The sequence below is a fragment of the Erwinia sp. STN24 genome, assembly GCF_041320675.1.
Taxonomy (GTDB): domain Bacteria; phylum Pseudomonadota; class Gammaproteobacteria; order Enterobacterales; family Enterobacteriaceae; genus Erwinia; species Erwinia aeris.
Window position 1 is genome coordinate 230687 of the sequence record NZ_JBGGPM010000001.1, and the last position, 457984, is coordinate 688670.

General features: G+C 55.8%; 435 protein-coding genes, 8 tRNA genes, 2 pseudogenes and 1 other annotated feature (2 of these 446 cut by a window edge). Of the genes and pseudogenes, 234 read left to right on the forward strand and 211 right to left on the reverse strand.

The features are described 5' to 3' along the window. The 3 genes in view from ssuD to ssuE are tightly spaced (at most 10 nt apart) and all read right to left on the reverse strand, a layout consistent with a single transcriptional unit that may run on beyond the window. Positions 1-947, reverse strand: partial view of an FMNH2-dependent alkanesulfonate monooxygenase gene (ssuD, locus tag ACA373_RS01065; protein ID WP_253454686.1) — the 5' portion only. It extends 199 nt beyond the left edge of the window; only the first 947 of its 1146 coding nucleotides appear in the window; its start codon is at positions 945-947; the stop codon falls past the left edge of the window. Continuing rightward, on the reverse strand, positions 944-1912 hold the full coding sequence (locus ACA373_RS01070) for a sulfonate ABC transporter substrate-binding protein (protein ID WP_369894888.1): 969 nt from the start codon (positions 1910-1912) through the stop codon (positions 944-946). The genes ssuD and ACA373_RS01070 overlap by 4 nt, the downstream gene beginning before the upstream one ends. A gap of 10 nt (positions 1913-1922) precedes the next feature. Further along, entirely contained in the window at positions 1923-2474 is a 552-nt protein-coding gene (gene ssuE / locus ACA373_RS01075; RefSeq protein ID WP_253454684.1) for an NADPH-dependent FMN reductase, read from the reverse strand. Between the two features lie 374 nt (positions 2475-2848). Here ssuE and pyrD point away from each other — a divergent pair, with 374 nt between their 5' ends. Both pyrD and ACA373_RS01085 read left to right on the forward strand, forming a co-directional pair. After that, positions 2849-3859 carry a quinone-dependent dihydroorotate dehydrogenase gene (gene pyrD, locus ACA373_RS01080; RefSeq protein ID WP_253461041.1) on the forward strand — a complete coding sequence of 337 codons (1011 nt, stop codon included), beginning with the start codon at positions 2849-2851 and terminating at the stop codon, positions 3857-3859. A 162-nt stretch (positions 3860-4021) separates the two neighbouring features. After that, positions 4022-4564: a cell division protein ZapC gene (locus ACA373_RS01085; RefSeq protein ID WP_253454683.1), complete on the forward strand. Its 543-nt coding sequence runs from the start codon at positions 4022-4024 to the stop codon at positions 4562-4564. On the opposite strand, the gene ACA373_RS01090 is transcribed toward ACA373_RS01085, so the two are convergent. Next, positions 4561-5676 carry a YcbX family protein gene (locus ACA373_RS01090; protein WP_370733881.1) on the reverse strand — a complete coding sequence of 372 codons (1116 nt, stop codon included), beginning with the start codon at positions 5674-5676 and terminating at the stop codon, positions 4561-4563. The genes ACA373_RS01085 and ACA373_RS01090 overlap by 4 nt on opposite strands. Positions 5677-5811: 135 nt before the next feature. Here ACA373_RS01090 and rlmKL point away from each other — a divergent pair, with 135 nt between their 5' ends. From rlmKL to rmf, 6 genes are all read left to right on the forward strand, one after another. Beyond that, a complete protein-coding gene (gene rlmKL, locus ACA373_RS01095) occupies positions 5812-7923 on the forward strand; it encodes a bifunctional 23S rRNA (guanine(2069)-N(7))-methyltransferase RlmK/23S rRNA (guanine(2445)-N(2))-methyltransferase RlmL (protein ID WP_370733882.1) in 2112 nt (703 codons plus the stop codon). Positions 7924-7928: 5 nt separating this feature from the next. Then, entirely contained in the window at positions 7929-9836 is a 1908-nt protein-coding gene (locus tag ACA373_RS01100) for an ABC transporter ATP-binding protein (RefSeq protein ID WP_253454680.1), read from the forward strand. A gap of 14 nt (positions 9837-9850) precedes the next feature. After that, on the forward strand, positions 9851-11125 hold the full coding sequence (pqiA, locus tag ACA373_RS01105; protein WP_253454679.1) for a membrane integrity-associated transporter subunit PqiA: 1275 nt from the start codon (positions 9851-9853) through the stop codon (positions 11123-11125). After that, positions 11112-12752, forward strand: coding sequence for an intermembrane transport protein PqiB (gene pqiB, locus ACA373_RS01110; RefSeq protein WP_253454678.1), 1641 nt, complete (start codon positions 11112-11114; stop codon positions 12750-12752). The genes pqiA and pqiB overlap by 14 nt, the downstream gene beginning before the upstream one ends. Next, entirely contained in the window at positions 12752-13315 is a 564-nt protein-coding gene (gene pqiC / locus ACA373_RS01115) for a membrane integrity-associated transporter subunit PqiC (protein ID WP_370733883.1), read from the forward strand. The genes pqiB and pqiC overlap by 1 nt, the downstream gene beginning before the upstream one ends. Positions 13316-13592: 277 nt before the next feature. Next, the gene (rmf, locus tag ACA373_RS01120) at positions 13593-13760 is read left to right on the forward strand and encodes a ribosome modulation factor (RefSeq protein WP_125288886.1); all 168 of its coding nucleotides are present in this window, start codon (positions 13593-13595) and stop codon (positions 13758-13760) included. 62 nt (positions 13761-13822) lie between these two features. On the opposite strand, the gene fabA is transcribed toward rmf, so the two are convergent. Further along, the gene (gene fabA / locus ACA373_RS01125) at positions 13823-14341 is read right to left on the reverse strand and encodes a bifunctional 3-hydroxydecanoyl-ACP dehydratase/trans-2-decenoyl-ACP isomerase (protein WP_125288691.1); all 519 of its coding nucleotides are present in this window, start codon (positions 14339-14341) and stop codon (positions 13823-13825) included. 68 nt (positions 14342-14409) lie between these two features. Further along, positions 14410-16155 (reverse strand): AAA family ATPase, encoded by a 1746-nt coding sequence (locus ACA373_RS01130; RefSeq protein ID WP_370733884.1) that lies wholly within the window; start codon positions 16153-16155, stop codon positions 14410-14412. A 183-nt stretch (positions 16156-16338) separates the two neighbouring features. Here ACA373_RS01130 and matP point away from each other — a divergent pair, with 183 nt between their 5' ends. Next, positions 16339-16794, forward strand: a complete 456-nt coding sequence (matP, locus tag ACA373_RS01135) for a macrodomain Ter protein MatP (RefSeq protein WP_370733885.1) — start codon at positions 16339-16341, stop codon at positions 16792-16794. Positions 16795-16899: 105 nt separating this feature from the next. Here matP and ompA read toward each other — a convergent pair whose 3' ends face one another. Then, a complete protein-coding gene (gene ompA, locus ACA373_RS01140) occupies positions 16900-17964 on the reverse strand; it encodes a porin OmpA (RefSeq protein ID WP_301251195.1) in 1065 nt (354 codons plus the stop codon). Between the two features lie 348 nt (positions 17965-18312). Beyond that, positions 18313-18810 carry an SOS-induced cell division inhibitor SulA gene (sulA, locus tag ACA373_RS01145; RefSeq protein WP_253454674.1) on the reverse strand — a complete coding sequence of 166 codons (498 nt, stop codon included), beginning with the start codon at positions 18808-18810 and terminating at the stop codon, positions 18313-18315. 199 nt (positions 18811-19009) lie between these two features. Between sulA and ACA373_RS01150 the strand changes: the two genes are divergently transcribed. Next, a complete protein-coding gene (locus ACA373_RS01150; RefSeq protein ID WP_301729757.1) occupies positions 19010-19633 on the forward strand; it encodes a TfoX/Sxy family DNA transformation protein in 624 nt (207 codons plus the stop codon). Here ACA373_RS01150 and yccS read toward each other — a convergent pair. Together yccS and ACA373_RS01160 are read right to left on the reverse strand one after the other, a co-directional pair. Then, entirely contained in the window at positions 19630-21756 is a 2127-nt protein-coding gene (gene yccS, locus ACA373_RS01155; protein ID WP_369894882.1) for a YccS family putative transporter, read from the reverse strand. The two genes, ACA373_RS01150 and yccS, sit on opposite strands and share 4 nt — an antisense overlap. Positions 21757-21758: 2 nt before the next feature. Beyond that, complete coding sequence (locus ACA373_RS01160; RefSeq protein ID WP_253454671.1) at positions 21759-22205, reverse strand: YccF domain-containing protein; 447 nt, start codon at positions 22203-22205, stop codon at positions 21759-21761. 129 nt (positions 22206-22334) lie between these two features. Between ACA373_RS01160 and helD the strand changes: the two genes are divergently transcribed. Beyond that, positions 22335-24389: a DNA helicase IV gene (gene helD / locus ACA373_RS01165; protein WP_253454670.1), complete on the forward strand. Its 2055-nt coding sequence runs from the start codon at positions 22335-22337 to the stop codon at positions 24387-24389. 19 nt (positions 24390-24408) lie between these two features. On the opposite strand, the gene ACA373_RS01170 is transcribed toward helD, so the two are convergent. Together ACA373_RS01170 and ACA373_RS01175 are read right to left on the reverse strand one after the other, a co-directional pair. After that, complete coding sequence (locus tag ACA373_RS01170) at positions 24409-24867, reverse strand: methylglyoxal synthase (protein WP_253454669.1); 459 nt, start codon at positions 24865-24867, stop codon at positions 24409-24411. Between the two features lie 68 nt (positions 24868-24935). Next, complete coding sequence (locus tag ACA373_RS01175) at positions 24936-25568, reverse strand: DUF2057 family protein (protein WP_253454668.1); 633 nt, start codon at positions 25566-25568, stop codon at positions 24936-24938. A gap of 169 nt (positions 25569-25737) precedes the next feature. Here ACA373_RS01175 and ACA373_RS01180 point away from each other — a divergent pair, with 169 nt between their 5' ends. Beyond that, a complete protein-coding gene (locus ACA373_RS01180; RefSeq protein ID WP_253454667.1) occupies positions 25738-26151 on the forward strand; it encodes a CoA-binding protein in 414 nt (137 codons plus the stop codon). A 27-nt stretch (positions 26152-26178) separates the two neighbouring features. Here the strand turns inward: ACA373_RS01180 and hspQ are convergent, their stop codons facing one another. Continuing rightward, on the reverse strand, positions 26179-26493 hold the full coding sequence (gene hspQ, locus ACA373_RS01185) for a heat shock protein HspQ (protein ID WP_253454666.1): 315 nt from the start codon (positions 26491-26493) through the stop codon (positions 26179-26181). 62 nt (positions 26494-26555) lie between these two features. Continuing rightward, positions 26556-27746, reverse strand: a complete 1191-nt coding sequence (gene rlmI / locus ACA373_RS01190) for a 23S rRNA (cytosine(1962)-C(5))-methyltransferase RlmI (protein WP_253454665.1) — start codon at positions 27744-27746, stop codon at positions 26556-26558. A gap of 84 nt (positions 27747-27830) precedes the next feature. Between rlmI and yccX the strand changes: the two genes are divergently transcribed. Then, positions 27831-28109 (forward strand): acylphosphatase, encoded by a 279-nt coding sequence (gene yccX, locus ACA373_RS01195; protein WP_125288677.1) that lies wholly within the window; start codon positions 27831-27833, stop codon positions 28107-28109. Between the two features lie 9 nt (positions 28110-28118). Here the strand turns inward: yccX and tusE are convergent, their stop codons facing one another. Together tusE and yccA are read right to left on the reverse strand one after the other, a co-directional pair. After that, positions 28119-28445 carry a sulfurtransferase TusE gene (tusE, locus tag ACA373_RS01200; RefSeq protein WP_369894881.1) on the reverse strand — a complete coding sequence of 109 codons (327 nt, stop codon included), beginning with the start codon at positions 28443-28445 and terminating at the stop codon, positions 28119-28121. Positions 28446-28554: 109 nt separating this feature from the next. Beyond that, positions 28555-29211 (reverse strand): FtsH protease modulator YccA, encoded by a 657-nt coding sequence (gene yccA / locus ACA373_RS01205; RefSeq protein WP_253454663.1) that lies wholly within the window; start codon positions 29209-29211, stop codon positions 28555-28557. A gap of 216 nt (positions 29212-29427) precedes the next feature. Between yccA and ACA373_RS01210 the strand changes: the two genes are divergently transcribed. The 3 genes from ACA373_RS01210 to agp all read left to right on the forward strand — a co-directional run bounded on the left by ACA373_RS01210 (position 29428) and on the right by agp (position 32177). Then, positions 29428-29515: transfer RNA gene (locus tag ACA373_RS01210), tRNA-Ser, on the forward strand. Positions 29516-29964: 449 nt separating this feature from the next. Beyond that, positions 29965-30052 (forward strand) — tRNA-Ser (locus ACA373_RS01215). Positions 30053-30380: 328 nt separating this feature from the next. Next, positions 30381-32177, forward strand: coding sequence for a bifunctional glucose-1-phosphatase/inositol phosphatase (gene agp, locus ACA373_RS01220; RefSeq protein WP_370733886.1), 1797 nt, complete (start codon positions 30381-30383; stop codon positions 32175-32177). 98 nt (positions 32178-32275) lie between these two features. Here the strand turns inward: agp and ACA373_RS01225 are convergent, their stop codons facing one another. The 3 genes from ACA373_RS01225 to wrbA form a co-directional block, all read right to left on the reverse strand. Then, positions 32276-33649 carry an NAD-dependent succinate-semialdehyde dehydrogenase gene (locus tag ACA373_RS01225; protein ID WP_125288673.1) on the reverse strand — a complete coding sequence of 458 codons (1374 nt, stop codon included), beginning with the start codon at positions 33647-33649 and terminating at the stop codon, positions 32276-32278. 147 nt (positions 33650-33796) lie between these two features. Then, positions 33797-34027 (reverse strand): YccJ family protein, encoded by a 231-nt coding sequence (locus ACA373_RS01230; protein WP_253454661.1) that lies wholly within the window; start codon positions 34025-34027, stop codon positions 33797-33799. A gap of 22 nt (positions 34028-34049) precedes the next feature. Next, positions 34050-34649, reverse strand: coding sequence for an NAD(P)H:quinone oxidoreductase (wrbA, locus tag ACA373_RS01235; RefSeq protein ID WP_253454660.1), 600 nt, complete (start codon positions 34647-34649; stop codon positions 34050-34052). 340 nt (positions 34650-34989) lie between these two features. On the opposite strand from wrbA, the gene ACA373_RS01240 reads away from it, so the two are divergent. Then, entirely contained in the window at positions 34990-35172 is a 183-nt protein-coding gene (locus tag ACA373_RS01240; protein ID WP_125288670.1) for a general stress protein, read from the forward strand. Between the two features lie 113 nt (positions 35173-35285). Continuing rightward, positions 35286-36197 carry a DMT family transporter gene (locus tag ACA373_RS01245; RefSeq protein ID WP_370733887.1) on the forward strand — a complete coding sequence of 304 codons (912 nt, stop codon included), beginning with the start codon at positions 35286-35288 and terminating at the stop codon, positions 36195-36197. On the opposite strand, the gene rutG is transcribed toward ACA373_RS01245, so the two are convergent. The 7 genes from rutG to rutA are packed head-to-tail and all read right to left on the reverse strand — an operon-like array spanning position 36194 to position 41734. Further along, positions 36194-37513, reverse strand: coding sequence for a pyrimidine utilization transport protein G (gene rutG, locus ACA373_RS01250; protein ID WP_369894877.1), 1320 nt, complete (start codon positions 37511-37513; stop codon positions 36194-36196). The genes ACA373_RS01245 and rutG overlap by 4 nt on opposite strands. A gap of 43 nt (positions 37514-37556) precedes the next feature. Further along, positions 37557-38081 (reverse strand): NADH-dependent FMN reductase RutF, encoded by a 525-nt coding sequence (gene rutF / locus ACA373_RS01255; protein WP_369894875.1) that lies wholly within the window; start codon positions 38079-38081, stop codon positions 37557-37559. Between the two features lie 10 nt (positions 38082-38091). Continuing rightward, positions 38092-38682 carry a malonic semialdehyde reductase gene (locus ACA373_RS01260; protein WP_369894874.1) on the reverse strand — a complete coding sequence of 197 codons (591 nt, stop codon included), beginning with the start codon at positions 38680-38682 and terminating at the stop codon, positions 38092-38094. After that, positions 38667-39485: a pyrimidine utilization protein D gene (gene rutD / locus ACA373_RS01265; RefSeq protein ID WP_370733888.1), complete on the reverse strand. Its 819-nt coding sequence runs from the start codon at positions 39483-39485 to the stop codon at positions 38667-38669. Before rutD ends, ACA373_RS01260 begins: the two co-directional genes overlap by 16 nt. A gap of 10 nt (positions 39486-39495) precedes the next feature. Further along, positions 39496-39882 (reverse strand): pyrimidine utilization protein C, encoded by a 387-nt coding sequence (gene rutC / locus ACA373_RS01270; RefSeq protein WP_253454654.1) that lies wholly within the window; start codon positions 39880-39882, stop codon positions 39496-39498. A 14-nt stretch (positions 39883-39896) separates the two neighbouring features. Beyond that, positions 39897-40643, reverse strand: coding sequence for a pyrimidine utilization protein B (gene rutB, locus ACA373_RS01275; RefSeq protein ID WP_301251183.1), 747 nt, complete (start codon positions 40641-40643; stop codon positions 39897-39899). Then, a complete protein-coding gene (gene rutA, locus ACA373_RS01280; RefSeq protein ID WP_253454652.1) occupies positions 40643-41734 on the reverse strand; it encodes a pyrimidine utilization protein A in 1092 nt (363 codons plus the stop codon). Before rutA ends, rutB begins: the two co-directional genes overlap by 1 nt. Before the next feature lie 267 nt (positions 41735-42001). Here rutA and rutR point away from each other — a divergent pair, with 267 nt between their 5' ends. Beyond that, entirely contained in the window at positions 42002-42640 is a 639-nt protein-coding gene (gene rutR / locus ACA373_RS01285; protein ID WP_301251182.1) for an HTH-type transcriptional regulator RutR, read from the forward strand. Between the two features lie 285 nt (positions 42641-42925). Here rutR and cycA read toward each other — a convergent pair whose 3' ends face one another. Further along, positions 42926-44317 carry a D-serine/D-alanine/glycine transporter gene (cycA, locus tag ACA373_RS01290; protein WP_253454650.1) on the reverse strand — a complete coding sequence of 464 codons (1392 nt, stop codon included), beginning with the start codon at positions 44315-44317 and terminating at the stop codon, positions 42926-42928. Between the two features lie 267 nt (positions 44318-44584). On the opposite strand from cycA, the gene ACA373_RS01295 reads away from it, so the two are divergent. From ACA373_RS01295 to ACA373_RS01305, 3 genes are all read left to right on the forward strand, one after another. Further along, on the forward strand, positions 44585-45280 hold the full coding sequence (locus ACA373_RS01295) for an extensin family protein (protein WP_253454649.1): 696 nt from the start codon (positions 44585-44587) through the stop codon (positions 45278-45280). Between the two features lie 601 nt (positions 45281-45881). Next, entirely contained in the window at positions 45882-46628 is a 747-nt protein-coding gene (sdiA, locus tag ACA373_RS01300; RefSeq protein ID WP_253454648.1) for a transcriptional regulator SdiA, read from the forward strand. A 125-nt stretch (positions 46629-46753) separates the two neighbouring features. Then, positions 46754-47359 (forward strand): autoinducer synthase, encoded by a 606-nt coding sequence (locus ACA373_RS01305; protein ID WP_253461038.1) that lies wholly within the window; start codon positions 46754-46756, stop codon positions 47357-47359. On the opposite strand, the gene ACA373_RS01310 is transcribed toward ACA373_RS01305, so the two are convergent. Both ACA373_RS01310 and ACA373_RS01315 read right to left on the reverse strand, forming a co-directional pair. After that, the gene (locus ACA373_RS01310; protein WP_253454647.1) at positions 47356-47694 is read right to left on the reverse strand and encodes a GlpM family protein; all 339 of its coding nucleotides are present in this window, start codon (positions 47692-47694) and stop codon (positions 47356-47358) included. The genes ACA373_RS01305 and ACA373_RS01310 overlap by 4 nt on opposite strands. A 76-nt stretch (positions 47695-47770) precedes the next feature. Further along, positions 47771-47995, reverse strand: coding sequence for a DUF2594 family protein (locus ACA373_RS01315; protein WP_125288658.1), 225 nt, complete (start codon positions 47993-47995; stop codon positions 47771-47773). 237 nt (positions 47996-48232) lie between these two features. On the opposite strand from ACA373_RS01315, the gene uvrY reads away from it, so the two are divergent. The 15 genes from uvrY to ACA373_RS01390 all read left to right on the forward strand — a co-directional run bounded on the left by uvrY (position 48233) and on the right by ACA373_RS01390 (position 62141). Continuing rightward, on the forward strand, positions 48233-48892 hold the full coding sequence (uvrY, locus tag ACA373_RS01320) for a UvrY/SirA/GacA family response regulator transcription factor (protein WP_253454646.1): 660 nt from the start codon (positions 48233-48235) through the stop codon (positions 48890-48892). After that, a complete protein-coding gene (uvrC, locus tag ACA373_RS01325; protein WP_370733889.1) occupies positions 48885-50717 on the forward strand; it encodes an excinuclease ABC subunit UvrC in 1833 nt (610 codons plus the stop codon). The genes uvrY and uvrC overlap by 8 nt, the downstream gene beginning before the upstream one ends. Before the next feature lie 71 nt (positions 50718-50788). Continuing rightward, entirely contained in the window at positions 50789-51337 is a 549-nt protein-coding gene (gene pgsA / locus ACA373_RS01330; RefSeq protein WP_253454644.1) for a CDP-diacylglycerol--glycerol-3-phosphate 3-phosphatidyltransferase, read from the forward strand. Between the two features lie 153 nt (positions 51338-51490). Next, positions 51491-51566, forward strand: a tRNA-Gly gene (locus tag ACA373_RS01335). A gap of 42 nt (positions 51567-51608) precedes the next feature. After that, a tRNA-Cys gene (locus ACA373_RS01340) sits at positions 51609-51682 on the forward strand. A 12-nt stretch (positions 51683-51694) separates the two neighbouring features. After that, positions 51695-51780 (forward strand) — tRNA-Leu (locus tag ACA373_RS01345). A 521-nt stretch (positions 51781-52301) separates the two neighbouring features. After that, a complete protein-coding gene (locus ACA373_RS01350) occupies positions 52302-52733 on the forward strand; it encodes a MarR family winged helix-turn-helix transcriptional regulator (protein ID WP_253454643.1) in 432 nt (143 codons plus the stop codon). A 61-nt stretch (positions 52734-52794) separates the two neighbouring features. Further along, positions 52795-54426, forward strand: coding sequence for an MFS transporter (locus tag ACA373_RS01355; RefSeq protein WP_301251306.1), 1632 nt, complete (start codon positions 52795-52797; stop codon positions 54424-54426). Further along, positions 54423-55505 (forward strand): HlyD family secretion protein, encoded by a 1083-nt coding sequence (locus ACA373_RS01360; protein ID WP_253454642.1) that lies wholly within the window; start codon positions 54423-54425, stop codon positions 55503-55505. The genes ACA373_RS01355 and ACA373_RS01360 overlap by 4 nt, the downstream gene beginning before the upstream one ends. After that, complete coding sequence (locus ACA373_RS01365) at positions 55502-56893, forward strand: efflux transporter outer membrane subunit (RefSeq protein WP_253454641.1); 1392 nt, start codon at positions 55502-55504, stop codon at positions 56891-56893. Before ACA373_RS01360 ends, ACA373_RS01365 begins: the two co-directional genes overlap by 4 nt. A 139-nt stretch (positions 56894-57032) precedes the next feature. After that, entirely contained in the window at positions 57033-59246 is a 2214-nt protein-coding gene (locus tag ACA373_RS01370) for a TonB-dependent receptor (protein WP_370733890.1), read from the forward strand. A 318-nt stretch (positions 59247-59564) separates the two neighbouring features. After that, positions 59565-60320 carry a YoaK family protein gene (locus ACA373_RS01375; protein ID WP_370733891.1) on the forward strand — a complete coding sequence of 252 codons (756 nt, stop codon included), beginning with the start codon at positions 59565-59567 and terminating at the stop codon, positions 60318-60320. Positions 60321-60477: 157 nt separating this feature from the next. Continuing rightward, positions 60478-61281, forward strand: coding sequence for a hypothetical protein (locus ACA373_RS01380; protein ID WP_301251174.1), 804 nt, complete (start codon positions 60478-60480; stop codon positions 61279-61281). Positions 61282-61793: 512 nt separating this feature from the next. Next, the gene (locus ACA373_RS01385; protein ID WP_199746402.1) at positions 61794-61934 is read left to right on the forward strand and encodes a hypothetical protein; all 141 of its coding nucleotides are present in this window, start codon (positions 61794-61796) and stop codon (positions 61932-61934) included. A 27-nt stretch (positions 61935-61961) separates the two neighbouring features. Next, the gene (locus tag ACA373_RS01390; protein WP_125288648.1) at positions 61962-62141 is read left to right on the forward strand and encodes a hypothetical protein; all 180 of its coding nucleotides are present in this window, start codon (positions 61962-61964) and stop codon (positions 62139-62141) included. Here ACA373_RS01390 and ACA373_RS01395 read toward each other — a convergent pair. Next, positions 62116-63270 (reverse strand): beta-glucosidase, encoded by a 1155-nt coding sequence (locus ACA373_RS01395; protein WP_301251172.1) that lies wholly within the window; start codon positions 63268-63270, stop codon positions 62116-62118. The genes ACA373_RS01390 and ACA373_RS01395 overlap by 26 nt on opposite strands. 197 nt (positions 63271-63467) lie before the next feature. On the opposite strand from ACA373_RS01395, the gene ACA373_RS01400 reads away from it, so the two are divergent. Next, complete coding sequence (locus ACA373_RS01400; protein ID WP_369894866.1) at positions 63468-64934, forward strand: phospholipase D family protein; 1467 nt, start codon at positions 63468-63470, stop codon at positions 64932-64934. Between the two features lie 33 nt (positions 64935-64967). Here the strand turns inward: ACA373_RS01400 and mdoC are convergent, their stop codons facing one another. Continuing rightward, complete coding sequence (gene mdoC, locus ACA373_RS01405; RefSeq protein ID WP_370733892.1) at positions 64968-66092, reverse strand: glucans biosynthesis protein MdoC; 1125 nt, start codon at positions 66090-66092, stop codon at positions 64968-64970. Positions 66093-66362: 270 nt separating this feature from the next. Here mdoC and ACA373_RS01410 point away from each other — a divergent pair, with 270 nt between their 5' ends. After that, positions 66363-67901, forward strand: a complete 1539-nt coding sequence (locus ACA373_RS01410; protein WP_253461026.1) for a glucan biosynthesis protein G — start codon at positions 66363-66365, stop codon at positions 67899-67901. Next, entirely contained in the window at positions 67894-70443 is a 2550-nt protein-coding gene (gene mdoH / locus ACA373_RS01415) for a glucans biosynthesis glucosyltransferase MdoH (protein ID WP_253454635.1), read from the forward strand. Before ACA373_RS01410 ends, mdoH begins: the two co-directional genes overlap by 8 nt. A gap of 66 nt (positions 70444-70509) precedes the next feature. Here mdoH and ACA373_RS01420 read toward each other — a convergent pair whose 3' ends face one another. The 3 genes from ACA373_RS01420 to ACA373_RS01430 form a co-directional block, all read right to left on the reverse strand. After that, positions 70510-71019 carry a ferritin-like domain-containing protein gene (locus ACA373_RS01420; protein ID WP_125288643.1) on the reverse strand — a complete coding sequence of 170 codons (510 nt, stop codon included), beginning with the start codon at positions 71017-71019 and terminating at the stop codon, positions 70510-70512. Positions 71020-71065: 46 nt separating this feature from the next. Beyond that, complete coding sequence (locus ACA373_RS01425; RefSeq protein ID WP_125288642.1) at positions 71066-71539, reverse strand: ferritin-like domain-containing protein; 474 nt, start codon at positions 71537-71539, stop codon at positions 71066-71068. A 340-nt stretch (positions 71540-71879) separates the two neighbouring features. Next, entirely contained in the window at positions 71880-73073 is a 1194-nt protein-coding gene (locus ACA373_RS01430; protein ID WP_253454634.1) for a zinc-dependent alcohol dehydrogenase, read from the reverse strand. A 70-nt stretch (positions 73074-73143) separates the two neighbouring features. Between ACA373_RS01430 and ACA373_RS01435 the strand changes: the two genes are divergently transcribed. Together ACA373_RS01435 and ACA373_RS01440 are read left to right on the forward strand one after the other, a co-directional pair. Beyond that, positions 73144-73308 carry a hypothetical protein gene (locus ACA373_RS01435; protein ID WP_253454633.1) on the forward strand — a complete coding sequence of 55 codons (165 nt, stop codon included), beginning with the start codon at positions 73144-73146 and terminating at the stop codon, positions 73306-73308. Beyond that, positions 73308-73547 (forward strand): YceK/YidQ family lipoprotein, encoded by a 240-nt coding sequence (locus tag ACA373_RS01440; RefSeq protein ID WP_370733893.1) that lies wholly within the window; start codon positions 73308-73310, stop codon positions 73545-73547. Before ACA373_RS01435 ends, ACA373_RS01440 begins: the two co-directional genes overlap by 1 nt. A gap of 2 nt (positions 73548-73549) precedes the next feature. Here the strand turns inward: ACA373_RS01440 and ACA373_RS01445 are convergent, their stop codons facing one another. The 9 genes from ACA373_RS01445 to ACA373_RS01485 all read right to left on the reverse strand — a co-directional run bounded on the left by ACA373_RS01445 (position 73550) and on the right by ACA373_RS01485 (position 80320). Then, positions 73550-73957: a MysB family protein gene (locus ACA373_RS01445; protein ID WP_125288639.1), complete on the reverse strand. Its 408-nt coding sequence runs from the start codon at positions 73955-73957 to the stop codon at positions 73550-73552. A gap of 262 nt (positions 73958-74219) precedes the next feature. Beyond that, positions 74220-75131, reverse strand: a complete 912-nt coding sequence (locus ACA373_RS01450; RefSeq protein WP_253454631.1) for a tagatose-bisphosphate aldolase — start codon at positions 75129-75131, stop codon at positions 74220-74222. 37 nt (positions 75132-75168) lie between these two features. After that, complete coding sequence (locus tag ACA373_RS01455; protein WP_253454630.1) at positions 75169-75708, reverse strand: AAA family ATPase; 540 nt, start codon at positions 75706-75708, stop codon at positions 75169-75171. Next, positions 75705-76142, reverse strand: a complete 438-nt coding sequence (locus ACA373_RS01460) for a PTS sugar transporter subunit IIA (protein WP_370733895.1) — start codon at positions 76140-76142, stop codon at positions 75705-75707. The genes ACA373_RS01455 and ACA373_RS01460 overlap by 4 nt, the downstream gene beginning before the upstream one ends. A gap of 6 nt (positions 76143-76148) precedes the next feature. Next, on the reverse strand, positions 76149-76421 hold the full coding sequence (locus ACA373_RS01465) for a hypothetical protein (protein ID WP_370733896.1): 273 nt from the start codon (positions 76419-76421) through the stop codon (positions 76149-76151). Positions 76422-76441: 20 nt separating this feature from the next. Further along, a complete protein-coding gene (locus ACA373_RS01470; RefSeq protein WP_253454627.1) occupies positions 76442-77815 on the reverse strand; it encodes a PTS sugar transporter subunit IIC in 1374 nt (457 codons plus the stop codon). Between the two features lie 8 nt (positions 77816-77823). After that, entirely contained in the window at positions 77824-78120 is a 297-nt protein-coding gene (locus ACA373_RS01475) for a PTS sugar transporter subunit IIB (protein WP_253454626.1), read from the reverse strand. Positions 78121-78130: 10 nt separating this feature from the next. Further along, positions 78131-79111 carry a 6-phosphofructokinase gene (locus ACA373_RS01480; protein WP_370733897.1) on the reverse strand — a complete coding sequence of 327 codons (981 nt, stop codon included), beginning with the start codon at positions 79109-79111 and terminating at the stop codon, positions 78131-78133. Positions 79112-79510: 399 nt separating this feature from the next. Next, complete coding sequence (locus ACA373_RS01485; protein WP_301289521.1) at positions 79511-80320, reverse strand: flagellin; 810 nt, start codon at positions 80318-80320, stop codon at positions 79511-79513. Positions 80321-80595: 275 nt separating this feature from the next. On the opposite strand from ACA373_RS01485, the gene ACA373_RS01490 reads away from it, so the two are divergent. Next, positions 80596-81720: an alkene reductase gene (locus ACA373_RS01490; RefSeq protein ID WP_253454624.1), complete on the forward strand. Its 1125-nt coding sequence runs from the start codon at positions 80596-80598 to the stop codon at positions 81718-81720. Positions 81721-81734: 14 nt separating this feature from the next. Beyond that, positions 81735-82049, forward strand: a complete 315-nt coding sequence (locus ACA373_RS01495; RefSeq protein WP_253454623.1) for a helix-turn-helix transcriptional regulator — start codon at positions 81735-81737, stop codon at positions 82047-82049. A gap of 1 nt (position 82050) precedes the next feature. Here the strand turns inward: ACA373_RS01495 and mdtG are convergent, their stop codons facing one another. The 3 genes from mdtG to ACA373_RS01510 all read right to left on the reverse strand — a co-directional run bounded on the left by mdtG (position 82051) and on the right by ACA373_RS01510 (position 85581). Next, positions 82051-83277: a multidrug efflux MFS transporter MdtG gene (mdtG, locus tag ACA373_RS01500; protein WP_253454622.1), complete on the reverse strand. Its 1227-nt coding sequence runs from the start codon at positions 83275-83277 to the stop codon at positions 82051-82053. 134 nt (positions 83278-83411) lie between these two features. Then, positions 83412-84332, reverse strand: coding sequence for a Kdo(2)-lipid IV(A) acyltransferase (locus ACA373_RS01505; RefSeq protein WP_301252704.1), 921 nt, complete (start codon positions 84330-84332; stop codon positions 83412-83414). Between the two features lie 154 nt (positions 84333-84486). After that, a complete protein-coding gene (locus tag ACA373_RS01510; RefSeq protein WP_253454620.1) occupies positions 84487-85581 on the reverse strand; it encodes an NADH:flavin oxidoreductase/NADH oxidase in 1095 nt (364 codons plus the stop codon). A 212-nt stretch (positions 85582-85793) separates the two neighbouring features. Here ACA373_RS01510 and ACA373_RS01515 point away from each other — a divergent pair, with 212 nt between their 5' ends. Then, positions 85794-86846: a rhodanese-related sulfurtransferase gene (locus ACA373_RS01515; protein WP_253454619.1), complete on the forward strand. Its 1053-nt coding sequence runs from the start codon at positions 85794-85796 to the stop codon at positions 86844-86846. A gap of 458 nt (positions 86847-87304) precedes the next feature. Next, a complete protein-coding gene (gene proP / locus ACA373_RS01520) occupies positions 87305-88771 on the forward strand; it encodes a glycine betaine/L-proline transporter ProP (protein WP_301252705.1) in 1467 nt (488 codons plus the stop codon). A gap of 81 nt (positions 88772-88852) precedes the next feature. Here proP and solA read toward each other — a convergent pair whose 3' ends face one another. From solA to grxB, 9 genes are all read right to left on the reverse strand, one after another. Further along, on the reverse strand, positions 88853-89959 hold the full coding sequence (solA, locus tag ACA373_RS01525; RefSeq protein WP_301252706.1) for an N-methyl-L-tryptophan oxidase: 1107 nt from the start codon (positions 89957-89959) through the stop codon (positions 88853-88855). A 123-nt stretch (positions 89960-90082) separates the two neighbouring features. Beyond that, entirely contained in the window at positions 90083-90337 is a 255-nt protein-coding gene (bssS, locus tag ACA373_RS01530) for a biofilm formation regulator BssS (RefSeq protein ID WP_125290802.1), read from the reverse strand. A 239-nt stretch (positions 90338-90576) separates the two neighbouring features. Further along, the gene (locus ACA373_RS01535) at positions 90577-90822 is read right to left on the reverse strand and encodes a hypothetical protein (protein WP_253454615.1); all 246 of its coding nucleotides are present in this window, start codon (positions 90820-90822) and stop codon (positions 90577-90579) included. Positions 90823-90962: 140 nt separating this feature from the next. Continuing rightward, positions 90963-91208, reverse strand: coding sequence for a DNA damage-inducible protein I (dinI, locus tag ACA373_RS01540; RefSeq protein WP_125290800.1), 246 nt, complete (start codon positions 91206-91208; stop codon positions 90963-90965). A 68-nt stretch (positions 91209-91276) separates the two neighbouring features. Continuing rightward, on the reverse strand, positions 91277-92323 hold the full coding sequence (gene pyrC, locus ACA373_RS01545) for a dihydroorotase (protein ID WP_370733898.1): 1047 nt from the start codon (positions 92321-92323) through the stop codon (positions 91277-91279). 334 nt (positions 92324-92657) lie between these two features. Continuing rightward, the gene (locus ACA373_RS01550; RefSeq protein WP_370733899.1) at positions 92658-93434 is read right to left on the reverse strand and encodes a hypothetical protein; all 777 of its coding nucleotides are present in this window, start codon (positions 93432-93434) and stop codon (positions 92658-92660) included. A 14-nt stretch (positions 93435-93448) separates the two neighbouring features. Continuing rightward, the gene (locus tag ACA373_RS01555; protein WP_370733900.1) at positions 93449-93658 is read right to left on the reverse strand and encodes a hypothetical protein; all 210 of its coding nucleotides are present in this window, start codon (positions 93656-93658) and stop codon (positions 93449-93451) included. A gap of 307 nt (positions 93659-93965) precedes the next feature. Further along, positions 93966-94529, reverse strand: a complete 564-nt coding sequence (locus ACA373_RS01560) for a lipoprotein (protein ID WP_301252709.1) — start codon at positions 94527-94529, stop codon at positions 93966-93968. 141 nt (positions 94530-94670) lie between these two features. After that, positions 94671-95318, reverse strand: coding sequence for a glutaredoxin 2 (gene grxB, locus ACA373_RS01565; protein WP_253454612.1), 648 nt, complete (start codon positions 95316-95318; stop codon positions 94671-94673). Positions 95319-95576: 258 nt separating this feature from the next. Here grxB and rimJ point away from each other — a divergent pair, with 258 nt between their 5' ends. The 4 genes from rimJ (at position 95577) to murJ (ending at position 99394) form a co-directional block, all read left to right on the forward strand. Further along, the gene (rimJ, locus tag ACA373_RS01570) at positions 95577-96173 is read left to right on the forward strand and encodes a ribosomal protein S5-alanine N-acetyltransferase (protein WP_125290796.1); all 597 of its coding nucleotides are present in this window, start codon (positions 95577-95579) and stop codon (positions 96171-96173) included. Then, positions 96173-96814, forward strand: coding sequence for a DUF480 domain-containing protein (locus ACA373_RS01575; RefSeq protein WP_253454611.1), 642 nt, complete (start codon positions 96173-96175; stop codon positions 96812-96814). The genes rimJ and ACA373_RS01575 overlap by 1 nt, the downstream gene beginning before the upstream one ends. Before the next feature lies 1 nt (position 96815). After that, positions 96816-97733, forward strand: a complete 918-nt coding sequence (locus tag ACA373_RS01580; RefSeq protein ID WP_370733901.1) for a Gfo/Idh/MocA family protein — start codon at positions 96816-96818, stop codon at positions 97731-97733. 122 nt (positions 97734-97855) lie between these two features. Continuing rightward, a complete protein-coding gene (gene murJ, locus ACA373_RS01585) occupies positions 97856-99394 on the forward strand; it encodes a murein biosynthesis integral membrane protein MurJ (protein WP_370733902.1) in 1539 nt (512 codons plus the stop codon). Positions 99395-99481: 87 nt separating this feature from the next. Here the strand turns inward: murJ and flgN are convergent, their stop codons facing one another. The 3 genes from flgN to flgA form a co-directional block, all read right to left on the reverse strand. After that, positions 99482-99913 carry a flagellar export chaperone FlgN gene (flgN, locus tag ACA373_RS01590; RefSeq protein ID WP_125290792.1) on the reverse strand — a complete coding sequence of 144 codons (432 nt, stop codon included), beginning with the start codon at positions 99911-99913 and terminating at the stop codon, positions 99482-99484. Positions 99914-99921: 8 nt separating this feature from the next. After that, positions 99922-100215, reverse strand: coding sequence for a flagellar biosynthesis anti-sigma factor FlgM (flgM, locus tag ACA373_RS01595; RefSeq protein ID WP_125290791.1), 294 nt, complete (start codon positions 100213-100215; stop codon positions 99922-99924). A 102-nt stretch (positions 100216-100317) separates the two neighbouring features. Then, complete coding sequence (gene flgA, locus ACA373_RS01600) at positions 100318-100983, reverse strand: flagellar basal body P-ring formation chaperone FlgA (RefSeq protein ID WP_253454608.1); 666 nt, start codon at positions 100981-100983, stop codon at positions 100318-100320. A 155-nt stretch (positions 100984-101138) separates the two neighbouring features. On the opposite strand from flgA, the gene flgB reads away from it, so the two are divergent. The 11 genes from flgB (at position 101139) to flgL (ending at position 111028) form a co-directional block, all read left to right on the forward strand. Then, a complete protein-coding gene (gene flgB, locus ACA373_RS01605; protein ID WP_125290789.1) occupies positions 101139-101552 on the forward strand; it encodes a flagellar basal body rod protein FlgB in 414 nt (137 codons plus the stop codon). Positions 101553-101555: 3 nt separating this feature from the next. Beyond that, positions 101556-101960, forward strand: coding sequence for a flagellar basal body rod protein FlgC (gene flgC / locus ACA373_RS01610; protein ID WP_253454607.1), 405 nt, complete (start codon positions 101556-101558; stop codon positions 101958-101960). An 11-nt stretch (positions 101961-101971) separates the two neighbouring features. Continuing rightward, the gene (gene flgD, locus ACA373_RS01615) at positions 101972-102643 is read left to right on the forward strand and encodes a flagellar hook assembly protein FlgD (RefSeq protein ID WP_253454606.1); all 672 of its coding nucleotides are present in this window, start codon (positions 101972-101974) and stop codon (positions 102641-102643) included. Positions 102644-102669: 26 nt separating this feature from the next. Continuing rightward, positions 102670-103878: a flagellar hook protein FlgE gene (flgE, locus tag ACA373_RS01620; RefSeq protein WP_253454605.1), complete on the forward strand. Its 1209-nt coding sequence runs from the start codon at positions 102670-102672 to the stop codon at positions 103876-103878. A gap of 21 nt (positions 103879-103899) precedes the next feature. Then, positions 103900-104640, forward strand: coding sequence for a flagellar basal body rod protein FlgF (locus tag ACA373_RS01625; RefSeq protein WP_253454604.1), 741 nt, complete (start codon positions 103900-103902; stop codon positions 104638-104640). Positions 104641-104656: 16 nt separating this feature from the next. Continuing rightward, complete coding sequence (gene flgG, locus ACA373_RS01630) at positions 104657-105439, forward strand: flagellar basal-body rod protein FlgG (protein ID WP_125290784.1); 783 nt, start codon at positions 104657-104659, stop codon at positions 105437-105439. A 66-nt stretch (positions 105440-105505) separates the two neighbouring features. Further along, complete coding sequence (locus ACA373_RS01635) at positions 105506-106207, forward strand: flagellar basal body L-ring protein FlgH (RefSeq protein ID WP_253454603.1); 702 nt, start codon at positions 105506-105508, stop codon at positions 106205-106207. Positions 106208-106216: 9 nt separating this feature from the next. Beyond that, positions 106217-107314, forward strand: coding sequence for a flagellar basal body P-ring protein FlgI (locus ACA373_RS01640; protein WP_301252711.1), 1098 nt, complete (start codon positions 106217-106219; stop codon positions 107312-107314). After that, a complete protein-coding gene (flgJ, locus tag ACA373_RS01645) occupies positions 107314-108273 on the forward strand; it encodes a flagellar assembly peptidoglycan hydrolase FlgJ (RefSeq protein ID WP_253454602.1) in 960 nt (319 codons plus the stop codon). The genes ACA373_RS01640 and flgJ overlap by 1 nt, the downstream gene beginning before the upstream one ends. Before the next feature lie 116 nt (positions 108274-108389). After that, positions 108390-110042, forward strand: a complete 1653-nt coding sequence (gene flgK / locus ACA373_RS01650; protein ID WP_253454601.1) for a flagellar hook-associated protein FlgK — start codon at positions 108390-108392, stop codon at positions 110040-110042. 20 nt (positions 110043-110062) lie between these two features. Next, positions 110063-111028 carry a flagellar hook-associated protein FlgL gene (gene flgL / locus ACA373_RS01655; RefSeq protein ID WP_253454600.1) on the forward strand — a complete coding sequence of 322 codons (966 nt, stop codon included), beginning with the start codon at positions 110063-110065 and terminating at the stop codon, positions 111026-111028. Positions 111029-111126: 98 nt separating this feature from the next. Here the strand turns inward: flgL and ACA373_RS01660 are convergent, their stop codons facing one another. After that, on the reverse strand, positions 111127-111699 hold the full coding sequence (locus tag ACA373_RS01660; RefSeq protein ID WP_301252714.1) for a flavin reductase family protein: 573 nt from the start codon (positions 111697-111699) through the stop codon (positions 111127-111129). A 535-nt stretch (positions 111700-112234) separates the two neighbouring features. Next, positions 112235-115963 carry a ribonuclease E gene (gene rne, locus ACA373_RS01665; RefSeq protein ID WP_370733903.1) on the reverse strand — a complete coding sequence of 1243 codons (3729 nt, stop codon included), beginning with the start codon at positions 115961-115963 and terminating at the stop codon, positions 112235-112237. A 569-nt stretch (positions 115964-116532) separates the two neighbouring features. On the opposite strand from rne, the gene rluC reads away from it, so the two are divergent. Continuing rightward, on the forward strand, positions 116533-117495 hold the full coding sequence (rluC, locus tag ACA373_RS01670; RefSeq protein WP_253461018.1) for a 23S rRNA pseudouridine(955/2504/2580) synthase RluC: 963 nt from the start codon (positions 116533-116535) through the stop codon (positions 117493-117495). A 430-nt stretch (positions 117496-117925) separates the two neighbouring features. Here rluC and ACA373_RS01675 read toward each other — a convergent pair whose 3' ends face one another. Further along, positions 117926-118510, reverse strand: coding sequence for a nucleoside triphosphate pyrophosphatase (locus tag ACA373_RS01675; RefSeq protein WP_253454597.1), 585 nt, complete (start codon positions 118508-118510; stop codon positions 117926-117928). Between the two features lie 142 nt (positions 118511-118652). Here ACA373_RS01675 and yceD point away from each other — a divergent pair, with 142 nt between their 5' ends. From yceD to ptsG, 16 genes are all read left to right on the forward strand, one after another. Further along, a complete protein-coding gene (gene yceD / locus ACA373_RS01680; RefSeq protein WP_125290775.1) occupies positions 118653-119174 on the forward strand; it encodes a 23S rRNA accumulation protein YceD in 522 nt (173 codons plus the stop codon). 14 nt (positions 119175-119188) lie between these two features. After that, on the forward strand, positions 119189-119359 hold the full coding sequence (gene rpmF / locus ACA373_RS01685; RefSeq protein WP_013025362.1) for a 50S ribosomal protein L32: 171 nt from the start codon (positions 119189-119191) through the stop codon (positions 119357-119359). A 23-nt stretch (positions 119360-119382) separates the two neighbouring features. After that, complete coding sequence (gene plsX, locus ACA373_RS01690) at positions 119383-120414, forward strand: phosphate acyltransferase PlsX (protein WP_370733904.1); 1032 nt, start codon at positions 119383-119385, stop codon at positions 120412-120414. Positions 120415-120420: 6 nt separating this feature from the next. Continuing rightward, a complete protein-coding gene (locus ACA373_RS01695; protein ID WP_125290773.1) occupies positions 120421-121374 on the forward strand; it encodes a beta-ketoacyl-ACP synthase III in 954 nt (317 codons plus the stop codon). 16 nt (positions 121375-121390) lie between these two features. Continuing rightward, a complete protein-coding gene (fabD, locus tag ACA373_RS01700) occupies positions 121391-122320 on the forward strand; it encodes an ACP S-malonyltransferase (RefSeq protein ID WP_301252721.1) in 930 nt (309 codons plus the stop codon). 13 nt (positions 122321-122333) lie between these two features. Then, the gene (gene fabG / locus ACA373_RS01705; protein ID WP_125290771.1) at positions 122334-123068 is read left to right on the forward strand and encodes a 3-oxoacyl-ACP reductase FabG; all 735 of its coding nucleotides are present in this window, start codon (positions 122334-122336) and stop codon (positions 123066-123068) included. A gap of 154 nt (positions 123069-123222) precedes the next feature. After that, the gene (gene acpP / locus ACA373_RS01710) at positions 123223-123459 is read left to right on the forward strand and encodes an acyl carrier protein (RefSeq protein WP_004157115.1); all 237 of its coding nucleotides are present in this window, start codon (positions 123223-123225) and stop codon (positions 123457-123459) included. Between the two features lie 88 nt (positions 123460-123547). After that, entirely contained in the window at positions 123548-124789 is a 1242-nt protein-coding gene (fabF, locus tag ACA373_RS01715; protein ID WP_125290770.1) for a beta-ketoacyl-ACP synthase II, read from the forward strand. Positions 124790-125295: 506 nt separating this feature from the next. Then, entirely contained in the window at positions 125296-125997 is a 702-nt protein-coding gene (locus ACA373_RS01720) for a hypothetical protein (protein ID WP_370733905.1), read from the forward strand. Continuing rightward, the gene (locus tag ACA373_RS01725; protein ID WP_369894854.1) at positions 125990-126415 is read left to right on the forward strand and encodes a hypothetical protein; all 426 of its coding nucleotides are present in this window, start codon (positions 125990-125992) and stop codon (positions 126413-126415) included. Before ACA373_RS01720 ends, ACA373_RS01725 begins: the two co-directional genes overlap by 8 nt. 206 nt (positions 126416-126621) lie before the next feature. Then, positions 126622-127434, forward strand: a complete 813-nt coding sequence (gene pabC, locus ACA373_RS01730) for an aminodeoxychorismate lyase (protein WP_369894853.1) — start codon at positions 126622-126624, stop codon at positions 127432-127434. Beyond that, the gene (gene mltG / locus ACA373_RS01735; RefSeq protein ID WP_370733906.1) at positions 127431-128450 is read left to right on the forward strand and encodes an endolytic transglycosylase MltG; all 1020 of its coding nucleotides are present in this window, start codon (positions 127431-127433) and stop codon (positions 128448-128450) included. The genes pabC and mltG overlap by 4 nt, the downstream gene beginning before the upstream one ends. After that, positions 128440-129072 carry a dTMP kinase gene (gene tmk, locus ACA373_RS01740; RefSeq protein WP_253454591.1) on the forward strand — a complete coding sequence of 211 codons (633 nt, stop codon included), beginning with the start codon at positions 128440-128442 and terminating at the stop codon, positions 129070-129072. The genes mltG and tmk overlap by 11 nt, the downstream gene beginning before the upstream one ends. Then, positions 129069-130055 (forward strand): DNA polymerase III subunit delta', encoded by a 987-nt coding sequence (holB, locus tag ACA373_RS01745; RefSeq protein WP_301252730.1) that lies wholly within the window; start codon positions 129069-129071, stop codon positions 130053-130055. The genes tmk and holB overlap by 4 nt, the downstream gene beginning before the upstream one ends. A 17-nt stretch (positions 130056-130072) precedes the next feature. After that, complete coding sequence (locus ACA373_RS01750) at positions 130073-130864, forward strand: metal-dependent hydrolase (RefSeq protein ID WP_301729736.1); 792 nt, start codon at positions 130073-130075, stop codon at positions 130862-130864. A gap of 291 nt (positions 130865-131155) precedes the next feature. Continuing rightward, positions 131156-132589 carry a PTS glucose transporter subunit IIBC gene (gene ptsG / locus ACA373_RS01755; RefSeq protein ID WP_253454588.1) on the forward strand — a complete coding sequence of 478 codons (1434 nt, stop codon included), beginning with the start codon at positions 131156-131158 and terminating at the stop codon, positions 132587-132589. Between the two features lie 65 nt (positions 132590-132654). On the opposite strand, the gene ACA373_RS01760 is transcribed toward ptsG, so the two are convergent. Both ACA373_RS01760 and ACA373_RS01765 read right to left on the reverse strand, forming a co-directional pair. Beyond that, positions 132655-133320, reverse strand: coding sequence for a hypothetical protein (locus tag ACA373_RS01760; RefSeq protein WP_253454587.1), 666 nt, complete (start codon positions 133318-133320; stop codon positions 132655-132657). Between the two features lie 245 nt (positions 133321-133565). Further along, entirely contained in the window at positions 133566-135188 is a 1623-nt protein-coding gene (locus ACA373_RS01765; protein WP_301729735.1) for a hypothetical protein, read from the reverse strand. Between the two features lie 629 nt (positions 135189-135817). Between ACA373_RS01765 and hinT the strand changes: the two genes are divergently transcribed. Genes hinT through ycfP form a run of 6 tightly spaced genes read left to right on the forward strand, consistent with a single transcriptional unit; the run spans position 135818 to position 139583 of the window. Next, entirely contained in the window at positions 135818-136168 is a 351-nt protein-coding gene (hinT, locus tag ACA373_RS01770) for a purine nucleoside phosphoramidase (protein ID WP_253454585.1), read from the forward strand. Positions 136169-136186: 18 nt separating this feature from the next. After that, entirely contained in the window at positions 136187-136552 is a 366-nt protein-coding gene (locus ACA373_RS01775) for a YcfL family protein (RefSeq protein ID WP_253461015.1), read from the forward strand. Between the two features lie 44 nt (positions 136553-136596). Next, the gene (lpoB, locus tag ACA373_RS01780) at positions 136597-137160 is read left to right on the forward strand and encodes a penicillin-binding protein activator LpoB (protein WP_301289722.1); all 564 of its coding nucleotides are present in this window, start codon (positions 136597-136599) and stop codon (positions 137158-137160) included. Beyond that, positions 137144-137986 carry a thiamine kinase gene (thiK, locus tag ACA373_RS01785; protein ID WP_370733908.1) on the forward strand — a complete coding sequence of 281 codons (843 nt, stop codon included), beginning with the start codon at positions 137144-137146 and terminating at the stop codon, positions 137984-137986. The genes lpoB and thiK overlap by 17 nt, the downstream gene beginning before the upstream one ends. Positions 137987-137996: 10 nt before the next feature. Further along, positions 137997-139016 carry a beta-N-acetylhexosaminidase gene (nagZ, locus tag ACA373_RS01790; RefSeq protein WP_253454582.1) on the forward strand — a complete coding sequence of 340 codons (1020 nt, stop codon included), beginning with the start codon at positions 137997-137999 and terminating at the stop codon, positions 139014-139016. Positions 139017-139040: 24 nt separating this feature from the next. Further along, a complete protein-coding gene (gene ycfP, locus ACA373_RS01795) occupies positions 139041-139583 on the forward strand; it encodes an alpha/beta hydrolase YcfP (protein WP_253454581.1) in 543 nt (180 codons plus the stop codon). A 259-nt stretch (positions 139584-139842) separates the two neighbouring features. On the opposite strand, the gene ACA373_RS01800 is transcribed toward ycfP, so the two are convergent. Further along, positions 139843-140445: a carbonic anhydrase gene (locus ACA373_RS01800; RefSeq protein WP_370733909.1), complete on the reverse strand. Its 603-nt coding sequence runs from the start codon at positions 140443-140445 to the stop codon at positions 139843-139845. A 530-nt stretch (positions 140446-140975) separates the two neighbouring features. Between ACA373_RS01800 and ACA373_RS01805 the strand changes: the two genes are divergently transcribed. From ACA373_RS01805 to ACA373_RS01840, 8 genes and pseudogenes are all read left to right on the forward strand, one after another. Beyond that, on the forward strand, positions 140976-142280 hold the full coding sequence (locus ACA373_RS01805) for an NAD(P)/FAD-dependent oxidoreductase (RefSeq protein ID WP_253454579.1): 1305 nt from the start codon (positions 140976-140978) through the stop codon (positions 142278-142280). Positions 142281-142535: 255 nt separating this feature from the next. After that, positions 142536-143081, forward strand: coding sequence for a glycine zipper 2TM domain-containing protein (locus ACA373_RS01810; RefSeq protein WP_125290754.1), 546 nt, complete (start codon positions 142536-142538; stop codon positions 143079-143081). A gap of 860 nt (positions 143082-143941) precedes the next feature. After that, positions 143942-144076 (forward strand): annotated as a pseudogene (locus tag ACA373_RS01815) (VENN motif pre-toxin domain-containing protein); the annotation flags it as partial. A gap of 138 nt (positions 144077-144214) precedes the next feature. Then, positions 144215-144748 carry a hypothetical protein gene (locus tag ACA373_RS01820; RefSeq protein WP_370733910.1) on the forward strand — a complete coding sequence of 178 codons (534 nt, stop codon included), beginning with the start codon at positions 144215-144217 and terminating at the stop codon, positions 144746-144748. Then, positions 144738-144986: a hypothetical protein gene (locus ACA373_RS01825; protein WP_370733911.1), complete on the forward strand. Its 249-nt coding sequence runs from the start codon at positions 144738-144740 to the stop codon at positions 144984-144986. Before ACA373_RS01820 ends, ACA373_RS01825 begins: the two co-directional genes overlap by 11 nt. A gap of 198 nt (positions 144987-145184) precedes the next feature. Continuing rightward, positions 145185-145469 carry a VENN motif pre-toxin domain-containing protein gene (locus ACA373_RS01830; RefSeq protein ID WP_370733912.1) on the forward strand — a complete coding sequence of 95 codons (285 nt, stop codon included), beginning with the start codon at positions 145185-145187 and terminating at the stop codon, positions 145467-145469. A 544-nt stretch (positions 145470-146013) separates the two neighbouring features. Then, on the forward strand, positions 146014-146577 hold the full coding sequence (locus ACA373_RS01835) for an Ail/Lom family outer membrane beta-barrel protein (protein WP_369896096.1): 564 nt from the start codon (positions 146014-146016) through the stop codon (positions 146575-146577). Between the two features lie 94 nt (positions 146578-146671). Next, the gene (locus tag ACA373_RS01840) at positions 146672-147232 is read left to right on the forward strand and encodes an immunity 42 family protein (RefSeq protein ID WP_370733913.1); all 561 of its coding nucleotides are present in this window, start codon (positions 146672-146674) and stop codon (positions 147230-147232) included. A 145-nt stretch (positions 147233-147377) separates the two neighbouring features. On the opposite strand, the gene ACA373_RS01845 is transcribed toward ACA373_RS01840, so the two are convergent. Continuing rightward, on the reverse strand, positions 147378-147725 hold the full coding sequence (locus ACA373_RS01845; protein WP_301251724.1) for a SymE family type I addiction module toxin: 348 nt from the start codon (positions 147723-147725) through the stop codon (positions 147378-147380). Positions 147726-148156: 431 nt separating this feature from the next. Between ACA373_RS01845 and gvpU the strand changes: the two genes are divergently transcribed. Continuing rightward, on the forward strand, positions 148157-148585 hold the full coding sequence (gene gvpU / locus ACA373_RS01850; RefSeq protein WP_369896093.1) for a gas vesicle accessory protein GvpU: 429 nt from the start codon (positions 148157-148159) through the stop codon (positions 148583-148585). Positions 148586-148712: 127 nt separating this feature from the next. Here gvpU and mfd read toward each other — a convergent pair whose 3' ends face one another. Both mfd and ACA373_RS01860 read right to left on the reverse strand, forming a co-directional pair. Next, on the reverse strand, positions 148713-152156 hold the full coding sequence (gene mfd, locus ACA373_RS01855) for a transcription-repair coupling factor (protein WP_253454560.1): 3444 nt from the start codon (positions 152154-152156) through the stop codon (positions 148713-148715). Between the two features lie 77 nt (positions 152157-152233). Further along, positions 152234-152443, reverse strand: coding sequence for a hypothetical protein (locus tag ACA373_RS01860; protein WP_125289634.1), 210 nt, complete (start codon positions 152441-152443; stop codon positions 152234-152236). Positions 152444-152690: 247 nt separating this feature from the next. Here ACA373_RS01860 and lolC point away from each other — a divergent pair, with 247 nt between their 5' ends. Genes lolC through cobB form a run of 5 tightly spaced genes read left to right on the forward strand, consistent with a single transcriptional unit; the run spans position 152691 to position 157585 of the window. Next, positions 152691-153890 (forward strand): lipoprotein-releasing ABC transporter permease subunit LolC, encoded by a 1200-nt coding sequence (gene lolC / locus ACA373_RS01865; protein WP_370733914.1) that lies wholly within the window; start codon positions 152691-152693, stop codon positions 153888-153890. Then, positions 153883-154587, forward strand: a complete 705-nt coding sequence (gene lolD / locus ACA373_RS01870; protein ID WP_125289636.1) for a lipoprotein-releasing ABC transporter ATP-binding protein LolD — start codon at positions 153883-153885, stop codon at positions 154585-154587. The genes lolC and lolD overlap by 8 nt, the downstream gene beginning before the upstream one ends. Continuing rightward, positions 154587-155831 (forward strand): lipoprotein-releasing ABC transporter permease subunit LolE, encoded by a 1245-nt coding sequence (gene lolE, locus ACA373_RS01875; RefSeq protein ID WP_253454558.1) that lies wholly within the window; start codon positions 154587-154589, stop codon positions 155829-155831. The genes lolD and lolE overlap by 1 nt, the downstream gene beginning before the upstream one ends. Before the next feature lies 1 nt (position 155832). After that, a complete protein-coding gene (nagK, locus tag ACA373_RS01880) occupies positions 155833-156744 on the forward strand; it encodes an N-acetylglucosamine kinase (protein WP_370733915.1) in 912 nt (303 codons plus the stop codon). A gap of 10 nt (positions 156745-156754) precedes the next feature. Next, positions 156755-157585 carry a Sir2 family NAD+-dependent deacetylase gene (gene cobB / locus ACA373_RS01885; RefSeq protein ID WP_369896090.1) on the forward strand — a complete coding sequence of 277 codons (831 nt, stop codon included), beginning with the start codon at positions 156755-156757 and terminating at the stop codon, positions 157583-157585. Between the two features lie 134 nt (positions 157586-157719). Here cobB and ACA373_RS01890 read toward each other — a convergent pair whose 3' ends face one another. Together ACA373_RS01890 and ACA373_RS01895 are read right to left on the reverse strand one after the other, a co-directional pair. Further along, a complete protein-coding gene (locus ACA373_RS01890; RefSeq protein WP_253454555.1) occupies positions 157720-158028 on the reverse strand; it encodes an EthD family reductase in 309 nt (102 codons plus the stop codon). Between the two features lie 211 nt (positions 158029-158239). Continuing rightward, entirely contained in the window at positions 158240-159415 is a 1176-nt protein-coding gene (locus ACA373_RS01895) for a benzoate/H(+) symporter BenE family transporter (RefSeq protein ID WP_370733916.1), read from the reverse strand. A 94-nt stretch (positions 159416-159509) separates the two neighbouring features. Here ACA373_RS01895 and ACA373_RS01900 point away from each other — a divergent pair, with 94 nt between their 5' ends. Further along, complete coding sequence (locus ACA373_RS01900; RefSeq protein ID WP_301251731.1) at positions 159510-160115, forward strand: helix-turn-helix domain-containing protein; 606 nt, start codon at positions 159510-159512, stop codon at positions 160113-160115. Positions 160116-160183: 68 nt separating this feature from the next. Next, a complete protein-coding gene (pepT, locus tag ACA373_RS01905) occupies positions 160184-161419 on the forward strand; it encodes a peptidase T (RefSeq protein WP_370733917.1) in 1236 nt (411 codons plus the stop codon). 37 nt (positions 161420-161456) lie between these two features. Here pepT and ACA373_RS01910 read toward each other — a convergent pair whose 3' ends face one another. The 8 genes from ACA373_RS01910 to rluE form a co-directional block, all read right to left on the reverse strand. Next, positions 161457-162584 carry a cupin domain-containing protein gene (locus ACA373_RS01910; protein ID WP_253454551.1) on the reverse strand — a complete coding sequence of 376 codons (1128 nt, stop codon included), beginning with the start codon at positions 162582-162584 and terminating at the stop codon, positions 161457-161459. Between the two features lie 96 nt (positions 162585-162680). Continuing rightward, positions 162681-164141 carry a two-component system sensor histidine kinase PhoQ gene (gene phoQ, locus ACA373_RS01915; RefSeq protein ID WP_370733918.1) on the reverse strand — a complete coding sequence of 487 codons (1461 nt, stop codon included), beginning with the start codon at positions 164139-164141 and terminating at the stop codon, positions 162681-162683. Beyond that, positions 164141-164809, reverse strand: a complete 669-nt coding sequence (phoP, locus tag ACA373_RS01920) for a two-component system response regulator PhoP (protein ID WP_125289645.1) — start codon at positions 164807-164809, stop codon at positions 164141-164143. The genes phoQ and phoP overlap by 1 nt, the downstream gene beginning before the upstream one ends. Before the next feature lie 148 nt (positions 164810-164957). After that, entirely contained in the window at positions 164958-166328 is a 1371-nt protein-coding gene (gene purB, locus ACA373_RS01925; RefSeq protein WP_125289646.1) for an adenylosuccinate lyase, read from the reverse strand. 18 nt (positions 166329-166346) lie between these two features. After that, positions 166347-166988, reverse strand: coding sequence for a high frequency lysogenization protein HflD (gene hflD, locus ACA373_RS01930; RefSeq protein ID WP_125289647.1), 642 nt, complete (start codon positions 166986-166988; stop codon positions 166347-166349). Positions 166989-167038: 50 nt separating this feature from the next. Further along, positions 167039-168136 (reverse strand): tRNA 2-thiouridine(34) synthase MnmA, encoded by a 1098-nt coding sequence (gene mnmA, locus ACA373_RS01935; RefSeq protein WP_370733919.1) that lies wholly within the window; start codon positions 168134-168136, stop codon positions 167039-167041. A gap of 58 nt (positions 168137-168194) precedes the next feature. After that, positions 168195-168671, reverse strand: coding sequence for an NUDIX domain-containing protein (locus ACA373_RS01940; protein ID WP_125289649.1), 477 nt, complete (start codon positions 168669-168671; stop codon positions 168195-168197). Positions 168672-168688: 17 nt separating this feature from the next. Next, positions 168689-169321 (reverse strand): 23S rRNA pseudouridine(2457) synthase RluE, encoded by a 633-nt coding sequence (rluE, locus tag ACA373_RS01945; RefSeq protein WP_301251732.1) that lies wholly within the window; start codon positions 169319-169321, stop codon positions 168689-168691. Positions 169322-169452: 131 nt separating this feature from the next. Between rluE and icd the strand changes: the two genes are divergently transcribed. Next, positions 169453-170703, forward strand: coding sequence for an NADP-dependent isocitrate dehydrogenase (icd, locus tag ACA373_RS01950; RefSeq protein WP_301729699.1), 1251 nt, complete (start codon positions 169453-169455; stop codon positions 170701-170703). A gap of 472 nt (positions 170704-171175) precedes the next feature. On the opposite strand, the gene ACA373_RS01955 is transcribed toward icd, so the two are convergent. After that, positions 171176-172204: a LacI family DNA-binding transcriptional regulator gene (locus tag ACA373_RS01955; RefSeq protein ID WP_253454548.1), complete on the reverse strand. Its 1029-nt coding sequence runs from the start codon at positions 172202-172204 to the stop codon at positions 171176-171178. A 287-nt stretch (positions 172205-172491) separates the two neighbouring features. Between ACA373_RS01955 and ACA373_RS01960 the strand changes: the two genes are divergently transcribed. The 8 genes from ACA373_RS01960 to ACA373_RS01995 all read left to right on the forward strand — a co-directional run bounded on the left by ACA373_RS01960 (position 172492) and on the right by ACA373_RS01995 (position 180237). Further along, positions 172492-172812 carry a PTS sugar transporter subunit IIB gene (locus ACA373_RS01960; protein ID WP_370733920.1) on the forward strand — a complete coding sequence of 107 codons (321 nt, stop codon included), beginning with the start codon at positions 172492-172494 and terminating at the stop codon, positions 172810-172812. Beyond that, on the forward strand, positions 172812-174131 hold the full coding sequence (locus ACA373_RS01965) for a PTS sugar transporter subunit IIC (RefSeq protein WP_253454546.1): 1320 nt from the start codon (positions 172812-172814) through the stop codon (positions 174129-174131). Before ACA373_RS01960 ends, ACA373_RS01965 begins: the two co-directional genes overlap by 1 nt. Continuing rightward, positions 174131-174472 carry a PTS lactose/cellobiose transporter subunit IIA gene (locus ACA373_RS01970; RefSeq protein WP_253454545.1) on the forward strand — a complete coding sequence of 114 codons (342 nt, stop codon included), beginning with the start codon at positions 174131-174133 and terminating at the stop codon, positions 174470-174472. Before ACA373_RS01965 ends, ACA373_RS01970 begins: the two co-directional genes overlap by 1 nt. 20 nt (positions 174473-174492) lie before the next feature. Then, a complete protein-coding gene (locus tag ACA373_RS01975) occupies positions 174493-175932 on the forward strand; it encodes a 6-phospho-beta-glucosidase (protein WP_301251736.1) in 1440 nt (479 codons plus the stop codon). Positions 175933-175997: 65 nt separating this feature from the next. After that, positions 175998-176873 carry an ROK family protein gene (locus ACA373_RS01980; protein ID WP_301251808.1) on the forward strand — a complete coding sequence of 292 codons (876 nt, stop codon included), beginning with the start codon at positions 175998-176000 and terminating at the stop codon, positions 176871-176873. 106 nt (positions 176874-176979) lie between these two features. Next, a complete protein-coding gene (locus ACA373_RS01985; RefSeq protein WP_253454543.1) occupies positions 176980-178389 on the forward strand; it encodes a 6-phospho-beta-glucosidase in 1410 nt (469 codons plus the stop codon). An 823-nt stretch (positions 178390-179212) separates the two neighbouring features. Further along, positions 179213-179890, forward strand: coding sequence for an SOS response-associated peptidase family protein (locus ACA373_RS01990; RefSeq protein WP_370733921.1), 678 nt, complete (start codon positions 179213-179215; stop codon positions 179888-179890). A gap of 62 nt (positions 179891-179952) precedes the next feature. Next, the gene (locus ACA373_RS01995) at positions 179953-180237 is read left to right on the forward strand and encodes a hypothetical protein (RefSeq protein ID WP_370733922.1); all 285 of its coding nucleotides are present in this window, start codon (positions 179953-179955) and stop codon (positions 180235-180237) included. 25 nt (positions 180238-180262) lie between these two features. Here ACA373_RS01995 and ACA373_RS02000 read toward each other — a convergent pair whose 3' ends face one another. The 4 genes from ACA373_RS02000 to ACA373_RS02015 form a co-directional block, all read right to left on the reverse strand. Next, positions 180263-181027, reverse strand: a complete 765-nt coding sequence (locus ACA373_RS02000; protein WP_370733923.1) for an SDR family NAD(P)-dependent oxidoreductase — start codon at positions 181025-181027, stop codon at positions 180263-180265. Positions 181028-181158: 131 nt separating this feature from the next. Beyond that, positions 181159-181644 (reverse strand): GNAT family N-acetyltransferase, encoded by a 486-nt coding sequence (locus tag ACA373_RS02005; RefSeq protein WP_253454539.1) that lies wholly within the window; start codon positions 181642-181644, stop codon positions 181159-181161. Positions 181645-181654: 10 nt separating this feature from the next. Further along, positions 181655-182164 carry an AAA family ATPase gene (locus tag ACA373_RS02010; protein ID WP_370733924.1) on the reverse strand — a complete coding sequence of 170 codons (510 nt, stop codon included), beginning with the start codon at positions 182162-182164 and terminating at the stop codon, positions 181655-181657. Between the two features lie 186 nt (positions 182165-182350). Continuing rightward, a complete protein-coding gene (locus ACA373_RS02015; protein WP_253454537.1) occupies positions 182351-182797 on the reverse strand; it encodes a PACE efflux transporter in 447 nt (148 codons plus the stop codon). A 523-nt stretch (positions 182798-183320) separates the two neighbouring features. Between ACA373_RS02015 and ACA373_RS02020 the strand changes: the two genes are divergently transcribed. From ACA373_RS02020 to ACA373_RS02030, 3 genes are all read left to right on the forward strand, one after another. After that, positions 183321-183701: a putative holin gene (locus ACA373_RS02020; protein WP_125289672.1), complete on the forward strand. Its 381-nt coding sequence runs from the start codon at positions 183321-183323 to the stop codon at positions 183699-183701. Then, entirely contained in the window at positions 183688-183975 is a 288-nt protein-coding gene (locus tag ACA373_RS02025) for a phage holin family protein (protein WP_253454536.1), read from the forward strand. The genes ACA373_RS02020 and ACA373_RS02025 overlap by 14 nt, the downstream gene beginning before the upstream one ends. Before the next feature lie 544 nt (positions 183976-184519). Beyond that, positions 184520-184729: a hypothetical protein gene (locus tag ACA373_RS02030; protein WP_370733925.1), complete on the forward strand. Its 210-nt coding sequence runs from the start codon at positions 184520-184522 to the stop codon at positions 184727-184729. Here the strand turns inward: ACA373_RS02030 and ACA373_RS02035 are convergent, their stop codons facing one another. Beyond that, positions 184730-184966 carry a hypothetical protein gene (locus ACA373_RS02035; protein WP_253454535.1) on the reverse strand — a complete coding sequence of 79 codons (237 nt, stop codon included), beginning with the start codon at positions 184964-184966 and terminating at the stop codon, positions 184730-184732. 288 nt (positions 184967-185254) lie between these two features. Beyond that, complete coding sequence (locus ACA373_RS02040; protein ID WP_125289676.1) at positions 185255-185500, reverse strand: DinI-like family protein; 246 nt, start codon at positions 185498-185500, stop codon at positions 185255-185257. Between the two features lie 193 nt (positions 185501-185693). On the opposite strand from ACA373_RS02040, the gene ACA373_RS02045 reads away from it, so the two are divergent. The 3 genes from ACA373_RS02045 (at position 185694) to ACA373_RS02055 (ending at position 186888) form a co-directional block, all read left to right on the forward strand. Continuing rightward, entirely contained in the window at positions 185694-185909 is a 216-nt protein-coding gene (locus tag ACA373_RS02045) for a YgdI/YgdR family lipoprotein (protein WP_253454533.1), read from the forward strand. Between the two features lie 90 nt (positions 185910-185999). Next, positions 186000-186404: a hypothetical protein gene (locus ACA373_RS02050; protein WP_369896073.1), complete on the forward strand. Its 405-nt coding sequence runs from the start codon at positions 186000-186002 to the stop codon at positions 186402-186404. Positions 186405-186474: 70 nt separating this feature from the next. Continuing rightward, the gene (locus tag ACA373_RS02055; protein ID WP_370733926.1) at positions 186475-186888 is read left to right on the forward strand and encodes a GNAT family N-acetyltransferase; all 414 of its coding nucleotides are present in this window, start codon (positions 186475-186477) and stop codon (positions 186886-186888) included. Between the two features lie 14 nt (positions 186889-186902). Here the strand turns inward: ACA373_RS02055 and ACA373_RS02060 are convergent, their stop codons facing one another. Both ACA373_RS02060 and ldcA read right to left on the reverse strand, forming a co-directional pair. Next, entirely contained in the window at positions 186903-187565 is a 663-nt protein-coding gene (locus ACA373_RS02060) for an MBL fold metallo-hydrolase (RefSeq protein WP_253454530.1), read from the reverse strand. Further along, a complete protein-coding gene (gene ldcA, locus ACA373_RS02065) occupies positions 187562-188482 on the reverse strand; it encodes a muramoyltetrapeptide carboxypeptidase (RefSeq protein WP_369896071.1) in 921 nt (306 codons plus the stop codon). Before ldcA ends, ACA373_RS02060 begins: the two co-directional genes overlap by 4 nt. A gap of 314 nt (positions 188483-188796) precedes the next feature. On the opposite strand from ldcA, the gene emtA reads away from it, so the two are divergent. Continuing rightward, entirely contained in the window at positions 188797-189396 is a 600-nt protein-coding gene (gene emtA, locus ACA373_RS02070) for a membrane-bound lytic murein transglycosylase EmtA (RefSeq protein ID WP_125289821.1), read from the forward strand. 49 nt (positions 189397-189445) lie between these two features. On the opposite strand, the gene ACA373_RS02075 is transcribed toward emtA, so the two are convergent. Further along, positions 189446-190183: a flagellar brake protein gene (locus ACA373_RS02075; RefSeq protein WP_253454528.1), complete on the reverse strand. Its 738-nt coding sequence runs from the start codon at positions 190181-190183 to the stop codon at positions 189446-189448. 184 nt (positions 190184-190367) lie between these two features. Between ACA373_RS02075 and ACA373_RS02080 the strand changes: the two genes are divergently transcribed. Next, positions 190368-190616: a GlsB/YeaQ/YmgE family stress response membrane protein gene (locus tag ACA373_RS02080; RefSeq protein WP_253454527.1), complete on the forward strand. Its 249-nt coding sequence runs from the start codon at positions 190368-190370 to the stop codon at positions 190614-190616. A 63-nt stretch (positions 190617-190679) separates the two neighbouring features. Here the strand turns inward: ACA373_RS02080 and ACA373_RS02085 are convergent, their stop codons facing one another. Together ACA373_RS02085 and treA are read right to left on the reverse strand one after the other, a co-directional pair. Beyond that, a complete protein-coding gene (locus ACA373_RS02085; protein ID WP_253454526.1) occupies positions 190680-192788 on the reverse strand; it encodes a TonB-dependent siderophore receptor in 2109 nt (702 codons plus the stop codon). Between the two features lie 265 nt (positions 192789-193053). Continuing rightward, positions 193054-194700: an alpha,alpha-trehalase TreA gene (gene treA / locus ACA373_RS02090; RefSeq protein WP_301251747.1), complete on the reverse strand. Its 1647-nt coding sequence runs from the start codon at positions 194698-194700 to the stop codon at positions 193054-193056. Positions 194701-195330: 630 nt separating this feature from the next. On the opposite strand from treA, the gene ACA373_RS02095 reads away from it, so the two are divergent. Next, positions 195331-196497: a type VI secretion system ImpA family N-terminal domain-containing protein gene (locus ACA373_RS02095; protein WP_253454524.1), complete on the forward strand. Its 1167-nt coding sequence runs from the start codon at positions 195331-195333 to the stop codon at positions 196495-196497. Positions 196498-196886: 389 nt separating this feature from the next. Here the strand turns inward: ACA373_RS02095 and fumA are convergent, their stop codons facing one another. Continuing rightward, positions 196887-198533 carry a class I fumarate hydratase FumA gene (gene fumA / locus ACA373_RS02100; protein ID WP_301251750.1) on the reverse strand — a complete coding sequence of 549 codons (1647 nt, stop codon included), beginning with the start codon at positions 198531-198533 and terminating at the stop codon, positions 196887-196889. An 87-nt stretch (positions 198534-198620) separates the two neighbouring features. Continuing rightward, positions 198621-200120: a DASS family sodium-coupled anion symporter gene (locus tag ACA373_RS02105; protein ID WP_125289686.1), complete on the reverse strand. Its 1500-nt coding sequence runs from the start codon at positions 200118-200120 to the stop codon at positions 198621-198623. A 579-nt stretch (positions 200121-200699) separates the two neighbouring features. On the opposite strand from ACA373_RS02105, the gene ACA373_RS02110 reads away from it, so the two are divergent. Together ACA373_RS02110 and ACA373_RS02115 are read left to right on the forward strand one after the other, a co-directional pair. Continuing rightward, positions 200700-203480, forward strand: a complete 2781-nt coding sequence (locus tag ACA373_RS02110) for a flavocytochrome c (RefSeq protein ID WP_370733927.1) — start codon at positions 200700-200702, stop codon at positions 203478-203480. A gap of 17 nt (positions 203481-203497) precedes the next feature. Then, the gene (locus tag ACA373_RS02115) at positions 203498-204463 is read left to right on the forward strand and encodes an FAD:protein FMN transferase (protein ID WP_370733929.1); all 966 of its coding nucleotides are present in this window, start codon (positions 203498-203500) and stop codon (positions 204461-204463) included. On the opposite strand, the gene dcuR is transcribed toward ACA373_RS02115, so the two are convergent. The 3 genes from dcuR to ACA373_RS02130 form a co-directional block, all read right to left on the reverse strand. After that, on the reverse strand, positions 204444-205157 hold the full coding sequence (gene dcuR / locus ACA373_RS02120; protein WP_253454520.1) for a two-component system response regulator DcuR: 714 nt from the start codon (positions 205155-205157) through the stop codon (positions 204444-204446). The genes ACA373_RS02115 and dcuR overlap by 20 nt on opposite strands. Next, complete coding sequence (locus ACA373_RS02125; RefSeq protein WP_301251753.1) at positions 205154-206746, reverse strand: sensor histidine kinase; 1593 nt, start codon at positions 206744-206746, stop codon at positions 205154-205156. The genes dcuR and ACA373_RS02125 overlap by 4 nt, the downstream gene beginning before the upstream one ends. A 99-nt stretch (positions 206747-206845) precedes the next feature. Then, positions 206846-207811 carry a LysR family transcriptional regulator gene (locus ACA373_RS02130; RefSeq protein ID WP_253454518.1) on the reverse strand — a complete coding sequence of 322 codons (966 nt, stop codon included), beginning with the start codon at positions 207809-207811 and terminating at the stop codon, positions 206846-206848. A gap of 136 nt (positions 207812-207947) precedes the next feature. Between ACA373_RS02130 and ACA373_RS02135 the strand changes: the two genes are divergently transcribed. Further along, positions 207948-208814, forward strand: a complete 867-nt coding sequence (locus ACA373_RS02135) for an arginase family protein (RefSeq protein WP_253454517.1) — start codon at positions 207948-207950, stop codon at positions 208812-208814. 63 nt (positions 208815-208877) lie between these two features. Here ACA373_RS02135 and ACA373_RS02140 read toward each other — a convergent pair whose 3' ends face one another. Continuing rightward, positions 208878-209972, reverse strand: coding sequence for a mechanosensitive ion channel family protein (locus tag ACA373_RS02140; RefSeq protein WP_370733930.1), 1095 nt, complete (start codon positions 209970-209972; stop codon positions 208878-208880). A 488-nt stretch (positions 209973-210460) separates the two neighbouring features. On the opposite strand from ACA373_RS02140, the gene ACA373_RS02145 reads away from it, so the two are divergent. Further along, positions 210461-211483 (forward strand): isopenicillin N synthase family dioxygenase, encoded by a 1023-nt coding sequence (locus ACA373_RS02145; protein WP_370733931.1) that lies wholly within the window; start codon positions 210461-210463, stop codon positions 211481-211483. Between the two features lie 238 nt (positions 211484-211721). Here the strand turns inward: ACA373_RS02145 and ACA373_RS02150 are convergent, their stop codons facing one another. The 3 genes from ACA373_RS02150 to ACA373_RS02160 all read right to left on the reverse strand — a co-directional run bounded on the left by ACA373_RS02150 (position 211722) and on the right by ACA373_RS02160 (position 213183). Continuing rightward, positions 211722-212087, reverse strand: a complete 366-nt coding sequence (locus ACA373_RS02150; protein ID WP_253454514.1) for a DUF6404 family protein — start codon at positions 212085-212087, stop codon at positions 211722-211724. Positions 212088-212219: 132 nt separating this feature from the next. Then, the gene (locus tag ACA373_RS02155) at positions 212220-212804 is read right to left on the reverse strand and encodes a hypothetical protein (protein WP_370733932.1); all 585 of its coding nucleotides are present in this window, start codon (positions 212802-212804) and stop codon (positions 212220-212222) included. Between the two features lie 112 nt (positions 212805-212916). Beyond that, positions 212917-213183, reverse strand: a complete 267-nt coding sequence (locus ACA373_RS02160; RefSeq protein WP_370733933.1) for a hypothetical protein — start codon at positions 213181-213183, stop codon at positions 212917-212919. A 159-nt stretch (positions 213184-213342) separates the two neighbouring features. Between ACA373_RS02160 and ACA373_RS02165 the strand changes: the two genes are divergently transcribed. Beyond that, complete coding sequence (locus ACA373_RS02165) at positions 213343-213744, forward strand: H-NS family nucleoid-associated regulatory protein (protein WP_253454512.1); 402 nt, start codon at positions 213343-213345, stop codon at positions 213742-213744. A gap of 213 nt (positions 213745-213957) precedes the next feature. On the opposite strand, the gene ACA373_RS02170 is transcribed toward ACA373_RS02165, so the two are convergent. Further along, the gene (locus tag ACA373_RS02170) at positions 213958-214632 is read right to left on the reverse strand and encodes a GntR family transcriptional regulator (protein ID WP_253454511.1); all 675 of its coding nucleotides are present in this window, start codon (positions 214630-214632) and stop codon (positions 213958-213960) included. Positions 214633-214744: 112 nt separating this feature from the next. On the opposite strand from ACA373_RS02170, the gene ACA373_RS02175 reads away from it, so the two are divergent. From ACA373_RS02175 to ACA373_RS02190, 4 genes are read left to right on the forward strand one after another with little or no spacing between them, the layout of a single operon-like run. Further along, positions 214745-215425: a DUF2848 domain-containing protein gene (locus ACA373_RS02175; RefSeq protein WP_370733934.1), complete on the forward strand. Its 681-nt coding sequence runs from the start codon at positions 214745-214747 to the stop codon at positions 215423-215425. 11 nt (positions 215426-215436) lie between these two features. Further along, positions 215437-216780, forward strand: a complete 1344-nt coding sequence (locus ACA373_RS02180) for an amidase (RefSeq protein WP_370733935.1) — start codon at positions 215437-215439, stop codon at positions 216778-216780. A 2-nt stretch (positions 216781-216782) separates the two neighbouring features. Then, positions 216783-217418 (forward strand): hypothetical protein, encoded by a 636-nt coding sequence (locus ACA373_RS02185; protein ID WP_370733936.1) that lies wholly within the window; start codon positions 216783-216785, stop codon positions 217416-217418. Then, positions 217411-218721 carry an MFS transporter gene (locus ACA373_RS02190; RefSeq protein WP_370733937.1) on the forward strand — a complete coding sequence of 437 codons (1311 nt, stop codon included), beginning with the start codon at positions 217411-217413 and terminating at the stop codon, positions 218719-218721. Before ACA373_RS02185 ends, ACA373_RS02190 begins: the two co-directional genes overlap by 8 nt. Positions 218722-219142: 421 nt before the next feature. Here ACA373_RS02190 and ychF read toward each other — a convergent pair whose 3' ends face one another. Then, positions 219143-220234, reverse strand: coding sequence for a redox-regulated ATPase YchF (ychF, locus tag ACA373_RS02195; RefSeq protein WP_253454506.1), 1092 nt, complete (start codon positions 220232-220234; stop codon positions 219143-219145). A gap of 335 nt (positions 220235-220569) precedes the next feature. Between ychF and ACA373_RS02200 the strand changes: the two genes are divergently transcribed. Then, positions 220570-222051 (forward strand): SulP family inorganic anion transporter, encoded by a 1482-nt coding sequence (locus tag ACA373_RS02200; RefSeq protein WP_301729684.1) that lies wholly within the window; start codon positions 220570-220572, stop codon positions 222049-222051. A gap of 136 nt (positions 222052-222187) precedes the next feature. Next, on the forward strand, positions 222188-222829 hold the full coding sequence (locus ACA373_RS02205; protein ID WP_253454504.1) for an EAL domain-containing protein: 642 nt from the start codon (positions 222188-222190) through the stop codon (positions 222827-222829). Positions 222830-223120: 291 nt separating this feature from the next. Here the strand turns inward: ACA373_RS02205 and ACA373_RS02210 are convergent, their stop codons facing one another. The 5 genes from ACA373_RS02210 to pth form a co-directional block, all read right to left on the reverse strand. Further along, positions 223121-223378, reverse strand: coding sequence for a colicin E3-like toxin immunity protein (locus tag ACA373_RS02210; protein ID WP_370733938.1), 258 nt, complete (start codon positions 223376-223378; stop codon positions 223121-223123). 124 nt (positions 223379-223502) lie between these two features. Further along, the gene (locus ACA373_RS02215) at positions 223503-223766 is read right to left on the reverse strand and encodes an immunity protein (RefSeq protein ID WP_370733939.1); all 264 of its coding nucleotides are present in this window, start codon (positions 223764-223766) and stop codon (positions 223503-223505) included. Next, a complete protein-coding gene (locus ACA373_RS02220; RefSeq protein ID WP_370733940.1) occupies positions 223763-226237 on the reverse strand; it encodes a colicin-like bacteriocin tRNase domain-containing protein in 2475 nt (824 codons plus the stop codon). The genes ACA373_RS02215 and ACA373_RS02220 overlap by 4 nt, the downstream gene beginning before the upstream one ends. A gap of 188 nt (positions 226238-226425) precedes the next feature. After that, complete coding sequence (locus tag ACA373_RS02225) at positions 226426-226791, reverse strand: hypothetical protein (RefSeq protein ID WP_370733941.1); 366 nt, start codon at positions 226789-226791, stop codon at positions 226426-226428. Between the two features lie 368 nt (positions 226792-227159). Beyond that, complete coding sequence (gene pth / locus ACA373_RS02230; protein ID WP_125289707.1) at positions 227160-227744, reverse strand: aminoacyl-tRNA hydrolase; 585 nt, start codon at positions 227742-227744, stop codon at positions 227160-227162. 260 nt (positions 227745-228004) lie between these two features. Between pth and ychH the strand changes: the two genes are divergently transcribed. Further along, positions 228005-228286, forward strand: a complete 282-nt coding sequence (gene ychH, locus ACA373_RS02235) for a stress-induced protein YchH (protein ID WP_125289708.1) — start codon at positions 228005-228007, stop codon at positions 228284-228286. Between the two features lie 71 nt (positions 228287-228357). Here ychH and prs read toward each other — a convergent pair whose 3' ends face one another. From prs to lolB, 3 genes are all read right to left on the reverse strand, one after another. After that, positions 228358-229305 carry a ribose-phosphate diphosphokinase gene (prs, locus tag ACA373_RS02240; protein WP_124232585.1) on the reverse strand — a complete coding sequence of 316 codons (948 nt, stop codon included), beginning with the start codon at positions 229303-229305 and terminating at the stop codon, positions 228358-228360. 139 nt (positions 229306-229444) lie between these two features. Next, positions 229445-230302: a 4-(cytidine 5'-diphospho)-2-C-methyl-D-erythritol kinase gene (ispE, locus tag ACA373_RS02245; RefSeq protein WP_253461009.1), complete on the reverse strand. Its 858-nt coding sequence runs from the start codon at positions 230300-230302 to the stop codon at positions 229445-229447. Positions 230303-230319: 17 nt separating this feature from the next. Next, positions 230320-230943 (reverse strand): lipoprotein insertase outer membrane protein LolB, encoded by a 624-nt coding sequence (gene lolB, locus ACA373_RS02250; RefSeq protein WP_253454501.1) that lies wholly within the window; start codon positions 230941-230943, stop codon positions 230320-230322. A gap of 217 nt (positions 230944-231160) precedes the next feature. Between lolB and hemA the strand changes: the two genes are divergently transcribed. From hemA to kdsA, 6 genes are read left to right on the forward strand one after another with little or no spacing between them, the layout of a single operon-like run. Next, positions 231161-232414 carry a glutamyl-tRNA reductase gene (gene hemA / locus ACA373_RS02255; RefSeq protein ID WP_253454500.1) on the forward strand — a complete coding sequence of 418 codons (1254 nt, stop codon included), beginning with the start codon at positions 231161-231163 and terminating at the stop codon, positions 232412-232414. A 32-nt stretch (positions 232415-232446) separates the two neighbouring features. Further along, positions 232447-233529, forward strand: a complete 1083-nt coding sequence (gene prfA, locus ACA373_RS02260) for a peptide chain release factor 1 (RefSeq protein ID WP_253454499.1) — start codon at positions 232447-232449, stop codon at positions 233527-233529. Then, complete coding sequence (prmC, locus tag ACA373_RS02265; RefSeq protein WP_301251768.1) at positions 233529-234359, forward strand: peptide chain release factor N(5)-glutamine methyltransferase; 831 nt, start codon at positions 233529-233531, stop codon at positions 234357-234359. The genes prfA and prmC overlap by 1 nt, the downstream gene beginning before the upstream one ends. 14 nt (positions 234360-234373) lie before the next feature. Next, complete coding sequence (locus tag ACA373_RS02270; RefSeq protein WP_125289714.1) at positions 234374-234772, forward strand: SirB2 family protein; 399 nt, start codon at positions 234374-234376, stop codon at positions 234770-234772. After that, complete coding sequence (gene sirB1 / locus ACA373_RS02275; RefSeq protein ID WP_253454497.1) at positions 234769-235578, forward strand: invasion regulator SirB1; 810 nt, start codon at positions 234769-234771, stop codon at positions 235576-235578. Before ACA373_RS02270 ends, sirB1 begins: the two co-directional genes overlap by 4 nt. A 28-nt stretch (positions 235579-235606) precedes the next feature. Continuing rightward, complete coding sequence (gene kdsA, locus ACA373_RS02280) at positions 235607-236461, forward strand: 3-deoxy-8-phosphooctulonate synthase (RefSeq protein WP_125289716.1); 855 nt, start codon at positions 235607-235609, stop codon at positions 236459-236461. Between the two features lie 170 nt (positions 236462-236631). Here kdsA and chaA read toward each other — a convergent pair whose 3' ends face one another. Next, positions 236632-237723 (reverse strand): sodium-potassium/proton antiporter ChaA, encoded by a 1092-nt coding sequence (gene chaA, locus ACA373_RS02285; RefSeq protein WP_125289717.1) that lies wholly within the window; start codon positions 237721-237723, stop codon positions 236632-236634. 380 nt (positions 237724-238103) lie between these two features. Between chaA and chaB the strand changes: the two genes are divergently transcribed. Together chaB and ACA373_RS02295 are read left to right on the forward strand one after the other, a co-directional pair. Then, entirely contained in the window at positions 238104-238334 is a 231-nt protein-coding gene (gene chaB, locus ACA373_RS02290) for a putative cation transport regulator ChaB (protein ID WP_253454495.1), read from the forward strand. Between the two features lie 244 nt (positions 238335-238578). Then, the gene (locus tag ACA373_RS02295) at positions 238579-239256 is read left to right on the forward strand and encodes a gamma-glutamylcyclotransferase (RefSeq protein ID WP_125289719.1); all 678 of its coding nucleotides are present in this window, start codon (positions 238579-238581) and stop codon (positions 239254-239256) included. A 9-nt stretch (positions 239257-239265) separates the two neighbouring features. On the opposite strand, the gene ACA373_RS02300 is transcribed toward ACA373_RS02295, so the two are convergent. From ACA373_RS02300 to ACA373_RS02340, 9 genes are all read right to left on the reverse strand, one after another. After that, positions 239266-240696: a serine/threonine-protein kinase gene (locus tag ACA373_RS02300; RefSeq protein WP_253454493.1), complete on the reverse strand. Its 1431-nt coding sequence runs from the start codon at positions 240694-240696 to the stop codon at positions 239266-239268. A gap of 51 nt (positions 240697-240747) precedes the next feature. After that, positions 240748-241695, reverse strand: coding sequence for a hypothetical protein (locus ACA373_RS02305; RefSeq protein WP_370733942.1), 948 nt, complete (start codon positions 241693-241695; stop codon positions 240748-240750). Positions 241696-241707: 12 nt separating this feature from the next. Next, positions 241708-242481: a PP2C family serine/threonine-protein phosphatase gene (locus tag ACA373_RS02310; RefSeq protein WP_253454491.1), complete on the reverse strand. Its 774-nt coding sequence runs from the start codon at positions 242479-242481 to the stop codon at positions 241708-241710. Further along, on the reverse strand, positions 242478-243635 hold the full coding sequence (gene tagH, locus ACA373_RS02315) for a type VI secretion system-associated FHA domain protein TagH (protein ID WP_253454490.1): 1158 nt from the start codon (positions 243633-243635) through the stop codon (positions 242478-242480). Before tagH ends, ACA373_RS02310 begins: the two co-directional genes overlap by 4 nt. 34 nt (positions 243636-243669) lie before the next feature. Next, complete coding sequence (gene tagF / locus ACA373_RS02320; protein WP_253454489.1) at positions 243670-244368, reverse strand: type VI secretion system-associated protein TagF; 699 nt, start codon at positions 244366-244368, stop codon at positions 243670-243672. Positions 244369-244385: 17 nt separating this feature from the next. Further along, positions 244386-246491 (reverse strand): type VI secretion system membrane subunit TssM, encoded by a 2106-nt coding sequence (gene tssM / locus ACA373_RS02325; protein WP_253454488.1) that lies wholly within the window; start codon positions 246489-246491, stop codon positions 244386-244388. Further along, on the reverse strand, positions 246491-247708 hold the full coding sequence (gene icmH / locus ACA373_RS02330) for a type IVB secretion system protein IcmH/DotU (RefSeq protein WP_253454487.1): 1218 nt from the start codon (positions 247706-247708) through the stop codon (positions 246491-246493). The genes tssM and icmH overlap by 1 nt, the downstream gene beginning before the upstream one ends. 78 nt (positions 247709-247786) lie before the next feature. Continuing rightward, complete coding sequence (locus ACA373_RS02335; RefSeq protein WP_125289727.1) at positions 247787-248275, reverse strand: SH3 domain-containing protein; 489 nt, start codon at positions 248273-248275, stop codon at positions 247787-247789. Between the two features lie 499 nt (positions 248276-248774). Beyond that, the gene (locus ACA373_RS02340; protein WP_370733943.1) at positions 248775-249320 is read right to left on the reverse strand and encodes a YbhB/YbcL family Raf kinase inhibitor-like protein; all 546 of its coding nucleotides are present in this window, start codon (positions 249318-249320) and stop codon (positions 248775-248777) included. Positions 249321-249488: 168 nt separating this feature from the next. Between ACA373_RS02340 and ACA373_RS02345 the strand changes: the two genes are divergently transcribed. Together ACA373_RS02345 and ACA373_RS02350 are read left to right on the forward strand one after the other, a co-directional pair. Beyond that, complete coding sequence (locus ACA373_RS02345) at positions 249489-250922, forward strand: YchO/YchP family invasin (RefSeq protein ID WP_370733944.1); 1434 nt, start codon at positions 249489-249491, stop codon at positions 250920-250922. 90 nt (positions 250923-251012) lie between these two features. After that, a complete protein-coding gene (locus ACA373_RS02350; protein WP_253454484.1) occupies positions 251013-251918 on the forward strand; it encodes a bestrophin family protein in 906 nt (301 codons plus the stop codon). 108 nt (positions 251919-252026) lie between these two features. Here ACA373_RS02350 and ACA373_RS02355 read toward each other — a convergent pair whose 3' ends face one another. Then, complete coding sequence (locus ACA373_RS02355; RefSeq protein WP_301729679.1) at positions 252027-252239, reverse strand: hypothetical protein; 213 nt, start codon at positions 252237-252239, stop codon at positions 252027-252029. Positions 252240-252384: 145 nt separating this feature from the next. Here ACA373_RS02355 and astA point away from each other — a divergent pair, with 145 nt between their 5' ends. The 5 genes from astA (at position 252385) to spy (ending at position 258081) form a co-directional block, all read left to right on the forward strand. Beyond that, the gene (gene astA, locus ACA373_RS02360; protein ID WP_253454482.1) at positions 252385-253419 is read left to right on the forward strand and encodes an arginine N-succinyltransferase; all 1035 of its coding nucleotides are present in this window, start codon (positions 252385-252387) and stop codon (positions 253417-253419) included. Further along, positions 253416-254879, forward strand: a complete 1464-nt coding sequence (astD, locus tag ACA373_RS02365; protein ID WP_370733945.1) for a succinylglutamate-semialdehyde dehydrogenase — start codon at positions 253416-253418, stop codon at positions 254877-254879. The genes astA and astD overlap by 4 nt, the downstream gene beginning before the upstream one ends. Then, positions 254876-256201, forward strand: a complete 1326-nt coding sequence (gene astB, locus ACA373_RS02370) for an N-succinylarginine dihydrolase (protein ID WP_253454480.1) — start codon at positions 254876-254878, stop codon at positions 256199-256201. Before astD ends, astB begins: the two co-directional genes overlap by 4 nt. A gap of 79 nt (positions 256202-256280) precedes the next feature. Then, complete coding sequence (gene astE, locus ACA373_RS02375) at positions 256281-257279, forward strand: succinylglutamate desuccinylase (protein ID WP_301251779.1); 999 nt, start codon at positions 256281-256283, stop codon at positions 257277-257279. Positions 257280-257586: 307 nt separating this feature from the next. Continuing rightward, positions 257587-258081, forward strand: a complete 495-nt coding sequence (gene spy, locus ACA373_RS02380; protein WP_253454478.1) for an ATP-independent periplasmic protein-refolding chaperone Spy — start codon at positions 257587-257589, stop codon at positions 258079-258081. Between the two features lie 119 nt (positions 258082-258200). On the opposite strand, the gene cho is transcribed toward spy, so the two are convergent. The 4 genes from cho to ACA373_RS02400 form a co-directional block, all read right to left on the reverse strand. Continuing rightward, the gene (gene cho / locus ACA373_RS02385; RefSeq protein WP_370733946.1) at positions 258201-259064 is read right to left on the reverse strand and encodes an excinuclease Cho; all 864 of its coding nucleotides are present in this window, start codon (positions 259062-259064) and stop codon (positions 258201-258203) included. A 159-nt stretch (positions 259065-259223) separates the two neighbouring features. Further along, positions 259224-260051 carry an ammonia-dependent NAD(+) synthetase gene (gene nadE / locus ACA373_RS02390; protein WP_125289736.1) on the reverse strand — a complete coding sequence of 276 codons (828 nt, stop codon included), beginning with the start codon at positions 260049-260051 and terminating at the stop codon, positions 259224-259226. Positions 260052-260165: 114 nt separating this feature from the next. Then, positions 260166-261359, reverse strand: coding sequence for a multidrug effflux MFS transporter (locus ACA373_RS02395; RefSeq protein ID WP_301729677.1), 1194 nt, complete (start codon positions 261357-261359; stop codon positions 260166-260168). Further along, a complete protein-coding gene (locus ACA373_RS02400) occupies positions 261356-261937 on the reverse strand; it encodes a TetR/AcrR family transcriptional regulator (protein ID WP_253454474.1) in 582 nt (193 codons plus the stop codon). Before ACA373_RS02400 ends, ACA373_RS02395 begins: the two co-directional genes overlap by 4 nt. 188 nt (positions 261938-262125) lie before the next feature. On the opposite strand from ACA373_RS02400, the gene osmE reads away from it, so the two are divergent. Further along, positions 262126-262461, forward strand: coding sequence for an osmotically-inducible lipoprotein OsmE (osmE, locus tag ACA373_RS02405; RefSeq protein WP_125289739.1), 336 nt, complete (start codon positions 262126-262128; stop codon positions 262459-262461). A 56-nt stretch (positions 262462-262517) separates the two neighbouring features. Here the strand turns inward: osmE and ACA373_RS02410 are convergent, their stop codons facing one another. From ACA373_RS02410 to hxpB, 6 genes are all read right to left on the reverse strand, one after another. Beyond that, positions 262518-262943, reverse strand: a complete 426-nt coding sequence (locus ACA373_RS02410) for a DUF6515 family protein (RefSeq protein WP_253454473.1) — start codon at positions 262941-262943, stop codon at positions 262518-262520. Between the two features lie 93 nt (positions 262944-263036). Then, entirely contained in the window at positions 263037-264380 is a 1344-nt protein-coding gene (locus tag ACA373_RS02415) for an MFS transporter (protein WP_370733947.1), read from the reverse strand. A 175-nt stretch (positions 264381-264555) separates the two neighbouring features. Continuing rightward, positions 264556-266820 (reverse strand): catalase HPII, encoded by a 2265-nt coding sequence (katE, locus tag ACA373_RS02420; protein WP_253454471.1) that lies wholly within the window; start codon positions 266818-266820, stop codon positions 264556-264558. A 147-nt stretch (positions 266821-266967) separates the two neighbouring features. Then, a complete protein-coding gene (locus ACA373_RS02425; RefSeq protein WP_301251787.1) occupies positions 266968-268365 on the reverse strand; it encodes an L-cystine transporter in 1398 nt (465 codons plus the stop codon). A gap of 158 nt (positions 268366-268523) precedes the next feature. Then, positions 268524-269114, reverse strand: coding sequence for a metal-dependent hydrolase (locus tag ACA373_RS02430; protein WP_369896040.1), 591 nt, complete (start codon positions 269112-269114; stop codon positions 268524-268526). 370 nt (positions 269115-269484) lie between these two features. Beyond that, on the reverse strand, positions 269485-270156 hold the full coding sequence (gene hxpB / locus ACA373_RS02435; RefSeq protein WP_370733948.1) for a hexitol phosphatase HxpB: 672 nt from the start codon (positions 270154-270156) through the stop codon (positions 269485-269487). Between the two features lie 164 nt (positions 270157-270320). Here hxpB and ACA373_RS02440 point away from each other — a divergent pair, with 164 nt between their 5' ends. Further along, a complete protein-coding gene (locus ACA373_RS02440; RefSeq protein WP_253454467.1) occupies positions 270321-270860 on the forward strand; it encodes a YniB family protein in 540 nt (179 codons plus the stop codon). Positions 270861-270865: 5 nt separating this feature from the next. Here the strand turns inward: ACA373_RS02440 and ACA373_RS02445 are convergent, their stop codons facing one another. Both ACA373_RS02445 and ghoS read right to left on the reverse strand, forming a co-directional pair. Next, a complete protein-coding gene (locus ACA373_RS02445) occupies positions 270866-271759 on the reverse strand; it encodes a fructosamine kinase family protein (RefSeq protein ID WP_253454466.1) in 894 nt (297 codons plus the stop codon). 110 nt (positions 271760-271869) lie between these two features. Next, positions 271870-272163, reverse strand: coding sequence for a type V toxin-antitoxin system endoribonuclease antitoxin GhoS (gene ghoS / locus ACA373_RS02450; protein ID WP_253454465.1), 294 nt, complete (start codon positions 272161-272163; stop codon positions 271870-271872). Between the two features lie 431 nt (positions 272164-272594). Here ghoS and ACA373_RS02455 point away from each other — a divergent pair, with 431 nt between their 5' ends. The 14 genes from ACA373_RS02455 to ACA373_RS02520 all read left to right on the forward strand — a co-directional run bounded on the left by ACA373_RS02455 (position 272595) and on the right by ACA373_RS02520 (position 286467). Further along, entirely contained in the window at positions 272595-273350 is a 756-nt protein-coding gene (locus ACA373_RS02455) for a YdiY family protein (RefSeq protein WP_253454464.1), read from the forward strand. A gap of 445 nt (positions 273351-273795) precedes the next feature. Continuing rightward, positions 273796-275724, forward strand: coding sequence for a threonine--tRNA ligase (thrS, locus tag ACA373_RS02460; RefSeq protein ID WP_370733949.1), 1929 nt, complete (start codon positions 273796-273798; stop codon positions 275722-275724). 3 nt (positions 275725-275727) lie between these two features. Further along, complete coding sequence (gene infC, locus ACA373_RS02465) at positions 275728-276279, forward strand: translation initiation factor IF-3 (RefSeq protein ID WP_125289758.1); 552 nt, start codon at positions 275728-275730, stop codon at positions 276277-276279. Between the two features lie 92 nt (positions 276280-276371). Beyond that, positions 276372-276569, forward strand: coding sequence for a 50S ribosomal protein L35 (gene rpmI / locus ACA373_RS02470; protein ID WP_010275699.1), 198 nt, complete (start codon positions 276372-276374; stop codon positions 276567-276569). Positions 276570-276610: 41 nt separating this feature from the next. Next, positions 276611-276967 carry a 50S ribosomal protein L20 gene (gene rplT / locus ACA373_RS02475; protein ID WP_016169860.1) on the forward strand — a complete coding sequence of 119 codons (357 nt, stop codon included), beginning with the start codon at positions 276611-276613 and terminating at the stop codon, positions 276965-276967. A gap of 107 nt (positions 276968-277074) precedes the next feature. Further along, positions 277075-277199: a sequence feature (Phe leader region), on the forward strand. An 80-nt stretch (positions 277200-277279) separates the two neighbouring features. Beyond that, the gene (gene pheS, locus ACA373_RS02480; RefSeq protein ID WP_301729671.1) at positions 277280-278263 is read left to right on the forward strand and encodes a phenylalanine--tRNA ligase subunit alpha; all 984 of its coding nucleotides are present in this window, start codon (positions 277280-277282) and stop codon (positions 278261-278263) included. 15 nt (positions 278264-278278) lie between these two features. Continuing rightward, positions 278279-280666 (forward strand): phenylalanine--tRNA ligase subunit beta, encoded by a 2388-nt coding sequence (gene pheT, locus ACA373_RS02485; protein WP_253454461.1) that lies wholly within the window; start codon positions 278279-278281, stop codon positions 280664-280666. 4 nt (positions 280667-280670) lie between these two features. Next, positions 280671-280970, forward strand: a complete 300-nt coding sequence (ihfA, locus tag ACA373_RS02490; protein ID WP_004157378.1) for an integration host factor subunit alpha — start codon at positions 280671-280673, stop codon at positions 280968-280970. A 90-nt stretch (positions 280971-281060) separates the two neighbouring features. Continuing rightward, positions 281061-282044 (forward strand): vitamin B12 ABC transporter permease BtuC, encoded by a 984-nt coding sequence (btuC, locus tag ACA373_RS02495; protein ID WP_301251794.1) that lies wholly within the window; start codon positions 281061-281063, stop codon positions 282042-282044. Between the two features lie 41 nt (positions 282045-282085). Then, a complete protein-coding gene (locus tag ACA373_RS02500; RefSeq protein WP_253454459.1) occupies positions 282086-282631 on the forward strand; it encodes a glutathione peroxidase in 546 nt (181 codons plus the stop codon). Continuing rightward, entirely contained in the window at positions 282632-283366 is a 735-nt protein-coding gene (gene btuD / locus ACA373_RS02505; RefSeq protein WP_370733950.1) for a vitamin B12 ABC transporter ATP-binding protein BtuD, read from the forward strand. A 30-nt stretch (positions 283367-283396) separates the two neighbouring features. Beyond that, positions 283397-283855 (forward strand): NlpC/P60 family protein, encoded by a 459-nt coding sequence (locus tag ACA373_RS02510; protein WP_370733951.1) that lies wholly within the window; start codon positions 283397-283399, stop codon positions 283853-283855. 330 nt (positions 283856-284185) lie between these two features. After that, positions 284186-284926, forward strand: a complete 741-nt coding sequence (locus ACA373_RS02515) for an EAL domain-containing protein (protein ID WP_253454456.1) — start codon at positions 284186-284188, stop codon at positions 284924-284926. A 101-nt stretch (positions 284927-285027) separates the two neighbouring features. Next, positions 285028-286467 carry a protein adenylyltransferase SelO gene (locus ACA373_RS02520; protein WP_370733952.1) on the forward strand — a complete coding sequence of 480 codons (1440 nt, stop codon included), beginning with the start codon at positions 285028-285030 and terminating at the stop codon, positions 286465-286467. A 239-nt stretch (positions 286468-286706) separates the two neighbouring features. Here ACA373_RS02520 and ACA373_RS02525 read toward each other — a convergent pair whose 3' ends face one another. Further along, a complete protein-coding gene (locus ACA373_RS02525; protein WP_370733953.1) occupies positions 286707-287753 on the reverse strand; it encodes a 3-deoxy-7-phosphoheptulonate synthase in 1047 nt (348 codons plus the stop codon). Between the two features lie 164 nt (positions 287754-287917). Next, positions 287918-288748, reverse strand: a complete 831-nt coding sequence (locus tag ACA373_RS02530; protein WP_125289768.1) for a pyruvate, water dikinase regulatory protein — start codon at positions 288746-288748, stop codon at positions 287918-287920. 467 nt (positions 288749-289215) lie between these two features. Between ACA373_RS02530 and ppsA the strand changes: the two genes are divergently transcribed. Further along, entirely contained in the window at positions 289216-291597 is a 2382-nt protein-coding gene (gene ppsA, locus ACA373_RS02535) for a phosphoenolpyruvate synthase (protein WP_301251801.1), read from the forward strand. A 422-nt stretch (positions 291598-292019) separates the two neighbouring features. Here ppsA and ydiK read toward each other — a convergent pair whose 3' ends face one another. Beyond that, positions 292020-293141 (reverse strand): AI-2E family transporter YdiK, encoded by a 1122-nt coding sequence (ydiK, locus tag ACA373_RS02540; RefSeq protein ID WP_253454452.1) that lies wholly within the window; start codon positions 293139-293141, stop codon positions 292020-292022. A gap of 213 nt (positions 293142-293354) precedes the next feature. On the opposite strand from ydiK, the gene ACA373_RS02545 reads away from it, so the two are divergent. Then, positions 293355-296408, forward strand: coding sequence for an FAD-binding and (Fe-S)-binding domain-containing protein (locus tag ACA373_RS02545; RefSeq protein WP_301729665.1), 3054 nt, complete (start codon positions 293355-293357; stop codon positions 296406-296408). 70 nt (positions 296409-296478) lie between these two features. On the opposite strand, the gene ACA373_RS02550 is transcribed toward ACA373_RS02545, so the two are convergent. After that, the gene (locus tag ACA373_RS02550) at positions 296479-296883 is read right to left on the reverse strand and encodes a hypothetical protein (protein ID WP_253454450.1); all 405 of its coding nucleotides are present in this window, start codon (positions 296881-296883) and stop codon (positions 296479-296481) included. 392 nt (positions 296884-297275) lie between these two features. Between ACA373_RS02550 and sufA the strand changes: the two genes are divergently transcribed. The 7 genes from sufA to ACA373_RS02585 all read left to right on the forward strand — a co-directional run bounded on the left by sufA (position 297276) and on the right by ACA373_RS02585 (position 303882). After that, entirely contained in the window at positions 297276-297650 is a 375-nt protein-coding gene (gene sufA, locus ACA373_RS02555; protein ID WP_125289773.1) for a Fe-S cluster assembly scaffold SufA, read from the forward strand. 5 nt (positions 297651-297655) lie between these two features. Beyond that, the gene (sufB, locus tag ACA373_RS02560; protein WP_125289774.1) at positions 297656-299149 is read left to right on the forward strand and encodes a Fe-S cluster assembly protein SufB; all 1494 of its coding nucleotides are present in this window, start codon (positions 297656-297658) and stop codon (positions 299147-299149) included. Between the two features lie 55 nt (positions 299150-299204). Beyond that, positions 299205-299951: a Fe-S cluster assembly ATPase SufC gene (gene sufC, locus ACA373_RS02565; protein WP_370733954.1), complete on the forward strand. Its 747-nt coding sequence runs from the start codon at positions 299205-299207 to the stop codon at positions 299949-299951. Then, complete coding sequence (gene sufD, locus ACA373_RS02570) at positions 299926-301203, forward strand: Fe-S cluster assembly protein SufD (RefSeq protein WP_370733955.1); 1278 nt, start codon at positions 299926-299928, stop codon at positions 301201-301203. Before sufC ends, sufD begins: the two co-directional genes overlap by 26 nt. Further along, positions 301200-302423 carry a cysteine desulfurase SufS gene (gene sufS, locus ACA373_RS02575; protein ID WP_370733956.1) on the forward strand — a complete coding sequence of 408 codons (1224 nt, stop codon included), beginning with the start codon at positions 301200-301202 and terminating at the stop codon, positions 302421-302423. Before sufD ends, sufS begins: the two co-directional genes overlap by 4 nt. A 24-nt stretch (positions 302424-302447) precedes the next feature. Then, the gene (gene sufE, locus ACA373_RS02580; RefSeq protein ID WP_253454447.1) at positions 302448-302870 is read left to right on the forward strand and encodes a cysteine desulfuration protein SufE; all 423 of its coding nucleotides are present in this window, start codon (positions 302448-302450) and stop codon (positions 302868-302870) included. A 70-nt stretch (positions 302871-302940) separates the two neighbouring features. After that, positions 302941-303882 (forward strand): L,D-transpeptidase family protein, encoded by a 942-nt coding sequence (locus tag ACA373_RS02585; RefSeq protein ID WP_301251806.1) that lies wholly within the window; start codon positions 302941-302943, stop codon positions 303880-303882. Positions 303883-304199: 317 nt separating this feature from the next. Here ACA373_RS02585 and ACA373_RS02590 read toward each other — a convergent pair whose 3' ends face one another. The 6 genes from ACA373_RS02590 to ACA373_RS02615 form a co-directional block, all read right to left on the reverse strand. Then, on the reverse strand, positions 304200-304436 hold the full coding sequence (locus ACA373_RS02590) for a major outer membrane lipoprotein (RefSeq protein WP_016169824.1): 237 nt from the start codon (positions 304434-304436) through the stop codon (positions 304200-304202). Positions 304437-304741: 305 nt separating this feature from the next. Next, positions 304742-306154, reverse strand: coding sequence for a pyruvate kinase PykF (gene pykF / locus ACA373_RS02595; protein WP_125289780.1), 1413 nt, complete (start codon positions 306152-306154; stop codon positions 304742-304744). A gap of 509 nt (positions 306155-306663) precedes the next feature. Further along, positions 306664-306740: transfer RNA gene (locus tag ACA373_RS02600), tRNA-Val, on the reverse strand. A gap of 4 nt (positions 306741-306744) precedes the next feature. Next, positions 306745-306821, reverse strand: a tRNA-Val gene (locus tag ACA373_RS02605). Between the two features lie 4 nt (positions 306822-306825). Continuing rightward, positions 306826-306902 (reverse strand) — tRNA-Val (locus ACA373_RS02610). A gap of 141 nt (positions 306903-307043) precedes the next feature. Continuing rightward, on the reverse strand, positions 307044-308417 hold the full coding sequence (locus tag ACA373_RS02615) for an MATE family efflux transporter (RefSeq protein WP_253454445.1): 1374 nt from the start codon (positions 308415-308417) through the stop codon (positions 307044-307046). 94 nt (positions 308418-308511) lie between these two features. Between ACA373_RS02615 and ACA373_RS02620 the strand changes: the two genes are divergently transcribed. Continuing rightward, positions 308512-309168 carry a riboflavin synthase subunit alpha gene (locus ACA373_RS02620; RefSeq protein WP_301253218.1) on the forward strand — a complete coding sequence of 219 codons (657 nt, stop codon included), beginning with the start codon at positions 308512-308514 and terminating at the stop codon, positions 309166-309168. 34 nt (positions 309169-309202) lie between these two features. Here the strand turns inward: ACA373_RS02620 and cfa are convergent, their stop codons facing one another. After that, the gene (gene cfa / locus ACA373_RS02625) at positions 309203-310351 is read right to left on the reverse strand and encodes a cyclopropane fatty acyl phospholipid synthase (RefSeq protein ID WP_301253219.1); all 1149 of its coding nucleotides are present in this window, start codon (positions 310349-310351) and stop codon (positions 309203-309205) included. A gap of 298 nt (positions 310352-310649) precedes the next feature. Further along, complete coding sequence (punC, locus tag ACA373_RS02630) at positions 310650-311837, reverse strand: purine nucleoside transporter PunC (protein ID WP_370733957.1); 1188 nt, start codon at positions 311835-311837, stop codon at positions 310650-310652. Between the two features lie 114 nt (positions 311838-311951). Between punC and punR the strand changes: the two genes are divergently transcribed. Beyond that, positions 311952-312860, forward strand: a complete 909-nt coding sequence (gene punR, locus ACA373_RS02635) for a DNA-binding transcriptional activator PunR (protein WP_253454441.1) — start codon at positions 311952-311954, stop codon at positions 312858-312860. Positions 312861-312890: 30 nt separating this feature from the next. Here punR and purR read toward each other — a convergent pair whose 3' ends face one another. Next, the gene (gene purR / locus ACA373_RS02640; protein WP_253454440.1) at positions 312891-313916 is read right to left on the reverse strand and encodes an HTH-type transcriptional repressor PurR; all 1026 of its coding nucleotides are present in this window, start codon (positions 313914-313916) and stop codon (positions 312891-312893) included. A 319-nt stretch (positions 313917-314235) separates the two neighbouring features. After that, positions 314236-315018 (reverse strand): C40 family peptidase, encoded by a 783-nt coding sequence (locus tag ACA373_RS02645; RefSeq protein ID WP_301253223.1) that lies wholly within the window; start codon positions 315016-315018, stop codon positions 314236-314238. Positions 315019-315378: 360 nt separating this feature from the next. Between ACA373_RS02645 and ACA373_RS02650 the strand changes: the two genes are divergently transcribed. Beyond that, the gene (locus ACA373_RS02650; RefSeq protein ID WP_125289787.1) at positions 315379-315717 is read left to right on the forward strand and encodes a Grx4 family monothiol glutaredoxin; all 339 of its coding nucleotides are present in this window, start codon (positions 315379-315381) and stop codon (positions 315715-315717) included. A gap of 61 nt (positions 315718-315778) precedes the next feature. On the opposite strand, the gene rnt is transcribed toward ACA373_RS02650, so the two are convergent. The 4 genes from rnt to eptA all read right to left on the reverse strand — a co-directional run bounded on the left by rnt (position 315779) and on the right by eptA (position 319976). Further along, entirely contained in the window at positions 315779-316429 is a 651-nt protein-coding gene (gene rnt, locus ACA373_RS02655; RefSeq protein WP_253454437.1) for a ribonuclease T, read from the reverse strand. A gap of 103 nt (positions 316430-316532) precedes the next feature. Next, entirely contained in the window at positions 316533-316940 is a 408-nt protein-coding gene (gene gloA, locus ACA373_RS02660) for a lactoylglutathione lyase (RefSeq protein WP_253454436.1), read from the reverse strand. Positions 316941-317150: 210 nt separating this feature from the next. Further along, a complete protein-coding gene (locus ACA373_RS02665; protein ID WP_370733958.1) occupies positions 317151-318248 on the reverse strand; it encodes an alkene reductase in 1098 nt (365 codons plus the stop codon). A gap of 60 nt (positions 318249-318308) precedes the next feature. Continuing rightward, positions 318309-319976, reverse strand: coding sequence for a phosphoethanolamine transferase EptA (gene eptA / locus ACA373_RS02670; protein WP_253454434.1), 1668 nt, complete (start codon positions 319974-319976; stop codon positions 318309-318311). Positions 319977-320114: 138 nt separating this feature from the next. On the opposite strand from eptA, the gene ACA373_RS02675 reads away from it, so the two are divergent. Further along, on the forward strand, positions 320115-320354 hold the full coding sequence (locus tag ACA373_RS02675) for a DUF1289 domain-containing protein (RefSeq protein ID WP_253454433.1): 240 nt from the start codon (positions 320115-320117) through the stop codon (positions 320352-320354). Between the two features lie 74 nt (positions 320355-320428). Then, positions 320429-320947: a superoxide dismutase [Cu-Zn] SodC gene (gene sodC / locus ACA373_RS02680; protein WP_253454432.1), complete on the forward strand. Its 519-nt coding sequence runs from the start codon at positions 320429-320431 to the stop codon at positions 320945-320947. Between the two features lie 39 nt (positions 320948-320986). Here sodC and ACA373_RS02685 read toward each other — a convergent pair whose 3' ends face one another. Genes ACA373_RS02685 through ACA373_RS02700 form a run of 4 tightly spaced genes read right to left on the reverse strand, consistent with a single transcriptional unit; the run spans position 320987 to position 324469 of the window. Continuing rightward, the gene (locus tag ACA373_RS02685; protein ID WP_301729659.1) at positions 320987-321316 is read right to left on the reverse strand and encodes a NirD/YgiW/YdeI family stress tolerance protein; all 330 of its coding nucleotides are present in this window, start codon (positions 321314-321316) and stop codon (positions 320987-320989) included. Positions 321317-321375: 59 nt separating this feature from the next. Then, positions 321376-323379: an FUSC family protein gene (locus ACA373_RS02690; RefSeq protein WP_253454430.1), complete on the reverse strand. Its 2004-nt coding sequence runs from the start codon at positions 323377-323379 to the stop codon at positions 321376-321378. Then, on the reverse strand, positions 323376-324233 hold the full coding sequence (locus ACA373_RS02695) for an HlyD family secretion protein (RefSeq protein ID WP_253454429.1): 858 nt from the start codon (positions 324231-324233) through the stop codon (positions 323376-323378). The genes ACA373_RS02690 and ACA373_RS02695 overlap by 4 nt, the downstream gene beginning before the upstream one ends. Continuing rightward, positions 324230-324469: a DUF1656 domain-containing protein gene (locus ACA373_RS02700; protein ID WP_253454428.1), complete on the reverse strand. Its 240-nt coding sequence runs from the start codon at positions 324467-324469 to the stop codon at positions 324230-324232. The genes ACA373_RS02695 and ACA373_RS02700 overlap by 4 nt, the downstream gene beginning before the upstream one ends. Before the next feature lie 149 nt (positions 324470-324618). Between ACA373_RS02700 and slyA the strand changes: the two genes are divergently transcribed. Continuing rightward, positions 324619-325053: a transcriptional regulator SlyA gene (gene slyA, locus ACA373_RS02705; protein ID WP_253454427.1), complete on the forward strand. Its 435-nt coding sequence runs from the start codon at positions 324619-324621 to the stop codon at positions 325051-325053. A gap of 27 nt (positions 325054-325080) precedes the next feature. Here slyA and slyB read toward each other — a convergent pair whose 3' ends face one another. Then, positions 325081-325548, reverse strand: a complete 468-nt coding sequence (slyB, locus tag ACA373_RS02710) for an outer membrane lipoprotein SlyB (RefSeq protein ID WP_253461006.1) — start codon at positions 325546-325548, stop codon at positions 325081-325083. A 273-nt stretch (positions 325549-325821) separates the two neighbouring features. Here slyB and anmK point away from each other — a divergent pair, with 273 nt between their 5' ends. The 5 genes from anmK (at position 325822) to pdxY (ending at position 330347) form a co-directional block, all read left to right on the forward strand. After that, positions 325822-326943, forward strand: coding sequence for an anhydro-N-acetylmuramic acid kinase (gene anmK / locus ACA373_RS02715; protein WP_301253237.1), 1122 nt, complete (start codon positions 325822-325824; stop codon positions 326941-326943). A 20-nt stretch (positions 326944-326963) separates the two neighbouring features. Next, the gene (locus ACA373_RS02720; RefSeq protein ID WP_253454425.1) at positions 326964-327269 is read left to right on the forward strand and encodes an MliC family protein; all 306 of its coding nucleotides are present in this window, start codon (positions 326964-326966) and stop codon (positions 327267-327269) included. Between the two features lie 60 nt (positions 327270-327329). Then, complete coding sequence (gene pdxH, locus ACA373_RS02725; RefSeq protein WP_253454424.1) at positions 327330-327983, forward strand: pyridoxamine 5'-phosphate oxidase; 654 nt, start codon at positions 327330-327332, stop codon at positions 327981-327983. Between the two features lie 134 nt (positions 327984-328117). After that, complete coding sequence (gene tyrS / locus ACA373_RS02730; protein WP_253454423.1) at positions 328118-329392, forward strand: tyrosine--tRNA ligase; 1275 nt, start codon at positions 328118-328120, stop codon at positions 329390-329392. 94 nt (positions 329393-329486) lie between these two features. Beyond that, positions 329487-330347, forward strand: coding sequence for a pyridoxal kinase PdxY (gene pdxY / locus ACA373_RS02735; RefSeq protein WP_125289802.1), 861 nt, complete (start codon positions 329487-329489; stop codon positions 330345-330347). 33 nt (positions 330348-330380) lie between these two features. On the opposite strand, the gene ACA373_RS02740 is transcribed toward pdxY, so the two are convergent. The 3 genes from ACA373_RS02740 to ACA373_RS02750 all read right to left on the reverse strand — a co-directional run bounded on the left by ACA373_RS02740 (position 330381) and on the right by ACA373_RS02750 (position 332823). Continuing rightward, the gene (locus tag ACA373_RS02740; protein WP_253454422.1) at positions 330381-331121 is read right to left on the reverse strand and encodes an NADPH-dependent oxidoreductase; all 741 of its coding nucleotides are present in this window, start codon (positions 331119-331121) and stop codon (positions 330381-330383) included. A gap of 86 nt (positions 331122-331207) precedes the next feature. After that, positions 331208-331813 (reverse strand): glutathione transferase GstA, encoded by a 606-nt coding sequence (gene gstA / locus ACA373_RS02745; RefSeq protein ID WP_370733962.1) that lies wholly within the window; start codon positions 331811-331813, stop codon positions 331208-331210. 86 nt (positions 331814-331899) lie between these two features. Next, positions 331900-332823, reverse strand: a complete 924-nt coding sequence (locus tag ACA373_RS02750; protein WP_370733963.1) for a LysR family transcriptional regulator — start codon at positions 332821-332823, stop codon at positions 331900-331902. Between the two features lie 94 nt (positions 332824-332917). Here ACA373_RS02750 and ACA373_RS02755 point away from each other — a divergent pair, with 94 nt between their 5' ends. Continuing rightward, the gene (locus ACA373_RS02755) at positions 332918-333535 is read left to right on the forward strand and encodes a glutathione S-transferase family protein (RefSeq protein ID WP_370733964.1); all 618 of its coding nucleotides are present in this window, start codon (positions 332918-332920) and stop codon (positions 333533-333535) included. A gap of 2 nt (positions 333536-333537) precedes the next feature. Further along, positions 333538-334413 (forward strand): pyridoxamine 5'-phosphate oxidase family protein, encoded by an 876-nt coding sequence (locus ACA373_RS02760; protein WP_370733965.1) that lies wholly within the window; start codon positions 333538-333540, stop codon positions 334411-334413. 33 nt (positions 334414-334446) lie between these two features. Here the strand turns inward: ACA373_RS02760 and dtpA are convergent, their stop codons facing one another. After that, positions 334447-335910: a dipeptide/tripeptide permease DtpA gene (dtpA, locus tag ACA373_RS02765; protein WP_370733966.1), complete on the reverse strand. Its 1464-nt coding sequence runs from the start codon at positions 335908-335910 to the stop codon at positions 334447-334449. Positions 335911-336516: 606 nt separating this feature from the next. Between dtpA and ACA373_RS02770 the strand changes: the two genes are divergently transcribed. After that, positions 336517-337968, forward strand: a complete 1452-nt coding sequence (locus tag ACA373_RS02770; protein WP_301253243.1) for a flagellin — start codon at positions 336517-336519, stop codon at positions 337966-337968. A 102-nt stretch (positions 337969-338070) separates the two neighbouring features. Here the strand turns inward: ACA373_RS02770 and ACA373_RS02775 are convergent, their stop codons facing one another. Then, the gene (locus ACA373_RS02775) at positions 338071-338451 is read right to left on the reverse strand and encodes a winged helix-turn-helix transcriptional regulator (RefSeq protein ID WP_370733967.1); all 381 of its coding nucleotides are present in this window, start codon (positions 338449-338451) and stop codon (positions 338071-338073) included. Between the two features lie 99 nt (positions 338452-338550). Here ACA373_RS02775 and ACA373_RS02780 point away from each other — a divergent pair, with 99 nt between their 5' ends. After that, the gene (locus ACA373_RS02780; RefSeq protein WP_301253246.1) at positions 338551-339282 is read left to right on the forward strand and encodes an SDR family NAD(P)-dependent oxidoreductase; all 732 of its coding nucleotides are present in this window, start codon (positions 338551-338553) and stop codon (positions 339280-339282) included. Positions 339283-339461: 179 nt separating this feature from the next. On the opposite strand, the gene ACA373_RS02785 is transcribed toward ACA373_RS02780, so the two are convergent. Then, the gene (locus ACA373_RS02785) at positions 339462-340076 is read right to left on the reverse strand and encodes a TetR/AcrR family transcriptional regulator C-terminal ligand-binding domain-containing protein (protein WP_370733968.1); all 615 of its coding nucleotides are present in this window, start codon (positions 340074-340076) and stop codon (positions 339462-339464) included. 49 nt (positions 340077-340125) lie between these two features. Here ACA373_RS02785 and ACA373_RS02790 point away from each other — a divergent pair, with 49 nt between their 5' ends. Beyond that, positions 340126-340965 carry an N-acyl homoserine lactonase family protein gene (locus ACA373_RS02790; protein ID WP_370733969.1) on the forward strand — a complete coding sequence of 280 codons (840 nt, stop codon included), beginning with the start codon at positions 340126-340128 and terminating at the stop codon, positions 340963-340965. Positions 340966-341179: 214 nt separating this feature from the next. Here the strand turns inward: ACA373_RS02790 and ACA373_RS02795 are convergent, their stop codons facing one another. From ACA373_RS02795 to ACA373_RS02815, 5 genes are all read right to left on the reverse strand, one after another. Further along, positions 341180-349765: a GH36-type glycosyl hydrolase domain-containing protein gene (locus tag ACA373_RS02795; protein WP_370733970.1), complete on the reverse strand. Its 8586-nt coding sequence runs from the start codon at positions 349763-349765 to the stop codon at positions 341180-341182. An 83-nt stretch (positions 349766-349848) separates the two neighbouring features. Further along, positions 349849-350052 (reverse strand): YnfU family zinc-binding protein, encoded by a 204-nt coding sequence (locus tag ACA373_RS02800; protein WP_370733971.1) that lies wholly within the window; start codon positions 350050-350052, stop codon positions 349849-349851. A 422-nt stretch (positions 350053-350474) separates the two neighbouring features. Further along, positions 350475-350636 (reverse strand): YnfU family zinc-binding protein, encoded by a 162-nt coding sequence (locus tag ACA373_RS02805; protein WP_301289502.1) that lies wholly within the window; start codon positions 350634-350636, stop codon positions 350475-350477. Positions 350637-351168: 532 nt separating this feature from the next. Then, complete coding sequence (locus tag ACA373_RS02810) at positions 351169-351441, reverse strand: hypothetical protein (RefSeq protein WP_370733972.1); 273 nt, start codon at positions 351439-351441, stop codon at positions 351169-351171. Positions 351442-352164: 723 nt separating this feature from the next. Beyond that, positions 352165-352779, reverse strand: a complete 615-nt coding sequence (locus tag ACA373_RS02815; protein ID WP_369896008.1) for a TetR/AcrR family transcriptional regulator — start codon at positions 352777-352779, stop codon at positions 352165-352167. Positions 352780-352878: 99 nt separating this feature from the next. Between ACA373_RS02815 and ACA373_RS02820 the strand changes: the two genes are divergently transcribed. Further along, positions 352879-353886, forward strand: coding sequence for an NAD(P)-dependent oxidoreductase (locus ACA373_RS02820; protein ID WP_370733973.1), 1008 nt, complete (start codon positions 352879-352881; stop codon positions 353884-353886). Between the two features lie 362 nt (positions 353887-354248). Beyond that, entirely contained in the window at positions 354249-354947 is a 699-nt protein-coding gene (locus ACA373_RS02825; protein ID WP_370733974.1) for an aspartate/glutamate racemase family protein, read from the forward strand. Positions 354948-355052: 105 nt separating this feature from the next. Here ACA373_RS02825 and ACA373_RS02830 read toward each other — a convergent pair whose 3' ends face one another. After that, on the reverse strand, positions 355053-355664 hold the full coding sequence (locus tag ACA373_RS02830) for a TetR/AcrR family transcriptional regulator (RefSeq protein WP_301253253.1): 612 nt from the start codon (positions 355662-355664) through the stop codon (positions 355053-355055). A 150-nt stretch (positions 355665-355814) separates the two neighbouring features. On the opposite strand from ACA373_RS02830, the gene ACA373_RS02835 reads away from it, so the two are divergent. Then, complete coding sequence (locus ACA373_RS02835) at positions 355815-356216, forward strand: RidA family protein (RefSeq protein WP_301729726.1); 402 nt, start codon at positions 355815-355817, stop codon at positions 356214-356216. Between the two features lie 168 nt (positions 356217-356384). Here the strand turns inward: ACA373_RS02835 and ACA373_RS02840 are convergent, their stop codons facing one another. Next, on the reverse strand, positions 356385-357287 hold the full coding sequence (locus ACA373_RS02840; protein ID WP_253454384.1) for a LysR family transcriptional regulator: 903 nt from the start codon (positions 357285-357287) through the stop codon (positions 356385-356387). Positions 357288-357387: 100 nt separating this feature from the next. Between ACA373_RS02840 and ACA373_RS02845 the strand changes: the two genes are divergently transcribed. After that, entirely contained in the window at positions 357388-358218 is an 831-nt protein-coding gene (locus ACA373_RS02845; RefSeq protein ID WP_370733975.1) for an SDR family oxidoreductase, read from the forward strand. Positions 358219-358393: 175 nt separating this feature from the next. Here the strand turns inward: ACA373_RS02845 and ACA373_RS02850 are convergent, their stop codons facing one another. Further along, entirely contained in the window at positions 358394-358729 is a 336-nt protein-coding gene (locus tag ACA373_RS02850; RefSeq protein WP_370733976.1) for an EthD domain-containing protein, read from the reverse strand. On the opposite strand from ACA373_RS02850, the gene ACA373_RS02855 reads away from it, so the two are divergent. After that, complete coding sequence (locus ACA373_RS02855) at positions 358728-359777, forward strand: AraC family transcriptional regulator (protein ID WP_370733977.1); 1050 nt, start codon at positions 358728-358730, stop codon at positions 359775-359777. The genes ACA373_RS02850 and ACA373_RS02855 overlap by 2 nt on opposite strands. Positions 359778-359906: 129 nt before the next feature. On the opposite strand, the gene ACA373_RS02860 is transcribed toward ACA373_RS02855, so the two are convergent. Then, on the reverse strand, positions 359907-360287 hold the full coding sequence (locus ACA373_RS02860; protein WP_301253264.1) for a helix-turn-helix transcriptional regulator: 381 nt from the start codon (positions 360285-360287) through the stop codon (positions 359907-359909). Positions 360288-360417: 130 nt separating this feature from the next. On the opposite strand from ACA373_RS02860, the gene ACA373_RS02865 reads away from it, so the two are divergent. Continuing rightward, positions 360418-361851, forward strand: a complete 1434-nt coding sequence (locus ACA373_RS02865; protein ID WP_301253259.1) for an MFS transporter — start codon at positions 360418-360420, stop codon at positions 361849-361851. A 319-nt stretch (positions 361852-362170) separates the two neighbouring features. Here ACA373_RS02865 and ACA373_RS02870 read toward each other — a convergent pair. From ACA373_RS02870 to ACA373_RS02890, 5 genes are all read right to left on the reverse strand, one after another. Beyond that, positions 362171-363318, reverse strand: a protein-coding gene (locus tag ACA373_RS02870) for an IS3 family transposase (protein WP_370733978.1) whose coding sequence is annotated in 2 segments (ribosomal slippage) — positions 362171-363081 and positions 363081-363318 — 1149 coding nt in all. Because the reading frame shifts where the segments join, the coding sequence is not laid out codon by codon here. A gap of 210 nt (positions 363319-363528) precedes the next feature. Continuing rightward, positions 363529-365649: a peptidase domain-containing ABC transporter gene (locus ACA373_RS02875; protein WP_253454401.1), complete on the reverse strand. Its 2121-nt coding sequence runs from the start codon at positions 365647-365649 to the stop codon at positions 363529-363531. Continuing rightward, positions 365642-366928, reverse strand: coding sequence for an HlyD family secretion protein (locus tag ACA373_RS02880; RefSeq protein WP_253454400.1), 1287 nt, complete (start codon positions 366926-366928; stop codon positions 365642-365644). The genes ACA373_RS02875 and ACA373_RS02880 overlap by 8 nt, the downstream gene beginning before the upstream one ends. Positions 366929-367029: 101 nt before the next feature. Continuing rightward, positions 367030-367275 (reverse strand): hypothetical protein, encoded by a 246-nt coding sequence (locus ACA373_RS02885; RefSeq protein ID WP_253454399.1) that lies wholly within the window; start codon positions 367273-367275, stop codon positions 367030-367032. Between the two features lie 2 nt (positions 367276-367277). Beyond that, positions 367278-368036 carry a hypothetical protein gene (locus ACA373_RS02890; protein ID WP_370733979.1) on the reverse strand — a complete coding sequence of 253 codons (759 nt, stop codon included), beginning with the start codon at positions 368034-368036 and terminating at the stop codon, positions 367278-367280. A 367-nt stretch (positions 368037-368403) separates the two neighbouring features. Between ACA373_RS02890 and ACA373_RS02895 the strand changes: the two genes are divergently transcribed. Beyond that, a protein-coding gene (locus ACA373_RS02895) for an IS3 family transposase (protein WP_370733980.1) occupies positions 368404-369554 on the forward strand; the annotation gives its coding sequence in 2 pieces (ribosomal slippage) (positions 368404-368662 and positions 368662-369554; 1152 coding nt in all). Positions 369555-369784: 230 nt separating this feature from the next. Here the strand turns inward: ACA373_RS02895 and ACA373_RS02900 are convergent. Then, the gene (locus ACA373_RS02900) at positions 369785-370525 is read right to left on the reverse strand and encodes an SDR family oxidoreductase (RefSeq protein ID WP_301253446.1); all 741 of its coding nucleotides are present in this window, start codon (positions 370523-370525) and stop codon (positions 369785-369787) included. A 244-nt stretch (positions 370526-370769) separates the two neighbouring features. Next, entirely contained in the window at positions 370770-372224 is a 1455-nt protein-coding gene (locus ACA373_RS02905) for an MFS transporter (protein ID WP_370733981.1), read from the reverse strand. A 102-nt stretch (positions 372225-372326) separates the two neighbouring features. Here ACA373_RS02905 and ACA373_RS02910 point away from each other — a divergent pair, with 102 nt between their 5' ends. Then, positions 372327-373130, forward strand: coding sequence for a helix-turn-helix transcriptional regulator (locus tag ACA373_RS02910; protein WP_253454410.1), 804 nt, complete (start codon positions 372327-372329; stop codon positions 373128-373130). Positions 373131-373327: 197 nt separating this feature from the next. Here ACA373_RS02910 and ACA373_RS02915 read toward each other — a convergent pair whose 3' ends face one another. The 3 genes from ACA373_RS02915 to ACA373_RS02925 all read right to left on the reverse strand — a co-directional run bounded on the left by ACA373_RS02915 (position 373328) and on the right by ACA373_RS02925 (position 375062). Further along, positions 373328-373831 carry a GrpB family protein gene (locus ACA373_RS02915; RefSeq protein WP_370733982.1) on the reverse strand — a complete coding sequence of 168 codons (504 nt, stop codon included), beginning with the start codon at positions 373829-373831 and terminating at the stop codon, positions 373328-373330. Positions 373832-373862: 31 nt separating this feature from the next. Then, positions 373863-374231, reverse strand: a complete 369-nt coding sequence (locus ACA373_RS02920; RefSeq protein ID WP_370733983.1) for a DUF4440 domain-containing protein — start codon at positions 374229-374231, stop codon at positions 373863-373865. 237 nt (positions 374232-374468) lie between these two features. Further along, complete coding sequence (locus ACA373_RS02925; RefSeq protein WP_301729644.1) at positions 374469-375062, reverse strand: hypothetical protein; 594 nt, start codon at positions 375060-375062, stop codon at positions 374469-374471. 482 nt (positions 375063-375544) lie between these two features. Between ACA373_RS02925 and ACA373_RS02930 the strand changes: the two genes are divergently transcribed. The 4 genes from ACA373_RS02930 to ACA373_RS02945 all read left to right on the forward strand — a co-directional run bounded on the left by ACA373_RS02930 (position 375545) and on the right by ACA373_RS02945 (position 379762). Continuing rightward, positions 375545-376669: an MFS transporter gene (locus ACA373_RS02930; RefSeq protein WP_370734442.1), complete on the forward strand. Its 1125-nt coding sequence runs from the start codon at positions 375545-375547 to the stop codon at positions 376667-376669. Then, positions 376630-377856 carry an aminotransferase class I/II-fold pyridoxal phosphate-dependent enzyme gene (locus tag ACA373_RS02935; protein ID WP_301253447.1) on the forward strand — a complete coding sequence of 409 codons (1227 nt, stop codon included), beginning with the start codon at positions 376630-376632 and terminating at the stop codon, positions 377854-377856. The genes ACA373_RS02930 and ACA373_RS02935 overlap by 40 nt, the downstream gene beginning before the upstream one ends. A 45-nt stretch (positions 377857-377901) precedes the next feature. After that, positions 377902-379113, forward strand: a complete 1212-nt coding sequence (locus tag ACA373_RS02940) for an aromatic amino acid transport family protein (RefSeq protein ID WP_253454406.1) — start codon at positions 377902-377904, stop codon at positions 379111-379113. Positions 379114-379405: 292 nt separating this feature from the next. Continuing rightward, complete coding sequence (locus ACA373_RS02945) at positions 379406-379762, forward strand: ASCH domain-containing protein (RefSeq protein ID WP_301289494.1); 357 nt, start codon at positions 379406-379408, stop codon at positions 379760-379762. A gap of 117 nt (positions 379763-379879) precedes the next feature. Here ACA373_RS02945 and ACA373_RS02950 read toward each other — a convergent pair whose 3' ends face one another. Continuing rightward, a complete protein-coding gene (locus tag ACA373_RS02950) occupies positions 379880-381277 on the reverse strand; it encodes an amidase (RefSeq protein ID WP_253454378.1) in 1398 nt (465 codons plus the stop codon). 150 nt (positions 381278-381427) lie between these two features. Here ACA373_RS02950 and ACA373_RS02955 point away from each other — a divergent pair, with 150 nt between their 5' ends. From ACA373_RS02955 to ACA373_RS02975, 5 genes are all read left to right on the forward strand, one after another. Continuing rightward, positions 381428-382021, forward strand: coding sequence for a TetR/AcrR family transcriptional regulator (locus ACA373_RS02955; RefSeq protein WP_253454377.1), 594 nt, complete (start codon positions 381428-381430; stop codon positions 382019-382021). Between the two features lie 393 nt (positions 382022-382414). Beyond that, positions 382415-383011, forward strand: a complete 597-nt coding sequence (gene betI, locus ACA373_RS02960; protein ID WP_253454376.1) for a transcriptional regulator BetI — start codon at positions 382415-382417, stop codon at positions 383009-383011. A 26-nt stretch (positions 383012-383037) separates the two neighbouring features. Then, positions 383038-384495: a betaine-aldehyde dehydrogenase gene (betB, locus tag ACA373_RS02965; protein WP_253460990.1), complete on the forward strand. Its 1458-nt coding sequence runs from the start codon at positions 383038-383040 to the stop codon at positions 384493-384495. 63 nt (positions 384496-384558) lie between these two features. Further along, positions 384559-386247 carry a choline dehydrogenase gene (gene betA / locus ACA373_RS02970; protein WP_301253443.1) on the forward strand — a complete coding sequence of 563 codons (1689 nt, stop codon included), beginning with the start codon at positions 384559-384561 and terminating at the stop codon, positions 386245-386247. A gap of 522 nt (positions 386248-386769) precedes the next feature. Beyond that, complete coding sequence (locus ACA373_RS02975; RefSeq protein ID WP_370733984.1) at positions 386770-388149, forward strand: FAD/NAD(P)-binding protein; 1380 nt, start codon at positions 386770-386772, stop codon at positions 388147-388149. A gap of 112 nt (positions 388150-388261) precedes the next feature. Here ACA373_RS02975 and ACA373_RS02980 read toward each other — a convergent pair whose 3' ends face one another. Both ACA373_RS02980 and ACA373_RS02985 read right to left on the reverse strand, forming a co-directional pair. Beyond that, positions 388262-389425 carry an MFS transporter gene (locus tag ACA373_RS02980; RefSeq protein WP_370733985.1) on the reverse strand — a complete coding sequence of 388 codons (1164 nt, stop codon included), beginning with the start codon at positions 389423-389425 and terminating at the stop codon, positions 388262-388264. Between the two features lie 30 nt (positions 389426-389455). Further along, a complete protein-coding gene (locus ACA373_RS02985) occupies positions 389456-390241 on the reverse strand; it encodes an inositol monophosphatase family protein (RefSeq protein WP_370733986.1) in 786 nt (261 codons plus the stop codon). 98 nt (positions 390242-390339) lie between these two features. Between ACA373_RS02985 and ACA373_RS02990 the strand changes: the two genes are divergently transcribed. Next, positions 390340-391110 carry a DeoR/GlpR family DNA-binding transcription regulator gene (locus tag ACA373_RS02990; protein WP_253454371.1) on the forward strand — a complete coding sequence of 257 codons (771 nt, stop codon included), beginning with the start codon at positions 390340-390342 and terminating at the stop codon, positions 391108-391110. On the opposite strand, the pseudogene ACA373_RS02995 reads toward ACA373_RS02990, so the two are convergent. The 15 genes and pseudogenes from ACA373_RS02995 to ydgT form a co-directional block, all read right to left on the reverse strand. Then, positions 391092-391139: pseudogene (locus ACA373_RS02995) on the reverse strand (hypothetical protein); the annotation flags it as partial. The gene ACA373_RS02990 and the pseudogene ACA373_RS02995 sit on opposite strands and share 19 nt — an antisense overlap. After that, positions 391136-392140, reverse strand: coding sequence for a substrate-binding domain-containing protein (locus tag ACA373_RS03000; protein WP_301253439.1), 1005 nt, complete (start codon positions 392138-392140; stop codon positions 391136-391138). The gene ACA373_RS03000 and the pseudogene ACA373_RS02995, both read right to left, overlap by 4 nt. A gap of 28 nt (positions 392141-392168) precedes the next feature. Beyond that, positions 392169-393569, reverse strand: coding sequence for a sucrose-6-phosphate hydrolase (locus ACA373_RS03005; protein WP_370733987.1), 1401 nt, complete (start codon positions 393567-393569; stop codon positions 392169-392171). After that, the gene (locus tag ACA373_RS03010) at positions 393566-394939 is read right to left on the reverse strand and encodes a sucrose-specific PTS transporter subunit IIBC (protein ID WP_370733988.1); all 1374 of its coding nucleotides are present in this window, start codon (positions 394937-394939) and stop codon (positions 393566-393568) included. The genes ACA373_RS03005 and ACA373_RS03010 overlap by 4 nt, the downstream gene beginning before the upstream one ends. Before the next feature lie 23 nt (positions 394940-394962). Continuing rightward, positions 394963-396570, reverse strand: a complete 1608-nt coding sequence (locus ACA373_RS03015; protein ID WP_253454367.1) for a carbohydrate porin — start codon at positions 396568-396570, stop codon at positions 394963-394965. 90 nt (positions 396571-396660) lie between these two features. Further along, positions 396661-397602, reverse strand: coding sequence for an aminoimidazole riboside kinase (locus ACA373_RS03020; RefSeq protein WP_370733989.1), 942 nt, complete (start codon positions 397600-397602; stop codon positions 396661-396663). Between the two features lie 282 nt (positions 397603-397884). Then, complete coding sequence (gene catC, locus ACA373_RS03025) at positions 397885-398175, reverse strand: muconolactone Delta-isomerase (RefSeq protein WP_253454365.1); 291 nt, start codon at positions 398173-398175, stop codon at positions 397885-397887. A gap of 54 nt (positions 398176-398229) precedes the next feature. Then, positions 398230-398865: an endonuclease III gene (gene nth, locus ACA373_RS03030; RefSeq protein ID WP_253454364.1), complete on the reverse strand. Its 636-nt coding sequence runs from the start codon at positions 398863-398865 to the stop codon at positions 398230-398232. Continuing rightward, positions 398862-399557: an electron transport complex subunit E gene (locus tag ACA373_RS03035; protein WP_253454363.1), complete on the reverse strand. Its 696-nt coding sequence runs from the start codon at positions 399555-399557 to the stop codon at positions 398862-398864. Before ACA373_RS03035 ends, nth begins: the two co-directional genes overlap by 4 nt. Continuing rightward, entirely contained in the window at positions 399550-400179 is a 630-nt protein-coding gene (gene rsxG / locus ACA373_RS03040; protein ID WP_301253434.1) for an electron transport complex subunit RsxG, read from the reverse strand. Before rsxG ends, ACA373_RS03035 begins: the two co-directional genes overlap by 8 nt. After that, positions 400179-401240, reverse strand: coding sequence for an electron transport complex subunit RsxD (rsxD, locus tag ACA373_RS03045; protein WP_253454361.1), 1062 nt, complete (start codon positions 401238-401240; stop codon positions 400179-400181). The genes rsxG and rsxD overlap by 1 nt, the downstream gene beginning before the upstream one ends. Beyond that, positions 401241-403430 carry an electron transport complex subunit RsxC gene (gene rsxC / locus ACA373_RS03050; RefSeq protein WP_370733990.1) on the reverse strand — a complete coding sequence of 730 codons (2190 nt, stop codon included), beginning with the start codon at positions 403428-403430 and terminating at the stop codon, positions 401241-401243. Further along, positions 403423-403998 carry an electron transport complex subunit RsxB gene (gene rsxB / locus ACA373_RS03055; RefSeq protein WP_125290113.1) on the reverse strand — a complete coding sequence of 192 codons (576 nt, stop codon included), beginning with the start codon at positions 403996-403998 and terminating at the stop codon, positions 403423-403425. Before rsxB ends, rsxC begins: the two co-directional genes overlap by 8 nt. Then, a complete protein-coding gene (rsxA, locus tag ACA373_RS03060) occupies positions 403998-404579 on the reverse strand; it encodes an electron transport complex subunit RsxA (RefSeq protein ID WP_034914646.1) in 582 nt (193 codons plus the stop codon). Before rsxA ends, rsxB begins: the two co-directional genes overlap by 1 nt. A 354-nt stretch (positions 404580-404933) precedes the next feature. Then, positions 404934-405149 carry a transcription modulator YdgT gene (gene ydgT, locus ACA373_RS03065; RefSeq protein WP_125290112.1) on the reverse strand — a complete coding sequence of 72 codons (216 nt, stop codon included), beginning with the start codon at positions 405147-405149 and terminating at the stop codon, positions 404934-404936. A gap of 525 nt (positions 405150-405674) precedes the next feature. Between ydgT and ytfQ the strand changes: the two genes are divergently transcribed. The 6 genes from ytfQ to ACA373_RS03095 all read left to right on the forward strand — a co-directional run bounded on the left by ytfQ (position 405675) and on the right by ACA373_RS03095 (position 413386). Continuing rightward, positions 405675-406631 carry a galactofuranose ABC transporter, galactofuranose-binding protein YtfQ gene (gene ytfQ / locus ACA373_RS03070; protein ID WP_253454359.1) on the forward strand — a complete coding sequence of 319 codons (957 nt, stop codon included), beginning with the start codon at positions 405675-405677 and terminating at the stop codon, positions 406629-406631. Positions 406632-406678: 47 nt separating this feature from the next. Continuing rightward, on the forward strand, positions 406679-408199 hold the full coding sequence (ytfR, locus tag ACA373_RS03075) for a galactofuranose ABC transporter, ATP-binding protein YtfR (RefSeq protein WP_370733991.1): 1521 nt from the start codon (positions 406679-406681) through the stop codon (positions 408197-408199). Then, positions 408192-409202, forward strand: coding sequence for a galactofuranose ABC transporter, ATP-binding protein YtfT (ytfT, locus tag ACA373_RS03080; protein WP_253454357.1), 1011 nt, complete (start codon positions 408192-408194; stop codon positions 409200-409202). The genes ytfR and ytfT overlap by 8 nt, the downstream gene beginning before the upstream one ends. Then, positions 409195-410178, forward strand: coding sequence for a galactofuranose ABC transporter, permease protein YjfF (gene yjfF, locus ACA373_RS03085; protein WP_253454356.1), 984 nt, complete (start codon positions 409195-409197; stop codon positions 410176-410178). Before ytfT ends, yjfF begins: the two co-directional genes overlap by 8 nt. 248 nt (positions 410179-410426) lie before the next feature. Further along, entirely contained in the window at positions 410427-411656 is a 1230-nt protein-coding gene (locus ACA373_RS03090) for an anaerobic sulfatase maturase (RefSeq protein WP_370733992.1), read from the forward strand. A 59-nt stretch (positions 411657-411715) separates the two neighbouring features. Further along, entirely contained in the window at positions 411716-413386 is a 1671-nt protein-coding gene (locus ACA373_RS03095) for a sulfatase (protein ID WP_370733993.1), read from the forward strand. Between the two features lie 84 nt (positions 413387-413470). On the opposite strand, the gene araA is transcribed toward ACA373_RS03095, so the two are convergent. Together araA and ACA373_RS03105 are read right to left on the reverse strand one after the other, a co-directional pair. After that, entirely contained in the window at positions 413471-414976 is a 1506-nt protein-coding gene (araA, locus tag ACA373_RS03100) for an L-arabinose isomerase (RefSeq protein WP_370733994.1), read from the reverse strand. 9 nt (positions 414977-414985) lie between these two features. Then, positions 414986-416668 carry a ribulokinase gene (locus ACA373_RS03105; protein WP_301250962.1) on the reverse strand — a complete coding sequence of 561 codons (1683 nt, stop codon included), beginning with the start codon at positions 416666-416668 and terminating at the stop codon, positions 414986-414988. A 345-nt stretch (positions 416669-417013) separates the two neighbouring features. On the opposite strand from ACA373_RS03105, the gene ACA373_RS03110 reads away from it, so the two are divergent. The 5 genes from ACA373_RS03110 to ACA373_RS03130 all read left to right on the forward strand — a co-directional run bounded on the left by ACA373_RS03110 (position 417014) and on the right by ACA373_RS03130 (position 422604). Continuing rightward, positions 417014-417997, forward strand: a complete 984-nt coding sequence (locus tag ACA373_RS03110; protein ID WP_125290104.1) for an arabinose ABC transporter substrate-binding protein — start codon at positions 417014-417016, stop codon at positions 417995-417997. A 47-nt stretch (positions 417998-418044) separates the two neighbouring features. Further along, positions 418045-419559 (forward strand): L-arabinose ABC transporter ATP-binding protein AraG, encoded by a 1515-nt coding sequence (gene araG / locus ACA373_RS03115; protein WP_125290103.1) that lies wholly within the window; start codon positions 418045-418047, stop codon positions 419557-419559. A 15-nt stretch (positions 419560-419574) separates the two neighbouring features. Continuing rightward, positions 419575-420555, forward strand: coding sequence for an L-arabinose ABC transporter permease AraH (gene araH, locus ACA373_RS03120; RefSeq protein WP_253454351.1), 981 nt, complete (start codon positions 419575-419577; stop codon positions 420553-420555). 9 nt (positions 420556-420564) lie between these two features. Beyond that, positions 420565-421476: an arabinose operon transcriptional regulator AraC gene (gene araC, locus ACA373_RS03125; RefSeq protein ID WP_125290101.1), complete on the forward strand. Its 912-nt coding sequence runs from the start codon at positions 420565-420567 to the stop codon at positions 421474-421476. A gap of 87 nt (positions 421477-421563) precedes the next feature. Beyond that, the gene (locus ACA373_RS03130) at positions 421564-422604 is read left to right on the forward strand and encodes an oxidoreductase (RefSeq protein ID WP_370733995.1); all 1041 of its coding nucleotides are present in this window, start codon (positions 421564-421566) and stop codon (positions 422602-422604) included. 64 nt (positions 422605-422668) lie between these two features. Here the strand turns inward: ACA373_RS03130 and add are convergent, their stop codons facing one another. Next, a complete protein-coding gene (gene add / locus ACA373_RS03135) occupies positions 422669-423667 on the reverse strand; it encodes an adenosine deaminase (protein ID WP_253454349.1) in 999 nt (332 codons plus the stop codon). A gap of 169 nt (positions 423668-423836) precedes the next feature. Further along, positions 423837-425336: a YdgA family protein gene (locus tag ACA373_RS03140; RefSeq protein WP_370733996.1), complete on the reverse strand. Its 1500-nt coding sequence runs from the start codon at positions 425334-425336 to the stop codon at positions 423837-423839. Positions 425337-425701: 365 nt separating this feature from the next. Here ACA373_RS03140 and fumC point away from each other — a divergent pair, with 365 nt between their 5' ends. Further along, positions 425702-427099 carry a class II fumarate hydratase gene (gene fumC / locus ACA373_RS03145; protein WP_253454347.1) on the forward strand — a complete coding sequence of 466 codons (1398 nt, stop codon included), beginning with the start codon at positions 425702-425704 and terminating at the stop codon, positions 427097-427099. A 36-nt stretch (positions 427100-427135) separates the two neighbouring features. On the opposite strand, the gene tus is transcribed toward fumC, so the two are convergent. Further along, positions 427136-428065 (reverse strand): DNA replication terminus site-binding protein, encoded by a 930-nt coding sequence (gene tus, locus ACA373_RS03150; protein WP_253454346.1) that lies wholly within the window; start codon positions 428063-428065, stop codon positions 427136-427138. Positions 428066-428197: 132 nt separating this feature from the next. Beyond that, positions 428198-428599, reverse strand: coding sequence for an H-NS family nucleoid-associated regulatory protein (locus ACA373_RS03155; protein WP_125290095.1), 402 nt, complete (start codon positions 428597-428599; stop codon positions 428198-428200). A 702-nt stretch (positions 428600-429301) separates the two neighbouring features. Here ACA373_RS03155 and ACA373_RS03160 point away from each other — a divergent pair. Further along, positions 429302-430378: an AbrB family transcriptional regulator gene (locus ACA373_RS03160; RefSeq protein WP_253454345.1), complete on the forward strand. Its 1077-nt coding sequence runs from the start codon at positions 429302-429304 to the stop codon at positions 430376-430378. 22 nt (positions 430379-430400) lie between these two features. Here ACA373_RS03160 and ACA373_RS03165 read toward each other — a convergent pair whose 3' ends face one another. Further along, the gene (locus tag ACA373_RS03165) at positions 430401-432440 is read right to left on the reverse strand and encodes a choline transporter (protein WP_253454344.1); all 2040 of its coding nucleotides are present in this window, start codon (positions 432438-432440) and stop codon (positions 430401-430403) included. A 393-nt stretch (positions 432441-432833) separates the two neighbouring features. Between ACA373_RS03165 and msrA the strand changes: the two genes are divergently transcribed. Continuing rightward, entirely contained in the window at positions 432834-433364 is a 531-nt protein-coding gene (gene msrA, locus ACA373_RS03170) for a peptide-methionine (S)-S-oxide reductase MsrA (RefSeq protein ID WP_253454343.1), read from the forward strand. A 38-nt stretch (positions 433365-433402) separates the two neighbouring features. On the opposite strand, the gene ACA373_RS03175 is transcribed toward msrA, so the two are convergent. Beyond that, positions 433403-434638 carry an MFS transporter gene (locus ACA373_RS03175; protein ID WP_370733997.1) on the reverse strand — a complete coding sequence of 412 codons (1236 nt, stop codon included), beginning with the start codon at positions 434636-434638 and terminating at the stop codon, positions 433403-433405. 96 nt (positions 434639-434734) lie between these two features. Here ACA373_RS03175 and ACA373_RS03180 point away from each other — a divergent pair, with 96 nt between their 5' ends. The 4 genes from ACA373_RS03180 to ACA373_RS03195 all read left to right on the forward strand — a co-directional run bounded on the left by ACA373_RS03180 (position 434735) and on the right by ACA373_RS03195 (position 439371). Beyond that, positions 434735-435631, forward strand: a complete 897-nt coding sequence (locus ACA373_RS03180; protein WP_253454341.1) for a LysR family transcriptional regulator — start codon at positions 434735-434737, stop codon at positions 435629-435631. Positions 435632-435748: 117 nt separating this feature from the next. Next, complete coding sequence (locus ACA373_RS03185; RefSeq protein ID WP_125290144.1) at positions 435749-436966, forward strand: ROK family protein; 1218 nt, start codon at positions 435749-435751, stop codon at positions 436964-436966. 131 nt (positions 436967-437097) lie between these two features. After that, entirely contained in the window at positions 437098-437769 is a 672-nt protein-coding gene (bioD, locus tag ACA373_RS03190) for a dethiobiotin synthase (RefSeq protein WP_253454340.1), read from the forward strand. A gap of 147 nt (positions 437770-437916) precedes the next feature. Continuing rightward, positions 437917-439371: an MDR family MFS transporter gene (locus ACA373_RS03195; RefSeq protein WP_370733998.1), complete on the forward strand. Its 1455-nt coding sequence runs from the start codon at positions 437917-437919 to the stop codon at positions 439369-439371. Positions 439372-439401: 30 nt separating this feature from the next. On the opposite strand, the gene ACA373_RS03200 is transcribed toward ACA373_RS03195, so the two are convergent. Then, positions 439402-439701 carry a DUF1161 domain-containing protein gene (locus ACA373_RS03200; RefSeq protein WP_253454338.1) on the reverse strand — a complete coding sequence of 100 codons (300 nt, stop codon included), beginning with the start codon at positions 439699-439701 and terminating at the stop codon, positions 439402-439404. A 51-nt stretch (positions 439702-439752) separates the two neighbouring features. After that, a complete protein-coding gene (locus ACA373_RS03205) occupies positions 439753-440100 on the reverse strand; it encodes a DUF1283 family protein (protein WP_253460987.1) in 348 nt (115 codons plus the stop codon). Between the two features lie 135 nt (positions 440101-440235). Here ACA373_RS03205 and ACA373_RS03210 point away from each other — a divergent pair, with 135 nt between their 5' ends. Continuing rightward, positions 440236-440562 (forward strand): YnfA family protein, encoded by a 327-nt coding sequence (locus tag ACA373_RS03210; RefSeq protein WP_370734443.1) that lies wholly within the window; start codon positions 440236-440238, stop codon positions 440560-440562. A 49-nt stretch (positions 440563-440611) separates the two neighbouring features. On the opposite strand, the gene ydfG is transcribed toward ACA373_RS03210, so the two are convergent. Then, the gene (ydfG, locus tag ACA373_RS03215; RefSeq protein WP_369894793.1) at positions 440612-441358 is read right to left on the reverse strand and encodes a bifunctional NADP-dependent 3-hydroxy acid dehydrogenase/3-hydroxypropionate dehydrogenase YdfG; all 747 of its coding nucleotides are present in this window, start codon (positions 441356-441358) and stop codon (positions 440612-440614) included. Between the two features lie 375 nt (positions 441359-441733). Between ydfG and guaD the strand changes: the two genes are divergently transcribed. Genes guaD through xdhC form a run of 4 tightly spaced genes read left to right on the forward strand, consistent with a single transcriptional unit; the run spans position 441734 to position 447608 of the window. Then, positions 441734-443059, forward strand: a complete 1326-nt coding sequence (guaD, locus tag ACA373_RS03220) for a guanine deaminase (protein WP_370733999.1) — start codon at positions 441734-441736, stop codon at positions 443057-443059. Beyond that, the gene (xdhA, locus tag ACA373_RS03225; RefSeq protein WP_370734000.1) at positions 443056-444501 is read left to right on the forward strand and encodes a xanthine dehydrogenase small subunit; all 1446 of its coding nucleotides are present in this window, start codon (positions 443056-443058) and stop codon (positions 444499-444501) included. The genes guaD and xdhA overlap by 4 nt, the downstream gene beginning before the upstream one ends. Beyond that, positions 444491-446851: a xanthine dehydrogenase molybdopterin binding subunit gene (xdhB, locus tag ACA373_RS03230; RefSeq protein ID WP_253454333.1), complete on the forward strand. Its 2361-nt coding sequence runs from the start codon at positions 444491-444493 to the stop codon at positions 446849-446851. Before xdhA ends, xdhB begins: the two co-directional genes overlap by 11 nt. After that, positions 446841-447608, forward strand: a complete 768-nt coding sequence (gene xdhC, locus ACA373_RS03235) for a xanthine dehydrogenase accessory protein XdhC (protein WP_125290082.1) — start codon at positions 446841-446843, stop codon at positions 447606-447608. The genes xdhB and xdhC overlap by 11 nt, the downstream gene beginning before the upstream one ends. 69 nt (positions 447609-447677) lie before the next feature. On the opposite strand, the gene ACA373_RS03240 is transcribed toward xdhC, so the two are convergent. Then, entirely contained in the window at positions 447678-448181 is a 504-nt protein-coding gene (locus tag ACA373_RS03240; RefSeq protein ID WP_125290081.1) for a phenolic acid decarboxylase, read from the reverse strand. Positions 448182-448276: 95 nt separating this feature from the next. Here ACA373_RS03240 and ACA373_RS03245 point away from each other — a divergent pair, with 95 nt between their 5' ends. Together ACA373_RS03245 and dcp are read left to right on the forward strand one after the other, a co-directional pair. Next, a complete protein-coding gene (locus tag ACA373_RS03245) occupies positions 448277-449140 on the forward strand; it encodes a LysR family transcriptional regulator (RefSeq protein WP_370734001.1) in 864 nt (287 codons plus the stop codon). 45 nt (positions 449141-449185) lie between these two features. Continuing rightward, positions 449186-451234, forward strand: a complete 2049-nt coding sequence (dcp, locus tag ACA373_RS03250) for a peptidyl-dipeptidase Dcp (protein ID WP_253454332.1) — start codon at positions 449186-449188, stop codon at positions 451232-451234. 44 nt (positions 451235-451278) lie between these two features. On the opposite strand, the gene hpxO is transcribed toward dcp, so the two are convergent. After that, the gene (gene hpxO / locus ACA373_RS03255; protein ID WP_253454331.1) at positions 451279-452436 is read right to left on the reverse strand and encodes an FAD-dependent urate hydroxylase HpxO; all 1158 of its coding nucleotides are present in this window, start codon (positions 452434-452436) and stop codon (positions 451279-451281) included. Between the two features lie 291 nt (positions 452437-452727). Here hpxO and ACA373_RS03260 point away from each other — a divergent pair, with 291 nt between their 5' ends. The 4 genes from ACA373_RS03260 (at position 452728) to ACA373_RS03275 (ending at position 455818) form a co-directional block, all read left to right on the forward strand. Beyond that, positions 452728-453363: an aspartate/glutamate racemase family protein gene (locus ACA373_RS03260; protein WP_301250941.1), complete on the forward strand. Its 636-nt coding sequence runs from the start codon at positions 452728-452730 to the stop codon at positions 453361-453363. A gap of 80 nt (positions 453364-453443) precedes the next feature. Further along, positions 453444-453890, forward strand: a complete 447-nt coding sequence (locus ACA373_RS03265; RefSeq protein WP_125290076.1) for a DUF441 domain-containing protein — start codon at positions 453444-453446, stop codon at positions 453888-453890. 60 nt (positions 453891-453950) lie between these two features. After that, complete coding sequence (locus tag ACA373_RS03270; RefSeq protein ID WP_301729604.1) at positions 453951-454364, forward strand: hypothetical protein; 414 nt, start codon at positions 453951-453953, stop codon at positions 454362-454364. Between the two features lie 161 nt (positions 454365-454525). Continuing rightward, positions 454526-455818 (forward strand): glycoside hydrolase family 10 protein, encoded by a 1293-nt coding sequence (locus tag ACA373_RS03275; RefSeq protein WP_370734002.1) that lies wholly within the window; start codon positions 454526-454528, stop codon positions 455816-455818. Between the two features lie 47 nt (positions 455819-455865). On the opposite strand, the gene ACA373_RS03280 is transcribed toward ACA373_RS03275, so the two are convergent. After that, positions 455866-457140, reverse strand: coding sequence for a Glu/Leu/Phe/Val dehydrogenase (locus ACA373_RS03280; RefSeq protein WP_253454327.1), 1275 nt, complete (start codon positions 457138-457140; stop codon positions 455866-455868). Positions 457141-457629: 489 nt separating this feature from the next. Between ACA373_RS03280 and eptB the strand changes: the two genes are divergently transcribed. Beyond that, a protein-coding gene (eptB, locus tag ACA373_RS03285; protein WP_253454326.1) for a kdo(2)-lipid A phosphoethanolamine 7''-transferase crosses the window boundary here: on the forward strand, positions 457630-457984 show its start. 1301 nt of this gene lie beyond the right edge of the window; the window shows 355 of its 1656 coding nt (coding positions 1-355); the start codon lies at positions 457630-457632; its stop codon lies off the right edge, out of view.

Sequence of the window (457984 nt, forward strand, 5' to 3'; positions counted from 1 at the left end):
ATCCTGGCCGCTACGGTAGCGCCATCGCCGACCAGCGCGGTGCCCGCGCCGCCGCGTACCAGTCCGACGCCCGCCCACAGGTTGGGTGAAATCTCCAGCTTATCGCGACGTCCGCCGTGCAGGGCGGCCATGCGGTGCTGACCGACCGAATCGGTTTTTGCCAGCGCGGCCTGCGCCTTAGCAATAGTGGCGTCATCCAGATGCGAAATCAGACGATCTGCCGCTTTCCAGGCCTCTTCATTGGTCTCCCGCACGATAACGTGCAGGCGGATGCCGAACTTCACCGTTCTGCCCTGGGCCGCCGCTTTCGCCCGCACCTGCTCAATCTTCTCTTTGACCTGCGCTGGCGGTTCGCCCCATGTCAGGTAGACATCGACCTGTTCCGCTGCCAGATCCTGAGCAGGTTCGGAAGAGCCGCCAAACCATAACGGCGGACGCGGCTGCTGCACGGGCCGAAACATCAGCCGGGCGCCGCGAACGTGCACGTGCTTGCCTTCGTAATCCACCGTTTCGCCTTCCAGCACGCGACGCCAGACGCGGGTAAATTCCGCCGACTCAACATAGCGCTCACGGTGATCCAGAAAGACGCCGTCGCCCGCCAGCTCTTCCGCATCGCCGCCGGTCACCAGGTTAAACAGCGCACGGCCGTTTGACAGCCTATCCAGCGTGGCGGCCTGGCGCGCGGCCTGCGTAGGGGAGATTACGCCGGGACGCAGCGCAACCAGAAAACGCAGGCGCTGCGTCACGGGGATCAGCGACGCGGCCACCAGCCAGGCATCCTCACAGGAACGCCCTGTTGGGATCAGCACACCACCAAAACCCAGACGATCGGCAGCCTGAGCAATTTGCTGCAGATAAGCGTGGTCGACAGGACGCGCGCCCTCCGTCGTGCCTAAATAGTGACCATCGCCATGCGTGGGCAGAAACCAGAAAACGGAAAGGCTCATTGTGGGACTCCTTGCGTAGCGGCGGCGACATGCCAGACACGGCTGGCGATATCGACTTTCACCGGCATTAAATGGTTAGCGTAAAAGAGATCGGCGGTATGCTGCTGGGCCTGTACGGTTTTCTCGCTGACCGGGCCGATAACGGTCGGCGGACGGTGATCGAGATAGCTGGCGATAACCGGTTTCGGCAGGCCGATAGTTTGCGAAAGCAGGGCAATGCTCTGCTCGCGATCGCTGCGGGTCAGCTCGTCGGCCTTGCTGAACGTCTCCAGCACCTGCTGCACGAAAGCGCCGTTGGCTTCAGCAAAGGGGCGGGTCGCCAGATAAAACGAACCGGTCAGGTTCAGCCCGTCGCCATCGGCCAGCACCCGCACGCCGCCCTGCAACAGCGCGGCGGAATAGTAGGGATCCCAGATAGCCCAGGCATCGACATCGCCCTGCTGGAAAGCCGCGCGGGCATCGGCAGGCGTCAGATAGGCAGGCTGAATATCACTGAATTTCAGCCCGGCTTTGGTCAGCGCGCGCAGCAGTAAATTATGCGAGCTGGAGCCCTTCTGGAAAGCCACCTTATGGCCTTTCAGTTCGGCGACGCTTCTAATCGGGCTGTCTTTGGCTACCAGGATCACTTCAGATTGCGGCTTGGGCGGCTCTGAGCCGACATAAAGCAGATCGGCACCGGCCGCCTGGGCGAAGATTGGCGGAATGTCGCCCGTGCTGCCCAAATCGATGCTGTTAACATTCAGCGCTTCCAGCATTTGCGGGCCGGCCGGAAACTCAATCCATTTAATCTGCGTATGAGGGAAACGCTTTTCCAGCAGCTGATGCGAGCGGGCCAGCGCCATGCTCACCGACCCTTTTTGATAGCCAATACGGAAAGCGGCAGGCGCGGCCTCGTCCGCCAGCGCGCCGCCAGTGAACAGCGCGCTGAAGGCCAGCGCCGAGACAAAACGTGTAAACAGGCTCATGGGCGCTTCCTTATACCGCTGCGGCCAGCCGCTGATGACGACGCGACAGCGCATACCAGAAGGTGTCGAGTGATTCCGCAATGCGTTCGGCAAGCAGGGGAGAAAGTTCGGGCTGGCGATCGTAATGGCTAATCTGGCTGTCGTCGGCAAACACGCCGTGCAGCACCTCCTGCGCCTTCAGCGCGTTAAGCACCGGTTTTAGCGCATAGTCCACGGCCAGCATATGCGCGATGGTGCCGCCGGTCGCCAGCGGCAGCACCACTTTATGCTCCAGTGCGCGTTCCGGCAGTAAGTCGAGCAGGGTTTTTAACGCGCCGGAAAAAGAGGCTTTATAAACAGGCGTGGCGACGATCAGCCCATCGGCATTAGCCAGATCCTCTTTTAAAGCCAGCAGCGCAGGCGAGTCGAAGCGGGCGTAAAGCAAATCCTCTGGAGGAAAGTTATGCAGGTTCCAGGGGATCACCTCGGCGCCTCGTTGCTCCAGCGCGTGCTGGCACAGGGTCAGCAGCGCGGTTGACCGCGAAGGATAGCGAGGACTGCCTGCCAGAGTAATAACGCGCATCATCTCTCCTTATAACCAAAAGTTATTGATTAAAATAATTCCTGAACTTATGGAACTATCCTGGCAGAGTGTGACGGACGCCTTAAATGATTTATCCGGCATATTTAAGTTACTTTTTGACTAAGCGAAAAACAGATAACAGGAAAGCGCGGAAAAAGAGAGGGATGGGGGCACGCAAACGTTTTACTTTCCCGGCAAAGGACTTTACCATTTTCCCCCGCGCCTGCAGCGTTGCTGCGCATGTCGAAGGCCGCTGTTCTTTGTATCTGATAACGTATAAAAGCGAAGAAGGCGTGTCGACCGCACAGTTTTCAGGGTTGCTGAGGCAACCGTTAGTCCTTTTCCGGCCCGGCATTATGGGCTACTCAGGAGCGATCATGTATAACCTGGTTCGTAACGCGCTTTTTCAGCTCGACGCCGAGCGTGCGCACGAATTGACCCTTCAGCAGCTGCACCGGATAACCGGAACGCCGCTTATTCATCTGGTTCGACAAACTCTTCCTTTTAAGCCCGTTAACTGCATGGGGCTGACGTTCAAAAACCCGCTGGGCCTGGCGGCGGGGCTGGATAAGAACGGTGAATGTATTGACGCCTTCGGCGCAATGGGCTTTGGCTTTATTGAAGTCGGCACCGTGACGCCACGACCGCAGGCGGGGAACGATAAGCCGCGTATGTTCCGCATCAGAGAGGCGGAAGGCATTATTAATCGTATGGGATTCAATAATCTGGGCGTGGACCAGCTGGTCAATAATGTCAGGCAGGCTCGCTTCGACGGCATTCTGGGCATCAATATCGGCAAAAATAAAGATACGCCGGTCGAAATGGGTAAAGAAGATTATTTAATCTGTATGGAGAAAGTTTATCCTTATGCAGGTTATATTGCGATCAACATCTCATCGCCGAATACGCCAGGGTTACGCACGCTGCAATATGGTGAAGCGCTGGACGATCTTTTGCAGGCGATTAAGCACAAACAACAGGCGCTGGAAAATCAGCATCAAAAATATGTGCCGGTAGCGGTCAAAATTGCGCCGGATTTAGCTGAAGAAGAACTTATCCAAATTGCCGACAGCCTGGTGCGGCATAATATTGATGGCGTGATCGCTACCAATACCACGCTGGATCGTTCGCTGGTTAGCGGCCTGAAATACAGCGAAGAAACGGGCGGCCTGAGCGGGCGTCCGGTACAGCTGAAAAGTACGGAAATCATTCGCCGTCTCTCGCAGGAACTGCAGGGCCGGCTGCCGATTATCGGCGTAGGCGGCATAGATTCGCTGGTGGCAGCCAAAGAAAAAATGGCGGCGGGCGCCTCGCTGGTGCAGATATATTCCGGTTTTATTTACAAAGGGCCGCCGCTGATTAAAGAAATTGTCAGTCATATTTGATTAAATGCAGGCTTAACGGGGCCAGGGGGTTTATTTTCCCCTCTGGCTCGTTTATATTTTCTCCTGTTTATGCATTATTCAGACTATTTTGGCACGGGGCGGATCGCGTGTTCGCTGACCTCGCGATAAATAGCCGACCTGACGATCATTACGGGATACTTCATGAGGATTAAACCTGACGACAGCTGGCGCTGGTTCTTCGATGACGAACAGGAACGCATGATGTTGGCTATGGCGGAAGGCGCGCTGTTCCGCTCACGCTTCCCTCGTAAAATGCTGACGCCCGATGCCTTTAACGCCGCACAATTCTCCGTCGACGACGCCGCCCTGTTTTCCACCTTCGCAGAAAAATGCCTGACGTGCGACCTGACCGAATGGCAGCGTACCGAGCTGGTGCTGAACGCGCTGGTTGCCCTGCGTTTTCTGAAGCCGCAGATGCCAAAAAGCTGGCACTTTTCCGCGCATCCGCGTCACTGTACGCCGCAGGATGGCGAGCTGGTAGCGGTGCGCCTGTGCGAAACGGGCGAAGAAGCCACGCTGCTGGTGGTGGAAGCGGGCGAAAATGCCGCGCTGTGCCTGCTGGCGCAGCCGGAGCTGCAGCTGGGCGGCAAAACGATGGTGCTGGGCGATGCTATCAAGGTGATGCACGATCGCCTGCTGCCCGCCATCAGCCAGCATATTTTCACCTTCGCCCGCGCCGTTTAACGCGCCAACAGCACCAGGTCGCCGTCCGGGACGCAGCTACAGCTTAACAGCGTGCCGTCCTCGCGCAGCGCGCCTTTCTTCAGCGCGCGAACCTGGCCGGACGCCAGCCGGACGCGGCAGCTGCCGCAAACGCCCGCACGGCAGGAGTAGGGGATGCGATAACCCTGCATCTCCAGCTGCTCCAGTAAAACCTGCTGATTGTTGCCGCTGAAGCGCTCGCCTTCCCAGCTGAGGGTGACGCTTTCCTGCGCTGCGGCAACCGCTTCCAGCGATTCCGCCACTTCACCCGCGCCATACAGGCGTGCCGGTTTATCGGCAACCACCTCCAGCTCGTCACCCACCCGCACGATGCCGCTGGTGCGTGCCACCAGGTTGATACCAAAATCGACATCGCCGCTGCCATCCATCGCGGTACGGAATTTTTGCAGGGTAGTCAGCGGCTCGCCGGTGGGATGCCTGCGGCCGCGCTCCGTGCTGACAGTGGTAAAAATGCAGCGGCTGCAAGGTTTCGGTGCGTCAAAAAGGATGCCGCCGATGCGCACCGTTGCCCAGCGATCTTCCGCCCATGCCGTCGTGCCCGTTACCACCAGGTTTGGACGGAACTGCTCCAGCTTTACGCCGGCCGGGCAACGCTTACGTAAATCGTGCAGCGAGGCCTCATTAATCAGCAAATAAGGATAGCCGTCGGCAAAGCCCAGCGGCACCTCGCTAAATCGCTGCACGCGCCGGGTCATCTCCGGTCCTACCCAGCGAAGCTGTACGGGACGCGGAAAAAAGCCGCTCAGCCAGCTGTTGATTGGCGCAGGCGCAATCAGCGCGGTGAAATGGTTGCCCCAGACTTCCACCGGCGCAGGCTCGGCGGCGAAATCCGCAAAGCGCACGGTGGCGCTGCTGCCGTCCGGCGCCGCCAGCAGCAGACCGTCCGGCAGCAGTGCGGGCGTAAAAAGCACCATTTCAGGATACTGACGCGCTGTAATAAAGGTGCCGTCCGCCTCGGTAAGCATAAAAATACGATCGAAGGCCAGGCCGCTGGCAAGCGCCTGAGCATGAGAAACCTGCGTGCCACGCATGGATTTTACGGGATGAATAAACAGACGGGACAGGCTAATCATGGTGCTCTCCAGCAGGGAAGAAAACGCCAGCGCAAAAAAAGAGCCGGGAGCGGCTGACGAAAAGAAGCTAACTTTATGACATGCGCCCCGGATTAGCTATAATGCGCAGCAATTTTCCAGATGATAAGTGATGTTATGAATTCTCTGTTTGCCAGTACGGCGCGTGGGCTCGAAGAGCTGTTAAAAAGTGAACTGGAAGCGCTGGGGGCCGAGGCCTGCCAGATTGTCCAGGGCGGCGTACATTTTCAGGGCGACGATCGTCTGATGTATCAGAGCCTGATGTGGAGCCGCCTGGCTTCCCGCATCCTGCTGCCGCTGACCGAATGCGGCGTATACAGCGACCTGGATCTCTATCTGGGCGTACAGGCTATCGACTGGCCGGCGCTGTTCGGCAGCGATAAAACCTTTGCCGTGCATTTCAGCGGGCTGAATGAAGTGATCCGCAACAGCCAGTACGGCGCGCTTAAAGTCAAAGACGCCATCGTGGACAGCTTTACCCGCAAAAACCTGGCGCGACCGGATGTGGATCGCGAGCAGCCGGATATCCGCGTTAACGTCTGGCTGAACAAAGACAATGCCAGCATTGCGCTGGATCTGAGCGGCGAAGGCCTGCACCAGCGCGGCTATCGCCAGCAAACCGGCATGGCGCCGCTCAAGGAAAACCTGGCGGCGGCTATCGTGCAGCGCTCCGGCTGGCAGGCGGGCACGCCGATGGTCGATCCTATGTGCGGCTCGGGCACGCTGCTGATTGAAGCGGCGATGATCGCCAGCGATCGCGCGCCTGGCCTGCATCGCACCCACTGGGGCTTTACCGGCTGGAACAAATTCGACGAGGCGCTGTGGCGTGAAGTGACCAGCGAAGCGAAAGTGCGCGCTCGTCGCGGGCTTCAGGAAACGACGTCCCGTTTTTATGGTTACGATAACGACTCCCGCGTCATTGAACGCGCGCGCGTTAACGCCCGTCGTGCAGGCCTGGCGGAGCTTATCAGCTTTACCACCCAGGACGTGCTGAAGCTGACCAATCCGCTGGCGGAAGGGCCAACCGGCACCGTGCTGAGCAACCCGCCTTACGGCGAACGTCTGGAAAGCGAACCGGCCCTGATTGCGCTGCACAGCCAGCTGGGACGCCTGATGAAACAGCATTTCGGCGGCTGGAACCTGTCGCTGTTCAGCGCGTCGCCGGAGCTGCTGAGCTGCCTGCAGCTGCGTGCTGAACGCCAGTTCAAGGCGAAAAACGGCCCGCTGGACTGCGTACAGAAAAACTATCAGCTGGGAGTGAATACCTCCGGCGTGGCGCAGATTGCGGAAGACTACGCTAACCGCCTGCGTAAAAACCTGAAGAAGCTGGAAAAATGGGCGCGTCAGGAAGGCATTGAGTGCTACCGCATTTACGATGCCGATCTGCCGGACTACAACGTCGCTGTCGATCGCTATGGCGAGTGGGTGGTGGTGCAGGAGTATGCGCCGCCGAAGACCATCGAGCCGTCTAAAGCCCGTCAGCGCCTGTTTGACGTTATTGCCGCCACGCTCAGCGTGCTGGATCTGCCGGCAAACCGTCTGGTGCTGAAAACCCGCGAGCGGCAGAAAGGCAAAAGCCAGTATCAGAAGCTGGGCGAAAAGGGCGACTTCTTCGAGGTTTCCGAGTTTAACGCGAAGCTGTGGGTAAATCTCACCGACTATCTGGATACCGGCCTGTTCCTGGATCACCGCATCGCGCGTAAAATGCTTGGGCAGATGAGCAAGGGCAAAGACTTCCTGAACCTGTTTGCCTATACCGGCAGCGCCAGCGTGCATGCCGGACTGGGCGGCGCCAAAAGCACCACCACGGTGGATATGTCGCGCACCTATCTGGAATGGGCAGAACGCAACCTGCGTCTGAACGGCCTGACCGGCCGCCAGCACCGCCTGATGCAGGCAGATTGCCTGAGCTGGCTGCGCGAGTCCGACGAGCAGTTCGATCTGATCTTTATCGATCCGCCAACCTTCTCGAACTCGAAAAGAATGGAAGAGAGTTTTGACGTGCAGCGCGATCATCTGCTGTTGATGAAAGATCTGAAAAGGCTGCTGCGCAAAAACGGCACCGTCATGTTCTCCAACAACAAGCGCGGCTTCAAAATGGATCTGGAAGGCCTGGCCGATCTTCAGCTGCACGCTGAAGAAATTACCGCGAAAACGCAGTCGCAGGACTTCGCCCGCAACCGTCAAATTCATAACTGCTGGCTGATTACTCACGCCGGTAAGGAATAAGTTTTATGTCACTGATCAGTATTCATGGCGCTTACCTCTCATTCAGCGACGCGCCGCTGTTGGATAACACCGAGCTGCATATTGAAGAGAACGAGCGCGTCTGTCTGGTAGGGCGCAACGGCGCGGGCAAGTCAACGCTGATGAAAATCATCAACCGCGAGCAGCCGCTGGACGATGGGCGCATCATTTATGAGCAGGACCTGGTTATCGCGCGCCTGCAACAGGATCCGCCGCGTAACGTAAAAGGCTCGGTGTATGACTTCGTTGCCGAAGGCGTGAATGAACAGGCCGAGTACCTGAAGGCCTATCATGCGATTTCGCATCTGGTAATGAGCGATCCCAGCGAGAAAAACCTGAACGAAATGGGCAGGCTGCAAAGCATTCTCGATCACCAGAACCTGTGGCAGCTGGAAACGCGTATTCAGGACGTGCTGAAGCAGATCGGCCTGGACGGCGATGCGCCGCTCTCCTCGCTGTCCGGCGGCTGGCTGCGTAAAGCGGCGCTGGGCCGCGCGCTGGTCAGCAATCCGCGCGTGCTGATGCTGGACGAGCCGACCAACCACCTGGATATCGAAACCATCGACTGGCTGGAAACCTTCCTGAAAACTTTCCAGGGCAGCATTATCTTTATCTCGCACGACCGTTCGTTTATCCGCAATATGGCGACGCGTATCGTTGACCTCGATCGCGGCAAGCTGGTTTCCTGGCCGGGCGACTACGATCAGTTCCTGCTGGGCAAAGAAGAAGCGCTGCGCGTGGAAGAGATGCAGAACGCCGAATTCGACCGCAAGCTGGCGCAGGAAGAAGTCTGGATCCGTCAGGGCATCAAAGCCCGTCGTACCCGTAACGAAGGACGCGTCCGCGCGCTGAAAGCATTGCGCAACGAGCGCGCCGAACGCCGCGAAGTGATGGGCAAAGCCAATATGCAGGTGGAAGAGGCGAGCCGCTCCGGCAAAATCGTCTTTGAACTGGAAAACGTCAGCTACGGCGTGGCGGGCAAACAGCTGGTGAAGGATTTCTCCCGCCAGGTGCAGCGCGGCGACAAAATTGCGCTGATCGGCCCGAACGGCTGCGGCAAGTCTACGCTGCTGAAGCTGATGCTCGATCAGCTGAAACCGGACAGCGGTCGCGTGCATATCGGCACCAAGCTTGAAGTGGCCTATTTCGATCAGCACCGGACGGAACTCGACCCCGATCGCACGGTGATGGATAACCTGGCGGAAGGCAAGCAGGAAGTGATGGTGAACGGCAAGCCGCGCCACGTGCTGGGCTATCTGCAGGACTTCCTGTTCCACCCTAAGCGTGCCATGACGCCAGTACGTGCGCTGTCGGGCGGAGAGCGTAACCGCCTGCTGCTGGCGCGCCTGTTCCTGAAGCCCAGCAACCTGCTGATCCTCGATGAACCGACCAACGATCTGGACGTGGAAACGCTGGAACTGCTGGAAGAGCTGATCGACGGCTATCAGGGCACGGTGCTGCTGGTCAGCCACGATCGTCAGTTTGTCGATAATACTGTTACCGAGTGCTGGATTTTTGAAGGCCAGGGCGAGATCGGCGCCTTTGTCGGCGGCTATCATGATGCTCAGCTGCAGCGCACCGCCTACAAGCAAACCCGCAGCGCGGCGCAAAGCGCGCCGGCCACGCGTCAGGAAACCGTAAAAAGCGATCCGGCAAAGCGTCCGGCGGCTAAGATGAGTTATAACCTGCAGCGCGAGCTGGAGCAGATGCCGCAGAAGATGGAGCAGCTGGAGAACGAGCTGGCCTCGCTGCAGGCGAAGGTGGCCGACGCCAGCTTCTTTGGCCAGCCGCACGACGTGACCCAGCCGGTACTGGATGCGCTTGCCGAAGCCGAACAGGCGCTGGAAAAGGCTTTCGAGCGCTGGGAATACCTGGAATCGCTGAAAAACCAATAACCCCGAGGTAATCTATGTGTTCATCGCACCAGGCCGACCAGTGGATGCTTTGCCCGCAGTGCGACCTGATGACACAGTTGCCGCCTCTCACGCCGGGCAGCAAAGCCAGCTGCCCGCGCTGTGATACCACGCTGGTCATGAACTGGGATGAGCCGCGCAAGCGGCCAACCGGCTATGCGCTGGCGGCGCTGTTTATGCTGCTTCTGGCGAACCTGTTTCCGTTCGTCAATATGCACGTGGCGGGGATGAGCAGCGAAATTACGCTGATGCGTATCCCGCAGGTCATGGTTTCGGTGGATTACAGCAGCCTGGCGACGCTGTTTCTGCTGTTCGTGCAGGCCGTGCCCGCGCTCTGTATGCTTATTATCCTGCTGCTGGTGAACCCGGTTAATCTGCCCACGCCGTTAAAAAAAGCGATGGCGCGCGCGCTGTTTCAGATCAAAACCTGGGGCATGGCGGAAATTTTCCTGGCCGGCGTGCTGGTCAGCTTTGTCAAACTGATGGCCTACGGCGATATCGGCATCGGCACCAGTTTTATTCCCTGGTGTTTGTTCTGCGTGCTGCAGCTGCGCGCTTTTCAGTGCGTCGATCGCCGCTGGATGTGGCAGCGCATTGCGCCTCTGCCTGCGTTGCCGGCGAAACCGGTGCCTGCCATCAGCGGCCTGGCGCAGGATCTGCGTTCCTGTAGCTGCTGTACAGCGATACTGCCGGTCGGACAACTCTCCTGTTCACGCTGCGGCACGCGCGGTCACGCCCGGCGCAGGCACAGCCTGCAATGGACAATGGCGCTGCTGCTGACCTCACTGCTTTTATATATTCCCGCTAACCTGCTGCCAATTATGATCACGGAATCCCTTGGCAGCAAAACGACGTCTACCATTATGGCGGGCGTGGTATTGCTGTGGGGAGAAGGATCCTATCCGGTTGCGCTGGTGATTTTTATCGCCAGTATCATGGTGCCTTCGCTAAAAATGCTGGCTATCGGCTGGCTTTGCTGGGATGCCAACGGCAGAAGCAAGCCGCATCAGGACAGCGAAAGGATGCATAAAATCTACGAGGTGGTGGAGTTTGTCGGCCGCTGGTCAATGATTGATGTCTTTGTGATAGCTGTGCTCTCCGCGCTGGTGCGCATGGGCCAGCTAATGAATATTTATCCCGCGACGGGGGCGTTGCTGTTTGCGCTGGTGGTGATCCTGACGATGTTCGCCGCCATGACGTTTGACCCCCGTCTGACCTGGGATCGTGTCAGTACCCAAACTAAAGAGGAGCCAGGCATTGCAGGAAAATAATCATGGCGTGGCGACGGTTGATCGAATCAAACGTTGGTCACCAGTCTGGATCATCCCCATTGTCACCGTATTAATCGGTGCGTGGATCCTTGTTTATCATTTCACCCATCAGGGGCCGCTGGTCACGCTGATCACCACCAACGCGGAAGGCATCGAAGGCGGTAAAACGGCGATTAAAAGCCGCAGCGTTGATGTCGGCACGGTAGAAAGCGCCGTACTGACTGACGATCTGCTGCACGTGAAAATTACCGCGCGCCTTAACGCCGGCATGGAAAAACTGCTGAAAGGCGACAGCGCGTTCTGGGTGGTTAAACCGACCATCGGCCGCGAAGGCGTTACCGGTCTGGGGACGCTGCTTTCCGGCTCCTATATTGAGCTGCAGCCGGGCAGCAAAGGCGAACAGCCCGAACAGTATAAGCTGCTGGATGCGCCGCCGCTGGCGCCGCCGGATGCCAAAGGGGTACGCATTACGCTGGACAGCGCAAAAGCGGGCCAGCTGAACCCTGGCGATCCGGTGCTGTTCCGTGGCTATCGCGTAGGCTCGGTGGAAACCAGCCAGTTCGACGCCGACAAACGTATGATGACCTATCAGCTGTTTATCGCCGCCCCTTATGACCGGCTGGTCACGACAAACGTGCGCTTCTGGAAGGATAGCGGCATCGCGGTAGATATGTCCGCTTCAGGTATGCGGGTTGAAATGGGCTCGCTGACCACGCTGTTCAGCGGCGGCGTCAGCTTTGACGTGCCGGACGGCTGGGATCTGGGACAGGCGGCGGCGAATAAAGCGGAATATAAGCTGTTTGACGATCAGCGCAGCATTCAGGATTCGCTCTACACCGTGCATAAAGACTTCCTGATGTTCTTCAGCGATTCTATTCGCGGCCTGCAGCCGGGCGCGCCTGTAGAGTTCCGGGGCATAAGGCTGGGAACGGTCGCGGAAGTGCCGTTTAAATCCACTAAAGTCGCGCAGCAGCTGGGCAACGACTATCGCATTCCGGTACTGATCCGCATCGAGCCGGACCGCTTCCAGAGTATGCTGGGCAAGGACTTTGATATTGAGCAGCACCTGAAGGACGGTATAAAGGCGGGTCTTCGCGCCTCGCTGAAGTCGGCCAACCTGCTGACCGGCTCGCTCTATATCGATCTGGATTTTGACAGCAATGCCAAACCGTTCAAAGGACCGGCCTCTTTTGCGGGCTATGAGCTGATCCCAACGACCAGCGGCGGACTGGCGCAGATCCAACAGAAACTGATGGATACGCTGGATAAAATCAATTCGCTACCGCTGAACCCGATGATTAATCAGGCCACGGGCACGCTGAAAGAGAGCCAGCGCACTATTCGCGAGCTGCAAAAAACGCTGGATAACATCAACCAGATCACCGGCAGCCAGTCGATGAAAGAGCTACCGGCCGATATGCAGAAAACGCTGCGCGAGCTGAACGCCAGCATGAAAGGCTTCCAGCCTGGCGCGCCGGCCTACAGCAAACTGGTCGGCGATATGCAGCAGCTCAATCAGGTGCTGCGTGAACTGCAGCCGGTGCTGAAAACGTTGAACAGCAAGAGCAATGCGCTGGTGTTTGAAGCAAAACCCGGCCAGGATCCCCAGCCGAAGAGGGCGAAATAATGAAAAAATGGCTACCTGTGGCTTTGGCCCTGGCGCTGAGCGCCTGCAGCAGCACGTCCGATACCACCTATTACCAGCTGCCTGTGGCGGCGAAGGGCGCGGCCGTCAGCAGCATTGACGCCACGCGGCCAGCGGTTTTTGTCCAGCATGTTTCCGTTCCGGACTATTTGTCCGGTAACGGGCTGGTTTACCAAACCAGCGACGTGAAATATACGATTGCTGCCAATAACCTCTGGGCCAGCCCGCTCGACCAGCAGCTACAGCAAACGCTGGTGGCGAACCTGAGCCAGGCGCTGCCCGGCTCGCTGGTCTCGGCTTCACCGCTGGGCCAGCAGCAGGATACGCTCAACGTAACGGTGACCGGCTTCCACGGTCGTTACGACGGCCATGCGGTGATCAGCGGCGACTGGGTGCTGGAGCATCAGGGGCAAATCGTGAAGCGCTCGTTTACGCTGGCCCTGCCGCAGAAAGAGGATGGCTACGACGCGCTGGTCAGAACGCTGGCAGAAGGCTGGCAGCAGGAGGCGCAGGATATAGCTAACGGTATCCGCAGCCTTAATTAGAAAAATTAATCACTGGCGCTAAGCCCCGGTTTGTCGACAATCAGAAGATTGCACAATCGGGGCTTTTTTTATTGCCATACAGGAGGTTATCTGGTTTTCAGGAGAGTTTTCAGGCGATAAGTTTCCACTATCCTCGCACAGGTTTATGACATTGGCGTGAAATTTGCGCGTTGATCTTCAGCGAAAATGGCGTTAGAACTAAATTGTGACTGCGTATGCACTCACTGATTTCTTTCCACCAGATTCCACCTGACCTGAAGAGGGGATTACAGGCATGATGAAGAGACAGAAACGAGATCGGCTCGAACGGGCACATTCCAGAGGTTATCAGGCCGGTATTACCGGACGCCCTAAAGAGATGTGTCCCTATCAAATGATAGATGCAAGATCTCACTGGTTGGGAGGTTGGCGACAGGCCATGGAGGACAGGACGGTTACCGCGTAATCCGCTCTGTTATTGAAAAGGAAAACCTCCGCCCGGGCGGAGGTTTCGTCTTTTAAACGCGCTTAAAAAGCGGTGGTGTCCTTGAACAGACCCACTTTCAGATCGGTAGCGGTATAGATAACGTTGCCATCCACCAGCACTTCGCCATCGGCTACGCCCATCACCAGCTTGCGGTTAATAACACGCTTAAAGTGAATACGGTAAGAGACTTTTTTCGCCGTTGGCAGAACCTGGCCGGTAAATTTAACTTCGCCTACGCCCAGCGCACGGCCTTTACCTTCCGCGCCCAGCCAGCCCAGATAGAAGCCTACCAGCTGCCACATCGCATCAAGACCCAGACAGCCTGGCATCACCGGATCGCCGATAAAGTGGCAGCCGAAGAACCACAGATCGGGATTGATATCCAGCTCCGCTTCCACAAAGCCTTTACCGTAGTTGCCGCCATCTTCATTCATCTCGATGACGCGATCCATCATCAGCATGTTGCCAGACGGCAACGGCGGGCCTTCGGCACCGAAAAGTTCACCGCGACCAGAGGCAATCAGGTCTTCTTTTGAGTAGGATTTGCGTTTATCTACCATGTTCTTAATAAGCCTTATTTTATTGAAGCACGAAGGTTAGCTTACAGCTGTAAGCTGAGCAAGCCCGATTAGCTCTGGTTAAACCAGTTCAGCCAGCGCAGCGGCCACGGACGTTGCCGACCTTCCTGTTGGTTTATTTGCGCAATGCGCTCCTGAATCGATCTTAGCAGACAAGGCGCGTCTTCTTTGTCCCATTCGGTTTTGGTCAGGAGAGGAAGGGCTTCCTCCACGCTTTCCACCGCCCAGACGTGAAATTTTCCTTCCCGCACGGCATCCACCACTTCCTGCTGCAGGCAAAGGTGACGCACGTTCGCCGCAGGAATGATAACGCCCTGGCTGCCGTTCAGCGTGCGCTGCTGGCAGATATGGAAAAAGCCTTCGATCTTTTCGTTCAGGCCGCCGACTGGCTGCACGCGACCGAACTGATCGACCGAGCCGGTCACGGCAATCTGTTGCGTAATCGGCTGGCTGGACAGCGCGCTGATCAGGGCGCAGAGTTCGGCCAGCGATGCGCTGTCGCCATCGACTTCTGAATAGGATTGTTCAAACACGACCGAGGCGGAGAAAGGCAGCTGCTGATCAAGCTCCAGCTCCGCAATCAGCCATGCCTGCATAATCATCATGCCTTTGGCATGGATGTTGCCGCCCAGCTCCGCTTTACGCTCCACGTCATGGAACTCGCCGTCGCCCACGTGTACGACACAGCTGATGCGGGAAGGCTCGCCGAAGGCGCGGGGATGGCCGGGAAATTCGATAACGGAAAGGGCGTTGATTTGACCAATCGCCTCGCCTTCGGTTTCGATCAGGATCTGATCCAGCAGGATCTCGTCACGAATTCGCTCGGCAAGGAAGCCTTCGCGCCACTCGCGATTATCCAGCGCCGCCTGAAGGTGTTCGCCGTTGATCAGGTTTTCATCGCTGTTGGCCGCCGCCTCCTGGAACTGGCGAGCCAGCCAGACGGGACACAGCGGCAGCGTTTCCTGGTCGCCGGTATAGCGTACCGCTTCACGCATCAGCACCGGCCAAAGATCGTCTGCAATCAGCAGATCTTCATCAGCAGCGACCGAACGCGCCCACTTGATCCACAAAGCGAACGACTGCTCGTCGACGATCTGAATGTTATCCTCAAATTCAGAATAGAACGCCAGCGCCGCCAGCTCCGGCTCCATCTCCTGGAAATCAGCCAGCGCGTCGCGTTCACCGGTCAGGATAAGGCGAAAATGCAGCGGCATTGGCGGCACGGCAACCGGCAGCGGCCGGGACTCATCGGGCGAATGCCAGCTAAACTGGCGGGTGCTGAGGATTTGCTTCAGACGTAGCCAGAGCAGCGGCTGGGCCAGCAGGGCGCGTAAAGAAAGCAGCAGCGTCCCACCGTTAGCCTTGTGCACCAGTCCGGGTTCAAGCGTTAACGTATTATTGTACTGACGGAAACAGCCGAACAGCTGTTCCGCCTCAATCCAGTCTGCGCTGTGCACGCCGCCCGTCGAGGCAAAATTATCCTGCTCCGACTCGGCCGGACGCCAGCTGACCGCCGCGCCGTCAATATGATAATGACCGCCGTACAGCGTCACGCTTTCATCATCAAAACCTGAAATCACGGTCTGCAGCAGAGCCTGATACTCCGGGTGCTCCGGCGTTTTGATCAGCATCAGCGGCAGTTTTGCCTGGCTGTCCAGCAGCAGGCTCAGCGTATTGAACAGGCGTGACTGTACTTCGGAAAAGTAACAGGGATCATCAGGAAGCTCGGAGAAAAGCGACTGAACGCTGTCGGTATCGGGCTGCAGGGCGCGCCATTCAAGTTGGTTGTTGATCAAAGTTATCGTTTTTTTCTTAAAATGAGTAATACGCCATTATACAAGATTTCAGCCTGTTAAGCATCGCTGAGTTCTTCTTTGCACCCTTACGGGCCGCAATTGCGAGTTCGCTCTGGTTTTCCGTGCGGCTATGTTAAAAAAGCTGTTATTCTAAATAGGTTACAGGTTTAGCATGAGATCCCGATGAAATACCAGCAACTGGAAAACCTTGAAAGCGGATGGAAGTGGACATACCTGGTGAAAAAACACCGGGAAGGTGAAGCGATCACGCGTTATCTGGAGCGAAGCGCGGCCCAGGCTGCCGTCGGTGAGCTGCTGGAGATAGAACACAGCCCTGGCGAGGTAACGACATGGATTGCCCGTCATATCAATCCGGCGCTGGAAAACCGCATGAAGCAAAGTATACGCGCGCGCCGCAAGCGTCACTTTAATGCAGAACATCAGCATACGCGGAAGAAATCTATCGATCTGGAGTATCTGGTCTGGCAGCGGCTGGCCGCGCTGGCGCAGCGGCGAAACGTCACGCTTTCGGACACCATTGTGCAGCTGATAGAAGATGCAGAGCATAAAGAAAAATATGCCAGCCAGATGTCTTCACTCAGGCAGGATTTGCAGGCGATCCTGGGCAAGCCGGATTAGACCTGTCGACGGTCTGCAATTACGGCCGGCGGGACAATAAGCAGCAGCGCGAAATAGCGCCCACAAAAAACCCCGCCGAAGCGGGGTTTTTATCAAAGCGTAAACTTAGCCCTGAGGCTGAGTTACCACGTCTTTGATGCCTTTAACCTGGATTTCTACGCGACGGTCTGGACCCAGACATTCGATCAGGGCGTTACGGCCTTTCACGCTGTCACAGGTGTTGCCGGTAACTGGGTTAGTTTCACCCATGCCACGTGCAGAGATCTTGTTAGAAGGGATGCCTTTAGACACGAGGTAGTCAACAACGGACTGTGCACGTTTCTCAGACAGTTTCTGGTTGTACTGGTCAGAACCGATACGGTCGGTGAAGCCCAGAACCACGACGTTGCCGTCTTTAGGATCCAGAGAGCTCAGCTGGGTGTACAGCTGATCCAGAGCCTGCTGACCTTCTGGCTTCAGAGTCGCCTTGTTGAAGGTGAACAGCACGTCTGATTTCAGGGTGAAACGCTTGGTTTCAACAACTGGCGCTGGCGCTGGAGCCGGAGCCGGTGCTGGCGCTGCTTCATCCTGGCCGAAACGGTAGGAAACACCTACGCTCAGCATGGCGTTATCTGGACGGGTACCAACGGTGTTTGCATCACCGATGTTGTTAACCCACTGGTAGTCCAGACGGGTAGCCCAGTTTTTGGTTACAGCGTATTCAACACCTACAGCTGCCAGCGGAGAAACACCGGTGTCGTGATCGCTGATGCGAGTACCGTTGTTGTTCTGCGTGGAGTCAGCGCGCCATACCATGCCGCCCAGACGGGTGTACACGTCCAGATCGTCATAGATTGGGTAGCTCAGTTTCGCAGCCAGCTGAATGCCCTGTGCTTTGAATGCGCCGTTTACGACATTGCCTTTGTTAGGCATACGACCCAGCCAGTCATAACCCAGTTCGAAGCCCAGGTACTGATTAGCCTGGTAACCACCGAAGGCACCTGCGCCCAGCTGGCTTTCGTGAGTTGGGCCGTCGTTGTTCGCATAATCGTTACCGTAGTAACCAGTGTCGTGGTACTGAGACCAGCCCAGTTTCGCACCGGTATACCAGGTGTCATCTTTAGGAGCGGCCTGCGCTACGGTAGCGAAGCCAGCCAGTGCCACTGCAATTGCGATAGCTGTCTTTTTCATTTTTGCGCCTCGTTATCATCCAAATAGGCAATGAGCTTTCATTAGCTCTTTGATTTAATCCTTCGCCGGGTTATGACGCTCGATTATGACTCATCCAAAAAAGGGAGATTATTGAGCACCCTGGCGACGTAAAGTCTACAACGTACCAGCAAACTTACAAGTAAGATGTGAAGGCGGTCTGAAAAAAAACGGCGTTTTGTACACATTTTTACACATTTGCGTACAGGACGGCGGGAGATAACTTCCGGGAAAAACGCGGCTAAACCATTGTCACGCCGGGTCATAGCATAATCAGACGCTTATCATGCCCGGCGAAGAAGTTTATGATGAGAAAACTCTTATTTTTACTTAATGATACAAACTCGACTGAATTTTTAACCCATTAAAGGGTCTGCACGCGACAATTTCGACCGGATCCGGTCGCATAATCAGACCTAAAGCCTGGCCGCTTAACGCTGCGTCATGGAGCCGACGACGATCTTCCTCGGTCAGTTCCTCAGGCAGCCAACCCAGCACCACGCTGTAGTTCCCCGTTTGCAGCGCTTTAATCATGGCCTCCAGCGTATTAATGGCCTGCCCCTGGACCTGCATCACTTTATTAAGCGGCAGCCCGGAACGCGCAAGCCAGCTGCGGCTCAGCTTTTGCTGCGGCGTCAGCCATAGCTGCCAGCGGGACTGCGTGCCCAGCTGTTGCAGCAAAGGGAGCAGTAGCATTTGCGTCATGCCCGGCTGATTCTCGCTGTAGATCAGTTCGCTGATCAGGCCAGTCGCTTCGCTATGGGATGAAGAGCGGGGCTGAGGAAAACGGCTGTTAACAGAATGAGATTTCATGGAATGAGTACGCATATCGGCTTTGCTCGCAGGTCACTGTATGGATATACAGTATAAGGGCGGTGAACAAAGATCAACCCTAAATTTTGATAACGTCTCGCAAAATCACAATGAAACCGGCTGTAACGGCAATTAGTAATTGAACCTGTTACCACGATTGCATACTTTTCATTTCTCACAGGGACGAGGGTGTTCTGTATACAGGGAGAAAAGGATGAGCCAGTCAAAAAAACAGATTGAAAAAGCCAGACGCCAGCTTGCCGAACTGGGCGAAATCGAATGCCGCAGCCAGTTCGGCGGCTACAGCCTGTCGATAGAGAACGTGGTGTTCGCGCTGGTAGCGGAAGGGGAGCTTTATCTGCGGGCCTGCGAGCAGGTAAAGCCCTATATCGTGGAGCGGAAGATGCAGCCTCTGCATTTTACTAAAAGAGGGATGCCGGTCGCGCTGGATTATTATCGGGTGGACGACCCGCTGTGGAAAGAGCACGGGCAGCTGGTGGCGCTCTCCCGGCTTTGCCTGCAGGGCGCACGCCAGCAGCGAACGCAAAAGCAGCAAAATCAGCGCCTGAAAGATTTGCCCAATTTGACTATCCGCATCGAGACGCTGCTACGTCAGGTCGGCATCAGCACTATCGCCATGCTCAAAGAGCAGGGCGCCAGACGCTGTTGGCTCAAGCTGTACGCCAGCAACAATAATTTGGGCATCAACGTCCTTTTCGCGCTGGAAGGCGCGATCGCGGGCCGCCATTACGAAGCGCTGCCGGAAAGCGTCAAAACCGAGCTTCGGCAGTGGCATAAGGAAACGCTGCGGCGTCGGGCCAGGCAGCAAAAGTCTTAGGCCAGCCCCTTTTTTTTCAACCGAACAATTTCCGGCAGCAGCGCAACCAGCAGGCCAACCTGCTGTAAGACCAGCGGCTCCTTTGTGTCCGGCGCCGCTTCCGCCGCTGCCAGGCGGGCAGAAAGATTGCCCAGCAGCCTGGCCGCTTTGTCTTCATCAACAATATCAATATGCAGCACGTCGTCGACGTAGCAGACCGCATCATCCATCAATTGCAGCATGGCCGGGTTGGTGATTTTCTCGCGATGGGCGCCCAGCGCGGAAATATAGCTGAGAAAAGAGTGGTTCAGGCACAGTAGTCGGAAAGCGTCTTCACGCAGGCCCGCGCTGGCGTTTTTTTCGGCCGAAATATTAGACACTACTGAGGCCAGCTCGGCGTCGCAGTTGTGCGCATCGCGCCGGGCAATGCGGTAATCCAGGCGATTATCTTTGCCCTGGTGATACTGCACCAGAATGGCGTCCAGATAGCGGCAGTTGGCATTAAGCGTGCGATCCGCGACGGCGGAAAGCTGGCGGAAACGCCAGTCGGGCCAGATAAAGGCCACGGCGATCCAGGCTATGCCGCAGCCCAGCAGCGTATCGATAATACGCGGCAGCGCGATCTCGAACCCCTCACCAAGCAGGTTAAAGCAGCAAAGTACCAGCAGGGTGATAAAAAGCGTGGCGTAGGCATATTGCGACTGTCGGAAGGCGAAAAACAGCACGCCGGTGAGCACAATGAGTATCAGCTGTCCTTCAACAGAGGGGATCAGCCAGAGTAGCGGCAGACCAATCGCTATACCGGCCAGCGTGCCGACAATACGCAGCGCCAGGCGCCTTTTCGTCGCGTTATAGTTGGGCTGGCAGACAAACAGGCTGGTCAGCAGGATCCAGTAGCCGTGTTCCAGCCCGGTGATCTGGATAAAAGCGTAGCCGGTACAGAGCAGCAGCGACATGCGCACGGCGTGCCGGAAAAGCGGCGACTGCGGCGAAAGATGGCGACTCAGGCGCAGACGGATATCTGCCCAGCCGGTCAGGCCTTCACTGGAAAGACGTCCGTCGCTGTTGTCCTGCAAAACCTGCCCGGACTCGATGGTCGCCAGCTGGGCGTCGATAGCCTTAAGGTTATGCAGCAGGTAGTGCATAGCCTTAAGTTCGCTGCTGGCGGGTTGGTTTGCACTCAGGCGCTCCAGCGCGGCCTGAAGGTGCACAAAAGCGCGCTCAAAACGCGGATCGTGCTGCCAGGGTTCGCGCAGCAAGATAGCGTTGGAGAGCTGCTGGCAGGCGCGCGCCTGCATGGTTAACAGCCGCTGAAAGCGGAACAGAATATCGCTGTAGCGATACTCTTTGCGTAAGGCGTGATATTGCGCGTGGGAAGAGCTGGCGCGCTCGTGAATATCCTGCGCCACAAAATAATAGTGCAGTGTGCGGCGCGTGCTGCGCTGCCCGCGATCGCCACGCAGCCGGGACTGGATGGAAATCTTGGTTTGATTCAGCGTGGCGACCAGCTGGCTATTGGTCATTGCCGCTTCAATCAGCGAAGCGTCGTCATTCTCTTCGATGTCTGGATCGAAGAGACCTGCTTTCGCCTCCAGGTAGCGCGCCAGGCCTTCAAAGCAGCGCGCAATATTCTCCTGTAACGGACGTACGGGAAAAATCAGATGACCGATCAGCGTCAGCAGGTTGTACCAGATAGCTCCCGTCAACAGCAGCGAGGGCTGCAAATACCACTGGGGAAACAGACCAAGCCCCAGCAGCGTATAGACAGCGATCAGCAGCGCGCCGAAAGCAATCGTCGCGTAACGCTGACCCAGCGCGCCGAGCAGGATAAACCCCCAGGTAGACAGCGCCAGCCCAAGGGTAAACAGCCAGGGAAAAGGAGAAAGCAGCTCCACCGAGACGGAGGCCACGCAAAAGCAAACCAGGGTGATCAATAAATTGCGCAGCCTGCCGCTGAGGCGATCGTCAAGATCGGCCAGCGCTGCCGCCACAACGCCCAGCGTTAGCGGGATAGTCCAGGTTATCTGGCCCAGCCATAAAGGCACGCCCGCCGTGCCGGCCAGCGCAAAAAAGATGCGCAGGTTGTAGAGCAGGGCGCTGTTATAGGCATAGCGGCGCAGGCGTGGCGACAGCGACAGACGCATAGTTAGTTATACCGGCTGCGGGCGTTGGCTTCACGGGCGGCTTTGGCGACTTCAACGCTGACTACGCGGCGTCCGACCGGCCAGAGTGCGATAGCGGCGATCTTAAAGTGTGCGATGCCCGTAGGGATACCGATAAGCGTAATACACTGCGCGATGCCTACCAGGATATGGGTGACGCAAAGCCACCAGCCGCAGAAAATAAACCAGACGATATTTAATACGGTGCCGCCGGAGTTCAGCAAAACATTTTTTTTGCCGGGATTAAGCTCATCCACATGCACCGCTTCGTTGCCAAACGGCAGTAGCGAAAGCTTGGTGATTTCCCAGCAGGAACGGGTTAACGGTAGCGTAATAATGAAAACGATGCTGAGCAGCGTGGCAACAAGCCAGCCGAAAGTCGTGACAAAACCGCCCAGAAAGAAATTTAAAATATTTAAAACGGTACGCATCAGATAGGGTCCTCGCGCTGCGCGAAAAAAGAAAATTCAATACGTTGATTATACCGTGTTTTAACGCTGGAGCGGTACATCCTTGCCGGGTAAACTGTCCGGCAGATTAACCGCAGCCCGAGAGCCTCTATGGAACTGAAAGCAACCTCGCTGGGTAAGCATCTGGCGCAGCATCCCTATAATCGGGTGCGTCTGCTCGCAGCCGGCGTCGAAGTCAGTGGTCAGAAGCATGAATACCTGATCCCTTTTAACCAGCTGTTGGCGATCCGCTGCAAGCGCGGACTGGTCTGGGGAGAGCTGGAGTTTTCGCTGCCCGATAATAAAGTGGTGCGTTTGCACGGCACGGAGTGGCAGGAAACGCAGCGTTTTTATCACTACCTTAATCAGGCGTGGCAGGCGTGGAGCCAGCAGATGAGCCCGATCGCCGCCGAAGTTTTACAGCAGCAGGTTGCCAGCCTGAGCGAGTTTGAGCAGCAGGATCGCTGGCTGAAACGTCAGGAAGTGGCGAACTGGGGCGAAAAAATCCGGGATGCTTTCTCCTCTCAGCCTTTGCCCGTCAGCCGTCTTGAAGAGTTTGAATCCTGTCGCGAAGCATACCTTTTCTGTCAGCGCTGGCTGGAAAACAGCGAGGCGCAGCGTCAGCAGCGCAACAGGCGCTGGACGGAAAAAATGCTGGCGCAGTATGCCGATTTTTTTGCCGGCGTCGAAAGTTCACCGCTTAGCGCCTCCCAGGCCAGCGCAGTAGTCAACGGCGAGGAAGCGGTGCTGGTGCTGGCCGGGGCGGGCAGCGGGAAAACCTCGGTGCTGGTGGCGCGTGCAGGCTGGCTGCTGATGCGTAAAGCGGCTGCCGCAGAGCAAATTCTGCTGTTGTCATTTGGCCGTCGGGCCGCGGAAGAAATGAACCACCGGCTTAAAACGCGCCTCGGTAGTGATGACGTTGAAGCGCGCACTTTTCATTCCCTGGCGCTGCACATTATTCAGCAGGGCAGCAACAGGTCGCCAGTGATTAGCAAGCTGGAAACCGACGGCGCGCTTAGGCGCAGGCTGCTGACAGAAACCTGGCAGCAACAGTGCAGCGAGAAAAAAGCGCAGGCCAGCGGCTGGCGGCAGTGGCTTCATGAGGATTTGGGCTGGGAGCTGGACGAAGGCGCTTACTGGCAGGATGAGACGTTGGCCAACAGAGTCGGCGAGCGTCTGGAGCGCTGGCTGGAGCTCATGCGGATGCACGGCGGCGCGCAGGCCGCGATGATCGAATCCGCGCCGGAAGCGGTTCGCGAGCTGTTCAGCAAACGAGTTAAACTGATGGCGCCGCTGTTAAAAGCCTGGAAAAGCGCACTGAAAGAAGAAGGCGCGGTAGATTTCGCCGGGCTGATCCATCAGGCGATCGCCGTGTTGGAAAAAGGACGCTTTATCAGCCCGTGGAAGCACATTCTGGTCGATGAATTTCAGGATATGTCGCCGCAGCGAGCGGCTCTGCTGGCGGCGCTGCGCAGGCAAAACAGTCAGACTTCGCTGTTCGCCGTGGGCGATGACTGGCAGGCGATTTATCGCTTTAGCGGCGCGGAAATGGCGCTCACTACCGCCTTTCATCATTATTTTGGCGAAGGCGAACGCTGCGTGCTGGACACGACCTGGCGATTCAACGAGCGTATTGGCGAAATAGCCAATGACTTTATCCAGCGCAACCCGTCCCAGCTGAAAAAGCCGCTGAACAGCCTGAGCAAAGCCACTAAAAAAGCGCTCTCGTTGCTGCCTGAGTCACAGCTGGAAGCGCTGCTGAATAAGCTCAGCGGCTACGTCACGCAGGAAGAAGAAATCCTGATCCTCGCGCGCTACCACTACCAGCAACCGACGCTGCTGGCTAAAGCGAAGACGCGCTGGCCGGGCCTGAATATTTCTTTTGCAACGATACACGCCAGCAAGGGGCAGGAAGCAGATTACGTACTGGTGCTGGGATTAAAAAGCGGCGAGGATGGGTTTCCGGCCGCTGCCAGAGAGTCGGTTATCGAGCAGGCGCTGCTGCCGCAGCCGGAAGATTTTCCCGACGCCGAAGAGCGGCGTTTGGCCTATGTCGCCATTACGCGGGCGAAAAAACAGGTTTGGCTGCTGTTTGACAGCGATGCGCCGTCAGGCTTTGTAGCAGAATTTAAACGCATGGGCGTGCCGCTGTTACGCAAGCCGTAATCCGGCACGCCCGTGGCGTCTACTGCAGGCGCGCCTGCAAATAACGTTGATAGTCAGGAATAGAAATATCAAGCGGCTGTGCGAACAGCGGAGAATGAATAATAAAGTCGGCGGTGGTGCGATTGGTCGCAACAGGGATATTCCAGACCGTTGCCAGGCGCAGCAGCGCTTTGACGTCAGGATCGTGCGGTACCGCGTTCAGCGGATCCCAGAAGAAAATCAGCACGTCGATTTTGCCTTCCGAAATCAACGCGCCTACCTGCTGGTCGCCGCCCATTGGGCCGCTTAGCATAGCGGTAACCGGCAGGCCGGTGGCGCGCTGGATCAGATTGCCGGTGGTGCCGGTTGCGTACAGCGTATGGTGCTGCAACAGCGCTTTATGGCTGTCGACCCACGCCATCATTGAGGCTTTACAGTGATCGTGCGCGACCAGCGCAATATGTTTTTTTTCCCCGAGGGTGCGGGTAGTCTGCTCCATGGCGATATCCTGTTTCGTTGAAAAGCAAACTATACGGCTTCCGATCCCGGGATGCCAGCAGGGCAGGCTTAACCTGTGCGGAAGGCTTTCATCAGCAAAACAAAACGTTGGCGGGTAGCGGCGTCAACCTGTTGATACCATAACTGCAGTACCCGGCCAGCCGGATAATGGCTGCTGGCGAAAGTCAGCGTATCGTCGGTCGGGCTGCCGGTAGTATGCGGCTGCGCAAAGCGAGGCACCGAAGCCGAATGGCCCTGCATATTATAAGCCGCCATTTCCCGTTCATAATTTTCGCCAGCGGTGCCGGTCAGTGTGTCCTGCTCGCTCTGCACAACCTTGCCGTGCTCGTCATGCAGCTGAAAATCGGGGTGATGGGCAAACGCACGTGCCTGGGCAGACGTGCGGATAGCGGGCAACGCGATAGCAATTGATTTAACGTTGGTAGTAAAAGTCACGATCAGCGGCGGCGAACGCCAGGACGAGGTATGGCTGTTTTCCAGCCTTTTTTCTACGCGGAACAGCAGCTGGTGCTGTCCTTGCTCCAGTTCAAGCCCATCGGCGCCTTTCAGCAGTGAACCGGAAATTTTATGACCGTCGAGCACCAGCAGATCGATCTCAGGCGCGAGTTTTAAGGTGGTTGCATGGGCCGCAGCCGCAACCCACATTGCCATCAACCCTGTCAGGAGCAGACCCAGCTTCATTGTTTCTCCAGATGCCCGAAATATAAAAAAGAGCGAATGTATCAAAGTCTTTCAGTATGACAGCATATTAACATTTTTACATATTTATTCATGCTAAATCTTTTGCGGCTATGATTATAAGCGCAAAATACGATCGTCTTGCAAAACAGAAATAGTTAACGGAGCCGCTATGGACGACAACATTATTAATGAAGTTTTGACAACGACTCGCCATATCGCGCTGGTAGGCGCCAGCGAGAAACCCACCAGGGCCAGCCATTACGTGATGGCGTATCTGCTTGGGCAGGGTTACAAGGTGACGCCGGTCAGCCCTAAACTGGCCGGGCAAACGCTGCTGGGACAGCGGGTTTATGCAAAGCTGGAAGAGATCCCCGAGCCGGTGGATATGGTTGATGTGTTCCGTAATTCGGAAGCGGCCTGGGGCGTGGCGCAGGAGGCGATAGCGATAGGTGCCAAATCGCTGTGGCTGCAGCAGGGCGTCATCAATGAGCAGGCTGCGGTGCTGGCTGCCGATGCGGGTTTGAAAGTGGTGATGGATCGTTGCCCAATGATAGAAATTCCTCGTCTGGGATTGGGCAGATAATAAAAAACCCCGCAAGCGGGGTCTTTGTCAGTTTCTGAGGCGTGGCGCCTGCAGCTGTTTGCGAATGGAAGCGGCGAGTTCATCCATTGAAGGATGCTCGGGGTGCTCGCCCGGTATCTCCCAGCCCAGCTGCGCTTCCGCCAGATAGGTGTGCACCGTTTCGCCGTTATCGTCTTCCATCACAACGTGATACCACGGGGCATTACGCAGCGCGCCGTCGGCGATATCGTCAATTTTAGGATCCTCTAACGAGTATTCCGGATCCACATCAACCACCACCCCTAAAAAACCCAGCAGCTTGTGTCGTACCTGCTGGCCAAGTCCAAATTTGCTGGCAATCATCGTGACCTCCCGAGAAACATAACCCTGTCATCCTTTATGGGGGCAGCGTTAGCGTTTTCAAGTCACAGCACGCGGCAGGCAAATCCTTTCAGATAGAGACCTTCCGGATAGCTGGCGATCACCGGGTGATCGGCTGCCTGCCTGAACTGTTCTATAAATTGTACATCACGCTGTGCATCGAGCGCAGCATCAGCAATAATTTTCTGGAACAGCTCGGTAGGCATCAGGCCGGAGCAGGAGAACGTCATCAACATCCCGCCAGGATTTAGCAGCTGCATTGCCAGCATGTTGATATCTTTATAGCCACGGCAGGCGCCGGCCAGCTGGTTTTTATTCTCAACAAACTTTGGCGGATCCATCACGATCAGATCGAATTTTTCTCCGCTTTCGCGATAGCGACGCAGCAATTTAAATACGTCATCGCGCAGAAACTCCGCTTTGCTGAGATCCAGACCGTTCAGCTCTACGTTCTGGCGAGCCACATCCAGCGCCGCCTGTGAGGTATCCACGCTGATCACCTGCTGGCAGCCGCCCATCAGTGCCGAAACGGCAAAGCCGCCGGTATAGGAGAAGCAGTTCAGCACGCGGCGATCTTTTGCATAGCGGCGCGTAGCCAGCCGGCTGTCGCGCTGGTCGAGGTAGTAGCCGGTTTTATGGCCGGTCTGAATATCGACCAGCAGTTTCATACCGTGTTCGGTAATCGGCAGCAGTTCAGGCGGCGTTTCGCCCAGCACCACGCCCTGCGTCAGCTCAAGACCCTCTTTTTTACGTACCGATACGTCAGAGCGATCGTAGATGGCGCATTGCGGATAGCAGTGCTGTAGTGCGGTAATCAGGGCGGCGCGCTGGTATTCGGCACCGGCGGAAAGCAGCTGCAGCACCAGGAAATTGCCAAAGCGATCGATGGTGATGCCCGGCAGGCCGTCAGACTCGCCGGCTATCAGGCGATAGCTGTCGAGATCGTCGCGCTCCGCCAGCCAGTCGCGCAGCTGCTGAGCTGCCTGCAAACGGCGGGTAAAGAAAGCGATATCGATCGCTTCATCCTGTTCCCAGCTCCAGACGCGGGCGCGGATTTGCGAAGCGGGCGACCAGGCGGCGCGGGCCAGCCACTTACCCTGGCTGTCACAAACGTCAATGGTTTCGCCCGACTGGGCTTTGCCTTCCATACGGGCTACGGCACCGGAGAAAACCCAGGGATGGCGGCGGAGTAAGGACTTTTCACGTCCTTTAGCGAGAATCAAACGAACGGTCATATTTGCTATGCTTACAGTCAGAAAAACAGGCGTCATTGTCCGGTGCCTGGCCACAAAAAGCAAACTGTCTCTTCAGGGGGAAATATGACGGCAATCTGTAAACGAGCGTGGGTCCACGGCAGCGTACAGGGCGTGGGATTTCGCTATACAACCCAGCACGAAGCCCGCGCGCGCGGGCTGAATGGCTATGCCCGCAATCTTGACGATGGCAGCGTGGAGGTACTGGCCTGTGGGGAGGAAAAAGAGGTCGAGGCGCTGATTGCCTGGCTGAAGGCGGGCGGGCCGCGTTCGGCCAGGGTCGACAAAGTGCTGACGGAACCCTGTGCGCTTCAGGAGCAGCCTGCGGGTTTCACCACCGGATAAAGACCGCCGCTACAGGCATTTAGCCGGTTTAGGCAGGCCGGCAATTTTAGTTGCCTGTTTTGCCGGGCCCTTAGGGAAAAGACGGAACAGGTAGCGGCTGTTGCCTTTCTCTTCGCCATATTTTTTCGCCATGGCTTTAACAAGCATGCGCACGGCTGGAGAAGTATTAAATTCCAGATAGAACTCCCGTACAAAGCGCACGACTTCCCAGTGGGCTTCGCTCAGCTCGATGCCTTCTTCCTCTGCCAGCAACGGAGCCAGCGCCTCGCTCCAGTCCGAAATTTTAGTCAGATACCCCTGCGCGTCGCGCGAAATTTCTTTACCGTCAAAAAACACCGTTTTGCCTCTGTATTGATAACCGGGATGCAGTTTACCAAAAATTTTCCGGCGCGGATGAGCAAAAAAAAGCCCCGCGCTGCGGGGCTTGTTGTCTTTGTTCAGCGCATCAGTTGCTGCGGGACATACCAAGGATACTCAGCAGGCTGACAAAAATGTTGTAGATGGAAACATACAGGCTGACGGTGGCGCGAATATAGTTGGTTTCGCCGCCGTGGATAATATTGCTGGTTTCCCACAGGATAGCGCCTGAAGAAAACAGTACGAACATCACGCTAATCGCCAGATGCAGGGCAGGGATCTGCAAAAACAGATTAGCCAGAACGGCCACCAGCAGCACCACAAAACCGGCCATCATCATGCCGCCCAGGAACGACATATCTTTGCGTGTGGTCAGCACGTAGGCTGAACAGCAGAAGAACACCAGCGCGGTGCCGCCGAGCGCCAGGCCGATAACATCGCCCATGCCCGCCGACAGCAGGGTATTCAGCATCGGCCCCAGGCAGTAGCCGAGAAAGCCGGTAAAAGCGAAGGCAGCCAGAATGCCGGTTGGGCTGTCCGCCAGGCGGTAGGTCAGAAACATCAGGCCATAAAAGCCAGCCAGCATAATGATTAAGCCCGGCGCGGGCAGGGCGAAGACGGTGCTGAGCGTGGCGGTGACCGCTGAAAAAGCCAGCGTCAGCCCCAGCAGAAAATAGGTGTTACGCAAAACTTTATGCGTGGCAAGCAGCGAGCTTTGCCTGGTATGAGTAACGATGCGATCCATAGAAATGCCTCTTAAGGTCATTAGATTGCAGTGAGAATAAGGACCGCGCCTGAAGGGGGGAAGACGTTTTACCCTTCTTTACTCGTTAAGGCGGCGTTTCTGTGAGCAGGCTGGCGCTAATAACAACAAAAAAACCAAAACTGGCTGTTTTTGCGGCAGTTGAATCAGGCCCTGCTTTACATCGGCGCGGAGGATGTTTATAGTTCGGGTCATTGCGGAGGGGTGGCCGAGTGGCTGAAGGCACCGGTCTTGAAAACCGGCGACGGGAAACCGTTCGAGAGTTCGAATCTCTCCTCCTCCGCCATCAAATTCAACGGGTCAGCGAAAGCTGGCCCGTTTTGCTTTGCGCGTGATATGGCATAGCTGCCTGATTTAGGATCCCTGCTTCCCCAACAGCCCAACAGCCCAACAGCCCAACAGCCCAACAGCCCAACAGCCCAACAGCCCAACAGCCCAACAGCCCAACAGCCCAACAGCCCAACAGCCCAACTACTCAACCACTCAACTACTCAACCACTCAACTACTCAACCACTCTCAACTACCTTATCTTATTACGGCATCGCTGTTAGCTATTCCAGGCCCGTTGTTGGCGGCTTTTTGAACCACTGCGGCGCATTTCCTGAGCAACCAAAAAAAAGATGTATAAAAGCGCATAAATTCAACAAAATAGCTAAAAAATGCTTGGCAGCCTTTGGGCTTTCCCCTATACTGCGCGCCATCAGATGCACTTCAGGTGCAGATGGTAAAAGTGCGGAGGGGTGGCCGAGTGGCTGAAGGCACCGGTCTTGAAAACCGGCGACGGGAAACCGTTCGAGAGTTCGAATCTCTCCTCCTCCGCCATCAAATTTAACGGGTCGGCAATTGCCGGCCCGTTTTGCTTTCTGCTTTCTGCTTTCTGCTTTCTGCGTTCTGCTTTTTATTTTCTACCTGCTCACTGGCCCTGTTCTGCCGGACGATTATCCTGCTTACGAAAAACATCCCGTTTCTTTTCAATCTCCTGATGCGCCGTAACGGCAAAGGCGATAGTCTGCTATATTCTCAACACAAATAATGCCCGGTCCCGGCCCCATTTTGCCGTGCGGCGGCGAGCTTTTCCGACGCCCGCCTTTTGCCGGACGTATCGCTTTGCTGGCCGGGTGATTTACCCTTGGATCAATGGAAAAAACACATGATTAAAAAGTATAGTCTTTGCGCGCTGGCGGTCTGCTCGGCTCTGACCAGCCTCTCCGCTTTCGCCGCCGACGATAACTATCAGCTTGAACAGGTGTTAATGATGAGCCGCCATAATCTTCGGGCGCCGCTGGCCGACAACGGCAGCGTGCTGGCGCAGTCGACGAAGAAGAAGTGGCCGCAGTGGGACGTACCGGGCGGCCAGCTCACGACGAAAGGCGGCGTGCTGGAAGTTTATATGGGACGCTATACCCGCGAGTGGCTGGCGCAGCAAGGGTTGATCAAACAGGACCAGTGTCCGGGCAGCGATGAAATTTACGCTTATGCCAATAGCCTGCAGCGTACCGTTGCTACGGCACAGTACTTTATTACCGGCGCTTTCCCCGGCTGCGACGTCGCGGTTTCCCATCAGGATGAAATGGGAACCATGGATCCCGTCTTTAATCCGATTATTACCGACGGCAGTGAAGCCTTTAACCAGCAGGCGCTGACCGCGATGAACAGCACCGCCGAAAAGCTGACGCTGAAGCCAGCGTTCCAGCGGCTGGAAAAAATCATTGATTATAAAAACTCGCCGGCCTGCGATGGCAAAAAACAGTGCGACCTGAGCAGCACTAACCAGAACAAATTCTTTGCGGAAAACGGTAAAGAGCCAACGGTAAGCGGCCCGTTGAAGGTGGGCAACTCGCTGGTTGACGCCTTTACCCTGCAATATTATGAAGGTCTGCCGACCGACCAGGTCGCCTGGGGACAGATTAAAACCCCTGAGCAGTGGAAAGAGCTGTCGGCGATCAAAAATGGCTATCAGGATACGCTGTTTACCTCGCCGCAAGTGGCGCGCGACGTAGCGGCGCCGCTGGTCGACTATATCCGCAGCCTGTTGGTGGATGAAGATAAAGCCAGCGCGCCAAAGGTGACCCTAATGGTGGGGCACGATTCCAATATCGCCTCGCTGCTGAGCGCGCTGGATTTTAAAGCCTACACGCTGCCCGGCCAGTTTGAACGTACGCCAATCGGCGGTATGATCCAGTTCCAGCGCTGGCACGACAAGAAAAACAATCAGGAGCTGGTGAAGGTGGAATACGTTTACCAGAGCAGCGATCAGCTGCGCGACGCGACGCCGCTTTCTCTGGATACGCCGCCAAAACGCGTGACGCTTGAGATGAACGGCTGTAAGACCGATGCCAACGGCTTTTGCCCGTGGGATCAGTTTACTCAGGTATTGAATAAAGCCATTGCCGGTACGCCGATGGCGGCAGCCCAGGCAACCGCCGCCAGCGATAAGGCCGCAGCCGATAAAGCAGCAGCGGATAAAGCGGCGGCCGAAAAAGCGGCGCAGGCCAAAGTCTCTGCGGATAAAGCGGCAGCGGACAAAGCCGAGGCGGATAAAGCCGCGGCCGAAAAAGTAGCGAATGAAAAAGCCGCGCAGGAGAAAGCCGCCAGCGACAAAGCGGCCGCCGATAAGGCCGCTGCTGATAAAGCTGCAGCGGACAAAGCCGCGAAAGCGAAAGCCTCGGCGGAGAAAGCCGCAGCGGATAAGGCCGCCGCCGATAAAGCGGCTGCTGATAAAGCGGCAGCAAAGCAGGCGTCTGACAAAGCCGCAGCGGACAACGCCGCGGCAAAACAGGCCGCTGAGGAGAAAGCTGCGGCCAATAAAGCCGCTGCTGATAAAGCTGATGCCGAAAAGGCGTCAGCTAATGCCGCGCCGGTGGATAACAACGCGGCCGATACCGCCAGCAAGCCTGCGGACGACAAAGCGGCTCCGGCAGCGCAGACGGAAAACAAATCTTCCTGACGGCGGGCGAAAAAAAGACCGGCTGATTGCCGGTCTTATCATGCTCTGTCAGAACCTGATTTCAGGCCGACGCTGTCGGCCTTTTTTACGTCTGGCGATCAGCCTTTGCTGACCACAACCAGTTTCTGGTTTACAAACTCTTTGATCCCCAGATCGGAAAGCTCGCGGCCGTAGCCTGAGCGTTTCACGCCGCCAAACGGCAGTTCTGGTGCGGTATCGCTGGCGGAGTTGATATAAACCATACCGGTTTCAATGCGCGAGGCCAGGGTTTTGCCGCGCTCGATATTGCTGGTAAAGACCGAGCCGCCAAGGCCGTAATGCGAATCGTTGGCCAGTTTCACCACTTCCTCGTCATCTTTTACCACATAGATTTGCGCAACCGGGCCGAAAAACTCTTCAAAGTAAGCCGGGTTGTCGCGGGTAATGCCGGAAAGGATTGTCGGCTCATAGAAACAGCCTTCGCCTTCTACCGCCTTGCCGCCCAGATGCAGCTTCGCGCCTTTGGCTACCGCGTTCTCTACCTGCTTAACCAGCGTATCGCGCGCGCTGGCGGAAGAGAGTGGGCCAAGCGTGGTGCTTTTATCCAGCGGATCGCCGATCTTCACTTCGCGGAAGGCCTGAGTGAATTTTTCGATAAAGGCATCGGCCACTTTTTCCTGCACGATAAAGCGTTTAGCGGCGGTGCAAACCTGGCCGCAGTTGCTCAGACGCGCGCCAACGCCAGCCTTCACGGCTTTATCCAAATCGCAGTCGTCCAGCACTACGAAGACGTCGTTGCCGCCCAGCTCCAGGGTGGTTTTTTTCAGGTATTTACCGGCCTGCTGCGCTACGGCGCTGCCTGCGCGCTCGGAACCGGTCAGGGCCGCACCCTGAACGCGATCGTCAGCAATCAGCGAGGCGATCTGATCGTTGCTGACGAAAAGGTTAGTCCAGGCGCCTTTTGGCGCGCCGGCTTCCGTTACCAGCTCTTCAAACAGCGTGGCGCAATGCGGCACGTTGGCGGCATGTTTCGCCAGCACCGGGTTACCGGCAGCAAGATTCGGCGCCAGCACGCGCATCAGCTGATAGTAAGGGAAGTTCCACGGCTCTACGGCTACCAGCACGCCGATTGGGTGATTTTCCACCCAGGCTTCGCCCAGATCGGTGGGATAAGAGGTTGGGGCAAGGAAACGCTCAGCGTTTTCCGCATAGTAGCGAGCAATCTTCGCACAAAGCTGCACTTCGCCACGGCTCTGCTCAATCAGTTTACCCATTTCAATACTGGCGGTTTTTGCCAGTTCGTCCACGCGGCTGTCGATCAGATCGGCCAGCTTCGCCAGCACCTGAAGGCGCGGCTGGATTGGACCTTTGGACCAGGAAGAATGATAAAGGTCGTCGGCGGTTTTCAGCGCGGCTTCCACCTGCCGATCGTCATGCTCCGGCCAGGATTTAATCAGTTCGTTATTGGCAGGATTGATGGTTTTATAGGACATGGTGGCTCCTTCTCAAGGCCGTCAGGCTAAATGGTGAGAATAAGCGTAGTAGAGGATTTATTGATTTAACAAGGCGGAAGGGTGTCAGTTTGTGCTGTGCAACGCGACGAAACAGCAGAATGCACTGCTGTTTCGTCGCAGTGGAGGTTAGACGTTTTTACGCTCGACCGGGACGTTATCCCAGGTCAGCACGTCCTGATCGGTTTTTTCAAACGCGCGGATCAGAACTTCATCATTACCCTGTTGCTCCCAAATCCCCTCGGCGAGCTTCTCATCGTAGTTCGCCACTTCAAAAATGGCTTCGGCAATTTCAGGCGAGGTGGAACGAATACTTGCCCATTCTCCCACTCGATGTTCTTTAGATTGTTGCGTAGCCATACTGTTCTCCTGTGAGTTGAGGTTATCCGTTCAGTTTTACCGCCAGTCCGGCGACATATTCACCCTGATAGCGGGCAATATTCAGTTCATCTTCGCTGGGCTGACGCGAGCCGTCACCGCCAGCGAACGTCGTGGCGCCGTAGGGCGTGCCGCCACGAACCTGTGAAATATCAAACAGCTCTTTCGCACCGTACCCAATAGGTACGATAACCATGCCGTGATGAGCAAGTGTAGTCCAGGTTGAGGTAATCGTCTGTTCCTGGCCGCCGCCGGTGCCGGTAGAAGCGAAAACGCTGGCGATTTTGCCGAACAGGGCGCCGGATGCCCAGAGGCCGCCGGTGCGGTCAAGGAAGGTGCGCATTTGTCCGGACATATTGCCAAAGCGCGTCGGCGTGCCGAACAGAATAGCGTCGTACTGCGGCAGTTCATCCGGCGTGGCTTCGGCCGCATCCTGATCGGTTTTGCCGCCGACCTGAGCAAAACGCTCAGCGTTCATGGTTTCAGGCACGCGTTTCAGGGTCACTTCCGCGCCGCTGACGCGTCGTGCGCCTTCTGCTACCGCCTTCGCCATGGTTTCCACATGTCCGTACATCGAATAGTAAAGCACTAAAATTTTAGCCATCGTTCACTCCCTGAGTAGGTGGTTTTAAACAGCGTTCGATAGAAAAGTATAGATGAGGCTGCTCCAGCTTGCAGAAACGCAAAAAGCGAGGGATAAAAACGGATACATTCCAGAAAATGTTTAAAATAAATATTAGATTTAATAATATGATTTTCAGCAATTTTTAGCCGTAAAAGCGCCTGGCAAACCTGCTTTTTGATAAAATAATTCGCGCTTCGCGTCGATAATCTATGCTTAATAACGGGACGGTGCACAGAAAGAGCGGCCACCGTCGCCAGGGTGAAGCCACAGGCTCACCGTATGAATGCAGTATGATGGCTTAACTATTCGGAGGTAAGAAATGGCAGAACATCGTGGTGGATCTGGAAATTTCGCTGAAGACCGTAAAAGAGCATCAGAAGCAGGCCGTAAAGGCGGCAAGGCCAGCGGCGGTAATTTTAAAAATGACCCGCAGCGCGCTTCACAGGCCGGGGAAAAAGGAGGACGCAATAGCCGGGGCAGTCGTGACAAGACATCCGGTTAGTCCATCCTTACGCCGCCGGGGCCACCCGGCGGCGTGATCGTCGTTTAACTTTTTCTGATTGATTCCCACAACAACCCTTGCCACACTGCGCCAAAAATTTATACGAGCGCGCTATGTCTTTCCTTTCCCGCTACAAATTTTCCCTCAGCTCGCAGGAGCTGGTGCTGATGCTGATTACCATGGTCTGGGGCGGCACCTTTTTGGCCGTGCACCATGCCATGACCGTCAGCGGCCCTTTCTTTTTCGTTGGCCTGCGTTTTGCCACGGCGGCGCTGCTGTTGGCCCTGGTTGCGCGGAAGTCGCTGCGCGGCCTGACGCTGGCGGAATGCAGGGCCGGAGCGGCTATCGGCGTCGCTATCAGCGGCGGCTACGGCCTGCAAACCTGGGGAATGCAAACCATCGAGAGCAGCCAGTCAGCCTTTATCACCGCCCTGTATGTGCCGCTGGTGCCGCTGCTGCAGTGGCTTTTTCTGCGGCGCATGCCGGGCGTGATGGCCTGGGTCGGTATCGTGCTGGCGTTTAGCGGCCTGATGCTGCTTGCCGGGCCGAAAAGCGGCTCGCTTTCGTTCAGCGCCGGGGAAACGGCGACGCTGCTCAGCACGCTGGCTATCGCAGGCGAAATTATTTTAATCAGCGCCAGCGCGGGCAAAGTGGACGTCAAAAGAGTCACCGTTGTGCAGCTGGCAGCGGCCTCGCTTTGCTCGTTTATGCTGATGGTGCCCAACGGCGAAGCCGTACCGGCTTCTTCCCCTTATTTATGGTATAGCGCGCTGGGGCTGGGCGCGGCCAGCGCATTGATTCAGGTCACCATGAACTGGGCGCAGCGCAGCGTGTCGCCTACTCGCGCGACGGTTATCTACGCGGGTGAACCGGTTTGGGCGGGCATTGTTGGAAGGGTGGCGGGCGAGCGGTTGCCTGGCGTTGCGCTACTCGGCGGCGCGCTGATTGTCGCTGGCGTGCTGATTAGCGAGCTCAAGCTGAAAAAGCGGGCGAAGCGGCCTTCGCCCGCTGAGAGACAAAGCTAGCTTTGCTGCCTTGCCACATCGTTCAGCGCGGCGGCGCGGCGTCGGCTGAGAATAGCGTTAAGGATGATGGCGCCGAAGGTCGCCGTGCCGATCCCGCCCATGGTAAAGCTGCCAATTTTCAGCGCAAAATCGCCTGCGCCCAGCACCAGCGTAACGGCAACCATAATCAGATTGCCGTTCTGGCCCAAATCGACGTTATTCTGCACCCAGATACGCGCGCCGGCCACGGCAATCAGGCCGAATACTACGATAGACGCGCCGCCGATCACGGGTGCGGGAATGGTATGGATCAGCGCGCCGAACTTGGGCGAAAAGCCCAGCAGAATGGCGATAACCGCCGCCGCCACAAACACCAGCGTCGAATAGACTTTCGTCACCGCCATCACGCCGATATTTTCTGCATAGGTGGTCACGCCGCTGCCGCCCAGGCCGCCTGACAACATGGTCGCCAGCCCGTCGCCGACAAAGGCTCTGCCCATCCACGGATCGAGGTTTTTACCTGTCATGCCCGCAACCGCTTTAAGATGCCCCAGGTTTTCCGCTACCAGAATGATCGCCACCGGCGCGATGGTAAACATTGCCTGGCTGTTAAAAATCGGCGCGGTCGTGGTCGGCAGACCAAACCAGGGCGCGCTGGCGATAAGGCCGAAGTCCACCGGTTTACCCAGGCCGAAACCGTTGGTCAGCAGCGCATAAATCGCCCAGGCCGCTATCAGCCCAACCAGCAGCAGCAGCCGCTGCACCATGCCGCGCGTAAAGACGGCCGTCAGACCAATGCAGATCACGGTCATCACGGCTATCCAGCTGTCGAACATGGAAGAGGAGACGCTGCGAACCGCAATCGGCGCCAGGTTCAGGCCGATCGCCATCACCACAGCGCCCGTCACCACCGGCGGCATGAGTTTCTCAATCCAGCGCGTACCGACCTTCATCACTACCACACCGATAAGCGTATACAGCAGGCCACAAACGATAATGCCGCCCAGCGCGACGCCAAGATGCTGATTGACGCCCTGGCCGTTAAAGCCGGTGACCGCGATCACCACGCCGACAAAAGCGGCGCTGGAGCCAAGATAGCTGGGCACACGCCCGCCGGTAATCAGAAAGAACAGCAGGGTGCCGATGCCGGACATCATCACCGAAAGGTTGGGATCGAGCCCCATCAGCAGCGGCATCAGCACCGTGGCGCCAAACATCGCGACCGCGTGCTGTAGTCCCATAATAATTGTCTGGCCCGGCGGCAGCGTTTCATCAGGGGCCACAAGGCCCGTGGCGGACACCGACTGCCGCCATTGGGGGAACCAGGAATCAGCCATCGTCTTCTCCAGAGAAGTGAATCAGTAGCCGCCGGAGCGGGGATCAGGCATCCCGCCGCGCCAGGTGGTGGTAGCCGCGATCGAACCAGATCAGGCCGTGAGTCTGGTCGTTGCAGACCAGCGCGTGGATTTCACAGATCAACACGTCGTGCGTACCGACGCTGGCGATTTGCGTAACGTGACAGTCAAACGAGGCTACCGCGCCCGCAAGCACCGGCGAACCTGTGGTCAGGGTTGACCACTCTGCGGCCTGGAAGCGCGCCTCCATCGGCGTTTTGCCGCCAAACAGGCCGGAGAGTTCCTCATGTCCGGCGGCCAGCGTATTAACGCAAAGCTGGCGGTTAGCGTTGAAAACCTCATAAACGGAGGCGGAGCGATTCAGGCACACCAGCAGCGTTGGCGGCGAATCGGTCACGCTGCAAACGGCGGAAGCGGTAAAACCGGCGCGTCCCGCAGGGCCGTCGGTAGTAATGATGTTGACCGCCGCGCCCAGGCGCGCCATTGCGTTGCGAAACGACTGTTTTTCCACGCCCGACACGACTTCAGGCATTAACGTATCCACAGACATAATTTTCCCCTTATACAAGCGTGCAGGCATCGGCAAAAGCCAGTCTTGGCAGCCGCGCATAGACTTTGCTCGCGTCGCCATAGCCGATATTGACTAATAAATTACTTTTCCAGCCGCTGTCGGCGAAGAAGGTGGTATCGACCATCGCCCGGTCAAAGCCGGACATCGGGCCGGTATCCAGACCGAGCGCGCGGCAGGCGCTAATCAGATAAGCCGCCTGAAGCGAACTGTTGCGAAAGGCCGTCTCCTCCGCCAGCGCCGGGCTGCTGGTAAACCAGGCTTTGGCGTCGGCATGAGGAAATAGCGTGGGCAGCTGCTCGTAAAAAGCCGGATCCCAGGCGACGATAGCCGTCACCGGCGCGGTCAGGGTTTTTTCCAGATTGCCGCTGGAAAGGGCAGGCTTCAGCTTCGCTTTGCCTTCCGCACTACGCACAAAACAGAAGCGGGCCGGGCTACAGTTGGCCGAGGTCGGCCCCATCTTGATCAAATCATAAAGTTCAGCAAGCTGCTGGTCGCTGACGGGACGATCCTGCCAGCCATTGTAGGTGCGCGCGGCGGTGAACAGCGTCGCCAGCGCGGTGGAATTCAGGGCTTCTGCCATAGCGGCTCCGGGGAAAAGTGGGCGGGCGCGGTTTCGTCCAGCCAGGTCAGTAAAAGGGCGTTAAAGGCGGCGCTTTCCGTCACGCTCATGGCATGACCGCCGCGAGGCATCGCCTCCAGCGTGGCGTTTGGCAGCGCCTCGTACAGTTTTTGCGAGCAGATCGACGGCACCAGCAGATCGTCCTGCGAACAGATCAGCAGCGCTGGCTGGGTAATCTGCCCGGCCTGTTGCGTAAAGTCGCAGCTCATCAGCGCGTGCAGGCGGCGAAGCAAATTTTCAGTACCCTGAAAATGCGCGTTATGCAGCGCGTCTTCCGCTTCGATACGCGCTTCGTTTTCCGCCAGCCAGTCGGCAGGATAGAGAAACAGCGGCTGCGCGCGAACGTAAGCTTCCACGCCGACGTTCAGCAGCAGATCCTGACGAACCTGAAAGCAGCGGCGGGTATGGGCGTCAAGCCGCAGCCAGCCGTTAACGATCGCCAGCCGCGCCACGCGTTCGGGGTAGTCGAGCGCCAGCTGCATCGCCACCATGCCGCCCAGCGCGTGGCCTATAATGTCGAAGCGGACGATGTCGCGCGCCGCCAGCGCCGAGGTCAGCTCTTCGGCCATATCGCGCATGCTGTAGCCAGCGGGCAGCGTATCCGGGCTGCGTCCGGTGCCGCGCTGATCGTAAGTTACCACGCGGTACGCCTTGCGCAGTTCGGCGAGCTGCGGCTGCCAGAAGCTGCCCAGCCCGCCCAAACCGGCAGAGAGCACCAGCGTGGGCGCAGAAGGCTGCGCCAGGCCGGAAATGTCAAGATGCATGGCGCCTCCGTTAGCTGCCGATATGCGCGATTGACGCGATTTCCACCAGCGCGTCCGGCTTTACCAGCCCGCACTGAATACAGAAGCGTGCGGGTTTTTCGCCGGGGAAATAGTCGGCGTAAACCCGGTTGATCTCGCCATAGTTGCTCCAGTCGGTCAGGAAGATGGAGTTAAACGTGACGTCAGCCATGGTGCCGCCTGCGGTTTCGATAACGCTTTTGATCGTCTCCAGCACGTGCCGCGTTTGTGCCGCCGCATCGCCGACGTGCACCACGTTGTTGTCCCGATCGAAAGGCAAGGTGCCGGAGACATAGACCACGCCATCGGCCAGCGTGCCGGGCACAAAAGGCGCAATGGGCACGCCGGTGCCCGGCGGAGTAATAATCGTTTTTGGCATCGTTTTCTCCTGCCTCAGGCCGTTTGTGTTTGCGCAACGCTGGCGGTTTGCAGCGCGGTGCAGAAAGTTTCTACGTTGCTTACCCAGCCAAAAAAGGTTTCGATGTTAAAAATGGCGGCCTGCTGGGCGAAAAGCGGGCCGGCCTGATAGGTGGCGTCTTCCAGCACCACGCCGAAATATTCCAGGAAAAACCCGTCGCGCAGCGTCGATTCCACGCAGACGTTGGTGGCAATGCCGGTAAAGATCAGATGGCGAATGCCGCGGCTGCGCAACATGCTGTCCAGCGGCGTATTAAAGAAGCCGCTGTAGCGCGGTTTCGGCAGCACGATATCGCCGGGCTGCGGCTGAAGCTGGTCAACCAGCTCATAGTCCCAGCCGCCTTTCGCCAGCAGCGTGCCCGCCAGCTCGGGCCGGTTGCGCATCGTTTTCAGCGCGTTGGATTTATGCCAGTTTGGCGAGCCGGGGCCGCCCGCCTCGACGTACTGGTCGTCCCAGCCGTTCTGAAACCAGATAATCTGGATCCCGGCATCCCGCGCCGCCTTCACGGCGACGGCGATTTTTTCAATAACCGGCGCGGTGGCGGAAACGTCAAACCCGGCCAGATCCAGATAGCCGCCGGTGGTGGCATAGGCATTTTGCATATCCACCACGATCAGCGCGGTTTGCTCCGGCGGGAAAGCGATGGCTTCCGGGCGCGCGGGCAGGGTAACGCTGTTTTTAGTGGCGGCGGTGGTGCAGATCACGGTTTCTTGCAGGCTCATCAGGCTACCTCTTTAGCGGACAGGGCAATATGGCTGCGGCAGGACATCAGCGGCTGAATACGCTCGCCGAAATTCTCAATTCCCTGCAGGAAATCATCGAAGGTCAGCAGCACGCCCTGGGTGCCGGGTACGGTAGCCACTTCATCCAACATGCGGGCCACGTTGGCGTAAGAACCAACCAGCGTGCCCATATTGATATTGACCGCCGAGGTAGGATCGGCCATCTGCCGCACGTTGGTATCGCTGCCGGAGCGCTTGTCCTGCTGGCTTTGCGTGGTAAGCCAGGCCAGCGCCTCTTCATCTGCGCCGTCTTTGTAGCGCTCCCATTTCTCGCGGGCAGCCTCGTCGGTTTCATCGGCTATGACCATAAACAGCACGTAGGAGCCGACGTCGCGACCGGCAAGGTCCGCTGCGCTTTTCATACGGGCGGCGGTTGGGGCAAAGGCAGTCGGCGTGTTGACGCCTTTACCGAAGCAGAAGTTGTAATCGGCATGCTGCGCGGAGAAAGCCATGCCGGCGTCGCTCTGGCCTGCGCAAATCACCTTCATCGGGCTTTGCGGCTGCGGGCTGACACGGCAGTCGTTCATGGTAAAGAATTCGCCTTTCAGGTCGGATTTGCCGGTGCCCCATAAATCGCGCAGCACGGTGACGTATTCGGTCAGGTAGTCGTAGCGGCGCGCGAAGTAGTCGTCGCCAGGCCAGATGCCCATCTGCTCATATTCAGGCTTCTGCCAGCCGGTCACCAGGTTGACGCCGAAGCGGCCGCCGGAAATCGAATCCACGGTCGCAGCCATTCTTGCTACTATGGCGGGCGGCAGCGTCAGGGTGGCGGCCGTAGCATAAATTTCGATGCGGGAAGTCACGGCGGCCAGGCCGGCCATCAGGGTGAAGGACTCCATGTTATGGTCCCAGAACTCGGTTTTGCCGCCAAAGCCGCGCAGTTTGATCATCGACAGCGCGAAATCAAACTGATAATGCTCCGCCTTGAGAACGATAGCCTTGTTCAGTTCAAAAGTCGGCTTGTACTGCGGAGCCGTGGTAGAGATCAACCAGCCGTTGTTGCCGATAGGGATAAAAACACCAACTTTCATGGGAATACCTCATAGTTAACGGTGACGGTCCGCGCTGCGTTGCTTCCCTGCTCCCTGTTGAGCGGCGCAAAAGAAGGATTGCAAAGGCTGTGCCACTTTATAAAAAAGGCTATGATTCAATCAGTTGAGATATTTGTGTTAAAATGTTGTGGAGCATATGGTCCGAAACAGACCATTTGGTAAAAATTCATGCACAAAAAGCAGGCGGACGTGAGCGAAAAAAGTGCACGGTGGCAAGACGCCCGCCGGTTAAAGGATGGAGTTACGGTGAATTCTGCAAAATCCCCCGCGCCGACCCGGCGTTCTAAAGCCGTTGCCGCCAAGCGAACGGCTATCCTGGCGGCGGCGCTTGAGCTGTTTTCTCTTTATGGTCTGCACGGCACCAGTCTGGACAAGGTGGCGGAAGGGGCAGACGTTTCAAAAACCAATCTGCTTTACTACTTTCCTTCAAAAGAAGCGCTCTATATTGCCGTGCTTAAGGAGATCCTGGACGTCTGGCTGGCGCCGCTGCGCGCGCTGCGCAGCGATCAGGAGCCGCTGGTGGCTATACGTGACTATATCCGGCTGAAGCTGGAAGTCTCGCGGGACCATCCGCAGGCCTCGCGGCTGTTCTGTCTGGAGATGCTACAGGGCGCGCCGCTGCTGAAAGCGGAGCTGGAAGGCGATCTGAAAGCGCTGGTGGATGAGAAATCACAAATCGTGAAAGGCTGGATAGAAGCGGGCAGGCTGGCGGCGGTAGAGCCGCATCATCTGATTTTTATGCTGTGGGCAACCACGCAGCACTATGCGGATTTCGCCAGCCAGGTCGAGGCCGTCACGGGACGTACGCTCAACGACGAGGCTTTTTTCCTGGAAACGGTAGAAAACGTGCAGCGAATGGTGATTGAAGGTATCCGCGTCCGCTAAAAAAAACGGGCCGTAAAGGCCCGTTGAGATTGTTGACAAACTTATCCTTAACTAACAGGTCGCTTGCAGATTGGTGAAAAGCGGCAGAGGCAGATCGGAACACGGACACGCCGTAGATACGTCCCTGTAGGCTCGTTTGGCGCGTCCATGCGCCAAAACGGTCCGCTTATCCGCTCAGCCTCTGCCGCTGTGAAACAGCCAGATTGCTGTAAAAAAACACCAGGATGCATGCGCTATTTAGATTTGTCAGCAGTCAGAACGGGCCGTAAAGGCCCGTTCTTGGTATTAACGCTGTTTGCGCTGGCGTAGCCACCAGCCGATGCCGAGCATCACAAACCACAGCGGCGTCACCATCAGCGCCTGGCGGGTATCTTCCTGTAGCGAGAGCAGCACCAGCACAAAGGCGAAGAAGGCCAGACATATCCAGCACATCACCTTGCCCAGCGGCATCTTATAGACGGATTCGGCATGCAGCTGCGGGCGCTGCTTGCGGTAGGCCAGATAAGAGCAAAGGATAATTGACCAGACGAACATAAACAGGATCGCGGAGACGGTGGTCACCAGCGTAAAGACCTTCATCACGTTCGGGATCAGGTAAATCAGCGCTACGCCGCCCAGCAGGCAGAAGCAGGAGAAGAAAAGGCCGGTAGTCGGCACCGCGCGCCGCGACAGCTTGCCGAAGCGTGGATGGGCGACGCCCTGCTGCGCCAGGCCGTAGAGCATACGGCTGGTGGAGAAAATACCGCTGTTGGCCGAAGAGGCGGCGGAGGTCAGCACCACAAAGTTAACGATGCTGGCGGCCGCCGGCAGGCCAATCAGCATAAACATTTCCACAAAAGGACTGCGGTCGGCCACGACCTGCGTCCACGGCGTAACGGCCATGATCACCAGCAGCGCAAAAACATAAAACATAATGATGCGCAGCGGGATAGCGTTAATAGCGCGCGGCAGGACTTTCTTCGGATCGTGCGTTTCCGCAGCCGCCGTGCCTACCAGCTCAATACCGACAAAGGCGAACACCGCAATCTGGAAGCCGGCAAAAAAGCCGCTCATTCCTTTTGGAAACAGGCCGCCATGATCCCAGATATTGCTCAGCGCCGCCGTGCCGCCGCCCGGTGAAGGGTAGTGCATAGCGACCAGCACAATGCCGGTAACGATCAGCGCGACAATGGCCACTATCTTGATGATGGCGAACCAGAACTCCAGCTCGCCGAACAGTTTCACCGTGGCGATATTCAGCGTCAGGAAAACGGCGATGCAGAGCAGGGCGCTCATGCCGACCGAGAAGCTGGGGAACCATAACTGGAAATAAGAGCTGATGGCGACCACGTCCGCAATACCGGTGACCACCCAGCAGAACCAGTAGGTCCAGCCGGTAAAGTAACCCGCCCAGGGGCCCAGCAGATCGGCGGCAAAATCGCCGAAAGATTTATATTCAAGGTTGGAGAGCAGCAGTTCGCCCATCGCCCTCATCACGAAGAACAGCATAAAGCCGATGATCATATAGACGAAAACAATCGACGGGCCGGCAAGACTGATAGTTTTCCCGGACCCCATAAACAGGCCGGTGCCGATAGCGCCGCCGATTGCAATAAGCTGGATATGCCGGTTATGTAAGTTGCGCCGCAGCTCGCCGGGCGCCTCCTCCTGAAGAGGCTTTTTCAATTGGTCAACCATAACGAGAAGTTATCCTGTAGATGTTGTGTCAGCTCTGAGGGCTGTTATTTAGTTAATGCGCGTCGGCAACTCGTTGTATTACCGCGCTCTCCGGGAAAAAACGGCATAAGGCCGACATCGTTTTTCCGCTTAAGGGCGCAAATCTTAACGTAAAAGCGCGTGGCTGGCAGGTAAAGTTATTCACAGTTGGTTCGATCGCACAAAAACGCCGCTACACTCATTATTCGACAAAACGGGCCGGCGGAGCGGCATGAACGGGAGGAGATGATGAAAGCACTGATTGGCGCAGGCATCATTATTCTGCTGACGTTGCTGATAACGCCGTGGCTGCAAAAAAACCTGCCGTCGGCCTGGAACCCCTTTACGCCGCTGAACGTCACCGACGCGCCGGGCTGGATCACCCGCTATAAGCTAAAGCGGCTGCAAAACGATCCCGAAGCCTGTATGGCGGCACTACGGCGAGCGCAGGAAGGCGGCTATATCCGCTTCAGCCGCGTCCGGCCCGTTGGGGGAAATTGTCCGCTTGCCGATCCGGTGCGCGTACAGGGGTTCGGCGATGTGCGTCTCAGCGCCTCGTTTCTGGCCAGCTGCTCGCTGGCGCTCTCAACCACGATGTTTATCACGGCGGCAAAACCACTGGCGGCTGCGCAGCTCGGCTCACCGCTGGCACGTATCGATCATGTCGGCAGCTACGCCTGTAGAAATATTTATCACCGTGCCACAGGCAGGCTAAGCGAACATGCCACGGCGGAAGCGCTGGACGTGGCGGGTTTCCGCTTACAGGATGGCAGACAAATTACCGTGCAGAAGACGTGGGGACAGCAGCGCCCCGAGGCGCTCTGGCTACGGCAAGTTTTCCAGCAAAGCTGCGCCTGGTATGGTAATTCACTGGGCCCGGATTACAACCGCGCCCACGCCTCGCACTTTCATCTGGGCATGCGAGGATTTGGCGTCTGTCGGTAACCTGCCGGCGCCATATTTCCAGATCGGGTAAAAGCGCGTCGTCGCCAATTGAGGGCGGAGAAAAGGCGTACTACAGCCGTAATTAATAATTATCCTAAAGACAAATTTCTGTCTTTAATGCTTTAATTTGCTGTAAATCAGATGGTTATAATATTTGATACTGTCGTATCAAATTGATTTTCCGCAAGTGCCTCCTTTTAAGCAATAAATTTTTAGCAGGCTTTAAAATCGACCCTTAAAAGCGCATGATTGAATATTTCCAGGAAAAATCTTATTCTTGTTTCTTAAAAGAGGCATCGGGCGGGTACAAGGTAACCTTTTGGCTGATGGCTGATGGCTGATGGCTGATGGCTGATGGCTGATAGTGGATAGTGGATAGTGGATAGTGGATAGCTACGGCTACCGGCGTCACCAGGCGCAATCACGCAGCATTTTTCTGTTAATTTAAAAGGTTACTGCTATGCCTGCGATTTTCGGACAATCAGGAGCACCTTTTCTTGTTATTATCCCGCGACATAAGGATAAGTAGTGGGCGTTAATTCTCCCCCTATATTACCTGGTATTCAGAATTGACCCTAAATTTACAGCAGGATGCGGGCTGATGCCTCATCCATCCGAGGCGGCAATGGCTACTGGAAACTATTTCAGCTGGTGTAAGGAAACCGAGGCGGCTTTCCTTGAGGTCACAGATACGACTGAAATAATGCGATTGCTTGCCCAACACACGCTGGATCTGGGGCTAAATTTCTATGCGCTATATATACGCCATCCTGTTCCTTTTACTCGCCCTAAAATATTTGTTTTTTCCAACTATCCTGAAAGGTGGGTGCGAAAATGGCAGGAAGAAAATTTTTCGGAAGTTGATCCGATCATTCGCTATTGCCAGGTACCGGGCACTTTGCTGCTGTGGAACGATCCGGTGGTCAAGGAAGGACGAAAAGTGTTCGATGCCGCTAAAGAGTTTGGTATTCGTTCCGGGTTTTCCTGCTCCAGGATAGCCAGCAACCGCGTTGTGGGCATTTTGTCGATGGCCTCGGGTAAATCTTTTGAAAAGACAGCGTTATGCGCTGAAAAACAACTTAAACTCCAGTTTTTGTCGGACCGGATACTTGATGCTTTACAGCGCGTAAAGGATCGTTCGCTCAGCGTAATGACGATGCCTTTAAGCCAGCGGGAACGAGAAATACTCAAATGGACAGCAGAAGGCAAAACCGCAGCGGAAATCTCACTGATCCTGTCCATTTCAACACATACTGTGAATTTTCATCAGAAAAATATGCAAAGAAAGTTCAACGCGCCAAATAAAACGCAGGTGGCCTCTTATGCCGCTGCGATTGGGCTACTTTAAACGAATCATAGCTACCAATTTTAGTAGTTTCGTATTGCCGGTCGGTTGTCTACCCTGCGCCTGGGGTTGCCAGGCCTGAGCCACATGGAAAGGCATTCAGCGGTGAATGCAACAGAGGATTAATGATGAAGATTATCCAGACCAAGCTAAGGGACATGCCCTCGTCTTTGCTGGCAGAATTAGGAAGTTATCGCTACAGCGTTTTCGCGCGGGGCGAAGGATGGTCGATTCCATCGCGGTTAAGTACGCCTGGCCAGGAGTACGATCGCTTTGACCGCTCGGACGTGGTCTGGTTAATCGCCTGGACCGCACAGCAGGGCATTTGCGGCTGCGCTCGCCTGATGGAGTGGAACGACAGGGAAAGCGGAGAGAAGCGCCAGCAGGCTATCTGGGAAATGTCGCGTTTTTCTGCCCGTCTGGATGTTGACCCCGAGCTACCGCTTAGCATTCTCTGGCACAGCGTGCAGCTGGCCGAACAGTCGGGCGTGGAATACCTTTATAGCGCGGCTACGCCAATGCTGGAAAGAATGTTCGAACAGCATCTGGTGGTCTATGAACCGTTAACGGCAGGCGTCATTCAGTCTGAAGATAATCTTTTCGCCGTCAGGATCCCGGTTAACCAGCCTAATCTGGCGGAAAAATTCCGTGGCGCGCGCCGTTTCAGCCCTGAAGAGGTGCTGCCGACGCTGGGTGTTTCCGTCAGCTGGAGCGGCAGAGGACGTCAGGCTTAAGCCTGACTGCGCGCCCACAGCGTAATCAACAGCCATGCGGCCAGACACCAGCACCCCACGGCGCCACCAAGCGCCAGGGGGAGCCGCATCATGCCGACAAAATACCAGAGCGTCAGCAGATAGATAAAATAGGGGATGATGGCCCACATACCAAAGATGATGGTGGTGCGGAGGGCCTCAATGCCGCGTTCGCTGGCTACGATATAGTGGGCAATCAGCGCGAAGGTAGGGAAGAGCGGCAGCAGGCCAGCCAGATAATAGCTGCGCGTTTTAGATAAAATACCAATCAAAACGACAACCAGCGCACCCAAAACAGCTTTAAAAATTAAGCCCATTGTTCCCTTAAGTCATTGGTGAGTTAAGCGAGCCCCACGCTGACCGGCAGACAATGGGCTACTTTGCTGCGGGCAATTACTGGCGGTAAGCCTGCTTAATTTGACTAATCGTGCTACTGAACACGTCCGCCTGCTGGCGATCCGTCAGCTGAGCAATATATTTTTCCATGTTAATAATTACCTTACCGGCATCGGCCTGGCCCATACCTTTCAACATAAATGTAACCAGCGCTTTCATGCAGGCCATCTCTTCGGCCAAAGTTTGCGTATCTTTACTGGTTGAAAAATCAGTGTCGCTCATGTTTTCTCCTGGTTTTTTTATTAACGGATCGGCTGCGCGATTTTTGGTGCTGATAATACAATTAAGTAACGAGTATATCATATTTACCCCATCTATACAGGCACCTGGCGCGCACGGCGTGCAATAACACCCGGCGGAACAGGCGTTTATTTATGTTCTAACGGCAATCAAAAAGAGGTAAAATCGACGGTCTGTTAATGATCCTTCCCCCCGTTAATACCCATTTGGAGAGGCCTTTTGATACGCGTTCTTCTTGTTGACGACCATGAACTGGTGCGGGCCGGCATTCGACGCATTCTGGAAGACATCAAAGGCTTTCAGGTTGTCGGTGAAGCCTGCTGCGGCGAAGACGCAGTGAAGTGGTGCCGCAGCAATGATGTCGACGTCGTGCTGATGGATATGAACATGCCCGGCATCGGCGGGCTTGAGGCAACGCGGAAAATCGTGCGCTACAGCCCGGATGTGAAAATCATTATGCTGACCATCCACACTGAAAATCCGCTGCCCGCCAGGGTAATGCAGGCGGGGGCGGCCGGCTATCTCAGCAAGGGCGCCGCGCCGCAGGAAGTGGTCAGCGCGATTCGCCAGGTTAACGCCGGACAACGCTACATTGCCTCGGATATCGCCCAGCAGATGGCCCTCAGCCAGATCGAGCCGCAAAAAACGGAGTCGCCTTTTGATTGTTTGTCGGAACGCGAATTACAGATTATGCTGATGATCACCAGGGGCCAGAAAGTGGCAGATATTTCCGAACAGCTTAGCCTGAGTCCGAAGACCGTTAACAGCTATCGCTACCGTATGTTCAGCAAGCTGAACATTAGCGGCGACGTCGAGTTAACGCATCTGGCTATCCGGCACGGGCTGTTCAATGCGGAGTCGTTAACCAGTAGTGAATGATGTTTTTGATGCCAAATCTTTCCTGAAAACGGTCACCAGCCAGCCAGGCGTCTATCGCATGTATGATGCTGGCGGCACGGTTATCTACGTCGGTAAAGCCAAAGATTTAAAAAAACGCCTGTCCAGCTACTTTCGTGGCAATCTGGGCAGCCGAAAAACCGAAGCGCTGGTCGCCAGCATTCATCAGATAGACGTGACGGTCACCCATACCGAAACCGAAGCGCTGCTGCTTGAGCATAACTACATCAAGCTGTATCAGCCGCGCTATAACGTCCTGCTGCGCGACGACAAATCCTATCCCTATATATTCCTCAGCGCGGATGAGCATCCTCGTCTGGCCAGCCATCGCGGCTCCAAGCATGCCAAAGGCGAATATTTCGGGCCTTTCCCTAACGGCTATGCGGTGCGGGAAACGCTGTCGCTGTTGCAGAAAATATTCCCGATCCGCCAGTGCGAAAACAGCGTATACCGCAACCGCTCCCGCCCGTGCCTGCAATATCAGATCGGGCGCTGCCTTGGGCCGTGCGTGGCGGGGTTAGTCAGCGAAGAAGAGTATGCGCAACAGACGGACTATGTACGGCTGTTCCTGTCCGGCAAAGACGATCAGGTGCTGAAGCAGCTGATTAGCCGTATGGAGGAAGCCAGCCAGGCGCTGAAGTTTGAGGAAGCAGGGCGGCTGCGCGACCAGATCCAGGCGGTACGGCGCGTAACCGAACGGCAGTTCGTTTCCAATAATGGCGACGATCTGGATGTTATCGGCGTCGCTTTCGATGCCGGGATGGCCTGCCTGCACGTGCTGTTTATCCGTCAGGGCAAAGTGCTGGGCAGCCGCAGCTACTTCCCTAAAGTGCCGGGCGGCACCGATATCGCCGAAGTGGTGCAGACGTTTGTCGGGCAGTTCTACCTACAGGGCAGCCAGGCGCGCACGCTGCCTGCTGATATTCTGCTGGACTTCGCGCTGCCGGAAAAAGATCTGTTAGCCGCGTCGCTGAGCGAAATGGCCGGCAGAAAAGTTTCCATTCAGAGCAATCCGCGCGGCGATCGCGCTCGCTACCTGAAGCTGGCAAGAACGAATGCCAGCACCGCGCTGGTTAGCCGTCTTTCGCAGCAGTCCACTATTCACCAACGCTTACAGGCGTTAAGTGAAGTGCTGGATCTGCCGGAAATCAAACGGATGGAATGCTTTGATATCAGCCATACGATGGGCGAGCAGACGGTGGCTTCCTGTGTGGTTTTCGACAGCAATGGCCCACTGCGTTCTGAATATCGGCGCTATAACATTACCGGCATTACGCCGGGCGATGACTATGCGGCCATGAATCAGGTGCTGCGCCGTCGCTATGGCAAAGAGCTGGAAGAGAGTAAAATTCCAGACCTGATCCTGATCGACGGCGGCAAAGGCCAGCTGGCGCAGGCGAAAGCCGTGTTTGCGGAACTGGATGTCGGCTGGGATAAAGATCGGCCGATCCTGCTGGGCGTGGCCAAAGGCAGCGATCGCAAAGCCGGGCTGGAAACGCTGTTCTTCGAGCCGGAAGGGGAGGGATTCTCTCTGCCGTCCGACTCGCCAGCGCTGCATGTCATCCAGCATATTCGTGACGACTCTCACAATCATGCAATTACCGGCCATCGCAATAAACGGGCGAAAGTTAAAAATACCAGCGCGCTGGAAAGCATCGAAGGCATAGGGCCTAAACGTCGTCAAATGCTGCTTAAATATATGGGCGGCCTGCAGCCGCTGATGAACGCTTCGGTCGAGGAGATTGCTCGGGTGCCCGGCATTTCGCAGGCGCTGGCGGAGAAAATCTTTTATTCGCTGAAACACTAAGCATTGCGTTGGCTAAGGCATTGTAGGAACATAGGGACAAATTCTACTCTGCCCAGACAGTTAGCGTACCTATGCATTTTAATATTCCGACCTTACTTACTCTGCTTCGTGTCGTGTTGATCCCTTTCTTTGTATTGGCTTTTTATCTGCCGTTTGAATGGGCGCCGCTGGTTTGCGCACTGATCTTTATCGTGGCGGCGATCACCGACTGGTTCGACGGCTGGCTGGCGCGTCGCTGGAAACAAACTACGCGTTTTGGCGCGTTTCTCGATCCGGTTGCGGACAAAGTGATGGTGGCTATTGCGCTGGTTCTGGTGGCCGGGCATTACCACGAATGGTGGATTACGCTACCGGCGGCTACGATGATCGCGCGGGAAATTATTATCTCGGCGCTGCGTGAGTGGATGGCGGAAATCGGCAAGCGCAGCAGCGTGGCCGTCTCCTGGATCGGCAAAGTGAAAACCACGGCACAGATGCTGGCGCTGTTTGCGCTGCTGTGGCGTCCGGATCGCCTGGTAGAAGGCATCGGCGTGGCGGCGCTCTACGTGGCCGCCGTCCTCACTTTCTGGTCGATGTATCAGTATTTGAGCGCGGCACGCGGCGATCTGCTCGAACGATGATCAATGCGATTTAAAAAGCAGCAAACGAGAAAAAAGTGCGGATATTTGTGTTGACTCATTTCGTCCAGTCAGTAGAATGCAACGCATCGAAAGGCAGCTGAGTCGCCAGAAGATAAAGTAAATCAGCAAGTTCTGTTAAGAACGCTGAAAAATGCGGGAATAGCTCAGTTGGTAGAGCACGACCTTGCCAAGGTCGGGGTCGCGAGTTCGAGTCTCGTTTCCCGCTCCAGATTTAGCGGTCAGCGTAGCGCTGGCAGCAAAGCAGAATAAAGGCGCGTTGGCAGAGTGGCCATGCAGCGGATTGCAAATCCGCCTACCTCGGTTCGACTCCGGGACGCGCCTCCACTTTACACCCATGCCCGGGTGGTGAAATCGGTAGACACAAGGGATTTAAAATCCCTCGGCTTATGGCTGTGCGGGTTCAAGTCCCGCCCCGGGCACCACGCTTTGACTACCGATTAAAACAAATAAAAACAAGCACTTTGTGCAATGTCGTGAAGCCGCCGCAAGGCGGTTTTTTTGTGCCTGAAAATACCCGCCTGACATGCCGCCTGACATCATTTTTTTGTGTGTGCATGACTATTCATTTTTCCTGATTACCTGGCACTGGAACTATTTTAACCTTTCTGTCATAGCGCATAGTTTGTTCGATATTTTGTGCCTGAAATTCTCCGCCTGAAATCATGATGCGTACATGGTTACCCCTTTTTCCTGACTATCCGGCACCGCAACTATTCAAACCGCTCTGGTATGGTGGGGCGCTGCCGCCTCGCTTTATATTCTGTCAATGCTCTTCAGAAACAAAAAACCTTTATCGCGGGCTGCTGGCTTGCCGTGCAGGCGCAGAGCCTGTTTTGCGATAATTTTCCCAGGACCACGGCAAACCGCTTTCTGTCGACTATGATCCTTGATTATAATCATGCTCTGTTTTTTGTTAGCAACCTAATTATCAGGCTTCTATATATTGAATATTCAGGATCTCACCTTTTCCCGGCTGCTTCACCTGACTGCTCAGGCCTGGCGGCAGGCGATCGATCGTCGTGTGAAAGAAGATGGTTTAACCACCAGCAGCTGGATGGCGATAGCGACGCTGGCAACGCAAACCGCGCCCGTCAGCCAAAAAGAGCTGGCGCTGGCGCTGGGCCTGGAAGAGGCGACGATAGTGCCGCTGGTGGATCGGCTGGTTAAACAGCAGCTGGTGGTGCGAACGCAGCCGCCGGAAGATCGCCGCAAACGTCTGGTCGCCATTACGCCAGCGGGAACGGCCCTGCATCAGCAGCTGGCGGGCGAGATAGAAAAGCTGCGTAACGAGCTGCTGGCGACCATCAGCCGCGACGAATTAATCGTCGCACAGCGAGTGCTGCAAAAACTGTTGAAAGCGACCGAGGCGAAATAGCGTGCGCGCTAACCGTCCCGATCCTTTCGCGCCGCGCGAATGGGCGCCAGGCGAAAAGCCGATGCTGCCCGGATCGCCCTCAACACCTCTCCATCCCACGCCAAAACGCATCGCCTTTGGTCTGATCGGACTGCTGATTTCCGTTACCGGCGCGCTGAGTAATGCGCTGGTCACGGCGAACCTGAGCAATTTACAGGGCGTGTTTGGCGCCTACAGCAATGAAATAGCCTGGCTGCCTTCGGTTTACGTGATGGGCAACATTTCTATTAACCTGCTGCTGGTGAAATTCCGCCAGCAGTATGGTCTGCGCGCCTTTACCGAAGCCTTCCTGGTGCTTTACGCGCTGGTGTCTTTCTTTCATCTGCTGGTTAACGATCTTAGCTCGGCGATTATCGTGCGCGCCGCCCACGGCATGGTAGGCGCGGCCCTTAGCTCGCTGGGCATTTATTATCAGGTGCAGGCCTGGCCGGCAAAGCATCGCTTAAAAGCGATGGCTATCGGCCTGGGCGCTTCACAGCTGGCTATCCCGCTGGCGCGCCTCTTTTCCAGCGAGCTGTTGCAGCTGGAGCAGTGGCGTGGTCTTTACCTGTTTGAGCTGGGACTGGCGATGATCTGCCTGGGGGCAGTGCTGATCCTGAAGCTGCCGCCGGGCGATCGTATGAAGGTGTTTGAAAAGAAGGATTTTCTGACCTTTATGCTGATGGCGCCGGGTATGGCGCTGTTTTGCGCCGTGCTGTCGCTGGGCCGCATTGAGTGGTGGACCAGCACGCCGTGGCTGGGCGTATGTCTGGCGCTCGGGCTGGTGCTGGTGATTGCCGCCGTGGTGCTTGAACATAACCGCAGCAATCCCTTAATCAATACGCGCTGGCTGCGTACCGGTGCCATTTTCCGTCTTGGCATCGTGATGGTGATGCTGCGCGTCACGCTGGCCGAGCAGAATACCGGCGCTATTGGCTATTTACAGCAGGTCGGGCTGCTGAACGATCAGATGCAGGGCCTGGCGCTGGCTATCCTGCTGGGGGTGATTGCCGGCATCGCCACCAGCGCGCTGACCATCAATGTTAAACATCTTAGCTGGCCAATCGTGGTGTCGCTGCTGTTGATTATCGTAGCCTCGTTGATGGACGCACAGTCCAGCCCTTTGACCCGCGGCAACAATATGTATTTCAGCCAGTTCCTGCTGGGTTTCAGCAGCACCTTCTTTATTGCGCCCGCGCTGCTGCTGAATATCGGCAGCGTAGTGACCCAGCCGAAAAACCTGGTCAGCCTGGTGGTGCTGTTCGGCATGAGCCAGAATCTGGGCGGCCTGATCGGATCGGCGCTGCTGGGAACGTTTCAGGTGTGGCGGGAAAAATATCACTCCAGCCTGCTGGGCGACCAGCTCTCCCTGCTGGATCCCAACGTCACCGAGCGGCTGTCGCAATATTCAGGGCTGTTCAACAGCCTGATCGGCGATCCCGCTCAGCTCAGCGCGCAGAGTACGGCGCAGCTACAGACGGTAGCTACGCTGCAGGCAAACGTGCTGGCTTACAACGATACCTATCTTCTTACGGCCGGCATGGCCTTTGTCACATTAATCTGGGTACTGTGGCGTCTGTCGCGGCTGCGCTATCTCAACTGGCAGCAGGCCAAACGCGAAGCGGAAGCGGAAAGGCAGATGCTGCAGGCGAATAAAATAATGAGGAATGAATGAGTCAGCAGGAACAGAGCCAGCTCGCCGAGCGTGAACGCAATAACAGGCTACGGATCATCTCTATAGTGACGGGCGCAGGCATTGCCCTGGTCGGGGTGCTGGTGATCCTTTATGCCTGGCAGCTGCCGCCTTTCACCAGTTCAGTTCAGTCTACGGAAAACGCCTACGTGCGCGGCCAGGTCACGTTTATCAGTCCGCAGGTCAGCGGCTACGTCACCGCCGTCAACGTGCTGGATTACCAGCCGGTGCGTAAGGGCGAGGTGATGATGACCATTGACGATCGTATTTACCGGCAGCGGGTGCATCAGGCGCAGGCGCAGCTGGCGATCAAAAAGGCGGCGCTGGAGAACAACGTCCAGCAGCGGCGCAGCGCGCAGGCGGTGATCGCCCGCAACCAGGCCGTGCTGGAAAATGCCAAAGCTCAGGCGCTTAAAAGCGGGCTGGATTTAAAGCGCGTCGAGAATCTGGTGTCTGACGGCTCGCTGTCCGTGCGCGAGCGCGACGCCTCCCGCGCCAGCAATGCCCAGACGCTGGCCGAAGTGCAGCAGGCGAAAGCCACGCTGGAAGTTTCCCGTCAGGATCTGCAAACCGCGATTGTTAACCATGCCTCAATGGAGGCGGACGTGGCGAATGCGCAGGCCGCGCTGGAGCTGGCGCAAATCGATCTGGACAATACCCGCATTATCGCACCGCGCGACGGCCAGCTGGGGCAGATTGCCGTTCGCCTGGGCGCTTACGTGGCGGCAGGCACCCGGCTTACCTCGCTGGTGCCGCCGCAGAAGTGGGTCGTTGCCAATATGAAAGAGACGCAGATGGCGCATATCCGGCCTGGCCTGCCCGTGACCTTTACCGTCGACGCGCTGAACGGCGAAGCGTATCAGGGCAAAGTTGAATATATTTCGCCTGCGGCCGGTTCGGAGTTCAGCGCGATTTCGCCGGATAACGCCACCGGCAACTTTGTCAAAATCGCCCAGCGTATTCCGGTGCGGATAGCCATTACCAGCGAAAAAGTAGAGCGTCTGCGACCCGGCATGTCCGTTGAGGTGAATATCGATACCGCCGCCGGAGAGTCGAAATGAGGCCTCGGGCGCTGGCGCTGCTGATCGTTATCCTGCTGCCCGTCGGCTGCGCCACCAAAGTCGAAAAGGCGCCGGGATCGCTGCCCGTTCCGGCGCAGTGGCGCCATCAGGCCGGGCCTTCCTCGCCCGTAGAAGCCGGATGGTGGCGCGCCTTTGGCGATCGCGATCTGAACGTGCTGGTTGAGCAGGCGCTGAAGCATAATCTGGATATCCTTACCGCTCGCTCCCGCGTCGATCAGTACCGTGCTGAGCTGCGGGCGGCCGAGGGTGATAACTTTCCCACGCTGAGCGCAGGCGGCTCCGCCAGCCACGCCAGAGCGCTCTCGTCGGTCAGCGGCCAGCCCCATGAATCTGCCGTATTTCAAGGGTTGCTCCAGGCCAATTATGAGGTGGATTTATGGGGCGCACGCAGCAGCAACATTGCGGCCGCTGAGTCCTCGCTGGCGGCAATCCAGGCCGCGTCTTCCGCCGCAGAGTTGACCGTAGCCAGCTCGGTGGCCTCTGGCTATATGACGCTGCTGGCGCTGGACGAGCAGCTGCGCGTAACGGAGGCGACGCTCGCCACGCGTGAGAATTCGCTGCGGCTGGCGCAACGGCAGTTTGAAACCGGCTATACCTCCAGGCTGGAATGGGTGCAGTCGCAGTCGGAATACCAGACGGCAAAAGCGCAGATCCCGGTGCTGCGGCATCAGATTGCGCAGCAGGAAAATGCGCTCAGCATCCTGGTGGGGATGAATCCTCGCGAAATCGCCCGACAGGGCCGTTTTAAGCAGGTCGCTCCACAGCAGCTGCCTTCTCTGCTGCCTTCCGAACTTTTGCAGCGGCGTCCGGACATCGTTCAGGCCCAGCGCCTGCTGCTGGCGGCGGACGCCACGCTGGCCTCCTCGAAAGCGCGCCTGCTGCCTTCGCTGAATTTGACGGCCAGCGGCACGCTGCAAAGCGCCGCGCTGCATCAGCTGGCGGATAATCCGTTCCGGCTCTGGAGCATCGGCGGCAGCGTGCTGGCGCCCATCCTCAACCGCGAGGCGCTGACGGCGCAGGTCGATGTCTCTATGGCGGGCCGCAATCAGGCGCTGTTTAACTATGAGAAGGTGGTGCGCAACGCTTTCAGCGAGGTGAACAACGATCTGGATGCTATTGCTCGCTATAAAGAGCAGCTCGCGGAGCTGCAAACCCAGGAGCAGGTAGTGAGCGAAGCGCTGCATATTGCCAATAATCGTTATCAGAACGGTTACGCATCTTATCTTGAGGCGCTGGACGCGCAGCGAACGCTGTTCAGCACCCAGCTGAACCTGGTGCAGGTAAAAAATAATTTGCTGCAGGCGCAGATAGATCTGTATCGGGCGCTGGGCGGCGGCTGGCAGGCGGGAGACGCTGGCAGCGGATAAAACCCTGCGCTACTAATGGATTACTTCTCTTAAAGTGGCGGTAAAAGTGGGGTTTACCGCTTGCATTCCCGGCAGCTATAAAGATAATCGCAATCCGAATAATAATGATTATCACTCAGCTTGCTATCAGGGAACCGCCATGGCCCATACACGCCTGTTTCACCGCCGCTTCAATTTTACGCTGCTGGCGACGTTTATCGCGTCCGCCGGTACGCCAGCTCTGTCGGCAGAAACGCCTGCCGCCGCAAAAACGGCCGCCGCCAACGTCCCGGCCGACAAGACCATGACCGTTATTGCCACAGGCGCGGATAATTTCAAATCGGGCGGCGACCAGCTGGTGCCCGCGTATCTGGAAGGGCAGGTCGCCAACGGCGGCCGCCTGGGCATGCTTGGCGAGCAGAATGCGCATGATGTGCCTTTCAACGTTATCGGCTACACCAGCAAGATGATCCAGGATCGGCAGGCGCAAACGCTGAAGGATGTGGTTGCTAATGACGCCTCGGTACAGAACGTGCAGGGCTACGGCAACTTTGCGGAAACTTATCGCATTCGCGGTTTCGATCTGGACGGCGACGATATGACCTCCGGCGGGCTGCCTGGCGTGATGCCGCGTCAGGTCGTTTCTACCCAGATGGTGGATCGCGTGGAAATCTTTAAGGGATCTAACGCGCTGATTAATGGTGCCGCCACCAGCGGCGTCGGCGGCATGATTAACCTGGAGCCTAAACATGCCGAAGACGCGCCGTTGACTCAACTGGGCGTGGATTATACCTCTTCTTCCCAGGCAGGGACGTCGCTGGACGTAGGACGCCGCTTCGGTGACAGCAACCAGTGGGGCGTGCGCGCCAACGTGTTGCATCGTGAAGGTGAAACGGCGATTGATAACGAAAAGCGCCGCACCACATTAGCCTCGCTGGGACTGGACTATCGCGGCGACAGGCTGCGCACTTCGCTGGATCTTGGCTATCAGAAGCAGGCGTTCCACGGCGGGCGCATTGGCGTTAACGTCAGCGGCGTCGATTTTATTCCCGCCGTGCCGCGCGCAACCAGCAACTACAGCCAGAACTGGGTTTACAGCAACCTGGAAAGCGAATTTGGCATGGCGCGCGCGGAATACGATCTCACCGACAGCTGGACAGCTTACGGTGCCGTGGGCGGCCAGCACTCTCACGAAATGGGCGCTTACGGTACGCCGAAACTGCTTGATGAAGACGGATCGGCGACCATCAGCCGTATGGATACCAATAAATATGGCGACGCCTTCAGCGGCATGGGCGGCGTTCGCGGTAATTTCCACACCGGTTTCGTCAGCCACAGCGTCAACATCGGCTATTCGGCACAGACCAAACGTGAAAAAACCGCCTATGGCATGGCGCTGACGCCGCAGGCGACCAATATCTATCAGACCTCCGCCGTACCGGCGCCAGCCAACACCTATTTCGGCGGCGATCTTGACGATCCTCGCCCCACCAGTCGGATCCGTACGCAGGGCGTTCTGCTGGCCGATACGCTCGGCTTTCTGGATGATAAGATTTTGCTGACGGCAGGCGTACGGCATCAGAAGGTGGTGGTGCGTAACTATGCTTACGGCACGGCGATCGAAGATACCGACTCGCGCTTTACCCAATCGCGCTGGACGCCGGGCTACGGGCTGGTGGTGAAACCCTGGGAAACGGTTTCGCTTTACGCTAACCATATTGAAGCGCTGCAGCCGGGCGACACGGCCACCAGCGACGCAAAGAACGCGGGACAGGTCACCGGTATTTCACTTTCCAAACAGAATGAAGTGGGCGTGAAGCTTGATAGCGGTCGTCTCGGCGGGTCGCTGGCGCTGTTTGAAATCAAAAAACCAACCGGCATTATTAACCAGCAAACGCAGATGTTTGGGCTTTACGGCGAGCAGCGCAACCGTGGCGTGGAGCTGAATCTCTTCGGCGAACCGGTTTACGGCGTGCGGCTGAACGGTAGCGCCACCTGGCTGGATCCAAAAATGACCAAAACGGAAGATGGCCTCTACGAAGGGAAAAACGCTATCGGCGTGGCGAACTTCTATACGGTGCTGGGCGCGGAATATGATATCAAATTGGTTGAAGGGCTGACGGCGCTGGCGCGGGTGACGCATTCCGGTTCGCAGTACGCCAACGCCGCCAATAGCAAAAAGCTGAACAGCTACACCACGCTGGACTTAGGGCTGCGCTACCGCATAAGCGTGCAGCAAAACGAGATGACCTGGCGTCTGGGCGTGGAAAACGTCACCAACAGGAAGTACTGGTCGGGCGTGGAAAGCTATGGCTCTTATATCTATCAGGGAAACCCTCGCCAGCTTAAGCTTTCAATGGCCTACGATTTCTGATTATTTCCTGCTAAATCAGCGAGGCGTTCGTTGCAAAAAAGGGACGAGCGTCTCGCTTTAAACCGTCTCAATTTTCACCGGCAGCCCGGCTGAATTTTCCAGATTAATCTGTAATTTATTGTTCTTACTGGTAATATTAAGAAACATTACTCTACATTTACATTTGTCTAACAAAGGTACGTTAAGCTTTAGTGAGGCTGAACAATTATCAGGCTCCGTAATGACTTTTAGCGCCATATAAAGCTAAAGCTTGTTCTGTTTTACTGTCAGGACCCTACGTTATCTCTTTTCCTTCCACGCAACTCAATGGTGAACAATGTGCTGATTAAGAAAAAGAAGGTCAGGTCCCACACGGAAGATCGTTACCTGGCGTTAGTATTGGCCACCACGGCAGGGATTTTGAACGCTATGGCGCTGGGCGCGTTTGGCTTTTTCCCCTCGCATATGACAGGAAACACCTCGCAGATCTCCTCAGAAGTTTTCAGCGCCGATATGCAAGGCCTGGTTTTTCTGGCGGTGCTGATCGCGGCTTTTGTCATTGGCTCCGTCTGTGCAAGATTTATGGTGCTGGCGGGACTAAAAAAGAATTTCAGAACCATTTTCTGCCTGATTATCCTCGCAGAAAGCGTGGTACTCTCTCTGATCTCCGTTTTTGAGCTGGCTTTCTATTCGCCGGGCAATAACAAGGAAATATCGGTGCTGCTGGGTTTCCTGATGGGCATCCATAACTCGACGTCCACGCAGCTTTCCAACGGGCGGGTCAGGGCAACGCACATCACCGGCACGCTGACGGATGCGGGTATCGCCTTAGGCTCGTTCGTCTCTTCCTTTATCAGCCATGTTTCTTACAGCGAGCGCCGCTTTCAGCAGAAACAGCTTTATACCCATCTGACCACCGTCTTTTCCTTTTTGACCGGCTGTATCGTGGGCCTGCTGCTGTTCAGATTCGCCGGCTTTGTGGCGATGCTGGGGCTGGGCGTGTTCCTGGCGGTCGTGGCGCTTTGGGCAATCGCCGTCACGCTGCACAGAGCTAAAAAAAACGTTTACGGACTAAATAAGATACGTCTGTCTTAAAGCTTTATTATCTGGCCGGCAGGGAAGCCGACTCTCCACTTTTTTTAAACGCCCGTCTTATTTCCTTCCTGTTTTACTTCAGATTATTCTTAGCTTTTCATGCGCCAATACTTTATTATATTTTATGAGTACACGCTGCTGCTCTGAGAGGTAAGACATGACTTTAATAAGGGATTCCATCCTGAAAAAGGCCGTGCGCGATGGGGTGCTCCATCGCGGTACGCTAAGGATCTGTAACTTTAGTAAATCACTGGATAACGACATTGATGTCTCGCCTGCGGGCGGCTTTATTGATTTTCTTAAGGGTATGGATGTAATAAAAGAAGAGTATGCAAAGAAAGGATTCGTTAAAAAAAATCGCGCTCTGTTTCTTTATAATGAAGGACTGGTCGATAAAAACAGTACGCTGTTGCTGGCTCGTAAAGGCGATCGGGTGTTAGGCACGATAGGCGTTATCAGAGAGAAAAATAATAAACTGCCGTGCAGTAAGCTTTTTGCCGAAGAGCTGCAGACGCTTAATCTCCAGCATCGACAGGTGACGGAAATCGGCGCGCTCTCCATTAAGAGCGATGCGGGCACGGAAAACCTGGTGTTTATGCTTTATCTGAAGACGATGATGTACGCCATTTTTGTGGATAAAGTGGACGACATCGTGGTGCAGGTCAGAGAAAAAGTGGCTGCTTTTTATATCAGAAACTTGCTGTTTGAACAGATTGGCGCAACCAAAATCCATCCTGATTACGGCAATATACATACCTGTCTTCTACGGGTTGATGTTAAGGCCATCCGGGAAAAAATTTACGAAAAGCCGCAATACGGTACCCGAGGCTGGATAAGGATATTACACGAGCTGGGCCTGCTGGCCGAATACAAGAAAACCTGCCATCAGAGCTGGCTGTGTAACAAATTTACCCTGGATAAAAAGGACGCTGAGCTTTATCACTATCTTTGCCATCTATAAATTATTCCAGTAGTAATGAATTTGCAATAATAACTACGTATGCTTTATGCGTTTGCTTTTCTGGCGCTGTTGCCGCTCAGGGAAAATAAAGACTTTCTTTCTCTGTTGATATTTATTGTTGCTGCTATTAATTTTCATTGAAAATAAACTCAGGTCTCAATGCTGGTGAGGGGCGTATTGCGCATGTCTGTTATTATTAAACGAATATGAAACTATCGTGCGGATTGCATTATAAGTGAGCTTAATTATCGATAAATAAAAATCGGGGTTCAAAATTGAGACGATAGTAGCATTAAATAAGGCTATTTATCTTTGCGTCCCCAGGCAGGGATTATGATACACTCCCTTTTTTATGCGCGGCAGATGTACGACACCTGAAGGAATCAGCGACGCTAAAGCGTAAATTTTATTTATGCGCTGCCTTGTCAGAATGATAACGCTTTGCCCGGAGTGCCTTGCGTATTTAACAGAGCAGAGCTGGCAGCGTGTCAGGCCAGCCGACAGTGATTAACATGACAGAACCAACGCAAGAAAGCCTTTCCGGCGAGTCGCGTCACCAGCTTGACGATGCCCATTTTGCTATTGTGGTGCTTGCAGTCGCTTCCTTTACGCTGATAATCTTTGTGCTACTGGTTACGTTATTAATGACGTAATGGTTGTCAGGATGGAGGTAAAAGAGCATGGACACTCGCGAAGATCGCCTGCTGGCGCTCACAGGATTGCTGGCCGCCGGGCTGATTGCCGTGGCGGTTATCTTTGTGCTGACCTGGCTGTCAGACGTGCGGCGCACGCCGGTGCCTTACCCACTGCAGGAGTGCGCGCCGCCCTCGTCCGTTATCCCCCTAAAGACTTCATCCTGATATGCTGGCTGCGCAGCTCCAGCGCATAGGGCTCGCAAATCGTGCGGTTGCCGTTGGCATCAGGCAGGCCAAACAGCCCGCCCGGCGAGCGGCGATCGTCGGCCCATGAAGGGTAGTCCACCACCGGAAAAATCGAAACGCCTTCCACATCTGCACCCTGATCCCTGGCCTGCATGACCTGTGCTACGACGTTTCGCAGCCACGGCGCGCGCTTATCGCCTTCCGCGCCCGTTTCCGCTATCAGCAGCGGTCGTTGATAGCGCTGCCAGACCTCCAGCAGCAGGCTGGACAGCTCGCGATATTCAGCCTGTTCGGGCGTAAGCGGATCGCCGTTTAAATACCATTGGTTATCGGGATAGTAATTAAGGCCGATAATATCCAGCAGCGAAGGATCGCCGCCCAGCTCGGGCATCAGCCGCCCGCTTAGCATATCCCAGGCCTCAAACTGCGCGTCGTGCTGGCGCTGAGCCTCTTCGCGAGCGGCCGCTGACGCTTCGTGGGTGGCGATATGTACCAGCGGATCGGTCAGCACAAATCTTGCGCCCGGCAGCTCTTCGCGAATAGCGCGCATCGCGGCAAGCGAAGCCCTGACCAGCTGCTGCTTCAGCGCCTTGCCACGGCCCGTCACGCCGGGATTAAACAGCGCGGCTTCGGCGCCTGCCCATGCCCAGAACGAAATCTGATTAACCGGGGTGAAAAAAGGCGTCTCGTAGCCTTCGTCCCGCATCAGACAAGCCATAGCACGCGCAAAGGCGGCAAAGCGATCGACAAAGGCCGGCTGCCAGATATCCAGGCCGTCGGGCCAGCCAAAGTGCGCCAGCTCCCAGATAATTTCCAGCCCGTTGTTTTCCGCGGCGTGCAGCATAGGCAGAAAGGTCGACCAGTCGTAGTTGCCCGGCGTTTTTTCAATCAAATACCAGCGGGCGCTGTCGCGCGCGGTGAGCAGCTGGTTAGCCGCCAGCTGTGCATAATCCTTCTCCAGCAGCATATCGTGGCCGCTGTTGATCACCAGATCCACTCTTTTTCCCTCGCCCCGACAGGCGGTGGAGCAGGCGAAACTGCCCTGGAAAAAGCTTTTGAACAGCGGCTGGTCGCGCCTCTGAGACGGCAGCGGATGCGTTACTCTCATGACGTTTTCCTCATAGCAAAACCTGCGCGATATGCGCTAAGTCTAGACCAATTGGTATTAACGACTATGTTTATCACTGCTGCCGCACCGCTATCAGAACAGTCGCATGACAATCTGCCATAACTGGAACAATAATAGAGAGTGCCTGAATTGTTCCTCACCGCCTGTATATCGGGAAGTTAAAATAAGGAAGAACCGTGGTTGAAGCTTTTGCGCCAGAAGATGAGCCAGCCGCGCGCGCGTCGCTGACGAGCGCCGTTTCCTCTCTGGTAGAGAGTCACCCTGAACACAGCGGCATTTATCCGCTGGAAGAGGGCCTGGACGCCTTTGCCGCCCGCTATCAGCTGATGGCTAACGCCGAACGCACGCTGGATATTCAGTACTATATCTGGCAGGACGATATGTCCGGCCGTCTGCTGTTCAGCGCCGTGTTGGCGGCAGCAGATCGCGGCGTGCAGGTGCGGCTGCTGCTGGATGACAACAATACGATGGGGCTGGACCACACGCTAAGCGAGCTGAGCCGCCATAAAAATATTCAGGTTCGGCTGTTTAATGCCTTCTCGTTTCGTACGCTGCGCGCGCTGGGCTATCTCACCGATTTCGCCCGGCTTAACCGCCGTATGCACAACAAGAGTTTTACCGTCGATCGGGAAGTCACCATCGTGGGTGGCCGTAACGTAGGCGATGAATACTTTGGCGCCGGCGACGAACCGCTCTTTTCCGATCTGGATGTGATGGCTATCGGCCCGGTAGTGAACGAGGTGACGGATGACTTTGAACGTTACTGGGAAAGCCATGCCGTGCAGCCCTTCAGTAAAGTGGTGGATATTGAGCATGAAGCTGAACGCGCAGCGGCGTCGCTGCCCGCCGAGTGGCTGAATAACCCGCAGGTGAAACGCTATCTGCAACGTATTGAAGCCTCCTCCTTTACTACGCAGCTGGCCGCGGGCGATCTGCCGCTTACCTGGGCTAAAACGCGCCTGCTCAGCGACGATCCTCGTAAGGGATTGGGCCGTGCCAAAGCGTCGACGCTGCTGCCACAGCGTATGTTGGAAGTGATTGGCCAGCCCCAGCGGCAGTTCGATATTATCTCCGCTTACTTTGTACCTACTCGCGCGGGCGTGGCACAGCTGTTAGGGCTGGTCAGAAAAGGCGTAAAAATAGCGATTTTGACCAATTCGCTGGCGGCAAACGATGTGTCGGTGGTTCATGCAGGCTATGCCAAGTGGCGCAAAAAGCTGCTGCGGCACGGCATCACGCTTTACGAGCTGAAACCTAACACCGGGCTACGTGAAAAGCCGCACGATCGCGGCCTGACCGGGAACTCCGGTTCCAGTCTGCACGCCAAAACTTTTAGCGTCGACAGTGAAAAGGTGTTTATCGGCTCGTTTAATTTCGATCCCCGCTCGGCCATGCTCAATACCGAAATGGGTTTTGTGATTGAAAGCGAACCGTTAGCCACCAGCATCCATCAGCGTTTTATCAGCCGGATCCGCGACCGCGCCTGGACGCTGCGGCTGGATAAATGGGGCAGGGTAAACTGGGTGGAATATCCCGGAGAAGGCGATAAGGAGATCGTTCATCGTCACGAGCCGGGCACGCGTTTTATTCAGCGGCTGCTGGTGCGGCTGGTCTGGCGTTTGCCTATAGAGTGGCTGTTATAAAAGGCCCGGCGTCGCCGGGCCAGTTTTCAGGCACTATTTTTGCGGCAGCTTGCCCGAAAAGAGAAAGCGCAGCAGTGGGATCCGCAAATGGATCTCGTAAAGCATAAACGCGATACCGAAGACGAACACCAGACCGGCGAAAAAGCCCAGCGTATTGCTGCCGATATGCGGCACCAGGAAAATACCGTAAAGGATAGTCAGCGGGTGGTGCACCAGGTAGATAAACAGGGAGGCGTTGACCAGATAGGTCACGCGAGGCGAATGGCTGTTCAGCAGGCGATGTCCCAATGAAAACACCACGTTAACCATCCACAGCCCCATCATCATTGATACCACGGCGTCAATCTCATAGAGCCAGCCTTCGCCTTTACTCCATGTCTGATTAGCAATATAGGCGACAAACGCGAGCGCGGAACCGATAAACGTCCAGGGCACAGGTTTAATTAAAAGGGCCTTAATCGCCGGATATTTCCACGCCATCGCGCCCAGTATAAAGAAGGGCAGGAAGAACAAGGTTTGCATAACCACAAAATTAAACAGGGCATTGCTTAACAGCTGCGGCTCGAAAATAAACAGCAATCGCCGAATCGCTCCCCAAATCACGCTGCAAAGCAGGATAGCCAGGCTAAGACGTGTCCAGTTCAGCTCGGAATAGTCCGTTAATTGTCTGCCGTCACGCAGTTTTTTAAACAGCCATGCGCCGGTCAGGGTCAGCATAACCAACACCAGCAAAAACCACAGGTGCGAGATAAGATCCCAACTAAGCGCATTAAATTTCTGATAAAGCGTTAGCTGGCTCCAGTCGCCAATTCTCGCGGTCCAGGCCTTTAGCATAAAAAACTGCGGCAGCGTCAGCAGCGGCACGGCCGCCAGCATCGGAATGCCTACACGCTCCAGACGCACCTTCAGCCAGTACTGCGGGCTGTAGCGTAAAAAGAGCATATAAGAGAAATAACCTGAAATAACGAAGAATACCTGCATCCTGAATGCGTGAATAAAATCATTCAGCAGCGTAAGCCATTCGGAAGCGTGCGGACTATTTACTGACCAGCTTTGGCTGGAATAAATCAACGAGACGTGAAAAGGTACGCCTAAAAGCATCAGGTAGGCTCTGATCGAGTCAAAAAAATATTCTCGCTGCCCGGATTGTTTTGTCATATTCGTCCCATATTCAACACGTTACAGCGTTTGCTCACCCTGAGCCACGCTAAAGCTTACCGCTTACTCTAGTGGAGAAAACACAGGTATACTATCAGGGGAATCCGTATCCGCTAAGCAGTTGAGAACAGGGCGCTAAAAGCAACAAATGCGAGGAACAAAAATGTTGTTGAGCTGTCGGAATTGCGAATTATCCATTAAGATGGATGGGATTGATTTAAGCACACGAAAGGGGGGGATGTGCTGATTAAAATGAAAAATAAGCCAAAACTGATGAAATTGCGTCTGATTGGCGCAACGGTTTTGCTGTCAATGTATGCCAGCTCCGGCTGGGCTTTCAGCATTGATGATGTAGCAAAACAGGCGAAAGATTTGGCCGGGAAAGGGTATGAAGCGCCCAAAAGCAATTTACCTTCCCAACTGCGCGAGATGAAATATGCTGACTATCAGCAGATCCAGTTCAATCGCGATAAAGCCTGGTGGAGCAAGCTGAAAACCCCGTTCAAGCTGGAGTTCTATCACCAGGGCATGTACTTCGACACGCCGGTGCAAATTAATGAAGTGACGGCGTCTACCGTTCATGAGATTAAATATTCACCGGACTATTTTAATTTCGGCAATGTTAAGCACGATCCTGAGACCGTCAAAAACCTTGGGTTTGCCGGATTTAAAGTGCTTTATCCGCTTAACAGTAAAAATAAAAAAGACGATGAGATCACCAGTTTCCTGGGCGCCAGCTATTTCCGCGTTATCGGGGCTGGTCAGGTTTACGGTCTTTCGTCGCGCGGGCTGGCTATTGATACCGCGCTGCCTTCCGGCGAGGAATTCCCGCGTTTTAAAACGTTTTGGGTAGAACGACCAAAACCGGCCGACAAGCATCTGGTGATCTACGCGCTGCTTGATTCGCCACGCGCGACCGGCGCCTATCGCTTCCTTATCACGCCAGGTAAAGAGACCACTGTCGACGTACAGTCGAAAGTCTACCTGCGCGATAAAGTCGGCAAACTGGGCGTAGCGCCGCTGACCAGCATGTACCTGTTCGGCGCTAACCAGCCTTCCTCGCAGGTTAACTATCGTCCTGCTCTGCATGATTCCGACGGCCTGTCGATCCATGCCGGCAACGGCGAATGGATCTGGCGTCCGCTGAATAACCCTAAACACCTCGCGGTCAGCACCTTTACCGTAGAGAATCCAAAAGGCTTCGGCCTGCTGCAGCGCGGCCGCGATTTCTCTCAGTATCAGGATCTGGACGACCGTTACGATCTGCGCCCAAGCGGCTGGATTGAACCGCAGGGCGACTGGGGCAAAGGACGGGTGGAACTGGTAGAGATCCCGACGGCTGATGAAACCAACGACAACGTCGTGGCCTACTGGACGCCGGAAAGTCTGCCGGAGCCGGGCAAAGAGATGAACTTTAAGTATCGTCTGCACTTTACCCGCGACGAAAGCCAGCTGCACTCGCCGGATATGGCGTTTGTAAAAGATACGCTGCGCTCAACCGGCGATGTGAAACAGTCTAACCTTGTTCGTCAACCGGACGGCACGGTCGCCTTTATCGTCGACTTCGCCGGTCAGGATATGAGCAAGCTGCCGGCCGATACGCCGGTTGCGCCTCAGGTCAGCATCGGTAATAACGGCGAGCTGGTGGAAAACAGCGTTCGCTACAATCCGGTCACCAAAGGCTGGCGTCTGGTGATCCGTCTACGCGTTAAGGACAACAAACAGCCTACAGAGATGCGTGCTGCGCTGGTTAACGGCGACAAAACGCTGACCGAAACCTGGAGCTATCAGTTGCCTGCCAATGAATAAGACTAACGCTGATTATATTGATGCGCTGCCTCTGCCCGCGGAGCGGAAAGAGGCGCTGCTGAACGCGCTGCCTGACCAGTCTGAGGCGGCTTTTAGCCAGCTGCATCAGACGCTGGGCGAGCCGCCAATGCCGGAGCGCGCGGACGACGCGCCGCTGGCTTCGGTGAAATCGCGGATTGAGATGACGTGGCCGGATGCCGTGGGTAAAGGCGAACAGTTTGCCGAAGATGCGCTGCATCGCACCACGCTGAAGGCGATGCCGCCCCACACGCGTTCTTCTATGTACCCGGAAGCCTGGCGTACTAACCCGGTGTCACGCGCGTGGGATTCTCTGCGCGGGCATAAAACCAAACCGCGCTATGCCAATGCCGAAGAGCAGCGTGCAGAAGATAAATGGCGTCACGTCGGATCGATTCGCCGCTATATCCTGCTGCTGCTGACCATCGCGCAAACGGTGATCGCCACCTGGTACATGAAAACCATTCTGCCTTATCAGGGCTGGGCGCTGATCGATCCTATGGAGATGATCAACCAGAACTGGCAGCAGTCGGTGCTGCAAATTCTGCCGTACGTGCTGCAAACCGGGATCCTGTTCCTGTTTGCCGTGCTGTTCTGCTGGGTTTCCGCCGGCTTCTGGACGGCGCTGATGGGCTTTTTACAGCTGCTGATCGGCAAAGACAAATACAGTATCTCGTACAACAGTAACGATAACGATCCCATTAACCCGGAACATCGTACCGCGCTGATTATGCCGATCTGTAATGAGGATGTGGAACGCGTTTTCGCTGGCCTGCGGGCTACCTGGGAGTCCGTGGTCAGAACGGGCGAGCAGCAGCATTTCGATGTTTATATCCTCAGCGACAGCTACAACCCGGACATCGCGATGGCCGAGCAGAAAGCGTGGATGGAGCTGGTACGTGACGTGGGCGGGGAAGGGCGCATTTTCTATCGCCGCCGCCGCCGCCGCGTGAAGCGTAAAAGCGGCAACATCGATGACTTCTGCCGCCGCTGGGGCAGCCAGTACAGCTACATGGTGGTACTGGATGCGGACAGCGTCATGAGCGGCGAATGTCTGACCGGCCTGGTGCGTATGATGGAAGCTAACCCGAACGCGGGTATCATCCAGTCTTCGCCGAAAGCTTCCGGTATGGACACGCTCTATGCGCGCTGCCAGCAGTTCGCCACGCGCGTCTACGGGCCGCTGTTCACTGCCGGTCTGCACTTCTGGCAGCTGGGCGAGTCGCACTACTGGGGCCATAACGCCATTATCCGCGTGAAGCCGTTTATCGAGCATTGCGCGCTGGCACCGCTGCCGGGCGAAGGCTCATTCGCCGGTTCTATCCTGTCGCATGACTTTGTGGAAGCCGCGCTGATGCGCCGTGCGGGCTGGGGCGTGTGGATCGCTTACGATCTGCCCGGCTCCTATGAGGAGCTGCCGCCAAACCTGCTGGACGAGCTGAAACGCGACCGCCGCTGGTGTCACGGCAACCTGATGAACTTCCGCCTGTTCCTGGTTAAAGGGATGCATCCGGTACACCGTGCGGTGTTCCTGACCGGCGTGATGTCCTATCTGTCGGCGCCGCTGTGGTTCCTGTTCCTGGCGCTGTCAACGGCGCTTCAGGTAGTGCATACGCTGATGGAGCCGCAGTACTTCCTGCAGCCAAGACAGCTTTTCCCGGTCTGGCCGCAGTGGCGTCCCGAACTGGCGATAGCGCTCTTCTCCACCACTATGGTGCTCTTGTTCCTGCCTAAACTGCTCAGTATCATCCTGGTGTGGTTTAAGGGAGCGAAGCCTTATGGTGGCGTGGTGCGCGTAACCGTTTCGCTGTTCCTGGAAGTGCTGTTCTCCGTCCTGCTGGCGCCGGTGCGTATGCTGTTCCATACGGTGTTCGTGGTCAGCGCCTTCCTGGGCTGGGAAGTGGTCTGGAACTCGCCGCAGCGCGATGACGATGCGACCCCATGGAGCGAGGCGTTTAAACGTCACGGTTCCCAGATGGCGCTTGGCATCGTCTGGGCGGCAGGCATGGGCTGGCTGGATCTGAACTTCCTGTGGTGGCTGGCACCGATCGTCTTCTCGCTGATCCTCTCGCCTTTCGTGTCGGTGTATTCAAGCCGCTCCACGACCGGAATGGCGTCGAAACGCGCTAATCTGTTCCTGATCCCGGAAGAGTTTGAGCCGCCGAGAGAGCTGGTCGACACCGATCGCTACAACGCGCTGAACCGTGAACGTGCGCTGAAAGATGGCTTTATGCACGCGCTGTTCAATCCGTCGTTCAACGCACTGGCCAGCGCGATGGCCACTTCGCGCCACCTGAAAAGCGATATTCTGGAATTCGCCCGCGATCGCCGTGTCGAGCAGGCGCTGAGCGAGTCACCGGCGAAACTGGATCGCGATCGTCGTCTGGCGCTGATTAGCGACCCGGTGACGCTTTCCAGAATGCACTATCGTCTGTGGCAGAACGCCGATAAGTATCACGACTGGTTCGATTACTATCAGTCGCTGCGCATGAATCCGCTGGCTATTCAGCCGACGAAAATCTGATGCAGGCATAAATAAAAAATCCGGGAACGCAGGTTCCCGGATTTTTTTTGCCTTAAGGAAGAGGCGTTACTTTTTCGCTTCTACGCCCGGCGCGGCGTCGCGCGTCATAAACTGCTCGGTAACGTCCGGCAGATGATTCAGCGCCCAGTCGGCCATTGCCACTTCCTGCTCGCGGATCTGCGCGAAAATTCTTGCGCCTTCGGTATCGCCAACCAGTTCAGCCGCCGCAATCAGCGAGGTGTAGCTGGCAATTTCCAGGTTCTCAAACACATAGCTGCTGATAGCGCCTTTCACGACTTCATCATCCGCCATCATGCCGCCCATCGCCTGACCAAAAGCGGTCAGTTTACCCATGGTATCTTTAAAGACGGAATTTGAAGTATCGTAGCGGTCGATAACCGACTGTACCAGCGCCTGCTGCTGACGAGTTTCTTCAATATGCTGCACGATACGGGCTTTCAGATCGGGATAATGCTCAAGACGTTCTGCCTGTTTTTCCAGCATGCTTTCCGCCTGTTTTTCCATCGCGTGCGCATCTTTCACCCAGGCTAAATAGTTCTCTTCATGCGTTGTCATGGTGTACCTCTTGATTGAATTATTTTCCGGGGGCCAGCTTCTGGCGTTACTGCTGCTCAGCGATGACGGTAAGCTTCTCGTCAGTGGCCTTCTCTTCTTCCAGCGTTTCGCCCAGCAGGCGAGCAGCCTCTTTATAGCCCAGCTTTAAAGCCAGCGCGCGCAGCGTGCCGTAAGTGGCAATCTCATAGTGCTCGACTTTTTGCGCCGCGCCGATCAGGCCAGCGTCACGAACCGGGCCAGCCTCCACGGAATCAATAATTTCCTGGGCTTCTTCTACCAGGCCTTCAAGCGCGTGGCATTTCATTCGCTTAATGCGCACGCCGTCGGTGCTTTCCACCAGCTGGTCCAGACGCTCTATCTGGCCCTGAGTCTCTTCAAGATGCTGTTTGAAAGCGGCTACCAGTTTTTCATCGGTAGCGGCACGCGCCATTTTAGGCAGGGCGCGAGAGATTTGTTTTTCTGCGCTATACACATCCGACAGGTCATGAATAAATAAATCTTCCAGCGTCTTGATGGTCATATTTCACTCCATTTCAATAACAGGAAAGAAAGTGCAAATTCACACTCTGTAAAGCTACAGGAATAAGGTTAGCCTGGTCTGAGCATTTCGGAAGGCAAGAAGGGGAGAATATCCTTTTCAAGGAATATTCTGAGACAGCGGTCACAGACAGAGGGGAAAAAGTATAATTAACAAATAGTTAACTTATGAACGTTATCAACGACCCACGCTGGCGAGCTGTTAAAAAGTCGCCGGAGGTAAAGCATCTGGAAACGTCAGACTTCCAAAAATAGCGGCGGTACTTTACGGAAAAACAGTTCGTTTTGCCCGCCAACAGATACTGTGGCGGGCTTAAGATTAATTAAACCGTTGCCTGGGCGCTTGCCATTCCCGGCACCAGGATAATCTTGCGACAGTCTTCCTGACGCTTTTCAAAGATCTCATAGCCACGTGCCGCCTCTTCCAGCGGCATATGGTGGGTAACGATCTCTTCGGGTTTCAGGTGGCCCTGCTCGATCAGTTTCAGCAGATCGGGAAGGTAAGCGTGAACGTGAGTCTGACCCATTTTAAAGGTCAGCCCTTTATCAAAGGCATCGCCGAACAGGAAGCCATGAATAAAGCCCGCATAAACGCCCGGTACGCTGACAATGCCGCCACGGCGCACGGCCGCAATGCACTGGCGTAGCGCTTTGCCGCTGCTGCCTTCCAGCTTCAGGTTGCTGAGCACGGTTTCCGTCAGGCTGCCTTTGGCCTCAAACCCTACCGCATCGATCACCGCATCCACACCGCGATGGCCTTTGGTATTTTCAATAATCCAGGCGGCCGGATCGTCATTTTCATCAAAATTGATCGGGATAACGCCATAGCGCTCGCGCGCAAAGGCCAGTCGGTAGTTATGATGGTCAATCATAAAAATCTGCTCGGCGCCCGCCAGTCTGGCGCAGGCGGCGCTGAGTAAGCCAACCGGGCCGGCGCCAAAGATAGCCACGCTGGAACCCTGTTTGACTTCAGCGTTCTGTACCGCCTGCCAGGCCGTGGGCAGAATATCGGAAAGAAACAGTACTTTCTCATCCGACAGCGTGTCCGGCACTTTAAAAGGGCCGGCGTTGGCTTTCGGCACGCGCACGTATTCCGCCTGTCCGCCGGGAATACCGCCATAAAGGTGGCTGAAGCCGAACAGCGCGGCGGGCGGCGTGATTTTTTTCGGGTTCAGAATGGCACCGCGGCCGCTGTTAGTGGTTTCACAGGCGGCATACTGATGCAGATGACAGAAAAAACAATCGCCGCAGGCAATCACAAAGGGAATAACCACCCGATCGCCTTTTGCGACTTTGGTCACGCCACTGCCTGCTTCCACCACTTCGCCCATAAACTCGTGGCCAAAAATGTCGCCATGCTCCGTGCTGGGAATTTTTCCGCGGTAAAGATGCAGATCGGAACCACAGATAGCGGTGGCCGTTACGCGCAGAATAATATCGTCTGCGGCTTCAATCGTCGGGTCGGGCATGTTATCAACGCTGACCCGATGCGGGCCGTGGTAGGTAAGGGCTCTCATAGTCTCTGCTCCGGTATTTTTTTCAGTCTCACGTCAAGGCAAAAAAATTTGCGTTTACCAAGCATAGAACATGAAAAACGAACGCAGGGCGCGCGGCGAGCCGAAAGGTCAAACATCGGACAAAGAGAAGGCTAAAATTAAGGAAGATTTTACGGATATTTTGCGCTGCGCAGGCTTACTGCCCTTAGCCGTTGCTGTACAATGGCGCGTTTTTTATACGGATCGGGAAAGGTAATGACCACACTGTTACGTGCTTTATTGCTGGCATGCTGCCTGATGATGCTGACCGGCTGCGGCAGCATCATCAGTCGAACCCTGCCCGGACAGGGGCACGGCAATCAATACTATCCTGGCGTGCAGTGGGATGTCCGTGATACGCCCTGGCGCTTTCTGACGATTATCGATTTGCCGCTGTCGCTGGTTCTCGATACGTTGCTGCTGCCGGTGGATGCGCACCACGGACCCTACGAGTAAAATTACTCCCAGCGGTCTGCGCGGTCGGAATCGCTGTTATCGTCTTCCCACTCGTCCGCCGCTGCTTTGCCTTCTTCGGTATCGCCCGGCGGCTCCAGCTGAAATTCGCCTTCATCCCACTCATGCAGCGTATTTTCCGGCAGCCACTCCTGACGCAGTTCGATCTCGTCAAAATCACCGTCGAAAATGGCCTGTGCCGCTTCACCGCTGCGCAGCGCCAGCACCTCTCCCTCTTCGATATCATCCGCCAGGAACTCCGCCTGCCACATGATATCGCCATCCTGCATCACATATTTTTGCAGGTTGAACTGGCTGACCGCGGCATCGTCCTCTTCCATCTCCGGATTAGCGGCCAGAAACTCTTCACGCGCAGCGTCGATAGCCTCTTCCAGGGTTGCATACATGCTCATTGGGTATCTCCATAACGAAAAATGCAGGTTTTAAAGAAGGATAGTAGAAGATCGGCTGCGGTAAACCCGGCGAAGGAAAAAAAGATGAGATAATTTATCTATTAGTATTAGTTAGTTACATAAAAATCGGACAGGCGGCTGACGAAAAGTCTCAAGTCAGAGGGCAATCTGTCCCGAGGCGCCTGGCCACCGTTTATCGTATCCGGTGGCCAGGGGACATTTGGCTACCTTTTATCGCATCCGGCGGCCAGGGCACCTCCGGTCAGGCGTCAGCCATCGCCCTTTTATATTTACGCAGAAGCTGCTGGATATCGTGCAGTCGGCCTACCGCAACCGAAGTGAGTTTCTCTCTGGAAACGTTGCGGTCAAGGGAAATGCAGTCTTTCCAGAGTGAACGTCCGGCAATCACGCCAGAAGCGCCGTTGCGCAGGGAGATCTCCACCTGTTGCAGAAAGGTCTGGTGGTCGACGCCGGCAGACAGCACCGCCCAGGGAATGGAACCGCAAATTTCGGTGACGCTGGCGCAGGCGGCTTCTGTCCCCGGATAGGGTATTTTCAGCACCTTAGCGCCGCAGTCAATACAGGCACGGCAGCCATCCTGAATAAGCTGAGGAATTTTATTCTGATAAGTCTCCTTGTTCTCATTTTCCAGTTGATAAGTCAGGAACTCCACTACCAGAAGCAGATCTTCACGCGCGAAGTCGGCAATAACCTCACGCAGCGTGGCAAGGTTATCGGTATTAGCCTCAGGCGTATCCGTACGTAAATAAATCATAATTTTTCCACCCGTGGCGCCCAGCTCACGCACCTTACGCGCGTTAATGCCTTCAACCATTCTGGAAATACGGTAGCCCTGCGGGGAGAGATCCCAGCCGGAAGCATCCAGCCCAACCAGCAGCGCGGTATCACGCGGCACCACGTTTTCATCAACAATTCCCGGCACGGCACAAATGGGATCGACTAATACGCAGCCTGCCTCTGCCGCCAGATAGCGGGTAATGTCATATTTAGTTTTGCCTAAGGTTTCGTTGCTGATTTTTGCCTGCTCTTCGGGCGTGGCGGCTAACAGCGTTCTCATTCCTCCCCGCTGATCGCAGGCGATGACCATCATTGAACCGGTGGCATCACAAATCATTTGATAACCACGACGTTCTGCTGTTGTCATTTTATTCATAAGTCTGATCCTTATAGAGCTGATTATCGGAAATAAACTAAACGCGGCTGAGGAAACATTCGATCCAGGAAATAATTTCGCTATCGTTAATGCCTTTATCCTGATCGGCGATAAAGGTATGTCCCAATTGCATTGGCCGGGCTTTACCTGCAAGATCCATTAATTCAGGAATATAGTCTTCGCCCGGGTGGCCTTTAACCCGACAGGCGCAGCGCGATTTATAACGTTGAGCGACCAGTTGCGGCGATATCTGATTCCATATTTCAACAGTGTGCTGACAGCCGGAGACGGCCAGATAATGCTTTAAAATTTCTTTTTCACGAAAGCCAAACCAGGCGTCCATAATGAAAAGCGTTTTTTCCGGTGCCATCCGCACAATATTAAACATGGCCTCATAGGCGGCATAGCCCAGCTTGCGGTTTAATGGTCTGTCGATAATGTCCGCAAACTGAAGCATAAAGGGTTCTTTAATCCCATCTATACTTAATACCGGCGCATTAAGGCGTTCGGCAAGCATTTGCGCGATGCGGCTTTTCCCGGATGCCGGGATACCATTGACTAAAATTATTTTCTTCATAATAACCTGATAATTTCATCAACCGTGGTGGCTTGTCTTATTTGTGCCAGCGTCTCCGCTTTGTCCAGAAGTTCTACAATAGAGGCAATCCCTTGCGTAATATGCGTGTCGCTGTCCATACCGCTGAACATCACGATAATATCAACTGGCTCGCTGTCGCTGATTGAGACAGGGCGCGCCAGAGTGAGCAGACTAAAACCGTTTTTAATAACGCCACACTCCGGTCGCGCATGAGGAATGGCTATGCCTTCTTCAAACACATAATAGGCGCCGTATTTTCTGGTGTTATCGATAACGGCCTGGGGATATTCAGCAGTGACGAATCCTCCTTTAATTAATGGCGCGGCGGCGATTGCTATTAAATCTTCCCAGGCTTCGGCGTTTATGCCGATCTGAATATACTGGTTCTGTGCAAGAAACTGTCGGATGCTCATATCACCTCATATATTTCTGCGGATAGTATTTCTCAGTTCATCCATTCTTATAAACAGATCATCGACGCGGTGACGATAGTTTTTTCTGGAAGAGAAAATCTTAATGGCCTGATTATATTTAACCATTAGCTTTTTCTGCGTGTCGCTATCCGTCGGGTTTTTCGATAGCGTCGATTCCAGTAGAGATAATTCGTCTTCTGTTCTTAATGCCTCTTCGTCATCTTCACTATTTTGCTGCTGGTGCGATGATGTAAAAATATTCTTCAATTTTGCAAACATCAGCCTCTCCACATTTTTTATTAATCCGTTTCGGTTTTAACAACGTCAGGAAGGGAATGCCCGGTCAGTTTGCGATTAACGAACCAGGTAATGAAAATGGCAAAGGCGATAAAGCCAGCCACGAACAGCCAGTCATGTTGCAGAGCGTGCCCTAATACCAGACCTGCGCCGATAACATCTGAATCACTGAAGGTGACGCCTTGAAAACCAAAGTTTTCCAGCAGCGGCACCAGAATGGCGGGTAATAAAGTGATAAATAAACCATGCACCACGCCGCCAATAATGGCACCTTTTCTGCCGCCCAGCGCGTTGCCAAATACGCCGGCCGTTCCTCCGGCAAAGAAATTCGTCAATAGGCCGGGCAAAATCATCGCCAGACCAAACAGGGGAAAAACAATCATACCAATAAGGGAACCAACGGTAGTGGCAAGAAAGCCGACGATGACCGCGTTGGGCGCGTAGGGGAACAGCACCGGACAATCCAGCGCGGGTTTGGCATCGGGCACCAGGCGCATGGCAATACCTCTGAATGCCGGAACCAGCTCGTTCAGCAGCAGGCGTACGCCGCTATAAAGCACAAATACCCCGGCGACAAACTGCATCGATTGCATAAAGGCATACATAAGGTAGTTGGTGCCCCCGGCGAACCGGGCAATATACTCCGGCCCGGCGACAAACGCGGGGATGAGGTACATCGGCACCATCACCACGGCCATCGACAGGTAGGTGTCCTGTAAAAATTTGAAGTGATCGGGCAGCTCTAAATCTTCCGTGGAACGGGAGTTCTTACCGATAGCGCGCGCTACGGCGGCCTGAACCAGATAGCCAAGCGTACAAAAGTGGCCAAGGGCAATATCGTCCGAGTCGGTGATTTTCCGCACTACGGGCTGAGCGATAGCAGGCATCAGGACGGCCATCACGCCGCCAAATATGCCGCCGGTAAGGATAAGCGTGAGGCCGGTCAGCCCGGCTTTGTAGCCGATGACCGTGCCGATCGTGGCCATCCACAGCAGCGCCTGGCCGGTAAGGAAGATATATTTAAACGGCGTAAGGCGTGCAATCAGGATATTGACGGCAAAAATGACCAGCAGCGTCAGCGCCACTTCCGATCCCAATTCGCGGTTAGCCACGCCGGCGATGGCCGCCACGTCGGTAATGTAGCCTTTCATGCCAAAGCCGCTGGTAAAGATATCATTGAGAAAGGTCAGCGTTTCTACAATGATATTAATACCCGCCATCATAATCAGAAAACCGAGCAGGGTTTTAAATGTCCCCTCAAGCGTTTTCCCGAAGGATTTTTTTTGCAGGATAAGGCCAGTCATAGCAATTAAAGCGATTAAGATGGCAGCCTGGCCTAAAAAATCTTTAATAATAAAATGAATGATTGCGTCCATTTAACACCTCACTTTTTTTGGGTGCCTAACCAGGCCAGGATTTTCTCTTCCAGTTCTTTTTTATCGGTCAGCTTATTCAGGATGATGACCCGTTTTTTTTCTTCCTCACTGGCGTCGGAATTCAGAATGTCAGCAAATATTTTTTGTGTGAGGATAATGTCATACTTAAATGACGAAGCTTCCGATACCGTGGTGTGATCGATATCAGCATCAATAGATAATTTATGAAGAACAGACTTCGCGCTCATTTCAATAGCAAAGCTTGAGCCGAGGCCGCAGCCACATACGCAGAGTACTTTAAGCATGTTATTACCCTCAGATAAGATTATTTACTTTAGCCAGTTTGTAGAAGTTACTCTCTTTATCTAGCAAACGTTTGTCAGAGTCATTCAGATCAATAGGGATGGCTTTGTTATTGTTGTTGATGACGATAATTTTATTGGTCAGGCCGCTATTAATACATCTGACCACTTCTTCAGCCAGGATCGCGCCCTGGATAATTTCCTCCCCTGTTGGAAAACCGTTGCGTAAACCATAACCCATAATGGTTTTTCTGATCCTGATACCAACCTTGTGCTCAAGTTTGCCGATCATGGTATCAATCGCACCCTGGAAACCGGGCGTATACTCTTTAGTATAGCCTTCGGAGCAAAGGATAATAACGCTGTTCTGCTGCGCTGCTTTCTGCCTGATGGTTTCTGCCAGTAAATCGATATCCCAAACCGATTCAGGAATAAGCGCAATATCCGCATTGCTTTTCAGGGCAGCCTGTAGGGTTAATTCACCGCAGTAGCCGCCCAGTAATTCGATCATAAATATTCTGCCGGGAAGCCCGCGGCCGGTATTGCGCAGTTTGGCAACCTCACTGATAACCTGTTCGCAGGCGGTGGAAAAGCCGATAGTGTAGCTATTGCCGATAATATCATTATCGATCGTCATGCCTATGCCATAGCAGTTAATACCGTAGCCGCTAAGGGTTTTTAAAAACTGGAAAGAACCATCGCCGCCGCCCATAACCAGACAATCAATTTTCTTTTTACGGATGTTTTTTACAATTTTTTCATACTCAGCTTTTTTACATTTTTCTTCTCTTCGACCGGAGGCGATAAGCGGTACCGGCGACAGGGAAAAATCAACAAGATCGCGGCGTGCTATATCCTTCGCGCTGTTTTTAAGCAGGCCGTTAATTCCACCATCAAAAATAACGATTTCATAATCCGTCATTCTGTTTATCTGAAACAGGACGTTGTTTATACCGCTGACATCACCGCCGCTAATGACCAGCCCTATTTTCATCGCCGACCTCAAATTAAATTTTTATCGTTAATCTGAGAATCGATGTTAAAGATGCCTGAATTATATTTTTCGAAGCCGGTCACACTTTAAGGATGAAATAGCCCAGTGCCGGTCATTGACAGCAATAAAAATGACTTATTTTTGTGATGGACATCACCATGAAAAACAGCGTTAGTTCGGGATTTTTATATAACTATATGTTTATTAATGGATTAATTTTTGTGAGCTAAATCTCGCTCGCGCCGAATAGCGTCAGAAACAAGTTGTTGCGGGATTTGTGAGTGAATTCACATTAAAGCGGGTTTTGATTTGAAGCCGCCGCAGAAAATAAAGGCGGGGCAGGCGGAGAGGGCAAAAAAAAACTCCGCCGGGGCGGAGTTTTGCCGATAAAGCTGAGGCTTACTGCAGCAGAGACAGCACGCCCTGTGGAACCTGGTTGGCTTTTGACAGCACGGAGGTACCAGCCTGCTGAAGGATCTGCGCCTTCGACATGTTAGAAACTTCAGTTGCGTAGTCAGCATCCTGGATACGTGACTGTGACGCGGTCAGGTTGGTCACAGAGGTGTTCAGGTTGTTGATGGTGGATTCAAAACGGTTCTGAATCGCACCCAGGCCGCTACGTGCGGTATCAACGTCTTTGATACGCGCGTCGAGGTCTGACAGGTTACCGCCGGTCACGCTGAAGGTTGCGCCCAGGCCAGAAGACTGGAAGCCTGCGCCTGACAGGTCGATATTGATGACGTTAGCGTCGGTTGCGTCGTTGGCGCCAACCTGGATTTTTACGCTGCCGGTGCTGTTGAAGATCGCCGTGCCGTTGAAGGTGGTAGCCGTACCGATACGGTTGATTTCAGACAGACGCGCGTCAACTTCTTTCTGGATTGAGTCGATGTCGTCGGCGCTGTTGGTGCCGTTTTTCGCCTGCACAGTCAGTTCACGGATACGCTGTAAGTTGGTGTTCATCTCGTTCAGAGAGCCTTCAGCCGTCTGAGTCAGAGAGATACCGTCGTTGGCGTTACGTGAAGCCTGAGTCAGACCTTTGATCTGCGAGTTCATGCGGTTAGCAATCGCTTCGCCTGCTGCGTCGTCTTTTGCGCTGTTGATACGCAGACCGGAAGAAAGACGCTCGATAGCGGTGCTCAGAGAAGCCTGTGATTTGTTCAGGTTGTTCTGAGTGGTCAGGGACATGATGTTAGTATTGATAACGGACATAATCGTTTCCTTAAAGTTTAACCAGGGTTCGGATACGGCGCCAGGATGCCCGTCACCGTCTGTATTATTTATCGTCACACCCTGAAAAAACTTTAAACAGTTTTAGCATAAAACCTGCACAAAACGGCTTATTCCTCCACATACGAACGATATCAATGGGTTACCCGGATGATTGGCTGAAGCATCGCTAATATTTCATCAACAGCACAAAATGAATTTACACATTTAAATGTTTAAATATAATAGCGGCTCTTATTACCTGAGCGAGTGGAATTATGAGCAAGCAAACCCTGTTTACGCCTTTGCAAATTGGCGATCTGACCTTACGTAACCGTATCGTGCTGCCGCCGCTGACGCGTTGCCGCAGCGACCAGCCGGGCAACGTGCCGGGCGAGATGATGGTGGACTACTACCGCCAGCGCGCCAGCGCCGGTTTTATGATCACGGAAGGCACGCAGATTGAACCGCGCGGGCAGGGCTACGCCTGGACGCCAGGTATCCACAGCGCGGAGCAGATTGCGGGCTGGAAAAAGGTCACCGCAGCCGTCCATCAGGAAGGCGGAACAATTTTTTGCCAGCTGTGGCATGTGGGACGCGTTTCACATAGCGAACTGCAACCGGGCAAGCAGCCGCCGGTGGCGCCGTCTGCCGTGCCTGCAACGGGCGTACGCGTCTTTATCGAAACCGGACCGGGCGAAGGCATCCTGACCGCGCCGGATGCGCCGCGCGAACTGACCACCGCCGAAGTCAAAGAGATTGTCGAGCTGTACCGCACGGCGGCGCAAAACGCGAAGGAAGCCGGGTTTGACGGCGTTGAGCTGCATTCAGCCAACGGCTACCTGATCAATCAGTTTATTTCCGAACACAGCAATTTCCGCACCGATGAATATGGCGGCTCGCTGGAAAACAGGCTGCGCTTCCTGAAAGAAGTTACCGAAGCGGTCAGTTCCGTGTTTGGCAGCCATCGCGTCGGGGTACGCTTTGCACCGCTGTTTACCAGTACGGATGAAGAGCGGGTTTACCTGGGCCTGGTGGAAAGCGATCCGCAGACTACCTACACCGTAGCGGCAGAGATGCTGAATACGCTTGAGATCGGTTATCTGTCAATCGCAGAAGCCGACTGGGATAACAGCCCCGATCTGCCGGAAACCTTCCGCATTGCGCTGCGTAAAGCCTGGCGCGGGCCAATTATCTATTCCGGCCGCTACACCCAGGAAAAGGCAGAACACGTGCTGCAACAGGGCTGGGGCGATCTGTTTGGCTTTGGCAGAACCTTTATCGCCAACCCGGATCTGCCGGAACGCTTTCGCCACGGCTATCCGCTGAACGCCGTGGATGCCGCTTCGCTATATGGCGGCACGCGTAAAGGGTATACTGACTATCCTTTTTACGGTTCCTGATTTTGTGAGGCTGGATGACCCCTGAAAACGCGATGAAGCTGCTGGCCAATCCGACACGCATGGCCGTGCTGGCCTGGCTGAAAAACCCTGATGAAGCCTTTGCCGGCTATAGCCAGCTGTATGACTTCGACCGTTACGGGGTGTGCGCCAGCCTGATTCAGGACAAGGCGGGCTTATCGCAGCCCGCCACCTCGCTCTGCCTGAAGGTGCTTCAGGAAGCGGGCCTGCTGGAGGCGAGCAAAGTCGGCAAGTGGACCTACTATCGCCGCTGCGAGCCGCGTATCCGCGAGCTTGCCGACACGATAGGTAATTTCCTGGGCGCGTTATAGTTTACGCGTCCGGTCTCGTCACGCGGCGGCGCAGCGTCCGCCATGAGTAAACCGCATTGAAAAGCACGATGGCGGCCGTTACGATAAACACCGCACGAAACCCCCAGTGAGCCGAAACCACCGCGCCCATCAGCGGCCCGGTAACGTTGCCAATATCGCGAAATGACTGGTTATAGCTAAAGATACGTCCGGCGACGCTATTGCTGACGTTATAGATCAGCAGCGTCTGTACCGCGGGCAGCAGCGCGCCGTCGGCCGCGCCCAGCAGAAAACGCAGGATCCCCAGTTGCAAAGGGGTCTGCACCAGCGACATCGGGATCAGTAGCAGCACGGAAACCACCAGCATGGCGATAAGAATACGCTCAGGCCCGATACGGTCGCCCAGTTTACCCAGCCGGGGCGCGCTGAGCAGCGCAGCGACGCCGGGCACCGAGGCAATCATTCCGCTGACAAACGCCAGATTCTGGATATCGCCAGCCAGATCCCGCACGTAGAGCGTCAGAATAGGCGCGATAGATCCGGTAGCAACCTGAATAATCAGCGTGGTGACAAACAGCGCCAGCACCAGCTTCGGCCGTTTTAAAGAGCTAAAAACGTCACGGGCGTGCAGCATATCTTTCTTCTGTACCGGCACGAAGGTTTCGCGGATAGCAAACAGCGTCATCAGGAAACAGAGAAACAGCACGGCGGCGGTAATAAAGAACACCGGGCGCAGGCCAAAGCTGTCGGCCAGCAATCCGCCAATCAGTGGGCCGATCAATGCGCCGCTAACCGCGCCCGTCGACAGCCAGCCCAGCGCCCAGCCGCTTCGCTTCCGCGGCACCTGAGTCGCTATCAGCGCGTTGGCATTGGGCACAAAACCGCCCAGCAGACCTAACAACGCCCGCAGCGCCAGAAACTGCCAGATGGAGGTGGCCATCCCCATCAGCACCATCACTATCGCCATGCCAAGCGCCGACCGCAACAGCATGATTTTGCGGCCTTTACGATCGGCCAGCCCGCCCCAGAATGGCGACGCGACAGCGGAAAACAAAAAGGTAATGCTGAATACCACCCCCGACCAAAGATTCAGCGACTGCGGATCGGTTACGCCAAGCTGCTCGACGTAAAGCGGCAGAAAGGGCATCACGAGGCTGAAGGCGACGCCGGTCAGAAAACAGCCGCACCAGGCGACAAAGAGGTTTTTTTGCCAGTTAATCGGGGAAGGGGAAGCATCGGTCACAGCCATAAGCGCAGCCTGGTCAGTTTGTTAGCAGACTAAGTATGCGCCTAAAGCGCACGACTTAATAGCACCCGCCGGGGAAAACGCGGGAGGATTGAGCCGTGGTTGAGAAACGGGCGGGGTCGGTTCCGCCCGGAGCATCAGTACAGAGAGGGTTCGCCTGCGGGGCGCGTTTTAAAGCGGCGGTGCAGCCACATATACTGCTCCGGCGCCATCAGCACGCCGTGCTCGACGACTTTATTCATTCGCGCGGCGGTAGCAGCTTCATCATCCAGCGGCATATTCTCTTCCGCCGGCAGGATCACCATCTCATAGCCTCTGCCGTGCGGTAAGCGACGCGGCACAAAAGGGATCACGGCGGGCTGGCCGCTGCGGATCAGCAGATAGCTGCCTTTGGTGGAAGCCGCTTTTTCCACGCCGAAAAAGGGCACGAACACGCTGCTTTTTGGGCCGTAGTCATGATCGGGCGCGTACCAGATAATATCGCCGTTTTTCAGCGCGCGGATCATGCCTTTCAGATCCTTGCGATCCAACATGCTTTTATTGGATCGCATTCTGCCCCAGGTTTGCAGCCAGTCCAGCAGCGCGTTGTCGTTAGGACGATAAACGCCGATACCGGGATTATGGATGCCGAAGATGCGGGCGCCCAGTTCCAGGGTCAGAAAATGCATCCCGATCAGCAGCACGCCTTTGCCTTCCTGATGCGCTTTGTCGATATGCTCCAGACCGCTGACCTGAAACCATTTGCTGATGCGCCAGTCAGGCCAGAACCAGGCCATGCCGGTTTCGATTAAGCCCATGCCGACGGATTCGAAGTTGCGAACCACCATCGCCTCGCGCTCCGCTTCCGGCATTTCAGGGAAGCAAAGTTCCAGATTGCGTCGGGCTACCGCCACGCGGCGAGTGATAAAACGCATGGAAAGACGACCCAGGCCGCAACCGAGGCGATAGAGCACGGGATAGGGCAACAGCACCAGCACGTAGAGCAGACCAATACCCAACCAGGTAAACCAATAACGGGGATGCAACAAAGCGCGCGAAAACTGAGGCAGCTGAGTCATGAGTTTCCAGATCGTAAAAAAGGGGCACCATTATGCTGCCCGGGATTTATTATTTATGACCTATTGTGCCATTTTTTGACAGCGAACTGAAATAATGCGTTGAGATTCAGAAGGTTTAAACACCAGCGCGCGGGCGCGCGCTGGTTAACAGGGACTACGAATTAAACAGCCCTTTGACTTCATGGGGTTCGCAACGCCAGTATTGCTCTGGCGCGTCCACCTTCGCACCCAGCTCGGCGGCGGCATGCCACGGCCAGCGCGGGTTATAAAGCATACCGCGAGCCAGCGCGACCATATCCGCTTCGCCTTCCACCAGCACCGCTTCCGCCTGGCGCGGTTCGGTAATCAGCCCGACCGCAATCACCGGGATGGCGACTTCTTTTTTAATCGCCGCAGCGAAAGGCACCTGATAGTTCGGGCCGACGGTGATTTTCTGCTGCGGTGCCAGGCCGCCGCTGGACACGTGGATATAGGCACAGCCTTCCGCCTCCAGCGCTTTGCTCAGCGCGATGGACTGCGCCAGATCCCAGCCGCCGTCTACCCAGTCGGTAGCGGAAATACGCACGCCAACCGGCTTGTCTGCCGGGAATACGCGACGCACCTCGCGGAACACTTCCAGCGTCAGGCGCATACGATTTTCCAGCGAGCCGCCGTACTGGTCTTCGCGCTTGTTGGAAAGCGGAGACAGGAACTGATGCAGCAGATAGCCATGCGCGGCGTGAACTTCCACCAGATCCAGACCAAGGCGATCGGCACGAACAGCGCTGTCGACGAAGGCCTGTTTGATCTCTTCAATACGTTCGAGCGTGAGCGCAACCGGCGCGTTATCGTCATCGCTGAAAGGCACCGCAGAAGGCGCGGAGGTCTGCCAACCGCCCTGTTCCGGCTGCAGGAAACCGCCGCCGCGCCATGGCACATCGGTAGAGGCTTTGCGGCCGGCATGGGCCAGCTGGATACCAATCGGCATCGTGGAATAGCTGCGTACATCCTGCAGCACGCTGCCCAGCGCCTGTTCGGTTTCGTCATCCCACAGGCCTAAATCCTGCGGCGTAATGCGGCCGGCGGCTTCAATGGCCGCCGCTTCGACAATCAGCAGGCCGGCGCCGGAGAGCGCCAGATGACCCAGATGAATGCGGTGCCAGGCGGTGGCTTTGCCGTGCTCGGCGGAGTACTGGCACATCGGTGCGATGGCGATACGGTTCTTAAGCGTTAACTTGCCCAGCTCGATTGGGGTAAATAGCTGACTCATGCAATATCTCCGTAAAAAATTAAGTCGGAACAGGCTAACTATAGGCGGATTTTTTTGTGATGTTGGTCCGGATATGCTTTTCCACCTGTTGCAAGGCTCTAACTTTCCTGAGACGAATTTTTTACGCTGCGGCCCGATTTTGGTTTGCTTCTGGCGCTATTCAGGTATGATATCGCCCGCAAAATTTCTCAAAAGTCGCAGGAACGTACACCATGCCAGTGTTACATAACCTTGTTTCTAATGAAGAGCTGAAAGCGCGGATGCTGGCCGAGACCGAGCCGCGTACCACAGTCTCTTTTTACAAGTATTTCACCATTACCGATCCCAAAGCGTTTCGTGACGCGCTCTATATCGCCTTAACCAAACTGAAAGTGTTTGGTCGCGTTTACGTCGCCGCAGAAGGGATCAATGCGCAAATCAGCGTGCCGGCCAGCAATTATGAAGCGATGAAGACGATGCTTTACGCTTTCGACCCGGCGCTGGACAACCTGCGAATGAATATCGCGCTCGACGATGACGGAAAATCGTTCTGGGTGCTGCGTCTGAAAGTGCGCGAGCGCATCGTTGCTGACGGCATCGCAGACGAAACCTTCGACGCCAGCGACGTCGGCGGCTACCTGAAAGCGGGCGAGGTCAACGCCATGCTGGACGATCCGGATGCGGTCTTTGTCGATATGCGCAACCACTACGAGTATGAAGTCGGGCACTTTGACAACGCGCTGGAAATCCCGGCGGATACCTTCCGCGACCAGCTGCCGATGGCCGTGGATATGCTGCAGGACAGCAAAGATAAAAAAATCGTGATGTACTGCACCGGCGGGATCCGCTGTGAAAAGGCGAGCGCCTGGATGCGGCACAACGGTTTTGAGAACGTCTATCACATTGAAGGCGGCATTATCGAATACGCGCGTCGCGCACGCGAGCAGGGGCTGCCGGTACGCTTCAAGGGCAAAAACTTTGTTTTTGATGAGCGCATGGGCGAACGTATTTCCGATGATGTTATTGCGCATTGCCATCAGTGCGGCACGGCCTGCGATACGCACGTTAACTGCAAAAACGACGGCTGCCATCTGCTGTTTATTCAGTGCGCCAGCTGTGCGGAAAAGTATCACGACTGCTGTAGCCCAATCTGTATGGAAGAGCTGGCGCTGGCGCCGGAAGAACAGCGGGCGCGTCGCGCCGGTCGGGAAAACGGCAATAAAATTTTCAACAAGTCGCGCGGCTTGCTGAATATGACGCTAAAAATCCCAACGCCCGATAACTGAGTGACCGTCAGGCAGCATTCAGGGCCGGTTTTACCGGCCTTTTTTGCTCTTTCAGCCGGTAACGGCGGCAATTCCCCGTTTTCTCACTTTTTTGCCTCGCTAACATTGCGCTAACGTTTTGTCGTCTACATATAGTTACAACATACTGAAAGCCCGTAAAGAATGTCAATCTCAGCAGTCAGTAGCGCATCAGCACGGCTTTTTCAGGCAGGGCGTCCTGCTGCCTTCCGGCCCCACAACGCGATACGCACAGTATTAAAATGGCTATTACAGCGATTTCTGTCACAAACTTGATAAAAAGAAGACTGTCGTATAGAGTAAATTCCCGTAAAGAAACGTTTTTAAGCGCCGTACTTTTAATCTTCGCTGCTTTATAGCTTTCATTCCCTTCTTTCTCTACAGGCTCCACCGGCAACGAAAGCTATGATGCTGCCAGTCATTCTCATTAAGGGGACTGCATGAGCACGCACTCAGAAAACAGACATAAAAAGCACTTCTGGCAGAAAAAACAGAAAGAACTCACCGTAGACGATATCACCATCGTGGATAACGACATGCTGAAGCGTGCCGTCGGCGCAGCCGCGCTCGGTAACGCGATGGAATGGTTCGACTTCGGCGTCTACAGCTATCTGGCCGTGACTATTGGTAAGGTCTTCTTCCCCGGCGGCAGTTCGGCGGCCCAGCTGCTTGCCGCCTTTGGTGCCTTTGCGGCAGCCTTTGTGGTGCGTCCTATCGGCGGGCTGGTGTTCGGGCCGCTGGGCGATAAAGTTGGACGGCAGAAAGTGCTGGCCGTCACCATGATTATGATGGCTATCGGTACCTTCTGTATCGGCCTGATCCCCAGCTATGACAGCATCGGTATTCTTGCGCCAATTCTGCTGCTGGTCGCTCGCCTGGTGCAGGGCTTCTCCACCGGCGGTGAATATGGCGGCGCGGCGACTTTTATCGCCGAATACTCTACCGATAACCGTCGCGGCTTTATGGGTAGCTTCCTGGAGTTCGGCACGTTAGGCGGCTATCTGCTCGGCGCAGGGCTGGTCACCGGCCTGACGGCGGCGATGCCGGAGGCGACGCTACTGGACTGGGGCTGGCGTATTCCGTTCTTTATCGCCGCGCCGCTGGGGCTGTTTGGTCTTTATGTCCGTCTGAAGCTGGAAGAAACTCCGGCGTTCCAGAAGCATATGGAAAAGCAGGACGCGCTGGAACACAGCAAGCCACGTCTGACGCTGCTGCAAATGCTGAGCAAATATCGCGCCCAGATGCTGAAATGTATTGGCCTGGTGCTGCTGTTTAACGTCTCCAACTACATGCTGACCTCCTATATGCCAAGCTACCTGACCGGTATCCTCGGCCTGAGCGAGATGAGCAGCCTGCTGCTGATCCTGGTGGTGATGTTTGTGATGATGCCGCTGACGCTGTTTTCCGGGCACTGGAACGATCGCCTGGGCCGTCGTCCGGTTATTTTAAGCGGCGCTATCGGCCTGATTGTGCTGGCTATCCCAAGCATGATGCTGATTGGTTCCGGTAATATGTGGCTGGTGTTTGCCGGGCTGATCATCCTTGGCGTGCTGCACACCTGCTTTAGCGGCTCGATGCCGGCCACGCTGCCTGCGCTGTTTGCCACGGATATTCGCTATAGCGCGCTGGCGATCGGCTTTAACCTGTCCGTTTCGCTGTTTGGCGGCACCACGCCGCTGATTACTACCTGGCTGGTGGAAACGACGCATAACCTGATGATGCCGGCTTACTATCTGATGGGCGCTGGCGCAATCGGCGTGATCACCGTCTTTACCATGCGTGAAACGGCACGTAAGCCGCTGACCGGTTCAGCGCCTGCGGTTGGCAGCGAAGCGGAAGCGCACAAGCTGGTGAAAAAACTCCGTCTGCGTCAGCAAAAGAAAGATGCGGCGGCGTCGGTTAAATAATATTTCTCGCCGTTATCAGATGACGGCTGGAAATAATTAGCGTTATGGAAAGGCGGCATTTAACGATGCCGCCTTTTTTATTTATAAGCGGGAAAGTGAGAAGGGCGTTAAATCAAATTCTGCGGTTTTTCCCTGAGCAAATTGCGCGGCGATTTCACCCAATACCGTGGCGAATTTAAATCCGTGTCCGCTTAGCCCGCTAATAATCAACCTGTCTGCTCCCAGCGTATCGATAATAAAATCTTCGTCCGCCGTATTATCGTAGGTACAGGCTTCACCACGCAGGCAAACGCCTACACCAGGTAAAAACTGCCGTAAAAATCCGAAGAGTTCGCTGCCGTCTTCAGCAACGGCGCCAAAAGGCTTACGTTGTTCCGGCGCGCTAATCGGCTGACCGCCGTTGTGCTTGCCGATTTTGATCGCGTTGTTTTCAGCAGGAAATCCATAAAAATGGGTGCCGTCCGGCATTTCCACGGCAAACGCGGGAAACTTATTATTTTCACTGTAGCGGCCGTCCGCCTGATGCCAGGCAAAGACTTTTCTGACAGGGGTGACAGGCAGTTCCGGCAGCAGCGTTTTGATCCAGGTTCCGGCGCTCAGCAGCAGCTTTTTGCCCCGGAAGGCGCCTTCCGGGGTCTGGACGACTTGCAGGCCGTCACGCTCCTCCAGCCCGGTGACCGCGCAGTTAAACAGCTGCGCGCAGCCCGCTTCTTTGCACAGGCGGATCAGGTGACGAATAGCCAGTTCGGATTTCAGATAGCCGGACTGCGGCTCGTAAATCCCCGTATAGTTTTCAGGGACGGCCAGCTGCGGCCAGCGCCGCATGGCATCTTCACCGCTGAAGATCTCCACCGGCAGGCTATAGGTTTCGGCGCTCTGCCGCACGTTGCGGATAAATTCGGAACGATCAGGCGCAAGATTCAGCACGCCGCTGCGCTGCATAATTCGCTCGCCGCACTGCTGCTCCAGCTCGTCCCACAGCTGCTGAGCGCGCAATACCATCGGCACGTAGCGGGCGCCTTCGCCGTAAGCGTGGCGAATTAAACGCGTGTCTCCATGATGGCTGCCTTCGCGATGGGGCGGATGCGCCCGATCGATCATCAGGACATTCAGTCCCGCCTGGGTGGCGTACCAGCCGGCCGCTGCACCTACCGAGCCGCTGCCCACCACAATTAAGTCATAAACCATCAGTACCTGGCTCCATCGGTTATACAGGCAGGCAGAATAGCAAAATGCGGCTGGAATGAAAAAAAATGCGGCAGAAATGAAAAAGGCACCCATTTGGGTGCCTTCAGGCCAACGCGGACGAAATTAGTGCTTTTTGTAGTCGCGATCCTGATATTCAGTAGCTTCTATCTTCGCTATGCCAGCTTCGAGAATGGAGATAAATTGTCTGGCAACATCGGTGGTCAGCCAGTAGGTCTGGCCCACTTCAGCTTCATCGTCTGGCTGTTCATTTGATGAAAGTGAATGCAGACGGATCATCATAGCATCGTAGCTGTCTACGGTACTGATATCCCACCCAACGAGGGGATGTGTCTGGATAACCTCTTTGTTTCTGTCCATTATAACCCCCTTATTACTCGTGTTAACAATGACAACGAAGTGATTTATCGAGGTTCAATGCGGCTTTTTTTCATAGAACAGGAAAATTATAACAGAAATTCCAATGTTCGCAGAATGAAATGTCGATCTGAGCCGATTGCCTTTAATTGTTACGGGATTGCGTACGCAGAAACTAAGAGCGGGTGCTCCCGATATAATAAATATCGGCAGCGAAATAACAATACTTGAGTAAATATTATTCACCCGGCTCGTTTGGCTAACTCATCGGCCAGCGCGGCGAAGTGCTGCCGCTTATTTTCATCATAATCTGAACGGGTCGCTTCCAGACGAAGCTTGTCGACCAGCCGCAGCGCGGCCTGTTCATCCAGGCACAAAGAGAGAGAGGAGAAAGCAACTTCCAGCACGCTCAGGCGGCGCTGTTGATCGGCGATCAGCGCCAGCAGCTCGCCAAACGTCATCGCTTCTTCAGGATTTTCAACATTCATGGCAGACCTCTTAGCCAGCGGCAGCAACGCATATTTGGTCACTCTACTATAGCCAGATTCCGTCAGGAGCAAAGAGGGGAGAAAAGAAAAAAGCCGGACGGCGAAGCCCGGCAAAAAACGGAAAGACCACGGGACGTCGATCAGTCGGTGATAAACCAGTCGTCGGCGCTTTCCCAGGTTTCCTGCAGGATATCGGTAATCTGGTCTTTTGCCTCTTTACCGCCGCCCATCACCGTCAGATTATTGGCTGCGGCGTAGCGTACCGAAACGCTGTGGGCGGATTCAGGAAATTGTTTGTCGATTCGCTTGCTCAGCTCGGCGCTCAGCGCATCGATGGCGCCAGCGGGCAGCGAGGTGGTTCTTGCTACAGTGACTTCAATACGCATAAAAGCCTCCGATGAATTCACTGTGAATATATACAGTAAGATCGGCGGAAGCAATCATTTTGTCTGAATTACAGCTCGACGCGCCAGTTCAGCGTTTCGCCAGCCAGGAACGGCACCAGCGTGTCTTCGCCCAGCGTGACGCTCTCCGGCACCGTCCACGGCTGACGCACCAGCTTCAGCGTGCCTTCATTCAGCGGCAGGCCGTAGAAGCGCGGGCCGTTCTCGGAACAGAACGCGGCGAAATGCGCCAGCGCGCCCAGCTCTTCAAACACGGTGGCGTAGGCGGGCAGGGAAGAAGGGGCATTAAAGACGCCTGCACAGCCGCAGCTGGCCTCCTTACGATGACGCAGGTGCGGCGCGGTGTCCGTTCCCAAAAAGAAGCGTTCGTGGCCGCTGGCGACCACTTTGCGCAGTGCTTCCTGATGCACGTTGCGCTTCAGGATGGGCAGACAGTAAAGATGCGGACGCACGCCGCCCACCAGCATATGGTTACGGTTGAACATCAGGTGCTGCGGGGTGATGGTGGCGCCAAGCAGATGATTGCCTTCCTGCACGTACTCAGCGGCCTCTTTGGTGGTGATATGCTCAAAAACCACTTTCAGCGCCGGATAGCGGTTGCGCAACGGCTCCATCACGGTTTCGATAAAGCGTGCCTCGCGATCGAAAATATCGATGTGCGCATCGGTCACTTCGCCGTGGATCAACAGCGGCATGCCGATTTTCTGCATCCGCTCCAGCACGGTGGCGATGGCATCGATATTGGTCACGCCGTGACTGGAATTGGTGGTCGCATGGGCGGGATAAAGTTTGGCAGCGGTAAACACGCCTTCGCTAAAGCCTTTCTCGACCTCGTCCGCAGCCAGCGAATCGGTCAGATAACAGGTCATCAGCGGCGTAAAACGGTGGCCTTCCGGCACGGCAGCCAGGATGCGATCGCGATAGGCCACGGCGGCGGCTACGCTGACAATGGGCGGCACCAGATTAGGCATAACGATTGCCCGACCGTTGACCTCGCTGGTGAAGGGCAGCACGGTTTTCAGCATCTCATCGTCTCGCAGATGGATATGCCAGTCGTCAGGGCGGCGGATAATAAGTTGCTGAGGGTGTGCAGTCATGAACAGGCTCCGGCAGAAGTGAAATCGTATGGCGCGATTTGGCCGGGTATCAAGGATAAAGGGAAAGCCAAACGTTTGCACCTGCTTTGTGAGGGCGGCAGCGATAATGTTGATATCTGCTGAGCTTTTTTCCCCCTTGCCGGAAAAGGCCAGTATTGTAACAACTTAGTTAGCCGCATTAATGCGCCTACGTTGAGAAGTAACCATTGGCAAAGGGTCAACTGGATGTTCTCTATGTTTTGGCAAATTAAAGGGAAAGTGGGCATAAAAAGGCATGGTGAAGGCGGCTTTAAAACTGATATTAAAGCAAATTTACTTATAATCGGCTGGCTTTTCAGGATGGAGGCGCTCCGTCGTTCTCGGCAGATGCGAATTTTTGGAAAGTAGGCAAGTCAAAAAAAGAGATATTATCAATTTCGCGTTTAGGTAGAAGGGTTTGAAAATCATCCAGGCCTAACCCAGACAAATTAATACCGTTTACTATTCCTTGCTGGATATATAACGACTGGTAGTTGACACTAAAAACCACGTTCAGAAAATTTTTGTCTCTGTAACCACTTAGCAAGGGCAACAGGCTAAAAAATTCACAGTCGCCATGTTCAAGCTGGGGGCAATAAACAACACCGACATAAACTTTGCGGGATTTTAGCGTAACAATAACTGGAAATTGCCTAACAGAGGCGTCAATAAGAAGTGTTTCTAAAGCATTGTAGCTGGCTGTGCGGGCAAGAACATTAAGACGTCGAACCTCTTTTTTTAGATACATTTTTCGAATAAAAGCGGCTATAGCAGATATGAGGACCGAACAAGCAGACCAGATTAGCATTTTTATTTCTTTAAGCTGAATCACGTCCGAGCCTGAAACAACGGGGAATAAGCGCCGCAATGTGTCCACAGATACCAATTCGCGCTCTGCCCAGCGGAAGATACCGCCTATACTCAGAGTAGAGCAAAGCGCCCAGCCCATACTGGAAAAGAAGACGCCATACACAGCTATGTAAAAATAAGCGTCCCACCCGGTAGTTCGCTTAAAGCTATACCTATGATTGAGTGAATTATTAACAAAGATATAACCACAAAGCAAAATGACCGCTAGCTGTAATGTACCCACTACTTCTTCTCTCTTCAGTCCCTTGACGAGATTTTAAAATATTTAAGCTGTTCAATGTGTTTAAGTATATTCTTTTTGACTTCCGGGTGTTCAAAGTCAACGGTAATAACGCCATATTTATCAATATGATAACGTCCCCTGTTATCAATGAGTTTTTGAGCGAGGTGTTCTGCCGGGCTTTTCATCGTTGTGTTATGAAACGCCACTCTGATTCGGTTATCCATAATGCCTCCTGCCTTCCTGGCGAAAGTTGGTTTACACATCGGGATTTAGTATAGATCAAATGTGTATGATTAAAAGCAAATTCAGTATCTTTACATGAAAGTGGCTAATGTATTGATCTTGCTACGCTGTGAATTTTTTCGGTTATATTTTCTATACCGTAGCGAATGCCTTAGTGATGAAGAGCTATTGTCGCTCAGAGCATATACAATCCTGAAAATGAAACTCAAACGTTGCTTTGCCCCCAGGCCTCATATATTCAGGCTAGTGCGTCAGGGTTTCCCGCAGCAGTCGGGAAACCCTGAGGTGTTAATCAGTAAATGGGATCACCAGCTCGCCAGGCTTCACTACCAGACCTTTAGCGAAACGCTTCGCCATCGACTCCGCCTTGCTGCGATCGGTGCTGAGCAGGTAAGCCGGCTTCTGATTGAAATACTCTTTCAGCGACTGATTCAGGTAGGGCGTCAGCGTATTCAGCACGCCCTGCATTTTCGCGGGCTGCGCCTGGACGTCGGTCAGCTGCATATCTTTCAGGAAGATTGCCCCCTTTTCCTTATCGAAAACAGGCTGCGCCTTCATGGTCAGCAGCATTTCCGCGTGCTGTGGGCCGAACAGCGAGCTGATGTCCACGGTAGCTTTACCGGTCAGCGTGACTTTGTCCGCCTCTTCGCGCCCGATTTTGCTGTTGAGATCGGTCAGGACAATATGGGCATCGATCAGCCCGGCCACGCCAATCTGCTTTTCATAATTATTATGCTTTTGCAGCGCCTGGTTTACTTCCTGCTCGCTGACGGAATATTGAGTCAGCTTGTTGCAGCCCGCCAGGCTCAGCGCCAGCATCAGGGCCATCGCGCCCCGCATAAGATTGTTCATAGTGCTCCTCGTCACGTTATGACGTCAGTTACCCCTTCTGACGCGCAGCGATAGCTTGCCCGACAAATGACAAAGAGTCACCCGGCAGGTGGGAAAAGTTGTGACGAAATAAGGCGGGGCCGTGAAAACGGCCCCGGAAGATCAGGCAGCCACGGAAGAAAGCAGATTGATCTGCGTCTGTTTCGCCATATTGTCGCGATAGTCAGCCACGCGGCTGGGATAGTCAACGCCCGCGACCAGGGTCAGGGAACGCAGCACCGGGAAAAGGTGGATATCATCCAGCGACAGCTCGCCGTTCACCGCGTTGGGCTTCACAATCAGCTTGTCGAGCTTGCGCAGATCGTCATTGATATTTTTAATAAAGCCTGCGGAATGCTGCCTCAGCTCGTCAAAGCTGCCGACGCTGGCTTCTTTTTTCTCCGTGAAGTAGCGGCGCGCTTCGGGCGTGGCGAACTCGGCAAAGGATGCCGTGGCGATGCGAGGCAGCAGCAGCTTGTTCAGATAGCTGTTAACGTGACGCAGCCAGTCGCTGATCGCGGGATTAGGACGGCCCGTCAGCAGCGGCTCGCCGTCGCTTTTATCAACAAAGGCGACGATATCCAGGCTTTCCGGCATGCAGCTGCCGTCTTCTTTCATCAGGATCGGCGCCATTTTTTGTCCGATCAGCTTCTTCGGCGTTTCTTCATCGTCATTCAGCATCACCACCAGTTCGACCGGCAGGTTTTTCAGGCCAAAGATCATGCGTGCCTTTACGCAGAACGGACAGTGTTCGTAAATAAACAGTTTCAAAAGTGCCTCCTTACAGCGATAAAGGTAACGGCAAATACCATTAACCTTCTTAATGTATGCAGGGAGTATGGAAGAGAACGGCTGACAGGGCAAACCGGTGCGCCAGCTATCGTGCGTTTCAGCCGTTTCCGCCATTCACAACGGGAATATTTCCCGGCATTATTTTACCCGACTGCAATCAGGCGGTTATAGTAAAAAGACGTGCCGTCGACGCAACGCGGCGCTTTTATTTATGATCGGCTGAATTCAGGAGAGAAGATGTTTGGCTATCGTTCCGCAGCCCCTAAAGTGCGCCTGACTACCGACAGGCTGGTCGTGCGCCTGGTACACGAGAGAGACGCCTGGCGTCTGGCGGATTACTATGCGGAAAACCGGGCGTTTCTTAAGCCCTGGGAGCCGATTCGGGATGAAAGCCACTGCTATCCTTCCGGCTGGCAGGCGCGGCTGGGGCTGATCACCGATATGCATAAGCAGGGCAACGCCTACTATTTTGCGGTGATGGATCCGGACGAAAACGAAGTGCGCGGCGTGGCCAACTTCAGTAACGTGGTGCGCGGCTCGTTTCACGCCTGCTATCTGGGCTATTCGCTGGGGCAGAAATGGCAGGGACAGGGCATGATGTTCGAGGCGCTCCAGTCGGCTATTCGTTATATGCAGCGCCAGCAACATATGCACAGAATTATGGCGAACTACATGCCGCATAATCAGCGCAGCGGCAACTTACTGGCCCGGCTCGGCTTTGAAAAAGAGGGCTATGCCAAAGACTATCTGCTGATAGACGGACGCTGGCAGGATCACGTGCTGACCGCGCTGACCGCCAGAGAATGGACACCCGAACGACGTGGACCTCTTTGATGAAAATTCTTCTTTCGCCCGTTGAGGCGCGCATTATTGGCTGCCTGCTGGAAAAGCAGGTGACGACGCCCGATCAGTATCCCATGTCGTTGAACGGCGTGGTCACGGCCTGTAACCAGAAATCGAACCGCGAACCCGTGATGACGCTGGCTGAAACCGGCGTGCAGGATGCGCTGGACATGCTGGCGAAAAAGCATTTGGTTACCTCGTTTAGCGGATCCGGCCAGAGAGTGGTGAAATATGAGCACCGCTTCTGCAACAGCGAGTTCGGCCAGCTCAAATTTTCTGCCGCAGAGCTGGCGCTGGTGGCTACTTTGCTGCTGCGCGGCCCGCAAACGCCGGGCGAACTGCGCACGCGCAGCGCACGGCTGCATGAATTTGCCGATATGGCTGAGCTTGAGCGGACGCTGGAAAATCTTGCCGCGCGCGAGGACGGCCCCTTTGTCGTCCGGCTGGCGCGTGAGCCAGGCAAGCGGGAAAGCCGCTATATGCATCTGTTCAGCGGCGAGGTGGATGAGGCCGCGTTGCCCGCCTCTTCAGACGCACCAGAAAGCGGCGATTTGACAGAAAGAGTGGCGGAACTCGAGCGCCAGATGGCGGAAATGCAGCGGCAGCTGGCTCAATTGCTGAAAGGATCCTGATATGACGTTGCGTATAGGTATGGTGGGGCTGGGCAATATTGCGCAGAAAGCCTGGCTTCCGGTGTTGGCTGACGCGCAGGGCTGGCAGCTGGCGGGCGCGTTTTCCCCTAATCAGCAGAAGGCCCGCCCGATTTGCGACAGCTGGCGTATTCCTCTTTATGCCACGCTGGATGGATTGATTAACGACTGTGACGCGATCTTTGTGCATACCTCAACCGCCACGCACTTCAGCATCGTTAAACAGCTGCTGCTGGCGGGCAAGGATGTCTGCGTCGATAAACCGCTGGCGGCTACGCTTGCCGAAGCCGAACAGCTGGTGGCGCTGGCGCAGCAGCGTGGCCGCAAGCTGATGGTGGCGTTCAACCGCCGCTTTGCGCCTCGCTATCTGCAGCTAAAAGCGCTGGGCGGGCTGGCCTCGCTGCGCATGGACAAACACCGCAGCGACAGCGTCGGCCCGCGCGATCTCTTTTTTACGCTGCTGGACGATTATCTGCACGTCGTGGATACCGCGCTGTGGCTCGGTGGCGGCGGGGCGACACTGCAAAGCGGTACGCTGCTGACCAATGACGACGGCGAAATGCTCTATGCCGAGCACCATTTTCAGGTCGACAAGCTGCAAATCACCACCAGTATGCACCGTCGGGCGGGCACCCAGCGCGAATCGGTGATGGCGATAGCGGACGGCAGCGTCTGGCAGGTTGACGATATGCGGGAGCTACGGCAGGAAACGGCCGGTCGCCTCGTTATCGATCCCGTTCCCGGCTGGCAGAGCACGCTGGAACAGCGTGGTTTCGTCGGCGTGGCGCGCCATTTTATCGACTGCGCGCAAAATCAGACTATGCCGCAAACCTCCGGCGAGCAGGCGCTGGCGGCGCAGCGCGTCATTGAAAAGCTCTGGCGCGACAGCGACAGGGAATAATGCTGTAACAATAGGATGTGGTTATTTCACGGCATATCAGTAGACTATGCCAGCTTTCGCGCCGTCTGAAGCGGCCGGATGATAACCGTGGCGCGCCACCTCCTTTAAAAGAATCGAAGATCATGAACCTGTTGAAATCCCTGGCAGCGGTCAGCTCGATGACCCTGTTTTCTCGCGTGCTGGGCTTTGCGCGCGATGCCATCGTGGCAAGAGTGTTCGGCGCGGGAATGGCAACCGACGCCTTCTTTGTCGCCTTTAAACTGCCGAACCTGCTGCGCCGCATCTTTGCCGAAGGCGCCTTTTCTCAGGCCTTTGTGCCGATCCTCGCGGAGTACAAAAGCAAGCAGGGCGAGGAGGCGACGCGGGTGTTTATCGCCTACGTCTCGGGGCTGTTAACGCTGGCGCTGGCGATTATTACCGTGGCCGGGATGTTTGCCGCGCCCTGGGTGATTTTAGTGACCGCGCCCGGCTTTGCCGATACGGCCGACAAGTTTGCGCTGACTTCAGCGCTGCTGCGCGTCACCTTTCCCTATATCATGCTGATTTCGCTGGCCTCGCTGACGGGCGCGATCCTGAATACCTGGAACCGCTTTTCCGTGCCGGCCTTTGCGCCGACGCTGCTGAACATCAGCATGATCGGCTTTGCGCTGTTCGCGGCCCCGCATTTCCATCCGCCGGTGATGGCGCTGGCCTGGGCCGTGGTGGTCGGCGGCGTCTTACAGCTGGGCTATCAGCTGCCGCATTTAAAGAAAATTGGCATGCTGGTGCTGCCGCGCCTTAACCTGAAGGATGCGGGCGTCTGGCGGGTGATGCGCCAGATGGGACCAGCGATCCTGGGCGTGTCCGTCAGCCAGATTTCTTTGATTATCAACACTATTTTCGCTTCATTTCTGGTTTCCGGTTCCGTTTCCTGGATGTACTACGCCGACCGCCTGATGGAGTTTCCTTCCGGGGTGCTGGGCGTGGCGCTGGGCACCATTTTGCTGCCCTCGCTGGCCAAAAGCTTCGCCAGCAATAATCACGATGAATATAACCGTCTGATGGACTGGGGACTGCGCCTCTGCTTCGTGCTGGCGCTGCCAAGCGCGGTTGCACTGGGGATCCTCGCTAAGCCGCTGACCGTCGCGCTGTTTCAGTATGGGAAATTCTCCGCGTTTGACGCGGCCATGACCCAGCGCGCGCTGGTCGCCTATTCGGTCGGCCTGATGGGGCTGATCGTGGTGAAAATCCTGGCGCCGGGCTTTTATTCGCGGCAGGACATCAAAACGCCGGTCAAAATCGCCATCGTGACGCTGATTATGACGCAGGTAATGAACCTGGCCTTTATCGGCCCGCTGAAACATGCCGGTTTGTCGCTGTCGATTGGTCTGGCGGCCTGTCTGAACGCCGCGCTGCTTTACTGGCAGCTGCGCAAACAGAAAATATTTCTGCCACAGCCTGGCTGGTTCAGCTTTTTGCTGCGTTTGGTTATCGCGGTTATCGCTATGGCGGCCGCGCTGACAGGGATGATGTGGGTCATGCCGGAATGGGCGCAGGGCAATATGCTGATGCGTTTGCTGCGTCTGGCGGCGGTCTGCGCCGTTGGCGGCGGCGTCTACTTTGCGGTGCTGGCGCTGCTGGGATTCCGCGTTAAGGATTTCGCCCGCACTACGGCCATATAAAGCAAAACCCCGTTGCAAAACGGGGTTTTTAGCTTCTGCACTCACTAAAACGCAAACCCCGGCGCAGGCCGGGGTAGTGACGGCGCTTTATACCTTACGGCTGATAAAGCCGCTTGAAGTTGCCTGGCCGTTCGGGCCATAAAACTTCTGGGTCTGATAGGGCTTTAATACCTCAATCGCCTTTTCCGTAAAGGTGATTTGATGGTTAAGCAACATCCCGTTATGCAAATTAGTATCGCGCAGTTTTACCGTCTGCTCCTGTAGCGCAGCCCAGCGACGAGCCATTTCCGGCTGACCGCTGTAGGGCGCGTGGAAGCCCGCTTCTTTCTCCGCATCGCGGCGCAGCTGCTCAAGGAAATTGAGCGTGGCCAGCAGCGAACTTTTATCTTCCGTAATACGTTGCAGCAGGCTGCTGTTGATCTGACCGCTCGAGAGCTGTTGTTGCTCTGCCGCCATTACGTCAGACAGACTTTTCAGGACTTCCAGCATTTTATCGAGCGCGTTCAACAGTTTAGTCATTTACCTGATTAACCTTTTAAAGAGTCTTTGGCTTGCTGGATCAGGGCGTCGGCGATTTTGCCGGTGTCCATTTTCAGTTCGCCGTTACGGATGGCGGTCTTCAGCTGCTCAACGCGCGCGGTATTAATATCCTGCGAGCTGGATTTGGTCAGCTGTGACTGTGCGCCGCTCAGTACCACCTGGGTACCTGATTCGGTTGTTTTTGTCTCTACCTTCTGCGCCTTCGGCGTAGCCATTTCAGGAAGATCGCGAGGCTGCACGGTACTGGCCGGCTTCATAGGTTGAGTTCTGTCAATGCTCATAATCTGGCTCCAGTTTGCTCAGGCAAATAGCGGCCTGAATTGCTCAAGTGTATTACGTCTGTTATTTACACTATCGGCAGAGATGAAGCCATCTTTAACGCTTTACAACGATATAAGAATATTCCCATCGGAGCCGACTTTCCCGCTCACAATCTGCCCTGAATTCATGCGTACTCTGACCGGCTGCGCCGCCGTGGCGTTGTTCATGGCGCGGCCCTCGCTGGCGACGTTAAAACCGTCTCCGCTGGCGATAACATTGACGTTGTCGCCGGCCTTCACGCGCCACGGCTGGCGCACCATCATCATCGTCAGCGGCTGGCCGGGCACGATGTCCCGCAGCGCGACAGCGTCGGCCACGTCGGCCATATTGATTACCGCACGCGCCGGCAGCGTATCCAGACGGCCATGCACCACTTTTAAATCGTCCGCGGTCAGCGCGGTACCGCGCACGACCTGGCGAGCCGCCACCAGATAATCGCCTTCAACCTGCACCTGTACCTGTAGATAGCGCCGGTTCTGGCCACAGTTGGCGGCCACGCTCATGTTGCCCCACATCCGGCTATTGCCCGGTAAGGAAAATTGCGGTGCATCACAGGCGGGCCACTGCCCCTGCGGCGTTTTCACTACCACGCTCAGGGTATCGGCACCCTGGCCGGTTTCCCCATAGCGGGCTTTAAAAAATTGATTGAGCTGGGCCGTCAGGTCGGCGGCGCTGGCGCTAACCGTTGCCAGACTCAGACTCATCAGGAAGAGAGTCAACACACGCATATTTTTCATCCTCGCTGCAACATGGCGACGATTCTACGCACGGGGCCGCAAAGTCAAGGCGCAAATTAACGACGCTTTTTAGCGCTATTCTGCCGATCGGATTAATCCTAACCCGCTTATTCTCTCCCCACTGAATTTTCAATTGCGGAGGAAACATGCTCGACAAACTCGACGCAGCCCTACGGTTTAACACTGAAGCACTTAACCTGCGTGCACAGCGGCAGGAAATCCTGGCATCCAATATCGCTAACGCGGACACGCCAGGCTATCAGGCGCGCGATATCGATTTCGCCAGCCAGCTGAGCAAAGTGATGGAGCAGGGGCGAGCGCAGGGAACGGGCATGTCGCTGGCGGTCACCTCGTCACGCCATATTGCTGCGCAGTCTTCTGCACCGGCATCGATGGATCTGATGTACCGCGTGCCGTCCCAGCCCTCGCTGGATGGCAACACGGTGGATATGGACCGCGAACGTACCGAATTTGCGGATAACAGCCTGAAGTATCAAACGGATCTGACTCTTATCAGCGGCCAGATCAAAGGCATGATGTCCGTATTACAGGGGCAATAATAAATGGCTTTACTGAACATTTTTAATATCGCCGGATCGGCAATGGCTGCCCAGTCGCAGCGCCTGAACGTCAGCGCCAGTAACCTGGCCAACGCCGACAGCGTAACCGGGCCGGACGGTCAGCCTTACGTGGCGAAGCAGGTGGTTTTCCAGACCGATGCGGCGCCAGGCGCTGCGACCGGCGGCGTACGCGTCGCGCAGGTAGTGGACGATCCTACGCCAGCGAAGCTGGTTTACGAACCGGGCAACCCAATGGCCGACGCGAAAGGTTACGTCAAGATGCCAAACGTGGACGTGGTCGGGGAAACGGTTAACACCATGTCGGCGTCGCGCAGTTACCAGGCCAACGTTGAAGTGCTGAACACCGTTAAACAAATGATGATGAAAACCCTGACGATGGGTCAATAAGGAACAGACAGATGGGCATTACCGTTGGCGTTAATGAGTCACTTGACAACACAGCTATTACTTCTTCGTCGTCGACTACCGATAAAACGGCAGCCGACCTGCAAAGTAACTTCCTGACCCTGCTGGTCACGCAGTTAAAAAACCAGGATCCGACGAACCCAATGGATAACGGCCAGCTGACTACACAGCTGGCACAGATCAATACCCTGAGCGGCATTGAAAAACTGAACACCACGCTGGGATCGATTTCCGGCCAGATCAACAGCGGACAGTCTTTGCAGGCTTCCACCCTGATCGGCAAAGGCGTGATGGTTAACGGCTCGCAGGTGCTGGTCGGCAGCGGTCAGACCACGCCGTTTGGCGTTAGCCTGGAACAGGCTTCAACGGCGACCACCGCCACCATTACCGATCCTTCTGGCAAGGTAGTGCAAACCATTAACCTGGGTGCGCTCAGCGCCGGCGTCCACACCTTCTCCTGGGATGGTTCGTCAGCAGACGGCACCACCGCAGGCGACGGCAAATATAACGTGGCCATCAGCGCCAGCAACGCTACCGGACAGCTGGTCGCGCAGCCGCTGAATTATGCATTAGTCAATGGGGTTACTAACGACACCAGCGGTGCCGTTCTCGACCTCGGCACGATGGGTAAGACCACCATCGCGAATGTTCGTCAGATTATTTAACTTAACCCCGATTCAGGAATACACACATGGCATTTTCTCAGGCAGTCAGCGGTTTAAACGCAGCATCCAGCAACCTGGACGTTATCGGCAACAACATCGCCAACTCCGCAACGGTGGGTTTTAAATCCGCTACCGTTTCCTTCGCTGATATGTTCGCCGATTCTAAAGTCGGTCTGGGCGTAAAAGTAGCTGCGGTAACCCAGGACTTTAACGACGGTACGACCACTTCTACCAGCCGTGGCCTGGACGTGGCAATCAGCCAGGCCGGCTTCTTCCGTATGGCTGACGCCAGCGGCGCGGTTTACTACAGCCGTAACGGCCAGTTCACGCTGGACGCTAACCGTAACATCGTTAACGCCAACGGCCTGCAGCTGACCGGTTATCCGGCAACCGGCACGCCGCCAACCGTGCAGACCGGTGCTAACCCGGTTGCGCTGAGCGTACCAACCACGGCGATGGCGGCGAAATCCACCAGCGCAGCGGCACTGGTAGCTAACCTGAACTCAACCGACAGCGTGCCGACGACCACGCCGCTGGATATTAACAACACCAGCTCTTACAACAGCAAAGCGTCAATGACCACCTATGACTCGCTGGGTAACGAGCACAACCTGAACCTGTACTTCACCAAAACGGCTGACAACGCCTGGACGGTGAACGTGAAGGACGGCAGCTCGGCGAACCCAACCGCTGACGTGGGCACGTTCAACATGACTTTTGATACCAGCGGCCAGATGACATCCACCGCGACGCAGGCGATTACGCTGGCGGGCCTGAACGGTTCTGCTGCCACTAACTTCACGCTGAACATGGCGGGCAGCCAGCAGCAGAACACCGGCACCAGCACCTTCGGCAACCCAACGCAGGATGGTTACAAGCCGGGCGAACTGACCAGCTACCAGATCAACAACGACGGCACGGTAGTAGGTAACTACTCCAACGAGAAAACCCAGACCCTGGGTCAGATCGCCCTGGCTAACTTTGCTAACCCGGAAGGCCTGAAGTCTGAAGGCAACAACGTGTGGTCAGCAACGGCTTCTTCTGGTCAGGCGCTGGTTGGCCTGGCGGGCACCGGTAACCTGGGTACGCTGACCGCAGGCGCGCTGGAGTCTTCCAACGTCGACCTGAGTAAAGAACTGGTCAACATGATTGTGGCACAGCGTAACTATCAGTCTAACGCCCAGACCATTAAAACACAGGACCAGATCCTCAACACCCTGGTCAACCTGCGTTAATTCGGCTAACAGGGGAGTCAAATGGATCACGCGATATATACCGCAATGGGGGCTGCCAGTCAGACCCTCCAACAGCAGGCAGTCACGGCGAACAACCTGGCCAACGCCTCCACGCCTGGCTTCCGTGCGCAGCTGAACGCGCTGCGCGCCGTGCCGGTGCAGGGCGAGTCACTGCCGACCCGTACGCTGGTGACGGCTTCGACGCCGGGCTCAGATATGACCCCGGGCGCGATGGACTACACGGGACGTTCGCTGGACGTCGCCGTTCGTCAGGATGGCTGGCTGGCCGTGCAGGCTCAGGATGGCGCTGAGGCCTACACCCGCAACGGCAACATGGAGCTGAACCCGGCCGGACAGCTCACCATCCAGGGCAAACTGGTGATGGGCGACGGCGGACCGATTGCCGTACCGCAAGGCTCGGAAATCACCATTGCCGCTGACGGTACGATTACCGCGCTGAACCCTGGCGATCCGCCGAACGCCACTGTCCAGCTGGGACGTCTGAAGCTGGTAAAAGCCACCAGCTCGGAAGTCACTCGCGGCGACGACGGCCTGTTCCGTCCGACCGGCGCAGCGCAAACCCTGCAGGCCGATGCGACCATTCAGGTGATGCCTGGCGTACTGGAGGGCAGCAACGTCAGCTCCAGCCAGACCATGGTCGATATGATCGCCAACGCACGCCGCTTTGAGATGCAAATGAAAGTCATCTCCAGCGTCGATGAAAACGAACAACGCGCTAACCAGCTGCTGTCAATGAGCTAAGAGCAGAGGAACTAACATGATTAACTCTTTATGGATTGCCAAAACCGGTCTTGATGCTCAGCAGACCAATATGGACGTTATCTCGAACAACCTGGCGAACGTCAGCACCAACGGCTTTAAACGCCAGCGTGCCGTGTTTGAAGATCTGATGTATCAGACCATTCGTCAGCCTGGCGCGCAGTCTTCTGAACAGACTTCTCTGCCTTCCGGGATGCAGCTGGGTACCGGTACTCGTCCGGTAGCGACCGAGCGTCTGCACACTCAGGGCAACCTGAACAAAACCGACTCATCGAAAGATGTGGCGATCAGCGGGCAGGGTTATTTCCAGGTACAGATGCCGGACGGCACGCTGGCCTATACCCGTGACGGCTCTTTCCAGACTGACCAGAACGGCCAGCTGGTGACCAACGCCGGTTTCCCGGTGCAGCCGGCGATCACTATCCCGGCCAACGCCCTGAACATGACTATCGGCCGTGACGGCGTGGTCAGCGTGACGGTGCAGGGTCAGACCCAGCCTACGCAGGTCGGCCAGCTGACGCTGAGCACCTTTATTAACGATGCTGGCCTGGAAAGCAAAGGTGAAAACCTGTACCAGGAAACGCAGTCATCGGGCGCGCCGACCGACAGCACGCCGGGCAACAACGGTGCGGGCCTGCTCTATCAGGGCTACGTTGAAACCTCCAACGTAAACGTTGCCGAGGAGCTGGTCAGCATGATCCAGACTCAGCGCGCCTATGAGATCAACAGTAAGGCAATCAGCACGTCCGATCAGATGCTGGCCAAACTGACTCAGCTGTAAGTAAGACCGTGCCGGGTTCGCCCGGCGCTTAATAAAAGCTTTCTCTAATGATTAAAGGTTAATTCCATGGCGAAGCAAATTTCAGTGCCTGGACGCTTGTTAGTAGCCTTAGCGCTTCTGACGCTTAACGGTTGTGCTTTAGTTCCACGTCAGCCCCTGGTTGAAGGTTCGACAACGGCCCAGCCGCTGGCCGCTTCGCCGCCTGTGGTTAACGGCTCCATTTTTCAGGGCGTGATGCCGATGAACTACGGCTACCAGCCGCTGTTCGAGGATCGTCGTCCACGTAATATCGGCGATACGCTGACCATTACCCTGCAGGAAAACGTCAGTGCGAGCAAAAGCTCCACGGCCTCCGCAGGACGTGACGGTAGCGCATCCCTTGGTCTGACGGCGCTGCCTTCCGCGCTGACCGGCCTGCTGGGCGGCGAAAAAACCAATATCGACGCCAACGGCAAGAGCGACTTTGCAGGTAAAGGCGGCGCAACGGCGAACAACACCTTTATCGGCGTCATCACCGTGACCGTGAATCAGGTGCTGCCGAACGGCAACCTGAAAGTGGTTGGTGAGAAACAGATTGAGATTAACCAGGGTACGGAATTTATCCGCTTCTCGGGCGTGGTTAACCCACGCACCATCAGCGGCAGCAACAGCGTAGTTTCGACCCAGGTGGCGGATGCCCGCATTGAGTACGTCGGCAACGGCTATATCAATGAGGCACAGACGATGGGCTGGCTGCAACGGTTCTTCCTGAACCTGTCACCATTCTAAGAGGTTAAAATGCGTAAGATTATTCGATTCACCCTGCTGCTGCTGACTGCGGTCAGCGCTTTTGCCCACGCCGATCGCATTCGCGATTTGACCACGGTTGGCGGCGTGCGCGACAACTCCCTGATCGGTTACGGTCTGGTTGTCGGGCTGGATGGATCCGGTGACCAGACTACCCAGACGCCGTTTACCACGCAAAGTCTGAACAACATGCTGTCGCAGCTGGGCATTACCGTGCCCAGCGGCACCAACATGCAGCTGAAAAACGTCGCGGCGGTGATGGTCACCGGCAAGCTGCCTGCCTTTGGCCGTCAGGGCCAGGTGATTGACGTGGTGGTTTCTTCTATGGGTAACGCCAAAAGCCTGCGCGGCGGCACGCTGCTGATGACCCCGCTGAAAGGCGTGGATAACCAGGTTTATGCGCTGGCGCAGGGCAACATTCTGGTGGGCGGTGCGGGCGCTTCTGCCGGCGGCAGCAGCGTCACGGTTAACCAGGTAAACGGCGGCCGCATCACCGGCGGTGCGACTATCGAACGTGAACTGCCGAACAGCTTCGGCGCGTCTAACGTGATCAACCTGTTCCTGAACGAAGAAGACTTCAGCATGGCGCAGCGTATCGCTGACGCGATTAACGGTCGCTACGGCTCTGCTCAGGCGCTGGATGGCCGTACCGTGCAGGTACAGGTTTCCGCTAACGGCACCTCTCAGGTTCGCCTGCTGGCTGATATCCAGAACATCGATGTTTCCGTGCCGATTCAGGATGCAAAAGTGATTATCAACTCGCGCACCGGCTCGGTGGTAATGAATCGCGAAGTGATGCTCAGCTCCTGCGCTATCGCTCAGGGCAACCTGTCGGTCACGGTTAACCAGCAGCAGAACGTCAGCCAGCCGAACACGCCGTTCGCAGGCGGCCAGACCACGGTCACGCCACAAACGCAGATCGACCTGCGCCAGAGCGGTGGCGCGCTGCAAAGCGTAAACGCCAGTGCCAACCTGAACAGCGTTGTTCGTGCCCTGAACGCCTTAGGCGCCACGCCGATCGACCTGATGTCCATCCTGCAATCAATGCAGAGCGCGGGCTGTCTGCACGCCAAACTGGAAATTATCTGATGAGCAACGCCCAGTCTCTGATGGGAGCCGCCTACGACAGCGGCTCACTGAACAACCTGAAACGCCAGGCCAGCAACGACCCGAAAGCGCACGCACGGGAAGTCGCCAAACAGGTAGAAGGGATGTTCGTGCAAATGATGTTGAAAAGTATGCGCCAGGCGCTGCCGCAGGATGGTCTGCTGAGCACCGAACAGACGCGTCTTTATACCTCAATGTACGATCAGCAGATTGGGCAGGAAATCGCCTCGAAAGGGCTTGGCCTGGCCGACATGATGGTCAAGCAGATGGAGCAGGCGCAGGCGCCCGATGAGAAAGCGGGCACCGTGCCGATGAGGCTGGATAAAGACTTTATCAACACGCTGCCGCCGCTGGCGATGGCGATGGAAACAGAGCAGGAGCGGATCGTTCGTCAGGCCGTACCGCGCCTGCCTGCTTCGCCGGACAGACCGCTCAGCGGCGACAGCGCTGACTTTATTGCCAAACTGTCGCAGCCGGCGAAAGAAGTCAGCGCCGGTACCGGTATTCCTCATCACCTGATCCTGGCGCAGGCCGCGCTGGAGTCTGGCTGGGGCCAGCGGCAGATCATGACCGCAGAAGGCAAGCCAAGCTTTAACCTTTTCGGCATTAAGGCGACGGGCAGCTGGCAGGGCAAAACTACCGAAATCACCACCACCGAATATGAGCACGGCGAAGCGAAAAAGGTGAAAGCCAAATTCCGCGTTTATGACTCCTATTTCGATGCGCTGAGCGACTACGTGAAGCTGATTGCCAACAACCCGCGCTACCAGGCGGTGACCACGGCGGCAACGCCGGAGCAGGGCGCGCAGGCGCTTCAGGCGGCAGGCTACGCCACCGATCCGAAGTATGCGCAGAAGCTGGTGGGAATGATCCAACAATTCAAGAACATGGGCGAGAAAGTAGTGAAAGCCTATAGCCAGGATATCGGCGATTTGTTCTGATTTTCCGCTCAAGTTTGCCTTATTTTTGCCGATAACGTTTAAAAGCCGGTTCCGCATCAGCGCATGCCGGCAACCGATTGTAATGCCGGCCCGTGCTGGAGCAATAAGGAACCGACATGTCTAACTTAATTAACACCGCTATGACCGGTATCAACGCCGCTTCGGCCGCGCTGAGCACCACCAGTAACAACATCAGCAATTACAACGTTGCTGGCTATTCACGTCAGACTACGGTTCTTGCCCAGGCAAGCAGCACGCTGAACGGCACGCAGTATTATGGCAACGGCGTGGCGGTGGCCAGCGTCAACCGCGAATACGATGCCTTTATTACCAATCAGCTGCGCAGCGCCAGCACCCAGTCCAGCGCGCTGACCACGCAGTACAGCCAGCTGTCCAACATTGACGATATGTTTTCCAGCACCACCAATACGCTGTCGACCACCGTGCAGGATTTCTTCTCTTCGCTGCAAACGCTGGTCAGCAACGCCTCCGACTCGTCTTCGCGTCAGGCGGTATTGGGTAAGGCCGACGGTCTGGTTAACCAGTTCAGGGTTACGGATACTTATTTACGTAACGTAGACAGCAGCCTGAGCACCTCGATCACCTCCAGCGTCGATCAGATCAACGGCTACGCTAAGCAGATCGCCAATATCAACCAGCAGATCACCAAGCTGAAAGGCGCGGGCGCGGGCAACGAGCCTAACGATCTGATGGATCAGCGCGATCAGCTGGTCAGCGATCTGAACAAAATTGTCGGCGTAACCGTCAGCCAGCAGGACGGCGGCAGCTATAACATCAGCATCGGCAACGGTATTTCGCTGGTGCAGGGCGACAGCTACAGTAAGCTGGCCTCCGTTTCTGCCAGCAGCGATCCGAGCCGTAAAACTATCGCTATGGTGGATAATACCAGCGGTAAGGCGACGGAAATCCCGGAAAGCCTGGTGACCACCGGCTCGCTGGGCGGCCTGCTGGCTTTCCGCACCGATCTGGATAATACCCGTAACCAGCTTGGCCAGATGGCGATGGCGCTGGGCGACAGCTTCAATACCCAGCACAAAGCGGGCTATGACAGCAACGGCGACGCGGGCGAGGCCTTCTTTAACCTCGGCGGCCCGTCGGTGACGTCCAACACCAATAACAGCAAGACGGCTTCGCTTTCGGCAGCCTGGACCGATACCAGCGCGGTAAAAGCGTCTGATTATAAGGTGAGCTACGACACCAACGGCTGGAGCGTAAAGCGTCTTTCCGACAATGCCAGCGTGTCCGCGAACCCGTCTACGGACGCCAGCGGCAACACCACGCTGAACTTTGATGGCCTGCAGCTGACGGTGTCCGGTACGCCAACGGCGAAGGACAGCTTCCTGGTGAAGCCGGTTGCCAACGTTATCACCAATATGAGCGTCAATATCACCGACGAAGCTAAAGTCGCCGCTGGCGATGCCGATAATGGTGTGAGCAACAACAAAAATGCTCAGTCGCTGCTGGATTTGCAGACCAAAAAAGTGATCGGCGGCAGCAGCACGGTGACGCAGGGCTACGCCAGCATGGTTGCCTCTATCGGTAACAAAACCAGCAACCTGCAAACGACCAGCACCACGCAGGGCAACGTGGTGACGCAGCTGACCAATCAGCAGCAGTCCGTTTCCGGTGTGAACCTGGATGAAGAATACGGCAACCTGACGCGCTATCAGCAGTATTACACGGCCAATGCGCAGATTTTGCAGACCGCCACGACCATATTTAACGCGCTGATTGGCGCCGTAAGCTGATTCCTCAGAAGGATAAAATCATGCGTTTAAGCACCACAATGATTTATGACCAGCAAATGCGCGGCATTTCTGATTCGCAGGCCAGCTGGCTGAAGTCAGGCGAACAGTTATCGACCGGCAAACGCGTGGTCAGGCCCTCGGACGATCCGGTCGCGGCGGCCCAGGCCGTTGTGCTGTCTCAGGCTCAGGCCGAGACCAGCCAGTACAAAACGGCGCGTAACTTCGCCACCAGCAGCCTGTCGCAGGAAGCCACCAATCTGTCTCAGGTGACCAGCGTGATCACCCAAGCGCAAACGGCGGTAGTGGCGGCTTCAACCGGCACGCTGTCGGACGAAGACCGCTCGACTTATGCAACCACGCTCACCAGCCTGCGCGATCAGCTGATGAACCTGGCGAACTCTACGGACGGTAACGGCCGCTATATTTTCGCTGGTTACAAGTCCGATACGGCACCTTTCACTCAGGATGCCAGCGGCAACGTCGCCTACAGCGGCGGCGATACCGCCATCAGCCAGAAAGTGGATGCCAGCCGCACCATGACCACCAGCCATACCGGCAGCCAGGTCTTTACTTCGCTGACCAGCAATGCGGTGGCGGAGCCGGACGGCAGCGCCAGTGAAAGCAACATCTTCACCACGCTGAACACGGCGATTAACTCGCTGAAGCAGCCGCTGGCGAATGCGGACGGCGCGACCAAAGATGCGGCGGCAGCGGATATGGCTAAGGCCAACCGTGGCCTGCGTAACTCCATGAACAACGTGCTGAAAGTTCAGTCCGAAGTGGGTACGCAGCTGAGCGAGCTGGACAGCATTGAAGCGAAATCTGACGATACCGCGCTGAGCCAGGCGACCCAGATGAGTAATCTGGTAGATGCCGATTACACCAGCACGATTTCGTCTTACACCATGAAGCAGGCTGCGCTACAGGCGTCTTATAAAGTGTTCAGCTCCATGTCGCAGATGTCGCTGTTTAAAATGAATTCTTAGGTTTACCCATTTTGGACGCGCTTAAACCGGGTGCGTCCGTTTTTTCCCCGTCTTCAGATTAACCTCCTGACGACGGGTTTTTTTTGCCTGTTGTTTGCTTATTCCACCACCAGCGACGTGCCGGTAGTATAGAAATGTTTGCCGGCAATATAGTGCAGGCTGCGCCACTCATCGCCCGCTTCTTCAAAGTGCCAGTGACCTTCTCTGAACACCCGGCTGTCAGCCCACGCGCTTTTAATTTCCCCGATAAATAAATCATGATCCTGCTGATTTTGTTCAAGCGGGATAAGATGACAAAAAAGCCAGGCGGCACAGCCTGCCACCAGCGGCGGCGCAACTTCCGGCACGGAGAAAAGATCCACGCCCGATTTCAACAGTTTATCCTGCTCTTGATGGCGTGAATGGGTGCCCAGGTAATGCACAAGGTCGGCCTGCGCGGCGGTGGGAACCTGGATAACAAACTGACCGCTGGCTTCAATCAGGCGGCGGGTAAAGGCGCTTTTATCAAGCACCACCGTTAATTTTGCCGGTTTGAAATCCAGTCCGCACGCCCAGGCGGCGGACATCACGTTTTCGACGCCTTCATGTGTTGCCGACACCAGGATTGTTGGGCCGTGATTGATCAGCCGATAAGCTTTTTCGAGTTCAACAGGTTGAAAAAAAGCATCCATAAATAGCCTCCTTTGAAATGGATAAATAAAGCTAAGCGTGGCGGCGGGATATGACAATGCCGGATGGCATCCCTTCACCGGAGTAACCGCTTCCGGTAACGAAACCACGTGTAAAACAGTCGCTTCTGCATGTCATTTGCTGACAATCTGCACTGCCCGTACCAAAAGGAAGCGACACGCCGGGTAAACCGGTTATGTTAAGCGGCACCGTCGCCCCTTGCAGACAGGTTGCGTCAACGCTTTGCCCCGCAATAGTAAACTGTTCAACGCCATGTTTATGAGCAGGAACTGGCAGCACTTACGTAATCAGCACGTCATAGCGTGAAAAATAATCGGCAACGCCATCGCGTAGCCGCCTGGCTGGCCTGATCCCGACCAAGGCCGGAAATCGAGCGTTTGGCGCGGATAATTACTATCAAAAATAATGATTAATAGCGGAGAAGCGGCGCATATCGTGCAGCCAGCATAGTATTGCGCCAGCTCAGGCAAAAAAAAACCCCGGTCAGTGACCGGGGCTTTTTATCAGCCTTGCTGCTTACTCAGGGCGGGTAGCCGGAGCCGTCGCCTGATGAGTGGCGGCATGACCACCTGCGGAACCTTTGCCTTCAAAGTTGAAGGAAGGACGCACCCAGTCGCTGTTGCGAGCAGGTTCTGCCTGGTACTCAGGCGCTGGCGCTTTGGTCATCGGTGCCGTGGCATGATGTTTAAAGGCCGGCGCGGCAACTTCAGGCTGCGCTTTTTCAGCAACGGCTGTTGTTGACGCTGGTGCTGCCTGAGCCTGTGGAGCAGCTTCAGCAGGTGCCTGAGGACGCGCTGGCGCAGCGGAAGCAACACGCGGTGCTTCAGCCTGTGCTGCTGGCGCTGCTGCTTCAGCCTGAGCCGGAGCCTCGGCCTGCGCTGCTGGCGCTGCTGCTTCAGCCTGGGCCTCAGTCTGTGCTGCTGGCGCTGCGGCTTCAGCCTGGGCCGGAGCCTCAGTCTGCGCTGCTGGCGCTGCGGCTTCAGCCTGTGCGGACGCAGAAGCAGGCTCGTCGCGACCGGCAACCGGCGTGTGCGGCTCGGAAGCCACTACGGGTGCTTTGACTTCTGGCGCGTTAAGCACTTCGGCTACCTGCTGCTCTGTTTGCTCGCTGACGTCGGCGGCGAAAGCCCGATCGGCAGCTTCGCTTTCTGCGGGTTCCGCAGCCGGGAAGGCGGCCTGTGCAACCTCTTGCGCGACTTCTTCGTCAGCGGCGGAGATAACGGCAGGTTCTTCATTCACCGGCGCAGCAATCGCAGCGTTGTCGGTTACGGCTGTTGGCGCTACGGCAGCAGCGATTTCAGCCGATGTTGTTGGCTCGACAGAGTCTGGCTCAGCGATATGTACCGGCTGCACTTCGTCCTGTACATCCTGCGGCAGGCTTTCAGCGGCCGCCACGGCAACGGGTGCGGCCGTCTCTTCGTGACCGTAATCCGGCACTACCGACTGCTCAATCTCATGGTTATCAGAGATATGGGCTACCGGATAGGAGACCCACACTTTACCTGAAGCCATTTCCGGGGAAGCGGCGGCAAAGGTCAGCGGCATCGGCGACTGGTTCGGGTAACGCTCGTCACGATAGCGACGACGACGCTGGCCGCTAACGCGCAGATGACGTGGCGAACGACGTGAACGACGAGGCATGCTGTTGGTGTCGCGCTCTTCCTCATCAGCTTCCACGATATCCACCGCTTCGGTCAGGGCTGGCTGCTGTTCTTCAGCTGGCGCGGCTTCTTCCGGCGCGAAAGAGCGGGCTGCGGTTTGCTCAGCCGTCTCGATACGCACTTTCTGGCTCAGCTGGCGCGGCTTACGACGCGACATTACCTGAACCTGCTCTTCACCCTGTTCAACAGCGACAGCCGCTTCTTCTTCTGGCAGTGCGCTTTCAACTTTTTCTTCCTGAGCGGCCAGGCGTTTTTCTTCCTGACGACGTTTGCGCTCGGCGCGCTGTTCGCGGCGTTGCTGCTGCTGCTCTTCACGCTGCTGGTTGCGAACTTCTTCACTGACCGGCGCATCATCCTGCGGCGTGACGTTGCGTTTGTTGCGACGATTCTCTTCGCGTGCTTCCGCCTGCGGATCGCTGTCGCGCACCATGCGCTCGTTACGATTGCTGTTGCGATTGTTGTTACGCTCGCCGTTGCGGTCGTTACGTTCGCCATTGCGGTCATTACGCTCGCCGTTGCGGTCATTACGCTCGCCGTTGCGGTCGTTACGTTCGCCATTGCGGTCATTACGCTCGCCGTTGCGGTCGTTACGTTCACCGTTGCGGTCGTTACGTTCGCCGTTGCGATCGTTACGCTCGCCGTTACGGTCGTTGCGTTCACCGTTGCGGTCGTTACGCTCGCTACGGTCACCGTAACGATCGCCATTGTTGCGGTCGCGACGGTTATTCTGACGGCGGTTGTTACGACGCTCGCTGCGCGGCGGGGTAGCTTCCGGCGCTTTCTCTTCTTCTTCCACCACGGCGGCAGGCTGAGGCTGTTCGGCTGGCTTCTCTTCGGCAGCGAACATCTTCTTCAGGCCACGCAGGAAGCGGCCGACCAGGCCCGGCTCGTTAGCAGCAGGCGCGGCGGCAGGCTGAGCGACAGCAGCAGGCTCGACAGGCGCTTCTGGTTCCGGCTCGTGCGGCACAGGCGGCGCATCCGGCATTACAAACGCGGCCAGAGCTGGTTGCTCAGGACGTTTGCGCTCGGCGTGCTCTTCTTCCGAAGGCAGCGCCATTTCGGCTTCATGCAGCTTTGGCAGATGATAGCTGAGGGTCTGCGTTTCTTCGCCGCTGCGCACGCGCAGCACGGAGTAGTGCGGTGTCTCCATCTGATCGTTAGGCACGATAATCGCGCGCACGCCGCCCTGGCGTTTTTCAATGGCGCTTACCGCTTCACGTTTCTCATTCAGCAGATAGGATGCGATCTGTACCGGAACAATAGCGTGGACTTCTTTGGTGTTCTCTTTCAGCGCTTCTTCTTCAATCAGACGCAGAATAGAAAGCGACAGCGATTCGTTATCACGGATGGTGCCGGTGCCGCTACAGCGAGGGCAGACGTGATGACTGGATTCGCCCAGCGACGGGCTGAGGCGCTGACGCGACATCTCCAGCAGGCCGAAACGCGAGATATGGCTAATCTGGATACGGGCACGATCCTGGCGCACGGCTTCACGCAGGCGGTTTTCTACCGCGCGCTGGTGGCGAACCGGCGTCATATCGATAAAGTCGATAACAATCAGGCCGCCCAGGTCACGCAGGCGCAGCTGGCGGGCAATTTCATCCGCCGCTTCCAGATTGGTATTAAAGGCGGTTTCTTCGATATCGCCGCCGCGGGTAGCGCGCGCGGAGTTGATGTCGATAGCGGTCAGCGCTTCGGTGGAATCGATAACGATAGAGCCGCCGGAAGGCAGACGCACTTCACGCTGGAAGGCCGACTCGATTTGCGATTCGATTTGGTAATGGCTGAACAGCGGGATTTCGCCGGTGTACAGCTTGATTTTGCTGCTGAAATCGGGACGGCCCAGCGCGGCGATATGCTGGCGAGCCAGCTCCAGCACTTTCGGGTTATCAATAAGGATTTCGCCGATATCCTGACGCAGATAGTCGCGGAAGGCGCGAACGATAACGTTGCTTTCCTGATGGATCAGGAAGGGAGCAGGGCGGCTGTCGGCAGCCTTTTTAATCGCTTCCCAGTGCTTCATACGGAAGCTTAAATCCCACTGCAGCGCCTCGGCGGATTTGCCGACGCCTGCGGTACGCACGATCAGTCCCATGCCTTCCGGGAGATCCAGCGCGGAAAGCGCTTCTTTCAGCTCGGTGCGGTCATCGCCTTCGATACGGCGGGAAATGCCGCCCGCGCGCGGATTGTTCGGCATCAGCACCAGGTAGCTGCCGGCCAGACTAATAAAGGTAGTCAGCGCCGCGCCTTTATTGCCGCGCTCTTCTTTATCAATCTGAACAATAACTTCCTGACCTTCACGCAGCACGTCTTTGATATTAGGACGGCCATGAGAGGAATAGTTGGCAGGAAAGTTTTCGCGGGAGATTTCTTTCAGAGGGAGAAAACCGTGTCTCTCAGCGCCGTAGTCAACGAAGGCGGCTTCAAGGCTGGGTTCGATGCGGGTAATTTTACCTTTATAGATATTGGCTTTCTTCTGTTCGTGTCCTGGGCTTTCGATATCCAGATCGTACAGACGCTGTCCGTCTACAAGGGCGACACGCAACTCCTCCTGTTGAGTTGCGTTGATCAACATTCTTTTCATCGTAACTTACTCATTATTCTTACATTAGTGACAAAGCTACGGGCATAGTAACGCTGGACGCGTCTAAACCGATGGCCCCGTGTCTCATCGCAAAGCCGTCAACCTCCCGGTTGTCGCCAGCTCAAGGGGCGCAAATCTCGGTAGCCTGCTTTTCAACTGGAAAAACAGCGCGTTTATAAAGAGGGATAACCACCAGTGGTACCAGAGTGAACCTGTCCCGTCTTGTCGTCCAGGCTGCAACCCGCAGCCCGCTAAATGCCTGATTGCACAATACGTCTTACGCCATTGCTGCGTGTATGTACGATCCGGCAAAATTCTTATAACGCTATTCTCTTGTTTCACATGCGTTGAGCCAGTAAAACGGAATCATTATTCCACTGCTAAGCTTGTGATAGCAAGGTGACTTTTCCCGCTCTGCGAAGTTTATTCCAGCTTTTAAAACGATTTGCAGCGCTTTTCAGCAAATTGCCGAAAAAACAGGCATAAACCTTCTGCGGCAGAGGTCACTGTCAGTTAAGCACAGAAAAAGAAGTGGCGCTATGCTGACGCTCTATTTAGAATCGCCAACCATGAAAACCAATACTCCAGCAGTTCAAATTGTGACTATCGCCGCCGATGACGCGGGGCAGCGCATCGATAATTTTTTACGCACGCAGCTAAAAGGCGTGCCGAAAAGCATGATTTATCGCATTTTGCGCAAGGGCGAAGTGCGGGTAAATAAAGGACGCATTAAGCCGGAATACAAGCTGGAAGCCGGGGATGAAGTGCGTATTCCACCGGTTCGGGTCGCAGAACGCGAAGAAGCGGCCGTTTCGCCAAAGCTGGATAAGGTGGCCGCGCTGGCGAACGCTATCGTTTATGAAGACGATTATATCCTGGTGATGAATAAGCCCTCAGGCACCGCCGTTCACGGCGGCAGCGGGCTAAGCTTCGGCGTAATCGAGGGCCTGCGGGCGCTGCGTCCGGAGGCGCGTTTCCTGGAGCTGGTGCACCGTCTGGATCGCGATACCTCTGGCATCCTGCTGGTAGCAAAAAAACGCTCCGCGCTGCGTTCGCTGCATGAACAGCTGCGTGAAAAGGGGATGCAGAAAGACTACCTGGCGCTGGTGCGCGGCTCGTGGCCTTCCCATGTAAAAGCGGTGCAGGCGCCGCTGCTGAAAAACATTTTGCAAAGCGGCGAGCGCGTGGTGCGGGTAAGTAGCGAAGGCAAGCCTTCCGAAACGCGTTTCAAAGTTGAAGAGCGTTATGAAAAGGCGACGCTGGTCAAAGCCAGCCCCATTACCGGGCGGACGCACCAGATCCGCGTACACACGCTGCATGCGGGGCATCCGATTGCCTTTGACGATCGCTATGGCGAAAGAGATTTCGATGCTCAGCTGGCGGGAACGGGTCTGAAAAGGCTGTTTCTGCACGCCGCCGCGCTTAAGTTCACCCATCCGAACAGCGGAGAAGTGATGCGAGTGGAAGCGCCGCTGGATGATGAGCTGAAGCACTGCCTGGCCGTATTGCGAAAAACCTCTCCGGCGAAGTGATCTTTAGTGCAGCGTTATTCGACATTGGGCATGGATGCTCAGCGTCAGTAAAGGCAGGTCATAACCGGTTCTGGCAATCGTCAGCGGTAAAGACGGTTCGCCAGTGAGAGATAACGGACGATCGTATGTCTTAAATAATATGCCTTCAATAAATCAGTGATAAATTGCAGGCCCTGTTTTTAAGCGATTCCTCCCTGGCGCTACGCTAAGGCTAATGGCGGGAGGCGCTGTCCGGATAAGCGAACCGAGCGTGTCAGGGATGACGTTTTTTGCGTGTCCCGGTTCCGGATGGCCCCTCCCGCTTTCTTACAGGCTAAAGCGACTTAGCCCATGGGGACTTACGTATAGCCTTGAACCTCCTGACAAGCCAGAAACGACCTGCCAGCCTCAAAATTTCTGACCAGCCAGAAGCTGCCGAGCCGACAGGATCCTAACCTGCCAGCGGATCCATTCCCGCCTCGCGCAGCATTTCGCAAAGCGCGATTAGCGGCAGCCCGACCAGCGTATTAGGATCGCGGCCCGTTAATCTGTCGAACAGCGTAATACCTAATCCTTCGCTCTTAAAGCTGCCTGCACAGCCCAGAGGCTGCTCTTTGCGAACATAATTAATAATCTCCTGCTCCGTTAATAATCTGAAATCCACGCTGAAAGGTTCGCAGATCGCCTTTATGCTTTTCGTCCGGCTATTAAAAAGCGCAAGGCCGGTATAAAAAATCACGCTATGGCCGCTGGCCTGGCGTAACTGCTCGCAGGCTTTCTCTTCCGTATGCGGTTTTCCGGTTATTTTACCGTCTATTACGCAAACCTGGTCGGAGCCTATAATCAGATGGTCAGGATAGCTTGCCGCCAGCGCGCGGGCCTTCTGGCCGGCAAGGCGCTGCACCAGATCTATCGCAGATTCGCCGGTCTGCGGCGTTTCATCCACCTCCGGCGCTGCGGTAATAAAAGCGAGGCCCAGTTTCTCAAGCAAGGCTTTTCTGAAAGGGGAGGTTGAAGCCAGAACCAGCTGTGTCATAATTTTTTCCGGAATAGATAGCGCAGGAGTGCAGGACATTTTAAACTATGCGCCGCACTGGTTGCGAATAATGGGTGAAAGATGCTGTTAAACGGCCTTTTTCTTTGACTCTAACTCGTTACAAAGTTAATATGCGCGCCCTATGCAAAAGGTAAAATTACCCCTGACTCTCGATCCGGTTCGCACCGCTCAGAAACGCCTGGACTACCAGGGCGTTTACACCCCTGAACAGGTGGAGCGTCTTGCCGAATCGGTAGTGAGTGTGGATAGCGATGTAGAATGTTCGATGTCGTTCGCAATCGACAATCAGCGTTTAGCGGTGCTGAAAGGCACTGCGGCGGTCTCCGTTACGCTGTGTTGTCAACGCTGCGGCCAGAACTTTCCGCATTCTGTCCACGTAACGTATTGCTTCAGCCCGATCGTCAATGACGAGCAGGCGGAGGCACTGCCGGAAGCGTACGAGCCGGTCGAAGTCAACGAGTTTGGCGAAATCGACCTGCTGGCGGTGGTGGAAGATGAAGTTATCCTCGCCCTGCCGGTCGTTCCGGTGCATGATTCTGAACACTGTGAAGTGTCCGAGGCGGACATGGTCTTTGGCAAGTTGCCTGCAGAGGCGGAAAAACCAAACCCATTTGCCGTATTAGCCAGTTTAAAGCGTAAGTAATAGGAGTAAGGTCCATGGCCGTACAACAGAATAAACCAACCCGTTCCAAACGTGGCATGCGTCGTTCACACGATGCGCTGACCACTGCCACTCTTTCCGTAGATAAAGTTTCTGGCGAAACGCATCTGCGTCACCACATCACTGCGGATGGTTACTACCGCGGTCGCAAGGTCATCGTTAAGTAACTCACGGCCCAGCCGGCGATACTTTGACACGTTTGACCCTGGCGATTGATGCCATGGGCGGGGACTTCGGTCCCTGCGTGACAGTGCCTGCGGCAATGCAGGCACTGGCGTCCGATCCGCAGCTACATCTTCTTCTGGTCGGCGATCCCGACACACTCACGTCATTACTCGCAAAAGCTGATTCCGCGCTCCGGGAACGTCTACAGATTATTCCTGCCGAGTCGGTTATTGCCAGTGATGCCAGACCGGCACAGGCTATTCGTCATAGCCGGGGTTCCTCAATGCGCGTGGCGCTTGAGCTGGTAAAAGAAGGACAGGCCGACGCCTGCGTCAGCGCAGGCAATACCGGCGCGCTGATGGGGCTGGCCAAGCTCATGCTCGGATCGTTAAACGGTATCGAGCGTCCGGCGCTAATGACCGTGCTGCCCAACGTACGGGCTGGCAAAACGGTGCTGCTGGATTTAGGCGCTAACGTGAATTCCGATAGCGCTATGCTGGTGCAATTCGCGATAATGGGTGCGGTCATGGCGGAAGAAGTGCTGGCCATCAGCCGACCGCGCGTTGCGCTGCTGAATATTGGGCAGGAAGAAACCAAAGGTCTGGAAACGATTCGGGACGCCGCAGGTATTCTGCGTGACGCGCCGGAAATTAACTATATTGGATACCTCGAAGGCAACGAACTCCTTACCGGGAAAACGGACGTCCTTGTGTGCGATGGCTTCATCGGCAACGTCACGTTAAAGACAATGGAAGGCGTGGTCAGAGTGTTTCTTTCGCTGTTGCAATCGCCAGAAGGTAAAAAAAGGGCCTGGTGGCTGTCGCTGCTGGGGCGTTTGCTGGAAAAACGCCTGGCTAAGCGCTTCGGTCATCTTAACCCCGACCAGTACAATGGCGCCTGCCTGTTAGGGCTACGCAAAACCGTGGTAAAAAGCCACGGCGGCGCCAGCCAGCGCGCATTTGTTGCGGCGATAGAACAGGCAGAGCAGGCGGTGCGGCGGCAACTTCCGGAAAGGATTGCCGCCCGCCTTGAAACTGTATTACCTAAGAGTGACTGAGCGGACATGTATACAAAGATTATCGGTACGGGCAGCTATTTGCCTGAACAGGTGCGGACTAACGCCGATCTGGAAAAAATGGTGGATACGTCGGACGAGTGGATTGTCACCCGTACCGGTATCCGTGAACGTCGCATCGCTGCGCCCGACGAGACCGTGGCGACGATGGGCTTTCATGCCGCCGAGCGCGCGCTGGAAATGGCGGGTATCGATAAAGACGATATCGGCCTGATTGTGGTGGCAACGACCTCCTCCAGCCACGCCTTCCCAAGCTCCGCCTGCATGATCCAGCAAATGCTGGATATTAAAGACGCCGCGTCTTTCGATCTGGCGGCGGCCTGTGCGGGCTTCACCTACGGCCTGAGCGTCGCCGATCAGTACATTAAAAACGGTGCGGTAAAAAATGCGCTGGTGATTGGTTCTGACGTGCTGGCGCGTATGCTCGATCCTGAGGATCGCGGCACGATCATTCTGTTCGGCGATGGCGCGGGCGCCGTGGTGCTTGGCGCCAGCGAAGAGCAGGGCATCATTTCCACCCATCTGCACGCAGACGGCCGCTACGGGCAGCTGCTGACGCTGGCTAACCAGGATCGTGAGAATCAGGCACAGCCTTCTTACGTCACCATGGCCGGCAACGAAGTCTTCAAAGTTGCCGTGACGGAGCTGGCGCATATCGTTGAAGAAACGCTGCAGGCCAATAACCTTGAGCGCGAAGCGATTGACTGGCTGGTGCCGCATCAGGCCAACCTGCGTATTATCAGCGCTACCGCGCGCAAGCTGGGTATGGAAATGGATAAGGTCGTGGTCACGCTCGATCGTCACGGCAACACGTCTGCCGCCTCTGTGCCGACCGCGCTGGATGAAGCGGTGCGCGATGGCCGCATCAAGCCAGGTCAGCTTATTCTGCTGGAAGCCTTTGGCGGCGGTTTCACCTGGGGCTCGGCGCTGGTTCGTTTTTGATTAACAGGATATAACAATGACGCAATTTGCTATGGTTTTTCCAGGTCAGGGTTCGCAGACCGTGGGTATGCTGGCCGAACTGGCGGCAGAAAACGCGCTGGTAGAACAGACGTTTCGCGAAGCTTCCGACGCGCTGGGTTACGATCTGTGGGCGCTGGTGCAAAACGGCCCTGCTGAAGAACTGAACAAAACCTGGCAGACGCAGCCCGCTCTGCTGGCTGCATCTGTTGCTATTTTCCGCGTTTGGCAGGAAAAAGGCGGATCTCAGCCTGCAATGCTGGCAGGACACAGCCTGGGCGAGTATAGTGCGCTGGTTTGCGCAGGCGTGATCGACTTCAAAGAAGCGATCAAACTTGTCGAACTGCGCGGCAAACTGATGCAGGAAGCGGTGCCGGCAGGCACGGGCGCCATGCAGGCGATTATCGGTCTGGACGACGCGGCTATCGCTAAAGCCTGCGAAGAGTCGGCGCAGGGAGAAGTTGTTTCTCCGGTGAACTTTAACTCGCCGGGTCAGGTTGTTATCGCGGGCAACAAAGCGGCGGTAGAACGCGCTGGCGCAGCCTGTAAAGCCGCTGGCGCAAAACGTGCGCTGCCGCTGCCGGTTAGCGTCCCGTCGCACTGCGCGCTGATGAAGCCCGCTGCGGACAAGCTGGCCGTCGCGCTGGAGGCGATTGTCTTTAGCGCGCCAACCGTGCCGGTCGTCAACAACGTGGATGTTAAGTGCGAAACGTCGCCTGAAGCGATCCGCAGCGCGCTGGTTCGCCAGCTCTACAGCCCGGTTCGCTGGACTGAATGCGTAGAGTTCATGGCGCAGCAGGGCGTTACGTCGCTGCTGGAAGCAGGGCCTGGCAAAGTGCTGACCGGCCTGACAAAACGAATTGTAGACACCCTGACGGCAACGGCGATCGGCGATGCGGCCAGCCTGTCAGCGGCGATCGAGCAGTAAAAAGAGGATGAAGATGAGCTTCGAAGGAAAAATTGCGCTGGTGACCGGCGCGAGCCGCGGCATTGGCCGTGCGATTGCAGAAACCCTGGTCGCGCGTGGCGCGAAGGTGATTGGTACCGCTACCAGCCAGAGCGGTGCGGATGCAATCAGCGCTTATCTGGGCAGCAATGGCAAAGGCCTGCTGCTGAATGTTACCGACAGCGCGTCTATTGACGAAGTGTTGGGAAATATTCGCGCAGAATTTGGCGAAGTGGACATTTTAGTCAATAATGCTGGCATTACGCGTGATAATCTTCTGATGCGTATGAAGGACGACGAGTGGCAGGATATCCTGGACACTAATCTGACTTCCGTATTCCGCCTGTCAAAAGCGGTAATGCGCGCTATGATGAAAAAACGCGTGGGCCGAATTATTACCATTGGCTCCGTTGTTGGAACAATGGGTAATGCGGGTCAGGCAAACTACGCGGCAGCAAAAGCGGGTTTGATCGGCTTCAGCAAGTCACTGGCGCGTGAAGTCGCGTCACGTGGTATTACCGTTAACGTTGTGGCTCCCGGTTTCATTGAAACCGACATGACGCGTGCGCTGACTGAAGAGCAGCGTGCGGGCATCCTGGCGGAAGTGCCGGCGGGTCGCTTAGGCGGCGCGCAGGAAATCGCCAGTGCCGTTGCATTTTTAGCCTCTGACGAGGCGGCGTACATCACTGGTGAGACGCTGCACGTCAACGGCGGAATGTATATGGTCTGATAATCGCGAAAACTATTTGCGTTATTTGCGGTAATGCCCGCAAAATAGCGTAAATTCGTGGTTTGACCAGCCGGGATTTAGTTGCATCTTTTTCAACATTTTATACACTACGAAAACCATCGCGAAAGCGAGTTTTGATAGGAAATTTAATAGTATGAGCACTATCGAAGAACGCGTTAAGAAAATCATTGGCGAGCAGCTTGGCGTTAAGCAGGAAGAAGTTGTTAACACTGCCTCTTTTGTAGAAGATCTGGGCGCTGATTCTCTTGATACCGTTGAGCTGGTAATGGCTCTGGAAGAAGAGTTTGATACCGAGATTCCGGACGAAGAAGCTGAGAAAATCACTACCGTTCAGGCTGCTATTGATTACATCAATGGTCACCAGGCGTAAGTGAGCATCTCCAGGCGGTCGCTCGACCGCCTGAGTTTTATCTGTAGGTCCCACTGATTCTCTTTTATCCCCTCCCTGGAGGACGAACGTGTCTAAGCGTCGTGTAGTTGTGACCGGTCTTGGCATGTTGTCTCCTGTCGGCAATACCGTAGAGTCTACCTGGAATGCTCTTGTTGCCGGTCAGAGTGGCATCAGCCCGATCGACCATTTTGAAACCAGTGCCTACGCAACGCGTTTTGCTGGCTTAGTAAAGGATTTCAACTGCGAGGAGTTTATCTCGCGTAAAGATCAGCGCAAGATGGACGCCTTCATTCAATACGGCGTTGTTGCTGGTATGCAGGCTATGCAGGATGCCGGTCTGGTCATTACTGACGAGAACGCGCACCGTATCGGCGCCGCTATCGGCTCCGGCATCGGCGGTCTTGGTCTGATAGAAGAAAACCATACCTCGCTGGTGAACGGCGGTCCGCGTAAAATCAGTCCTTTCTTTGTGCCTTCCACTATTGTGAACATGATTGCCGGTCATCTGACTATCATGTACGGCATGAAAGGGCCGAGCATTGCCATTTCTACCGCCTGTACAACCGGTGTGCATAACATTGGTCAGGCTGCGCGTATGATTGCTTACAACGACGCCGACGTCATGATTGCTGGCGGCGCAGAGAAAGGCAGTACGCCACTGGGCATTGGCGGCTTTGGCGCGGCACGTGCGCTTTCTACCCGTAACGACAATCCTCAGGCGGCAAGCCGTCCGTGGGATAAAGACCGTGACGGCTTCGTGCTGGGCGACGGGGCAGGTATCGTCGTGCTGGAAGAATACGAACATGCTAAAAAGCGCGGCGCGAAGATTTACGCCGAGCTGGTTGGCTTCGGCATGAGCAGTGATGCTTACCACATGACCTCGCCGCCGGAAAACGGCGCGGGCGCGGCGCTGGCAATGGAAAACGCCCTGCGCGATGCACAGCTGTCGCCGGAAAAAATCGGCTATATCAACGCACACGGCACCTCGACGTCTGCGGGCGATGTGGCAGAAGCGCAGGCTGTGAAATCCGTATTTGGCGCTGCGGCGTATGACGTAATGGTCAGCTCCACAAAATCCATGACCGGTCATCTGTTAGGCGCGGCGGGAGCAGTAGAATCCATCTACTCTATCCTTGCACTGCGCGATCAGGTCATTCCGCCTACCATCAATCTGGATAACCCGGATGAAGGTTGCGATCTGGATTTTGTGCCGCATACGGCGCGTCAGGTTAAAGGACTGGAGTACGCTCTGTGCAACTCCTTCGGGTTTGGCGGCACTAATGGCTCGCTGATCTTCCGGAAAATCTGATTGTCTGTTGTGAAAAAAGGCCCGCAAATGCGGGCCTTTTTTGTATAGTATTCACGCCTGTTTTATTATCAATTCAGCATCTTAGATGTTTTCTGGTACATCACGGCTCCTCTGGAATCCACAGATGTAGTCCTCTGCATTCGTTTGTTGATGCGCGTCCGATGCACTCTGTATTAACCCGGCCAGCAGGTGAGCGCACTTAAACAGAAGTCCAGTCTTCTAATCGACTAAATTGTCACTCGCGCGCGGGTTTTTATACGCCTATTAAAGTGTCGCCTGTTGCTTACTGAGTCGTTCAGACCTGGCCGCCATTGCAGCGTACGCACCCCTGTAATTTGACAGAATAAATAGTTTGCAGACAAACCAGCACCGCGCCGGGTGTGCTTGCGTAATTCCAGCCAAAATTTTCTACAGTGGGCTTGATTCTGAAAGGAAAAATAGTCGATGGAAGGGATGTGATTTCCTGGTTATTATTTGGGCTACCTTGATGGAAAGGAGCTCCATAAATGAGTAAACGGCAAAATATAATTGACGGTCGCCAAAGTCATTTAAGATATGGATTGATTTATACTGAAGTACTTGGATGGGTCGATCTCGGTCATGCGCAGGGTAGCGATATTAAAAGCCTGTTGAGAAAAATCGATAACGGAGAACACTCAGGTCAGGCGTGCTATGACGTTTCTTATTCGCAGGCTATGGTTGACCCGACTCACTCTTACAAGACAGGTAAATTTATAACCTGGCGCATTAAAAAAGGGCGTTCTAATTCTGAACGGCAAAGTATTGCACTGGCAATGATGATGTCGCTGGCACGGAAATTTGAAGGTTTGCAGGCCTCGTTTCCGTTTAATCTTATGACGGATAGTGGATTTAGCGGGGAAGATTTGGTTTCAGATTTACTGGGGTTCTACCGCGTCATTTCCAGCCACGATGTTTTTTCAGCATTACGACCTGTTAGTAAGAAAGAGGCGCTCAGGCGTTGGGATCATTACGGCCCAATAGGATCCTTTAAAAACGATTCATTTTCACCACTTCTTTTCCCCGATCCTGAAAAATCCCCTAATGCCAGGCCGCATAAAGGTGTATTACCTGATTTTATGAACCGGGTCAGGCCGTGGGATGACTTTCATTCCGGGAAGGTCAGTATCGCTTCCGCTGATGGTTCGTACATTGATAAAGCAAAGGGAGGCACATTACCCTATGCGTAAATCGTTGAAGATACTTTGTCCCATTTTTATAGTAGCTATTGCCGCACTTGCCTGTACCTGGCCTTACATAAGGATGGAGTTTGCTGGTAGCGCACACTATACCGAACAGGATAAACGTGAATACAATTTTTATACGCCTGATATCCTCAAAAAAATGCCGCGTATTTCCTGTCGCTATGACTTCGATTTTGCCAACATTACCGGCCCGGCAACGCACGTCTATGCAATAAAATTTTATGATACTGCGGATACTCATATAATTAATAATTATCTGGCTTCAGCCGGTTATAAGCAACAAAATGAATGTGATGCAGAGTCAGTGTGCTGGCGTGGCTCAGATCCTCTGGAAATAATTTATGTCGGAGTATTGAGAGGGGAAAAAACCGTCATTGTGCAGGTTGTTTACAATTTTACATAATGTTAGCCTGCTGGCCTGAAAATGAGTATGGAAAGAAACATAATCTATGAAGTAAAATTATTTATGTTTTAGTAGGTTAGTTTTATTTTCAGGCCCGCAAAAGCGGGCCTTTTTTGTTTTAACGTCTCGCTGCTTTGAGGATTCAAAAGGGCGTGGATCTGCGTAAGGATGCAGGTAAGCTTGCGCGTAGCAAATAAGGAGAGCAGATGATCTGGATAAACGGCCAGCCTCAGGAGCATTTGTCCGTCAGGGATCGCGCCGTACAGTTTGGCGATGGCTGTTTTACTACGGCCCGTATAGAGCAGGGTAAAGTCTTTGACCTGCGCGCGCATCTTGAACGATTACAGCAGGCCTGCGAGCGCCTGCTAATCCGTGATGTTGACTGGCAAGCCTTGCGGCAAGAGATGAAGATAGCCGCCGCGACGCGTACAACCGGCGTGCTTAAAGTTATTGTTTCTCGCGGTGTCGGCGGCCGGGGCTACAGCGCCAGCGGCTGCCAGCAGGCTTCACGCATCATTATGCTGTCGGACTATCCGACGCATTATCATCAGCTGCGCCAGACGGGCGTAAGGCTGGCGCTAAGCACCATCCGTTTGGGCCGCAATCCGCAGTTAGCCGGTATCAAGCATCTTAATCGCCTGGAACAGGTACTCATTCGCACAGAGCTTGAGCAGACCGGCGCTGACGAAGCGCTGGTCCTTGACACTCAGGGGCTGCTGGTGGAATGCTGTGCGGCAAATTTATTCTGGCGTAAAGGCGAGGAAGTTTTTACCCCCGACGTGACGCAGGCCGGCGTAAACGGTATCCAGCGTCAGCGGGTGATGCGGCTGCTGGCCGCGCAGGGTGTCAGAGTCAGGGAAGTCAGCGTACCGCCACAGATCCTCGAACAAGCGGACGAAATTTTTATCACCAATGCGCTGATGCCAGTGCTGCCGGTAGTGGAGATAGACAACCGGTTTTATCGCTCAAGAACGTTGTTTAATCGGATCAATGAGCACGATTTTCAGGGAAATTTATGACAGTAAAACGCAAACTAGTCGGCGGGATCGTCGCGCTTGTTATCGCCGGTTTGGCTTTCAGCTACTGGCAAATTAAGCAGCTGGCCGGTTCGCCGCTCTCGATTAACCATGAGACGATTTTCACGCTTCCGGCCGGATCGGGCCGCGTGGTGCTGGAAGCCGAGCTGAACAGGCAAAAAATTATTCCGCATTCCATCTGGTTTGGCTGGCTGCTCAAGCTGGAGCCGGAGCTGGCGAATTTTAAAGCCGGTACCTATCGCTTCACGCAGGGTATGACGGTACGCCAGATGCTGGCGCTGCTCTCCAGCGGTAAAGAGGCGCAGTTCCCGATCCGGTTTATCGAAGGGTCGCGGATGCAGGAGTGGCTGGCGCAGCTGCGCACAGCGCCCTATATCAAACACACGCTGGCTGACGATAAACTGACCACGCTGGGTCAGACGCTGAAAATGTCGGAGCAAAACGTCGAAGGCTGGTTCTATCCCGATACCTATTCCTACACCGCCAATACCACGGACGTGGCGATCCTGGAGCGGGCTCACGGCCAGATGGTAAAAATCGTCGATACGCTGTGGCAGAACAAAGCGGACGGGCTGCCCTATAAAGATAAAAATGATTTGTTAACCATGGCGTCGATTGTGGAAAAAGAGACGGCGTTGGGCGAAGAGCGCAGCAAGGTCGCTTCGGTATTTATCAATCGTCTGCGGCTGGGAATGCGTTTGCAGACCGATCCGACCGTGATTTACGGTATGGGCGACAGCTATAAAGGCACGCTGACGCGCAAGGATCTGGAAACGCCGACGGCCTATAACACCTATGTGATTGCCGGCATGCCGCCGGGGCCTATCGCCACGCCGGGCAAAGCCTCGCTGGAAGCCGCGGCGCATCCGGAAAAAACGGACTTCCTTTATTTTGTTGCGGACGGCAAAGGCGGACACACTTTTACCACTAACCTGGCGAGCCACAATCGCGCGGTCCAGGCGTGGCGCCTGCTGCTCAAGGAAAAAAATGAAAAGTAATTTTATCGTTATCGAAGGGCTGGAAGGCGCGGGCAAAACGACCGCTCGGGATACCATCGTTGCGACGCTTAAACAGCACGGCATTGAGGATATCGTCTTTACCCGCGAACCGGGCGGCACGCCGCTGGCGGAAAAACTCCGCGAGTTGATCAAGCAGGGGATTGAAGGCGAGCAGATCACCGACCGCGCGGAGCTGCTGATGCTTTACGCGGCGCGAGTGCAGCTGGTGGAGAATGTCATTAAACCGGCGTTGGCGCGCGGCGCCTGGGTGGTTGGCGATCGCCACGATCTCTCTTCTCAGGCCTATCAGGGCGGCGGGCGAGGCATGGATATCCGTCTGATGGCGCAGCTGAAACAGAGCGTACTGGGTGATTTCGCGCCTGATTTGACCCTCTATCTGGACGTGACGCCAGAAATCGGTCTGCAACGCGCCCGCTCGCGAGGCGCATTAGATCGGATCGAACAGGAGTCGCTGAACTTCTTTACCCGCACGCGTGAACGCTATCTGACGCTGGCCGCCGCGGACGAAAGCATTAAAACCATCGACGCCACGCAGGATATAGAGGGCGTCTCCGCCGCTATCCGACAGACGCTGGCGCAGTGGCTACAGGTACGGTCATGATCTGGTATCCGTGGCTTAACCAGCCTTACCGGCAGATCGTCGGCCAGCATCAGGCCGGACGCGGACACCACGCGCTGCTGCTCCAGGCGCTGCCGGGCATGGGCGATGCCTCGCTGGTCTGGGGGATAAGCCGCTGGCTGATGTGCCAGCGCAGAGACGGGCTGAAAAGCTGCGGAGAGTGCCACGCCTGTCGTTTGATGCAGGCCCATACGCATCCGGACTGGTACGAACTGTCGGCGGAAAAGGGCAAAAGCTCGCTGGGTATTGATGCGGTGCGCGGCGTTACGGAGAAGCTCTTCCATCATGCCCAGCAGGGCGGGGCGAAAGTGGTCTGGCTACCCGATGCCGCTCAGCTGACGGAGGCCGCCGCCAACGCGCTGCTGAAAACGCTGGAAGAGCCGCCGGTGAACACCTGGTTTTTGCTCTGCTGCCAGCAGCCGTCACAGCTGCTGGCCACGCTGCGCAGCCGCTGTCAAAGCGTTCACCTGGCCGCGCCGGACGAGACGCAAAGCCTGAGCTGGCTGCAAAAGCAGGCTGGCGCATCACAGCAGGATTGCCTGACCGCGCTGCGGCTAAGCGGCGGCGCGCCTGCAGCGGCGCAAACGCTGCTGGAAAAAAGCTGGGCGGCGCGGCAGGCGCTGTGCGAGGCGCTGCCGGGGGCGCTGCAAAAAGATATGCTATCCTTGCTGCCCGTTCTGAACCACGACGACGCGGCGGCGCGTACCGGCTGGCTTTGCGCGCTGCTGGTGGATGCGCTGAAATGGCAGCAGGGCGGCGGGCGCTTTATCGCCAATGCCGACAGCCAGACGCTGGTGGCGGAGGTTGCCCGTCAGCTACCGGCCAGCGCGCTGGATGAGAGCATTCGCCAATGGTTCCTGTGCCGCGATCGCCTGCTGAACGTGGTGGCCGTAAACCGTGAACTCTTATTGACCGACCAGCTGCTGGCGTGGGAGCAAATGCTCCATGCTTCCGTGGTCGGCTAACGAACCAGAGAATAATTATGTTTTTAGTAGATTCCCACTGTCATCTTGACGGCCTGAATTATGAAAGCCTGCACCGCGATGTGGATGACGTGCTGGCGAAAGCCGCCGCACGCGACGTGAAGTTTATGCTGGCGGTAGCGACCACGCTGCCCGGCTATAAAGCGATGACCGACCTGATTGGCGATCGTCCCAACGTGGCGTACTCCTGCGGCGTGCATCCGCTCAATCAGGATGAACCTTATGATTTTGCCGAGCTGCGCCAGCTGGCCGCCGACGAGCGTGTTATCGCCATGGGCGAAACCGGGCTGGACTACTACTATCAGAAAGAAACCATGGCGCAGCAGCAGGCCTCTTTCCGCGAGCATATTCGCATCGGCCGCGATCTGAATAAACCGGTTATTGTGCATACGCGCGATGCGCGCGAGGATACGCTGGCGATCCTGAAAGAAGAGAAGGTGGAAGGGTGCGGCGGCGTACTGCACTGCTTCACGGAAGATCGGGAAACGGCGGAAAAGCTGCTGGATATGGGCTTTTATATTTCGTTTTCCGGCATTGCCACTTTCCGCAATGCGGAAACGATCCGCGAGGCGGCACGCTATGTTCCGCTCGATCGCATGCTGGTGGAAACCGATTCGCCTTATCTGGCGCCCGTGCCTTACCGCGGCAAAGAGAATCAGCCCGCCTACACGCGCGATGTAGCGGACTATATGGCCGTAGTGAAAGGCGTCAGTATTGAAACGCTGGCCGAAGCCACCACCGCGAATTTCTCCCGCCTTTTCCACGTGCCGATGAGCCGTCTTACCGACTAAGCGCTTTATTTTATTGCTCGTAATAAATTTGTAAAAAAAGTAGTTCGTATCGCCTGTTTGTGGGCGATACGGCTTTTCAATGGGCAAAAACTGGCAAATTTCCGGGAATTAAACTACATAGCAGGCGGTTGTTCAGTGAAACGTGATAACCGTCAAACAAATGCTTTCGGAATTATTTTACAGTTCGTAATAAATCACGAGGGCGCAAAGCGCTCCACCCATAGCGGGTCCTCCCCCCGTTATATCGCGTTGAAAAGCGCGTAAAGCACCCATACTCAGGAGTTTCACACTATGTTCAAAAACGCATTTGCAAACCTGCAAAAGGTCGGTAAATCGCTGATGTTGCCGGTATCGGTGCTGCCGATTGCCGGTATTCTGCTTGGCGTAGGCTCCGCCAACTTCAGCTGGCTGCCCGCCGTTGTCTCTCACGTTATGGCGGAAGCAGGTGGATCCGTCTTTGCCAATATGCCGCTGATTTTCGCCATCGGCGTGGCGCTGGGCTTTACCAACAATGATGGCGTTTCTGCGCTGGCGGCGGTGGTGGCCTACGGCATCATGGTGAAAACGATGGCGGTCGTAGCACCGCTGGTGCTGCATATGCCAGCCGGGGAGATCGAAGCGAAGCATCTCGCCGATACGGGCGTATTGGGCGGTATTATCGCCGGTTCGATAGCAGCCTATATGTTTAACCGCTTCTACCGTATCAAGCTGCCGGAATATCTCGGCTTCTTTGCGGGTAAGCGCTTTGTTCCAATTATCTCCGGTTTCACGGCGATCTTTATCGGTATCCTGCTTTCCTTTATCTGGCCGCCAGTTGGTACCGCCATTCAGGAATTCTCACAGTGGGCCGCCTATCAGAACCCGGTAGTCGCTTTCGGTATCTACGGCGTAATTGAGCGTTCTCTGGTGCCGTTTGGTCTGCACCATATCTGGAACGTGCCTTTCCAGATGCAGATCGGCGAGTTCACCAATGCGGCTGGTCAGGTTTTCCACGGCGATATCCCGCGCTATATGGCAGGCGACCCGACCGCGGGCAAACTCTCCGGCGGCTTCCTGTTTAAAATGTACGGCCTGCCTGCGGCAGCGATTGCTATCTGGCACTCCGCTAAACCAGAAAACCGTGCGAAAGTGGGCGGCATCATGATTTCCGCCGCGCTGACCTCGTTCCTGACCGGCATCACCGAGCCAATCGAATTCTCCTTTATGTTCGTGGCGCCAGTCCTGTATGCGATCCACGCTATCCTGGCCGGTCTGGCTTTCCCTATCTGTATCCTGCTGGGGATGCGCGACGGCACCAGCTTCTCGCACGGCCTGATTGACTTTGTGGTGCTGAGCGGCAACAGCAGCCGTATCTGGCTGTTCCCGATTATCGGTATCCTGTACGGTCTGGTTTACTACACCGTGTTCCGCGTGCTGATTGTTAAATTGAATCTGAAAACGCCGGGCCGTGAAGAAACTTCAACGACGCAAACGGCAGGTAATTCCAGTGAAATGGCTGCTAACCTGGTTGCCGCTTTCGGTGGTAAAGAGAACATCACTAACCTTGATGCCTGCATCACGCGTTTACGCGTCAGCGTGGCGGACGTATCCAAAGTGGATCAGTCCGGTCTGAAACAGCTTGGCGCAGCGGGCGTGGTCGTGGCGGGTTCCGGCGTTCAGGCCATTTTCGGCACCAAATCCGATAACCTGAAAACCGAGATGGATGAGTACATCCGCAAGCAGTAATCAATCGGTAAGATAAAACAAAAAGCCCCACCTTCGAGTGGGGCTTTTTTTATCCGGCGTAAATGTCAGCCGCCAAAAAGGCCGCGATTCATCCATCCAATCCAGACAAGCGCGCCAGCAGCAGCTGAAAGGCTGCCGACAGCCAGCATTTGCACGCGCGCCAGCCTGCTCTGCTGCATGGCTAATGCATCCTCGCTCCATTGTTTTAAAGCTATAGTTTGCTGCTCATACTGTTGGTGGAGCTTCTGGCAAAAGGCTTCCGTTTGCTGTTGCGCTACCTTAAGCGCCTCGCTCACGTCTTTTTGCTGATTGGCAAGCTGATCTTCCACGCAACGAGCCAGCGCCTGCGATTCATCCTGTATCTGCTGACGCTGGCGCTGCCAGGCGATGTCGTAATGTTGCAGGCTTAGTTCAGTTTGTTGATGAAGCCTTTGTGCTTCCAAAAGCTTTTCGTCAAAGGCTTCCAACAATTGCTCTTTAGTCTGCTTAACTTCATGAGCAATAAGGATAAGCTGTTTAGCGCCTTTGGCCGTTAAGCCTTTTAATTCAAAATAGTCATTAATCAACTTTTCCAACGACTGCTGCTGTACTGCCAGCGTCTCCTGCTGTCCTTTAATGACCTCATTTGTTTCAGCTATCTCATTGGTCTGTTTTTTGATGCGGGTTTGTTGATTTTGCAGCTGCTGCTGTTGCTCATTCAGCATCTGGGCCTGGGCGATGGAAATCATCATCAGCTGGCCCAGCTTTTTAGCGAAGCTGGCCTGCAGTTCGGCGGCGTTCAGCTGCGCCGTTTCCAGCTCGTCAGAATTCCACCAGCGAGAGACCGCATGACGAGCCTCATGCTTTTCCCTGTCTTTTTTAAGATTATCCAGCTTGTCGTAATCTTCCTTGAAACTCTTCAACAGACCGGGCACATCTACCTGTCGGAGCATGGCTTCTGATACGCGAACCTGCGCCAAATCTTTAATGACATCCATTACAAAGGATCCTTTGGCAGATAATTTTCCAGAAGCAGCATGACATCAGCCTCTGCAGCGCCGAGCGAGTCGATGTTAGCGTCCAGTTGTTGATTGAATTGCTGATTCGCCTGTATTCGTGTGCGTTGGCTGGCTGCGGCGTCACTTTGGCTGTTGCGAGCGCTCTTCAGGTGGGATTCGATAAGCTGGTAGTCTGCACCGATCATGCGATAGCTTGCAGAATTCTGAAACTGGAGTTCCAGCCACTGTGCCATTTTCCCCATGTTCTCTTTACCCGCATCCAGACCGACTTCCATCGCCTTCAGGCGTTCGGTGCCGGTTTGAGAAAGCCAGTCGAAAAAACGATCCAGGCCGTAGACAACTAGCGACGAAACAATCCCTGTGAGGATAGCGGTGATGGCGGGAGAAAGGATCCCCACCATTGGCAGCAGCAGCGGAATGCCGGACAGAAAGCCTTTGATAGCCTCTTCAAACATGAGCCCCAAAGAGGTTGTTACTACACCGGCTAAAATTTTTGTCACGGCGCGCGCGGTTTCAATACCGGTCTGGCCGGGTGGCGGATTGATCAACATTTTTACCGCTTTCCACAGGCCTGCCATCCCTTCACGGATCACAGAGACAACTTTTGCTGCTGTGGTAATAAAGTTATTGATCAGAAAGGTCAGCAGGTTGCTGATAAATCCCTGCAGCAGGCCGTTTACAGCCGCATCCCACATGGCGCGCAGTTTAGATAAGACTTGATTGACTACGCGTTTGAGCGCCGCCGTCAGTCTGTCGATCAGATTGCTTTTATCAGGGTCGTTAAACAGCCGCTTAAGCTCGATAAAGGTATGATTAACAAGCGTGTGCAATGCTATGCCCAGCGCCTGACGGAGTGCAGATCTTATCGCCTGTTGCGCCCCGGTTTTCGCCAGTTCCGCACCCTGTTTTTTTACCTGAGCTATCAGTACATCTTTTTTGACATGTGCCTCTGCCGTACTGGCCGTCTGTGCGAGCTTTTCCCTGTCTATGCCAAAATATTCTGTATTGCTCAGGCCTTGCCCTTTATTATTTTTACGCACCTTATCAGCCCATTCATTTTTCTCCATTTCCTGCATGGACTGATTGATATTACTCTCTGCCGCAACGAGGTTTTTAGGATCGTTAGCCATTGCTACCCGTTGCGCCTGCGTCATAAATAGATTATTACGGCTGTCTGTTTCAATGCGATTAGCGGAAACGACATGGTCGAGATGAGTTGTACCATCTCTTTTAAGTTCATTGCCGGTATAAGCAGAAATAACGGGTTCGTCTTTCATGAACATGTCTTTGCGTTTGCCAGACAGCTCTTTGTCGTAAGGCTTGCGGTTGTAGCCACCGCTGTTTGTCTCGGACCAGGCCTCGTAACGTGCTTTATCGCTGTTCGTCGCCACCACGCCTTTTTCGAAATTATGGGTAGTCGTTACGTTGCCGCCATCGCTGTCAGTAAACATCGTACTATTCAGTCCAAATGGACCAATTAGCTGCTGCAATATATGGCTTTGACAGCTTTCCAACAGCTCCTGCAGGCGCTGTTCACGTAAAGCGGGTCTTGTGTTACCGCTCTGATTACTCTCAGCCTCAGCAGCTGGAAAAGTAGACATGTAAATATCCTTTTAACAAGGCCATGTTCATTTTTTCGTGGATAAACGTAGGCCAGGTGGGTATTGCTGAAACTATGGCATGACAAAGAGTCATAACTTCTTACTTGATTCAGGTGTTTATTCCACAAGTATTATCTCTGCTGTTAACTTAATTTATCAATAAAACTTATTTATTTTTTAAAGGGTAGTTATCTGCTGCCGATAATACGTATAGCGATATTATGGCCAATTTAAGGCGGTTTGAGCTTTAGCCTGGTGTGCAATAAAAAGAGGGGGTGCGCCGTTGCTTCTCGTGGCAAATAAATCAGTAGATCAAAAGCAGTAAGCCATAAAGGTGACGGAATATGTTACCCGATTTATATCTGTCACAGTCGGTAGTCACTGCCAGATACAAAGCACTGTCCTGCACCTTTTCATCAACAGCAGTCCGTCAGGAAAAGTGAATCCCCTCTCTGTAACACCTCAAACAGGCAAACGTTACTCGCGCAAAGCGTCACGTAAGGCGATAAATCTGCGGTCAGCGCCGCGAAAAGCGGCAGACAGTAAAGAAAAGCCAGCGGAAGGTTGAAAGAAAACAAATATCTCGCTCATACTGCCGTAACTCATCTCATAGCTTAAGGACATGCATCATGGCTGAAGAAACGATTTTCAGTAAAATTATCCGCCGCGAAATCCCGGCCGATATTGTTTATCAGGACGAGCTGGTCACGGCCTTTCGCGATATCTCGCCAAAAGCGCCGACGCACATTCTGGTCGTGCCGAATATCCTGATCCCTACCGCCAACGATGCGGTGGCGGGGCATGAAGCCGCGCTGGGCCGGATGATTGTGGTGGCCGCGAAAATCGCTAAACAGGAAGGGATCGCCGAGGACGGCTATCGTCTGATCATGAACTGCAATCAGCATGGCGGACAGGAAGTCTATCATATCCATTTGCATCTGGTTGGCGGTCGTCCGCTGGGCCCGATGCTGGCTGAATAACGTGCCGGAGGCACTATGATGCGGATTATCGTCCTGGGCGCCATGCTGGCGTTGCTGAGCGGCTGCGCCAGCGATCGCACGACCATTGATACTTCGCAGTCGCTGGTTATGGAATCATCGGTACTGTCGGCGGGGATCCTTACCGGCGAGCCGGTGATATCGGAGCATGAAGGGCAGCAGCGAGGCGCTTCGCAGCTCTATAACCAGCAGGAAAAACCCGTTACGCTCTACTATCGCTTTTACTGGTATGACGATAAAGGGCTGGAAATTCTGCCCTTCGAAGCGCCTCGCAAGATTACGGTCGCGCCGCATAGCAGTGTTGAAATATCGTCGCAAACGGGTAACCTGACGGCCAGTAAGGTTCGCCTTTACCTGTATCTGTAGGAGATTATTGCGTGGAAAGGAAGATAGCTAAACTCTCGGGCGTCATGTTGCTGGCGCTTATTCTTAGCGGCTGTGTGGTGCAACAGCAGCAACAGCCCGCGCCCGTCGAGCCGGTGCAGCCGGTTCCCGAACAGCCGCAGCCCGTGCCGACCCAGCCGCCGCCGCCGGAAACGGTGCCGCAGCCGCCTAAAATGCAGTCGATTAATTGGGATGCCAGCGTAACGCCGCTGGTGGCGCAAATGCTGAAAGCGGACGGCATCACGCCCGGTAGCGTATTGCTGATCGACGGCGTGAAAAACAGCACCAACGGCAGCCTGCAACGCGCCAAAGCCACCGCTTCGCTGCAAAGCGCGCTGCAAAATAACACCCAGTTCAAGCTGGTGACGCCTGAACAGCTTGCTACCGCTAAACAGACGCTGGGACTGTCAGCCGAAGACAGCCTGAGCTCGCGCAGTAAAGCCGTCGGCCTGGCTCGCTACGTTGGCGCACAGTATGTGCTCTATACCAACGCTAAGGGCGACGTAAAATCGCCGGAACTGCAAATGCAGCTGATGCTGGTGCAGACTGGCGAAATCATCTGGTCGGGTAACGGTGTCGTACAGCATTGATCTCGCACTGAGCAGGCTGATTAAACAACGATTTCCGGCGGAGCGATCCGCCGGTTCTTTTTTTCCGCTGCACGGCCTGACGGGGCTGACGGCAAAGGTGGAGCTGGAAAGGGCAACGCTGCTGGCCCGCCATCAGCGACAGGATAATCCCGTGCCGGGTGTGGATCGCCAGCGTGAGTATCGTATTTTACGCAAGCTTTCCGGCTGCGATCTCGCGCCTGCCGCCTGCGGCTATGCTGATAACTGGCTGCTGCTGGGCTGGCAGCCGGGCGAGGCGCTGAGCGAGGCGGCCTTTCCCGGCGCGCTGGACGCGGTTGTCAGCGAGCTGGCAAGGCTGCACCAACAGCCGCTCAGTGGCTATCCTTTGCAGCTGCAAAAGCTGCTGGAGCGCTACTGGCAGCTCAGTCGGCCTGCACGGCGGCACTGCGGCTGGCTGCGGGCATTGCAGCGGCTACAGCGGCGCGGCGAGCCAAAACCGCTGCGGCGGGCGCTGCTGCATATGGATGTGCATCCGGGCAATCTGATCCGTCAGCAAAATAGCCTGCGGCTGATTGACTGGGAGTATGCCAGCGATGGCGATGTCGCGCTGGAGCTGGCCGCGCTGGTAGCAGGAAACGCGCTGGATGCTGAGCAGCAGCGCGCGCTAACCGAGCGCTATGCCGCGCTGCAACGGCTGGATGCGGCAAGGCTACGGCAGCAGATGGCGCGCTGGCAGCCCTGGCTGACGCTGCTGGCGGCAAGCTGGTACGAGCTGCGCTGGCAGCAGAGCGGCGAACAGACGTTTTATACGCTGGCGGCACAGGCCTGGCAGCGAGTTCGATCATAAGAGGTAATCTGTGGGACCGGTAATGTTAGATGTGCTCGGTTACGAGCTGGACGCGGAAGAGCGGGAAATTTTACAGCATCCGCTGGTGGGCGGGCTAATCCTGTTTACCCGCAACTACCACGATCCTGAGCAGCTTCAGGAGCTGATCAGGCAGATCCGCGCGGCCTCGCGTCACCGCCTGGCGATCGCGGTCGATCAGGAGGGCGGGCGCGTGCAGCGCTTCCGCGAAGGCTTTACGCGCCTGCCTGCGATGCAATCTTTTGCCGCGCTGAACAGCGAAGCCGAAGCGGCAAGGCTGGCGCAGGAAGCGGGCTGGCTGATGGCTGCCGAAATGATCGCGATGGATATTGATATCAGCTTCGCGCCCGTACTGGATATAGGACACGGCAGCGCGGCAATCGGCGAACGCAGTTTCCATGACGATCCTGCCGTGGCGCTGGCGATGGCGCGCCGTTTTATTGATGGCATGCATGAAGCGGGTATGAAAACCACCGGCAAGCATTTTCCCGGTCACGGTGCGGTAAGCGCGGACTCGCATAAAGAAACGCCGCGCGACGATCGTCCCGAAGCGATGATTCGTCAGCACGATATGCAGATCTTTAAGCAGCTGATTGACGAAAACAGGCTGGATGCGGTGATGCCTGCGCACGTTATCTATACTCAGGTAGACCCGCATCCGGCCAGCGGTTCCTCGCACTGGCTGAAAAAAGTGCTGCGCAAAGAGCTGGGTTTCGACGGCGTGATTTTTTCCGACGATCTGTCGATGGAAGGCGCAGCGATTATGGGCAGCTATGCCGAACGCGGTCAGGCTTCGCTGGACGCCGGCTGCGATATGATCCTGGTCTGCAACAACCGTCAGGGCGCCGTCAGCGTGCTGGATAATCTGTCGCCGATCAATGCCGAACGCGCCACGCAGCTGTACCATCGTGGCACGTTTACCCGCCAGCAGCTGCTGGCTTCGCCGCGCTGGAAAGAGAGCAGCCAGGCGTTAAGCAAGCTGCAAACCCGCTGGCTGGAGCAGCGAGGCTGACGCATACACCACAGGAGAAGGGCGATGATCATCTATCTGCACGGGTTTGATTCAACCAGTCCCGGCAATCATGAAAAAGTGCTGCAGCTGCAGTTTATCGATCCCGATGTACGGCTGTTGAGCTACAGCACGCTGCATCCTAAACATGATATGCAGTATTTGCTGAATGAAACCCATAAGCTTCTGAGCAGCAGCGACGATGAACGCGTGCTGATCTGCGGCGTAGGGTTAGGCGGTTATTGGGCCGAGCGCATCGGCTTTCTGAACGATATCCGTCAGGTAATGTTCAATCCCAACCTGTGGCCAGAAGAAAACATGCCGGGCAAAATCGACAGGCCTGAAGAGTATGTGGATATTGCCACCAAGTGCGTCAGCAACTTTCGGGAAAAAAACCGCGATCGCTGCCTGGTGATCCTCTCCCGACGCGACGAGGCGCTGGACAGCCAGCGTAGCGCGTCAACGTTGGGTGACTATTATGAAATCGTCTGGGATGACCACCAGCCGCATAAATTCAAAAACATCTCCTCGCACCTGCAGCGGATCAAAGCATTTAAAACGCTGGGCTAGCCGCTAACGCTCGCCCGCCTTATCCCGGCGGGCAGCAAACGTTCACAAGCTTTTCTTCATCGGTCACTGCCCCGGCATAATATTACTCGCGGCGGCGGCCTGGCCGAATGTTGCTAACGTCGCTGATATCCCTGTCCGGATACGCCGCGCTTTCATGTTCCACAATCACCACGCTGTTATTCGGCATGTCAGCCAGCAGAAAGGCTACCGCGCCTGCCTGGCTATGACCACGTAATTGACTGTTTATATCAGCATCCTTTCAAACCAGCCTTTTTAAATAGCCGCTGTGTAGCTCATGTACGCACCCGTAAATAGCGATGTCTCTTCCCGCTTTGATTGCTGATTTAACAGGCCAGGCATTAATTAAATTCACCGCCTGCGCCATAAGGTGGTATTCGGTTAATTTTCCCTTCCCTGTCGTGGCTATTTTCATTTCAGGCTGGAAAACAGCCATCCAGTCGTTAAGCGAGTCGTACAGTTTTTGCAGATAGCGGGTTAACGGATCGGAAAAAAGCGGCGCGTTGACCTGCTGCAACGCCAGCGCGGCCTGGATACCGTCGCAGTCGTAGTGGCCGCACAGGATCAGGGTATCAATCTGCAAATGCCCGAGCGCGTATTGCAGCACGCTCATCAGGCTCTCATCCTCTTCCAGCACCATATTGGCGATATTACGGTGCACAAAAAGCTCGCCGGGATGAGCGTTAGTTAATACCTCGGCGGGTACCCGGCTGTCCGAGCAGCCTATCCATAGCGCCTGCGGCGGCTTGGCGGCCATCAGATTTAAAAAATAATTTGGATCGCGGTTTGCCTGCTGCTGCGCCCAGCTGCGGTTTTGTGCCAGCAGTCTGTTCAGTGTTTTCATTCCTTTTCCCTCTTCCTTTTTCGGCAGAATAGCCGGAATAGCTTAAGAGGATATTAATAACTAAGCCTGCTGCAAGTTTTTCAGGGTAATTATTATTAAATATGTCGGGTTTTTTATTGGAGCCTGATTTGGTTTTTTTAGTATATATTTAAATACGATTGCCACAGGTGATTGCAGGACAATAAAATAAACTGAAAAAGAACGTCATATTTACTCCACCCAATCGGAGCGGGTATCGGTCAATTATTCCTGTTGAGTCGCATTATCAGAGATAAAAAATCACTCAGGTGGTGAAATAAACGCCTTGCGAACGCACCTTATCCTCCCCGAAACACGGAAAATTATTCAGCAAAAACAGCGTGCTAATAAGAAATGGTTGAAAAAAATTGACCTGTATCAATTTTTACAGGACGGCCGATTTCCCGCGTGCTATTCTGCCTGCAGATAGCGAATAAATCGCCAACCCTATGTTAATTAAGGATATTATTTAACCTTTAATTAACGACTGGTTCACAATTTAAGGGGGTCGTTTGACTACACCAATGAAGAAGATTGTTATTGTCGGCGGAGGAGCCGGCGGGCTTGAGCTGGCGACACAGCTTGGTCAGAAACTGGGACGGAAAAAAAAGGCGGAAATAACCCTGGTGGACCGTAATCACAGCCATCTCTGGAAGCCGCTGCTGCACGAAGTCGCGACCGGATCGCTGGATGAAGGGATTGACGCGCTGAGCTATCTGGCCCACGCCCGCAATCATCACTTCCAGTTCCAGCTGGGCACGCTGACCGAAATCGATCGGGACAATAAAAAATTACAGCTGGCGGAAATCCGCAACGAGCAGGGCGAGCTGCTGGTGCCGGAACGCGAAGTGGCGTACGACACGCTGGTCATGGCGCTGGGCAGCACCTCCAACGACTTCGGCACGCCGGGCGTTAAGGATCACTGCATTTTCCTGGATAACCCGCACCAGGCGCGCCGTTTTCATAATGAAATGCTGAACCTGTTCCTGAAATTCTCCGCCAGCGAAGGGCGCCAGGAGCAGGTGAATATTGCTATCGTCGGCGGCGGCGCGACCGGCGTAGAGCTTTCCGCCGAGCTGCATAACGCGGTGAAACAGCTGCACAGCTATGGCTATAAAGGTCTGAACAACAGCGCGCTGAACGTCACGCTGGTAGAGGCGGGCGAGCGTATTCTGCCTGCGCTGCCGCCGCGCATTTCCACCGCTGCGCATCAGGAGCTGACTAAGCTGGGCGTACGCGTGCTGACGCAGACGATGGTGACCAGCGCCGATGAAAATGGCCTGCATACCAAATCGGGTGAATTTATCAATGCCGATCTGATGGTCTGGGCGGCGGGTATCAAAGCGCCGGACTTTATGAAAGAAATTGGCGGGCTGGAAACCAACCGTATTAACCAGCTGGTGGTAGAGCCAACGCTGCAAACGACCCGCGATCCGGATATCTACGCGATTGGCGACTGCGCTTCGTGTGCGCTGCCGTCTGGCGGCTTTGTGCCTCCTCGCGCGCAGTCAGCGCATCAGATGGCGTCGCGCGTGCTGGATAACATTCTGGCACAGATGAAAGGACGCGAGCAGAAAGCCTATGTTTATAAGGATCACGGCTCGCTGGTTTCGCTCTCGCGTTTCAGCACGGTCGGCAGCCTGATGGGCAACCTGATGCGCGGTTCAATGATGGTTGAAGGACGCATCGCGCGCTTTGTCTATATCTCGCTTTATCGTATGCACCAGGTCGCGCTGCACGGCTACTTTAAAACCGGCCTGATGATGCTGGTGGGCAGCATTAACCGGGTTATCCGTCCGCGCCTTAAGCTGCACTAAGTAAAATCAGGACCGCCTGATCTATAGTAACAGGGCTTATAACGATACCGTCGTTATAAGCCCTTCTTCTGCCACATCCCTCCTAAGAACTCTCTTAAAAGCTTTTGCATTTGACTTTAAACATTTATTTCGTCCTGAATTCTTATTGTCATAACTGGTCCTGATAAGCACACTTTACCGGACAAAGCGCGTCGCGTATGGCCCGGACTCTGCGGCTGGCGACGATGCGTAATAACCGTTTCAGGAGACAGCCCTGTGAATAAATCAATGTTGGCAGGTATCGGAATTGGCGTAGCGGCCGCGCTGGGCGTTGCCGCTGTAGCAGGCATGAATGTATTCGAGCGTGAGCCGCAGTTTGCTCAGGTGCTCTCCGCCACGCCAATCAAAGAGACGACGAAAAATCCGCGTCAGGAGTGCCGTAACGTCACGCTGACTCACCGGCGTGCCGTGCAGGATGAGAACCGTATCGCCGGTTCCGTACTGGGCGCGGTGGCGGGCGGCGTGCTGGGTCATCAGTTTGGCGGCGGACGCGGACGCGATGTGGCTACCGTAGCGGGCGCGCTGGCAGGCGGATACGGCGGTAATCAGGTGCAGGGCGCTCTGCAGGATCGCGATACCTACACGACCACCGAACAGCGCTGCAAAACCGTTTACGATAAGCAGGAAAAAACGCTGGGCTATGACGTCACCTATAAAATTGGCGACCAGCAGGGCAAAATCCGCATGGATAACGACCCGGGGACACGCATCCCTTTAAACAGCAACGGTCAGCTGATCCTGAACAGCCAGAACCAGGCATAAGTTGCCCGGCCTCTGCTAAAGCATGACGCTCGGCCCCCTCTTAACGGAGGGGGTTTTTTTTAGCACTATGCTCGAATTTGCTTACCTGCAGCGCCCTTTAGCACTGTGCTCGTATTTGCTCACCTGCAGCGCCCTTTATCATGATGCTTGAATTTGCTCACCTGCAGCGCCCTTTATCACTATGCTCGTATTTGCTCACCTGTAATGCCTTTCATCACGATACTTGAATTTGCTCACCTGCAACCTCCTTTATAAGTCCCTCCTGCAAGCGGTCAACCGTATTCTTATACAAAAAGACCAGGCGCTTTCCGAATTGATCCGTAGAAGCATTGACCTTGTTATAGCGGTTGGTTAAGGAAATTTATTATCAACTGCATGACTTAAGCTAAATTTATGTGGTTGAGGGACGTTACATAAATATTAGCCTCCGATCATTGTCAGAAATGCGGTTGTAACCATCCATCATGTCCGGGGCTTTTAAAGCAAGTAATACGAGGTTTTCTTGTGTTAATGTATGATTTTTAATTAATTAATTATAATTAGCTGATTCATATCCCCCTTTGAACCTCTCAATAATCGTGTCTTAATTTCCCTGAAATTCCTTTCTATTAGTGTAACGCTTAACTGGTTTCATTAATCCCGCTCACTTATTAATGTAAGCTTTTTGTAAGTTTTTCTCTGTTTTTCCTTGAGCTTTCGCCCGGCAGGTGCATAATGTGCGCATAAAAATACGTAATACACATTTTGTTACATATTTGGCGGGCAGAATAGTCATGCAGGGAAAAATGGAAAAGCGCCTGAAGTCGGCGCTGGCTGTTATTGGGCTAATCGGCTGCGGTGCGGTTTACGCAGCGCCGGGCGATGAGCAGCGTCAGACCATCAGCGCGCTGGGCACGCTGGCGGCGGGGCTGGCGGGCGGGCTTGCCGGGGACAGTGCGGGTGCTGCGGTAACGGGTGCGCAGGCCGGGAAGAATGCGGTTGAGAATAATGAATTGTTTAATTTGCCCTCAGGCCTGAATAATTACGGCCTTGCACAGGGTAGCTTAATGACAAATACAGATAATCAGGTCGATGAAAATGGGAAAGCACTCCCGGGCATGACATTGTAAGATAAAGCAGTTCTTTCGGCAGATATGGCTAAAGGCAACCTGCCTGCCGGTCAGAATCCGGCAACAGGATTGTTAACGGCCTGGGGGGCAGGGGTGACGACGTTTGTGGCGCCGGTGTTACTGCCAGCCACTGCGACAGCTGAGGCGGTGATGGGCGCAGGTGCGATAGGCGGCACAGCTAACGTGTTTAACCAACTAAGTAGTGGAGAGCCGTTAAGCGCCACGGATGCACTGATTGCAACCGGTGTCAGTTCTTTAACGCAGGGTAAAGGATTCTGGTTCACTGAAGCAGCGAGCGTTGCCGGTGCGTATGCGGGAGCCAGGCTGCAGGGTAAAAATACTTTAGCACCGATGATTGGAGCAGGTTTAGGGACACTGGGGGGCGCAGCGATAGGTAAAGGAGTGGAGAAGGTGCAGGCCACAATCCCTCAGTTTACAATACCTAAAATAACAGGGGCAGTCGCTGAATCTGCAGGTTCTGAATATCTCGGAAGTTCCGCACAAAATCTTGCTGAAAAAGTTCAAAGAAAACTGGAGAAAAGTAGTAATGCAAAATAATAAAATTAAAATTTTATTATTGTTAGTGGTTTTATGGGTGGTTGGCCTTTTTACTTTCCTTGTAGGTGGCCGATTGCTTATATCTTTAGTATCCTATTGTTTAGTTGATGATTTTGATTTTGATAGAAATGACTTGATTAGAGGATTGGAAATATCAATCGGATGCGGGGTTATTATTGGTGTGGGGCAGTTTCTCATGTCGAAAGAGAAATCAGCCTCACCAACAGACCACAAGTAAAATATGCTAATGCTGGCCAATCAATACGGGATGTTTTTTAACTGATGATTGATGATTGCTCCTTGGTTAGTTGCAGGCCTGCCAGCCCTTTGTGACAAGTCGTTTAGAGATAACGGGTTGAGAAGGCAATAGTGCAGAGATGGGCCAGCGTCAGCCAGAGGGGCGGCTGTACCTTATCGGGCGAAAGTCATTCACGATATGGCACCCACGAAAGGCCTGGAAGGCAAAGAGGTGGGGAACGTCGAGACGAACCTGACAGCGCACGCGGTGCTGGGCGCGGCGGGCAATTATATTGCGCAGCAGCTCTATCCGGGCAGCGCGGTGACCGGGGCGCAGGCCGGGAAGAATGCGGTTGAGAATAACTCGCTGAGTGGAGATAACGCCCGTCAGCCAGTCAAAGAAAGTTCGGAATGGTGGAAGAAACAGGCACGCGGCAAGCTGGGTGAAGGCACGGCATCAGCTACAGCAAACAGCAATTATTAATGCTATTGCGGATAGCGGCGATACGGCAACAGGTTCAGCGGATTATGTTGCCGATGCGGCAATGGCGCTGGCTTCGTGTGCAACGGGTAACGGCTACTGCCCGCAAGCATTGAATAACCTGTCCGGGAAAACCAGGCGGTAGTTGAAGATGGACGTAAAATATCAGAGTGGAGCACTGATTTAAAAAGTGTCTTTGATTTTTACAACAGCCTTAAAGAGTAAGTAAAACATGGTTGTCAGCCTTGGTTTTTTAGCCATGTTTATATCTATAGGGAAATGCAATGAACTATTCGTACATAATAGCGAACGCACCGACAGGGAAAAAGCCGTAAGGGCGATGATGTGTGGATAGATATAAGCTATAAACTGAAGCAAGTTTCAAAGGACAACGACCGCTGTGCCAGCAGATAACCAGCGCGGGCGGCAGCCTCATCTTCACGGCGAGTGATAAAACTATTTTTTAATGACGTATCGGCAAGATATTTAGTACAATCCCATCTCAAATACAGGGATTTAATCAACTCAGTAAAAAAGGGAATGAGTAATGAAAGTAAAAATTACCGCATTGGCATTAGTTTGTAGTGGCCTGTTGGTCAGCACCGGCGTATTGGCTGACAGCCATACTTTGTCGGTTGGCTATGCACAGAGCAAGGTCGAAGATTTTAAAAATATTCGCGGCGTCAACGTTCAGTACCGCTATGAATGGGATTCACCCGTCAGCATTATCGGTTCCTTTAGCTATATGAAAGGCGATGACAGCTATTCTGAAAGGGTTGAGGCTTTTGACGATATTAGCGGTTATGATGGCAAAACGGATGTGAAATATTACTCGTTTATGGCTGGCCCGGCCTGGCGTATTAACGACTACGTCAGCCTCTATGCCCTTGCCGGTATGGCGCATACAAAAGTAGAAGACAAAACAACCTATCTTTCTGCGTATTCAGAAGAGGATAATGCAAGCAAAACGTCGTTTGCTTATGGTGCTGGCGTGGCTATTAATCCGACAGACTATCTTTCCGTAAATATCGGTTATGAAGGCACGCGCGTTAAATTCAATGATGACGTAGCGATAAACGGTTTTAATATCGGTCTTGGGTATCGTTTCTGATTTCTCCCTGTATGAACCCCGGCTAAACTGTCGGGGTTTATTACCTCGAATAGCTATTGAAACGAAATGATTCAATTAACAATGAGCGTAGAAAATGTTTTTTGGTGATCCTTATCGTTTTGCCATTTTTGCTGAATGTATTCCTGACTGGAATCCTCCTTCAGGCTCTTTCTACAATGGGCTTTTCTACTACAGTATTGACGGCAACTTTTTCCCGCAGGATTTAAGGACGGCAACGCTCTGTGTGGATGTTAATACACTCCTGGATCCCGCTAATGCCCTGTACACGCCGCCGATAAATGCAGAGGTGTTCGCTATGCCCGCGCCTGACGCTTTCAAATATTTATATAGTCTGACCTGGCCAGAAAGCACGGCAGAGGAGGAGTACCCGGAAGGGGATCCTGTTTACCGTGCAGATACAGAAAATATTTCCGAAAGCGGCGCCTCTGTTTTTGCTGTTTCCGATGGCAAGATGGTAAGGATCCTGGCAGCCAGAATGCAGCGCCTTGTGCAAAAAAAGGATAGCGACCGCTATGAATGGGTCGATAAAAAGGCACTGAACATTGCTGAAATCACCCTTGCCAGCAGTGAAATAGCGGCAATTCTGGATAAAATAAAAAATTATTATTCTTCCCTTACGCCATTACCTGAATAAGCTTGTCCTGACAAGCCAGCAAGCCAGCAAGCCAGCAAGCCAGCAAGCCAGCAAGCCAGCAAGCCAGCAAGCCAGCAAGCCAGCAAGCCAGCAAGCCAGCAAGCCAGCAAGCCAGCAAGCCAGCAAGCCAGCAAGCCAGGATGGCTTACACAAAGCCCCCGTTACTCCGCCTGAACACTGGTGCATCGTCGCTATCCTGCAACGCGCCGGGGAAATCCTTTATCCACTGCTTCACCTTTTTATGATTGATATGCGCTACGCTCAATCCCTCAACACAGCCCCACAGCTCGCGGCCGTTTTGCGCCGTGATCACAATACATTCCGGCATCACGCGTACTTTCAGCGGCATCCCTTCGGCAAAGCCTGCCTGCTCTATCCACTCGCCGCGTAAAAATATTGCTCGGTGCGCGGCGCGGCTGTAAAACTCGCAGCGAGTGGTCGGCTGCGGCGCTTCAGTTACGCGCGGTTCTGACTTACAATCCTTCTTAGCCATGATTAACTCCCAAACAGTTATTTGTGGTTAGCGGTGATAGCGGGCTCCACCCCGTTATTACCGCGCTAAAAACACCTCTCTTCTCCTTCTTCCTGTCTTCCCTCATTGCTTAAATATACGCCTTCTCCTGTGCAAACTCGCTGAAAACGCAACGATAAAATGCGAGGCAGTTCCACAAACTGCATTAATGTTTTTCTCTGACGTACCTCGCCTGGTTAATATCTTTTTTTACCATTGCTGAAACCGATTTCTGTGCCGGACGACAGGCTATTCAACGATAAATAACGGCAAGTCGGGGCGGACAGGCAATCCTCGCCAGACGGCCAGCGGCGGAAAATCGGCGATCGGCGTCCGACTGGTCAGCGACCCGTTCTCCACTAAACTCATTAAGGTAGTTGATAGATCCCCTTTATAACGGCAAGGAGAACGGCATGTCTGAACAAAGTGAAATGACTAACGTGTTCGCCAGTAAAATGCGCGACGCCGATCTAAACTTTATCGCTAATATCGCCAGTAAATTGGGCGTCGGCCTGGGCGTTACGCTGTTTGTAAAAGGCGCGCTGGTAACGGGCAACACCATTTCCGGTAAGGAATATTACGAGAAAATCGTCGAGTTTTTTGGCGACGCGCAGGAAGGCACGGTAGAGCAGGCGATAGCGAATTATTTTAAACGCACCGGCGAGGCGTACTACACGCCGGAAGATGACGACGCGTCAGTGCCGCTTAACTTTTTGCATCTGAAAGATGTCGCCTTCCGGTTAGGATCGGAAAAGTTCTCGCATCATAAAAACGGGCTGTTAAGGATTAAAATAGAAGAGATAGATGGCTTTATGTTGGGCATTTCGTCGAACGAAGAATAGCGCGGCGTGCAGAGTTTTAGCGGAGAATAATCGTGTTAGCCTGTTATGCTCAGGCTAACCGTGCACCTGTTCGGTAAAGCACGCCGTTGCAGCCTGCTGAGGGCAGGCGGCAACGGCAGCAGACGCATCAGGCGGCGTTTTCCAGCACCTGCGTCATAAAGTCGCGCACCCATTTCACCCGCAGCTTGCGCTCGGCGAGGTCGCGCACAAACTTCAGCTTCGTTGGGCCATCAAGCCGCCAGTTCTGCGGCTCTTTTTGCAACAGGCCAATCAGCCAGGACGGGTCGGCTTTGTTTTTCTCCGCAAACTCGATAAAACCGCCTTTCTCGCTCGCTTCAACGCGCCGGATGCCAATTTTCTTCGCCAGCAGGCGCAGCGTGGCGATATCCAGCAGGTTGCGCGCCGGGTCCGGCAGCTGGCCGAAGCGGTCAATAAGCTCCACTTTCAAATCGTCCAGCTCGCCTTCCTGCTGCGCGCTGGCGATGCGCTTATAGAACGACAGGCGGGTATTCACATCCGGAATATAATCGTCCGGCAGCAGCGACGGCATCCGCAGTTCGATATCGGTCTGGCTGTTGGTCAGATCTTCCAGCGACGGCTCGCGGCCTTCCTTCAGCGCGTCCACGGCGTTTTCCAGCAGCTCCATATACAGCGAGAAGCCAATCGTCTCCATCTGGCCGCTCTGATCCTCGCCCAGCAGCTCGCCCGCGCCGCGAATTTCCAGATCGTGCGTTGCCAGCGCAAAACCGGCGCCCAGATCCTCCAGCGAGGCGATCGCCTCCAGACGCTTGTGCGCGTCGGTGGTCATCGCTTTTGGATGCGGCGTCAGCAGCCACGCATAGGCCTGATGATGCGAACGGCCCACGCGGCCGCGTAGCTGATGCAGCTGCGCCAGGCCAAAATGGTCGGCGCGCTCGATAATAATGGTATTCGCGGTCGGGATATCGATGCCGGTTTCAATAATCGTGGTGCAGACCAGCACGTTAAAGCGCTGATGATGGAAATCGTTCATCACCCGTTCCAGATCGCGCTCGCGCATCTGGCCATGCCCCACGGCGACGCGCGCTTCCGGCACCAGCTCCGCAATGCGATGGGCGGCTTTTTCGATGTTCTCCACGTCGTTATAGAGGTAATAAACCTGGCCGCCGCGCAGCACTTCACGCAGGATAGCTTCGCGTACCACCAGATTATCGAACTCGCGGACAAAGGTTTTCACCGCCAGACGACGGGCAGGCGGCGTGGCGATAATCGACAGGTCGCGCATGCCGCTCATTGCCATATTCAGCGTGCGAGGGATAGGCGTCGCGGTCAGCGTCAGAATATCAACATCGGCCCGCATCGCCTTGATGCGCTCTTTATGGCGCACGCCGAAGCGGTGCTCTTCATCCACAATCAGCAGCCCCAGATCGCGCCATTTGATTTCGCTTTGCAGCAGCTTATGGGTGCCGATCAGAATATCAATTTTGCCTTCACGCGCTTCTTCCAGGATCTGCGCCTGCTCTTTCGCGCTGCGGAAACGGGAGAGCATTTCAATGCGCACCGGCCAGTTGGCGAAGCGATCGCGGAAGTTATCGTAGTGCTGCTGGGCGAGCAGGGTGGTCGGCACCAGCACCGCAACCTGCTTGTGGTTCTCTACCGCGAGGAAAGCGGCGCGCATCGCCACTTCGGTTTTACCAAAGCCGACGTCGCCGCACACCAGGCGATCCATCGCCAGCGGCTGGCACATATCGCTGAGCACCGCGTTAATCGCCTGCGCCTGATCCGGCGTGGTTTCAAACGGGAAACTGTCGCAAAACAGCTGATACTGCTCGCGATCGTGCTTAAAGGCAAAGCCCGCTTTGGCCGCTCGCTGAGCATAGATATCCAGCAGCTCGGCCGCCACATCGCGGACTTTTTCCGCTGCTTTCTGCCGCGCGCGCGACCAGGCATCGCTGCCGAGCTTGTGCAGCGGCGCGTTTTCGTCTGCGCCGCCGGCATAGCGGCTAATCAGATGCAGCGAGGAGACCGGCACGTAGAGTTTGGCGTCGCCGGCATAGGTCAGCATCAGGTATTCCGCCGTGATGCCGCCGGTTTCCAGCGTGGTCAGGCCAATATAGCGGCCGACGCCGTGCTCCAGATGCACCACCGGCTGGCCGGGATGCAGCTCGGCCAGGTTGCGGATCAGCACGTCCGGGTTGATAGAGCGGCGCGTGTCCTGACGGCGGCGGCTGACGCGCTCACCCAGCAGATCGCTTTCGCAAATCAGCGCGCGGTTGCGCAGGCTGTCGATAAAGCCGTGCTCGCTGGCGCCGACGATCAGGTAAGCGCCGGGCTGCTCCGCCTCATGCAGCGCGTGAATGGTCTTCGGCACCAGCTTGATGCGGGCCAGCAGCTCCTGAAGCGCCTCGCGACGGCCTTCGCTCTCTACCGAAAAAATCACCGGGCCGCTGAACGATTCCAGAAAACGACGCAGCGCATCCAGCGGCGCTTTCGCCTGCGCCTGGACGGCCAGGTCGGGCAGCGGCTGATAGCCCAGGTTAGTGTTGACGGCTTTTTCCGGCAGCGCCTCGTTTTTCAGCTGCACGCGCGGCCAGTTTTTCAGCTCGCTGAACAGTTCGTTGGTGCGCAGCCACAGCTTTTCCGGCGGCAGCAGCGGACGCATCGGATCGACGCGACGGTTTTCAAAGCGCGCCATCACTTCCTGCCAGAAGCGTTCCGCAGCGCCTTCCAGATCGCCGGTGTTAATCAGCAGCGTATTGGCCGGAAGATAGCTGAACAGTGCGGGCAGCGACTGCTCAAAAAAGAGCGGCTGCCAGTATTCGATACCGGACGGCAGCGTGCCTTTGCTGACCTGCTGGTAAATGTGCTCGGCCTCGCGCCGGACGTCAAAGTGCTCGCGCCACTGGGTGCGGAACAGCTCAATGGCCGCTTTGTCCGTAGGAAACTCGTGCGCGGGCAAAAGATTGATCGCCTCGACCTCTTCCAGCGTGCGCTGGCTGTCGACGTCGAACAGGCGCAGGCTGTCGATTTCATCATCGAAAAAGTCGATGCGGTAAGGCTGCTCGCTGCCCATCGGATAGAGATCCAGCAGCGCGCCGCGCGTGGCGTATTCGCCGTGCTCCATCACCTGATCGACGTGACGGTAGCCTGCCTGCTCCAGCTGGGAACGCAGCGTATCCCGCGACAGGCGCTGGCCCTTGCGCATCACCAGCGCATGACCATGCAGAAAGCTGTGCGGACAGACGCGCTGCATCAGCGTGTTAACCGGCAGGATCAGCACGCCTTTTTCCAGCGAGGGCAGATTATAAAGCGTGGAGAGACGGGAAGAGATGATTTCCTGATGCGGCGAAAAGCTGTCGAAAGGCAGCGTTTCCCAGTCGGCCAGCGTTAATACCGGCTCATCGGTAAACTGGCGGATTTCATCCTGCAGCCGCAGCGAGGTTTGCATATCCGGTGCGATAAGCATCACGGGGCCGCCGTGTCGCGCCAGGATTTCAGCACATTCCACCGCACAGGCGGCACCGGTTAATTGTCCCAGCTGGCGCTGGTCGCCTGCTTTTGCTGGCAGGGTATATCGGGCTTGTTCAGGCATAGTCAGTTAGTCGGTCTCTTCACATAAAGGGAGAGCAGAAAACGACGCGTTTCCTGTTCGGCTAACCGAGTATACCTCTATTTCGGCGATTGTTGGGTGTAGTGCATTCTGGGTCGGTCAATGTTTGCCCAAATGAGTTCTTTTTCGCCGTGATAGCTGTGATTGCCATCGTCCCACTTCACGTAATAGCCCGCCGGCGCATCGCCCTGTTCAAACACGTTGACGACCAGTCCTTTAATTTCGCCCGTTTTATGCCGGACAATACTGCCTTTTTCATACTTTGACATTATGACCACTCCCGCCTTTACTCTACGCTGCTCCCTTTAAGGGATAATTAAGTCTATGCCCTTTTTTGCGTAATAATTGAGTAATTAACGGTCGTTTTTAGTGTGATATTTCGCCAATAAAAGCGCGTGTCGCAAGAGATAACAAAACTTAGCAAAAGAGTCAGCGGCTTAGAGGTTCCATAACGCCGGGCTAACCTTTATCATCTTCGATCACTTTTTGCCTTATTACCGCCAGAAGACGGATTACATGTATCAACCTGTCGCGTTATTTATCGGCCTGCGTTATATGCGCGGGCGAGCATCAGACCGCTTCGGGCGGTTTGTATCCTGGCTTTCCGCCATCGGCATCACGCTGGGGGTGCTGGCGCTGGTCACCGTGCTGTCGGTGATGAACGGCTTTGAACACGAGCTGGAAAAAAGCACCTTAAACCTGATGCCCCAGGCGATGATTAGCAGCGAGAAAGGCTCGATCGACCCGCAGCAGGTGCCGGCGGATTCGCTGCAGCTGAAAGGCGTCAGTCGCGTCACGCCGCTGACCACCGGCGACGTGGTGCTGCAAAGCGCCCGCAGCGTCGGCGTCGGCGTTATGCTGGGCATCAACCCTGACGAGCCGGATCCGCTGACGCCCTATCTCGCCAATGTGAAGCAGAGCGACCTACAGCCCAATCAGTACCGCATTATCGTCGGCGAACAGCTGGCGGAACAGCTTGGGCTGAAGCGCGGCGACCAGCTGCGGCTGATGGTGCCGTCCGCCAGCCAGTTTACGCCGATGGGGCGGCTGCCCAGCCAGCGCCTGTTTACCGTTATCGGCACGTTCGCCGCCAACAGCGAGGTGGACGGCTATCAGATCCTGGTCAACCAGCAGGACGCCTCGCGCCTGATGCGCTATCCGGCTGGCCATATCACCGGCTGGCGGCTGTGGCTGGACAAACCTCTCCAGGTGGATACGCTCAGCGAGCAGAAGCTGCCGGACGGCCTGGTCTGGAAAGACTGGCGCGAGCGCAAGGGCGAGCTGTTCCAGGCGGTGAAGATGGAGAAAAACATGATGGGGCTGCTGCTCAGCCTGATTGTCGCCGTCGCCGCGTTTAATATCATCACCTCGCTGGGCCTGCTGATTATGGAAAAGCAGGGCGAAGTGGCGATCCTGCAAACTCAGGGGCTGACCCGCCGGCAAATTGTGCTGGTATTTATGGTGCAGGGCGCAACCGCCGGCATCGTTGGCTCGCTGGTCGGCGCGCTGCTGGGCGTGCTGCTTGCCAGCCAGCTGAATAATCTGATGCCGCTGATCGGCATCTTCCTGGATGGTGCGGCGCTGCCCGTCGAGATTTCCGCCATTCAGGTGGCCACCATTGTTGTTATCGCGATGGCCGTGGCGTTGCTTTCCACGCTCTATCCCTCCTGGCGCGCCGCCGCCGTTCAACCCGCTGAGGCTTTACGTTATGAGTAACCCGATTCTGTTGCAGTGCGACAACCTGTGCAAACGCTACCAGGAAGGCAGCGTCCAGACGGACGTCTTGCGTAATGTTTCTTTCAGCGTGGCGCCTGGCGAAATGATGGCGATTGTCGGCAGCTCCGGCTCCGGCAAAAGCACCCTGATGCATCTGCTGGGCGGGCTGGATACGCCAACCTCCGGCGACGTGGTATTTAACGGCAAATCGCTGAACGGCATGTCTTCGTCGGCAAAGGCGGAGCTGCGCAACCGCGAGCTGGGCTTTATCTATCAGTTCCATCATCTGCTGCCCGATTTCAGCGCGCTGGAAAACGTCGCCATGCCGCTGCTGATTGGCAAGGCCAGCAAGGCACAGGCCGAGGCGAAAGCCATTGATATGCTGCGTGCGGTAGGTCTGGAGAAGCGGGCGGCGCACCGGCCTTCCGAGCTTTCGGGCGGGGAACGGCAACGCGTGGCGATTGCCCGCGCGCTGGTAAACAATCCGCGTCTGGTGCTGGCGGATGAGCCGACCGGCAACCTGGACGCGCGCAACGCCGACGCCATTTTCGATCTGCTGGGCGAACTGAACGTGCGTCAGGGCACCGCTTTTCTGGTGGTGACGCACGATCTGCATCTGGCGAAGCGGCTTAACCGCCAGATGGAAATGCGTGACGGCGTGCTCAGCGAAGAACTGACGCTGGCGGGCATGGCGTAATGGCAAGTTCTCTTTCTCTGCTCCTGGGCCTGCGCTTCAGCCGTGGGCGCCGTCGCGGCGGCATGGTATCGCTGATTTCAGCGATTTCTACGGTTGGCATCGCGCTGGGCGTGGCGGTGCTGATTATCGGCCTCAGCGCCATGAACGGCTTTGAACGCGAGCTGAATAACCGCATCCTGGCCGTAGTACCGCACGGCGAAATCGAACCGGTCAACCAGCCCTTTACCGGCTGGCAGTCGCTGCTGCCAAAGGTGGAGCAGGTTCCGGGCATTGCGGCGGCTGCACCCTATATCAATTTCACCGGCCTGATTGAAAGCGGCGCAAAGCTTCAGGCGATCCAGGTTAAAGGCGTCGATCCGCAGCAGGAAACCAAACTGAGCGCGCTGCCTGCCTATGTGCAGAATAATGCCTGGCAAAGCTTCGGCGCGGGCAAGCAGCAGATTATTTTAGGTCAGGGCGTCGCCAACAGCCTGAAGGTAAAGCAGGGCGACTGGCTGACTATTATGATCCCCAACAGCGATCCCGAACATAAGCTGCTCCAGCCGAAACGCGTGCGCCTTCAGGTCAGCGGCATTCTGGCGCTGAGCGGGATGTTGGATCACAGCCTGGCGCTGGTGCCGTTGCAGGATGCGCAAAATTATCTGGCGATGCGTGACAGTGTCACGGGCATCGCGCTGAAGATGACCAATCCGTTTGCCGCGCAGAAGCTGGTGCGGGACGCGGGCGAAGTGACGCACGCCTATGTCTATATCCGCAGCTGGATTGGCACCTACGGCTATATGTACCGCGACATCCAGATGATCCGCGCCATTATGTATCTGGCAATGGTGCTGGTGATCGGCGTGGCCTGTTTTAACATTGTCTCCACGCTGGTCATGGCGGTGAAGGACAAGAGCGGCGATATTGCGGTGCTGCGCACGCTGGGCGCCAGGGACGGACTGATCCGCGCTATTTTTGTCTGGTACGGGCTGATGGCTGGCCTGCTGGGCAGCGTCAGCGGCGTGGTGGTCGGCGTGCTGGCGGCCTTTAACCTGACGCCGATTATCCACGGTATCGAAACCTTAACCGGCTACCACTTCCTGTCCGGCGATATCTATTTTATCGATTTTCTGCCGTCAGAAGTGCACTGGCAGGATGTGGGCATCGTGCTGCTTACCTCGCTGCTGCTGAGCCTGATCGCCAGCTGGTATCCGGCCAGACGCGCCAGCCGCATCGATCCGGCGCGCGTGCTGAGTGGGCAGTAGCATGTATTACGGCTTTGACGTCGGCGGCAGCAAAATCGCGCTTGGCGTCTATGACGAGCAGCGCCAGCTTATCTGGAGCCAGCGCGCCGCCACGCCCACGCATGATTACGCGCAGCTGCTCGACAGGCTGGCGGCGATGACGGACGAAGCCGATAAGTTCTGCGGCACGCGGGGCAGCGTCGGTATGGGCATCCCTGGGCTGCCCGTGCCGGATGACGGCACGGTCTTTACCGCCAACGTGCCGGCGGCGCAGGGACAGCGCCTGCAGGCGGATCTGAGCCAGCGGCTGGGGCGGGAAGTGCGTATTGATAATGACGCCAACTGTTTTGCGCTGTCGGAAGCCTGGGACGACGAGTTCAAAGCCTATCCGGTGGTGCTGGGGCTGATCCTGGGCACCGGCGTGGGCGGCGGGCTGATAGTGGAAGGCAAACCGCTGACCGGACGCAACTTCGTCGCAGGCGAGTTTGGCCATATGCGGCTGCCGCTGGATGCGCTGGAAGTGCTGGGCCGCGACGTGGCGCAGCCTCTCTGCGGCTGCGGCAAGCGCGGCTGTATCGAGCCGTGGCTTTCCGGGCCGGGCTTTGCCCGCCTGTGGCGGCTGCATAATCAGTCAGATCTCAGTGCGCCGGAAATCGCCAGCCGTTATTATCAACGGGACGAGCAGGCCATAGCCCATACCGCCCGCTATCAGGCGCTGTTGGCCGTTTGCCTGGCAAACTGGCTGACGCTGGTGGATCCGCATCTGGTGGTGCTGGGCGGCGGGCTGTCTGGTTTTGGCGCGCTTTACGACGGGCTGGAGCAGCAGGTGGCAACGCATCTGCTGCCGCGAGCAAAGCCGCCGCGTTTTGCCAAAGCCCGCCATGGCGATGCAGGCGGCACGCGCGGCGCCGCTTTTTTGCACATTAAGGATTAGAGGATTTAACATGCGTACACCCCGTCGCCGGCTGAGACTGGCTCGCTACAAGAAAACCCGACGCAAGGTGCAGCAGCGTTTGCGTCAGCGCATTTTCGAACGCGACCGCAATCTGGAGATCGCCATGCATCCTTTACCGCGAGTTGTTGTCCTGACCGGCGCAGGTATCTCTGCCGAGTCGGGGATCCGCACTTTCCGGGCTGCCGACGGCCTGTGGGAGGAGCACAAGGTGGAAGACGTGGCGACGCCTGAAGGCTTCGCGCGCGATCCGCAAAAAGTGCAGGCGTTTTATAACGCCCGCCGTCGCCAGCTGACCAGCGGTGATATCCAGCCCAATGCGGCGCATACAGCGTTGGCCGAGCTGGAGGCCGCGCTGGGCGACCACTTTCTGCTGGTAACGCAAAATATTGATAACCTGCACGAACGCGCGGGCAGCCGTAACGTTATCCATATGCACGGCGAGCTGCTGAAGGTACGCTGCGTCTCCAGCGGCCAGGTGCTGCACTGGCAGGAAGACGTTAAGGAAGACGATCGCTGCCACTGCTGTCAGTTCCCGTCGGTGCTGCGGCCGCACGTGGTGTGGTTTGGCGAAATGCCGCTACAGATGGATGAGATCTATCAGGCGCTGGCGCAGGCGGACTACTTTATCGCTATCGGCACCTCCGGCCACGTCTATCCGGCGGCGGGCTTTGTGCATGAGGCGAAACTGCAGGGCGCCCACACCGTCGAGCTGAACCTGGAGCCAAGCCAGGTCGGCAGCGAATTCGAAGAGAAAGAGTACGGACTGGCAAGCGAGGTGGTGCCGGAATTTGTGCAGCGTCTGCTGGCGAAGATCAAGTAACCCATGCCATATGGGACGGCAACCTGCCGTCCTTTTTCTGCATGGCTTTTGCGATTGTGTATATGATTGCCGTTACGTTTCTCAGGCAGAAATAAGGCTCAGGCGGGATTTCTCCCCGCCTTTTTTCGCTCGTGTTACGCCACGACTTCAGAAATCCACTTCACTGACGTGATATTGGTGAAGTTTGCCACATCACCCACAATCTCATCGATATGGCCTTCCATGCCTTTTTGCAGATCCTCGACAGAGCGGCAAACCAGATGGCAGGCGGCAACATAAGGTGCTGGCGTACCTTCAGGTGTGCCAATGATTTTGTCGATGGAGAAGGACACCAGATAGTCGCCCATCCTTGCCTGGATCAGCGGCAGATGCACATCGCGATAGTAGTCATGATCGAACTCACCGTTTTCAACGTTCGGGTATAACACGCTATATTTAATCAAATTTCACCTCTTTGGTTGCGCCCGGCACGCAGCGCGCCGGGTAATCCTCATTATAGCGAGGAGGCACGCAAGGTGATTAGCGCTCTGAGTCACGACTGTATCTGTGCTTTGCCTTTGGCAGCGTGGCTGATACAGCAGGCCGCGCGCATAGTCTCTGGCGCAACGGCAGTCACGCCAGCCGGTAAAATAGCGTTCAAATCGGCAACCCGTCTTAGCGGCGTGGCAAACAAAAAATCAGATGCGCCACTATCCCACCCACCAGCCCCCAGAACGCCGCGCCAATCCCCAGTAGCGACAGGCCCGACGCCGTGATCAGAAAGGTAATCACCGCCGCGTCACGTTGTTTATCCTTCGCCAGCGCGCGCTGCAGGCTGCCCGCTATTGTTCCCAGCAGCGCCAGCCCGGCGAGGGTATGAATAAGCGCAGGCGGCAGCGCGCTGAACAGCTGACCAATCGCGCCGCCAAACAGGCCCGCCAGCAGATAGAAAAAGCCTGCGCAGACCGCGCCCCAGTAGCGACGCTGCGGATCGGGATGCACGTCCGGCCCCATACAGATTGCCGCCGTAATGGCCGCGATACAGACGGAAAAACCGCCGAAAGGAGAGAGCAGCAGCGAAGCCAGCCCGGTCCAGCTCATCAGCGGCGAAACGGGCACCGGATAGCCTGCCGCTTTCAGCGTGGCGATGCCGGGTGCATTCTGTGAGGCCATCGTCACTATAAAAAAGGGAACGCCAATGCCGAGCAGCGATGACCAGCTAAAATGCGGCGCGATAAATGCCGGCACGGCAAAGGTCAGCGGCTGCTGCGAAAGGTGGATCTCTCCTTTTATCGCCGCGACGGCCAGACCCACCAGCAGCGTCAGCACAATGGCGTAGCGCGGCAGAAAACGGCGCGCTAACAGGTAAGCCAGGCACATGCTGGCCGTCAGCGTAAAATCAGGCTGCAGCGAGGCGAAAGCATCCAGACCAAAACGCAATAAAATACCCGCCAGCATGGCGGCGGAAATCGCCTGCGGAATATGGTTCATCAGGCGTGCAAACAGGCCGGTCACGCCGCAGAGAAAAATCAGCCCGGAAGCAAAGATAAATACGCCGATGGTTTCCGGCATCGGCGTGCCGGGCAGGCTGGTGACCAGCAGCGCCGCGCCCGGCGTGGACCAGGCCGTCAGCACGGGCGCGCGATAATAGATCGACAGCCCAATTGAGGTCACGCCCATTGCCAGACCCAACATGCTTAGCCAGCCGCCAGTCTGCGCCGCCGTTGCGCCGGCGGCCCCGGCGGCCTGGAAAATAATGGCGGCAGAGCTGGTGTAGCCCACCAGCACCGCGACAAATCCCGCCACCACGGCAGGAAAAGCCAGGTGACGTAAAGAAAAGGCAGGACGCATAATCCTCTCCCGATTGACCGTTATAACGCACAAGCTAGCACTGTGCGCTATAACGCACAAGTGTTATGCTAAGGAAAAAAACGGGGGAGTTTTGATGCCACAAACACTACCGGAACCTGGTCGTATTCTGAGAGCGCTGCGCCTGGCGCGCGGCTGGAGCCTGACGGAAGCCGCCGTGCAGACAGGCGTCAGCAAAGCGATGCTTGGCCAGGTAGAACGCGGCGAATCCAGCCCAACCGTGGCGACGCTATGGAAGATAGCGACCGGTTTTAACGTGCCTTTCTCGCATTTTATTGCCGACCCCGCCCCTGAGAGCGCCTTTCTTCGCAGCGTAGGAACCGATGGCTGGCGACAGCAGCATACGACCATGCAGGCCAGCCCGCTGTTTCCCTTCGATCGCCAGTTGGGTTTTGACATGCTGGTGGTTGAGCTGGCCGCCGGCGCGCTCAGCGAGTCTTCCGCCCATGAGCGCGGCGTAATTGAACACGTTGTCGTTATTGAAGGCGAACTCCGGCTGGCGACCGGCGCGCAATGGCATACGCTTAAAGCAGGCGAAGGGCTGCGTTTTCAGGCCGATACGCCGCACAGCTACCGCAATGACGGCACAGCGCCGGTGCGTTTTTACAGTCTGATCCACTATCCGTGCGCCTTTAGCCTTCCGGGCGGGGGCGCGCCGAAGCCGCAGGATCCGAGCAGGTAACTGACCTGACGCAATAAACGTCGGGCAAAATAACAGATAATAACCGTCCGCACTCAGAGGGAAGGCAGATGACAAATTTACTCGAACGCTTCTTGCACTATGTTTCATTCGACACGCAGTCCAAAGCACATGTTCGGCAGGTTCCCAGTACGGAAGGGCAATGGCGGCTGGCTCGTGAGTTAAAACAGGAGCTGGAAGCGCTGGGGCTGAGCGACGTCACGCTGAGCGGGCACGCCATCGTTATGGCGACCCTGCCTGCAAACGTTGCCTGGCCTGTACCAACCATCGGGTTTATCGCCCATATGGACACGTCGCCGGACTTTACCGGTAAAAATGTTAATCCGCAGATCGTTGAGAACTATCGCGGCGGCGACATCGCGCTGGGCATTGGCGATGAGGTGCTGTCGCCGGTGATGTTCCCCGTGCTGCACCGCCTGACGGGCCACACGCTGATCACCACCGATGGTAAAACGCTGCTGGGCGCGGATGATAAAGCGGGCGTGGCGGAGATCATGACGGCTATCGCCCGGCTGAAAAGCGAGAACGTGCCGCATGGTGATATCCGCATCGCTTTTACCCCGGACGAAGAAATAGGCAAAGGCACCAGCTGTTTCGACGTGGCGGCTTTTGGCGCCGAGTGGGCCTATACCATCGACGGCAGCGATCTGGGCGAGTTTGAATATGAGAATTTCAATGCCGCTTCCGCTACCGTGAAGATTGTCGGCAACAACGTGCATCCCGGCAGCGCTAAAGGCGTAATGGTCAACGCGCTGGATCTGGCGATGCGTTTTCACGCCGCCATGCCGGAAAAAGAGGTGCCGGAGCAGACTGAAGGCTATGAGGGCTTTTACCATCTGCACGGTATCAAAGGCAGCGTGGATAAAGCGGAGCTGCACTACATCATCCGCGATTTCGACCGCGACAGCTTTGAAGCCAGAAAACAGGTGATGAAAGATATCGCCGCCACGCTGAGCGAGGGCAAACAGCCGGGCGTCAGCATTGAGGTGCAGACGGAAGACAGCTATTACAACATGCGCGAAAAGGTCGAAGTGCATGCGCATATTATTGAGCTGGCGCTACAGGCGATGCGGGAAAGCGGCGTGGAGCCGGTGACGAAGCCGATACGCGGCGGGACCGACGGCGCGGCGCTGTCGTTTAAGGGACTGCCTTGCCCGAGCATTTTTACCGGCGGCTATAACTATCACGGCAAGCACGAGTTCGCCTCGCTGGATATTATGGAAAAAACGGTGACGGTGATTATGCGCATCGCGGCGCTGACGGCGGAAAAAGCGAAAAAATCCTGAGCAAGTAAAAACGGCCCTGAAATCAGGGCCGTTACGGTTATTCTTCTTCGCTGAAGTACCAGTAGCCGCTGTTAACCAATGCCGCCAGCTGCGCCAGGAAAGACGGATCGTCCAGCGCCTCGCCCAGATCCGCCGCGTGCACGGAATGCTGATTCGCTAACACCCGCAATGCGTCCGGCCGCTGCGATTCAAGCTGCTCGCCGTTAACGAACACGGCATCGCCAATAGACAGCACGCGCAGGCCGCCCAGACGCTGCAGGCTGTCGCCCTGTTGCAGCGCGTCGTAAATCTCATCCGGCTGGTAAGGGGGTTCCGGCGGCGCCACATCCAGTTCGTGGCGGGACTGGGAGATAAACTCGCCAAACCACTGGTTAAAGTGTTCCGGCTGGTTAATCACTTCCAGCATCATTTCGCGGATACCGTCCAGCTCCTGCGGCAGAATTTCTGCGGTATTTTCACGCGCTGGCACGTCCGGATCGGTAAAGCGACGGCTGCCCAGCTCGCGCGACAGCACATAGTCCGCAAAGCCGCTAATCAGCTCGCGGCCGCTTGGCGCGCGGAAGCCAACGGAATAGTTAATCGCGCTTTCCAGCGAGTAGCCTTCGTGTGGGAATCCTGGCGGAATATAAAGGATATCGCCCGGTTCCATTTCCTCATCAATAATCGCGTCGAACGGCTCGACCTGTAGCAGGTCCGGATGCGGACAGTGCTGCTTCATGGCCACTTTTTCGCCCACGCGCCAGCGGCGACGGCCGGTGCCCTGAATGATAAAGACATCGTACTGATCCAGATGCGGACCAACACCGCCGCCGGGCACGGAGAAGGAGATCATCAGATCGTCAGTGCGCCAGTCCGGCAGAAAGCGGAAAGGGCGCATCAGCGCGGCCGAAGGCTCGTGCCAGTGGTCGACCGCCTGCACCAGCAGCGACCAGTTGTTTTCGCCAAGGTGGTCAAAGCTTTCAAACGGCCCGTGCGCGACCTGCCACTTGTCGTTGTCATGACTGACCAGGCGGCTGTCGACCTCGTTTTCCATCGCAAGACCGGCCAGCTCGTCCGGCGAAATAGGATCGACAAAATTTTTAAAGCCGCGCTTGAGCACGACGGGACGCTTTTGCCAATAGCGCTGGATAAAATCGGGCCAGTTGAGATCGAGCTGATAATCCATAATGGGTCTTCCTGAAACGCTGAATTTCATCGATTATAACAGTCGGAAAGGATGGCAGGGAAAAGCATTTGCGGCCGCCGCCGCAAATAGCCGCCTTCAGGGTTTTTCGCCGACCACTTCCTGACGGCGGAAGATGACTTCCATTCGGGCGCCGCCCAGTTCGCTGGTGGTGGCGATGATATCGCCGGCATACTGCTCCACGATATCGCGCGCCACGGCCAGACCAATGCCCTGGCCGGGACGCAACGTGTCGGCGCGCTGACCGCGAATAAAAATCATATCGCGTTTGCTTTCCGGAATGCCCGGCCCGTCGTCTTCCACGATCAAATGCAGCTCATCGTCGGTCTGGCGACCCCGGATTTCCACAAATTCCAGGCAGTACTTGCAGGCATTATCCAGCACGTTACCCAGCACTTCCATAAAGTCATTTTGCTCGCCGACAAAGGTAATTTCCGGCGAGATATCCAGCGTCAGCTCCACGCCTTTCAGCTGATAAACCTTGTTCAGTGCCGAACAGAGGCTGTCCAGCAGCGCCGGCACGGAATGCAGCTCGCGCTTCAGCACGTTGTGATCGGCCTGCATGCTGGCACGGTGCAGATAGTAGCCGATCTGCTGCGAGATACGGCTGATCTGCTCCAGCATAATAGGTTCGGCCTGCTCGACGGAAAGGTTGCGGCCGCCGCGCAGCGAACGCAGCGTGGTTTGCAGCACCGCCAGCGGTGTTTTCAGGCTGTGGGTCAGATCGCTGAGCGTGGTGCGATAGCGGGTGTAGCGCTGACGCTCGTTATCCAGCAGAAAATTCAGGTTGCGCACCAGGCTTTGCAGCTCCTGCGGCGTTTCGTCGGCCAGGGTTTCGCGCGTGCCGTGCTCCAGCTCGCGCAGCTGTGCGGCCAGCAGGCCTATCGGCCGCAGGCTCCAGTGCGCGGCCAGCCACAGCAAAGGAATGACCAGCAGCAGGTTGACCAGCAGCACATAGCTGAACCACGACCATACCACGTCGGAATGCTGCAGCTCCTGAGGAATAGAATCCACCACGACCACGGTCAACGCCGGAAGGGTCGGCGTCGCCGCGTAGCGGTTTACCGCTACCGAGTGGGTAAAAGTGTCGTTGTTATCGTCGTCATAGGCGGTCAGCTTATTTTGCGCTTCCTTATTATCGCCCAGCGCCTGGCGACTGATGTTGTTATCGGCGTCAATTTCATAGAAATCAGCGCGTTTAAGCCATTCTTGCTTGATGCGAGAACGGATCTCCGGCACGTCGCGCAGCTGCCACAGCAGCTTGCCGTCCTCGTTATAGATAAAAACCAGAGTAGGGAAGTTAAGCGATACCCGCTCGGGCTGGGCAATGGTTAACTGGTTATTCTGCCACTGCGCCAGCGTAAAAAAGAGATTGCTCTCCGCGCGCATTACCCGGTAGGTGTTTTTATCAAAACTGACCACGTAGCCGACAACGGCCACCATGCCATAAGAGAGCGACAGGATCAGCACGACCGCCGCCGTAGCTAACAGAAAGCGGGCGCGCAGTGAAAAAGGCGTATCAGGACGAAGTAACGTCATTAAAGATCGAACCGATAACCCTGCCCGCGGACGGTGGTGATCACATCCTGCGGCCAGACGGCCTGAATTTTTTTACGCAGGCGCCCCATCAATACGTCGATGGTGTGGCTCTCACGCAGTTCAGCGTCGGGATAAAGCTGGAGCATTAGCGAATCTTTGCTGACGACCTTACCGGCATTGCGGATCAGCGTTTCGATAATGGTGTATTCAAAAGCGGTCAGCTTAATTTGTTGCTCGTTGACGCTCAGCTCGCGCCGCGACAGATCGACCTGAAAAGGCGCCAGCGAGATGATTTGTGAAGCCAGGCCGCTGTTGCGCCGCATCAGCGCCTGCATACGGGCCACCACTTCTTCAATATGAAAAGGCTTGGTCACGTAGTCGTCGGCACCGGCTTCCAGCGCTTCTACCTTAGCCTGCCAGCCTTCGCGAGCCGTCAGCACCAGGATCGGCTGTTTGACTTCCAGACCGCGCCAGCGGCGGATCATCGTCATGCCGTCTTCATCCGGCAGGCCTAAATCGACCAGGGTAATATCGGGGGTATGTTCGGTAAGAAAATAGTCAGCTTCTTTGGCATCTTCCGCCGCATCTACCTGATGGCCCATTTCGCGCAGCTGCACGGCCAGATGATGACGCAGTAAGGGATTATCTTCCACAATCAATACGCGCATAACATTATCCTTTCAGTAGATTCGGTCAAAGACCGGGGCCGATTACGATCTGAGGAAAGTATAGGTTAAAGCAGATAAACAATAGATTAACACAGGCCGACTTGCGTCGGCCTTCTGATGTAGCGCGAACCAGACGGCGCGCGGAAAATTACGGCAGCTCGTCGACCATCTGCACCGCGCGGCCCAGATAGTTGGCGGGCGTCATAAGCTTCAGGCGGGTTTTCTCTTCTTCCGGCAGCGCCAGACCATCGATAAAGGCTTTCATGCCTGCGGCATCCACGCGCTTGCCGCGAGTCAGCTCTTTCAGTTTTTCGTAAGGCTTTTCAATACCGTAACGGCGCATCACGGTCTGGATTGGTTCCGCCAGCACTTCCCAGTTGTGATCCAGCTCGTCCAGAAGGCGATCGCGGTTCACTTCCAGTTTGGACACGCCTTTCAGCGTCGCCTGATAGGCGATCAGCGCATAGCCCATGCCGACGCCCAGATTACGCAACACCGTGGAGTCGGTCAGATCGCGCTGCCAGCGGGAAACCGGCAGCTTGCTTGCCAGGTGCTGCATCACGGCGTTAGCCAGACCCAGGTTGCCCTCGGAGTTTTCAAAGTCGATCGGGTTGACCTTGTGCGGCATGGTGGAGGAACCAATTTCGCCCGCAATGGTTTTCTGTTTGAAATGATTCAGCGCGATATAGCCCCACACGTCGCGATCGAAGTCGATCAGAATGGTATTGAAGCGCGCGATGCAGTCAAACATTTCGGCAATGTAGTCGTGCGGCTCGATCTGGGTGGTGTAGGGGTTCCAGGTAATGCCCAGCGAGGTGACGAAGCTTTCGCTCATCTGGTGCCAGTCCACTTCCGGGTAGGCGGCGATGTGGGCGTTGTAGTTGCCGACCGCGCCGTTGAGTTTACCCAGCACCTCGATGCGCTCCAGCTGACGCAGCTGGCGCTCAAAGCGGTAGGCGACGTTCGCCATCTCCTTGCCGAGCGTGGAAGGCGTGGCGGGCTGGCCGTGCGTACGGGAAAGCAGCGGAATATCGCGATACTGTACCGCCAGGTCTTTAACCGCCGCAATAATTTTGTTCCAGTAGGGCACGATGACTTCACGACGCGCAGTGTTAAGCATCAGCGCATGCGAGAGGTTGTTGATATCTTCAGAAGTACAAGCGAAGTGAATAAATTCAGATACGGCGTGCAGCGCGGCAACCGGCTCTACTTTCTCTTTCAGGAAATACTCAACCGCTTTGACATCATGGTTGGTGGTACGCTCGATGGTTTTAATACGCGCGGCATCTTCTTCGTTGAAATTAGCGACAATTGCATCAAGGTAAGCGTTTGCGTCAGCGTCAAATGCAGGAACTTCCTTGATCTCTGCGCAGGCGGCCAGTTTCTGTAACCAGCGTACTTCAACCTCAACGCGGAATTTCAGCAGGCCAAATTCGCTGAAAATAGCGCGCAGCGGGCTGACTTTGTCGCCATAACGGCCATCAATAGGGGAGACGGCAGTCAGAGAGGATAATTCCATCAGTGTAACTCCTGAAGATTAAAGAGGTTGGGGACAACGGGATAAAATTTGTTTCGCCTCTTTCACAAGGCGATTGCGTGAAAACATCAGCTGCAGGCGGCCGCCGCCTACCTGATGCCAGAGTACGGCGGAGCGAATACCGGCCAGCAGCGCGGCGCGGACTTTGCTCTGAATTTGCGAGTTTTGCAGCACGGCGGGCGAGCCGGTGACCTGGATACGCGGGCCAAGCGGGCTAATCACATCCACATAGATGGCGGCCATAGCGCTCAGCAGCGTATCGGATTCCAGGTCGTAATGCGCCAGCTGGCGATCCAGCTGCGCAATGCGTTTTGAGAGTTCGTCCAGCGCGGTTTTACTGGCGCTCAGCTTGCGCTCCAGCACCATCATGCTCAGGGTGTAGCGCGTCAGCTCCGCGCCCGCGCCGTGACGGCTGCTGCTGTTCAGCACGGCAATCAGCGTCTCCAGCCCGAAGCGCAGGTTCTCTTCTTTGCCACCGTAAACGGCGAGCGTCGAGGAGGGGTTGAGATCGACCACGCTCGACAGCGACACCTTTAGCGACTCGGGCGGGCAGTGTCCCTGATGCGCCAGCTGCTGCACCAGGTGCGCGCCCTGGCAGATGCCCGCGAGGGCCAGCGTAATGTCGTAATAATTTTTCGCCACGGTAACTCCTGTATGCGCCGCCGGACAGAGGCCCGCCCGGCATAACCTTTTTAAAGAGGCAGACGCTCTTCGATAATGCCGCCGCCCAGACAGATTTCACCCTGATAGAACACGGCGGACTGGCCCGGCGTGACCGCCGCGACCGGCTCGTCAAAACGCACTTCCAGCCGATCGGCACCCAGCGGCGTTACCGTACAGGGAATATCGCTCTGGCGATAGCGGGTTTTCACCGTGCAGCGCATTGGCGCGGCGATAATTTCGCGGTCGACCAGATGCAGCTGCTGGGCGATCAGCCCGACCGACATCAGGCGCGGATGGTCGTGACCCTGCGCAACCACCAGCAGATTGTTCGCCACGTCTTTATCCACCACGTACCACGGCTCTTCGCTGCCTTCTTTGGTGCCGCCGATCCCCAGTCCTTTGCGCTGGCCCAGCGTGTGATACATCAGCCCCTGATGCTCGCCCACCACGTCGCCTTCCGTACTGACGATAGCGCCGGGCTGAGCGGGCAGATAGCGCCCCAGGAAATCGCGGAACTTGCGTTCGCCGATAAAGCAGATGCCGGTAGAGTCTTTCTTCTTCGCCGTCACCAGTTCCAGATCTTCGGCAATGCGGCGCACTTCTGGCTTGGTCAGTTCACCAACCGGAAAGAGGCTCTGCGCAATTTGCTCATGGCCCAGCGTGTAGAGGAAGTAGCTTTGGTCTTTGTTGTCGTCCAGACCGCGCAAAAGCTGGCTTTTGCCGTCAACGTCGCGGCGACGCACGTAGTGACCGGTAGCGATAAAATCCGCACCCAGATCTTCGGCCGCGAACTCCAGGAAGGCTTTGAATTTGATCTCTCTGTTGCAGAGAATATCCGGGTTAGGCGTGCGGCCAGCCTTATACTCTTCGAGGAAATGCTCGAACACGTTGTCCCAGTATTCCGCCGCAAAGTTCACCGTATGCAGGTGGATGCCCAGCTTGTCGCAGACCGCCTGCGCATCCGCCAGGTCTTCCGCTGCGGTACAGTATTCCTCACCGTCGTCCTCTTCCCAGTTTTTCATAAACAGGCCTTCAACCTGATAGCCCTGCTGTTGCAGTAACCAGGCGGAAACGGAGGAGTCCACGCCGCCGGACATACCGACGATCACTTTTTTACCTAATGACATGAGAAATACCCGACTTTGAGTTGCAGTTAAAGGCTGCACTTTAAAATTGCGGCATATTCTACCACGCGTCGGCGGCGGGCGCATCCTCGCTAAAGGGCCACTGGAACGCGCTCAGCACCTCAAGCGGATAGCGTACGCCCTGCTGATAAATCCGCAAACTTTCGGCAACCAGCGGCGAACGGAGCTTTTTCGCACCGATAATCGCCTCCGGCGGCAACCATAATGCGCGATCGATATCGCGATCCTGAGGGCTGGTCGGCAGCATTTTCGGTAAATCCAGCGCGAACAAAAAACGCAGAAACGGCGTATTGTCGGGCGCGATCCATTGATGAAGCCGCAGAAAAACCTGAGGAACGGCCTCCAGGCCCGTCTCCTCGTACAGCTCGCGCGCGGCGGCCTGCAGCAGGGTCTCGTTGGCTTCCAGGTGGCCTGCGGGCTGGTTCCAGGTGGCGCGGCCGCGCACCATTTCCTCAACCACCAAAAACTGGCCTTCCGCCTGAACGACGGTGGCTACGGTAACGTGCGGTTTAAACATGCTGACTCCTTGCAGGCTTAGAGGGGAAAGTCGCCGGTGACGTCGCGCCATTCGCCGGGCGATAAGTTTTGCAGCTCCGTATTGCCCATAGCAAAGCGGATCAGACGCAGGGTAGGGAAGCCGATATGGGCGGTCATGCGCCGCACCTGACGGTTCCGACCCTCGAATAAAGTGATTTTCAGCCAGCTGGTGGGAATAGCCTTGCGCTCGCGTACCGGCGGGTTGCGCGGCCAAATCCACTCCGGCTCCTCGACGATTTCTACGCCAGCGGGCAGCGTAGGGCCATCTTTCAGATTAACGCCATCGCGCAGCGGCTGAATATCACGCTCGCCCGGTGCGCCTTCCACCTGAACATAATAGATTTTTCCGGTGCGTTTGCCCGGCTGCGTCAGCTTAGCCTGCAGCGCGCCGTCGTTGGTCAGCACCATCAGGCCTTCGCTGTCGCGGTCCAGACGGCCGGCAGCATAAACGCCGCTAACGGGAATAAAATCTTTTAACGTGCTGCGGCCTGCCTCGTCGCTGAACTGCGGCAGGACGTCAAAGGGTTTGTTAAAAACGATAACACGCCTTGGCCCCTTGTCGGCGGCTTTCGCGCTGCGGGCCGGGCTGAATCGTTTAAGGCGGTGATTATTAACAGAAGATTTACGCATAGTCTTTGCACTTGTTCACAATGGGCGCATTATAACGCAAAGCGGTGAAGATTGGCGCGGCGTGAATATTCGAGTAGTATTGACGCGCATCTTACAAATCATTAACAAAAAAGCGCTCGAAGGAGAGGTTAATGGAAAGCAAAGTAGTTGTTCCGGCGGAAGGTCAGAAAATCACCCTGGATCAGGGCAAGCTGAACGTCCCAAACAATCCAATCATCCCTTTTATTGAAGGTGACGGTATTGGGGTCGACGTTTCTCCCGTGATGATCAAGGTGGTCGATGCCGCCGTGCAGAAAGCTTATAACGGTGAGCGTAAAATTTCCTGGATGGAAATTTATACCGGTGAGAAATCAGTAGAGCTGTACGGCCAGGACGTCTGGTTACCGCAGGAAACCCTCGATTTAATCAAAGAGTACCGTGTGGCGATTAAAGGCCCACTGACCACGCCAGTTGGCGGCGGTATTCGTTCCCTGAACGTGGCCCTGCGCCAGCAGCTGGATCTCTATATCTGTCTGCGCCCGGTCCGTTACTATACCGGCACGCCAAGCCCGGTTAAACGTCCTGAAGAGACCGATATGGTGATCTTCCGCGAAAACTCCGAAGATATCTATGCCGGTATCGAGTGGAAAGCCGGTACGCCGGAAGCGGATAAGGTGATCAAATTCCTGCGCGACGAAATGGGCGTGAAGAAAATTCGCTTCCCTGAGCAGTGCGGCATCGGCGTGAAGCCATGTTCAGAAGCAGGCACCAAGCGCCTGGTACGCGCGGCGATTGAATACGCCATCACCAACGATCGCGATTCTGTGACCCTGGTGCACAAAGGCAACATCATGAAGTTCACCGAAGGCGCATTCAAAGACTGGGGTTACCAGCTGGCGAAAGACGAGTTCGGCGGCGAGCTGATTGACGGCGGCCCGTGGATGAAGATCAAAAACCCGAACACCGGCAAAGAGATCGTTATCAAAGACGTGATCGCCGATGCGTTCCTGCAGCAGATCCTGCTGCGTCCGGCAGAATATGACGTTATCGCCTGTATGAACCTGAACGGCGATTACATCTCCGACGCCCTGGCGGCGCAGGTTGGCGGTATCGGTATCGCACCTGGCGCAAACATCGGCGACGAATGCGCGCTGTTTGAAGCCACCCACGGTACGGCGCCTAAATATGCAGGTCAGGATAAAGTGAACCCGGGTTCCGTTATTCTGTCCGCAGAAATGATGCTGCGCCACATGGGCTGGTTTGAAGCCGCAGACCTGATTGTTAAAGGTATGGAAGGCGCCATCGCGGCCAAAACCGTAACCTACGACTTCGAACGTCTGATGGACGGCGCTAAACTGCTGAAATCTTCAGAGTTTGGCGATGCTATGATTCAGCACATGTAAGCTGAGCTTTGCAATATGTAGCCAACATAGGATGTAAATTTTATGTTGGCTTTTTATATTCCAGGCCTTTATCCAAATCCTTTTAAAACGGTACATAATAAGCGCAGTTTAAATAGTGCTAACGCCCCGTCTCGCAATGGAAACAGGTTATAACCCACTCTTAAAAGGGGCATCCCTGAACCGTTTCCACACCTGATTATTAAGATGTCCGGATCTCTTCACCACACAATATCCTGGGCTACATGACGTGCCTAGTGATTGCTCTAAGCGTGGCAATGCCATCGCCTTTGAAAAATTTGCAGATAATATAAATAATTCTACTGTTTCATGCAAAAGTGGTGTGATCGCTACAGAGTTATAACAGCACATCTGACGGGAGAGAGAATCCCCAGGCTATACCTCAGGAAACCGTGAGATCGCCGGGTTTGTAACGGGAAAAGTAAGATAACGGCTTGCCGATCCCTGGCAGGCTTCATCTCTCCTGTGCCTTACCATAAGGCCCGATCCCCACCGACTGTCGGCGGATCAGTTCGCCCGGCATCAGCGCCAGCGGCTCGACCTGCCCGCCATCCAGCATTTTCGCCAGCTGCATCATCGCGCTGGACACCATCTTTGCAACCGGCACGCGTACGGTAGTCAGCGCTGGCGTCACATAGGCGGCGACGGGGATATCATCAAAGCTGAGCAGGGAGACATCGTCCGGCACTTTCAGCCCCACGGCGCTCAGCGCGCAGGCGGCGCCGATCGCCATATCGTCATTACTGGCGACAATAGCGGAAAACCTGACGTTGCGCCGCAGCAGCTCGCAGGCCGCCAGCCTGCCGCTCTCGTTAGTCCAGCCGCCTTCCAGCATCAGCGCCGGATGTGGCGTAATCTCATGCCGTTTTAGCGCGGATAAATAGCCGTTCAGTCGACTGAGACCGGTGTGTGATCCCGCCATGCCTTTGATAAACGCGATTTCCCGATGTCCCTGGCCAATCAGATAATCTACCGCCTGGAACGTATCGTTTTCATGATCGGCGCAGACGGCATAGTGTGGGAACGTTTTTAAACTGCGGTTCAGGATCAGCATTGGCTTACTGATCGTCGGGATCAGCGCGTCGATCTCTTCTACGCTCAACGATCTTGGATAAATGATCAGGGCATCGCAGCGGCTGTCGATCAAAAAATTGATGGCCTGCCGCTCCTGGTCCGCCGTGTGTTTGCCGTCGGCCAGCACCAGCTGCGACCCCAGCTGTTCGGTCAGCGTCGCTACCTGATAGAGCAGCTCGCTAAAAAAGGGGCCGTTATAAAGGGTATTGGGCACCATCAGGCCAATGCTCTGGCTGCGGTTGGTCGCCAGATTACGCGCCAGTAAGTTAGGCCGGTAGCCCATCTCCTCCACGGCGCTCATGACCTTGTCCCGCACCGTTTTCGACACGTAGCCATGCCCGGCCAGCACGCGAGAAACGGTCGCTTTTGAGACGCCAGCACGCCTGGCCACATCCAGCATCGTAATCATGGAGAGTTTCCTTTCTGTATCGGCCGCTTATTGTAACCAAAAACGCAGCGGTTAAAACCCGCATTTTTTTCTCGCCACGCCAGAAAAGATTAAATGATGCACGGTAAATATATTCAGGTGCGTCATAAATAAATAATCTGTAACCGGTCTCACATTATTTTATGTTTAGCGATAAATAAATTACTGAATGAGTGGGTGATGGATCACAAAAAGCAAAAAGAGGATCTGTAACCGGTTGCAGGCTGATCGAATGGCGCGTAAAAATTCAGGAAACAAAGGGGGATGTTATGATCAAGATATTATTATGTTGCTCTGCAGGCATGTCCACAAGCATGGTGGTGCAGCGGATGGAAAAGGCCGCCGTAAAGCTCGCGATTGATACGAAAATTCAGGCAGTTGGCATGGAAGAGTTCAGCGAAAAGATCGCTGATTTTGACTGCTGCCTGCTGGGCCCGCAAATCAAATACAAGCTCAATGATTTTCAGAAATGCGCGGCCGAATACCATAAACCGGTTGCCGTTATTAACACCATGGATTATGGGATGCTTAACGGCGAAAAAATTCTGCAATCCGCCCTGTCGCTTATTGAATCTCATCAGGGGGCATAATGAGCACACTGGCCGATTCGCTGTTTGGGGTGATTGAAAATCGTATCAGTCCGGTAGCCGCGCGCTTATCTTCACAAAGACATGTTGTCGCTATTAAAGATGGCTTTATTGCTTCCATGCCGTTTTTAATTGTAGGTTCCTTTATGCTGTTGTTTTCTCATCCGCCGTTCAGTGAAAACAGCCAGTGGGCTTTTGCAAAATGGTGGCTGGGCATCGTCAGGCAATATAACGACCAGCTGATGATGCCTTACAATATGACGATGGGGATTATGGCCGTCTTCATCACCAGCGCTATCGCCTATAACCTGGCGCAGAGCTATAAGCTCAACGGCCTGATGGCCGCGCTGCTCTCGCTGATGACCTTTCTGGTGGTCGCCGCGCCGCAAAAAGATGGTGCGCTGTCGGTTGCCTCTCTGGGCGGTGAGGGCATCTTCACCGCCATTCTTATCAGCCTGTACTGTACCGAAATCATGCATCTGCTGACGAAATACAATATCGGCTTTAAGCTTCCCGAACAGGTGCCGCCCAAAATCCGGCAGTCTTTCGATCTGCTGATCCCGATCCTGGTTATTTTCCTCACGCTTTATCCGCTGAATCTGCTTATGGAGAGCCATTTCGGGCTGATCCTGCCGCAGGCAATTATGTCTCTGTTTGCGCCAATCCTGTCCGCTGCGGACTCATTGCCCGCCGTGCTGATAGCCGTGCTGCTGTGCCATCTGCTCTGGTTTGCCGGCATCCACGGCGCGGCAATCGTCGGCGGCCTGCTCCAGGCGTTCTGGCTGGCTAACCTGGGTATTAACCAGGAAGCGCTTAACGCGGGGCAGGAGGTCACCAAAGTCTTTGTTGAGCCGTTCTGGCAGTTCTTTATTACGGTGGGTGGCTCCGGCGCGACTATGGGACTGGTGATCCTTTATCTGCGCAGCAAGTCTGCCCATCTGCGCTCGATCGGTCGTCTGGGCCTGGTTCCCGGCATGTTCAATATCAACGAGCCCATCATTTTCGGTTCGCCGGTAGTAATGAATCCGCTGCTGTTTATTCCCTTTGTGACCACGCCGCTGATCAACGCGGTTATCGCCTGGACAGCGACGCGCACCAACCTGATTAACCATGCCATTTCCCTGGCGCCGTGGACTACGCCCGGCCCGATTGGCGCTGCCTGGTCTACGGGCTGGGACTGGCGCGCGGTGGTGCTGGTCGCGTTTCTGATTGGCCTGTCGGCGTTAATTTATTACCCGTTCTTCAAAATGTATGAACGCCAGCTGCTGCAACAGGAAGCGGAAATGGCTGACGGCATGGTTCTGGCTGAGGAGACCAAATAATGGATGCACCACAGGATATGGAAACGACGGTGATGGAGCTGATTATCCATGCCGGTGAAGCGCGCTCTGCTGCCATGCAGGCGCTCCAGGCGGCGCGAAAGCATAGCTGGGAAGAGGCAGACGCCTCGCTGCTGGAGGCGACAAAAGCCGTGCGTGAAGCACACAGGATCCAGACTGAGCTGATCGGCGCGGACGAAGGCTGCGGCAAAATCCCGGTCAACCTGATTCTGGTGCATGCACAGGATCACCTGATGAACGCCATGCTGTGCCGTGAGCTGGTGGAAGAGATTATCTACCTGCATCGTGAAGTGCAGGAGCTGACCAAAACCCGTACGCAGTAGTTTTTAAAAAGGAACCATTTATGTCTGACAAATTACCCGCTGATTTTTTATGGGGCGGCGCCGTCGCTGCTCATCAGGTTGAGGGCGGCTGGCAGGAGGGCGGCAAAGGCCCGAGCATTGTCGACGTGCTGACGGGCGGTTCGCACGGTGTGGACAGAGAAATCACCGACGGCGTGATTGCCGGTAAAAATTATCCTAATCACCTCGCCACGGATTTTTATCATCGTTACAAGGAAGATATCGCGCTGTTTGCGGAAATGGGCTTTAAGTGTTTCCGCACCTCTGTCGCCTGGACGCGTATTTTTCCGCAGGGTGACGAGGTCGAGCCTAACGAGGCGGGGCTGAAGTTTTATGATGACGTTTTTGACGAGCTGTTAAAGCACGGCATTGAGCCAGTGATCACGCTGTCGCACTTTGAAATGCCGCTGCATCTGGTTAAACAGTATGGCGGCTGGCTTAACCGGGAGCTGATTGACCTCTTTGTGCGCTACAGCGAAGTGGTGCTAAAGCGCTATAAGCACAAAGTGAAATACTGGATGACCTTTAACGAGATCAACAATCAGCGCAACTGGCGCAAGCCGCTGTATGGCTACAGCAACTCCGGCGTCATTTTTACCGATCACGAAAACCCTGAAGAAGTGATGTACCAGGTGCTGCACCACCAGTTTGTTGCCAGCGCCAGAGTGGTGAAGCTGGGCCACGCCATCAATCCGGATTTTAAAATTGGCTGCATGCTGGCGATGGTGCCGCTCTATCCGTGGTCCTGTCATCCGGACGACGTAATGTACGCGCACAAAGCGATGCAGCAGCGCTATCTGTTTGGCGATGTGCATATGCGCGGAGCTTACCCTGCCTGGGTTCGCAAAGAGTGGGCGCAGCGCGGATTTACTATCAATATGGCGCCGGAAGACGAGCAGACGCTGCGCGAAGGCTGCACCGACTACCTTGGCTTCAGCTACTACATGAGCAACGCCGTAGAGTACGCGACCGCCCGGCAAACTGACGATACGCCGCTGGAGGCGTTCCCCGGCAGCCGTAAAAATCCGCACGTGAAAGCTTCCGACTGGGGCTGGCAGATCGATCCGGTCGGCCTGCGCTACACGCTTAACGTGCTCTATGAACGCTACCAGAAACCGCTGTTTATCGTGGAAAACGGCTTCGGCGCGTTCGATAAGGTTGAGGAGAACGGCGAGATCAACGACGACTACCGTATCAGCTACCTGCGCGAGCATATTGTGCAGATGAAAAAAGCCGTGCTGGAGGATGGCGTCGATCTGATGGGCTTTACGCCCTGGGGCTGCCTGGACTGCGTCTCTTTCGGCACGGGACAGTACGATAAGCGCTACGGTTTTATTTACGTTAACCGCAGCGATGACGGCAGCGGCGATTTCTCCCGCGCCAAAAAGAAAAGCTTCGACTGGTATAAAGAGGTTATCGCCTCTGACGGTGCATCCCTTTAAATCCGGCTGACCGGAAAGGCCTGACGGGCGGTGCCATGCCGCCCGCCAACAAGCCGGAGTGAATGATGAGAATTGCAGCTTACGATATTGGCGGAACCGCCTTAAAAATGGGCGTGCTGAACGAGAAGGGCGAGATCCTGGCGCAGGAAAAAACGGCGGTCCCGAATTTTTCCGGCGAGCACATACTGGCGTCGATTCAGGCATGGCTGGCGAGCCATTCCGAATGTGAAGGAATAGCCCTGAGCGTTCCCGGCTACGTCGATCCCTGGACGGGCTTTATTACGATGGGCGGCTCCCTGCGCGATTTTGACGGCTTTGCTTTACAGGCGTGGCTACAAAATAAAACTGGCCTGCCCGTTAGCGTAGAAAACGACGCCAACTGCGCGTTGCTGGCCGAACGCTGGCTGGGCAACGCGCAGACGATGCGGGATTTTCTGATGATGACTATCGGCACGGGCATTGGCGGCGCGCTCTTTTGCAACGGCGAGCTGGTGCGCGGGCATCGTTTCAGGGCGGGCGAATTCGGCTACCTGCTCAGCGAACGGCCGGGCGCGGGACGGCTGAACAGCTACACCATGAATGAAAACTGCACGCTGGCGGTCCTGCGCAGGCGCTATTCGCTGATAAGCGACAGGCCGCTGGAAACGGTCACGGGCGAAGAGATATTCGCCGGCTATGACCAGGGAAATAAAATTTGCGTCCGGCTGGTTACGCAATTTTATCAGGATCTTTGCTCGGGCATTTATAACCTGGCGCATCTGTTCGATCCGGAATGTGTCTTCCTGGGGGGAGGCATAACCGAACGGCCAGGCTTTATCGACGAGATCAAAGCGCATCTGGCCTGGTATGGCCTGACGGTGTCTGTCGCCAGAGCCAGCCATGGCAACAGCGCGGGGCTGACGGGCGCGGTGTATCACTACCTGAACAGCCGGCATAAATAAAGCCCAGCGGGTTTTATTCAGTCATTCATCATCCATGCGGTGAGGGGCAGGGCTACCTGCTTTCAGCCCACTCTCTGTCTGTCCGCTCATTCAAGGAGCTTTTTGTATGCAAAACAAAATAAAGATTGTCACCATCGGCGGCGGATCCAGCTATACCCCGGAACTGATCGAAGGGCTGATCCTGCGCAAGGATCGGTTACCCATTGCGGAACTCTGGCTGGTGGATATTGCGGACGGCGCCGAAAAAATGGAAATCGTCGGCAATATGGCGAAGCGTATGATTGCGGCAGCCGGACTGGACTGGCAGGTTCATCTGACGCTCGATCGTAAAGCGGCGCTGAAAGATGCCGACTACGTGACCACGCAGTTTCGCGTAGGGCTGCTGGATGCTCGCCTGAAAGATGAGGTTATCCCGCTGGCTAACGGCCTGTTGGGGCAGGAAACCAACGGTGCGGGCGGGCTGTTTAAAGCGTTCCGCACCATTCCCGTTATTCTGGAAATTATTGACGATATGCGCGTGCTTTGTCCCAACGCGTGGCTGGTCGACTTTACCAATCCGGCCGGGATGGTGACGGAAGCCGCGATAAAATATGGTCAATGGGAAAAAACGGTGGGGCTGTGCAACGTGCCTTTCAGCCATATCACCCAGGCCTGTGAGCTGCTGGAGACCCCCGAGGCCGAACTAAACTTCAAGTTCGCCGGGCTTAACCATTTTCACTGGCACCGCGTCTGGGACAACAAAGGAAATGAACGCACCGCCGAACTGATCGATAAAATCTATGCGCCGGAACAGCGCGATCGCTCTGATGAAGGCCTGAAAAATATTCACCAGATCCCTTTCCACTATGAGCAGGTCAAACACCTTGGCATTCTGCCGTGCGGCTATCATCGCTATTACTATTTACAGGAGCCGATGCTGGCGCACGCTGTTGAAGAATTCAGGCAGTATGAAACGCGCGCCGAGGTGGTGAAAAAAACCGAAAAGCGGCTGTTTGAACTCTACAAGGACGTCAACCTTAACTACAAACCGGAAGAGCTGAGCCAGCGCGGCGGCGCACACTACAGCGATGCGGCCTGCGATCTGATCGCCGCTATCCAGAACAACACCGGTAAACAGATGGTGGTGTCAACGCGCAATAACGGCGCCATTGCCGATCTGCCTTTCGACTGTATTGTGGAAGTGACGGCAGCTATTACCGCGCATGGCCCGGAGCCGCTGCGTTGGGGAGCGCTGCCGCCTGCGGCGCGAGGCATGATCCAGCTGATGAAGGCGATGGAGGAAACCACTATCGAAGCGGCCGTGACCGGCGATTATGGCGCGGCGCTGCATGCGTTTACCATCAATCCGCTGATCCCGGCTGGCGATACGGCCATCAAAGTGCTGGATGCGCTACTGTATGCCCATAAGGCGTATCTGCCGAAATTTGCCGAAAAAATAGCGCAAATAGAGCGGGATAAGCCGGAAATCGTCGCGTTTGTCGACCAGCTGTTGGCGGACCGCGAAGCGCATGCCTGACGGCCAGCACCTGCCGCCCGTGTCGGGCGGCAGCCTGTATACCTGATATCTTCCTGATGCCATCGCTATCCTTTTTTAAAAAATAAGGTGATGCCATACCTGCTTAAAGGCGTAAAGAAACCTTCTTGTCGGAGGCTGATAAACACTTTATTCAGCGCCGTTACAGGTTTTTAGCGCGCTATCCGTTCATTGCCCTCTGATTTCTGACGGCCAGCATGCTGTTCTTTTTTAAGTTTACTGCTGACAGGGGGAGCCTGGCGATCTGTGGTGGGGGGAGTGCTGTTTGCGGTCGGCGATGATGAGCGCTGAACCTGTTCATCTAAAGCCGTTATAAAAGGCGCAATGTTGCTGTGTCAGGTCTTTGCCATGCTGATAAATGCTTGCGCCTTGATAAAAAATCACTCGGGGGCGGTGCTCTGAAAATAAGACTCAGTAAGAGCAATAGCCGCCTTTATGATGGGAACCGGTACCGCCATGGGGATGTTGTCCCTTAGGACAGGCGAATGCTGAAGCAGACAGCACAGCCATCAGGGACGCCAGCAAAAGCAAGGTCGTTTTTTTCATCTCTGTTCTCTGTAAGTGACGAAGCAAAGATAATATACGCTTATAAATCTCAATAAGGATCCTGATAAAAAAACAGTACTATCACGCTGTTTCCGCCAGGCTGTCCAGCTCAGCCTGCGGCGGTAAGGTAAGCGACAGTAACTAATAAACTTTCGTTACAAAAGGGCGAGTTATGCCTGCTACGAGCGCGTGAAAAAAAGGGAACGGCATGGGCGGCCTGCCGTTTTTCGCTGCTACGCTTATCGAAAAGGAGGAGATTATGTGCGGACGTTTTACTCAATACCGATCCCGTGAGGCTTATCTGGAAGCCTTGAGCAACAGTATCGAGCGGGATATCGCTTACGATCCAGAGCCGCTTGGCCGCTATAACGTGGCGCCAGGTACGCGCGTACTGTTGCTCAATGAACGTGACGCGACGCTTCATCTCGATCCTGTCCATTGGGGATACAGCCCGGAATGGTGGCACAAGCAGCCGCTGATTAACGCTAAATCGGAAACGGCGGCGACGGGCAAAATGTTTAAGCCGCTCTGGCGCAGCGGGCGGGCGATAGTCATGGCCGACGGCTGGTACGAATGGAAACGCGACGGCAGTAACAAGCAGCCTTACTTTATTTATCATCAGAGCGGCGGGCCGCTTTTTTTTGCGGCCATCGGTAAAGCGCCTTTTAACAAAGAGGACGACCATGAGGGCTTCTTGATCGTAACGGCCGCCAGCGATAAAGGACTCCTGGATATTCACGATCGTCGGCCGCTGGTGCTGACGCCCGAGGCCGCGCTTGCCTGGATAAGTGAAAAAACCACCCCGGAGCAGGCGAGCGAAATAGTAAAAGAGGGGGCCGTCCCGATTGATGAATTTGCCTGGCATCCGGTTAGTAAGGCCGTGGGCAATGTCAAAAATCAGCGTCCCGATCTGATTGATGAGGTTGAAACGGCCTGAGGTCGCACACAAAAACATCCCTTTCCGCTGCAAACAGCAAGAAGATCGTAAGGACAGGCGCTATGAGATTAAAATGGGTATTAAGCCTGGCGATAATATTTTTTTATGCAGACCCGGCGCTGGCTGCCCGGCTGTCGGACGAGGAAGTGCAGCAGCGGATTGTAGCCGAGTCCATCGCAGACTATTCGGGTAGCTGCGCCTGCCCGTTTAATTCAGCCAGAAACGGCAGCCGCTGCGGTGGACGAAGCGCATGGAGCAGGCAGGGCGGTGAAGCGCCGATTTGCTATGTAAAAGAAGTGACGGCGGAAATGATTAATCAATGGCGAGCGGCCAATAACGAGGATTAGGCGGCACGCCGTGCCGCCGGAAACATCAGGCCTGTTTAGGCTGACCGTTGGATGCCATGATACCGCCATCGACCGGCAGATTAACGCCGGTGATATAGCGGGCGTCATCGCTGGCAATAAAGGCAATCGCGCTGGCGATATCTTCCGGTTCACCTGCACGCGCCAGCGGAATACGCTCATAGAACTTATTCAGCAGCTGCTGGTTATCTTTCATCTCTTCCGTCAGATCGGTAAAGGTAAAGCCGGGACAGATGGCGTTTACGCGTACGCCGTCTTCGCCATAATCCAGCGCCAGCGAGCGGGTAAAATTGGTGACCGCGCCCTTGGCGGCGTTGTAAACGCTCATTCCCCAGTCGCCACCCAGCCCGGAAACGGAAGAAACGTTAACCACGTTGCCTTTGCTTTTCAGCAGCGCGAGCATAAAGTAGTACACGCAGTAGAACACGCCGTCCAGGTCAACCTTCATCAGCTGTTTCCAGTCGTCCAGCGCGATCTCATGAATGCGGCCCTGCACGATCTGGCCGGCATTATTTACCAGCACGTCCACCCGACCATATTTATCCAGTACGTTTTTGGCAAGCCGTTCTACCTGTTCCGCCTCACCCACGTCGCAAGTTGCAACCAGATGCTCACCCTGAGCCAGTTTCGCCAGCGTCTTATCCAGCTTTTCTTTCGTGCGGCCTACCAGCACCACGGAAGCGCCTTCGCTGGCGAAGCGTTCTGCCGCAGCCTGACCAATACCGGAACCTGCACCGGTTACCACCACGACTTTTTGCTGAAAACGGGCCATATTAACCTCCTGTTGGAATAAATCTCTTGTTAAAACGCTCCGTTAACCCTGGCAGGCCTGTGACGGATCGCAAGCCCGGCAAAAAGGGGAGGCAATTAACTTATTGTTATTTAGCTGGTTTTTCAGGGGTTTCAGAATGTAACTTTTTCTGAATGTAACAGCCCGGCCTGCATCTCCATGCAGAGCAGATCGCCCGCCAGCGCAGAGTGGTAAACCGATTGTCTGAGCAGCGTAAAGCCGTGACGCTGGTAAAATGTCATGGCGTCCGGCGTGGAGGAAAGGGTAAGCGTAGTGATGCCCCTGGAGAGGGCCTCATTTTTTATGGCCGTCAAAATTTGCGTGGCGTACCCTTTTCCCATATGGTCCGGCAGGGTAAAAATGGCCTCCACGCTGTGCTTTTCGCTGTCAAGAAAGCCTGTCGCTACGGGAAAACCCGGCGCGTCTGCCACAAAAAAAGGGTGCTGAACAATGGCCTGAAGATAGCCACCAGGCATTTTGTCCGGCGTCCAGGCCATGACCTTCTCTTCACCGTAGGACGCTCTACAACCGGCGCGGATAGCCAGATTGCGTAGTTGCCATAGCGCCCGCGCTTCTTCCGGGCGTGCCCGTCTGATCATCGGCTTGACCTTAGCCAGCGTGGCTGGAATAACGTTTGATGTTAAAACCTTCTTCTTTTACCGGCGCAACAAAATAGCGGCTGATAAGCTCATATTCGGCCTCTGTAGCAGCAAAATCATGGTTTTTGGCCTGGTTTCTTAACGCCAGCCGGGTTTTACACAAACTGTCTGGCTCATCCAGGAAATGCAGGATGTGCATACAGCGGGCCTGGTCCACAATTTGTTTCATCCACTGGCGTTGCGCAAGCGTATTTGCCGGAAAATCAAGCACTACGGAAGTGCCCGTTGTCAAGAGGGCCACAAGATGAGGCGTCAGCGTATCGCGCAGCCTTGCAGCGTATTTGACGTAATCCGTGACGTTTTTCATTTCCGGGCCATAAAGCCCGGACAGCCAGCTGTCTTCAGACAGGATAAGCGTGCGGGGAGCACTGGCAAGCTGCTGCGCCAGGGTGGATTTACCGGAAGCAATTTTACCGCACAGCAGATGCAGCAAAGGTGGAGAAGCAGCAGAATCGACCATAACATTCCTCGTTAACGACAATACCCTTTTTACAGCAAACCGTTCAGGGCGAGCGAAGGCGCATTAGAAACAGCGCCAGATGGTAAAGCAGATCCTCTACAGCGAACCTGATGGGCACCGAATAATTGATAATCAGCACGGCTAAAACCAGTAAAATCAGGCAGCTTGTTATAATACGCGGCATTATCACCTCTCTGCGCCCCTGGAGCGGCAAACCCAATGAAACCGGAAAAAGTCGTAAACATAGTTAAACACAACGGTATAAGGCAGAAAAAAGGCGACCAGCGCAATTTGCAACATAAAGGCTTTCAACAATGAGACGGTAAACCACCAGGCGGTTACCGGGATCAGGACGGCAAGCAGTCCGGCTTCAAAAAGGACGGCGTGGAGGATCCTGACAGGCAGGCTCCGCCTGAAACCCATTCTTATCTGAACAGCATCAAACAGGCGATTAAAAATAACATTCCACAGCATCGCCGTGACGGCGGACAGCGCTGCCAGCACGGCAGATTGCGTTACGGGCACGGCTAATATCGCCGCCAGCATGAGCGCAATCAGGACATTAGCCACCACCTCAAAAAGTATTGAGTGAAAAACCCTTTCTTTCAACGTTTTGTTTAACACTGTTTCCATTAAAGTTTCCGATAATCTCAACGGTTGCGCCCGGCAGGCAGGCGGTTACGGGCCGGTAGGGTAGCAATCCTGCTTACCGGAAACTTTGTCTACCATCATTTCTTGTCTTTATCGCGGGATCCTGAACGCATAAAACAGGTTGACGCACCCTGTGGCGTCATTTCTGAGACTGAAAGCGAAAAAAACTTGATAAACTGCTGGTCACAGCAGAAGCGATGCCTTTCGCCGAATAAATGCCGCGCCGTCTACCTTTCCTTTACGACCTCATGACCCTTCAGGCAGCGTCATAGCGTCGAACCGCACGGTTCCCTTATCAGGACTGACAGCTCGTCTGGTTAGCTGCGTGGCTTTTCAGAATCAGCACCAAATAAATTTACAGCGCCCTCACGCGTACGCATTTCCCGCACTAATGTAAAAATATCAACTACTCCAGCTGTGCTAAATCGAATTTTCTTATTCCTGGCGCAGGCCGGGATTTTTTTCTCGTCCATTTGAGAAGACGCTGAAGCAGAAAGGGGGCTCTATGTTCATTCATGAAATGGTAGTGAGGATTGGTGTTGTATCTTCAGCCGGAGCGAGTGTGGCGAGTCAGTTAGGTGGCATGAACTACAGCGTGTTGTTTGGCTCTTTTGCCGGAGCGGTGTTTTATGTTGCCGGCGCAGCTGACATCGCTTTGCGCGTGCGGGCTGCTTATTTTGTTGTCTCATGGATCGTGGGCGTGTTCGGCGCCGATGTTGTAGGCGCCAAACTGGCTGGCCTGTTGGGATATAGCGACAGGCCGCTGGATGGGCTTGGAGCGGTACTGCTCTCGGCGCTGGCCATTAAAACCTTAACATTCTTTAATCAGCAGGATCCGGCCGCCTGGCTGGCCCGCATCAAAGGAGGCTTTCATGGTCACAAATGATCCTATGGTGATTACCAATGTGATCACCTGCTCGGCAATTGCCCTGCGGCTGATGTTTTTCCGTAAGCCCGGCGCGCACCATCAATGGTGGGCATCATGGCTGGCCTATCTGCTGGTGCTGGCCTATGGTTCGGTTCCGTTTCGTTATTTCTTTGATGATTACAGTCATAGCAGCTGGGCTTCTATCCTCATCAATCTGGTGTTCTGCGCGGCGGTATTTCGCTCAAAAGGCAACGTAGCGGAGATCCTTGCCGTGCTGCGCCCCGGTAGATGAAATTTTCGCCTGCCGGTCGGCTTGTCTCACTGGCAGGAGTTCTTTTTTTGAACGGTACTGTTAAGGTCATACGCCGTATTAATATATTATTCTTACCTAAGCTAAATTAGCGTAATAAATACATGTTCACTCTGCCGCTTATCCATCAATCTGTTGCGCGTTCTTTTCAGACATAACCTGCTGTATTAAAAGGCAGTCAATCCCCGCTCCCGCTATTAATAAATCGCTTTCTTTCACGATGCGAATAAGGCCAAATCCGCCAGAAATGTTCTGTTACGGGAAAGTTTCATTAATAATGGTAAAACGAACGATTTCCTTACATTATTTACCAGCGGTAGTTAATCTTCATTGGGTTTACAACTTTCTTCTGCCAGGATTAGTCTGTTTTTCTCTTTAATCCCCTGTAGATTTGCCGGATAAAGAAACATTTTCCGGTAAAAGATGGGTAAAAATGGCAAAAAAGTTAAATCTGTTTAAATCAAGGGTTGAGATGCTCAGCCATTGCTCAGTAAAATAGGGCCAAAACTCAAATCAGGAGAATTTCGTGTCAGAAGCTGCGTATGTCTATCATCCGGAACGACTGGAAGAAGCGAAGAACATCGCTTTGGGGTGGCGAATTGTAGGCCAGATGGAGCCGCAAACGCTTGAGGATGCTATTCAAATGTTGCGAGACAGCTCGGCCTACGCTGCACAGGTTTACGATCTGCTTTACGCCGAAATCGCTGAGCATCAAAAAACGCAGGAAAACCGCTGATTACCTTCGGGCCAGCGCGTCGGCCCGATAGCGTTGCCAGGTTTCCCAGCATTTTTGCGGATCGACATTAGCGTATCCGCAAAAAGGATCCAGCGTGCGGGCTATATTATCCGGTACTAAAACCTGCGTGGTGATATCCCGAATCTTTTCCACTTCTTCCTTCGTTAACGGCGAGCCTTTACGCCATTCAGCCTTCGCCAGTAGCCCTCCCAGCGCAGGAACAGATATAACCGCCATAGTTGCGTCTCAATTAATTGCCTGCTCAGATCGTCGGCTCGTCCGGAGAAAACTTTAGGTTGTTACGAAATTTAAATTTATTTAAATAAATTTTAACAACTCATTAAAGTAATAAAGAGGGGGATGTATCAGTGCGGTTTCAGTTTTCAGATAAAAAAATGCCCGCAAAGAGGATAATCACGGGCCAACACCAGGGAAACTTGATAGAAGAATAGTGGCATGAAGACGGTAAAACGCAACCGTCCACGGGCAAAAATCGTTATAATAACGCCTGAAGTGCGAGGGTTATCAAAATTCTTCTGCAATCAGCCACTGGTCCGCTTCATCGAACATTTCTTCAATAATTCTCAACATTACCGATTTGTCGCTTTTGCTGGCGTCCGTTTTCACGCCGTTTGCCTGCATAGGTTTTACTTTGACGTCGGCATCGGGGAAAACTCGCTTAATGCGCTTTTCCAGTTCATCTAAAATCAGCTGCTGCGCGTTTGGTAAGCCCGCAACGTTGCGCTTATCGTAAATCAGTTCAACAAACATGAGAGGGATCCTGGTTATCAATGCTGGATAAAAATACAGTTAAATCTGCCTGGCTTCAACTGAAATTTGTTGATGGCGGCGATAACTTTCCTTATCTGGTCGACACTTGCGGCCCCTCCCGCTGCGCAGCAATCATCAAAAATTGCTGTGCACATAGACTACACTTTCCTCGGTTAACTTAAGGAGAGAAAAGATGAAAAAATTGTTACTTTTTCCACTGATTGCCGTGGCCACTTTGCTGAGCGGCTGCGCAAATGACCATATCATTCATATGCGCGACGGCAGCACAAAGGTGGTTGAAGGGAAGCCGGAAATTGATAAGGCGACCGGTATGGTTATCTACACCGATGAATCCGGCAGGCAGCAGGCGGTAAACCAGGCGGATATTAAAGAGATGAGCAGCCTGTAACGCAGACCAGGCCACTTCCGATTGCGGCCCAACCACGACGCGGGCAGGATACTGTGCCAGACCTGTCAGACACTTGCCCGGAGAATACTCATGCTTCGTTTACTTGCCCTCGGCGGCCTTTGCGCCTGTTCCTTTTTTGCTCACTCCTCTGAAGGCACTGCGCCGTTACAAAACAGCGAGTATCAGATTACCTGTCCGGGCAGGCCAACCATGACCGTGACCAACGCACAGTATGGCCTGACCACGGTATTGTGGGCGGGCGATAACTTCCAGATTGCGTCCGGCAGCCAGCAGTCCCGTACCGATAACGGCGATAAAGTGGCTATCGTGCTGTTTCGCAACGGAGACCAGATGGTGATGAACAAAAGCACCAATGAGACCTTTTTCTCGTATGACGGTAAGAAAAACCTGGTTTCCTGTAGCCGCACCGGCGAACGCGAAAACAGCACGGTAACATTGCAACGAACCGATGCGTCGGGAAAGGTCGAATCCTGAGTAGTCAGTCGGGCAATCTTGCCGGGAGGCCGGCGCGGGCCGCAAACTTTTACGTATAAAAGAGGAGTCTATGACTATCAGAATAACGCACCAGCCTGGCACGGACGAACTGGCGGAAATTGAAGCCGGCCTGCTGGCTTATAACTCGCAGTTTATGGCTATCGGCGAGTTAAAAAGTATCGGGGCATTTATTGAAGACGCCAGCGGCAAAAAACTTGCCGGCCTGACGGGTTCAACGGTGGGCAACTGGTTGCGCATTAATATGCTTTGGGTAAGCGAAGCATTGCGTGGGCAGGGTACAGGCACGGCGCTGATGCAGGCGGTGGAAGAAGAGGCCCGTCGACGCGGCTGCCTCTACGCTCAGGTCGATACCGCCAGCTTCCAGGCCCGGCCCTTCTATGAAAAACAGGGCTACGTCGTCCGGCTGGTGCTGGATAACTATCCGCGCGTGCACCAGCGGTTTTACCTGACGAAAACGCTGTAGCAGGAAGACGACGATTATTCTCCTGGCCGCTGACGCAGATCCAGCGGCGAGTTCTCCGCCTCATCCAGCAGCGCCAGCCACTCCCGCATCGTCACTTCCTGCCAGGAAAGGTGGCCTTTTGTGGTTCCCATCAGCACCACGTCCGGGCGCAGCGCCCGATAAAACTCCAGCGTTTTTTTCAGATCGGCCTCGTTGCTTTCCGGCACCAGCACGGTTACCCAGCGCTGGTGGCTGAGGCTGATAGTATCGCCGACAAACAGATAGGTTTTGCCATAGGGCGAAGCATAAAGGTAGGTGGTGCTGCCCGGCGTATGGCCCGGCGTGGGCACCACGTGCAGGCTGCCGCAGTGCACTTCCGCCTGATTAAAGGTGTCGTCCGCTTCGGCGAACGAGCTGACGGGGCCAAGCGCGCGGTTGTGGCAATAGAGCGCCGAATTAAAACGTTGCTGCAGCAGTCGCGCGCCCGGGCCAGCCTCGTGCCAGTGGGTCAGATAGTGGCGAAAAATCCCGCCGAGATCGCTGATAATATTATGGTCTTCATGATCCTCAACGCGTGAAATCAGCACGTTGCCGCGTGAAAGCTTCAGCAGAAAACCGTGCATCATCACTTCCGGATCGCGTTCGCCCGGCGGAAACTCCGGCGTTGAGATCCACAGATCTTCATACAGCTGCTTCATGAATGCTCCCGCAGTACCGCATGCCCTGACAGAGTCAGCCTGGCGACATCGCCTGCGACCCGCAGCTGGCCATGCGCGCCAAGCGGCAGCGTGACGGTGTTCCAGTGATGGCCAAATTCCAGCCCGGTCACCACCGGCAGGCCGGTCAGCTCGCGTATTAGCGTCCACACGCTGTCAAAGTCATAGCCGTTGTCGTACTCGCTGAGTTTTACGCCGGTAAAACTGCCGGTGACAATGGCTTTCTGCCGTGCCAGCACGCCGTGCTGCGCCAGCTGCAGCAGCATTCTCTCCACGCGGAAAGGGTGCTCGTTAATATCCTCAATCACCAGGATGCCGCCGTCGATCTCCGGCAGCCACGGCGTACCGATCAGCGAAGTCAGCATCGCCAGATTTCCGCCCCAAACCGTGCCCGAAACGTCTACATCCTGCGGCGCGGTGGGCCATTCCAGCGTGAATTCGGGCGAGGTCAGCGCCCGCCAGAAATGATCGAGGGTGAAATCAGAAACGACCTCCGCGCCAAAATTGCCTGCCAGCATCGGGCCGCTGAAGGTTTGTCCGCCCGCCTTCAGCAGCGCCATCTGGATCACGGTAAAGTCGCTGTGGCCGCAAATTGCCAGCGGGCGCTCGCGCAGACGCGCCGCCAGCGCGGCGGCATCGAAACCGGGAAGCAGCCTGGTGGCGCCGTAGCCGCCGCGAACCGTCAGCACAATATCCGCTTCGACCTGTCGTAAATCCAAATCCTGTAGCCGCTGCTCGTCGCTACCGGCAAAACGTTGGCTGCGACGGGCGATCGTTTGCAGGTTAGTCACCTGATGACCCTGCTCCTGCAAACGCCGCACGGCGAGCTGCGCGGCCGCCTGATTCTGGCAATAGCCGGAAGGCGCGATCAAATGAAAAGTGCGTGGAGTAACGGACATAATCTTCACTTTTATCCTTAATTGGCTAAATTTTGGCCCTTATTCAACGGTTTTTCGTCGCGGTAAAGCTGTTAGCCTTGTACTTTCAGGCGGGACATCTGTTTTCTGCGCAGGGTTAATGAATCATTTTACGCAACCCAGGGTCCAATACGGCTGATAATGACGAAAAGCGCAGCTGAAGTCATCCACCGCTGCGCTAAATTAAGAGTTTCGGTAATATTATCCCGGCAAATCGCCGCTATGATAAAACGCGAAGCTAAAGCTGAGAGGAATAAAATAGCGTGAAGAGCATAAAAACAGTGGCGATCGTGAGTATGCTCCTGCTGGCAGGGTGCGCCAGCCAGCCGCATAAACCGAATGAACATCAGCGGCAAACCCCGCTCACCAAGGCGCCGCCGGGGAAGGTTGCTCAGGCCTGGTCGCTGTTTACGGAAAACGCCGCGCATAACTACGGCGTCGATCAGAAGCTGGTTGAAGCGATCATTTCCGTGGAATCGGGCGGCAATCCAACGGTAGTCAGCAAGTCGAATGCCATTGGATTGATGCAGATAAAAGCCTCTACGGCGGGCCGGGAAGTCTATCGGGTACAGGGCCGTCGCGGGCAGCCAAGCACCTCGGAACTGCGCGATCCGGTGAAAAATATCGATATTGGTACGGCTTATCTGAAAATTTTGCAGGATAGTTCGCTGTCGGGGATCCGCGATCCGAAAACGCTGCGCTACGCCACTATTGTTTCCTACGCTAATGGCGCAGGCGCGCTGCTGAGAACGTTCTCACGCGACAGGGATCGGGCTATCGCCATGATCAACGCCATGACGCCGGAAGAGTTTTATCAGCATGTACAGAACAAGCATCCGGCAGCGCAGGCGCCGCGCTATTTGTGGAAAGTGACCACGGCCTACCGGACAATTTAGTGGGCGCGCGATCTGATAAAGCTTGCTGCGTCAGCAGGATGGCTTACGGCTACTGAAAGCGGGTGGCTTTTTCGCGCGCCAGACGTTCCAGCGAGAAAATCACGTTCTGTAACAGGCGCTCCTGGCTGAAATCCAGCGAGGCGAAGCGAAAGCTCAGGCGCGGCGTGACCACGGTTTCATTTTTATTGCCTACCACGCTGCGCTCGCCGACGTTAATCAGCGTGGCGTCCGCCTCAAGGCGACCATATTCGCCCAGTTCAACACACACTTTCTTAAAGATTTCGCCACCCTCCAGGCTTTCCGGAATGGGAGAATCGCTTAACACGCCGATACCGCCCAGCGAGAGATCCTGGACTCGCATCCGGCCCTGGCCGCTGCCGTCCGGCCATTTGACATAGCAGTAAAAAATGGGGTCAAGCGGGACGGCCACGCGAAAGAACTCACGTCGTTGGATCATCAACAGCTCGTCGGGCAGCCCGGCGCCAAAGGCAGGCAGGCCTTCATGACTGTCGTTTTCAAGGGCGTTAAGCGTAAACTCGACTTTTGCGCCGTAGGTTTCCGCGGCCAGATGCAGTTCATTCATTTCCAGCGCCAGCTGGTTTTCATACTCATTGCTGCCGTAGTCGACGATCAGACGCTCTTTATCCGCATACAGCAGCCGCGTAATAAACTGGCCCCTTGCATGGGAAACCAGAACAGGCGTCTGATTTTTCAGCAGATTTTTTAATACGGCAAGCACGGCGAGCGGGCCACGCTTGAGATATTGTTCTTTTTCTTCTTCTTTCACGTCCTACTCCGATTGGGTGTCAGCAAACCCGCACCTGGCGGTGTTACGTCAAATTATCGGCATCGGCGCGTGACGCTTTAGCCGGTCCGAAAAAAAAATTGCAAAAAGTTTGGCTTTAAATCACAGAGTTAGAAATCTTGCCTATACTTATGCCGTCTAATCAGTACAAGCAAAGGAGCAGTAAATGGGAATTTTGTCATGGATCATTTTCGGTCTGATTGCCGGTATCATCGCTAAGTGGGTTATGCCGGGTAAAGATGGTGGCGGTATTATTATCACCGTGATCCTGGGCGTAGTCGGCGCCGTGGTCGGCGGCTGGATCAGTACGCTGTTCGGTTTCGGCAAGGTAGACGGCTTCAACTTCGGCAGCTTTATCGTGGCGGTCATTGGCGCCATCGTTGTGCTGTGGATCTACCGTAAAGTCAGAAGCTAATCGCGCAGCGGTAAAGCTTACTGAGAAACCCCACGCTCCGGCGTGGGGTTTTTCTTATCTGCCTCAGAAATCGTAGCCGACGGTGGCCATCACCGAACGTTCCGCTCCCCAGTAGCAGTAGCCCGTGCCGTAGCAGGCCGCGACGTAGTGACGGTCGGTGAGGTTAGTCGCGTTAAGCTGCACAAACGCGCCTTTCAGGCTGGGGTTCCAGACGCCAAGATCGGCCCGTACCGAAGCGTCAAACAGCGTGACGGAGGGCAGGCGCGTGGTGTTTTCATTGTCTGCCCACTGCTTGCCGATATAGCGTACGCCCGCGCCCGCGCTGACGCCCCACGCAAACTGATATTTACCCCAGAAAGAAGCCATCGAATTTGGCGTCACATAAGGCGTGTGGCCGTCGTTGCCGTCCACGGCATCCTTATAACGGACGTGATTAAGCGTGTAGCTGGCCAGCGTGCTCAGGCGCGGCGTCCACTGGTGATGGGCTTCCAGCTCCAGCCCCTGCGAATGCACTTTGCCTGCCGGGTCGTAATAGGATTCCTTAACCACGCGGTTGCCCACATCTTTCTGCGTTAAATCGTACACTGCCGCGCTATAGAGATCCGAGGTGCCCGGCGGCTGATATTTCACGCCGGTTTCATACTGCTCCGAGGTCGTCGGCTGCAGCAGATTGCCGTTAATGTCGGAAAGGGACTGCGGCGTAATCGCCTGGCTGTAGCTGACGTAAGGCGAAACGCCGTTGGCAAAGGCGTAAAGCAGCGCGGCGCGCCCGCTGAGATGATCGTCCTGGCGGCGATGCTTGTCTGCCGTCGCATCGTTCTCCGTTTGCGATACGATACGGTCATAGCGCCCGGACAGATCCAGATGCCACTGCTGCCAGCTCATCTCGTCCTGCAAATAAACGCCGGTCTGATAGTAGCGGCGCTGCGAGCGGGAAAAATCGTAATCCGGCTGCGGCCCCAGCGCTTCACCCGTGCGCGCGTTCAGCTGGCTGGCGTTGCCGCTGGCTTCATAAAGATCGTTTTTATACTGATGGTACTCCGCGCCCAGCACGACTTTGTGTGCCAGCTCGCCCGTGGCGAAATCCGCCTCCAGCTGATTATCCAGCGCAAAGGCATCGAGTGACGAGCGGGAGCCGGAGTAATAGCGGTTCAGCCGATCCGCGTCAGCCGTATCCCAGCCAATTTGGTAAACCTGATCGAGATCGACATTGGAATGGGCGTAGCTGGCGTTGGAGCGGAAAGCCCAGGTATCGTTAAAGCGATGGGCAAATTCATAGCTGTAAATCTGCTCGCGCCGTTTAAATTGATCCAGAGAGCTGTCGCCATCGTAAAAGCCGGTACTCAGCTTGCGTCCGTTATGTTCAGTAATACTGCCGTCGCCGGGCACCGCGCCGTGATAGCCACCGGAAGGATCCTTCTGTAGATAAGCGCGCAGCAGCAGAGAAGTATCTTCATCCGGCTGCCAGAGCAGGGAAGGGGAAAGGGCGTATTTCTCTTCGCGCGTATGATCGTATTGCGTATCGCTGTGGCGGCTAAGGCCGGTCAGCCGGAATGCCCACTGTTCGTTAATGGCGTCGGTATAATCAAAGGCGGTGCTGGTGCTGTTATGGTTGCCCGCCGAGGCGCGGAAATGGCCCTGCTGGCTGAACTGCGGACGCTTCGAACTTTCCATCACCAGCCCGCCGGGCACCGTTTGACCATAAAGCGCCGATGAGGGGCCTTTAATTACGTCGATACGTTCCAGAAACCAGGGATCGACCTGCAGTATATTGTAGCTGCCGGGATCGCTCATCAGCCGCAAGCCGTCCAGGAAGATATTATCCACGTCGCCGCCGTGGAAGCCGCGCAGCGAAACGGTATCGTAGCGGCTGGCTGCGCCGGCAAAATTCGTAAAAGCACCGGCGGTATAGCTCAGCGCCTGGTTGACGTCGGTTGCGCCCTGATCCTCCATCTGCTGTCGGGTGACAACGGAAACGGCCTGCGCGGTAAGCGCCAGCGGCCGGTCGGTTTTCATTGCGCCCTGGCTGGTGGTGGCGTTATAGCCGGAGGTCGGCGTAGTGGCCGTTTCGGCAGGAGCGGCGGTAACGACCAGCGTATCGGCGGCGCAAAGGGCAACGGGCGAGACAAACAGCGTAGTACAGAACAGCAGGCGTTTTTGAGCGAAAACCATGCTTCTTCCCTTTCAGAGTTCAAACAGAAAGCGCTGCCGGACTTGTTAACGGCTGGCAGCAAAAGTGTAAAGAGTATGACAATCTTAATGATAATTATTATCTTTACAACTACGGCGTACAATCCGTGATTTTTCTGATAAACGGCGTGAAGGGGAAAAATAAGCAGGAGGAATCAGGCAAGCGTGCGTGATTTTCTGGTAAGCAACGAAGGGAGAGAAACAAGCAGGGGGAAATCAGGCGATCCTGGACCGCCTGAAGAAAGGCTTACTGGCCTTTAGTGATATCGCCGACGTTATTACATACCACCCCTTTCGGGCAGTAGAGATCCATTAACTTCAGCGTGACGCCGTTGGTCCAGCCGAAGCCGTCCTGTAGCGGGTATTCGCCGCCGCCGCCGCCGCCCAGGTTATTGCCTTCCACCACATATTTTTCGACCAGCTTGTGCTCTTTGTCATAGGTGGTCTGCACGTTTTTCAAAAAGCGCATGCCGATATCTTTCGCCAGCGTCTGCTTGCCGTAGTTGTTCAGCCCTTCCACGGCTGCCCACTGCAACGGCGCCCAGCCGTTTGGCGCATCCCACTGCTGGCCGTTGTTGACGTTGGTTGTTACCAGGCCGCCTTCCTTCACCAGCTGCGCCTGGACCGCCGTCGCCGTGCGGTTGGCCTGATCCGCCGTTGCCGCCTTGAGATAAAGCGGGAACAGCGTCGCGGCCGTCAGCTGCGGACGGACTTGCGCCATCTTCCAGTCATAGTCGGCGTACCAGCCCTGTTTTTCATCCCAGAAATAGCGGTTAATCGCCTGCTGGCGCTGTTCGGCCCGCTGCGCAAAGCGCTCGCTGGCGTCCGCCTGACCGGCCTCTTTATTGGCGCGCGCCAGCGTTTTTTCCAGATGAAACATCAGCGAGTTCAGATCGACCGGCAAAATAGCGGTGGTTTGAATCGAGGAGATATCGTCCGGCTTAGCGAACCAGCGTGAGCTGAAATCCCAGCCGGAGGCCGCGCCCGAGCGAAGATCGCGATAAAGCTCGCCCTTATCGCGTCCTTTAGCTTTTTCCACCGTCGCGATGTCGTCCATATAAGATTCGGTACGCGGCACGTCACGGGCGTCCCAATAGCGGTTCAGCAGCGCGCCGTCTTTCAGCTTCACCAGCCGCTTGCTGGCTTCGCCCGCTTTGAGGTGGTCAGCGCCGTTCATCCAGTAGTCATACTCTTTCTGCAGCTCCGGCAGGTACTGACGATAGACGCTGTCGCCTTTATGCGTCGCCAGCAGGTCGACCATCAGGCTGAAGAAAGGCGGCTGCGAGCGGCTGAGATAATAGCTGCGGTTGCCGTTAGGGATATGGCCATATTTATCCAGCAGCGAGGCGAAGTTATCCACCATATCCTGCACGCGATCCCAGTGGCCGCTTTCCGCCAGGCCAAGCATCGTGAAATAGCTGTCCCAATAGTAAATCTCCCGGAAGCGGCCGCCCGGCACGACATAAGGCTTGGGCAACGCCAGCAGAGAATCCCACTGGTTAACCGGCGTGGCGTTACGGGTCAGTACCGGCCACAGCCCGTCGATATGTTCACGCAGGCTCTGTCCGGCAGGCGGCACGTAGGCCGGGCCGTTGGTGGGCAGCGTGAAGTTGGTATTCACAAATCGGCGCAGGTCGAAATTGCGCTGTTTTCTCTGCATCTGCCAGTCTGCCAGGATCAGGCTGGGACTGGTTTTCGGCAGGGCGTCTGCGAAGGTCTTTTGATCGGGAAACAGTTTAGCGGCCTGCACCGCCTTAAACAGCGGCCCCAGCGTCATATCAGGCGGCTGCGGCTGCCCATCGGCGGCAGCGGCGAAGCCGGCCTGCGTCAGCGCGGCAATCAGCAACGGCAGCGACAGCACGGTTTTCCATTGACGTTTTTCAACTTTCTGCATTAGTCGTTCTCCCTATCCCAATCGAATAGCTGTAAGTTATTGACCCTGAAACAAACTTTAGACGAAATTCCGGAGTTCGCCCGGACCGGTGCCGCGAAATGTGATGCGCCAGGCTTTTTATCAACGGCGCGTGAAAGAAAAGGGGTACAAACTGGAAATATTTAATCAAATCTATTAAGCAAATAAAGTAAAAATGGCTTATTCAGGATGCGGCGGCTAATAGCTTCCTGAAAGCCATCTGATATCAGCGGCCGTCCGTAAAAAACAACCCGCTAACTGGAACGGTGGTTTTATGAAGGATCTTTTTTCGATAATTGTTTAGCGGGCTGTTTGCTACGCTTGCCAACAAGCCGCCGCTTTATGTTACTGAAAAAGATCGGATGGTGAAATAATGAAAATAAAAGCCGCCTGTTTTGTGAAGAAGCATCCTCATTGCAACGAGGAACGATAAATTACTTTTGCAAATCACTATTATGGTTAATATATTACAGGTGACTTTAGGGTGACATCACGGTTTTATCCTCTGTCCTGAGGAAAATTTTTTATCGTGACGTGGGAAAGTATATTGACGCAAACGCTTGAGGTCCATTCAGGGATTGACAGAATTATTGGAAAAAAGGAACAACCGGCATGACAACACACGGCGACAATATTTTGCAGACAGGCGGCGATCCTCGCGCGCTGGCGGAATTTTCCGCCCTGCGGCAGGAAATCGCCTTGCTCAATCAGCCTGGCGAGTCAGGCCCGGACTGGCAGCGCGTGGAGGCGCTCGCGATCGCGCTTTTTCGGGCGAACGGCATGGATTTGCAAAGCGTGGCCTGGTATACGCTGGCCAGGGCGCACAGCGCCGGGCTGCCGGGATTGTGCGAAGGGTTTGAAATCATTACGGCAATGATGAAACATCAGTGGCCGACGCTCTGGCCGCAGCCGCTTTCCGCCCGGCTGGCGATTGTGACCTGGCTGAGCGCCGGGATGCAACAACGGCTTAAGGAGCTTCAGCCGGAAGCGAGCGATCTCGATCTGCTTTACCGACTGCAGGCGCAGCTGGAACAAAATGTCAACACGCTTGAGGTGCTGGCCTACAAGCATCTGAGCCAGCTTGATCGCCTGAATATCCAAATCAGCGAGCTTATAGCGCAGCTTACCGTGCCGGAACGCCAGCTCAAAACTGACCGGACCATGCTGACGAGGGCGACCCTGGCGCGGGCCGGCCGTAGCGATGAGTTCACGCCGCTGGTTTACGTGCCGGGTGATATGACCAGCTCTGGCGCGCTCACGGTCAGTTTTAGTTTTTGGGAGCGTAGCCGGGGCTTTTTTGCCGGCATGGTTGTCGCCTGCCTGCTGTGCGCTTTAGGCTCGTGGGCTTTGCAGCTGATGCAGCCCGAGCCGGATAAAGCGCAGCGGATTGCTCTGCTGGCCCGCCAGGTTACGCCAGAGCTGGGCGGCCAGGATAAAAACTGGCAGGAGGCCGTTATGCTGGCCGCGCTGCCCAGGGAGCAGCTGGTGCTGTGGCATACGGCGCGGTTGAGATTAAAAAAAATGCTGGCGCTGGTGAAGGTGCCGGAGGAGCAGCGCGCTGGCTGTCTTACCTATACGGAATTCGAGGCTCAGCTGGTCACTCTTCGGCAGCCTCTGGAAGCGATGCAGCCCGCAGAGGAGCTGTTGCGTCAGCTTGAGTCGAATCCGCTATCGCCGGTATTAAGAGGGAAAATAGAGAATCGCTTAAAACAGCTGCTGGCGCGCTACGCGCTTATTCTTCAGTCTGCCAGTAAAGACGCTTCGGAGAATAATAAATAATAGCCTGCGCGCTTCTTTTTAAACGAATGACGTTTTCCTGAAATAGTATAAAGAAGATGGGCGGAATATGTGTTCTGTTTCTTAACGGAGCTTTTCATCGTTATAGCCAGGCTCGTAAAAAGACCCGCTTGTTTTACCAGTCGTTTTTCAAAAATAACCCTGTGGTATTTTATCAGGTTCATTTTTACTGCGCGCTTCTGTTTCCCCCAGAGATGGGGTGTAGGTTATTTTTTACAGGGGATAAGTAGCGCCAGCAAATAAACAGGGTGGATAAGAAGCGAATTTACAGGGCATGTAACGGGCAGGGCACTGTCGTTGTATTAGCGCGCCAGCAGCCTTTATCTGGCGCGCTCATGGCTGGCTCCTTTATTCGATAAAGGGGCCGCTGATTATTTAGCGCATTTACCGCACTGATTTTGCGCAATCAGCGTGAAAAAGTCGTTGCCTTTATCATCGACCAGGATAAACGCCGGGAAGTTTTCCACCTCAATCTTCCATACCGCTTCCATACCCAGCTCCGGGTATTCCACGCACTCCAGGCTCTTGATACTCTGCTGCGCCAGCACCGCCGCCGGGCCGCCGATACTGCCCAGGTAAAAGCCACCGTGTTCGCGACAGGCGTCGGTCACCTGCTGGCTGCGGTTGCCTTTCGCCAGCATAATCAGGCTGCCGCCGTTGGCCTGTAAACGATCGACATAAGAATCCATTCGTCCGGCGGTTGTCGGGCCAAGCGAGCCGGAAGCATAGCCTTCGGGGGTTTTGGCCGGGCCGGCGTAGTAAACGGGGTGATCTTTCAGGTACTGCGGTAAACCTTCGCCTCTTTCCAGCCGTTCGGCGAACTTCGCATGGGCGATATCGCGCGCTACGATAATGGTACCGCTCAGCGAAAGCCGGGTGGAAACCGGGAAGCGCGACAGCTGCGCCAGCACCTCTTCCATCGGCCGGTTGAGGTTAATCTGATGCACCTCGCCTTCGCCCTGCTGGCGCAGTTCGGCCGGAATATAGCGTCCCGGATTATCCTCCAGCTTTTCAATCCAGATGCCGTCACGGTTGATTTTCGCTTTGATATTGCGGTCGGCGGAGCAGGAAACGCCCATGCCGACCGGGCAGGAAGCGCCGTGGCGCGGCAGGCGGATCACCCGAATATCGTGGGCGAAGTATTTGCCGCCGAACTGGGCGCCCAGCCCAAGCTTCTGCGCGGCCGCCAGCAGCGCCTGCTCCAGCTCGCGATCGCGGAACGCCTGGCCATGCTCATTGCCTTCAAACGGCAGGCCGTCATAGTAGTGCGTTGAGGCCAGCTTAACGGTTTTCAGGGTGCTTTCGGCCGAGGTGCCGCCGATCACAAAGGCGATATGGTAAGGCGGGCAGGCCGCCGTGCCCAGCGTGCGCATTTTCTCGGTCAGCCAGGCCTCCAGCCTGCCGGGGTTGAGCAGGGCGCGCGTCTCCTGCCACAGGTAGGTTTTGTTGGCGGAGCCGCCGCCTTTAGCCATGCAGAGAAATTTATACTCATCGCCGTCCACGCTGTAGAGGTCGATCTGCGCAGGCAGGTTAGTACCGGTATTAATCTCGCGATACATATCCAGCGCGACGTTCTGCGAGTAGCGCAGATTATCCTGGCTGTAGGTGTTGTAAACGCCCTGCGACAGCGCCGCTTCATCGCCGCCGCCGGTCCAGACGCGCTGGCCTTTTTTGCCCATAATAATGGCCGTGCCGGTATCCTGGCAGGTTGGCAGCACGCCTTTCGCCGCGATCTCGGAGTTTCTTAAAAATTGCAGCGCCACATACTTGTCGTTCTCGCTGGCCTCCGGATCGCTCAGAATGGCGGCGACCTGGCGCTGATGTGCGGGACGCAGCATAAAAGCGGCATCGTGAAACGCCTGCTGCGCCAGCAAAGTCAGCGCTTCCGGCTCGACTTTCAGCACTTCCTGACCGGCGAATTCGCTGACGGAAACGTGATCGCTGCTCAGCAGATAGTATTCGGTTTCGTCAGGGGCGAGAGGAAAAGGGTTCTGATAGACGAAAGGTTTGTTTGACATTTTGCTCACCTGGTAAGCCGTAGCGTGCGCCACGGCAAGGAAAGAGGCCGGGGCCGGAAAAGGCCCGTCAGCCTGGTTTTTTTACGGTCAGAACATCATGACCATCCACGGATAGGCAATCAGCATCATGCCGCCGAGGAAAATCGCGCCGAAAATAGTGCCAAGCCGCCAGTAGTCTTTGGTCGGCAGATAGCCGCTGCCGTAGTAGATTGGGCTGGGGCCGGTGCCGTATGGGGTGATAATCCCCATCACGCCGAGCGAGGTCACCATCATCAGGCAGTAGACCGGCATATTGATGCCCGGAATGGCGGCAGCGATGGTCAGCATGGCCGGCAGCAGCGCGGTGGTATGAGCGGTGGTGCTGGCAAAAAGGTAGTGCAGCAGGAAGAAGGCCACCAGCAGCATCACGGCCGCCACTTGCGGATCGATGCCGGTCAGCAGCTGGCCGCCTTCTTTGCCCAGCCAGGCGATAAAGCCGACGCGCGCCAGGCCATCCGCCAGCGCCACCAGCGTGGCGAACCAGGCGAAGGTGTTCCAGGCCGGTTTATTGCTGGTGATATCGTTCCAGTTCAGTACGCCCGTCCACAACATCAGCACCACGACCAGCAGCGCCGCCATGGCCGGTTCAATCCAGCTGGTGGCGAAAATCCACATCAGCAGCGCGCAGCAGACAAACAGCAGCAGCAGCATTTCGTTGCGCGACAGCTTGCCCAGTTTTTCCAGCTCGCTTTTTGCCCAGCGCGGCACCTCGTCGTTGATCTTCACTTCCGGCGGATAGAACCAGTAGGCCAGTAAAGGCATGGTTAAGATCAGCAGCAGGCCCAGTGGCAGGAAGGCGAGGAACCAGTTCCCCCAGGAGATATCGAAGCCCACGATGCTTTTCACCAGCGCCAGCGCCAGCAGGTTAGGCGCGAGCGCCGACAGGAACATCGAGCTGGTAATACAGGCTGCGGTGATCGCCACCCACATTAAATAAGAACCAATTTTACGCGCGCTGGGATCGTTGGGTTTGGAACCGTACAGCGGCGGCAGGTTAGCGATAATCGGGTAGATAGTCCCGCCGCTGCGCGCCGTGTTGGACGGGGTGAAAGGCGCCAGCAGCAGATCGGCGAAGGTAATGGCGTAGCCCAGCGTCAGGCTGCGTCGCCCCAGATACTTCACCAGGATCAGCGCCAGACGGCGGCCAAACTGCGTCTTGTCATAACCCGCGGCGAACATAAACGCGCCGAAAATCAGCCAGACCGTAGAGTTGCCGAACCCGCTGACCGCCCATTTAAAGGACTGCGTGGCGGCCTGGAATTTGGGGTCGGCCAGCTCGGCCGGACTGAACAGCAGCCAGTGGCTGAACAGGGCAATGACCACCACCCCGGTCAGGCCGATCACCGCACCGGGCAACGGTTCGAAGATCAGGCCAACGATGACGCCGACGAACACCGCGAAGAAGCGCCAGGCGTAAGGCTCCAGCCCGCCGGGGACCGGCGTCAGCAGCAGCAGCACCGTGACCAGCACGGGCAGAAAAAGCATAACAAGACGTTTTTTGGTTCCCGGTGAGGCGGGCGATCCACTCGACGTTGATTTTGTTTTCATAGTGTTGATCTGCAAGTTAACAGTAATAAAAGAGATATGTCCCGGTTAATGGCTACGCCCTTTTTAAACGGGCTTATTTACCGCGACCCTGGTGACAGGATGACCTTTTTAAACATGTTTTTAACATACTATTAAGGAACTGTGAAGATAATGCAGGTCGCCCTGAATAATAATATTGATCTGGATCAATAAATATTTCCAGCCATTTTGTTCTTTTTTTTGGAAAATGCATTTTCCCTGGTTGCCTTCCCAAAATTGTTACGTGTAGAGCAGTTTACTGTTACGTTTTTATTTCCTGAAATAGCTGGTACTATTTTTATCGTATTGATTTTATTGTTTTTATTTTTAGGTGGCAATTGGAATTTGCTTTTAGTTAACTAATAAGTAACAATCAGAGCGGTGACGGCGTGACATAATGCGGTAATTGTTTCTGGTAATTTAAAAAGTTTAATAACTAAATTAACCGATTTAATAAATCCAGAATTGATATATTTATTGCATAAAGCAGAGCCCGTTAATTAAGCGAAAACGTTTCTTATGTAACACGGTTCAAAAATTTAAATTTTGGAGTCGATAATAATGAACACGCTCACCCCGATCCTTAATCCGCTGACGCTGCCGAATGGCGCCGTATTAAAAAACCGTCTGGTAATGGCGCCAATGACCACCTGTACGGGATTCTACGACGGCACCGTCACCAGTGAACTGGTAGAGTATTATCGCGAACGTGCCGGCAGCCTGGGCGCGGTGATCGTGGAGTGCTGTTTTATCGATCCCAAAGGGCCGGCATTTCCCGGCGCGATAGGCATTGACAGCGATAACAAAATCGCGGGCCTGGCGCGGATAGCAAGCGCGATCAAATCCAAAGGCTCGCAGGCTATTCTGCAAATTTATCACGGCGGCAGGATGGTGGAGCCGGAGCTGATCGGCGGCAGAACGCCGGTTGCGCCCAGCGCCATCGCCGCGCCGCGTGAAGGCGCCACCACGCCGCAGGCGCTGACCGGCGAAGAAGTTGAGGTGATGATCACCAAATTCGGTGACGCGGTGAACCGCGCCATCAAGGCCGGCTTCGACGGCGTGGAGCTGCACGGCGCGAACACCTACCTGATCCAGCAGTTCTATTCGCCCAATTCCAACCAGCGCGACGACCAGTGGGGCGGCAGCCGCGATAACCGCACGCGCTTCCCGCTGGCGGTGCTGGATATCACGCATAAAATGGCCGAACGCTTCGCGGACGATACCTTTATCATCGGCTATCGTTTCTCGCCGGAAGAGCTGGAAGTCCCCGGTATTCGCTTTGACGACACGATGTATCTGCTGGAAAAACTCGCCGAGCGCGGGCTGGACTACGTGCATTTTTCCGTAGGGCAGCTGCTGCGGCCTTCTATCGTCGACACCCAGGATCCCACGCCGCTGATTACCAAATTCCGCGCTATGCGCTCCGAAACGCTGGCAAAAATTCCGGTGATCGGCGTCGGCGGCGTGGTGAATAAAGCCGATGCCGAAAGCGGGCTGGAGCACGGTTTCGATCTGGTGGCAATCGGCAAAGCCTGCATCGCCTATCCTGACTGGGCCGATCGCATTATTCACAACGACCATCTGGAACTCTATATCGACAGCAACCGGCGCGAGGCGCTGAAAATCCCTGAGCCGCTATGGCGCTTCTCGCTGGTGGATGCGATGATCCGCGATATGAGCGCGGCCGGCCGCAAATATAAAGCGGGCGTTTATCAGGAAAAAGTCGAGGCGGAGGCGCTGAAGCTAAAAATCAACGTCGCGCTGGATACCGATCGCATAACCGATATCACGCTGGTGCCGGACGATACGCTCGACGTCGATTTCACCACCACTTTCGAAAGCCTGCGCAACCGCATTCTGGTTGCTAACAGCCCGAATGTGGATGCGATTACCGGCGCCACCACCCAAAGTGAAGCCCTGAAAAAAGCGGTTTCGCGGGCGCTCGCTACCTCCAGCAAAGAGCATGTAATAGAAGAGGGCGGCAATCCGCAGGCGCCGCAAAACTACGACGTGGTGGTTATCGGCAGCGGCGGCGCGGGCCTGGCGGCGGCTATCCAGGCGCATGACGAAGGCGCGCGCGTGGCCATTATCGAAAAAATGCCGACCATCGGCGGCAATACCATCAAGGCCTCGGTAGGCATGAACGCGGCGGAAACGCGCTTCCAGAAGCTGAAAGGCATCAAGGACAGCAAAACGCTGTTCTATGAAGAAACCCTGAAAGGCGGCCATTTCAAAAACAATCCCGTGCTGTTGAAAGAGTTTGTGGAGCTGGCGCCTGAGGCTATCGAATGGCTGGCGGCGAAAGGCATTGAGCTGAACGATATCACCATCACCGGCGGCATGAGCATCGACCGCACCCATCGTCCGGCAGACCGCTCGGCAGTAGGGGGCTTTCTGATCAGCGGCCTGGTGAAAAACATTAACCAGCGCAATATCGAGGTGCTGCTGGAAACCTCGGTGGAAGAGATCATTTATACCGACGGCAGGGTCAGCGGCGTGAAGGTGGTCGATGAATATTATGACAGCCGCATTCTTAACGCCCGCAGCGTCATCGTTGCCACCGGCGGCTTCAGCGCCAACCGCGAGATGGTCACCCATTACCGGCCGGAGCTGGACGGCTTTGTCACCACTAACCATAAGGGCGCGACCGGCAGCGGTATCGCGCTGCTGCAAAAACTTGGCGCGGGCACGGTGGATATGGGCGAAATCCAAATCCATCCAACGGTAGAGCAAACCACCTCCTATCTGATCTCCGAATCGATTCGCGGCGGCGGCGCCATTCTGGTCAGCCAGGCCGGACACCGTTTCTGCAACGAGATGGCGACCCGCGATAAAGTGTCGGCGGATATTATCGCGCTGCCGGAGAAAAGCGCCTGGGTGATTTTTGACGAACAGGTCAGGCTGAACAACAAGGCGGCCGACGAATACCTTGCCAAAGGCTTTGTGGTCAGCGCGTCTTCGCCGCAGGAGCTGGCGATCAAGCTCAATATGGATCTGCACGCGCTGCTGGCGACGCTGGAGCGCTACAACCTGTTTGTCGAGCGCCAGCAGGATGAGGATTTCGGTCGTCAGACCGCGATGCGCCATCCGCTGAGCCAGGGGCCGTTTTACGCCATCCGCATCGCGCCCGGCGTGCACCATACGATGGGCGGCGTCACCATCAACAGCGATACCGCCGTGCTGGATGAGCAGCAGCAGGTTATTGCCGGGGCATGGGCGGCGGGTGAAGTCGTCGGCGGCATTCACGGCGGTAACCGTATCGGCGGCAACGCTATTGCCGATATCATTATCTTCGGCACGCTGGCCGGACGTCACGCGGCTGATTTCGCCCTGCATCATTAACACACCGGAGAGCCACGATGCCAGCTGACGCGCGACTTTACGCTTACTCTGCGGTGCTGATGGGCTCGCCCATCCTGCTGAAGCTGGCGGAGCACGACGAAAAGCTGGCGGGCGACGTGTTCCGCCTGATCCGCCAGCAGGAAAATCTGTTTACCGTGAATCGTGCCGGTTCGCAGCTGATGGCGATGAACGCGGCGGCGGGCAGCCATCCCGTTGCGGTCAGCGCGCCGGTGTTTGCGCTGATCAAACGCGCCAGGGAAGTGAGCCTCCTGGCCGGAAGCTGTTTCAACTTCGCTATCGGGCCGCTGGTCAAGCGCTGGAAAATCGGTTTTCAGGGCGACAGCGTGCCGCCCGCGCACGAGCTACAGGCGCTGCTGGCATTAACCGATCCCGCCCGCGTGCAGCTGGACGAGCAGCAGCAGACGGTGTTTCTGCCGCAGCCCGGCATGGAGATCGATCTGGGCGCGATAGCCAAAGGCTATATCGCCGACGTGGTCAGGGATTTTCTGCATCAGCGCGGCTGCTTCTGCGGGCTGATCAATCTTGGCGGCAACCTGCAAACGCTTGATGCACCCGCAGGCGAAACGGCATGGGCGATAGGCGTGCAGCTGCCTTTTGGCGAGCCGGGCGCGCTGATCGGCAGCGTCGCCGTCAGCAATAAATCGGTGGTGACGTCGGGCGTGTATGAGCGCTACTTCGAGCTGAACGGCCGCCTCTATCACCATATCCTCAATCCGCAAACCGGTTATCCGCTGGACAACGAGCTGCTCGGCGTAACGGTCATTTCTGACCGTTCGCTCGACGGCGATATTTTTACCACGCTGCTGTATGGCTTGGGCGTAGAACAGAGCCTTGTTTTCCTGAAGGATTATCCGCAGATCGAGGCCATTTTCGTGACGCGAGAGCAGCAGGTAGTGCTGGCAACCCAACAGCCTTTCCGGCTGCTGGACGAGCGCTGGCGGGTTATTGACAGTACTGTTTAAGCAGCTCGCTGTATTCGGCCTGTAGCCGATAGCGGTAGACCGGCCTGCCGGTTGCGCCATAGTGGATGCTGGTAAAGAGTATATGGCACTGCGCCAGCCAGATCAGGTATTTGCGGCAGGAGACGCGGGAGATGTTGACCGCTGCGGCCAGCTCGTCGGTAGAGAACTCTTCCGCCGGATGCGCGTCAATCCACTGGCAGAGCGTGCGCAGCGTCTGCGGCGTCAGGCCTTTCGGCAGGCGTTTGCCTTCGGCTGGCGCATCCCTGTCGCCGTGGAGCAGCCGATCCACATCGGCCTGCTGATACCAGGGCTGGCTGTCCATCAGCGTCTTGCGGCGACGCCAGCCGGTCAGCGCCTCTTCAAAACGCGAGAACTGGAAAGGCTTGATCAGATAGTCCACCACGCCGTAGTGCAGCGATTGCCTGACGGTATCGGCATCGGCGGCGGAAGAGATCACAATTACATCCACCGCCTGCTTCGCCTGGCGCAGCGCGGGCAGCAGATCCAGCCCGCTCTCCTGCTGCAAATAGATATCCAGCAGAATCAAATCAATGCCGCCATGCAGCGCCATCTCCTTTGCCTGTTGCAGGGTCGAGGCTATGCCCACGCAGTGAAATCCTTCCAGCTGGCCGATATAGCAGCGGTTCAACTCGGCGACCATGGCGTCATCATCGACGACTAACACGTTAATCATGCGCTTTTGTTTCCTCTATCCCAGGGCAGTTGGACTAAAAATTGCGTATAAACGCCGGGTTCGGACTCTACAATAATTTTTCCGCCAAGGCTTTCGGTTTGTTGTTTGACGAGGAACAAGCCCATGCCCCGATCGTCTCCTTTGCTGGAAACGCCTTTCTCAAAGATAGCATCTGGTTCCGGGATGCCCGGCCCGTCATCGCTGACCTCGCAGGCCAGCCAGCCGTTCTGATAGTGCAGCAGCACGCTGATTTCGCCGCCGGGCTGGCCGTCTGCGGCCTCCAGCGCGTTCTCAATCAGGTTGCCCAGAATGGTGATCAGCGCGGCGGACTGCGTTTCGCTGCCGCAGTCCGGCAGCAGGCTGTCCTCGCTGACGATCAGCCGGTGGCCGCGATCGGTCGCGCGTTCGATCTTGCTTAACAGAAAGCCCGCAATCACCGGCGATTTAATTTTCATCAGCAGCGAGCCAATCTCTGTCTGATAGCCGTTGGCGGTTTTCAGGATATAGCTTTCCAGCTGCTGGTAGTTTTTCATATGCAGCAGGCCGAGGATCACATGCAGCTTGTTCATAAATTCATGCGAGCGCTCGCGTAGCGCGTCAACATAGTTGACCAGGCCGTCCAGCCGCTGCACCAGCTGGCTGACCTCGGTTTTATCCCTGAAGGTACAGACCGCGCCGATAATCATGCCCTTGCTGCGCACCGGCATGGTATTGCTGAGCAGCACGCGCCCCTTGAAATGCAGCTCTCTGTCGCGCTGCGGCACGCCGCTTTGCACCACTTCGCGCAGGTTGGCGATGAGCGGGCCGGGCGCTTCGTCCTGCGGATGGCGCGCTTCGGTAAAAAGCTGCTGCGCGGCGCGGTTGATCAGCGTGACCTGTACGCGATCGTCCACCGCAATAACGCCTTCCTTAATCGATTGCAGCATCGCCTGGCGCTGCTCATACAGCATCGAAATCTCGTAAGGCTCCAGACCGGAGAGCACGCGGCGGGAGGCCCGCACCAGGCACCAGGTGCCGATAGCGCCCGCCAGCACGCCGAACAGTGCCGTCCACAGTACCGACCAGCGGGTACGCGCGATCTGCTGCGCGACCTCGCTCAACGAGATACCTACCGCCACCACGCCAATCTGCCGCTGCCGGGCGTCGTAAATCGGCGTAAATACGCGTAGCGCCTGCGCCAGCTGGCCGCGATTGATCGACACGTTTTCCTTACCCGCCAGCGCCGGCTGCAAATCCTCGCCGATGAAAGGGCGGTTGATGGCGGTTTTATCAGGGTGAGAATAGCGGATACCGCGCATATCGGTGACCACGACAAACAGCAAATGGTTGCTTTCCTGTACCGCCTGAGTAAGCGGCTGAATAATGTTGCGATCGGCGGGCAGCAGCAGGCCGCGCTGTACTTCGGCAGAATCGGCCAGGGTACGCGCCACCGCCAGCGCTTTATCCTTAACGCCGGTGCGGGTGATATGGCTTATCTGGAAAAAATAGAACAGATGAACGATCAGCAAAACCACGGCGAGCACCGCGCCGACCATCAGGCTGACGGAGGTGCTGAGCTTCAGCGGACGTTTACGGGACGGGTTACTCATGATCGCTCCATGACTGGCGGGACGAAACGGGCTGGCGAAGGATTACTATAGCGGACGACGCCGGCAGGAAAAAGCGGACGGCCCGTCGCCGGAGCGCCATCAGGCGACAGCGCCTGAGGTCATCTGGCGCGGCGCCCGCCGTGCTTCTGCCGCTATTTCTTCGCGCAGCAGGGCAATCAGTTCGCGCAGGCCCTGCGGCACGCGCCGATGGCCCGGATAGTAGAGGCATAGCGCAGGTTCGACGGGCGACCAGTCGGGCAATACCACGTGCAGAGCGCCGTTCAGCAACGGCTCTTTTACGCGGTCTTCCAGACAGTAAGCGATACCCGTTCCGGCAAGCGCCAGCTCCAGCGCCAGCGTGGTTTCGCTGACGCAAATTTGTCCCGGCACGTCGATCACGCGGTAGTCGTTGCCCTGACGAAACTCCCACTTATAGATCACGCCCTGGCCGGTGCGCATACGGATACAGGAATGCGCGCGAAGATCTTCAGGCTCCAGCAGCGGCGGGCGGTGATAAAGATAGCGCGGCGCAGCGACGGCAACCCATTTCAGATCCGCGCCCAGCTTTACGGCGACTAAGTCTTCCGGCACGGTGCCGCCAAAACGGATACCGGCGTCGAAGCCTTCCGCCACGATATCCACCATGCGATCGTCCACGCAGACTTCCACCTCAACCTCCGGATACTTGCTGAGGAACTTTGGCAGATAGCGGCCCACAATCAGTCGCGCACCGTCGCTCAGCACATTCAGGCGCAGACGGCCTGCCGGACGATCGCGCAGGCGATTTACCTCATCCAGCGCGTCGCCGATCTCCTGAAAACCGACGTTCAGCCGCCGCGCCAGGCTGGCGCCCGCTTCGGTAGGGGCAACGGTGCGGCTGGTGCGGTTCAGCAGCCGCACGCCCAGCCGCGTTTCCAGATTGCGAATAGCGTGGCTGAGCGCGGAGGTAGTAATGCCCAGCTCTACGGCGGCTTTGGTAAAGCTGCGCAGGCGTTCTACCATGCGAAAAGCGTTCAGATCGGCGAGATCGCTGCGTGACAGCGCGGCTGTGGGTTTAACGGGCATGGGGCATCCAATAGATGAGCCAGATTCAATGCTGCATGGAAAGCTATTGCATCCTGGCGGCTTTAAAGAGTGCTAAGTTTAATGACATTCACTAATTGGAAGCAACCGCCGTGGTTGATTTTACTGAGGAAGATTTATGCATCGGCAGACTGACACGATAAGGATCGTAATGCCGCAGTGGCAGGGCGGCACTTTTCCCATCTACAAGCTTGGCGCAGAACTGCTCGCCTGGCTTGCGCCTGAAACCGCGTCCCCCACCTTTACCGTTGCCGTGCCCGAGCCGGATCGGGAGCTGGTGGTGGAAGAGGGCATGGCAGGCCGCAGCGAGTTGAAAAAACAAATTGAGGCGGTCTGGCAAATCGTTAACGATAACCGCCCGGAAAAAATCGTCATGCTGGGCGGCGATTGCCTTGTCGATCTGGTGCCTTTTGCTTATCTGAGCCAGCGCTACGGCAAGAATACCGGTATTCTGTGGATAGATACCCATCCCGACGTGATGACACCAAAAGAGTTCACTAACGCTCATGCGCACGTGCTGGGCGCGCTGCTGGGCAATGGCGACGCAATGCTGACCGATCAGGTTCAACAGCCGATCAGGCCGGAAAACGTGATGATTGCCGGTCTCCATTCGCCAACGGATTACGAGCAAAAATTCCTGGCGGAGTGGCCGGTGCGCACCGCTTCCCCAGCGGCGCTGCGTGAGGGAAACAGGCTGATTACCGACTGGATACAGACGCAGGGCATTACCAACCTGCTTATCCATTTCGATCTGGACGTGCTGGATCCGGCGAAATTCAGCGCCGTATTGTTCGCCAAACCGGATGCGGACGCCGGAGAGTTCACGGATATTGCGCAGGGAAAACTCACCATTGAGGAGGTGCTGGCGCTGTTCAGCGAAGCCGAGGCGGCCACCAATATTGTCGGTGTTGGCATTACCGAGCATATGCCATGGGCGGCGCTGCAAATGCAGCAGATGCTGGCCCGGCTGCCGCTGCTGAAATAGTGGGCTAAGCGACGCGCCTGGCGTAAAAAGAAAAGCCGGAAGCATTCGCTCCCGGCTATTTCCTCAGGCAGGCTGTTCCTCCTGCGGCAGCGAATTTTCAAAGGTCACAAAACGGTGCGGCCCGGCCAGGCCAATACCTGTCTTTTCCAGATACTCTTTGATCCGTAGGTTAATCTCCTGCTGAATATCCATGTACTGGTTATAGTCGGAAAACTTCAGGATATGCACCACCTCAAACATAATGCGATCGGACTCGAAAGAGGCCAGATGCGCGCGGTCAAAGCGGGTTTTATCAATGCGGCCGATTACCTCTTCAATCATGGGGCCAATCTTGCGCAGCTGCTCGGCCGATGTCGCCAGCGGCACGCCAAAGCTGAAGACGATACGGCGCGTCTGCATCCTTTTATAGTTGTGGATGGTTTGCTGCAACAGGATGGCGTTGGCGCAGACAATCTGCTCGCCGCTCAGGCTGCGGATGCGCGTGGTTTTCAGCCCGATATGTTCGATAGTGCCCGCCACGTCGTTAAACACCACAAAGTCGCCGATCTCAAAAGGCTTATCAATACCGATTGAAAGAGAGGCGAAAAGGTCGCTCAGCACCGTCTGTACCGCGAGCGCGATGGCGATACCGCCGACGCCCAGGCTTGCCACCAGCGCGGTAATATTGACGCCCGCATTGGCGAGTATCGACAGGATCATCACCGACCAGACCAGCGCCCGGAACAGCAGCCCAAGAATGATGGTAGTGACGGGATTGCGGTGCGAGTCCGGGCCGAAGTTCGTCAGCGAATAGCGCAGCCAGGACTGGACGGCCTGATCCAGCCACAGCGCGATTTGCAGCGCCAGCACCAGGAACCAGGCGTGCGGGATGGTACCGCTGACCTGGCCGGGCAGCACGATAAACTGCAGGCTGAACAGAAAAGAAGCGATAAAGATCAGCGTGACCCGGGTTCTTTTCAGCACGTCCAGAAAGACGCGGTGCGCCACGCGATTTTCATGATCTTCCGCCCACGAGCCTATCCGTTTTTCCAGCAGCGAGATAACTTTGCGGATCAGGAAGAAAGTCACAGCGGTGATCACCACTACCAGCAGAATGTTACCCCAGAAGGTCACTGACGTAATCAACTTCAAATAGTTTGTATGAAAGATTTCTTTCACACGGCCTCCTTTATTCTGAATGGGTAAGAGAGTAAGTGTAGTAGAAAATTCAAAGGGATAGCTGTTTTTTGATTTCTAATTTAGATTTACAGTTAAAATGAAGCTGTACTTAAATATTTGTGGGGATTTTTTAATCTAACTTGTTGTTATAAAAGGCTGTATCGTGTTTTTGTGGTTATTATTTCAGCTTCAGGTGGCTGGGTAATAATAAGATTTTCCATTGAGTTGCTATAAAAATTAATAATTAATTTGGTGGGCCAGGCTGAGTATTTATTTTCTGGCTGATAGTTATATTCTTATCAGGAAGTTTTAGCCGTTTCTGCTGATGGAGTTGGTCGGGTTTTAACGTAATTTAACGTAAAGAGCAGGTAATAAACGAGGCAAAATGACTTCTGACATTTGCATATAGATAGCAGGAATAGTTCGTAGAGATAGTACAGGCGGAGTGGCAATGTGGAACTAAGCCTCTTTCAGCCAGGATAAAAGTCATGAGCCAACAAAGTCCGTTAACGCTTCCGGTTATCGATTTCGCTCAATTAACCGCATCGGCGCAGCAGCGTTCAGCCTTGCTCGACTCGCTTGCCCGGGCGGCACGTGAAGTCGGGTTTTTCTATCTGATCAATCATGGGATCAACCAGCCATTGATCGACAGAGTGCAGCAGGTTGCTCGCGCGTTCTTTGCTTTACCGTCGGAAGAAAAGCTCAGGGTCAAAATGGCGAATTCGCCGCATTTTCGCGGCTATAACCTTGCTGGCGTAGAGATAACCCGTAATCAGCCTGACTATCGCGAACAGTTCGATATCGGCGCGGAACGAGAGGCGCTACCCGTCTCGCCAAATATTCCGGCATGGCAAAGAATGCAGGGGCCTAACCAGTGGCCGCAGGCGCTGCCGGAACTGCAACTTGTGCTAACGCGCTGGCAGCAGGAAATGACTGAGGTTGCATTGAAACTGCTGCGCGCTTTCGCCGAGGCGCTGCAACTGCCGCAGGACGCTTTCGACGGCCTTTACGGCGCTTTCCCCAATGAACATATCAAACTGATCCGTTATCCGGGGCGCACCGACAGCGAATCGCGTCAGGGCGTGGGCGCGCATAAGGATTCCGGTTTTTTGACGCTGCTGCTGCAGGATGATAAGCCAGGTCTGGAGGTTGAGGTTCGTCCTGGCGAATGGACAGCGGCGACGCCTTTACCCGGTTCGTTTGTAGTCAATATTGGGGAGCTGCTTGAGCTGGCGACCAACGGCTATCTGCGTGCCACCGTGCACCGAGTAGTATCGCCGCAGACGGAACAGGAGCGTTTATCTGTCGCCTTTTTTCTTGGCGCCCAGCTTGACGCCGTGGTGCCGGTATATCAGCTGCCGGAAGCGCTGGCGAACCTGGCGCAGGGGCCGGACAGCGATCCGCAAAATCCGCTGCTGCGGGAGGTCGGCTGGAACTATTTAAAAGGGCGGCTGCGCTCGCATCCCGACGTGGCGCAGCGCTTCTATGCAGACTTCACTGAGCACTGTTGAGAAAGATGCGCTCCACAGGCGCATTGGCCAGTTGCCTTTGATAAGCGCTGCTGCTGCGGTTCGGCATGATGGAACAACATAACAGGGGGTAAGAAAGCTATAGGGAACCTCAGCGGAAGATGTCCGCATGCCGGAAACGGCATGCGTAAAGACGGCCGCCTGTTAATAGCCTGATGATGCAGCAGTATGAAAGGCCACGAGAAATCGGCTGCCGGATTCAGGCCCGGCAGCCGCGTTTTTATAGCTTTTCCCACGCTGGCAGGTGATTAGCTCGTTTTCGCCATTCCTGGAATGCCGCCATAATCACCCCGAAAACCAGACCGGCTATCAGCGTCGAGGTAGCGGCATAAAGCAGCGTGGCTCCTTGAGATTTCCAGAAAATAAACCACATTACTATCCCCCAGAACGGCGTATAGACGACGGCAAAGCTGAAAAAGTTCGTCCAGAATGTTGAGAAGGGCGGTGGAGGCACATGGATCCCCAACCGCCACAGAAATATATGGCACGGAGGGGCGTAGATGCTGGGCCACATCCCCCTGCCTTCCATAATCGCCATGGCACGATTTTTTCTTTTTTCGAAAACTGAGTCCCCGGTCATTTGCATACCCCCCTCTTGTTTTTCTTTTGTCTAATTATAACGGAAGGGTCAAAAAATATACTTTTTTTAAGATTTTTTAGAAAATTCTGGAAACATCATCGGAACGGGAAAAAAGTAGTTATAATCCAGCAGGTTAATTTATCTCCCCAAAGAGGGTGTCTGCGCTTTATGCGTCGGTAAAAATAAATTATTAGCCAGTAAGTTGACCTGGAAGTTGTTATTAATTAATTGGATGATCTTTATTAGGGCACTAAGTATTTGCCTGGCGCTTACCTCCAGCCAGCTTTGTCGATGTATGATCCCGGCGCAGATGACTGCGGGAAGGCAAGGCGCAAACTGTTGCCGATTCGCTTCAAAAGGGTAGAGCATGGTGTCCAGAGTGAAATCGGAAACGCCAGTGCCGATAATCTCACCATCTGCCCGCGCGTTGAGTTCCGTCAGCCGTGCGTTCTGCACAATTTGCAACTGAAGCCATTCTTTAGTGCGCACGTCGCAAAGCATCCTTTGGTTCTCAGGTTCCTTAAGCTGGTCGACATTTTCCTCATTCATTCCGGCCTGACTGCTTATCAACTGTGAGTATGCTTGTTGCTCGTCAGTGCTGATAAACAGGTTAAGTAACCTCCGCCACAGGCTGCTGTGTAGCCGCTGCTCCGCTATTTGCGCTTTCAGCGTAGCAGTTAGCTGATACCGCTTGTCTTCCCGGCAAACGTTCTGAGGCTGCATTTTTCGAAACCTCCTTTAAAAGGTTGAAATTGTTAATATAATTACCAGAGGTTATGCGGCAGAACTGCTCAGTGAAATAATGGCCTGGCGGAGAATCTGTCGGACAGGTAATTCAGCTATCTTTTATAGTTTTTTTATAAATTCCCAATATGGTTTTCAGGCTGGTTGCTAATAACCATCCTGCTGGCAGCATAAAAATATCAACTACCTTTGATCTTTCCGGTGGAAATTTTATACTACCAGGCCCGATTTTGGTATTTTTAAAAAAGTAACGATATTCGGGAAGCCGGAAATTACTTCCACAATCAGTATAAATCAGGCAAGTAGTTTTGAAAGTGAATACATTTTTCGGATAAATGTCGATTCTGGCAGGATTCATAAGTTATATCCTTTCTTCAGGACATTAATTGCATATAATTCCCGCAGACTCGTCTGATTATCGCCCATCAACTTAAATCACAACGCAATAAATGGTACCCTTGCCGCTGACGGCGAACGATCGCCGTTTTATTAATCAGTAGATTTAAGGAAATGATGTATGAGTTTTACCCTGAGCAGCCTGAAAAATATCCGTTCGCTACGTGCACAGGCGCGCAATATGGCTACAGAGGATCTTGAAGAGATACTATCAAAGCTGAAAATTATCGTGAATGAACGTCGTGAAGCCGCCAGCGCGCAGGCAGCCGAAGCCCGCGAAAAAGCGGAAAAGCTGGCAATGTACCGTGAACTGATGCTTGAAGACGGCATTTTACCGACAGAACTGGTCAATAATTTGCCGCCCGTCGCCCGTGCAAAAAAGAAGCGCGCGCCTCGTCCCGCAAAATATAAGTACCTCGACGGCAATAATGAAGTCAGATACTGGACCGGGCAGGGCCGCACGCCGACACCTGTTAAGAATGCCATTGCAAACGGTCAGTCGCTGCACGATTTCCTGATCTAATCGATCGGATATCAGGCCAATAAGGCAGAACGTCAAGGCTGCCTTATTTTGCCTTACGGCTCTTTAAGAGCAATATATCAATTACGCCGTGCAGAGTGGTCTTCTGGCGCTGAAGCGTATCTTCCTTTGATTATAAATCCCGGCCCCGCAAACCGATCGCTGCGCTAAACCACTCAGGCCCGACAGCCCCGGTTGCAGGCTGCGGTCAGCTTTTCAGGTAGAGAGCAGCGCGCGTCTAAAAGAGTCAATATGCGCGCGGGTTGCTGCCGTCACGCGCTGAATATCCCCGGAGGCCAGCGCCGCAATAATTTCATTATGCTCAGCGATAACCTCATCCATATGGCTGACGCTCGACAGCGTTGTCGCCCAGAAGCGCTGCGCCTGCGCGTGAATAACGCTCAGGATATCCGCAAGCCGTCGGTTGCCCGCAATATCCGCCAGCACCTGGTGAAACTCGCGATCCAGTAACATCATTTTCTCTCTGTTGCGCGAGCCGCCGGCAAGCCCGATCTGCTGATTCAGCTCGCGCAGCTGGTTAAGGTGCGCCTTATTTACTTTCTGGCTGGCAAGCTGCGCGCACAGCGTTTCGTTAACCAGCCGCACCTCAATCAATTCCAGCGCATCATCGATCGACAACGGGGCGACCATAACGCCCTTGCGGGGAATGATTTGTAGCAGCCCTTCGGTAGCCAGGCGGTGGATCGCCTGATTGATCGGCGTGCGCCCCATTTCCAGATCGTCCATTACCTGGGCGGTATTAAGATAATCGCCGGGCTTGTAACGCAGCGTGATCAGCCTGTGCCTGAACGCCAGGTAGGCCTGTTCGTTCAGCGACAGATATTTTTTCCGCTCGATCGGGTTCACATTTTCACCAGCTGACTCATTCATGATGCCGTTCCTGTTTAAGCCTTTGCGACATATTACACAAAAAGCTGGCATGAAAATCGCTAGTTTGAAATGCGAGTGAAATTTCACTCTAATTTCAAATGAGGGTTTTGCCATGCACCTACAGTTCATTACCGGCGACGAAGCCGCTGCCAGACTCGATGTCGACGTAACCCGGTTTGTTATTGCGGGCTGGGCAGGGCGCGATCGGGATGCCGTCCTGCACCATATTCGGGAGCTTGAAGCGTTAGGCGTGCCTGCTCCTGGTGCAGTGCCGCTTTTTTACCGCGTCGCCACTAATCAGCTCAGCCAGAACGCTTTGCTGGAAGTCGTGGGCAACGAAACATCCGGTGAAGCCGAACCTTTCGTCTTTTTTCATCGCGGAGAGTGCTGGGTTTCTCTTACCTCCGATCACACCGATCGCTATCTGGAAACCTTCAGCGTGGCGCTTTCCAAGCAGGCCTGCATCAAACCGGTGGCAAGCGGCGCGTGGCGTATGCGCGAAGTGGCGGAGCACTGGGATGCGCTGGAGCTGACTTCCTGGATAAAAGAGCAGGGCGAATGGGTGGTTTATCAACAAGGTTCGCTGTCGTCGCTGCTGACTCCACAGGAGCTGCTTACGCGCTATCTGGAGGGCGAAACGGCCGCTGACGGCCTGGCCATGTCCTGCGGCACGCTGAGCACTATCGGCGGCATCCGTCCGGCCAGCGAGTTTCGGATGGCGCTGCACGATCCGGTGCTGGGCCGCACGCTGGAGCACACTTACCGCACCGGCGCACTGCCGGTCGTTGCATAAGGAGCGCGGCTATGACGACACTCTGGCAGGCAAGTCAGCAGCTACAGGCGGGGAACGTTCAGCCTGAAACTTTCACGCAGGCGGCATTGGCTGCCGCACGCGATCCTGAAAAAGAAGGCGCGCGCGTTTTCATCACTCGTTATGAGGCGCAGGCCACGCAGCAGGCTATTGAGGCGGGAGAACGCTGGCAAGCCCGGCAATCACGTAGCCCGATCGATGGGCTTCCCATCAGCATTAAGGATCTGTTCGATGTAAAAGGCGAGGCGACGACGGCGGGTTCACGCCTGTTAAGCGATGCGCCGGTCGCCACGGCGAACGCGAGCGTGGTAGAGAAGCTCAATCGGGCTGGCGCCGCGATAGTCGGTAAGACCAATATGACCGAGTTCGCCTTCTCCGGGCTGGGCATCAATCCGCACTACGGCACGCCTGCCAACCCGTGGCGGCGCGAGGAGAAACGTATTCCCGGCGGCTCCTCTTCCGGCGCGGCGGTGGCCGTAGCGGATGGGCTGTGTCTGGGCGCTATTGGTACCGATACCGGCGGTTCCGTACGTATTCCGGCCGCGCTCTGCGGCCTGACCGGCTTTAAACCTGGAGCCAGCCGAATCGATCAGGCGGGCACGTTGCCGCTTGCGCCTTCGCTGGACAGCATTGGCGTTATTGCGCATGACGTTCGCAGCTGCTGGCTGCTTGACAGCATCATTGCCGAAAAGCCTCTTGAGATGCGGGAGTCGGATCTGCGCCACGCCCGCTTTGCCGTACCGCAAACTCGCGTTCTGGACGATCTTGATCGGGACGTAGCGCAGGCATGGCAGTACGCGCTTGATCTTCTCCGGGAAGCCGGGGCCACGCTGGTGGCCTTGCCGCTTACCGAGCTGGATGAGCTGAACAGCCTGAACGCGCGCGGCGGTATTACGGCTTATGAAGCCTGGCAGTGGCATCAGCGTACGGCTTTGGCCCGGCCCGAAGCTTACGATCCGCAGGTGCTGATGCGCCTGCAGCGCGGCAGCCAGCTGACTGAACAGGATGCCGCTGAACTTTATCAGCAGCGCGCAGCCTGGCAGCGGCGTATCAACACGGCGCTGGAAGGCTTCGACGCGCTGCTGATGCCCACCGTGCCGCAGATCGCGCCGACTATCGCTTCGCTGGACGAGCCGCAGCGTTATATGGAGATCAATGCCCTGATGCTGCGTAACACCAGCGTTATCAACATGCTGGATGGCTGCGCCATTTCCTTACCCTGTCACCCGGCCGGTCATGCGCCGGTTGGCCTCAGTCTTGCTGCCGTTCATGGCGACGATGCCCGCTTAATCAGCTGGGCTGTTGCCGTGGAAACTGCCCTTACCCGGAGATCCTGAAAATGAAGCAACCTCACGGCATGCTGTTTGTCGCCACCAATATTGGTGCGGATGACGAAGCGGATTTTAACCAGTGGTATGACCATGAACACGTTGAGGAGCGCGTGGCCATCAGCGGCTTTTTAAGCGGCACGCGCTACCAGGCGATTAACGCCGAACGTAAATATCTGGGCCTGTACGAAACCGAATCGCTGGAGGCTTTTACCAGCGTGGACTATCACGCGGCGTTCACGCGCCAGACCGAGTGGTCGGTGAAAAATCTGCAAAAGATGGTCAACCCGATGCGCCGGGTCAGCGCGGTTACCCATACCCACGGCAAAGGCACCGGCAGCCAGCTGGCGGTGGTCACGCTTGCACAAGCGGTCGACAGCGCGGCGCTGAGCGCCTGGCAGCAGAAAATCGGCCAGACGCCGGGCTATATCTCTTCCAGCCTGCTGACGCCCGATGCGGATCTGAGCACGCCGCTGCCGATGGAAGGGAAAGAGAACCGCCAGATGCTGCCGATGCTACTTATCAGCTGTAGCGATGCGCCATGCTGCGATCGGCTGGCTTCCGTTGCGGCAGAACTGCTGACGGGCGAGGTGCAGCGCTATGCCCTTAGCTGGACACTAACCCGACAGGAGATGACTCATGGCTGATACGCACTCCACGCTGCATCAGGCGGTACGCCCGAAGCGAAGCAAATCAAAAACGGGTCGCCTGGCGGCGGCCAGCTCGATTGGCACGGCTCTGGAATGGTATGACTTTACTGTTTACAACATTATGGCCGCGCTGGTGTTTAACCACGTGTTCTTCCCCAGCTTCGATCCGCTGGTCGGAACGATCCTGGCGTTCTCTACCTATGCGGTCGGCTATATTTCCCGGCCGCTGGGCGGCTTTGTCTTCGGCCATCTTGGCGACGTCGCCGGTCGTAAGGCGGTGCTGATTATTACGCTGGTGATTATGGGCGTCACGACCGCCCTGATGGGCCTGCTGCCGGGCTATGCCGTTTGGGGGATCTGGAGCCCCATCCTGCTGGTGGCGCTGCGCTTTGTGCAGGGCATCGCACTTGGCGGCGAATGGGCCGGCGCGGTACTGCTGTCGATGGAACATGGCGATGCCGACAAGCGCGGCCGCAATGCTTCTTTCGCGCAGGTGGGGCCTTCCTGCGGAACGCTGATCGGCACCGGCTTTATCACTCTGGTGACGGTAGCCATGAGCGCCGGACAGTTTCAGGCGTGGGGCTGGCGCATTCCTTTCCTGCTGAGCCTGCTGCTGGTGATGTTTGGCCTGTGGCTGCGCCGTGGCGTAGAGGAGACGCCGACCTTTGTGGCGATGCAGGCGGCGGAGAAAACCACGCATACGCCGCTAAAAGAGGTTTTTCTTAACTACCCTAAACAGCTGCTGATTGCCGGTGGCGCACGTATCGGGTCGGATGTGCTGTACGCGCTGGTGGTGGTGTTCACGCTGACCTATGTGACTACCGTCCTGCATATGCCGCGCCCGCTGGCGCTGCTGGCGACGATGCTGGGCGCCATTGGCAATGCCGTTACCGTGCCGATGTTTGGCGCCTTGTCGGATAAGTGGGGAAGGCGCCCGGTTTACATTACCGGCGCGCTGCTGGCCGTTGTCTGGTCGTTCGTGTTTTTTGTACTGCTCGACAGCACCCAGCCGGTATTGATCGTGCTGGCGGTGATTGGCGGCTTGCTGATCCATGCCATGATGTACGGCCCGCAGGCGGCGTTTGTCACCGAGCAGTTTCCCGGTCATGTACGTTACGCTGGCTCTTCGCTCGCCTATACGCTTGCCGGAATTGTTGGCGGCGGTTTCGCACCTTTAATTATCACTACGCTGTATAAAGAGATGGGCAACACGCTGTGGGTGTCGCTATATGTTTGTCTGGCGCTGGCGATAACGCTGTTTGCCGTGTGGAAAGCGAAAGAAACGGCGCACCATCGCTAACAACAGGTGGCGAAGGAATGCCACAACATATTATTTTCCCCGTTATGGTTGCACCCTGCCTCTACTGCACCCGATATCTCTTCGACCGACGAACCGCGCTGGAAAAAAATCAGCCGGGCGGCGGCTTCTTTACTCCTGGCAGGCAGTTATAGCTTATACCGGCTGTTAAACCTGAACGGACGTAATTTATCGGTAGTGATTGTAAGAGCGAGGACCAGGGATACATCTATCTGCAATATATTATTAAAAATAATAATGCCTGTCAGGAAGCGATAAAAAAAATGAAGAAAAGCTCACTGTTATCCTCAGTTGAGGCCTGTGGGAGAAAACCACTGCTTCATAAATAAAAAGCCATCTGCTATACAGATGGCTTTTTTATAAAATTTACTTTTCTCTGCGGCTGACAGGTATCAGCGGTAGATTAGACGTTAAACAAGAAGTTCATCACGTCGCCATCTTTCACGATGTACTCTTTGCCTTCTGAACGCATTTTACCGGCTTCTTTCGCGCCCTGTTCACCTTTATAGGTAATGAAATCTTCATAGGCGATGGTCTGGGCACGGATAAAGCCTTTCTCAAAGTCGGTATGAATTTTACCGGCGGCCTGCGGAGCGGTAGCGCCAACCGGAATAGTCCAGGCGCGCACTTCTTTCACGCCAGCGGTGAAGTAAGTTTGCAGGTTCAGCAGAGAATAACCGGCGCGAATGACGCGGTTCAGGCCCGGCTCTTCGATACCCAGCTCGGCCATAAACTCTTCGCGATCGGCATCTTCCAGCTCGGCGATGTCGGATTCAACGGCAGCACAAACCGGCACTACGATGGAACCTTCTTTAGCCGCGATTTCACGCACCTGATCCAGGTACGGGTTGTTTTCAAAACCGTCTTCGTTAACGTTGGCGATATACATCGTTGGCTTCAGCGTCAGGAAGCTCAGATAGCGGATGGCCGCTTTGTCTTCTTCGCTCAGATCCAGCGAGCGCAGCATGCCGGCGTTGGACAGGTGCGGCAGGCATTTTTCCAGCGCGGCCTGTTCAGCTTTAGCGTCTTTATCGCCGCCTTTTGCACGCTTCTGTACGCGTTGCAGCGCGCGTTCGCAGGTATCCAGGTCAGAAAGCGCCAGTTCGGTGTTGATCACTTCAATATCGTCAGCCGGGTCAACTTTATTGTTAACGTGGATGATGTTGTCGTTCTCAAAGCAGCGGACAACGTGGCCGATAGCTTCGGTTTCGCGAATGTTGGTCAGGAACTGGTTGCCCAGGCCTTCGCCTTTCGACGCGCCTTTTACCAGGCCCGCGATATCCACAAATTCCATGGTGGTTGGCAAAATGCGCTGTGGCTTGACGATCTCCGCCAGTTTGTCGAGACGGGAATCGGGCATTGGCACCACGCCGGTATTCGGCTCAATGGTACAGAACGGGAAGTTTGCCGCTTCGATACCCGCTTTGGTTAACGCATTGAACAGTGTGGATTTCCCGACGTTAGGCAGGCCCACAATACCGCATTTGAATCCCATGTTTGAATCACCTTAATTAATTGCAGGAGAAGAAATCTTCCCCGGTAAGCTGGTTAGCACAAGTTTTTGCGCATTATACACGTAATTATCGCCTGGATGGCGGGGATTTCTACCCGCGCATGGGAGAAGGGGGTTGAGATCTTGCTCACGTTTTCACATACTGACAATCTTTGACAACAGACGGAGAACGCCGCGGATGCACTGCTCCCTGCTTACGCCACCCTGAAATCTCCCTTCCACGCCTGTTGCGCTTCTCGTCTTTCTGGCGAGTTCAAACTGTGTCCCAAACTGGCGGCGCGGTAATCACCTGCATTTGATAAAAAACGGAAATCAGCATGTTCAAACTGAGCAACCTCAGGGCTGCCGACGTCAAAAATGACGTTCTGGCCGGCGCTGTCGTCTCTGTGGCCCTTATTCCGGAAGCCACGGCCTTTTCTCTGCTAGCCGGCCTGTCGCCGACTATCGGTCTGCACACCGCCTTTATCCTGGGCCTGATCACCGCGCTGTTCGGCGGCAAACCGGGGATGATCTCCGGCGCGGCCGGCTCGATTGTGGTGGTGCTGGTCAGTCTTATTCAGACTCACGGCTATGAATACGTGCTGCTGGCGACGATTTTCGCCGGGCTGATCCAGCTGGCTATTGGCCTGTTCCGCCTGGGGAAATTTATCCGCCTTGTGCCGCAGCCGGCTATCTACGGTTTTGTAAACGGACTGGCTATCGTTATCGCGCTGGCGCAGATCCCGATGATTAAAAACCAGGGGCCGGTCATGTATGGCCTGGTGGCGCTGGCGATGCTGATCGTCTGGCTGTTTCCTAAATTTACCAAAGTCATTCCCGGCTCGCTGGCGGCGCTAATCGCCATCAGCGCCATTGCCATCGGCTTTGGACTGGATACCAAACGGGTAGGGGATTTGGCCGATATCTCCGGCACGCTGCCGTTCTTCCATCTGCCGGAAGCGCCGTTAAGCTGGGCCACAATGAAAATTGTGCTGCCTTATTCGGTGATTATCGCGCTGGTTGGGCTGATAGAATCGCTGTTAACGCTGGCAGTACTGGATGAAATGGGCAGTAAAAAAGGCAACGGCAACAAAGAGTGCGTGGCGCAGGGCATCGGCAACACGCTGTGCGGCTTCTTTGGCAGCTTTGCGGGCTGCGCGATGATTGGCCAGTCGATCATCAACTTTACCTCCGGCGGGCGTGGACGCATCTCTAACCTGGTCGGCGCAGTATTGCTGATCCTGTTTGTGGTCAGCCTGTCGAAATATATTGCCCTGCTGCCGGTGGCGGCGCTGGCCGGTATTATGTTTGTGGTCTGTATTAATACCTTTGAGTGGAGCTCGCTGCGCCGTCTGAAACGTATGCCAAAGCCCGATGCGGTTATCATGATTGCGGTCACGGTGGTCACCATCTATACCGATCTGGCCATGGCGGTGATTTTTGGCGTGATCATCTCTGCGCTGGTTTTTGCCTGGCAACATGCCCGCATCAGCATCGTGGCACAGGAAGAGCGCGACGAGCAAAAGACCTATCGGCTGGAAGGGCCGCTGTTTTTTGCCTCTGCCGCCAGCTTCCAGGAACTGTTTACGCCAGCCAGGGATCCACAGGAAGTGGTGATCGACTTCGCCCGTACACGGGTAATGGATTCCAGCGGCGTCGAGGCCATCGATAAATTGACCGCCCGCTATATAGCGGAAGGAAAAAGCGTCAGGCTGCGGCATCTTAGTGAAGATTGCATCAGTCTGTTAAAACAGGCAGGGCCTTTCTGTAGCCACGAGCTGGATGCGCCTGATTATAAAGTTGCGGCCGATAGCGACTAAAAGCGTAAAGCTAAGGCTGGCCCTGCCGATATATATAAAAATCGTTATATTGCCCAGTGGTTTAGATTAAATCACTGGTTTTTGACGATATGACGAATATAATCACTGGCAGGGCGTCCTGAGCTGGCTATAAAGCATGACTAATAATTACTGTTACGTTCCGATTCACTCTCTTAGCGGCGAGCTGATTGCGCTTGAGCTCACCGTTTTACCACACCAGACCGCGCCGCAAACCGGGGACGCCGAGAGCCGATTGTTGGATCAGCTGTTGACGGTAGAACGCTACGCGGACTATTTTCAGCTGCACGGGCTGCTGTGCTGCCTGACCATCGATTTTCCGCTGGCTTGCGCGGTAACCGAATCGCCTTTTATCCAGCAAATCCTCAGCCAGCTGCCTTTTTTGCGGCTGAAGCTTTCTGAAAATTTCCCCAACCTGCACGACGGGCCAAACAATCCCCTGCTGCGGGCGCTGACCGATCGGCTGAACATCTTATGGCTGGATGATTTAGGGGCAGGCGATGCCAATCTGAACGCGTTACAGTCGAAGATGTTTGAAGTGGTTAAGCTGGATCGGCAGTTTTATCTCGATAATATCAGCAAGCCGTTTTTTAACGTGCTGATCGCCCATATTCGCCGCTACACCAACCGCGTGCTGGTGGAGGGCGTAGAGAACGAGGGGCAGCTGGAGAAGCTGGCCGCCAACAAAGTCTGGGGCGTGCAGGGCTACTATGCGCAGACGATGGCGCTGGACGCGCTTGATGGCACGGATGGAGGATAAAAAGCACGCCCGTGGCCGGTAAAGATAGGGGCTGGTTTACGGTTGGTCAATAAAGCTATCTGATGCCATATTTTTTGATGAACGGTGGCTTGCTCGCCAGGGCCTGTTTATATCCTGAGATTAATTATATGGAGCCTAAATCTAAGCATTAAAGTTAGCTTAGGGGCGCAGAAAAGCGCCCGTACTCTAAAATGTACGGGCGCTCAATCCAGATAGCGTTAAAAAAGGGTCGATTTTATATTTAAAACAGGAAGATACATCCTTTATCTCACCTGTTCTTTTTGAAAGTAATCAGCGCGAACCCTTTTTGTAGTTAAAGGCTATAAAATAATCAAACTCATCAGTCATTATTTTATTTTCAAAGTAAGGTTGCAATATAGGTGAAAAATCTTTCAATACGTCGAACTCACCGTTATTTATATCTTCTTCGACAGATAAACCCAGCCGTTCAATGACTGATACATCATCGCCCAGGTCTTTTGAGTATTCCTCCCCTACAAAAACATCTGTTTTTTTATCAAACCAGTTCAGTTTTAACTGTAAACCCATAATAGAATCCTCGCTTAAAGCTAGTTTTTGATGTTTCTTTAGTAGTCATCATTACTGGTGTAACTGTTTTCACCTAAGTCCCGGTATGCGGAGGCGTAGCCGGGACGGGCATATAATAAGGTACCTATTCAATACCGTATTTTTTATCTTTGACAAACTGCGGGGCCTGCCAGTTGGGGCCTCTGCTTATATGTCCTTTTTCATCCTCACTAAGCTTCCCTTCTCTTATCAACTTTTCAGTAGTACGCAATAGTAAACCGTTCGCAATGACGTCAAAATTATAGCGTTCAAACCAGCGATCAACGTGTTGATAAGAAAATGCCGGTATAAGAAAAATCACAATATCTTCGACGTTTTCATTTTCAATTAAGCTTTTGTAATCAATCATTGATTCTCCCTCATGCTTTGAGCTTCATCTGCTGCCTCAGCTTCTGGCGTATATAATGGCTGTGTTTTTACATTTATTTTGTAATCTTCAAGCGTAGCTGTATGTGCATCGTTCCAGACCTTCTTATCTTCTACACCATCCGGCACCCCGAGCGCCCGGTATCGTTCAAGCTCACGCACTTCGTGTGTATAAAATCGCCTGTCAATGTCCGTTGCTTCAAACTCACCTCCGAGTATTTTTTCCAGACGATCGATCATAACCTTATTAGCATCTGATTCTTCAAACCGGCCAGTATGCAGTTTAACCTTATCTACGCCCTCCCGATCGATTTTAGCATCATGCCAGTTTAAATCCTTAATAGGGCCACCGGCTTTATCACTGTTATAATCCCGACCGCTGTACTTGCCTTTGGCATTTGTTTTGCCATAGGGGTCATTAAGCATGACATAAACAGGCTCAACGCCAGTAGCCTTTTCATCCAGCTGCCAGTAGATGAAATCATTTAGCTCTTCCTCGGCAGGCGTAGTGGTTGTCGTGACTGGTGTGACTGCTTTTATCTCTGTCCCGGTATGCGGCGGCGTAGCCGGGATGGGCATATAATAAGGCGGTACGGCATAATCAGCGGGATTAATCGGATCGCCGCCCGGCATTAATATGGGTTCGTGCACCAACTGTGACGCTTCTACAGATTCTTTAAGGTACGGGTTTACCACAACAGTACGAGACGGGCGGCTTGCTGTTGGCGGAACCGTAATGTAATCCAGGCTGGAATCCGGGTCGCGTTCCGATTTTAGTATTGGTACGGCAGGAGAAATACCGTTTATGCCGGTTTTGATAAGTTTTAACGTCAGATGACCGTCTTCTTCTGACAATACGCCGCGTACCGACATATCCGCCGTTTCCATTCCTGGCTGGATAGCACCTTGTTCCGTCAGCAATTGCGCCTGCACAGAAAAAAGCGCGGCGACATCAAGTCCAACTCTGTCGCTGCCTTTGCCTGCTTCTTTCGGCCAGAAACCAGCAACCAACACGCCCGGGACGCTGCCTGTTGTAAGCAGGCTGACGCCCGCCTGAATGGATTTTTTTACGGCAGCTGTAGTTGCCGCATCGGTAATTAAAGTGCCCAGACCTTCTCCGGCCAGCTGCATACCGCCATAGGCCGCACGGCTAATAGCCAGCGTGTTGGCAGCGCTCAGGACTTTATCAATATAATACTGAGCACGATATGGCCTGTCATATTGAGGTTCAAGCCCAACTGACTTTAATGATTTATTACGGACTTGTTCATTGGCCTGGCTTTTATAAAGCTCTATAAAATAGGCATTTAATGCATCCTGTTGAGCTTTCATTATATCCGAACTACGCTGTATGACTCTGAATGAGGCTTCTACTGAATCGCGTGGGTCAGCGTGCGGCCTGTATTTTTCCTCAGCTTCCGATCTTTCTCTTGCTTCAGCTTCAGCTTCTGCTCTGGCTCTCGCTTCAGCTTCCGCCCTGGCCCTTGCCTCAGCTTCCGCCCTGGCCCTTGCCTCAGCTTCCGCCCTGGCTCTTGCCTCAGCTTCCGCCCTGGCTCTTGCCTCAGCTTCCGCCCTGGCCCTTGCTTCAGCTTCTGCTCTGGCTCTATTTGCAGCATCAGCCGCTGCTTGCTGTTCCAGACGATCCTGCAAAGGGGCAGAGGGCATGGCAATAGTAAAAGCTATATAGAGTGGCTCATGACCGTCAGGAAAAACTGCAACGTAGTCATGAGTAGCGGCACCGACAGTTGCTCCTACAGGACGTAACTCACCTGATTCATCACCTGACGCATTACGCGCTTTCTGCACAGCCTCTTCATTACCATCTAAATTAAGATTCATATCAACAAACCCACATGGGCCAGGTAGAAGACCCATTTTATAAATTTTATCAGCACCGCGAGGTATGGCCTGACGCACCGGTACTTTAAATGACCTCTGTTTATCGGTTACAATTGCTAAATGTTGGGAACCATTATAAACATCATCGGTTACACGGGAATGAAGTGTAACAGAGTCAGGAACCCCGGACTGAAATGTTAAAGGTGTATCACTCAAAAATTTTGCAGGAATTATAGTGATGATTGGGTCAATTGTATTATCTGTTGATGGGTAATCCCGAGGAGGAGTTATTTTTTTAAAACTGGAAAGCATATAGTTCTGAGGCTGTGGAACATTAAAGCATTGGGAAGCTTTATTAATTGCTGTAATTATTGCTGGCCTAACTGGATCTGCAACTTGTTGCCAGATAGTATCCAATCCTTGAAAACCATTAACCCCTTGAGGGGAAAATGACTCCCAATTTACATGGTCGTCTTTTTTCTGCGGCCAAACCACCATAGTTGTATCAGAACCATTCCCGGTGATATATCCAGTTGTCGGATAAGCCCAGGAACTGCCAGACCATATCAAGCCCGGCGATGGTGGGGTGCCGTTATTGTATTCTAATTCTTTCATGATATATCCTTATAATATATTCCATATAAATCATTGATATAAATACAAAATATATAACACTAAGAGGTGGTTCCTTTCCTGTTAACTTAGCACCAATGATTTACGCAAGTTTTATTACATATACCAGTATCAATAAATTTCCCATTATCCAATTCTTACAGTATTGGGAACCGCAATGATCTTGCCTTTTAAAAAATCCAACAAAAAAATGGCCATGTCAATATTAAATATCTTTTCTTGCGTATATGTTCTAATTTTAATTTCCAGCGGGTCAGGAGTTTGAGGTTGCTGGTCAAATCTGCATTCATCTCAGGATGCCCATCCTGGTTGATGGTGACATTCCCCCAGGGAGTCGCATAGTTTTCTCCAGGCTGAAGATATTTCATATTCGGATTTATCGCACCTGTGTTACTGTGCCTGCCATCACGATCGCCAGCATGGCCTTGAAATCCGCCGCCTGGAGTAGAATGGTCAGGCCGTTCATTAAGATTTGCGCCAGTTCCTCCAACGGATTGACCAGCGGTATCTCCGTATCCACCTAAGTCTTTTGCCATAATTTAATCCTTAAATTATTTATCTGCGGCTATGTACATAAGAATCACAGTTCAAATTATACTTAATGGTTTTTTAATAATTGACATGAATCAATGGTTTTTTATTTTGAGGTAAATTTTGAATGGATTTAATTTTAAGGTTTAAATATTTAATTATATGGATAAATATTGTTATTGTTTTTTTTGATAATGGGGGGTGTTAACTTAATCGTCGTTTTTTAACATTGAGGATTGTTATTAGTCATGTTGCTTAACGGAGGAGTCGTCATTTTCGGTGAGGTATTTATTGTTATCAAACAAAGCATATCACTGCTTAGGATTAGCCTGGCTGAGTAGTATAATAGCTATCTCAGCCAGCCTTCATTGGCTTAACCTTTAAAACTGTGCAGCCGGTTCATCGCCTTTAGCCTGTCTTCCTTCAGCCACACCTCGGTGCAGCGCGCCGCTTCGTCAATGGCGTTGTCGATCAGCGTCTGTTCCGCCGCCTGCGGCTTGCCCAAGACAAAACCCACGACCTTGTTGCGATCGCCCGGATGGCCGATACCGATGCGCAGACGGTGGAAGTTCAGGTTATTGCCCAGCCTGCTGATAATATCTTTCAGGCCGTTATGGCCGCCGTGGCCGCCGCCCTGTTTGAATTTTGCCACGCCCGGCGGCAAATCCAGCTCGTCATGCGCTACCAGGATCTCTTCCGGCGCGATACGGTAGAAGGTGGCCATTGCCGCAACGGCCTTGCCGCTCAGGTTCATAAAGGTCGTCGGCACCAGCAGCCTGACGTCTTCGCCACCGATATTGAGCCGGGCCGTGTAGCCGTAAAACTTACTCTCTTCTTTTAACGACTGATTGTGTCGTTGAGCCAGTAAATCCACATACCAGGCGCCCGCGTTATGGCGCGTGGCGGCATATTCCGCACCGGGATTGGCAAGGCCGACAATCAGTTTAATGCTGCTCACTTGTCTGTTTTCCTAAAAGGCTGCATCAGGGAAGGGCGCTAGTGTACTAAGAGCGGCGACAGAACTCAAAAGTGCGCGCTATATCACAATAGTTGATCAGGGTGATAATGCGTTTTCTATAGAAAAATCAGCGAAGTGCGCGTAAAGTTTTGTCAAACTTTTAGCAACAAATGTGATCTGGCCCGCAACGCATCCGCCAGCCATTGCATAAACTTATGGCACTAACCGCACAGGAATGCACTGGCATCTGGAGGTGACAAATGAAACGCAGACACGCTAATTTAACCGGCAACGCCCTGATGGTGATCGGCCTGGCCGTCATGGTAACCGGCATAGGCTATGCCGTACTGAATCAACTGCCGCAGCTACAGCTGCCGCAAATGCTGGTTAACGGCTCTATTTTCGCCATCTTTATCGGCGCGCTGATGTGGTTGGTCGGCGCCCGCCTTAGCGGCCGCGAAAAAATCACCGATCATTACTACTGGGTGCGCCACTATGGCGACAAGCGCTGCCGTCGCGCTTCGGGACACGGCCATCACTGATAGCCGGCTACGCCATAAAAAAAGCGGGACAGATAATCTGTCCCGCTTTTCGTTTAGCCGCAGCTATCCGATTAGTGCTCAAACATCGCAGAGATAGACTCTTCGTTGCTGATACGGCGAATAGCCTCCGCCAGCATGCCGGAGAGCGTTAGCGTACGCACGTTCGGCAGGGCTTTGATCTCTTCCGGCAGCGGAATGGTGTCGCAAACCACCACTTCGTCAATCACGGAATGACGCAGGTTTTCTACGGCATTGCCGGAGAAAATAGGGTGAGTGGCGTAAGCGAAGACACGCTTCGCGCCACGCTCCTTCAGCGCCTCGGCGGCTTTACACAGCGTGCCGCCGGTATCAATCATGTCATCAACCAGCACGCAGTCGCGGCCCGCCACGTCACCGATGATGTGCATCACCTGCGAAACGTTGGCGCGCGGACGACGCTTATCGATGATAGCCATATCGGTATCGTTCAGCAGCTTGGCGATTGCGCGGGCGCGCACCACGCCGCCGATGTCCGGCGAAACCACAATAGGGTTTTCCAGACCGATTTGCAGCATGTCTTCCAGCAGGATTGGGCTGCCGAAAACGTTATCAACCGGGACGTCAAAGAAGCCCTGAATCTGTTCAGCATGCAGATCCACAGTCAGAACGCGGTCAACGCCGACGCTGGAAAGGAAATCCGCGACTACTTTAGCCGTGATAGGCACACGAGCAGAACGCACGCGACGGTCCTGACGGGCATAGCCAAAATAGGGGATAACAGCGGTAATACGACCAGCGGAAGCGCGGCGCAGGGCATCCACCATAACAACCAGTTCCATCAGGTTATCGTTGGTAGGTGCACAGGTGGACTGGATGATGAAAATATCACCACCGCGTACATTTTCATTGATTTGTACGCTCACTTCACCATCACTGAAACGACCGACGGCGGCGTCGCCCAGGCTAGTGTAAAGGCGGTTGGCAATACGTTGTGCTAGTTCCGGGGTGGCGTTACCAGCAAAAAGCTTCATATCAGGCACGAGAAGAACCTCAGGCTTTGCGTCCAGAGAATGAACATCTGCGTCAGCGGCACTGGGCGGTATACCGCTGACGGGTCCATACGGGTGTAATCGAGCGCCGCGCCGCTTCAGGAACAGGGTGAAGCGGTCGCCGCGGCTCTTATTGCTCGGAAAGGTAGCGGTGCAGCGGCGAGACGTTAACGCCTCGCGCAACAAAGCCCTGCCACTTTTTCAAAGCAAGCTCAGCCACCTGACGGGCAGCGGGCTCGGTGTCAAATTCAGCGAACACGCAAGCGCCGGTTCCGGTCAGGCGCGACGGCGCGTATTCTAGCAGCCAGGAAACAAGCTGTTCAACCTCGCGAAAACGTTTTCTTACTACTGGCTCACAATCATTGCGGTAATTATCCGCTAATAACTGGCTGATTTCCCTTACCGGCGTGTTGCGGATCAGTTCAGGATCGTTAAACACCACCGGCGTCGAGATGTGAACGCCAGGGTGGATCACCAGATACCATTTTTCTGCCGGGTTAACCGGCGTCAGCGTTTCGCCAACGCCTTCAGCAAAGGCGGCAAAGCCATGCACAAAGACCGGCACGTCCGCGCCCAGCCGCAGGCCCAGCGCCGCCAGCTCGGCAAAACTGAAGCCGGTTCGCCAGTAATGATTCAGCGCCACCAGCACGGTAGCGGCGTCCGAAGAGCCGCCGCCCAGTCCGCCGCCCATCGGCAGCCGTTTTTCTATAGCGATCGATGCGCCTGCGTTTTCCGGCAGGACGCCCTGCTGCCTGGCGCGCGTCTGCAACAGCCTGGCCGCGCGAACGATCAGGTTCTCTTCGTCCGGCACGCCGTCGACCGGCGTCAGCAGCGTAATCTGGCCGCTGCTGTCCGGCTGGATGCTTAACGTATCGCCATAATCCAGAAACTGGAACAGCGTTTGCAGCTCATGATAGCCGTCAGGACGACGGCCGGTAATGTAGAGGAATAAATTAAGTTTAGCGGGCGCGGGCCACTTAGCGACCACCGACTTAGCGACTGCCGTCATTTTACCGTCCAGCCATCCATTTTCAGCTTGATGCGCTGATCGCCTTCGCGCAGCTCCATATTGGCCGGCAGGGCAGGCTGCTGCTTGTTGTCATAGGCCTGATAGGTCACCGTCCACTGCTGGCCGTTACGGCTGTAGTTGACTTCACGCAGGCGATATTTATCGTCCAGCGTATAGTCGGTTGAGTCGCCCGGCAGGCCCATCATCCACTGACGCAGGCTGTTGAGCGGAATATCCATACCGGTCAGCTGCGAAATCATCTTCTCGGCGTCGTTGCTGGTATAGCGCTTGCCTTTATTGTCGACCAGCTGTACCACGCTGCCCTGTGCGTCCAGCTGGAGTTCGGTGCTGCCCAGCGGGTTGGTCAGCAGCAGACGATAGCGATCCGGCGCGGTTTGCTGCCAGTTGAAACGGGCGTAGACCTTTTGCTTGTCGGACAGATAGGCAAAAGCGCCGCGCGTCTGGTACTGGGTGATTTTTTCGACAGCCTGCTGATGCTGCTGCCACTGTGGCGAGGTGACGCTTTGTCCTGGCCCCTGGGGTTTATTAACGCTACAGGCAGCCAGCAGCACGCTGGCAAGCGGAAGAAGCCGCAGCAGGCGGCGATTCGACATAAACATGGGGACTCCTCAGACTCCGTTCAGGCGCTGACGCGCAAAGTAACCGTTCAAACTATCGACCGCCAGGGGCCGCGTCAATACTCAATTTGTCCTGTTTCGTGCTGAATAGCTATATCAATCGCAGCGAACGGCGAATGTGGCTTTTCTTGATCTCGCGCATCTTGTAGAATGCGCCTCACAAAACCCTATCAACAGTGGGATCTCCCAGACCTGACTCATGACGTTGCTGGCACTCGGAATAAATCATAAAACGGCTCCTGTGGCTCTGCGCGAACGCGTGACGTTCTCGCCGGATACGCTGGATCAGGCTCTCGACAGCCTGCTTGCTCAGCCGCTGGTACAGGGCGGCGTCGTGCTGTCTACCTGTAACAGGACCGAGTTATACCTTAGCGTTGAACAACAGGAAAACCTGCAGGAACAGCTGGTGAAATGGCTGTGCGACTATCATCAGCTCAGCGCCGATGAAGTGCGTAAAAGCCTGTACTGGCACCACGATAACGAAGCCGTCAGCCACCTGATGCGCGTCGCCAGCGGGCTGGATTCGCTGGTGCTCGGCGAGCCGCAGATCCTGGGCCAGGTGAAAAAAGCCTACGCCGATTCGCATCGCGGCCACACTATCTCCAGCGAGCTGGAGAGAATGTTCCAGAAATCCTTCTCTGTCGCCAAGCGCGTGCGCACGGAAACCGATATCGGCGCCAGCGCCGTTTCCGTGGCCTTTGCCGCCTGTACGCTGGCGCGGCAGATCTTTGAGTCGCTGTCCACCGTCAACGTGCTGCTGGTCGGCGCGGGCGAAACCATCGAGCTGGCCGCGCGCCATCTGCGCGAGCATAAAGTGCAGAAGCTGATTATCGCTAACCGCACCCGTGAACGCGCCCAGAAGCTGGCCGACGAGGTTGATGCCGAAGTCATCAGCCTGGCGGAGATCGACTCGCGTCTGGCAGAAGCCGACATTATCATCAGTTCTACCGCCAGCCCGCTGCCGATTATCGGTAAAGGAATGGTGGAGCGCGCGCTGAAACAGCGCCGCAATCAGCCGATGCTGCTGGTGGATATCGCCGTGCCGCGCGACGTCGAGCCGGAAGTGGGCAAGCTGCCTAACGCCTATCTCTACAGCGTGGACGATCTCCAGGCGATTATCGAAAGCAACATGGCGCAGCGTAAAGCGGCCGCCGTGCAGGCGGAAACTATCGTTGTGCAGGAAAGCGATGAGTTTATGTCATGGCTGCGCGCGCAGAGCGCCAGCCAGACCATCCGCGAGTATCGCTCGCAGGCCGAGCAGGTGCGCGCCGAGCTGGAAGAGCGCGCCCTGGCGGCGCTGGCTCAGGGCGCAGATGCGCAGGCCGTGCTGCGTGAGCTGGCCCATAAGCTCACCAACAAATTGATCCACGCCCCAACCAAATCCCTTCAGCAGGCCGCCCGCGACGGCGATGACGAACGCCTGCAGATTTTACGCGACGGCCTGGGGCTGTAGCGTTTTTACCTCTTTATATACAGGGAATATTCATGAAGCCTTCTATTGTTGCCAAACTGGAAGCCTTGCAGGAACGCCACGAGGAAGTCGAGGCGATGCTGGGCGATGCTGGCGTGATTGCCGATCAGGAGCGATTTCGCGCGCTGTCGCGCGAGTATGCGCAGTTGACCGATGTCAGCCAGTGTTTCCGTCGTTGGCAGCAGAATCAGGAAGATATCGCCGCCGCCGAAGAGATGCTTAACGATGCGGAAATGCGCGATATGGCGCAGGAAGAGCTGAAAGAGGCGCGTGAGGCCAGCGAGCAGCTGGAGCAGGAGCTACAGGTGCTGCTGCTGCCGAAAGATCCGGACGACGAGCGCAACTGCTATCTGGAAGTGCGTGCCGGCACCGGCGGCGACGAAGCGGCCATTTTCGCTGGCGATCTCTTCCGCATGTACAGCCGCTATGCGGAATCGCGCCGCTGGAAAGTGGAAGTGATGAGCGCCAACGAGGGCGAGCACGGCGGTTATAAAGAAGTGATCGCCAAAATCGTCGGCGAAGGCGCCTACGGCCGCCTGAAGTTCGAGTCCGGCGGCCATCGCGTGCAGCGCGTGCCGGAAACGGAATCGCAGGGCCGTATCCACACTTCCGCCTGTACCGTTGCGGTGCTGCCGGAAGTGCCGGAAGCCGAGCTGCCGGATATCAACCCGAGCGATCTGAAAATCGATACCTTCCGCTCATCGGGCGCGGGTGGCCAGCACGTTAACACCACCGACTCCGCTATCCGTATTACCCACTTGCCGACCGGCATCGTGGTGGAGTGTCAGGACGAGCGTTCGCAGCACAAAAACAAAGCCAAGGCGCTGGCGGTGCTGGGTTCCCGCATTCGCGCGGCCGAAAGCGCCCGTCGTCAGCAGGAAGAAGCCTCAACGCGCCGCAACCTGCTGGGCAGCGGCGATCGCTCCGACCGCAACCGCACCTATAACTATCCGCAGGGTCGTATTACCGATCACCGCATTAACCTGACCATCTACCGTCTGGACGAAGCGATGCAGGGCAAGCTGGATATGCTGATTGAGCCTGTAGTGCAGGAGTATCAGGCAGACCAGCTGGCCGCCCTGTCCGAGCAGGAGTAATGGAGATTCGCCAGTGGCTGAAAGGAGCCATTACCGAACTGGCGGGCAGTGAAAGCCCGAAAAGAGATGCGGAGATCCTGCTGGGCTTTGTCACCGGCCGCTCCCGCAGCTGGCTAATCGCCTTTGACGAGACGGCGCTGACCCAAAGCGAGCAGGATCGTCTGGCTGCGCTGCTGGCTCGCCGCGTCAATGGCGAGCCAATTGCTTACCTGATCGGCGAGCGTGAATTCTGGTCGCTACCGCTCAGCGTTTCCCCCGATACGCTTATCCCCCGGCCGGACACCGAGCTGCTGGTGGAGCAGGCGCTGGCACATCTTCCTGCCGAACCGGCGGCGGTACTGGATCTGGGCACCGGCACCGGCGCGGTTGCGCTGGCTATCGCCAGTGAACGGCCCGACTGTCGCGTCACCGGCGTCGATCGCATCCAGGGCGCCGTTGAGCTGGCGCAGCGCAACGCGCAACGTCTTGGCATCCATAACGCCGCTTTTCGCCTCAGCAACTGGTTCAGCGCGCTGGCGGGCGAACGCTTTGCCGTTATCGTCAGCAATCCTCCCTATATTGATGAAGCCGACGAACATCTGCGGCAGGGCGACGTGCGTTTTGAGCCGCAAAGCGCGCTGGTGGCGGCGGATGGCGGCCTGGCTGATATCCGGATTATCGCCGCTCAGGCGGGAGAGGCGCTGCTGCCCGGCGGCTGGCTGCTGTTAGAGCATGGCTGGCAACAGGCGCAGGCCGTGCAGGCGATCCTGCGGGCGGCCGGTTTTGTTAACGTCGCCACCGCCCGGGATTATGGCGGCAATGACCGCGTAACTTATGCGCAAAAACCCTGAACGAGGGAAAATAAATGGCTGACTGGTACAGTGCTGTAAAAAATTTGCATCTGCTGACGGTAATCCTTACCGCCACGCTGTTTCTGCTGCGTTTCTTTTGGCTTCAGACCGGCTCAGGGATGCTGCAAAAGCGCTGGGTACGCATCGTGCCCCATCTTAACGACACGCTGCTGCTGCTTTCGGGCGCGATGCTGGTGGCGATAACGCACTTTTATCCCTTTACGCCTCAGGGCGCATGGCTGACTGAAAAGCTGTTTGGCGTTATTATCTATATCGCGCTTGGCTTTATTGCCCTTGGGCGCAAACCACGCGCGCAAAAAACGCGCTGGATAGCTTTTATCGTGGCGGCCGCGATGCTGGTAATGATTTACCATCTGGCCACCACAAAAATGCCATTGTTGGGGAATGTATGACGTCGATAGCAACTGAAGAAGACACAGCGACCCCGCTGTGCGAGGCGGTAATTGCGGCCACGCTGGCCATCCGTCCTGAGTTTCCTGCTGAAGACGTGAAGAAGCAGCTGGCGGAGCTGGTTAAAGAGGCGCGCGCCACCATTCCATTACAGCTGGAGCAGGATTTGCAGCTGGAGAAACTGATTGAGCTGTTCTGGCAGCGTTGGGGCTTCGGCGGCGCGAGCGGCGTTTACCGCCTGTCCGACACGCTGTGGCTGGATAACGTGCTGAAAACCCGTCAGGGCACCGCCGTCTCGCTGGGCGTGATCTTTTTGCATATCGCTCACGAACTCTCGCTGCCGCTGATGCCGGTGATTTTTCCCACGCAGCTGATTCTGCGGGCCGACTGGATTGACGAAGAGATGTGGCTGATCAATCCCTTTAACGGCGAAACGCTGGATGAGCACACGCTGGAAGTGTGGCTGAAGGGCAATATCGGCCCGGTCGCTGAACTGTACGACGACGATCTACAGGAGGCCGAGCCGCAGCTGGTGCTGAACAAGATGCTGGATACGCTGAAAGCCGCGCTGATGGAAGAAAAGCAGATGGAGCTGGCGCTGCAGGTCAGCCAAGTGCTGGTCAATATGGACCCGGACGATCCTTATGAAATCCGCGATCGCGGGCTGATTTTCGCGCAGCTGGACTGCGAGCATGTGGCGGTAAGCGATCTGACCTATTTTGTTGAACAGTGCCCGGAAGATCCGGTCAGCGAAATGATTAAATTACAGATCCATTCGATTGAACAGAAACAGATCACGCTGCACTAATCTGTTAAACAAAGAATAAGGCGAAGAGATGAAACAAAAAGTCGTTAGCATTGGTGATGTTAAGGTTGCAAACGATCTGCCGTTCGTGCTGTTTGGCGGTATGAACGTACTGGAATCGCGCGATCTCGCTATGCGTATCTGTGAGCACTACGTCACCGTGACCCAGAAGCTGGGCATCCCTTACGTGTTTAAGGCCTCGTTCGACAAGGCTAACCGTTCTTCGATTCGCTCCTATCGTGGGCCGGGTCTGGAAGAGGGCATGAAGATTTTTCAGGAGCTGAAGCAGACCTTCGGCGTGAAAATTATCACCGACGTGCACGAAGCCAGCCAGGCGCAGCCGGTGGCCGACGTGGTTGACGTGATCCAGCTGCCTGCTTTCCTGGCGCGTCAGACCGATCTGGTGGAAGCGATGGCGAAAACCGGCGCGGTCATCAACGTCAAGAAGCCGCAGTTCGTCAGCCCTGGTCAGATGGGCAACATCGTTGAGAAGTTCGCGGAAGGCGGCAACGAGAAGGTTATCCTGTGCGATCGCGGCGCGAACTTCGGCTACGATAACCTGGTGGTGGACATGCTGGGCTTTAACGTCATGAAGCAGGTTTCCAACGGTAGCCCGGTCATTTTCGACGTGACGCACGCGCTGCAGTGCCGCGACCCGTTTGGTGCCGCTTCCAGCGGTCGCCGTGGTCAGGTTACCGAGCTGGCGCGTGCCGGTATGGCTGTCGGCCTGGCCGGGCTGTTTATCGAAGCGCATCCGGATCCGGCCAATGCGAAATGCGACGGCCCGTCCGCGCTGCCGCTGGACAAGCTGGAGCCTTTCCTGATGCAGATTAAAGCGATTGACGATCTGGTGAAAAACTTCCCGGCGCTGGATACCAGCAGCTGATAAAAATCAGGCCGGCTGCCCCGAGGGCGCCGGCCTGAACAGCTAACCTGTTAATCAATTCGCCTCACATCCTGTCACCGCAGATCTGCGAGTCACGCCGTATCTCATACCTTAACCGCAGAGTCGTTATCCGCCTTTCCCTCAGGCCGCGATATCTTGCGCCGTAACGCCTACAGCATCACCGTCATCAGATAGCCGATAAACAGCGCCAGATGCGCCGCGCCGTTCAGCACGTTGGTTCTGCCGGTCGAAAAAGAGATCTGACACAGCAGCAGCGAGGCCAGCATAATCACCATGTGCGGCGGCTCCAGGCCGAAAATCAGTTCCTGGCCGGTGAGCGTGGCGATAATGGTTACCGTAGGCACGGTCAGCGAGATGGTGGCCAGCACCGAGCCGAAAAAGAGGTTCATCGCACGCTGCACCTGATTCGCCAGCACGGCTTTAATAGCGCCCAGGCCTTCCGGCGAGAGGATCAGCAGCGCCACCAGGAAACCGGTGAACTGCTCAGGCGCGTTCAGTTCGGTCAGCAGAGCGCCCAGCGTATTGGAATCCATTTTGGTGACGGCAATCACGGCCACCAGGTGCACCAGCAGCCAGCAGGTATGCCAGACGCTGGAATGGGCGGACGGCTTGCCGTGATGCGGGTCGTCGCCCTCGTCCTCATGCTCATAAACGAACAGGCTTTGGTGCGTTTTGGTCTGGATCAGCAGAAACACGCCGTACATCGCGGCAGAAATGGCGGAAATCAGCAGTGCCTGGCCAGCGCTGAAATTGCCTTCCGGCAGCGCGTTGGGGAAAACCAGCACCAGCACGGCCAGCGGGAAAATAGCGATCAGATACTGCTTTACGCCCGCCAGATTAACGTACTGGGTGGCAAACTTGCGCCCGCCCAGCAGCAGCGCGAAGCCCACCAGCCCGCCGGTTACGATCATCACGATAGAGTAAAGCGTATCGCGCATCAGCATCGGCGCCGCATCGCCCGTCGCCATCAGCGCGGAAATCAGACTGACTTCCAGGATCACTACGGAGAGGCTAAGGATCAGCGAACCGTAAGGCTCGCCGAGGCGGTGCGCAAGCACGTCCGCGTGTCGCACCACGCTGAACGCGCTGCTAAGGATAGCCACCAGCGCCAGCAAATTAATGCCGATGATGGCCGGTAAAGATTCTGAGGCGCCCCAAAACCACAGGATAACCAGGGCCGCGAGCGGCAGGACCAGGGATGATTCTTTATGACGTGTTCTGACGCTTTCTTGCGCGCTCATAGGCAATATTTCCTTTTCTGACCGTCCAACTGCGAAACAGACGCAACCATTGCTGTGTGCATTGATTATATAACAACCGCCCGCAGTGTAACGGCAGTAAGGTTAACTGATGGTAAACTTTACATGATTTTACCTGAATAACCTGATAATTATCCGGGCTGGGCTTAACTCTGCATCTCCCTTTAATTATCTTGATTCGCAAAGTTTTTTTTATCACTCTTTGCTTTTTATCATGACGATTAAAGCGGATATTCATCAATTTTACCGAGATAAAAGACTGTTACGTAATAGTTATTATATGACCTCAATGAAAAGAGGTAAGTGGCATCCGCGGCGATTTTGTTCCAGGCTTAAAACGTCTGATAACAAGGAGATCGATAATGCCATACCGTTCAAGAGAATCCCTGCCTGACAGCGTCAAAAACGTGCTGCCCGCTCACGCGCAGGACATTTATCAGGAGGCGTTTAACAGTGCCTGGGATGAATACAAAGAGAAGAAAGATCGTCGGGGCGATGAGTCGCGCGAAGAAGTAGCGCACAAGGTGGCGTGGGCAGCCGTTAAAAACCAGTATGAAAAGGGCGACGATGATAAGTGGCATAAGAAGCATTGAATGCCGTCGGGCTGCTCGTCGCGGGCAGCCTCGTCTGTCCTCGCCGTCACCCCTGATTTTTCTCCGCCGTCACCCTGAAGTTCCCCGTTATGCCGCCGATGATAAACCTAAGGTAAATTTATTCTTTTGTGACGCGCTTCAAACTTGATCGGCACGCCTGAAATGACTTAAGGTCAGGTAAGCGTAACGACACATTTATGTCACAACAAATGCAGCAGGGAACGGGCAGTAGCGGAGAGGGCGAATGTTAACAAGAGACTTCCTGGCCAAAGCAGATTGTAAAACGGCCTTTGGCGCCATTGAGGAATCGCTGCTGTGGACCTGCGAGCAGCGAGCAGCCTCGCTGGCGGCTACCCTGGCCTGCCGTCCCGATCACAGTCCGGTGTGGATTTTTGGCTACGGTTCGTTGATGTGGAACCCGGTATTCGAGTCCGATGAGGTAGCGGAAGGCACGCTAAACGGCTGGCATCGCGCGTTTTGCCTGCGGCTTACCGCCGGACGCGGCACCGCCCAGCAGCCGGGGCGGATGCTGGCATTGAAAGAGGGCGGCAGCACCACCGGGCTGGCCTTCCGCCTGCCGGAAGCGAAGCTGGCCGAGGAGCTGGAGCTGCTGTGGAAACGCGAGATGGTTACCGGCTGCTACCTGCCGACCTGGTGCGAGCTGAAGCTGGCCGACGGTCGCAGCGTGACGGCACTGGCCTTTGTTATGGATCCGCGTCACGCGTTGTATGAGGCCGACTCCTGCCCGCAGACTATCGCGCCGCTGATTGCTCAGGCCAGCGGGCCGCTGGGCACCAACGCGCAATATCTTTTCTCGCTGGAGCAGGAGCTGAAAAGGCGCGGGCTTTATGATGACTGCCTGACCGATCTGGTTCAGCGCGTCCGCGATCTTCAGGTCTACCACAACGACCTGGCCGGCTGAGCCGCGTCCTCAGGAGCCGGGATTGATCAGCCAGGTGCCCGGTTTATCAATATCCAGCTGCTGAGTATGCACGGCAGAATCGGCAGCGTGGACCTCAATAGTATAATGTCCCGCAGACAGATTAAGCGCGGCGTAACCGCTGGTATTCGGCTTCGCCTCGACAGGTTTGCCGTTCAGCATTACCGTTTCGCCGCTGGTCAGCTTGAGATAGACCGTGGCGATGGTCGGCTTGTCCGCAGGCGTGACGGCGGTCGATGGCGTCGCGCCTCCGGCATTATCGGCCGCAGCAGACTGTTCCGGCGCGGAAGCGTCATCGCCATGGTTAAGCGCGACGAGCAGCCCGATCAGCGCCAGTAGCGCGACGCCAGCGGCAATCATCAGCGGTTTCGCCAGTTTGTGGTGGCGTAGCGAGGCATACTCCGCACTGGCCGAGGCGGGCGCCACGGTAATAGCTGGCGGTTCCGGCTGCACTTCCGGCGTCACGATTGGCGTCACGATCTCTTCAGGCACCCTGGTCACGCTGGTCACCAGCTCTTCTACCGTACTCACCGGCAGCGCAATCAGCGCGGCAAACTCATCGACAGTCTGCGGACGATCCTGCGGTTTCATCGCCAGCGCGCGGTCAATCGCATTCAGCAAAGGCAGCGAAAATCCTTCAGGGCGCAGCTGGGTCAGCGGCTGGTAGCGATCCTCGATACAGCGAACCACGCTGACCGGCGGCGGACTGCCGGTCACCAGCGTATGCAGCACCGCGCCCAGCGCATAAATATCCGTCCACGGCCCCTGATCGCTGTCGCTCTCTTCGCTGTACTGCTCGATAGGCGCATAGCCTGGCTTAAGCATGATTTCCGTCTGGTCGGAAAGGTTGCCGATGGTCTTGCGGGCGGAGCCGAAGTCCAGCAGCACAGGCAGCTGGTTATCCTGGATCTGAATATTGTCCAGCGAGATATCGCGATGCAGATAGCCCGCCTGATGGATGGTGTCGATAGCGCCGAACAGCGGCGGCAGCAGCTGGCGGATCCAGGCATCGGTCAGCGTTTCAGGGCTGCCCAGCTGCCACTCCTTTAGCGTCATGCCGCTGTAGTACAGCGTGCCCATATAGGCGGTGCCGTTTTCTTCCCAGAAGCGCAGCACGTGCAGCAGGCCGGGATGGTTAAACCGGGCCAGCAGGCGGGCTTCCTGGATAAAGCTGTTCAGCCCGGCGGTAAACAGTTTCTGATAGCGTTCGCCGCGCAGCGCGATAGTCAGGTTCTCATCGCGCGAAACCAGCGATACCGGCAGATACTCTTTAATAGCGATGGTGCGTTCCAGCAGATGATCCCAGGCGCGATAAACAATGCCGAAGCCGCCGCCGCCGATAACCTCTTTGATTTCAAATTCGTTAAAACGGTGCCCGGCCGGAAGGGCATTGGGCACGTTTTTCTTATCGTTTGCCGACATAGTAAACACTCTCTAAGCGTTAGCGACTTTTCACCCTGCGGGAAAATGCAGTCAGTTAACGGTGCGCCAGGCGCCAATAGCCGGATCGGCCAGATCTGCATGCAGGTCGTTCACCAGCAGCACATTTATTTTCACTTGCGGATTGGTCAACGCGCCCCACGTTTTGCGCAGCGCCTCAACGCGATTTTTCAGCAGCGCGGCATCGTTCGCCTGGCTTTTGCTCATTTTCACCAGCAGCGCGCCTTCAAAAGACCAGACGTGCAGCTGCGGATTAAACGTCAGCAGCAGCCAGCTGTCCGGCGCGCTCTTTTTGGCCACGACCAGGCGCTGGTTATTCGCGGCGACGATACTCAGCTCGCCCGGCGACGGGTGCAGGTTACGTAAAGGGAAGCCCTGATAAAACTGTACGGGGATCGCCTGGGTCTTGCCGTTGCTGGCCAGCGTCAGTTCGCTTTTGCCTTCCAGCCAGCCTTCCGTAGAGCAGCTAAGATGGCGGGCATCCGGAATAAACAGCGACTGGCCTCGTTCGTCCCACCAGGTGCGGAAGTGGCAGCCGCCCGGCAGATCGAAATGCTGCAGCGGCGCGCTGTTGGCAGGCTGCGACAAATCCAGCGGTTCCGCGTTGCTGGCGGTGGCCGCAGCGGTGCCGTCGGCAATAACGATCGGCCGCCAGTTTTGCACTTTTGCGGCGGTGCCGGAAGCGAGCACCGAGCCCGCCTCGTTGGTCATCTGCCACGGCAGTTCGCTCAGCTTGCCGCATTGGTTATTCAGCAGCTTGCCTACGCGCGGCAAAAAAGTGTTGAGCACGTTCGACTCTTTGCTTTTGCCCGAGACGATGCGCAGAGGGATATTCTCCTGACACCAGTCCTTCGGCGCATTACTTTCCACGTTATCGATAAAGACTTCCAGCGCCAGGCTGGGAGAATAGACCACGCGGTAGTCTTCCGCCTGAGCGGTAGTTGCAAACAACAGTGTGACAGCCGGCAACCAGAATTTCATAGCGTTCCTTGGTTAATCACGCGACGGAAGAAAGCGAGCGGAATCCGCCATCGATTGTAACAGGGTGGTATCCTGCGGCGAGCCAACCCAGACAGCTACCGCGCTTAAATTATCTTTTTTCTCGCTGCGATTGATCGCTTTATGCATCAGTGCCAGCCATTCATGGGGCGAGCTGACCATGCGCAAAGCTTGCTCCATCTCGCCGGGCTGCAAATTGCACCAGAAGCCGTCGGTGCAGACCAGAAAGACGTCGCCATCCTCCAGCGGCATCACTTCACTGTAGCTGACGGGCTGTGTCCCTTCTGCGCCAAGAGCATTATAAAGTAAGTTACTGTTAATGCCGGTATTATCTACACCAGCATCCTTTAGCTGCTGGGCCAGGCTATGGTCGCGCGTCACAGAATGGATAAACCCGCGGCGAAAGTGGTAAACCCGGCTGTCGCCCGCGTGCGCCCACCAGGCCAGCTGCCGATCGCGGTCGATAAACAGGGCCGCCAGCGTGGTGCTCATCCGCTCAAAATTCAGATTTTTCCTCTGCGCCAGGCGGATCGCTTCTTCCGCATCCTCCACCCATGCTTTGCTGTCGCAGGCGGTAAAAGGACGATCGTCAGCGTGCGTCAGCAATACGTCGCGGGCGATGCGGGCAGCCTGTTCGCCGCCAGCCGTGCCGGCAACGCCGTCGCAGACCAGAAAACACGCTGAGTGCTCGCCTACGCGCGCGCCGGTTTCATCCTGATTACTCTCACGCGCGCCCGTTTGCGACGTGGAGGCATGATTTATTTTCATTCTTGTTCCGGTCTGATTTGCGAATCTTTGTACTGATTCACTTCCATATCATAGGCCTGTAGGAAAGCGTCGCCAAAAAGGGTATGAAAATCATCCTCAATTTCGCCAGAGGTATTTTGATAGTGACGCAAAAAATAGTCCCACAGGGCGGCTTTTTTTATGGCGCTGAGGCCAATGCGCGGCAGATTGCCGTCGCGGCGGGCATGATCCTCCAGCCGCTGCGGATTAAACGATTGCAGCATGGCGGCGATAATCGCCCGGATCCCGGCAATCATGCCCAGCTGGTGGGCCTGCAAATCGACCAGCGCATCGCGTACCGCCTGCTCAGGTGGCATAAAACCCGGCATCTGGCTCTGATAGATCTGCATCAGCACCGTTTTGCCCGACGGCAGGATCTTGAACGGGTTATTGGCCTCGTTCAGGATCATGGTCATTTCCGCCTTCACGCCGCGCTTAAGGATCGAGCGGGAAGAGAGCAGGGCGACGGTGCCTTGCGAAAACAGGCTCAGCATTCTGCCCGTAGTACGCATCTGTTCTTCGGTAAAAGGCGGTTTTCCCGGCCCGCTTTCCAGCCCCATCCCTTCCATCAGCGCGGCCAGCAGACGCTGCTCGTTGCTTGCGCCGGCGGCGCGTTCGGCCTGGGCAGGCTCGTGAGCGACAGGATCGATACCCAGGCGGGCATCGCCGGGACGGTGCTGCTGCCGCACGGGCGAAGGTTCGCGCTCCACCGGGACGACAATCGGCACCTGTTCGTTCAGGATCCCCAGGGGATCTTCCGGCAGCGCCCGATCCTCGGTAAACAGCGTCAGCGGGTCAACGTCGCTGAAGGGCTTTTCTTCAATGCGGGTAGGATCGCTCACCGCAATCTGATAGTCACCGATCCCCAGCAGATCGCCGTGCTGCAGCAGGATCTGCTTACCGCGCGCCAGCGGGACATGGTTATGTAAAATCGCAATCACGCTGCCATGATTGGTCAGCCTGCACTCGCCGTTCCCGGCAACGTGCACCACGGCCTGAAGACGTGAAATCGCGCGTTCGCTGTCTGGCAAAACCAAATCGTTATCTACGCTTCGGCCTATTGTGCCGCCGGGCGGAGCAAAATCACAAACGTTAACGGGCGCCTCGGTTTTGCTCTCAACAAGGGTAAATCGCATGCGCTTTTCCTGAAACCTGGGTCATTCGGTCACCCTATTCAAACATCGGTGGATAGAGTCCATGACGACCCGGCTGCGCTACGGCGGCCGGGTCAAAAAGTTGTGTAAAGAGCCGGGCGGTAAGATTACCGCTGTGTTTATGGCTGGCTAACGGATAGCCGTCGCTTTGGTTAGTCCACCAGTAACTGGTATAGCGCATAGGGTCAAAACGGTTGGCTACCTCATGCCAGGCCAGCGTGCAGGGCAGATCCTGATAGCCGATCACGTCCATAATATCGGAGCGGCTGGTATCGGGCAGCGACAGCGGCGGCAGGCTCAACAGCGCCTGCTCAAGCTGGGCCGGCGTACAGGTTTGCGAAACCGCGTGATGAAGCGCTTCGCCCAGCGCCCGAAACCAGTCGCCGGAAACGGCAAGCTGCGCCGGATGCCAGTGGCTGACCGGCACGCTCTGTAGCGCCAGCAGGGGCCAGCTGCGGCCAACGCGATCGCGCGAAGGTAACAGGCAGCCAATCTGTACCCGCTGTACGCCAAGCGTGGCGGGCAGGGCGAAATTCCAGACGGGCGCGCGGCTAAAGAGTTCGCCTACGGCTTCGCCATGCTGATACCAGTGCGATAAGCCGAGCTGGAACCAGTTTGACCAGCTGGCCACGATGGGTTCAGGCAGACGACGCTGTAAAAAATCGCCGGTGCCCGGCAGCTTGCCGTACCAACCCAGCTCGCTTTTTTCCGTCATGGTTATCCCCTTTCCCGCTAAGGGTTCGTGGCCTGAACCGACGAACCAGAGGTTGCCGCGGTGCCGGCGTCCTGCTTGCCCGCGCTGTCAATACTCACGGCCAGCTTGCGCATAATCAGCGCGTTGTCTCTGACAAACGGCGAGGTCTGGATCTGGCGATCCAACAGCTGGCTTAAATGCCAGTCCAGCTGCTGAAGCTGCCGGGTCGTTACGCTGGCGGGTAGCGTTCGCTGCAAATTCTGCATCACCCAGCCGCGTAAGAACTCGCCATCGTAGCTGCGCGGCTGATAAAGCATCTGGTAAGCGCGCAGGGCGTTGCGGCTGAAATCGCTGTCGTCGCCCTTATCATTACGCAGCGCCTCGGTAATATTCTGCGCCACTCGCGGCAGCAACAGCGTCTTTAGCGCATTTTGATAAAAGCCCAGCGCGGCCGTGCCGATCTGGTCACCACGGTAAAGCCCCGCCCGCATACTCAACGGCGGATCGTCCAGCGAGAAGCTGTCGCTTTGCGGCAGGGCAACCAGGCTATTTAAGAAGGGTAGCAGATCCAGGATATCGCCGGTGTTATTGTTCACCAGCCGCTGCGCCTGCTTATCAACCGGCTCAAGGCGGGCCTCCACCTGCTGCAGATAGCGCTGATTTTTATAATAACTGGTGGTCCAGAACAGCGTAGCGATCAGCAGCGCCAGCGCCAGCGAGGCGTAGCTGGCCCAGTGCAGCAGCCGATTACGGTGTTCCCAGGTGCGATCGCTGCCGGCAAGGCCGCTCTCCTGGAAAATCAGATCCCTGAGCAGGGAATGGATAAAATAGCTTTGCCCTTTATTAGCCGGGATCGGCGCGTTGCGGTGCACCGTATCCCAGCTGGCGATAGAGTGGCTGGTGGCCTGCGGCAGCTGTAGCTTGCGCGTCAGCTCGCCCATAATGCGGTCGAAAGGCAGACCCTCCTGCGTGCCGCTGGTGAAAAACAGGCCGCGCGGCGCCCAGGGCAGGCCGTCTTTTTCCGGCGCAAAGACGATCTCCAGATACTCCGCCAGCAGGGGCCGCAGCGAGGCAAACTCCTGCGGAAACAAAAAGCAGTCCGCGCGCTGGGTCAAATCGCTCTCTTTTGCCATCTTTCCGGCCAAATCGGCCTGAAGGCGTGCCGTCAGCTCGCGGAACTGCCGGTCAAACTGGGCGCCAATGGTCGGTTCGCTGAGGCGATCGGGCTCCCACGGGAAGGTAAAGCCCCAGATCCCGTCGCGCTGGCTTTTATCCAGAGAGCCGTTGTAGCTCATAAATCCTTTCAGCAGATCGGTTTTGGTCACCATGACATACACCGGAAAGTGAATGCCGGTCTGCTGGTGCAGCTCTTTCATGCGGCTGCGCAGCGCGGTTGCCTGCACGTAGCGCGCGTCGGCCGAATCGCTAAGCAGATCGGCCACGCTGATGGTCATGATCACGCCGTTAATAGGCTGGCGGGCGCGGTAGCGCTTCAGCAGCGAGATAAAGGTTTGCCATTCGCTGGCGTCTCTGGCGCGCTGACTCTCCTGTAGCGTATAGCGTCCGGCGGTATCCAGCAGCACGGCTTCTTCGGTAAACCACCAGTCGCAGTGGCGGGTGCCGCCTACGCCGCGCAGCGCGCTTCTGCCCAGCGTGTCGCCCAGCGGGAACTCCAGTCCGGAATTCAGCAGCGCCGTGGTCTTACCCGCGCCCGGCGCGCCGACGATGATGTACCAGGGCAGCTGATAGAGATACTGCGCGCTAAACCGTTGCAGCCAGCCGCGATGACGATTGCGGCCGGGAAAATGCTTTTTCTTCAGCAGAGTCGCCGCCTCGCTGAACAGCGCGCTGAGCAGCTCTTCCGCCGCCGCCTGCTCGGCGTGGTCAAGGTTATATTTTTGCAGATTGTTCAGCAGCTTGCTGTTAAACCAGGCGCGATAAAGCTGGGGGATCAGCTGGAAAAGGATCCACAAAAAATAGCACAGGCCAATGGCTATCTGGCGGTTAATGCTGCTTTCCAGCCAGTGAATATCGTTCAGCGACAGCAGCGGCCCGGTCATCCAGATCAGCGCACAAAGCGCCGTAATGCCGAAAAAGCCCCACAGCAAGCGGCTGGAAAAAAGAGAAAAGAGAAGGGAAGGCATCAGTATTTCTCCGCCTGACTGGATTGGACTTCAGGTGCCGGTAACAGCACGATTTCTACCCGACGATTGCGCGCCCGGTTTTCGCTGCTGTCGTTGGGCAGCAGCGGATTGCTGTCGCCACGGCCTTCGCTGCGGATAAGATGATTCGGCTCCAGCATCTGCTGACGCATCAGCGCGCTGACGGTGTGGGCCTGCGCAAGCGAATATTCATAGTTAGAGGCGAAATGGGCGGAGCGCACGGGCTGATTATCGGTATAGACGCTGACCAGCACGGTGCCTTTGATATTGTCCATTGCGGCCGAAACGCGAGTGATCAGCGCGCGGCCTTCAGGCAGCAGATCGCTGCCCGCTGGGCGGAAAAGCTTATCAGAGGCGATAATGACCTTGCTGCCGTTAGTGCCGTCGGCCACGTCGAGCTGCCGTGCCGCAATCAGGTCGTCCAGCCGTTGCCGCAGATCCAGCAGCGCCTGAGCCGAACTGCTACGGGCAATTTCGTTACTGGGCAGCGGCGTTTCCCAAATGGCACGCAGCAGCGGTTCAGCGGCATTGCCCAGCCGCCAGTTAAGCCCCGAGTAGATCAGACCGGCGAGAAAAGCGGCCAGCGCCACGCTGGCCCAAAGCGGAACCGGCGGACGCCACAGCGTATTTTGCCCGACGGGTTGCTGCGGCTGCGGCTGCATGGGCGGCGGCAGCGCGCCGCGCGTGTCGGTAATCAGCTGGGCCAGACGGGTGCGGATAGCGTCGCGCTGCAACCGGCCTTGCTCTACCGCGCGGTAGCGGCCTTCATAGCCCAGCAGCAGGCAATAGTGGATGGTTTCAAGCAGCCACAGGTGCTGCGCCGGCGTCTGCGAGATGCGGGACAGCAGCTGAAACACTTTTTCGCCGCCCCAGCTTTCATTATGAAACGTCACCAGCAGGCCATTGCCTGACCAGACGCCGCGCGTGCCCCAGGGCGTCTGGGCCGCGGCCTCGTCCAGCGCGCTGCACAGGCAGTAGCGGGCGCCTATAATCATATCGAACGGCAGGCCAGCCTGTTTACAGCGCGTCTCAAACTGGCGGATCTCATCCACCAGCTGTTGGCGCAGGCCAGCGGGATCGTCATGGGTTGCCGCCAGGCGGATCTGCACAATTGCGTTCAGCAAAGGCGCGGCGGCGGCGAGTAGCGGGTTTTCCTGGCTGACGGTGGCAGGCGCGTCAGCATGGTGTTCCGGGGTCATCAGGCTTTACTTTCTCATCCAGGTGGCGGGCAAGGCGCCTTTTGCTTTCTCTGAGTGGGCGATCCCTGCGGACCGCGCCTATTCCAGGATCCAGGTGGCCGTGTCGTTATTGCGACAGGCTTTGCTTTGTCCGCCGACGTCAACGCACACTTTTTTGGTTTTGCGCGGGCGTGGCCGATCGCTACGCAGCGTGGCGTCATAAAGTTCGCTTTTCACGCCGGCTTTGAAAGGTACGTAGCCGATCAGCTCCTGCTGATCCGGTTCGGCGATAGCCAGCCAGTGGTTTTCCACCTCGCCCAGCACGGTGAAAGGCTTGCCGTTTTCCAGGTAGCGAACCAGGCTGCCGCCGAAATCAGGACGGTTCATAACGGAAGCGTTGTACAGCGCCCGATAGGTTTCATTGACTGGCGTAAAGGATTGAGGAGCCTGGATCGCATGACGATGCGTCAGGGTCACGCCGTCAACGCTGGAAGTGACCAGCGTATCGTCCGTGACGGCAGGAGCAGGAGCCTTACAGGCCGACAGGGCGAGCGCTGCCAGCAGAGTTAACGCGATGCTTATTTTCACATTGATCCTCGTGAATATCGTCAGTGGTTACGGCTACAATCCACTCTTCACGGACGGCAGGGCCGCCACGTGAAAATCATTCTGTTTTACAGAAAGATAAATTTGTATTTAGTCTACATGACGCTTTTGAGAATGGGAACAATTGCGAACGGGGGCGTAACATGTTATTGACAGCCGCCCGGCGATATTGACCCGTTTAGCGGAATAAAGTGCCCGGATATTGCCTGTTCCTCTTTTTCAAACAGGTGAATCGAATGCGCGTTAGCGGCGCCTTTATTCCTCTCTCATCGGGCTAAATCCTTCCTGCCTGGTTACTGCATTAAAGGCTGCCGATCCGCAGGCTATAAGTGACGCTGTCACTTTGGGTCGCCATGGCACAACGGCGGCTGACCGTGCCGGCACGCCTGGCGCATCATACTAACCGCGCCGGAGTGCCTGGCTCGCAATGGCAATCCTTACGGGAAAAGCATACCGGAGCGTACGCGCTCAACGCTCACGGTTAACCGTTGCCAAAACGTCCAATCAGGCCAGCGGCGCCCAGCGTATGGCCCTTCAGTCGGCTAAACAGCGCCTCGCGCGTTAAGCCCTGCTCCAGTCCGTTTGCCGGTAAATCGGTGGCGATCAGCGTGAAGTTATAATGATGCTCGCCGCTGCCGACCGGCGGGCACGGGCCGTGATAGCGCAGAGTGCCCGGCGAATTTTTCCCGCCCGTATAGCCTTTGCCGCTGGTCAGCTCGCCCTGGGCAAAGCTGGTGCGCTGAAAAGGAATGTTGTAGGCCACCAGATGATCGACGCCCAGCCCCTTAGCGCCTACAGGATCGGTCACCACCAGCGCAAAGCTTTTGGTGCCTTCAGGCGGGTTATTCCAGCTCAGCGCCGGCGAAATGTTTTCTCCCGTACAGCTGGCGTTGCCTTTGGCGGCGCCGGCGAATTTTTTCGCCATCAGCGCGTTATCGTTAAAATCGGGGGAGCTGAGCGTAAAAACCGGGGCGGCAGACGCGGACGCGGCCGTCAGCAGCAGCGCTGCGAGCAGACTTTTTTTCATCAGAGGTTTCCGGGTTAAGAGGTTAGCGCAAAGTCTGGTTGATAATTCGCCGCTCTGCCAGCAGGCACGGCGGGTGCCGCTGACAAAATAAAAGTGTTAAGCTAGTTTTTTGTGATCTACATCCAGGTTTCTTATTCAGAAAAAGGCTTTACGACCGCTGATAACGTGATGAAAAAAATAACTGCCTTTCCCATTCCCGCCAGAGCGCTGGTTACAGCCGGGCTGCTGGCCCTGTCGCCGCTTGCTCAGGCGCTGATGACGCAGACCCGCGTCGCCGACGCGCCTTTTGCCGATCCTGCCCGCTTCGCCCGTGAGCTGCCCGATCTCGGCAGCAGCAGCACCGGTTCGGATCAGGCGCTGGAAAAGCGTATCGCGCAGGCGATGAAAAGCATCGGCGAAGCCAGTATGAACAGCGATGAAGATAAATCGCTGAGCAGCGAGGCGGGCGCCTGGGCCTTTAATCATTTCCGCGACGAGGCGGCAAAGCGCGTTGAAAACGAAGGGCAACAGCTTCTTTCTCCCTACGGTCAGGCCAACTTATCGCTGCTGGTGGACAGCAACGGCAATTTCGACGGCTCGTCCGCGCAGCTGCTTACGCCATGGCAGGATAACTATCAGTATCTGACGTTCAGCCAGCTGGGCGTTGAGCAGACGGATGACGGGCTGGTCGGCAACGCGGGGCTTGGCCAGCGCTGGCTGACCGGTAGCTGGCGGCTGGGCTACAACGCCTTTGTCGACGAGCTGTTTACCGAAAACCAGCGGCGTGGATCGCTGGGCGCAGAGGCCTGGAGCCACTATCTGCGCTTTTCCGCCAACTACTATCAGCCGCTTTCCGGCTGGCGGCAGCGTTCGTCAACGCAGGAGATGCGGATGGCGCGCGGCTACGACATCACCACGCAGGGCTATTTGCCTTTCTATCAGCAGCTCGGCGTCTCGCTCAGCTACGAACGCTATCTGGGCGACAATGTCGATCTGTTCAACAGCGGCACGCAGAGCAGCAACCCTGCCGCAATTAAAGTGGGCGTTAGCTATACGCCGGTGCCGCTGTTTACGCTGACCGCCTCGCATAAGACGGCGGACAGCGGCGAAACGCAGGATCAGCTTGGGCTAAAAATGAACTATCAGATCGGTGTGGCGCTGAGCAAGCAGCTGTCGGCGGATAACGTGGCCGCCGCGCGTTCGCTCAGCGGCAGCCGCTACGACGCGGTAACGCGCAGTAATCTGCCGGTGATGGAGTTCCGCCAGCGGAAAACGCTGTCGGTGTTTCTGGCAACGCCGCCGTGGCAGGTGCAGCCGGGCGAAACGCTGCCCCTGAAGCTACAGATTCGCCAGGCGAATCCGCTGAAGGCGATTAGCTGGCAGGGCGACACCCAGGCGCTGAGCCTGACGCCGCCTGCCAACAACGTCAGCCCGGACGGCTGGAGCATCATTGTTCCGGCCTGGGACAGCTCGCCGGAAGCGACCAACGAATACCATCTGTCGGTGACCGTCGAGGACAGCAGGCAGCAGCGGGTGACCTCGAACTGGATCACCCTGAAGCTGACGCCGCCGGTAACCTTACAGTCTTCCGGCGCGGACTCGTTCAATTTGATGGCGCCCTGACCAGCGCCTGATGTGACAGTTATCACAGAAATAGCTGGGCAGAGCGGCCGGAATTTGCCACTCTTTCTAAAAAAATTACGGCTGCTTATTATGATCGTCCGTCCTCATCGCCACTGGTTTGTTCGCCTTTTTTCCTGGCACGGCTCCGTGCTGCCCGGCATCCTGTTCCGGCTTGGCCTGAATCTGCTGATGTCGATTATCGCCATTTTCTGCCTGGACTGGTACGAAACCCTGGGCGTAAAGCTGACGCTGGCGCCTTTCAGCCTGCTCGGCGTCTCCATCGCTATCTTCCTGGGTTTTCGCAACAGCGTCTGCTATGCGCGCTTTTCCGAGGCGCGGCAGCTCTGGGGCAGCCTGCTGATTACCTGCCGCGATATTCAGCGCCAGGTGCTGGCGATCTCGCCGGCCGATGCGCCGCGTATCGCCGCTTTGCTGATGGCCTTTTGCTATAGCCTCAAGCACCAGCTCAGGCGCACCGATGCGCGGGAGGATCTCAACCGTTTTCTGGGCGACGAAGCCGAAGACATCCTGCGGCGACGCGCGCGTACCAATGCGATTGAACTGAAAATATCCCAGTGGCTGGCCGACCAGCGCCGCAGCGGAGCGATCTCGGATATCGTTTACGCGCAGCTGGATAACAGCATCCATCAGCTTTCGCTGGTGCTGGGCGGCTGCGAGCGGCTGGCCAGCGTGCCGGTGCCGTTCGCCTATGGCCTGCTGCTGCACCGCACCGTTTACCTGTTCTGTACGCTGCTGCCTTTCGCGCTGGTGCCGGATCTGCACTATATGACGCCGCTGGTGTCGGTTTTTATCGCCTATAGCTTTCTTTCGCTGGATACGCTGGCGGAGGAGCTGGAAATGCCTTTCGGCTACGCCAACAACCATCTGCCGATGGATGCGATGTGCACCAATATAGAAATCAATCTGCTGGAGATGAACAACCAGCGCGAACTCCCCGAAGCGCCGGTTCCCGATCGGTACTATCGCCTGACATAGGCACCTGACCCACGCTGTTTTCTGATGCGTGCTGCATGTTTGCTACAGGCACCAGGCCCACGCTATTTTTTGTTACCTGACGCAGGCGTCCAGCCGCGCTATTTTCTGTTACCTGACGCAGGCGTTCAGCCGCGCTGTTTTCTGGTGCGTACTGCACGCCCGAGGTGCGCGCTTTGTGCCGGGCGATTGATAATTGACGTTCGCGATCACAAAAACATTATTTACTGGTTCAGTTGCATAACCGTGCTGTTTTACCGTCTCGCCAGCCCGCACCGCCTGAGCGTTATTCACTTTATATGCAATTAAAGTGAATAGCGACATATCCTATCTCTTTGATTTTTCTTTTTATCACTTTTTTTATTCATTTTTGTACTGGCTGGCATAAAGTCTGCAACATACAGTGTGGTACACCAAATTAACATTATTGAAACTTTTAATTTACCTGCCGCGCGCGAGGAGCGTTATCATGATGGTCATCCGTCCCGTAGAGCACGACGACCTGGCGCAGTTAATGACGCTGGCCGGTAAAACCGGCGGCGGGCTGACGTCGCTGCCTGCCGACAGCGCCACGCTGAGCGCAAGGATTGAGCGCTCAATACAAACCTGGCGCGGCCAGCTGCCGCAGGCCGATCAGGGCTATGTCTTTGTGCTGGAAGAGCTGGCGACGCGCCGCGTAATCGGGATTTGCGCCATCGAGGTGGCGGTTGGTATGCAGGATCCCTGGTATAACTTTCGCGTCGGCACCCAGGTGCACGCCTCGCGCGAACTGAACGTCTACAAAGTGCTGCCTACGCTGTCGCTCAGTAACGATCACACCGGCAGCAGCGAACTCTGCACACTGTTTCTCGATCCCGATTACCGCAGCGGTAAAAACGGCTATCTGCTCTCGAAATCCCGCTTTCTGTTTATGGCCGCCTTCCGCCACCGCTTTATGCAAAAAGTCGTGGCGGAGATGCGCGGCGTCAGCGACGAAAACGGGCATTCACCTTTCTGGGAGAGCGTAGGCAGCCGCTTTTTTTCCATCTCTTTTACCACCGCCGACTACCTGAGCGGCACCGGCAAAAAAACCTTTATTGCCGAGCTGATGCCCAAGCATCCGCTTTATATCGACTATCTCTCTGCCGAAGCGCAGGCCACCATCGGGCAGACCCATCCGCAAACCGCACCGGCGCGCGCGGTGCTGGAGGCAGAAGGGTTTCGCTATCAAAACTATGTGGATATTTTTGACGGCGGCCCAACGCTGGAATGCGATATCGATCGCGTGCGGGCGATCCGCAAAAGTCGGCAGCTGCGCGCGGCGATCGGGCCGGCAGGGAGCGACAGGCTGCCGCTTTGCCTGGTGGGTAACGAGCGCTACGAAGATTTTCGCGTCGTGTTGCTCAACGCCGACCCGCATGCGGACACGCTGGCGCTGACGCCGGAACAGGCGGCTGTTTTACGTTGCGGGCAGGGCGACAGCCTGCGCGTGGTCACTCTGGGCTGCGAGGAGAAAAAAGCATGACCCATTTTATTAACGGAGCGTGGTTGACCGGCGACGGCGAAGCGCTCAGCAAGCAGGATCCGATCGACGCGCGGCCGCTGTGGCAGGGCCGGGCCGCCAGTCAGGCACAAATAACGACGGCGGTCGAGGCGGCCCGCGCCGCCTTTCCCGGCTGGGCGAAACGTCCCTTTGCGGAACGCGTCGCGCTGGCGGAACGCTTTGCCACGCTGCTTTTGCAACATCAGACAGAGCTGGCCGCCACTATCGCCCGGGAAACCGGCAAGCCGCGCTGGGAAGCCGCCACGGAAGTGCAGGCGATGATCAATAAAATCGCCATCTCCGTCAGCGCTTATCACGCCCGCACCGGAGAAGCGCAGCAGGGCGACAGCGAGCTGCGGCACCGGCCGCACGGCGTGCTGGCGGTTTTAGGCCCGTATAACTTCCCCGGCCATCTGCCGAACGGGCATATCGTGCCCGCGCTGCTGGCCGGAAATACCGTCGTGTTCAAACCCAGCGAGCTGACGCCGATGACCGCCGAGCAGACGGTCAGGCTTTGGCAGCAGGCGGGGCTGCCGGACGGCGTGCTGAATCTGCTGCAGGGCGGCGGCGACTGTGGCAGGACGCTGACGCAGTCCTCGCTGGACGGCGTGCTTTTTACCGGCAGCGCGGCGACCGGCTATCAGCTGCACAGGCAGTTCGCCGGCCAGCCGGAAAAAATGCTGGCGCTGGAGATGGGCGGCAACAACGCGCTGATCGTCGAGGATCCGCAGTCGATCGACGCCGCTGTTCATCTTACTATTCAGTCGGCCTTTATCACGGCGGGACAGCGCTGCACCTGCGCGCGTCGGCTGTTGGTGAAGCGTGGCGCGCAGGGCGATGCGTTTCTTGCCCGCCTGGCGGCGGTGGCGGCAAAAATCGAGCCGGGACGCTGGGACGCCGATCCGCAGCCTTTTATGGGCAGCGTGATTTCGCCGCAGGCGGCGGAGCACATTTACGGGGAATGGCAATCGCGCGTGGCGGCGGGCGGCGAAGTGCTGCTGCCGATGCGCTGGCCGTCGAAAACGAGCGCTATCCTGACGCCGGGCATCATCGACGTGACGGCGCTGACGCTGCCGGACGAAGAAGTGTTCGGGCCGCTGCTGGCGGTGATCCGCTATGACGACTTCAGCCAGGCGATCCGCATTGCCAACGCCACCCGCTACGGTCTTTCCTGCGGGTTGATTTCGCCGCATCGCGAGCTGTTTGATCGGCTGCTGATCGAGGCGCGAGCCGGGATCGTCAACTGGAACAAACCGCTGACCGGCGCGGCCAGCACCGCACCTTTCGGCGGCATCGGCGCGTCCGGCAACCATCGTCCCGGTGCGTTTTACGCGGCGGACTACTGTGCGTGGCCGCTGGCTTCGCTGGCCTCGGCCGATCTTTCGCTGCCCGCCGCGCTGTCGCCCGGCCTGGATTTCAGCCCCACAGGAGAAGCATCATGAGCGCCCGCGAAGTCAATTTTGACGGCCTGCCCGGTTTAACCCATCACTATGCCGGGCTGTCGTTTGGCAATGAAGCCTCCTCCCGGCATCAGCATCAGCTCTCTGACCCCAAACTGGCGGCAAAGCAGGGCCTGTTGAAAATGAAGGCGCTGGCCGACAGGGGCTTTGCGCAGGGCGTGATCCCACCGCACGAAAGGCCGAACATGGCGGCACTGCGCCAGCTGGGCTTCAGCGGCACCGAGCCGCAGGTGCTGGCGAAAGCGGCCGCGCAGGCCCCGATGCTGCTGTCGGCGGTCAGTTCCGCTTCGGCAATGTGGGTCGCTAACGCCGCTACCGTCTCGCCTTCCGCCGACAGCGCCGACAGCCGCGTGCATTTGACCGTGGCGAACCTGAACAACAAATTTCACCGCTCGCTGGAAGCGCCCACCACGGGCGCGATACTGCGCGCGATGTTCCGCGACGTGCGCCACTTCTGCGTCCATGACGCCTTGCCGCAGGTTGCGATGTTTGGCGATGAAGGCGCGGCCAACCATAATCGTTTCAGCGCGGGCTACGGCGAGCCGGGCGTACAGCTGTTCGTTTATGGACGCGAAGAGGGCGGCGGCGGCCTAATCCCGGCACGCTATCCGGCGCGGCAAACGCTGGAGGCAAGCCAGGCGGTGGCGCGGCTGCATCAGCTTGATCCGAACCGGACGCTGTTTGCGCAGCAGAATCCGGCGGTGATTGACCAGGGCGTATTCCACAACGATGTGATCGCCGTCAGCAATCAGCAGGTGCTGTTCTGTCACGAGCTGGCTTTTCTGGAGCAGCAGGCGCTGTTCGATCGGCTGCGTGAAAGGCTGCCGGGCTTTACGCCGGTGGTGGTGCCGGATGCGCGGGTCAGCGTCAGCGACGCCGTCGCCACCTATCTGTTTAACAGCCAGCTGTTAAGCAAGCCGGACGGCAAAATGCTGCTGGCGCTGCCGGAAGAGGCGCGTCGGCACGACGGCGTCTGGCGCTGGCTGAACGAACTCACGGAAGGCGGCGCGATCGACGAGCTGCACGTCTTCGACCTGCGGGAAAGCATGGGCAACGGCGGTGGGCCAGCCTGCCTGCGGCTGCGCGTGGTGATGAACGAGGCGGAGCTGGCGGCGGTCAATCCGGCGGTGATGCTGACCGATACGCTGTTTACCTTGCTCAATGCGTGGGTGGATCGCCACTACCGCGACAGGCTTTGCCAGGCGGATCTGGCTGACCCGCAGCTGCTCACGGAAAACCGCGAAGCGCTGGATGAGCTGACTAAGATGCTAGACTTAGGAAGTATCTACTCTTTCCAACGCTAATCAGGGAGGAACAGGGCGCGTCGGGCTGACCCCGGGCGCGCGCTGGCAGTCGCAGGGAGAACTATAATAAGGAGAACCTATGCAGGACTTTCTTCAGCAGACGTTAAGCACAGAGCCGCCTGCACAAGTTTCCGGCCGCAACGACCAGCTAAGCTGGCAGTGGCTGGACCACGGCATTCTTGAACTTAATCCGCATCAGCCCTGTACGCAGGCGCTGGTGATCTCCGCCGGGATCCACGGCAACGAAACCGCGCCCATTGAAATCCTGAACCAGCTGGTCGGCGAGCTGCTGGCGGGCAAGCGGCCGCTCAAGGCGCGCGTGCTGGTTATTCTGGGCAACCCGGAAGCGATCGCCAGCGGCAAACGCTATCGCCATTGCGATCTCAACCGGCTGTTCGGCGGCCGCTGGCAGCAGTACGATGACCATCCCGAAGCGCGGCGCGCCTGGCGACTGGAACAGGCGCTGGAGACGTTCTGGCAGGTGAGCTGCACCGAAGAGAGCCGCTGGCATCTGGATTTGCATACCGCCATTCGCGGCTCCTGGCACAGCCGCTTCGGCGTCATGCCGCTGCGTGAAACGCCCTGGCCGGACGCCTTCCTGCACTGGCTGAGCGCGGCCGGACTTGAGGCGCTGGTGTTCCATCGCTCACCGGGCGGCACCTTTACGCATTACAGTTCGCAGCACTTTAACGCCGCCAGCTGCACGCTGGAGTTAGGTAAAGCGCTGCCTTTTGGCCGCAACGATTTAACGCTTTTTAGCGCCGCGCGCGACGCGCTGGCCGCTTTGCTCTCCGGTGAACCTTTACCGCCCGTGGGCGAGCCGCCGCAGCGCTATCGGGTTTCGCAGCAGATCACCCGTTTTACCGAGGCTTTCGTGCTGCATATGGGCGCGGAAACGCTGAACTTTACCGCTTTCCCGCAGGGCACGCTGCTGGCGGAGGATGGTGACAAACGCTGCTACGTGCAGCAGGCGCGGGAATATGTTCTTTTCCCCAATCCCGACGTGGCGAAAGGGCAGCGCGCCGGATTGATGCTGGTGGAAGATAACGCCCATAATGAAACCAGCGGCAGCAGCTGATAACGCAACGACGCCGACCGGGACGCTTCATGCCAGCCCGTCGGTGGTCGTCCCGCCTTACTTTTTCCTTTCTCGTTCCTGTCGGCTGTATTACACTCCTCCACAATTTCTGCATTAAACGCGCTAAATACATATCCTTTTGCAATTCCTCACCATAATCTTCGCATTCTCTCCATGATTGCCGCTTTTTTATCTTTTATGCTTTCAAGGCTTTACCCACGTTCTGACTACTTGACGTTCAGCGCAATAAACTGAATCCCGACATTACGACAACGCTGTCGTCACAGAAATGCAAAAGGAAAATAGTATGCGTAAATTAACTTCTCTGGTTGTAGCTATGACACTGGCAATGGGCGCGGCGAATATTGTTCATGCCGCAGCAGATAACATCACGCCGGCACCGGCTGGCGCAGATAAACCAATGATGCACAAGCCGCCTCGCCACGGTGGGCCGCACGAGATGTTCAAAGGCCTGAATCTGACGGATGCGCAGAAAGAGCAGATGCGCAGCATCATGAAAGAGGCGCATAAAGAGATGCCGCGTCCTTCCCTGGAAGAGCGCCGCACGCTGCACAGCATCATCGCGGCTGACAGCTTCGACAAGGCCAAAGCGGAAGCGCAGGCGGAGAAAATGTCGGCTAACGGCAAAGCCCGTGCGCTTTCCATGCTGGAAACGCAGAACAAAATGTATAACGTGCTGACGCCGGAGCAGAAAAAACAGTTCAATGCGAACTTCGAAAAACGTCTGACCGAGAAGCCGCACCACGGCGAGCCTGCGCCAGCCGCACCGGCCGCTGAATAAGCCTTAGCCGCCGGGTGCGATCGCCTGGCAGGCCACGCCTGAGACCGCCGACGTTGTTTCCTGAACCAGGGAGCAGCGTCGGCGGTTTCGTTTATCTGGCTGTCGGCGCTGACGTGGCGTCAGCCAAGCGGAACGATCGGGAACTTGCCGCTGACGATGGGCTTGCAGAGGATTTTATAGCCGTCGCTGTCGAAACCCTGTGGCGTGGAGGTCAGCTTGCCCGCCTGGCTGATATCATCCACCGAGCCAAGGTAAAACCAGTTATTGATCACGTGGATCTGCGTTTTCAGCGGGCCTTCCTCCACCACGCCGACAGCGCCCTCCCAGGGCCAGCACTGCACGCGCACGCGTTCCAGCGCGGCCAGCAGCCTCTCGTGATGGGCTTCCGGCGTCTCTTTACCGCAGCAGGCGCCCGCACAGCGGCCCAGGCTGGCGCGAAAACAGGCGCGGCCTTTGCTGACGTTCTCCAGCCCCAGCAGGCCCAGGCAAAGCCGCTGTTCGTCGGCGATTTTCTGTAGCGTTTCCAGCGCCGATCGGCGGCTGGAGTAAAGGCCAAACAGATCGGAAGTATGGGAAAAATCGACTTCTTTGGCGTAAACCACGCTGGGCTTCAGATCGCTTATCAGCAGCGAGCAAAGCTGGCGGTTTTTGCGCAGGCGCTTATTGAACAAAGGCTGCTGCACCTTGATCATCTGCGCTTCCAGTAACAGCGCGCCCAGTTCGCCCGCCGTGGTGATATAGCTGACGTAACGCGCCTGGCGCAGCATTTTCGCCTCGTCCGGCGTACGAAAATGGGACATTACCCGGCTGCGCAAATTGACGCTTTTACCGATATACAGCGGCAGGGATTCGCTGTCGCCATGAAAGGTATACACGCCGGGCAGGGAAGGCAGACCTTCCAGCGAAGGCCGCAGGTGTTCGGGATACTGATAAATTGCCGCCGGTTCAAAAGACAGGCGATGGCTGGCTTGACGTCTGACCACATTGCACTCCGCTTACTGTTTGCTTATACAGTGTATCAGGCGTTTGCTGGATAAAAAAGAGTCGGATCGCGCTGGTAATCAACATGCCGCTGACGGCAAGCGACGAAAAGAGGGAAAATAACGTAAAAAAGCGGGCGACCGGAAAGCCGCCCGGCGGGTTTATTTTTTCCAGAAGTCATCAAATACGGTAATCGGCGGACGGCGTTTGTGCTCGGTTTTCAGATACCAGCCCTCAATAATTTTCGCCGCGTCGTCGGCAATCTTCTTGCCTTCCAGATACTGGTCGATCATCTCATAGGTCACGCCCAGCGCCACTTCATCCTGCAAACCGGGACGATCGTCCTCCAGATCGGCGGTCGGCTGTTTAAGGTAGAGGTGCTCCGGGCAGCCCAGCGCTTTCAGCAGCTGTTTGCCCTGGCCTTTGTTCAGGCGGAACAGCGGGTTGATATCCGTGCCGCCGTCGCCGTATTTGGTAAAGAAGCCCGTCACCGCTTCCGCGGCGTGATCCGTTCCCACTACCACGCCGGAAGTCATACCGGCAATGCTGTACTGCGCCTTCATCCTTTCACGCGCTTTTTCATTGCCGCGCACGAAATCAGAGAGGTTGATACCCGTATCGCGCAGCGCTTTTTCGCTGGCCAGCACCGCTTCTTTGATGTTAACCGTCAGCACGCGATCGGCCTGAATAAACTGCAGCGCGTCCTGGCAGTCCTGTTCGTCCGCCTGGTTGCCGTAGGGCAGACGCACGGCGATAAACTGATAGTCCTGATTGCCGGTCTCTTCACGCAGCTCGCTGATGGCGAGCTGACTAAGCTTGCCGGCCAGCGTGGAGTCCTGACCGCCGCTGATACCCAGCACCAGCGACTTAATAAACGGGTAAGCCTTCAGGTACGCTTTCAGAAAGTCGACGCTGGTGCGAATTTCCTGCTGTGCATCAATAGTGGGTTTAACCCCCAGCGCTTCGATAATTTCCTGTTGCAGAGCCATTTACCTCTCCTCAGATTTAGTGTCAGGGCAGTTGCCGAAAACCTCTGTCTTAAAATTAACGTGCCAGGCGCGAAACAACAAGGTTGAACCCGCTATTTACGCGCCTTTTATTGATTAATCAGGCTTTTTCGGTTTTTGCGCTACCAAAACGAACATGGCGATGGCCAGCATATAGCAGCCGAAGATGGTGGCGGTCATGGTCAACACCGAGGTGCCGCCGATACCCGTCACCGGCACGGCGATACCGCCCAGGGTAAACATCACTACGCCCAGCACGGCGGAAGCGCTGCCGGCGCGATGGCCCTGACTCTGCATCGCCAGCGAGGCGGCAGCCACGCCGACCGCGCCGTTGCTCGCCACGCTGAAGAACAGGGCGACCAGCACGAAAGGCAGCGCCGCGCCGCTCAGACCGGCGAGCAGCAGGCTGGCGGAGGAGACGAAGGCCAGCACCAGCGCGCCTTTCACCACGCGATATTCACCCCACAGCGGGCTGAGGCGCGCGCTGGTTTGCGAAGCGATAATCAGGCCGATACCGTTGGCGGCGAAGCAGAAGCTGAACGCCTGCGGCGAGAGGCCATAAATCTGCTGTAAAACAAAAGGCGAAGCGCCGATATAGGCAAACATCCCGGCCATCATAAAGCCCTGGGTCAGGCAAAAACCCATAAAGGGACGGTGGATAACCACCTGACCCAGCGCGGCCCACGCGGAAAACAGGCTGCCCTGGCTGCGGCGTTCCGGCGTTAAGGTTTCGCGCAGTTTTACGCGCGCCAGAATAAACAGCAGCAGCGCGATAACGGCAATCACCATAAACAGGCCGCGCCAGCTCAGCAGCGTCATCAGCGCGCCGCCCAGCACCGGCGCGGCGACGGGCGCCAGGCCGTTGACCAGCATCAGCAAAGCAAAGAAACGCGTCAGGTCGTGGCCGCTGTACATATCTCTGGCGATAGCGCGGGAAAGCACCGCGCCGCCTGCGCCGGAAAGCCCTTCAAACAGGCGCGCCAGCAGCAGCTGGTGGATAGTCTGTGCCATCGCGCAGCCGACGGAGGCGATCAGCAGCAGCGCCAGCGACAGCAGCAGCGGCTTGATGCGGCCATATTTATCGCTCATCGGGCCGAATATCAGCTGGCCGGCGCCGAGGCCAATCAGGCCGGCGGTCAGACTAAGCTGGGCGGTGGCGGTAGGCGCGGCCAGGTCGCGGGCAAGCGCGGGCAGGGCAGGTAAATACAGGTCGATACAAAGCGGCCCGAGCGCTGCCAGCAGGCCGAGCGTAATGGCATAGCCAAACCGGTTGGGGTGTGCAGATATCATGGATCCTCTGTGGTGAAAAGTAGTGCGTTGATGTGTTGGTAAAGCTGGTAAAGGCGCTCCGCCGACGCTTTCTGCGGCGTCAGGCGTCGCCAGGCCGTGCCTTCCGTCAGGACGGCCATGACCTCTACGCAGGCGCGCACTTGTTCATCGCTCATAGCGGGATGGTCGCGCTTTACGTTAAGGCAGGCCTGGGTAAACATGCGGTGGTCGGCCTCCGCCATCATGCGGGCCACGACCGGATTGCGGGTCGCTTCCGCTGCAACTTCCTTCATCAGCGCCTCGTCGTCTTCGTTAAGCGCGTGACGCCAGGCAAGCAGGCGAGGCAGATCGGCGGTAGCGGTCTCTTTGATATGTTGCAGGCGGGCATCGATAATGCGCCTGACCATCTCCTCGATAATCGCGTCTTTGCTGGCAAAATAGCGATAGATCTGACCTACGCTAAGCCGCGCCTCGGCGGCCAGCTGCGCCATGCTGGCCCCGTGAAAGCCGGACTGGCGGAAGCAGCGACGACCGGCAGCGATAATTTCGTCCTGACGCTGCCGATGGCGGGCGTCGCGGGTTGGATTGGGTTGGCTCATACTCCCTCGCGCTGGGCAATGACAAAAGGCGCAGGCGCCGTTTGAGAATGAACGTTCATTCTCGGGGGCGGCATTATAAGCGTCTTTATCCGGCCGGGGTAAGCGTTTTTTTCTGCCATAAAGTTGATAACTCTGCATTTATGTTCCAGGCTTAAAGCGACATGGACAATAAATGAGGAATAAAAAACATGAACAAGGTAACAGGACTTATCGGTGCGGCAGTGGCGCTTGCTGTATTATCCGGCTGTTCAGCTTATGACCGCGCGGAAAGCTATGTCACTAAGCCTGTGGTACAGGACGTGAAAAAAGGCATGACCCGCCAGCAGGTTCGCGATATCGCCGGTCCGCCTTCAACTGAAATCACCATGGTTCACGCTCGCGGCACCTGCCAGACCTATGTGCTGGGCCAGCGTGACGGCAAGCAGCAGACCTACTTTGTCAGCTACAGCGACACAGGCCGCGTAATGAACTACGGCTTCCAGAGCTGCAAAGAGTACGATACCGATCCGCAGGTTAATCAGTAATCGCCTGACGGAGTAAAGAAAAAACCGGCCTTAGCCGGTTTTTTTATGCCTGTTGCCTACAGGCCTGGCGGTCGCGGCACTTCCAGATAGCGTCCGTCGATATCGCGGCGATAGTAGTGGCCTTCCTGCACGTAGAAGCGTTCGCCGTTGTAATCAAGCGCGCGCATATCGCTGCTGAAGCGCTCTACCGGCGGCTGCACCACTACATAGGTGTTATCGTGCTGGCGCTGGTAGTAGTTGCCGTTGAGCGCGTAATAGGTCAGACCGCCGATAATCACCGCCGCTGCCGCTCCCGGTAAAAAAGAGAGCCTGCCCGGCCCACGGCCGCGATCCCAACCGTGGCCGCGATCCCAGCCGTGACCGCGATCCCAACCCGGACCGCGATCCCAGCCTGGCCCCGGTCCCCAGCCGCCAGGATGCGCTGCCACCAGCGTTGGCGACAACAGCGTTAAGGCGAACAGAGCGCTTATCACCTTTTTCATACAGTTTCTCCTGGTCCTCACTGCCGCTAACATTACTCCGGGCCAGTGAAAACGCAAGCGGCGGCTGCGGCTATTGCGGGTTGCTTACACTGCTTAACGTATTCTTAACTCCGCCTCCATGTTGGCTGCCAGATCGGGACTGACAGGGGGCGTTGCCGTCAGCTTTTTCTCCGGTTGCAGCAGCGTCATCGCCAGCATGCTGCCGAAGGCAATGGCCGCCGTCGCGCTGAACATGGCGTTGTAGCCGAAATGCTCAGCCAGCCAGCCGCTCAGCATTGGCGACAGGATCGATGCCAGGTTGGCGATGGCCAGCGTCATCCCGCTATAGGTGCCGACCGTGGATTTCGGCGTGACGTCAATCACCACCGACCAGTAAACGTTATTTACCAGCGCGTTCAGGGCGTTGCCCAGCGTCATCAGCAGGATAATCCCGGCGGCGGAAGCCATCCACGGGATTGCCATAAAGCAGAGTCCGGTACAGAGCAGCCCGACAACGGCAAAAAGATTACGCGCCAGCCGCAGATTACCGGAGCGCTTCAGCAGCGTGTCGGCAATCTTGCCGCCGAGTAGCACGGTAATGCAGGCGCCGCTCCACGGGATCATCGCCACATACCAGAGCGAATGCAGATCGTAGTGAAAGCTGTCCTGCAAATATTTCGGCCCCCAGGTGACCAGGGTAAAGGTGACATACAGGAAAGAAAAATAGCCCAGCGCGTTGCAGACCAGCGTGCGGCTGGTGAAAAAGCGCCACCACGGCAGGCGCGGCCCGGCGGTGCTTTGCTGCTGGCCCTGCATAATCAACTCGCGCTCCGCCTGGCTGGCGCGCGGCTGCTGCATCGGGCTGTCGGTGAAAATTCGCGCGAAAATCACCATAGCGATCAGCGAGAAAACGCCGAGCAGGATAAACATCAGCCGCCAGTCGTTGGTCAACAGCAGCAGGCCCACGGCGATCGGTGCCGTCAGCAGCGCGCCTACCTGGGTGCTGAGTAAGCCGATGCCCAGCGCCATGCCGCGCTCGTTATCGGGCGCCCAGTGCGCGATAGCTTTGTTCATCAGCGCATAGGCCGGGCCTTCGGCAAAGCCGAACAGGATGCGCATTACGGCAAAGCCCATAATGGCCGAGCCGCCAAACAGCGCCACGCCCAGCTCTCCCGCCCAGGCGGTAGCGATCTCCAACAGCGACCAGAGCACGCCCGCCAGCAGCCAGACTTTTTTTGTGCCCAGCCGATCGGCCAGAAACCCGCCGCAGAGCGAGCCGAACAGATAGCCAAAGCCGAAATAGCTCAGCACCACGCCCAGCTCCGTTTTGCTGAAATGAAATTCCGCAGAAATGGCGTTTGCCGCGAAGGAGAGGGCGCCGCGATCGATATAGTTGATCAGCGCGATAAAAAACAGCATGGCGAAAATGCGGTAACGATAGCGGGTGTCAACTCTCATGGATCTTCTCCTGAACAACGAGTGGTATCAGGAAGAAGCAAGTTCAGTGCCACAGTGTAGAGATCGGATAAGGCGCGGGTGAAAGGCGCTTTATGCGCGCTAATCGGCAGGAGATGCCAAATAAAAAGGCGCAGCCGCTACCGGCTGCACCTTCAGTGAACAAACGAACGGCGGATTAAGCCGGAACGCTTAGCGCCTTCTGGCTGCGCGACCAGACGCGGTGCGCGGCCATCGCGGCCAGGAACTCGCTCATCAGCACGCCTTCGGCTTTATCATCTTCGATGACGCCTTCCTCACGCTCGCTGTCGCCCAGACCGAACTGCGATTTGAAGCGGCGGGCGTCGCCGCTCAGGCCAATCACCTTCAGATGCTTGTAGGCTTCCAGCAGGAAGTAACGGGCGTCGCCGCTGAGCAGCAGCGCGTCGATATTGCCATCCGGCACGATCACCGCATCAAAGGTCAACGACGGCAGGCCGCTAAAGGTAGCGTCGATAGGCAGATTAGAACCGTCGTCGGCACGAACCTGGCCCATATGACGCGCCAGCAGCTTGGCGTGCACGCCCTGCGCCTTCAGCTCCTGCAAGATTGCCAGCACGTCTGCCGCTACCACACCGTCGCTGATCAGCAGCGCCACCTGGCGGCCTTTGATCGAGCCACTTGGCACGGCATAAAGGCTCAGGCTGGCATCTTTTTTCAGGCCGTTAACGTCTTTCGGCGGCGCGGTATGCATCTTCTCATCGGACAGCGCGATGCCCAGATTCTCCGCCACGCCGTTAGCCAGCGACACGTCGATACGCACCAGATGATCCACGACGCGCTCGCGGATATAGGCGCGAGCCACCTTGCTCAGCTCAAAAGAGAAGGCGTCAATAATGTGCTGCTGCTCAACAGGCGTCTGGCTGTTCCAGAACAGGCGTGGCTGCGAGTAGTATTCGCCGAAGGAAGGGCTGCGCTCGCGCACCTTATGGCCTTCAATACGCTCCTGATAGCTTTCAAATCCACCGCGATGCGGAGCCGGCGGCGTTTCGCGCGGCCAGTTATCGTTGATGGAATTCGGCTCGTAGTTGGCCGGGTTGGTATCGATATCCGTACGGTGCATCCCCTGACGCTGGAAATTATGGTAAGGGCAGGTCGGACGGTTAATCGGAATTTCATGGAAGTTAGGCCCGCCAAGACGGCTGATCTGCGTATCGGTATAGGAGAACAGACGGCCCTGTAACAGCGGATCGTTGGTGAAATCCAGGCCGGGAACGATGTGGCCGGGATGGAAAGCAACCTGCTCGGTTTCGGCAAAGAAGTTGTCCGGATTGCGGTTCAGCACCATCTTACCGACCAGCTGCACCGGCACCAGCTCTTCCGGGATCAGCTTGGTGGCATCCAGCAGGTCAAAATCGAATTTGAATTCATCTTCTTCCGGGATCAGCTGTACGCCCAGCTCATATTCCGGATAGTCGCCCGCCTCAATGGCTTCCCACAGATCGCGGCGATGGAAATCGGGATCGCGGCCGGTGAGTTTTTGTGATTCGTCCCACAGCAGCGAAGCTTTGCCCGCGACCGGTTTCCAGTGGAAGCGCACAAAGGTCGCTTTGCCCTCGGCGTTAATAAAGCGGAAGGTGTGAATGCCGAAGCCTTCCATCGTGCGGTAGCTGCGCGGAATGCCGCGATCGGACATTGCCCAAATCACGTTATGCAGCGTTTCCGGCTGTAGCGAGACGTAATCCCAGAAAGTATCGTGCGCGCTCTGGCCCTGTGGAATTTCATTGTGCGGCTCAGGTTTTACCGCATGCACGAAGTCCGGGAATTTATGCGCGTCCTGAATAAAGAACACCGGCGTATTGTTGCCGACTAAATCGAAAACGCCTTCATCGGTATAGAACTTGGTGGCCCAGCCGCGAATATCGCGTACGGTATCCGCCGAGCCTGCGCCGCCCTGAACGGTAGAGAAACGCACGAAAACCGGCGTCTGCTTTTCAGGATCGCGCAGGAAATCCGCCTTGGTGATATCGCTCATATCGCGATAGGGCTGGAAATAGCCGTGCGCCGCTGAACCACGGGCATGGACGATGCGTTCAGGAATACGCTCGTGGTCAAAATGGGTAATCTTTTCGCGCAGGATAAAATCTTCCAGCAGCGTTGGGCCACGAGTACCGGCGCGCAGCGAGTTCTGGTCGTCAGCGATGCGCGTACCCTGATTGGTCGTCAGCGGGAAGTTCTCGCCGCCTTTACGGAAGGTTTCCAGCGCGTCCAGCTTGGCGTTACTGGTCTCGGGCGCTTTCAGGCTGCCGGGCGCAGTAGGCTGCTTGCCGGGCGGCGTTGGCTCAGAAAGCGGCTTATGCGAGCCATCGGCGGGTGCCAGCGAATCCATTCCCGGCTTTGCGGAATCAGGCCCGGTTAACGGGGCATTATGGGTGATTTCCTTGTTATCGGTTTCTTTCGACATGCTCACTTGCTCCTGTGATGTGTGTTTCTAACCATTAACTATAGAACAGTGCGCGAGGTACGCCCGGAAACCGAAGGGTTATGTTTAGCAGACAATAAAAAGGGCCGCTGAGCGGCCCCTGAACAGGTTGCATAAACAACGTTTTGCTTAACGATGCGCCAGTTCGGCTTCGTTGTCCGCTTCCGCGTCCAGCAGAGATTTATCGGTTTGTTTCAGCCACTGGCTGGTCAGCATTCCCGCCGTCATCGAACCATTAACGTTAAGCGCGGTGCGGCCCATATCGATCAGCGGTTCAATCGAAATCAGCAGCGCCACCAGCGTGACCGGCAGGCCCAGCGTTGGCAGAACGATCAGCGCGGCAAAGGTTGCGCCGCCGCCCACGCCCGCTACGCCGGCAGAGCTTAGCGTAACGATGCCAACCAGCGTGGCGATCCAGACCGGATCGAACGGGTTAATGCCTACCGTTGGCGCAACCATCACCGCCAACATGGTGGGGTACAGCCCGGCACAGCCGTTCTGGCCGATAGTGGCGCCGAAAGAGGCTGAGAAGCTGGCGATCGATTCCGGAATGCCAAGGCGGCGGGTTTGCGCTTCCACGCTCAGCGGAATGGTCGCCGCGCTGGAGCGGCTGGTAAAAGCAAAAGTGATAACCGGCCAGACCTTGCGGAAGAAACGCCTGGGATTGACGCCGTTAACGGAAAGCAGCAGCGCGTGCACCGCAAACATAATCGCCAGGCCCAGATAAGATGCAATGACAAAACTGCCCAGCTTAACGATATCCGCCAGGTTAGAGCTGGCGACCACTTTGGTCATCAGCGCCATTACGCCGTAAGGCGTCAGCTTCATAATCAGACGCACCAGCTTCATCACCCATGCCTGAAGCACGTCGATGGCGGCCAGCACACGCTCGCCTTTCGGTTTGTCGTCACGCAGTAAATGCAGGGCGGCGACGCCCAGGAAAGCGGCAAAAATCACCACGCTGATAATAGAGGTCGGATTGGCCCCGGTCAGATCGGCGAAAGGATTTTTCGGCACGAAAGAGAGCAGCAGCTGCGGCGCGGAAAGGTCGGCCACTTTACCGATATAGTTAGACTGTAGCGCAGACAGGCGCGCGGTTTCCTGCACGCCCTGCACCAGGCCGCTGGCGTTGAGCCCAAACAGCCAGGTAACAAAAACGCCCACCAGCGCGGAAATCGCCGTAGTGAACAGCAGCACGCCGATAGTCAGCACGCTGATTTTGCCCAGCGACGACGCGTTATGCAGACGGGCTACGGCGCTGAGAATCGAAGCGAACACCAGCGGCATGACGATCATCTGCAACAGCTGTACGTAGCCGTTGCCGACAACGTTGAACCAGCTAATGGATTCTTTCAACACCGGGTTATCGGCACCGTAAATAGTGTGCAGGATCAGCCCAAACAGCACGCCTACAACCAGGCCCAGCAGCACTTTTTTCGCCAGGCTCCAGCTGGCGTTGCCGCTTTTAGCCAGTAGCCCCAGCAGCAGAATAAACGCCGCCAGATTTGCAATTAATGGAAAATTCATCCCCAGATCTCCTTTTTTGACGAGGCATCAGCGGCCTCGTCAGTGAGCTATTTTTATTGCGCATCAGATACGCGTTGGGGGCGATGGTAGCAGCTCGCGGAGAGACGCCCATATAATCAAAAGGAATAGTTTATAATTTATTGAACGAAATCGGTGACTTATTGCGCTACCTGGTGATTTATAAAACGCGTAACGCTGTTTTGCACCTGATCGATCATCTGCAGGGGCCAGCTTGCCGCACCAAAAGAGGGCGACCCGGCCGGGAACCATAGCGCCAGCGCAACCAGCGTCAGGCAGAGCATTCGCTCCATCTGGTTGCCGTTGCGGCTGTGCAGCAGCGGCAGGCGAAAACGCCAGCGGCAGGGCCACAGCAGCGGCACGCCGGCAGGCGTAAGCATATCGGCGACAATATGGCTGAGGTAGCCCAGCACCATGCCCTGAAAGACATCGGCAGGCAGCACCCATTCCTGCGGCAGTTTTAGCTGAAGCAGCGCCACGCCACCGATTACGGCCAGCAGGCTGTGGGTAAAGCCCCGATGCCCAAAGGCGCGCGCAATGGGCTGCGACAGCCAGCGAAAACGCTGACCAAGGGTAGAGCGCGGGTGATCGATATCCGGCAGCAGGCAGGTAAGCAGCGTGGCGGGAATAACGTGCCACCAGTCGCCATCACCAAGAACAGGCGTCAGGTCGGCGCGCTTGGCAAAAATCGCGCTGGCGATAGCAAAAATAACGTGGCCTTCGGCCGTCATGGAAAACGCTCGGTAACTGAACTGTCAATGCATCCAGTATAGGGGATATATACAGTAGAATAAATATGTGACGCTGTAACGAAAGGTTAATATTTCCTTTACGTCTGTGCGTCGAGCATGGGTAAAAAAACGTAGCGGTTCCAATTAGTATAAGCGGTTAAGCGCCGTAATGGCATCAATACTATTGATTAAGGGGCTGGACGCGCAAAGGTCTTTCACCGGATTTCATTGCCGGGTAGAAAATAGCGAAAGGCTGTATCTGCCTGTTAACATTCAGCTGACGGGAAGCAGCAGGGTCAGCATTTCATTCTGCGTAAAGAAGCCGTACCGCCCGGCCAGTTTACGGCAGGGCGGAAAGCGGGCACTGATGTTACTTGCCAAGCAGATGCTTGCTGCCCAGCTCGGTGAGCGAGGTCAGTTTGACGTCGGCCAGCGCCCAGCGCGCATCGTCGGCATAAACGGCCGCAGGCACCACGATTGAGCGCATCCTTGCGGCTTTGGTCGCAATCATACCGTTAACGGAGTCTTCCAGCGTAACGCAGTTAAGCGGATCGATGCCGAGACGGGTGGCCGCGTCCAGATAGACCTGCGGATGCGGTTTGCTGTACGGCAGCGATTCTGCCGAGGCCAGCACTTCGAAATAGTGACGCAGGCCGAACATCGCCAGCACCTTTTCCTGCATAAAAAGTGGCGAGGCGGAAGCCAGCCCAATTTTCAGCCCTTCCGCCTGGCACAGTTTCAGCGCCAGCTCCACGCCGGGCAGCAGCGGCCGCGTCTCCTCGATTAACGTCAGCGCGCGGGTAAGAATACGCTGCGTGACTTCCTCCTGCGATGGCCCGATCCAGGGCAGCGTTTCATACCACATGCGCACAACCTGATCGATGCGCAGGCCTACCGTATCCGGCATCTCGCTTCTGCGGGAAAGATCGACATCCAGCGTAGCGAAAACGTCCAGCTCCGCGCGTTCCCATAGCGGCTCGGAATCAATTAGTAATCCATCCATATCAAAAATTGCGGCTAGCACTGGACGTGAATAAGACATAATGCGGCTCCGTTAGCAGTTTTCTGACACCTTAACATGAAGTTAACAGCCAGAGCATTGCGCGCGTTAATTTGCCTTTCCGCTTACGGGCACACTTTTTTCAGGCACATTTTGCCGGGCGAGGGTAAACTTACAGCCCTCACAGCATAAGGACAGGAGAAAGCATGACTTATCAACAGGCTGGAAGAGTCGCGATACTAAAGCGGATCGCCGGCTGGATTATCTTTATTCCGGCGCTGATTTCCACGCTGGTTTCACTGATGCGTTTTTTGGAAGTGAGTCGTGAAAAGCGCGAAGGGATCAATGCGGTAATGCAGGATTTTTCTCACGTGATGATCGATATGATCCGCTTCAATACTGGCTTTTTAAACGCCTTTTGGCATAATTCACCGGTGCCGGATTTTAACCAGGGCGGCAACTGGCTGTTCTGGCTAATCTATATACTGATTTTCGTCGGGCTGGCGCTACAGGCCTCCGGCGCCAGAATGTGGCGACAGTCCCGGCATCTGCGTGAAGGCATTGAGGATCAGATGATCCTGGAAAAAGCGAAAGGTGAAGAAGGGCGCAGCCGCCAGCAGCTGGAAGAAAAAATCGTGGTGCCGCGCCACACCATTTTTCTGCAGTTTTTTCCGCTGTACGTGTTGCCCATCCTGATAGCCGTTGCGGGCTATTTTGTGCTTAAGCTGGCAGGCTTTATCAGCTGACGGCCCTACGCCGGACGGGCAAATTGTTTGCCCGCCTCCGCCTGGTCCAGCAGGGCGCCGACCGCCCGCTGGGCTTCCTTCAGCCATTCGCCGCCGAAGACGTTTGCCCGATTAAGCAGATAGTAGAGCTGATAAACCGGCTGGCGCTGCTGGTAATCGCGAGGCAGCGGCCATACCGACTCATAGCCTTCCATAATCTCCTGCGGCAGCGCCGGAAACCAGGGAAGCATCGCCAGATCGCACTCTCTGTCGCCCCAGTAACAGGCCGGATCGAACACGCAGGGCCCTTCAGCCGCCGTCGCGCAGTTTGCCGGCCAGAGATCGCCGTGCAGCAGCGAAGGCTGAGGGTGATGCGAGTCGAGCAGCTCCCTGGCGCAGCGCACAATCAGATCGATATCGCCATACTGTACGCCTTTTTCCGCCGCGAGCTGAAGCTGCCAGCCGATACGCTGCTCGGCAAAAAAGACCGACCAGCGCTTGAGCCAGCTGTTAGGCTGCGGCGACGTTTTGATATTGTTATCGAAATCCAGGCCGAACTGCGGCTGATCGCTCCACTGGTGAAGGCGCGCCAGCTGTTGGCCAAGCTGATGGGCGCTTTGCGCATGGAGCGGCGAAAGGGGAAGATACTCCAGCAGTAAAAAGCTGACGTCCCGATCGTAACCTACGCCGTAGACATCCGGCACGCGGATGGTGCCGGTGCGCTTCAAAAGCTGCAGCTGATCGGCTTCCCAGGTAAAAAGATCGAGCATTTCACGGCCGTTACATTTAACAAAAACGTCGCGATCGCCGTAGCGGAGGCGCCACGCCGGATGCACATCGCCTCCTGGCAACGCTGTACGCTGGCTGATTTCAGCATCACCTGACTGCTCACTCAACAGACGACCAATGGCTGACCACATAGCGGTTTCCTCTTTTTCGCTGTGACTTGCTGCGGGACATGCTGATACTAACGCTTAAATAATAGACAAAACCAGTGTTTACGTAGTGAACAACACATTTTTACAAAACGTCAGTTTTCGCTTTTCTGCTGAAATGCTTGCCAGCGCTCCACCTCCACCTCCGGCTTTTCGCCCAGCACGATTTCACCCAGGTTGATTGCCTGTTCGCGTATCTGCTCTGCGCTCAGCGCGCTGACGATGCCGAAACTGTTTGTGCCCAGCTCGTGCGGGTGGCCTTCCTTGTCGTGCAGCGAGGTGGTAAATCCGCCGTTGGTCAGGGTGCTGTTCAGCTCAAGGACATCGCTAAGCCCTTCATCTTTAAAACGGAAAGTGACGACATATTGCTCAATATCAGACGAAACCATGATGAACTCCTTTGTTTACCTTCTTCTTTTTTTAGCATAGTTCATCATCGCCTTTTATCAGCCAGCTATCGGGCTTAACGCCTGTGGAAGCCGTTATAGCAAGGGGGCAAAGCTTCAGGCGGTCGAAAAATCCCGACAGAATTTTATATTCAGAAGTAAATCAGTGAAGTTACATTATTACGTAACAGGCAATGCTTTGACATATTTATGTCTGCCGAAAGCCAGATTGCCGAAGAACATACGAGGAAAAGCAGGCTGCGCCGGGTCGCGCTGATAAGAATAGTCCCATTTAGAGTAGGGTGAGCCTGATTCATAAGCATCCGGAAGCATTTAACAAAATGTTACTATTCTTTCAATAAAAGAGATTGAACGCCCGGTAAAACTCTTCAGACTCACCTCTTTTCAATTCTCAGTGGTATGGATCTTATTTAATGAAAGCGCTTAACAAGTTGTCGGCAGTTCTTTTACTTTCCGGCGGAGTTTTTTGTCACCAGGCACTGGCGGACAATAATGTCTTTACCGTCATGGACGATCCTTCTACGGCCAAAAAGAACTTTGAAGGCAATGCGGCGGCGGGTTACCTGGCTCAGACCGGCAACACCACCAGCTCCTCGCTGACGGCCAGCACCAACATGACCTGGTATCAGAACCAGATGGCCTACAGCCTGTGGGGCAACGCCAGCAACACTTCTTCCAACGATGAGCGTTCTTCTGAAACCTATCAGGTTGGCGGCCGTTCACGTTATAACCTGAACCCTTCCGATTACCTGTTTGGTCAGGCCAGCTGGTTAAGCGATCGTTTCAACGGCTACGACGGCCGCTCTATTCTGGCTGCCGGTTACGGTCGCCAGATCCTGAACGGTCCGGTGCACTCGCTGCGTCTGGAAGCCGGTCCTGGCGTACGCTATGACGATTACCACGATGGCGGTCATGAGACGCAGGCGCTGGCTTACGGCGCGGCCAGCTATCAGTGGCAGCTGACCGACACCACTAAATTTGTCCAGGGCGTTTCCGTGCTGGGTAGCGATGACACCACGGTGAACTCCGAAACCGGTTTGCAGGTGGCGATTAACGCCCACTTCTCGCTGAAGATGGCCTATAACGTGACCTGGAACCAGAACCCACCGTCATCCGCGCCGGATAAAACCGATACCAAAACCACTATTCAGCTTTCTTACGCCATGTAAAAAGCCTGCCGGGCCACGTTTCTGTGGCCCACCTGGTTGTTCCGTCCAGCGCTTCATGCTTGCTTTTCACCATTTTTAAAGCCGCCCCGGCACGATACTCTCACCACAAGCTTATGGCGCTCCTCAGCGGAGCTGTGGCTATAGGGGAAAACCACCTTACAGCTTGCGGTCAGATATCCCGTTTAACGTAAAGCCATCGGCAGCGGATTTTGCGGCGCGGATTCCTGATTCTGCATCCCGCCGTGCATTTCGGCGCTATGACGTGTAAGATATTACTCCTTCAAAGGTTTTTGCCGACGGCAGGCTTTTGACTCTGTGTATCAGGCGCTGTTCCAAATTGACAACTGTGAGTTGATTTTAAGAGACACCAGCCTGATATATATACTAAACCTGAATTTTGTATGTAGCCTTGCGTATGGGTTACCACTGCAGCTAAGGATGTATCATGCCCGTAATTACACTTCCTGATGGAAGTCAGCGTACCTTCGATCACGCCGTTAGCGTGATGGAGATTGCCCAGGACATCGGTCCGGGCCTGGCGAAAGCCTGTATCGCAGGCCGCGTAAACGGCGAGCTGGTGGATGCGGTCGATCCGATCGCGGAAGACGCGAACGTCGCCATCATTACCGCTAAAGATGAAGCCGGACTGGAAATTATTCGCCACTCCTGCGCGCACCTGTTGGGACACGCGATCAAGCAGCTGTGGCCAGATACCAAAATGGCAATCGGCCCGGTTATCGACAACGGTTTTTACTACGATGTCGATATGGATCATACCCTGACCCAGGAAGATATCGAGCTGCTGGAAAAGCGTATGCACCAGCTGGCCGAAACGAATTATGACGTCGTCAAGAAAAAGGTAAGCTGGCAGGAGGCGCGTGACGCTTTTGCTGCCCGTGGCGAAACCTATAAAATGACTATTCTTGACGAAAATATCAGTCACGACGACCGTCCGGGCCTCTATCATCACGAAGAGTACGTGGATATGTGCCGTGGCCCGCACGTGCCTAACATGCGCTTCTGCCATCACTTTAAGCTGCAGAAAATTTCCGGCGCTTACTGGCGCGGCGACAGCAACAACAAAATGCTGCAGCGTATCTACGGTACCGCCTGGGCGGATAAAAAGCAGCTGTCTGCCTATCTGCAACGCCTGGAAGAAGCGGCCAAGCGTGACCACCGTAAAATCGGTAAACAGCTTGACCTGTATCATATGCAGGAAGAAGCGCCGGGCATGGTGTTCTGGCACAATGACGGCTGGACAATTTTCCGCGAGCTGGAAGTTTTTGTCCGCAGCAAACTAACTGAGTATAACTATCAGGAAGTGAAAGGTCCGCTGATGATGGACCGTGTGCTGTGGGAGAAAACCGGCCACTGGGAAAACTATAAAGAAGCGATGTTCACGACCTCTTCGGAGAACCGTGAATACTGCATCAAGCCAATGAATTGCCCTGGCCACGTGCAAATTTTCAATCAGGGTCTAAAATCTTACCGCGACCTGCCGCTACGTATGGCGGAATTTGGTAGCTGCCATCGCAACGAGCCGTCTGGCGCGCTGCATGGCCTGATGCGCGTACGCGGCTTCACTCAGGACGACGCCCATATCTTCTGTACGGAAGAGCAGGTGCGCGCTGAAGTGAATAGCTGCATCCGTATGGTGTACGACATGTACAGCACCTTCGGTTTTGAAAAAATCGTGGTGAAACTGTCAACCCGTCCGGTTAAGCGCATCGGTAATGACGAACAGTGGGATCGTGCAGAGGCCGATCTGGCTGCCGCGCTGAAAGAGAACGCTATTCCGTTCGAGTATCAGCCGGGCGAGGGCGCATTTTACGGCCCTAAAATTGAGTTCACCCTGCATGACTGTCTGGATCGCGCATGGCAGTGTGGCACCGTTCAGCTGGACTTCTCGCTGCCGGGCCGCCTGAGCGCCTCCTACGTGGGTGAAAATAATGAACGTCAGGTGCCGGTGATGATCCACCGCGCTATCCTGGGTTCTGTGGAGCGCTTTATCGGTATTTTGACCGAAGAGTACGCCGGTTTCTTCCCGACCTGGCTGGCTCCTGTACAAGTAGTGGTGATGAATATCACCGATGGCCAGTCCGAATATGTTGCAGAATTGACCCAAAAACTTCAGAATGCGGGCATTCGTGTAAAAGCGGACTTGAGAAACGAGAAGATTGGCTTTAAAATCCGCGAGCACACGTTACGTCGTGTCCCCTATATGTTGGTCTGTGGTGATAAAGAGGTGGAAGCAGGCAAGGTTGCCGTTCGCACCCGCCGTGGTAAAGACCTGGGCAGCATGGACGTAAACGAAGCGATCGCGAAGCTGCAGGATGAAATCCGCAGTCGCAATCTTCATCAACTGGAGGAATAAGGTATTAAAGGCGGAAAACGAGTTCAACCGGCGCGTCCTAATCGCATTAACAAAGAAATCCGCGCCACCGAGGTTCGTCTGACTGGCGTCGATGGCGAGCAGATTGGTATTGTCAGTCTGAATGAGGCTTTAGAAAAAGCAGAGGAAGCAGGCGTTGATTTAGTAGAAATCAGCCCTAACGCCGAGCCGCCCGTTTGCCGTATCATGGATTACGGCAAATTCCTTTACGAGAAAAGCAAATCTTCTAAAGAACAGAAGAAAAAGCAAAAGATTATCCAGGTTAAGGAAATTAAATTCCGTCCTGGTACCGATGATGGCGACTATCAGGTAAAACTACGCAACCTGATTCGCTTTCTGGAAGAGGGTGATAAAGCTAAAATCACGCTGCGTTTCCGCGGTCGTGAGATGGCGCACCAGCAGATCGGTATGGAAATGCTTAACCGCGTCCGTAAAGATCTGTGTGAAGACATGGATCTGGCGATTGTCGAATCCTTCCCTTCGAAGATCGAAGGTCGTCAGATGATCATGGTGCTCGCTCCTAAGAAGAAACAGTAGGCCATAAAGTAGCAGCGGTTCGGCGGTTCGCCGCCGATCGCTGTTCGCCTGCCTGTTTTATTTTATTAACAATGCGAAGTGGATGTTTTTAAATGCCAAAGATTAAAACTGTACGTGGCGCGGCTAAGCGCTTCAAGAAGACCGCCTCTGGCGGCTTCAAGCGTAAGCACGCAAACCTGCGTCATATTCTGACCAAAAAATCTACTAAGCGTAAGCGTCACCTGCGTCCGAAAGGCCTGGTGTCTAAAGGCGATCTGGGTCTGGTTATTGCCTGCCTGCCGTACGCATAAGTCTATTTTTTTTAATTCAGAATATTAAACAGGAGAGCTAAATGGCTCGTGTAAAACGTGGTGTAGTTGCTCGCGCACGTCACAAAAAAATCTTAAAACAAGCTAAAGGCTACTACGGTGCACGTTCACGTGTTTACCGCGTTGCTTTCCAGGCTGTTATCAAAGCTGGTCAGTATGCTTACCGTGACCGTCGTCAGCGTAAGCGTCAGTTCCGTCAGCTGTGGATCGCGCGTATCAACGCAGCGGCACGCACTAACGGTATTTCTTACAGCCGTTTCATCAATGGCCTGAAAAAGGCTTCGATTGAAATCGACCGTAAGATCCTGGCTGACATCGCCGTATTCGACAAAGTGGCATTTACTGCCCTGGTCGAAAAAGCGAAATCAGCTCTGGCGTAAGTCAGGTGAAAGAGGGAGCTTGCTCCCTCTTTTATTTTGTAACCGCAGCAAAAGATTGACATTTTTGTCCATGCGTTTTTCAATAGAGCCTCTTTTGACGACCAGGCAACGCATTATGACCGCGAATTTCCGTTTCTTTTTTTACTTTAGCACCTGAACATCGGGGGCTTGTGCGCAAAGAAAAGAAACGAAAAATCGCGCTGAAAGCCTCCCTCGTGGAGGCTTTTTTGTTTCTGGCGCGGCAGATCCAGGGCGCCTTGTCGTCCCCATAAAAAAACAGACCGGCCACGGCGGCTGGAAGAAGAGGAAAGCATGTCACATCTCGCAGAACTGGTGGCGAACGCGCAAGCGGCCATTAAGAATGCACACGATGTTGCCGCGTTAGATACGGTACGCGTTGAATATCTGGGCAAAAAAGGGCAGCTGACGCTGCAGATGACCACGCTGCGCGACCTGCCTGCCGAAGATCGTCCGGCAGCGGGCGCGGTGATCAACGAGGCCAAACAGCAGGTGCAGGAAGCGCTGACCGCGCGTAAAAACGAGCTGGAGTCGGCAGAGCTGAACGCTCGCCTGGCGCAGGAGACCATTGATGTTTCGCTGCCGGGACGCCGCATCGAAAACGGCGGTCTGCATCCTGTGACCCGCACGATCGATCGTATCGAGACATTCTTTGGCGAGCTGGGTTTTGCCGTGGAAACCGGCCCGGAGATCGAAGATGATTACCATAACTTTGACGCGCTGAATATTCCGGGACACCACCCGGCGCGCGCCGATCACGACACCTTCTGGTTCGACGCCACGCGCCTGCTGCGTACCCAGACTTCCGGCGTGCAGATCCGCACCATGAAAAACCAGCAGCCGCCGATCCGCGTTATCGCGCCGGGTCGCGTCTACCGTAACGATTACGATCAGACCCATACGCCGATGTTCCACCAGATGGAAGGCCTGATCGTGGATAAAAACATCAGCTTTACCAACCTGAAAGGCACGCTGCACGATTTCCTGCGCAACTTCTTTGAAGAAGATCTCCAGATCCGCTTCCGTCCTTCCTACTTCCCGTTTACCGAGCCTTCTGCGGAAGTGGACGTGATGGGCAAAAACGGCAAGTGGCTGGAAGTGCTGGGCTGCGGCATGGTGCATCCGAACGTATTGCGCAACGTTGGCATCGATCCGGAAATCTATTCCGGCTTCGCCTTCGGGATGGGTATGGAGCGTCTGACCATGTTGCGCTATGGCGTAACCGATCTGCGTGCCTTCTTCGAAAATGATTTACGTTTCCTCAAACAGTTTAAATAAGAGCGGGTAAAACCTATGAAATTCAGCGAACTCTGGTTACGTGAGTGGGTTAACCCAGCCATCGACAGCGCAGCGCTCAGCGAACAGATCACCATGGCCGGTCTGGAAGTGGACGGCGTGGAAGCGGTAGCCGGTGCTTTTCACGGCGTGGTGGTGGGCGAAGTAGTAGAGTGCGGACAGCACCCGAACGCTGACAAACTGCGCGTCACCAAAATTAACGTGGGCGGCGACCGCCTGCTGGATATCGTCTGCGGCGCGCCAAACTGCCGTCAGGGCCTGAAGGTGGCTGTGGCAACGGTGGGCGCGGTGCTGCCGGGCGATTTTAAAATCAAAGCGGCCAAACTGCGCGGCGAGCCGTCGGAAGGGATGCTTTGCTCTTATTCCGAACTGGGAATTTCCGACGATCACAACGGCATTATCGAACTGCCGCTGGACGCGACCGTCGGCACCGATATTCGTGACTACCTCAAGCTTGACGACAACACCATTGAAATCAGCGTGACGCCAAACCGTGCGGACTGCCTGGGCATTATCGGCATTGCGCGCGACGTTGCCGTGCTGAACAAGCTGCCGTTAAACGAGCCAGCTATTGAGCCGGTTGCCGCTACGATTGCAGAAACCTTCCCGATCCGCGTGGATGCGGTTGACGCCTGTCCGCGCTATCTGGGACGCGTGATCAAGGGCATCAACGTCAAAGCCGCCACGCCGCTATGGATGAAAGAAAAGCTGCGTCGCTGCGGCATTCGCTCTATCGATCCGGTGGTGGATATCACCAACTATGTGCTGCTTGAGCTGGGCCAGCCGATGCACGCTTTCGATCTTGACCGCGTAGACGGCGGGATTGTGGTGCGCATGGCGGAAGAGGGCGAAGCGCTGACGCTGCTGGACGGCGCGGAAGTGAAGCTAAGCGCGGATACGTTAGTTATTGCCGATCACCACAAAGCGCTGGCGATGGGCGGTATCTTTGGCGGCGAACACTCCGGCGTGAACGAAGAAACCACTAACGTTCTGTTCGAGTGCGCTTTCTTCAGCCCGCTTTCTGTCACTGGCCGTGCGCGTCGTCATGGACTGCACACCGATGCTTCCCATCGCTACGAGCGCGGCGTCGATCCGCAGCTGCAATATAAAGCGCTGGAGCGCGCAACGCGTCTGCTGCTCGATATTTGCGGCGGCGAGGCCGGGCCGGTTATCGATCAAACCAACGAGGCGACGCTGCCTGCGCGCGCGACTATCACGCTGCGCCGTGAAAAGCTGGATCGCCTGATTGGTCACGTGATTGCCGACAACGAGGTCAGCGATATTCTGCGTCGTTTAGGCTGTGACGTCACGGAAGGCGAAGGCGTCTGGCAGGCCGTGGCGCCGGGCTGGCGTTTCGATATGCAGATTGAGGAAGATCTGGTCGAAGAAGTGGCGCGCGTTTACGGCTACAACAATATTCCTGACGTGCCGGTGCAGGCGGGTCTGGTAATGACCTCGCACCGTGAAGCGAACCTGTCGCTGAAGCGGGTAAAAGCGATGCTGGTGGATAAAGGCTATCAGGAAGCGATTACCTACAGCTTTGTCGATCCTAAAGTGCAGGCGTTGCTGCATCCGGGCGAGGAAAACCTGGTACTGCCAAGCCCGATTTCAGTTGAGATGTCGGCAATGCGGCTCTCGCTGTGGACGGGCCTGCTCTCTGCCGTGGTCTACAACCAGAATCGCCAGCAGAGCCGCGTACGCCTGTTTGAAAGCGGCCTGCGCTTTGTGCCTGATACACAGGCAAACCTGGGGATCCGGCAGGACGTTATGCTGGCGGGCGTTATCAGCGGCGCGCGTTATGAAGAACACTGGGATCTGGCGCGTCAGGCAGTTGACTTCTATGATTTAAAAGGTGATTTGGAGTCCGTCCTCGATTTGACCGGTAAACTGGCCGACATCCAGTTCCGGGCCGAAGCGCATCCGGCCCTGCACCCGGGACAGAGCGCCGGCATTTATTTGCAGGAACAGCGCATCGGTTATCTGGGCGTGGTTCATCCGGAACTTGAGCGGAAACTGGATCTTAACGGCCGTACCGTGGTCTTCGAACTGGAGTGGGATAAGGTGTCAGACCGCGTCCTGCCTGAGGCGAGCGAGATTTCACGTTTCCCGGCAAATCGTCGTGATATCGCCGTTCTGGTGGCGGAAAACGTGCCCGCAGCAGATATTATCGCCGAATGTAAGAAAGTTGGCGTAAATCAGGTAGTTGGCGTAAACTTGTTTGATGTGTACCGCGGTAAGGGTGTTAATGAAGGTTTTAAGAGCCTTGCTATCAGCCTGATTTTGCAAGATACCGGCCGGACACTCGAAGAAGAGGAGATCGCTGCAACCGTCGCCAAATGTGTTGCGGCGTTAAAAGAGCGATTCCAGGCAACCTTGAGGGATTGAACCTATGGCGCTTACAAAAGCTGAGATGTCTGAATACCTGTTTGAAAAGCTGGGGCTTAGCAAACGGGATGCCAAAGAGCTGGTAGAGCTGTTTTTTGAAGAGGTACGTCGCGCTTTAGAAAACGGCGAGCAGGTAAAACTGTCAGGATTTGGTAACTTCGACCTTCGCGACAAAAATCAACGTCCGGGACGTAATCCTAAAACGGGCGAGGATATTCCGATTACGGCGCGTCGCGTGGTGACTTTCCGGCCGGGGCAGAAGCTCAAAAGCCGGGTTGAGAACGCTACGCCGAAAGAAGACTGACCAGTGCTCTGCAAAAGGCCGCTTACGCGGCCTTTTTTATCGCTGAATTTCCGCTAACCCTGCCCGTTTCCATTAGCCAGGCCTGGATTTATGACTCTGCTTTCTCAACGGATCGCGCTGGCCCGTCGGCATCAGCGACGCTGGCTCTGCATCCTGAGCATTTTCTGCGTGTTGGTTTTTCTGCTTAGCCTCTGCGCCGGCGACCGCTGGCTTTTTCCGCAAAGCTGGTTCAGCGGTGAAAACCGGCTGTTTGTCTGGCAGCTGCGGCTGCCGCGTTCGCTGGCGGTGCTGCTGGTCGGCGCGGCGCTGGCCGTATCCGGCGCGGTGATGCAGGCGCTGTTTGAAAATCCGCTGGCGGAGCCGGGCCTGCTTGGCGTCGCCAACGGCTCAGGCCTTGGGCTGGTGCTGGGGATTTTTAGCGGCGTGACCGGGCTGTGGCCGCTAAGCTTTTTCGCCATTGCAGGCGCGCTGTTGATTACCTTTATCCTGCTGCGTTTTTCCCGCCGCTCGCTTTCCACCAGCCGCCTGTTGCTGGCGGGCGTGGCCTTAGGCATTATCTGTAGCGCGGGCATGACGTGGCTGGTCTATTTCAGCGCCAGCCTGGATCTGCGCCAGCTAATGTACTGGATGATGGGCGGCTTTAGCGGCGTGGACTGGCGCTACGGCGGGCTGATGCTGGCGCTGCTGCCGGTGCTGCTGTGGCTATGCCGCCAGTGGCGCGTGCTGAATTTGCTGGCGCTGGGCGAGGTTTCCGCCCGCCAGCTCGGCCTGCCGCTGCTGCTGTGGCGCAATTTGCTGGTGCTGGCGACAGGCTGGCTGATTGGCGTCAGCGTGGCGCTGGCCGGGGCGATCGGCTTTGTCGGCCTGGTCATTCCGCATATTTTGCGGCTGAACAACCTGAGCGATCATCGTATGCTGTTGCCGGCCTGCGCGCTGGCGGGCGGCGGCGTACTGCTGGCGGCCGATATCCTGGCCCGTATCGCCATCGCTTCGGCGGAGCTGCCGATTGGCGTGGTGACGGCCACGCTGGGCGCGCCGGTTTTTATCTGGCTGTTGTTACGTAACCGGGCCTGACCTGCGGCCCGCTTTTTTCTCTACTGAAACAGGAAAAACCAATGAGTATTTACGATACAGAACTGGTGACGCTGGATGGCGAACCGACGACGCTGGCGCAGTGGCAGGGCAACGTACTGCTGATCGTTAATGTCGCCTCTAAGTGCGGCCTGACGCCGCAGTATGAGCAGTTGGAAAATATTCACAAAGCCTGGCAGGATCGGGGTTTTGCCGTGCTTGGCTTCCCCTGCAACGCGTTTCTGGAGCAGGAGCCGGGCAGCAACGAAGAGATTAAAACGTTTTGCAGCACCACCTATGGCGTAACCTTCCCGATGTTCAGTAAAATCGAGGTCAACGGCCCGCATCGGCATCCGCTCTATCGCCAGCTGATTGCGGCAAGACCGGAAGCGGTAGCGCCGGAAAATAGCGGTTTCCTGGCGCGTATGAGCAGTAAAGGACGCGCGCCAAAAGAGCCGGGCGACATTTTATGGAACTTCGAAAAGTTCCTGGTTGGTCGCGACGGCACGGTGGTACAGCGCTTCTCGCCAGATATGACGCCGGAAGATCCTATTGTGATGGAAAGTATCAAAGCGGCGCTGGCAAAATAGATGCTGTTGCAGTGTGAGGGCGTTGCGGTCGCGCAGCGCCTCGCGCCCTTTACCGCCAGCGTTGATAAGGGCGAGCTGATCCATTTGCTTGGCCCTAACGGGGCAGGTAAAAGCGCCTTACTGGCGGCGCTGGCGGGATTGTTGCCGGCGGAAGGGCGTATCGTTTTCAACGGCACGTCGCTGTCGGCCTGGAACGGCTATGCGCTGGCCCGCCATCGCGCTTATCTGGCCCAGCAGCAGCGACCACCTGGCAGTATGCCGGTCTGGCATTACCTTAAGCAGCATCAGCTGGTGGACGAGGGCGATCGGATACTGATAACCCTTTGCGAAACTTTTCAGCTGGCGGATAAACTGGCTCGCTCGCTTAACCGCCTCTCCGGCGGGGAATGGCAGCGGGTGCGTCTGGTGGCGGTGCTCTGTCAGACTGCGCAGCCGGAAGGGCAGCTGCTGCTGCTGGATGAGCCGTTAACCGGTTTGGATCTGGCACAGCAGGCCGCGTTCGATCGCTGTGTGGCCGCCAGGGTCGCAGAAGGCCTGACGATTATCATGAGCGGACACGACATCAATCATTCATTGCATCACGCCCGGCGCATCTGGCTGCTGCAAGAGGGGGTTTTAGTGAGGCAGGGCGCCACGGAAGAGGTGTTACGGCCGGAAACGCTGTCGGCGGTGTATCACGTGCCTTTCAGAAAAATAGATGTAGAAGGACAATCGCTGTTGACCACGCTGTTTTAAACCAGCGGCAAAGAATAAAGGGAATCTGTTATGCGCTACCTGGTCTTATTACTGGCTATGCTGCTGGCGGGCTGTAGCAGCCATGCGCCGCCGCCGAACGGCCATCTTTCCGATTCCATTATGGTTATCGCCCGGCTGAACGAACAGCTCAGCGAGTGGCGCGGCACGCCCTATCGCTACGGCGGCATGGGACGCAGAGGCGTTGACTGCTCCGGGTTCGTTTATCTGACCTTTCGCGATCGCTTTGATTTGCAGCTGCCGCGTACGACGCTTGCGCAAACGAAAACGGGAACGCGCATCGGTAAAAAGGATCTGTTGCCTGGCGATTTACTGTTTTTTAAAACCGGCGCGGGAGAAAACGGTTTGCACGTCGGCATTTATGATACTGACGACCAGTTTATCCATGCTTCTACCAGCCAGGGCGTAATCCGATCGTCGCTGAATAACGTGTACTGGAAAAAAGTTTTCTGGCAGGCGAGGCGTATTTAATTAATATAGCCTGCTAACGAATTTCAGAAAAGGCTTATCTATCCGCCGGTTAACTTTTGTGGCTATAATAAACCCGGCGGGCCGGTTTAGCAGCTTATTGCATCAGGCTTTAACCAGCCCGTTAAAAGTGATTTCCCGTGTCGGATTTTGTAAAGATAGTTTAAAGAAATGCGCCACGGGGATATCTCAGCACGAAACTATGCTTTAATAGTAAAGCATTTTTTCTTGCTGAATATGTGATAGCTTAACCCGCTATGGGTTTTTATCCTGGTCGGTGTACAACAGGCGTATTAATGCGCCGTACGGCGGCTGCATCATGGCTGAATAAAAATGAATATCCATCTGGAAGCGGATTATAAAAGTCACACAGCTTTTAACCCGATCTACCGTTTCGGCGGGCAGCTTATCGCCGTCGAATTGCTCACGCATTTTTCCCACAGTACCGCTAACGTCGCCATCCCTCAGGAACTTTTACTACCACAGCTCAATACAGATCAGCGTATTCTTTTATTACAGAATCAGATCAACTGCATTGAACGACACGCCGATTTTTTTAGTCAGGAAAGAGTGAAGGTCACGCTGAAAATAGACGAACTGCTGGCACAAACCATCCTTGATAGCGAGTTTCTGAGCCGCAAACTGGACGCGCTGGCGTGGCTGGAGCTGGAAATTAGCGAAAGTTTCACCGACTTAAAGTTGGGGAAAGATCACCCCGGCCTGATGGCGCTCAGTGAAAGGTTTGATTTAAGCCTGGCGAATTACGGCGCAGGAAAAGCGCCGTCAAAAGCAGTATACGACAATCTCTTTTCCCGTATTAAGCTCGATAAAGGCTTTATTCAGCATAATATTAATCGGATCTCTTTTCAGCCGTTTATCAGTACGCTGCTGGAGCATATTAAGCCCCATTGCCAGCAGGTTATTGTCCAGGGCGTGGACGATATTACCGGCCTGGAAAAAGTCAGCCGCTATCAGTTCGACGGTATTCAAAGCGCGCTGTTTTCTCCGGTAACGGGAGAGTCGCTTTCCTCGCTGATTGTGCCGCCGAAAGAGCTGACAGGCGAAGCGATGTAATATCCCTTTACTCTCTCTGTGTTTACCGCAGCGTATGAGGTTTACACTTAAAGCCGGTACCGAAAGCGCATCAGGGCGTCGGTAAACAGTAAGGGGAGCGTATGCATTTTAACAATAGCTGGCATGACGAGCTGGCGGGATTTTATACCGCCCTCAATCCTACGCCGCTGAAAAACCCACGTCTGCTTTATCATAGCGCGCCGCTTGCGCGGGAGCTGGGGCTGGACGAAAGCTGGTTCACCGCCGATAAAACCGCTATCTGGAGCGGCGCGCAGCTGCTACCGGGCATGCAGCCGCTGGCGCAGGTGTACAGCGGACATCAGTTTGGCGTCTGGGCGGGACAGCTGGGCGACGGGCGCGGCATCCTGCTGGGCGAACAGCAGCTGGACGACGGCCGTAAAATGGACTGGCACCTGAAAGGCGCGGGCCTGACGCCCTATTCACGTATGGGCGACGGACGCGCCGTGCTGCGCTCTTCACTGCGCGAATTTCTTGCCTCCGAAGCGATGCATCACCTCGGTATTCCCACATCCCGCGCGCTGACGGTTGTCACCAGCGACGAGCCTGTGCAGCGGGAGACCACCGAGCGCGGCGCCATGCTGTTGCGCGTTGCGGAAAGCCACGCCCGTTTCGGCCACTTCGAGCATTTCTTTTACGCGCAGCAGCCGGAAAAAGTCCGCCAGCTGGCTGACTATTTAATCCGTCATCACTGGCCGCATTTGCAGGAGGAGCAGGATCGCTATCTGCTCTGGTTCCGTGATGTGGTCAGGCGCACGGCCAGGCTAATCGCCCAGTGGCAGAGCGTCGGTTTTGCGCATGGCGTAATGAATACCGATAATATGTCGGTATTAGGGATAACGCTGGATTACGGCCCGTACGGTTTCCTGGACGACTACAAACCGGATTTTATCTGCAATCATTCTGACTATCAGGGGCGCTACAGCTTCGATAATCAACCGGTGGTGGGGCTGTGGAACCTGAACAGGCTGGCGCACGCGCTTTCCGGGCTGCTGGATACCGCCCAGCTGAAGCAGGCGCTGGCGGAATACGAGCCGGAGCTGATGCAGTGTTGGGGCGACAGGATGCGCGCGAAGCTGGGGCTGCTGACGCAGGATAAAGACGATAACAACATTCTGACCGGGCTGTTGTCGCTGATGACTAAAGAGGGCAGCGACTATACGCTGACTTTCCGCATGCTGTGCGATACCGAGCAGCAGCAGTCGCGTTCGCCGCTGCGGGATGAGTTTATCGATCGTGAAGCCTTTGACAGCTGGTACAACATTTACCGTCAGCGGTTACTGCAGGAAGAGAGCGACGACGCTACGCGTCAGCAAAAGATGAAGCAGGTCAATCCGGCCGTGGTGTTAAGGAACTATCTGGCCCAGCAGGCGATTGAACAGGCCGAGCAGGATGACGTCAGCGTGCTGGCCAGGCTACACCAGGCGCTGATCAGGCCTTTTGATGACGCGCCGGAGTTTGCCGATTTGATGCGGCGTCCGCCAGACTGGGGTAAAAAGCTGGAGGTCAGCTGTTCGAGCTAAAGCGGGCGTGATGCAGGCTTGAACGAGGGTGATTAAACGGGCGCGATGCAGGCTTGAACAAGGGTGATTAAACGGACGTGATGCAGGCTTGAACCAGGGTGATTAAACGGGCGTGATGCAGGCTTTAACGAGGGTAATTAAACGGACGTGATGCAGGCTTCAACAAAGATGATAAAGCGGCAGGCAGGGTACGCCAGCGCGTCCATGCGCACGGTGTCCTGCCTGCTTTCAGGCCTGTCTTAGCGCCTCGCTTTAATCGCCTCGGCCAGCTGCGCTAACACCTCTTCGCTGTCACTCCAGCCCAGGCAGGGGTCGGTAATCGACTGGCCGTATACCAGCGGCGTACCGGCCTGCACTTTCTGGGTGCCTTCCTTCAGGAAACTTTCAATCATTACGCCGGCAATCGACGACGAACCGTCACGGATCTGCTGCGCTACGGACGCGGCGACCTCTTTTTGCAGGCGGTGCTGTTTCAGACAGTTGCCGTGGCTGAAATCAATAACCAGCCGTTCCGGCAGCCTGTGTTCGCGCAGGTTGGCGGCAGCGGCGGCGACGTCTTCCGCATGATAGTTTGGCCGCTTGCCGCCGCGCATAATGATGTGGCCGGACGGGTTGCCGCTGGTCTGATAAATGGTCATCTGTCCATGCTTGTCCGGCGACAGGAACATGTGGCTGGCGCGGGCAGCGCGTATCGCATCGACCGCAATCTGAATATTACCGTCCGTGCCGTTTTTAAAGCCAACGGGACAGGAAAGCGCGGAAGCCATTTCGCGGTGGATTTGGCTTTCTGTGGTACGGGCGCCGATGGCTCCCCAGCTGATGAGATCTGCCAGGAACTGACCCACCACCATATCCAGGAATTCGGTGGCCGTAGGCATGCCCAACCGGTTGATCTCCAGCAGCAGCTCGCGCGCTACGGCCAGGCCGTGATTCACCCGGAAACTGCCGTCAAGATCGGGATCGGAAATCAGGCCTTTCCAGCCCACCACGGTGCGCGGTTTCTCAAAATAGGCGCGCATCACGATTTCCAGCTCGGCGGCATGGCGCTGGCGCAGCGCGTTAAGCTTCGCCGCATAGGCCAGCGCGGCGTCGGGATCGTGGAGCGAGCAGGGGCCTATCACCACCAGCAGGCGGCGATCTTCGCCGGACAAAATCCGGGCAATACGCTGGCGGGAAGCGGTCACGTTCGCGGCGATATCAGGCGTGATCGGGAAACGCTGCGCCAGTTCGTCAGGCGTAATCAGGCTCTCGATGCGCGCGGTCCGCAGTTCATCTGTCTTGTTCATAGTTGTCCAAAAATTTTTTTCTTCGCAGCGGCGGAAATACCGGGAAGTGATGGCGATCACAATAAACCCGACACGGCGTGGATTTCAACCCGAAACGCCGGACAGAACGGCGCAACGGGATAAATATCACTTTTTCTGGCGCGGAATCAAAAAACGGCTGCGCCTCAGTACATTCGACGCGTCAGGCCCATGATATCTAAAATTTTCGTGGCGATTTCCTCAACGGAGTAATTGGTACTGTTGAGGTAACGGATCTGATGGGTACGAAACAGGGCTTCCACCTCGCCGACTTCCAGCCGACATTGCCGCATGGACGCGTAGCGGGTATTTTCCGCCCGCTCCTGGCGGATCGCGGCCAGCCGCTCGGGATCGATAGTTAAGCCAAACAGCTTGTTCTGGAAAGGCCGCAGCGCGGGCGGCAGCTTCAGGTTATCCATATCGTCGGCGATAAAAGGATAATTGGCGGCGCGAATGCCAAACTGCATGGCCAGATAGAGGCTGGTCGGCGTCTTGCCGCAGCGCGAAACGCCCAGCAGGATCACCTGCGCCTCCTCCAGCCCGCGCAGCGAGATACCGTCGTCATGTGCCAGGGTGTAGTCGATGGCGGCGATGCGCGCATCGTACTTGCCCAGGTTGTTGGCCGTCAGACCGTGCGTGCGGTTGGCGACCGGTGCGGGCGCTATGCCCAGCTCCTGCTGAAGCGGCGCCACCAGCGACTGGACGATGTCCTGACAGAAGCCTTCGCTTTGCAGAATAATTTCCCGGATTTCCGGCGTGACCACAGAAATAAACACCAGCGGGCGCAGGCCGCTTTTCTGCCAGATAGCGTTAATCTGCGCTTTGACCGCCTGCGCCCGCTGCACGTTTTCCACAAAGGGCAGCGTCACGCTGTTAATGTTGACAGGAAACTGCGAAAGCACCGCGTGGCCGAGCACTTCAGCGGTAATGGCCGTTCCGTCAGAAATATAAAATACGCTGCGTTCGTTGCTGTCCATTTTTCGATCCCTAAGAAACTGAGTGGCAGAGTAAATTAAACTACAGTCTTATAGCAATTAGCGCCAGCTGACGAAATTAAATTAAAATTTCACTTCTCATTGTAATGAACTTTTTGTTTTTATAAAAAGAAAGACGGGGCTGAAAAAGAGGATTAATGAAATAACGTTCCTGTTTGTCATGCGTAAAAAGCGCTATTTTCCGGAAAAGCATGCTAAAAGGGAATCAAAATAGCTCGCCACATCTCTTCCTTTTTTAAATAGCCCTTTTAATTAAAATAATCTTATATATCATAAGCTTAAATATATTTTTATCGCCCGAAATAAGATTGCTGTTCGCGGAATAGTCTTAAAGTTTTCCTTTTAGTCAGCTTGAACGATTCAACAGTTTCTTTCCATACACAGAATGTGCCAGGCTCAAAAACGCACGATGCTATTTCCATTAATTCATTCATAAAAGGATTGCTTCAATGTCCAATCAAGGCGCACTGCCGTTTGTGCTCTGGTATAACCAGCTTGGCATGAACGATGTTGATCGGGTGGGCGGCAAAAATGCCTCTCTGGGTGAAATGATCACTAATTTGTCATCGCTTGGCGTTTCCGTTCCCAACGGTTTTGCCACTACGGCCGATGCATTCAATCAGTTCCTCGATCAGAGCGGCGTCAGTGAGCGCATCCATACGCTGTTGGACAAAACCGATATTGATGACGTGGACGAACTGGCAAAAGCGGGTAAACAGATCCGCGAGTGGATTGTAGAGACGCCTTTTCAGCCAGAGCTGGAGCAGGCTATCCGTGAAGCCTACCAGCAGCTTTCCGCTGACGACGCCGAGGCTTCGTTCGCCGTGCGCTCGTCCGCTACGGCCGAAGATATGCCGGATGCCTCTTTCGCCGGCCAGCAGGAAACCTTCCTGAACGTACAGGGCTTCGACGCCGTGCTGGTGGCGGTGAAGCATGTTTACGCCTCGCTGTTTAACGACAGGGCGATCTCTTATCGCGTGCATCAGGGCTACGATCATCGCGGCGTCGCCCTGTCGGCTGGCGTACAGCGGATGGTGCGCTCCGATGCCGGCGCCGCTGGCGTAATGTTTACCATTGATACCGAATCGGGCTTCGATCAGGTGGTGTTTATTACTTCCGCTTATGGTCTGGGCGAGATGGTGGTTCAGGGCGCGGTTAACCCGGACGAATTTTATGTGCATAAGCCGACGCTGGCGGCGGGTCGTCCCGCTATCGTGCGTCGCAACATGGGCTCGAAAAAAATCCGTATGGTCTACGCCGATTCGCAGGCGCACGGCGAGCAGGTCAAAATCGAAGACGTGCCGGAAGCGGAGCGTGACCGTTTCAGCCTCAGCAGCGAAGAAGTGGAAGCGCTGGCGGCACAGGCAGTGCAGATTGAAAAACATTATCAGCGGCCAATGGATATTGAATGGGCGAAGGATGGTCACACCGGCAAGCTGTTTATCGTGCAGGCGCGTCCGGAAACCGTGCGCTCCAACGGCCAGGTGATGGAGCGTTATACGCTACAGGGGAAAGGTGCCGTAGTGGTGGAGGGACGCGCTATCGGCCACCGTATCGGTGCGGGCGAGGTCAAAGTGATCCACGATATCAGCGAGATGAACCGCATCGAAAAAGGTGACGTGCTGGTCACTGATATGACCGATCCCGACTGGGAGCCGATTATGAAGAAAGCGTCGGCAATCGTTACCAACCGTGGCGGGCGTACCTGTCATGCCGCCATTATCGCCCGCGAGCTGGGTATTCCTGCCGTGGTCGGCTGCGGTAACGCTACCGAGCTTCTGAAGGATGGCCATAAGGTCACCGTCTCCTGCGCAGAAGGCGATACCGGCTATGTTTACGACGATCTGCTCGACTTTGAGGTAAAAAGCTCACAGGTTGATGAAATGCCCGCGCTGCCGCTGAAAATCATGATGAACGTGGGCAACCCCGATCGCGCCTTCGACTTCGCCTGTCTGCCTAATGAGGGCGTGGGGCTGGCGAGACTCGAATTTATTATTAACCGCATGATCGGCGTGCATCCTAAGGCGCTGCTTGAGTTCGACCGTCAGACGCCGGAATTGCAGCAGCAGATCCGCAGCATGATGAAAGGCTTTGACGATCCGGTAGAGTTCTATATTGCCCGCCTGACGGAAGGCATCGCCACGCTGGGCGCCGCTTTCTCGCCGAAAAGGGTGATTGTGCGCCTGTCGGATTTTAAAACCAATGAGTACGCTAACCTGGTCGGCGGCGAGCACTATGAGCCGGAAGAGGAAAACCCGATGCTGGGCTTCCGTGGCGCGGGCCGCTACGTGGCCGACAGCTTCCGCGACTGCTTTGCGCTTGAGTGCGAGGCCGTCAAGCGCGTGCGCAACGAAATGGGGCTGACCAACGTCGAAGTGATGGTGCCGTTCGTGCGTACCGTCGCGCAGGCGAAAGCGGTGGTGGAAGAGCTGGGGCGTCAGGGCCTGAAGCGTGGCGAGAACGGATTAAAAATCATTATGATGTGCGAAATCCCTTCTAACGCGCTGCTGGCGGACGAGTTCCTGCAATACTTCGACGGGTTTTCCATCGGCTCAAATGATATGACGCAGCTGACGCTGGGGCTGGACAGGGATTCCGGCGTGGTATCAGAACTGTTCGATGAGCGTAACGATGCGGTGAAGGCGCTGCTGTCGATGGCGATCCGTTCGGCGAAAAAAGCCGGAAAATACGTGGGCATTTGCGGCCAGGGGCCATCCGATCACGAAGATTTTGCCGCATGGCTGATGGCAGAGGGCATCGACAGCCTGTCGCTCAATCCGGACACGGTAGTTCAGACCTGGTTAAGCCTGGCAGAACTGCCTAAAGCGTAGCGATTCATTACCAGATGCAGTGAAAGGCCGACTTGTTCGGCCTTTTTGCTTTGCTATGGATAAAAAAAAGCCCATCACATGGGATGGGCAAAGACTACACACAGCAATTCTTTAGGGTGTTTGGGGAAAAAGGTTGTTTATAAATCAGCGCGTTGCTGCTAAACATAACCGATATACTATTCCCCCCGCTGAAGTGAGTCTTTAAGAATCCTCTTATTAGTTTAAAGACGATAATATTTAATCACTGAAATTGCAGGCGTAAGGGGCGATATGTGTACTTATATTAATCAATTGTCGGTAAGTGAGACGGGAAGGGCGAAAAACCAGCGGATAATGGTAAAAGTTGCTTAACAAATGCGCCTTTTAAAGTAATAGGTGGTTTTAAAGCATTAAGGCGGTCAGGCATGCTAACCGCCTTAAAGTTATTGCTTAACTGAATTTTCCTGTTCTATTTCAGCAAGTTCTTCAACGACCTCTTCAGGATCGTCTCTGGGCGCGGGTTCTTCATGCATCCAGACCGATACCAGTCGATAAGAGACTGCCAGCACTACCGGGCCAATAAAGAGGCCGATCATGCCGAACGCCACCAGCCCGCCGATCACGCCGGAAAGGATCAAAATCATCGGCAAATCGGCACCCATTCTGATAAGCACTGGCCGCAGCACGTTATCCAGCGTGCCCACCACGCAGCTCCAGATCAGCAGGACGGTGCCCCAGGTGGTGTCGCCGCTCCAGTAGAGCCAGATGATAGCGGGGATCAGCACGACCAACGGCCCCAGCTGCACCAGGCAGGAGAGGATCATCACTACCGTCAGTACCGTAGCGTAAGGAATGCCGGAAATGGCCAGGCCGATACCGCCTAATACGCCCTGCACCAGCGCGGTAACCACCACGCCAAGCGCCACGGCGCGGATGGCCTGACCGGCAAGCAGCACCGCCGCGTCGCCGCGACGATGGGCCAGCCGATAGGCAAAGTGGCGAATGCCGTTACCCACCTGCTCACCGCGCCAGTAAAGCAGCACGCTGAACAGCAGCATCAGTCCCAGATGCAGCATAAAGCGACCAAAGTGTCCGGCCTGCGCGAATAAAAAGATGCTGGTGCGCCCGATATAGGGCTGAACGCTGGCCACCATCGCCGTGCCGCCGCCCGCCACCAGATGACGCCAGGCGGAATAGAGCTTTTTGCCCACCAGCGGAATGTCGTGTAGCCACAGCATCTGCGGCAGCATCACATGCCCCGAGGTCGCCCAGGCGATTACCGGCCCGCTGTTCTCAATCAGGCTGTTAACCAGCAGCGCGACGGGGATAACAAACAGCAGCACCAGCAGCAGCGTCATGGCGATCACCGCCAGTGAACGGCGCCCCCACAGCCAGCCCTGGATTTTCAGCATCAAAGGCCAGGTGGCGATCACCACCATGCTCGCCCAGGCGAATCCCAGCACAAAGGGCTGAACCACCCACAGACAGGCGACGATCAGCAGCGTAATAAACAGGATGGAGAAGATGATTTGCAGCATATCCCATCCGTTTTGCGTGTTCTTCATGTATGACCATTAACCTCAAGTAATAAAGTCGTCAGAAAGGCCGGAAAGCGGGAGCGGCCATTCCGCTCCTGATGTATTAAACGCATTTTCCACACAAACGGCACGTTATTCTTTTCACTGGGGTTTTGAAAGGGCGACAGGTCATAAAAAAATGTGATAAAACCATAAGAAAGAGCAAACGTTACACCTCAAACACAACCTGGTCACACGATAATGATCCCACAGATTTCTCAGGCGCCGGGCCTCGTTCAACTGGTGCTGAATTTTTTGCAGGCGTTAGAGCAGCAGGGTTTTACCGGTGATACCGCTACCAGCTATGCCGACCGTCTTACCCTGTCCACCGATAACAGCATCTATCAGCTGTTGCCCGATGCGGCGCTGTTCCCCCGATCCACAGCTGATGTTGCGCTGATTGCTCGTCTGGCGGGCGAAGAGCGCTATCGAAGCCTGGTCTTTACGCCGCGCGGCGGCGGCACCGGCACCAACGGCCAGGCGCTGAATCAGGGCATCGTGGTCGATATGTCCCGCTATATGAACCGCATTCTGGACATTAATGTGGAGCAGGGATGGGTAAAAGTAGAGGCGGGGGTGATCAAAGACCAGCTCAACGCCGCTCTGAAACCGCTGGGCTACTTCTTCTCGCCGGAACTCTCCACCAGCAACCGCGCCACGCTCGGCGGCATGATTAATACCGATGCGTCAGGGCAAGGCTCGCTGGTTTATGGCAAAACCTCCGATCACGTTTTAGGGCTGCGCGCGGTGCTGCTGGGCGGCGACTTGCTGGATACGCGGGCGATCCCGACAGGCGTGGCGGAGCAGCTGGCGGCGGAGCAAACGCGCGAGGGCGAAATCTATCGCACGGTACTGGAATGCTGCCGCGATCGCCGTGACCTTATTGTTGAGAAGTTTCCAAAGCTCAACCGCTTTTTGACCGGCTACGATCTGCGCCACGCCATCAGCGACGATTTGCAGCAGGTGGATTTAACCCGTCTGCTATGCGGCGCAGAAGGCACGCTGGCTTTTATTACCGAAGCCCGCCTGAACATCATGCCGATCCCCAAAGTGCGACGGCTGGTCAATATCAAATATGATTCCTTCGACTCGGCGCTGCGCAGCGCACCTTTTATGGTGGAGGCGCAGGCGCTGTCGGTTGAAACGGTTGATTCAAAGGTGCTGAACCTGGCACGGGAAGATATCGTCTGGCATTCGGTCAGCGAGCTGATCGCCGACGTGCCGGACCAGGAAATGCTGGGGCTGAATATTGTTGAGTTCGCCGGAGACGATAAGGCGCTGATCGACGGTCAGGTCGCCTCACTTTGCCAGCGGCTGGAAAGCCTGATGGCGGCCGGCGAGGCGGGCATTATCGGCTATCAGCTGTGCAATGATATTGGCGGTATTGAGCGCATTTACGCCATGCGTAAAAAAGCGGTCGGGCTGCTCGGCAACGCCAAAGGCCGCGCCAAACCGATCCCTTTCGTCGAAGATACCTGTGTGCCGCCGCAGCATCTGGCGGACTATATCGTCGAGTTCCGCCAGCTGCTGGACAGCCACAACCTGAGCTACGGCATGTTTGGCCATGTCGATGCGGGCGTGCTGCACGTGCGCCCCGCGCTGGATATGTGCGATCCACAGCAGGAAATGCTGATGAAGCAAATCTCCGACGAGGTGGTGGCGCTGACGGCGCGCTACGGCGGCCTGCTGTGGGGTGAACACGGCAAAGGCTTCCGTGCCGAATACAGCCCGGCGTTTTTTGGCGAAGCGTTATACAACGACCTGCGCCGCATCAAGGCGGCCTTCGATGCCGATAACCGGCTTAATCCGGGGAAAATTTGTGCGCCCCTGGGCGTTGACGAGCCGATGATGAAAGTGGATGCGGTAAAGCGCGGCACCTTCGATCGTCAAATTCCGGTCAACGTGCGCAGCGACTGGCGCGGCGCGATGGAGTGCAACGGCAACGGTCTGTGTTTTAATTTTGACGTGCGCAGCCCGATGTGTCCGTCGATGAAAATCACCGGCAATCGTATTCACTCGCCGAAAGGCCGCGCCACGCTGACCCGCGAATGGCTGCGGCTGCTGGCGGAGCAGGGCGTCGATCCGCTGGCGCTGGAACGCTCGCTGCCCCAGGCGAAAGTCAGCCTGCGCGGCATGATCGAGCGCACCCGCAACAGCTGGCACGCGAAGCGCGGCGAATATGATTTCTCGCACGAGGTGAAAGAGGCGATGTCGGGCTGTCTGGCCTGTAAAGCCTGTTCCACCCAGTGTCCGATAAAAATCGACGTGCCCGGCTTCCGTTCCCGTTTCCTGCAGCTTTACCACACCCGCTATCTGCGTCCGGTCAGCGATCACTTGGTCGCCGGCGTGGAAAGCTACGCGCCGCTGATGGCAAAAGCGCCCACGTTCTTTAACTTCTTTTTACGCCAGCCGCTGGTGCGCAAGCTGAGTAAGGATCATATCGGCATGGTCGATCTGCCGCTGCTTTCCTCGCCCAATCTGAAGCAGCAGCTGGCCGGGCAGCGGGCGGTGACCACCACCCTGGAGCAGCTTGAGGCGATGAGCGAAACGCAGCGCGCGCAGCATGTGCTGATCGTGCAGGATCCGTTTACCAGCTATTACGAAGCCAGGCTGGTCAGCGATTTTGTGACGCTGGTGGAGAAGCTTGGCTATCGGCCGGTGGTGCTGCCTTTCTCGCCCAACGGCAAGGCGCAGCATATCAAAGGCTTTTTACAGCGCTTCGCCAGAACCGCGCAGAAAACGGCGGATTTTCTTAATCGCGTGGCGAAACTCCAGCTGCCGATGGTCGGCGTCGATCCGGCGCTGGTGCTTTGCTACCGCGACGAATACAAAGAGATCCTTGGCGAAAAACGCGGCGACTTCCACGTGCAGCTGGTGCATGAATGGCTGCAAAATGCGCTGCCGGCGCGCCAGCCCGTCCCGCAAAGCGGCGAAGCCTGGTATCTGTTCGGCCACTGTACGGAAGTCACTGCGCTACCCGCATCCAGCCAGCAGTGGGCAGGGATATTCGCGCGCTTTGGCGCAAAACTGGAAAACGTCAGCGTAGGCTGCTGCGGTATGGCGGGCACGTACGGGCATGAAACAAAAAATCTGGCTAACTCGCTGGGTATTTATGAGCTGTCATGGCATCAGGCGCTGCAAAAACTGCCGCGCCAGCGCTGCCTGGCGACCGGCTATTCGTGCCGCAGCCAGGTGAAACGCCTCGAGGGTAACGGCATGCGGCATCCTTTACAGGCGCTGCTGGAGCTGCTTTAAGCAGCGTTCGGTAATGCCAGAGCAGATATCTTCACGCCGCCAGGGTATAATGGTCTGTTCTGGCGGCGAGCTACATAATTCGCGAGGCTTTGCGCACAAACTCATTTTGCAGCGCGGTCGCCTTATCCCATTCGCCGCTCAGCGCGAGCTGATGGCACAGACGGGTAAGCGAGTGGCGCGCCAGCTGCCAGGCTTGCATACGGAAGAGGCGTTCCCGCTCGGGATTACCTAATTCCTGCAACAGACGTTGATGCAGCCTGCCGAGCGCGTGCAGATAGCTCTGGTCGTCGCCGTTTAGCTGGCAGAGCTCGGCCATATCAAGACAGGTATCGTTAAACTTACGCAGCTGTTCCAGGGTGCATTCAGGCCGATTCACTTTGGCCTGCGCCATAGTGTAATCAACGGTGATATCCCGGATGGAAAACTTGTATTCATCAATTTTATGTTGCAGCCAGGCACTCATCGTCAGATTCATTCCGGGACCCATTCACGCTAATGATAATCATTATCATATTATAACTGGCGCATTATTCAACGCTGGCGCAAAAAATTTTTATCGATTTATGCTGCCTCTCAGATAAATTGGTAATAACAATACGCGTTAAGGATGAAAGGGGTAAAATAACTATTATTCCTGCTTAGCGCAGCGCGGCTGATATTTACTGGCTGCTTTTCAATGTGTTACCATTTCGTTAAATCACTGCGTGACACACATCGCAAACCTCTTCACAGGGTCTAAACTGAATAAAGAGGCCCAAAAAAGCCCGGTTGGCCTTAATCCCTGCAAAACAAGAGGTTGAAGAGACAATCATTATCACTAACATAGGGGTATCAGCCCGCAGGGCTACCGACTCGCGAGGTAATGTTATGCCATCAGCAACGACCGCTTCTTTTTCGCCGGACGATTTCGTCTGGAAAGGACTGACGCTTACCGACAGCGCCGCACAGCAAATCATCGCGCTGTCCGCCAGCGACCCGCACGTTAAGGGTTTAAAGCTGGGCGTTAAGACGTCCGGCTGCGCCGGATTCGGCTACACCATGGATTTGATTAAAGAGCCTGCGTCAGATGATTTAGTGTTTACCCATAACGGCGCGAATCTTTATGTGCCGCTGCAGGCTATGCCTTTTATCGACGGAACCGAAGTCGATTTCGTTCGTGAAGGCCTGAACCAGATTTTCAAATTTAATAATCCTAAAGCTCAACACGCCTGTGGCTGTGGTGAGAGCTTTGGCGTTGAGTAAATTTTATGTCCCGAAATACTGATACATCAGACGACGTGCAGGTCTGGGAAGGAAGCCGCCAGAAGTACAAGGAAGGATTCTTCACTCAGCTGCAAACCGAGGAGTTCGCCAACGGCATCAATGAGGATGTGGTGCGTGCGATCTCTGCTAAACGCAATGAGCCGGAGTGGATGCTTGATTTTCGCCTGAAAGCCTATGCGGCCTGGCTGGAGATGGAAGAGCCGCACTGGCTGAAAGCTAACTATAAGTCACTGAACTATCAGGATTACAGCTACTATTCCGCACCGTCCTGCGGCAGCTGCGATGACAGCTGCGCCTCAGAGCCTGGCGCACAGCAGACCTCCGGCGCTGCGGCGCCGAACTACCTGACGGAAGAAGTGGAAAACGCCTTTAAACAGCTGGGCGTGCCGGTACGCGAAGGGCAGGAAGTGGCCGTAGACGCCATTTTCGACTCCGTGTCGGTGTCAACCACCTATCGCGGCAAGCTGGCGGAGCAGGGCATTATTTTCTGTTCCTTTGGCGAAGCGATCCACGATCACCCTGAGCTGGTAAAACAGTATCTGGGCACCGTGGTGCCGGCCAACGATAACTTCTTCGCGGCGCTGAACTCGGCGGTAGCGTCAGACGGCACCTTCGTTTACATCCCGAAAGGGGTGCGCTGCCCGATGGAGCTGTCCACCTATTTCCGCATCAACGCGGCGAAAACCGGCCAGTTCGAGCGCACCATTCTGATTGCCGATGAAGGCAGCTACGTCAGCTATATCGAAGGCTGCTCCGCGCCGGTGCGCGACAGCTATCAGCTGCACGCGGCGGTAGTGGAAGTCATTATCCATAAAGATGCGGAAGTGAAATATTCTACCGTGCAGAACTGGTTCGCCGGCGGCGAAGCGGAAGGCGGCATCCTGAACTTCGTGACCAAGCGCGCGCTGTGCGAAGGCGAAAACAGCAAGATGTCCTGGACGCAGTCGGAAACCGGCTCGGCGATCACCTGGAAATATCCAAGCGTGATCCTGCGCGGCGATAACTCCGTGGGCGAGTTCTTCTCGGTGGCGCTGACCAGCGGACATCAGCAGGCCGATACCGGCACCAAGATGATCCATATCGGCAAAAACACCAAATCCACCATTATCTCCAAGGGGATTTCGGCGGGTAAAAGCCAGAACACCTATCGTGGCCTGGTAAAAATTATGCCGACGGCGACCAATGCCCGTAACTTTACGCAGTGCGACTCCATGCTGATTGGCGCCGAGTGTGGCGCGCACACCTTCCCATATGTGGAAGCGCGCAACAACACCGCGCAGCTGGAACACGAGGCGACGACCTCGCGCATTGGCGAAGATCAGCTGTTCTACTGCCTGCAGCGCGGCATCAGCGAAGACGATGCGATCTCCATGATCGTCAACGGCTTCTGCAAGGACGTTTTCTCCGAGCTGCCGCTGGAATTTGCGGTGGAAGCGCAAAAACTGCTGGCGATCAGCCTCGAACACAGCGTGGGCTGATCCCCGCTGCTTATTCATTTTGCGCAATGCCGAGAGGTATTGCCCAGGAAAGATTATGTTAAGCATTAAAGATTTACAGGTAAGTATCGAAGACAAAGAGATCCTGCGCGGCCTGAACCTTGAGGTGAAGCCGGGCGAAGTCCACGCGATTATGGGGCCGAACGGCTCAGGGAAAAGTACGCTTTCCGCGACGCTGGCGGGCCGCGAAGAGTATGAAATCACCGGCGGCTCCATTGAGTTCAAAGGCAAAGATCTGCTGGATCTGTCGCCGGAAGATCGCGCGGGCGAAGGCATCTTTATGGCTTTCCAGTACCCTGTGGAAATCCCTGGCGTCAGCAACCAGTTTTTCCTGCAAACGGCAGTCAACGCCGTGCGTAAATATCGCGACCAGGAATCGCTGGATCGTTTCGACTTCCAGGACTTTATCGAAGACAAAATTCACCTGCTGAAAATGCCGGAAGATCTGCTGACCCGTTCAGTCAACGTCGGCTTCTCCGGCGGCGAGAAAAAACGCAACGACATTCTGCAAATGGCGGCGCTGGAGCCGGAGCTTTGCATCCTTGACGAAACCGACTCCGGTCTGGATATCGATGCGCTGAAAATCGTTTCAAACGGCGTGAACACGCTGCGTGACGGCAAGCGCGCTTTTATCATCGTCACGCACTACCAGCGTATCCTGGACTACATCAAGCCTGACTTTGTGCACGTGCTCTATCAGGGAAAAATCGTGAAATCAGGCGATTTCTCGCTGGTGAAACAACTGGAGGAGCAAGGCTATGGCTGGCTTACCGAACAGGAATAGTGAAAACGCCCTGCAGCAGTGGCATCACCTGTTCGAGACCCAGGGCGAGCAGCGTTCTTTGCAGGCTCAACAGCACTGGCAGCAGGTGCTGCGTTTAGGACTGCCGACGCGCAAGCATGAGAACTGGAAATATACGCCGCTGGATGGCCTGCTGGCGCACAACTTCGTGCTGCCGACGGCCGCCGAGCTGAGCGCAGCGGACGTTGCCGCGCTGGCGCTGAATATCGACGCGATTAAACTGGTTTTCGTCGATGGCCGGTTCAACGCGCAGCTGAGCGACAGCAGCTGGGATCAGTTTGATATTCAGATTGCCGCAGGCCGCCGCGAGCTGAGCGCACCGATCCAGCCTGAAGTTTTCCTGCACCTGACGGAAAGCCTGGCGGAAGAGGTGACCACTATCCATCTGCCGCGCGGCAAATCGGCCGAACGTGCCGTTTACCTGCTGCATATCAGCAGCGGCAGCGCGCAGGACGAGATGAACACCTCGCATTATCGTCACCATCTGCAGCTGGACGAAGGCGCAGAGGCGACGATTATCGAGCATTACGTCAGCCTGAATGAAAGCACGCACTTTACCGGCGCTCGCTTTACCGCGACCGTAGGCAATAATGCGCGACTGACGCACTACAAGCTGGCTTTCGAGCACGCAAGCAGCAACCATTTTGCGCATAACGATCTGCTGATCGAACGTGATGCGCGCGTGCAGAGCCACAGCTTCCTGCTGGGCAGCGGGCTGGCCCGCCACAATACCAGCACGCAGCTGAACGGCGAGGGTACCGAGCTGTCGATCAACAGCCTGATGCTGCCGGTAGAGAAAGAAGTGTGCGACAGCCGAACCTATCTGGAGCACAACAAAGGCTACTGCCAGAGCCGTCAGCTGCATAAAACCATCGTGCGTGACAAAGCCCGCGCGGTGTTCAACGGCAAGATCGAAGTGGCGAAGCACGCGCTGAAAACCGATGGCCAGATGACCAACAACAACCTGCTGTTGGGACGCCTGGCGGAAGTGGACACCAAGCCGCAGCTGGAAATCTATGCTGACGACGTGAAGTGCAGCCACGGCGCAACCATTGGCCGTATCGACGACGAACAGATGTTCTATCTGCGCGCTCGCGGCATCAGCGAAGAATCTGCTCAGCGCATGATTATCTACGCCTTTGCCGCCGAGCTTACCGAAGCCATCACGGACGAGGTACTCAAGGAGGCGGTGATGCAGCGTATCGCACAGCGCTTCCCCGGAGGCATCAAATGAGTTTTGACCTGACGCGCGTCAGGGCCGATTTTCCTGTTCTGGCGCGAGAAGTGAATGGCCAGCCGCTGGCCTACCTTGACAGCGCCGCCAGCGCGCAGAAACCGCAGGCGGTGATCGATGCGGAAAGCCATTTCTACGAGCACGGCTATGCGGCGGTGCATCGGGGTATTCACACCCTGAGCGCCGAAGCGACCACGGAGATGGAAGAGGTTCGCGCGCACGCCGCGCGTTTCCTTAACGCCGCTTCGCCAGAGGAAATCGTGTTTGTTAAGGGCACAACCGAGGGGATTAACCTCGTTGCCAGCAGCTGGGGCGGCAGCCAGCTGCAGCCCGGCGACAACATCATCATTACCGAGATGGAACACCACGCCAATATCGTGCCGTGGCAGATGGTGGCCGAGCGCACCGGCGCGGAAGTGCGCTTTATCCCTCTGACGGCCGACGGCGAGCTGGATCTGGCCGCGCTGCCAAAACTGATGGATAGCCGCACCCGTATGCTGGCCGTCACGCACGTTTCCAACGTGCTGGGCACCATCAATCCGGTCAAAGAACTGGTGGCGCAGGCGAAAGCCGCAGGCGTCGCTACGCTGATTGACGGCGCACAGGCCGTGATGCATGCAAAAGTCGACGTGCAGGATCTGGACTGCGACTTTTATCTGTTCTCCGGCCATAAAATATACGGGCCTTCCGGCATCGGCATCCTGTACGGGCGTAAAGCCATGCTGGATCAAATGCCGCCGTGGGAAGGGGGCGGATCGATGATCGCCACCGTCAGCCTGACCGCCGGCACCACCTACGCCGCCGCGCCGTGGCGCTTTGAGGCAGGCTCGCCGAATACCGGCGGCATCATGGGCCTTGGCGCGGCGCTGAAATGGGTGGAAGCGCTGGGGCTGGATAACATTGCGCAGCGCGAGCAGACGCTGATGCGCTACGCGATGGACAAGCTGGCTTCCGTGCCGGATCTGGTCATTTACGGCCCGCAGCATCGCGCAGGCGTGATCGCCTTTAATCTGGGCAAGCATCACGCCTATGACGTGGGCAGCTTCCTGGATCGCTACGGTATCGCCATTCGTACCGGTCACCACTGCGCCATGCCGCTGATGCATCACTACGACGTCCCGGCGATGTGTCGTGCTTCCTTTGTTTTGTATAATAGCGAGGAAGAGGTCGACCGCCTGGCGGCAGGCCTGACACGTATACATATGCTGCTGGGCGGTTAAACCGCCCAGGCAAAGGAGAACTGCATGGCAACACTGCCCGATAAAGAGAGACTGGTTCGCAACTTTTCCCGCTGCGCCAACTGGGAAGAGAAGTATCTCTATGTGATTGAACTGGGCGCGAAACTGCCTGCGCTGCCGGACTCGCTGCACCAGCCGGAGAATACCATTTCCGGCTGCCAGAGCCAGGTCTGGATCGTGATGGAACTGGACGAGCAGGGCCGCGTGCTGCTGCAGGGCGACAGCGACGCCGCTATCGTTAAAGGGTTGATTGCCTTGGTGTTTGTGCTTTACCAGCAGATGACCCCGGCGGAAATTCTCGATTTTGACGTGCGGCCGTGGTTCAGCGAGCTGGCGCTTACCCAGCACCTGACGCCGTCGCGCTCGCAGGGTCTGGAAGCGATGATCCGTGCTATTCGCCAGAAAGCGCAGGACAGTATCAGCCGCTAAGTTGCTACACTTCTCGACAGGCTTCCCGTCATGATGACGGGAAGTGTTGTTTACCTGGCGAGAAATAAAAATGAAAACTCTACTCCTCTCTTCGTTATTTTTTTTCTTCTCTCTGGCGCGTGCGGCCGATTATCCGCTTCCCGCCGCCGACAGCCGTTTAATTGGCGAAAACCAGCTTTATACCGTGCCGGATGACGGGCGCTCGCTGGAAAGCATTGCCGCGCACTTTCAGACGGGCCTGTTAGGGATGCTGGAAGCCAACCCCGGCACCGATCCCTGGCTGCCGAAAGCGGGATCGAAACTGGTTATCCCTACGCAGATGCTGCTGCCCGATACCAAAAGGGAAGGGATCGTGGTCAACGTGGCCGAGCTACGGCTCTACTATTATCCAAAAGATGAAAATAAGGTGGTCGTTTACCCGATAGGCATTGGCCAGCTTGGCGCCAACACGCCTGCGATGGTGACGCGCATCAGTCAGAAGATCCCTAACCCCAGCTGGACGCCCACGCCGAATATCCGCAAGCGCTACGCGGCGGAAGGCAAAACCTTGCCAACGACCATACCCGCCGGGCCGGATAACCCAATGGGGCTGTATGCGCTGCGCCTGGCTTACGGCAAAGGCCACTATCTGATCCACGGCACCAACGCGGATTTCGGCATTGGGATGCGGGTCAGCTCCGGCTGTATCCGCCTGCGGCCTGACGATATCGAAAACCTGTTTAACAGCGTGCCTGAAGGCACCCGCGTGCAGATTATCAATCAGCCCGTTAAGTACGCCACAGAGCCGGACGGCAAGCGCTATATCGAAGTCCATCAGCCGCTGTCCCACAGCGAGAAGGACGATCCACAAACGATGCCGATTGCGCTGACCGCGCAAACCAAAAAATTTGTAGGCAGCGCGCTGAGCGATAGTCAGGTTATTAAGGAAGCATTAAAAAGACGTGCGGGATTGCCGGTGCTGGTGAATAAGGGCGAAACGTCGGCGTCTGAGAGCGTCCCAGAAGCGCTTTAAGCGATTATCTTCGTGAAGCGAGGGCGGAAGTGGGCAGAAAGCCATAAAAGGGCTGCAACGCATTCTGAAGCCTTCGCGCTTTAAGCGCTAACGCAAAGCGATGGCCAGAGCTGGGGGCGGGGCCCGGAACGCACTCTGCAGCCGCAAAGCGGGGCTGGAATGGGGGGCAGTTAAAAATGGGCGGGAACGTATTCTGCAGCCGCGAAGCGAGGCTGGACGGGGAACAGTTATAAACGGCCCGGAACGCTTTCTGCAGCCGTGAAGGCGACAGGCAAAAAAAATGGCGCACAATGTGCGCCATTTTTAAACCAGAACTCTTACTTACGGTAAGAGTGAGCCTGGTTGTCCAGACGCTGGTTAGCGCGTGCTGCGTCGTCTTTAGCAGCCTGAACGTCAGAACGGATTGCGTTCACGTCGTTGCTCAGCTGGTCAACTTTAGCGTTCAGAGTCTGAACGTCGGTAGACAGCTGGTCGATTTTAGCGTTGCTTGAGCAACCGGCCAGCAGAGTAGAACCCAGGATTACCGCGCCCAGTACCAGTTTAGTACGATTCATTATTTATACCCTCTAGATTGAGTTAATCTCCATGTAGCGTTACAAGTATTACACAAAGTTTTTTCCAATGAGAATAAATTTTTGGTTAGAACGTGCTTAAATTTGATCGTTCGCTCAAAGAAGCACCGTCTTTACGAAAAAGCCCAAAAAATTTAGCGAAAACAGACGATTTCAATCGGACTTATCTCGCCTTACAGCGCAATTGAATAGTTAATCTCGATTGGAATTTTTAGAAAAACCTTTGAGCTAAGCTGTAAAAAAAGCGCCACTCAGGGCGCTTTTTCACTACAAGGCGTAATCTTTGATTACAGAACGTGCACAGACGCGGTATTCGTGGTTCCGCTTGGCACCAGTGCGCCAGAAACCATCACCACGACATCGCCTTTACGACCGTAGCCGCTGGCGATAGCCGCTTCTTTACCGATACGGTAAAAATCATCGGTAGAAGCGATTTCTTTTACCACGGACGCCACAATGCCTTTGCTCAGGATCAGCTGACGCGCGGTCTGTTCGTTGGTGGTTAACGCCAGGATAGTCGCGTTCGGGAAATATTTGCGTACGGACTTGGCTGACTTACCGCCTTCGGTTGCCACCACAATCAGCGGCGCTTCCAGCTTCTCGGCAGTTTCTACTGCGCCACGGCACACGGCTTCCGTGATGCGCATTTTGCGGCTGTCATGCTGAGAGTCGATACGGCTTTTCATCACGCGATCGGTACGTTCGCAGATGGTAGCCATAATGGTGACGGATTCCAGCGGGTATTTACCCTTGGCGCTTTCGCCAGAGAGCATAACCGCATCGGTGCCGTCCAGGATGGCGTTAGCCACGTCGCCCGCTTCTGCACGGGTAGGGCGTGGGTTTTTGATCATCGAGTCCAGCATCTGCGTAGCGGTAATTACCACTTTGCGTGCGCGGTTACATTTCTTGATCATCATCTTCTGCGCGAAAATCACCTCTTCAACCGGGATTTCCACACCCAGGTCGCCGCGCGCCACCATGATGCCGTCGGAAGCGTCCAGGATCTCATCAAAATTGTTCAGGCCTTCCTGATTTTCAATTTTAGAGATGATCTGAATATGCTCGCCGCCGTTCTGCTTCAGGTGCTCGCGAATTTCCAGCACGTCAGAACGCTTGCGGATAAAGGAGGCGGCAACAAAATCCACGCCCTGTTCGCAACCAAAAATCAGGTCACGCTTGTCTTTTTCGGCCAGCGCTGGCAGCTGGATAGAAACGCCAGGCAGGTTAACGCCTTTGTTTTCGCCCAGATCGCCGTTGTTCAGTACCTTACAAACCACGTGGTTTTCGGTCACTTCGGTGACTTCCATGCCGATCAGGCCATCGTCCACCAGGACGGTGTTGCCGATAGAGAGATCGGAAGTGAAGCCAGAATAGGTCACCGCCACGCGCTCGCTGTTGCCGATAACGGACTGGTCGGTGGTGAAGGTAAAGGTCTGACCGGCTTTCAACGACACGTCCGCGCCGCCTTCCAGCTTCATGGTACGAATTTCTGGCCCTTTGGTGTCCAGCAGAATAGCGGCCTGCTTGCCGGTTTTGCTCATCACCGCGCGCAGGTTAGCGATACGCTTACCGTGCTCATCGTAATCGCCGTGAGAGAAATTCAGACGCATAACGTTCATGCCCGCGTCCAGCAGGTTGGTCAACATTTCTTCCGATTCGGTTTTTGGACCGATAGTACAAACAATCTTGGTCTTTTTCATGACGAGTCATCTGTTAAGTTGTGATGGATGAAATAAAGCGTAATCCCGGTGATTGGGGGTGCGACCGCCCGAGCGGCGAACTGCGATACAGCTTAAGGATAGGTGACAGAAAAAAAGCGTGCAGAGGAAGTTTAAACGCGGTTTTGGCGCAGGCGCAAAGATCGGTTGCGCAACCAGCTATCGTTTTTGCTAAAGGGCCAACCATACGCTGAAACCATTCAAGTGAAACAACGTTTCGTATTATAGCTACTCAGCCCATTGAAAACCAATTAAAAAGTAGGCCGGAACGGGGGAAAGCTTGCACCAGATCAGATTGTTGCGCAAAAAAAGGCGGTGGCCGGGCGCAGAAAGAGCCATTCGGGGGCGAGAAAGGGCAGCGCGGTGAAGTAAAGCGTTACGGGAAAAAGCAGCAGACCGAAGCGAAACATTATGGAAGATAAATAGCACGTTGAAACAAGTGATTACACAAAACAGCGGCGTGGAAAGACGTGACGGGAGAAAGCAGAAGATGGTGCGTTCTAGAGGACTCGAACCTCCGACCCCCACCATGTCAAGGTGGTGCTCTAACCAACTGAGCTAAGAACGCAAGATGGTGCGTCCGAGTGGACTCGAACCACCGACCCCCACCATGTCAAGGTGGTGCTCTAACCAACTGAGCTACGGACGCACTGTGGTGCGTTCTAGAGGACTCGAACCTCCGACCCCCACCATGTCAAGGTGGTGCTCTAACCAACTGAGCTAAGAACGCATCATGCTGTCTGAGTGACAGCGGGGACGAATATTAACGACAGCCCTGGCGGCTTGCAAGCAGAAATCGCTATTTTCGGTGCGACTGCTGCGCAACTGTGCGAAGCGCAGCATTTTTAAACATCCGGTTTAAATGAAGATGTTAGCGGGCCGCGCGTGCCAGCAGCTGCGCTTCAGGCTGCCGCTGCAACCGCAGAATACGCCAGACCATCATAATCGCGCTGGAGGTCAGGCCAATAATAAAGCCTGTCCAGAAGCCCGCCGGGCCCATCGGCGCCACCACCCAGTCCGTCAACGCCAGAATGTAGCCGCTGGGCAGGCCCAGCACCCAGTAAGCGATAAAAGTGATAAAAAAGATGGCGCGCGTATCTTTATAGCCGCGCAAAATGCCGCTGCCGATAACCTGAATCGAATCGGAAAACTGATAAATTGCGGCCAACAGCATCAGCTGAGCCGCCAGCGCCACCACGGCCGGATTCTGATTATAAAGCAGCGCGATTTGCTCGCGAAACACCACCGTGAACAGCGCCGTCAGCAGCGACAGCGACATGCCCACGCCCTGCGCCGTCCATGCCGCTACGCGAGCGCCTTCGGTCGAGCCCTGACCAAGCCGGAAACCCACGCGGATAGTGGTGGCTGCGCCAAGAGAAAGCGGCAGTACAAACATCAGCGAGCTGAAGTTCAGCGCTATCTGGTGACCCGCCACCTCGACGATGCCCATCGGCGACACCAGCAGCGCGACGACGGCGAACAGCGTCACCTCAAAGAACAGCGCCAGCGCGACGGGAAGGCCGAGTTTAAAGAGGCGGGAAAGCGCTTTCGCATCGGGCGGACTGAACCGATCCGCCAGGCGGATATCGCGCATGGAAGAGGCGCGCGAAACCCATATTTTCATCGCGATAAACATTACCCAGTACACGGACGCCGTCGCCACGCCGCAGCCGACGCCGCCAAGCGCGGGCATCCCGAAATGGCCGTAGATAAAAATATAGTTAACCGGAATATTCACCAGCAGCCCGAGAAAACCCATCACCATGCCCGGCTTGGTTTTGGCGAGGCCTTCGCACTGGTTGCGCGCGGTCTGGAAAAACAGATAACCCGGCGCTCCCCACAGCAGCGCATGAAGATAGCCTACGGCTTTATCCGCCATCACGGGATCGATATTTTGCATAGAACGGATAACATAGCCGGCGTTATACAGCACAACCATAACCAGCAGGGAAGCGAAGGCGGCCAGCCAGTACCCCTGACGAACCTGGAAAGCGATACGATCGCGGCGGCCCGAGCCGTTGTACTGCGCCACAACCGGCGTGAGCGAAAGCAGCAAACCGTGGCCGAACAGAATGGCGGGCAGCCAGATAGATGTGCCGACCGCAACGGCAGCCATATCCGTTGCGCTGACGTCGCCGGCCATCACCGTATCCACAAAGCCCATAGCGGTTTGCGCAACCTGCGCAAAAATTACCGGAATTGCCAGCGCCAGCAATTGACGCGCCTCGGTCAGATACTTCTGCACATATACACCTGTTTTTTAACTGAAGGGAGAAAGACTATTTGGTATAGTTTTAAGATCAGACAAGAATAGCGAAAAATCCACCGAGGTCATAATTATGTTTACCGGTATTGTGCAGGGCACCGCAGAGGTGTTGGCAATTGAAGAGAAACCGAATTTTCGCACGCATATCGTCCGCCTGCCGGACGAGCTGCTGCCGGGACTGGAGCTGGGCGCTTCCGTATCTCACAATGGCTGTTGCCTGACGGTGACCGGGGTTGACGGCAACCGCGTCAGTTTTGACCTGGTAAAAGAGACGCTGCGTATTACCAACCTGGGGGATTTAAAGCCCGGTGATATTGTTAACGTAGAGCGCGCGGCGAAATTCAGCGATGAAATCGGCGGCCATTTAATGTCCGGTCATATTATGACTACCGCCGAAATCTGCAAAATCCTGACGTCTGAAAATAACCGCGAAATATGGTTTAAGCCGCAGGACAGCGAGCAGATGAAATATATTCTGCATAAAGGCTTTATTGGGATTGACGGCATCAGCCTGACGGTTGGCGAAGTCACCAAAAGCAAATTCTGCGTGCATCTGATCCCGGAAACGCTGGCAAGAACCACGCTGGGCGGCAAGCGGCTGGGCGACAGAGTGAATATTGAAATCGATCCGCATACCCAGGCGATTGTGGAAACCGTTGAGCGCGTGCTGGCGCAGCGTGAAGCGGCGCTGCTGGCGGCGGCCGCTGCGGAAATTCAGCCGGAAGAGTAATAAACAAGGTCGGCTTAGTGGCCGACCTTGTCCGCTAGTGCGGTACGCGCAATCCGCCCTCTTTACCGTGGGTAAAGACCACCTGCCAGAGCTGAATATCCCGCGCGCGGAAAGCGCCCGCACAGGCGTTAAGGTAGTAGCTGAACATGCGCTTAAAGCGTTCGCCATATTTATCCGCCAGCTGCGGCCACGCCGCTAAAAAGCGCTGGTGCCAGGCCATCAGCGTCAGATCGTAATCCGCCCCAAAGTTGTGCCAGTCTTCCATCACAAAATGCGGTTCGTGCGCCTCGGCAATATGGCGTACGGAAGGCAGGCAGCCGTTAGGGAAAATATATTTATCGATCCACGGATCGACATTATCGTCCGTTTTGTTCGCACCAATGGTATGCAGCAAAAAGATGCCGTCCGGCTTCAGATTGCGATCGACCACGTTAAAATAAGTGGCGTAATTTTTTGGCCCGACGTGCTCAAACATACCAACGGAAACGATGCGGTCAAACTGCTGATCGAGGTCACGGTAATCCTGTAGCAGGATGGTGACGTCCAGCCCTTCACCACGTTGCTGCGCCAGCTTCTGCTGCTCGGCGGAGATCGTCACGCCTGTCACCTTGACGTTGTAATGCCGCGCCGCATAAGCCGCCAGCCCGCCCCAGCCGCAGCCGATATCAAGCAGCGACATCCCGGGTTCCAGCTGAAGTTTCTCGCAGATCATTTTTAATTTAGCCTGCTGCGCCTGCTCCAGCGTTTCCGCCTCTTTCCAGTAGCCGCAGGAATATTGCATGTAGGGGTCAAGCATCAGCGTAAAAAGGTCATTACCAAGGTCATAATGCTCTTTGCCGACAATCCAGGCGCGCTTGCGGGATTGCAGGTTGGTGAGGCGCGCGGCGGCGATGCGCAGCGTATCTTTAAAATGGCGAGGAAGCTGCTGATCCAGCTTAGCCAGCAGCACGCGGTGAAAAAACATATCCAGCTGCTCGCACTCCCACCAGCCGTCCATATAGCTTTCGCCCAGGCCCAGCGACCCTTCCTGCATCACCCGTTTAAAAAAATCGGGATGGGTCACCTGAATATCCCAGGGACGGGTGCCGTTAATTTCGATATCCGCGTTGCGTAACATTTCCTGGGCGATTCGATACCACTGATTTTCTTCCAGGCTCACTTCTTCTATACACGATGAACTCATAGCTTCTCCATCACCCTTCGTGATTGAAACCTGAGAAAAAGAATCATCAATTTCCACAGGGTTTGAGAAAACGCACGCTTAGCCGTGCGCCTGATATCCGGCGTTACAGAGGATTGAACTGAAACCTACAGAATGAGGGTGACGCCTGCCACAAAAGAGAACACCCGGACAACCCTGTCAGGAATCAAAAAAATGATACAAAGTTGTTATGAATTATTGCCTGAAATTGAGTATATGCTCACCTCAGGCAATATTCAACGCCTTATCGTTAGGACGCTAACTAAATAGATTCAGCCAGTTAACGACGGCTCTGAGCGTGGTTCAGGGGAGCGTTGGCTAACGTCGTCCTTTGTAAAATATAGCCAATAATTGTCAAAAACACAGTACTGAGCATGACCAGCGACGTCGTGGCGAGCGGGTTAGCAATAAAACCGGAAACAATCATGCTGGCGACGAAGCAGAGACCAAGCTGCAGCGTGTTTTGCAGCGCGGCTGCTTTACCGCTGGCCTGCGGAAAAGGCAGCAGCGCATTCGCCACCACAATCGGATAGATAGCGCCGTTGGCCAGCGCCATACCACAAAACGGCAGCAGCAGCGCCCAGGTCGAAAGCGTTTCCACCTGTGCGGCGATGAAAAACGCGCCCACGCTGAGGGCATACAGCGTCAGCAGCCAGGGCAGCAGCGAAGCGCCTTCGGTCTGCTTCAGCAGCGCCCGACAGCCGTAGCCGCCGGCGAGAAAGGCCAGCGTCTGCGGCACATAGCTAAGGCCGATATCGCCCGGCGACATGCCCAGTTCGGCCAGAATAAATGGCGAACCGGTCAGCCAGGCGAAAAAGCTGGCGGAGCAGGCGGCGTAAATCAGCACGTTGCCGCTCCAGATCGGCGACTTCAGCAGCGTGAAGAAACCCACTTTCGCCTCTTCCTTATGCTCTTTTGGAGCAGGCGTCGACAGAAAAAGCGTGGCGACCAGCAGGATCAGGGCCAGCAGCAGCAGCGCCAGGAAAATCGACCGCCAGGCAAAGTGGTTCAGCAGCCAGGCACCCAGCAGCGGGGCCAGCGCCGGCGACAGCGCCACCAGCGGCATAATAGTGGCAAACACGCGGTTGGCCTGCGCGCCGGAATAGCGATCGATCACCAGCGCCTGCCAGCTGACGGCGGCGGCGCAAATGCCTACCGCCTGTAAAAAGCGCAGCGTCAGCAGCATGGTGGTGGATTCCGCCCACCACATTGCGCCGCAGCTGACGGCAAACAGCCCCAGCCCCATCAACAGCACCGGCTTGCGGCCAATGCGGTCGGAAAGCGGCCCCCAGAACAGCTGCGCGCTGGCAAACCCGGCCAGGAACAGACTGAGGCTGGCGCTGATGACGCCCGCTTCGGTTTGCAAATCCTGCTGCATCGCCGTAAAGGCGGGCAGATACATATCGGTGGCAAGAAAACCCGCAACGCTGAGCAGCGCGAGGTAAAGTAAAAATCCTTTCGACGGCATGAGATTTTGCTCTTTTTTATCAGGTGAATAGCGGACGGCAGTGTAAAAGAGTGCGATAGCGGTTGTGAAACGGTAATATTTGCGTCTTGCGTTCAAAAATTTTGCAGGAAGAATATGTGGTCAGAACACTCGCTTGAGGTGATTGATGCGGTCGCCCGAACCGGCAGCTTTACCGCCGCAGCGGCGGAGCTGCATCGCGTTCCGTCCGCCATCAGCTATACCGTGCGCCAGCTGGAAGAGTGGCTGGCGGTGCCGCTGTTCGAGCGGCGTCACCGGGACGTGGTCTTAACGGCGGCGGGCGAGGTCTTTATTCAGGAAGGGCGGAGTGTTATCAAAAAAATGCTTGCCACGCGACGCCAGTGTCAGCAGGTCGCCAACGGCTGGCGCGGCCAGCTGAATATCGCCGTCGATCGTATTGTTAAAACCGCGCGTACGCGCCAGCTGGTGGTGGATTTTTACCGACATTTTCCCGATATGGAACTGCATCTTTCGCCGGAAGTATTCAACGGCGTATGGGATGCGCTGGCCGACGGCCGGGTCGACGTGGCGATAGGCGCGACGCAGGCCATTCCGGTCGGCGGACGCTTCGCCTTTCGCAATATGGGAATGCTCAACTGGCGCTGCGTGGTGAAGGCGGATCATCCGCTTGCGCAACACCGGGAGAAGGTTAGCGAGGAGGCGATCCGGGAGTGGCCTTCGCTGGTGCTGGAAGATACCTCGCGCGCGCTGCCGAAAAGAACCACCTGGACGCTGGATAATCAGCGACGGCTGGTCGCGCCGGACTGGGAGAGCGCGTTTGATTGCCTGCTGGCCGGGCTGTGTGTCGGCATGGTGCCGGGGCATCTTGCGCAACCGCTGCTGCAAAACGGCTCGCTGTGCGAACTGAGGCTGGATCCGCCTTTTCCGGATAGCCCCTGCTGCGTCAGCTGGTCGGAACAGCAGGCGTCGCCAGCGCTGCGCTGGCTGCTGGATTATTTAGGCGAAACGGAAACGCTGAACAGCGAATGGCTGCGGGAGGCGTAAAAGACGGGCGGCGGATGGCCGCCCGTGCGCTTAGCGACGGTAGTCGAGGAAAGGGCCGTCCGCTACGGAGCGACGTTCAATCAGCGTCGGATGCACTTCAATCGTCTGCGGCTCTTCGCGTTTGCTGGTAATACGATCGAGCAGCATATTGAAGGCCGTTGCGCCCAGACGCTCTTTCGGCTGGTGGACGGTGGTCAGCGCGGGGGTAAAGTAGCGCGAGTTGCGCACGTTATCATACCCGATCACCGAAATATCCTGCGGTACGCGCAGGCCCATCTCGTCTGCGGCGCAAATCGCGCCCATTGCCATCACGTCGCCGCCGCAGAATACCGCGGTAGGACGCTGTTTTTGCGCCAGCAGCTGCTGCATAGCGCGATAGCCCGATTCCGGCTCAAAATCGCCCTGAACCAGCCACTCTTCGCGCAGCGTAATCCCCGCTTCGTTCAGCGCCTTGAGGAAGCCGGCATGACGACCGCCGCCGGTATTGCGCTCCATATGGCCCGGGATCACGCCGATATCGCGGTGGCCGCGATCGATCAGATAGCGGCCTGCCAGATAACCGCCTTCAAAAGCGTTATCGAGAATAGTGTCGGTAAAATCGCCGCGCGACTCGCCCCAGTCCATGACGACCATCGGGATGTTGCGGTGATCTTCCAGCATCTTAATCAGCTCATCCGGGTACTCGGCGCACATGACCAGCAGGCCATCGACGCGTTTTTGCGCCATCATCGACAGATAGGCCTGCTGCTTTTCCAGTTCGTTATGCGCGTTGCCCAAAATCAGCGTATAGCCTTTGGCAAAACAGCTGTGTTCGACCGCCTCAATAATTTCGGCGAAATAGGGCGCCTCGCTGGAGGTCGCCAGCAGGCCAATGGTTTTGGTGTTATTGACCTTCAGGCTGCGGGCCACGGCGCTGGGCGAATAGTGCAGCGCTTTGATCGCTGCCCAGACGGCTTCCCGCGTGTCTTCAGCGACAAAGCGGGTTTTATTAATGACGTGGGACACCGTGGTGGTTGAGACACCGGCGCGTTTGGCCACATCTTTTATGGTTGCCATGGAAAAAGACTCCTGCGCTGTTCAATAAGTCACTGAAAAGCGGTTTGTTAAACGATTGCCTGGAATGATGATAATCCTGATATAAGTTGCGCATAATTTGTTGCGGAATGGTTATACCAGGAGGGAGTTCAGGGTGGCGAAACAGACTTGAGCAGAGCGTCATGTCGGCTAAATGCCTGTTGCGCAACAAACCGTGGATTCTAACAAGAGCAGGCGCAGAACACGAGGGTTTTAGGGCAACAGGCGAACATTTTGCGCAAATAAGAGTAAACCGGCCCGGATCGTTTGCGCGATTCGGGCCTCCAGCCTGCTGAGTGGGCTAGCGGATAGTTTTCGGCGTCATGACGCGGCGAGCGCCGACGTAGTGCTGCTCCCAGTAATCTTCGCTGAGCATACTCACCTGGATATCCTTGCCGGTACGCGGCGACTGGATAAACTTGCCGTTGCCCAGGTAAACGCCAACGTGATCCGCCGAGGCGCGGCCGTTGATGCTGAAAAATACCAGATCGCCTTTTTCCAGCTCGTTGCGCTTGATCGAAGCCGCATCCCGCAGATGGTACATTTCGTTAGCGGTGCGAGGGATCTTAAACTTCACCAGATCTTTATAGGCATACCAGACCAGACCGCTACAGTCGAAACCGGTCTTGGGCGAGGTGCCGCCCCAGAGATAGGGCTTGCCCAGCTGGTTCATCAGCTTGCTCATCGCCGTTTCGCGGGCTTTCTGATAGCGGGCGCGATGCGCTTTGCTGAGCTTAAGCGGGGCCGAGGCCGAGCCGCTGGTTAAGGCTTCCGTCTCTTCGTTGCGCAAGCGATGACGACCATAGCGTTTCTTGGGCGGCAGCGCAGCGGCGACGGTCTGCGTTTTTTTGCGCAGCTTAAACTTTTTAGCAAGGGGCGAACGGCTTTTGGTTGGGCTGGCTTCTTTTACTTTACGTGTAGAGGTTTTCACCGGGCGGCGCTTGCGGCGATCGTCTTCACGAGCAGGCGTGGCGCTGTCTGCTTTGTGGTGGTCCGCTTTAACGGCAGCGTGTGGCGATGCGTGCGCCACAGACATAAACAGCTGGGCAAAGGCCAGCATCAGCAACGTGATGAGTAAACGCATCTTTACCATTAACAGTTTGTGCTCCCGCCAGTGGCAAGAGCATGGCTAAATAAGGAGATCTGCGCCTGGGCAGTCAGTCAGGACGATTCTAATCGAACTCTTTACTAAAAAGTAAGGCCTTTTTTGTTTCAATCGTCGCAAAGCGGTAAAAGCTGTAAAATTTAGCCTGTTCAAACATTTATCTGCGCAAATTTGCCGCTGATATTTACAGTTAACGCAGCACCGCCGGACCGAAAATGGTATTTTAACATTTTGTTTTCCGACCGTAGCGTCAGCGGGCGACTGAAAATGACATTTTCATCACGCTCGCAGACTCGCTACACTATACAGACACGAAGTAGCCGATTGAGGAAGGCATTTATGAGCACCATTGAGAAGATTGAGCGCCAGATCGCAGAAAACCCGATTCTGCTGTATATGAAAGGTTCCCCAAAACTGCCAAGCTGCGGCTTTTCCGCGCAGGCCGTACAGGCGCTGTCCGCCTGCGGCGAGCGTTTCGCCTATGTCGATATCCTGCAGAATCCGGAAATTCGTGCTGAGCTGCCTAAATACGCCAACTGGCCGACTTTTCCACAGCTGTGGGTAGACGGCGAGCTGGTCGGCGGCTGCGACATCATTATTCAGATGTTTCAGGCGGGCGAACTGCAGCAGCTGATCAAAGAGACGGCGCAGAAATATCCTTCTGACGCGGCAGAATAAAACGTTGCGCTAAGCGAAGAGACTATCGGACAGGCCTGACAATGCGTCAGGCCTGTTTTTTTTAGTCGAGGTTCGCCGTTTCCGCCAGCGGCCAGCCGCCCAGACGTTTCCAGCGATTAACCAGCTCACAGAACAGATCGGCCGTCTGCACGGTATCATACAGCGCGGAATGCGCCTGAGAACTGTCGAAAGGCATTCCGGCGGCCGTACAGGCTTTCGCCAGCACCGTTTGCCCCAGCACCAGGCCGCTCAGCGCGGCGGTATCAAAGGTGACAAACGGGTGGAAAGGATTACGCTTCAGCCCGGCTCTTTCCGCCGCGGCATTCATAAAATTCAGATCGAAAGTGGCGTTATGAGCCACCATGACGGCACGATTGCAGCCCTGATCTTTGATACCTTTGCGCACGGCTTTAAAGATGGCGTGCAGCGCTTCGTACTCGCTGACCGCGCCGCGCAGCGGATTGGCAGGATCGATGCCGTTAAAGGCCAGCGCTTCGGGTTGCAGAACAGACCCTTCGAACGGCTCAACGTGAAAATGGAGCGTTTCGTCTTTCTCCAGCCAGCCATCGTCGTTCATTTTCAGCGTGACGGCGGCCACTTCCAGTAAGGCGTTGGTTTTGGCGTCGAAACCGGCGGTTTCAACATCGATCACTACCGGATAAAAACCGCGAAAACGGCTGCTGAGGGCGTTAAGTTCGTTCGATTCGGACATCAGGATCTCACAGGCGAAAATTGAGCGCGTATTATGGCAAATTTCGGCATGGGTTGCAGCAGGGGAAGGGGAAAGAAGGGTGCCGGGAAGGCACCCCGACGCGTTACGCGCCCAGGCCGTGGCCCGCGTGTTTGTTTTCGATCAGTTCGATTTTATAGCCGTCCGGATCTTCCACAAAGGCGATAATGGTGGTGCCGCCTTTAACCGGGCCGGCTTCACGAGTTACGTTGCCGCCTTCGTTGCGGATACGATCGCAGGTAGCCGCCACGTCGTCCACGCCCAGCGCGATATGGCCGTAGGCATCGCCCAGGTCATATTTATCCACGCCCCAGTTATAGGTCAGCTCAATCACCGCGCCTTCGCTCTCTTCGGTATAGCCTACGAAAGCCAGCGTGTATTTATATTCGGTGTTTTCACTGGTGCGCAGCAGGCGCATACCCAGAACTTTAGTATAGAAATCAACGGAGCGTTGCAGATCGCCAACGCGCAGCATGGTGTGAAGTAAGCGCATAACATCCTCTTTGAACAAACGTTATCATCCGATAACAAGCATAGCCTGAATTCCTGCTGATACGGGAACCAGCAGGCATTCCCGGCGGTAAAACGGCCTTCAGGCCGTTTTACCCGCGTGAGAGAATAGCAGCTATAGCCTGGCGGAAACCAGGAAATGCGTGCTTTCTCGCGCCGTCAGACGTCGGACGGCGATAAAACCCGCAGGCGCTTACAGGAACGGATAGTCCGTGTAGCCTTCCGCGCCGCCGCCGTAAAAGAGTTCTGGGCGTTGCTCGTTCAGCGGCGCGTTCTGCCGCAGGCGCTCGACCAGATCCGGATTGGCGATGTAGTCGCGGCCAAAGGCTACGGCGTCGATCAGGCCTTGTTCAATCAGCGCTTCCGCTTTCTCAGCGCTGTAGCCGCCTGCGCCCACAATCACGCCGGGATAAGCGGCGCGGATCGCCTCGCGGAAGGCATCGCTGTAAGGCTTGCCGCCCGCCCAGTCCGGTTCTGAAATATGCAGATAGGCCAGATTGCGCTTCGCCAGCTCGCCGATGTAGTAAAGCGCGGCGGCTTCCTGATCTTCGCCGTTATCCAGACCGTTAAACGGCCCGAGCGGCGAAATACGAATGCCGATCCGGTCGGCGCGCCAGCCGTCAATGGCCGCATCCACCACTTCCAGCGCAAAGCGCGTGCGATTTTCCATGCTGCCGCCGTAGGCATCCGTGCGCTGGTTAGACGCGGGCGAAATAAACTGATGCATCAGGTAACCATGCGCGGAATGCAGCTCCACCAGGTCAAAATCCGCTTCGCGCGCGTTGATCGTGGCCTGACGGAAATCGTTGATCACGTCGTCGATCTCATCCAGACGCAGCTCGCGCGGCGTGGAGGTCGCTTCACGGATCGTCCGGCCCTGGTCATCGCGCAGAGAGGTGCGGGTTTCGGCATTAATGGCGGAAGCCGAAACGGGCGCTTTACCTTCCGGTTGCAGGCTGCTGTGGGAGATGCGTCCGGTATGCCAAAGCTGTACCGAACTGTGGCCGCCTTCCTGATGGATACCGGCATTAATCGCTTTCCACGCGGCGATCTGCTCGGCGGTATGCAGGCCTGGCGCGCCGGCGTAGCCTTTTGCCTGGAAGGAGATCTGCGTGGCTTCGGTGATGACCAGTCCGGCGCTGGCGCGCTGGCGATAGTATTCACCCATCAGCGGCGTAGGAATATCGCCCGGTTCGATGCTGCGCAGGCGCGTCAGCGGCGCCATAAAGATGCGGTTGGGCACCACAATCGCGCCAAGTTTTAAAGGGGTAAAAAGTTTTTTCAGCTGCATTTATCGCTCCTGGGAAACCGGCTGCCAACCGCCGATACGGCGGTGGCAAAGCCAAAATTTTCAGTGACTATTGAGCGTAGTAGAGAAATTGCCGCTACCTGCAACGGTACGGCACGATCGGATCATATCCAGCGCGGGCTGGTACTCTTTGGTTTCAATATTCATCATTCCCAGCAGCGTATGGAAAACGTTGTCCTGCGACACCGCCGCGCCGGAAGCCTGCCGCAGGCAGGTACTATTGATGCCAAAGGCGCTGGCGTAGCCGTCAGAAAGCCACAGCAGAAAGGGAATATGCGTCTGCTGAGTGGGCGCAATCAGATAAGGCGCGCCGTGCAGATACATCCCGCGTTCGCCCAGCGATTCACCGTGATCGGAAAGATAAATCAGCGCGACGTTGTAGCGGCTGCTGTAGGTCTTCAGCAGGCCGATGGTGTCATCCAGCATTGAATCGGTATAGACGAGCGTATTGTCATAGGTATTGACCAGCGCCTGGCTGTCACAGTCCTGGATCTGGTTACTGTCGCAGGTCGGAGTAAAGGGCCTCTTGTCTGCCGGATAGCGCCGGTAGTAAGCCGGGCCGTGGCTGCCCATCTGATGCAGCACAACTACCGTGTCGTTTTTCATGCTGTCCAGATAGCGATCCAGCCGCCACAACAGCACGTCGTCAAGGCAGTAATCGTCACGGCAAAAGTTCTTCAGCTGCCAGCGCGTCATGTCGGTATGCGGCACGCGGTCACAGGCGCCCTTACAGCCGCCGTCGTTTTCCCGCCACAGCACGCTGACGCCCGCATGGGCCATTACGTCCAGTAGCCCTTCCTGATGGCGCGCCAGGCTGGCATCGTAATGCTCGCGCGGCATATTGGAAAACATACAGGGTACGGAAATGGCCGTTTCCGTCCCGCACGAAGTGGCGTTGGGATAATAGATGACGTTATCTTTTGCCAGCTTCGGATTAGTGTTGCGCACATAGCCGCCGAGTGAAAAATTTTCCGCCCGCGCCGTTTCGCCCAGCACAAACACCACCAGCGTTTTTTTCTGCTGCGCTAAAATCTGCGGGCCTTTACGTGCATCCTGGCCGATTTTAATCAGCGTGCGATCGCCGTCAAACCAGCGATTATCAATATAGTGGCCAATGCCGCTGACGATATTGACCGGCGTAATCATCTTCACCAGGCCTTTATTGTTACGGATAAGCGAGGCGTAATCTTTATAAAACAGCGCGGCGACCAGCAGGATCGCCAGCAGCGCAGCCAGGGCCGTGCCGGTGCGAAAAGCGATATTCATCCACCATGGACGCCGCGTTACAATCCTGACTCGCCAGATAAGCAGCGCGGGTAGCAGGCCCAGCAGAAGCAGCCAGAGGATATAGCGCAGGCTGAACAGGGCGGTCGCTTCCTGCAGATCCGTTTCAAACACGTTCTGGATCATATTGGTGTCGATAACGGTGCCAAAGCTGTAAATAAAATAGTTGGCCGCCGCGCTGACGATAGCCAGAAAAATTAACAGGGGTTTTCTGATCCACGGCAGGGCGGCCACGCTAAAAATAAACAGAAATCCGCAGAACAGCACCAGCGGCATGGTGGCAGCGAAAAAATAATCCTTCAGCTCGCTGTAAGGGATACGCTCCCACGCGTGAAAAAAGAACAGCGCATTCGGGATAAGCGTAAAAAACAAGGCAGCATAAAAGTTAAAACTGATTTCATTGCAGCGTAAAGCAGTCAGCTTCATAAAGGTTCATCAGCAGTAAGCGGTGAATGAGCATAGCTTTGTTAGCACAATTAAACATTAACTGAGGCTAAACGATGTTAAAAGACTAACATTAATATTACATTTAAATTTTCCCTGCATCCTGCATAAGGAGCGACGTTGGCCGAACAACTGGAGTTTTTCCCCGTTCCCAGCCCGTGCCGGGGGATCTGTCAGAGCGACGATCGCGGCTACTGCCGTGGCTGCCTGCGTAGCCGCGAGGAGCGCTTTAACTGGATGAAGTTCAGCGATGCGCAAAAACGCGAGGTGCTGCGGCTTTGTCGTCTGCGCTGGCAACGACTGTATCGTGTCGGCAAACCGGCCGAGCCGGACGAACCGGAACAGCCTTCTTTGTTTTAGTAGACAGATTCTTATGCAGTTCTGCAAATAGCGGCCAGGCTTATAGCTTCCACAGCAAAATGTGAGGAAGTGTAATGAGACGTATAAACCTGCTTATGGTATCGCTGGCCTTTTGCGGCCTGGCCCAGGCCGCCAGCGAAAAAGTCGATATCAGGCTTGCCACCCCTGAAGGCGCGGGCGACAGTATTGGCCAGGTAACGATAGCAGAAACGGCCTATGGCCTGAGCTTTACGCCGCAGCTGAAAGATTTACCTGCGGGTATTCACGGCTTTCACGTACACGCCAACGGCAGCTGCGATCCAAAAACCACCGACGGGAAAGCGGTTGCCGCAGGCGCGGCGGGCGGCCATCTCGATCCGCAAAAAACCGGCAAGCATCTGGGACCGTGGCAGGATGGCCATCTGGGCGATTTACCGGCCCTTTATGTGAGCGCCGACGGCACGGCGACCTATCCGGTGCTGGCGCCGCGCATTAAAAAACTGTCGGATATTAAAGGCAAAGCGCTGATGGTGCATGCCGGCGGCGATAACCATGCCGATCATCCTGCGCCGTTGGGCGGCGGAGGCGGCCGTTTCGCCTGCGGGGTGATCTAACCAAACCGCCGCCGCTCGTCGCGGCGGCAGGTTTATTGCTTAACGCACCACGCTAATATGATCGACTTCGATTTCGGTATGCCCGCCATTTTTATCCACGTCGCCGACCACGCGCACGGTTTTGCCAATCGCTACGTGATTGTCTTCCCACTCGTCATCATCAATGTCGATGCGGATTTTCCCGGTGCTGTCCTGCAGCCAGTAAAGATCGTCGTCGCCTGCATGTCCGGTGATTTTGCCTGTCAGCACCACGCGAGTATCATCGCGCAGCGTTTTCGCCTCTTTAACCGTGACGGTTTTTGCCGCGTGAGCATAAGCCGGCAGAGAACAGGCGAGCAGAAGAACGGTAGCCAGAATTTTTTTCATCATGATCCCTCATTCGTTAAACTCCATGTAAGCGTGGCCCAGTATAAATGAAAAATTCGGTGTTATGTCAATGTCGAAGCCTGCTGCAGCTGTGAGAGCGAGCAGTAAAGCCGCCAGGCAATACCCGCCAGTTCCGTTTCGCTTTTTGTTTTGCCCGCCGCCAGCAGATCCAGATTTTCCTGCAGTTCCTTTAACGTCTCTTCCAGCGCGTGCTGCTGTACGCCTTTACCGCTGATAATACGATGCAGATTGCTCAGCATGGCGTCCCGCACCGCCAGCAGTGCGGGCGAATCACACTGCCAGTCGCGCAGCTGCCAGACAATGTGCGAACAGTTCAGCAACACCACGCCCCAGCGCAGCAGCCACAGCCTGGCCGGCTCGTCACGGCTGGCGTTCAGCTGGTTGACCCGATAGTAAATCAGCGACTCAAAGCGGCTCTGGCTAAGGTGCGGCCTGCGGCTGAGCTGATCGAGAAACTCGCGGCGCAGCGCCCGGATATGGCGGCGGCTGCGCCGCTTGTCGGAACTGGGCCGCAAAATAAGAAAAGCCAGCCACGCAAGCAGCACGCCGCACACCTTGGCGATATTATTGTTAATAAAGCTTTGATAGTCATAGGTGGGCGGATTGGTAACGGCAAGAAACGAGCCGCCAAACACAATCAGCTGGCCCCACAGCGCGGCGCGCTTTTTCTGCTGCACCTTGAAAAGCTGTAGCGTGACCAGCAGCGGAAACAGCAGCAGCAAAAACTGCCACAGCACGCTGATTTGCACCATCAGGCCGAACTTGATGATAAAGCTGAACACGGAAAGCAGCAGCAGCGTTTTCAGCAGCAGCGACACGCTGCTGACGGGCGAAGGCACGGAGGAGTAGAGCACGCAGCTGATGGCGGCCAGCGTTAACGCTGCCGAGCCCGCATCCCACTGGGTGGCGATGGTAAAAGCGCAGCCCAGCACGATCACGCTAAAGGTGCGCAGGGCGCTCCAGCTGGCTTCCGCGCTGTCGCTGTGCCTGGCGAGCGCCGGGGCGGCGGGCGGTGCGAGGCGGGTATCGTCGTCGGCCTGTTCAAACAGCCGCAGCCAGCGGCGGATATTCAGCCACAGCCAGCAGAAATAGCGCAGACGATGCCAGAAAGCCTGATAGCGATAGTCGCTTTGATCCTGCGGCGCGGCGCTGGCGAGCAGTCGCGCCAGACGATATTTATCGCAGTCGGCGCTCGCCAGCTCATCCAGCAGCTGCTGTACAACGGTATAGAGGCCTTCCGGCGCGTCGGGCCAGTTCAGCAGCATTCGGCGCAGGCTGGAGATCACGCTGGTGAGGCGCAGCTGCTGATGCAGGATATAGTTCAGCACGTTGTTTTGCCGACGAAAGCGATAATGGCTCCAGAACGCCTGAATACGCAGCAGATTAAGCGTGAGGATCTGCCCAATAACGTTTTCATGCGCGCTACGCACATTATCGGTGCTTTCGCGTTGCAGCAGCAGTCGTCCATGATCCAGCAGGCGAAGATGCATCTCTTTCAGCGAGTTAATCAACGTCTCGCCGTCCGAGGTGCTGGGCAGGATCATCATCATCAGGCCGCCGCACAGGATGCCGGTAATCACTTCGCAAACGCGCGCCTGGGTAATCTCCCACAGATCGCCGATTTCCGTAATATTAACCGTGGTAAACACAATAATGGCGGCGGTGTAGCCCGCCAGGGAAAACGCATAGGCAACGTTATTTTGATAATGGTTCTGGATCCAGGTGCAGAGCGCCAGCCAGCCCGCGATAGCCAGCGCAAACAGCCAGGGTTCGTTCAGCGTATAGCCCGCGATCAGCAGCGCCGCGCCCGCGCCCAGCAGGCTGCCCGCAATCCTGCCCAAACTTTTGCTGATTACGCCGCCGACGGTCGGAAAACTCACCACAGCGGCGGAAGTCATCGCCCAGTAAGGCTCGTCCAGCGCCAGCGCATAGGCGATGCTCAGCGCCAGACACATCGCGAGGGCATTGCGCAACGCGTAGCGCCACTGGCCTCGGGTCGCTTTGATCCACGGCAGGTTTTGCCACTCCAGCCACTGCCAGTTCATGGCGCAACGGTGATGGTGCAGGTGGTGCCCGCTACCAGCGGCAAATCTTTTGGCCACGCGGCCAGGCGAATACGCACCGGCACGCGCTGCGCAAGGCGCACCCAGGGCACGTTCGGTTTGATATCGGGAATGAGTGAGCTGTCGCTTTCCACGCTTTGATCGTAAATAGCGCGGCCAATGCTTTCGACCTCGCCGTGCAGCACGCGGTTATCGCTGTAAAGCCGCACGGTCGCGCGATAGCCGGGACGAATATGGCGCAGCTTGGTCTCTTCAAAATAGCCCATCACATAAAAAGAGTGGCTGTCGACCAGCGCGAAGACCGGCGTTCCGCTGGTGGCATAGTTACCGGGCCGCACCACCAGATTGCTGATCCAGCCGTCGGTTGGCGCGGCGATTTGCGTCTGGGTCAGGTTCCAGCGCGCCTGTTCCAGCTGCGCCTGAGCGGCCTTTGCCGCCGCCGCCAGCGACTTCGCGTTCAGCTCGGCCGCATCCAAATCTTCTGCGGAAATCACGTTGCGTGGCAGGCTCTGACGCCGCCGCGACTCATGCTGAGCCTTCAGCAGATCGGCCTGTGCCTTCGTCAGCTGCGCCTCGGCGTTCAGCACCGCGATGCGATAAGGCTCGGCGTCCAGCGTCAGCAGCGGCGTGCCTTTGGTCACGAACTGGTTATCTTTTACCAGCAGCGTTTCAATGCGCCCGGAAACCTGCGGCGTGATATTAACCAGCTCGGCGCGCACCTTACCGTCCCGCGTCCACGGTGACTGCATATAAAAATTCCATAGCCACCAGCCTGCGCAAAGCGCGGCGGCGAAGAAGATCAGCGTTGAAAAATATTTTAGCGAGTTGAATTTCATACGAATGCCATCAGTAGCCACAGCGAAGCGCTGACGCAGAGAATAAACAGGGAAAGGTCGAGCAGGGTGGGATGCCAAATCTCGCCGGAATAGATCCAGCTGCGCAACACGGGGTGGATCAGCAGCCAGAGGAAAAACCCGGCCAGCACGGCTTTAAACAGCGGCGGAAAATAGAGCGACGCGCCGAAAACCAGGTCGGTTAGCGGCGAAACAGCCGCCGTAAAAGCATTGTTCACTTAAAGCACTCCTTGTTACCCAGGTCACAGCATAGCTGTAGATTGGCATTACGCTTAATGTGAATGATATTTGTATTCTGTCCTGTAAACTCGCAGAATAGCCTGGAATGAGGCTTGATAGCTAGCAAGCTAATTATAAGGAGAGGAAATTGGATACCCCATTAGGAACGGATCTCGCAAGACTGGTGCGCATCTGGCGATCGCTAATCGACCAGCGCCTGAAACCCCTGGAGCTGACGCAGACGCACTGGGTCACGCTGCACAATATTCATCAGCTGCCGCCGGAGCAGTCGCAGATCCAGCTGGCCAAAGCCATCGGCATTGAACAGCCTTCGCTGGTGCGCACGCTGGATCAGCTGGAAGAAAAAGGGCTGATTACCCGCACCACCTGCGCCAGCGATCGTCGCGCCAAGCGCATCAAGCTGACCGAGGAAGCGGCGCCGATCATTAGCGAAGTCGAGCATGTTATCGACGCCACGCGGGATGATATTTTGGCTGGTATCTCCCAGCAGGAGATCGACCAGCTGGTGACGCTAATCGCCAGGCTGGAAAAGAATATTCTGGATCTGCAAAACCGCGAATAAAAGAACCGGCGATTGCCGGTTCCTCGGTTAGCGTGGCGAAACGGTGATCTGGCTGCCGTTGGAAGCCAGCGCGACGCGCTGTCCTACAGCGAAACGGCTGTTGCCCTGTTTCTGCACCACCATAATGGTGTTGCCGTCATCCTTACGGATCTCCAGCTCCACGCCCTGGGTTTTGTTTATGGATCCCTGTACGCCCTGACCGGCCACGCCGCCGGCAATTGCGCCTGCCGCCGTCGCCAGGCTGCGGCCCGTGCCGCCGCCAACGGTATTACCCAGGAAGCCGCCGAGCACCGCGCCGCCGAGCGCGCCGATCACATTGCTGTCGTCGCCGCCCTGGATCTGGACGGGACGGACGCCAACCAGCGTGCCGTAAGTGACGCTCTGCACCTGTTTCGCTTCCGAGGCGGTGTAAACGTCGCCGGAAAGCGAGCTGTCATTGGCGCAGCCTGCTAAAGTCACACCGGTCAGTGCTACGATCATCATGCGCTTCAACATCATCAAACTCCTTTCTTTTCCATGTGCTGCAGTCAATTGCGCAGCGATCAATAACCTAATTATATGGTACAGGCAATGCCTGCTGTGTGGTTACGTCAAAAAATTGCTTTAAGCATAGCGCAGTGCGGGTAAACCTGAAATCAATGCCGGCGCGGAAAGCGCAGTAAAAAGTCTGTCATCATGTAAAAATGCACAGTTAATCATAGAATTGCTGCACCGTTTTTGCGACGCTGTACCCAGGTTTGATATTCCCACAGCGGGTAAGGGACTTTGATGAGATCGGGACGTTATATAGGCGTAATGTCAGGAACCAGTCTGGACGGCGTGGACGTGGTGCTGGCCGCAATTGACCCGCAGATGGTGGCGCAGCAGGCCAGCTACTGCCATCCCATGCCGCTGGCGCTGCGCCAGGAGATCCTGGCGGTCAGCCAGGGGCAGTCGCTGACGCTTTCCCGGCTGGGGCAGCTGGATACGCGGCTGGGCCGGCTGTTTGCCGAAGCGGTACAGGCATTGATCGAGCGCGAAGGGCTGGAGAAAGAGGATATCGCCGCCATCGGCTGCCACGGGCAGACCGTCTGGCACGAGCCGCTGGGCGACGCGCCTAATACGCTGCAAATCGGCGACAATAACCAGATAGCCGCGCTGACCGGCATTACGGTGGTGGGGGATTTTCGCCGCCGGGATATGGCGTTAGGCGGACAGGGCGCGCCGCTGGTGCCCGCTTTTCATCAGGCAGTGTTGATGCATCCTGAAGAGCGGCGGATGGTGCTGAATATCGGCGGCATTGCCAACCTCTCGCTGCTGCTCCCCGGCCAGCCGGTGGGCGGCTACGATACCGGGCCGGGCAATATGCTGCTGGACGCGTGGATCTGGCGTCACCAGGGTCAGCCCTACGATCGGGACGGCGCCTGGGGCAGCAGCGGCCAGGTAGTGTATCCTTTATTGCAGCAAATGCTGGCGGATCCCTGGTTTGCGCTGGCCGCGCCCAAGTCTACCGGCAGAGAATATTTCAATCCGGCCTGGATCGACCGGCAGCTGGTTAACTTCCCCGGTCTGCCGCCGCAGGACGTGCAGGCCACGCTGGTCGAGCTGACCGCATCCACTATTGCGCAGCAGGTGATGCTGAGCGGCGGCTGCGAGCGGCTGCTGGTGTGCGGTGGCGGCGGAAAAAACCCGCTGCTGATGGCGCGGTTGAAAGCACTGCTGCCGGGCATTGAAGTCAACGCCACCGATGAGGTCGGCATTCGCGGTGACGATATGGAAGCGCTGGCTTTCGCCTGGCTGGCCTGCCGTACGCTCTCATCGCAGCCGGGCAATCTGCCTTCCGTGACCGGCGCGCGCGAAGCCTCCGTGATCGGTGCAATCTTTCCCGCTAATGTTCAGCGCTGCCGCTGAGTTATCTGAATGGAGCAAAGATGAAAAAATGTTTATTGCTGATGGCCGCGCTGCTGCTGAGCGGGTGTCTACATCAGACGCCTGAAAAAATCAGCCGGCTGCACTATCGCTGCGGCACGCTGCCGCTGTCGGTGCTGCTGGATAACGATCGTGAGGAAGTGAATCTGATTCTGGACGGCAATCCGCTGACGCTGAAGCAGCAGCCCGCCGCTTCCGGCACGCGCTATGCCGATGAAAACTACGTTTTCTGGTCAAAAGGCGACGGCGCTTTTGTGGAGCGCAACGGCAAAATCATCATTGACGACTGCCGGCTCGAAAACCGTTAACTCGTTGAAATTGATTGTGATGAGGCGCACAATGCCTCAACTCTGATAGCGGAAAATCCCATGAATGACGACAGCCTACAGCAGATTGCTCATCTGCGCCGTGAATATACTCGTGGCGGCCTGCGCCGCAAGGATCTGCCTGACGACCCGCTGGTGCTGTTTGAACAGTGGCTGAGCCAGGCGGTTGCCGCGCAGCTGCCGGATCCTACTGCCATGAGCGTGGCGACCGTGGACGAGCACGGGCAGCCTTACCAGCGCATCGTGCTGCTGAAGCATTTTGATTCGCGCGGCATGGTGTTTTACACCAATCTGGGCAGCCGCAAAGCGCAGCATCTGGAAAAAAATCCGCGTATCAGCCTGCTGTTTCCGTGGCATATGCTGGAGCGCCAGGTGATGGTGCTGGGCCGCGTTGAAAAACTGTCAATGATCGACGTGATAAAGTACTTCCACAGCCGCCCGCGCGAAAGCCAGATAGGCGCATGGGTATCGAAACAGTCGAGCCGCATTTCCGCGCGCGGCGTGCTGGAAGGCAAGTTTCTGGAACTGAAGCAGAAATTTCAGCAGGGCGAGGTGCCGCTGCCGAGCTTTTGGGGCGGCTATCGTATTACCATAGACTCAATGGAGTTCTGGCAGGGCGGCGAACATCGTCTGCATGACCGCTTTTTCTACCAGCGCGACAACGAGGCGTGGAAAATCGATCGTCTGGCGCCCTGATTGCGCGAAATAATCCGTTAAGCGCTGGCACAGAGCCCGTCGGCGCTTTATTCTATACCCCTTTTTTTCATCCGCTAGCCAGCGGAGAGCTGTGTACCAGCAAAGGTGCAGACTTTTTTTACACGGAGTCACAGATGGGCAGCAGTAACCTGATTAAACAATTGCAAGAGCGTGGCCTGGTCGCCCAGGTAACGGATGAGGAAGCGTTAGCAGAGCGGCTGGCGCAAGGGCCAATCGCGCTCTATTGCGGCTTCGATCCGACCGCGGACAGCTTGCATTTGGGCCATCTGGTCCCGCTTCTCTGCCTGAAGCGCTTCCAGGATGCCGGTCACCGTCCGGTGGCGCTGGTGGGCGGCGCGACCGGTCTGATCGGCGATCCGAGCTTTAAGGCGGCCGAGCGCAAGCTGAACACCGCGGATACCGTTAACGAGTGGGTGGAAAAGATCCGCGGCCAGGTCGCGCCTTTCCTGAACTTCGACTGCGGCGACAACAGCGCCGTAGCGGCCAATAACTACGACTGGTTCGGCAGCATGAACGTGCTGACTTTCCTGCGCGATATCGGTAAGCACTTCTCCGTTAATCAGATGATTAATAAAGAAGCGGTGAAGCAGCGTCTGAACCGTGACGACCAGGGCATCTCCTTTACCGAGTTCTCCTACAATCTGCTACAGGGCTACGACTTCGCCTGCCTGAACGAGCGCTACGGCGTGGCGTTGCAGATTGGCGGCTCCGATCAGTGGGGCAACATCACCTCCGGTATCGATCTGACTCGTCGTCTGCATCAGAACCAGGTGTTTGGCCTGACCGTTCCGCTGATCACTAAATCCGACGGCACCAAGTTCGGTAAAACCGAAGGTGGCGCGGTGTGGCTGGACGCGAAGAAAACCAGCCCGTACAAATTCTACCAGTTCTGGATCAATACCGCGGACGCCGACGTTTACCGCTTCCTGAAGTTCTTTACCTTTATGAGCATTGAAGAGATCAATGCGCTGGAAGAAGAAGACAAAAACAGCGGTAAAGCGCCTCGCGCCCAGTATGTGCTGGCGGAGCAGGTCACGAAGCTGGTGCACGGCGAAGAAGGCCTGACCGCCGCGCAGCGCATTACCAAAAGCCTCTTTTCCGGCAGCCTGGCGGAAATGACCGAAGCGGACTTTGAGCAGCTGGCGCAGGACGGAATGCCGTTTGTTGAGCTGGAAGCCGGTCAGGATCTGCAACAGGCGATGGTCGACGGCGATTTAGCGCCGTCTCGCGGCCAGGCGCGTAAGCTGATCGAATCGAAAGCGGTAAGTATCAACGGTGACGTGCAGCTCAGCGCGGAATACGCGTTTGCACCGGCAGATCGCCTGTTTAATCGCTTTACGCTGCTGCGCCGTGGTAAAAAGAACTACTGTCTGATCGTCTGGAAATAATGCTTCAGGCGTGAACAGACAAAGGCGCGTCCTGAAGCAGGGGCGCGCCAGCCCGCTTTTAAGCATCCCGTCCCTTTTTTCCGGCAAGGTTTCCATGAAAAACATTCTCTCCGTCCAGTCGCACACCGTTTTCGGCCATGCCGGCAACAGCGCCTCGGAATTCCCGATGCGCCGCATGGGCGCAAACGTTTGGCCCCTGAATACCGTACAGTTTTCTAATCATACCCAGTACGGCCAGTGGACCGGCGTGGTCATGCCTGCCAGCCACCTGACCGATATCGTCAGCGGCATTGCGGCTATCGACCGGCTGAAAACCTGTGATGCCGTGCTCAGCGGCTATCTTGGCTCCGCAGAGCAGGGCGAGCAGATCCTCGAAATCGTTCGTCAGGTGAAAGCGGCTAATCCCGACGCCTGGTACTTCTGCGATCCGGTGATGGGGCATCCTGAAAAGGGCTGTATCGTTGCGCCCGGCGTGGCGGAGTTTCATGCCCGCAGCGCGCTGCCCGCCAGCGATATTATTGCGCCGAACCTGCTGGAGCTGGAGCTGCTCAGCGGTCATGAGGTCAACAGTGTGGAGCAGGCTATCGCCACCGCGCGCGAGCTGATCGCCAAAGGGCCGAAAATCGTGCTGGTGAAGCATCTGGCGCGGGCAGGCCAGCGCAGCGATCGCTTTGAGATGCTGCTGGTCACGGCGGATGAGGCCTGGCATATCAGCCGTCCGCTGGTGGATTTTGGCGTGCGTCAGCCGGTAGGCGTCGGCGATCTGACCAGCGGGCTGCTGCTGGTGGATCTGCTGCACGGTCTGGGGCTGAAAGAGGCGTTAGAGCACATTACGGCGGCGGTCTATGAAGTGATGCTGAAAACCCATGAGATGGGGGAGTACGAGCTTCAGCTAGTGGCGGCTCAGGACAGTATCGCCAATCCCCAGCAGCATTTTGATGCGGTAAAACTCTGATATTGCCGGGCTGAAAGCAGCCCGGCAACCTCATTATTTCTCGTTGCCGAAGCCCTGCTTAAGCAGCGCGGACAGCACGTCCGGGAAATAGATATTTTGATAGTAGCCGGAAACGCTCTCGCTCCAGCTTTCGCCGTCCTGGCGGCCGATATTCTGCCAGTGCTGCACCATCTCCTGATTATAAGCCGCGATATTTTCCTGCAGGCCTTCCGTGCTGTAGCGCTCTTCGTGACGGAAAGTGCTCAGCGGCAGGCGCGGTTTCTGATGCGCCGGCTCATCCACATAGCCAAGCGCCAGCCCGACCACGGGGAAAGTCAGCTCGGGAAGATGCAGCAGCTCAATCATCGCCTGCGGATCGCGACGGATGCCGCCAATCGGCACAATGCCCAGGCCTTCAGCCCGCGCGGCCGTCATCACGGCGCCCAGCGCAATGCCGATGTCGGTCGCGCCGGAGACCACGCTTTCAATACTCTGCTGGGCAATCTGCTCTTTATCGATGGCCGCCATCGCCTGCTGGCTTTTATGCATATCCAGCACAAAGGTGATAAACAGCGGCGCTTTGGCAATCCACGGCTGGCCGCCGGCAATAGCGGAAATCTTGCCGCGAGCTTCGGCATTGCGCGTAATAACCAGCGACACCTGCTGTGAGTTCACCGAGGTTGGCGCACGGTAGGCGGACGCAACAAGACGATCGAGGATAGCGTCATCAATCGGACGATCGGTAAAGCTGCGCTCGCTTTTATGGGCGGTAAGGATATCAATTACGGAACTCATAGTACCTCCAGATGTAATAGCCGCAGAGTATAAGGCATTGCCGCTACGCGGTTTAACACCTTATGCGCTGGCTCATCCGCAGGCCTTCAGTTCAGTCCTTCCGCCTCTAAGGCCTCAATTACGGATGGTCGTGCCGCAACGCGCTGAAACCAGCCTTCCAGCGCCGACAGGCTGGCTATATTCAGCTTCAGCAATTTCGCCCAGCGCATTACGGTAAACAGATAGGCATCTGCGGCGCTGAAATGCAGGCCAGACAGCCACTGTTTGTCTTTCAGCTCGCCATCGATCCAGGTGAATTTTTCCTCCAGCAGCTGGCGCAACACGGCTTTATAGTCGTCCGGCGCGGCATCGCTGAACAGCGGCGAAAAGCCTTTATGCAGCTCCGATGAGATAAAGCTCAGCCATTCCAGCGTCTGATAGCGCGCCAGCGTGCCGGTCGGCGCCAGCAGCTGACGGTCGGGTTTCAGATCCGCCAGATACTGCACAATCGCTACGCCTTCGGTCAGCACGGTGCCGTCGTCAAACTGTAGCGCGGGGACTTTTCCTTTTGGGTTTATCCGGCGGTAATCTTCCTGTTGCTCGGTGATCCCGGCGGCGGTATCGACCCTGACCAGCGTGAAATCCAGGCCCGTTTCCAGCATCACGATATGCGGCGAAAGCGAACAGGCACCGGGTTTAAAGAACAGTTTCATGGCGTACTCCCTGACTCAGAGGAAAAGATGTTCTTAGCTTAGTGCCGTCTGCTCAAAAAGTCAGCGGCTTTGCGTACGCGGCTGGCTTAATCGATCTCTTTTTCGGGCTGGCCCGGCTTATTGGTCTGAAAACAGGCAAGCTCGGGCAGCGCGGCGCGAGCCAGCTCCCAGAATGCCCGCACGCGGGCGGGCATATATTTGACATTCTGCGTCACCAGCTGCACCGGAACGGCGGCGCAACGAAACGCGGGCAGCACTTCGCACAGCGTTCCCGCCTGTAGATCCTCGTAAACCTGATAGGAGAGCAGGCGGGCGATGCCTTTTCCCGCGCGGGCGGCAATCAGCTGGGTTTCCACCTCGTTAACGGTTAGCCTGGGCGTGATGCGAACGCGCTCCTGCAAGCCAGCGGCGGTAAAGCGCCACGTTTTACTGGCTGTCACACCGGCAATCAGATGGTGATCCGCCAGCGCGGCAGGCGATAAAGGCTCGCCCATGCGGGCCAGATAGTCCGGGCTTGCGACCAGCAGGCGCCGCACGCGGCCGACCTCGACGGCAACCAGCGAAGAGTCGCGCAGCTGCCCAATGCGCACCGCCATATCCAGCCCTTGCTCAATCAGATCCTGATAGCCGTCGTTGAGCTGTAAATCGATTTGGATATCCGGATAGCGCTCCAGAAACGTCAGCACCAGCGGGGCGACATGCCTGCGGCCAAACTGCACCGGCGCGGTCAGGCTAAGCTGGCCGCTGAGCGGATTGCCGTCGCTGGCGGAAAGCGCCTGTTGATAAGCGTCCAGCACGCCTTTTGCCCGTTCAAACAGCGCAACGCCTGCGGGCGTCGGCGCCAGGCGACGCGTGGTACGCTCTATCAGCGTACAGGCCAGGCGCTGCTCCAGCGCGGCCAGCGTGCGGGTTATCGCCGTCGGAGAACGCCGCAGCATGCGGGCCGCCGCCGCCAGGCTTCCCTGCTGCACCACGGCGACAAAGACCGCCAGCTCGTCGAGTTTATCCATCACCGTTTCACTTTATGAAATTATGAATTGCTATCTTTGCCGGTTTACGCCGTTTTCAGCAAGAGTATGCTGGAAAAAACAGAGGAGAAACGTCATGACTACCTTAACGCTTTATGGAACGGAACTTTCGGGGCACGTGCATCGCGTCCGGCTGCTGCTGGCTATGCTGAACCTGCCGACCACCCTGAAAGAGGCTGGTGCCGATGTCAGAAAAAGCGCCGCTTTTCTGGCGCTGAATCCGCTGGGACAGGTGCCGGTGCTGGTGGATGGCGAGCACGTCATTACCGACAGCAACGCGATACTGATCTGGCTGGTAAAACGCTATGCGCCGGACAGCCAGTGGCTGCCGCAGGATCTGCATCAGCAAGCCCAGGTGCAGCAATGGCTGGGCAAGGCCGCAGGCGAAATTCGCTACGGGGTTGCCTCGGCGCGGCTGATTAAACAGTTCGGCACGCCAGAGAATTATGACTCGGCAGTGGCGACAGCGCGTAAATTTTTACCGCAGATGGAGGCGCATTTAGGCGGCAAAAACTGGCTGGTGGGCGACAGCGCGACGCTTGCCGATTTGGCCTGCTATGCCTACGTCGCCTGCGCGCCGGAAGGCGGCATTTCGCTGCGCGACTATCCGGCTATTCGCCAATGGCTGCAAAACGTTGAGGCGCTGCCGGGATTTATTGCGCTGCCGCCGCTGCCGCATCCACAGGAAGCGTAACCATGTTCCACTCCGGCGAACGTCTGGCGCAGCAAAAGGCGGGCTTTAGCCCCGAAAGCGCCGCCATCTATACGGCAATGCCGCAACAGCACCAGCTGTTTTACGCCGGGCTGAGCCAGTTTTATTTCAGCACGATCGATGCCGCTGGCTATCCGGTTGCGGCCGTTTTGCAGGGCGAGCCGGGATTTGTGCAGGCAACGGATGAGAACCATCTGCGCATAGCCACCGCTTCCTTAAGGACTTTTCCCGGCCTGCCGGCTTTAAGACCCGGCATGACGGCGGGCGGCCTGGGCCTCAATTTTTCCAACCGGCGGCGCAATCGGGTCAACGGCACGATCGCCAGCGTTACGCCAGATTTTGTGACGCTCGCCGTGCAGGAAAGCTTTGGCAACTGCCCAAAATATATTCAGCGGCGGATCTTGCCTGAGCACCAGCCGCTGCGACAGCCGGAGCGGGAGCCGCTGGCCGCGCCGGATGCCGATGCGCGCTACCTGATCGCCGCCGCGGATACCTGCTTTATCGCCAGCCGCGCGCCGCAGCAGGGCGCGGATATTTCCCATCGCGGCGGGCCGCCGGGTTTTATCGGGATGACGCAGGGGAAGCTGGCGATCGTTGACTACGCGGGCAACCGTTATATGAATACGCTGGGGAATCTGCTGCTGGCGCCTCGCTGCGCGCTGCTGATTATGGATTTTCATCAGGGCGCGGCGCTGCATATTCAGGGAACGGCGGAGCTTGTCTGGCCACAAAAGGAGGGGGAAGAACGTTGCCTGCTGATCGCGCCGGAAAAAATAGTACGTTTTCGCCAGCTGCTGCCCGCCGCCGGGCTGGCGGTGGAGTTTGCCGCCTCAACGTTGGCCGTCAATAAAAAAGGGTGACGTGGCGTCACCCTTTTCAGCACTAAGTCGATATCAGTTCTGCGTCATGCGGTTCAGTTTAGGCGCGGTCAGCATCATCAGAACAGCAATAACGCCGGTCACGATACCGATCTGCAAAAAGACGTCGCCATAAACGTGCAGTGACTGCAGCGGATCGGTGATGTTTTCCGGCACCGCCATCATGTTGGCAACTTTACCGGCCACCATGGCAGCGCCTGCCGTGGTCAGGAACCAGGAGCCCATAATAAAGCCCATCAGACGCTGCGGCACCAGCTGGGCGACCATCGCCAGGCCCAGCCCGGAGATCATCAGCTCGCCCACGCTTTGCAGCGCATAGCTCAGGATCAGCCAGCCCACCGACACGATACCCAGATCGTTGGCGAATTTCGCGCCCAGCGGCAGCACAAGGAAAGCGATGGAGCAAAGCACCATGCCCAGCGCAAACTTGTGCGGCATCGGCAGGCGGTCGCCCATCTTGTTATAGATTGCCGCCAGCAGCGGGCTGAAAATCATGATCCAGAAAGGATTCAGCGCCTGATACTGCTCGGGCTGGAAGGTCAGGCCCAGGATGCTGTGCTCGACGTTGCGGATGGCAAAGAAGTTCAGCGAGGTCGGCATCTGCATATAGAGCACGAAGAACACGATGGCTTCCACCATCAGCAGAAACGCGACGATCATCTTGCGGCGCGGTGCGCCCTGTAAGGCAAAAGTTTCTTTAGCGAACAGCAGCACGATGCCGATAGCGACCACTGCCAGCAGCAGACGCGCGACGCCCTGATTGTGCAGCATCCAGGTTGCAATGACGATCAGCACCGCGATACCGACTATCGTTGCCAGCAGCTTGCCTACCTGCAACGGCTGGAAGTCAGGCTTAGAACCGTGATCTTTCACCCAGCGGCGGCAAATCATAAAGTTCACCAGGGTGATCAGCATGCCGACAAAAGAGAGTGAGAAGGCGACGTTCCAGCCATAGTGCGCGGCCAACCAGGGCGTGGCCATCATGGAGAAAAAGGAGCCGATATTGATCGCCATGTAATACATGGTGAAGGCGCCGTCCAGGCGGGGATCGTCTTTTTCATAACAGGTAGAGAGCAGCGAAGAGGGATTCGCTTTAAACAGGCCGTTACCGACGGCAATCGTTGCCATGCCGATATAGACCATGCTGACGTCATGGCCTGACCAGGCCACCAGCGCGTAGCCCAGCGCCAGCACCAGCGTGCCCAGCACGATAACGCGTTTGGTGCCGAGCACCTTATCGCCCAGCCAGCCGCCAACGGCTATCAGGCCGTAGACCAGCGCGCTGAAAGAGGCGAACAGCGTAATAGACTGCTCTTCGGACATGCCCAGCATCTTGACGAGATAAACCGCCATGATGCCCTGTAGGCCGTAGTAACCAAATCGTTCCCAGAGCTCAATCGAAAAAATTAAATAAAAGGATCGGGGCTGTTTAAACGCGTTGAGACTGGTGTTCTCAGGATGTTTGTTTGCAGTTGACACGGATACCTCTGGAGTCAATCGCCTGATTTGAAGCGAAAATTAAGTCGGTTTTCATCAGGACGGGCTTTAGCCGCATAGTTATAAATTCGGAAAATCGGCGGTTAATTTCGCCGATTGCGTGCTGTCAGGCAAGCCTTTTTTCAAATAAGGTCAAGCGCAGTTTTATTAGTGTTTATTACATTTGAAAAGCCCGTGCCTGCTATAAACTGCTTTTTTTACATAAATGTTAAACATATTGCTCTGTATCAAGGTTAAGGGTTGCGCAAAAAGCCCTATTAATAACCTATCTGTAACAGCTGGATATTTCTCTTACCGCAGCAAACTTAAGCAATATTATGCGTGGTTTATGCACGCCATTTCACAAAAAATAGAGGATTATCACGTTTCTGCCGTCATCTGGCGCGACTCAACGAGCTAAAACTGCGCAGTTAAGTGCATCATAAGTTATTAATGAGTGAAAAATAACTTATCCAATCGTGCGCGATGTTGGCCTCTGGCGCGGAAAGGCGGGATTTATTTGGGTTGTGTAAAGATTAATCGTGCCGTCTAAAGCCGTCCTGGCCGCAGCCGATAACTTCACTACCTCAATAATTGTGCAGAGTGATAATGTTAACGATTTACAACAATGAAACTGCGCTGGCCACGGGCAATGCCCGAGCGGCGAACAGCTCGCTGCTGGCGCAATCTATTGAGCGGCTTTCCTCTGGTTTGCGCATTAATGGCGCGCGCGACGACGCGGCGGGGCAGGCTATCGCCAACCGTATGCAGGCGAACGTCAACGCCGACAGCGCGGTAACACGCGGCCTTAACGACGCTATCAGCTACGCGCAGACGGCGGAAAGCGCGCTGGGCAACATTGGCGATATGCTGATCAAGGCAAAAAGCCTTGCGGTACGCGCGGCCAACGGCACTATGTCAGTGTCCGACCGCCAGAGCTATAACGCGGAATATCAACAGCTGCTGGCAAGCATCAACGGCATCGCCAGCGGCACGGAAATTTTTGGGCAGTTTCCTCTGGCGACCGATAAGCCGGAGCTGCCGCCGGTGCTGTTGGGCAACGTTGCGCCTATCGGCACTAAATTCCCGATAGCCGGACAGAACTACTCCTTTAACTCCGGCGTGATTTCGCTGGCGTATATTCCGGCCGGTACCACGAATATTTCTATTACCGTTGATTCCTTGAGCATGGATGACGATGTGCAGCTGTTCACGCGCGACGGCAAGCATCTGGCCGGCACGCCGATCGAAGGCGGCACGCCCGACTTTACGTGGGCCAGTAAAGGCGTCACCGATGCCGCCTCCGCGACCAGCAAGCTGATGAGCGTCAGCAACGGTTTCAGCAGCGGCGCCAGCTACGACGCTTCAGGTCTGAATGAAGGCGGCCCGGCGTGGGCGTTGAACGGCAGCGAAACCTCCAGCTATAACGGGATGAGCATCACCTATAGCGGCGACGGCGATCGCTATGAAGATGCGGCCACGGGCGCGGCGAACGACGGCACGGTAACCAGCAATACCCTGGAACGGGTCAGCATTGATAACGTCAGCGAAGATCTTATCGTGGTGGTGGTGGGCAACGGTTCGTTTAACAGCAACCTGACGTGGGGCTCGTTGCCGCAGCCGACCGCCACGCCAGCGGTGCCGCCGAAACAGAGCCAGCCTTTAGAGGTGATCACCAGCGCCAACTATGGTCAGCCGATCCAGTCGGATACCCTGGGGCCGACGCCGTCCGATACCAAAACGCTGGGTCTGGACAACACCAGCCTGCTGACCGATGGTGCCATTCGTACGGCGATGGGCGCGCTGGATGCGGCATTGAACAAAGTCAGCAGCTACCGTTCCGATTATGGCTCGAAGATCAACCGTTACGAGTCCAACAAATCGGTGCTGTCACAGCAGAGTATCGCGACGCAGGCGGCACAGAGCCGCATTCAGGACGCCGACTACGCGCAGGAAGCCAGCAAGCTGGCTATGGCGCAGATCAAAGAGCAGGGGCAAAATGCGGTCACGAAGATGGCCAACCAGCAGGCGCAAAACGTGCTGACGCTGCTGCGCGATTAATTCTTCGTAACAGAAAGCAGCGGATGCTTTCGCCTCCTTAAAGCCTGCAACAACCCGAAAGGCCAGGCGGCTCATCGCAAGGTTACCCAACGTTTCGCTGATTCAGCAAAGTTTTTCCGCATGTTTAGCGTCATATATCAACTGAGCCTGTGCCATTTCAGGGCCATATTTTAGTGCCCATTCGTACAGCGCATTAAAAGGGTCCTGGAGCGTCTGCGCGAGTGCGGTAAGACTGTACTCCACGCTCACTGGCGAACCAGACAGTACCTTTCGATGAACCAGTCCATTGCGCTCAAGCCGCTTAAGCGCATCAGCCAAAGCCTTGTGCGTAATGCCGTCCAGTCGGCGGCGCAGTTCATTAAAGCGCACGGGTTCACTACAAAGCACGGTAAGAATTAAAATCGACCATTTATTGGTTATATTCTCAAGAACCGGGCGGGTTTTTCCTATTTCTTTCAGGTCATTATAGTCAGTCTGATTCATAGCGATATACTCCGGAATACCTGGTATAAACAAAGTGCGTAATTGTTATTAAGTATAAAAATTATATCATCTGTTTTCCATCCCGACAGGAGTGAGCAGATGAGTAGGTTAAATAATAAAGTTGCCCTGATACTCGGCGGCGCCAAAGGCATTGGTCTTGCTATCAGCCAGCGATTTGCCAGTGAAGGGGCAACAACCTGGTTCACCTCGCGCCGCAACGAGGAATTAGCAGCAGCCAGCCACACCATAGCCGGCGATGGCAGGCCGCTACGTGCCGATGTCAGTCAGATAAGCGAACTAACGCGTATAGCTGAGCTGATTAAGACGGAGTCCGGCCAGATAGATGTGCTGGTGATCAATGCCGGCATGTCGACATACTCGACCCTTGATGAAGTCACCCCAGCGCATTTTGATACTACTTTCGGTTTGAACGTGCGCTCACCGCTGTTTGCTCTCCAGGCCGCACTTCCCCTGATGAAAGCGGGCGCCAGCGTGGTATTGATAGGTTCTGTCGCCGATGTCCTTGGCACTCAGGGATATGGCGTATACGGTGCCAGTAAGGCGGCGCTTCGTTCTTTTGCCCGCACATGGACACGTGAACTCTCCGAGCGGGGCATTCGCATTAATGTTGTCGCTCCCGGCCCTGTTGATACGGAGATGATGCAGGCAGCCTCTGAAGAGCTACGCAACGGGATAATCAGCGCCATTCCTTTAGCAAGAATGGGCAGGCCTGAAGAAGTTGCCAATGCAGCATTATTCCTCGCGAGTGATGAAAGCAGCTATATAGCCGGAGCAGAAATTTGTGTGGATGGGGGGCTGACACAAGTTTGAGCGAGGTAGTTTAAGTTTCACGCACCCTGAGAACCTGTGTCCGCTTCTCACATTGAACCTCCGGCAGGACAACCGGCGGCCAGGCGTGAGAAGGGGGCCTGCATCCGATCTCATAAAGCGTTTTTTAAGAAAGTACAACCAGGGATCCCTTCAGGATCGAGCATTAATCAATACCGGTTTCATGACATCTGCTTTAAAATTCGGGTGACATTTGCAGCCAGATATTCCTCGTCTACAGGCTCTTGAGTAATCAAAATTCTGAACCATACAGGTGCAATAAGCGTTTCAAGTATGGCTCTGCGTTGCCCCTCAAAGCCAGCTTCACCGCGCCGGATTGCCCGTTCGAACATCATCTCTGCCTGCTGAAACCTCTGCTCCCATACGTCCCGAATTGCCGATCCAACCAATTCGTCGCCTGACGAAGTGGCATCGATCGCGCCTTGTATCATTTTCCTGCCCTCTGATGAAGAAAGCATACTGGTTATCATCTTTAAGAATTCGTACAAATCAAGATGCAAGCTGCCGCTGTCTGGAATGGAGACCATGCTTTCAGCTGTACTTCTGAACACATCGGCAATCAACCTTGTTCTGTCAGGCCATCGGCGATAGACCGTTGAGGCGTTTACTCCGGCAATATGGGCCACTTTACGGTGCGTTAAGGCATTCGCCCCTTCTTGCATGAGTATCTGTCGGGCAGCCTGCAATACAGCCTCTCTGACTTTCGCACTGCGCCCACCCGTTCTCTCTTGTACTGCGTCGAGTGAACCTTTTTCCTCAGGTATTGCTCTCATCATGATTAAAGCCTAAGATTTATTGCAACACTTGTTGCGTTAAGAGGGTGACATGAAAATACATTGCCTGCAAACCGGAGACGTCCAGATTAAAAGCCGGCATCAACTGGCACGTTACGAGGCTCGTCCTGCCCGTGTAGTCGATGTCCTGACAGACCAAGACTGGAGTCCTCGTCTTCCGATCGGATGCTGGCTGATTGAACATCCGGAAGGGCTTATCTTAGTAGATACGGGCGAAAGCTCACACGCAAACGATCCCGGATATCAACCCTGGTGGCACCCATTTATGCAGAGGTGCGAGAGAAGATGGGTCAAACCTGAAGAAGAAGTGAATGCAGGAATTCAGGCACTTGGATTCAATCTGCGGGAGATAAGATGGGTGATAATGACGCATATGCACGGCGATCACGCAGGAGGAATCGGGCACTTTCCTGACAGTGAGATAATCCTGAGCAAAAAAGAGGCGCATGACGCCCTTGCATGGAGTGGGCCAGTGCAGGGTTTCCTTAACATGCATTATCCCAAATGGCTTAAACCGACCATCACTACACATGATGACGGGCCGTTCGAGAGTTTTGACAGAAGCATGGTAGTAACGAAAGACGGCGCAGTAAGAATTGTTCCAACCCCGGGACATACTCTTGGGCACCAGTCAGTCGTGGTAGATACAGGCACTCACTATGTGTTGATCGCAGGGGATGCTGCGTATCAGGAAAGCTATATGCTGGAAGGCCGCATTGATGGTGTTGCAGTTAATGCAAAGTTACATCACGACTCAACCCGCAGAATGCGTGAACTCTGTAAACGTAAACCAACCATTACTCAGTTCGCCCATGATTGTGATAGTGCAAAACGCCTTGAACAGAAAATATTCACTATTGTCAGCGACTAGTTGATGTCTCGTGTGGCTCAGTATCAAAAATGCAGATGTCTCATGAGCACGTCCGCTTCTGGCACAAAGCGGACATGTGTGCGGGACAAGGTGCGCTATGAGCGAAAAGCGGACTTCGCATAACAACATATCTTTTGCACACGGCTACCAACATAACGTTGCAGTGTGTCATCCACACCTGTTATTTCTACTTTATGCTCATCGCCTCCTTTTCTTATTGCTGAATAATATCAATCCTGTGGTTTTGTCCGTCATCAACTAAAAGAATTCTGTCGTCCGGCAACTGCATACCATCCATTGTGACCTGATACGGACTTTCACCACGTGCAATACTGATGCAATACTGACTCTGCCCGTGTTGATAGGTCATGCTAAAGGAAGGCCAGTCATCAGGTAATTGTGTGCGAATAACCAGCGTTTCACCGTAACGTTTTATCCCGAGTAACTCTTCAGTGACCAGACGGTAGGCCCAGCCAGCGGACCCGGTGTACCAGCTCCACCCGGCGCGTCCGGTATGGGGCGTAACGCTGTACACATCTGCACTCATGACATAAGGCTCTGCTTTATAGGTATTGACGCCCTCAGCCTGAAGCGCGTGGTTTACCGGATTGATCATTGACCACAGTTGCCACGCTCGTGCTTTCTGCCCCATCCTGGCAAACGCCATTACCGCCCAGATGGCACCATGCGTGTACTGGCCCCCGTTTTCCCGCACGCCTGGTAGATAACCCTGTATGTAACCCGGGTTAGTACCGTGACCATTAAACGGGGGCGTTAGCAGCTTGATCAGTCCCGCATCGTTATCCACCAGATAGCTGTCCAGTGACTGCATCGCCTGGGCACTGCGCACAGGATCAGCTGCGCCGGACAGAACGGACCAGCTTTGTGCAATCGCATCGATCCTGCACTCCTGCGATGCCTCTGAACCCAGCGGCGTACCATCGTCAAAATAGCCGCGCAGGTACCACGCACCATCCCAGGCCGAAGAGGCAAGATTTTCTTTCAGGCGCAGCGCTTCTGACTGACATAATGTCGCCACGCATGTATCCTGGCGCTGTTCAGCCAGCGCTGCGAAACGCTGCAAAATATCGTAGAGGAAAAAACCGAGCCAGACGCTTTCACCCTTGCCTTTAATGCCGACCAGATTCATCCCGTCATTCCAGTCGCCAGCCCCCATCAACGGCAGGCCATGCTGGCCGAAGTGTAGTCCCCGCTTAATAGCTTTTACACAGTGCTGCCACAGCGTCTCTTCAATGTGGCTGATAACCGGCGTATCGTAGACAGATTCTTCGCCGGGCATAAGCGGACGTCCTTCAAGATAGGGAATATGCTGCTCGAGCACCCCGGTATCCCCCGTTGTGTCCACATAGTGACAGACCGCAAGCGGGAGCCACAGGTAGTCATCCGAACAGCGGGTGCGCACGCCATTTCCATGTGGAGGATGCCACCAGTGCTGAACATCCCCTTCAATAAACTGTCGTGAGGCACACAGCACAATCTGACTGCGCAGCCGCTCCGGTGCAACGTTGCTCAGCGCCAGCGTATCCTGCAGCTGGTCGCGGAAACCAAATGCCCCGCCAGACTGGTAATACCCGCTGCGCGCCATAATACGGCATGCTAATGTCTGGTACAGCAGCCAGCCGTTCACCAGCAAATCAACGCTGCTGTCAGGTGTCCGCACCACGACTTTATCGAGAACGTTGTGCCAGAAATGATGAACCTGGTCCAGCGCCTGGCGCGCGTTATGCTCACTCAGAAAACGGGCAACCCTCTCCTGAGCCAGTGTCGGGTTACCCGCCACGCCGAGGACAAAAACAAAGGTTTTCTCGTCACCGTCAATAATGGAGGTTATCGACTGTAGTGCGGCACAGGGATCAAGTCCGGCCCCCGTTTTGCCCGAGAGTCTACGAAGCTTCATGGCGGCCGGGGCGCGCAGTGAGCCATTACGCCCTATAAACTCGCGGCGGTCGCCCGTTACCGTACTCTGAGGATCGTTAACGGCAAAAAAGGCAGTGCGTTCACCGCCGTTAGAACCGTAAAAGTTATTTGCCATTACCGCACTACCATCAGGAAGGCTGGGCGAATGCGTGATGATATGCGCGGCAGAGTGAGTGCGCGTTGCCCCTAGTGTCCATTCCACATAGGCGGTGACAGATAATTTACGTGTACGGCCTGAGTGGTTAGTAAGCTTCAGGATTGTCAGCTTAACCGGAGCCTGTCCGTCCACCAGTACCGTCATTTCACTGTCCAGGCCATATTCACGGTGGGCAAACACGCTGTAACCAAAACCATGGCGGGTGAGATAATCCCCGTGACCGCGCATGGGCAAGGCCATGGGTGACCAGCATGCGCCACTTTCTTCATCGCGCAGATAGAAAGCTTCACCGCTTCGGTCACTCACCGGATCATTTTCCCAGGGCGTTAAACGGTATTCGTGTGCATTTTCAAACCAGCTGTAAGCCTGACCCGCTTCAGAAATCACGCTGCCAAACTCCTCGTTTGCCAGCACATTTGACCAGGGTGCCGGCGTCGGTGCATTTTCTCTTAAGAGGATCTGATATTCACGGCCATCCTGAGAAAATCCGCCGTACCCGTTGAAATGGCTTAACAGGTCAGTATCCGGTATCCAGTCGGTATGGTTACTTTCCTCAGCTGTCACCGACGGCACAAAAGGCCTGACAATTTTTTTTGTTGTATGAAGACGCTGGTTAAGCTGTTCGTTGATGCCGTCAGCGCGATCGTCCAGGCTCAGGCAAGCCACGCTTATCAGCAACTGCTTGTCTTCGGCGGACAAATGATCGCCGTTACGGACAAAAATCCCGCCAGGTTCATCTAACAGGCTGGCTTCTGAACCCGCATAGATTAAATCCATAATCTGCGTCTGCAGCACATGCTGATAGCCACCGGGGCTGTTATTCAGAATAACCAGATCCACCTCCAGCCCTTTCAGTCGCCAGTATCGATGTGCCTGAATCAGTGTGGTCACAGAGGCGATTCTCTCCTCACTGGTGATGCTGATCAGCACAAGCGGCAAATCACCTGAAATACCCCAGCCCCACAGGCCAGACTGACCGCGCCGGTTACGGCTGATGGCCTGTTCGTCACCGCGTAATTCCTGGCAGGGATAAAGTATGGTGCTGGCGAGACGGTTAAACAGCGTCGCGTCGTCTTCACTGGCGTTCATCTGCCGTAACACCACCAGACTGTGGGACCAGGCAAGTTCAAAAACGCGATCGGCGATAGGATGATCGCGGTATTTTTCCATCAGTTTGAGGCTTTGCTGACGGTTTTCGCTGATGCCATAAACGATATCAATGGTGACCGGCTGTCCGGGCTGGAGTGTAAAAGCGTGACGTATTGACAGTATCGGATCCAGCACGGCGCCGGAGGTGTTGCTAAGCGGCCCGTCCGTGTTGGCCGCCTGGGCGTCAGCCGGGCTTTTTCCGCGGCCAATAAACCTGGCTCTGTCGGTTTCGAATGAAACGTTCTCTGAATAATCACCATGAACTACCATCATATGAAACAGGTACGGGCTCTGCTCATCCGGCGAGCGTGAACGCCGGTGGCACAGGATGGCATCTCGCGTGGGATCGGTTTCAGTCTGGATAAACAGGTTGCTGAACGCCGGATGTGACTGGTCGCTCGCATCCGGGGCAAGCACCACTTCGGCATAGGTCATCAGCGATAACGCCCGCGGTGTTCGGCCGTGATGCGTCAGGGTGACACGACGTAGTTCGATGTCATCTTCCGGGGAGACCACGACCTGGGTTTTAACGCTGAGCGAGCCGAGCACGCGTCTGAATTCGGCACCCGCATCAGTAAAGATGATTTCGTCGCTGATGTCCGCGCTGCCGCCACCCGTAGGTTGCCAGGTATTACTCCACACTTCGTCAGTGAGCGGATCGCGGATATAACAGAATGTTCCCCAGTTATCCCGGGTGGTATCGCTGCGCCAGCGTGTCAGCGCGATGTTTTTCCAGCGACTGTAACCCCCGCCGCCGGGCGTTATCATCAGATGGTAATGTCCGTTGGACAATAACTGTATTTCGGGCGTTGGACTATCCGCATGGGTGAAAATTCGCGGTTCATAGCGCACAGGCTTCACTCTGCCTTCGTGGGACTCAAAATGGCGGCGCGGGCTGTAGAGATCGACCGCATCGGGAACGCGCTCCTGTAAAAGCAGGCTGGCTGACCTGAATGCGGGGCTCGACATGAACCGCCCGGTCATAGGTGCATCAAGCAGCAGATGTCCCAGCGCCTGGAACCCCATGCCCTGATGGTGCGCCATCCAGGATTGCACCACCAAAAAAAGCTGCCCGGTTGCCAGCCGCGATGGCGTATAGTCCAGCGCTTCATAAAAACCATACTCGCCGTGCGCGCCATTCTTCTCCAGCCTGAGCAGATTTTCGCAGGCCTTTTGCGGTGAAACCAGCAGCGCCAGGAGCGTGGCATACGGGGCTACAACCATATCGTCAGCAAGCCCGCGCCGCAGACCCAGACCGGGTACGCCAAAAGCCTGGTACTGATAATTGTTTTGAACATCAAAAGCATAATAGCCAGACTCGGACACGCCCCATGGCACACCACGCTCTTTGCCCCAGTGTATCTGTCTTATTACCGCGGATTTGCTCATTTCATCCAGCAGACTGCCGCGCCAGGTCGGCATCACCAAATTCGGCATCAGATATTCAAACATTGAACCGCTCCAGGACATCAGGGCGGTTTCACGATTTATAGTGGTAAACAGTCGGCCAAGTGCATACCAGCTTTTAAGCGGTAGCTGATTCATTGCAATAGCGACAAAGCTGGTCAGACGGATTTCAGAGGGAAGCAGATCGTAGTGGCTTTTGTCCAGGGTGTTGGTATCGCAGTTGTAACCCACACTCAGCATGCTGGTGGCATCATTGTAGAGAAACGCAAAATCCATTCGCGCATTATCAGCCAGCCGTTGTTCGAGTTCACTGATAATGGCCAGCCGCAGACGGGCCTGGGCTATCACGGCTGGCGGAGGGATAACTTCCTCAATGCATTGCGCGCCTGCGATCTCACTCAGGGTAGGCAGCAGCTGGGCATTATGCTGCACGGGTAACCAGCCAAGCAGCGTCGACCATTCATCGTTGAGCTGCTGCAGCTGACTGTCCAGACGTGCTGTCCAGCACGCTACAATACTGCTTTGATCTTTAGATCGCTGGATCAGATCGTTGCAGTATGCCTGCATTTTTTGGAGGGCATCCGGCATTTGTCCTGAGGGTAATGACGCTGCACTGAGAAACTGCATACGCAGCAGATACAGACTGGCTGGCGCGTTATACCCCCAGTGTTTCTCCAGGACATGCAGGGTATCGTTCAGCCCCTCCAGTACGTGCGCAACGTTGACGACGGGCTGATGACGCATGGCTGACAGTCCTTCGCGTAGCGTCAGTAAATGACCAGCCATGTTGCCGCTGTCGACGCTGGAAACATAACGCGGGCTAAGCGGAGCAAGCGTGCGGGTGTCATACCAGTTATATAAATGTCCACGGTAGTGCTCCATCTTATCCAGCGTATCGAGCGTTTGTGTGATGCGCTGCAATACTGACCCGGCAGGAAGGTAGCCAAAATCCCATGCCGTAAGGTTAGCCAGCAGGGAAAGGCCGATGTTAGTGGGTGACGTGCGGTGAGCTATTTTCGGTTCAGGGATTTCCTGATAATTGTCGGGGGGAAGCCAGTTTTCCTGGGCTGTAACAAATGTCTCAAAAAAAGCCCAGATTTCTCTGCTGGTCTGACGCAGTAGTTGTTTCTGTTGTGGGCTGGGCAGGAAAGTCTTGCTCGCTGGCGGGCGGCTCAACCAACTCAGCAACAGCGGTGCCAGGCACCACGCCAGGCTAATGATCAGAGCTATCGCCAGCCATTGTGGTGCCAGTAGCAGAGTCAGCGCGGTGAAGGCCACACCACAAGCTACATTCAGCCACATCGCCCGATAAAAACGAAACACAGAAGCGCTGGTCTGAAGACTGTCCGGAATGTGGCTGGTCCATTGGGTGAGATTGCGCTGGCTGATGCCAAGGCGCCAGAGCGTAACGGCGATCGCATACAGTGAATAGCTCGCCTCATGCGGCAATAAAACAAAGTTGAGTCCGGTTCGCGAAATTCGCTTCAGCGCACCGGCCGTAACCAGCGCCAGGTGTTGCCTCAGAGGGCGGCGAAGCGGTTTGTTGACCAGATCGAGAGTGATACAGAACGCGGCAGGCAGCAACCAGATGAGGATTAGCACGCCCAGCCAGTACCCTGGATTAGGCACCAACAACAGTGAGCTAAATAGCAGCACCAGTAAGGCGGGGGCGACCAGACTGCGGCGCAGGTTATCAAACAGTTTCCAGCGAGAGAGAGCCGATAACGGGTTTTTATCCTGTCTGCCATCCGCTTTTCTGACGCGGAACTTAAGCCAGTTAAGCAGTTGCCAGTCGCCACGGATCCAGCGCGTACGGCGCGCGACGTCGGACAGGTAGTTGTTCGGGTACTGCTCGTAGAGTAAGACCTCGCTCAGCAGCCCGGCGCGTGCATAGCATCCTTCAAGAAGGTCATGACTGAGAACCAGATTTTCCGGGCAGGTGTTGGCGGTGGCCTGCACAAAAATATCAACGTCATAAATTCCCTTTCCGACAAAGGATCCCTCTTCAAAAAGATCCTGATAGATATCTGAAGACATCATTGAATAAGGGTTATTACCCGGTACGCTGCTGCGCATGGCCGCATAACGCCCCTGACCGTCTCGGGGCATCTCTTCAGCCAGCCCCGGCTGTAAAATACCGTAGCCTTTGACTACCCTCTGACGCAGCGGATCGTATTCAGGTCTGTTAAGTGGATGTGCCATTGTTGCGACCAGTTTGTGCGCGGTATCACGCGGCAGGAGCGTGTCACTGTCCAGCGTGATGACATACCTGATGTCTGCAGGTAAGCAATTGGCGGGTATGTCTGCAACGCTGGAAAACTGCGTTTCTGGATGACGTAACCAACTGTTCAGTAGCGCCAGCTTGCCTCGTTTACGTTCATAACCCATCCAGATCCCCTGAGAAGCGTTCCATTCAGGCGACCGGTGAAGCAAATAAAAGCGCTGACGGCGACAGGGATAGCGCTGGTTAAGCACGTGCATTGCCGACATTGCCTGACTTAACAGCGTACGTTGTTCTTCCGTACTTTCCGTCGCTGCGTCAGCAAAATCGGTAATCAGCGCGAAACAGAGGTTATCATCTTGATTGCCAAGCCAGCACACTTCAAGACTGGTAAGGAGTTTGCTGAAGCTTTCGCAACTTGTCAGCATGCAGGGGATTGCAACCAGGGTTGAAGAAGCAACCGGAATACCGTCAGAAAAATCCATTCTTGGCAGCGGCCGGGGAGAACGAAAGCGGGTCGTCGCTTCACTCAACATATCGCTGACCAGCTGACTCACCGCCACAATCAGGGGCAGGGCCAGCAGTATCAACCACCAGGCCATTACCGGATTCGCTGTGTCATATAATATTGCAGCCGTTGTCGCCGTGGTTAGCAGGCTCATGCTCCCCAGCCAGGACAACAGGGGAAACCTGTTGAAATTGTGTCGCAGACGTTTGAGGCCGGAGATATTCACTGACAGATGGCGTTCCAGCTGACGACGTCCTTCTCCCATCAGATAGTAACCAATGTGACGATGTGGCACGCCGGGTGCTGTTGTTTCCGCAAGCGCCAGTATGCGGTTCGCCACTTCCGGCTCACTGAGCTGACTTTCCCGGGCCAGAATCTCAATCACATGGCGATAATGATCGCGGGTATCAAAATGCATGCAGGAATATATTCCTGCCGGATCGCGACGTAACGTTTGCTCAACCACGCTGATATCCTCAGCGAAATCGGGCCAGTTGGTTTCATTAAGCAAACGTAATCCGGCAATGCTGTTGCTGACGGAAAGTTGACTGGTCGCAAGCTGCTGGTTAAAGCGATGTATTAGCACCTGGGTAGTGAGGCCTTGTTCGGCAAGGCGTTGTTCTACCCAGCTCAGGGGTAATGCCAGCGCATTACCATGTCCTTGCAGCCGACGAACCATTTCTGCGACAAAAGCACTGCTTAATGGCGGCCGGGAGCGCGCCATGTCGGCGATAACCATGATTAGGTCAGCTGGCGCATTTTCTGCGCATTCAGTCATCCGTGTTACCCATATATCAGCAAGGTCACGTTCATGCTGAGCCTCTACCACCTCAATACTGACCTGACGGAGATTTTCAATCAGCGCCAGGCGTAACATGCCGGGCAATGCCCAGACTTCGCCTAACGTCAGCGGCGTAACCTGCTGATAGGCAGTAATAAAGCTGGTAAGACTGGCGATATCCCAACGCCCGTCGCCATGCACAACGACCTCCGTGGCAATATCATAGATACGCGGACAAAGGTGCGGCGAGGTGAGTGAGGGAAGGCCCTTACCAAAGCTTGGGGGTAAATGCTGACGTACGTTGCGAATTTGCTCTTCAATCAGGTAGTAGTTGTCCAGCAGCCACTCGCCTGCAGGCATGATGCTCGACTTCTTATACTCGTTAAGCGCGTAACAGTTTTGGGTAATTACGGCCTCGTTGTCACCGAGTCGTCTGAGCAGATAGTACGGCATTTTATCCGCAGACAATTTATGAGCGTGAGCCAGGGTTTGACCGTAACGCTCAAGCTGAGAGGCCGAGAACAGCTCCAGGCGCGGACTGTTTTCCGCCGCCGGGTCATTCGAAGAAAACGCAGCGTACCCGGGCGCCTTTGTCAGGGGACGGGAGCGGCGAAACCATGCCATAGGATTCATGTTCATAATATTGCTCTGGTGCGACGTTAACGCGCAGGAGCAGTCGAGAAATCAGTTCAGAAACGTTCTCTCAGGATGTGCATAAGGCATCAGGGATTTTTCAGCTGCTGGTCAAGGTATTCACTGCAGCCTACTGCAGCGTCAGGATCCAAAGTCAGGGGCTGGCGTGGTGAGACAAACAGGGCTTTACACCCAGGACAAAGCATCGCCTGTTTCAGACGCATTTTTGAGGCTGGCTGGTCTGAACTCAAATCACAGGCAGGACAGACGACCCTGGGCGTGCTCCTTATCAACTTCCTTGCATAGCCAGGAAGAGACAGGGTGATTAACCTTGCAAGGAATGCGCTTCACGCCAGCATTAATGGCTAAATTATAGACGTTTTTTTCCATGGTGACTGGCCGGACTGTGGCCTGATGAGGAATCGTTAACTTTTCCGTGAACTGAAGCCTGCATGCTGATTAATTAACGCTACGAAGGAATTGATAACGTTCTGTATTTCGTAAACGCAGCGCAAAGTAAACGGATGCCGATGCCGGGCGTAAATTAACATCCTCACAGACGTCTCAGCTGGCGTCACAAGTCTTCAGACAAATCAGGTTTACTCTGAAGAGGTTTCTAACCCATATAATCACAATAAGCTGCCGCCAGGAGCTTATTAATCGGCTCAGGCAGTGTTAACAAGCCACCTGGCTTAATTCTTTATCATCAGGTTAATCAGTCAGGGTTTACAAATATCGATTTGCAGTGTGGGCAGAGCAATGTTTGCTTTTTGCCTATTTTTTTAATCGACTGCTGGGACTTTCTTTGACATACAGGACATGTAGACGAAGACGTTATTTCGGTGATTTGGTCCATAATTCGATTGAAGTAGGACATGATGTTTGTCCTTAAAAATGAATGAGATGTACTCTACCATCTCTGGTGGTTTTTTTATACATCTAATAAAGGTTTATGGGTTTGTAGTAAAATATTTTCGGAACGGATTGACCGGTTGACACACAATAATATGAGTAACGTCCACTTTTGGCACAGAGCAGAAAATTGCGCGGAGAGATGACAGCTTTGAAAGAGGGCAGACTTACCTTAAAACAGAACATCCACGCTGAATTCATCTCCTGATTGTGATGTTACCTGGCTAAGCATTACTAACTTTGGTGAGGCAGGTTAAATCTCTACCTTAACGTGCTTATTTCTGGTTAACGGCAGGCAGGTTATTGATATTTATAGTTAAATCTCCCGTGAAACTCCTGTGGCCGTTAGATTTTTTAGCTGCAATTGGTGGTTTTTCTGGAGGGGTGTTAAAAACAAAGCAGGCTATATGATGAGGGAAAATAAAAGTAAAAGCAGTAAAGCCTGAGGTAGCAGTAGTAAATAAATAAACTTCCCTGGCGAAAGATTTGCGATTATATTAACAATATTCAAGCAGTTGCCTGACGGACTCCTTTTCTTCGAGATATTCGAAAGAGAGTAGACGGATTTTTTCATGGTTGTAAAGCCATTCGGAATCGTTTCGTTGAATATTTTCTCCAGGCCTGAAGCACACACCAGATGCAGCCCGAACTATCGCATACTTCCCATTAGTAAACACAACCCTGTGGATGAAAAAAGGCTGATTTTTCCCACCTAACTTCCGGTTATCGATAATGTTGCCTTCAAAAAAAATATTTTTTCTGGGTTTCATAAAGTTACCTTTATAACAGGGGTAAAGTCAGTGTGTTTCCGTCTTTATTTTTCCTTCCTTATTAAGCGCGAGAGTCAGCCTGGTACCAATCCATCTGCATTCTAAACTGTACAGTAACACCTCGCGAGCAAAACGTCCCAGCGGCCTCGCTCCTGATTTTTCCTGCTTTCGCAGCTGTCCAGCGAGCACATGCAAGACGGGTAACATGCACACTTATTCCCTCGAAATGGCTGAGTCATTTTTTCATGAGTTAGTGCTCTTTTAAATGCATTATTAATTATACGTCATTATTTAATAATTTTTTCTATTATATTATGTTCATTTACTTTTGACAGATATGTGCGCTTATCAGGAAACAACGTGAGAATTTACTGTTCTACTTTTCCATAGAGAATTTATAAGGAAATCAGAAGGAATTCTACTTACTGAGGAGCGCCCGGCAGCTAAAAGCACAGACAGGCGGAGCAATTTATAAGGGTTCACGACTACGGCACCCGGGTAGGCTGGCGTCTTGCTGTCGCGCATCCGGGGCGCGTGGCCGCCATCATTTCCCAAAACGGCAAACCTGATGAGGCAGGACAGGGCGAGAACCGGGCACCTGTCCAGAGATACTGGCATGAACCCGGACAGCAGAACCGGAATGCGCTGCATGATGTTCCGAGACCGTCCGGTGTTCGCTACAGGCGAAAAGCTGATATCCTGGCCTGTTATCTGCGCAGACCTTCAGCCTTCGCCCGTCTGTATGAGTCCGCCAATCAGCGAGGCGAAGGCTGTAACCGCTTCCGTTTCCTTCAGTCGCCCACGGGTAAGGGCCACGGACAGCGCTTCTCCCGCGCCGACCAGGCCGATGCAGCATTGCTGTAGTGATTGGGGCGTCATATTGACATGGGGTGTCAGAATTGACGCAAACATTGCGACACAATTGTCCAGAAGTTCCTGGAAAACGACCGCCTTTTCTTCACTCCCCGCCAGCGCCGCTCCCACTGCGTGAAACTCGTCCGTTTTGTCTGCGGCGCAGTGTATATAGGCGCTCGCCAGCATCTGTACCGTTTCCTGCTGGCTTCGGGGAGTCGCGCTCATGGCCTCAGTAAACGTCCTTACCCGTTCCATATCTATCCACCTGTACAGCTGGATCAGTAACGTCGAACGAGTCGCGAAATGATCGTAAACCACAGGTTTCGAGACGCCTGCACGCACGGCCAGATGGCCCAGCGTGAGGCGATCCGCATTTTCCTCGCGCACGATCAGAAGCGCGGTATCGAGAAGCTGTTGTCGCCGTTCTGCCTTCGACAGGCGCCGGGCAGGCGACCCGGTAGCCGGAGCCTTGTGTTCTTTCATTCTCTCTTTCTCATTAAACCTACTAAAAGTAGCTTATGTTGCTGTGGAGTGCTATCTTTCCTACCAATAGTAGCTTATCACACACAAGGAACCTCGCTTATGTCATTTGCTCCTGTCTTACTGCTGGGCGGCTCCGGATCTATTGGTGGTCAGACTGCCCGGGCAATACGCGCTGCTTATCCCGATCTTCCCTTGCTGATAGGGGGGCGCGACCTTGCCAGGGCGCAGCACGCCGCCGCAAAAATGGGAGGTGCGGAAGGTATAGCGATTGACACCACCCGTGCAGACCTTGGCCTCGGCGAGCGAAAAATCAGTGCGGTGGTCGTCCTCTATAAAGACCATACGCTTGCTGCACTCCGCTTTGCTCAGTCACGAGGCGTACCCCATCTGAGTATTTCTTCTGGCGTGTTCGAGATTGCTCCGGAAATCGCAAGCTTTATGCACGCTCCGGGCGCGTCGGCAGTGGTGCTCGGCTATGAGTGGCTGGTCGGTGCCACGACGGTGCCTGCGCTTCATCTGAGCAAAGCGTTTGGCCAGGTTCATGAAATCCGCATTGGGGCGTTAGTCGATGAACAGGATGTTGGCGGGCCTGCGGTCGCCGCTGATTTCGACCATCTGCACCACCTGTTGCCCGCAGCGCTCACGCGCCGGGCCGGCGTCTATCTGTGGCGCGAGGGCGATGAGGCTAAGGGCACCTTCTCAGCGCTCGACGGCACCAAAATCCCCGCCACGGGCTTCTCGTCGATTGACGTGGTTGGGCTGGCAACTGCTACGGGTGCGCACAGCGTCCTGTTCGATCTCGGCATGGGTATCAGCTCAAGCCGGCGCAAAGGAGGAACATTCTCCACCGAAATCATTATTGAGATTTCAGGCCTGGATCAGGCCGGGCAGGCTCTTCGTACCCGCAATGCGGTCGTTCATCCGGGGGGAGCCGCACCGTTGACAGGCATGAGCATTGCCCTGCTTCTTGAACGACTGATCGGGCTGGATGGCAAACCGCCGGTGGCGCCGGGTCTCTACTTTCCTTATCAGATTCTGGAAGCGTCGCACTATTTAACGCGGCTTGCGGAAGAGGGAGGGCAGCTTCTGGAACTGCCGCTGTTATAACTGTCGGGTGGCGTACTAAAAGTGCGCCACTTTCCCCTTAATATCGGGCAGTCTCCGGGCGAAAAGGCCTGAGACTTAAAAAGGATGCCGGGAAAGGCGCTCGCTGGCAGACCTGCATGATTATTTGCCACAGGCCGGGCGACATACATTTTCAGGTAAGTATGCTATTGCTTTACTGCGCTTTGGTATCACCCGGATTACGGCTTAAAATAAGGATTCCAAGGCTATGGCAGTAAACGATGGGCTTACGTGCTCAGGCCTGCTTTAGTTCCAAAACAGATATGAACTGGCGCACTCTGCCCGCTATCAGCGATAAGCTGGAGTAACCACCCTGAACAGGTAACAAAATTTAAGGAAACGCAATGCAAACGATTGGGATCCTGGGAGGGATGTCAGCAGCCTCAACACAAATTTATTATCGGAAAATGTGTGAGTTGGTTCGTCAGCGTCTGGGCGGTTTACACTCGCCTGAATTGCTTATCCGTTCGCTGGATTTTGCCAACATTGAACATTTGCAGGCCAGCGGAAAATGGGACGACGCCGCAACCCTTTTAAATAAGGAGGCGCTGGCGCTGGCGCGCGGCGGGGCCGACTTTATCGTACTGGCGACAAATACCATGCATAAACTGGCGGACCAAATGATGAGCGGCGTTTCCATTCCGCTGCTGCACATTGCTGATGCAACGGCGGCTCGGATCCTTGCAGCGGGCCTTAAAGCGCCAGGCCTGATGGCAACCGCATTTACGATGGAACAAGCTTTTTATCTTGATCGGCTCAGGGCGGTAAAACTTCAGCCCGTTATACCGAATGATGCCGATCGGGCTGAGGTTCATCGCATCATTTATCAGGAGCTGTGCCAGGACGTTATAAACCCGGCCAGTCGCGCTGTTTATGAAGATATCGCACAGCGTTTAGCTGACAACGGCGCTGACTGTGTGATCCTTGGCTGTACCGAAGTCGGCATGTTGCTTAACAGGGATAACGTTTCCGTCCCTGTGTTCGATACCACGCTGATCCACTGCGAAGCTGCCGTTGATAAAGCGCTGGGTGCGAGTGTCTGAAGCGGGAAGTTTGCTTCAATATCACCTCTGGGCTGCAGGAGAAATTATCGCTTTGCTCCTGCGGCTATTTTTTTGCTTGCAAAAGCCTGAACCGGCGGTAGCGTTCTAATCAGACCCCTCTTTACCCGAGCGGGTGAGTAAGCTGCTTGCCAGTAGTCTGAATACCTCAATAACTTTTGGCAGTGCCTGCTGCGGATCGTCGCTGGCTGCTATCCACAAGGCCGCATTGAGCGCGGCACCATTTAAAAGATGTGCGGCGGCATCGGCATCGACGGGTTTTATGACGCCGCTTGCGCTCATTTTTATAATGCTCTGGCGAGTGGATTCCAGGCAGCTATTTTGACCAGGCCACTGAGAAGGGTTACCAAGAAAGGCTGGACCATCAAGCAGCACGATGCGCCGTACTTCTGCATCCATCGCCATTTCGATATAGGCGATGCCCTCAGCTATTAACTTTTCCCAGTCATTGCCAGCCGTAGCCGCCGCAGCTTTAGCACGTTGCGCCATTTCACCATCTAACTGTTCGACAACCGCCGCAAGCAGCCCCTTTTTATCGCCAAAATTGGGGTAAAGCGCGCCACGCGTCAGGCCCACGCTGGCAGTAAGCTCATCCATTGATGCGCCTGCGAACCCTTTTTCAGCAAATGCTTTTCGTGCCGCCGCAATCAGTTTTATGCGGTTTTCTTTCATCAGTTCGGCGCGGCTCTTGGTGGCCATACGATATCCTTATGCCATACGCGGCGTATGTTATTTGACATACGCCGCGTATGTGTGATTAATAGTACATACGCAGCGTATATTAAATCATTCCTGTGCGCTGCGCATCCCGCATTCCAACCCGACCTAATCAAAGGAAATCGTATGGCCATCGCCCATCGTGAACCGGTTTTCCCTGCTAATCGACATGCTCTTTATGAGGAACATGGTTATTCTGCCGCAATCCGTTCTGGTGATATGCTGTTTGTTTCCGGCCAGGTCGGCAGCCGCGCCGACGGTACGCCGGAGCCTGATTTCGCCGCGCAGGTGCAGCTTGCGTTTGATAATTTGGCAGCCACGCTTGCCGCAGCGGGGTGTACTTTTGACGATCTGATTGATGTCACAACTTATCATACCGATCCGGAAAATCAGTTTTCGACAATTATGCAGGTGAAGAAATCGATTTTTCCCCATCCCCCTTATCCAAACTGGACTGCCGTTGGCGTGACATGGCTTGCGGGATTCGACTTTGAAATTAAGGTCATTGCCCGCATTCCAGCTCATCAGATATGAAAAATCATATCTGAACAGGCAAAAAATATTTCCCTGAATTCACGGGCCAGAGGCATAAATTAAGGTGGTTCTACCGACTGTTAAATGAGTAATTCGATTACTCAACCCACCTTTCTTATTCTCTGGCCCGTGCCTGGCCTCTTTTCTGAATAAAATAAATCGATTAGGCTATGCCCGGTCGCGCATAACGGCTTTTACCGTGTCGATAAACAGGCGTAATGCGACAGACATATGGCGATGTTGCGGAAAGTAGAGCGCGATGCCCTGTGACGCAATGGTCCAGTCGTCCAACAACGTCACCAGCCGCTGCGTGTCCAGCCACTGTCGGGCGTAGCGCTCCGGGACATAGGCCACACCCAGCCCGGCGACAGCCGCTTCCACCATTAAAGCGCTGCTGTCGAGGGTCAGGCTGCCCGGCACATCCAGCGCAAACTGCTGCTCATGCTGCTGATATTCCCAGTGATACCGTTTACCGCCCGGCAAGCGCTGGCGCAAACAGGTATGCTGCATCAGATCCTGCGGATGCATGATTTTGGGCCGCCCGGCTAAGTAACCGGGCGAGGCCACGGTAATAAAGCGCAGCGGCCCGCTCAGAGCAATGGCAACCATGTCTTTAGGCACATCTTCAATCAGCCGAATGCCCGCATCAAACCCTTGCGCCACGATGTCTATGAGTTGCCCCTGCGCCACTAAATCAATTTCAATCCCCGGCTTTTGCTGGATAAATGTCGGCAGCACCTTTTCCAGCAGAAGGCTAATCGCTGCATCGCTGGCACTGATGCGCAGCGTGCCATAAGGCTGCTGACCGCTGGCGGTAACGTCGTTCAGCAGGTCATCCATTTCCGCCAGTAACGGCGCCAGGCGCGCGATCAGTATTTCACCCGCTTCTGTCAGCGCAACGCTGCGCGTTGTGCGATGGAACAGCTGCACGCCAAGTGTTGCCTCCAGTCCTTTGACAGTATGGCTAAGCGTCGAGCGTTTAAGTCCCAGCACCTCAGCAGCGCGACGAAAACTGCGCTGCCCGGCAATGGTTTTCACCGCCTGCAATTCATTCCAGGAAGGTCGTTTCATTGTTGAATATTTCCCACCACCTCATGCTGATTTGCGGAGATTATGCCACCAATTATTCGGTTTATGCTGTCCTTCGGTTCACTGAATGGAGAAGACCCTAATGAAAACCTGGCTAATAACCGGTGCATCCAGCGGCCTGGGCCGCCTGATGTGTGAAACGCTGCTGGCCCGAGGCGACAGAGTATTTGCCAGCGTCCGCGATCGAGCAGTATTAGACGGTCTGTCAGCAATATACGGCGATCGTTTGCAGGTAACGGTGCTTGATCTCAGTATGGCAGCGACGATAAAACCCACCGTTGAGGCGGCGTTCGCTCAGGCGGGAAGAATTGATATTGTGGTCAGCAACGCGGCTTACGGCCTGTTTGGCGCAGCGGAAGAGCTAAGCGATAGGCAAATTGAGCGTCAGATTGCCACCAATCTTACCGGGTCGATTCAGCTTATCCGCGCGGCAATTCCCTTTTTGCGGCAGCAGGGTGGCGGGCGCATTATGCAGGTGTCGTCGGAAGGCGGCCAGGTCGCCTATCCTGATTTCAGTTTGTATCATGCCACTAAATGGGGAATTGAAGGTTTTGTCGAAGCGGTGCGGCAGGAAGTAGCGGCGTTTGGCATTGACTTTTTGCTGGTCGAGCCGGGGCCGACGGCGACGCGGTTTGGTGCGGGGCTGGATATTGCTGATGCCTTACCGGCCTACCGTGATACGGCAGCGGGGAAACTGCGGGCGGCACTGATGTCCGGAGAGTTTATGATTAAAGGCGATGCTGAAAAATGCGTGACGGCTATGATCGCGGCGGCAGATGCTGCCAGCCCTCCATTACGTCTGCCGCTGGGCAGCACAGCCTACGACAATATTGAAGCCGCGTTAAAAATGCGTCTGCACGCGCTGCAAGCAATGAAAGCCGTGGCATATGGCGCAGATCGCCAGGAAGGGTAGGCAGCCAGGCCCGATGAGGTGGAAGACCAAACAGCTATGAGGCGTTCCACTTCGGTTCTAACCTAAAGCACCGCTAGCTGCTTTTGGCACGAGGCGGACATGATTTATCCCTGATAAGGCCGGGGCGATCGCCGTTCCAGACCACGCTTTTCGTCCTGCGTCCCCGGCGGGGTCGTTATTCAACGACGATGAGTTCTTCGGTCACGAGCCGGACTACGGAACTCAGGTCGATAAAGTTTACGTGGTCCGGATCCACCCGGGTGGCAAAGTTGTCTGACAGAAAGAGTTTATCCATCTCTTCAGCGTTGTCGAACCATGCCTCCACCATAGCGTCAAACCGGGGTAGCTCTGAAGACGCATAATCCATGGGGTATGAAATAACAAAGCGGCGGATCATCTTTGCTTCAGGAATGGCAAAAAGCAGTGGAGCATGAACGTCGCGACGATAATTCCTGAATTCCTCTATGCTCATACCTTGCCGACGCCTGAAAGCGATAACGACTTTGATCATGAAAATATCCTTTGACGGGGAGCAGCCGGTGCGTCTGCTTCGAAATAAGGATAACCATGGAAGTCGAAACAAACTATGTTTGAATATCCCTATTACTTTCGAGATTGTCCCCATGATTGCTGATCCTTTATCCGATATCATCTCGCTATTGACGCCGAAAACCTACATCGCGGGTGGATTTGACTTCGGGGGGGAATGGGCGCTTCAGTTCGGGAAGCATTCTGGCCTCAAGTATTTTGCGCTCGTATCGGGTAGCGCCTGGCTGGCCGTCGATGATGGGCAGGATCCGATAAAGCTTAAGGCGGGTGATTGCGTCCTGCTGCCTAACGGACGTCGGTTCCTGATTGCCCAAGACCTCGCCTTCGAGCCGATCGGCATTGCTACCATACCTGAAGAAGACTGGAACGGCGGGATCGCAACGGTGAACGGCGGGGGAGAAACGACAATGCTCGGCGGCCATTTCGGCTTCGCTGGTGACCATGTCGATATGCTTCTCGGCTCAATGCCAGCCATCATTCGGCTCCGCGATGAAGACGACAAGACAGGTCTGCGATGGGCCCTCGATCGTATGCGCCAGGAACTGTTCGGAGCACAGCCGGGCGCCAGGCTTATCGTGCAGCATCTCGCGCATCTGATGCTGGTCCAGGCGCTGCGGCTTTATCTGGATCACGGCTTGGGAAAAGACGTCGGCTGGCTGTTTGCACTTGGTGATAAGCGGATCGCGGCTGCCATTGGCGCAATTCATGCCAGCCCGGGCAGGCGATGGACCTTGCCGGCACTTGCGCAGGAGGCCGGGATGTCTCGATCCAAATTCGCTCTCAGGTTTAAAAGTCTATCCGGCGCGTCGCCAATCGAATATCTGACACGATGGCGGATGATGATTGCATGCCACCGGCTCACCAGTGGCACTGAATCTGTCTCTGCAATCGCGCACTCACTAGGTTATGAATCAGAAGCTGCGTTCAGTACGGCGTTTCGACGACTCAATGGTTGTTCGCCACGACGGTACTCGTTGAAAAATCCGTTACTAACCGAAACTGATAATTAGTATTTTTCCGGCTGATGAAGTGACCTGGCTCTATTAACTGGCATAAGCCAACGTCCGCTTATGGCACGAAGCGGACTGACACGTATGCTGATGTCCGCTATGAGCGAAAAGCGGACATATACACTCAGTTCACTTCATCTTTGCATGTGCCTGTTGTTCCGGGGATGACGGCGGCAGATTCTTTGTCGTTGATTCCTGAGTTAGTGCATCGTTTTTCACCACCCCTAACAGGACATCAAGCAATCCGGGGAAGCGGGCATCTAGGTCTTCCCGACGTAGCGACAATAAATTTTCGCGGCCAAAGGGACGCTGCCAGATAACGCCACTGTCTCGTAGTACACGCCAGTGGTGAGTCAGAGTTGATTTGGGTATACCGCTTAGCACGGCGCTACAGGCATGCTCACCCCCCCCAGCCAGTACGCGTACCACAGTCAGACGTAGCGGATTTCCTAAAGCCGTCAGCACATTCTCAAAGCGTATTTGTTCCTTATCAGGATGCCCAGCAAGCATTAGTTTTCTCATCAGGTTAGCAACATACCAACACTCTACTTTAAATTTTATCTGTTGACTAATGTACGAGTACATACATACATTAATTGTACGTATGTACTCGTACATTAGTCTATATGGAGATTATCAGATGGCTATAGCCTTACCGGATTCAGATACCCCTCGCTTACAGCACTGGAGCCTTGCGCTGCTTGCTTTTGCCCAGCTTATGTACTCCCTGGATATCAATATTGTGTTTGTCGCTCTGCCGGAAATTGGCGCGGGACTGGGCTTTTCAGAGCATACACTTCAGTGGGTGGTCAGTGCTTATACGGTATGTTGCGGAGGATTTTTACTGTTCGGTGGGCGTGCTGCCGATCTTATGGGGCAGCGTCGCGTGTTTATCGGTGCGTTATGGCTGTATGCGCTATCCTCGCTTGCCGGTGGGTTAGCGTGGAGTCCTGTGGTCATCGTCATTGCGCGAGCCATACAGGGCATCGGCGCAGCATTACTGTTTCCAGCCACACTTTCGCTTATAAACAGACTCTTTGAGGAAGGGCCGTCACGCAACCGGGCACTGGCTGTCTGGGGCGGCGCAGGCGCAAGTGGGCTTACCCTGGGATCGCTCGCCGGGGGGGTACTCACCAGTACCTGTGGCTGGCCGGCGGTATTTTTCGTCAACGTTGTGCTGGCGGCCGTCGCTATTTTTGCCGCTTTTTTTGTCTTACCGAAAGACAGCTTTCGGAACGAACGCCGCAACTTCGATTTACCCGGCGCCGTAACAGTAACCGTGGGATCAACCCTGCTGGTTTATGCACTGATTCAGGGGCCGGAAGAGGGCTGGTTGACGGCACATGTTCTTTTATCGCTGGGTCTGGCAGCGGCATGCCTGCTGGCGTTTATTGCTATTGAATTTCGCAGTCACGATCCCCTGATGCCGGTACGCTTATTCAGAAACCGCAGTCTGGTCACAGGCATGGTGATCACGTTTATTTATATGGGAACCTTTGGTGCTCTGCCTTATTTCCTGACGGTTATGTTTCAAAGCATTATTGGTTACAGCGCTTTGCAGACCGGCCTTGCGTTTATTATTCCTTCGCTGGCCATTTTTGCCGGAACGCAACTTGGAGCCCGACTTGCAAATGGCCTGCCAGTGCGCACGGTATTACTGACCGGATTTGTCACAGGAATTGCGGGTACGCTGGCACTGGTACCAGCAGCCTTTTCAGTTGCATCCTATGCGACCATAATGCCCGGGCTGGTTATTTCAGGAACAGGCCAGGGGATTGTCTGGACGGCAATGTGGATAGCTTCTGGTTCAGGGGTAAAGCTTAACGAACAAGGGATCGCTTCGGGTATGGCTTCTACAACGCTGAATGTGGGTAATGCTGTTGGTATTGCTTTGCTGATAGCTCTATCCGGAAGCGGGGCTGAAAATCTGCAGCAGGAAACGTCTGTGAGCAGTCTCGAAAATGCCTTACAGCTCGCTTTTTATCTGGCTGCAGCCGGGCAGGTTGTAGGCCTTCTTGTTTCCCGACTGTTACCTCGAAAAGCAACAACTGGTTTATCAGCAGAAATAACGTAACTGAAAATCAGTTTTCTATGTAAATCCTTCTGGATGAAAAATAAGCGCATAAAGATCTGCTGAAAAGAGGATCTTGTCGTTGCCGGCCGGAATTAAGGGGGGCATAAGAATCTTAACGTCTTGCTGTGCCGGCCTGTATATGAATGTCGACTTTTGGCACAGGGCTGCTGTTGCAGCCCTCACCGGTTAGACTTCAATTGACTCCGATATCTCCAGAGCATCATCTACTTCAATGCCAAGGTAACGTACTGTGCTTTCGAGTTTTTTGTGACCCAACAGTAGCTGGATCACTCGAAGTTTTTGAATCGCCACGGATAATCTAGACACTTCCGAGCCGTTGATAATACTGGTTTTCATATTCTATCGGTGACATTTGATCGCTAGAACCATGCCGACGCTTACTGTTATAAAACATTTCGATGTAATCAAAAATATCGCTGCGGGCTTCTTCCCGCGTTCCGTAGATCTTTTTCTTTATCCGTTCGCGTTTCAACAACTGGAAAAAGCTTTCTGCAACCGCATTATCATGGCAGTTACCGCGACGGCTCATGCTGCCCTCCAGGCCGTGTGATTTCAGGAACGACTGCCACTCATGGCTTGTGTACTGACTGCCCTGATCCGAATGAACCAGCACCTGTTTTTGGGGATTACGCCGCCATACAGCCATCAGCAGTGCGTTCAGGACAATGTCCTTTGTCATCCGGGATTGCATGGACCAGCCGATAATTTTGCGTGAGAACAGATCAACAACCACGGCAAGATACAGCCAGCCTTCGTGGGTCCTGATGTAGGTTATGTCCGTTACCCAACGCTCATCCGGAGCATCCGGATTGAACTGTCGCTGGAGCCTGTTGGGCGACACGATACTGGCCTCGCCTTTACGTGCCCGCGGGCTCCGGTATCCGACCTGAGCCTTTATCCCGACACGTTTCATCAGTCGCCAGACTCTGTTCACTCCGCACTGTTGCCCGCTGTCCCGCAGATCCAAATGGATCTTGCGATAACCATAGACGCATCCCGATTCCAGCCAGAACTGTTTAATCTGTCCTGTCAGTCCCAGGTCTGCCTGATGGCGTTGTGAATGCGGCTGCTGAAGCCAGGCGTAAAAACCACTGGGATGAACATCCAGCACCCGACAGAGCAGGCGAACAGGCCAGCAACAGGTGTTGTCACGGATAAAGGCGTACCTCAGTCGGACAGCTTTGCGAAGTACGCCGCGGCTTTTTTTAATATGTCCCGTTCGTCGGTAACCCGCTTCAGCTCTTTCTGGAGACGGCGGATCTCGGCCTGAGCATCTGACTGTTCTTTATTAGTGGAAGAATCCGGACCGTACTTCTTTATCCATGCGTAAAGGCTGTGGGTAGTGATATCGAGACGTGTTGCAACGCTGGAAACAGAATGGCCACGATCGACAACCTGTTTGACTGCTTCAATTTTAAACTCTTCTGGATAACGCTTACCGCTCATGGGCACCTCTCTTTCAGCCATCTTAAATGACTCTGAGGTGTCTGTTAAACCCGTGGCGATTCAAAACAGAGTGAATAACGTTTGTGGACATATATAGTCAAAGCAACGGGGCCGGGTTATGGCTGAGGCGCACCGCAGCAGGGTGAGGAGCGAACAGCCAAAACCTGGCCCCGGTATATGAAGCCAGGCGGGCTTATGGCAGCCCCGGCATTAGATGCGTTTATGAACAACTGAAAGATTGATTACCCGATCGGCAGAGGCGATGGTGGAAGGCCGATGAGCGATGATGACACGGGTAATATTCAGGCCACGTATAGCCATATTGATCAGCGCTTCATTATGCTCGTCCAGATGACTTGTTGCCTCATCCATAAACAGTATGCCGGGCCGTCGATATAAAGCCCGGGCAATAAATATGCGCTGCCGTTGTCCGCCTGATAATCCTTCGCCAAGCTCCCCGGTTAGCGTATCGTAGCCCATAGGCAATGCCATAATGTCATCGTGAATGTGGCTGAGACGGGCGCACGCTTCAAGCCAGGCCTCATCAGGCATGTCACCGAACCCGGTAATATTTTCCCGCATTGACCCTGCGAACAAACGATCCTCCTGGAGAATGCAGGATACAGCCCGACGATAGCTTTCCACACCGCCTGCATAGATATCTTTACCATCAGCCAGAACGTTTCCTCCGGAAGGTGGCACAAGTCCACATAATATTTTCATAAGCGTGGTCTTACCACAACCTGAAGGTCCGGTAATAGCAACACTTTCTCCTGCACAAAGAGTAAGATTTAAATCCTGTAGCACAGGCGAAGACTGGGCATCATGACGGAACAAAAGTTCTTTCGCTTCCAGCACGATAGCTTTTCCAGGTTTAAATTGTTCCGTTAAGGGTGATATGGGTTCGGGCGTAGTATGCGCAATATCTGCGATCCGCTCGCCATGTAATGAAAGCATTCCTAATCGCAGGAACATCTCAGTGAGGGAAAGCGCCCGTCCCGTAAACATTTCTCTGAAGACGCCAAACGCTACAAATGCGCCTAATGAAAGACTGTGCGTCATCACGGCGCTGATACCCAGCCAGAGGATGACAATATTATCCAGGGCTCCGGTCAGCCCGCTAACTGCATTAAATAAAATATCAAAGCGGCGTCGGTTAACGCCGGCATTTGCAGCTTCAACTTCCAGCGTCAGCCAGTTGCGCCCACGCTGCGACGCCAGACCCTGTGCCCGGAGTGTGGCGATGCCCCAAAGCGACTCGCTAAAATGCGAAGCAGCCGTTGCATTTTTTATCAGTTGTTCCTCAGCCAGCTGGCGATAGCGGGGAAAAGTTATTAAACGCATTAAAACCGCTATCAGCACAAAGCCAACCACCACGCAACAAAGCAGAGGCCCCCCGTAAACCGCCAGCAAGATCAGTGAGCCAATCAACATAATGCCGTCAATGATGCTACCGGTAATATCGTGAACAAAGCTGTCCCGCAGAATGCCAAGTGAGGCAAAACGGGACTGTATATCCCCCATTCTCCTTTTTGAAAACCAGGGCAGGGGAAGCGACAATAAATGTCTTAATAATCCTTCTTTCCACTGTATGTCTGTCAAAGTGTCCGTAATCATCACAGTCCAGGAACGAAGCAAATTAAGACCTGTTTGCAGCAGAATTAGCATCCCTAAAGACAAACAAACCAGCTCCAGGAGCCCGCGATCGGAAGAGGGAACAACATGGTCGAGGGCAATCTGGGTACCTACCGGTAACAGCAGACTGATACATTCAGTCATAACAGACAGACAAAATACTTTAATCAACGCCGGGCCAAAACCGGTAATACCACGTATCAACTCTGTAGGTCTGACACGTGATGACTTTTTCTGGCGGCTAAAATTACGATCGGGCCATAACTCCAGCGCAGCACCAGTAAAGCTTTGCGACAGTGTCTGACTACTGACCGTTCGTCGGCCATATGCAGGATCATGGATAACAGCCTTGTCACCTTTGAGACTGACCAACACGATGAAATGACTGAAATCCCAGTGGAGCACACACGGCAATCGCAGTGCTGAAAGTTCTTCCAGATCCAGTGACAGTGCCCGCCCGGCCAGTCCAAGGTTGCCAGCAATGGCATGCAGGGTGCCCAGCGTTGCCCCACGTGAAGAGAGGCCGCTTTCACTGCGCAATGTAAACAAATCTGTATGATGACCATGCCAGCCTGCGATCATGGCCATACAGGCAAGTCCACACTCCGCAGCCTCGGTCTGAAGGATGAGGGGCACCCGACGACGAGGAGAAAAATTTAGACGTCTTTGAAGCCAGGCAAGTTTTTCGTTATCCATTAATTGCTCCGCGCGTGCTGTCCCGCATTTCATAAAGCGGCGACAGAACCCACTGCCATAGCCGGCGCTTTTCCAAAAAAAGCGTGCAGTCTGCCCGAAGCCCGTTGCCCGCTTTAAGACGTTGCCCCTGCCATACAAAATGTGTCACGTCAGGTGTGATGGTTAGTCTGTACCAGGTTTGTGGTATACCTGTATCAGCGCCGGGTGCGCTGGCCCAGTGCGAACGTTCCTGCATACCGGCAGGTGTGACCGAGACCTCTGCAATGCGGCCGGGAAATAACCCGAATTTTTCCGATGGAAAAGCGCTATAGCGAATATTGACCGGCGCGTCGGTTTTTATAAAGGGCAGGGCACTGTCCGGGATCCACATCACCAGTTCCCAGTGTGGTTTAACATCCGGAATAATTTGTGCCAGCGTATCGCCCGAACGGGTGCTTTGCCCCAATGTAAGACTGACCGTATCTACCCGACCATTAACCGGAGAGGTAATTAAAAGCGTGCCGGAAGCATCATCTTCTGTATTCTGACGAGCCAGTACACTCCGCTGCATTTCCATGCGAAATATTTCATTGTCAAAATCAGCTGCACGTGTGCGTATATCACCCTCAAGCGCAAGAACCTGTAATGCATTCTGCTCACGTTGACCGCTCAAAGTGAGATGATCATTTTGCTGCTGATAAAAAAGAGAGGTCTGCTGAGAAAGTTGATCGCGATTTATTAATCCTGCCTGCTGATAGCGCCGATAGCTTTCCATGTTTTGTTTCATCTCTTTCAGGCCTGAAGCTGCCTGTTTAAGAATTTTAGTGGAATGTTCAAATGCCGCAGCATAACTTGCCTTTTCCTGTTCAAGCGTGGCAAGAGTAATACGCCGGTTTTCACGAAGGCGCCCTATAATATCATCGACGATTCTAAGTTGTTCTTGTGTACTTTGTCTGTGTTGCACGCTGACCACACCCGAACGTGTTGTACGACTAATATCAATCTCATACAGCGGCTGTCCTTTTTTGACATTATCGCCTGGGCTAACAAATTTGTTTATAACAAAGCCCTGATCCGGAGACGCGACAGTAACAGGGCGAGGTACGGATGCAAGCTCACCACTTACGGTTACACGATGTGTATAACTACCAAAAGTAAGAAGGAGAGTAAGTGAGATAAGAAAAATGGCGGTAATAAGCAGATGTACCCATACTGGAAGTCCACGCACCAGCAGGGCTTTTCCTTTCCATACGTTAGTTCTGTGTGTAATAGCCGACTGCCGATAGAGAGATGAGTTCATGTTACCCTGCATGCCCCGAAAATCAGAGGGGTTTCCTGTCAGTAACAAACCGTATTATGCGGCAACCGGTACCTGAAGCCGCATTAAACTGAGGCTAAGAATTAATGCTTGCCGCCACGGTCGCTTTTGCTATTGCCGTTGCGGCCAGAGTGTGATTTGCCGGAGTTACCGCTGTTACCTCTGCCTGCATCCGGTGCGTTAATGCCGCAGCCTGCATGAACGCTCACTGATGTTGAAGAGCCACCGTGACCGTCATGCGTGGAAGAGTAGGAACCGCCAATTGAGCAGCTACCAATTGAAAAACCACCAGCAACCACATCCATTTCATTCAAAGAAAGTTCACGCATTGTTACTTCTCCTGATTACAATAATGGGCAAAGATGACGTGTTTTTTTCTCATTGACATAAGCCATTGAGAAGGTGTAGTGGCAAAAGAGATATTCTTTATGCCAAATCTGTTCATATCTTCCGGAGAATATGAAAACCATTTTTCCGGGAAAGTATCGTGATAGTTATTTTTTAGCTGTGGGCAATAACATATCTCATTTCTTACCCCTGCCTCCTTGTAAAAGAGTGCTTCCTTTTTCTTTATCTGTTGAACGGATTCAAGCCTGAAAAATTCTGCGCGGGTTATATCCCCAGAAATTTCAACTTCTTGCTCTGGTCCGTTGGCGCCACCGTGCCACAGGATGTATGAATCATTATTAATTAATTTACGGTTACCTGCCACAAATAGATAGTTAGCACACGCAGAGGCACAGACGCTGCGAACTTCTATATCCATATTATTTTTTTTAATGTAACTGGCTATGGATAAAGCATTTTCCACATCTCCACCAATGCTGTTAACAGAGACGGTTTTGATTCTGGAGTTGCCGATTTCTTTTAAGAATAATACATAGGCCTCATTTGTTATTTGGCCGTCAAAGTAAAGAACATCCCCTTTCTTAACTATTTCAGGAGGATTATTCAAAACCCGTTCATCCTGGATGTCTATCTTTTGACTGGCCGGTAAAACGCCCGAACTTATAAAAATGCTACTAGCGGAAATAAAAATTTTTATTACTTTTTTAAGGTTTTTTTTCTGCAAAAGAAAAGGGTTAATCATTTTCTCTCTGATATATAATTAATTTTCCGGAAAAGCGGCGGTCATCAATGCTTTGTAAGGTATGTCATTATTAAGTTTATTTTAAGTCAATAAAAGTAACATAATGTAAATTATTGGTCTTTTTGTTCAATTTTACTGAATGAAAAGATATGGAGTTGGTGAATTTATTACAAAAAACTGACCAGGCACCAGCTTTCATCACTTGCAGTGTGTCCACCTTAAGATTAAGGCCAAACAGATAGCTGAAAAAAAATGAATCGTCCCTACTAAAAATAGTGCTTGTCATCATGAAAAAACGCTATGATCTTACCCAGCAATAGTGGACACGCGACTAAGTGAGTAAACTCTCAAGCAAGAGGTGACTCACATGACAAAATCAGTATCAACCACCAAAAAGCCACGCAAGCAACATACACCTGAATTCCGCAACGAAGCCATGAAACTGGCCGAGCGCATTGGTGTGGCCGCAGCCGCCCGCGAACTCAGCCTTTATGAGTCGCAAATTTACACCTGGCGTAGCAAGCGGCAGCAACAGGCAACGTCCTCTGAACGTGAGAGCGAACTCGCCGCTGAGAATGCCCGCCTCAAACGCCAACTGGCTGAACGGGACGAGGAGCTGGCCATTCTCCAAAAGGCCGCGACATACTTCGCCAGACGCCTGAAATGAAGTATGTCTTTATCGAAAAGCATCAGGCTGAGTTCAGTATTAAAGCCATGTGCCGGGTACTGCAGGTCGCCCGCAGTGGCTGGTATGCCTGGCGTCAGCGTCGTCACCAGATAAACCGACGTCAACAGTTCCGACTTGTCTGCGATGATGCGGTTCGACAGACCTTTGCCAGGGCAAAACAGCGTTATGGAGCACCTCGTCTTGCTGATGAACTGCCGGAGTACAACATCAAGACTATCGCCGCCAGTCTGCGTCGTCAGGGGCTGCGGGCGAAAGCCTCGCGCCGGTTCAGCCCGGTCAGTTACCGTGAGCATGGTCTGCCAGTATCCGAGAATCTGTTGAATCAGGACTTTTACGCCAGCGGCCCGAATCAGAAGTGGGTGGGTGACATCACGTATCTGCGCACCGGTGAAGGCTGGCTGTATCTGGCGGTGGTGATTGACCTGTGGTCGCGGTCAGTCATTGGCTGGTCGATGTCCTCACGGATGACGGCACAGCTTGCCTGCGATGCACTGCAGATGGCGTTATGGCGGCGTAAACGCCCGGAAAATGTCATCGTGCACATAGACCGGGGTGGTCAGTACTGTTCAACGAATTACCAGAGCTTACTGAAACGGCATAATCTGCAGGGCAGTATGAGCGCTAAAGGCTGTTGTTACGACAATGCCTGTGCGGAAAGCTTCTTTCACTCACTGAAGGTGGAATGTATCCACGGAGAGAACTTTGCCAGCCGGGAAATAATGCGAACGGCAGTGTTTAATTATATCGAGTGCGATTACAATCGCTGGCGTCGTCACAGTGCCTGTGGCGGTCTTAGCCCGGAACAGTTTGAAAACCAAAACCTCGCTTAGGGCCGTGTCCACATTACGTGGGTAGGATCAGGCTTTTGTAGATGCTCTGCCTGCAGCTGAAACCGACTGTAATCAGAAAAAAGAAAAGTATCCTTCTGGACTCCTCCGGCTCGCCAAATTCTGATGGTGCAAGGCAAGGTCAACTCCTGCAGCTGGCTTAAAGTCTGCTATGAGCGAGAAGCGGACATCATTGGATTAATTTTAACTGCTTTCCTGAATCCTTTTGACTATCAGTTATGAACCAGCCCGCCATCTACAGCATACTGGCTGCCGGTAACATAAGATGCGTCATCGGAAAGGAGGAAGAGTGCAACTGCAGCCGCCTCTTCAGCTGTTCCTGCACGGCCCAAAGGAACCTGGCTTACAACAAAATCTTCAAACTGCTGACGCGACGCCTCTGGCATAAAGTGCCTGAAGTTGGTTTCAATCGGGCCCGGCACCAATGTATTAGCGCGGATACCGCGTACGGCCAGCGCAGATGCCCAACTTTTGACCATAGCGATAACGGCACCTTTAGTCGCTGCATACAGGCTTGTCATCGCCGCACCTTCATATACAGAGGAAGAAGAAGTAACCAGAACGGACGCGCCTGAAGTAAGTGATTCCGAGAGGGCTGCCAGCTGCAGCATCGGGCCGCGCACATTAGCGTTCATCATACGATTGAAAGACTCCGCCGTTACAGATTCCGGAGAGCCTACTTCAGCAAAGCCGGCATTTAGCCATAATCCATCAAGTGAACCCCAGCCGTTAATAGCCTCTCCCAGTTCATGTATGTCAGTCTCGCTTGCAGCATCGCTTTTCAGAATAAGCGAAGCTGCAGGAAGCAGGCTGCGTGCACGCTCCAGCCTTTCTTCATTAAGCCCGGTAATGGCTACATGGCCACCTTCATTGACAATACGCTTAGCGCCTGCGAGCCCCATGCCACTGGTGCCGCCCGTAATTAGTATCCGTTTCCCCTGAAATCTGCCCACGCTTACTCCCTTTATTTGGCTGTGAAATCAGCATTTACCTTACGAAAAAAACACACGATTCGTCATCTGTTTCATTACGCAACGATGGGCACAGCTGGATTGCTGCGTGAATGTCCGCTTTTGGCACAAAGCGGACGGTAGGCGCTAAAGGTCTGCTATGAGCGAAAAGCGGACATCATTCTTATGAAGACCTGACCAATCGATCCGTTTCTGCCAGCCTCAAGAGGCCGCTGATGAAATCAGGTCAATTTTCTGTCCGTTGCATTTTTTTTAAAATCAGCAATAACAGGCAGATTAATGCTGCCGCAGCGAGGTTGTACAGCATCCCGGCAACAAACGCGGAAGCATACTGCCCAGCTTGTGACAGGTCAGTCGTTTTTGAAAGAGCACCATTAAACAGAATGCCAACGACGGCTACGCCCAGAGCAGCCCCGATTTGCTGGACTGTCGAGATAACTCCAGCTGCCATGCCAGATTTCGCTTCTTCAACAAAACCCAATACCAGGTTCAGTAATGGCGTCATAATATAACCTTGGCCAGCACCGACCATAATAAGTGCCGGAATTAACTGCACTGGTTTCAATTCTGATCCTGACATCCATACCTGAAAAATCATTATTGCAATGAAGACCGCATAGATTAACGCGCCAAAAAAAAGCGTATATGTTCCCCATCTGGCAACCAGTCGTGGCGCAGCCAGGGATGCAAGAACAAAACCGACGCTACAGGGCGCAAAGATACTTCCTGCCTTGAAGGCATCCAGACCCAGCCCCGTCTGTACCAGTAAAGCAAAACAGAGAAAGAATGAACTTGAGGTAGAGTAAACCAACAGCACCAGCATCGTTCCCAGCGAGAAATAGCCATTCGCCATCAGCCGCATATCTACCAGTGGCCACTTGCCTGCCATTCGACGTTGCTCCTGTTGCCGATAAAAGATCACCAGTAAAGCCAGTGCTATACCTGGTGCCCAGCGGCTCCATTCAGGCCAGCCCTGAACTGGTCCTTCTATTAACGGAACCAACACCAGCACCAGTCCGCAGCTGACCAACAGTACGCCTGTCCAGTCCAGTAGCGGTCTCTGCGGGGCACGGGATTCGGGAATTGATCGTGCTGCAAGAATGGCGAAGACTCCAACTGGCAGATTAATAAGAAAAATGCTGCGCCAGCTAAGACCGAACAAGTCCGCCTGTACCAGCCATCCGCCCAGCACCTGACCGGCAATAGCGGCTAGCCCCAGCGTCATCCCCAGCAAGCCAAAGGCTTTGCGCCGGTCATTATCCTCAAAGTTAACGCGAATAGAGGCATAAACCTGCGGGAACAATAATGCTGCAGCCAGCCCCTGCAAAATCCGGGCGCAGATAAGATAATCAGTCCCTGGCGCCAGACCACAAAAAGCCGAGGCCAGCGTAAAGCCAGCCATACCAGCAATGAATAATCGACGGCGGCCAAACATGTCCCCCAGTCGACCACCGGTAATCAACAAAACGCCAAAGGCGAGTTCATACCCGGCGACAATAAGCCCAATCTGCGCAAAATTCGCGCCCAGCCCGGTCTGGATACTGGGGATGGCGACGTTAACAACAAACAGATCAAAGATGGTAACAAATCCTGCAAGGAGTAATACGGACAAACCGGCCCAGGGAGGCGTTTTACAAGAAACATGTTTGGAAGATAGGGTAAGACCGGGAGATGAACTCATATTGCATATCCAGTGTAAGAAAGTATGCAACGATTCTCTTCTTCTCTTTAAACCATTACAATTTAACACTTTATACTATTACTTTAAGCAATGAGATAAGCGATGCGGACCCTGAATCGATCACGTACTGACCTGGCCGCCTTCCTGCGGGCGCATCGGGAACGCCTTTCACCTGCCGAGGCAGGGCTTCCCAGCGGAACCCGGCGTCGGACGCCAGGCCTTCGACGTGAAGAAGTCGCGGCACTTGCAGGCGTCGGCCTTACCTGGTACACATGGCTTGAGCAGGGCCGGGATATTGGCGTGTCGTCCAACTTTCTGGATAATCTGGCGCGGGTACTGAAACTGGATGCCGCTGAACGCCGACACCTGTTTATGCTTGCACATGAGCGCCCTCCGGCCGAACCTGGAAAAACCTGGTGCGTACTGCCGCCACTTGTGCGGCGCCTGATGCACGATCTTCCGCACCCTGCTTTTGTGCTCAATCTGCGCTGGGACGTTCTGGGTTTTAATGCATTAGCCGACGAACTATTTAATTTTGGCAGTCATGTACCCGAGTGGCGTAACCTTCTCTGGCTACTTTTCACCGATTGCGCTCTTCAGAAACGAGTCGTTGCCTGGCATGAACAGGCTCCCCTGATGCTGTCAAGCTTTCGCCGTGATTTCACTCGCGCCAGCCAAAGTACGGATATACCTGAACTGGTAAATAAGCTGGAACATGTCTCGCCAGAGTTCAAAGTCTGGTGGCGACAACATCAGGTTCACGCGCCATGCAATGGAATCCGTCATTTGCTGATAGAGGAACAGCCTGTGCCTTTTGAATTTACGTCACTAACTGTGGATGAAGATCGACATTTGAGGTTGGTAGTGTATGCGCGACAAGAAGAAGATGCTGAACGTCCTGATTAGCCATTTAACAGGGACAAAAATTCTCGCGCCGCGCTATGGCTGGCATGCATTATAAGGGGCCGCTTCTGGCACAAAGCGGGCTGACACGCAGACTGATGTCCGCTTTGAGCGAACAGCAGACGTTGACTGATGACTACTCAGTGAATTCATCGTTATTGAACATACCCTCCCGGCAACGAACTCAATCTCAATCGTTCTCAGACAGCTAGCGCTAGTTGTTGATGACGCTCTATAAATTTCGCTTTGAGGGCGCTATAGCGATGAGCATCGGTCCTGCTGAGTAATACAGCTGCGTGTTTTATCTCAGCATACTCTTCTGCAATGTCGTTGTTTCTTCGAAGATAATCACGGAAAGCAAGATGTCTCAATACCTGCATATCTCCGACTGCAAACGCATGGACTTGATGACTACGCTGATCACCACCTTTAATGAAATATCTGCGCCCCGCAATCCCGTTCTCACCGCGAGCAACATACCCGGCGTGGGCCATTGCTGAATGGTACTTATCCAGTTCATTGATGTCGGAAACTTCAAGTAGCATATCAATTACGGGCTTTGCTGAGAGACCAGGAACTGACGTGCTTCCAATATGATGGATATCCTTAGCCATTCCACCGAGCAATGTTTTTATCAGTAAACTTTCAGCTTCAAACATCTCAGGCCATCTATCATCGTATGGCACAACAATAATCTTCCGCATAAACACATTCTCTCTGTCCTAAGTGTGCAACTCAATCCTGAACCCCGGCATTGCCTGCAGCTGGCGTTCCCTGGTGAAAAAACAGGGTCCACTGGCCCTCATCCGAACAAATCCAGCAAGAGGAACGTAATGCATGATGGCTGCCATCAGCGTAAAACGTCCGATAGCGAAGCAGAGCGTAACCGCAGCCCATCTCCGTAAGACGGAAATCGCTGCTGAGAATATACGGTGCAGCCTTTTCACTTAGAAGCGACGCAATGGTCTCTGACCGGTCGACCGTCACACCTGACCGGGTGATTTCACGGAATTCAGGATGAAGAATCAGTTCCAGCCACTCCGGATCATTGCGCCTGTCGCCGTGAAGGCTGCACTCAAGCAATCTGAGCTTCTCCAGAAGCATTCTGCTTATCCTCAAGTGATTAAGCCGGACGTTCAAATTTACCATAACAGTTCATGCGCTACTTCCGCTTCTGGCACAAAGCGGACATCGTCTTATGCAGCAGTCAGCTCTGTGCCGGTAGCGCATTTACCAGCGATAAATATGCGAACAGAATCGGCAATAATGAAAGACAGGTCTCAATAAGTGGGGACAAATCTTCCCAGCGCCGGACAGCATGCCCTTACCCGGAAAACCATTTTAACTCATGTCATGAATGCGGTTACGGTCGTTGCTTTTCGCCTTATAAAGCGCCCTGTCAGCCTGCTGCTTAAGACGGTCAGCCTGGTCTGCCTGGCCGTCAGAAAGTTCAAGCTGGTTTCTGACGTTAGCCTTTACCTGCCGGAGCACAAACATACCCATGCCGGTAATCATTACAAGCAACACGAGGTTCAGCACAACGTCGGCAGCGTTGGCAGAGAACCACGCCGTCCTGATTGCATCACGGTCATATCCCGCCGTGACTATCAGGGGATACTGCTCAAGACGGGCGTAGCCATATACCCGCTCGACGCCGTCCAGTGCTGAACGCCACGTAGCGCTGCCACTGGCTGACGTTTTCAGGACCGTTGTGAACAGCGGGCTGGAGGAAAGGCTGCGGTTAATGGCCGTGTCCGGAAAAGGGCGTATATACAACACGGAGGTGTCAACCAGTATCAGCGCCAGGACGTCGCGTTCATGCAGCGTATAGTAACTGTAGAACTGCCGGAAGTAGTCAACCCTTACCATAGCCAGCGCGATGCCGGCGAAACGACCTGCCTCATCATTCAGGCGCACCGCATCAGATAACCTCATTTAATATATGAGGCGCTACCAGTCAACAGTTCCATCTTCATTTGTTATAAAAATGTCACATAAAAGTGTAAAGTTAACAAATCACTTTTTTAGCAGATTCCTATCTGTCATGTGGTTAAAAACCGATCACGATTTTATCATCTATCGTTATTGCTGGGTTTGCGGTGAATGATTCTTAATTCTTTCCTTTCAGTAGCACTATCTGTGTAATCATTATTTTACAAATAGATTTCTAACCGGAATTAAATTGTTTTTTTCGTGAACAGAATACCTTAAAGAGTTGATCATTAATCGTACAGTTAATTAATATATTATTGATTTTAATATTATTTTTATTTAAAGGAGGTTTTTTTTAGCTGAACGCTGTATAGCACTATGATTACATAAGATAAATTGATATTTATAAGTTGTTTTGATAGCTTGGTTGCTCTTTAGAGCTTAAGCTAATTTTGATTATGAACCGAGTGTATTTATATCTTGTAATGGCTGCATCTGTGTCAGCTCTGGCTACCGACATGATTGTTCCGGCTCTGCCAGATCTGCAAAAAGTTTTTCAGGTTGATTATTCGCTTATTCAGCTTTCGGTCAGCGGGTTTCTTATCATTTATGCTATCAGCCAGTTATGTGTAGGCTTTGTAAGTGAAAGGTTAGGAAAAATAAAAACGATAACGGCAGGTTTTATCGTTTTTTCAGCAGGTAGCCTGCTGTGCTATATGGCTGAAAATATCTATTTACTTATGGCAGGAAGATTTATACAGGCCGTGGGTGCTGGCGCAGGACCGGTATTATCCAGAGCTATCGCAAAAGATAGTTTTCCAGCTGAAAGCTTAAAAAAAGCCCTATCTGACATTTCCTCTGCCAGTGCTATAGTTCCTCTGCTCGCACCGCTCGCGGGCGGAGCAATGCTGGGTTATGTAAGCTGGAACTACATATTTTTAACGATGTTCATTTTTGGAATAATCACGGTCATTCTTGCTCCGAAAAGTTTACCTGGTTCAGGAGAGAAGCCTGAAGAATATAACGGCAGCTTTATGACAACCGAATTTTTTTCGGGGACAGCTTTGGTTTCCTTGATTCTGAGTTCGCTTTTTTGTTTTATTACGTTGACGCCTGTAATTTTTATTGAAAATTTAAAGTTTACGCCTTTTCAATACTCACTGGTCTTTTCACTTTCTGTTCTTTTTTTCATAGCAGGAAATCAGGCTTCAAAGCTTAACGCATTCACAAATCCATTTTTACTTTTTGGAATCAATGCACTGTCATTAGTTCCTTTGATTATCGGAAATCCTGATCCAGTTTTATATTTACTCTCTGCCATTGTGTTCAATTTTACATTAGGTGCATATTACCCAGTCGCTCATTTCACCGCATTGCAGATTAAAGGTAATAAAACGGGAGTAGCTTCATCATTGACCGGATTTACGCAAACTGTCTGTGCAGGTGTTATTAGTTATTGTGTAACAAAATCTACTTCTTTAGGGATTGGATTTGAAAAAGTGATGGGGTTAAGTGGATTATCCCTGGCGATTTTGTCATTACTGGTAGTTAGCTATTTAAGGAGAGCGAAGTGCAGAACTGGCAAAGAAACAAAATTGAGAAATCTGTAAAATATCAAACACGTGTTTTTTCGGAAAACATCAATGAGTTGATTGTCACTGAAAGAGAGGGAAAAAAAATCAGACTCGATGATGGAAGGGAAATGATCGAGTTTGTGTCCTGCTCTTATCTTGGTATCGAAACGCACAAAAAACTTAAAGTGGCTGTATATGAAGCAATGGAGCGTTTTGGCGTACAACTTTCGGTGGCAAGAACGCGAATTAAGCCAGACATTTTTAGGGATATTGAAAGTAAACTAAGCGCCATCATGAAAGGTGCATGCACCCTTACTTTCAATGCGGTGACGCCATGTCATATCGCGGTTTTGCCATTACTGGCATCAGGGGCATTGCCAAAATACACTTTTAGCAATAAACCTTATTTCATACTTGAAAAAACAGCGCACGCTACCTTGCAAATTAATCGGGGGCTGTTGCAGCAATTTGGCGATGTGGCGCGTATAGATTTCCAGGATCACAAAAAAATTGAAGAGGCATTTAAGTTTGCCTATGATAATGGCCTTACGCCGATATCTATCTCTGACAGTGTAGGCTCTATGGGCGGCGTGGCGCCGGTTAAGTTTCTGACGAAGTTAATTAGTCAGTATAATGGTTATGCTTATATTGATGACGCTCATGGAACCTCTATCTTCGGTGAAAACGGCTCCGGTTATGTAATGGAATGCCTCGACAATAAGCTGGACGACAGGATTATTATTGCGGGATCGCTGTCTAAAGCTTTTGGTTCGCATGGAGGATTTATTGCATGCAACTTCGAGGAAACGATTAAATTCATTAAAACCTACGGGACCACGTACGCATTTGGCGGTCCTCCTAGCTTGCCGGGAATGGCGGCATGCCTGGCCGCTGCTGACCTACACCTTGATGGCACCGTTGCCAGGAGACAGGTGCAGTTGCAGGACGTTATCGCATATTTTGATGAAAAATTTGCTGATACTGACGTCATCAACAGAGGGACAAGAATGCCGATACGAGGTATTCTCATCGGTAATGAAGATACCGCAATCACGATGTGTAAGAAGATGCACCAACATGGATTCGCTACTACTGTGGCGATGTTCCCTACGGTCGCAGAGGGGAATGCCATACTGAGGTGTGCTATTTCAGCATTACATGAAAAAGAACATATCGATCGTTTTCACAACTGTTTTAAACTAGCCTATAACGAAGTAATGTAGTCTGTCTTTTGCCCGGCCTTTGCCGGGCATTATGAGAAATGGAATATGATGAAAAATATTGCCGGGCTCAGCCATGGAACAACCTTAGTGGTTGCAACGATAGTGGGTGGAGGCATGTTTGCGCTTCCTCTGGCTCTTGAAAATGTATGGTTTACAAAAGGGGTAATCACGTTATCGATCTCAGCATTTTTCATGCTTCTAACCGGATTAATGCTGGTTGATGTAAATTTGCGATTTCCTTCCGGGACAAGCTTTCATACTTTTACAAAGGATCTTCTGGGCCACAGGATCAGCGTGATCGTTAATGCAAGCTTTCTGTTTGTTCTCTATGTAATCACTTATGCTTATATCTCTGGCGCATCGTCTGCCTTTTCCGGGGTGCTTAATAAATTATTTGGCATTAATGGAGCGACATGGTCTGTTTTGTTAATCACTTTTCTGGTTTCATCTCTGATTTACATGGGTGGGTCGACAGCAAATTACGTTATTTCATTTTTCGTTGCAGCAAAATTTATAACTTTTTTCCTAGCCACCGGTAGTTTGCTTGAAAGTGTCAAACTTCAATATTTAACTGACAACCCCGAATTAAATGGCGTCTCTTCGTTTATTTTAATCATTCCAGTCTGCATTATATCCTTTGGGTTTCATGGAAGTATTCCCTCGCTCATCAAAATTTATGGTCGGACTAATTATAAAAAGGTTGTTGGAAGCTTATGTGCAGGCGTATTTATTTCGGCATTCATCTACTATTACTGGTTAACCCTATCTATGGGTGTGGTTGATAAGGCCACCTTTGCAGAAATCAAGCGTTCCGGCGGTAATATAGGTCCTTTCATCAGAATGATTGAAGGCGCGAAAGCGGTAGCATCAATGGAAGTGATACTGGTTTTTTTCGCAATGTTTGCCATATTATCTTCTTTGCTCTCAGCTTCGTTAGGTTTGTGTGATTACTTTCGTGACTTATTGAAAAACCGGATGGTAAAGAAAAATGAAATGTTACCTGTTCTTTTGACGTATTTACCTCCGGCTCTGTTTTGTATTATCAAGCCTGATGGTTTTCTGCTTGCCATTTCCTATGCTGGCATAGCACTTGTTATATGGGCAGTGTTACTCCCGCCGGTTTTACTTCTTGTCGCCCGAAAAAAAGGCGTGGCTGCGACCTATCATTTTCCTTTGAGCGATAATACATTAAAGTTATTTTTGATGGTGGGTACTTTGATGTGGATTTTCATGGTGGCAGAAGTTTTTATCAACTGACAGCATACGCTGCCATTAACACTGGTTAGCTGTCCCCGGAATTAAACACAACATCTATCACACCATCTCGATTCACAAACGTCCGCTTTTGGCACAAAGCGGACATGTGCAGGCTAAAGTCTACTGTGAGCGAACAGCGGACCACAATACCAGAGGGAAAGCCTCACTGTTAATGTCCGGACAGTTCATGCTAAAACCCTGTATGACGTTTTTCATCGACGATTAAAAAGGGCTGTAAATAGCTACAGTTGAGGTATTAAAAGCGAAGTATCCAGGCGCAGATGCCTGGCAAATGGGCGACAGTCCGGAACTGGCCAGCCAGCTTGCTGACCTGATTAAAAAAGGGATCAAAACGGCCTCCTGCGGATCTCTTGCCTCTTACCAGCAGGAAGAGCCTGCCCCGAAGATTGGGAGCTATAACATCATCCTTGATGGTCAGAACGTCCCGGTCTGCGTGACCAGACTGGTTTCAATGCGGCTGGTGCGTTTTTGTGATGTTACGGAGGCGTTTGCCCGCAAAGAAGGTGAAGGCGATTTAAGCCTTGAATACTGGCAGAAAGAGCATCAGCGGTTTTTCACCCGCGAAGGGCATTTTTCTGACGATATGGAGCTGATAGCAGAAGAATTTGAGGTGATTGAAGTGCTGTAAGATAAACGTTCTGGCGTTAAATTCCTTGCGCTTCGCATAGGCCCGCCTCTGTCAAAAGCGGGCCTGCCTCCTTAATTGTTTATTCATATTGCACAAGCAGAAAGCGGTCAGTGCAGATTAATGACCGGCCCAGACGGCGGGTTTGCGATCGCCCCAGGGACAGGCCCGCTCCAGCTGGCCCGCCAGCTGCAACAATACCGGCTCCTGATTAAATCCTGCTAAAAACTGCATACCGATCGGCAGATGGTTCGCCGGGCTGAACCCCAGCGGCACCGACATGGCCGGGGTGCCGCAAACGTTAGCCAGGGCGGTAAAAGGAGACTGGTCAAAAACTTGATGCATCCAGCCGCGCCCGTCCAGATTGCCCTGATGAAGATTGTAGCGGCCCAGTTCTACGGGCAAAGCGGGCAGGGCAGGCGTCAGCAACATATCGTACTGCTGATAAAACAGACCCATTTTTTGGGTCACGGCGTTGCGCATATGCATTGCGCCAATCATATCCACTGCGGTCAGCTCGTGGCCAAGCCGCCACAGCGCCAGGTTTGCAGGCTCAAGCGTGTCGGCGTTAATCGGCCTGTTCATCATGGCGGCCAGCGCGTCGATCCAGGCCGCGGTATTCGATGCCCAGAACCGCGTATTCATTTCTACAAAAGCGTCCCAGCTGCCGATATCGGGCGCGGCTTCCTCTACCTGATGTCCCAGCGCAATAAGCTGTCCAATAGTCTGTTCCAGCGCGGCAACCACTTCCGGTTCGCTGCGCTGGCCATTTAAAGGATGCGTCATCACGCCGATTTTGAGCTTGCCCGGCTCCTGCGCGGCGCACTCCCTCAGCGTCTGATGCGCAGCGGCAATGATAAAAGGATCGCCGGGCGTATTGCCCTGCACGGCATCCAGCAGAGCCGCGCTGTCGCGCACCGTACGGCTGACGAAGCCATGCACGGCAAGGCCCGACCAGACTTCATCCACTTCCGGGCCCATACTGATGCGGCCACGGCTGGGCTTCAGGCCGAACAGCCCGTTGACTGCAGCCGGTACGCGGATCGAGCCGCCGCCGTCGGTGGCATGGGCGGCGGGCACCATTCCTGACGCCACCGCCGCCGCAGAGCCGCCGCTCGATCCCCCGGCGCTGTAGCGCTTATTCCAGGGATTGCGGGTGCCGCCGTTAAAGCTGGGTTCCGTGGTGGTGCTGGTGGCCAGCTCCGGCGTGGTGGTTCGGCCCAGCATTACCAGCCCGGCCTGGCGCATTTTTTGCGTAAGGACAGAATCCTGCGCGGAGACGTATCCCGCCGCCAGCCGACTCCCCAGCTCATTACGGCGGCCGCTAACGGACACGCCGAGATCCTTCACCAGCATCGGCACGCCGTATAACGGGCCTTGCAGATTGCTGTGTTCATCCTGCCAGAGTTCAATCACGGCGCTGACCTCGCCGTTCACTTTTTCTATGGCTTTATTCGCCGCCTCTTTGACTTCTTCAGGCCTGACTTCGCCCTGGGTAATCAGCGCTGCGAGGCCCACAGCGTCGCAAGATGTATAGTCTGAAAGATTCATAAAAATCCGATTCGTGGCTGAGAAGACGACAACACCCTGAAGGTGTATACTGGTTAGTATCTTATGATACCGATTGGTATCGTATAATACTATCCAGTATCGTTGCAACGAGGAATTATGCCCAGACTCTCACAGCCACGCCTTCCCCCGCGCGATCGCCTGCTCCAGGCGGCGGAAACGCTTTTTTATCAGGACGGCATCACTCGCGTGACCGTGGACGCTATTGCCGAAAAAGCGCAGTCCACCAAGATGACGCTTTATCGACATTTTGCTTCCAAAGAAGCGCTGGTGCTGGAATGGATACAGTTACTGGTTGAGGATTACAGTCAGGTATTCGATCGGCTTGCCGAACGGTTTCCGGACGACTCCGCCGCCCAGATTATGGGGTTCGGGCGGTTCCTGGCAGATAATCTTACCGGCACGCTGCAGCGGGGCTGCCCGTTTACCAATACCCTGGCGGAAACCACCGGGCAATTCGCGGAGGTCAGAGCGCTTATTTTTGCCCACAAACAGCGACAGTTTCAGCGGCTGGCGGCCTTGTGTCGCCAGGCAGGCGCGGGCGAGCCAGAGGCGCTGGCAAAAGAGATTACGCTGCTGCTGGAAGGTTTGCAGGTGGTCGCCCAGAACGGCGGATTTGAGGATCCGGCGGGCTTTGTGCTTGAACAATTAGCTATAAAGCTGGATGGCCTGACGGCCAAAAATCCGCGCTGACAGCTCGTCCCCGGTAAAGCCGGGGCTCGGGCGACCAGCTCCGTTGGCATGTTTACCGACGCTGGTTCGCCAGCACAGGCCGCCCGACTGCGTTTGGCAGGCGTTAAGCCGGTACACCAGCCTGCCAGACCGCGCTTAAATCCTGGCCAGACCGTTGCATAAGGTCATCAGAAAGGCTTCTTTACAACGCATTTGCGCCCGTTGTTGCTCGCTCATTTATTAACACGCCATCCGCAAATAAATAGCATAAATACAGAAGGTTAACCTGATTCCACGCGTTGCTGTTTCGTTAACTTTTTTCACGCCTCCACGCCTGTCATTTTTTTCTTGATTGAACGTTCAATATAAAAAGTCTATAATCTCTCTTATTCAATAGCTGAAACCGATTAAGCGATGCCAAAAGTTGGAATGAAAGCCATCCGCCAGGCGCAGTTAATTCATGCGACGCTGACGGTGATTGACCGGGTCGGCCTGGCCGATGCCAGCCTGGCGCTGATAGCCAGAGAGGCGGGCGTCTCCACGGGGATCGTCAGCCACTACTTCGGCGATAAAAACGGCCTGCTGGATGCCTGTATGCGTCAGATCCTGCTGGATCTCTACAGGGCGGTCGAGCATCACCGCAGCGTCGCGGCCGACGATCCGCAGGCGCAGATCCGCGCGATTATCGATGGCAACTTCGACGATTCGCAGATTGCCGGGCCGGTGCTGAAAACCTGGCTGGCGTTCTGGAGCAGCAGCCTGCATCAGCCCGATTTGCAGCGTTTGCAGCGAATCAACGACCGGCGACTGCATTCCAACCTGACGGCGCAGTTCGCCAGAGCGCTGCCGATAGATGCGGCGCGGGCGGCGGGCGCCAGCATGGCGGCGCTGATCGACGGCCTGTGGCTGCGCATGACGCTGGCGCCCCAGCCGATGGCGCAGGGCCTGCTCGATGCGCGTCAGCTTTGCTATCAAAATCTTGCGCTGTGGCTTTCCGGCCCGGCAACCTAACCCTTAAAGGAGGAGACATGGCCGATATGCAACGCCGTGGACTTTACATCAATGGCCGCGAAGAAGCGGGTCAAGGCGAAACATTCACCACCATCAACCCCGCTAATGGCGAAGTGCTGGCGGAAATCACCTCGGCCAGCCAGCAGGATATCGATCGCGCGGTCGCCTCCGCCGAAGCCGGTCAGCGTATCTGGCGTAGCTATACGCCGGTTGAACGTAGCCGCGTACTGTTAAAAGCCGTGGCGCTCTTGCGCGAGCGCAACGATGAGCTGGCCGCGCTGGAAACGGCCGACACCGGTAAACCCCTGAGCGAAACGGAAGCGGTGGACATCGTAACCGGCGCGGACGTGCTGGAATACTACGCGGGCCTGGCCGTAGCGGTTGAAGGCGAATCCATCCCGCTGCGCGACAGCGCGCTGGTCTACACCCGCCGCGAGCCGCTGGGCGTTTGCGCCGGTATTGGCGCCTGGAACTATCCGATTCAGATCGCCATGTGGAAAAGCGCGCCCGCGCTGGCTACCGGCAACGCCATGATTTTCAAACCCAGCGAAGTCACGCCGCTTACCGCGCTGGAGCTGGCAAAAATCTTCACCGAGGCTGGTCTGCCGGACGGCGTCTTTAACGTGGTGCAGGGCGCCGGAAGCGTCGGCCAGGGCCTGAGCCAGCATCCGAAAATTGCCAAAGTCTCCTTTACCGGCGAAGTCAACACCGGCAAACGCGTAATGGCGGATGCGGCGCTGGCTAACCTCAAGTCGGTCACGATGGAGCTGGGCGGTAAATCGCCGCTGATTATCTTTGAAGACGCCGAGCTGGAACGTGCCGTAGACGGCGCCATGATGGCCAACTTCTACAGCACCGGCCAGGTCTGCACCAACGGCACGCGCGTGTTTATTCATCGCTCTTTAAAGGCGGAGTTTGAAAAGCGTCTGCTGGAAAAAATGCGCGGCATCAAGTGCGGCGATCCGACTAAGCCGGAAACCAACTTCGGCCCGCTGGTCAGCGAAGAGCACTGCCAGAAAGTGGTTAGCTATATGGAAATCGGCAAGCAGGAAGGCGCGCGGGTGCTGGCAGGCGGTTCCCGTATCACCGAAGGCGACATGGCGAAAGGCTGTTACGTGGAGCCTACCGTCTTCACCGACTGCACCGACGAAATGCGTATCGTGCAGGAAGAGATCTTCGGGCCGGTTATGAGCGTGCTGGTCTTTGATGACGAGCAGGAAGTTATCGATCGCGCCAACAACACCGAATACGGCCTGGCAGCAGGCGTGTTCACCACCTCGTTGAATCGCGCGCACCGCGTTATTCATCAGCTGGAAGCGGGCATCTGCTGGGTGAACAGTTGGGGCGAATCGCCTGCGCCAATGCCGGTCGGCGGCTATAAGCAGTCCGGCGTGGGGCGTGAGAACGGTCTGGAAACGCTGCATCACTATACCCGCACCAAATCCGTACTGATTGAAATGGGCGACTATCCGTCCGCGTTTTGATGGCGGTTTTGCGCTTATAACACTTTTTTGCTGCGGCGAAGGCCGCAGCGTTTTGGAGGTTTAATGCAGAAATTTGACTATATCATTATCGGCGCCGGCTCGGCTGGCAACGTCCTGGCCACGCGACTGACTGAGGATGCTGACGTATCGGTACTTTTACTGGAAGCAGGCGGCAAGGATCACCGCTGGGATTTCCGTACCCAAATGCCAGCCGCTTTGGCTTATCCGCTGCAGGGAAAACGCTATAACTGGGCTTATGAAACCGATCCTGAGCCGAAAATGAACAACCGCCGCATGGAGTGTGGACGCGGCAAAGGGCTTGGCGGCTCCTCACTGATCAACGGCATGTGCTATGTGCGCGGCAACGCGATGGATTATGACAACTGGGCCAGCAAAAAGGGCCTGGAGAACTGGTCATATCTGAACTGCCTGCCTTATTTCCGCAAGGCGGAGAAGCGCGATATCGGTGAAAACGATTACCACGGCGGTGACGGCTACCTGAGCGTCACCACGCCGAAAAAAGGCAATAATCCGCTGTTCCGCGCCTTTATCGATGCGGCGGTGCAGGCCGGTCATCATGAAACCGACGATATGAACGGCTACCGTCAGGACGGCTTCGGCCCGATGGATCGCACCGTTACGCCGCAGGGCCGTCGCTCCAGCACCGCGCGCGGCTATCTGGACGTGGCGAAGCAGCGTTCAAACCTGACGATTGTCACCCACGCGCAGACCGACCGTATTCTGTTTGAGGGCAAAACCGCCGTCGGCGTTTGCTGGCTGCGCAACGGCAAACAAGAGCAGGCTACCGCCACGCGTGAAGTGCTGCTGTGCGCGGGCGCTATCGCCTCGCCACAGATCCTGCAGCGTTCCGGCGTCGGTCCGGAAGAGTGGCTGCGCGAGCTGGATATCCCGGTTGTTCACGCGCTGCCGGGCGTAGGCCGCAACCTGCAGGATCATCTGGAAGTTTATATGCAGTTCCGCTGCAAAAAGCCGGTCAGCCTCTATCCGTCGCTGCACTGGTGGAACCAGCCGGCAATCGGCGCGGAATGGCTGTTCAGCGGCACGGGTATCGGCGCCAGCAACCAGTTTGAAGCGGGCGGCTTTATCCGCAGCGACGACAAGCCGGACTGGCCGGATCTGCAGTATCACTTCCTGCCGGTCGCCATTAACTACAACGGCAGCAGCCCGGTGAAAGAGCACGGCTTCCAGGCGCACGTTGGCCCGATGCGCTCGATGAGCCGTGGTCGCGTCAGGCTGACCTCGAAACACCCTTACGCTGCGCCGTCGATCTTCTTTAACTACATGTCGGAAGATCGCGACTGGGAAGAGTTCCGCAGCGCGGTGCGCCACACGCGTGAAATCATGCGTCAGCCTGCGCTGGCTGAATACTGTGGTGAAGAGATCCAGCCGGGCGCGTCGGTGCAGACCGACGAGCAGATTGACGCCTTTATCCGCGATCATGCCGAAACGGCCTATCATCCTTGCGGCAGCTGCGCGATGGGCAATGACGAGATGGCGGTAGTGGATGCGGAAGGCCGCGTGCACGGGATGCAGAAGCTGCGCGTGGTGGATGCTTCGATTATGCCGCAGATCACCACCGGCAACCTGAATGCGCCCACCGTGATGATCGCCGAGAAAATGGCCGATCTGATCCGGGGCCGTACCCCGCTGGCTGCTTCCAAAGCGGATTACTATCGCCTGGCGCGCGAAAAAGCCGAGGCGGAGCAGGCGCAGGAAGAAGGCGTGGCCTGATAGCTGCCGCGTCCCGAAAGCTGGCAAACCAGCCTGCGGGGCGCTGTCTGCCGTACCTTAAAAATGCACGTAACGGCTATGCAGCCCGTTGCGTGCATTTTTGTATCAGCCAGCCTTCCGCAAAATTGCCTGATTGCCTGATTGCCTGATTGCCTGATTGCCTGATTGCCTGATTGCCTGATTGCCTGATTGCCTGATTGCCTGATTGCCTGATTGCCTGATTGCCTGATTACCTGATTACCTGATTACCTGCTTGCCTGAGTACCTGAGTACCTGAGTACCTGCCTGAACGCCAGACGGCCCTGAACACGTAGCTGTTTGCACGGCCTTACTCTCCGCTTTTCATCATAGAACCAGACGACCGCCGCGCCGCGTGCTTTCTGGTCGTGGTTGGTTATCCTGTCTATAGTGTGCTTCATGCAGGCCTTTTCTTCTTATATCGGCAACGTCTGCCCGTACTGGTAGGCAAAGCCATAACGTTAGCGAAGGCAGCTCCTGAAACCTCTTTGACCGGGACAGCGCATGGCTGAGCGACATATTGTAATTATTGGCGGCGGATTTACCGGCACAACGCTGGCTATCCATCTTGCCCGCCTGGGCGAGGCGGGCTTAGCGGTAACGGTGATTGAACCGCGCGCGCAGCCGGGACAGGGTGTCGCCTACAGCACCCCGGATCCGGCGCACCGTATCAATGTCCCCGCCGCCCGAATGCAGCTCTCCGCAGCGGAAGAAGGGGATTTTGCGCGCTGGTATCAGCAGTGCAGCGCTGACCGACAGGATCCTGCCGCTCACTGGCATGACGGCAAAGTCTATCCGCAGCGTGGCTGGTTCGGCGCTTACGTGGCGGAACAGTTTCGCCTGACGGCCCAATCCTGCGTCAGGCTGACGCACTGTCAGGACCGGGCCGTGGCGCTGCGTGACGGGCTGGTTACTACGGCTTCCGGCAAAACATTTCGGGCGGATGAGGTGGTGCTGGCCATCAGCCATCCGCCGCCCGCCGTGCCGCAAAGCGTACAGCAGGCGCTAGGCGGGCATCCGGGGCTGATCGCCAATCCCTGGCATCCGCAGGCGCTGGCAGCGGTCGGCGTAAACGAGCGGGTGGTCATTATGGGCACGGGCCTGACCATGGCCGATATGGTCGCTTCGCTTGCCGCGCGGGGGCACCGTGGCCCGGTCACGGCCTTTTCAAGGCGGGGCCAGCTGCCGCGCGACAACGTCAGCGGCGACTATGCGCCCCGATTGCTTGATTATCGGCAGGCGCCCGCCACCGCGCGCGGCTGGCTGCGGCGGGTGCGTCAGGAAGTGGCTCAGGCTGCGGCAGAAGGCCAGCCCTGGCAGCTGGTGCTGGACGACATTCGCGCGCACGCGCAGCAGATCTGGCAGCAATTGCCGCTAAGGGAGCAGCGCCGCTTTCTGCGTCATTTACGATCCTGGTGGGATGTGCATCGCTACCGCATTGCGCCGCAGGTCAGCCAGGCCTTGCAAACCTGGCAACGCAGCGGCCAGCTGCGCGTGTTGGCAGCAAGGCTGGCCGGGGTTGGGGCGCAGGGAGAACAAATCGCGCTGAGGCTGGGGCCGCGCAAAGGCGCGGAAGTCTGTCTTATCGCAGACAAACTGATCGTCACCACCGGCCCGGCACATAATGCGCTGCTGACCAGCGACAGGCTGCTTAGCCAGCTGGCGGAAGAGGGCATAATCCAGGCCGATCCGCTGGCGCTGGGCATCCTGGTCGACGCGCAGTCGCGCACCCTGAATCGTCAGGGCACGGCCAATGCGCACCTGCACGTGGTCGGGCCAGCGGCGCGCGGACGCTTTGGCGAACTGATGGGCCTGCCGCAGGTGGCGGAACATGCCGAAGCGGTGGCCCGTCAGCTGGTTGGTGCCGCGCCGTTAACGCCGTGACGGGGCTGCGTTTCGCCGTCGCGGGCTGAACGGAAGGCACCGTTAACGCTGTTCCACTCGCGGCTGCGCTTTACCGTCGGGGGCTTAGCGAGAGGCACCGACAGCATAGCTGCTACATGCGCACGCGGCGGGAAAGCGCCACCACCAGCAGCATCAGCACCGTAACCATGATAAAGGCTACCGGCAGCGAGCTAAGGTGAGCGACAAAGCCAATGGTGGCAGGCCCGGCCAGCACGCCGATATAGCCCAGCGTGGTGACGGCCGGGACGGCGGCGGCCTGCGGCATGCTTTTTTGCCTGCCGATAGCGGTGAACATCACCGGCACGATATTGGCGCAGCCGATGCCGATCAGCATATAGCCCACCAGCGCAACGTGCCAGGAGGGGACGATCACCGGCAGCGCCAGCCCGACGGCGGCGGTCAGCGCGCCCAGGATCACAACTTTTTCGCGGCCGAAACGCGCCACGATGCGGTCGCCGGTCAGCCTGCCCACGGTCATCGCGGTAGCGAAGCAGGCAAAGCCTAAGCCGCCCAGCGTGTCCGGCATATCGCGGTGTTCGGTCAGGAATACCGCACTCCAGTCCAGCACCGTGCCTTCTGCCAGGAACACGGCAAAACAGATCGCGCCAATGGTCAGCACGGCGCCGTGCGGCAGGGCGAAGGCCGGGCCTTCCGGCGGGTTAGCGTAGGTCAGCAGGCCGCGAAAGCTGTAACCCAGCAGCAGCAGCGAAACCACGGCGGCCGCCAGGCTGGCGGCAAAGGGCGACAGTCCACTCGCCATCAGGCCGCTGACCGCACCCGCGCCCGCAATGCCGCCCAGGCTGTAAAAGCCGTGGAAGCCGGACATCATCGGCTTAGGCGCCGCTTTTTCCACCAGGATCGCCTGCACGTTCATCGCGCAGTCGGTGGTGCCCACGCCCATGCCGAACACCAGCAGCGCCAGCGCCAGCAGTACAGGGCTGGGGATCACCGAGAGCAAGGGCAGCATCAGGCAGAAGGCCAGCGTGGCAACGGTCATCACCGCCCGGCAGCCAAAACGCGTGGTGAGATGGCCTGTCAGCGGCATCGCCACCAGCGCCCCCACGCCCAGGCAGAGCAGCAGCATTCCCAGCGTGCCGTCGTTGACGCCGGTATTCATTTTGGCGAAGGGCACCAGCGCGGACCAGCCAGCGGTGGCGAAACCCGCCACAAAAAACATGGCTCGCGTGGCGTTCTGCTCGCGTCTTGCGGGCGTTTCTGCGGCGGACTGGTGCAGCGTGTCGACATGGTCAGGCATGAGCGGTGATACTCCGGGTTAAATTAAGCGTCAGTTTAAGATAGACAAAATTTGCGAGTGCAGGCGAGGGCTGCCGCTGGCGATAACCTGGCCGCCCTGTTCAGGCCGACCGCCATCCGGGGTAGTCACTACGCCGCCTGCCAGCTCAATCAGCGGGATCAGCGCCACAATGTCATAAGGCTGAAGGGCGAACTCAACGCAAACATCGATTTTACCGGCGGCCAGCATCGCCATGGCATAACATTCGCCGCCGTAACGGGTCATCAGCACGGCCTTATCCAGCGCGTCAAACTTCAGCGACGTCTGCCCCAGCGATTCCGGCGAGGTGGTATGTAAAATAGCCTGATCCAGCGGGATATCCCGGCGGGTTTGCAGGCGAACTTTGCCATAAGGGCCTTCAGCCCATGACTGTGAGCCGTCGGCATAAAAGCGTTCGCCGGTAAAGGGCTGGCTCATCATTCCCATCACCGCGCGGTCGTGATGCAGCAGGCCAATTAACGTGCCCCATACCGGCAGACCACAAAGAAAAGGCCGCGTGCCGTCTATGGGATCCAGCACCCAACAAGGCGCGCGCTCGTCGCCCGCTTTGAGGCCAAATTCTTCACCCATCACGGCATGCGTGGGATAGCGCTGCGCGATAAGATCCCGCATGGCTTTTTCCGCCTCGCGGTCGGCAAGGGTGACCGGATCGAAACGAAAACCATCTTTGGGCTTGGTGCTGATGGCAAGATTTTCACTGCTGCGAAAGCGCGGCAGCGTTTGCTGGTCGGCTGTGTCGGCCAGTTCATGCAGAAAATCGATATCAGGAAGCTTCATGCGGCGACTCCTTCGGGACGAGGGAAAGTTGACAACCTCTGAACGGATGATAGTGTATGCCGTATTGTGCGTTTTTTAAAGCTCGTTTAAGAGGTTTTATGCTCGATTATGCAGCTTTCCCGCAACAGCGGCAGTCCCTGATCCGTCAGGAGTTGCAAGAGAAGGGACGGGTAGTCTGCGCGACGCTGGCCGAGCAGCTGGGCGTTTCCGAACATACCGTACGCCGTGATCTACAGGAGCTGGCGCGCGAAGGGATTTGCAAAAAGGTGTATGGCGGCGCGGTCAGCGTGCTTGCCTCGCAGGGCGATCTGCTGGCGAGGACGGAAAAAAACGGTGCAGAAAAAGCGCGCCTAGGGCTGGCGTGTAGCCGTCTGGTTAAGCCGCAAAGCGTGATATTTATCGACGCAGGCTCTACCAACCTGGCTTTTGCCCGGGCGCTGCCGCCGGAAATGGCGCTGACGGTGGTCACCCATTCGCCCATTATCGCGGTGGAGCTGATGAAGCTGCCGCGCTGCGAGACGATCGTTATCGGCGGTCGGCTGCACACGGCAACGGGCGGCAGCCTGGGCATCACCGCCTTCTCCCAGATCCGCGACATTCGTTTCGACCAGCTTTTTTTGGGCGGCTGTGCGCTGGACAGCGAAGAGGGCTTAACGGGATTTGATTATGAAGACGTGGAGTTTAAAAAAGCGCTAACGGGCCGCAGCGATGAGATTATCGTCGCCATGACCAGGGAAAAAATTCCCGGCGTAGCGCGTTATACCGTGGTGGCCTGCGAGGCGCTTACGCAGCTGGTGGTCGAGGCGGATCTGCCGGCGGATACGCTGGCGGCCTTCAGGGAAAAAAATATCGCACTGGTGCATCCGTAGCTTGCCTGAGCATCCGAAGCAGCACCTATGGCGTTCGCCTTCTTACCCGGGCGGGCAGATAAATGTGCGGCGTTTCCGTCAGCTTGCCGTCAATCAGGCCGGTCAGCGTTTCAAAACAGCGCCAGGCCAGCTGGCGGTTATCCTGCATCACGGTATCGATTTTTACCGACAGCGCGTCGTAAAGGTAGTGATCGTCAAAGCTGCACAGCCTGACGGGCGCCGACAGTAAATGATGCTGGCTCAGGTAGCGCAGCACCCCTTCCTGCAGCCCGCAGGCGGCGCAGAACAGCGCCTGCGGCACGCGGCCCAGCCGCATAACCAGCTCGGCAAACATCTCGTAGCCCGAGCTGGCGTTGTAATGGCCGTGCAGGATCCATTCCGGTTGCACCGCCAGACCGGCCTGTTCCAGCCCCTGACGAAAACCGGCCAGGCGATCGCGCGTCGGCGAAATGCGCGGCTGGCCGCCAAAAAAGTAAAATTCCTCAACTTCCCTGGCGATCGGCTCGACCAGCGTCGCCGTGGAGATAATCGACTCAGAGATCACCAGCGGCAGCGTGGAGTCGCCCAGATGACGGTCAAACAGCAGCACCGGCAGCTGGCGGCTGAGCTGCTGATACTCGCTGTCGTTCAGCTGGCTGGAGGCGACGATCAGCCCGTCGACCTGACGCTGGATCAGATTATTGACCGCCAGCGTTTCCTGGCTGCTGTTTTCGTCGGTGCAGGCGATTAAGAGCTGTAAACCGGCGTCGCGGCACAGCGTTTCCAGCGCGTGAGAAAAGGTGGCGAAGCCGTGGTTGGTCATTTCCGGCACCACCAGCCCGATGGTATGGCTGCGCGAGTTGTTCAGCGCCCGCGCGTGAATACTGGGCTGATAGTGCGTCATCTGCGCGATCTCCATCACCCGCTGGCGGGTCGCTTCGGCCACGCGCAGCTCTTTGCCACGGCCGTTCAGCACCAGGCTGGCGGTGGATTTGGACACGCCAGCCAGGCTGGCGATATCGTTGATGGTCACGCGTTTCGGCTTATTCACAGGCATTCGTATCAGGGGAGTCAGCGCATTATACTACCATGCCTGAACGGAGTTGCCAGTAATCGACGGTCAGGCTGGCTTCGCCTTGCCACACCACTTCCGGCACGGCATTCGGGAAATAGCGTGCCGACATCACGCCTTCGCCATCGTTGATAAAAATCTCAATGCTGGAGCGATCGCAGAGAATTTGCAGGTGAGAAACCGCGCCCGTCCAGTAGCGATGTTCTGTCTCGCCGCTGCGCAGATTGCGGCGGCTCAGCGTCAGGCCGTCCTCGTTGCAGACCAGCGTCAGCGCCTCGCCGAAGCAGGCCGACCAGCTACCCCTCGAACCAATAACCAGCTCGGCGCGTTCAACCGGCAGCGTCGGCAAAGAGGCGGCCCGCTGCTGATAGCGCGACCGCTGCTGGCGCAGCTGCTGTAGCTCGCGCGCCGGACGCTGCATCAGCCGATCCTGCTCCAGCGTCAGCTCGCGCGGGCAGGTCATAATATGTATCCAGCCGCGGCCTACGGTCGGCTGCAACAGTTCTTCGGCGTCCGGCACGCCCATCCAGCCGATAAGCACTCTGCGCCCGTCATCGCTGAGCGTGGTTTGCGGCGCATAAAATTCAAAGCCGTGGTCCAGCTCGCAGAACTCGCCGTGCGGGAAGCGGGCCGCCGCGTAATCCAGCCTGCCGATAAAATAGCCGCTCTGGTGGGCGTTGAGCCATTTTCTCTGCTGCGCGGGCAGGCCCTGCGGGCAAACCAGCAGCACATCGCGATCGCCCAGCGCGAACAGGTCAGGGCATTCCCACATATAGCCAAAGTCGCCCAGGCCATTAAGCTGCGATCCGGCAATTTCACCCAGCAGCGTCCATTCATGCAGCGATTCGCTGCGATAAAGCAGCACTTTCCCTTGTTCTTTCAAATCCTGCGCGCCGAGCACCATATACCAGCTATCCTGATGGTGCCAGACTTTCGGGTCGCGCACGTGGCCGGTGTAGCCCGGCGGCAGCCCGATAACCGGGCCGGTTTTGGTCACGTCGCCCGCATCGTTCACCGTTGCCATGCACTGCCAGGCGGTGCGGCCCCCGGAAAATTTCACGTTGCCGGTATAAAACAGGGTCAGCGTGCCGTCGTGATCGACAGCCGAACCGGAATAGCAGCCGTGGCTTTCATACGTTTCGGCCGGGGCCAGCGCCAGCGGCTCATGCTGCCAGTCCAGCAGGTTAGCCGAGCGCCAGTGGCCCCAATATTTGGCGCCGTGCGCGCAGGCCAGCGGATTCCACTGATAAAAAAGATGCCATTCACCCTGAAACTGAATAAAGCCGTTGGGATCGTTCATCAGGCCGGTCTGCGGCGAAAGGTGCCAGGCGGGACGATGCGGATCTTCGCTGGCGTTCCTGTTCATCACCGCCTTAAGCGCGCGATTGATCAGCTGTGCTTCGCTCATGCTTTGTCCTCAACGTTGTATTTCAGCAGCAGGGAAAGAATAAAAGCGGTGCCGAAGGCCAGCGCCATGCCGATGATATAAGAAACCAGCGAGCTGGCCTGCACGATAGCCATGCCAGGCAGCGCGGTCAGGCCGACGGCGGTCATGCCCACGTGCATCAGCACCACAAAAGCGCCGCCGACCGCGCCGCCGACGATCCCGGCGATAAAGGGCTTCATAAAGCGCAGGTTCACGCCAAAAATAGCCGCTTCCGTAATGCCTAACAGCCCGGAGAGCGCGGAGGGAAGCACGATGCTGCGGATCTTCACGTCGCGGGTTTTAAACCATACGGCCAGACAGGCACCCGCCTGCGCGATGTTAGCCATCGACCAGATCGGCAGCAAAAAGTTGACGCCGATGGCGGGATTGCCCAACAGGCCCGCTTCGATAGCGTGGAAGCTGTGATGCACGCCGGAAATAACAATCACTGAGTAAAGCCCGCCGAACAGCAGCCCGGCCAGCCAGCCCGTGTGGGCGATCAGCGTGCTCAGCACCAGCGAAATGCCGTCGCCCAGCGCGCGGCCTGCCGGGCCAATCACCAGCATGGCGACGAAACCGGCGATAATTACCGTTAAAAACGGCGTCAGGATAATATCCAGCGCGTTGGGAATGATTTTCCGCAGCCGCTTCTCAACCAGGCTCATAAACCATACCGCCAGCAGCACCGGGAACACCGTGCCCTGATAACCGACCATCGCGATATCCAGGCCAAAGAAGTTCATGGTCTGTACGCCGCCCGCCACTCCCCAGGCGTTGGTCAGCGCCGGATGGGTGAGGATGCCGCCGAGCGTCGCGCCCAGGTAAGGGTTGCCGCCGAATTCGCGGGCGGCGGTAAAGCCAATCAGGATCGGCAAAATAATAAACGCGGCGGAGCTGAACATATCCAGCATAATGAACAGCGCGCTGCCTGCATCGACCCAGCCGTAGGTTTTCATCATGCCGAGCAGGCCCATCAGCACGCCGGAGGCGACGATGGCCGGGATAATCGGCACAAAAATATTGGAAAGCAGCCGCGCGATGCGCTGGGCGGGATTGAGCTTGCGGGCCGCGACGGAAGCCGCCTCGCTTTTGCTTGATTCGCCAATCCCGGCGGTCTGGATAAAGGCGGCGTGCACCTTATTCACAATGCCGCTGCCGAAAATCACCTGCATCTGTCCGGCGTTCTGGAAGCAGCCTTTTACGCCTTCCAGCTCGCCGATCGCTTTTTTATCCGCCAGGCTGTCGTCTACCAGCACCAGCCTTAAGCGGGTGGCGCAGTGGGCGGCAGAAGCGATGTTTTCCCGGCCGCCGAGCAGCGGCAGCAGCTGGCGGGCAATCTGTTCAAAATTCATGTGTTTCCCCTGAAAGTGGTCGATCAGAACCAGGTTTCCATCTGGACGCCGAAGTTCCATTCACCGCCGGCGGTAAAGCCGCTGGTACCAAAAGCGTCGTCGCTGGCGTAGCGATCTAACGCGTTATCCCAGTCCATCCAGCTGGCAAAGAAGCGAATTTCCGGACGGCTGAGGAAGTTGCCGATATCGCCAGGCTTAAAGGTGGGCGCAAAAGTCAGCTTGTAGAAGCCGCCGCTGACGTTCTGACGGCTTTTGAATCCCTGAGGATCGAGATCCATGTACTGATAGCTGCCCTCGTAAGCCAGCATAAAGTTTTCGTTGATGCTCTGAAGCAGGCGGGCGTTAGCGGTCACCCAGCGGTAGCTGTCGCCGGCAACGTAGCGATCTTTGCTCTGCTGCGCGAGCAGGGCCGGGGCCAGGCTCCAGGTTTGGTTTAGCGGGGTCATGCCGTAAGAGGCCAGACGCCAGGTGCTGGCGCTGTCGGTCAGGTTGCCGTCGGAGCCGATGCCTTTTACCTCGGCGCCTAAGCCGTGCCCGTAAAGCAGCGCCGTTTTCGACTGGCCGTCGCGCAGGCCGTAAAAGCTGTCGCCGTGCCAGGCGAGCATGGCGTGAACGCCGCTGTCGCCTGCGTTATCGCTACGCACGGCGGTGTTGACGCGCTCATCGTTATCTTTGGCGCGCAGGCCGCTGAGCATAAACTGCAGCGGCCCGCTGAAGGTGTTGGCGGTCACAATGTAGTTCTGAATGGTGTTATCGATAGTTTCGATATCGCCAAAGTTGCGGCCGTAGACGGAAAGGTTGCTTTTCACGCCGTCCGCCCAGCGCACGTCATAAATCCCGCCGCCCGTTCCGGCCAGAAACACCACGTCAGAATCCAGCCAGTGAATATCGAAATTGTCGCGATCGAAGCGTTTCCCGGCCCACAGCGTGCTGTCAGCAAACATGCCTTTAAAGGTCGGCAGGCTGCCCAGTTCAACAAAGGCCTGGCGGATATTGAGATCGCTGCTGTCCGCCGTCCAGTCGTTATAGTCGCTCTGGCCGTCCGCCAGCATGACCTTAAAGCGGGTGGTCGCGCCGTTAGCCAGCTGCGTTTTGTGCTCCATGTTAATTTCAACATAGGTATTGTTTTCGTTGCCCAGACGGCCGACCGCGCCGCCGGTTTCGCCTGCTGGCGTCAGGTAAGGGCCGCTTTTGGTCGAAGAAGCTGAATCGTTCATAATCAGGCCTGAGCGGGCATAGGCATGAAACTCGAAACCGTCCGCCAGCGTTTTCTCCGCCGGTCTGACCGCCTGCGGCTGGTCGGCAGGCGACGGCGCAACCGGCGGCTGCGGGCCAGCTACGACGGCAGGCGCCTGCGCCGAGCCTTGACGAATAGCGGGTGGGGTCTGAGGCGTGTGCGCATCGGATGCCGTCGCGGGAATGGCGGCTGCCGGAGCGGTCTGCGCCAGACGCTGTTCGGCCAGGCGGGCGCGGCGTTCAGCCTCATCGGCACGCCGCTCCGCTTTTTGCAGCCTCGCCTCCAGCTGGTTAAGGCGTCGTTCAACGGCGCTGAGATCGCTGTCGGCCTGGCTTGTTTGAGGAAGAAACAGCGCTGCCGTGACCGCCAGCGCAACAGGGTTTATTTTTAACATCCGCCATTCTCCAGAGAATTTACCGTTTAGCTAAACCGGTTCGATAAGGAGAGTAGAGAACAGCGACGAGCGTGACAAAGGATTTTGTTGTTACGATTTCGTTATTGTGACGGGCCTGGCATTTTGCAGCTGGCTCGCATAGGGCAGCGCGGTCATTGCCCCTTTAGCGGTGGTGGCCAGCGCGCCGCACTGCTGAGCCAGCCCGACGGCCGCCTCAAGATCGCGAGGGCGTAAAGGATCCGCTTCGCGCATCAGTCCTGCCAGCAAACCTGCAACAAAAGCGTCGCCTGCGCCCGTGGTATCAACAGGCTGCACCTTCGAGGCGCTAAACCGACGCTGTTCGCCTTCATGCCAGACGATAACGCCTTCTTCGCCCAGGGTAATCAGCAGCAGGGCGGGACGGAAGCGGGCGGTGAACAAGGCCAGCGCGGCCTCGGTTTCCTGCTCGCCGGTCAGCAGCTGTAGCTCATCCAGCGACAGTTTAACCACATCCGCCAGCGCGAAAGCCCGATCGACCACCTGACACATTTCCTGATGGTCGTGCCAGAAATCTTCCCGCAGATTGGGATCGAAGCTGACCCAGCCTCCGGCGGCGTGAATACGCTCAACGGCGGCGAACACCGCGCTGCGTGAAGGTTCGGCGCTGAGGGCTATTGAGCAGAAGTGTAGCGCCTGGCCTGCCGCAAAATCGGGCAGGTCGTCCGGCGTTAAGAAAAGATCGGCCGCCGGGCGCACCATAAAAGTGAAGGTTCGTTCGCCCTGATTATCCAGACCCACCACCACGGTAGAGGTACGCTGTTGCGGGAGCTGGCGCATAAAATCCGTGTTAACCTTTTCCTGAAGCAGGACGTCCTGCAAAAATGCGCCAAAGGGATCGTCGCCTACGCGGCCGATAAAGCCGCTGTCGCCGCCCAGACGAGCCACGCCTACCGCCACGTTGGCGGGCGCGCCGCCAGGGCACTGTTGCAAATGATTATTTTCCTCCGGCAGCAGATCGACTACCGCATCGCCTAAAACCCAGACTCTGTTCATTACGCCTCCTGTGAATGTAAGCTTAAAGCTAAACCGCTTTAGCGATAATAACAACTGCCCAACCGTCAGAGAGCGGAAATTGGGCAAACGAGGAGAAGCGCTAAAGCAGGCGGCAAGAAGATGGCCGGAGACGAAATCACGTCGTTGGCGGTCGTCTTATTCGTCTGGCAGCAGAATGCTGATGCCTGGTTATGTAGGACGTTTGCGGTCGTGCTGGCTGACAGGCGCCAGGGGATTATGAGCGGGGCGTTGGCGGTCGTCTTCCCTGACGACGCGGGATGATTAGCTGTCGTCATCCCGAATGGAGGACGGATGGCGGCACAGCGGCTCAATAGCCATGGTCATATAAGGGTAGAGCGGCAGGCCGGTAAGCAGCTCGTGCAGCTCGTCATGGCTTTCCACATCGAAAATGCTGACGTTTTTGAACTGGCCGGCCACACGCCAGACGTGACGCCATTTACCGGAGCGCTGCAGCTGTTGCGCATAGGCTTTTTCCTGCGCTTTGATTTCCGTAACGCGCTCGGCCGGCAGCGAGTCGGGGATAGCAATGGTCATTTCCACTTTAAACAGCATACCTTTTTCTCCTTAATCTCAGTAAATTGCCGGGTATTTTATCCGGCAAAAGGATCAGATATCGGTTTTCTCGCCGTACTCGCAAAGATCCTCAATCAGGCAGGAGCCGCAGCGCGGTTTGCGGGCAATGCAGGTGTAGCGGCCGTGCAGGATCAGCCAGTGGTGACAGTCTACTTTGAACTCTTTTGGCACCACTTTTAGCAGCTTTTCTTCTACCTGCTCAACGTTCTTCCCCGGCGCGAATTTCGTGCGGTTGCAGACGCGAAAGATATGGGTATCCACGGCAATGGTCGGCCAGCCGAAAGCGGTATTCAGCACCACGTTCGCCGTTTTGCGGCCCACGCCCGGCAGCGCTTCCAGCGCCTCGCGGCTTTCCGGCACTTCGCCGCCGTGCTGCTCCAGCAAAATACGGCAGGTTTTAATGACGTTCTCCGCCTTGCTGTTAAACAGGCCGATGGTCTTGATATAGGCTTTGACGCCGTCGACGCCCAGCTCCAGCATGGCGGCGGGCGTATTGGCAACCGGATAGAGCTTTGCGGTCGCCTTGTTAACGCTGACGTCGGTGGCCTGCGCCGAGAGCAGCACGGCGATCAGCAGTTCAAAAGGCGTAGTGAAAACCAGTTCCGTAGTGGGATGCGGATTGTTATCACGCAGCCGCACTAAAATTTGCTGACGTTTATCCTTGTTCACAGCGTGCTCGGTGCTCCTTTCGGCAGGCTGGCTTCTGCCGCCCTGCGGGCCGCACGGGCCTTCATCTTGTTATCAATCAGGTATTTCGCGGCCAGCAGCATCCCCAGGCCGATAAACGCGCCCGGCGGCAGCATCGCCAGCAGCATTGGCGAATCAAAATGCACAACCTGCACGCGCAGCACTTTCGCCCACGGGCCAAGCAGCTGATCGGCGCCGTTGAAAATGGTGCCGTTACCGATGATTTCACGCAGCGAGCCCAGCACGAACATCACGCTGGTGGCGCCCAGGCCAATGGCCATGCCGTCCAGCGCGGCCAGCGGCACGCTGCTGCGCGAGGCGACCGCTTCGGCGCGGCCCACCACGATACAGTTGGTGACGATCAGCGGAATAAAGATGCCTAACGACTGATAAAGCCCGTAGGCATAGGCGTTGATCAGCATCTGCACGCAGCTCACCACGGCAGCGATAATCATCACGTAAATCGGAATACGGATATCGGACGGCACCCAGCGGCGCGAGGCGGAAATCGCGCTGTTGGTGCAGGTCAGCACCAGCGTGGTGGCCAGGCCGAGGCCCAGCGCATTGGTGGCGGTAGAGGTGACCGCCAGCAGCGGACACAGGCCCAGCAGCTGAACCAGCGCCGAGTTATTTTTCCACAGCCCGCCGATCAGCAGGGTTTTGGCTTCACTCATTGGAGTCTCCACAGGTTGGCAGCGAGGCAAGCTGCCCCGGCAACGTTTCAACAAATAGCGTAGTGCGTTTTGTCGCATTCACTACCGCGCGCGGTGTGATGGTGGCGCCGGTAAACTGATCGAAATCGCCGCCGTCTTTTTTCACCGCAAAATGCTTATCATCTTTACCACTCAGCCTGACGCCGCTGAAGCTTTCAATCCAGTTAGAGATGCGCAGCTCTATTTTATCCCCCAGGCCCGGCGTTTCATGGTGTTCCACCACGCGCACGCCCAGTACTTTTCCGTTGAAGTCCGCGCCGACCAGCATCTGAATGGCACCAGAATAACCGTCGGGCGCGGTAGTCTCAACCGCTGCCGCCACCGGCCGGTCATCTTTGCGCGCCAGGTACAGGCGGTGTACACCGCTGCCCAGCGCCGGATTAGTGACGCTGTAACACTCCTGCTGAATCGGATTATTATACAGCTCCGGCGGCACCACCTGATCCAGCAGGCTTTTTTGCTGTAGCGTGGTCTGGTGGTCAATAGTCGGTTTGGTCACGCTGTTGATCACTGCGGTCAGACCGGTAGTGACAGCGGCGAACAGCGCCAGCGTCACGCCATTTTTACGAATCGCATCCAGCATTACTTTTCCTTACGATGGCCGTAAACGCGCGGCTGCGTGTAATAGTCGATCAGCGGCACGGTGATATTCGCCAGCAGCACGGCAAACGCCACGCCGTCAGGATAGCCGCCAAAGCTGCGGATAAGCCACACCAGCAGGCCAATCAGCACGCCGTAAAGCAGGCGGCCTTTATTGGTGGTCGAGGCCGTGACCGGGTCGGTGGCGATAAAAAAGGCGCCGAGCATGGTTGCACCGGAGAAAAGGTGGATCGCAGGCGATACCAGGCTTTCAGGCGAAAAGAACCAGCCGAGGGTGGAGAAGAGCGCCAGCGACAGCAGCATACTGGCCGGGATATGCCAGCGAATGCTGTTGGTGAGCAGCAGAAACAGACCGCCGACCAGATAGCCGATATTTACCCACTGCCAGCCCAGGCCGGCAATAACGCCGCTGTAAATGGGCAGGGCATGCAGCTGCTCCGCGCTGTGTCCGGCGCGCAGGCCGGTTTTAAAGGTATCCAGCGGCGTCGCCTGGCTGACGCCGTCTACGCCGATTTGCAGCTGCTGCATAGTGTGGCCATCAAGCGTCGACCCGTGAAAAATCATCTGCAGCGTGTCCCAAAAGGTGGGCGTGACCGACTGCAAAGCGTCCGGCGGTAGCCAGCTGGTCATCTGCACCGGAAAGGAGATCAGCAGCACCACATAGCCCACCATGGCGGGGTTGAAAGGATTCTGTCCCAGGCCGCCATACAGCTGTTTGGAGATCACCACGGCGAAGAGGGTGCCGATAATTATCACCCACCACGGCGCCAGCGGCGGAATACTGATCGCCAGCAGCAGCGCGGTCAGCAGTGCGGAATTATCGCCCAGCGTTTTGCCTAACGGCTGCTTGCGCAGCTTAAGAATGGCGGCTTCGGCACCGATGCCCGCCGCCGCGGCAATCGCGATTTGAATGAGGGTGCCCCAGCCGAAAAACCAGCACTGAGCCGCGATGCCGGGCAGGGTAGCCACCAGCACCAGCAGCATAATGGTGCTGGTGCTGCGGCGATTATGGGTGTAAGGCGAACTAGCGATGCGAAAAGCCATTTAATCCTCTTGCGTAGAATGCTGCGCCTTACGCGCTTTAACGCGAGCGATGGCCGCCGCCACTGCCGCTTTGCGGGGATCGTCATGTTCTGACGAAGGGATAGTCGTCGCCTGCGCGACCTGTTCCGCCGTTGTGGCCGCCTGCTGCTCTTCGACTCTCTGCTCGATATCGTCCGCAGCGGCTGCTTTCGCGGCCGCCGCTTTCTTCGCTTTGGCGCGGGCAATTGCGGCCTCAACGGCTGCCTTGCGCGGATCGACCTGTGCGGCTTCCGGCTGTTCGCTTACCTGTACGGATTGCTGTTCAGCTGCCTGCACGGGCTGGCTTTCGGTCGTCTGCACGGCGTCGTCAGCAGACGCTTTCGCGGCCGCCGCTTTCTTCGCTTTGGCGCGAGCAACTGCCGCCTCAACCGCTGCCTTGCGCGGATCGACCGGTGCGGCGGCTGCCTGAACGGGTTGCGCCTGGGCTGCCGCTTCGCCTTCCGTCGTCGCTTTTTTCGCTTTGGCACGCGCGATAGCCGCTTCGACCGCTGCCTTACGCGGATCGCCTGCCTGACGCGTTGCCGGCTCGGTCTCGGACTGCTTTTCAGCCTGCTGCGCGCGCGCCTGCGCTTTCCGCGCTTCACGCTGCGCTACGGCCGCCGCAGTTTCCGCAGCCAATGCGTCTTCGCTGGTTGTCGTCTGCTTCGCTTTCACCCGCTCCAGCGCCGCTTCGACCTCGCCGCGATCCCGCTGGCTAACGGTGCGTTTTGCCTGCTGATGACGGTTTTCACGCGCCAGCTTTTCACGTTCCAGACGGGCCTGGCGTGCTTCAAAGCGCGCTTTTGCCTGCGCGGTGCGCTCCGCTTCCAGATCGATAGCGCGGATCTCCGCTTTTTCCTGGCGGTAATACTGCACCAGCGGAATATTGCTGGGGCAGACATAGGCGCAGGCGCCGCACTCAATGCAGTCGTCAATATTGTGCTCGCGCGCCTTATCGTGGTCGCCGCCCCGGCTGTACCAGTAAAGCTGCTGCGGCAGCAGGGCCGCCGGGCAGGCGTCCGCACAGGCGCTACAGCGAATGCAGGATTTTTCCTCTTCGCTATCGCCCATCTCGCTGGCGGAAGGGGCCAGGATGCAGTTGGTGATTTTCACCACCGGCACGTCCAGCGTCGGCAGCGTAAAGCCCATCAGCGGGCCGCCCATCACCACCATCTGGCCGGGGCCTGGCGTAAAGTCGGCCTGCTGTAACAGATGACTGATGGGCGTGCCGATGCGTCCCCAGACGTTGCCTGGGCGCTTAACTGCTTCACCGGTCAGGGTCACTACGCGCTCGGTTAGCGGTTCGCCGTCGATAATGGCGCGTTTAACCGCCCAGGCGGTGCCGACGTTCTGCATCAGCACGCCGATATCGGTGGAGCGGCCGCCGTGCGGCACCTCCAGCCCGGTCAGAATTTTAGTGAGCTGCTTAGCGCCACCGGAAGGATATTTGGTCGGGATAACCCGGATCTGCATATCCGTCGCGCCGCCCAGCGCTTTTTTCAGCGCGGCGATCGCTTCCGGCTTATTGTCTTCGATGCCGATCAGCACGCGCTCGGCCTGCAAGACCCAGCCCAGGATGCGGCTGCCTTCGATGACCTCGTCCGCGCAGTCCTGCATCAGACGGTCATCGGCGGTGATGTAGGGTTCGCACTCGGCCGCATTGATAATCAACGTTTTTACGCCGCGCAGCCCGCCTCTCAGCTTGGTAGCGGTAGGAAAGCCCGCGCCGCCAAGCCCGGCCACGCCGGCCTGATGAATACGCTCGACTATCGCCGCGCGCTCATGCTGGCGATAGTCGGCCAGTGGATTTTTTTCAATCCAGCGATCTTCGCCGTCCGGCGTGATAAAAATGCACATTTCCGCCAGCGCGGAAGGGTGCGCCGTCATATGAGGCGCAATATCGTCCACGGTGCCCGAAGTCGGCGCGTGTACCGGCAGCATCCGACCACGGCCAAACGTCAACGGCTGACCGCGCAGCACTTTATCACCCGGCTTCACCAGCATTTCGCCCTCGTGGCCGATATGCTGCTTAAGAGGAATAATAAAGTGGGAAGGCAGCAGCAGCTGGCGCAGCGGTGTGCGGCTGGACTGGGTTTTCATTTCTGGCGGATGAATACCGCCCTGAAAATCCCACAGCTTCTCTTTTTTAAACAGCTTGAACAGGTTACGCATGGCTTTCCACAGAAATGACTTTGACCGGGATAGTTTGCAGATCCCACTTCCAGTTTGCCGTTGTGGTGGCGACCGGACGCATCTCGATGCAGTCAGTCGGGCAGGGCGCGACGCAGAGATCGCAGCCCGTGCAGACATCGCTCAGCACGGTATGCATGGCGCGCGTGGCGCCGACGATGGCATCGACAGGGCAGGCCTGGATGCATTTGGTGCAGCCGATACAGTTTGCTTCGTCAATCCACGCGACTTTGCGCTCGGGTTCCCGCGCCGCTTCGTCGCCCAGCGGCTGTGGCTCGACGTTCAGCAGCGCGGCCAGCTTGAGCATGGTCTGTTCGCCGCCGGGCGCGCACTTGTTGATCTGTTCGCCGTTGTTGCCTACCGCATCCGCATAGGGGCGACAGCCGGGATAGCCGCACTGTCCGCACTGGCTTTGCGGCAAAATAGCGTCGATCTGCTCGACGATAGGATCTTCTTCAACTTTAAATCGGCGCGAGGCATAGCCCAGCAGGCCGCCGAAAATCAGGCCCAGCACGCTTAATACCGCCACCGCAATCCATACTGCACTCATCAGAATTTCACCAGACCGCTAAAGCCCATAAATGCCAGCGCCATCAGACCTGCGGTCACCAGCGCGATAGAGGAGCCTTTAAAAGGCGCAGGCACGTCGGCCAGCACCAGCCGCTCGCGGATACCGGCAAACAGCACCATCACCAGCGAAAAGCCGATCGAGGCGCTGAAGCCGTACAGCGCGGCCTGTAAAAAGGTATGGTTCAGGTTGACGCTCAGCAGCGGCACGCCAAGCACCGCGCAGTTAGTGGTAATCAGCGGCAGAAAAATGCCCAGCAGCCTGTAGAGATCCGGGCTGGTTTTACGCACCACCATTTCGGTGAACTGTACCACTACCGCGATCACCAGGATATAGGCCATGGTGCGCAGATAAACCAGATCCAGCGGCAGCAGGATCAGATGATTCACCAGCCATGCGCAGATCGAGGCCAGGGTGATCACAAAAGTCGTGGCGAGTCCCATGCCAATCGCCGTTTCCAGTTTTTTGGAAACGCCCATAAAGGGACAGAGGCCGAGAAACTTCACCAGGACGAAGTTATTCACCAGCACTGTGCCAATAAAAAGAAGCAGGTAGTCGGTCATTTTTACGCCTGAGAAAAAATAAAAGCGGCTTATTATCGGTCATTCGCGGCCGGACAACAACATCAGCGCGCCGTAGAGCAGCAACGACCGCACGGAGGATTAAATTATCGCCTGTTTTTTCGACACCGAATGCGCCAGAAAGCGTGATTAAAGCGTGCAGTATAGCGGAAGGTGGCAGGCCGACCGTCAACGTAGCCTGTCAGAGATAAAAAAAACCGGGCGTTGCTCAGGCGAGCGGCAACGGCAGCCCGCCTTGATACAGGTTCAGGTTATAAAAACGCTGAGGATGGTACAGCGCGCCCGCGGGGGGAAGAGCTGCAGACTGGAGCAGGTAACAGGATCAGAACGGAAAACCTAAACGACATAATGCCAGACGGATTTGGGTACGCAGCCGAGATCGAACAGACGTCCACCCGAAGCCAGTTCAGCACGACGATGATCGGCGGCGCGATACATATCCATAATCTCTTTATTATCGGTCAGAGAATAGTTGAGATGATCAAACAGCTTCTCCAGGGTATCCGGAGAGCTTACTTTACGAAATTTTAACAGATAGTCTTGAACTGTCATGGTTGCCGTTATGATAAGAAATGAGGAGTTTTAAGTATATGACCAGGCAAGGGGCTGTCTATAGTAGAAAATGCATATTCACAGTAAATTCAGAATAAAGAGTAAGGCATTTCCGCATCCTGCCGCCGTGATTGTCGACTTTAATTAGCATTTGCCCGACTCTTGTTAATAAATGTTATCAGTGTTAATAACTGGATCCAACGGGATGTGGTATTGCTCACAAAATAACGTTTTGCTCTTGCTACAGGCTATTAACGTAAGTCGGCAGATACGGTGCTTCTCTTTGTAATCGCTTTCATGAAGCAGACGGATAAGCGCTTATCTTTATTACACTTATTTAACAATGACTTTTCCGCCTTGACGTATATTTTATCCATATTCCTTTCTTCACTGAAAATCCCTGCCGTTTTGCCCCGCCTTAATTGCTGAATTTTGTGAGCATTGTCGTAAATGTTTTTTTCTGGCTGAGCCACCCTTAAGCGGCAATCACACCCGGATAATGACCCCCGTCAGAGGAACAGACCTATGTGGAAACGTTTACTTTTAACCACGCTGATTGGCGCGGCGCTGAGCGGTAACGCGCTGGCAGAAAACCTAACGGTTGGCTTTTCTCAGGTTGGCTCCGAATCGGGCTGGCGAGCGGCGGAAACCAGCATGGCCAAAAGCGAAGCGCAAAAACGCGGCATCACGCTGAAAATTGCCGACGGACAGCAAAAGCAGGAGAACCAAATCAAAGCGGTGCGCTCGTTTATCGCGCAGGGCGTGGACGCCATCTTTATCGCGCCCGTGGTACAAACAGGGTGGGAACCGGTGCTTGAGGAAGCTAAAGACGCCAAAATCCCCGTGTTCCTGCTGGATCGCGCTATCGTGGTAAAAGATAAATCGCTCTATATGTCCGTCGTCACGGCGGATAACGTGCTGGAAGGCAAGCTGATTGGCGACTGGCTGGTCAAAGAGCTGGCCGGTAAACCCTGTAATGTTGTGGAGCTACAGGGCACCGTCGGCGCCAGCGTGGCGATAGATCGCAAAAAAGGCTTTGCCGAAGCCATTGCTAACGCGCCCGGCATTAAAATTGTGCGCTCGCAGTCCGGAGACTTTACCCGCAGCAAAGGTAAAGAAGTCATGGAGAGCTTTATTAAAGCGGAAAACAACGGCAAGAACATCTGCATGGTTTACGCCCACAATGACGATATGGCGATTGGTGCCATTCAGGCCATTAAAGAAGCCGGCCTTAAGCCGGGCAAAGATATTCTGACCGGCTCGATTGATGGCGTGCCGGATATTTACAAGGCGATGCTGGCAGGCGAGGCTAACGCTAACGTCGAGCTGACGCCTGATATGGCCGGCCCGGCATTCGACGCGCTGGAGAAATTCCGCAAGAACGGCGCCCAGCCGCCAAAAATTATCAAAACCGAATCGAGGCTCTTTTTGCCAGCCGACGCCCAGGCCCAGCTGGATAAGAAAAAAGGAATGGGTTACTGACACCTTTGCCGTCCGCTCGTCGGACGGCGCTGCTTTCGAGGCCAGCCATGACCAGCTCATCGCAAACATTGCCGCTGCTCAGCATCAGCGGACTGAGTAAAAGTTTTCCCGGCGTCAAAGCGCTGGCAGGCGTTTCTTTCGATCTACAGGGCGGTGAAATCATGGCGCTGCTGGGCGAGAACGGCGCGGGTAAATCCACCCTGATTAAAGTGTTGACCGGCGTTTACCGGCGCGATGCGGGCACCGTTACGCTGGCGGGCCAGGCTATCGATCCGCGCAGCACGGCGGAGGCCCAGCAGGCGGGGATAGGTACCGTCTATCAGGAGGTCAATCTGTTGCCCAACATGTCGGTCGCGGACAACCTGTTTATCGGGCGCGAACCGCGTCGGCTGGGGATGATCGATCGCCGCCGCATGAATAAAGAGGCGCGAACGCTGCTGCACAATTACGGCTTTGAGCTGGACGTGACGCGCCCGCTTGGACACTATTCGGTTGCGATGCAGCAGATTATCGCTATCTGCCGCGCGGTCGATCTCTCCGCACAGGTGCTGATCCTGGATGAGCCAACGGCCAGCCTGGACGCCAGCGAAGTGACGATGCTGTTTACGCTGATGAACCAGCTGCGCGCGCGCGGCATGGGGTTGATTTTCGTTACCCATTTTCTGGACCAGGTATACAAAATTTGCGATCGCATCACCGTGTTGCGCAACGGCCAGTTTGTTGCTACGCGAGAAACGCACGCGCTGCCGCAAATCGAGCTGATTAAGCTGATGCTGGGGCGCGAACTGCTGGAAACCGCCCTTCAACGCGCGGGCAGCACCTTAAAAAGCCATCAGCCGGTGGTGGAGTTCAAAGATTACGGCAGGAAAGGGACGATAGAGCCCTTCAGCCTTAGCGTTCGTCCCGGCGAGGCCGTTGGCCTTGCCGGTCTGCTGGGCTCCGGACGCACGGAAACCGCAGAACTGCTGTTCGGCATTAAAAGCGCCGACAGCGGCAGCGCCTTCATCAGGGGAAAACCCCGCACTATCCGCACGCCCGCGCAAGCCTCGCGCGCGGGAATCGGCTTCTGTCCCGAAGATCGCAAAACCGACGGCATTATCGGCGCGGCCTCCGTGCGGGAAAATATCATTCTGGCGCTACAGGCCCAGCGCGGCTGGCTCAGACCTATCGCCAGGCGCGAGCAGCAGCAGATAGCCGAACGCTATATCAAAAGCTTAGGCATTCGGACGCCGCATGCCGAACAGCCGGTGGAGCTGCTGTCCGGCGGCAATCAGCAAAAGGTGCTGCTCTCCCGCTGGCTGGTGACCAAACCGCAGTTTCTGATCCTGGACGAGCCGACGCGCGGCATTGACGTTGGCGCGCACGCGGAGATTATCCGGCTAATCGAAACGCTTTGCGCGGATGGCCTAGCGCTGCTGGTTATCTCTTCTGAACTGGAGGAACTGGTCGGCTATGCGGACAGGGTGATTATCCTGCGGGATCGCCGACAGGTTGCGGAGATCCCGCTGGAGGATCTCTCCGTCACCGCTGTGGTTAAGGCGATAGCCGCCGGAGGAACCCATGCTTGAGACAAGGCTGATGAAAAAAACCGCTTCGGGACGGAAACTTCCGCCGGGGATGCCGCAGCTCGCCGCGCTGATCCTGGTGCTGCTGGCGGACAGCCTGGTGGCAAACAACTTCTTTGCCGTGCATCTTCAGGATGGGCGGCTGTTCGGCAGCCCGATTGATATTCTTAATCGGGCCGCGCCGGTAGCGCTGCTTTCAATCGGCATGACGCTAGTGATTGCCACCGGCGGCATCGACCTGTCGGTAGGCGCGGTGATGGCGATTGCCGGTGCCACGGCGGCCACGCTGACCGTTTCCGGACACAGCCTGCCGGTCATCGTGCTCGCCTCGCTGGGCAGCGGGCTGCTGTGCGGCTTGTGGAACGGCGTGCTGGTGGCGCTGTTAAAAATCCAGCCTTTTGTGGCGACGCTGATTTTAATGGTGGCCGGGCGCGGCGTTGCCCAGCTGATTACCCAGGGGCAAATCGTCACCTTTAACAGCGACTCGCTGGCGCAGCTGGGCAGCGGCACGCTGTTGCTGCTGCCGGTGCCGGTATGGATAACCCTGGTCGTGGCCCTGCTGGTCTGGCTGCTGGCAAGAAAAACCGCGCTGGGCATGTTTATCGAAGCGGTGGGGATTAACCTGCGCGCCGCGCGCAACGCCGGGGTCAACGGCTGGGCGGTGGTGATGACAACCTATATCATCAGCGGACTGTGTGCCGCCGTGGCGGGGCTGATTGTCGCGGCGGATATTCGCGGCGCGGACGCCAACAATGCCGGGCTGTGGCTGGAGCTGGACGCTATCCTCGCCGTGGTTATCGGCGGCGCTTCGCTGCTGGGCGGCCGGTTTAACCTGCTGCTGTCGCTGCTGGGCGCGCTGACTATTCAGGCCATGAATACCGGTATTCTGCTTTCCGGCTTTCCGCCGGAGCTGAACCAGGTGGTCAAGGCCGTGGTGGTGATGGCAGTGCTGCTGCTGCAATCGCCCGCCTTTCTGCAACTGTTTAAGCGAGGTCGCCGTGATTAAACGCTATTTGCCGTTAATGATTACGCTGCTGGTGTTTGTGGCGGGCTACCTGTTCTGCCTGGCGCAGTATCCCGGCTTCGCCTCCACCCGCGTGATCGCCAATATCCTGACCGATAACGCCTTTTTAGGGATTATTGCCGTTGGCATGACCTTTGTGATCCTCTCCGGCGGCATCGATCTGTCGCCGGGCGCGGTGATCGCTTTTACCGGCGTTTTTCTGGCGCGGGCCATTGGCGATTTTCATCTCGATCCCTGGCTGGCGTTTGCGCTGGTGATGGTGCTTGGCTCGGCATTCGGCGCGCTGATGGGCTGGCTGATCGACGCGCTGAAAATGCCTGCTTTTATTATCACGCTGGCTGGCATGTTTTTTCTGCGCGGCAGCAGCTATCTGGTGTCGGAAAGCTCTATCCCCATCGATCATCCGCTGTACGGCACGCTCTCTTCGCTGGCCTGGAAAATTCCCGGCGGCGGGCGGCTCAGCCTGCTGGCGCTGATTATGCTGGTGGTGGTCGCGGCGGGGATCCTGCTGGCGCACCGTACGCGCTTTGGCAACGAAGTCTATGCTATTGGCGGTAATATCACCTCCGCGCGCCTGATGGGCATCGGCACGCGCAGCGCTACCGTACGTATCTATATGCTCTCTTCTGCGCTGGCGACGCTGGCGGGCATCGTGTTTTCGATCTATACCTCGGCCGGTTACGCGCTGGCGGGCATGGGCGTAGAACTGGACGCCATCGCGTCGGTGGTGATCGGCGGCACGCTGCTCTCCGGCGGCGTCGGCACGGTGCTCGGCACGCTCTTTGGCGTGCTGATCCAGGGGTTAATCCAGACCTGGATTAACTTTGACGGTACGCTCAGCTCATGGTGGACCAAAATCGCCATTGGCATCCTGCTGTTCGCTTTTATCGCGCTGCAAAGGCTGCTGACGGCAGTCTGGGATCGCCAGCAGAATGCGCCGGTGAAGCGTCTGAGCTGACTCGACTATTTTTTGCCGAAGAGGTAAACCGCACTGATTTATCGTGATTGTAATCACAGTATGCCCCGTCGGCAGTTGTGGGAACGGCCGTCGCGGGCTTAGTGTCATCCACGGCAGGGCGTAACCGCAGGGCGGGCGAAACCTGAAAAAAGAGCGTGAAATATTCCGCTTTTTTTTCAGGTTTTTTTTCGCCTGTTAGTCAGGGAAGGCATCGCAGCAGCACGCGTGATAACGCACCAGGAGGGGGTATGCAGAACGGCATCAATTTTCAGCTCATGGCCAAGCCTGCCGGCGCGGCCTGCAATCTTCGCTGTGATTACTGCTTTTATCTGGAAAAAATCCAGCTTTATCCGCAGCATACCGCGCACAGAAAAATGGATGACGCGACGCTGGAAAACTATATTCGTCAGACCATTGCAGCCCAGCACGCGCCCGTCGTCGACTTTATCTGGCAGGGCGGCGAACCAACGCTGGCGGGCATCGATTTCTACCGTCGAGCGCTCGAACTTCAGCAGCGTTACGCTCAGGGCCGGCAAATCAATAATTTTTTCCAGACCAACGGCGTCAATCTTAACGACGACTGGGCGCGCTTTTTCAAACGGCACCGCTTTCTGGTGGGGCTTTCGCTGGATGGCGACAGCATCACGCACGACCGTTACCGGCGTTCGCGTGCGGGCAAAGGCACCTTTAACGAGGTGATGGCCGGGCTGGCCTGCCTGAAACGTCACCATGTCGACTTTAACACGCTAACGGTAGTCAACGCCGATAACGTCGCCAGACCAAAGGAGATTTACCATTTTTTGCGCCGCGCAGGCAGCCGCTATATGCAGTTTATTCCGCTGGTGGAGCGACGAGCGTCCGAGCCAGACGCCAGCGGCCTGACGCTGGTCACGCCGGATTTCAAAGGTGACTGCCGGGTCGCGCCCTGGTCCGTACCCGCGCTGGCTTACGGCCGCTTTCTTAACGCGATTTTCGACCACTGGGCGCAGCACGATATCGGCGCAATTTTTGTGATGAACTTTGAACAGACGCTGGCGAAGCTGGTCGGCCAGCCCGGCATCTGCGTACAGAGCGAAACCTGCGGCGGTAATCTGGTGGTAGAGGCGCAGGGCGATATCTATTCCTGCGACCATTTTGTTTATCCGCAGCACCGGCTGGGCAATATCAACCATGATGATTTACGCACGCTGGTGAACGGCGAGAAGCAGCGCGCGTTCGGCCAGCGCAAGCTGACCCAGCTGAATCAGGCCTGCCTGCGCTGCGACGCCAGATCGCTTTGCCATGGCGGCTGCCCCAAACATCGTTTTCTGTATGCCGAAGGAGACTGGCCGCAAAACTATTTCTGCGCGGGGCTGGCGTTGCACTACCGGCACGTGCTGCCGGTGATGCAGCAGATACTCTCGCTGGCGCAGCAGGGAAAAAGCGCGCCGCAGCTGCAAAAAAGCATCCGGCGATATTACCAGGGGCTGCGCCCCTGAACCAAACGGACGAGCGCGCAGGTCGTCGCCGTCCGGTTACCGTCACGGAGGATAAAGTTATGAAGAAAACAACCTTAACCGCGCTGGCGCTCTGCTGCCCGGTATTATATCAACCCGCTACGGCGGCCCCGCCGCCTGCGGCAGGCGCGTCGGCAAAACCCAATATCGTTTATATCCTGCTGGACGATCAGCGCTACGACGCCTTCGGTTTTATTAACCCGCTGATCAAGACGCCGCATATGGATGAGATCGCCCACAACGGCACCTGGTTTAAAAACGCTTTTGTTACCACATCGCTCTCTTCGCCCAGCCGGGCTTCTATTCTTACCGGGATGTACGCGCATAACCATGGCGTAGCGGACAATAATCCGACCGATCTTTCGCGGCTACGCTATTTTCCGGAGCTGCTGCAAAAGAGCGGCTATCAGACCGCCTTTTTTGGCAAATGGCACTTCGGCGGCGCGGACAGCACGGCGAAAGCGGGTTTTGCCGGATTTGACCGTTGGGTAGGGCTGCTGGGCCAGGGCGACTATTATCCCATCAATATGTTCGGCGAACCGGCGATGCTGAATATCGACGGTAAGCTCACGCCGCAAAAAGGCTACATTACCGACGAGCTGACCGACTATACGCTGGACTGGCTTGACCATACCGACAAGTCCAGACCCTTTACGGTTTATCTGTCGCACAAGGGCGTTCATGCCGATTTTTATCCCGCCGTGCGCGATAAGGGCAAACTTTCCAGTGTGACTTTCCCGCTGCCGGAGACGTGGGCCGATACGCAAGAAAACTACGTCGGCAAGCCAATGTGGGTAAAAAACCAGCGTAACAGCTGGCACGGCGTGGACTATCCCTATGACAGGAAAATGGATCTCCAGCAGTTCCAGCGCGACTACTATGAAACGCTGATGGCGGTGGACGACAGCGTGGGGCGCGTGCAGGCGTGGCTGAAGAAAAACGGCCTGGCCGATAACACCATCGTGATGGTGATGGGCGATAACGGCTTTATGTTCGGCGAGCATGGTCTGATCGATAAACGCGCCGCCTACGAGGAGTCGATGCGCGTGCCGCTGATAGCGTCCGGTCCCGGTTTCGCTAAGGGCAAAGTGGTCGAGGATGTGGTGGCGAACATTGATATCGCGCCGACCCTGCTGGATGCGGCGGGCATTGCGAAACCGGCGAACTACGACGGCAGCAGCTTTCTCGGGCTGGGTACCGGCCGTAAAGATTTGCCGCCGCGTAAGGATTACTTCGTCTATGAATATTTCTGGGAATACAACTTTCCCTATACGCCGACTACCTTTGCTATTCGCACGCCGCAGTATAAATACATTCAGTACTACGGTATCTGGGATAAAGAGGAGCTGTACGATATCGCCAAAGATCCGCATGAGAAGCACAATCTGATCGACGATAAATCCAAAGCGATGATCGAAACCAAAATCGCGCTGCGCAAAAAGCTGTTTGACGGTCTGAAAGATCATCAGGGCAACAGTATTATTCCCTACAACGAGCGCACCAGTCAGGGCGTGGTGTTCCGTTATCGGGAAGGCGGAAAGAAAATGGCCGATTTTCCGGCGGAGTGGCTGCGTGGTGACAATCCCCGGGACAAATACGACGGCGTGCTGCCGGACCAGTATCAGAAAGAGAAAGCAGACGAGCAGGTGTTCGCCTCTTTTGAAAAAACGGAGGCGCTGATCCATCAAATGCTCCAGCAGCCAGCCCGATAGCGGCGGGGAGCCCGTCCGGCGACAGATAAAATAAAAGCCCCGACGTCTCCGTTGGGGCTTTATATGCTTGCCAGATCGGCAGGCTTAACGCTGATTCAGCCGATAGTACGCCTCGTTCCAGCGCAGCGCGTCCTTAAAGCCGTGCAGCGTGGTTTCTTCGTCAATCACCAGCACCTCGATACCGTGCATTTCGCCGTACTGACGCATATCCTCCACCGTCAGCGCCTGGCTGAACACGGTATGGTGCGCGCCGCCGCCGAGGATCCAGGTTTCCGAGGCCGTTGCCAGCGAAGGCTGTGCGCGCCACAGGGCGCGGGCTACCGGCAGTTTCGGCAGCGGCTTGGGCTGTTCCACGGCGTCGACGACGTTCACCAGCAGGCGGAAGCGGTCGCCCATATCGATCACGCTGGCGTTTACCGCGCGTCCGGCTGGCGTGGAGAAAATCATGCGCGCCGGATCGGCCTTGCCGCCAATGCCCAGATACTGCACGTCAATCAGCGGACGGCTTTCTTTGGCGATGGAAGGGCAGACTTCCAGCATATGCGAACCCAGCACCAGCTCGTTGCCCGGCGAGAAGTGATAGGTGTAATCCTCCATAAAGGAGGTGCCGCCCGGCAGACCGGTCGCCATCACTTTAAAGATGTGCAGCAGCGCGGCGGTTTTCCAGTCGCCTTCGCCGGCAAAACCGTAGCCCTGGCCCATCAGTCGCTGTACCGCCAGGCCCGGCAGCTGGGTCATGCCGTGCAGGGTCTGGAAGTTGGTGGTGAACGCCATGCAGCCTTCGGCCTGCAAAAAGCTTTTGATCCCCAGCTCGATGCGGGCCGCATCCAGCACGTTCTGTCGCTTCTCGCCGTTGGCTGCCGCCGCTGGCGTAAAGTCATACAGGCTCTCGTATTCATCGATCAGCGCGTTGACGTCGCCCTCGCTGACGCCGTTAATCACCTCCACCAGGTCGCCCACGCCCCAGCCGTTAACCGAGTAGCCGAACTGGATCTGCGCCGCCACCTTATCGCCTTCCGTTACCGCTACTTCGCGCATATTGTCGCCAAAGCGAGCGACCTTAAGCTGCGAGCTGGCCTGCTTAGCGGCAGCGGCGCGCATCCACTTGCCGATGCGCTCCTGGGCGGTTTTATCCTGCCAGTGGCCGGTGATCACGCTGTGCGGCAACCGCATCCGCGCGCCGATAAAGCCGAACTCGCGGCCGCCGTGCGCGGTCTGGTTCAGGTTCATAAAGTCCATATCCATGCTGTCCCACGGGATCTCCGCGTTGAACTGGGTATGGAACTGCAACAGCGGCTTGTTCAGCACCGACAGGCCGCCAATCCACATTTTGGCGGGCGAAAAGGTATGCAGCCAGGTGATGATGCCTAAACACTCGTCGGCATAGTTCGCCTCGCGACAGAGCGCCAGCGCCTCATCAGGGCTTTTCACCAGCGGCTTGAGCTGAAGACGAAACGGCAGATTGCCGTCGCGGTTAAGCCCGTCCACCACCTGCTGAGCATGATGCTCCACCTGACGCAGCGTCTCACTTCCGTAAAGGTGCTGTGTACCGATAACAAACCAGACGCTGAGCGCATTGAGCTGAGCCATACTTTCTCCTTAACTGTTGAGCTGGCGCGGGGCGAACAGGGGTTCGGCCACGTCGCACCATTGAAGGTAACGCTGATAAAGCTGCTGATAGCGATCGACGCGGCTGGCGTCGGGCTGCAGCGTGGTAGCAATTGGGCTGGCCATTTTCTGCTGGGCGGCAGGCACGTCGGGATAGACGCCGGCGGCCACGGCGGCAAAAATCGCCGCGCCCAGCGCACAGCATTCGTCCGACGCGACGATATCCAGCGGTCGGTTCATCACATCGCAGCAGACCTGCATAATGGCCGGGGATTTACGGGCGATACCGCCCAGGGTCAGGATGTTTTCTACCGGAATATCCTGACGCTCGAAACATTCCATAATGGCGCGTGCGCCAAAGGCGGTGGCGGCGATAAAACCGCCGAACAGCGTGGCCGCGTCGGTGCCCAGGTTAAGATCGGTAATGACGCCTTTCAGGCGCTGATTGGCAAAAGGCGTGCGGCGGCCGTTAAACCAGTCCAGCACCACCGGCAGATGATCCAGCTGTGGATCGGCAGCCCAGGCCTGAGTTAATTCGTTAAGCAGATTTTTCTGTATCTCCGCCAGCTCCGCCTGAAGATGCGGGTGTTTTTCGGCGGCCTGAATTAGCGGCCAGCTGAGCAGGCGGCTGAACCAGGCGTACATATCGCCAAACGCCGACTGGCCCGCTTCCAGGCCGATCATATTCGGCACCACGCTGCCGTTAACCTGGCCGCAGATGCCGTCAATGGCGCGCTCACCGACGCGGTCCACATCGGCGATCAGGATGTCGCAGGTTGAGGTGCCAATCACTTTTACCAGCGTGTAAGGCGTGGCGCCCGCGCCAACGGCGCCCATATGGCAGTCGAACTCGCCGCCGGAAATCATCACGCCAGACGGCACGCCAAGCCGCGTCGCCCATTCCGCCGTAATCTGCCCAACGGGCTGTTCGGCCGTCCAGGTTTCGCTGAACATCGGCGTATCCAGATGCTCCGTCAGCAGCGGATCCAGCGCGTTAAAGAAATCCGCGCCCGGCAGGCCGCCCCAGGCAGGATGCCACAGCGATTTATGCCCGGCGGCGCAGCGTCCACGGCGGATCGCTTCCGGCGCGGTAGTGCCGCTGAGCAGGGCGGGCACCCAGTCGCACAGCTCCACCCAGGCGACCGCCGCCTCGCGCACCGCTTTATCCTCACGGCTGACGTGCAGGATTTTTGCCCAGAACCACTCTGAGGAGTAGGTGCCGCCAATAAAGCGAGCGTAGTCCTCGAAACGCCCGCTGTGGCACAGCGCGGTAATTTCTTCCGCTTCTTTAATGGCCGTGTGATCTTTCCACAGCACAAACATGGCGTTGGGGTTTTCGGCGAATTCCGGACGCAGCGCCAGAACGTTGCCGTCGCGATCGATGGGCGCTGGCGTGGAGCCGGTGGAATCGACGCCGATCCCCACGATGTTTTGGCGCTGAGCGGGCGTTAATTTAGTGACAACGTCACGTATGGCCTGCTCAAAGGCGTCGATATAGTCCTGCGGATGATGACGGAACTGATTGATGCGGCTCTGGCTGTACAGACCCGCCTGCCAGCGCGGATAGGCGACGACTCCGGTTTGCAGCTCTTTGCCGCTTGCGCACTCTACTGCCAGCGCGCGTACGGAATCACTGCCAAAGTCCAGACCGATTGTGATGGCGTCCAACTGCATTTTTCTCTCCGGGCGGTCAATGAATACGATATGACTACCCTAAGAAATCGCGCGCCAGGCGGTTAGTCTAAAGGGCGCTGCAAATATGCACTTTTCTGTCGTCGCGCAGCGTTTTGTGACCGACTTCAAATGTTTGATTTGTGTTAATTTTGCTAAATATATGGATTAAACAGCTAAAAGCTCAGGGTGTGATAGCGCTCTCCCTTTCTACGCATCTTTACCATTACAACTAGCGCTTATCGGCGTCTGCGCTAATGCCGAATATGCTGGCGTTACAGCGTGCCAGGACCGAATGATACCGTTTACATTAAACCGCCAAAAGCGGGCACTGAGCCGGAGAGCCTCATGCACAAATTTACTCAGGCGTTAGCCATCGCTGGCCTCGCCGCCGTTATGTCACATTCAGCTATCGCTGACACCATGAAGCTGGGTTTTTTAGTCAAGCAGCCGGAAGAACCCTGGTTTCAGACCGAATGGAAGTTCGCCGATAAGGCGGGCAAAGATTTAGGCTTTGAGGTAATTAAAATCGCCGTGCCCGATGGTGAAAAAACGCTGAACGCTATCGACAGCCTGGCCGCAAGCGGCGCGAAGGGCTTTGTGATCTGCACGCCCGATCCCAAACTCGGTTCCGCCATCGTGGCGAAGGCCCGCAGTTACGATCTGAAAGTGATTGCCGTGGACGATCAGTTTGTTACAGCCAAAGGCAAACCGATGGATACGGTGCCGCTGGTGATGATGGCGGCAACCAAAATTGGCGAGCGTCAGGGGCAGGAACTCTATAAGGAGATGAAAAAGCGCGGCTGGGACGCGAAAGAAACGGGCGTCATGGCGATTACGGCGGACGAGCTGGATACGGCACGTCGCCGCACCAGTGGGTCAGTGGACGCGCTGAAGGCGGAAGGCTTCCCGGAAGCACAGATTTATAAAGTACCGACCAAATCCAACGATATCCCCGGCGCTTTCGACGCGGGCAACTCGCTGCTGGTGCAGCATCCGGAAGTGAAACACTGGCTGATTGTCGGCATGAACGACAACACCGTCCTCGGCGGCGTGCGCGCAACCGAAGGCCAGGGCTTTAAGGCGCCGGACGTGATCGGCATCGGCATTAACGGCGTGGACGCCATCAGCGAACTCTCCAAAGGCAAGGCGACCGGTTTCTTCGGTTCGCTGCTGCCAAGCCCGGACGTACACGGTTATAAAAGCATTCAGATGCTCCACGACTGGGTGACCAAAGACGCCGAGCCGCCGAAGTTTACCGAAGTCACCGACGTGGTGCTGATCACCCGCGACAACTTTAAAACCGAGCTGGCTAAAAAAGGCCTGATGTAATCGGACGGGGGCCGCACTGCGGCTCCCGGCGCACCTTATAGCGAGGAATGACCATGGCATCCCCGTATCTGAGCTTTCACAATATCGGCAAAACCTTTCCCGGCGTTAAGGCGCTGACGGATATCAGCTTCGACTGCGCGGCGGGCCAGGTGCACGCCCTGATGGGCGAAAACGGCGCGGGCAAATCGACGCTGCTGAAGATCCTGAGCGGCAGCTATCAGCCGTCCAGCGGCGAAATCCGCCTGAAAGGCCAGCCGGTTAATTTTGCCAACACGCTCGACGCGCTGAACGCGGGCGTGGCGATTATCTATCAGGAACTGCACCTGGTGCCGGAAATGTCGGTAGCGGAGAACATCTATCTGGGCCAGCTGCCGCAGCGCGCGGGCTTTGTTAACCGCTCGCTGCTGCGCTACGAGGCGGGATTACAGCTAAAAAACTTAGGGATGGATATCGATCCCGATACGCCGCTGAAGTCGCTGTCGCTTGGCCAGTGGCAGATGGTGGAAATCGCCAAGGCGCTGGCGAGGAATGCCAAAGTCATCGCTTTTGACGAGCCGACCAGCTCGCTCTCCGCCCGTGAAATCGAGCAGCTGTTCCGCGTGATCCGCCAGCTGCGCGACGAGGGCAAAGTGGTGCTGTATGTTTCGCACCGCATGGAAGAAATCTTCGCGCTCAGCGATGCCATTACCGTCTTTAAAGACGGCCGCTACGTGCGGACCTTTCAGGATGTCGGCGCCACCAGCCATGATGAACTGGTGCAGGCAATGGTTGGCCGCGAAATTGGCGATATTTACGGCTACGCGCCGCGTAAAACCGGCGAGGTGCGCCTGAAGCTGGATAACGTGCAGGCCAAAGGCGTGCGGACGCCGATCTCGCTGGAGGTGCGCGCGGGAGAAATCGTCGGCCTGTTTGGCCTGGTGGGCGCGGGCCGCAGCGAACTGCTGAAAGGGCTGTTCGGCGGCACGCGCATCAGCGGCGGCGAAGTGCAGCTTGACGGCAAAGCGTTAACCATTCGCGAGCCGTCCGACGCTATCCGCGCCGGGATCCTGCTCTGTCCGGAGGATCGCAAGGCGGACGGCATCATCGCGGTGCATTCCGTGCGCGACAACATCAATATCAGCGCGCGGCGCAATAACCTCACCGCAGGCTGCCTGATCGACAACCAGTGGGAAAGCAAAAACGCCGCCAGCCATATTCGCTCGCTGAACATCAAAACCCCCGGCGCCGACCAGCTGATCATGAATCTTTCCGGCGGCAACCAGCAGAAGGCAATCCTGGGGCGCTGGCTGTCGGAAGAGATGAAGGTGATCCTGCTGGACGAGCCAACGCGAGGCATCGACGTCGGCGCGAAAAATGAAATCTACCGTTTGATTTACGCGCTGGCGGAAGAGGGCATCGCCGTGCTCTTCGCCTCCAGCGATTTACCGGAAGTGATGGGGCTGGCCGATCGCATTCTCGTGATGCGCGAGGGCGCCATCGCGGGCGAGCTGAGCCATCAGGAAGCCACCGAAGCCCTGACGCTGGCGCTTGCCATGCCGAAAACCACGCAGCGCGTAGCCTGACTTAAGGAGTCAATCATGTCTTTAACTACCTCTTCCGCCACGCCGCCAACGCAGCGCGTCAATCTGAGCCGCATCTGGGATAATTTCGGGATGCTGGTGGTGTTTGCCGTGCTGTTTATCGGCTGCACGATCTTTGTGCCCAACTTCGGCACGTTGATCAATATGAAAGGGCTGGGCCTGGCGATGTCGATGTCCGGCATGGTGGCCTGCGGCATGTTATTCTGCCTGGCATCCGGCGACTTCGATCTCTCGGTCGCCTCGGTGATTGCCTGCGCCGGCGTCACCGCCGCCGTAGTGATCAATATGACGGAAAGCCTGTGGATCGGCATTGCGGCGGGCCTGCTGTTGGGCGTGCTCTGCGGGTTCGTCAACGGCTTCGTGATCGCCAAACTCAAAATCAACGCGCTGATCACCACGCTGGCGACGATGCAAATCGTGCGCGGCCTGGCCTATATTTTCTCTGACGGCAAGGCCGTGGGCATTGAAGACGAACGTTTCTTCGCGCTGGGCTACGCCAGCTGGCTGGGCGTTCCGGCACCGGTCTGGCTGACCATCGGCACGCTGATTGTCTTTGGCTTTCTGCTGAACAAAACCACCTTTGGCCGCAACACGCTGGCTATCGGTGGCAATGAAGAAGCGGCTCGCCTGGCTGGCGTACCGGTAGTGCGTACGCGTATCATCATTTTCATTCTTTCCGGGCTGGTTTCCGCCGCGGCGGGCATTATCCTCGCCTCGCGGATGACCAGCGGCCAGCCGATGACCTCGCTGGGCTATGAGCTGATCGTTATCTCCGCCTGCGTGCTGGGCGGCGTCTCGCTGAAAGGCGGCATCGGCAAAATCTCCTACGTGGTGGCGGGCGTGCTGATCCTGGGCACGGTGGAAAACGCGATGAACCTGCTGAATATCTCGCCGTTCTCGCAGTATGTAGTGCGCGGCCTGATCCTGCTGGCGGCAGTGATTTTCGACCGCTACAAACAAAAAGCCAAAACGGCCTGAGGAGGCGTTATGTATCATCGTCTGGCGCCGGTGGCGCAATCCAATCCGCTGCTGCCCGGCTATCCCTTTAACGCCTGGCTGGTGGCGGGCCTGACGCCAATCGGCGCGGGCGATCCGCTCGACTTCTTTATCGATCGGCCCTCCGGGATGAAAGGCTATATCATCAACCTGACCATCAAGGGCCGTGGCCAGGTCTTCAGCGGCGAAGAGGCGTTTGAGTGCGAGCCGGGCGATCTGCTGCTGTTTCAGCCTAAAACCTCGCACTACTACGGCCGCTCGCCGGAGAGCGACTGCTGGCACCATCGCTGGATCTACTTCCGCCCGCGCGCCTACTGGAGCAGTTGGCTGGTGTGGCAGGATGAGAAGCGCGGCGTCGGCAGGCTGCGGCTGCCCGAACGGCTGTGGGGCGAGTTCGAACGGCTGTTTACCACCATTGAGCAGACGCACACCTCCGGCAAACGCTTTGCGGAAGAGCTGGCGATGAACCTGCTGGAAAGGCTGCTGCTGCGCGCGGTGGAGGAAGATCCGCGCAGCCATCAGCAGATCCGCGATCCGCGTATCATCGAAGCCTGCCAGTACGTGACCAACAACCTGGCGGGCGAGCTGAAGATTGACGAGGTCGCCAATCACGTGTGCCTGTCGCCGTCGCGGCTGGCGCACCTGTTCCGCGAGCAGATGGGCATCAATCTGCTGCGCTGGCGAGAGGATCAGCGCATCATTCGCGCCAGGCTGCTGTTGCAGACCACTCAGGAGCCTATCGCCACCGTAGGGCGCATTGTGGGCTATGACGATCAGCTCTATTTTTCCCGCGTGTTTCGCAAGCGCGTAGGCGTCAGCCCCAGCGATTTCCGTCGTCGCTCGCTGGACGCCGACACGCTGGTGACACGCGAAAGCTGGGATCTGCTGAGCGCCAGTCAGTAACTTTCTTATAACATTCAGCCTAATCCGTCTTGTCCTTGCCCGAACGATAGTCTTAAATCATTCGGGTAAGCGACAAGAGGAATTGACATGAACGACACTATTCGCGTTGGCCTGGTGGGCTACGGCTTTGCCAGCAAGACGTTTCACGCGCCCCTAATCAGCGGCACTTCCGGCATGGAACTGGCCGCCGTATCCAGCAGCGACGCTGCTAAAGTACACGTCGACTGGCCCACCGCCACGGTCGTGGCCGAACCGCAGGCGCTGTTCGATGACCCATCCATTAAGCTGATTGTTATTCCCACCCCTAACGACACCCATTTCCCGCTGGCCAAAGCCGCGCTTAACGCAGGCAAGCACGTGGTGGTGGACAAGCCCTTTACCGTGACACTGTCACAGGCGCGCGAGCTGGAAGCGCTGGCGGCCGCCAAAGGCCTGCTGCTGTCGGTCTTTCATAACCGCCGCTGGGACAGCGATTTTCTGACCCTGAAAACGCTGCTGGCAGAAGGCACGCTGGGCGAAGTGCGCTACTTTGAATCCCATTTTGACCGTTTCCGGCCGGAAGTGCGTAACCGCTGGCGCGAGCAGAAGGGCGCGGGCAGCGGCATCTGGTACGATTTAGGGCCGCACCTGATCGACCAGTCGCTCCAGCTGTTCGGTTCGCCGGTGGCGATTAATGTGGATCTGGCGGAGCTACGCACGGGCGCGCAGACTACCGACTATTTCCACGCCGTACTGACCTATCCAAAGCGCCGGGTGGTGCTGCATGCCAGCATGCTGGCGGCGGCGGAATCGCCACGCTATCAGGTACACGGCACGCGCGGCAGCTATGTAAAATATGGTCTGGATCCGCAGGAAGACAGCCTGAGAGCGGGCGCGCGTCCGCCGCAGGAAGAGTGGGGCTACGATATGCGCGACGGCGTGGTCACGCTGGCTAACGGCGAAATGATGGCGGAAGAGACGCTGCTGACCACGCCGGGCAACTATCCGGCCTATTACGCCGGCATTCGCGACGCCATCAACGGCGACGGCGCGAATCCGGTGACGGCGCAGGAAGCGATTCAGGTGATGGAGCTGATCGAACTGGGCCTGCAATCCGCCGAGAAGCGTCAGACCCTGTCGCTGAAGTAGTCTTATGGCACTGCAGCAGGCTTAGCGAAAACTGCCCCGGCGCGCTGCCGGGCAGTTTTAGCGATCAGGCCGCTACGCTGGCGCGGATCGCCTCTTTTTCCGCTTCGCTTAAGAAAGCGATTTTCAGGCCGTTTTCCTGGGCGGTACGGATCTGCTGCTGGCTCAGGCCTGCCTGCGGCGCGGCGATTTTGTATTCGTGCCCAATCTCAATACCCTGCACGGCAGGATCGTCAGTATTGATGGTCGCCAGAATGCCGTGATCCAGGAACGTCGCCAGCGGATGGTGCAGCAGCGAAGAGACGGTGCTGGTCTGGATATTGGAGGTCAGACAGGACTCAATGCCGATCCCTTTTTCCGCCAGGTAATCCATCAGTTTTGCATCTTCTACCGCTTTCACGCCGTGACCAATACGCTCGGCGCCCAGCTCGTGGATCGCCTGCCAGATGCTTTCCGGCCCTGCCGCTTCACCGGCATGAACGGTAATACGCAGGCCAGCGTCGCGCGCGCGGGTAAAGTGGCTTAAAAACTGGCTGCCGGGGAAGCCCAGCTCGTCGCCAGCCAGATCCAGCGCGGTGATGCCGTCACGGTGCGCCAGCAGCGCCTCCAGCTCCAGCAGACAGGCTTCTTCGCCAAAGGTGCGGCTCATAATACCGATCAGGCGTACGGTAATGTTGTGCTTTTCGCAGCCCGCGCGTACGCCATCGATAACGGCTTCCACCACGCCCGCGATCGGCAGGTTGTGGGTCATCGCCATATAGCCGGGAGAAAAACGCAGTTCCGCATAGTGGATACCGGCGCGGGCGGCGTCTTCAACGTTCTCCATCGCGATACGGCGGCAGGCTTCCAGCGAGCCAAGCACCTTGACGCCCCAGTCCAGCTTTTGCAGAAAGCTGACCAGATCCGGCTCGTTTTTCATTACCTGCACGTGCGGGCGCAGCGTTTCCAGCGTGGTGGCGGGCAGCGTAAGGTTAAATTCACGGCCTAAATCAAGAATGGTTTGTGCACGGATATTGCCGTCAAGATGGCGATGGATATCGGTAAGGGGAATACGGGAATCAATCATGGCGGTGCACTCTGTAGTGATAAAAGTGCATAACAGTATAAAAACATTCCGCGCTGCTGTACCAGCGAATTGCGCGATTGTCGGGCCAACTGCCGATTAATTGCCCGCTGGCGCAATAAAAAACCGTACCGGCCTTGCGCACGGTACGGTTGGTAGCTTAACGATGGGGTTACTGCTGCGGCATTGCCGCCGGTTCGCCGCCCAGCATATAGCGGGCAAAGAACTGGTCGAGCGTCATTTTCTCGCCGTTCATCGTAACCTGGCCGCTCGCATACTGCAGGCTGGTGACGATATTGTTGTCCTGCTGTTTGGTCAGACGGAACATCTGGCCCATTGCGGCCACGCCTTTCACCTGCTGATCGGCCAGCTTAGCGGCTTCTTCCTGCTTATAGCCTTCCGCCATAGCAACCTGCGTCATCATCTCCGTGGCCATATCCATAGAGATAGTCAGCTTGCCGTCCAGCGTTTTCAGCACGTTATCCAGCGCCTGGCTCAGGGTTTGCGGCTGCGGCGCACCGGCAACGCGATCTTTAAAGTGCACGGAAAGGTTAAAGTTGCTTTCGCCTTTGTCGTTTTTCCAGCTCAGCGGCGCAATAGTGATGACCGGGTTACCTTTCAGCAGCAGCGGCAGGTTGGCGTTGAGGATTTCGCCGATACGCTGCTGATAAAGCGCAAAGTTATCGCTCACGCCCGGTTCGTTTATTAGCGCCTGCACCTGGCTTTGATAGTTATCGCTGAAGGCCTTAAGACCGTCGGCGTCAAACTGGGAAAGCTTGAGCGACAGTTTGACCTGACCGAAGTCCCGATCGCGGATTTTCATCGCGTCCAGCGCAAGGTCGGTGGTGCCGGAAACCTGATTGTTCACGCTATCGTAAGCGGAGTTCAGCTTAATGCCGTGCAGTTCGAAAGAGGGCTGGCCGTTTACGGTCGAGCTGAGCTTATCCAGGCTGCTTTTCTGATCGCCAATGCGCAGGCCCTGGGCGTTAAGGTGCGTTTTGCCGTCCAGGGTCAGGCCGTTCAGGGTAAACATAACCGGCATATTAAGCTGATTGCGCATGGTCAGCACCAGGCTTTCCAGCTTGCCGTCGTAATCGACCTTATCGCCTTTTTTATCGGCGCTGAGGTTGATGGTGCCGCCGTTAGAGGCAAAGCGCTCACCGGTCTGGGCATTGGTATAGTCCAGCGGCAGCAGCTTAATAACGGAAGCGGTCGCGCCGCCGTAGCCTACGCGGGTTTCCGCCTGCAACGCCGACTTGCCTTTAGCCATCTCAAACAGCTTTTTCACCGCGTCGGTATTTTCGAGCTGGGTATGTACCGAAGCCATGCTGGGGATCAGATTGAATTTTTTCAGCTGGGCGAAAGGGAAAGGGCCATGATCGATTTTTTCGTCAAACACCACGCTCTGGCCCGGCTTCAGCGGCGAAGTATCTTCGGTCTGTGAGTCAGACTGGACCACCAGGCGCAGCGAACTGCTGAAAACGCCGCGCTGCCAGTCCTGATAGCTTACCTTCAGGCGGCTGTTCGGTGCCAGCACATTCAGGCGAGCGTTGGCCTCCTGCACCAGTTCATCCCTGTTCTTTTCCAGCTGTTTACCGGTAAACCACGCCGTACCGGTCCAAATCACGCCAAGAGCGACAATCACGCCCACCGCTACTTTTGTTTTTTTCATCTGTAAAATCGTCCTTTTTTAAGTCACCGATGCCGACAATCGCATCCGGCGCAATCCGGCAAGAAAAACGTTTCTGTATAACAGGTTAATTATGATAGCAACTGTGGCTCGCGGCGTCAGCCGCAATCTGGCTTCCGTGCGTAATGTAAAAAGAATGCGGCAGGTTGCCAGAATAAATGCGGGCCAGACAGAAAGAAAAAAAAGTATTAACTCTGTGTTATATGAAAGAAATTTTCGGCGGCGGCGAAATGCGATAAGGACGACCGGCTCGCAAAATGTTAAATTATTGTATGTCATACTATGGCCCGCGCAAAACGCCCGGACGGGCAAGTTGGGTTTCATCATAACCAGTAAAGGAGAGAGACATGGCCGCCAACCGCATTGAAAAAGATTCAATGGGTTCCATCGAAGTGCCGGCAGATAAACTTTGGGGCGCGCAAACGCAGCGTTCTCTGGAGCATTTTCGCATCTCCAGCGAAAAGATGCCTGTTGAACTGGTGCACGCGCTGGCGTTAACCAAACGCGCAGCGGCGAAGGTGAACAGCGATCTGGGCCTGCTGCCCGCAGAACGCTCGCAGGCGATAGTGCAGGCTGCCGACGAGGTTCTGGCCAACCAGCACGCAACCGAGTTTCCGCTGGCTATCTGGCAGACCGGTTCCGGTACCCAGACCAATATGAATATGAATGAAGTCCTGGCCAACCGCGCCAGCGAGATCCTGGGCGGCGAGCGCGGCATGTCGCGTCTGGTGCACCCTAACGACGACGTTAACAAGAGCCAAAGCTCTAACGACGTTTTTCCTACCGCCATGCACGTTGCTGCCGTTATCGCGCTGAAAGAGCACCTGATCCCTCAGCTGAAAGTGCTGCAAAAAACGCTGGATGAAAAAGCACAGGCCTATAAGGACATCGTGAAGATTGGCCGTACCCATCTTCAGGACGCCACGCCGCTGACGCTGGGCCAGGAGATTTCCGGCTGGGTGGCCATGCTGAAGCACAATCTGACGCATATTGAGCAGAGCATTCCGCACGTGGCGGAGCTGGCGCTGGGCGGCACGGCGGTTGGTACCGGGCTGAACACGCACCCGGAATATGCGGTACGCGTAGCCAAAGAGCTGGCGGAGCTGACTAAGCAGCCTTTCGTCACCGCGCCAAACAAATTTGAAGCGCTGGCAACCTGCGACGCGCTGGTGCACGCGCACGGTTCGCTGAAAGGACTGGCGGCCTCGTTAATGAAGATCGCTAACGACGTGCGCTGGCTCTCTTCCGGCCCTCGCTGCGGTATCGGCGAGATCGCCATCCCGGAAAACGAACCGGGCAGCTCTATCATGCCAGGTAAAGTGAATCCGACGCAGTGTGAAGCGATGACCATGCTTTGCTGTCAGGTGATGGGCAACGACGTTGCGGTCAATATGGGCGGCGCGTCCGGTAATTTTGAGCTTAACGTTTATCGTCCAATGATTATTCATAATTTCCTGCAATCGGTGCGGATGCTGGCGGACGGTATGGACAGCTTTAATCACCATTGCGCCGTAGGCATTGAGCCGAACCGCGATCGTATTTCACAACTGCTGAATGAATCGCTGATGCTGGTAACGGCGTTGAATACCCATATCGGTTACGACAAAGCGGCGGAAATTGCCAAAAAAGCGCACAAAGAAGGCCTGACGCTGAAAGCGTCCGCGCTGAAGCTGGGCTACCTAACGGAAGAAGAGTTTGACCTTTGGGTCAGGCCGGAAGAGATGGTCGGCAGCATGAAAGCGTAATAGCTGAATAAGAGCGGAAATGTTTCCGCTCTTTTTTTATGCAAGGCGGTCACTGTAAAGGTGTAAACGAGGGATCAGCGAAAAGAGCTTTTTTGCTTCCGGTTTAAATCGATGCACGATCTTACCGGCATCGTAATTTAATAATTCGCCCAGCTTAGGGACGGATAAGGCATCGGGGCAGAGCACCAGCAAGGGAGAAGGGCAGGCGAGCTGCGTTTGTTTTTGCTGTTCCTTATTCCATACGCGGGCAATCGGCTGCACCTTGACCGGCCTTTTTATCTTCAGCTTTGCCGTAGCGGGCAGCGAATTAAGCATGGCGATCTCATCCTGTAATTTTTCCCCCCACTGTTCGCGCGTCCAGGGCGCCATAGCGCGACCGGAGCGCAGGCTTTTTTTCAGTTTTTCTACTATCTCTTCGCGGCTAACGTTTTTAATTATATGTTTATTTGCCCAGCCGAAACGCACGGAATCGGGCGCGTCGAGTAAAGAGATAGAGCGATAAGCGTTAAGCGTTATTAGCCCCCGCAAATGGCTGTGCACAAATTCAAAACGCTCTTCGCTGGGCACGCCCGACTCTACCGTAATAATTTCCTCCAGCCGTTTTTTTAGTTTATTAACGGTCTCTACCTGCTGCCGTAAAGCATCGGCCTGTTCCGGTGAAGCCTCAAGGCAAATGGCGCCGGGCAGGCGAACAGCGGCCTTGGTGCTGACCGTTTCCGACTGGTGCTGCATATAAAGGCGGCCGTAGTGGGCGAGGGCCATGGCGAAGGCGGGCTGCGCCAGATGCTGCACGACGGCGATTTCCGTGACGGGATCGTGTTCCTGACCTTTTTGAACAGGCGGCAGTTCAAACACGCGGGCGGCCAGCAGGCGCTGCCCGGAAAGCCGCTGCGTAAGCTCGCCTAAAGCGGCCTGCAAATCCGTGGCGCAGCGGTGCAGATTTTCAACGGCGTCGTATCGACTCATCATATGTCCTTAGTTACAACATACTTATAAGAGGGTAGAGAGTAAAGATTAACTACGCAAGCGAGGGAATAAAGGAACCGGTCAGAAAGGGAATAAAAGCTGCCACGCTGAATGACCAGCGTGGCTGAAGATTTAAATCAGGAAATCTTCCAGCTTTTTACCCTGATCCAGCGCCTGCTTAATCACCGCTGGCGTACGGCCCTGGCCGGTCCATGATTTGGTTTCGCCATTTTCATCGGTATATTGATATTTAGCAGGACGTGGCGCGCGCTTGGCACGAGATTTACCTGAATTAGTTTCAGCTGCGGTCAGCTCGCTTAAATCGATACCGTCGTCCAGAAGCATCTGACGATATTTCGCCAGCTTCTCTTCTTTTTCTTTGATTTCAGAAGCGATAGCCGCTTCTGCATCACGACGTTCGTTAACGACTGCTTCGAGTTTTTCCAGCATCTCTTCCAGTTCAGATAAAGAAACTTCACGAGCCTGTGCACGAAGAGTTCGAATGTTATTTAGTACTTTCAGAGTTTCGCTCATAAAGGAATCCGTAGCGTTAAGTTAGTTAAAAAACATAATCAGTGTATGTATCGTAGGACAGTGTACATAGAATTGCCGCAGTTAAAAACACTAAATCTCAAAAAAAATCCTTAATTACGCGACTTTTTCATATTTTTTGCAAAATAGCGCCGGCAGAATGACGCTATATTTTTTTATGAATGGGAAAATTCTTAACGCCATACTGAAGTGTGACAATAAAAAGGCACGTCAGGCTTATCAAACACCTTTACAATTACAGCGCCGAAGCGCACGGGTAAAGAGAGCTGATTTAATCTGCTGTAACGGCATCGTAAGAAATTTTTGCAAGCTGCCAGCAGGATTGTTTATCGGCCTGTTATGCTGCACGGCTTTAAACTCTGCCGCCAGGTAAAATCAGTAAAGCCGCCGCTTATAATGAAAGCGGCAAAGATAAAAATATCAGGATACAAAGTTGCCCTGCTTCGCCTTGCCCGTTTCACTAATTATCGTCAAATTCATCCGTTCGGCTTATCTTTGTAGTTACAACATACTTTTAGTCAGGTTTTTAAAGGTGGCGTTAAGTCCGCTATTACATGCAGCTCCTCTGTGGCTTTAAAACAGAGAACTAAAGCTTTATAGCTCGGGCAGGTAATAACCAGCGATACTGGTACGGTTTGTTTTGATGTGCCAGGATAAACGTATCTGTTTCAGCAGGATAAATTAATGCACGCCTCTTTTTTACGCTGGCCCGTTCTCATTCTGTTGTCTGCGCTTGTAGTAAGCCTTCTTGAACAGCTACGGCTGCCCGCCGCGCTGCTGCTTGGCCCCATGCTGGTGGCGATTGTCTTTGCCGCTCGCGATAAGCCGGTGATCATTGCCAGACCGCTCTTTTATTTAGCGCAGGGCGTGGTGGGGTGCATGATCGCCCGCGCCATGCCGCCCTCGATATTTACAGAAATAGCCGCAAACTGGCCGCTGTTCGGCGCGGCTATTTTCTCCGTTATTATCGCCAGCGCGCTGTCGGGATGGTTGTTAACCCGCTGGCAGGTGTTGCCAGGCTCAACGGCAATATGGGGATCGTCGCCCGGTGCCGCTGCAGCAATGACGCTGATGGCGGAAAATTATGATGCCGACGTGCGGCTGGTCGCCTTTATGCAATATCTGCGTGTGGTTATTGTCGCGGTGCTGGCTACCTTCATCGCACGTATCTGGGCGCCTTCGCCAACAGCCTCGTCAGCTTCGGCGTTTGCCATTATTCAGCCGGTGGCATGGCCCGCGTTCGGCGCCACTTTATTAGTAATTGTGGCCTGCGTGGGAATTAGCCGCCTGTTAAGGCTGCCTGCGGGCGCTTTATTAATTTCGCTGGCTGGCGGACTACTGGTGCAAAATACCCACTGGGTAAAACTGGAATTACCGCCTGTTTTACTGATGACGGCCTATGCTTTGATTGGCTGGAGCATTGGGCTGCGCTTCAATCGCGCTATCCTTATCTATGCGGCAAAGGCGCTGCCGCGTTTGCTGCTGGCGATATTTAGCCTGGTGGCCGTTTGCTGCGGGCTGGCTTTTTTACTGGTACGTTTCGCCGGTATCGATCCTTTAACCGCTTACCTGGCAACCAGCCCCGGCGGCGCCGACTCCGTAGCCATTATTGCCGCGTCCAGCCATGTCGATCTTTCCTTTGTTATGGCCATGCAAACCGGGCGTTTTATGGTGGTGCTGCTTACCGGGCCGCTTTTAGCTAAATGGTTAGCGAAGCGGGCAGGCGCGCGGCAGCTGACAGGCAATAAAAAGCCGGACTAAAAGTCCGGCCCTTGTTTTTTTATCAGGCTTCCGGGAAAGGCATGGTGCTGCCCGGCGCTTCCCGATGAATATGCAGGAAGGTCAGATGACGCTCGTACTGATCGAGAATGTCATTGATGATCTGCTCTTTGGTATAGTCCATCAGATCGTTGCCCTGCGTACCCTCAAGCAGGAAGGTTTCCAGACGGAAATAGTCCGACTTGCCGCTGCGGGCGCGATAGGTAAACGCCGGTACGGAGTAGCGCTGCGGCCAGATCTGATACAGGAAGCTCTGCTCGTCGCCCAGGTTGACCACCATTTCCAGATGGTTGAGGCGTTCATCCTCCAGCGGCGGCAGCTCGCTGACCTGCACCTTAGCACCGCGTCGCTCCAGCTCCAGCGCGACTTCTTCCATCGCTGGTCGACAAACGTTATCCAGCATCTTTTTCGTATGCGTGCTGCCGGGATAGTTCATCACGCGGGAGATACGCTGTTTCCAGTTCAGGCGATCCTCGCGGGAAACCGGCGCTGGCGGCGTGCTGACGATGGTACTGGCGCGGCGGTGATCTTCCACGCGCAGCGACTTATAGAGACCGGCCATCACAAAGAAAATCACAAAGCTGAAGGGCAGACCCATAATCACCGTGGTTTTCTGTAGCGCGGTCACGCCGTTAACCATCAGCATACCCAGCGTCAACAGGCCAATCGCCAGCGACCAGAAAATACGCAGCCAGTTAGGCGCATCGTTATTGATGTCGCTCAGCTTCGAGGTAAAGTTGCCCAGCACCAGCGAGCCGGAGTCCGCCGAGGTGACGTAAAAGAGCAGGCCGGTGATAGTGGCTACAGAGGCGCTGAAGGTAAAGGCAGGATACTGCGCCAGCAGGCTGTAGAAGCCGCGTTCCGGGTGAGCCAGCGTTTCCTGCGCCAGCGCGGTGTTGCCGTGAATAATTTCATACAGCGCGCTGTTGCCGAAAATCGACAGCCACAGCAGGGTAAAGATAAACGGAATGGTCAGCGTGCCCACCACAAACTGGCGGATGGTGCGGCCGCGTGAAATTCGCGCCAGGAACAGGCCGACAAACGGCGACCAGGCAACCCACCACGCCCAGAAGAACAGCGTCCAGTTGTTCATCCATTCGGTAGGGCGGTCGAAGGCAAAACTGTTCAGCGTCATGCCCATAAAGCGGTTGATATAGTCGCCAACGTTCAGCACCAGCGCATTAAGCAGGAAGCTGGTGTTACCCATGCACAGCACGAACAGGATCAGACCCAGCGCCAGCAGCACGTTAAGTTCCGACAGCAGACGGATCCCTTTATTCACGCCGGAAGTCACCGAAATAGTCGCCATAATTACCGACAGCGCAATCAGCGCTGCCTGGGCCGTCAGCCCTTCCGGCACGTCAAACAGCACCTTCAGACCGTAGTTCAGCTGCACCACGCCAATCCCCAGCGTGGTGGCGATACCGAAAATAGTCCCGATAACCGCCGCGATATCCACTGAATGGCCGATAGGGCCGTTGATCCGCTTGCCGAAGATAGGGTAGAGCGCAGAGCGGATAGTCAGCGGCAGGCCATAACGATAGCTGAAGTAGCCCAGCGCGATGCCCATCAGTGCGTACATCGCCCAGCCGGTTAAACCGTAGTGGAACAGCGTCCAGACCATCGCCTGTCGCGCTGCCTCCAGCGTCTGCCCCTGGCCTTCCGGCGGCATCATATATTGCGTGACGGGTTCCGCTACGGAGAAAAACATCAGATCGATGCCGATGCCGGCGGCAAACAGCATCGCCGCCCAGCTCATCAGGCTGAACTCCGGCTTGGACTGCTCCGGGCCGAGCTTGATAGAACCAAAACGGGAAGCGGCAATCAGCACCACAAAGACGATATAAACGGTGGCCGCCAGCAGGTAATACCAGCCGAACGTATTGGAGACCCATTGCAGGGTATTATTTATCCAGCGATCGGATAAATCGGTAAAAAAGATAGTGGCAAGCGAGAACAGCAGAATTAACGCTGCTGAGGTATAAAAGACCACGGGATTAATGCGGTCTTGCTGATCTTTCCTGGGTATTTCAGTCGTCGGCATAGATTCTCCGAAAAAATGCTCAAGAATAAACCCGGTTTTCACAAAGCGTGCCTTAGCGCATACTGGGAAACATCCGCCGCATATCCGCTAACTACACTGGGGAACCGCTCGGGCAGGTAGTTTATGAGGTTGATCTTTGTCGATTATTTAGCTGTTTGCTCTGTCTCCTTCCTTCAATTGTTAAAAAATAAGCTCCACATGATAGTTTTTATTGATTGAGCATTCAATTAAAAATAACAAAGCGGTAAATTCATCGCATCAGACCTTATAGTTTCTGTGCGTTATTGGTTTTGGCTTTTACTCTAATAACCAGCACCGCATGGAAGGGCGTAGCAATAATTAAAAACTTATGCTGCAATGATTAACGAGGCTTGCAAAAGCAAATAAGGAATTATGATGACTGAATATGCAATTATCGCGGGTGGCTGCTTCTGGTGTACCGAAGCCGTGTTTAAACAGATTAACGGCGTGGAATCGGTAGAGAGCGGCTACATTGGCGGCCACGTTGCCAACCCGACTTACAAGCAGGTCTGCACGGGCGAAACCGGCCATGCGGAAGCTATCCGCCTGGGCTTCGATCCGGAAAAAATCAGCTACGGCGAGCTGCTGGATATCAGCTTCGCTACCCATGATCCAACCCAGCTAAACCGTCAGGGTAACGATATCGGTACCCAATACCGCTCGGCGATTTTCCCGCTGAATGAAACGCAGGCGGTGGAAGCCAAAGCGGCTATCGCGCGCGCGCAGGCGGAGCTGGCGGAGCCGGTGGTAACGACCATCGAAAGTGCCAGCGAATGGTATCCGGCGGAAGATTATCATCAGAACTATTGGGAAGGCGAAGGGCAGGAAAACCGTTATTGCCTGGCCGTGATCCCGCCAAAACTGCAGAAGCTGCGCAAGCACTACGCCAGCCAGAATAAATAAGGCGTTACTTCTGAAAGCGGGCAGCCAGCCCGCTTTTTTTACAGCTTTTTACTGCGCAGGCGGAAACCGGTCATCAGCGCCAGCAGCAGCAGCAGCGTAATAAAACCGGCAATGCCCGGCCAGCCGAAATGATGCCAGAACACGCCGCCAAGCGTACCCGCCAGGCTCGATCCCAGATAGTAGCTAAAAAGATAAAGCGAAGAGGCCTGTCCTTTGGCACGTCTGGCGCGCGGGCCTATCCAGCCGCTGGCAACGGAATGCGCCGCAAAAAAGCCGGCCGTAAACAGCATCATGCCCGGAAGAATCAGCCATAACGTATTCGCCAGCGTGATCAGCACGCCAGCCAGCATCAGGGTCACCGACGCCAGCAGCACCGCCGCCCGGCCGTATTTAGCGGTCATCGCGCCCGCTTTCGGCGAGCTCCAGGAGCCGGTGAGATAGACCACGGAAAGCAATCCTACTACCGCCTGGCTCAGCGACCATGGCGGTGACAGCAGCCGGTAGCCAATATAGTTAAACAGCGTGACGAACGCGCCCATCAGCAAAAAACCTTCTGCAAACAGCAGCGGCAGGCCGCTGTCGCGCCAGTGCAGCCGAAAATTGATCAGCAGGCTGCGCGGCCTTAGCGAGGCGGGGCGAAAATGGCGCGAGGGCGGCAGAATTTTCCAGAACATCAGCGCCCCCGCCAGCGCAAAGCAGCCAATAACCGCGACCGCGACTCGCCAGCTGGTAAAATCGGCGATCACGCCGCTTAACAGACGGCCGCTCATGCCGCCGATGGAGTTGCCGCTAATATACAGGCCCATCGAAAAGGCGATGGCGCTGGGGTGGATCTCTTCGCTCAGATAAGTCATTCCCACCGCCGCCACGCCGCTCAGCGCCAGGCCGGTCAGCGCCCGCATCAGCAGAATGCCGTGCCAGCTGGACATGCCTGCCGACAGCAGCGTAAACAGCGCGGCCAGCATCAGCGCCGTCACCATAACGTTTTTACGGCCGACCGCATCGGAAAGCGGGCCGGTTACCAGCAGGCCCAGCGCCAGCAGACCGGTAGAGATAGACAAAGAAAGGCTGCTGGCGGCAGGCGAAACGCCGAATGCCTGCGACAGAATGGGCAAAATGGGCTGTACGCAATACAGCAGCGCAAAGGTGGCTAAACCCGCAGAAAACAGTGCCAGCGTCACGCGCATAAACTGCGGCGTGCCGCGCTTAATGTAGATTTCGGCGGGTGGGGTAACGCTTTCTTCTGCGGTAACGAGTCGGGTCGTAACGTTCACTGCCTGTCCTTAAACGTAGAAATGTTGATGTTAATTTTATGTAACATTGAGCAGGTTGTATAATCTATTAATCCTCTCGATTGAGATTTTTAAGATATGAATATTGAGCTTCGTCATCTGCGCTATTTTATTGCCGTCGCGGAGGAGCTGCACTTTGGTCGCGCCGCTCAGCGTCTTGCCCTTTCCCAGCCGCCGCTCAGCCAGCAGATCCAGCAGCTGGAGCAGCAAATTGGCGCCAGGCTGCTGGCCCGCACCAACCGTAGCGTACGGCTCACGCCCGCTGGCGCCCAGTTTCTGGTCAGCGCCCGGCAAATCCTGCAAAACGTGGCCGTAGCGGCCGATAAGGCCGCCAGGCTGCATCGCGGGGAAGAGGGCACGCTGCGGATCGGCTTTACCTCCTCCGCGCCGTTTATTTCTGCGGTTTCCGACGCGCTGTTCAGCTTTCGCCAGCGCTACCCGGACGTGCATTTACAGATGCAGGAGATTAATACACGCCAGCAGCTGGCTCCGCTGCATGAAGGACGGCTGGATCTGGGCGTGATGCGCAATACGCCGCTGCCGGACACGCTGGAGCACCGGCTGCTGCTGCGGGAACCGCTTTGCGCCGTGGTTCATCGCGCGCATCGTCTGGCCGGGCGCGGCTCTGTCTCGCTGCGCGAGCTGGCGGCTGAACCCTTTGTTTTTTTCGATCCCCAGGTAGGCACGGCGCTCTACAGCGAAACCCTGACGCTGCTGGAGCGCTATGCCGTCCGGCCCAATATTGCCCAGGAAGTGGGCGAGGCGATGACCATCCTCGGGCTGGTCGCCACCGGGCTGGGCGTTTCGATCCTGCCCGCGTCGTTTCGTCGGGCGCGGCTGGAGCAGCTCAGCTGGCTGACGCTGCAGGAAGAAGATGCGCTGTCGGAAGTCTGGCTGGTATGGCAAAAGCAGGGCGAAATCAGCGCCGCTACCCAGCATATGCTGAGCCTGATGTTAAGGAACGATGATTTGTAATGATCAAGTAGCTAAGCGTTATTCTGTGCTGTTAATCACAATAAAAATCAAAGCGTTGACGAGCCAGCGGAACTGTTTCACCATGAGTAGAGATTTATTTTGAGGCGCGAAAATAAAGTGATAGCCGATAGTCAGCCTGGCCATATCGATCAGATCAAACAGACCAATGCGGGCGTGGTGTATCGCCTGATCGACCGCTACGGCCCGATATCGCGCATTGCCCTGTCGAAAAAAGCACAGCTGGCCCCGGCAAGCATCACAAAAATCGTGCGCGAGATGCTGGAAGCGCATCTGGTGCAGGAAACGGAGTTTCAGGAAGCGGGCAGCCGCGGCCGCCCGGCTGTCGGCCTGGTGGTGGATACGCCGGCCTGGCACTATCTTTCCGCCCGCATCGGCAACGGCGAGTTCACGCTGGCGCTGCGGGATTTAAGCAGCCTGCTGGTGGTGGAAGAGGTGCGACCGCTGCCCGTTGACGATCCGCAGCCGCTGCTGTCGCGCATTATTAATGAAATCGACGCCTTCTTTATTCGCCACCAGCAGAAACTGGAAAGGCTAACCGCTATTGCCATCACGCTGCCGGGCATTCTCAATGCGCAAAAAGGCATCGTGCATCGCATGCCTTTTTACCGCGTCAGCGATATGCCGCTGGGCGAGGCGCTGTCGGCGCGTACCGGCCTGCCGGTTTATATCCAGCACGATATCTGCGCCTGGACTATGGCGGAAGCGCTGTTTGGCGCCTCGCGCGATCTTAATAACGTTATCCAGGTCGTTATCGATCACAACGTCGGCGCGGGCGTGATTACCGGTGGCCGCCTGCTGCACAGCGGCAGCAGCACGCTGGTAGAGATAGGCCATACGCAGGTCGAGCCATGGGGAAAACAGTGTTACTGCGGCAATCATGGCTGCCTGGAGACGGTCGCAAGCCTGGAAAGCGTGCTGGAGCTGGCCGCGCAAAAAATGCAGGCCGCGCCGGACTGCCTGCTGCATCAGCAGCCGCTTACCGCCGCGTCGCTTTGCGATGCCGCGCTGGCGGGCGATCCGCTGGCGAAAGGGATTGTCACCGGCGTCGGGCATCACGTGGGTCGTATCCTGGCAATTATGGTTAACCTCTTTAACCCTGAAAAAATAGTTATAGGATCGCCGCTTAATCGCGCCAGCGAAATCCTCTATCCCGCCATCGCCGATTGCGTGCGCCGTCAGTCCCTGCCGGTTTACGGCCAGCATATCGCCATCGAACCTACCCAGTTTTATAATCAGGGCACCATGCCAGGGGCCGCGCTGGTCAAGGATGCGCTCTATAACGGCACGCTGCTGGTGAAACTTCTCCAGGGCTGACGCCACGCCCTTTATTACGCAAAAGATTGCGCTAACGCAAGCCTCACTCCTGTTCGCTACCCTAAGATGTTGCGTCTTAATTGTTAATTATTGTTTATAAATTATCGACAGAATCGGAGCGTAGAGAGAGTATGTTAAAGCGTTTATTTGTCACTGGCACCGATACAGAAGTGGGTAAAACAGTGGTCAGCCGCGCACTCTTGCAGACGCTGTCCGAAGGGGGGCGGCGGGTGGCTGGCTATAAGCCCGTCGCCAAAAGCAGCCAGCAAACCGATGAGGGGCCGCGCAACAAGGACGCGCTCGTGCTACAGGCTTCTTCTTCCGTTACGCTTCCTTATTCCGCCATTAATCCGCTGACCCTGCTGGATGATGAGATCAGCACCAGCCGCGATGCCGTTATCAACTACCAGAAGCTGAGCGAGAGCCTGCACGCGCTGTCAGCCCAGGTTGATTCCGTAGTCGTGGAAGGCACTGGCGGCTGGCACAGCCTGATGAACGATCTGCGTCCGCTTTCCGCCTGGGCGGTTGATGAGCGGCTGCCGGTAGTGATGGTGGTCGGCATCAAGCTGGGCTGCATCAGTCATGCGCTGCTGACGGCGCAGGCGATAGCCAACGACGGCCTGCCGCTGTTGGGCTGGGTCGCCAACCGCATTAATCCCGGTCTGGCGCATTATGCGGAAATTATCGACGTGCTGAGCCAAAAAATTCAGGCACCGCTGCTGGGCGAGCTGCCTTACCTGCCGAAACCGGAACAGCGTGAGCTGGCCCGCTATCTGGATTTGAGCGTGCTGCGTCAGCCATAGCAACTGCCGCCGTTCCCCTTACGTTTTCTTTTCTGCCTGCCGCTGCAGCACCTGCTGTAGCGGTTTTTTTATCGCGCCAGCGCACAAACAGGAAACATCCGGCGCCAATCCAGGCCAGAATAAGAACGGACAACACTAAGGAGCGGTATGACTGAAACAGCACACACCGGGGTGAGCCATCGCCACTGGATACTGATCGCCGCGATGCTGGCGATGTTTATGGCGGCCATTGAGGTGACCATCGTCGCCACGGCCATGCCCACCATCGTGGCGGAGCTGGGCGGATTTTCACAATTTGGCTGGGTTTTTTCCGTTTATCTGCTGACTCAGGCGGTCAGCGTGCCCCTTTACGGCAGGCTTGCCGATCTGTGGGGAAGGAAACGCGTCTTCTTTATCGGCACGTCGTTGTTCCTTCTTGGCTCGGTACTGTGCGGTTTCGCGCCCGCCATGAGCTGGCTGATCCTGTTTCGCGCCGTTCAGGGGCTGGGGGCGGGCGCAATTATGCCGCTGACCGCGACTATTATCGCCGACGTCTACTCGCCAAAAGAGCGGGCGGGTATCCAGGGCTGGCTCTCCAGCGTCTGGGGCGTGGCGGCGGTGGTCGGGCCGCTGACCGGCGCCTGGATAGTGGCGCATTTCAGCTGGTCGCTGGTGTTCTGGGTTAACGTGCCGGTAGGGATCGTTTCGATGCTGATGCTGGCGCGCTGGTTTCCGGAATCGCGAGGTGAAACGCGACAGAGGCTTAACCTGGCGGGCAGCGGCTGGCTGATGCTGACGGTCAGCGCGCTGCTGACGGCGCTGCTGCAGGCACAGCTGCTCGGTAACTGGGCATTTGTGCTGTCTGGCGTCGCCATACTGTCGGCTTTTATGCTGGTACGGCATGAAAAAAGGGCGCCCGCGCCGCTGTTCCCGTTGGTGATATGGCGTAGCCGGACAATCGTGGCGGGCAACCTCGGCAACCTGATTATCGGCGCGGCAATGATGGGCATCAGCGCATTTTTGCCCACGTGGATCCAGGGCGTTAACGGCGGCACGCCGCTCCAGGCAGGCAGCGCGCTGGCGATGATGTCGATCGGCTGGCCGCTGGCCAGTACGCTCAGCGGCAGGCTGATGCTGCGCACCTCTTACCGTTTCACCGCCCAGCTTGGCTCGCTGCTGCTGATTGCCGGTACGGCGCTGCTGCTGACGCTGCACGTGGACAGCGGCATTAGCTACGCGGGGGTCGCCGCGTTCGTTATTGGCACCGGTATGGGCATGACCAGCACCACGTTCCTGATCGCCGTGCAAAACAGCGCGGAGTTTTCAGTACGCGGCATTTGTACCGCCTCGGTGATGTTCAGTCGCCTGCTGGGATCGGCGGCAGGCACGGCGGTCATGGGCGCGGTGCTCAACTATAACCTGGCGCAGCGGCTGCCGCAGCACGACGATCCGGTGCAGCAGATTATGGCGCAGGCGCAGAGAGAAGCTTTATCGCAAAGGAGTTTGCAGCATGTGATTGGCGAGGTGGCCAGCTCGCTGCACTGGGTGTTTGCCGTTTCATTGGTCATCGCCTTCGCCAGCCTGGCGGTGGCGCGGTTTATCCCGGCGAAGAAACCGGAATAAAGAAAGGGCCGCGCAGGCGGCCCTTATCCATCAGGAAGAGGGGGCATCCTGAGAGGTCCCGGCGCTGGCCGGTACGGCTGCGTCGCTATCGCCGTTGCGTTCACGCTTGTAGACTATTTTTTGCGAATCGTTTTCACAATGGCCTACCACCTGACCGCCAGCCTGATCGGCCTGGTCGCTGGGCACCACGTCCAGCGTAAAGCCGGAAGCAGGCACGCCGTTATTGATAATTTTCTGATTAATGTCCGCTTTAACCGTCTCGCAGGAAGCCTGTACAGCCAGCGGAGCGGCGACCATCAACGCCGGTAACAGCCATTTTATCGCTTTCATCGTCCTTTCCTTTTGCCTGAAAATTACGCTAACTATAGCAGCTATCCGCTATCAGGGCGCGACGGGACGTCCGCTGCGGCGATCCAGGCAGCGCAATGTGCTCGGCTCCCAGTAGGCATTAACGTTCAGGCTCTGCTCACAGGCGTCGCGAGTATCAATGGCGCGGTCAGCCTTATCAAAATTCTTTTCCACGCGCTGATTCACTTTGCTGCGCAGACGATGGGTTTCATCCCACTGCTCTTTCTCCTGGCGGGCTTGCTCTTTAGTCAGCGAACTGTCGCCGTCCTGAATGATCAGCCTGTCCGTTCTTGCTTCGGCGGTCTGCTGAAAAGAGGCCAGCGCGCCAAACAGAACCAGCGGCAGCGCAGCCCTGACCAGCGTAGATTGCCAGAAAGTCATCTTTTTCATCATCAATTCCTTATTCCTGTTTTACAGCCGCGCGGCTGCATCGAACGCCGCGAATAGTATATCATCTGCGCGCGCGGGCTAACCAGCCGACTTGCGCATCCGTTTAGCCTGTAGTGAGGAAACATGCTGCTGAAAACCGTCCTGCTTTTTTTTCTGACCGCGCTGGCCGAGATCGTCGGCTGTTTTCTGCCCTGGCTGTGGCTACGCAAGGGTGGCTCCGCCTGGCTGTTGCTGCCCGCGGCGGCCAGCCTGGGGCTGTTTGTCTGGCTGCTGACGCTGCATCCGGCGGCGAGCGGGCGCGTCTATGCGGCCTACGGCGGCGTATATGTGGCGACGGCGCTGCTGTGGCTGCGTTTTGTGGATGACGTAAAGCTAAGTCATTACGACTGGGCGGGCGCGGCAATCGCCCTGGGCGGGATGCTGATTATCGTGGCCGGTTGGGGAAGAGGGTAGCAAATCAGAACAGGCCCGGCAGAAGGTAGCCGCCGGGCCAGATAGCGCATTACGCCTTATGGACTTTCAGCCCGGCCAGGGTTTGCGCGACCGGCATCATTTCCAGCGTGTTGATATTGACATGCTTCGGCAGCGTGGCAACCCACCAGACTGCTTCGGTCACGTCTTCGGCAGTCAGCGGCTCGGTGCCGTCGTAGACGCTATCGGCCTTAGCGTCATCGCCTTTAAAGCGCACGTTCGAAAACTCCGTGCCGCCCACCAGTCCCGGCTCGATATCGGTCACGCGCAGGGCGGTGCCGTGCAGATCGGTGCGCAGATTCAGGCTGAACTGCCGCACGAAGGCTTTAGTCGCGCCATAAACGTTGCCGCCCGCGTAAGGCCAGCTGCCGGCAATCGATCCCAGATTGATAATATGGCCCACGTTGCGCTCAACCATCGCCGGCAGCACGGCGCGGGTCATATAGACCAGCCCTTTATTATTGGTGTCGATCATCGCTTCCCAATCGTCCAGGCTCGCTTTATGCGCGGGTTCGATGCCTAACGCCAGCCCGGCATTATTGACCAGCACGTCGATATTGCGCCATTCGGCGGGAAGCTGCTCCAGCGCCTCTTCAATGGCCGCACGGTTGCGGACGTCAAGCTGTAGCGTATAAAGGTTGTCGCCCAGCTCCTGTTTCAACGTTTGCAGACGCTCCTGACGACGGCCGGTGGCGATTACCTTGTGTCCTTCACGGATAAAGCGTCGGGTAATGCTTTCGCCGAATCCGGCAGTGGCACCCGTAACAAATACGATCATCTCACTGTTCCTCAACGCATTTTGGATTCTCAACACGATAACACTTCAGATCGATTCTGATAAGAAGGATTGGTTATGGTTGATAATACAGGCTGCACGATCGAGGTGCGTTCTGCGTAAAAACGCCAGAAAACGGTGCAATGGCACAGGGAAAAACTGCTCGCTGCGCAAGAAAAAAAGCAGGCAATCGTTTGCTGATTGCTGCAATCGGTTGCGCATACGATTGCCTCGATTCATTCAGGGTTTCTTAATGCATCCATATTTAAGTAACTGATAAATAGCATATAAATTCCGATTATTAATGTGGCACAGCAATTGCAACTCTGAACGCAGGCCGTTCACTGATTGCCGAAGACTTGTTCAGAAGGAAGCGCTATGCCATCCATCACCGCCATTCGCGGCAGTTTTTTTGATATCACCGCACCGGTCAGCCAGCCTGAAGAACTGCCGGCCCACGCCCGCTACATTGAAGACGGCCTGCTGCTGCTGTGCGAAGGCGAAATTCTTTCGCTTCAGACGTGGGAAGCGGGGCAGCATCAGCTCGCCGCCGGGCAGCCGATAACCGACTACCGAGGCAAGCTTATTGTGCCGGGTTTTGTCGACAGCCATATTCACTATCCGCAAACGGAGATGATCGGCGCTTTCGGCGAGCAGCTGCTGGAGTGGCTGCAACAGTACACTTTCCCGGTAGAGAGCCAGTATCACTGTCCGCAGCACGCGGCAAAGATGTCGGCCTTTTTTCTGCACCAGCTGCTGAGTAACGGCACCACCACGGCGCTGGTTTTCGGCACCGTGCATCCGGAATCGGTGGATGCGCTGTTCAGCGCGGCCGAAGGGTTGGGAATGCGTCTGATCGCCGGGAAAGTCATGATGGATCGCCATGCGCCGGACTACCTGACCGAGACGCCCGAACAGAGCTACCGGCAAACCCGCGAGCTGATTGAGCGCTGGCATAATCGCGGGCGCCTGAGCTATGCGCTGACGCCGCGCTTTGCGCCAACCTCTTCGCCAGCGCTGCTGGAAAAGGTCAGGCAGCTGAAGGAAGCCTATCCGGATATCTGGCTGCACACCCACCTGAGCGAAAACCCGCAGGAAGTTGCCTGGGTCAACGCGCTTTTCCCCGAGCGCGACGGCTATCTGGACGTGTATCACCATTATCAGCTGACGGGCCGCCGCAGCGTCTTCGCGCACTGCATCCATCTGGAGGATAGCGAGTGGGACTGCCTGCATCAGACTGATTCGGCAGTCGCCTTCTGTCCTACTTCTAACCTGTTTCTCGGCAGCGGCCTGTTTAAGCTACAAACCTGCTGGCAAAAAAACGTCAGGCTGGGCATCGGTACGGATGTCGGCGCGGGCACCACTTTTAATATGCTGCAAACGCTGGGCGAAGCCTACAAGGTCGGGCAGCTACAGCAGTATAAAATGGCCGCCTGTGAGGCGTTCTACCACGCCACGCTCGGCGGCGCGCAGGCGCTGGATCTGCATCATAAGATCGGTAACTTCCAGCCCGGCAAAGAGGCGGACTTCGTGGTGCTCGATCCGGCCGTCTCGGCGCTGCAAAAGCTGCGCTGCGTCAACAGCCGCGATATCTGGGAGAAACTTTTTGTGCTGATGACGCTGGGCGACGATCGCAATATCGCCTGTACCTGGGTCAACGGCAAACTGGTCTGGCAGCCGCAGAGCGAGGAGAAAGCCGCATGATCCAGTTTTTACTGAACCAGACGCTGGTCACCGAGCAAAGTCTCGATCCTGAAACCACCGTACTGAACTATTTACGCCAGAACCAGCGCCGCTGCGGCACCAAAGAGGGCTGCGCTTCGGGCGACTGCGGTGCCTGTACGGTCACGTTGGGGCGCGTCGAGGCGGGCAAAATGGTGTATGAAACCGTCAACAGCTGCATCACCTTTGTCAGCAGCCTTCAGGGCAAACAGCTGATCGCCGTTGAGGATCTCCGCCAGGGCGACGAGCTGCACGAGGTGCAAAAAGCGCTGGCGACGTGCCACGCCTCGCAGTGCGGCTTTTGCACGCCGGGTTTTGCGATGTCGCTGTTTACGCTGCAAAAAAACAGTGAAGGCTGGCGGCGGCAAGAGGCGGAGCAGGCGCTGGCGGGCAACCTGTGCCGCTGCACCGGCTATCGGCCGATTATTGATGCGGCGCGTCAGGTCTGCGAACGGCCGCAGCCGGACAGCTTTGCGCAGCGCGAGGCGCAGACGGTGGCAAAACTGATGGCGATCCACAACGGCGAAGAGCAGGAGCTGGCGTTCAACGGCAACCGCTGCCTGCTGCCGAAAAGCCTCGATCGCCTGGCGGAACTGCTGCTGGCGCATCCGGAGGCGAAGCTGCTGGCGGGCGGCACGGATTTAGCGCTCCAGGTGACGCAAAGCTATAAACCGCTGCCTTTGGTTATCGCCCTGGATCAGATAGCAGCGCTGAAAGCCTGTCGGGAAGAGGAGCAGGCGATTGTGCTGGGGGCGGGCGCTTCCCTTCAAGCCTGCGCCACGCTGTTGCGGCCCCATATTCCTGCCTTCGCGCAGGTGCTGGAGCGCTTCGCTTCGTTGCAGATCCGCAATCGCGGCACGCTGGGTGGCAATATCGCCAACGGCTCGCCCATCGGCGATACCCCGCCGATGCTGCTGGCGCTCAACGCAACGCTGACGCTTCAGCGCGGCTCGCAAATCCGCACGCTGCCGCTGGATGAATTTTTCGTGGACTATCGCAAAACTGCGCTACAGCCCGGCGAATTTATCCTGTCAATCAGGGTGCCAAAAGTGACGGCGTCACAACATTTCCGCGCGTGGAAGGTGTCCAAGCGGCTGGAAGATGATATTTCCGCCGTTTTCGGTGCATTTATGCTGGAGCGCGACGCCGACGGCCGGGTAACCGCCGCGCGTATCGCCTTCGGCGGCATGGCGGCAACGCCAAAACGTGCCGTCCATTGCGAAAGCGCGCTGGTGGGCAAACCGCTGACGCAGCAGTCGCTGGCGCTGGCCTGCCGCGCGCTGGAGCAGGACTTTACGCCGCTGAGCGACTTCCGCGCCAGCGCGGCCTACCGGTTACAGGTAGCGAAGAACCTGCTGCGTCGCTATCACGCTTCGCTTACGGAAGAGCTAACCCTGCTGGAGGTAACAGACTATGTCCAATAATCGTCCCTTAGTGGCGGCTGACGTTATCGCCCGGCAGTATCAGGCAGGCATTCAGAGCGGCGTCGGTAAAAGCAATAAGCACGAGAGCGCGGATAAGCACGTCTCCGGCGAGGCGATCTACATCGACGACAGGCTGGAGCTGCCGGGCATGCTGCATCTCTGTCCCCGCCTTAGCGAGCATGCGCACGCCCGCATCCTCAGCATAGATACCGATCCCTGCTACGCCATTCCCGGCGTGGTCAGCGTGCTGACCTGGCAAAGCGTGCCGGGCGAAGGGGATATCGGGCCGCTGGAGCCGGGCGATCCGCTGCTGGCAAAAGACGTCGTAGAGTATGCCGGACAGATCGTGCTGGCGGTAGCGGCGTCAAGCCCGCAGGCGGCCCGCCGGGCGGCGGAAGCGGCCATTATTGAGTACGAGCCGCTGACGCCGGTGCTGGACGTCAAAGAGGCGCTGGCGAAAGCGCATTTTGTGCAGCAGCCGCATGTGCACCAGCGGGGCGACGCGGAAGCCGCGCTCGCTCGCGCCAGCCATCGGCTTCAGGGCGAGTTCCACATCGGCGGCCAGGAGCATTTTTACCTGGAAACGCAGATTGCGCTGGTGGTGCCGGGCGAAGACCAGTCGCTCCAGGTTTTTTCCTCCACGCAAAATCCGACGGAAGTGCAGAAGCTGGTAGCGTCGGTGATGGGGATCACCATGAACAAGGTGACGATAGATATGCGGCGGATGGGCGGCGGCTTTGGCGGTAAAGAGACGCAGGCCGCCGGCGTCGCCTGCCTGTGCGCGGTAGCGGCGCGGCAGACGGGCAGACCGGTGAAAATGCGGCTGGCGCGACGTGACGATATGCACATAACCGGCAAGCGGCATCCCTTCTACGTGCGCTATGACGTAGGGGTGGATAACGATGGGCGCTTCTGCGGCGTAAAAATCGATCTGGCCGGCAACTGCGGCTATTCGCTGGATCTCTCTGGTTCGATCGTCGATCGCGCCATGTTTCATGCCGACAACGCCTACTATCTTGGCGACGCGCTGATCACCGGCTATCGCTGCCGTACCAATACGGCGTCCAACACGGCCTATCGCGGCTTTGGCGGCCCGCAGGGCATGGTGGCGATTGAGCAGATCATGGATCATATCGCCCGCGAGCTGAACCTCGATCCGCTTGAGGTACGCAAACGCAATTATTACGGCAAAGAAACGCGTAACGTCACGCACTACCACCAGCAGGTGGAAGGCAATTTGCTGGAGGAGATGACCGCGCAGCTGGAGGCCAGCGCGGACTATGCGGCCCGCCGCCGCGAAATCACCGCCTTTAATCACGGCAGCGCTTATCTGAAACGTGGCCTGGCGCTGACGCCGGTGAAGTTCGGCATCTCTTTTACCTCCAGCTTCCTTAATCAGGCGGGCGCGCTGATCCTGATCTACACCGACGGCACCGTACAGCTTAACCACGGCGGCACGGAAATGGGCCAGGGCCTTAATACCAAAGTTGCGCAGATCGTGGCGGAAGTGCTGCAAATCGACGTCGATCGCATCCAGATCACCGCAACGGATACCGGCAAAGTGCCTAATACCTCGCCGACGGCCGCCTCAAGCGGCACCGATCTTAACGGTAAGGCCGCCCAGAACGCGGCGCAGATCCTGCGCGACCGATTAACGGCTATGCTGTGCAGCCTGCATAACTGTAGCGCTGAGCAGGTCAGCTTCAGCAACGGCATCGTCAGGGCAGGCGAAAAACATTTCACCTTTGCGGACGTGGCGCAGCTGGCCTGGCTGAACCAGGTGCCGCTTGCCGCGACCGGCTACTACAAAGTGCCCGGCATTCATTACGATCGTGAAGCAGGGCGCGGCACGCCTTTTTACTACTACGCCTTTGGCGCGGCCTGCGTGGAGGTCATTGTCGATACGCTGACCGGCGAATATCGGCTGCTGCGGGCGGATATTCTGCATGACGTCGGCGCCTCGCTGAACCCGGCGATCGATATTGGCCAGGTTGAGGGCGGCTTCGTGCAGGGCGTGGGCTGGCTGACCAGCGAGGAGCTGGTGTGGAACGAGCAGGGCCGCCTGATGACCGACGGCCCCGCCAGCTACAAAATTCCGGCGATTGGCGACGTGCCTGCGGATCTGCGGGTTACGCTGGTGGAAAACCGTAAAAACCCCAAAGATACGGTGTTTCATTCCAAAGCGGTGGGCGAGCCGCCGTTTATGCTGGGGATTGCCGCCTGGTGCGCGCTCCAGGATGCCGTAGCCAGCGTTGGCGACTACCGTCAGCACCCGCTGCTGGATGCGCCCGCCACGCCGGAAAGGGTCTTCTGGGGGGCAGAAAAAATGAGGGAACATAATGCGACCTGACGACTGGATTAAAATACTGGCCTCGCTACACGAAAAGCGTGAGCCCTGCGTACTGCTGACGGTGCTGGAGGAAAAAGGCTCGGTGCCGCGCGACAGCGGCAGCAAAATGATTGTCACCGCCGGGCAATCTTTTCTGACCATCGGCGGCGGCCATCTGGAATATCAGTGCATCGCCCTTGCCAGAGAGATGCTGACGACGCGCAGCAGCGAACCGCGTAGCGAGCATTTCAACCTGGGCGCCCGGCTTGGACAGTGCTGCGGCGGCATGACCTCCGTGCTGTTTGAGCCGTTGATCCAGCCGCAGCCGCAGATAGCGGTGTTTGGCGCAGGCCACGTAGGCCGGGCGCTGGTCACCATTCTGGCGACGCTGCCCTGTCATGTCTGTTGGGTAGACGAGCGTAAAGAGCAGTTCGTTCAGGTGCCGGAAGGGGTGACGATCTGCTGCCCGGAAGATCCGCGCGACGCGGTGAAACAGATGCCGCCGGAAAGCTATTACGTGGTGATGACCCACCATCATCCCACCGATCTGGCGCTCTGCGAGGCGATCCTGACGCGCGGCGACTATCGTTACTTCGGGGTGATTGGCTCGGCGACCAAACGTCAGCGGTTTGATTATCGGCTGGAGGGCAAGGGCTTCAGTCGCCAGCAGCTGGATACCCTGCGCTGCCCGATTGGCCTGCCTGACGTGAAAGGCAAGCTGCCCGCCGAGATTGCGGTAGCGGTAGCGGGTGAGATTATTGCCTGCTATGGGCAATAAAACGGCCAGCATGGCTGGCCGGGAAAAGGAGAAGCGCGTCAGGTCACGCGATAATATCTGATTGACTGATTATTTGAGGTTATCAGGAAAATTCGCAGGCAGCTCGCTGGCCGCACAGTCAATCACGCTGTCGTTATCGGGTCCGCAGTCGCGGATAAACGTGATCGTCGCGAACTCATCGATAATTTCCGTTGGATAAGCCGGGCCGGCTTCGCGATAGCGTTCCATTTCCGCAATATGCTCGTTCTGGAAACAAACGGTTTTTTGCGGGTCATTCATGACCCAGCGCGGGAAGAAGATGGTGCCGTGAAACAGGCGGTCGCCCAGGTTAGCTATCAGGCTGACGTCGGTGCCGGTCGGCTCCGTCCAGGAAATTTTATAGCTCTCCTCGCCGACACGCACGATATAAGCCCGCTGATCTTTCACCCAGCGGTTGCCGACCATGCCGCTGTGAATACGATAATCCAGCGTCTGCTCGTTCTTGACGTAAATTTCGTAATTCCAGCCGTTGTCGTAGGTATAAACCAGGTGTTTACCGATAAAGCCGCTCAGGTCATTTCGATCGAATTTCATCTTATCCTCCTGTGTTTTTTTGACACTTTATCGGTTTATTTTCTGAATTAATAACGCTAATTTTAAGTCAAATTCATCTGATAATTAAATCAATCATGCATAAAACGACGCTGGAACAGTGGGCGCTGCTGGAGAAAGTGGTGGAGTCGGGCAGCTTTGCGAAAGCAGCGGAGGCGACCTGCCGCAGCCAGTCTTCGGTCAGCTACAACCTCGCGCTGCTGCAGGAAAGGCTGGGCGTGGCGCTGCTGCGGCCTGAAGGGCGGCGGACCGTACTGACGGCGGCGGGCGAGCAGCTGCTGGCGCGGGTCAGACCCTTGCTGAAAGCGTTCTGGTATGTGGAAGCCCATGCCGCTCTGTTGACCACGGGCGTGCGGACGCGCCTGGATTTAGTGGTGGATGCCATTTTCCCGCGCGGGCGCCTGTTTACCATTCTGCGGCAGTTTCAGCAGCAGCATCCGCATACGCAGGTAAACCTTACCGAAGTGCTGGAAAGCAATGCGGCAGAAAGGCCGGAAGCGGACGTGATGGTGCTGACGCGTCGTCAGGATCTGACCGGTCGGGGAGAATGGCTGATGAATATTGATTTTGTCGCGGTGGCGCATCGCGATCATCCGTTGCACCAGCAGGCGGCACCGCTGAGCGGCGAGGATCTGGCGGTTTACCCGCTTATCCGCATCGCGGAGCGGGAATCCGACGGCCAGGACGACAGCCTCGATGCGGCCGAATGCTGGACTTTCTCCACCATTGATGCCGCGGCGGAGGCCGTGATCGCGCAGGTCGGCTACGGCTGGCTGCCGGAAGAGCGTATCGCCTCGCAGCTGGCTGCCGGCACGCTGAAAATTCTTCCCATGACGCACGGCGGCAGACGTGCTACACCCTTACATCTGATTGTTAAAGATTTATCATCGGACGATCGGCAAATCCAGACGCTGACCAGGCTGTTCAGCATGCCTGCCTGATGCCGCCCGTTTCGCCTATTCGGAGAGTCGATAAGGAGTCATGCCATGCCCACTAATCCGTTCAGCCAGCCCAGCCCGCTGCCGTTTCAGGCGCCGCCTTTCGATCGCATTACCGAAGCCGACTATCGTCCGGCGCTGGAAGAGGGAATGCGGCAAAAACGGGAAGAGGTAGAGCGCATCGCCAACAGCGCCGAGCCGCCGACCTTCGCCAATACTTATCAGGCGCTGGAGCAGTGCGGACTGATGCTCCGGCGCGTGGAGAGCGTGTTTAACGCCATGACGTCAGCCAACACCAGCGATCTGCTCCAGCAGCTTGACGAGGAGATGTCGCCACGGCTGACGGCGCTGGAGGATGATATCCGGCTAAACAGCCAGCTGTTTGCACGTCTCGACAGCGTTTACCAGCAGCGCCAGAGCCTGGGGCTGGACGACGAATCGCTGCGCCTGGTGGAAGTAACCTGGCAGGCGTTTCAGCTCGCCGGGGCCAGCCTCAGTGACGACACAAAAGCGCAGCTGAAGGTGCTGAATCAGCAGGCGGCCACGCTGACCACGCAGTTCACCAATAAGCTGCTGGCGGCGACCAAAGCGGGCGGGCTTGCCGTCAACGATGCGGCAGCGCTGGCAGGGTTAAGCGAGGCCGAACTGAGCGCGGCCGCCGCAGCGGCGCAGGAGAAAGGCCTGCAGCCGCAGTGGCTGCTGGTGCTGCAAAACACCACGCAGCAGCCGGCTCTGCAAAGCCTCAGCAACCGCGACACGCGGGAGGCGCTGTTTTCGGCTGCCTGGCAACGGGCTGAAAAGGGCGACGGCAACGATACCCGCGCGCCGATCGCTAATCTGGCCAGCATCCGCGCGCGTCAGGCGCAGCTGTTGGGGTTTGCCAGCTATGCCGACTGGAAGCTTCAGGATCAGACGGCCTCAACTCCCCAGGCCGCACTCGATTTTATGCGTGCCATCGTGCCTGCCGCCACCGCGCGTGCTAACCGCGAGGCGGCGGATATTCAGGCGGTGATTGACCAGCAGCAGGGCGGTTTCCGCCTTCAGCCCTGGGACTGGCTGTTCTACGCCGAACAGGTGCGCAAGGCGAATTACGATCTGGATGAAAACCAGATCAAACCTTACCTTGAGCTGAATAACGTACTGGAAAACGGCGTATTTTGGGCAGCCACCCAACTTTATGGCATTACCTTTAAGGCGCGCAGCGATATCCCGGTTTACCATCCCGACGTGCGCGTCTATGAAATTCTGGACGTCGATGGCGAACCGATGGCGCTGTTCTATACCGACTATTTCAAGCGCGACAACAAGGGTGGTGGCGCGTGGATGGGTAATTTTGTTGAACAGTCCACGCTGCTCGGCACTAAGCCCGTTATTTATAACGTCTGCAACTATCCCAAACCGCCTGAAGGGCAGCCCGCGCTGCTCGCCTGGGACGACGTGATTACGCTGTTCCACGAGTTCGGCCACACGCTGCACGGTCTGTTCGCCGAACAGCGTTATCCCTCGCTTTCCGGCACCGCCACGCCCAGGGATTTCGTTGAGTTCCCCTCTCAGCTTAACGAACACTGGGCCAGCGATCCGCAGGTATTCAGCCATTTCGCCCGCCACTATCAAACCGGCGAGCCGATGCCCACGGCGCTGCATAAGAAAATCATCAACGCCAGCAAGTTCAATAAAGGCTACGACATGACCGAGCTGCTGGCCGCGGCGCTGCTGGATATGCACTGGCACAGCCTGGCCGCTGACCAGCAGGAGCAGGACGTCGCCACTTTTGAACAGCAGGCGCTGGAAGCCGAGCAAATCGCGCTCGCCGCCGTGCCGCCACGCTATCGCTCCAGCTATTTTCAGCATATCTGGGGCGGCGGCTATGCGGCAGGCTACTACGCCTATCTGTGGACGCAGATGCTGGCCGACGACGGTTTTGTCTGGTTCAGCGAGCACGGCGGCCTGACGCGGGAAAACGGCCAGCGGTTCCGCGACGCCGTTCTGTCGCGCGGCAACAGCGGGGATCTGAAAGCGCTGTATGCACAGTGGCGCGGCAGAGAACCGGAAATCGAAGCCATGCTGATTAACCGGGGATTAAAAGAAGAAGGCTGACGGCGTCTTCAGCGCGACGGCAGCCACCGTCGCGCTGGCGTGAGTCAGGCGAAAGGCCCGCCCTGAATGGTGTCGCACATGCCCTGAAGAATGCGCTCGCCGGTTTCGCTTTGCAGTTCCCGATACCACTGCTCCGTGACGGCCATATCCTTGCCGTGCGTAACGTCGCAGCGTTTGCGGGCTTTCAATACCAGATCCTTCACGCGTCCGGCGCGCCGGGCCTGATAGCGCAGCAGCGCGTCTTCAATACCCATCGAATGCGTTTGCAGGCAGTTTGCCAGCACTACCGCATCCTCCATTGCCGCGCAGCCGCCCTGACCAATATCGGGCGTGGTGCTGTGCGCCGCATCGCCCAGCAATGCCACGCGGCCTTTTACCAGCTGAGGAAACGGTTCGATATCATGGATTTCCACACGGTTGGTGGTGGCCGGATCGATCTGCGCAATCAGCTTCTGCACCGGCGCGGCCCAGCCTTGAAAATAGCGCTGCAAATCGGCGCGCAGCGTGCTGCGATCTTCCGCCAGCCCCGGCGGCAGCGGCACGTCAAAGAAAAAGTAAAAGCGGTTGTTCGCCACCGGCATCAGCGAAACGCGCTTGCCTTCGCCGACAAAGGTCGTCCACTGCCGGGCTGGCGCGATGCTTTCGTCCAGCGCCACCAGCCCGTTCCAGTTAACATAGCCCGCGTAGCGCCGCGGCACGGTTTGTCCCAGCACGTAAGGACGGACGGCGGAGTGCGCGCCGTCGCAGGCAATCAGCAAATCGCCCTGCGCCTCGCTGCCGTCGGTAAAAAAGGCCGTCACGCCCCGATCGTGCTGTTCCACGCTCGCCACGCGTTTGCCGAACCGTACCCGGTCAAAGCCATAGTGTCCCAGCAGCATGGACTGTAATTCCGCGCGCGCGACCGGGTAAGGGCGCTCGCCGGACTCGGCAATCAGCGGCGCCAGGCTGAACTGCGTCAGAGGATTGCCCGTCCGCGCATCATGATAGGCCATGGTCTGCATCATGCCGCCCAGCGCCCGCAGCTGCTCTTTCATGCCCAGATAATTCAGGCACTTCACGCCGTTGGGCCAGATGGAGATGGCCGCGCCGACGGGCTTAATTTCTTTTACCGCTTCAAATACTGCGGTTTCGATACCAAAACGCTGCAGCGCAATGGCGGTGCACATGCCGCCGATCCCCGCGCCCATAATCAATGCTTTCATCTGTTTCTCCTTCAGGCTTCCCTGGAGGCTTTGCAACTTTTGTACCAGTTGCGCCGTCCGGTTCGCGCGGGGTGAAACAATCTGAACTATACAGGCGTTATGGCGACGGAATGCGTCCAGTCCGCGCGCCGGGTGAAACGATCGTTTCGTTAAATTCCTGCTTCAGGCTGGCGCATTGCACCAGCATGGTGATCCATCAGTGAAACAAAAGTGACGGAAAGGGCCGAAGTGTTGGCAAAGCGCTAAAGAATTTGCCACAGTGGCAAAAGACCTTTTTCAGGAGAAAGCAAGATGGCAACCATAGCCTGTCTGCATGCGGCAAGAAGCAACATAGTGCTGTTTGAAGAGGCGCTGCAAGCGTTGGATTATGATGAGGTTCAGCTGCTGCACTGCGTGCAAAGCGAGCTGTTAACTCAGGCGGCAGAAGCGGGCGAAGTGACTCCCGACATTGAGGCGGCCGTCAGCCATATCCTCGACGAGCTGTGCCAGCAGGCCGATGCGGTGATCGTCACCTGTACCACGCTGGGCGTGGTGGCACTGGATCCTAAACGTTTCAGCAAGCCTGTTATTCGCGTGGACGCGGCGCTGGCGAAGGCGGCCTCGCACTATCACGGCGCGGTGCTGGTGCTCTGCACCGCCCATTCTACGCTTGCGGCCACCACGCGGCTGTTCGAGGCGTTTATTCCCGGCAGCCGTCTGGCCGTAGAACTGATCCCGCGCGCCTGGGCCTTTTTCAACCAGGGGGATATGGATGGCTACCATCGTGAGATCGCGCACTATATTCGCGATCGCCACGAGTGTGCGCTGGGCTGTATCGTGCTGGCGCAAAGTTCGATGGCGGGCGCGGCAAAGCAGATCAATACCACGCTGGCGGTGCTGACCGGCCCGGAAACCAGCCTGCAGGCCGCGCTCGAAGCTATTCTTTAATTTTTAAGGCGTTAAAAAGAGCTAGAGCGCAGCGGCAAAGCGTTTTAAGGTGTAGCCCCACGCTTTGACAGGAAACCACTATGTTCGATTTAACGCTGTTTATTCTGCTGTTTCTGGCGGGGCTCAGCTACTTCAGCCACAACCTGACCGTCGCTATCGCTTTGCTGGTGCTGATCGTGGTGCGCATGACGCCGCTGAACGCGCTGTTCCCGTGGATTGAAAAGCAGGGCGTCACCGTCGGGATTGTGATCCTGACCATTGGCGTCATGGCGCCCATTGCCAGCGGCGCGCTGCCGACCAGCACGCTGATGCACTCCTTTCTGAACTGGAAATCCCTGCTGGCGATCGCGGTAGGCATTTTCGTCTCCTGGGTAGGCGGGCGCGGCGTCAGCCTGATGGGATCGCAGCCTACTATCGTCGGCGGCCTGCTGATCGGCACGATTATCGGCGTGTCGCTGTTTCGCGGCGTGCCGGTCGGGCCGCTGATCGCCGCCGGGCTGGTGTCGCTGTTTATCGGTAAAATGTAGCCGTCCGCAGAAAGCGTTCTCTGCTATGATGACGCTCTTTTTTTTCGCCAGGAGAAACCGGTGAGCAAGCAGGACAAGCGCAGCAAGCGCGCCAAACTCAAAGCCAAACAGGCCAACAACGCCCGCGCGCGTGGCAAACAGCTGGATGCGGTCGGCCGCAGCAGCTACGTCGCCACACCCGAAATGATCGAGCTGTTCGCCAGCCTGCCGCCGCTGGACGAGCAGGGCGATATGCCTTTTGTCGGCGACGTTTACCGCTGGTGTGACGAGGAATATGGCTTTGACGGCGATAGTGCGGAAAACGAGATGTTGCAGGTTGCCGCGCTTTGCGTGCTCTATATCCACTGGCGCACCAGCGAAGGCGCGACCTCGCTGAACCAGAACGAGATGATTGAAGCGGCTATCCGCCTGAGCGAAGAAAACGAAGCCTTTAAAACGCATTATCAGGCGGCGCGCACGCTTATAGTAAAATAGCGCTAACGGGCGTTCCGGATGAGGAAACCCGCATAACTGTCCGCGCTTTCCAATGCATTTCCGCCCGGTCGATATCAGCGGCAACGCCGACGCAAAGACGGAAACCATTGCTTTAGCGCTGGTGGAGAAATATCTGACGCCATAACCAGGGAGCAGGCAAGATGTTAATAAAAAGGGGTTCAGGCTGGCTTGGGGCGATGCTGGTGCTGCTTATGGCAGGCTGTAGCCATAAGTCTGAGGTCAAATCGCTGGTCACGCCTTATGTGCCGCCCACGCCCGTAATAAAGCCTCAGCCTGTGCGCGGCGTCTGGCTGGCAACGGTGAACCACCTCGACTGGCCGCCGCCTGCTTCTCTAACGCTTGCCGATCCCGAACTGCGCATCGCGCGACAGCAGCAGGCGCTCGTTCAGCGGCTGGATAAGTATGTGGCGTTGGGCATCAATACGGTCTTTTTCCAGGTGAAGCCTGACAGCACCGCGCTTTATCGCTCCGCGATTTTGCCCTGGTCTGCCGAGCTGACCGGGGCAATCGGCCAGCATCCCGGTTACGATCCGCTGCAGTTTTTGCTCACCGAGGCGCATAAAAGAGGCCTCAAGGTACACGCGTGGCTTAATCCTTACCGGATCACGATGAACACTTCGCCAGCCACGGTCAGTGCGCTGCAAAAAACGCTGCGTCAGTCACCGGCCAGCGTTTTCGTGCTGCATCGCGACTGGGTGCGCGTCGCCAGCGATCGCTACGTGCTGGATCCGGGACTGCCGCAGGTTCGCCAGTGGATCAACAGCGTGGTCGCCGAGCTGGTAAAAAACTATGCGATCGATGGCGTGCAGTTCGATGACTATTTCTATTATGAAACGCCCTCGTCGCCGCTGGATGACAGCCGCAGCTGGCAGCAATACGGCGCAGGCTTTGCTGATAAGGCCAGCTGGCGGCGCAACAATACGCTGCTGCTGGTTAAAGAGGTGGCGGCGACGATCAAGTCCCTGAAGCCGGAGGTGGCGTTCGGCATCAGTCCGGCAGGCGTCTGGCGCAATGCGGACAAAGACGAGCGCGGTTCCGATACGCGCGGCGGCGAGGCTTACGATCAGGCCTTTGCCGATACCCGACTGTGGGTTAAAGAAGGGCTGCTGGATTATATTGCGCCCCAGCTTTACTGGCCGTTCGAGCGGAAAATCGTGCGTTATCCCACGCTGGCGAAATGGTGGGCTGACGTGGTCGGCAGCGGCCCCGTCAAACTCTATATCGGCGTGGCGCTGTATAAAGTGGGCAAGCCTACGGCTACCGAGCCGCAGTGGGGCGAAGAGCAGGGCGTGGCCGAGCTGAAAAGGCAGATTGAGCTCAACGAGACGCAGCCCGGCGTGGCCGGAACCATTCTGTTTCGCGACGCTTTTCTTGACGAGCCGCAAACGCAGCAGGCGGTGAACTACCTGCGCAGCCGCTGGGGTAAGCAGTAAAAAGAAACGCCGCCCATAAGAGGCGGCGTTCTGTTTTTGCAGGCTGCCTAGCCCGGATAAATGCCGCGATCTTTCCTTGCCATCAAAATACGCTCACAGGCAACGATATAGGCAGCGGTACGCAGGCTGCACTCTTTTTCCCGCGCTTTGTCCCAGATATGGATCATCGCTTCGGACATAATTTTGTCCATTCGCTCATTGATCTCGCTCTCGCTCCAGAAGAAGCTGGCCATATCCTGCACCCACTCGAAGTAGCTGACCGTTACGCCGCCCGCGTTACAGATAACGTCCGGCACTACGGTAATGCCGCGCGACGCCAGCATATCGTCTGCGTCCGGGTAGGTTGGGCCGTTAGCGCCTTCCAGGATCAGCTTGCAGCTCAGTTTTTCCGCGCGCTCACGGGTGATTTGTCCTTCCAGCGCCGCCGGGATCAGAATATCCATCGGCAGCTGCCAGAACGCTTCCGCGTCAATCGTCTGCGCGCCGCTGAACCCGGCGATATTTTTATGCGTCGCCTGCCAGTCGGTCAGCGCGGTCAGATCGATGCCTTCGGCATTGTAAAGCGTGGCGGAGTGATCCTGAACGGCCACCACCCGCGCGCCAGCGGCGACAAACAGTCGAGCCGCTTCGCTGCCGACGTTGCCGAAGCCCTGAACGGCAAGGCGCGCGCCGTCCGTTTCGATATTCAGGCGACGGGCGACTTCACGACCGGTAACAAATACGCCCCGACCGGTGGCTTTTTCACGGCCCAGCGATCCGCCGAGATGCACCGGCTTGCCGGTCACCACGCCGGTAATGGTGGTGCCCTGATTCATGGAATAGGTATCCATCATCCAGGCCATCACTTTGGCATTGGTGCCCACGTCCGGCGCCGGAATATCCTTTTGCGGGCCGATCACCAGGCCGATTTCGCTGGTGTAGCGACGGGTCAGTCGCTCCAGTTCGCCTTCGGAAAGCTTAAAGGGATCGACGCGGATGCCGCCTTTGGCACCGCCGTAAGGCAGGTTCACCGCGGCGCACTTGATGGTCATCCAGGCGGAAAGCGCCATGACCTCATTTAAGTCGACGTTGGGATGATAGCGAACGCCGCCCTTGCCCGGCCCGCGCGACAGATTGTGCTGCACGCGAAAGCCTTCAAAGTGACGAATGGAGCCATCGTCCATCTGAAGAGGAATATCCACGATCAGCGCGCGTTTAGGATGGCGTAGCGTATCGACCCAGCGACTCAGCTCGCCCAGGTAGGGCGCGACGCGATCGATCTGCTGCAGGTAGGTGGACCAGGCGGTGTTGGGGCTTTCTGACGCGTAAGATAGCTTATCCATAACAATGCTTTCCTGACAGTTATAAATGCTACGAAATGATGAGGGAGCCAGTGCTTCTGACCTGAACGCGGCATAATCTAACATTAATGAGTTGTTTTTAATTCATTAAATTAATGTTAATAAGAGCGCGGAAAGGTGGATCGGCTGAGGGCAGGCGAATAATTAATTACCGCATTGACCCGTAGCCAGCCTTTGTATCAGGCTTTGGGAATAATTATGCATATCCACTGCATGTAGTTCGGTACGCCTTTATTTATCAGAACTTTGAGCCGGTTCAAACTTTGCCGAAAGCCTGCCAGGCGCGCGCGCTGCACGAAAAGGTTAACGTCTGCCACATCTTTTGTTACATTATAACACTCACTTTTTCAGTACCAACGGTAAACTCACCTGCGTTTACCTTGTCTTACGCCGTATCGTTAGAATAATAACGTTTTCAATACCAAAGCCGCTTTGGTCATGCCATTCACTGCCATAACAATGACGGGACAGATGAAAAGATTGCTTTTTTTGACGCAGTATCGGGTCTGCTGCTTTATCGCCTTTTACACGGGCATTTTATTAAACCTGCCGATTTTTCTCCGCCGCTTTCATCAGCTTCACTACGACGCCCTGCTGTCGATCGCCATTGAGGTGGTCGCGGCTTTTGCGCTGGTGCTGTTTACCACGCTGCTGGCCTCGCTGGCCGGCCGGCTGCTGTTCCGTGTTCTGACTTCGCTGCTGGTGGTGTTTTCCGTGGCCGCCAGCTATTACATGATCTTTTTCAACGTCGATATCGGCTACGGCATTATCGCGGCGGTGATGACCACCGACAGTTTCGATCTGTCCAGGGAGTCGGTCGGCTGGG

Bases quoted from the DNA above. Each gene is read 5' to 3' on its own strand.
- rlmKL (WP_370733882.1), top strand. From the start codon at position 5,812: ATGAATTCTCTGTTTGCCAGTACGGCGCGTGGGCTCGAAGAGCTGTTA.
- ACA373_RS01385 (WP_199746402.1), top strand. From the start codon at position 61,794: ATGACAGAACCAACGCAAGAAAGCCTTTCCGGCGAGTCGCGTCACCAG.
- pheS (WP_301729671.1), top strand. From the start codon at position 277,280: ATGTCACATCTCGCAGAACTGGTGGCGAACGCGCAAGCGGCCATTAAG.
- ACA373_RS01430 (WP_253454634.1), bottom strand. From the start codon at position 73,073: ATGAGAGCCCTTACCTACCACGGCCCGCATCGGGTCAGCGTTGATAAC.
- lolC (WP_370733914.1), top strand. From the start codon at position 152,691: ATGTATCAACCTGTCGCGTTATTTATCGGCCTGCGTTATATGCGCGGG.
- flgJ (WP_253454602.1), top strand. From the start codon at position 107,314: ATGAGCAACGCCCAGTCTCTGATGGGAGCCGCCTACGACAGCGGCTCA.
- ACA373_RS02720 (WP_253454425.1), top strand. From the start codon at position 326,964: ATGAAAAAATGTTTATTGCTGATGGCCGCGCTGCTGCTGAGCGGGTGT.
- phoQ (WP_370733918.1), bottom strand. From the start codon at position 164,141: ATGACGTTACTTCGTCCTGATACGCCTTTTTCACTGCGCGCCCGCTTT.
- hxpB (WP_370733948.1), bottom strand. From the start codon at position 270,156: ATGTCTTATTCACGTCCAGTGCTAGCCGCAATTTTTGATATGGATGGA.
- rpmF (WP_013025362.1), top strand. From the start codon at position 119,189: ATGGCCGTACAACAGAATAAACCAACCCGTTCCAAACGTGGCATGCGT.
- ACA373_RS02085 (WP_253454526.1), bottom strand. From the start codon at position 192,788: ATGGTTTTCGCTCAAAAACGCCTGCTGTTCTGTACTACGCTGTTTGTC.
- ACA373_RS03245 (WP_370734001.1), top strand. From the start codon at position 448,277: ATGCATAAAACGACGCTGGAACAGTGGGCGCTGCTGGAGAAAGTGGTG.
- ACA373_RS02795 (WP_370733970.1), bottom strand. From the start codon at position 349,765: ATGAACATGAATCCTATGGCATGGTTTCGCCGCTCCCGTCCCCTGACA.
- ACA373_RS01695 (WP_125290773.1), top strand. From the start codon at position 120,421: ATGTATACAAAGATTATCGGTACGGGCAGCTATTTGCCTGAACAGGTG.
- ACA373_RS02080 (WP_253454527.1), top strand. From the start codon at position 190,368: ATGGGAATTTTGTCATGGATCATTTTCGGTCTGATTGCCGGTATCATC.
- flgG (WP_125290784.1), top strand. From the start codon at position 104,657: ATGATTAACTCTTTATGGATTGCCAAAACCGGTCTTGATGCTCAGCAG.
- ACA373_RS03205 (WP_253460987.1), bottom strand. From the start codon at position 440,100: ATGACTTTCTGGCAATCTACGCTGGTCAGGGCTGCGCTGCCGCTGGTT.
- ACA373_RS02830 (WP_301253253.1), bottom strand. From the start codon at position 355,664: ATGGCCACCAAGAGCCGCGCCGAACTGATGAAAGAAAACCGCATAAAA.
- flgK (WP_253454601.1), top strand. From the start codon at position 108,390: ATGTCTAACTTAATTAACACCGCTATGACCGGTATCAACGCCGCTTCG.
- tyrS (WP_253454423.1), top strand. From the start codon at position 328,118: ATGGGCAGCAGTAACCTGATTAAACAATTGCAAGAGCGTGGCCTGGTC.
- wrbA (WP_253454660.1), bottom strand. From the start codon at position 34,649: ATGGCTAAAATTTTAGTGCTTTACTATTCGATGTACGGACATGTGGAA.
- ACA373_RS02855 (WP_370733977.1), top strand. From the start codon at position 358,728: ATGAAAATATCCTTTGACGGGGAGCAGCCGGTGCGTCTGCTTCGAAAT.
- eptA (WP_253454434.1), bottom strand. From the start codon at position 319,976: ATGAAGCTGACTGCTTTACGCTGCAATGAAATCAGTTTTAACTTTTAT.
- ACA373_RS02850 (WP_370733976.1), bottom strand. From the start codon at position 358,729: ATGATCAAAGTCGTTATCGCTTTCAGGCGTCGGCAAGGTATGAGCATA.
- dcp (WP_253454332.1), top strand. From the start codon at position 449,186: ATGCCCACTAATCCGTTCAGCCAGCCCAGCCCGCTGCCGTTTCAGGCG.
- mfd (WP_253454560.1), bottom strand. From the start codon at position 152,156: ATGCCTGAACAAGCCCGATATACCCTGCCAGCAAAAGCAGGCGACCAG.
- ACA373_RS01225 (WP_125288673.1), bottom strand. From the start codon at position 33,649: ATGTCCTATAAAACCATCAATCCTGCCAATAACGAACTGATTAAATCC.
- solA (WP_301252706.1), bottom strand. From the start codon at position 89,959: ATGGTTTATGACTTAATTGTGGTGGGCAGCGGCTCGGTAGGTGCAGCG.
- sufD (WP_370733955.1), top strand. From the start codon at position 299,926: ATGGCTGGCTTACCGAACAGGAATAGTGAAAACGCCCTGCAGCAGTGG.
- ACA373_RS01965 (WP_253454546.1), top strand. From the start codon at position 172,812: ATGAGCACACTGGCCGATTCGCTGTTTGGGGTGATTGAAAATCGTATC.
- ACA373_RS03105 (WP_301250962.1), bottom strand. From the start codon at position 416,668: ATGCAGTTGGACGCCATCACAATCGGTCTGGACTTTGGCAGTGATTCC.
- ACA373_RS01460 (WP_370733895.1), bottom strand. From the start codon at position 76,142: ATGAGCATCCGACAGTTTCTTGCACAGAACCAGTATATTCAGATCGGC.
- ACA373_RS02650 (WP_125289787.1), top strand. From the start codon at position 315,379: ATGAGCACCATTGAGAAGATTGAGCGCCAGATCGCAGAAAACCCGATT.
- ACA373_RS02510 (WP_370733951.1), top strand. From the start codon at position 283,397: ATGCGCTACCTGGTCTTATTACTGGCTATGCTGCTGGCGGGCTGTAGC.
- dcuR (WP_253454520.1), bottom strand. From the start codon at position 205,157: ATGATTAACGTGTTAGTCGTCGATGATGACGCCATGGTCGCCGAGTTG.
- pykF (WP_125289780.1), bottom strand. From the start codon at position 306,154: ATGAAAAAGACCAAGATTGTTTGTACTATCGGTCCAAAAACCGAATCG.
- ACA373_RS02440 (WP_253454467.1), top strand. From the start codon at position 270,321: ATGACTTATCAACAGGCTGGAAGAGTCGCGATACTAAAGCGGATCGCC.
- icmH (WP_253454487.1), bottom strand. From the start codon at position 247,708: ATGACCCCGGAACACCATGCTGACGCGCCTGCCACCGTCAGCCAGGAA.
- lolD (WP_125289636.1), top strand. From the start codon at position 153,883: ATGAGTAACCCGATTCTGTTGCAGTGCGACAACCTGTGCAAACGCTAC.
- acpP (WP_004157115.1), top strand. From the start codon at position 123,223: ATGAGCACTATCGAAGAACGCGTTAAGAAAATCATTGGCGAGCAGCTT.
- ACA373_RS01760 (WP_253454587.1), bottom strand. From the start codon at position 133,320: ATGATGATTTCCATCGCCCAGGCCCAGATGCTGAATGAGCAACAGCAG.
- ACA373_RS01445 (WP_125288639.1), bottom strand. From the start codon at position 73,957: ATGAGCATGTATGCAACCCTGGAAGAGGCTATCGACGCTGCGCGTGAA.
- ACA373_RS02695 (WP_253454429.1), bottom strand. From the start codon at position 324,233: ATGAAATTCAACTCGCTAAAATATTTTTCAACGCTGATCTTCTTCGCC.
- ACA373_RS01475 (WP_253454626.1), bottom strand. From the start codon at position 78,120: ATGCTTAAAGTACTCTGCGTATGTGGCTGCGGCCTCGGCTCAAGCTTT.
- ppsA (WP_301251801.1), top strand. From the start codon at position 289,216: ATGTCCAATCAAGGCGCACTGCCGTTTGTGCTCTGGTATAACCAGCTT.
- ACA373_RS02190 (WP_370733937.1), top strand. From the start codon at position 217,411: ATGGCTGATACGCACTCCACGCTGCATCAGGCGGTACGCCCGAAGCGA.
- fabD (WP_301252721.1), top strand. From the start codon at position 121,391: ATGACGCAATTTGCTATGGTTTTTCCAGGTCAGGGTTCGCAGACCGTG.
- gvpU (WP_369896093.1), top strand. From the start codon at position 148,157: ATGTCTGAACAAAGTGAAATGACTAACGTGTTCGCCAGTAAAATGCGC.
- ihfA (WP_004157378.1), top strand. From the start codon at position 280,671: ATGGCGCTTACAAAAGCTGAGATGTCTGAATACCTGTTTGAAAAGCTG.
- ACA373_RS02010 (WP_370733924.1), bottom strand. From the start codon at position 182,164: ATGGTCGATTCTGCTGCTTCTCCACCTTTGCTGCATCTGCTGTGCGGT.
- ACA373_RS01840 (WP_370733913.1), top strand. From the start codon at position 146,672: ATGTTTTTTGGTGATCCTTATCGTTTTGCCATTTTTGCTGAATGTATT.
- slyB (WP_253461006.1), bottom strand. From the start codon at position 325,548: ATGTTGAAGCGCATGATGATCGTAGCACTGACCGGTGTGACTTTAGCA.
- icd (WP_301729699.1), top strand. From the start codon at position 169,453: ATGGAAAGCAAAGTAGTTGTTCCGGCGGAAGGTCAGAAAATCACCCTG.
- ACA373_RS01305 (WP_253461038.1), top strand. From the start codon at position 46,754: ATGAAGATTATCCAGACCAAGCTAAGGGACATGCCCTCGTCTTTGCTG.
- ACA373_RS02210 (WP_370733938.1), bottom strand. From the start codon at position 223,378: ATGGGTTTACAGTTAAAACTGAACTGGTTTGATAAAAAAACAGATGTT.
- ACA373_RS01955 (WP_253454548.1), bottom strand. From the start codon at position 172,204: ATGATTACGATGCTGGATGTGGCCAGGCGTGCTGGCGTCTCAAAAGCG.
- ACA373_RS02975 (WP_370733984.1), top strand. From the start codon at position 386,770: ATGGCTGAGCGACATATTGTAATTATTGGCGGCGGATTTACCGGCACA.
- ACA373_RS02170 (WP_253454511.1), bottom strand. From the start codon at position 214,632: ATGAATGAGTCAGCTGGTGAAAATGTGAACCCGATCGAGCGGAAAAAA.
- ACA373_RS01675 (WP_253454597.1), bottom strand. From the start codon at position 118,510: ATGACACAGCTGGTTCTGGCTTCAACCTCCCCTTTCAGAAAAGCCTTG.
- ACA373_RS02165 (WP_253454512.1), top strand. From the start codon at position 213,343: ATGAGTTTTACCCTGAGCAGCCTGAAAAATATCCGTTCGCTACGTGCA.
- ACA373_RS02940 (WP_253454406.1), top strand. From the start codon at position 377,902: ATGATGAAAAATATTGCCGGGCTCAGCCATGGAACAACCTTAGTGGTT.
- purB (WP_125289646.1), bottom strand. From the start codon at position 166,328: ATGGAATTATCCTCTCTGACTGCCGTCTCCCCTATTGATGGCCGTTAT.
- ACA373_RS02300 (WP_253454493.1), bottom strand. From the start codon at position 240,696: ATGTCGGCAAACGATAAGAAAAACGTGCCCAATGCCCTTCCGGCCGGG.
- ACA373_RS02045 (WP_253454533.1), top strand. From the start codon at position 185,694: ATGAAAAAATTGTTACTTTTTCCACTGATTGCCGTGGCCACTTTGCTG.
- ACA373_RS02530 (WP_125289768.1), bottom strand. From the start codon at position 288,748: ATGGACAGCAACGAACGCAGCGTATTTTATATTTCTGACGGAACGGCC.
- ACA373_RS01860 (WP_125289634.1), bottom strand. From the start codon at position 152,443: ATGTCAAAGTATGAAAAAGGCAGTATTGTCCGGCATAAAACGGGCGAA.
- ychF (WP_253454506.1), bottom strand. From the start codon at position 220,234: ATGGGATTCAAATGCGGTATTGTGGGCCTGCCTAACGTCGGGAAATCC.
- ACA373_RS01435 (WP_253454633.1), top strand. From the start codon at position 73,144: ATGAAAAACGAACGCAGGGCGCGCGGCGAGCCGAAAGGTCAAACATCG.
- ACA373_RS02920 (WP_370733983.1), bottom strand. From the start codon at position 374,231: ATGCTTCTGGAGAAGCTCAGATTGCTTGAGTGCAGCCTTCACGGCGAC.
- ACA373_RS02350 (WP_253454484.1), top strand. From the start codon at position 251,013: ATGATCGTCCGTCCTCATCGCCACTGGTTTGTTCGCCTTTTTTCCTGG.
- sufE (WP_253454447.1), top strand. From the start codon at position 302,448: ATGGCAACACTGCCCGATAAAGAGAGACTGGTTCGCAACTTTTCCCGC.
- ACA373_RS02645 (WP_301253223.1), bottom strand. From the start codon at position 315,018: ATGCGTTTACTCATCACGTTGCTGATGCTGGCCTTTGCCCAGCTGTTT.
- ACA373_RS02035 (WP_253454535.1), bottom strand. From the start codon at position 184,966: ATGGCGGTTATATCTGTTCCTGCGCTGGGAGGGCTACTGGCGAAGGCT.
- ACA373_RS02225 (WP_370733941.1), bottom strand. From the start codon at position 226,791: ATGGCAAAAGACTTAGGTGGATACGGAGATACCGCTGGTCAATCCGTT.
- rnt (WP_253454437.1), bottom strand. From the start codon at position 316,429: ATGTCCGAATCGAACGAACTTAACGCCCTCAGCAGCCGTTTTCGCGGT.
- ACA373_RS01580 (WP_370733901.1), top strand. From the start codon at position 96,816: ATGACGTTGCGTATAGGTATGGTGGGGCTGGGCAATATTGCGCAGAAA.
- tagH (WP_253454490.1), bottom strand. From the start codon at position 243,635: ATGCGATTTACCCTTGTTGAGAGCAAAACCGAGGCGCCCGTTAACGTT.
- ACA373_RS02955 (WP_253454377.1), top strand. From the start codon at position 381,428: ATGCCCAGACTCTCACAGCCACGCCTTCCCCCGCGCGATCGCCTGCTC.
- sdiA (WP_253454648.1), top strand. From the start codon at position 45,882: ATGCCTCATCCATCCGAGGCGGCAATGGCTACTGGAAACTATTTCAGC.
- ACA373_RS02860 (WP_301253264.1), bottom strand. From the start codon at position 360,287: ATGCTTGCTGGGCATCCTGATAAGGAACAAATACGCTTTGAGAATGTG.
- xdhB (WP_253454333.1), top strand. From the start codon at position 444,491: ATGTCCAATAATCGTCCCTTAGTGGCGGCTGACGTTATCGCCCGGCAG.
- prfA (WP_253454499.1), top strand. From the start codon at position 232,447: ATGAAGCCTTCTATTGTTGCCAAACTGGAAGCCTTGCAGGAACGCCAC.
- sufS (WP_370733956.1), top strand. From the start codon at position 301,200: ATGAGTTTTGACCTGACGCGCGTCAGGGCCGATTTTCCTGTTCTGGCG.
- rutA (WP_253454652.1), bottom strand. From the start codon at position 41,734: ATGAAAGTTGGTGTTTTTATCCCTATCGGCAACAACGGCTGGTTGATC.
- ACA373_RS01635 (WP_253454603.1), top strand. From the start codon at position 105,506: ATGGCGAAGCAAATTTCAGTGCCTGGACGCTTGTTAGTAGCCTTAGCG.
- lolB (WP_253454501.1), bottom strand. From the start codon at position 230,943: ATGTTTATGTCGAATCGCCGCCTGCTGCGGCTTCTTCCGCTTGCCAGC.
- ACA373_RS03010 (WP_370733988.1), bottom strand. From the start codon at position 394,939: ATGAATTTTGAACAGATTGCCCGCCAGCTGCTGCCGCTGCTCGGCGGC.
- xdhC (WP_125290082.1), top strand. From the start codon at position 446,841: ATGCGACCTGACGACTGGATTAAAATACTGGCCTCGCTACACGAAAAG.
- ACA373_RS02145 (WP_370733931.1), top strand. From the start codon at position 210,461: ATGAGCCAACAAAGTCCGTTAACGCTTCCGGTTATCGATTTCGCTCAA.
- ACA373_RS02785 (WP_370733968.1), bottom strand. From the start codon at position 340,076: ATGATGAGAGCAATACCTGAGGAAAAAGGTTCACTCGACGCAGTACAA.
- ACA373_RS01470 (WP_253454627.1), bottom strand. From the start codon at position 77,815: ATGGACGCAATCATTCATTTTATTATTAAAGATTTTTTAGGCCAGGCT.
- ACA373_RS01150 (WP_301729757.1), top strand. From the start codon at position 19,010: ATGAGCCAGTCAAAAAAACAGATTGAAAAAGCCAGACGCCAGCTTGCC.
- pyrC (WP_370733898.1), bottom strand. From the start codon at position 92,323: ATGACTGCACACCCTCAGCAACTTATTATCCGCCGCCCTGACGACTGG.
- pqiA (WP_253454679.1), top strand. From the start codon at position 9,851: ATGTGTTCATCGCACCAGGCCGACCAGTGGATGCTTTGCCCGCAGTGC.
- ACA373_RS01820 (WP_370733910.1), top strand. From the start codon at position 144,215: ATGGCTAAAGGCAACCTGCCTGCCGGTCAGAATCCGGCAACAGGATTG.
- msrA (WP_253454343.1), top strand. From the start codon at position 432,834: ATGATGACTGAATATGCAATTATCGCGGGTGGCTGCTTCTGGTGTACC.
- fabG (WP_125290771.1), top strand. From the start codon at position 122,334: ATGAGCTTCGAAGGAAAAATTGCGCTGGTGACCGGCGCGAGCCGCGGC.
- ACA373_RS02780 (WP_301253246.1), top strand. From the start codon at position 338,551: ATGAGTAGGTTAAATAATAAAGTTGCCCTGATACTCGGCGGCGCCAAA.
- phoP (WP_125289645.1), bottom strand. From the start codon at position 164,809: ATGCGCGTATTGATTGTGGAAGATAATCCCTTACTGCGTCATCATCTG.
- ACA373_RS02915 (WP_370733982.1), bottom strand. From the start codon at position 373,831: ATGCGGAAGATTATTGTTGTGCCATACGATGATAGATGGCCTGAGATG.
- kdsA (WP_125289716.1), top strand. From the start codon at position 235,607: ATGAAACAAAAAGTCGTTAGCATTGGTGATGTTAAGGTTGCAAACGAT.
- sodC (WP_253454432.1), top strand. From the start codon at position 320,429: ATGAGACGTATAAACCTGCTTATGGTATCGCTGGCCTTTTGCGGCCTG.
- ptsG (WP_253454588.1), top strand. From the start codon at position 131,156: ATGTTCAAAAACGCATTTGCAAACCTGCAAAAGGTCGGTAAATCGCTG.
- pabC (WP_369894853.1), top strand. From the start codon at position 126,622: ATGATCTGGATAAACGGCCAGCCTCAGGAGCATTTGTCCGTCAGGGAT.
- ACA373_RS02040 (WP_125289676.1), bottom strand. From the start codon at position 185,500: ATGTTTGTTGAACTGATTTACGATAAGCGCAACGTTGCGGGCTTACCA.
- ACA373_RS02305 (WP_370733942.1), bottom strand. From the start codon at position 241,695: ATGAAATTCTGGTTGCCGGCTGTCACACTGTTGTTTGCAACTACCGCT.
- ACA373_RS02845 (WP_370733975.1), top strand. From the start codon at position 357,388: ATGAAAACCTGGCTAATAACCGGTGCATCCAGCGGCCTGGGCCGCCTG.
- pepT (WP_370733917.1), top strand. From the start codon at position 160,184: ATGACAAATTTACTCGAACGCTTCTTGCACTATGTTTCATTCGACACG.
- ssuE (WP_253454684.1), bottom strand. From the start codon at position 2,474: ATGCGCGTTATTACTCTGGCAGGCAGTCCTCGCTATCCTTCGCGGTCA.
- ACA373_RS03165 (WP_253454344.1), bottom strand. From the start codon at position 432,440: ATGCCGACGACTGAAATACCCAGGAAAGATCAGCAAGACCGCATTAAT.
- ACA373_RS02620 (WP_301253218.1), top strand. From the start codon at position 308,512: ATGTTTACCGGTATTGTGCAGGGCACCGCAGAGGTGTTGGCAATTGAA.
- ompA (WP_301251195.1), bottom strand. From the start codon at position 17,964: ATGAAAAAGACAGCTATCGCAATTGCAGTGGCACTGGCTGGCTTCGCT.
- ACA373_RS02425 (WP_301251787.1), bottom strand. From the start codon at position 268,365: ATGAATTTTCCATTAATTGCAAATCTGGCGGCGTTTATTCTGCTGCTG.
- ACA373_RS01535 (WP_253454615.1), bottom strand. From the start codon at position 90,822: ATGAATGTTGAAAATCCTGAAGAAGCGATGACGTTTGGCGAGCTGCTG.
- yccA (WP_253454663.1), bottom strand. From the start codon at position 29,211: ATGGATCGCATCGTTACTCATACCAGGCAAAGCTCGCTGCTTGCCACG.
- ACA373_RS01245 (WP_370733887.1), top strand. From the start codon at position 35,286: ATGTCTTTCCTTTCCCGCTACAAATTTTCCCTCAGCTCGCAGGAGCTG.
- ACA373_RS01175 (WP_253454668.1), bottom strand. From the start codon at position 25,568: ATGAAGCTGGGTCTGCTCCTGACAGGGTTGATGGCAATGTGGGTTGCG.
- ACA373_RS02520 (WP_370733952.1), top strand. From the start codon at position 285,028: ATGCATTTTAACAATAGCTGGCATGACGAGCTGGCGGGATTTTATACC.
- punR (WP_253454441.1), top strand. From the start codon at position 311,952: ATGTGGTCAGAACACTCGCTTGAGGTGATTGATGCGGTCGCCCGAACC.
- ACA373_RS02925 (WP_301729644.1), bottom strand. From the start codon at position 375,062: ATGAGGTTATCTGATGCGGTGCGCCTGAATGATGAGGCAGGTCGTTTC.
- araG (WP_125290103.1), top strand. From the start codon at position 418,045: ATGACCATGGCATCCCCGTATCTGAGCTTTCACAATATCGGCAAAACC.
- ACA373_RS02980 (WP_370733985.1), bottom strand. From the start codon at position 389,425: ATGCCTGACCATGTCGACACGCTGCACCAGTCCGCCGCAGAAACGCCC.
- ACA373_RS02685 (WP_301729659.1), bottom strand. From the start codon at position 321,316: ATGATGAAAAAAATTCTGGCTACCGTTCTTCTGCTCGCCTGTTCTCTG.
- rutC (WP_253454654.1), bottom strand. From the start codon at position 39,882: ATGCCAAAAACGATTATTACTCCGCCGGGCACCGGCGTGCCCATTGCG.
- ydfG (WP_369894793.1), bottom strand. From the start codon at position 441,358: ATGATCGTATTTGTTACGGGTGCCACTGCCGGATTCGGCGAAAGCATT.
- ACA373_RS01495 (WP_253454623.1), top strand. From the start codon at position 81,735: ATGACCCCTGAAAACGCGATGAAGCTGCTGGCCAATCCGACACGCATG.
- sufA (WP_125289773.1), top strand. From the start codon at position 297,276: ATGCCATCAGCAACGACCGCTTCTTTTTCGCCGGACGATTTCGTCTGG.
- rmf (WP_125288886.1), top strand. From the start codon at position 13,593: ATGAAGAGACAGAAACGAGATCGGCTCGAACGGGCACATTCCAGAGGT.
- ACA373_RS02200 (WP_301729684.1), top strand. From the start codon at position 220,570: ATGTTCAAACTGAGCAACCTCAGGGCTGCCGACGTCAAAAATGACGTT.
- rplT (WP_016169860.1), top strand. From the start codon at position 276,611: ATGGCTCGTGTAAAACGTGGTGTAGTTGCTCGCGCACGTCACAAAAAA.
- sulA (WP_253454674.1), bottom strand. From the start codon at position 18,810: ATGCGTACTCATTCCATGAAATCTCATTCTGTTAACAGCCGTTTTCCT.
- ACA373_RS02880 (WP_253454400.1), bottom strand. From the start codon at position 366,928: ATGAACTCATCTCTCTATCGGCAGTCGGCTATTACACACAGAACTAAC.
- proP (WP_301252705.1), top strand. From the start codon at position 87,305: ATGAGCACGCACTCAGAAAACAGACATAAAAAGCACTTCTGGCAGAAA.
- ACA373_RS02945 (WP_301289494.1), top strand. From the start codon at position 379,406: ATGGGCGACAGTCCGGAACTGGCCAGCCAGCTTGCTGACCTGATTAAA.
- ACA373_RS01315 (WP_125288658.1), bottom strand. From the start codon at position 47,995: ATGAGCGACACTGATTTTTCAACCAGTAAAGATACGCAAACTTTGGCC.
- ACA373_RS02110 (WP_370733927.1), top strand. From the start codon at position 200,700: ATGAACACGCTCACCCCGATCCTTAATCCGCTGACGCTGCCGAATGGC.
- betB (WP_253460990.1), top strand. From the start codon at position 383,038: ATGCAACGCCGTGGACTTTACATCAATGGCCGCGAAGAAGCGGGTCAA.
- ACA373_RS03005 (WP_370733987.1), bottom strand. From the start codon at position 393,569: ATGAGCGAAGCACAGCTGATCAATCGCGCGCTTAAGGCGGTGATGAAC.
- ACA373_RS02585 (WP_301251806.1), top strand. From the start codon at position 302,941: ATGAAAACTCTACTCCTCTCTTCGTTATTTTTTTTCTTCTCTCTGGCG.
- ACA373_RS01900 (WP_301251731.1), top strand. From the start codon at position 159,510: ATGCCACAAACACTACCGGAACCTGGTCGTATTCTGAGAGCGCTGCGC.
- ACA373_RS01995 (WP_370733922.1), top strand. From the start codon at position 179,953: ATGAGATTAAAATGGGTATTAAGCCTGGCGATAATATTTTTTTATGCA.
- ACA373_RS01310 (WP_253454647.1), bottom strand. From the start codon at position 47,694: ATGGGCTTAATTTTTAAAGCTGTTTTGGGTGCGCTGGTTGTCGTTTTG.
- ACA373_RS02875 (WP_253454401.1), bottom strand. From the start codon at position 365,649: ATGGATAACGAAAAACTTGCCTGGCTTCAAAGACGTCTAAATTTTTCT.
- ACA373_RS02345 (WP_370733944.1), top strand. From the start codon at position 249,489: ATGAAAAAAATAACTGCCTTTCCCATTCCCGCCAGAGCGCTGGTTACA.
- rluC (WP_253461018.1), top strand. From the start codon at position 116,533: ATGAAAACCAATACTCCAGCAGTTCAAATTGTGACTATCGCCGCCGAT.
- ytfQ (WP_253454359.1), top strand. From the start codon at position 405,675: ATGTGGAAACGTTTACTTTTAACCACGCTGATTGGCGCGGCGCTGAGC.
- ACA373_RS01960 (WP_370733920.1), top strand. From the start codon at position 172,492: ATGATCAAGATATTATTATGTTGCTCTGCAGGCATGTCCACAAGCATG.
- ACA373_RS02750 (WP_370733963.1), bottom strand. From the start codon at position 332,823: ATGGATAAACTCGACGAGCTGGCGGTCTTTGTCGCCGTGGTGCAGCAG.
- ACA373_RS01100 (WP_253454680.1), top strand. From the start codon at position 7,929: ATGTCACTGATCAGTATTCATGGCGCTTACCTCTCATTCAGCGACGCG.
- yccS (WP_369894882.1), bottom strand. From the start codon at position 21,756: ATGCGTCTGTCGCTGTCGCCACGCCTGCGCCGCTATGCCTATAACAGC.
- ACA373_RS02340 (WP_370733943.1), bottom strand. From the start codon at position 249,320: ATGAAAAAAAGTCTGCTCGCAGCGCTGCTGCTGACGGCCGCGTCCGCG.
- chaB (WP_253454495.1), top strand. From the start codon at position 238,104: ATGCCATACCGTTCAAGAGAATCCCTGCCTGACAGCGTCAAAAACGTG.
- punC (WP_370733957.1), bottom strand. From the start codon at position 311,837: ATGCCGTCGAAAGGATTTTTACTTTACCTCGCGCTGCTCAGCGTTGCG.
- ACA373_RS01360 (WP_253454642.1), top strand. From the start codon at position 54,423: ATGAGTCAGCAGGAACAGAGCCAGCTCGCCGAGCGTGAACGCAATAAC.
- ACA373_RS02135 (WP_253454517.1), top strand. From the start codon at position 207,948: ATGCATCGGCAGACTGACACGATAAGGATCGTAATGCCGCAGTGGCAG.
- ACA373_RS01940 (WP_125289649.1), bottom strand. From the start codon at position 168,671: ATGTTTAAACCGCACGTTACCGTAGCCACCGTCGTTCAGGCGGAAGGC.
- add (WP_253454349.1), bottom strand. From the start codon at position 423,667: ATGATTGATTCCCGTATTCCCCTTACCGATATCCATCGCCATCTTGAC.
- ACA373_RS02395 (WP_301729677.1), bottom strand. From the start codon at position 261,359: ATGATATCTGCACACCCCAACCGGTTTGGCTATGCCATTACGCTCGGC.
- ACA373_RS02410 (WP_253454473.1), bottom strand. From the start codon at position 262,943: ATGAAAAAGGTGATAAGCGCTCTGTTCGCCTTAACGCTGTTGTCGCCA.
- ACA373_RS02930 (WP_370734442.1), top strand. From the start codon at position 375,545: ATGGCTGCATCTGTGTCAGCTCTGGCTACCGACATGATTGTTCCGGCT.
- ACA373_RS02890 (WP_370733979.1), bottom strand. From the start codon at position 368,036: ATGATTAACCCTTTTCTTTTGCAGAAAAAAAACCTTAAAAAAGTAATA.
- ACA373_RS02175 (WP_370733934.1), top strand. From the start codon at position 214,745: ATGCACCTACAGTTCATTACCGGCGACGAAGCCGCTGCCAGACTCGAT.
- ACA373_RS01895 (WP_370733916.1), bottom strand. From the start codon at position 159,415: ATGCGTCCTGCCTTTTCTTTACGTCACCTGGCTTTTCCTGCCGTGGTG.
- ACA373_RS02865 (WP_301253259.1), top strand. From the start codon at position 360,418: ATGGCTATAGCCTTACCGGATTCAGATACCCCTCGCTTACAGCACTGG.
- ACA373_RS02150 (WP_253454514.1), bottom strand. From the start codon at position 212,087: ATGCAAATGACCGGGGACTCAGTTTTCGAAAAAAGAAAAAATCGTGCC.
- bssS (WP_125290802.1), bottom strand. From the start codon at position 90,337: ATGGACAGAAACAAAGAGGTTATCCAGACACATCCCCTCGTTGGGTGG.
- ldcA (WP_369896071.1), bottom strand. From the start codon at position 188,482: ATGTCCGTTACTCCACGCACTTTTCATTTGATCGCGCCTTCCGGCTAT.
- ACA373_RS01510 (WP_253454620.1), bottom strand. From the start codon at position 85,581: ATGAGTCAGCTATTTACCCCAATCGAGCTGGGCAAGTTAACGCTTAAG.
- ACA373_RS01380 (WP_301251174.1), top strand. From the start codon at position 60,478: ATGACTTTAATAAGGGATTCCATCCTGAAAAAGGCCGTGCGCGATGGG.
- ACA373_RS01660 (WP_301252714.1), bottom strand. From the start codon at position 111,699: ATGGATGCTTTTTTTCAACCTGTTGAACTCGAAAAAGCTTATCGGCTG.
- astA (WP_253454482.1), top strand. From the start codon at position 252,385: ATGATGGTCATCCGTCCCGTAGAGCACGACGACCTGGCGCAGTTAATG.
- ACA373_RS02840 (WP_253454384.1), bottom strand. From the start codon at position 357,287: ATGAAACGACCTTCCTGGAATGAATTGCAGGCGGTGAAAACCATTGCC.
- ACA373_RS02060 (WP_253454530.1), bottom strand. From the start codon at position 187,565: ATGAAGCAGCTGTATGAAGATCTGTGGATCTCAACGCCGGAGTTTCCG.
- ACA373_RS03140 (WP_370733996.1), bottom strand. From the start codon at position 425,336: ATGAAAAAAACAAAAGTAGCGGTGGGCGTGATTGTCGCTCTTGGCGTG.
- purR (WP_253454440.1), bottom strand. From the start codon at position 313,916: ATGGCAACCATAAAAGATGTGGCCAAACGCGCCGGTGTCTCAACCACC.
- ytfR (WP_370733991.1), top strand. From the start codon at position 406,679: ATGACCAGCTCATCGCAAACATTGCCGCTGCTCAGCATCAGCGGACTG.
- ACA373_RS01390 (WP_125288648.1), top strand. From the start codon at position 61,962: ATGGACACTCGCGAAGATCGCCTGCTGGCGCTCACAGGATTGCTGGCC.
- ACA373_RS02690 (WP_253454430.1), bottom strand. From the start codon at position 323,379: ATGAACTGGCAGTGGCTGGAGTGGCAAAACCTGCCGTGGATCAAAGCG.
- yccX (WP_125288677.1), top strand. From the start codon at position 27,831: ATGACGGCAATCTGTAAACGAGCGTGGGTCCACGGCAGCGTACAGGGC.
- ACA373_RS01640 (WP_301252711.1), top strand. From the start codon at position 106,217: ATGCGTAAGATTATTCGATTCACCCTGCTGCTGCTGACTGCGGTCAGC.
- rsxD (WP_253454361.1), bottom strand. From the start codon at position 401,240: ATGGCTTTTCGCATCGCTAGTTCGCCTTACACCCATAATCGCCGCAGC.
- emtA (WP_125289821.1), top strand. From the start codon at position 188,797: ATGCTCCTGCTGGCAGGGTGCGCCAGCCAGCCGCATAAACCGAATGAA.
- ACA373_RS02985 (WP_370733986.1), bottom strand. From the start codon at position 390,241: ATGAAGCTTCCTGATATCGATTTTCTGCATGAACTGGCCGACACAGCC.
- matP (WP_370733885.1), top strand. From the start codon at position 16,339: ATGAAATACCAGCAACTGGAAAACCTTGAAAGCGGATGGAAGTGGACA.
- flgB (WP_125290789.1), top strand. From the start codon at position 101,139: ATGCTCGACAAACTCGACGCAGCCCTACGGTTTAACACTGAAGCACTT.
- ydiK (WP_253454452.1), bottom strand. From the start codon at position 293,141: ATGAAGAACACGCAAAACGGATGGGATATGCTGCAAATCATCTTCTCC.
- flgD (WP_253454606.1), top strand. From the start codon at position 101,972: ATGGGCATTACCGTTGGCGTTAATGAGTCACTTGACAACACAGCTATT.
- ACA373_RS01455 (WP_253454630.1), bottom strand. From the start codon at position 75,708: ATGAAGAAAATAATTTTAGTCAATGGTATCCCGGCATCCGGGAAAAGC.
- hpxO (WP_253454331.1), bottom strand. From the start codon at position 452,436: ATGAAAGCATTGATTATGGGCGCGGGGATCGGCGGCATGTGCACCGCC.
- flgL (WP_253454600.1), top strand. From the start codon at position 110,063: ATGCGTTTAAGCACCACAATGATTTATGACCAGCAAATGCGCGGCATT.
- ACA373_RS02805 (WP_301289502.1), bottom strand. From the start codon at position 350,636: ATGTCCTACTTCAATCGAATTATGGACCAAATCACCGAAATAACGTCT.
- thrS (WP_370733949.1), top strand. From the start codon at position 273,796: ATGCCCGTAATTACACTTCCTGATGGAAGTCAGCGTACCTTCGATCAC.
- rutB (WP_301251183.1), bottom strand. From the start codon at position 40,643: ATGAGCCTGCAAGAAACCGTGATCTGCACCACCGCCGCCACTAAAAAC.
- ACA373_RS01480 (WP_370733897.1), bottom strand. From the start codon at position 79,111: ATGAAAATAGGGCTGGTCATTAGCGGCGGTGATGTCAGCGGTATAAAC.
- ACA373_RS02020 (WP_125289672.1), top strand. From the start codon at position 183,321: ATGTTCATTCATGAAATGGTAGTGAGGATTGGTGTTGTATCTTCAGCC.
- guaD (WP_370733999.1), top strand. From the start codon at position 441,734: ATGCCATCCATCACCGCCATTCGCGGCAGTTTTTTTGATATCACCGCA.
- ACA373_RS02525 (WP_370733953.1), bottom strand. From the start codon at position 287,753: ATGAACAAGACAGATGAACTGCGGACCGCGCGCATCGAGAGCCTGATT.
- ACA373_RS02665 (WP_370733958.1), bottom strand. From the start codon at position 318,248: ATGCAGCTGAAAAAACTTTTTACCCCTTTAAAACTTGGCGCGATTGTG.
- ACA373_RS01985 (WP_253454543.1), top strand. From the start codon at position 176,980: ATGCAAAACAAAATAAAGATTGTCACCATCGGCGGCGGATCCAGCTAT.
- ACA373_RS02990 (WP_253454371.1), top strand. From the start codon at position 390,340: ATGCTCGATTATGCAGCTTTCCCGCAACAGCGGCAGTCCCTGATCCGT.
- flgM (WP_125290791.1), bottom strand. From the start codon at position 100,215: ATGAGCATTGACAGAACTCAACCTATGAAGCCGGCCAGTACCGTGCAG.
- ACA373_RS02025 (WP_253454536.1), top strand. From the start codon at position 183,688: ATGGTCACAAATGATCCTATGGTGATTACCAATGTGATCACCTGCTCG.
- ACA373_RS03260 (WP_301250941.1), top strand. From the start codon at position 452,728: ATGGCAACCATAGCCTGTCTGCATGCGGCAAGAAGCAACATAGTGCTG.
- flgC (WP_253454607.1), top strand. From the start codon at position 101,556: ATGGCTTTACTGAACATTTTTAATATCGCCGGATCGGCAATGGCTGCC.
- ACA373_RS02415 (WP_370733947.1), bottom strand. From the start codon at position 264,380: ATGAGAGTTGACACCCGCTATCGTTACCGCATTTTCGCCATGCTGTTT.
- ACA373_RS01775 (WP_253461015.1), top strand. From the start codon at position 136,187: ATGCGGATTATCGTCCTGGGCGCCATGCTGGCGTTGCTGAGCGGCTGC.
- tssM (WP_253454488.1), bottom strand. From the start codon at position 246,491: ATGCCTTCCCTTCTCTTTTCTCTTTTTTCCAGCCGCTTGCTGTGGGGC.
- ACA373_RS02760 (WP_370733965.1), top strand. From the start codon at position 333,538: ATGTTCCACTCCGGCGAACGTCTGGCGCAGCAAAAGGCGGGCTTTAGC.
- ACA373_RS01725 (WP_369894854.1), top strand. From the start codon at position 125,990: ATGCGTAAATCGTTGAAGATACTTTGTCCCATTTTTATAGTAGCTATT.
- araA (WP_370733994.1), bottom strand. From the start codon at position 414,976: ATGGCTCAGCTCAATGCGCTCAGCGTCTGGTTTGTTATCGGTACACAG.
- ACA373_RS01825 (WP_370733911.1), top strand. From the start codon at position 144,738: ATGCAAAATAATAAAATTAAAATTTTATTATTGTTAGTGGTTTTATGG.
- rne (WP_370733903.1), bottom strand. From the start codon at position 115,963: ATGAAAAGAATGTTGATCAACGCAACTCAACAGGAGGAGTTGCGTGTC.
- ACA373_RS02205 (WP_253454504.1), top strand. From the start codon at position 222,188: ATGACTAATAATTACTGTTACGTTCCGATTCACTCTCTTAGCGGCGAG.
- mnmA (WP_370733919.1), bottom strand. From the start codon at position 168,136: ATGTCATTAGGTAAAAAAGTGATCGTCGGTATGTCCGGCGGCGTGGAC.
- anmK (WP_301253237.1), top strand. From the start codon at position 325,822: ATGAGATCGGGACGTTATATAGGCGTAATGTCAGGAACCAGTCTGGAC.
- sufB (WP_125289774.1), top strand. From the start codon at position 297,656: ATGTCCCGAAATACTGATACATCAGACGACGTGCAGGTCTGGGAAGGA.
- ACA373_RS01990 (WP_370733921.1), top strand. From the start codon at position 179,213: ATGTGCGGACGTTTTACTCAATACCGATCCCGTGAGGCTTATCTGGAA.
- ACA373_RS02445 (WP_253454466.1), bottom strand. From the start codon at position 271,759: ATGTGGTCAGCCATTGGTCGTCTGTTGAGTGAGCAGTCAGGTGATGCT.
- ACA373_RS03015 (WP_253454367.1), bottom strand. From the start codon at position 396,570: ATGTTAAAAATAAACCCTGTTGCGCTGGCGGTCACGGCAGCGCTGTTT.
- ACA373_RS02820 (WP_370733973.1), top strand. From the start codon at position 352,879: ATGTCATTTGCTCCTGTCTTACTGCTGGGCGGCTCCGGATCTATTGGT.
- treA (WP_301251747.1), bottom strand. From the start codon at position 194,700: ATGCAGAAAGTTGAAAAACGTCAATGGAAAACCGTGCTGTCGCTGCCG.
- ACA373_RS03160 (WP_253454345.1), top strand. From the start codon at position 429,302: ATGCACGCCTCTTTTTTACGCTGGCCCGTTCTCATTCTGTTGTCTGCG.
- ACA373_RS02155 (WP_370733932.1), bottom strand. From the start codon at position 212,804: ATGCAGCCTCAGAACGTTTGCCGGGAAGACAAGCGGTATCAGCTAACT.
- btuD (WP_370733950.1), top strand. From the start codon at position 282,632: ATGCTGTTGCAGTGTGAGGGCGTTGCGGTCGCGCAGCGCCTCGCGCCC.
- ACA373_RS01160 (WP_253454671.1), bottom strand. From the start codon at position 22,205: ATGCGTACCGTTTTAAATATTTTAAATTTCTTTCTGGGCGGTTTTGTC.
- spy (WP_253454478.1), top strand. From the start codon at position 257,587: ATGCGTAAATTAACTTCTCTGGTTGTAGCTATGACACTGGCAATGGGC.
- rsxC (WP_370733990.1), bottom strand. From the start codon at position 403,430: ATGCGTAACCTGTTCAAGCTGTTTAAAAAAGAGAAGCTGTGGGATTTT.
- ACA373_RS02215 (WP_370733939.1), bottom strand. From the start codon at position 223,766: ATGATTGATTACAAAAGCTTAATTGAAAATGAAAACGTCGAAGATATT.
- ACA373_RS03090 (WP_370733992.1), top strand. From the start codon at position 410,427: ATGCAGAACGGCATCAATTTTCAGCTCATGGCCAAGCCTGCCGGCGCG.
- pheT (WP_253454461.1), top strand. From the start codon at position 278,279: ATGAAATTCAGCGAACTCTGGTTACGTGAGTGGGTTAACCCAGCCATC.
- pdxY (WP_125289802.1), top strand. From the start codon at position 329,487: ATGAAAAACATTCTCTCCGTCCAGTCGCACACCGTTTTCGGCCATGCC.
- ychH (WP_125289708.1), top strand. From the start codon at position 228,005: ATGAAACGCAGACACGCTAATTTAACCGGCAACGCCCTGATGGTGATC.
- ACA373_RS02885 (WP_253454399.1), bottom strand. From the start codon at position 367,275: ATGCGTGAACTTTCTTTGAATGAAATGGATGTGGTTGCTGGTGGTTTT.
- rutD (WP_370733888.1), bottom strand. From the start codon at position 39,485: ATGCATCTTGACATTTCCGGCCTGGCGCAGCCTTCTGCGCCCACGCTG.
- ACA373_RS01560 (WP_301252709.1), bottom strand. From the start codon at position 94,529: ATGAACAATCTTATGCGGGGCGCGATGGCCCTGATGCTGGCGCTGAGC.
- ACA373_RS01830 (WP_370733912.1), top strand. From the start codon at position 145,185: ATGGCACCCACGAAAGGCCTGGAAGGCAAAGAGGTGGGGAACGTCGAG.
- ACA373_RS03095 (WP_370733993.1), top strand. From the start codon at position 411,716: ATGAAGAAAACAACCTTAACCGCGCTGGCGCTCTGCTGCCCGGTATTA.
- dinI (WP_125290800.1), bottom strand. From the start codon at position 91,208: ATGCGTATTGAAGTCACTGTAGCAAGAACCACCTCGCTGCCCGCTGGC.
- ACA373_RS01230 (WP_253454661.1), bottom strand. From the start codon at position 34,027: ATGGCTACGCAACAATCTAAAGAACATCGAGTGGGAGAATGGGCAAGT.
- lolE (WP_253454558.1), top strand. From the start codon at position 154,587: ATGGCAAGTTCTCTTTCTCTGCTCCTGGGCCTGCGCTTCAGCCGTGGG.
- flgA (WP_253454608.1), bottom strand. From the start codon at position 100,983: ATGCGTGTGTTGACTCTCTTCCTGATGAGTCTGAGTCTGGCAACGGTT.
- flgE (WP_253454605.1), top strand. From the start codon at position 102,670: ATGGCATTTTCTCAGGCAGTCAGCGGTTTAAACGCAGCATCCAGCAAC.
- ACA373_RS03130 (WP_370733995.1), top strand. From the start codon at position 421,564: ATGAACGACACTATTCGCGTTGGCCTGGTGGGCTACGGCTTTGCCAGC.
- ACA373_RS01975 (WP_301251736.1), top strand. From the start codon at position 174,493: ATGTCTGACAAATTACCCGCTGATTTTTTATGGGGCGGCGCCGTCGCT.
- sirB1 (WP_253454497.1), top strand. From the start codon at position 234,769: ATGACGTCGATAGCAACTGAAGAAGACACAGCGACCCCGCTGTGCGAG.
- ACA373_RS02550 (WP_253454450.1), bottom strand. From the start codon at position 296,883: ATGAATCTGACGATGAGTGCCTGGCTGCAACATAAAATTGATGAATAC.
- tagF (WP_253454489.1), bottom strand. From the start codon at position 244,368: ATGACGGAAAAAAGCGAGCTGGGTTGGTACGGCAAGCTGCCGGGCACC.
- osmE (WP_125289739.1), top strand. From the start codon at position 262,126: ATGAACAAGGTAACAGGACTTATCGGTGCGGCAGTGGCGCTTGCTGTA.
- ACA373_RS01575 (WP_253454611.1), top strand. From the start codon at position 96,173: ATGAAAATTCTTCTTTCGCCCGTTGAGGCGCGCATTATTGGCTGCCTG.
- holB (WP_301252730.1), top strand. From the start codon at position 129,069: ATGATCTGGTATCCGTGGCTTAACCAGCCTTACCGGCAGATCGTCGGC.
- ACA373_RS03035 (WP_253454363.1), bottom strand. From the start codon at position 399,557: ATGAGTGAAGCCAAAACCCTGCTGATCGGCGGGCTGTGGAAAAATAAC.
- ACA373_RS03020 (WP_370733989.1), bottom strand. From the start codon at position 397,602: ATGAACAGAGTCTGGGTTTTAGGCGATGCGGTAGTCGATCTGCTGCCG.
- ACA373_RS02160 (WP_370733933.1), bottom strand. From the start codon at position 213,183: ATGAATCCTGCCAGAATCGACATTTATCCGAAAAATGTATTCACTTTC.
- ACA373_RS01370 (WP_370733890.1), top strand. From the start codon at position 57,033: ATGGCCCATACACGCCTGTTTCACCGCCGCTTCAATTTTACGCTGCTG.
- catC (WP_253454365.1), bottom strand. From the start codon at position 398,175: ATGCTGTTTAAAGTGGAAATGACCATTGCTATCCCCGACTCGCTGCCG.
- ACA373_RS02775 (WP_370733967.1), bottom strand. From the start codon at position 338,451: ATGAATCAGACTGACTATAATGACCTGAAAGAAATAGGAAAAACCCGC.
- xdhA (WP_370734000.1), top strand. From the start codon at position 443,056: ATGATCCAGTTTTTACTGAACCAGACGCTGGTCACCGAGCAAAGTCTC.
- ACA373_RS03195 (WP_370733998.1), top strand. From the start codon at position 437,917: ATGACTGAAACAGCACACACCGGGGTGAGCCATCGCCACTGGATACTG.
- rimJ (WP_125290796.1), top strand. From the start codon at position 95,577: ATGTTTGGCTATCGTTCCGCAGCCCCTAAAGTGCGCCTGACTACCGAC.
- lpoB (WP_301289722.1), top strand. From the start codon at position 136,597: ATGTTGCTGGCGCTTATTCTTAGCGGCTGTGTGGTGCAACAGCAGCAA.
- ACA373_RS01170 (WP_253454669.1), bottom strand. From the start codon at position 24,867: ATGGAGCAGACTACCCGCACCCTCGGGGAAAAAAAACATATTGCGCTG.
- ACA373_RS01395 (WP_301251172.1), bottom strand. From the start codon at position 63,270: ATGAGAGTAACGCATCCGCTGCCGTCTCAGAGGCGCGACCAGCCGCTG.
- ACA373_RS01240 (WP_125288670.1), top strand. From the start codon at position 34,990: ATGGCAGAACATCGTGGTGGATCTGGAAATTTCGCTGAAGACCGTAAA.
- ACA373_RS01490 (WP_253454624.1), top strand. From the start codon at position 80,596: ATGAGCAAGCAAACCCTGTTTACGCCTTTGCAAATTGGCGATCTGACC.
- ACA373_RS02455 (WP_253454464.1), top strand. From the start codon at position 272,595: ATGAAAGCGCTTAACAAGTTGTCGGCAGTTCTTTTACTTTCCGGCGGA.
- ACA373_RS01800 (WP_370733909.1), bottom strand. From the start codon at position 140,445: ATGAAAACACTGAACAGACTGCTGGCACAAAACCGCAGCTGGGCGCAG.
- ACA373_RS02790 (WP_370733969.1), top strand. From the start codon at position 340,126: ATGAAAATACATTGCCTGCAAACCGGAGACGTCCAGATTAAAAGCCGG.
- ACA373_RS02115 (WP_370733929.1), top strand. From the start codon at position 203,498: ATGCCAGCTGACGCGCGACTTTACGCTTACTCTGCGGTGCTGATGGGC.
- ycfP (WP_253454581.1), top strand. From the start codon at position 139,041: ATGATCATCTATCTGCACGGGTTTGATTCAACCAGTCCCGGCAATCAT.
- ACA373_RS01720 (WP_370733905.1), top strand. From the start codon at position 125,296: ATGAGTAAACGGCAAAATATAATTGACGGTCGCCAAAGTCATTTAAGA.
- rsxA (WP_034914646.1), bottom strand. From the start codon at position 404,579: ATGACCGACTACCTGCTTCTTTTTATTGGCACAGTGCTGGTGAATAAC.
- ACA373_RS02500 (WP_253454459.1), top strand. From the start codon at position 282,086: ATGAGTATTTACGATACAGAACTGGTGACGCTGGATGGCGAACCGACG.
- ACA373_RS02180 (WP_370733935.1), top strand. From the start codon at position 215,437: ATGACGACACTCTGGCAGGCAAGTCAGCAGCTACAGGCGGGGAACGTT.
- ACA373_RS01260 (WP_369894874.1), bottom strand. From the start codon at position 38,682: ATGGCAGAAGCCCTGAATTCCACCGCGCTGGCGACGCTGTTCACCGCC.
- betI (WP_253454376.1), top strand. From the start codon at position 382,415: ATGCCAAAAGTTGGAATGAAAGCCATCCGCCAGGCGCAGTTAATTCAT.
- prmC (WP_301251768.1), top strand. From the start codon at position 233,529: ATGGAGATTCGCCAGTGGCTGAAAGGAGCCATTACCGAACTGGCGGGC.
- tus (WP_253454346.1), bottom strand. From the start codon at position 428,065: ATGAGTCGATACGACGCCGTTGAAAATCTGCACCGCTGCGCCACGGAT.
- rsxG (WP_301253434.1), bottom strand. From the start codon at position 400,179: ATGCTGGATGCGATTCGTAAAAATGGCGTGACGCTGGCGCTGTTCGCC.
- ACA373_RS02740 (WP_253454422.1), bottom strand. From the start codon at position 331,121: ATGAGTTCCGTAATTGATATCCTTACCGCCCATAAAAGCGAGCGCAGC.
- cfa (WP_301253219.1), bottom strand. From the start codon at position 310,351: ATGAGTTCATCGTGTATAGAAGAAGTGAGCCTGGAAGAAAATCAGTGG.
- ACA373_RS02015 (WP_253454537.1), bottom strand. From the start codon at position 182,797: ATGGAAACAGTGTTAAACAAAACGTTGAAAGAAAGGGTTTTTCACTCA.
- ACA373_RS02005 (WP_253454539.1), bottom strand. From the start codon at position 181,644: ATGATCAGACGGGCACGCCCGGAAGAAGCGCGGGCGCTATGGCAACTA.
- pqiC (WP_370733883.1), top strand. From the start codon at position 12,752: ATGAAAAAATGGCTACCTGTGGCTTTGGCCCTGGCGCTGAGCGCCTGC.
- ACA373_RS01515 (WP_253454619.1), top strand. From the start codon at position 85,794: ATGCCAGTGTTACATAACCTTGTTTCTAATGAAGAGCTGAAAGCGCGG.
- ACA373_RS02825 (WP_370733974.1), top strand. From the start codon at position 354,249: ATGCAAACGATTGGGATCCTGGGAGGGATGTCAGCAGCCTCAACACAA.
- flgN (WP_125290792.1), bottom strand. From the start codon at position 99,913: ATGACTAAACTGTTGAACGCGCTCGATAAAATGCTGGAAGTCCTGAAA.
- ACA373_RS02185 (WP_370733936.1), top strand. From the start codon at position 216,783: ATGAAGCAACCTCACGGCATGCTGTTTGTCGCCACCAATATTGGTGCG.
- nadE (WP_125289736.1), bottom strand. From the start codon at position 260,051: ATGGCTCTGCAACAGGAAATTATCGAAGCGCTGGGGGTTAAACCCACT.
- ACA373_RS02130 (WP_253454518.1), bottom strand. From the start codon at position 207,811: ATGCCCGTTAAACCCACAGCCGCGCTGTCACGCAGCGATCTCGCCGAT.
- araH (WP_253454351.1), top strand. From the start codon at position 419,575: ATGTCTTTAACTACCTCTTCCGCCACGCCGCCAACGCAGCGCGTCAAT.
- murJ (WP_370733902.1), top strand. From the start codon at position 97,856: ATGAACCTGTTGAAATCCCTGGCAGCGGTCAGCTCGATGACCCTGTTT.
- ACA373_RS01750 (WP_301729736.1), top strand. From the start codon at position 130,073: ATGTTTTTAGTAGATTCCCACTGTCATCTTGACGGCCTGAATTATGAA.
- ACA373_RS01625 (WP_253454604.1), top strand. From the start codon at position 103,900: ATGGATCACGCGATATATACCGCAATGGGGGCTGCCAGTCAGACCCTC.
- ACA373_RS02355 (WP_301729679.1), bottom strand. From the start codon at position 252,239: ATGTCGCTATTCACTTTAATTGCATATAAAGTGAATAACGCTCAGGCG.
- ACA373_RS02270 (WP_125289714.1), top strand. From the start codon at position 234,374: ATGGCTGACTGGTACAGTGCTGTAAAAAATTTGCATCTGCTGACGGTA.
- mdoC (WP_370733892.1), bottom strand. From the start codon at position 66,092: ATGACAAAACAATCCGGGCAGCGAGAATATTTTTTTGACTCGATCAGA.
- fumA (WP_301251750.1), bottom strand. From the start codon at position 198,533: ATGTCAAACAAACCTTTCGTCTATCAGAACCCTTTTCCTCTCGCCCCT.
- ACA373_RS01180 (WP_253454667.1), top strand. From the start codon at position 25,738: ATGGACGACAACATTATTAATGAAGTTTTGACAACGACTCGCCATATC.
- ACA373_RS01355 (WP_301251306.1), top strand. From the start codon at position 52,795: ATGCTGCCCGGATCGCCCTCAACACCTCTCCATCCCACGCCAAAACGC.
- ACA373_RS01970 (WP_253454545.1), top strand. From the start codon at position 174,131: ATGGATGCACCACAGGATATGGAAACGACGGTGATGGAGCTGATTATC.
- ACA373_RS02050 (WP_369896073.1), top strand. From the start codon at position 186,000: ATGCTTCGTTTACTTGCCCTCGGCGGCCTTTGCGCCTGTTCCTTTTTT.
- rlmI (WP_253454665.1), bottom strand. From the start codon at position 27,746: ATGACCGTTCGTTTGATTCTCGCTAAAGGACGTGAAAAGTCCTTACTC.
- ACA373_RS01420 (WP_125288643.1), bottom strand. From the start codon at position 71,019: ATGACAACGCATGAAGAGAACTATTTAGCCTGGGTGAAAGATGCGCAC.
- nagK (WP_370733915.1), top strand. From the start codon at position 155,833: ATGTATTACGGCTTTGACGTCGGCGGCAGCAAAATCGCGCTTGGCGTC.
- ACA373_RS01485 (WP_301289521.1), bottom strand. From the start codon at position 80,320: ATGTCCGTTATCAATACTAACATCATGTCCCTGACCACTCAGAACAAC.
- ACA373_RS01980 (WP_301251808.1), top strand. From the start codon at position 175,998: ATGAGAATTGCAGCTTACGATATTGGCGGAACCGCCTTAAAAATGGGC.
- ACA373_RS01465 (WP_370733896.1), bottom strand. From the start codon at position 76,421: ATGTTTGCAAAATTGAAGAATATTTTTACATCATCGCACCAGCAGCAA.
- ACA373_RS01440 (WP_370733893.1), top strand. From the start codon at position 73,308: ATGACCACACTGTTACGTGCTTTATTGCTGGCATGCTGCCTGATGATG.
- ACA373_RS02220 (WP_370733940.1), bottom strand. From the start codon at position 226,237: ATGAAAGAATTAGAATACAATAACGGCACCCCACCATCGCCGGGCTTG.
- ACA373_RS02545 (WP_301729665.1), top strand. From the start codon at position 293,355: ATGATCCCACAGATTTCTCAGGCGCCGGGCCTCGTTCAACTGGTGCTG.
- fumC (WP_253454347.1), top strand. From the start codon at position 425,702: ATGGCCGCCAACCGCATTGAAAAAGATTCAATGGGTTCCATCGAAGTG.
- ACA373_RS01450 (WP_253454631.1), bottom strand. From the start codon at position 75,131: ATGAATAAAATGACAACAGCAGAACGTCGTGGTTATCAAATGATTTGT.
- gstA (WP_370733962.1), bottom strand. From the start codon at position 331,813: ATGAAACTGTTCTTTAAACCCGGTGCCTGTTCGCTTTCGCCGCATATC.
- ACA373_RS02000 (WP_370733923.1), bottom strand. From the start codon at position 181,027: ATGGCCCGTTTTCAGCAAAAAGTCGTGGTGGTAACCGGTGCAGGTTCC.
- mdtG (WP_253454622.1), bottom strand. From the start codon at position 83,277: ATGGCTGTGACCGATGCTTCCCCTTCCCCGATTAACTGGCAAAAAAAC.
- ACA373_RS02095 (WP_253454524.1), top strand. From the start codon at position 195,331: ATGACAACACACGGCGACAATATTTTGCAGACAGGCGGCGATCCTCGC.
- ACA373_RS01505 (WP_301252704.1), bottom strand. From the start codon at position 84,332: ATGACTCAGCTGCCTCAGTTTTCGCGCGCTTTGTTGCATCCCCGTTAT.
- ACA373_RS03180 (WP_253454341.1), top strand. From the start codon at position 434,735: ATGAATATTGAGCTTCGTCATCTGCGCTATTTTATTGCCGTCGCGGAG.
- ACA373_RS01085 (WP_253454683.1), top strand. From the start codon at position 4,022: ATGAGGATTAAACCTGACGACAGCTGGCGCTGGTTCTTCGATGACGAA.
- ydgT (WP_125290112.1), bottom strand. From the start codon at position 405,149: ATGACAGTTCAAGACTATCTGTTAAAATTTCGTAAAGTAAGCTCTCCG.
- katE (WP_253454471.1), bottom strand. From the start codon at position 266,820: ATGTCGAAAGAAACCGATAACAAGGAAATCACCCATAATGCCCCGTTA.
- sufC (WP_370733954.1), top strand. From the start codon at position 299,205: ATGTTAAGCATTAAAGATTTACAGGTAAGTATCGAAGACAAAGAGATC.
- ACA373_RS02310 (WP_253454491.1), bottom strand. From the start codon at position 242,481: ATGAAAATAAATCATGCCTCCACGTCGCAAACGGGCGCGCGTGAGAGT.
- mdoH (WP_253454635.1), top strand. From the start codon at position 67,894: ATGAATAAGACTAACGCTGATTATATTGATGCGCTGCCTCTGCCCGCG.
- cycA (WP_253454650.1), bottom strand. From the start codon at position 44,317: ATGGTTGACCAATTGAAAAAGCCTCTTCAGGAGGAGGCGCCCGGCGAG.
- astD (WP_370733945.1), top strand. From the start codon at position 253,416: ATGACCCATTTTATTAACGGAGCGTGGTTGACCGGCGACGGCGAAGCG.
- ACA373_RS02590 (WP_016169824.1), bottom strand. From the start codon at position 304,436: ATGAATCGTACTAAACTGGTACTGGGCGCGGTAATCCTGGGTTCTACT.
- ACA373_RS01835 (WP_369896096.1), top strand. From the start codon at position 146,014: ATGAAAGTAAAAATTACCGCATTGGCATTAGTTTGTAGTGGCCTGTTG.
- fabA (WP_125288691.1), bottom strand. From the start codon at position 14,341: ATGGTAGATAAACGCAAATCCTACTCAAAAGAAGACCTGATTGCCTCT.
- chaA (WP_125289717.1), bottom strand. From the start codon at position 237,723: ATGAGCGCGCAAGAAAGCGTCAGAACACGTCATAAAGAATCATCCCTG.
- rluE (WP_301251732.1), bottom strand. From the start codon at position 169,321: ATGCGTAAATCTTCTGTTAATAATCACCGCCTTAAACGATTCAGCCCG.
- gloA (WP_253454436.1), bottom strand. From the start codon at position 316,940: ATGCGCTTACTTCACACCATGCTGCGCGTTGGCGATCTGCAACGCTCC.
- ACA373_RS01765 (WP_301729735.1), bottom strand. From the start codon at position 135,188: ATGTCTACTTTTCCAGCTGCTGAGGCTGAGAGTAATCAGAGCGGTAAC.
- tmk (WP_253454591.1), top strand. From the start codon at position 128,440: ATGAAAAGTAATTTTATCGTTATCGAAGGGCTGGAAGGCGCGGGCAAA.
- helD (WP_253454670.1), top strand. From the start codon at position 22,335: ATGGAACTGAAAGCAACCTCGCTGGGTAAGCATCTGGCGCAGCATCCC.
- araC (WP_125290101.1), top strand. From the start codon at position 420,565: ATGTATCATCGTCTGGCGCCGGTGGCGCAATCCAATCCGCTGCTGCCC.
- cobB (WP_369896090.1), top strand. From the start codon at position 156,755: ATGCGTACACCCCGTCGCCGGCTGAGACTGGCTCGCTACAAGAAAACC.
- ACA373_RS02400 (WP_253454474.1), bottom strand. From the start codon at position 261,937: ATGAGCCAACCCAATCCAACCCGCGACGCCCGCCATCGGCAGCGTCAG.
- ACA373_RS01070 (WP_369894888.1), bottom strand. From the start codon at position 1,912: ATGAGCCTGTTTACACGTTTTGTCTCGGCGCTGGCCTTCAGCGCGCTG.
- ACA373_RS02295 (WP_125289719.1), top strand. From the start codon at position 238,579: ATGTTAACAAGAGACTTCCTGGCCAAAGCAGATTGTAAAACGGCCTTT.
- mltG (WP_370733906.1), top strand. From the start codon at position 127,431: ATGACAGTAAAACGCAAACTAGTCGGCGGGATCGTCGCGCTTGTTATC.
- pgsA (WP_253454644.1), top strand. From the start codon at position 50,789: ATGCATTTTAATATTCCGACCTTACTTACTCTGCTTCGTGTCGTGTTG.
- rsxB (WP_125290113.1), bottom strand. From the start codon at position 403,998: ATGAGTGCAGTATGGATTGCGGTGGCGGTATTAAGCGTGCTGGGCCTG.
- ACA373_RS01295 (WP_253454649.1), top strand. From the start codon at position 44,585: ATGAAAGCACTGATTGGCGCAGGCATCATTATTCTGCTGACGTTGCTG.
- ACA373_RS03280 (WP_253454327.1), bottom strand. From the start codon at position 457,140: ATGGATAAGCTATCTTACGCGTCAGAAAGCCCCAACACCGCCTGGTCC.
- ACA373_RS01090 (WP_370733881.1), bottom strand. From the start codon at position 5,676: ATGATTAGCCTGTCCCGTCTGTTTATTCATCCCGTAAAATCCATGCGT.
- rpmI (WP_010275699.1), top strand. From the start codon at position 276,372: ATGCCAAAGATTAAAACTGTACGTGGCGCGGCTAAGCGCTTCAAGAAG.
- btuC (WP_301251794.1), top strand. From the start codon at position 281,061: ATGACTCTGCTTTCTCAACGGATCGCGCTGGCCCGTCGGCATCAGCGA.
- hemA (WP_253454500.1), top strand. From the start codon at position 231,161: ATGACGTTGCTGGCACTCGGAATAAATCATAAAACGGCTCCTGTGGCT.
- ghoS (WP_253454465.1), bottom strand. From the start codon at position 272,163: ATGGTTTCGTCTGATATTGAGCAATATGTCGTCACTTTCCGTTTTAAA.
- ACA373_RS01910 (WP_253454551.1), bottom strand. From the start codon at position 162,584: ATGGATTATCAGCTCGATCTCAACTGGCCCGATTTTATCCAGCGCTAT.
- ACA373_RS01555 (WP_370733900.1), bottom strand. From the start codon at position 93,658: ATGGATAACCGAATCAGAGTGGCGTTTCATAACACAACGATGAAAAGC.
- rutG (WP_369894877.1), bottom strand. From the start codon at position 37,513: ATGGCTGATTCCTGGTTCCCCCAATGGCGGCAGTCGGTGTCCGCCACG.
- pdxH (WP_253454424.1), top strand. From the start codon at position 327,330: ATGAATGACGACAGCCTACAGCAGATTGCTCATCTGCGCCGTGAATAT.
- ytfT (WP_253454357.1), top strand. From the start codon at position 408,192: ATGCTTGAGACAAGGCTGATGAAAAAAACCGCTTCGGGACGGAAACTT.
- ACA373_RS02430 (WP_369896040.1), bottom strand. From the start codon at position 269,114: ATGACGGCCGAAGGCCACGTTATTTTTGCTATCGCCAGCGCGATTTTT.
- astB (WP_253454480.1), top strand. From the start codon at position 254,876: ATGAGCGCCCGCGAAGTCAATTTTGACGGCCTGCCCGGTTTAACCCAT.
- ACA373_RS01845 (WP_301251724.1), bottom strand. From the start codon at position 147,725: ATGGCTAAGAAGGATTGTAAGTCAGAACCGCGCGTAACTGAAGCGCCG.
- hinT (WP_253454585.1), top strand. From the start codon at position 135,818: ATGGCTGAAGAAACGATTTTCAGTAAAATTATCCGCCGCGAAATCCCG.
- ACA373_RS01365 (WP_253454641.1), top strand. From the start codon at position 55,502: ATGAGGCCTCGGGCGCTGGCGCTGCTGATCGTTATCCTGCTGCCCGTC.
- ACA373_RS02810 (WP_370733972.1), bottom strand. From the start codon at position 351,441: ATGAAACCCAGAAAAAATATTTTTTTTGAAGGCAACATTATCGATAAC.
- ACA373_RS02770 (WP_301253243.1), top strand. From the start codon at position 336,517: ATGTTAACGATTTACAACAATGAAACTGCGCTGGCCACGGGCAATGCC.
- ACA373_RS02755 (WP_370733964.1), top strand. From the start codon at position 332,918: ATGACTACCTTAACGCTTTATGGAACGGAACTTTCGGGGCACGTGCAT.
- agp (WP_370733886.1), top strand. From the start codon at position 30,381: ATGATTAAAAAGTATAGTCTTTGCGCGCTGGCGGTCTGCTCGGCTCTG.
- ACA373_RS01425 (WP_125288642.1), bottom strand. From the start codon at position 71,539: ATGACCATCAAGACGCTGGAAGATTTATTTATTCATGACCTGTCGGAT.
- ACA373_RS03240 (WP_125290081.1), bottom strand. From the start codon at position 448,181: ATGAAATTCGATCGAAATGACCTGAGCGGCTTTATCGGTAAACACCTG.
- ACA373_RS03155 (WP_125290095.1), bottom strand. From the start codon at position 428,599: ATGAGCGAAACTCTGAAAGTACTAAATAACATTCGAACTCTTCGTGCA.
- ACA373_RS02055 (WP_370733926.1), top strand. From the start codon at position 186,475: ATGACTATCAGAATAACGCACCAGCCTGGCACGGACGAACTGGCGGAA.
- ACA373_RS02910 (WP_253454410.1), top strand. From the start codon at position 372,327: ATGCGGACCCTGAATCGATCACGTACTGACCTGGCCGCCTTCCTGCGG.
- ACA373_RS02815 (WP_369896008.1), bottom strand. From the start codon at position 352,779: ATGAAAGAACACAAGGCTCCGGCTACCGGGTCGCCTGCCCGGCGCCTG.
- ACA373_RS03110 (WP_125290104.1), top strand. From the start codon at position 417,014: ATGCACAAATTTACTCAGGCGTTAGCCATCGCTGGCCTCGCCGCCGTT.
- astE (WP_301251779.1), top strand. From the start codon at position 256,281: ATGCAGGACTTTCTTCAGCAGACGTTAAGCACAGAGCCGCCTGCACAA.
- ACA373_RS02105 (WP_125289686.1), bottom strand. From the start codon at position 200,120: ATGAAAACAAAATCAACGTCGAGTGGATCGCCCGCCTCACCGGGAACC.
- ACA373_RS03200 (WP_253454338.1), bottom strand. From the start codon at position 439,701: ATGAAAGCGATAAAATGGCTGTTACCGGCGTTGATGGTCGCCGCTCCG.
- ACA373_RS03275 (WP_370734002.1), top strand. From the start codon at position 454,526: ATGTTAATAAAAAGGGGTTCAGGCTGGCTTGGGGCGATGCTGGTGCTG.
- ACA373_RS02125 (WP_301251753.1), bottom strand. From the start codon at position 206,746: ATGAGTAACCCGTCCCGTAAACGTCCGCTGAAGCTCAGCACCTCCGTC.
- ACA373_RS02515 (WP_253454456.1), top strand. From the start codon at position 284,186: ATGAATATCCATCTGGAAGCGGATTATAAAAGTCACACAGCTTTTAAC.
- ACA373_RS02905 (WP_370733981.1), bottom strand. From the start codon at position 372,224: ATGAGTTCATCTCCCGGTCTTACCCTATCTTCCAAACATGTTTCTTGT.
- rutF (WP_369894875.1), bottom strand. From the start codon at position 38,081: ATGTCTGTGGATACGTTAATGCCTGAAGTCGTGTCGGGCGTGGAAAAA.
- bioD (WP_253454340.1), top strand. From the start codon at position 437,098: ATGTTAAAGCGTTTATTTGTCACTGGCACCGATACAGAAGTGGGTAAA.
- hspQ (WP_253454666.1), bottom strand. From the start codon at position 26,493: ATGATTGCCAGCAAATTTGGACTTGGCCAGCAGGTACGACACAAGCTG.
- ACA373_RS03265 (WP_125290076.1), top strand. From the start codon at position 453,444: ATGTTCGATTTAACGCTGTTTATTCTGCTGTTTCTGGCGGGGCTCAGC.
- betA (WP_301253443.1), top strand. From the start codon at position 384,559: ATGCAGAAATTTGACTATATCATTATCGGCGCCGGCTCGGCTGGCAAC.
- yceD (WP_125290775.1), top strand. From the start codon at position 118,653: ATGCAAAAGGTAAAATTACCCCTGACTCTCGATCCGGTTCGCACCGCT.